This window comes from Clostridium sp. BJN0001 (assembly GCF_022869825.1).
Taxonomy (GTDB): domain Bacteria; phylum Bacillota; class Clostridia; order Clostridiales; family Clostridiaceae; genus Clostridium.
The window spans coordinates 532418-993790 of the sequence record NZ_CP094971.1; the positions used below are offsets into that span (position 1 = coordinate 532418).

419 protein-coding genes, 1 tRNA gene, 1 other RNA gene, 9 pseudogenes, 3 CRISPR repeat arrays, 3 riboswitches and 3 other annotated features (1 of these 439 running past the window's edge) are annotated in these 461373 nt (G+C 28.3%); of the genes and pseudogenes, 361 read left to right on the top strand and 69 right to left on the bottom strand.

Features of this window, described 5'->3' with window-relative positions; genetic code table 11:
• Nucleotides 1–69: 69 nt before the first annotated feature.
• The 8 genes from MTX53_RS02535 (at nucleotide 70) to MTX53_RS02570 (ending at nucleotide 6043) form a co-directional block, all read left to right on the top strand.
• Complete coding sequence (locus tag MTX53_RS02535; RefSeq protein ID WP_244834663.1) at nucleotides 70–606, top strand: hypothetical protein; 537 nt, start codon at nucleotides 70–72, stop codon at nucleotides 604–606.
• A gap of 408 nt (nucleotides 607–1014) precedes the next feature.
• Nucleotides 1015–1377, top strand: a complete 363-nt coding sequence (locus MTX53_RS02540) for a metalloregulator ArsR/SmtB family transcription factor (protein WP_244834664.1) — start codon at nucleotides 1015–1017, stop codon at nucleotides 1375–1377.
• 34 nt (nucleotides 1378–1411) lie between these two features.
• A complete protein-coding gene (locus MTX53_RS02545) occupies nucleotides 1412–2428 on the top strand; it encodes a permease (RefSeq protein ID WP_244834665.1) in 1017 nt (338 codons plus the stop codon).
• A gap of 52 nt (nucleotides 2429–2480) precedes the next feature.
• Nucleotides 2481–2708 carry a thioredoxin family protein gene (locus MTX53_RS02550; protein ID WP_244834666.1) on the top strand — a complete coding sequence of 76 codons (228 nt, stop codon included), beginning with the start codon at nucleotides 2481–2483 and terminating at the stop codon, nucleotides 2706–2708.
• Nucleotides 2709–2827: 119 nt separating this feature from the next.
• Nucleotides 2828–4060: an MFS transporter gene (locus tag MTX53_RS02555; RefSeq protein ID WP_348521797.1), complete on the top strand. Its 1233-nt coding sequence runs from the start codon at nucleotides 2828–2830 to the stop codon at nucleotides 4058–4060.
• Between the two features lie 28 nt (nucleotides 4061–4088).
• Nucleotides 4089–5009 carry a cation diffusion facilitator family transporter gene (locus tag MTX53_RS02560; protein WP_244834667.1) on the top strand — a complete coding sequence of 307 codons (921 nt, stop codon included), beginning with the start codon at nucleotides 4089–4091 and terminating at the stop codon, nucleotides 5007–5009.
• An 18-nt stretch (nucleotides 5010–5027) separates the two neighbouring features.
• Nucleotides 5028–5513, top strand: coding sequence for a permease (locus MTX53_RS02565; RefSeq protein WP_244834668.1), 486 nt, complete (start codon nucleotides 5028–5030; stop codon nucleotides 5511–5513).
• Nucleotides 5510–6043 carry a permease gene (locus MTX53_RS02570; RefSeq protein ID WP_244834669.1) on the top strand — a complete coding sequence of 178 codons (534 nt, stop codon included), beginning with the start codon at nucleotides 5510–5512 and terminating at the stop codon, nucleotides 6041–6043. Before MTX53_RS02565 ends, MTX53_RS02570 begins: the two co-directional genes overlap by 4 nt.
• 598 nt (nucleotides 6044–6641) lie before the next feature.
• On the opposite strand, the gene MTX53_RS02575 is transcribed toward MTX53_RS02570, so the two are convergent.
• A complete protein-coding gene (locus MTX53_RS02575) occupies nucleotides 6642–6965 on the bottom strand; it encodes an FAD-dependent oxidoreductase (RefSeq protein WP_244834670.1) in 324 nt (107 codons plus the stop codon).
• 254 nt (nucleotides 6966–7219) lie between these two features.
• Between MTX53_RS02575 and MTX53_RS02580 the strand changes: the two genes are divergently transcribed.
• The 11 genes and pseudogenes from MTX53_RS02580 (at nucleotide 7220) to MTX53_RS02630 (ending at nucleotide 16921) form a co-directional block, all read left to right on the top strand.
• The gene (locus tag MTX53_RS02580) at nucleotides 7220–7567 is read left to right on the top strand and encodes a metalloregulator ArsR/SmtB family transcription factor (protein ID WP_244834671.1); all 348 of its coding nucleotides are present in this window, start codon (nucleotides 7220–7222) and stop codon (nucleotides 7565–7567) included.
• 195 nt (nucleotides 7568–7762) lie between these two features.
• Entirely contained in the window at nucleotides 7763–8023 is a 261-nt protein-coding gene (locus MTX53_RS02585) for a 4Fe-4S binding protein (protein WP_244834672.1), read from the top strand.
• 124 nt (nucleotides 8024–8147) lie between these two features.
• Entirely contained in the window at nucleotides 8148–8804 is a 657-nt protein-coding gene (locus MTX53_RS02590) for a thioredoxin family protein (protein WP_244834673.1), read from the top strand.
• Nucleotides 8801–9493 carry a cytochrome c biogenesis protein CcdA gene (locus MTX53_RS02595; RefSeq protein WP_244834674.1) on the top strand — a complete coding sequence of 231 codons (693 nt, stop codon included), beginning with the start codon at nucleotides 8801–8803 and terminating at the stop codon, nucleotides 9491–9493. The genes MTX53_RS02590 and MTX53_RS02595 overlap by 4 nt, the downstream gene beginning before the upstream one ends.
• A gap of 361 nt (nucleotides 9494–9854) precedes the next feature.
• Nucleotides 9855–11123 carry an IS4 family transposase gene (locus MTX53_RS02600; RefSeq protein WP_244833863.1) on the top strand — a complete coding sequence of 423 codons (1269 nt, stop codon included), beginning with the start codon at nucleotides 9855–9857 and terminating at the stop codon, nucleotides 11121–11123.
• Between the two features lie 161 nt (nucleotides 11124–11284).
• A pseudogene (locus MTX53_RS02605) lies at nucleotides 11285–12401 on the top strand (NlpC/P60 family protein); the annotation flags it as partial.
• Between the two features lie 86 nt (nucleotides 12402–12487).
• Nucleotides 12488–13756: an IS4 family transposase gene (locus MTX53_RS02610; RefSeq protein ID WP_244833863.1), complete on the top strand. Its 1269-nt coding sequence runs from the start codon at nucleotides 12488–12490 to the stop codon at nucleotides 13754–13756.
• A gap of 479 nt (nucleotides 13757–14235) precedes the next feature.
• Entirely contained in the window at nucleotides 14236–14646 is a 411-nt protein-coding gene (locus tag MTX53_RS02615; RefSeq protein ID WP_244834675.1) for an SHOCT domain-containing protein, read from the top strand.
• A 43-nt stretch (nucleotides 14647–14689) separates the two neighbouring features.
• Nucleotides 14690–15466, top strand: a complete 777-nt coding sequence (gene lgt / locus MTX53_RS02620) for a prolipoprotein diacylglyceryl transferase (protein ID WP_244834676.1) — start codon at nucleotides 14690–14692, stop codon at nucleotides 15464–15466.
• Nucleotides 15467–15801: 335 nt separating this feature from the next.
• Entirely contained in the window at nucleotides 15802–16233 is a 432-nt protein-coding gene (locus MTX53_RS02625; protein WP_244834677.1) for a thioredoxin domain-containing protein, read from the top strand.
• A gap of 1 nt (nucleotide 16234) precedes the next feature.
• Nucleotides 16235–16921 carry a cytochrome c biogenesis CcdA family protein gene (locus tag MTX53_RS02630; protein WP_244834678.1) on the top strand — a complete coding sequence of 229 codons (687 nt, stop codon included), beginning with the start codon at nucleotides 16235–16237 and terminating at the stop codon, nucleotides 16919–16921.
• Nucleotides 16922–16990: 69 nt separating this feature from the next.
• On the opposite strand, the gene MTX53_RS02635 is transcribed toward MTX53_RS02630, so the two are convergent.
• The 4 genes from MTX53_RS02635 to MTX53_RS02650 form a co-directional block, all read right to left on the bottom strand.
• A protein-coding gene (locus tag MTX53_RS02635; RefSeq protein ID WP_244834679.1) for an IS3 family transposase occupies nucleotides 16991–18138 on the bottom strand; the annotation gives its coding sequence in 2 pieces (ribosomal slippage) (nucleotides 16991–17898 and nucleotides 17898–18138; 1149 coding nt in all).
• Between the two features lie 290 nt (nucleotides 18139–18428).
• Complete coding sequence (locus MTX53_RS02640) at nucleotides 18429–19232, bottom strand: AAA family ATPase (RefSeq protein ID WP_244833337.1); 804 nt, start codon at nucleotides 19230–19232, stop codon at nucleotides 18429–18431.
• Complete coding sequence (locus MTX53_RS02645; RefSeq protein WP_244833926.1) at nucleotides 19232–20476, bottom strand: DDE-type integrase/transposase/recombinase; 1245 nt, start codon at nucleotides 20474–20476, stop codon at nucleotides 19232–19234. Before MTX53_RS02645 ends, MTX53_RS02640 begins: the two co-directional genes overlap by 1 nt.
• Before the next feature lie 81 nt (nucleotides 20477–20557).
• Nucleotides 20558–21091: a DUF6431 domain-containing protein gene (locus MTX53_RS02650; protein WP_244833335.1), complete on the bottom strand. Its 534-nt coding sequence runs from the start codon at nucleotides 21089–21091 to the stop codon at nucleotides 20558–20560.
• 214 nt (nucleotides 21092–21305) lie between these two features.
• Between MTX53_RS02650 and MTX53_RS02655 the strand changes: the two genes are divergently transcribed.
• The 18 genes and pseudogenes from MTX53_RS02655 to MTX53_RS02740 all read left to right on the top strand — a co-directional run bounded on the left by MTX53_RS02655 (nucleotide 21306) and on the right by MTX53_RS02740 (nucleotide 44678).
• A complete protein-coding gene (locus MTX53_RS02655) occupies nucleotides 21306–21503 on the top strand; it encodes a hypothetical protein (RefSeq protein WP_244834680.1) in 198 nt (65 codons plus the stop codon).
• Between the two features lie 89 nt (nucleotides 21504–21592).
• Nucleotides 21593–22459 (top strand): NAD(P)/FAD-dependent oxidoreductase, encoded by an 867-nt coding sequence (locus tag MTX53_RS02660; protein ID WP_244834681.1) that lies wholly within the window; start codon nucleotides 21593–21595, stop codon nucleotides 22457–22459.
• 321 nt (nucleotides 22460–22780) lie between these two features.
• Entirely contained in the window at nucleotides 22781–23104 is a 324-nt protein-coding gene (locus tag MTX53_RS02665) for a metalloregulator ArsR/SmtB family transcription factor (protein ID WP_280527253.1), read from the top strand.
• 52 nt (nucleotides 23105–23156) lie between these two features.
• Nucleotides 23157–23543, top strand: coding sequence for an arsenite efflux transporter metallochaperone ArsD (gene arsD / locus MTX53_RS02670; protein ID WP_244834682.1), 387 nt, complete (start codon nucleotides 23157–23159; stop codon nucleotides 23541–23543).
• 59 nt (nucleotides 23544–23602) lie between these two features.
• Complete coding sequence (gene arsA / locus MTX53_RS02675) at nucleotides 23603–25351, top strand: arsenical pump-driving ATPase (protein WP_244834683.1); 1749 nt, start codon at nucleotides 23603–23605, stop codon at nucleotides 25349–25351.
• 126 nt (nucleotides 25352–25477) lie between these two features.
• Complete coding sequence (gene arsB, locus MTX53_RS02680) at nucleotides 25478–26539, top strand: ACR3 family arsenite efflux transporter (protein ID WP_244834684.1); 1062 nt, start codon at nucleotides 25478–25480, stop codon at nucleotides 26537–26539.
• A gap of 210 nt (nucleotides 26540–26749) precedes the next feature.
• A complete protein-coding gene (locus tag MTX53_RS02685) occupies nucleotides 26750–28387 on the top strand; it encodes an FAD-dependent oxidoreductase (RefSeq protein ID WP_244834685.1) in 1638 nt (545 codons plus the stop codon).
• A 142-nt stretch (nucleotides 28388–28529) separates the two neighbouring features.
• A pseudogene (arsB, locus tag MTX53_RS02690) lies at nucleotides 28530–29595 on the top strand (ACR3 family arsenite efflux transporter).
• 433 nt (nucleotides 29596–30028) lie between these two features.
• Nucleotides 30029–30241: a hypothetical protein gene (locus MTX53_RS02695; RefSeq protein WP_244834686.1), complete on the top strand. Its 213-nt coding sequence runs from the start codon at nucleotides 30029–30031 to the stop codon at nucleotides 30239–30241.
• 159 nt (nucleotides 30242–30400) lie between these two features.
• Complete coding sequence (locus MTX53_RS02700; RefSeq protein ID WP_244834687.1) at nucleotides 30401–31453, top strand: IS200/IS605 family accessory protein TnpB-related protein; 1053 nt, start codon at nucleotides 30401–30403, stop codon at nucleotides 31451–31453.
• A 570-nt stretch (nucleotides 31454–32023) separates the two neighbouring features.
• Nucleotides 32024–32301 (top strand): annotated as a pseudogene (locus MTX53_RS02705) (ribonuclease J); the annotation flags it as partial.
• A gap of 1187 nt (nucleotides 32302–33488) precedes the next feature.
• On the top strand, nucleotides 33489–34904 hold the full coding sequence (gene ltrA, locus MTX53_RS02710; protein ID WP_244833187.1) for a group II intron reverse transcriptase/maturase: 1416 nt from the start codon (nucleotides 33489–33491) through the stop codon (nucleotides 34902–34904).
• A 220-nt stretch (nucleotides 34905–35124) separates the two neighbouring features.
• Nucleotides 35125–36642: a type I restriction-modification system subunit M gene (locus tag MTX53_RS02715; RefSeq protein ID WP_244834688.1), complete on the top strand. Its 1518-nt coding sequence runs from the start codon at nucleotides 35125–35127 to the stop codon at nucleotides 36640–36642.
• A 13-nt stretch (nucleotides 36643–36655) separates the two neighbouring features.
• The gene (locus tag MTX53_RS02720) at nucleotides 36656–37942 is read left to right on the top strand and encodes a restriction endonuclease subunit S (protein ID WP_244834689.1); all 1287 of its coding nucleotides are present in this window, start codon (nucleotides 36656–36658) and stop codon (nucleotides 37940–37942) included.
• 20 nt (nucleotides 37943–37962) lie between these two features.
• Nucleotides 37963–38934, top strand: a complete 972-nt coding sequence (locus MTX53_RS02725; protein ID WP_244834690.1) for a toll/interleukin-1 receptor domain-containing protein — start codon at nucleotides 37963–37965, stop codon at nucleotides 38932–38934.
• A 17-nt stretch (nucleotides 38935–38951) separates the two neighbouring features.
• Nucleotides 38952–40523 carry an SIR2 family protein gene (locus tag MTX53_RS02730; RefSeq protein WP_244834691.1) on the top strand — a complete coding sequence of 524 codons (1572 nt, stop codon included), beginning with the start codon at nucleotides 38952–38954 and terminating at the stop codon, nucleotides 40521–40523.
• Nucleotides 40524–40801: 278 nt separating this feature from the next.
• Nucleotides 40802–43939: a type I restriction endonuclease subunit R gene (locus MTX53_RS02735; protein WP_244834692.1), complete on the top strand. Its 3138-nt coding sequence runs from the start codon at nucleotides 40802–40804 to the stop codon at nucleotides 43937–43939.
• Between the two features lie 25 nt (nucleotides 43940–43964).
• Nucleotides 43965–44678, top strand: a complete 714-nt coding sequence (locus MTX53_RS02740) for a SprT family zinc-dependent metalloprotease (protein ID WP_244834693.1) — start codon at nucleotides 43965–43967, stop codon at nucleotides 44676–44678.
• Between the two features lie 115 nt (nucleotides 44679–44793).
• Here MTX53_RS02740 and MTX53_RS02745 read toward each other — a convergent pair whose 3' ends face one another.
• Both MTX53_RS02745 and MTX53_RS02750 read right to left on the bottom strand, forming a co-directional pair.
• Nucleotides 44794–45459 (bottom strand): hypothetical protein, encoded by a 666-nt coding sequence (locus MTX53_RS02745; RefSeq protein WP_244834694.1) that lies wholly within the window; start codon nucleotides 45457–45459, stop codon nucleotides 44794–44796.
• Nucleotides 45460–45538: 79 nt separating this feature from the next.
• Nucleotides 45539–45709 carry a hypothetical protein gene (locus MTX53_RS02750; RefSeq protein ID WP_244834695.1) on the bottom strand — a complete coding sequence of 57 codons (171 nt, stop codon included), beginning with the start codon at nucleotides 45707–45709 and terminating at the stop codon, nucleotides 45539–45541.
• A gap of 319 nt (nucleotides 45710–46028) precedes the next feature.
• Between MTX53_RS02750 and MTX53_RS02755 the strand changes: the two genes are divergently transcribed.
• A complete protein-coding gene (locus MTX53_RS02755) occupies nucleotides 46029–46217 on the top strand; it encodes a hypothetical protein (RefSeq protein ID WP_244834696.1) in 189 nt (62 codons plus the stop codon).
• A gap of 237 nt (nucleotides 46218–46454) precedes the next feature.
• On the opposite strand, the gene MTX53_RS02760 is transcribed toward MTX53_RS02755, so the two are convergent.
• On the bottom strand, nucleotides 46455–46814 hold the full coding sequence (locus MTX53_RS02760; protein ID WP_348521808.1) for a helix-turn-helix transcriptional regulator: 360 nt from the start codon (nucleotides 46812–46814) through the stop codon (nucleotides 46455–46457).
• A 283-nt stretch (nucleotides 46815–47097) separates the two neighbouring features.
• Between MTX53_RS02760 and MTX53_RS02765 the strand changes: the two genes are divergently transcribed.
• Complete coding sequence (locus MTX53_RS02765; protein ID WP_244834698.1) at nucleotides 47098–47577, top strand: hypothetical protein; 480 nt, start codon at nucleotides 47098–47100, stop codon at nucleotides 47575–47577.
• Between the two features lie 2871 nt (nucleotides 47578–50448).
• Nucleotides 50449–51093, top strand: coding sequence for a hypothetical protein (locus MTX53_RS02770; RefSeq protein ID WP_244834699.1), 645 nt, complete (start codon nucleotides 50449–50451; stop codon nucleotides 51091–51093).
• Nucleotides 51094–51638: 545 nt separating this feature from the next.
• On the opposite strand, the gene MTX53_RS02775 is transcribed toward MTX53_RS02770, so the two are convergent.
• Nucleotides 51639–52769, bottom strand: a complete 1131-nt coding sequence (locus MTX53_RS02775; protein ID WP_348521799.1) for a phage/plasmid replication protein — start codon at nucleotides 52767–52769, stop codon at nucleotides 51639–51641.
• 170 nt (nucleotides 52770–52939) lie between these two features.
• Between MTX53_RS02775 and MTX53_RS02780 the strand changes: the two genes are divergently transcribed.
• The 9 genes and pseudogenes from MTX53_RS02780 to MTX53_RS02820 all read left to right on the top strand — a co-directional run bounded on the left by MTX53_RS02780 (nucleotide 52940) and on the right by MTX53_RS02820 (nucleotide 60444).
• The gene (locus tag MTX53_RS02780) at nucleotides 52940–53077 is read left to right on the top strand and encodes a hypothetical protein (RefSeq protein WP_244834701.1); all 138 of its coding nucleotides are present in this window, start codon (nucleotides 52940–52942) and stop codon (nucleotides 53075–53077) included.
• Nucleotides 53074–54627: a recombinase family protein gene (locus tag MTX53_RS02785; RefSeq protein WP_244834702.1), complete on the top strand. Its 1554-nt coding sequence runs from the start codon at nucleotides 53074–53076 to the stop codon at nucleotides 54625–54627. The genes MTX53_RS02780 and MTX53_RS02785 overlap by 4 nt, the downstream gene beginning before the upstream one ends.
• A 217-nt stretch (nucleotides 54628–54844) precedes the next feature.
• Nucleotides 54845–56272 (top strand): AAA family ATPase, encoded by a 1428-nt coding sequence (locus tag MTX53_RS02790; RefSeq protein WP_244834703.1) that lies wholly within the window; start codon nucleotides 54845–54847, stop codon nucleotides 56270–56272.
• Nucleotides 56262–56942 carry a hypothetical protein gene (locus MTX53_RS02795; RefSeq protein ID WP_244834704.1) on the top strand — a complete coding sequence of 227 codons (681 nt, stop codon included), beginning with the start codon at nucleotides 56262–56264 and terminating at the stop codon, nucleotides 56940–56942. The genes MTX53_RS02790 and MTX53_RS02795 overlap by 11 nt, the downstream gene beginning before the upstream one ends.
• A gap of 131 nt (nucleotides 56943–57073) precedes the next feature.
• Nucleotides 57074–57268 (top strand): hypothetical protein, encoded by a 195-nt coding sequence (locus MTX53_RS02800; protein WP_244834705.1) that lies wholly within the window; start codon nucleotides 57074–57076, stop codon nucleotides 57266–57268.
• Nucleotides 57261–58817, top strand: a complete 1557-nt coding sequence (locus MTX53_RS02805) for a recombinase family protein (protein ID WP_244834706.1) — start codon at nucleotides 57261–57263, stop codon at nucleotides 58815–58817. The genes MTX53_RS02800 and MTX53_RS02805 overlap by 8 nt, the downstream gene beginning before the upstream one ends.
• Nucleotides 58818–58846: 29 nt before the next feature.
• Nucleotides 58847–59668 (top strand): annotated as a pseudogene (locus tag MTX53_RS02810) (sugar phosphate nucleotidyltransferase); the annotation flags it as partial.
• A 150-nt stretch (nucleotides 59669–59818) separates the two neighbouring features.
• Entirely contained in the window at nucleotides 59819–60064 is a 246-nt protein-coding gene (locus MTX53_RS02815) for a hypothetical protein (protein ID WP_244834707.1), read from the top strand.
• On the top strand, nucleotides 60064–60444 hold the full coding sequence (locus MTX53_RS02820; RefSeq protein ID WP_244834708.1) for a retropepsin-like aspartic protease: 381 nt from the start codon (nucleotides 60064–60066) through the stop codon (nucleotides 60442–60444). The genes MTX53_RS02815 and MTX53_RS02820 overlap by 1 nt, the downstream gene beginning before the upstream one ends.
• A gap of 51 nt (nucleotides 60445–60495) precedes the next feature.
• On the opposite strand, the gene alr is transcribed toward MTX53_RS02820, so the two are convergent.
• On the bottom strand, nucleotides 60496–61659 hold the full coding sequence (alr, locus tag MTX53_RS02825) for an alanine racemase (RefSeq protein WP_244834709.1): 1164 nt from the start codon (nucleotides 61657–61659) through the stop codon (nucleotides 60496–60498).
• A gap of 183 nt (nucleotides 61660–61842) precedes the next feature.
• Here alr and MTX53_RS02830 point away from each other — a divergent pair, with 183 nt between their 5' ends.
• Nucleotides 61843–62661, top strand: coding sequence for a hypothetical protein (locus MTX53_RS02830; RefSeq protein WP_244834710.1), 819 nt, complete (start codon nucleotides 61843–61845; stop codon nucleotides 62659–62661).
• 40 nt (nucleotides 62662–62701) lie between these two features.
• On the opposite strand, the gene MTX53_RS02835 is transcribed toward MTX53_RS02830, so the two are convergent.
• On the bottom strand, nucleotides 62702–64159 hold the full coding sequence (locus MTX53_RS02835) for a PLP-dependent aminotransferase family protein (protein WP_244834711.1): 1458 nt from the start codon (nucleotides 64157–64159) through the stop codon (nucleotides 62702–62704).
• A 105-nt stretch (nucleotides 64160–64264) separates the two neighbouring features.
• Between MTX53_RS02835 and MTX53_RS02840 the strand changes: the two genes are divergently transcribed.
• The 4 genes from MTX53_RS02840 (at nucleotide 64265) to fsa (ending at nucleotide 66871) form a co-directional block, all read left to right on the top strand.
• Nucleotides 64265–64852: a zinc dependent phospholipase C family protein gene (locus tag MTX53_RS02840; RefSeq protein WP_244835447.1), complete on the top strand. Its 588-nt coding sequence runs from the start codon at nucleotides 64265–64267 to the stop codon at nucleotides 64850–64852.
• A 144-nt stretch (nucleotides 64853–64996) separates the two neighbouring features.
• The gene (locus MTX53_RS02845; protein WP_244834712.1) at nucleotides 64997–65875 is read left to right on the top strand and encodes an HAD family hydrolase; all 879 of its coding nucleotides are present in this window, start codon (nucleotides 64997–64999) and stop codon (nucleotides 65873–65875) included.
• A 15-nt stretch (nucleotides 65876–65890) separates the two neighbouring features.
• Nucleotides 65891–66142 (top strand): TM1266 family iron-only hydrogenase system putative regulator, encoded by a 252-nt coding sequence (locus tag MTX53_RS02850; protein WP_244834713.1) that lies wholly within the window; start codon nucleotides 65891–65893, stop codon nucleotides 66140–66142.
• An 84-nt stretch (nucleotides 66143–66226) separates the two neighbouring features.
• Entirely contained in the window at nucleotides 66227–66871 is a 645-nt protein-coding gene (gene fsa, locus MTX53_RS02855) for a fructose-6-phosphate aldolase (protein WP_244834714.1), read from the top strand.
• Between the two features lie 260 nt (nucleotides 66872–67131).
• On the opposite strand, the gene MTX53_RS02860 is transcribed toward fsa, so the two are convergent.
• Nucleotides 67132–67878 carry a TIGR03915 family putative DNA repair protein gene (locus MTX53_RS02860; RefSeq protein WP_244834715.1) on the bottom strand — a complete coding sequence of 249 codons (747 nt, stop codon included), beginning with the start codon at nucleotides 67876–67878 and terminating at the stop codon, nucleotides 67132–67134.
• A 17-nt stretch (nucleotides 67879–67895) separates the two neighbouring features.
• Nucleotides 67896–69194, bottom strand: coding sequence for a putative DNA modification/repair radical SAM protein (locus MTX53_RS02865; protein WP_244834716.1), 1299 nt, complete (start codon nucleotides 69192–69194; stop codon nucleotides 67896–67898).
• A gap of 142 nt (nucleotides 69195–69336) precedes the next feature.
• On the opposite strand from MTX53_RS02865, the gene MTX53_RS02870 reads away from it, so the two are divergent.
• The gene (locus MTX53_RS02870; protein ID WP_244834717.1) at nucleotides 69337–70314 is read left to right on the top strand and encodes an alpha/beta hydrolase; all 978 of its coding nucleotides are present in this window, start codon (nucleotides 69337–69339) and stop codon (nucleotides 70312–70314) included.
• Between the two features lie 77 nt (nucleotides 70315–70391).
• Here the strand turns inward: MTX53_RS02870 and MTX53_RS02875 are convergent, their stop codons facing one another.
• Nucleotides 70392–70814 carry a hypothetical protein gene (locus MTX53_RS02875; protein WP_244834718.1) on the bottom strand — a complete coding sequence of 141 codons (423 nt, stop codon included), beginning with the start codon at nucleotides 70812–70814 and terminating at the stop codon, nucleotides 70392–70394.
• Nucleotides 70815–70996: 182 nt separating this feature from the next.
• Between MTX53_RS02875 and MTX53_RS02880 the strand changes: the two genes are divergently transcribed.
• From MTX53_RS02880 to MTX53_RS02930, 11 genes are all read left to right on the top strand, one after another.
• The gene (locus MTX53_RS02880) at nucleotides 70997–71686 is read left to right on the top strand and encodes a hypothetical protein (RefSeq protein ID WP_244834719.1); all 690 of its coding nucleotides are present in this window, start codon (nucleotides 70997–70999) and stop codon (nucleotides 71684–71686) included.
• 24 nt (nucleotides 71687–71710) lie between these two features.
• Entirely contained in the window at nucleotides 71711–72220 is a 510-nt protein-coding gene (locus MTX53_RS02885) for a flavodoxin domain-containing protein (protein WP_244834720.1), read from the top strand.
• A gap of 101 nt (nucleotides 72221–72321) precedes the next feature.
• The gene (locus tag MTX53_RS02890) at nucleotides 72322–72696 is read left to right on the top strand and encodes a GntR family transcriptional regulator (RefSeq protein WP_244834721.1); all 375 of its coding nucleotides are present in this window, start codon (nucleotides 72322–72324) and stop codon (nucleotides 72694–72696) included.
• A gap of 11 nt (nucleotides 72697–72707) precedes the next feature.
• Nucleotides 72708–73562, top strand: coding sequence for an ABC transporter ATP-binding protein (locus tag MTX53_RS02895; RefSeq protein WP_244834722.1), 855 nt, complete (start codon nucleotides 72708–72710; stop codon nucleotides 73560–73562).
• Nucleotides 73563–73584: 22 nt separating this feature from the next.
• Nucleotides 73585–74229 (top strand): ABC-2 transporter permease, encoded by a 645-nt coding sequence (locus MTX53_RS02900; RefSeq protein WP_244834723.1) that lies wholly within the window; start codon nucleotides 73585–73587, stop codon nucleotides 74227–74229.
• A 124-nt stretch (nucleotides 74230–74353) separates the two neighbouring features.
• Complete coding sequence (locus MTX53_RS02905) at nucleotides 74354–75325, top strand: hypothetical protein (RefSeq protein ID WP_244834724.1); 972 nt, start codon at nucleotides 74354–74356, stop codon at nucleotides 75323–75325.
• Nucleotides 75326–75623: 298 nt separating this feature from the next.
• A complete protein-coding gene (locus tag MTX53_RS02910) occupies nucleotides 75624–76394 on the top strand; it encodes a phosphocholine cytidylyltransferase family protein (RefSeq protein WP_244834725.1) in 771 nt (256 codons plus the stop codon).
• Nucleotides 76391–77680 carry a phosphoenolpyruvate mutase gene (gene aepX, locus MTX53_RS02915; protein ID WP_244834726.1) on the top strand — a complete coding sequence of 430 codons (1290 nt, stop codon included), beginning with the start codon at nucleotides 76391–76393 and terminating at the stop codon, nucleotides 77678–77680. The genes MTX53_RS02910 and aepX overlap by 4 nt, the downstream gene beginning before the upstream one ends.
• Nucleotides 77681–77707: 27 nt before the next feature.
• The gene (aepY, locus tag MTX53_RS02920) at nucleotides 77708–78841 is read left to right on the top strand and encodes a phosphonopyruvate decarboxylase (protein ID WP_244834727.1); all 1134 of its coding nucleotides are present in this window, start codon (nucleotides 77708–77710) and stop codon (nucleotides 78839–78841) included.
• Between the two features lie 12 nt (nucleotides 78842–78853).
• The gene (locus tag MTX53_RS02925; RefSeq protein WP_244834728.1) at nucleotides 78854–79954 is read left to right on the top strand and encodes a 2-aminoethylphosphonate aminotransferase; all 1101 of its coding nucleotides are present in this window, start codon (nucleotides 78854–78856) and stop codon (nucleotides 79952–79954) included.
• Nucleotides 79955–80075: 121 nt separating this feature from the next.
• Nucleotides 80076–80747 (top strand): 4Fe-4S binding protein, encoded by a 672-nt coding sequence (locus MTX53_RS02930; protein ID WP_244834729.1) that lies wholly within the window; start codon nucleotides 80076–80078, stop codon nucleotides 80745–80747.
• 40 nt (nucleotides 80748–80787) lie between these two features.
• Here the strand turns inward: MTX53_RS02930 and MTX53_RS02935 are convergent, their stop codons facing one another.
• A complete protein-coding gene (locus MTX53_RS02935; protein WP_244834730.1) occupies nucleotides 80788–81279 on the bottom strand; it encodes a phosphatase PAP2 family protein in 492 nt (163 codons plus the stop codon).
• Nucleotides 81280–81530: 251 nt separating this feature from the next.
• Nucleotides 81531–81774: a binding site (T-box leader), on the top strand.
• 119 nt (nucleotides 81775–81893) lie between these two features.
• Between MTX53_RS02935 and brnQ the strand changes: the two genes are divergently transcribed.
• From brnQ to nspC, 14 genes are all read left to right on the top strand, one after another.
• Nucleotides 81894–83234: a branched-chain amino acid transport system II carrier protein gene (brnQ, locus tag MTX53_RS02940; RefSeq protein ID WP_244834731.1), complete on the top strand. Its 1341-nt coding sequence runs from the start codon at nucleotides 81894–81896 to the stop codon at nucleotides 83232–83234.
• 65 nt (nucleotides 83235–83299) lie between these two features.
• Nucleotides 83300–83535: a binding site (T-box leader), on the top strand.
• Between the two features lie 165 nt (nucleotides 83536–83700).
• The gene (locus MTX53_RS02945; RefSeq protein WP_244834732.1) at nucleotides 83701–84648 is read left to right on the top strand and encodes a bile acid:sodium symporter family protein; all 948 of its coding nucleotides are present in this window, start codon (nucleotides 83701–83703) and stop codon (nucleotides 84646–84648) included.
• A gap of 635 nt (nucleotides 84649–85283) precedes the next feature.
• A CRISPR array of direct repeats spans nucleotides 85284–86430; the repeat unit is 30 nt; unit sequence ATTTAAATACATCTCATGTTAAGGTTCAAT.
• Nucleotides 86431–86904: 474 nt separating this feature from the next.
• A complete protein-coding gene (locus MTX53_RS02950) occupies nucleotides 86905–87210 on the top strand; it encodes an STAS domain-containing protein (protein ID WP_244834733.1) in 306 nt (101 codons plus the stop codon).
• A gap of 36 nt (nucleotides 87211–87246) precedes the next feature.
• The gene (glgX, locus tag MTX53_RS02955; protein WP_244834734.1) at nucleotides 87247–89346 is read left to right on the top strand and encodes a glycogen debranching protein GlgX; all 2100 of its coding nucleotides are present in this window, start codon (nucleotides 87247–87249) and stop codon (nucleotides 89344–89346) included.
• 39 nt (nucleotides 89347–89385) lie between these two features.
• Nucleotides 89386–89802: an ATP-binding protein gene (locus tag MTX53_RS02960; protein WP_244834735.1), complete on the top strand. Its 417-nt coding sequence runs from the start codon at nucleotides 89386–89388 to the stop codon at nucleotides 89800–89802.
• Between the two features lie 43 nt (nucleotides 89803–89845).
• Nucleotides 89846–91789, top strand: coding sequence for a PP2C family protein-serine/threonine phosphatase (locus tag MTX53_RS02965; protein WP_244834736.1), 1944 nt, complete (start codon nucleotides 89846–89848; stop codon nucleotides 91787–91789).
• Between the two features lie 71 nt (nucleotides 91790–91860).
• Nucleotides 91861–92958: an agmatine deiminase gene (aguA, locus tag MTX53_RS02970; RefSeq protein WP_244834737.1), complete on the top strand. Its 1098-nt coding sequence runs from the start codon at nucleotides 91861–91863 to the stop codon at nucleotides 92956–92958.
• 21 nt (nucleotides 92959–92979) lie between these two features.
• A complete protein-coding gene (aguB, locus tag MTX53_RS02975) occupies nucleotides 92980–93867 on the top strand; it encodes an N-carbamoylputrescine amidase (RefSeq protein ID WP_244834738.1) in 888 nt (295 codons plus the stop codon).
• 26 nt (nucleotides 93868–93893) lie between these two features.
• Entirely contained in the window at nucleotides 93894–95300 is a 1407-nt protein-coding gene (gene pepV / locus MTX53_RS02980; RefSeq protein WP_244834739.1) for a dipeptidase PepV, read from the top strand.
• Nucleotides 95301–95514: 214 nt separating this feature from the next.
• Nucleotides 95515–96333, top strand: coding sequence for an adenosylmethionine decarboxylase (gene speD / locus MTX53_RS02985; RefSeq protein ID WP_244834740.1), 819 nt, complete (start codon nucleotides 95515–95517; stop codon nucleotides 96331–96333).
• Nucleotides 96334–96351: 18 nt separating this feature from the next.
• Nucleotides 96352–97809, top strand: coding sequence for an aminotransferase class I/II-fold pyridoxal phosphate-dependent enzyme (locus MTX53_RS02990; protein WP_244834741.1), 1458 nt, complete (start codon nucleotides 96352–96354; stop codon nucleotides 97807–97809).
• Between the two features lie 3 nt (nucleotides 97810–97812).
• Complete coding sequence (gene speE / locus MTX53_RS02995; protein ID WP_244834742.1) at nucleotides 97813–98670, top strand: polyamine aminopropyltransferase; 858 nt, start codon at nucleotides 97813–97815, stop codon at nucleotides 98668–98670.
• 21 nt (nucleotides 98671–98691) lie between these two features.
• The gene (locus MTX53_RS03000) at nucleotides 98692–99891 is read left to right on the top strand and encodes a saccharopine dehydrogenase family protein (RefSeq protein ID WP_244834743.1); all 1200 of its coding nucleotides are present in this window, start codon (nucleotides 98692–98694) and stop codon (nucleotides 99889–99891) included.
• Nucleotides 99892–99903: 12 nt separating this feature from the next.
• On the top strand, nucleotides 99904–101043 hold the full coding sequence (gene nspC / locus MTX53_RS03005) for a carboxynorspermidine decarboxylase (protein ID WP_244834744.1): 1140 nt from the start codon (nucleotides 99904–99906) through the stop codon (nucleotides 101041–101043).
• Nucleotides 101044–101302: 259 nt separating this feature from the next.
• Here the strand turns inward: nspC and MTX53_RS03010 are convergent, their stop codons facing one another.
• The gene (locus MTX53_RS03010; RefSeq protein WP_244834745.1) at nucleotides 101303–101869 is read right to left on the bottom strand and encodes a class I SAM-dependent methyltransferase; all 567 of its coding nucleotides are present in this window, start codon (nucleotides 101867–101869) and stop codon (nucleotides 101303–101305) included.
• A gap of 213 nt (nucleotides 101870–102082) precedes the next feature.
• Between MTX53_RS03010 and MTX53_RS03015 the strand changes: the two genes are divergently transcribed.
• The 11 genes from MTX53_RS03015 (at nucleotide 102083) to MTX53_RS03065 (ending at nucleotide 114126) form a co-directional block, all read left to right on the top strand.
• A complete protein-coding gene (locus tag MTX53_RS03015; RefSeq protein ID WP_244834746.1) occupies nucleotides 102083–103303 on the top strand; it encodes a sensor histidine kinase in 1221 nt (406 codons plus the stop codon).
• 101 nt (nucleotides 103304–103404) lie between these two features.
• Nucleotides 103405–104295 (top strand): sulfide/dihydroorotate dehydrogenase-like FAD/NAD-binding protein, encoded by an 891-nt coding sequence (locus MTX53_RS03020; RefSeq protein ID WP_244834747.1) that lies wholly within the window; start codon nucleotides 103405–103407, stop codon nucleotides 104293–104295.
• Complete coding sequence (gene gltA, locus MTX53_RS03025) at nucleotides 104295–105683, top strand: NADPH-dependent glutamate synthase (RefSeq protein ID WP_244834748.1); 1389 nt, start codon at nucleotides 104295–104297, stop codon at nucleotides 105681–105683. The genes MTX53_RS03020 and gltA overlap by 1 nt, the downstream gene beginning before the upstream one ends.
• 357 nt (nucleotides 105684–106040) lie before the next feature.
• Nucleotides 106041–106763 (top strand): amino acid ABC transporter ATP-binding protein, encoded by a 723-nt coding sequence (locus MTX53_RS03030; RefSeq protein WP_244835448.1) that lies wholly within the window; start codon nucleotides 106041–106043, stop codon nucleotides 106761–106763.
• A 57-nt stretch (nucleotides 106764–106820) separates the two neighbouring features.
• Nucleotides 106821–107510 carry an amino acid ABC transporter permease gene (locus tag MTX53_RS03035; RefSeq protein ID WP_244834749.1) on the top strand — a complete coding sequence of 230 codons (690 nt, stop codon included), beginning with the start codon at nucleotides 106821–106823 and terminating at the stop codon, nucleotides 107508–107510.
• 47 nt (nucleotides 107511–107557) lie between these two features.
• Nucleotides 107558–108418 (top strand): transporter substrate-binding domain-containing protein, encoded by an 861-nt coding sequence (locus tag MTX53_RS03040; protein WP_244834750.1) that lies wholly within the window; start codon nucleotides 107558–107560, stop codon nucleotides 108416–108418.
• Nucleotides 108419–108455: 37 nt separating this feature from the next.
• Nucleotides 108456–109109, top strand: coding sequence for a GntR family transcriptional regulator (locus tag MTX53_RS03045; protein ID WP_244834751.1), 654 nt, complete (start codon nucleotides 108456–108458; stop codon nucleotides 109107–109109).
• A 12-nt stretch (nucleotides 109110–109121) separates the two neighbouring features.
• Nucleotides 109122–110759 (top strand): M20/M25/M40 family metallo-hydrolase, encoded by a 1638-nt coding sequence (locus MTX53_RS03050; protein WP_244834752.1) that lies wholly within the window; start codon nucleotides 109122–109124, stop codon nucleotides 110757–110759.
• A 22-nt stretch (nucleotides 110760–110781) separates the two neighbouring features.
• Nucleotides 110782–111882 carry an iron-containing alcohol dehydrogenase family protein gene (locus tag MTX53_RS03055; RefSeq protein WP_244834753.1) on the top strand — a complete coding sequence of 367 codons (1101 nt, stop codon included), beginning with the start codon at nucleotides 110782–110784 and terminating at the stop codon, nucleotides 111880–111882.
• Between the two features lie 16 nt (nucleotides 111883–111898).
• Nucleotides 111899–113182: an aspartate aminotransferase family protein gene (locus MTX53_RS03060; protein WP_244834754.1), complete on the top strand. Its 1284-nt coding sequence runs from the start codon at nucleotides 111899–111901 to the stop codon at nucleotides 113180–113182.
• Between the two features lie 5 nt (nucleotides 113183–113187).
• Nucleotides 113188–114126 carry an AEC family transporter gene (locus tag MTX53_RS03065; protein ID WP_244834755.1) on the top strand — a complete coding sequence of 313 codons (939 nt, stop codon included), beginning with the start codon at nucleotides 113188–113190 and terminating at the stop codon, nucleotides 114124–114126.
• 3 nt (nucleotides 114127–114129) lie between these two features.
• On the opposite strand, the gene abc-f is transcribed toward MTX53_RS03065, so the two are convergent.
• From abc-f to MTX53_RS03080, 3 genes are all read right to left on the bottom strand, one after another.
• Entirely contained in the window at nucleotides 114130–116049 is a 1920-nt protein-coding gene (abc-f, locus tag MTX53_RS03070; protein WP_244834756.1) for a ribosomal protection-like ABC-F family protein, read from the bottom strand.
• 144 nt (nucleotides 116050–116193) lie between these two features.
• A complete protein-coding gene (locus tag MTX53_RS03075) occupies nucleotides 116194–116808 on the bottom strand; it encodes a DUF4397 domain-containing protein (RefSeq protein ID WP_244834757.1) in 615 nt (204 codons plus the stop codon).
• Between the two features lie 8 nt (nucleotides 116809–116816).
• Complete coding sequence (locus MTX53_RS03080; RefSeq protein WP_244834758.1) at nucleotides 116817–117242, bottom strand: hypothetical protein; 426 nt, start codon at nucleotides 117240–117242, stop codon at nucleotides 116817–116819.
• A 421-nt stretch (nucleotides 117243–117663) separates the two neighbouring features.
• Between MTX53_RS03080 and MTX53_RS03085 the strand changes: the two genes are divergently transcribed.
• On the top strand, nucleotides 117664–118965 hold the full coding sequence (locus tag MTX53_RS03085; protein ID WP_244833646.1) for an IS110 family transposase: 1302 nt from the start codon (nucleotides 117664–117666) through the stop codon (nucleotides 118963–118965).
• Between the two features lie 227 nt (nucleotides 118966–119192).
• The gene (locus MTX53_RS03090; protein WP_244834759.1) at nucleotides 119193–120512 is read left to right on the top strand and encodes an aminotransferase class V-fold PLP-dependent enzyme; all 1320 of its coding nucleotides are present in this window, start codon (nucleotides 119193–119195) and stop codon (nucleotides 120510–120512) included.
• A 130-nt stretch (nucleotides 120513–120642) separates the two neighbouring features.
• Here MTX53_RS03090 and MTX53_RS03095 read toward each other — a convergent pair whose 3' ends face one another.
• Entirely contained in the window at nucleotides 120643–121866 is a 1224-nt protein-coding gene (locus tag MTX53_RS03095; protein ID WP_244834760.1) for a 6-phosphofructokinase, read from the bottom strand.
• A 193-nt stretch (nucleotides 121867–122059) separates the two neighbouring features.
• Between MTX53_RS03095 and MTX53_RS03100 the strand changes: the two genes are divergently transcribed.
• Nucleotides 122060–122611, top strand: a complete 552-nt coding sequence (locus tag MTX53_RS03100; RefSeq protein ID WP_244834761.1) for a manganese efflux pump — start codon at nucleotides 122060–122062, stop codon at nucleotides 122609–122611.
• A 52-nt stretch (nucleotides 122612–122663) separates the two neighbouring features.
• Nucleotides 122664–123086, top strand: coding sequence for a Fur family transcriptional regulator (locus MTX53_RS03105; protein WP_244834762.1), 423 nt, complete (start codon nucleotides 122664–122666; stop codon nucleotides 123084–123086).
• Here the strand turns inward: MTX53_RS03105 and MTX53_RS03110 are convergent.
• From MTX53_RS03110 to MTX53_RS03120, 3 genes are all read right to left on the bottom strand, one after another.
• Complete coding sequence (locus MTX53_RS03110) at nucleotides 123083–123883, bottom strand: metal ABC transporter permease (protein ID WP_244834763.1); 801 nt, start codon at nucleotides 123881–123883, stop codon at nucleotides 123083–123085. The genes MTX53_RS03105 and MTX53_RS03110 overlap by 4 nt on opposite strands.
• The gene (locus MTX53_RS03115) at nucleotides 123877–124536 is read right to left on the bottom strand and encodes a metal ABC transporter ATP-binding protein (RefSeq protein WP_244834764.1); all 660 of its coding nucleotides are present in this window, start codon (nucleotides 124534–124536) and stop codon (nucleotides 123877–123879) included. Before MTX53_RS03115 ends, MTX53_RS03110 begins: the two co-directional genes overlap by 7 nt.
• A 66-nt stretch (nucleotides 124537–124602) precedes the next feature.
• Nucleotides 124603–125037, bottom strand: a complete 435-nt coding sequence (locus MTX53_RS03120) for a hypothetical protein (protein ID WP_244834765.1) — start codon at nucleotides 125035–125037, stop codon at nucleotides 124603–124605.
• A gap of 131 nt (nucleotides 125038–125168) precedes the next feature.
• Between MTX53_RS03120 and MTX53_RS03125 the strand changes: the two genes are divergently transcribed.
• The 94 genes from MTX53_RS03125 to MTX53_RS03590 all read left to right on the top strand — a co-directional run bounded on the left by MTX53_RS03125 (nucleotide 125169) and on the right by MTX53_RS03590 (nucleotide 223139).
• Nucleotides 125169–125573 carry a DUF6762 family protein gene (locus MTX53_RS03125; RefSeq protein WP_244834766.1) on the top strand — a complete coding sequence of 135 codons (405 nt, stop codon included), beginning with the start codon at nucleotides 125169–125171 and terminating at the stop codon, nucleotides 125571–125573.
• 25 nt (nucleotides 125574–125598) lie between these two features.
• Entirely contained in the window at nucleotides 125599–127392 is a 1794-nt protein-coding gene (gene pepF, locus MTX53_RS03130) for an oligoendopeptidase F (protein WP_244834767.1), read from the top strand.
• A 438-nt stretch (nucleotides 127393–127830) separates the two neighbouring features.
• Entirely contained in the window at nucleotides 127831–128808 is a 978-nt protein-coding gene (locus MTX53_RS03135; RefSeq protein WP_244834768.1) for a rhomboid family intramembrane serine protease, read from the top strand.
• A gap of 302 nt (nucleotides 128809–129110) precedes the next feature.
• Nucleotides 129111–130457: an NADP-specific glutamate dehydrogenase gene (gdhA, locus tag MTX53_RS03140; protein ID WP_244834769.1), complete on the top strand. Its 1347-nt coding sequence runs from the start codon at nucleotides 129111–129113 to the stop codon at nucleotides 130455–130457.
• A 140-nt stretch (nucleotides 130458–130597) separates the two neighbouring features.
• Nucleotides 130598–132565 carry a FapA family protein gene (locus MTX53_RS03145; RefSeq protein WP_244834770.1) on the top strand — a complete coding sequence of 656 codons (1968 nt, stop codon included), beginning with the start codon at nucleotides 130598–130600 and terminating at the stop codon, nucleotides 132563–132565.
• A 127-nt stretch (nucleotides 132566–132692) separates the two neighbouring features.
• Entirely contained in the window at nucleotides 132693–134084 is a 1392-nt protein-coding gene (locus MTX53_RS03150) for a glycosyltransferase family 2 protein (protein ID WP_244834771.1), read from the top strand.
• A gap of 143 nt (nucleotides 134085–134227) precedes the next feature.
• A complete protein-coding gene (locus MTX53_RS03155; protein ID WP_244834772.1) occupies nucleotides 134228–136177 on the top strand; it encodes a DNA topoisomerase IV subunit B in 1950 nt (649 codons plus the stop codon).
• Nucleotides 136178–136292: 115 nt separating this feature from the next.
• Nucleotides 136293–139175 (top strand): DNA topoisomerase IV subunit A, encoded by a 2883-nt coding sequence (locus MTX53_RS03160; protein ID WP_244834773.1) that lies wholly within the window; start codon nucleotides 136293–136295, stop codon nucleotides 139173–139175.
• 22 nt (nucleotides 139176–139197) lie between these two features.
• Nucleotides 139198–139749: a DJ-1 family glyoxalase III gene (locus MTX53_RS03165; RefSeq protein ID WP_244834774.1), complete on the top strand. Its 552-nt coding sequence runs from the start codon at nucleotides 139198–139200 to the stop codon at nucleotides 139747–139749.
• 2 nt (nucleotides 139750–139751) lie between these two features.
• On the top strand, nucleotides 139752–141527 hold the full coding sequence (gene recJ / locus MTX53_RS03170; RefSeq protein WP_244834775.1) for a single-stranded-DNA-specific exonuclease RecJ: 1776 nt from the start codon (nucleotides 139752–139754) through the stop codon (nucleotides 141525–141527).
• 2 nt (nucleotides 141528–141529) lie between these two features.
• On the top strand, nucleotides 141530–142600 hold the full coding sequence (locus MTX53_RS03175) for an undecaprenyldiphospho-muramoylpentapeptide beta-N-acetylglucosaminyltransferase (RefSeq protein ID WP_244834776.1): 1071 nt from the start codon (nucleotides 141530–141532) through the stop codon (nucleotides 142598–142600).
• A 164-nt stretch (nucleotides 142601–142764) separates the two neighbouring features.
• Nucleotides 142765–143196: a flavodoxin domain-containing protein gene (locus MTX53_RS03180; RefSeq protein ID WP_244834777.1), complete on the top strand. Its 432-nt coding sequence runs from the start codon at nucleotides 142765–142767 to the stop codon at nucleotides 143194–143196.
• A 100-nt stretch (nucleotides 143197–143296) separates the two neighbouring features.
• A complete protein-coding gene (nifJ, locus tag MTX53_RS03185) occupies nucleotides 143297–146800 on the top strand; it encodes a pyruvate:ferredoxin (flavodoxin) oxidoreductase (protein ID WP_244834778.1) in 3504 nt (1167 codons plus the stop codon).
• A gap of 153 nt (nucleotides 146801–146953) precedes the next feature.
• The gene (locus MTX53_RS03190) at nucleotides 146954–147289 is read left to right on the top strand and encodes a DUF1292 domain-containing protein (protein WP_244834779.1); all 336 of its coding nucleotides are present in this window, start codon (nucleotides 146954–146956) and stop codon (nucleotides 147287–147289) included.
• Between the two features lie 471 nt (nucleotides 147290–147760).
• Entirely contained in the window at nucleotides 147761–148954 is a 1194-nt protein-coding gene (locus MTX53_RS03195; protein WP_244834780.1) for a pyridoxal phosphate-dependent aminotransferase, read from the top strand.
• Between the two features lie 41 nt (nucleotides 148955–148995).
• Complete coding sequence (locus tag MTX53_RS03200; protein ID WP_244834781.1) at nucleotides 148996–149640, top strand: HAD-IB family hydrolase; 645 nt, start codon at nucleotides 148996–148998, stop codon at nucleotides 149638–149640.
• 32 nt (nucleotides 149641–149672) lie between these two features.
• Nucleotides 149673–150407 (top strand): aminotransferase class IV, encoded by a 735-nt coding sequence (locus tag MTX53_RS03205; RefSeq protein ID WP_244834782.1) that lies wholly within the window; start codon nucleotides 149673–149675, stop codon nucleotides 150405–150407.
• Between the two features lie 69 nt (nucleotides 150408–150476).
• Entirely contained in the window at nucleotides 150477–152420 is a 1944-nt protein-coding gene (locus MTX53_RS03210) for a flagellar assembly protein A (RefSeq protein ID WP_244834783.1), read from the top strand.
• A 14-nt stretch (nucleotides 152421–152434) separates the two neighbouring features.
• Nucleotides 152435–152923, top strand: coding sequence for a chemotaxis protein CheW (locus tag MTX53_RS03215; protein WP_244834784.1), 489 nt, complete (start codon nucleotides 152435–152437; stop codon nucleotides 152921–152923).
• Entirely contained in the window at nucleotides 152901–153392 is a 492-nt protein-coding gene (locus tag MTX53_RS03220; RefSeq protein WP_244834785.1) for a chemotaxis protein CheD, read from the top strand. Before MTX53_RS03215 ends, MTX53_RS03220 begins: the two co-directional genes overlap by 23 nt.
• Before the next feature lie 19 nt (nucleotides 153393–153411).
• The gene (cheB, locus tag MTX53_RS03225; protein WP_244834786.1) at nucleotides 153412–154509 is read left to right on the top strand and encodes a chemotaxis-specific protein-glutamate methyltransferase CheB; all 1098 of its coding nucleotides are present in this window, start codon (nucleotides 153412–153414) and stop codon (nucleotides 154507–154509) included.
• A 3-nt stretch (nucleotides 154510–154512) separates the two neighbouring features.
• Nucleotides 154513–155280: a protein-glutamate O-methyltransferase CheR gene (locus MTX53_RS03230; RefSeq protein WP_244834787.1), complete on the top strand. Its 768-nt coding sequence runs from the start codon at nucleotides 154513–154515 to the stop codon at nucleotides 155278–155280.
• Nucleotides 155281–155292: 12 nt separating this feature from the next.
• Complete coding sequence (locus MTX53_RS03235) at nucleotides 155293–157353, top strand: chemotaxis protein CheA (protein WP_244834788.1); 2061 nt, start codon at nucleotides 155293–155295, stop codon at nucleotides 157351–157353.
• Nucleotides 157354–157374: 21 nt separating this feature from the next.
• The gene (locus MTX53_RS03240) at nucleotides 157375–157974 is read left to right on the top strand and encodes a chemotaxis protein CheC (protein ID WP_244834789.1); all 600 of its coding nucleotides are present in this window, start codon (nucleotides 157375–157377) and stop codon (nucleotides 157972–157974) included.
• A 16-nt stretch (nucleotides 157975–157990) separates the two neighbouring features.
• Nucleotides 157991–158350 carry a response regulator gene (locus MTX53_RS03245; protein ID WP_244834790.1) on the top strand — a complete coding sequence of 120 codons (360 nt, stop codon included), beginning with the start codon at nucleotides 157991–157993 and terminating at the stop codon, nucleotides 158348–158350.
• A gap of 32 nt (nucleotides 158351–158382) precedes the next feature.
• On the top strand, nucleotides 158383–158787 hold the full coding sequence (locus MTX53_RS03250; RefSeq protein WP_244834791.1) for a chemotaxis protein CheW: 405 nt from the start codon (nucleotides 158383–158385) through the stop codon (nucleotides 158785–158787).
• Between the two features lie 21 nt (nucleotides 158788–158808).
• On the top strand, nucleotides 158809–159804 hold the full coding sequence (fliM, locus tag MTX53_RS03255; protein WP_244834792.1) for a flagellar motor switch protein FliM: 996 nt from the start codon (nucleotides 158809–158811) through the stop codon (nucleotides 159802–159804).
• Nucleotides 159797–161014, top strand: coding sequence for a flagellar motor switch phosphatase FliY (fliY, locus tag MTX53_RS03260; protein WP_244834793.1), 1218 nt, complete (start codon nucleotides 159797–159799; stop codon nucleotides 161012–161014). Before fliM ends, fliY begins: the two co-directional genes overlap by 8 nt.
• A gap of 134 nt (nucleotides 161015–161148) precedes the next feature.
• Nucleotides 161149–161427: a flagellar biosynthesis anti-sigma factor FlgM gene (locus MTX53_RS03265; RefSeq protein WP_244834794.1), complete on the top strand. Its 279-nt coding sequence runs from the start codon at nucleotides 161149–161151 to the stop codon at nucleotides 161425–161427.
• A 6-nt stretch (nucleotides 161428–161433) separates the two neighbouring features.
• The gene (locus tag MTX53_RS03270; RefSeq protein WP_244834795.1) at nucleotides 161434–161847 is read left to right on the top strand and encodes a flagellar protein FlgN; all 414 of its coding nucleotides are present in this window, start codon (nucleotides 161434–161436) and stop codon (nucleotides 161845–161847) included.
• A 54-nt stretch (nucleotides 161848–161901) separates the two neighbouring features.
• Complete coding sequence (gene flgK, locus MTX53_RS03275; RefSeq protein ID WP_244834796.1) at nucleotides 161902–163683, top strand: flagellar hook-associated protein FlgK; 1782 nt, start codon at nucleotides 161902–161904, stop codon at nucleotides 163681–163683.
• A 16-nt stretch (nucleotides 163684–163699) separates the two neighbouring features.
• Nucleotides 163700–164725: a flagellar hook-associated protein FlgL gene (flgL, locus tag MTX53_RS03280; RefSeq protein ID WP_244834797.1), complete on the top strand. Its 1026-nt coding sequence runs from the start codon at nucleotides 163700–163702 to the stop codon at nucleotides 164723–164725.
• A 30-nt stretch (nucleotides 164726–164755) separates the two neighbouring features.
• Complete coding sequence (fliW, locus tag MTX53_RS03285) at nucleotides 164756–165181, top strand: flagellar assembly protein FliW (RefSeq protein WP_244834798.1); 426 nt, start codon at nucleotides 164756–164758, stop codon at nucleotides 165179–165181.
• Nucleotides 165182–165185: 4 nt separating this feature from the next.
• Complete coding sequence (gene csrA / locus MTX53_RS03290; RefSeq protein WP_244834799.1) at nucleotides 165186–165404, top strand: carbon storage regulator CsrA; 219 nt, start codon at nucleotides 165186–165188, stop codon at nucleotides 165402–165404.
• Between the two features lie 36 nt (nucleotides 165405–165440).
• On the top strand, nucleotides 165441–165821 hold the full coding sequence (locus tag MTX53_RS03295) for a flagellar protein FlaG (protein ID WP_244834800.1): 381 nt from the start codon (nucleotides 165441–165443) through the stop codon (nucleotides 165819–165821).
• Between the two features lie 2 nt (nucleotides 165822–165823).
• The gene (locus tag MTX53_RS03300; protein ID WP_244834801.1) at nucleotides 165824–166120 is read left to right on the top strand and encodes a hypothetical protein; all 297 of its coding nucleotides are present in this window, start codon (nucleotides 165824–165826) and stop codon (nucleotides 166118–166120) included.
• Between the two features lie 11 nt (nucleotides 166121–166131).
• Nucleotides 166132–166512, top strand: a complete 381-nt coding sequence (fliS, locus tag MTX53_RS03305) for a flagellar export chaperone FliS (protein WP_244834802.1) — start codon at nucleotides 166132–166134, stop codon at nucleotides 166510–166512.
• A 21-nt stretch (nucleotides 166513–166533) separates the two neighbouring features.
• On the top strand, nucleotides 166534–168132 hold the full coding sequence (fliD, locus tag MTX53_RS03310) for a flagellar filament capping protein FliD (protein ID WP_244834803.1): 1599 nt from the start codon (nucleotides 166534–166536) through the stop codon (nucleotides 168130–168132).
• Nucleotides 168133–168148: 16 nt separating this feature from the next.
• Complete coding sequence (locus tag MTX53_RS03315; protein ID WP_244834804.1) at nucleotides 168149–168478, top strand: hypothetical protein; 330 nt, start codon at nucleotides 168149–168151, stop codon at nucleotides 168476–168478.
• 130 nt (nucleotides 168479–168608) lie between these two features.
• On the top strand, nucleotides 168609–169418 hold the full coding sequence (locus MTX53_RS03320; protein WP_244834805.1) for a flagellin: 810 nt from the start codon (nucleotides 168609–168611) through the stop codon (nucleotides 169416–169418).
• A 126-nt stretch (nucleotides 169419–169544) separates the two neighbouring features.
• Nucleotides 169545–169898: a hypothetical protein gene (locus MTX53_RS03325; protein ID WP_244834806.1), complete on the top strand. Its 354-nt coding sequence runs from the start codon at nucleotides 169545–169547 to the stop codon at nucleotides 169896–169898.
• Nucleotides 169899–169917: 19 nt separating this feature from the next.
• Nucleotides 169918–171651 carry a 6-hydroxymethylpterin diphosphokinase MptE-like protein gene (locus MTX53_RS03330; protein ID WP_244834807.1) on the top strand — a complete coding sequence of 578 codons (1734 nt, stop codon included), beginning with the start codon at nucleotides 169918–169920 and terminating at the stop codon, nucleotides 171649–171651.
• 9 nt (nucleotides 171652–171660) lie between these two features.
• On the top strand, nucleotides 171661–172665 hold the full coding sequence (gene pseB, locus MTX53_RS03335) for a UDP-N-acetylglucosamine 4,6-dehydratase (inverting) (protein WP_244834808.1): 1005 nt from the start codon (nucleotides 171661–171663) through the stop codon (nucleotides 172663–172665).
• An 18-nt stretch (nucleotides 172666–172683) separates the two neighbouring features.
• The gene (locus MTX53_RS03340) at nucleotides 172684–173652 is read left to right on the top strand and encodes an ATP-grasp domain-containing protein (RefSeq protein WP_244834809.1); all 969 of its coding nucleotides are present in this window, start codon (nucleotides 172684–172686) and stop codon (nucleotides 173650–173652) included.
• A 134-nt stretch (nucleotides 173653–173786) separates the two neighbouring features.
• Nucleotides 173787–174770, top strand: coding sequence for an FkbM family methyltransferase (locus MTX53_RS03345; RefSeq protein WP_244834810.1), 984 nt, complete (start codon nucleotides 173787–173789; stop codon nucleotides 174768–174770).
• Between the two features lie 87 nt (nucleotides 174771–174857).
• On the top strand, nucleotides 174858–176126 hold the full coding sequence (locus tag MTX53_RS03350) for a glycosyltransferase (RefSeq protein WP_244834811.1): 1269 nt from the start codon (nucleotides 174858–174860) through the stop codon (nucleotides 176124–176126).
• Nucleotides 176127–176222: 96 nt separating this feature from the next.
• Complete coding sequence (locus MTX53_RS03355; protein WP_244834812.1) at nucleotides 176223–177950, top strand: hypothetical protein; 1728 nt, start codon at nucleotides 176223–176225, stop codon at nucleotides 177948–177950.
• 101 nt (nucleotides 177951–178051) lie between these two features.
• The gene (locus MTX53_RS03360) at nucleotides 178052–179455 is read left to right on the top strand and encodes a glycosyltransferase family 2 protein (protein ID WP_244834813.1); all 1404 of its coding nucleotides are present in this window, start codon (nucleotides 178052–178054) and stop codon (nucleotides 179453–179455) included.
• Nucleotides 179456–179457: 2 nt separating this feature from the next.
• Complete coding sequence (locus MTX53_RS03365) at nucleotides 179458–179814, top strand: glycosyltransferase family 2 protein (protein ID WP_244834814.1); 357 nt, start codon at nucleotides 179458–179460, stop codon at nucleotides 179812–179814.
• Nucleotides 179815–179842: 28 nt separating this feature from the next.
• Nucleotides 179843–181525 (top strand): glycosyltransferase, encoded by a 1683-nt coding sequence (locus MTX53_RS03370; RefSeq protein ID WP_244834815.1) that lies wholly within the window; start codon nucleotides 179843–179845, stop codon nucleotides 181523–181525.
• 24 nt (nucleotides 181526–181549) lie between these two features.
• Nucleotides 181550–183862 (top strand): HAD-IA family hydrolase, encoded by a 2313-nt coding sequence (locus MTX53_RS03375; protein ID WP_244834816.1) that lies wholly within the window; start codon nucleotides 181550–181552, stop codon nucleotides 183860–183862.
• A 28-nt stretch (nucleotides 183863–183890) separates the two neighbouring features.
• Nucleotides 183891–184559 carry a CDP-alcohol phosphatidyltransferase family protein gene (locus tag MTX53_RS03380; RefSeq protein ID WP_244834817.1) on the top strand — a complete coding sequence of 223 codons (669 nt, stop codon included), beginning with the start codon at nucleotides 183891–183893 and terminating at the stop codon, nucleotides 184557–184559.
• Nucleotides 184552–185655, top strand: a complete 1104-nt coding sequence (locus MTX53_RS03385; RefSeq protein WP_244834818.1) for a DUF1574 domain-containing protein — start codon at nucleotides 184552–184554, stop codon at nucleotides 185653–185655. Before MTX53_RS03380 ends, MTX53_RS03385 begins: the two co-directional genes overlap by 8 nt.
• An 11-nt stretch (nucleotides 185656–185666) precedes the next feature.
• Nucleotides 185667–186338, top strand: a complete 672-nt coding sequence (locus MTX53_RS03390; RefSeq protein ID WP_244834819.1) for an HAD-IA family hydrolase — start codon at nucleotides 185667–185669, stop codon at nucleotides 186336–186338.
• A gap of 15 nt (nucleotides 186339–186353) precedes the next feature.
• The gene (ispD, locus tag MTX53_RS03395) at nucleotides 186354–187061 is read left to right on the top strand and encodes a 2-C-methyl-D-erythritol 4-phosphate cytidylyltransferase (RefSeq protein ID WP_244834820.1); all 708 of its coding nucleotides are present in this window, start codon (nucleotides 186354–186356) and stop codon (nucleotides 187059–187061) included.
• A 3-nt stretch (nucleotides 187062–187064) separates the two neighbouring features.
• Nucleotides 187065–188120, top strand: a complete 1056-nt coding sequence (locus MTX53_RS03400) for an alcohol dehydrogenase catalytic domain-containing protein (protein ID WP_244834821.1) — start codon at nucleotides 187065–187067, stop codon at nucleotides 188118–188120.
• A 16-nt stretch (nucleotides 188121–188136) separates the two neighbouring features.
• Complete coding sequence (wecB, locus tag MTX53_RS03405) at nucleotides 188137–189201, top strand: UDP-N-acetylglucosamine 2-epimerase (non-hydrolyzing) (protein WP_244834822.1); 1065 nt, start codon at nucleotides 188137–188139, stop codon at nucleotides 189199–189201.
• Between the two features lie 84 nt (nucleotides 189202–189285).
• On the top strand, nucleotides 189286–190509 hold the full coding sequence (locus MTX53_RS03410; RefSeq protein WP_244834823.1) for a 6-hydroxymethylpterin diphosphokinase MptE-like protein: 1224 nt from the start codon (nucleotides 189286–189288) through the stop codon (nucleotides 190507–190509).
• An 18-nt stretch (nucleotides 190510–190527) separates the two neighbouring features.
• Complete coding sequence (gene pseI, locus MTX53_RS03415; RefSeq protein ID WP_244834824.1) at nucleotides 190528–191589, top strand: pseudaminic acid synthase; 1062 nt, start codon at nucleotides 190528–190530, stop codon at nucleotides 191587–191589.
• Between the two features lies 1 nt (nucleotide 191590).
• Entirely contained in the window at nucleotides 191591–192256 is a 666-nt protein-coding gene (locus MTX53_RS03420) for a glycosyltransferase family protein (RefSeq protein ID WP_244834825.1), read from the top strand.
• A 32-nt stretch (nucleotides 192257–192288) separates the two neighbouring features.
• The gene (gene pseG / locus MTX53_RS03425; protein WP_244834826.1) at nucleotides 192289–193314 is read left to right on the top strand and encodes a UDP-2,4-diacetamido-2,4,6-trideoxy-beta-L-altropyranose hydrolase; all 1026 of its coding nucleotides are present in this window, start codon (nucleotides 192289–192291) and stop codon (nucleotides 193312–193314) included.
• A 49-nt stretch (nucleotides 193315–193363) separates the two neighbouring features.
• Nucleotides 193364–193543, top strand: a complete 180-nt coding sequence (locus tag MTX53_RS03430; protein ID WP_244834827.1) for a YjfB family protein — start codon at nucleotides 193364–193366, stop codon at nucleotides 193541–193543.
• A 28-nt stretch (nucleotides 193544–193571) separates the two neighbouring features.
• Nucleotides 193572–194396 (top strand): flagellin, encoded by an 825-nt coding sequence (locus MTX53_RS03435; protein WP_244834828.1) that lies wholly within the window; start codon nucleotides 193572–193574, stop codon nucleotides 194394–194396.
• A 244-nt stretch (nucleotides 194397–194640) separates the two neighbouring features.
• A complete protein-coding gene (flgB, locus tag MTX53_RS03440; protein ID WP_244834829.1) occupies nucleotides 194641–195087 on the top strand; it encodes a flagellar basal body rod protein FlgB in 447 nt (148 codons plus the stop codon).
• A gap of 24 nt (nucleotides 195088–195111) precedes the next feature.
• Nucleotides 195112–195522: a flagellar basal body rod protein FlgC gene (gene flgC / locus MTX53_RS03445; RefSeq protein WP_244834830.1), complete on the top strand. Its 411-nt coding sequence runs from the start codon at nucleotides 195112–195114 to the stop codon at nucleotides 195520–195522.
• An 11-nt stretch (nucleotides 195523–195533) separates the two neighbouring features.
• Entirely contained in the window at nucleotides 195534–195866 is a 333-nt protein-coding gene (gene fliE, locus MTX53_RS03450; RefSeq protein ID WP_244834831.1) for a flagellar hook-basal body complex protein FliE, read from the top strand.
• A gap of 16 nt (nucleotides 195867–195882) precedes the next feature.
• The gene (gene fliF / locus MTX53_RS03455) at nucleotides 195883–197451 is read left to right on the top strand and encodes a flagellar basal-body MS-ring/collar protein FliF (RefSeq protein ID WP_244834832.1); all 1569 of its coding nucleotides are present in this window, start codon (nucleotides 195883–195885) and stop codon (nucleotides 197449–197451) included.
• A 5-nt stretch (nucleotides 197452–197456) separates the two neighbouring features.
• Nucleotides 197457–198473 (top strand): flagellar motor switch protein FliG, encoded by a 1017-nt coding sequence (gene fliG / locus MTX53_RS03460; RefSeq protein ID WP_244834833.1) that lies wholly within the window; start codon nucleotides 197457–197459, stop codon nucleotides 198471–198473.
• The gene (locus MTX53_RS03465; protein ID WP_244834834.1) at nucleotides 198457–199251 is read left to right on the top strand and encodes a FliH/SctL family protein; all 795 of its coding nucleotides are present in this window, start codon (nucleotides 198457–198459) and stop codon (nucleotides 199249–199251) included. Before fliG ends, MTX53_RS03465 begins: the two co-directional genes overlap by 17 nt.
• A gap of 16 nt (nucleotides 199252–199267) precedes the next feature.
• Nucleotides 199268–200587 (top strand): flagellar protein export ATPase FliI, encoded by a 1320-nt coding sequence (gene fliI, locus MTX53_RS03470; RefSeq protein WP_244834835.1) that lies wholly within the window; start codon nucleotides 199268–199270, stop codon nucleotides 200585–200587.
• Between the two features lie 15 nt (nucleotides 200588–200602).
• Nucleotides 200603–201043 (top strand): flagellar export protein FliJ, encoded by a 441-nt coding sequence (fliJ, locus tag MTX53_RS03475; RefSeq protein ID WP_244834836.1) that lies wholly within the window; start codon nucleotides 200603–200605, stop codon nucleotides 201041–201043.
• Nucleotides 201044–201067: 24 nt separating this feature from the next.
• Nucleotides 201068–202381: a flagellar hook-length control protein FliK gene (locus MTX53_RS03480; protein ID WP_244834837.1), complete on the top strand. Its 1314-nt coding sequence runs from the start codon at nucleotides 201068–201070 to the stop codon at nucleotides 202379–202381.
• A 13-nt stretch (nucleotides 202382–202394) separates the two neighbouring features.
• Nucleotides 202395–203390, top strand: coding sequence for a flagellar hook capping FlgD N-terminal domain-containing protein (locus MTX53_RS03485; RefSeq protein WP_244834838.1), 996 nt, complete (start codon nucleotides 202395–202397; stop codon nucleotides 203388–203390).
• On the top strand, nucleotides 203391–203765 hold the full coding sequence (locus MTX53_RS03490) for a TIGR02530 family flagellar biosynthesis protein (protein ID WP_244834839.1): 375 nt from the start codon (nucleotides 203391–203393) through the stop codon (nucleotides 203763–203765).
• Between the two features lie 76 nt (nucleotides 203766–203841).
• The gene (locus MTX53_RS03495) at nucleotides 203842–204873 is read left to right on the top strand and encodes a flagellar hook-basal body complex protein (RefSeq protein ID WP_244834840.1); all 1032 of its coding nucleotides are present in this window, start codon (nucleotides 203842–203844) and stop codon (nucleotides 204871–204873) included.
• Between the two features lie 100 nt (nucleotides 204874–204973).
• Entirely contained in the window at nucleotides 204974–205165 is a 192-nt protein-coding gene (locus MTX53_RS03500) for a flagellar FlbD family protein (RefSeq protein WP_244834841.1), read from the top strand.
• 11 nt (nucleotides 205166–205176) lie between these two features.
• Complete coding sequence (locus MTX53_RS03505; RefSeq protein WP_244834842.1) at nucleotides 205177–205992, top strand: motility protein A; 816 nt, start codon at nucleotides 205177–205179, stop codon at nucleotides 205990–205992.
• Nucleotides 205993–205995: 3 nt separating this feature from the next.
• Nucleotides 205996–206760: an OmpA family protein gene (locus tag MTX53_RS03510; RefSeq protein WP_244834843.1), complete on the top strand. Its 765-nt coding sequence runs from the start codon at nucleotides 205996–205998 to the stop codon at nucleotides 206758–206760.
• Entirely contained in the window at nucleotides 206750–207232 is a 483-nt protein-coding gene (locus MTX53_RS03515; RefSeq protein WP_244834844.1) for a flagellar basal body-associated FliL family protein, read from the top strand. The genes MTX53_RS03510 and MTX53_RS03515 overlap by 11 nt, the downstream gene beginning before the upstream one ends.
• Before the next feature lie 13 nt (nucleotides 207233–207245).
• On the top strand, nucleotides 207246–207632 hold the full coding sequence (locus MTX53_RS03520; protein WP_244834845.1) for a flagellar biosynthetic protein FliO: 387 nt from the start codon (nucleotides 207246–207248) through the stop codon (nucleotides 207630–207632).
• Between the two features lie 53 nt (nucleotides 207633–207685).
• Nucleotides 207686–208417, top strand: coding sequence for a flagellar type III secretion system pore protein FliP (fliP, locus tag MTX53_RS03525; RefSeq protein WP_244835449.1), 732 nt, complete (start codon nucleotides 207686–207688; stop codon nucleotides 208415–208417).
• Between the two features lie 9 nt (nucleotides 208418–208426).
• Nucleotides 208427–208696, top strand: a complete 270-nt coding sequence (fliQ, locus tag MTX53_RS03530) for a flagellar biosynthesis protein FliQ (protein ID WP_244834846.1) — start codon at nucleotides 208427–208429, stop codon at nucleotides 208694–208696.
• Between the two features lie 14 nt (nucleotides 208697–208710).
• Nucleotides 208711–210549, top strand: a complete 1839-nt coding sequence (locus MTX53_RS03535; RefSeq protein ID WP_244834847.1) for a fused FliR family export protein/FlhB family type III secretion system protein — start codon at nucleotides 208711–208713, stop codon at nucleotides 210547–210549.
• A gap of 14 nt (nucleotides 210550–210563) precedes the next feature.
• Entirely contained in the window at nucleotides 210564–212630 is a 2067-nt protein-coding gene (gene flhA / locus MTX53_RS03540) for a flagellar biosynthesis protein FlhA (protein WP_244834848.1), read from the top strand.
• Between the two features lies 1 nt (nucleotide 212631).
• Nucleotides 212632–213912, top strand: coding sequence for a flagellar biosynthesis protein FlhF (gene flhF / locus MTX53_RS03545; RefSeq protein ID WP_244834849.1), 1281 nt, complete (start codon nucleotides 212632–212634; stop codon nucleotides 213910–213912).
• Nucleotides 213909–214754: a MinD/ParA family protein gene (locus MTX53_RS03550; protein WP_244834850.1), complete on the top strand. Its 846-nt coding sequence runs from the start codon at nucleotides 213909–213911 to the stop codon at nucleotides 214752–214754. The genes flhF and MTX53_RS03550 overlap by 4 nt, the downstream gene beginning before the upstream one ends.
• A gap of 15 nt (nucleotides 214755–214769) precedes the next feature.
• Complete coding sequence (locus MTX53_RS03555) at nucleotides 214770–215411, top strand: PilZ domain-containing protein (protein WP_244834851.1); 642 nt, start codon at nucleotides 214770–214772, stop codon at nucleotides 215409–215411.
• Between the two features lie 24 nt (nucleotides 215412–215435).
• Nucleotides 215436–216161, top strand: a complete 726-nt coding sequence (locus tag MTX53_RS03560; protein ID WP_244834852.1) for a FliA/WhiG family RNA polymerase sigma factor — start codon at nucleotides 215436–215438, stop codon at nucleotides 216159–216161.
• Between the two features lie 27 nt (nucleotides 216162–216188).
• Nucleotides 216189–216629, top strand: a complete 441-nt coding sequence (locus MTX53_RS03565) for a hypothetical protein (protein WP_244834853.1) — start codon at nucleotides 216189–216191, stop codon at nucleotides 216627–216629.
• Between the two features lie 35 nt (nucleotides 216630–216664).
• Nucleotides 216665–216829, top strand: a complete 165-nt coding sequence (locus MTX53_RS03570) for a hypothetical protein (RefSeq protein WP_244834854.1) — start codon at nucleotides 216665–216667, stop codon at nucleotides 216827–216829.
• On the top strand, nucleotides 216829–217602 hold the full coding sequence (locus MTX53_RS03575; protein WP_244834855.1) for a flagellar hook-basal body complex protein: 774 nt from the start codon (nucleotides 216829–216831) through the stop codon (nucleotides 217600–217602). Before MTX53_RS03570 ends, MTX53_RS03575 begins: the two co-directional genes overlap by 1 nt.
• A gap of 23 nt (nucleotides 217603–217625) precedes the next feature.
• Complete coding sequence (locus tag MTX53_RS03580; RefSeq protein WP_244834856.1) at nucleotides 217626–218399, top strand: flagellar hook-basal body complex protein; 774 nt, start codon at nucleotides 217626–217628, stop codon at nucleotides 218397–218399.
• A 372-nt stretch (nucleotides 218400–218771) separates the two neighbouring features.
• A complete protein-coding gene (locus MTX53_RS03585) occupies nucleotides 218772–220415 on the top strand; it encodes a putative manganese-dependent inorganic diphosphatase (protein WP_244834857.1) in 1644 nt (547 codons plus the stop codon).
• 180 nt (nucleotides 220416–220595) lie between these two features.
• Nucleotides 220596–223139 (top strand): calcium-translocating P-type ATPase, PMCA-type, encoded by a 2544-nt coding sequence (locus MTX53_RS03590; RefSeq protein WP_244834858.1) that lies wholly within the window; start codon nucleotides 220596–220598, stop codon nucleotides 223137–223139.
• 282 nt (nucleotides 223140–223421) lie between these two features.
• Here the strand turns inward: MTX53_RS03590 and MTX53_RS03595 are convergent, their stop codons facing one another.
• The 3 genes from MTX53_RS03595 to pdaA all read right to left on the bottom strand — a co-directional run bounded on the left by MTX53_RS03595 (nucleotide 223422) and on the right by pdaA (nucleotide 225715).
• A complete protein-coding gene (locus MTX53_RS03595) occupies nucleotides 223422–224351 on the bottom strand; it encodes an IS3 family transposase (RefSeq protein WP_348521809.1) in 930 nt (309 codons plus the stop codon).
• Nucleotides 224348–224647 carry a transposase gene (locus tag MTX53_RS03600; protein WP_244834859.1) on the bottom strand — a complete coding sequence of 100 codons (300 nt, stop codon included), beginning with the start codon at nucleotides 224645–224647 and terminating at the stop codon, nucleotides 224348–224350. Before MTX53_RS03600 ends, MTX53_RS03595 begins: the two co-directional genes overlap by 4 nt.
• A gap of 165 nt (nucleotides 224648–224812) precedes the next feature.
• Nucleotides 224813–225715 (bottom strand): delta-lactam-biosynthetic de-N-acetylase, encoded by a 903-nt coding sequence (gene pdaA, locus MTX53_RS03605; RefSeq protein ID WP_244834860.1) that lies wholly within the window; start codon nucleotides 225713–225715, stop codon nucleotides 224813–224815.
• A gap of 180 nt (nucleotides 225716–225895) precedes the next feature.
• Here pdaA and ychF point away from each other — a divergent pair, with 180 nt between their 5' ends.
• The 14 genes from ychF to pflB all read left to right on the top strand — a co-directional run bounded on the left by ychF (nucleotide 225896) and on the right by pflB (nucleotide 241733).
• Nucleotides 225896–226993, top strand: a complete 1098-nt coding sequence (ychF, locus tag MTX53_RS03610; protein ID WP_244834861.1) for a redox-regulated ATPase YchF — start codon at nucleotides 225896–225898, stop codon at nucleotides 226991–226993.
• 152 nt (nucleotides 226994–227145) lie between these two features.
• Complete coding sequence (locus MTX53_RS03615) at nucleotides 227146–228873, top strand: hypothetical protein (protein WP_244834862.1); 1728 nt, start codon at nucleotides 227146–227148, stop codon at nucleotides 228871–228873.
• Nucleotides 228874–228901: 28 nt separating this feature from the next.
• On the top strand, nucleotides 228902–230029 hold the full coding sequence (locus MTX53_RS03620) for a hypothetical protein (RefSeq protein ID WP_244834863.1): 1128 nt from the start codon (nucleotides 228902–228904) through the stop codon (nucleotides 230027–230029).
• Nucleotides 230030–230061: 32 nt separating this feature from the next.
• Nucleotides 230062–230955, top strand: coding sequence for an undecaprenyl-diphosphate phosphatase (locus MTX53_RS03625; RefSeq protein ID WP_244834864.1), 894 nt, complete (start codon nucleotides 230062–230064; stop codon nucleotides 230953–230955).
• 155 nt (nucleotides 230956–231110) lie between these two features.
• Nucleotides 231111–232208: a 6-phosphofructokinase gene (locus tag MTX53_RS03630; protein ID WP_244834865.1), complete on the top strand. Its 1098-nt coding sequence runs from the start codon at nucleotides 231111–231113 to the stop codon at nucleotides 232206–232208.
• A gap of 505 nt (nucleotides 232209–232713) precedes the next feature.
• Entirely contained in the window at nucleotides 232714–233637 is a 924-nt protein-coding gene (pyrB, locus tag MTX53_RS03635) for an aspartate carbamoyltransferase (RefSeq protein ID WP_244834866.1), read from the top strand.
• 2 nt (nucleotides 233638–233639) lie between these two features.
• On the top strand, nucleotides 233640–234062 hold the full coding sequence (locus tag MTX53_RS03640) for an aspartate carbamoyltransferase regulatory subunit (protein WP_244834867.1): 423 nt from the start codon (nucleotides 233640–233642) through the stop codon (nucleotides 234060–234062).
• 18 nt (nucleotides 234063–234080) lie between these two features.
• Nucleotides 234081–235295 (top strand): dihydroorotase, encoded by a 1215-nt coding sequence (locus tag MTX53_RS03645; RefSeq protein ID WP_244834868.1) that lies wholly within the window; start codon nucleotides 234081–234083, stop codon nucleotides 235293–235295.
• Nucleotides 235296–235306: 11 nt separating this feature from the next.
• Nucleotides 235307–236179, top strand: coding sequence for an orotidine-5'-phosphate decarboxylase (pyrF, locus tag MTX53_RS03650; RefSeq protein WP_244834869.1), 873 nt, complete (start codon nucleotides 235307–235309; stop codon nucleotides 236177–236179).
• A 31-nt stretch (nucleotides 236180–236210) separates the two neighbouring features.
• The gene (locus MTX53_RS03655) at nucleotides 236211–236954 is read left to right on the top strand and encodes a dihydroorotate dehydrogenase electron transfer subunit (RefSeq protein ID WP_244834870.1); all 744 of its coding nucleotides are present in this window, start codon (nucleotides 236211–236213) and stop codon (nucleotides 236952–236954) included.
• A 13-nt stretch (nucleotides 236955–236967) separates the two neighbouring features.
• Nucleotides 236968–237867, top strand: coding sequence for a dihydroorotate dehydrogenase (locus tag MTX53_RS03660; RefSeq protein WP_244834871.1), 900 nt, complete (start codon nucleotides 236968–236970; stop codon nucleotides 237865–237867).
• A gap of 27 nt (nucleotides 237868–237894) precedes the next feature.
• The gene (gene pyrE, locus MTX53_RS03665; RefSeq protein ID WP_244834872.1) at nucleotides 237895–238575 is read left to right on the top strand and encodes an orotate phosphoribosyltransferase; all 681 of its coding nucleotides are present in this window, start codon (nucleotides 237895–237897) and stop codon (nucleotides 238573–238575) included.
• A 40-nt stretch (nucleotides 238576–238615) separates the two neighbouring features.
• Nucleotides 238616–238694, top strand: a riboswitch (ZMP/ZTP riboswitch).
• A gap of 49 nt (nucleotides 238695–238743) precedes the next feature.
• The gene (gene pflA / locus MTX53_RS03670; protein WP_244834873.1) at nucleotides 238744–239454 is read left to right on the top strand and encodes a pyruvate formate-lyase-activating protein; all 711 of its coding nucleotides are present in this window, start codon (nucleotides 238744–238746) and stop codon (nucleotides 239452–239454) included.
• 50 nt (nucleotides 239455–239504) lie between these two features.
• Entirely contained in the window at nucleotides 239505–241733 is a 2229-nt protein-coding gene (gene pflB / locus MTX53_RS03675) for a formate C-acetyltransferase (RefSeq protein WP_244834874.1), read from the top strand.
• Nucleotides 241734–241874: 141 nt separating this feature from the next.
• On the opposite strand, the gene MTX53_RS03680 is transcribed toward pflB, so the two are convergent.
• Complete coding sequence (locus MTX53_RS03680) at nucleotides 241875–242489, bottom strand: 3'-5' exonuclease (protein ID WP_244834875.1); 615 nt, start codon at nucleotides 242487–242489, stop codon at nucleotides 241875–241877.
• 193 nt (nucleotides 242490–242682) lie between these two features.
• Between MTX53_RS03680 and MTX53_RS03685 the strand changes: the two genes are divergently transcribed.
• The 10 genes from MTX53_RS03685 to MTX53_RS03730 all read left to right on the top strand — a co-directional run bounded on the left by MTX53_RS03685 (nucleotide 242683) and on the right by MTX53_RS03730 (nucleotide 253400).
• The gene (locus tag MTX53_RS03685; RefSeq protein WP_244834876.1) at nucleotides 242683–243645 is read left to right on the top strand and encodes an L-lactate dehydrogenase; all 963 of its coding nucleotides are present in this window, start codon (nucleotides 242683–242685) and stop codon (nucleotides 243643–243645) included.
• 118 nt (nucleotides 243646–243763) lie between these two features.
• Nucleotides 243764–244780 carry an aspartate--ammonia ligase gene (gene asnA, locus MTX53_RS03690; protein ID WP_244834877.1) on the top strand — a complete coding sequence of 339 codons (1017 nt, stop codon included), beginning with the start codon at nucleotides 243764–243766 and terminating at the stop codon, nucleotides 244778–244780.
• 460 nt (nucleotides 244781–245240) lie between these two features.
• The gene (ltrA, locus tag MTX53_RS03695) at nucleotides 245241–246656 is read left to right on the top strand and encodes a group II intron reverse transcriptase/maturase (RefSeq protein ID WP_244833187.1); all 1416 of its coding nucleotides are present in this window, start codon (nucleotides 245241–245243) and stop codon (nucleotides 246654–246656) included.
• 304 nt (nucleotides 246657–246960) lie between these two features.
• Nucleotides 246961–247803: a MurR/RpiR family transcriptional regulator gene (locus MTX53_RS03700; RefSeq protein ID WP_244834878.1), complete on the top strand. Its 843-nt coding sequence runs from the start codon at nucleotides 246961–246963 to the stop codon at nucleotides 247801–247803.
• Nucleotides 247804–247815: 12 nt separating this feature from the next.
• Nucleotides 247816–249063, top strand: a complete 1248-nt coding sequence (locus MTX53_RS03705) for a M20 family metallo-hydrolase (RefSeq protein ID WP_244834879.1) — start codon at nucleotides 247816–247818, stop codon at nucleotides 249061–249063.
• 20 nt (nucleotides 249064–249083) lie between these two features.
• Entirely contained in the window at nucleotides 249084–250418 is a 1335-nt protein-coding gene (locus tag MTX53_RS03710; protein ID WP_244834880.1) for an amidohydrolase, read from the top strand.
• 49 nt (nucleotides 250419–250467) lie between these two features.
• A complete protein-coding gene (locus tag MTX53_RS03715) occupies nucleotides 250468–251235 on the top strand; it encodes a transporter substrate-binding domain-containing protein (protein WP_244834881.1) in 768 nt (255 codons plus the stop codon).
• A gap of 72 nt (nucleotides 251236–251307) precedes the next feature.
• Complete coding sequence (locus MTX53_RS03720) at nucleotides 251308–251976, top strand: amino acid ABC transporter permease (protein WP_244834882.1); 669 nt, start codon at nucleotides 251308–251310, stop codon at nucleotides 251974–251976.
• A gap of 8 nt (nucleotides 251977–251984) precedes the next feature.
• Nucleotides 251985–252758: an amino acid ABC transporter ATP-binding protein gene (locus MTX53_RS03725; protein WP_244835451.1), complete on the top strand. Its 774-nt coding sequence runs from the start codon at nucleotides 251985–251987 to the stop codon at nucleotides 252756–252758.
• Between the two features lie 39 nt (nucleotides 252759–252797).
• On the top strand, nucleotides 252798–253400 hold the full coding sequence (locus MTX53_RS03730) for a cytidylate kinase-like family protein (RefSeq protein ID WP_244834883.1): 603 nt from the start codon (nucleotides 252798–252800) through the stop codon (nucleotides 253398–253400).
• Between the two features lie 93 nt (nucleotides 253401–253493).
• Here MTX53_RS03730 and MTX53_RS03735 read toward each other — a convergent pair whose 3' ends face one another.
• On the bottom strand, nucleotides 253494–254468 hold the full coding sequence (locus MTX53_RS03735) for a biotin--[acetyl-CoA-carboxylase] ligase (RefSeq protein WP_244834884.1): 975 nt from the start codon (nucleotides 254466–254468) through the stop codon (nucleotides 253494–253496).
• A gap of 238 nt (nucleotides 254469–254706) precedes the next feature.
• Here MTX53_RS03735 and MTX53_RS03740 point away from each other — a divergent pair, with 238 nt between their 5' ends.
• Genes MTX53_RS03740 through MTX53_RS03750 form a run of 3 tightly spaced genes read left to right on the top strand, consistent with a single transcriptional unit; the run spans nucleotide 254707 to nucleotide 257383 of the window.
• On the top strand, nucleotides 254707–255660 hold the full coding sequence (locus MTX53_RS03740) for a phosphodiester glycosidase family protein (RefSeq protein WP_244835452.1): 954 nt from the start codon (nucleotides 254707–254709) through the stop codon (nucleotides 255658–255660).
• Nucleotides 255661–255688: 28 nt separating this feature from the next.
• Entirely contained in the window at nucleotides 255689–256726 is a 1038-nt protein-coding gene (locus MTX53_RS03745; protein WP_244834885.1) for a dipeptidyl-peptidase IV, read from the top strand.
• Between the two features lie 21 nt (nucleotides 256727–256747).
• Nucleotides 256748–257383, top strand: coding sequence for a site-2 protease family protein (locus MTX53_RS03750; RefSeq protein WP_244834886.1), 636 nt, complete (start codon nucleotides 256748–256750; stop codon nucleotides 257381–257383).
• 1 nt (nucleotide 257384) lies between these two features.
• On the opposite strand, the pseudogene MTX53_RS03755 reads toward MTX53_RS03750, so the two are convergent.
• Nucleotides 257385–258365: pseudogene (locus tag MTX53_RS03755) on the bottom strand (amidase domain-containing protein); the annotation flags it as partial.
• A gap of 48 nt (nucleotides 258366–258413) precedes the next feature.
• Nucleotides 258414–259268: pseudogene (locus MTX53_RS03760) on the bottom strand (M15 family metallopeptidase); the annotation flags it as partial.
• 227 nt (nucleotides 259269–259495) lie between these two features.
• Between MTX53_RS03760 and MTX53_RS03765 the strand changes: the two are divergent.
• The 20 genes from MTX53_RS03765 (at nucleotide 259496) to clpB (ending at nucleotide 285011) form a co-directional block, all read left to right on the top strand.
• Entirely contained in the window at nucleotides 259496–261121 is a 1626-nt protein-coding gene (locus tag MTX53_RS03765; RefSeq protein ID WP_244834887.1) for a dynamin family protein, read from the top strand.
• A gap of 10 nt (nucleotides 261122–261131) precedes the next feature.
• A complete protein-coding gene (locus MTX53_RS03770; protein ID WP_244834888.1) occupies nucleotides 261132–262901 on the top strand; it encodes a M3 family oligoendopeptidase in 1770 nt (589 codons plus the stop codon).
• Between the two features lie 125 nt (nucleotides 262902–263026).
• A complete protein-coding gene (gpmI, locus tag MTX53_RS03775) occupies nucleotides 263027–264559 on the top strand; it encodes a 2,3-bisphosphoglycerate-independent phosphoglycerate mutase (RefSeq protein WP_244834889.1) in 1533 nt (510 codons plus the stop codon).
• A gap of 165 nt (nucleotides 264560–264724) precedes the next feature.
• Complete coding sequence (locus tag MTX53_RS03780; protein WP_244834890.1) at nucleotides 264725–265651, top strand: AEC family transporter; 927 nt, start codon at nucleotides 264725–264727, stop codon at nucleotides 265649–265651.
• Between the two features lie 64 nt (nucleotides 265652–265715).
• Nucleotides 265716–266300, top strand: a complete 585-nt coding sequence (locus MTX53_RS03785) for a protein kinase (RefSeq protein WP_244834891.1) — start codon at nucleotides 265716–265718, stop codon at nucleotides 266298–266300.
• 75 nt (nucleotides 266301–266375) lie between these two features.
• On the top strand, nucleotides 266376–267671 hold the full coding sequence (gene eno, locus MTX53_RS03790; protein ID WP_244834892.1) for a phosphopyruvate hydratase: 1296 nt from the start codon (nucleotides 266376–266378) through the stop codon (nucleotides 267669–267671).
• Nucleotides 267672–267815: 144 nt separating this feature from the next.
• Nucleotides 267816–268094: a preprotein translocase subunit SecG gene (secG, locus tag MTX53_RS03795; RefSeq protein WP_244834893.1), complete on the top strand. Its 279-nt coding sequence runs from the start codon at nucleotides 267816–267818 to the stop codon at nucleotides 268092–268094.
• Nucleotides 268095–268244: 150 nt separating this feature from the next.
• Nucleotides 268245–270272 (top strand): sodium-translocating pyrophosphatase, encoded by a 2028-nt coding sequence (locus tag MTX53_RS03800; protein ID WP_244834894.1) that lies wholly within the window; start codon nucleotides 268245–268247, stop codon nucleotides 270270–270272.
• 558 nt (nucleotides 270273–270830) lie between these two features.
• On the top strand, nucleotides 270831–272996 hold the full coding sequence (gene rnr / locus MTX53_RS03805; protein ID WP_244834895.1) for a ribonuclease R: 2166 nt from the start codon (nucleotides 270831–270833) through the stop codon (nucleotides 272994–272996).
• An 84-nt stretch (nucleotides 272997–273080) separates the two neighbouring features.
• Nucleotides 273081–273548 carry an SsrA-binding protein SmpB gene (gene smpB, locus MTX53_RS03810; RefSeq protein ID WP_244834896.1) on the top strand — a complete coding sequence of 156 codons (468 nt, stop codon included), beginning with the start codon at nucleotides 273081–273083 and terminating at the stop codon, nucleotides 273546–273548.
• Nucleotides 273549–273627: 79 nt separating this feature from the next.
• Entirely contained in the window at nucleotides 273628–274554 is a 927-nt protein-coding gene (locus tag MTX53_RS03815; protein WP_244834897.1) for an AEC family transporter, read from the top strand.
• Between the two features lie 69 nt (nucleotides 274555–274623).
• Nucleotides 274624–274725, top strand: a riboswitch (SAM riboswitch).
• A gap of 78 nt (nucleotides 274726–274803) precedes the next feature.
• Complete coding sequence (locus tag MTX53_RS03820) at nucleotides 274804–275766, top strand: methionine ABC transporter ATP-binding protein (RefSeq protein ID WP_244834898.1); 963 nt, start codon at nucleotides 274804–274806, stop codon at nucleotides 275764–275766.
• Nucleotides 275766–276404, top strand: a complete 639-nt coding sequence (locus tag MTX53_RS03825) for a methionine ABC transporter permease (RefSeq protein ID WP_244834899.1) — start codon at nucleotides 275766–275768, stop codon at nucleotides 276402–276404. Before MTX53_RS03820 ends, MTX53_RS03825 begins: the two co-directional genes overlap by 1 nt.
• Before the next feature lie 16 nt (nucleotides 276405–276420).
• Complete coding sequence (locus tag MTX53_RS03830; protein ID WP_244834900.1) at nucleotides 276421–277245, top strand: MetQ/NlpA family ABC transporter substrate-binding protein; 825 nt, start codon at nucleotides 276421–276423, stop codon at nucleotides 277243–277245.
• A gap of 96 nt (nucleotides 277246–277341) precedes the next feature.
• On the top strand, nucleotides 277342–278298 hold the full coding sequence (locus MTX53_RS03835) for a DUF1232 domain-containing protein (RefSeq protein WP_244834901.1): 957 nt from the start codon (nucleotides 277342–277344) through the stop codon (nucleotides 278296–278298).
• A gap of 22 nt (nucleotides 278299–278320) precedes the next feature.
• A complete protein-coding gene (locus tag MTX53_RS03840) occupies nucleotides 278321–279265 on the top strand; it encodes a ribonuclease H family protein (protein WP_244834902.1) in 945 nt (314 codons plus the stop codon).
• A gap of 56 nt (nucleotides 279266–279321) precedes the next feature.
• Nucleotides 279322–279498 (top strand): YtxH domain-containing protein, encoded by a 177-nt coding sequence (locus MTX53_RS03845; RefSeq protein ID WP_244834903.1) that lies wholly within the window; start codon nucleotides 279322–279324, stop codon nucleotides 279496–279498.
• Nucleotides 279499–279657: 159 nt separating this feature from the next.
• Complete coding sequence (locus MTX53_RS03850) at nucleotides 279658–280959, top strand: helix-turn-helix transcriptional regulator (protein WP_244834904.1); 1302 nt, start codon at nucleotides 279658–279660, stop codon at nucleotides 280957–280959.
• A 17-nt stretch (nucleotides 280960–280976) separates the two neighbouring features.
• Nucleotides 280977–282230 carry a transcriptional regulator gene (locus MTX53_RS03855; RefSeq protein WP_244834905.1) on the top strand — a complete coding sequence of 418 codons (1254 nt, stop codon included), beginning with the start codon at nucleotides 280977–280979 and terminating at the stop codon, nucleotides 282228–282230.
• A 162-nt stretch (nucleotides 282231–282392) separates the two neighbouring features.
• The gene (gene clpB, locus MTX53_RS03860; RefSeq protein WP_244834906.1) at nucleotides 282393–285011 is read left to right on the top strand and encodes an ATP-dependent chaperone ClpB; all 2619 of its coding nucleotides are present in this window, start codon (nucleotides 282393–282395) and stop codon (nucleotides 285009–285011) included.
• Between the two features lie 88 nt (nucleotides 285012–285099).
• Here clpB and MTX53_RS03865 read toward each other — a convergent pair whose 3' ends face one another.
• From MTX53_RS03865 to MTX53_RS03875, 3 genes are all read right to left on the bottom strand, one after another.
• Nucleotides 285100–285285: an alpha/beta-type small acid-soluble spore protein gene (locus MTX53_RS03865; RefSeq protein ID WP_244834907.1), complete on the bottom strand. Its 186-nt coding sequence runs from the start codon at nucleotides 285283–285285 to the stop codon at nucleotides 285100–285102.
• Nucleotides 285286–285422: 137 nt separating this feature from the next.
• Nucleotides 285423–286385 (bottom strand): P1 family peptidase, encoded by a 963-nt coding sequence (locus tag MTX53_RS03870; protein WP_244834908.1) that lies wholly within the window; start codon nucleotides 286383–286385, stop codon nucleotides 285423–285425.
• A 13-nt stretch (nucleotides 286386–286398) separates the two neighbouring features.
• Nucleotides 286399–286992, bottom strand: coding sequence for an ECF transporter S component (locus MTX53_RS03875; protein WP_244834909.1), 594 nt, complete (start codon nucleotides 286990–286992; stop codon nucleotides 286399–286401).
• Between the two features lie 295 nt (nucleotides 286993–287287).
• On the opposite strand from MTX53_RS03875, the gene MTX53_RS03880 reads away from it, so the two are divergent.
• The 17 genes from MTX53_RS03880 (at nucleotide 287288) to MTX53_RS13055 (ending at nucleotide 301405) form a co-directional block, all read left to right on the top strand.
• The gene (locus tag MTX53_RS03880) at nucleotides 287288–289381 is read left to right on the top strand and encodes a serine hydrolase domain-containing protein (RefSeq protein ID WP_244834910.1); all 2094 of its coding nucleotides are present in this window, start codon (nucleotides 287288–287290) and stop codon (nucleotides 289379–289381) included.
• A gap of 54 nt (nucleotides 289382–289435) precedes the next feature.
• Nucleotides 289436–289545: riboswitch (TPP riboswitch) on the top strand.
• A gap of 100 nt (nucleotides 289546–289645) precedes the next feature.
• Complete coding sequence (gene thiS, locus MTX53_RS03885) at nucleotides 289646–289840, top strand: sulfur carrier protein ThiS (protein WP_244834911.1); 195 nt, start codon at nucleotides 289646–289648, stop codon at nucleotides 289838–289840.
• A 20-nt stretch (nucleotides 289841–289860) separates the two neighbouring features.
• Nucleotides 289861–290670, top strand: a complete 810-nt coding sequence (gene thiF, locus MTX53_RS03890) for a sulfur carrier protein ThiS adenylyltransferase ThiF (RefSeq protein ID WP_244834912.1) — start codon at nucleotides 289861–289863, stop codon at nucleotides 290668–290670.
• Between the two features lie 18 nt (nucleotides 290671–290688).
• A complete protein-coding gene (locus tag MTX53_RS03895; protein ID WP_244834913.1) occupies nucleotides 290689–291474 on the top strand; it encodes a thiazole synthase in 786 nt (261 codons plus the stop codon).
• A gap of 3 nt (nucleotides 291475–291477) precedes the next feature.
• Complete coding sequence (gene thiH / locus MTX53_RS03900; RefSeq protein WP_244834914.1) at nucleotides 291478–292623, top strand: 2-iminoacetate synthase ThiH; 1146 nt, start codon at nucleotides 291478–291480, stop codon at nucleotides 292621–292623.
• Complete coding sequence (locus MTX53_RS03905; RefSeq protein ID WP_244834915.1) at nucleotides 292617–293171, top strand: thiamine phosphate synthase; 555 nt, start codon at nucleotides 292617–292619, stop codon at nucleotides 293169–293171. The genes thiH and MTX53_RS03905 overlap by 7 nt, the downstream gene beginning before the upstream one ends.
• A 157-nt stretch (nucleotides 293172–293328) precedes the next feature.
• Nucleotides 293329–294189, top strand: a complete 861-nt coding sequence (locus tag MTX53_RS03910; protein WP_244834916.1) for a tRNA 2-thiocytidine biosynthesis TtcA family protein — start codon at nucleotides 293329–293331, stop codon at nucleotides 294187–294189.
• An 85-nt stretch (nucleotides 294190–294274) separates the two neighbouring features.
• Complete coding sequence (locus MTX53_RS03915; protein WP_244834917.1) at nucleotides 294275–294478, top strand: DUF4250 domain-containing protein; 204 nt, start codon at nucleotides 294275–294277, stop codon at nucleotides 294476–294478.
• A 179-nt stretch (nucleotides 294479–294657) separates the two neighbouring features.
• Nucleotides 294658–294891: a binding site (T-box leader), on the top strand.
• Nucleotides 294892–294996: 105 nt separating this feature from the next.
• A complete protein-coding gene (locus MTX53_RS03920) occupies nucleotides 294997–295533 on the top strand; it encodes a tryptophan transporter (RefSeq protein WP_244834918.1) in 537 nt (178 codons plus the stop codon).
• A 3-nt stretch (nucleotides 295534–295536) separates the two neighbouring features.
• On the top strand, nucleotides 295537–296061 hold the full coding sequence (locus MTX53_RS03925; RefSeq protein WP_244834919.1) for a tryptophan transporter: 525 nt from the start codon (nucleotides 295537–295539) through the stop codon (nucleotides 296059–296061).
• 162 nt (nucleotides 296062–296223) lie between these two features.
• Nucleotides 296224–296844, top strand: a complete 621-nt coding sequence (locus MTX53_RS03930; RefSeq protein WP_244834920.1) for a prealbumin-like fold domain-containing protein — start codon at nucleotides 296224–296226, stop codon at nucleotides 296842–296844.
• A gap of 120 nt (nucleotides 296845–296964) precedes the next feature.
• Nucleotides 296965–297408 carry a dUTP diphosphatase gene (gene dut, locus MTX53_RS03935; protein WP_244834921.1) on the top strand — a complete coding sequence of 148 codons (444 nt, stop codon included), beginning with the start codon at nucleotides 296965–296967 and terminating at the stop codon, nucleotides 297406–297408.
• An 11-nt stretch (nucleotides 297409–297419) separates the two neighbouring features.
• Nucleotides 297420–299330 (top strand): glycerophosphodiester phosphodiesterase, encoded by a 1911-nt coding sequence (locus tag MTX53_RS03940; protein ID WP_244834922.1) that lies wholly within the window; start codon nucleotides 297420–297422, stop codon nucleotides 299328–299330.
• A 200-nt stretch (nucleotides 299331–299530) separates the two neighbouring features.
• Nucleotides 299531–299891: a transfer-messenger RNA gene (gene ssrA, locus MTX53_RS03945) on the top strand.
• Between the two features lie 156 nt (nucleotides 299892–300047).
• On the top strand, nucleotides 300048–300503 hold the full coding sequence (locus tag MTX53_RS03950) for a DUF3990 domain-containing protein (RefSeq protein WP_244834923.1): 456 nt from the start codon (nucleotides 300048–300050) through the stop codon (nucleotides 300501–300503).
• Entirely contained in the window at nucleotides 300496–300942 is a 447-nt protein-coding gene (locus tag MTX53_RS03955) for a hypothetical protein (RefSeq protein ID WP_244834924.1), read from the top strand. Before MTX53_RS03950 ends, MTX53_RS03955 begins: the two co-directional genes overlap by 8 nt.
• 334 nt (nucleotides 300943–301276) lie before the next feature.
• Complete coding sequence (locus tag MTX53_RS13055; RefSeq protein ID WP_280527254.1) at nucleotides 301277–301405, top strand: hypothetical protein; 129 nt, start codon at nucleotides 301277–301279, stop codon at nucleotides 301403–301405.
• Between the two features lie 95 nt (nucleotides 301406–301500).
• Here MTX53_RS13055 and MTX53_RS03960 read toward each other — a convergent pair whose 3' ends face one another.
• From MTX53_RS03960 to MTX53_RS03980, 5 genes are all read right to left on the bottom strand, one after another.
• Nucleotides 301501–302304 carry an AAA family ATPase gene (locus tag MTX53_RS03960; protein WP_244833337.1) on the bottom strand — a complete coding sequence of 268 codons (804 nt, stop codon included), beginning with the start codon at nucleotides 302302–302304 and terminating at the stop codon, nucleotides 301501–301503.
• Nucleotides 302304–303548, bottom strand: coding sequence for a DDE-type integrase/transposase/recombinase (locus MTX53_RS03965; protein ID WP_244833926.1), 1245 nt, complete (start codon nucleotides 303546–303548; stop codon nucleotides 302304–302306). The genes MTX53_RS03960 and MTX53_RS03965 overlap by 1 nt, the downstream gene beginning before the upstream one ends.
• A gap of 81 nt (nucleotides 303549–303629) precedes the next feature.
• Nucleotides 303630–304034: a DUF6431 domain-containing protein gene (locus MTX53_RS03970; protein WP_244834074.1), complete on the bottom strand. Its 405-nt coding sequence runs from the start codon at nucleotides 304032–304034 to the stop codon at nucleotides 303630–303632.
• 148 nt (nucleotides 304035–304182) lie between these two features.
• Nucleotides 304183–305451 (bottom strand): IS4 family transposase, encoded by a 1269-nt coding sequence (locus MTX53_RS03975; protein WP_244833863.1) that lies wholly within the window; start codon nucleotides 305449–305451, stop codon nucleotides 304183–304185.
• A 96-nt stretch (nucleotides 305452–305547) separates the two neighbouring features.
• Nucleotides 305548–305706, bottom strand: a complete 159-nt coding sequence (locus tag MTX53_RS03980) for a hypothetical protein (protein ID WP_244834925.1) — start codon at nucleotides 305704–305706, stop codon at nucleotides 305548–305550.
• A gap of 208 nt (nucleotides 305707–305914) precedes the next feature.
• Here MTX53_RS03980 and MTX53_RS03985 point away from each other — a divergent pair.
• A pseudogene (locus MTX53_RS03985) lies at nucleotides 305915–306958 on the top strand (alpha-amylase family glycosyl hydrolase); the annotation flags it as partial.
• A gap of 50 nt (nucleotides 306959–307008) precedes the next feature.
• On the opposite strand, the gene MTX53_RS03990 reads toward MTX53_RS03985, so the two are convergent.
• The 3 genes from MTX53_RS03990 to MTX53_RS04000 form a co-directional block, all read right to left on the bottom strand.
• Nucleotides 307009–307803 (bottom strand): carbon-nitrogen hydrolase family protein, encoded by a 795-nt coding sequence (locus MTX53_RS03990; protein ID WP_244834926.1) that lies wholly within the window; start codon nucleotides 307801–307803, stop codon nucleotides 307009–307011.
• Nucleotides 307804–308041: 238 nt separating this feature from the next.
• Nucleotides 308042–308326 carry a hypothetical protein gene (locus MTX53_RS03995; protein ID WP_244834927.1) on the bottom strand — a complete coding sequence of 95 codons (285 nt, stop codon included), beginning with the start codon at nucleotides 308324–308326 and terminating at the stop codon, nucleotides 308042–308044.
• A gap of 77 nt (nucleotides 308327–308403) precedes the next feature.
• Nucleotides 308404–308490: transfer RNA gene (locus MTX53_RS04000), tRNA-Leu, on the bottom strand.
• Between the two features lie 344 nt (nucleotides 308491–308834).
• Between MTX53_RS04000 and MTX53_RS04005 the strand changes: the two genes are divergently transcribed.
• From MTX53_RS04005 to MTX53_RS04080, 16 genes are all read left to right on the top strand, one after another.
• A complete protein-coding gene (locus tag MTX53_RS04005) occupies nucleotides 308835–310043 on the top strand; it encodes a maltose ABC transporter substrate-binding protein (RefSeq protein WP_244834928.1) in 1209 nt (402 codons plus the stop codon).
• 154 nt (nucleotides 310044–310197) lie between these two features.
• Nucleotides 310198–311136 (top strand): sugar ABC transporter permease, encoded by a 939-nt coding sequence (locus MTX53_RS04010; protein WP_244834929.1) that lies wholly within the window; start codon nucleotides 310198–310200, stop codon nucleotides 311134–311136.
• Nucleotides 311137–311138: 2 nt separating this feature from the next.
• Nucleotides 311139–312008, top strand: a complete 870-nt coding sequence (locus MTX53_RS04015) for an ABC transporter permease subunit (RefSeq protein ID WP_244834930.1) — start codon at nucleotides 311139–311141, stop codon at nucleotides 312006–312008.
• Between the two features lie 89 nt (nucleotides 312009–312097).
• Nucleotides 312098–313882, top strand: coding sequence for an alpha-amylase family glycosyl hydrolase (locus tag MTX53_RS04020; RefSeq protein WP_244834931.1), 1785 nt, complete (start codon nucleotides 312098–312100; stop codon nucleotides 313880–313882).
• Nucleotides 313883–314074: 192 nt separating this feature from the next.
• The gene (locus MTX53_RS04025; RefSeq protein ID WP_244834932.1) at nucleotides 314075–314767 is read left to right on the top strand and encodes a hypothetical protein; all 693 of its coding nucleotides are present in this window, start codon (nucleotides 314075–314077) and stop codon (nucleotides 314765–314767) included.
• A gap of 29 nt (nucleotides 314768–314796) precedes the next feature.
• Nucleotides 314797–315795, top strand: coding sequence for a GGGtGRT protein (locus MTX53_RS04030; RefSeq protein WP_244834933.1), 999 nt, complete (start codon nucleotides 314797–314799; stop codon nucleotides 315793–315795).
• A gap of 291 nt (nucleotides 315796–316086) precedes the next feature.
• The gene (locus MTX53_RS04035) at nucleotides 316087–316452 is read left to right on the top strand and encodes a DUF1232 domain-containing protein (RefSeq protein ID WP_244835453.1); all 366 of its coding nucleotides are present in this window, start codon (nucleotides 316087–316089) and stop codon (nucleotides 316450–316452) included.
• Nucleotides 316453–316522: 70 nt separating this feature from the next.
• Nucleotides 316523–316861, top strand: coding sequence for a hypothetical protein (locus MTX53_RS04040; RefSeq protein WP_244834934.1), 339 nt, complete (start codon nucleotides 316523–316525; stop codon nucleotides 316859–316861).
• A 535-nt stretch (nucleotides 316862–317396) separates the two neighbouring features.
• Complete coding sequence (locus MTX53_RS04045) at nucleotides 317397–317600, top strand: hypothetical protein (protein ID WP_244834935.1); 204 nt, start codon at nucleotides 317397–317399, stop codon at nucleotides 317598–317600.
• Nucleotides 317601–317806: 206 nt separating this feature from the next.
• Nucleotides 317807–319522 carry a class I SAM-dependent DNA methyltransferase gene (locus MTX53_RS04050; protein ID WP_244834936.1) on the top strand — a complete coding sequence of 572 codons (1716 nt, stop codon included), beginning with the start codon at nucleotides 317807–317809 and terminating at the stop codon, nucleotides 319520–319522.
• Nucleotides 319515–320870 (top strand): restriction endonuclease subunit S, encoded by a 1356-nt coding sequence (locus MTX53_RS04055; protein WP_244834937.1) that lies wholly within the window; start codon nucleotides 319515–319517, stop codon nucleotides 320868–320870. The genes MTX53_RS04050 and MTX53_RS04055 overlap by 8 nt, the downstream gene beginning before the upstream one ends.
• Nucleotides 320836–321681: a hypothetical protein gene (locus MTX53_RS04060; RefSeq protein ID WP_244834938.1), complete on the top strand. Its 846-nt coding sequence runs from the start codon at nucleotides 320836–320838 to the stop codon at nucleotides 321679–321681. Before MTX53_RS04055 ends, MTX53_RS04060 begins: the two co-directional genes overlap by 35 nt.
• A gap of 47 nt (nucleotides 321682–321728) precedes the next feature.
• Nucleotides 321729–322856 (top strand): AAA family ATPase, encoded by a 1128-nt coding sequence (locus MTX53_RS04065; protein WP_244834939.1) that lies wholly within the window; start codon nucleotides 321729–321731, stop codon nucleotides 322854–322856.
• 3 nt (nucleotides 322857–322859) lie between these two features.
• Nucleotides 322860–325868: a type I restriction endonuclease gene (locus MTX53_RS04070; RefSeq protein WP_244834940.1), complete on the top strand. Its 3009-nt coding sequence runs from the start codon at nucleotides 322860–322862 to the stop codon at nucleotides 325866–325868.
• Nucleotides 325869–326625: 757 nt separating this feature from the next.
• Nucleotides 326626–327120 carry a type III toxin-antitoxin system ToxN/AbiQ family toxin gene (locus MTX53_RS04075; protein ID WP_244834941.1) on the top strand — a complete coding sequence of 165 codons (495 nt, stop codon included), beginning with the start codon at nucleotides 326626–326628 and terminating at the stop codon, nucleotides 327118–327120.
• A gap of 197 nt (nucleotides 327121–327317) precedes the next feature.
• The gene (locus MTX53_RS04080; protein WP_244835454.1) at nucleotides 327318–327473 is read left to right on the top strand and encodes a zinc-ribbon domain-containing protein; all 156 of its coding nucleotides are present in this window, start codon (nucleotides 327318–327320) and stop codon (nucleotides 327471–327473) included.
• 258 nt (nucleotides 327474–327731) lie between these two features.
• Here MTX53_RS04080 and MTX53_RS04085 read toward each other — a convergent pair whose 3' ends face one another.
• Nucleotides 327732–327974, bottom strand: a complete 243-nt coding sequence (locus MTX53_RS04085) for a hypothetical protein (protein WP_244834942.1) — start codon at nucleotides 327972–327974, stop codon at nucleotides 327732–327734.
• Between the two features lie 21 nt (nucleotides 327975–327995).
• A protein-coding gene (locus MTX53_RS04090) for an IS3 family transposase (RefSeq protein WP_244834679.1) occupies nucleotides 327996–329143 on the bottom strand; the annotation gives its coding sequence in 2 pieces (ribosomal slippage) (nucleotides 327996–328903 and nucleotides 328903–329143; 1149 coding nt in all).
• A gap of 46 nt (nucleotides 329144–329189) precedes the next feature.
• Here MTX53_RS04090 and MTX53_RS04095 point away from each other — a divergent pair.
• From MTX53_RS04095 to MTX53_RS04115, 5 genes are all read left to right on the top strand, one after another.
• Nucleotides 329190–329456: a response regulator gene (locus MTX53_RS04095; protein ID WP_244834943.1), complete on the top strand. Its 267-nt coding sequence runs from the start codon at nucleotides 329190–329192 to the stop codon at nucleotides 329454–329456.
• Nucleotides 329449–330075, top strand: a complete 627-nt coding sequence (locus MTX53_RS04100) for a chemotaxis protein CheC (RefSeq protein ID WP_244834944.1) — start codon at nucleotides 329449–329451, stop codon at nucleotides 330073–330075. The genes MTX53_RS04095 and MTX53_RS04100 overlap by 8 nt, the downstream gene beginning before the upstream one ends.
• On the top strand, nucleotides 330068–330688 hold the full coding sequence (locus tag MTX53_RS04105) for a diguanylate cyclase (protein WP_244834945.1): 621 nt from the start codon (nucleotides 330068–330070) through the stop codon (nucleotides 330686–330688). Before MTX53_RS04100 ends, MTX53_RS04105 begins: the two co-directional genes overlap by 8 nt.
• Before the next feature lie 86 nt (nucleotides 330689–330774).
• Nucleotides 330775–332043: an IS4 family transposase gene (locus MTX53_RS04110; RefSeq protein WP_244833863.1), complete on the top strand. Its 1269-nt coding sequence runs from the start codon at nucleotides 330775–330777 to the stop codon at nucleotides 332041–332043.
• Nucleotides 332044–332243: 200 nt separating this feature from the next.
• The gene (locus MTX53_RS04115) at nucleotides 332244–332561 is read left to right on the top strand and encodes a GGDEF domain-containing protein (protein WP_244835455.1); all 318 of its coding nucleotides are present in this window, start codon (nucleotides 332244–332246) and stop codon (nucleotides 332559–332561) included.
• A 39-nt stretch (nucleotides 332562–332600) separates the two neighbouring features.
• Here MTX53_RS04115 and MTX53_RS04120 read toward each other — a convergent pair whose 3' ends face one another.
• The gene (locus tag MTX53_RS04120) at nucleotides 332601–333056 is read right to left on the bottom strand and encodes an Lrp/AsnC family transcriptional regulator (RefSeq protein ID WP_244834946.1); all 456 of its coding nucleotides are present in this window, start codon (nucleotides 333054–333056) and stop codon (nucleotides 332601–332603) included.
• Nucleotides 333057–333206: 150 nt separating this feature from the next.
• On the opposite strand from MTX53_RS04120, the pseudogene MTX53_RS04125 reads away from it, so the two are divergent.
• Nucleotides 333207–334053, top strand: a pseudogene (locus MTX53_RS04125) (aldo/keto reductase).
• Nucleotides 334054–334103: 50 nt separating this feature from the next.
• Here MTX53_RS04125 and MTX53_RS04130 read toward each other — a convergent pair.
• Complete coding sequence (locus MTX53_RS04130; protein ID WP_244834947.1) at nucleotides 334104–334367, bottom strand: hypothetical protein; 264 nt, start codon at nucleotides 334365–334367, stop codon at nucleotides 334104–334106.
• A gap of 210 nt (nucleotides 334368–334577) precedes the next feature.
• On the opposite strand from MTX53_RS04130, the gene MTX53_RS04135 reads away from it, so the two are divergent.
• Nucleotides 334578–335759 carry an exonuclease SbcCD subunit D gene (locus MTX53_RS04135; RefSeq protein WP_244834948.1) on the top strand — a complete coding sequence of 394 codons (1182 nt, stop codon included), beginning with the start codon at nucleotides 334578–334580 and terminating at the stop codon, nucleotides 335757–335759.
• The gene (locus tag MTX53_RS04140) at nucleotides 335759–338920 is read left to right on the top strand and encodes an AAA family ATPase (protein ID WP_244834949.1); all 3162 of its coding nucleotides are present in this window, start codon (nucleotides 335759–335761) and stop codon (nucleotides 338918–338920) included. Before MTX53_RS04135 ends, MTX53_RS04140 begins: the two co-directional genes overlap by 1 nt.
• Nucleotides 338921–338937: 17 nt before the next feature.
• On the opposite strand, the gene MTX53_RS04145 is transcribed toward MTX53_RS04140, so the two are convergent.
• Nucleotides 338938–339471: a DUF5662 family protein gene (locus MTX53_RS04145; protein ID WP_244834950.1), complete on the bottom strand. Its 534-nt coding sequence runs from the start codon at nucleotides 339469–339471 to the stop codon at nucleotides 338938–338940.
• A gap of 121 nt (nucleotides 339472–339592) precedes the next feature.
• Here MTX53_RS04145 and MTX53_RS04150 point away from each other — a divergent pair, with 121 nt between their 5' ends.
• The 4 genes from MTX53_RS04150 to MTX53_RS04165 all read left to right on the top strand — a co-directional run bounded on the left by MTX53_RS04150 (nucleotide 339593) and on the right by MTX53_RS04165 (nucleotide 343448).
• Entirely contained in the window at nucleotides 339593–339925 is a 333-nt protein-coding gene (locus MTX53_RS04150) for a hypothetical protein (protein ID WP_244834951.1), read from the top strand.
• Between the two features lie 89 nt (nucleotides 339926–340014).
• Entirely contained in the window at nucleotides 340015–340908 is an 894-nt protein-coding gene (locus MTX53_RS04155) for a DMT family transporter (RefSeq protein ID WP_244834952.1), read from the top strand.
• 41 nt (nucleotides 340909–340949) lie between these two features.
• On the top strand, nucleotides 340950–342326 hold the full coding sequence (locus MTX53_RS04160; RefSeq protein ID WP_244834953.1) for an MATE family efflux transporter: 1377 nt from the start codon (nucleotides 340950–340952) through the stop codon (nucleotides 342324–342326).
• Nucleotides 342327–342416: 90 nt separating this feature from the next.
• Nucleotides 342417–343448 carry a C40 family peptidase gene (locus MTX53_RS04165; RefSeq protein ID WP_244834954.1) on the top strand — a complete coding sequence of 344 codons (1032 nt, stop codon included), beginning with the start codon at nucleotides 342417–342419 and terminating at the stop codon, nucleotides 343446–343448.
• A gap of 61 nt (nucleotides 343449–343509) precedes the next feature.
• Here MTX53_RS04165 and MTX53_RS13060 read toward each other — a convergent pair whose 3' ends face one another.
• A complete protein-coding gene (locus tag MTX53_RS13060) occupies nucleotides 343510–343644 on the bottom strand; it encodes a hypothetical protein (protein ID WP_280527255.1) in 135 nt (44 codons plus the stop codon).
• 63 nt (nucleotides 343645–343707) lie between these two features.
• Nucleotides 343708–344925 (bottom strand): chloride channel protein, encoded by a 1218-nt coding sequence (locus tag MTX53_RS04170; protein ID WP_244834955.1) that lies wholly within the window; start codon nucleotides 344923–344925, stop codon nucleotides 343708–343710.
• A gap of 388 nt (nucleotides 344926–345313) precedes the next feature.
• Between MTX53_RS04170 and serS the strand changes: the two genes are divergently transcribed.
• Nucleotides 345314–346594: a serine--tRNA ligase gene (gene serS, locus MTX53_RS04175; RefSeq protein ID WP_244834956.1), complete on the top strand. Its 1281-nt coding sequence runs from the start codon at nucleotides 345314–345316 to the stop codon at nucleotides 346592–346594.
• 129 nt (nucleotides 346595–346723) lie between these two features.
• Nucleotides 346724–347629, top strand: coding sequence for an LD-carboxypeptidase (locus MTX53_RS04180; RefSeq protein WP_244834957.1), 906 nt, complete (start codon nucleotides 346724–346726; stop codon nucleotides 347627–347629).
• A 69-nt stretch (nucleotides 347630–347698) separates the two neighbouring features.
• On the opposite strand, the gene MTX53_RS04185 is transcribed toward MTX53_RS04180, so the two are convergent.
• Nucleotides 347699–348604: a carbon-nitrogen hydrolase family protein gene (locus tag MTX53_RS04185; RefSeq protein WP_244834958.1), complete on the bottom strand. Its 906-nt coding sequence runs from the start codon at nucleotides 348602–348604 to the stop codon at nucleotides 347699–347701.
• A gap of 475 nt (nucleotides 348605–349079) precedes the next feature.
• Nucleotides 349080–351506: a CRISPR direct-repeat array (repeat unit 37 nt; unit sequence CTTAATGAGGAATATCCAGTAAAACAAGGATTAAAAC).
• 181 nt (nucleotides 351507–351687) lie between these two features.
• On the opposite strand from MTX53_RS04185, the gene cas1 reads away from it, so the two are divergent.
• The 10 genes from cas1 to MTX53_RS04235 all read left to right on the top strand — a co-directional run bounded on the left by cas1 (nucleotide 351688) and on the right by MTX53_RS04235 (nucleotide 365252).
• On the top strand, nucleotides 351688–352674 hold the full coding sequence (cas1, locus tag MTX53_RS04190; protein ID WP_244834959.1) for a CRISPR-associated endonuclease Cas1: 987 nt from the start codon (nucleotides 351688–351690) through the stop codon (nucleotides 352672–352674).
• On the top strand, nucleotides 352674–352964 hold the full coding sequence (gene cas2, locus MTX53_RS04195; RefSeq protein ID WP_244834960.1) for a CRISPR-associated endonuclease Cas2: 291 nt from the start codon (nucleotides 352674–352676) through the stop codon (nucleotides 352962–352964). Before cas1 ends, cas2 begins: the two co-directional genes overlap by 1 nt.
• A complete protein-coding gene (cas4, locus tag MTX53_RS04200) occupies nucleotides 352939–353550 on the top strand; it encodes a CRISPR-associated protein Cas4 (protein ID WP_244834961.1) in 612 nt (203 codons plus the stop codon). Before cas2 ends, cas4 begins: the two co-directional genes overlap by 26 nt.
• A gap of 22 nt (nucleotides 353551–353572) precedes the next feature.
• Complete coding sequence (locus MTX53_RS04205) at nucleotides 353573–355237, top strand: TIGR02556 family CRISPR-associated protein (protein ID WP_244834962.1); 1665 nt, start codon at nucleotides 353573–353575, stop codon at nucleotides 355235–355237.
• Nucleotides 355238–356119 carry a type I-B CRISPR-associated protein Cas7/Csh2 gene (gene cas7b / locus MTX53_RS04210; protein WP_244834963.1) on the top strand — a complete coding sequence of 294 codons (882 nt, stop codon included), beginning with the start codon at nucleotides 355238–355240 and terminating at the stop codon, nucleotides 356117–356119.
• 18 nt (nucleotides 356120–356137) lie between these two features.
• Nucleotides 356138–356803, top strand: coding sequence for a type I-B CRISPR-associated protein Cas5b (gene cas5b / locus MTX53_RS04215; RefSeq protein WP_244834964.1), 666 nt, complete (start codon nucleotides 356138–356140; stop codon nucleotides 356801–356803).
• On the top strand, nucleotides 356787–359084 hold the full coding sequence (cas3, locus tag MTX53_RS04220) for a CRISPR-associated helicase Cas3' (protein ID WP_244834965.1): 2298 nt from the start codon (nucleotides 356787–356789) through the stop codon (nucleotides 359082–359084). Before cas5b ends, cas3 begins: the two co-directional genes overlap by 17 nt.
• A 17-nt stretch (nucleotides 359085–359101) precedes the next feature.
• Nucleotides 359102–359755, top strand: a complete 654-nt coding sequence (locus MTX53_RS04225) for a CRISPR-associated endonuclease Cas6 (RefSeq protein ID WP_244834966.1) — start codon at nucleotides 359102–359104, stop codon at nucleotides 359753–359755.
• Between the two features lie 221 nt (nucleotides 359756–359976).
• Complete coding sequence (locus MTX53_RS04230; RefSeq protein WP_244834967.1) at nucleotides 359977–363420, top strand: pyruvate carboxylase; 3444 nt, start codon at nucleotides 359977–359979, stop codon at nucleotides 363418–363420.
• Between the two features lie 182 nt (nucleotides 363421–363602).
• Complete coding sequence (locus MTX53_RS04235) at nucleotides 363603–365252, top strand: EAL domain-containing response regulator (protein ID WP_244834968.1); 1650 nt, start codon at nucleotides 363603–363605, stop codon at nucleotides 365250–365252.
• Nucleotides 365253–365338: 86 nt separating this feature from the next.
• Here the strand turns inward: MTX53_RS04235 and MTX53_RS04240 are convergent, their stop codons facing one another.
• The 3 genes from MTX53_RS04240 to MTX53_RS04250 all read right to left on the bottom strand — a co-directional run bounded on the left by MTX53_RS04240 (nucleotide 365339) and on the right by MTX53_RS04250 (nucleotide 368530).
• A complete protein-coding gene (locus MTX53_RS04240) occupies nucleotides 365339–366505 on the bottom strand; it encodes an FprA family A-type flavoprotein (RefSeq protein WP_244834969.1) in 1167 nt (388 codons plus the stop codon).
• Nucleotides 366506–366641: 136 nt separating this feature from the next.
• Nucleotides 366642–367610 (bottom strand): Gfo/Idh/MocA family oxidoreductase, encoded by a 969-nt coding sequence (locus MTX53_RS04245; protein ID WP_244834970.1) that lies wholly within the window; start codon nucleotides 367608–367610, stop codon nucleotides 366642–366644.
• Between the two features lie 17 nt (nucleotides 367611–367627).
• Nucleotides 367628–368530, bottom strand: coding sequence for a glycyl-radical enzyme activating protein (locus MTX53_RS04250; RefSeq protein WP_244834971.1), 903 nt, complete (start codon nucleotides 368528–368530; stop codon nucleotides 367628–367630).
• Between the two features lie 167 nt (nucleotides 368531–368697).
• On the opposite strand from MTX53_RS04250, the gene MTX53_RS04255 reads away from it, so the two are divergent.
• The 6 genes from MTX53_RS04255 (at nucleotide 368698) to MTX53_RS04280 (ending at nucleotide 375334) form a co-directional block, all read left to right on the top strand.
• A complete protein-coding gene (locus tag MTX53_RS04255; protein WP_244834972.1) occupies nucleotides 368698–369441 on the top strand; it encodes a DeoR/GlpR family DNA-binding transcription regulator in 744 nt (247 codons plus the stop codon).
• 102 nt (nucleotides 369442–369543) lie between these two features.
• Nucleotides 369544–371946, top strand: a complete 2403-nt coding sequence (locus tag MTX53_RS04260) for a glycyl radical protein (protein WP_244834973.1) — start codon at nucleotides 369544–369546, stop codon at nucleotides 371944–371946.
• A gap of 19 nt (nucleotides 371947–371965) precedes the next feature.
• Nucleotides 371966–372643 (top strand): fructose-6-phosphate aldolase, encoded by a 678-nt coding sequence (locus MTX53_RS04265; protein ID WP_244834974.1) that lies wholly within the window; start codon nucleotides 371966–371968, stop codon nucleotides 372641–372643.
• A gap of 77 nt (nucleotides 372644–372720) precedes the next feature.
• The gene (locus MTX53_RS04270) at nucleotides 372721–373641 is read left to right on the top strand and encodes an aldo/keto reductase (protein ID WP_244834975.1); all 921 of its coding nucleotides are present in this window, start codon (nucleotides 372721–372723) and stop codon (nucleotides 373639–373641) included.
• A gap of 175 nt (nucleotides 373642–373816) precedes the next feature.
• Entirely contained in the window at nucleotides 373817–374212 is a 396-nt protein-coding gene (locus MTX53_RS04275; RefSeq protein ID WP_244834976.1) for a (deoxy)nucleoside triphosphate pyrophosphohydrolase, read from the top strand.
• A 117-nt stretch (nucleotides 374213–374329) separates the two neighbouring features.
• Nucleotides 374330–375334, top strand: coding sequence for a transposase (locus MTX53_RS04280; protein WP_244834977.1), 1005 nt, complete (start codon nucleotides 374330–374332; stop codon nucleotides 375332–375334).
• A 169-nt stretch (nucleotides 375335–375503) separates the two neighbouring features.
• Here MTX53_RS04280 and MTX53_RS04285 read toward each other — a convergent pair whose 3' ends face one another.
• On the bottom strand, nucleotides 375504–376235 hold the full coding sequence (locus MTX53_RS04285; RefSeq protein ID WP_244834978.1) for a NifB/NifX family molybdenum-iron cluster-binding protein: 732 nt from the start codon (nucleotides 376233–376235) through the stop codon (nucleotides 375504–375506).
• A gap of 173 nt (nucleotides 376236–376408) precedes the next feature.
• On the opposite strand from MTX53_RS04285, the gene MTX53_RS04290 reads away from it, so the two are divergent.
• The 9 genes from MTX53_RS04290 to MTX53_RS04330 all read left to right on the top strand — a co-directional run bounded on the left by MTX53_RS04290 (nucleotide 376409) and on the right by MTX53_RS04330 (nucleotide 386313).
• Nucleotides 376409–377356, top strand: coding sequence for a GntR family transcriptional regulator (locus tag MTX53_RS04290; RefSeq protein ID WP_244834979.1), 948 nt, complete (start codon nucleotides 376409–376411; stop codon nucleotides 377354–377356).
• Nucleotides 377346–378317, top strand: coding sequence for a GntR family transcriptional regulator (locus tag MTX53_RS04295; protein ID WP_244834980.1), 972 nt, complete (start codon nucleotides 377346–377348; stop codon nucleotides 378315–378317). Before MTX53_RS04290 ends, MTX53_RS04295 begins: the two co-directional genes overlap by 11 nt.
• Nucleotides 378318–378569: 252 nt before the next feature.
• Nucleotides 378570–380117 carry a histidine ammonia-lyase gene (hutH, locus tag MTX53_RS04300; protein WP_244834981.1) on the top strand — a complete coding sequence of 516 codons (1548 nt, stop codon included), beginning with the start codon at nucleotides 378570–378572 and terminating at the stop codon, nucleotides 380115–380117.
• 20 nt (nucleotides 380118–380137) lie between these two features.
• The gene (locus MTX53_RS04305) at nucleotides 380138–382150 is read left to right on the top strand and encodes a urocanate hydratase (RefSeq protein WP_244834982.1); all 2013 of its coding nucleotides are present in this window, start codon (nucleotides 380138–380140) and stop codon (nucleotides 382148–382150) included.
• An 83-nt stretch (nucleotides 382151–382233) separates the two neighbouring features.
• On the top strand, nucleotides 382234–383058 hold the full coding sequence (locus MTX53_RS04310) for an amino acid ABC transporter substrate-binding protein (RefSeq protein WP_244834983.1): 825 nt from the start codon (nucleotides 382234–382236) through the stop codon (nucleotides 383056–383058).
• A 26-nt stretch (nucleotides 383059–383084) separates the two neighbouring features.
• Complete coding sequence (locus MTX53_RS04315; protein WP_244834984.1) at nucleotides 383085–383726, top strand: amino acid ABC transporter permease; 642 nt, start codon at nucleotides 383085–383087, stop codon at nucleotides 383724–383726.
• Nucleotides 383727–383739: 13 nt separating this feature from the next.
• A complete protein-coding gene (locus tag MTX53_RS04320; protein ID WP_244834985.1) occupies nucleotides 383740–384420 on the top strand; it encodes an amino acid ABC transporter ATP-binding protein in 681 nt (226 codons plus the stop codon).
• Between the two features lie 35 nt (nucleotides 384421–384455).
• Nucleotides 384456–385715, top strand: a complete 1260-nt coding sequence (gene hutI, locus MTX53_RS04325; protein WP_244834986.1) for an imidazolonepropionase — start codon at nucleotides 384456–384458, stop codon at nucleotides 385713–385715.
• Nucleotides 385705–386313 carry a HutD family protein gene (locus MTX53_RS04330; protein ID WP_244834987.1) on the top strand — a complete coding sequence of 203 codons (609 nt, stop codon included), beginning with the start codon at nucleotides 385705–385707 and terminating at the stop codon, nucleotides 386311–386313. The genes hutI and MTX53_RS04330 overlap by 11 nt, the downstream gene beginning before the upstream one ends.
• Nucleotides 386314–386390: 77 nt before the next feature.
• Here the strand turns inward: MTX53_RS04330 and MTX53_RS04335 are convergent, their stop codons facing one another.
• Nucleotides 386391–386591, bottom strand: a complete 201-nt coding sequence (locus tag MTX53_RS04335; protein WP_244834988.1) for a PspC domain-containing protein — start codon at nucleotides 386589–386591, stop codon at nucleotides 386391–386393.
• A 144-nt stretch (nucleotides 386592–386735) separates the two neighbouring features.
• On the opposite strand from MTX53_RS04335, the gene MTX53_RS04340 reads away from it, so the two are divergent.
• From MTX53_RS04340 to MTX53_RS04360, 5 genes are all read left to right on the top strand, one after another.
• Nucleotides 386736–387623 carry an MBL fold metallo-hydrolase gene (locus MTX53_RS04340; protein WP_244834989.1) on the top strand — a complete coding sequence of 296 codons (888 nt, stop codon included), beginning with the start codon at nucleotides 386736–386738 and terminating at the stop codon, nucleotides 387621–387623.
• Between the two features lie 158 nt (nucleotides 387624–387781).
• Nucleotides 387782–387973 (top strand): hypothetical protein, encoded by a 192-nt coding sequence (locus tag MTX53_RS04345; RefSeq protein WP_244834990.1) that lies wholly within the window; start codon nucleotides 387782–387784, stop codon nucleotides 387971–387973.
• Between the two features lie 139 nt (nucleotides 387974–388112).
• Nucleotides 388113–388805 (top strand): CRISPR-associated endoribonuclease Cas6, encoded by a 693-nt coding sequence (gene cas6 / locus MTX53_RS04350; protein WP_244834991.1) that lies wholly within the window; start codon nucleotides 388113–388115, stop codon nucleotides 388803–388805.
• A gap of 15 nt (nucleotides 388806–388820) precedes the next feature.
• The gene (locus tag MTX53_RS04355) at nucleotides 388821–388967 is read left to right on the top strand and encodes a hypothetical protein (protein WP_244834992.1); all 147 of its coding nucleotides are present in this window, start codon (nucleotides 388821–388823) and stop codon (nucleotides 388965–388967) included.
• A gap of 141 nt (nucleotides 388968–389108) precedes the next feature.
• Nucleotides 389109–389918: a TatD family hydrolase gene (locus tag MTX53_RS04360; protein ID WP_244834993.1), complete on the top strand. Its 810-nt coding sequence runs from the start codon at nucleotides 389109–389111 to the stop codon at nucleotides 389916–389918.
• On the opposite strand, the gene MTX53_RS04365 is transcribed toward MTX53_RS04360, so the two are convergent.
• The 5 genes from MTX53_RS04365 to MTX53_RS04385 all read right to left on the bottom strand — a co-directional run bounded on the left by MTX53_RS04365 (nucleotide 389915) and on the right by MTX53_RS04385 (nucleotide 394536).
• Nucleotides 389915–390967 carry an alpha/beta fold hydrolase gene (locus MTX53_RS04365; RefSeq protein WP_244834994.1) on the bottom strand — a complete coding sequence of 351 codons (1053 nt, stop codon included), beginning with the start codon at nucleotides 390965–390967 and terminating at the stop codon, nucleotides 389915–389917. The genes MTX53_RS04360 and MTX53_RS04365 overlap by 4 nt on opposite strands.
• A gap of 98 nt (nucleotides 390968–391065) precedes the next feature.
• On the bottom strand, nucleotides 391066–391680 hold the full coding sequence (locus tag MTX53_RS04370; RefSeq protein ID WP_244834995.1) for an AraC family transcriptional regulator: 615 nt from the start codon (nucleotides 391678–391680) through the stop codon (nucleotides 391066–391068).
• Between the two features lie 193 nt (nucleotides 391681–391873).
• Nucleotides 391874–392677 (bottom strand): AAA family ATPase, encoded by an 804-nt coding sequence (locus tag MTX53_RS04375; protein WP_244833337.1) that lies wholly within the window; start codon nucleotides 392675–392677, stop codon nucleotides 391874–391876.
• Nucleotides 392677–393921, bottom strand: a complete 1245-nt coding sequence (locus MTX53_RS04380) for a DDE-type integrase/transposase/recombinase (protein ID WP_244833926.1) — start codon at nucleotides 393919–393921, stop codon at nucleotides 392677–392679. Before MTX53_RS04380 ends, MTX53_RS04375 begins: the two co-directional genes overlap by 1 nt.
• Before the next feature lie 81 nt (nucleotides 393922–394002).
• On the bottom strand, nucleotides 394003–394536 hold the full coding sequence (locus MTX53_RS04385; RefSeq protein WP_244833335.1) for a DUF6431 domain-containing protein: 534 nt from the start codon (nucleotides 394534–394536) through the stop codon (nucleotides 394003–394005).
• A gap of 460 nt (nucleotides 394537–394996) precedes the next feature.
• On the opposite strand from MTX53_RS04385, the gene pulA reads away from it, so the two are divergent.
• Nucleotides 394997–402310 (top strand): type I pullulanase, encoded by a 7314-nt coding sequence (gene pulA, locus MTX53_RS04390; RefSeq protein WP_244834996.1) that lies wholly within the window; start codon nucleotides 394997–394999, stop codon nucleotides 402308–402310.
• 141 nt (nucleotides 402311–402451) lie between these two features.
• On the opposite strand, the gene MTX53_RS04395 is transcribed toward pulA, so the two are convergent.
• On the bottom strand, nucleotides 402452–403516 hold the full coding sequence (locus tag MTX53_RS04395; protein ID WP_244834997.1) for a hypothetical protein: 1065 nt from the start codon (nucleotides 403514–403516) through the stop codon (nucleotides 402452–402454).
• 580 nt (nucleotides 403517–404096) lie between these two features.
• Here MTX53_RS04395 and MTX53_RS04400 point away from each other — a divergent pair.
• From MTX53_RS04400 to MTX53_RS04430, 7 genes are all read left to right on the top strand, one after another.
• On the top strand, nucleotides 404097–405005 hold the full coding sequence (locus MTX53_RS04400) for a DUF2268 domain-containing protein (protein WP_244834998.1): 909 nt from the start codon (nucleotides 404097–404099) through the stop codon (nucleotides 405003–405005).
• Nucleotides 405002–405745 carry a MerR family transcriptional regulator gene (locus MTX53_RS04405; protein WP_244834999.1) on the top strand — a complete coding sequence of 248 codons (744 nt, stop codon included), beginning with the start codon at nucleotides 405002–405004 and terminating at the stop codon, nucleotides 405743–405745. The genes MTX53_RS04400 and MTX53_RS04405 overlap by 4 nt, the downstream gene beginning before the upstream one ends.
• 177 nt (nucleotides 405746–405922) lie before the next feature.
• Nucleotides 405923–406564: an SMI1/KNR4 family protein gene (locus MTX53_RS04410; protein WP_244835000.1), complete on the top strand. Its 642-nt coding sequence runs from the start codon at nucleotides 405923–405925 to the stop codon at nucleotides 406562–406564.
• A 16-nt stretch (nucleotides 406565–406580) separates the two neighbouring features.
• Entirely contained in the window at nucleotides 406581–407123 is a 543-nt protein-coding gene (locus tag MTX53_RS04415) for a GNAT family protein (RefSeq protein WP_244835001.1), read from the top strand.
• Nucleotides 407124–407184: 61 nt separating this feature from the next.
• Nucleotides 407185–408093: a GNAT family N-acetyltransferase gene (locus MTX53_RS04420; RefSeq protein ID WP_244835002.1), complete on the top strand. Its 909-nt coding sequence runs from the start codon at nucleotides 407185–407187 to the stop codon at nucleotides 408091–408093.
• A 318-nt stretch (nucleotides 408094–408411) separates the two neighbouring features.
• Complete coding sequence (locus tag MTX53_RS04425) at nucleotides 408412–408825, top strand: hypothetical protein (protein ID WP_244835003.1); 414 nt, start codon at nucleotides 408412–408414, stop codon at nucleotides 408823–408825.
• Nucleotides 408826–409047: 222 nt separating this feature from the next.
• On the top strand, nucleotides 409048–409452 hold the full coding sequence (locus tag MTX53_RS04430; RefSeq protein WP_244835004.1) for a carbonic anhydrase: 405 nt from the start codon (nucleotides 409048–409050) through the stop codon (nucleotides 409450–409452).
• A 409-nt stretch (nucleotides 409453–409861) separates the two neighbouring features.
• Here MTX53_RS04430 and MTX53_RS04435 read toward each other — a convergent pair whose 3' ends face one another.
• Both MTX53_RS04435 and MTX53_RS04440 read right to left on the bottom strand, forming a co-directional pair.
• The gene (locus MTX53_RS04435) at nucleotides 409862–410416 is read right to left on the bottom strand and encodes a TetR/AcrR family transcriptional regulator (RefSeq protein ID WP_244835005.1); all 555 of its coding nucleotides are present in this window, start codon (nucleotides 410414–410416) and stop codon (nucleotides 409862–409864) included.
• Nucleotides 410417–410426: 10 nt separating this feature from the next.
• Complete coding sequence (locus tag MTX53_RS04440; protein WP_244835006.1) at nucleotides 410427–411608, bottom strand: MFS transporter; 1182 nt, start codon at nucleotides 411606–411608, stop codon at nucleotides 410427–410429.
• 316 nt (nucleotides 411609–411924) lie between these two features.
• Nucleotides 411925–413397: direct repeats of the CRISPR family, unit length 30 nt; unit sequence ATTGAACCTTAACATGAGATGTATTTAAAT.
• Between the two features lie 179 nt (nucleotides 413398–413576).
• Between MTX53_RS04440 and MTX53_RS04445 the strand changes: the two genes are divergently transcribed.
• The 5 genes from MTX53_RS04445 to MTX53_RS04465 all read left to right on the top strand — a co-directional run bounded on the left by MTX53_RS04445 (nucleotide 413577) and on the right by MTX53_RS04465 (nucleotide 418389).
• Nucleotides 413577–414383, top strand: a complete 807-nt coding sequence (locus MTX53_RS04445) for a phospholipase D-like domain-containing protein (RefSeq protein ID WP_244835007.1) — start codon at nucleotides 413577–413579, stop codon at nucleotides 414381–414383.
• Between the two features lie 22 nt (nucleotides 414384–414405).
• Entirely contained in the window at nucleotides 414406–415011 is a 606-nt protein-coding gene (locus MTX53_RS04450; RefSeq protein ID WP_244835008.1) for an HD domain-containing protein, read from the top strand.
• A 134-nt stretch (nucleotides 415012–415145) separates the two neighbouring features.
• Entirely contained in the window at nucleotides 415146–416627 is a 1482-nt protein-coding gene (locus tag MTX53_RS04455; RefSeq protein WP_244835009.1) for a hypothetical protein, read from the top strand.
• Between the two features lie 110 nt (nucleotides 416628–416737).
• The gene (locus MTX53_RS04460; protein WP_244835010.1) at nucleotides 416738–417322 is read left to right on the top strand and encodes a GGDEF domain-containing protein; all 585 of its coding nucleotides are present in this window, start codon (nucleotides 416738–416740) and stop codon (nucleotides 417320–417322) included.
• A 53-nt stretch (nucleotides 417323–417375) separates the two neighbouring features.
• A complete protein-coding gene (locus MTX53_RS04465; RefSeq protein WP_244835011.1) occupies nucleotides 417376–418389 on the top strand; it encodes a WYL domain-containing protein in 1014 nt (337 codons plus the stop codon).
• Between the two features lie 92 nt (nucleotides 418390–418481).
• On the opposite strand, the gene MTX53_RS04470 is transcribed toward MTX53_RS04465, so the two are convergent.
• Together MTX53_RS04470 and MTX53_RS04475 are read right to left on the bottom strand one after the other, a co-directional pair.
• Entirely contained in the window at nucleotides 418482–419411 is a 930-nt protein-coding gene (locus MTX53_RS04470; protein WP_244835012.1) for an aminoglycoside phosphotransferase family protein, read from the bottom strand.
• 29 nt (nucleotides 419412–419440) lie between these two features.
• Nucleotides 419441–420688: a glycoside hydrolase family 13 protein gene (locus MTX53_RS04475; RefSeq protein WP_244835013.1), complete on the bottom strand. Its 1248-nt coding sequence runs from the start codon at nucleotides 420686–420688 to the stop codon at nucleotides 419441–419443.
• Between the two features lie 175 nt (nucleotides 420689–420863).
• Between MTX53_RS04475 and MTX53_RS04480 the strand changes: the two genes are divergently transcribed.
• From MTX53_RS04480 to MTX53_RS04500, 5 genes are all read left to right on the top strand, one after another.
• Nucleotides 420864–421868, top strand: a complete 1005-nt coding sequence (locus MTX53_RS04480; RefSeq protein WP_244835015.1) for a LacI family DNA-binding transcriptional regulator — start codon at nucleotides 420864–420866, stop codon at nucleotides 421866–421868.
• A 38-nt stretch (nucleotides 421869–421906) separates the two neighbouring features.
• The gene (locus tag MTX53_RS04485) at nucleotides 421907–422791 is read left to right on the top strand and encodes an ABC transporter ATP-binding protein (protein WP_244835017.1); all 885 of its coding nucleotides are present in this window, start codon (nucleotides 421907–421909) and stop codon (nucleotides 422789–422791) included.
• A gap of 33 nt (nucleotides 422792–422824) precedes the next feature.
• Complete coding sequence (locus MTX53_RS04490) at nucleotides 422825–423625, top strand: ABC transporter permease subunit (protein WP_244835018.1); 801 nt, start codon at nucleotides 422825–422827, stop codon at nucleotides 423623–423625.
• A gap of 97 nt (nucleotides 423626–423722) precedes the next feature.
• Entirely contained in the window at nucleotides 423723–424349 is a 627-nt protein-coding gene (gene catA / locus MTX53_RS04495; RefSeq protein WP_244835020.1) for a type A chloramphenicol O-acetyltransferase, read from the top strand.
• Entirely contained in the window at nucleotides 424339–425031 is a 693-nt protein-coding gene (locus MTX53_RS04500) for a GNAT family N-acetyltransferase (protein ID WP_244835022.1), read from the top strand. Before catA ends, MTX53_RS04500 begins: the two co-directional genes overlap by 11 nt.
• A 47-nt stretch (nucleotides 425032–425078) precedes the next feature.
• Here MTX53_RS04500 and MTX53_RS04505 read toward each other — a convergent pair whose 3' ends face one another.
• Complete coding sequence (locus MTX53_RS04505; protein WP_244835023.1) at nucleotides 425079–425270, bottom strand: helix-turn-helix transcriptional regulator; 192 nt, start codon at nucleotides 425268–425270, stop codon at nucleotides 425079–425081.
• A 12-nt stretch (nucleotides 425271–425282) separates the two neighbouring features.
• Nucleotides 425283–425612 carry a hypothetical protein gene (locus tag MTX53_RS04510; RefSeq protein WP_244835025.1) on the bottom strand — a complete coding sequence of 110 codons (330 nt, stop codon included), beginning with the start codon at nucleotides 425610–425612 and terminating at the stop codon, nucleotides 425283–425285.
• Nucleotides 425613–425803: 191 nt separating this feature from the next.
• Between MTX53_RS04510 and MTX53_RS04515 the strand changes: the two genes are divergently transcribed.
• Nucleotides 425804–426823 (top strand): DUF1835 domain-containing protein, encoded by a 1020-nt coding sequence (locus MTX53_RS04515; RefSeq protein ID WP_244835027.1) that lies wholly within the window; start codon nucleotides 425804–425806, stop codon nucleotides 426821–426823.
• Between the two features lie 30 nt (nucleotides 426824–426853).
• Here MTX53_RS04515 and MTX53_RS13065 read toward each other — a convergent pair whose 3' ends face one another.
• Both MTX53_RS13065 and MTX53_RS04520 read right to left on the bottom strand, forming a co-directional pair.
• A complete protein-coding gene (locus MTX53_RS13065) occupies nucleotides 426854–426982 on the bottom strand; it encodes a hypothetical protein (RefSeq protein WP_280527263.1) in 129 nt (42 codons plus the stop codon).
• A gap of 55 nt (nucleotides 426983–427037) precedes the next feature.
• On the bottom strand, nucleotides 427038–427190 hold the full coding sequence (locus tag MTX53_RS04520; RefSeq protein ID WP_244835029.1) for a hypothetical protein: 153 nt from the start codon (nucleotides 427188–427190) through the stop codon (nucleotides 427038–427040).
• Nucleotides 427191–427573: 383 nt separating this feature from the next.
• On the opposite strand from MTX53_RS04520, the gene MTX53_RS04525 reads away from it, so the two are divergent.
• From MTX53_RS04525 to MTX53_RS04630, 22 genes and pseudogenes are all read left to right on the top strand, one after another.
• Nucleotides 427574–429844 (top strand): leucine-rich repeat domain-containing protein, encoded by a 2271-nt coding sequence (locus tag MTX53_RS04525; protein WP_244835030.1) that lies wholly within the window; start codon nucleotides 427574–427576, stop codon nucleotides 429842–429844.
• Nucleotides 429845–429934: 90 nt separating this feature from the next.
• Nucleotides 429935–430762, top strand: a complete 828-nt coding sequence (locus MTX53_RS04530) for a DUF1835 domain-containing protein (protein ID WP_244835032.1) — start codon at nucleotides 429935–429937, stop codon at nucleotides 430760–430762.
• A gap of 168 nt (nucleotides 430763–430930) precedes the next feature.
• A complete protein-coding gene (locus MTX53_RS04535; RefSeq protein WP_244835034.1) occupies nucleotides 430931–431557 on the top strand; it encodes a TrkA C-terminal domain-containing protein in 627 nt (208 codons plus the stop codon).
• Nucleotides 431558–431721: 164 nt separating this feature from the next.
• Nucleotides 431722–432855: a betaine/proline/choline family ABC transporter ATP-binding protein gene (locus tag MTX53_RS04540; protein WP_244835035.1), complete on the top strand. Its 1134-nt coding sequence runs from the start codon at nucleotides 431722–431724 to the stop codon at nucleotides 432853–432855.
• Entirely contained in the window at nucleotides 432848–434413 is a 1566-nt protein-coding gene (locus tag MTX53_RS04545) for a glycine betaine ABC transporter substrate-binding protein (RefSeq protein ID WP_244835037.1), read from the top strand. Before MTX53_RS04540 ends, MTX53_RS04545 begins: the two co-directional genes overlap by 8 nt.
• A gap of 250 nt (nucleotides 434414–434663) precedes the next feature.
• Entirely contained in the window at nucleotides 434664–434981 is a 318-nt protein-coding gene (locus tag MTX53_RS04550; RefSeq protein ID WP_244835038.1) for a helix-turn-helix transcriptional regulator, read from the top strand.
• Nucleotides 434982–434983: 2 nt separating this feature from the next.
• On the top strand, nucleotides 434984–435589 hold the full coding sequence (locus MTX53_RS04555; RefSeq protein ID WP_244835039.1) for a DUF2812 domain-containing protein: 606 nt from the start codon (nucleotides 434984–434986) through the stop codon (nucleotides 435587–435589).
• 131 nt (nucleotides 435590–435720) lie between these two features.
• A complete protein-coding gene (locus tag MTX53_RS04560) occupies nucleotides 435721–436998 on the top strand; it encodes a DUF5050 domain-containing protein (protein ID WP_244835040.1) in 1278 nt (425 codons plus the stop codon).
• A gap of 135 nt (nucleotides 436999–437133) precedes the next feature.
• Nucleotides 437134–437850, top strand: a complete 717-nt coding sequence (locus tag MTX53_RS04565) for a transaldolase (protein ID WP_244835041.1) — start codon at nucleotides 437134–437136, stop codon at nucleotides 437848–437850.
• 22 nt (nucleotides 437851–437872) lie between these two features.
• A complete protein-coding gene (locus MTX53_RS04570) occupies nucleotides 437873–438316 on the top strand; it encodes a PTS sugar transporter subunit IIA (RefSeq protein ID WP_244835042.1) in 444 nt (147 codons plus the stop codon).
• A gap of 30 nt (nucleotides 438317–438346) precedes the next feature.
• Complete coding sequence (locus tag MTX53_RS04575) at nucleotides 438347–438631, top strand: PTS sugar transporter subunit IIB (RefSeq protein ID WP_244835043.1); 285 nt, start codon at nucleotides 438347–438349, stop codon at nucleotides 438629–438631.
• Between the two features lie 30 nt (nucleotides 438632–438661).
• Entirely contained in the window at nucleotides 438662–440026 is a 1365-nt protein-coding gene (locus tag MTX53_RS04580; protein ID WP_244835044.1) for a PTS ascorbate transporter subunit IIC, read from the top strand.
• A gap of 89 nt (nucleotides 440027–440115) precedes the next feature.
• Nucleotides 440116–442182, top strand: a complete 2067-nt coding sequence (locus MTX53_RS04585) for a BglG family transcription antiterminator (RefSeq protein ID WP_244835046.1) — start codon at nucleotides 440116–440118, stop codon at nucleotides 442180–442182.
• A gap of 79 nt (nucleotides 442183–442261) precedes the next feature.
• Nucleotides 442262–442684, top strand: a complete 423-nt coding sequence (locus MTX53_RS04590; protein ID WP_244835048.1) for an arsenate reductase ArsC — start codon at nucleotides 442262–442264, stop codon at nucleotides 442682–442684.
• Between the two features lie 160 nt (nucleotides 442685–442844).
• Entirely contained in the window at nucleotides 442845–445754 is a 2910-nt protein-coding gene (locus MTX53_RS04595; RefSeq protein ID WP_244835049.1) for a DEAD/DEAH box helicase, read from the top strand.
• 77 nt (nucleotides 445755–445831) lie between these two features.
• Nucleotides 445832–446914 (top strand): PRK06851 family protein, encoded by a 1083-nt coding sequence (locus MTX53_RS04600; RefSeq protein ID WP_244835051.1) that lies wholly within the window; start codon nucleotides 445832–445834, stop codon nucleotides 446912–446914.
• 132 nt (nucleotides 446915–447046) lie between these two features.
• Entirely contained in the window at nucleotides 447047–447784 is a 738-nt protein-coding gene (locus MTX53_RS04605; protein WP_244835053.1) for a pseudouridine synthase, read from the top strand.
• Nucleotides 447785–448032: 248 nt separating this feature from the next.
• Nucleotides 448033–449166: pseudogene (locus tag MTX53_RS04610) on the top strand (SulP family inorganic anion transporter); the annotation flags it as partial.
• A gap of 296 nt (nucleotides 449167–449462) precedes the next feature.
• Complete coding sequence (locus MTX53_RS04615; protein ID WP_244835054.1) at nucleotides 449463–451244, top strand: ABC transporter ATP-binding protein; 1782 nt, start codon at nucleotides 449463–449465, stop codon at nucleotides 451242–451244.
• Nucleotides 451237–452982: an ABC transporter ATP-binding protein gene (locus MTX53_RS04620; RefSeq protein WP_244835055.1), complete on the top strand. Its 1746-nt coding sequence runs from the start codon at nucleotides 451237–451239 to the stop codon at nucleotides 452980–452982. Before MTX53_RS04615 ends, MTX53_RS04620 begins: the two co-directional genes overlap by 8 nt.
• 43 nt (nucleotides 452983–453025) lie before the next feature.
• Nucleotides 453026–453985, top strand: coding sequence for a helix-turn-helix transcriptional regulator (locus MTX53_RS04625; protein WP_244835056.1), 960 nt, complete (start codon nucleotides 453026–453028; stop codon nucleotides 453983–453985).
• A gap of 98 nt (nucleotides 453986–454083) precedes the next feature.
• On the top strand, nucleotides 454084–454605 hold the full coding sequence (locus MTX53_RS04630) for a phosphatase PAP2 family protein (RefSeq protein WP_244835057.1): 522 nt from the start codon (nucleotides 454084–454086) through the stop codon (nucleotides 454603–454605).
• Between the two features lie 93 nt (nucleotides 454606–454698).
• Here the strand turns inward: MTX53_RS04630 and MTX53_RS04635 are convergent, their stop codons facing one another.
• Nucleotides 454699–456498: a heme NO-binding domain-containing protein gene (locus MTX53_RS04635; protein WP_244835058.1), complete on the bottom strand. Its 1800-nt coding sequence runs from the start codon at nucleotides 456496–456498 to the stop codon at nucleotides 454699–454701.
• 229 nt (nucleotides 456499–456727) lie between these two features.
• On the opposite strand from MTX53_RS04635, the gene MTX53_RS04640 reads away from it, so the two are divergent.
• The 6 genes from MTX53_RS04640 to MTX53_RS04665 all read left to right on the top strand — a co-directional run.
• On the top strand, nucleotides 456728–457468 hold the full coding sequence (locus MTX53_RS04640) for a hypothetical protein (RefSeq protein WP_244835060.1): 741 nt from the start codon (nucleotides 456728–456730) through the stop codon (nucleotides 457466–457468).
• 217 nt (nucleotides 457469–457685) lie between these two features.
• Nucleotides 457686–458195 (top strand): AraC family transcriptional regulator, encoded by a 510-nt coding sequence (locus tag MTX53_RS04645; RefSeq protein ID WP_244835062.1) that lies wholly within the window; start codon nucleotides 457686–457688, stop codon nucleotides 458193–458195.
• Nucleotides 458196–458285: 90 nt separating this feature from the next.
• Entirely contained in the window at nucleotides 458286–459632 is a 1347-nt protein-coding gene (locus tag MTX53_RS04650; RefSeq protein ID WP_244835063.1) for an MATE family efflux transporter, read from the top strand.
• Nucleotides 459633–459763: 131 nt separating this feature from the next.
• On the top strand, nucleotides 459764–460252 hold the full coding sequence (locus tag MTX53_RS04655; protein ID WP_244835064.1) for a DUF6323 family protein: 489 nt from the start codon (nucleotides 459764–459766) through the stop codon (nucleotides 460250–460252).
• Nucleotides 460236–460811 carry a DUF6179 domain-containing protein gene (locus MTX53_RS04660; RefSeq protein WP_244835066.1) on the top strand — a complete coding sequence of 192 codons (576 nt, stop codon included), beginning with the start codon at nucleotides 460236–460238 and terminating at the stop codon, nucleotides 460809–460811. The genes MTX53_RS04655 and MTX53_RS04660 overlap by 17 nt, the downstream gene beginning before the upstream one ends.
• Nucleotides 460812–461014: 203 nt before the next feature.
• Nucleotides 461015–461373, top strand: partial view of a DUF6431 domain-containing protein gene (locus MTX53_RS04665; protein ID WP_244833335.1) — the 5' portion only. Its footprint extends 175 nt past the window's final position; only the first 359 of its 534 coding nucleotides appear in the window; it begins with the start codon at nucleotides 461015–461017; its stop codon lies beyond the right edge, outside the window.

Sequence of the window (461373 nt, forward strand, 5' to 3'; positions counted from 1 at the left end):
ATGGTTATTAACAATGAAAAATTGTTCCGACAACAATAATAAAATTTACTTAAATACAGAAGAAGATAAATGATACAAGTCTATAATAAAAATAGCAATAAACTAGAAATTCAAACAAGAATTCTACCATATGAAAAGTTTAAAAATGTTGATAATTTAAAATACTATTTAGAAAAAATGAAGTATAATTTAGCTTCATATTATTCAGGAGAAAAGCTTGTAAAAACAAAAAATGGAGATGAAATATATTTTGTAAATAGTTTATCAGATGAAAAAGATTCTTTGTTTGGAAGGAATGGAAGTATATATTTTATATCTGAATTGGGTGATTATGGGAAACTATATTATTCAATAAAGGAGGACTTGTTTAGTGATAATAAAGAGCCTTATGTAGAAATAATAGATATTGTGCCAATTAAAGTTAATATTGGAATAGGGAGTGAAGCTCTGAAATATTTAGAAGAAATAATAGTCGAGAATAATGTAAAACAAATTAAAGGAGATTTGTCTCCTAATGAATTAAAGAATCATGGAGATAGATTAATTCATTTTTATCAAAAGAATGGATATGAAATTAGAGATAATAAAATATATAAAAGTATTTAAATTTTAATAAATAATTTAAATATATGAAATATTAAAAGCGTTGATTTTAATGGTACTCAAAATAAATATAATATCAAAAAAGAAGAATTCTATGGTAATTAGGATTCTTCTTTTTATTCTTTAGACCAGTTATAATCAAGTAAAATCTATGGATAACTTTTGAAAGTAATAGAAACACACAGTCTGCGAAGCAGATTTTCTTGTTAATATTTTTAGTGAGAAGGTATCATCATAAGCTACTTAATTAAAGAATAAAAAACTTCTACTATTGTCACTAACACAAAAATATAAATAAAAATTTAATTTTATAGGTTGACAAATCCAATATAAAAGAATAATATACTCATATACTCATACAAGTATATGAGTGTTAAAATTTAATAGATATTAACAAAAGGAAGTGTAAAAATGTATAAACTTACAGATTTATTTAAGGTACTATCAGATGAAACAAGACTAAGGATTTTAGTATTGCTGTATAACAAGGAATTATGTGTTTGCCAACTGCAAGGCATATTAGAAGAAGAGTCACAACCTAAAATTTCAAAGCACTTAGCAAAACTTAGAGATATGGGTTTTGTAAAAGATGAAAGAAAAGAGAAATTTATATATTACTATTTGAATGATAATCAAATGTTAAAGGATATTTTAAAAGACATAATAGAAAATTCTAATGAGTATGAAGTAATAAAAGATGATCTAGGAAGATTAAAATACGCTGATGAAATTAAGGAAAGAAAAATGTGTGAAAATAGAAATAAAGAGGCGTAAGCAATTAAACAAAGTAAGAAAGGAGTAATAAGTTATGGAATTTATATTAATAATATTTGGATGGCTGAATGATCAATTATTAAAGATGACTTGGCTATCTAATTTAGTAAAAAAATTAGTTGAAAATGTTTTTGGTTTGCCAATTAATGAAAGGCTTGGAGGAAGTATTCACTTTTTTATATATGATACTGTAAAAATATTTATATTGTTATCTGTACTTATTTTTATCATATCTTATATACAAAGTTATTTTCCACCCGAGAGAACAAGAAAAATTTTAGGTAATATAAAAGGTATAAAAGGAAATATACTTGGAGCATTACTTGGGACAATCACTCCATTTTGTAGTTGTTCTAGTATTCCTATATTTATAGGCTTTACTTCAGCGGGATTGCCACTTGGAATAACATTTTCCTTTTTAATTTCTTCACCACTTGTAGATTTAGCATCATTTCTTTTATTAATGTCTTTCTTTGGAGCAAAAATTGCAGCAGCTTATGTAATTGTAGGATTAATACTTGCAGTTATAGGTGGAACAATTATTGATAAATTAAAACTTGAAAAGTATGTAGAAGGCTATGTAAAAGAAATTGAAAATGTAGATGCAGAAATAATTGAATTAACTAGGGATGAAAGAATATCATATTCAAAAGATCAAGTAATGCAAATATTTAAAAAAGTATGGTTATATGTACTAATTGGAGTAGGAATAGGTGCAGCAATACACAATTGGATTCCGGAGTCCATAATTCAAAATGTTATTGGAGCAAACAATCCATTTTCAGTTCTTATAGCAACAGTAGTTGGAATACCAATGTATGCTGATATATTTGGAACACTTCCAATTGCAGAAGCGTTATTTGGAAAAGGTGTAGGAATAGGTACAGTACTTTCATTTATGATGGCAGTAACAGCCCTTTCTCTTCCATCAATAATAATGTTAAGTAAAGTAGTTAAAACTAAATTATTAGCAATATTTGTTGCTATTGTATCAGCAGGAATATTAATAATTGGATATTTATTTAATGCTTTTGGATTTTTATTTATGTAAGTCTAAAGAAGCATAATTTAAATAAAAAATATAAAAGAGGAGTTTGATAAAAATGATAATAAAAATATTAGGAACAGGATGTTCAAATTGTAAAAGATTAGAAGAAAATGCTAAAAAGGCAGTAGAAGAGTTAGGTCTAGATGCTACAATTGAAAAAGTTACAGATATTAAGGATATTATGAAATATGGAATTATGAAGACACCAGGTCTTGTAGTAGATGAAAAAGTTAAAGTTTTTGGAAGAGTTCCAACAGCGGAAGAAATTAAAAAATATCTATAATCTAAAAAAGGTAGGGGCTATCTCAAAAGATTAAAATGTAACTTTGAGATAGTCCTTTATAATATATTTTTAACTCAAAATATAAATAAAATACTTGATAAAACATGTAGAGTATATCTATGGAAAATAGCATTATAAAACATGGAACTTTACAAAAGATTAAAAAAAGGAAGGAAAATTTTAATATGGAAAAAAAGAATATAAATAAAAACAGTATTATTTTGTTATTAGGTTTGGCAGGATTTATAGTTATGGCAGATAACTGGGTGGTATCACCTATACTACCTGCCGTAGCTGAAAATTTAAACATTGATATAGCGAAAGCCGGGTTGCTTGTTACTGCATATATGATTCCCTTTGGGATATTTCAAATAATATTTGGACCGCTTGCAGATAGATACGGTAAAAAACAAGTTATAACTTTTTCTATAATTATGTTTACAATTGCAACTGGTCTATGTGCATTAGGATCTTCACTGACTAATCTAGCAATCTATAGAGCACTTACAGGAATTTTTGCAGCTTCAGTAATGCCAATTTCCCTTGCACTTATTGGTGATATATTTCCTATGGAAGAAAGGCAACAAGCTATTGGAACATTTATGGGGATATCATTTTTAGGTCAAGGTTTAAGTATGGCCATAGGAGGAACAATAGCATACTTCTTAAATTGGAGAGGTGTATTTATAGCATATGCAGTTCTTTCATTAATACCAACTATACTTTTAATAGCTAATTATAAAAAACTACCATCAGAAAAAAATCCCAATAGTGAAATATTAAAACCATATATTAGACTTTTATCTAATTCAAAGAGCTTATTTACATATTTAATAGTTTTGCTTGAAGGAATATTTATAGTAGGGAGCTTTTCATATACAGGTTCGTATATAGCTAAAACATATAATTTTAATTATTTTAGCATAGGTATGATATTAACTGCTTTTGGAATAATGTCTGTTATTGGAGGAAGATTAAGTGGAAAACTAGCTAATAAATTTGGTAAGAAGAAGGTTTTAAGTTTTGGACTACTATCTGCTTCAATTGCAGATATGATAATTTTCTATTTTGGTAGTAATATTTACTTGCTTATTTTAGGAGTATCACTACTTGGATTAGGATTTATTTTAACACATTCAACGCTGCTTACAAGAGCAACAGGATTTGCACAAAAGGCAAGAGGAGCAGCAATGTCATTGGTTGCATTTTGCTTCATGGGTGGCGGTGGAGTTGGAACTGCCATTGGTGGAAAAATAATTATAGCATACTCTTTAAATAGTTTATTTATAATATATGGGCTTGCTTTAATTGTAACTCTAATATTGAGTTTTTTATTAATACGAGATGTATAAGATTTATTGAAAATCGGAGGTGAAAATTATGTCAAATCATAATCATAATCATAGCCATTCACATGATGTAAGTAATGTAAAAACTAGTAATCTTATTATAACAATGATCTTAAATCTTGCTATAACAGTAGCAGAAGTTATAGGTGGAATATATTCAGGAAGTTTGTCTTTGCTGTCTGATGCACTTCATAGTTTTAGTGATATGTTGGCTATTGTAGTAAGTTATTTTGCAATTAAGATATCAGAAAAAAGCAATGATGAAAAAAGAACTTTTGGTTATAAACGTTCTACAATAATTGCAGCATTAATTAATTCTACAGTTTTAATTGTTATTTCATTATTTCTTTTTAAAGAAGCATATTTTAAATTTATAACGCCAGAAAAAATAAATGGTGTAATAGTTATATGGGTAGCACTAATAGGTCTTATTGCAAATGCTTTAGGAGCATATTTACTTAGCAAAGGTTCAAAGGAAGATATAAATATGAAATCTACATATCTTCACCTTATAAGTGATGCATTATCTTCAGTTGGAGTAGTTATATGTGGAATAATTATTTATTATTTTAATATTTATTGGGTTGATCCACTTATTACTATACTTGTAGCAATATATGTGCTTAAAGAAAGTTATGAAATACTAAAACAAGCAATTAATATTTTGATGCAGGGAGTTCCGGAAAATATAAATATAAATGAACTTGCTCACGAACTTGAAGAAATAGAAGGGATAAAAAATGTTCATCATGTACATATATGGGGATTAAATGATAGTAATATATTTTTTGAATGTCATGTTAACTTGAAACAAGATATATTAGTAAGCGAAACAACAAGTATTTATGAAGATATTGAACATGAATTAAAAGAGCATTTTGGAATTAAGCATATTACAATTCAGTTTGAATATAACTGTTGCGATAATACTGGAATAGTTGAAAATGAATAAAAGAGGAAGTGATATTAAATGAGTAATTATATTTTATATGGAATGACAATAATTTTATTTATTATTTCATTTTATAAAGATAAGAAAAAAACTAAAATGGCACTTAAAAAAGCGTGGAAGTCATTTGAAAATATTTTACCTGAGTTTTTAGGAGTTATAATGCTTGTAGGTGTATTATTAGCTGTATTAGATGCAGAGGTAATATCAAAAATTATTGGAAGTAATTCTGGATGGTTTGGAGTTATAGCTGCAGCATTAGTTGGTGCAATAACATTAATACCTGGATTTGTAGCTTTTCCAACAGCAGCAATGCTTGTACAAAATGGAGCAGGAATTATGCAAATAGCAGCTTTCTTATCAACTTTAATGATGGTAGGGATTGTTACTATGCCAGTTGAAATAAAATATTTTGGCAAGAAATTAACTATTTTAAGAAATGTATTTGCATTTATATTTTCATTCTTAGTTGCATTTATTATTGGAAAGGTGGTTAGTGGAATATGAAGAATTTAATTAAGAAATATAGATTTTTTCTTGGAACAATAATTATTGTAGGAATTATCACTATGATTAATAAAGAATTAGGACTTAAATCTTTAGGTATTGCAGGTTTTAGTTTTAAAGAAATGGCATTAGTTATACCACCAGTTTTTATGCTACTCGGATTACTTGATGTATGGGTTCCAAAAGAAATTATGATCAAATACATGGGAGAAGGATCTGGAATCAAAGGGATTATATTATCTATAATCATAGGATCAGCAGCGGCAGGACCACTTTATGGAGCATTTCCAGTTGCAGCAGTTTTTATGAAAAAAGGAGTGAAGTTTACCAATATTCTTATATTTATAGGAGCCTGGTCTACTACGAAAATTCCAATGTTACTATTTGAAATGTCAGCACTTGGAAATACCTTTGCAATAACTAGATTATTAATTGATATTCCAGGAATCATAATAATTGCTTATATATTAGCAGCATTTGCGTCTAAAGATGAGATTGAGAAACTTTACAAGAATGCAGAAAAGCTATAAAGTATCTAAAAAATAAAGATTATATTTTTCCACAAATAAATAGGAGTCAATATTATGGTGAATTATCGTAAAGTTGCATCTGTAGATGGAATTATATGTTAGCAATTAATTATATAATTAAGAGATGAAGATATAGAGAAAATAAATGAATTAGTAAAAAATAAAGGGGTACATGCACATCTCTTCATTGTTCGGATTCATGGTTGATCTTGATAAAAAGAAAGAACAAGTTATTAAATGAAATAAAGGGATGCACGCATCCCTTTATAGTTTTACAACAAATTTTTACTTTGATATTATCTTATCAAAATTCATACATATTTCTTCTGCAACTTTATCTACCATTTTATAGTGTTCTTCAGTTAAATCTTTAGTTGAAACAGTTTTATTAAGTGCAACATCTTCACCTAATATGTCTGAAACTACAACAGTAGCACTTATGTCACCACTATATTTTTCTGTAGCTCTTTTAGTACACTATTTAGAACAGCCATCTACTGCAATTACAGGATAACACTCCAACTTTTGAATCTGCCATATTATTTGTCCTCCTTTAATATTTCATCAACAGTTGCACAAATTTTCTCACATAACTCATCTACAATTTTCCAGCCATCATCGGTAAGTGATGTAGCAGTACCTGCATCCACACCTCTGTGTTTTCTAATTTCATCAACGGTTCTGTACTCGATTCTTCAATAAATGAAAGGTGAGCAAGAAGTTTTCCTCCAATAACATCACCAGCAGCATAAACTCCATTTATGTTAGTTTCCATATTTTTATTTACTACAATGGAACCATTTTCAATGGCAAGTCCTAAATTTATAAATGCTTCTGAATCAGAATTAAGTTTTCTTCCAATGGCAACTAAAATTTTTTCACATTGCAGAAAAGATTCTTTATAAAATATTGACTCTTGCAAATAAGAAGTGTAATATATTTACATGGATATATATGCATATGCGAATATGGATGTATTAAGGAGCGGGAGGTTATGAAATTAGGAATTTTACCATATAATGGAGATTGCAATACTGGGGGATGACAGGAGAAGTAACTTTAGAGTTTGTAGACAATGAAAAAATAAGAATTATAAAGACGAAACTAATATTGAAAATGTTGAAGAAACAGTTAAGGAGAAAATTGATAATTACTTTAGGGGGGAGAATAGAATAAATGAACAATCTTATGAATTTTTTTAATGCACTATCAGATGAAACAAGATTAAGAATTATTATGCTCATATATAATAAAGAGCTATGTGTATGTGAAATGTGTGGAATACTGGAATTACCACAGCCAAAGGTATCAAGACATCTCTCAAAGCTTAGAGACATGGGGCTTGTTAGAGATGAAAGACAAAATCAGTGGATATTCTATTATTTAAATATTGAAGATGAACAAATGTTAAATTTTATAAAGGATATTAACGACAATAGTTTAAAGTATGATGTTATTTATAATGATGTAGAAAAGTTAAGAAAAAAGATTTCTACTAATAAGATGTGTGGAAGAAATAAATAAAAATGAGGGCTAATAATGATAAATTTAAATGAAATTTCAACAAAAATGAAAGATATTTTAAATTAAAAAAGGGAACCAGTTGGAGTAAATTTTGTAAAAGCATCAGATTCGGAGATTTTTCAAGCTACGTGTGTTGATAGAAGGGTTAATAAATATGATTAACCCTAGAATATTAAATTTTTAGGAGTGATTTATGTGTCAAAAAGTTGGTATCCAGTAATAAACTATGAATTATGTTTAGAATGTGGAGCTTGTGTAAACAAGTGTGGTCATGGAGTATATGACAAAAGTAAATATCCATCTCCCCAAATTATAAATACTGATGGATGCATACAAGGATGTAAAGGTTGTGGAAACCTTTGCCCAAGTGGAGCTATAGAGTATGTTGGAGATGTAGGAGAGAAAAGTGATTGCGGATGTTGCTGCGGTGGGGACGATTCTGGGGATTGTTGCTAATACTTAAGTATGGAGAAATTTATATTTAGAATAAATAATTGATTGAGCTGATAAGGCAGTAAGGCATGAGAAGTTACTTTACTGCCTTAACACTAGCAGATTATAAAAGAGGAAGTGATAAAATATGTCATTACTAAATAAAGAGGGATCTTATTTTACTAAAAAAAATATTCTTAAAGGCATGATTGTAATTGTAATTATTGGTGCAATTGCAGGTATAGGATATATAAAAAATAACACTTTAAATAATGATAAGCTGGCAGATAGTGCAGGAAGTGTATTAAATGAAGGGGATAATTCTAATTCAGAAATTAAAAGTGACTCAGAAAATGTAAGTGAAAATAAAGCTGAGAGTTCAAAAGACTTTAGTTCAGGGGTTGCAAGTAAATTTGATTTAGAGGCTACTAATAATTTTAATCTTAATGAATTGAAATCATATAGACTGCCTATGATTATTGATTTTGGATCAGATACATGTATACCATGTAGGGAAATGGCACCTACATTAAAAGCGCTTAATCAAGAATTAAATGGAAAAGCTATAGTTAAGTTTGTAGATGTGTCGAAGAATGCAGATGCTGCAAAAAATTTACCATTAAAAGTTATACCAACACAATTTTTCTTTGATAAGAATGGAAAACCTTATGTTCCCAAAGATACTCAAAGTGGATTTACAATGTATAGCGACAAAGCCACAGGAGAACATCTATTTACAGTACATGAAGGTGGAATGGATAAAGATTCAATACTAAAAGTATTAAAGGAGATTGGATTAGAATGATTAATGAATGGTTAGAATCCTTATCTACTTTAATTACTCAAAGAATGTGGCTTGCACCACTTTTAGCATTATTTACAGGAGTTTTAACATCATTTACACCATGTTCACTTTCTAGTGTGCCACTGGTAATAAGCTGTGTTGGAGGTACTAAAAGTGACGATACTAGAAAAGCTTTTAAATTATCCATAGTATTTGCAATTGGAACAGCATCAACGTTTACAGCTTTAGGTGTTGTTGCATCTCTAATGGGAAAACTTATGCAAGGTACAGGATCATGGTGGTATCTAATATTAGGTGTACTTATGGTTCTTATGGCATTACAAACATGGGAGTTGTTTAATTTTATACCATCTTCTTATGCAATAAGTAAAAATAAGAAAACAGGATATATTGGTGCATTTATAGCAGGAATATTAGGTGGATTCTTTTCATCACCTTGTTCAACTCCTGCATTAATAGTTATATTGGCTTTTGTAGCTAAAGAAGGGAATATTATATTTGGAACCTTGTTATTATTGCTTTATTCTATAGGACATAGTGTTCTAGTTATTATAGCAGGGACATCTATAGGGTTTGTAAGTAAAATTACAAGCTCAAATAAATATGGAAATTTAAGTTTTATATTAAAAATACTTATGGGCTTAATAATGTTGTTACTTTCATTTTATATGTTTTACTTAGGGTTTTAATTGTAAGACTGAAGTAAATACAATTAAATATTATATTAAAGAACTAAACATGATTTAAGATGTTTTATATATTGTAGTAATTTTTAAGTATAAAATAAAATTTATAGATAAATTAAAAAGCACAAGAGATTAATTATAGGTTCTGACGAATTTATGTGAGAACTTTATAGATCAATGGAGGAGGGAAGGCTTTTAAAGGCCGATAGTGAATGAAAAGTAGAATTATAGCTATTATGTTAGCGACCGTACAATGTCGTCAACTTAAGAGAAAATGATAATTTAATAAAAAAAACACTTGACAATAGTGGAAAATTTTGCAGCCTCGCTATAGAGAAATAAATTTATAGCGAGGTTTTACATTATGAAAAATACTAGATTATTATCTTTAATTTTAAAAGAAACAAACGATTTAATTACTTCAAGTGAGTACAAAGAAGCATACAGCTTAGGTAACTCATTCTCAAGGAATAGAAAACTATCCTTTTCAAATACGGTTCATTTTATTTGCTCCGCATTGCGAAAATCCATCTCTTCTGAAATTGATAATTTTATTGAAGATCATAAATGTTTAAAATTTCCGTCAATAACAAAACAAGCATTTTCTAAGGCAAGACAAAATATATCACCAGAAGCCTTTAATGAATTATGCAGACTTTTTGTTGATAAATTTTATAGTATAAATAAAAATTTAAACACTTGGAATGGTTTTAATATTCTAGCTGTAGATGGAACTAGTCTACAAGTGCCAGATACAAAAGAATGTGGTGAATATTTTGGATTAAGCAGTAATCAAAATAAGACAAGAACTGCTATTGCGACGGCGTCAGCCTTATATGATGTATTAAATGACATTATTGTAGATTCTAGAATTACTAAATATAAGACAAGTGAAAGACATATTGCAAAACAACATATAGAGTCAATAGGAGATAAATTCTGTCCTCGAAAAAGCATTGTTATTTTTGATAGAGGCTATCCTTCATATGATATGTTTGATTATTTAAATTCCAAGGAATTACTATTTTTAATGCGAGTATCAACATCTTTTAAACTTGCACAATCAATAGATTCCCCTGACTTTATTTTAAAATATAAAGTTAAAGGTGAAATAAAAAAAATAAGAGTAGTAAAAGTTAAGCTGTCAGATGAGGTGACAGAAACTTTAGTGACTAACATCTATGATGATACTATTACGCCTTTAAAATTCAAAGAACTCTATTTCTTAAGATGGGGCGTTGAATCTAAATATAAAGAATTAAAATGCAGTCTTAAAATCGAAGAATTTTCAGGTACTAAGCCAATTGCCATAAAGCAAGATTTTTACGTTTCTATTTATTTATCGATGATTGCAGCTCTTATAAAAAAAGATGCCGATGCTGCGATATCAAATGATAATAAGGATAAAGATTTAAATTCAATATATCAATCAAATAGGAATTTTATTTTGGGACAGGTATTCAAACGAATTATAGCTTTATTAGTTAAATCTAGATTAAGAAATAAGCTGTTAGAATTAATACTTGAAAAAGCTATAAAAATACGCTCACAAATACGTTGCAACCGATCTTGTGAGCGCAAAAACAAACATCCAAGAAAAAAGCACCATCATAATATTAAATCCTGTTTTTAATATTAAATATAAATAAATACATATTTAAAATTCACTTTATCCAGTGGATTTATTTAGTGTACCATTTTTTAAGATAAATTAAAATAGACATCAAAAATGATTTCTTTCAATTTATTTTTGCATAGCTTAATCTACTAAGTTGACGACATTGTACGAGCGGATATTCAATGGTTCTTACAAGATATGTATCGGATAAAATTTATGATTTAGATGTGCAAATAGAGCCACTACAAGTAACAGTAGATAAAAATAAAAAAGAGATAAAAAGCATTAATAGAGTTATTGATAATACTACAAAAGATATTGAACAATGCAAAAAAGAAATTTACACATTAGATTTAGCTTTAGGACAACGAGTTAAAGCAATGTATATGTCAGGGGATTTAGAATTCAGTTATTTAAGTTTTATACTTGAATCAGAATCAACAAGTGATTTCTTTTCTAGAGCAGAGGCAGTAAGTAAGATTGTAGGTAAAGACAAAGCTGCTATAGAAGATATTACTGATAAAAAACAAGAATTAGACAATAAGATACAATCTTTAGAAGATAAAAAAATTGAGATTGATAAACTTAATAAAGAAATAGAAGATAATTTAAGTCAATTAGATGGGAAGAAAAAGGAAGCAGAAGCTTTAGCAAGTGAAGTAAAAGAGGAAAAGAGTAAATTTGACTCACAATATTTATCACAATTAGAGAGAGAACTTGTACAATCTCAATTTTCTGTTATAAATAACTCTAATAGTTCAGTGTCAGAACTTCAATATGCGATTACTCAATTAAGAAGCCTTAGAGATAATCAAATTAAAAGTGAAATTGTTACTGCAGAAATAAATGAAAAAATAGAGAAAGCTAAGGTAGCAGTAACTGCAAAAAAAAACAGCTGAAACAAAGGCTGTAAGCCCAAGTAGAGGTAAATCAGGTTCGTCAGTATCTGTACCATCAGCAGGAAATGCTCAGGCTATTTTAAATGCAGCATATGCACAATTAGGAAAGCCTTATGTATGGGGAGCAACTGGTGTAAATAGTTTTGATTGTTCGGGATTTACTCAATATGTATATAAAAATGCTGCAGGAGTAGATATATCAAGAACAACATATACACAAATCAATGCTGGACAACCTGTCAGTCAAGATGAACTTCAACCAGGAGATTTAGTATTTACACATGCAGGTCATGTTGGAGTATATGTTGGAAACGGGCAAATGATTAATGCACCACAAACAGGTGATGTAGTTAAGGTGGCGCCTGTGCAATGTCGTCAACTTAAGAGAAAATGATAATTTAATAAAAAAAACACTTGACAATAGTGGAAAATTTTGCAGCCTCGCTATAGAGAAATAAATTTATAGCGAGGTTTTACATTATGAAAAATACTAGATTATTATCTTTAATTTTAAAAGAAACAAACGATTTAATTACTTCAAGTGAGTACAAAGAAGCATACAGCTTAGGTAACTCATTCTCAAGGAATAGAAAACTATCCTTTTCAAATACGGTTCATTTTATTTGCTCCGCATTGCGAAAATCCATCTCTTCTGAAATTGATAATTTTATTGAAGATCATAAATGTTTAAAATTTCCGTCAATAACAAAACAAGCATTTTCTAAGGCAAGACAAAATATATCACCAGAAGCCTTTAATGAATTATGCAGACTTTTTGTTGATAAATTTTATAGTATAAATAAAAATTTAAACACTTGGAATGGTTTTAATATTCTAGCTGTAGATGGAACTAGTCTACAAGTGCCAGATACAAAAGAATGTGGTGAATATTTTGGATTAAGCAGTAATCAAAATAAGACAAGAACTGCTATTGCGACGGCGTCAGCCTTATATGATGTATTAAATGACATTATTGTAGATTCTAGAATTACTAAATATAAGACAAGTGAAAGACATATTGCAAAACAACATATAGAGTCAATAGGAGATAAATTCTGTCCTCGAAAAAGCATTGTTATTTTTGATAGAGGCTATCCTTCATATGATATGTTTGATTATTTAAATTCCAAGGAATTACTATTTTTAATGCGAGTATCAACATCTTTTAAACTTGCACAATCAATAGATTCCCCTGACTTTATTTTAAAATATAAAGTTAAAGGTGAAATAAAAAAAATAAGAGTAGTAAAAGTTAAGCTGTCAGATGAGGTGACAGAAACTTTAGTGACTAACATCTATGATGATACTATTACGCCTTTAAAATTCAAAGAACTCTATTTCTTAAGATGGGGCGTTGAATCTAAATATAAAGAATTAAAATGCAGTCTTAAAATCGAAGAATTTTCAGGTACTAAGCCAATTGCCATAAAGCAAGATTTTTACGTTTCTATTTATTTATCGATGATTGCAGCTCTTATAAAAAAAGATGCCGATGCTGCGATATCAAATGATAATAAGGATAAAGATTTAAATTCAATATATCAATCAAATAGGAATTTTATTTTGGGACAGGTATTCAAACGAATTATAGCTTTATTAGTTAAATCTAGATTAAGAAATAAGCTGTTAGAATTAATACTTGAAAAAGCTATAAAAATACGCTCACAAATACGTTGCAACCGATCTTGTGAGCGCAAAAACAAACATCCAAGAAAAAAGCACCATCATAATATTAAATCCTGTTTTTAATATTAAATATAAATAAATACATATTTAAAATTCACTTTATCCAGTGGATTTATTTAGTGTACCATTTTTTAAGATAAATTAAAATAGACATCAAAAATGATTTCTTTCAATTTATTTTTGCATAGCTTAATCTACTAAGTTGACGACATTGGGCGCCTGTGAATAAATTTTACGCTGCAAGAAGAGTAATTAATTAGTAAACATAAGAAATTAGTTGTTAATATCTGATTTTGAGTTAAAGGGAGTGCCGAAAAACGATTAAAAGAAATTAATCATAAGCGACGCTCCTTTCAATTCAAAGCAAAGTCCTCAATAAATTATATAAAAGTGTCTTAATTGCAAAATAATAGGACACAATCAGGACACAAGTTTAATTACTATCAATGATATAATTTAAATAAGCATATGAAAGAAAATAGACTAGCATACTGATTAATTATTTTTTTCAATATGTCTAAACAGGATGAGGAGATGAAATTATGAGACAGGGTTACCATATGGGAATGGGATATTATGGTTCTTATATTTTAATATTTATTTTGGTGATTTTTTGTATGCTAATATTTTTACTATTAAAAAGTAAGAAATCTCTAAATTTATTTGTAATAAGCTTAATTGATATGCTTAAAGGAAACTATGCTTCGGGTATTATTACAGCTGATGAATATATAGAAAGAAAATCTATTATTGAAGATATAAAATATTCGAGTCAATATATACCTATACTACTTGAAAGATATGCCCAATGTACCATAGGCACCAAAGAATTTTTAAATATTAAAAATGAAATTGAAAGCAATAACATTGATAATCTTATAAGTGCGAGGCTTGCAAAAGGAGAACTATCCTATGATGAATTTAAATCTAGAATGGATAGTGAATCTTTATGAAGAGTTTATAAAATTACAAAATTAGAAAGAAGGAAGTGAAAGTATGAATCCAACAGCATTTTCAATTGGAGGATTTGATGTAAGATGGTATGGAATATTAATTGGAACTGGAATGATGTTAGGAATATTAATGGCAAATTATAATTGTAAATGGAGAGAAGTTGATTATGATAATTTACTAAATATCGTATTACTGTCTATTCCAATTGGTATTGTTGGTGCAAGACTATATTATGTAGTATTTGAATTTGAAAACTATAAAAGCAACATTATTGAAGCATTTAATATAAGACAAGGTGGACTTGCTATACATGGTGGTCTTATTTTTGCAATAGGAACAGCGTTAATATATACAAAAATTAAAAAATTAAACTTTATTAAATTTGCAGATGTAGCAGCCCCTTCTATTATTTTTGCACAAGCCTTAGGGAGATGGGGAAATTTTTTCAATCAGGAAGCACATGGAGATTCTGTTAGTTATGAATTTATTAAACATTTTCCTATGTTTATTCAAAAAGGTATGCACATAGATGGCATATATTATAATCCTACTTTTCTGTATGAATCTACTTGGAACATAATTGTATTTATAATATTAATGGTTATATTAAGGAAAAGCAAAAAAAATGGAATTGTATTTTTTACATACATTGGCTTGTATTCTATAGGTAGATTTATAATCGAAGGAATGAGGACAGATAGTTTAATGCTCGGAAATATTAGAGTGGCTCAATTAGTTAGTTTAAGTGGAATTTTACTTTCGATAATATTTATATTTTTAAGTTATTGTAAAAAAGCAAATAAAATGGAGAGGATATAATGATAAACATAATATTATTTATACCAGAATTAATATATTTATGTGGATTTAATCAATTAAAAGCACAATTACCCATTACAGATTAATAATTTTGCAACCCCCATTTTGTTTTTTTATAAATACTTTGAATATAAATCAAAGTTATACATTTTATATAATTATCATTTAGATTGGTATAAAAGTATTAATTCACCAATAAAATAAATATTCACAATTTCATCACAAATTTAACAAGATTTTCACATAAATTTTTGTTATCATATAAATGTAAATTAATACCAAATACGAAAGGAGAAATTTTTTAGAAACTAAAACTTTAAATTAAGAGGTGTAAAATGAAAAAAGATGTAAAAATATTAATCAGTGTAGTTATAGTTATTTTAGTTTTGGGAGTAGTTTCCATAAAAAAACTTTATAGTGAGAATGTAGGAACTACAAGTGAAAAGACAGCAATAAAAAGTGAAACAACAAATGAAACCACAGTGGTAAAAGGCATGCCAATGCTAATTGATTTAGGAGCAGGAACATGTATGCCTTGCAAGGAGATGGTTCCCGTGCTTGCTGAAGTAAAAGAAGTATATGAGGGTAAAGCTGTAGTAAATGTTATTGATGTTAATGATCATCCAGAGGAAGCGGATAAATATGGTATAAGAGTTATTCCAACCCAAGTGTTTTTAGATAAGGATGGTAAGGAATTTTTTAGACATGAAGGCTTTTTCTCAAAAGAGGAAATTGTAAAAGTGTTTGAGAAAATGGGAGTGAATTAATATGGAACAAATACTTAATAGTTTTACAACTGTGCTTTCAAACAATATATGGTTAGCTCTTGTTATGTCATTTGTTGCAGGTATAGTCTCATCTTTTAGCCCTTGTGTTTTATCTACAATACCATTAGTTGTAGGCTATGTTGGTGGATATGCCGGTAAAGATAAAAAACTTGCCTTTAAATACTCTTTATTCTTTTGTATAGGTTTAGTTATTACCTTTACTGCGTTTGGAGCACTTTCTGCAATACTTGGAAGACTAATGACAGGTACTGGAAAATGGTGGTACATAGTACTTGGAATCATTATGCTTGTGGCTGGTATGCAGATGCTTGGAGTTATTGAATTTAAAAATAACAGCTGCAAGATGCCTGCAAAACGTACTGGTCTTATAGGAGCTTTTTTTCTTGGAATATTGGGAGGGGTTTTATCTTCGCCCTGTTCAACGCCAGTGCTTATAGCTATATTAACCTTTGTTTCTGGTAAAGGTAATATTGCATTAGGTATTCTTATGTTATTTTTATATTCTATTGGCCACTGTACATTAATTTTAATTTCTGGAACTTCTGTAGGTTTTGTAGAAGCCTTAAGTAATTCAAGTAAATCGCTATTTATAGGAAAGATACTAAAATATATTTTGGCAATACTTGTTTTAATATTGGGATTATATCTAATATATACAGGCGTATAAAAAGGATTGTTGGGGAGGTAATATAAATGGTAACTGTGTTGTGGTCAAGTGTTTTTGTAACACTTTGACCTAATTTTTTTTATATCTTGCTTCAAATGGCGTTAGACCATTATTAAATGTATGTGGACGTAAGTGGTTGTACCAGACGTATGCAAAGTTATCGATATCTGAATTAAGCTCTTTATCATTATGATAATATTTTAGATTTATCAATTCATTCTTAAGAGTGTTGAAATATCGTTCCATAGGTGCATTATCATAGGGATAACCAGCCTTACTCATACTTTGCGTTATACCGTTACCTTTGCAGAAATTAACAAACTCCTTTGACGTGAATTGAGTACCTTGATCACTATGAAGTAATATATTACCATTATTAGTAATATGCTGCGCGGCGAATGCCTTTTTTACTGTTTTTATAGCCAAATCAGACGTGATTTCTTTACCATTAAGTGATGCAACAACTGAGCGGTCATGCAGATCTACGATTGAACAGTTATATCTTTTTTGACCATTAGCAAGTGTAATATATGTGAAATCAGTGCACCATTTTTCATTAATTTTTGCAGCTGTGAAATCTTGATTCAACAAATTAGGAAATTTCTTGTACGCTTTTCCATGTTTGTAAGAAGGCTTCTTTTTACGAACTATAGAATATATCTTCAAGTCAGTATTCATGTATTTATGGACAGTCTGGCAGCTTAAATATATATGCTTACGTTCTAAGAATATTTTCATATTTCTATAGCCTAATACACCATTATTTTCATGATAGATTTCTTCTATTGTAGAATATATAGACTTCTTCTTATCATTATAAGCCTGTTTTCTTGCTTTTTTGTAGTTATAATATGCATTAGGATAGATACTAAATCGTCTAAGCAGCCATCGTACACCGAAGTGCTGTTTATTATCATCAATAAATCGATAAACCATCAATCGATTTCCTTTGCAAAGAATGCCGCTGCTTTTTTTAAGAAATCATTTTCCTTCTGCATTTCCTGAAGCTGTTTCTTAAGCTTCTTATTTTCAGTAAGATAATCATATTCGCTTTTTAAATCCTGGTTTGTCTGGCATTCGCTGCGGTATTGCTTAACCCAATTTGAAATACTAGCCTTTGATACTTTATATTCATCAACTAAACTTTTAATTGTTCTTCCTTCAACATGAAGAGCTACTATTTTTCTTTTTACTTCTTCCTCAAAATGTTGTACCATAATCTATTCCCCTTTTCCTAATAAAATTATAATTTATTAGGTACTCATGTTACAACTTTACTTTATCACAACACATACTCATAAGCCGTATTATAAAATGTATGGTAGTAAGTATTGAACGTCAAATTATTTGATGCTAATATCATAACTTTATTTGATGCTAAAAATGAATATATTCTTCAAAATCTTCAATGAAAATGAGGCTACTTCGTTACGGTTTATGATGATAAATATTCTGAATATTACAAAAAAATCCACAAATACCTTATTGATATTTGCAGATTTTACTTTTATCCAAGTTCAGTTTCATTAACAGCAAGCATTATTATGTCACTATCAATTGTATTCATATTTTTTGTATTGCCTATCATAAGGCTAGAATCACAGATTTTATTAACAATTCTAGGAACTCCGTTCGAAGCGTTAGCAATTGCTTCAAGAGCGGTATCATCAAAAATATCAGTATTACATTTAGCACCAGTAAGCTTTGCTAATATATAGTCTTTAGTTTCTGATTTTGTGAGATTATCTAAATTATAATTCATTGTTATACGTTGTCTTAAAGGCTCATTAGCAACTAGCCTCATGGTATTATTTAACTGAGGAAGCCCCACAAGAAGTACTATTGCACGATCTCTTGAATCCATGTCAAAATTAAAAAGCATTTTTAAATCATTAAGTATTCCATTACTTACATAATTAGCTTCATCAATAATTATTACAGGAGTTATACGTTTTTCAACTGAATATCTAGTTATTTCATTTTGGATAATTTTGAAATTATCAATTTTTCTGCACATTGGCTCTAGTCCAAGCTGGGCAGCCATATTTTTATAAAATTCTGCAACAGTAAGTGTAGAAAGGGAACTATAAATAACTTTATAAAGTGATGAATTAAGGCTATTAGACCAGTTTCTTATTATTGTAGTTTTACCTCGCCCTGGACCTCCGGTCAGGATTCCGAAACCTTTATTATTAAGTAAATAATTAAGTCTACAAATAACTTCTTTATAGTCAGAAGTTTCTACTACTATTTCCTTAGAATTTTTTATAAACGGATTAAAATCCATTCCATATCTACTTATATAATCCATTATTCTTGACCTCCAGTAAGTTTTATTTTTTCCCTTTTTATAACAGAATTATCATGCTTATTTAAAAGCTTTATTTCTGTAAGTTCAGAAGTGTTTTTATCAACTACATAAATTTTGCTTAAATCAGGTGAATATCTTAGGGTTATTCTTTGTTTTGAGTATCTATAATCAACTTCATATTCTGTTTCATCTATCATAACTACGTTATCGGCTGATACTCTTCTTTCATATTCAAGTAAAAAGGAAGTTTCAATTTGTTCATCTGTAAGCCTTTTAATCATGTGAGATTCCTTGAAAAACCTGTCCTGTGGAGATAGTCCATCTAGAGAAGAATGTATATGCTGATTATAGCTATTAACATATGAAATAAGGCTTATCCTAAGTTCATCTAAATTATTAAAATCATTCATATTAAGCTGGGACATCCATTGATCTTTTAATGTGCGAAACCACCTTTCAATTTTAGCTTTTGATTGTGGGGTATAGGGTGCACAATAACTAATAGTTGTACCTATTCTAGCTGCTAAAAGTTCCATTTGCTTGTTCTTATATGAAGCACCATTATCAAAGTTTAAGATTTTAGGTTTCCCGAATCGTGTAACAGCAGATTTTAAAACAGACATAAGATTTACAAAATTATCATTAAAAAATACATCTATTCCTGTTATGTATCTTGAAGCATCATCAATAAGTGCTATTATGTAAACGCGTTTCTTTTTACCATCTACCTTCAAATAAGGTCCAACGCTGCTGTCACCACACCATACTTCATTTATATGAGCACGCTCATATCTTTTCATATCTTTATTTTTAGAATATTTATTCTCAAGCTTAAGAACATTAACATACCTATTAATTGTTGAAAGTGAAATATCTCCTTTAACAATAGTTCCATTGTTAATAAGCTTTTGATAGATAAGTGTTGCTGGGATTCTTGGATATTCTTGTTTTAAATATTTAATCTGTTCTGTAATATCAGAATCTAATTTACGTGTTCTTCCAGTGTCGCATCGTTTTACAGGTATGAGTGCCTCAAAGCCCTTATTCTTGTAATTGTAATACCAACGTTCAAGAGTAGCAGCAGCTACCTTAGTATCTTCACCATCTGGAGTCTGATATACTTTGCCTGCGGCATCTCGGAAAAATTGTTTAACACTTTTATTTTCATCATAAGTACCACTTATCAGAGGAGCCAAGATTCCGTACCTGAAAAGTGCTATTTCTTTTCTAGTTTTTTCGTCCATATTTTGAAAAAGCCTCCTTTGTTTTATTACAATATAAGCTTATATCTACATAAATTAACAGTAAAACTAAGTTATGTGGTTTTACGAAAATAAAATATTATTGATGCATTTAATTTGCATAAATTGTCTTTTAAAGTTTTTTAAACATTGCTTTGAAATACTTAAATCTAATGAAATTTTAAATGAAGTAATACGTTCCTTCCAATGCTCTAGATATTGTTTTATTATATAAAAAATATTGCTTTCATCGATAAATTCATTAGCTATCATAATGGGTTCAAAAGAAGCTTTGGAATTATAAGCATTAATAATTGAAATATGATCACATAAAAGAATTTGAGAATAAGGTACAATACACTCTGGAAATATAGCATGAGTTTTATTGCAACATGTACACTTTGCTCTAAGAATTGTTATAGATATCTTGCCATCACTGTTTTTAACAGTTCTCTTGTAATAACCATGCTTTACAAGCTGCCCGGACCTTCCGCAGGAACAAGTAAGTTTGTGAAAATCTATGTCTTTAATAAATTTATCATAGGATTTTTGCGTTAATGACTTGATTTTTGAATCTAAATTAGATATGATTTTTGTATCATAAATATTAGTTATCATAGAATTTATGGTTAGCAGAGCAACAAAACTTTGGTCGGTGGTGTTGCTCTGCTTTTTTCCTTTCTAAGAATAATATAAAATAATAATATACTAAAAAAGGCAAGCATTAAATACTTTGACTAAAATTTAGTCATGCAAATAATGCTTGCTCTTTATTTATTTTGAAGATATTTAAATTTTTTAACATCATATAAAATGCTATTCTATAAGTAAGATGATAATAAATTCAGGTAGTGCAGGTAAGCCCAAAACAGGAAATCCAAAATCAAATTATGTAATTATTGAAATTTTAGAAGAGGTTAAAGTGGAAATAATTGAAGTTGAATATGACTTTGAAAAGATAGCAGCTGCAATAGAAGAAAATGAATTACCAAAAGAGTTTGCAAATATCATAAGAACTGGAAATGCCTAAAATTTAGAATAGTTATTATTATAGTTGCTGGATAAGGATAAATAACAGCTACTTAACAAAGTGATAAAAGAAATTATGAGGTGTAGTTTATGGAAAAAATATATGATATTGCAATAATTGGCACAGGACCAGCAGGACTTTCAGCAGCTATCAATGGGGTCATAAGAAATAAAAACATTATATTATTTGGCAACGGTGACCTTACAACCAAACTTCAAAAAGCACCAGAAATAAATAATTATCTTGGGTTTTATAGTATATCCGGAGTTGAACTTGGGGAAAAGTTTAAAAAACATATAGCAAATATGGATATAAAAATAACTGAAGAAAAGGTTAATGCTATTTATGCAATGGGTGAGTCTTTTTCAATTATGGTAAATGAAAAAGAATATGCTGCTTCAGCAGTTATTCTTGCTACGGGTATGGAATTTACAAAACCTATAAAAGGTGAGACTGAGTTTTTAGGATTAGGAGTGGGATATTGTGCTACTTGCGATGCTCCACTTTATAGAGATAAAACTGTAGTAATAATAGGATATAATGAGGAGGCTGAGGAGGAAGCAAATTATTTAAGTGAGCTTGTTAAAGAACTATATTATGTACCGATGAAAAATATTTCGGGTAAGCTTAGGTCTGATATTGAGATTGTAAATGATATGCCTGTTGAAATCAAAGGATGCGATATTGTAGAGAGTATTCAACTTAAAAATAGAGAAATATTAACTGATGGAGTATTTATTTTAAAAGATAGCTTACCTCCAGCACAACTTGTTCCAGGCCTTGAAATAATAGATGGACATATAGCTACTGATCGTTCAATGAAAACAAACATTAAAGGATGTTATGCAGCGGGTGATTGTACAGGAAAACCTTATCAATATATTAAGGCAGCAGGTGAAGGTCAGGTGGCGGTTCTTAATGCTGTTGCTTATTTAAATAGTATTAAATATCGTTAGCTTTATGTATCAATTAACCCAATACTACAAAGGAAGAAAACTATATAATTAGGGATATAAAAAAAGAAAAAGCAAACTACTTAATTATTTAATGGTTTGTTTTTTTAGTTTAGAAAATTTAAAAATCATGTATAGTTATTAGGAAATTTTCATAATACTATTTTGTGGCAATAATTAAATTCTTGCATAAAATAAGTATGTAGATAGTTAAGTATATATATAGTGATGATAAAAAATGTTTTTAAACAACAATTCTATTGACAATATATAGATGATGTTTTATATTATATATAGATAGAAGTCTATATAGAGAGGTTCTGAATGAAGATGAATTATGAAGAAAATGCAAAAATATTTAAATCACTATCTGATCCAAGTAGATTAAAAATAATTGATATATTATCTTGTGGTGAGAAGTGCGCATGTGATATTCTAGAACATTTTGATTTTACCCAGCCAACACTTTCACATCATATGAAAGTATTAATTGAATCTGGACTTGTAGAGTCTAGAAAGGAAGGCCTTTGGAGTTATTACTATTTAAATATTAATAATTGTAATAAGTTAAGTTTATCTTTAATGAATCTAGTAACAGAAACAGATGACTGTGTTTGTAAGGATAAATTAAAATGTACTTGTAAATAAAAACAATTAGTTTAGCATATGCTAAATGATATATTAGAAGGAGTGAATATAAATGAAAAAAATGATAATATTTGATCCAGCTATGTGTTGTTCAACAGGTGTTTGTGGCCCATCTGTAAATAAGGAGTTATTAAGAGTTTCAACTGTTCTAAACACATTAAAGAATAAGGGAATACTAGTTGAAAGATATAATCTTACAAGTAATCCACAAATATTTGTAGATAATAAAGAAATAAATAAAATATTAAATACTAAAGGTGTTGAAAGTTTACCTGTAATTATGGTAGATGGAGTTGTCGTTAAAGAAGGTAGCTATCCTACTAATGAAGAGTTTTGCAAATTATTAGAAATACCAACAAGCTATTTAGCAGTTAATATAAAAAAGGCTACTATAAAGAAACCTAGCAATGGTTGTGGATGTAAAGATGGATGTTGTTAAAAGATAGTTTGAATTCATAAGAAAAAGTGATTATTTTTAAGTAGAAGGGAAGAGAAATTATGTTTAAAGCATTTGATATAAAAGAACTGAACTTAACTAAGTATTTATTTTTTACTGGAAAAGGTGGAGTGGGTAAGACTTCAACAGCATGTGCTGTAGCTTTAAATCTAGCGGATGAAGGAAAAAAGATTATGCTTGTAAGTACTGATCCAGCTTCAAATCTTCAAGATGTATTTGGCACTGAATTAAATAATAAGGGAGTTCAAATAAAGGAAGTTCCAAACTTAGTAGTTGCAAATTTTGAACCAGAAGCTGCAGCTGCTGAATATAGAGAAAGTGTTATTGGACCATATAGAGGAAAATTACCAGATGCAGTATTAAAGAATATGGAAGAACAATTATCTGGGTCATGTACTGTGGAAATTGCAGCGTTTAATGAATTTTCATCTATGATAACCGATGAAAAAGTGTTTAATGAATATGATCATATAATATTTGATACAGCGCCAACAGGTCATACTTTAAGAATGTTACAGCTACCTTCTGCTTGGAGTAATTTTATTGATGAAAGCACTCATGGAGCATCATGCCTTGGTCAACTTGCAGGTCTTGAAGATAAGAAAGCAATCTATAAAAATGCAGTAAATACTTTAGCAGATAAAGATAAGACGATACTTGTACTTGTATCTCGCCCTGAAAACTCTCCATTAAAGGAAGCTGAAAGAGCTTCTAGTGAACTTCAAGAAATAGGAGTAAAAAATCAAATACTAGTTGTAAATGGTGTACTTCAAAATCATGATGATGAACTTTCAACTGCTATTTATGAAAAGCAACAAAACGCTTTAGAAAATATGCCAGCTAAACTTAAAAATATTGATACTTTTGAAATTCCACTAAGACCTTATAATATAACAGGACTTGAAAATGTAAGAGCTTTACTAAATGAAAACCATATTAAAGTTAGTAATGATACTTTAAACATGACTTCAGTACCAAAACTAAAAAGTGTTATAGAAGATCTTTATAATAGTAATAAAAAAGTTATATTTACTATGGGTAAAGGTGGAGTAGGTAAGACAACTATAGCTGCTGCAATAGCAATAGGTTTATCTAAAAAAGGTAAGAAGGTTCATTTAACAACTACTGATCCAGCCGGTCATTTAAAGTTTGTATTAGATGAAAGTTATGGTATTTCTTTAAGTAATATTGATGAAAAAGAAGAACTAGAGAAATATAGGCAAGAAGTATTAGGCAAAGCAAGAGAGAATAATATGACTGATGAAGATATTGAATATATTGAAGAAGATTTAAGATCACCTTGTACTCAAGAAATAGCAGTATTTAGGGCTTTTGCAGAAATCGTTGAAAAGTCAGAAAATGAAGTAGTAGTAATAGATACAGCACCAACAGGTCATACTTTATTACTTTTAGATTCAACAGAAAGCTATAATAAAGAAATTTCTAGATCAGAAGGAGATATACCAGAGTCGGTTATAAAGTTATTACCTACATTAAGAAATGAAAAAGAAACAGAGGTTATTATAGTAACTTTAGCTGAGACAACTCCAGTTTATGAAGCTATGAGACTTCAAAAGGATTTAGATAGAGCAAAGATTCATAGTAAATGGTGGGTGATAAACTCAAGCCTTTATGCAACCAATACAACTAATGAAATTTTAAAGGCAAAAGCAAGCAATGAAATTCAATGGATAAATAAAGTTGATGAAATTTCAAATGGGAATTTCGCTGTTATTGAGTGGAAAGATGATGAAGTTACAGGAGATAAGCTTACTGAGTTAATAGAGTAGTTATAAGTTTAATATCACTACCAATTATTACAACTAAATTAGTAGTGATATTGATTATATTAAAAGCTACAAAATTTTAGAATTAGGAATTTATCAAAATTGAATGTAATTAAGGAGTGATAAGTTATGAGTGAAGTTAAAACTAAAACACCTGAGATTGGATTCTTCCAAAAGTACTTAACAGTTTGGGTAGCAATTTGTATGATAGTAGGAGTAGTTATTGGCAAGTTTATTCCATGGATACCGGAATTCTTAAATAAGTTTGAGTATGCCAAGGTTTCCATACCCACCGCTATACTTATTTGGGTAATGATTTATCCAATGATGATGAAGGTAAATTTCCAAAGTATTAAGAATGTTGGGAAGGAACCAAAAGGCTTGTATGTAACATGGGTGACAAATTGGATTATAAAACCATTTACCATGTATGCAATAGCATCATTTTTCTTTTTTGTCGTATTCAAAACATTTATTACACCTGAGCTAGCTACAGAATATCTTGCAGGAACTATTTTGCTCGGAGCTGCGCCATGTACCGCTATGGTATTTGTGTGGAGCACTCTAACCAAAGGTAATCCTGCCTACACGGTTGTGCAAGTAGCTACGAATGATTTAATAATACTGGTTGCCTTTATACCTATTGTCAAATTACTTTTAGGTGTGAGCAATATTGCTGTTCCTTGGGACACACTTATTCTATCAGTGATTTTATTTGTTGTTATTCCTTTGGTTGGAGGGATTTTAACTAGAATTATGGTAACAAAAAAAAGAGGAGTAGAGTATTTTGAAAATACATTTTTAAGTAAATTTGATAATGCAACTATAATTGGATTACTACTAATGCTGGTATTGTTATTCTCATTTCAAGGTGAAACCATTTTAAACAATCCATTGCATATTTTACTGATTGCGGTGCCATTAACTATTCAAACATTTTTAATTTTCTTTATTGCTTATTTAGCAGCTAGAAAACTTAAATTACGTCATGATATAGCTGCACCTGCTGGGATGATTGGAGCATCAAATTTTTTTGAACTTTCAGTTGCCGTTGCAATTTCACTATTCGGTATGGACTCACCTGCAGCCCTAGCTACGGTGGTAGGAGTATTAACCGAAGTCCCAGTTATGCTAATACTTGTGAAAATAGCAAACAAAACAACGAATTGGTTTCCTAAAGAGCAACGTTAACTATTAGATTACAATTTGTTAAGGTTAAGTAAATTCATAAATGACTTGATATTTAGATATTATAAGCAGTGAACCAAAAGTAAGAGTCCAAATCTTGTATTTGGGTTCTCGAACTTTCACATAGTGCAATCTTGTATTTTGTGTGAATCGCTTACGCTACGAATGCATGTGAGTAGTGTGTTTTATTAAAAAAACAAGGAGGATGAAAAGATGAGATTAATAGTTATAGGAGCAGTGGCAGCGGGAACATCAGCAGCTGCGAAGGCAAGAAGAAATGATGATAATGCAGAAATTGTAATTTACGAAAAAGATAGGGATATATCTTACTCAGGTTGTGGATTACCTTATTATATAGGTAAAGAAATAGAAGATATTGGTGAACTAACTCCTAGAGATCCGGCATTTTTTAAGAAAAAATATAATATTGATGTACTTACAGGATATGAAGTATTAAATATAAATTCAGAATTGAAAGAAGTAGAAGTTAAAAATCTTAATACAAATGAAGTATTTAAAGATAAGTATGATAAATTAATTGTGGCAACTGGAGCTGCACCATTCATTCCACAAATTGAAGGTGTAAATAACAATAATGTATTCTTCTTAAGAAATGTTCAAAGTGCAAAAAATATTAGAAATTTCATAGATAATAAAAGACCTAAACATGCAGTAATTGCAGGTACAGGATTTATTGGATTTGAAATGCTAGAAAATCTAATGAATGATGAAGTAAATGTAACTATAGTTGAAATGCAAAACAAAATAACTCCAAATCTTGATGAAGATATGGCCAAGTTTTTAGAAAATGCACTCATAAAAAAGAAAATAAACATACTTAAAAATTCAACTATTACAAAAATAGATGATGGAAGTGTAACCTTAAATGATAATACTGTACTTAAAAGCGATATGGTAATAATGGCAACAGGAGTTAGGCCAAATACTGAAATAGCTAGAGAAGCAGGAATAGAAATTGGTGTAACTAAAGCAATTAAAGTTAATAATAAAATGCAAACTAATATATCTGATATTTATGCTTGTGGTGATTGTATTGAAACCTTTTCTACTATAACAGGAAAGCCAGTATATAGACCACTTGGTTCTACTGCAAACAAAACTGGTAGAATTGCTGGAGATAATATAACAGGTGGAAATATTGAGTATAGAGGAAATTTAAGCACAGGAATATTTAAGTTGTTTGATATGACTATTGCAAGTACTGGATTATCTGAAAAAGAAGCAATAGAAGAAGGCTATGACATTCAAGTATGTCACAATATAAAACCAGATAAGCCATCATATTTTCATGGTAAAGAGATGGTTATAAAAGCTATTGCAGATAAAAAGACAGAAAAGATATTAGGTGTTCAAATTGTTGGATATGAAGGAGTAGATAAAAGAATAGATGTATTTGCTACTTTAATAACTTATGGAGCTAAGGTAGATGAGTTATTTCATTTAGATCTTGCATATGCACCACCGTTTTCAACTACAAAAGATCCAGTTCATTATACAGGTATGATATTAGATAATGCATTAAATAATAATAGACCTATTATAACTTCAAATGAACTTAAGAATCTTGTGAAAAGCGGTGAGAAAGTTCAAATAGTAGATGCAAGAGTAAGTAAACAATATGATGAAGCTCATGTAGAGAATGCAGTAAATTTACCTCATAAAAACCTAAGAGATGCTATGGAAACTTTAGATAAGGATTCAGTAGTAGTAACTTATTGCAATAAGGGTGTTACAGGTAATGCTGCACAAAATATATTTATAAATCATGGCTATAAAAAAGTGTATAACCTTTCAGGGGGACACAAGTTCTATAAAGGAAGTAATAAATAATATTTAATTAATGAATAATTTAATAGTAATCCAGAAGATGCAATTATAAATAATATTAATTATACATTCTAAATTAAGTACAATGATAAATCTGGTTACTATTATTTTATTATAAATAAAAAATGAAAAGAGGGGAATTATGATGAGTAATAAATCATCAAGACTGTCATTTTTAGACAGGTATTTAACGCTGTGGATATTTGCAGCAATGGCACTGGGAAATATTATTAGGTTGGGGTGTACCATCATTATCAGAGGCACTCGCAAGTTTATCTGTTGGAACAACATCAATTCCAATAGCTATAGGATTAATAGTTATGATGTACCCACCACTTGCAAAAGTAAATTATAAGGAACTTGGAAAAGTATTTAAAAATCCAAAGGTTTTAGGTTTATCATTAGTTCAAAATTGGTTTATTGGACCAATTCTGATGTTTATACTTGCTTTTGTATTCTTAAAATCTGATTCAGAATTAATGACTGGACTTATCCTTATAGGACTAGCTAGATGTATAGCTATGGTAATTCTTTGGAATAGTTTAGCAGATGGAGATAATGAATATGCAGCAGCACTCGTAGCATTTAATTCTATATTCCAAGTAGTTTTTTATTCTGTATTTGCTTATATTTTTATTACAGTATTACCACCTGTATTTGGACTTACAGGGTTTGAAGTTCATATTTCAATGGGAGAAGTAGCAACGTCAGTTGCAATTTATCTTGGAATTCCTTTTTTACTTGGAATGCTTACTAGGCTAATATTAGAACCTAAAATGGGAACTGAATGGTACATAAAAAAGTTTATTCCTAAAATAAGCCCATTAGCTTTAATAGCTTTATTATTTACAATCATAGTAATGTTTATGTTTAAGGGAAAATATATTGTAGATCTACCTTTAGATGTTATTAAAGTAGGAATACCTCTTATAATTTATTTTATGGCAATGTTTTCTATATCATTCTATATCAGCTACAAATCAGGTATAGACTATCACAAAACTACCACATTATCATTTACAGCTGCTAGTAATAACTTTGAACTAGCAATAGCTGTTGCAGTAGCAGTGTTTGGAATTGAATCAAGGGTTGCTTTTGCAGCAGTAATAGGACCATTAATTGAAGTACCAGTAATGATTGCATTAGTAAATGTAGCGTTGTATTGGGGAAGAAAGTATTTTAACTATAATAAGAATACAGAAATTCAATAATTAAAGTAATCATGGTACTATAATTATTAATGTTAAATATTTATAATTATGCTGTGTAAATAGACTAATGATATGAGGTGGAGCTATGAATGATTTTATTTTGATTTTATTTTTCTCTTCAGTGTTGGGAATTGGGTTACAAGCAATTCTATTAGCAATTATTGTGAGAAAGAAAAAACTTATAATATATCAAAAAAAGATGTTGGTAGTATTTAAAATATTGATAGTTACACTTAGTATCAGTACTATTTTATATCAAGTAACACAGAAATCATAATACAAAGCTACTATAATAATGTGGACTAAAAGTCAAAATCAGAAGTACAAAAAGAAAATAATCATAATTAAGTAGAAGATTTGTTCAAAATATATATCAGATTTTTAAATATATTTAGGCATATTGCAATTAATAATTTGAAAGGAGAGTGTGAATATGAAATATTATCTTATTACTTATAGTGCAGAAATTACGCTTAGTGGAAATAGAGTTTTTTGGAGCAAGGCTATAAATGTTGACCCTGTAGATTATTTTATAAAAGTAAAAGAAGAAGAGGAAATAAAGCAACCACTTAATCATTATAAAGATTTTGTGATTAACTTCTTTAGTGAAATAACAGAGGAACAATATTCAAAATTAAATATTTAACTTGATTTTAAAATCTAAAAGATAAAGCTATAATAGTTCAAAATTACACTATTATAGCTTTAAATTTAATAAATATCATGACAAATCTATGAAAGAAGGTATTAAATAGAAAAAGAAATTATACAAGCTGATATAAGTTGAGTAGGGAGTATTGGGGATATGAATAGGGTTATAAAAATAAAAATAATAGTAAATAATGATATTTATGAAGCAAGAAAAAATCAATATAAGTTTATTAGTGATAGCCAATATGCTCAATATCAAGGACTTAATAGATGCATGGGATATTTGGTTATGGGATACTATGCTAATAATATGGATTTCAAAAGTGAAGGATTTAAAGAACATCAAAAAACAATTATTAATAGTGCTAGTTTTTTTCAAGGAATTAATTTTGGTACAGGCATAGATACAAAGTCTTTAATAACCCAAAAGATTAAGAAGGATTTTGCCATTGCCATTAAAAATGGTTTGGCTAATGGAGAACGAAGTGTAAATAATTATAAAAGAACATCTCCACTCATGACAAGAGGGAGGAACTTAAAATTTAAGTATGATGAAAATAATAAAGATATATTAGTTGATTGGATAAATAAGATTCAATTTAAATGTATATTGGGAGAAAAGAAAAATTCATTAGAACTTAAACAAATTCTAAGTAAAGTAATAAATGAAGAATATAGTATTTCACAAAGTTCATTATATTTTAATGATAAAAATGAATTAATATTAATGCTTACACTCAAAATTCCAATTGAAAAGGAAAAATATATACCTGTAAAAGAGAGAGCACTAGAAGTTAATTTTGGAATGGAAGTTCCTATTTGTATGTATATAAGTGATAAACCTTATATAAAAGAGATACTGGGTGATTTTTCAGAATTTAATAGAATGAGATTACAATTTAAAGCTAGAAGTCAAAGACTCTATAGGCAATTAAAATTTTCAAAAGGTGGAAGAGGTAAAAAGGATAAATTTAAATCCATTGAACAGTTTAGAGAGAAACAAAGAAATTTTACAAAAACATATAATCATTTTTTATCTAAAAATATAATTGAATTTGCATTTGAAAACAGATGTGAATATATATATTTGGAGAAATTAAATAAGGATATAATTAATAAATTAGCTTTATCTAATTGGAATTATTATAATTTGCAAGAACAGATTATATACAAAGCTGAAAGACATGGCATAATAGTTGTAGTTTAGTTCTTTCAACGAATAAAATAAATGTGTACATACGAACGAAGAAAATAAATATACTAAGGCTAAATTTATTTGTAAACAATAATAATAATAATATTATTAAGATACAAATTAATTAAATATTTATACGGCTGATTCAATCTATCAGGAGATAGATATACTTTAGGTATATAAGCCGAATGATGAGGGTATTTAGAAAAATATATTAGGTGATATGATACCAAGAATATAAAATAGCCACTCATTAAGGGTTAGTCTAGATGTTGTGTTACCATCTAGCGTATTATAGAGTTTTATATTTATTAACGGATATAATATGTGAATGCATTGACCAATTGCATATATAAAATAGATGAATATTTTGGATTTACCCAAAATGAAGTAAACAAAATACTTCGAGATTATAATATAAATGAAAAAGAAACTTTATTAAAGGTGTACTACTTCTAATGGATGGATAGTACTAATGCTACTCGTTCGGGTTATACAATGTCGAAAAAGACCGTGGGTGAATCTTTAGATAATCTATTTAGGAAATCAGAGGGAAATGGAAGAATTATAGTAGCTACATTAGATTGTATTATAACAGTAGTCATAGCTATAGATAGAGTAAATAAAATTATAATATCTGGACCAGATATAGTTACCAGAGAATTTGTATATGTTAGAGAATCTGAGCAATTAATTATGGAGATTAGAAGAATAGTTACTAAGAGTGTCGAGAGGCGTCTTGATAATAATAAACTCAATGGTTAGAAATAAGAAATACTATAAAAAGAGAAGTAGATACTTTTGTATATACAAAAATGAAAAGAAAACCTATGATTTTACCAGTGATTACTGAAATGTAAAATAACCTATTCTTCCGTATAGTGAATTGAAAGAATAGGTTATATTTTAATGTTCCAAATATCTATATAGTGTAGATTTGCTAATTTCGGTTTTATCTTTTATTTCAGATAAACTATACTTCTTACTTTGATAAATAACAATAGAAAGGAAAAGAAGAATTATCAATACGAAAGAAATTGCTACCTATTGAAGAGAAATTGAAAGTAAATAATTTATCTTATAAAATAAAGATATTGCATGAGAACTTGGACCAACAATTGTAGATTACTCAAATAAAGAGAAGTTTGAGTTAGTTATTGTAGGTAGTCGTGGTATTAATTCATTGAAAGAAATGGTACTTGGTAGAGTTTTAGTCATAAAATAGCGAAAAGAGTTCAATGTCCTGTGTTAATTGTGAAATAAAAACAGATATTTTTAAAGCAGAGTATAGAATGGTTAAGTATAAAAATAGTAGATTAGCCTTTATAATTTTGTCAAACAAAGAAATATCAATGAATTATTAAAAGAATAAGCAAAACGAAATTAAAAAATTATGGAAAGAAAGATTAATAGAGAGTTTCGGAAATAACTAATTGATATGTTATAAATGTGGAACGGAAAATTGGAAGAACTAGAGCAAAAGAAGGTTTGTTAATCTACAGGATCAATGGGATAATATGCAAGTAAAAACTACGCTCAATTACTTACTAAAAGGCTATGTTAATGAACAGTGTTGATAATATAGCATATAATAATGGAACTCATTTTCAAGAGTTCCATTATTATAGTGTGCCCAGCATGGGCACGTGCTAATCGGTGAAAGTCCGTAATGGGGGCTGATAGTGCCAACCATTAGCTTAAGACAAGGGTGTCCATCGCAAGGTGGAATCTGAAGGAAGTCGGCGGCAAAGCCTTGGTCTGAGGAATACGAACCACATCTGAGGCTCAATTCCGTGGGTGAACTTGCTATACAAAGTAAAGCCCAATAACTATCCGAAACGGAAAGAGTAAATGTGGCAGATAGATGAGGTGAAAGTACGTGTTCTTACCTGGGGAGGTCTGATAGATAAGTGCCTAAAGAAATTAAGTTTCTAGGTACAACCTATATAGTGATATATAGCTGAACTATCAGAAGTCAGCAGAAGTCATAGTAACTCCGCTAATCGCGATAGCGGATGAAGGACTGAACGTTAGGAGGTTTACAACTTTGGATAAATCAAAGAAATTGCAAAGAAAGCAGAAAACTCAATATAGAGACCAATTGATGGAAGTAGAAGTGGAACTTCAAGGTAAATCAAAGGTGCCGAGCAATCCTATGGTTTTACCAAATAGAGAAAGCGTAAACGATGGAGCATTTGATACTAGTAGATTACTTGAAGAAGTTCTAGAAAGAAATAATATGCTTTCAGCACTTAAAAGAGTAATTAGCAATAAAGGTAGCCATGGTGTCGATGGAATGAAGACCGATGAACTTCGTGAGCATATCAAGAAACACTGGGAAACAATTAAAGCTAAACTACTAGAAAATAGATATAACCCATCACCTGTAAGGAGAAAAGAAATATCCAAGCCAGATGGTGGAATTAGATTATTAGGGATACCAACTGTACAAGATAGATTGATTCAACAGGCTATTGCTCAAGTTTTATCTAAAATATATGAACCTTTATTTTCTGAAAATAGTTTCGGATTCCGTCCTCGTAGAGGAGCAAAGGATGCTATAACAAAATCAAAACAATATATAAATCAAGGAAATAGATGGGTTGTAGATATGGATTTAGAGAAATTCTTTGATAAAGTTAATCATGATATTCTTATGAGTAAACTTGAAAAGAAGATACAAGACAAAAGATTGTTAGCATTAATAAGAAAATACCTCAAAAGCGGAATTCTCATTAATGGGGTTTCAGTAACAAGTGAAGAAGGAACACCGCAAGGTGGTCCGTTAAGTCCATTATTAGCTAATATAATGTTAGATGAATTAGATAAAGAACTTGAAAGACGAGGTCACAAATTTTGCAGATATGCAGATGATAATAATGTATATGTCAAAAGTAAAAGAGCAGGACTTAGAGTAATGAAATCTATGACAAATATAATTGAAAATAATTTAAAGCTTAAAGTAAATAAGGATAAAAGTGCAGTAGACTTTGTATCTAAACGAAAATTTTTAGGATTTTCGTTTTACTTTTCGAGAAGCGGAGCAGAAATAAGAATCCATGAGAAATCCCTAAAGAGATTTAAGGAGAAGGTCAAATTCTATACTAATAGAAATAAAGGAATTAGCATGGAATACAGACTATTAAAATTAAATCAAATCACAAGAGGGTGGATTAATTATTATGGAATTGCTAACGCTCGCGGAAAGCTAGTAGAACTAGACAAATGGATTAGAAGAAGACTAAGAGCTTGCATATGGAAACAATGGAAGAAGATTAGCACTAAACAAAGAAATTTAGCTAAACTAGGAATCAATAAATACAAAGCATGGGAATATGCAAATACAAGAAAAGGCTATTGGAGAATCTCCAAAAGCCCTATACTAAACAACTCTCTAAATAATAAATACCTAGAATCTCTAGGATTTATTAGTCTAACACAAACATATCAAATGATACATTAATTTCTGATGAACCGCCGTATACCGAACGGTACGTACGGTGGTGTGAGAGGACGCTAAATAAAATAATTATTTAGCTCCTACTCGATTAATTACTAAAATAGAGATTAATACAAAACAAATTAAAATTCAGATTAATAAAAATGAGAAATTAATCAATATAAATGATAAAATATAAATATACGAAAATTAGAAAATTTATTAATAATTTAGGAGTGACTGTATGGAAAAATTAACATTACAAAAGTTAGAGAAAACTTTATGGGATGCAGCAGATATTTTAAGAGGAGAGTTAAATGCTGCTCAATATATGGATTATATATTTGGATTGTTATTCTTAAAAAGAATGAATGATCAATTTGAAATAGAAAAAGAAGAAAAGAAAGAACAATTTAAACAAATGGGTTTACCAGAAGAAGAAATAGATACATTAACAGAAGATCCAAATATTTATGAAAATTTCTATGTTCCAGAAAGAGCAAGATGGAGTAAATTAAAAGATTTAACTTTGAATATAGGACCTGAATTAGATAAAGCATTTAAAGCAATAGAAGATGAACCTAAGAATAGTGAACTTATGGGGGTTCTTACTACAGCCAATTATAATGATAAAGAAAGAGTACCAGATAAGAAATTATCGCAACTATTGATTCTATTTAGTGGTATAAATCTAGCAAATGGTAATTTAGAAACCAAAGATGTTTTAGGAAATGCCTATGAATATTTAATAAAACAATTTGCTGATCAAGGTGGTACTAAAGGAGGAGAGTTTTATTCGCCAGAAGGTGTAGTTAAGACATTAGTTGGGATAGTAAAGCCTAAAGAAGGTGAGAAAATATACGATCCTACTTGTGGTTCTGGTGGTATGCTTATTAATTCTACATATTATATAGAAAAACATGGAGGAAATCCTAAGAATGTAATACTTAATGGGCAGGAAATAAACTTATCTACATGGGCAATATGTAAAATGAATATGTTATTCCATGATGCTAAGGGAGCAGTTATAAAAAAAGGCGATACTATAAGAGATCCAAAACATACTAAAGGTGGAGTATTGGAAACCTTTGATGTAGTACTTGCAAATCCTCCTTTTTCATTAAAGAATTGGGGAATGGATGAAGCCAAAGCAGATTCATTTGGAAGATTTGTATATGGAATCCCACCAACATCATATGGTGATTTAGCGTTTGTTGAGCATATGATATCTTCTTTAAATTCGAAGGGAAGAATGGGAACGGTATTACCTCATGGAGTATTATTTAGAGGAAGTTCAGAAGGAAAGATTAGAACAGGAATTCTTAATGATGATTTAATTGAAGCGGTAATAGGATTACCACAAAATATATTCTATGGAACAGGCATACCAGCAGCATTGCTTATTATAAATAAAGATAAAACAGAAGAAAGAAAAAATAAAGTGTTATTTATAGATGCATCACAAGGATTTATTAAGGATGGTAATAAGAATAAGTTAAGAGAAGAAGATGTGGAAAAGATAATCACTACATTTGATAATTTTGAAAATGTAGAAAAATATGCAGAAGTAGTTGAGTTGGATACTATTAAGGAAAATGACTATAACTTAAATATATCTAGATACGTTGATACTACAGAGGAAGAGGAAACTGTTGATATAGATTTAGTGTTGCAGGATATTAGAGAATTAAAAATGAAAATTGCTAATAATGAAGAAAAGTTGAATGTGTATTTAGAAGAATTAGGATTTGACATAATATAAGGTGGTGAAGAAGGTGAAAGAAGGATATAAGAAGACTGAATTAGGGTGGATACCTAGGGAATGGAGAGTTATAGGAACAGAAGAAATACTAATTGATGAAAAAAACTCTATTAAAATTGGACCATTTGGTAGTCAACTCAAAAAGGAGTATTTAACTAATAGTGGATATAAGGTATACGGACAAGAAAATGTTTTTAGAAATGACTTTAATTTAGGCGATAGGTATATTGATCAAGAGAGATATGATTTATTAAAAAGTAGTTCTTTAAAACCCGGAGATTTAGTAATTAGCATGATGGGAACGGTTGGAAAAACAGCAATTATTCCTAATGATATAAAGAAAGGGATTATGGATTCACATCTTATAAGGTTAAGAGTTGATGAAAAAGTTTATAATAAGAAATTACTCCAGCAAATAATTCAAAATTCAACTTTAGTAAAAAATCAAATAAAAAAACTGTCAGTTGGAGGAATAATGGAAGGATTAAGTTCAACAATAATAAAGCAACTTAAGTTCCCGTTACCATTATTAAAAGAACAACAAAAAATAGAAAATATTCTTTCAAGTGTTGATAGTCAAATAGAAGATGCAGATAAAATTATTGAGAAAACTAAGGAATTAAAAAAAGGATTAATGCAAAGGCTTTTAACTAAAGGAATTGGACATAAGGAATTTAAGAAGAGTGAAGTTGGAGAGATTCCGAAGTCTTGGGATGTTAAGGAACTTATAGACATATCATTAGGAAAAGGTGAATATGGAATTGGAGCAGCAGCAACTGAATATGAAAATGGAAGGCCACGATATCTAAGAATAACTGATATAGGAGATTCATGTGATTTATTAATGGAAGATATTAAAGGAGTAAATGATGAAAAATTTAGTGACTATTTATTAAAAGAAAATGACATTGTATTTGCAAGGACTGGAAATACAACTGGAAAAAGTTATGTATACAATAAAAATGATGGAGTATTAGTGTATGCAGGATTTTTAATTAAGTTTAGTATTGATCCTCTGAAATGCAATGTAAAGTTTTTGAAATATATAGTACAAAGCAAAAGATATTGGGATTGGGTTAAAGTAATGTCAACTAGGAGTGGTCAACCAGGAATTAATAGCGCAGAGTATTCTAAATTTAAGATACAACTTCCAAGTGTCAGTGAGCAGAATAAGATAGAGGAAATATTATCATCAATAGACTCTCAAATAGAAGAATATGAAAATAAAAGAGTCAAATTAGAAGAAGTAAAAAAAGGATTAATGCAGCAACTTTTAACTGGAAAACTTAGAGTAATTTAAATAAAAATGGGGTGATTTTAATGAGTACACCAAATGTATTTGTTAGTTATAGTTGGGATAATGCAAGTCATATGGAATGGGTTGCATATTTGGTAAATGAACTAAGAAAAAAAGGAATTAACGCAGATTTCGATAGAAATATAACTCAGCAAGGAACAGTAAATTTAAATAGGATGATGGTTGGAAATTTTAGGGTAAGTGATTATATAATTGTAGTTCTTACAGAAAATTATGCTCAAAGAGCAAATGAGCATAAGGGAGGTGTAGGGCTTGAAACTACATTTTTAGAAAATGAGTTATTAAATAATACAAAGAAGATAATTCCAATAAAACGAAGTAAAGGCAATGACTCAGAAGTAATACCATATTGTCTTAATGGGCTGGTATATATTGATTTTTCTGATGATAGTAAGTTTGAAGGTAGTCTAAATGAGTTGTTGTATAAAATTTATGGGGTAAATCAATTTCAATTAGAGCCTTTAGGAGAAAAACCAGATTTAACACCAAGGAAGGTTCAATATAAAAATGAAGATAATGATATTACTGTTCCAGATATTAATCTAATTCCTAATTTGAAACAGATAACGGATTTAGATAAGAAAAAATACATGAAAATTTCTTATGAAAAAATTAAAGAAGAGTTATTAAATTTGTCTAAATCTACGAAAAAACATAACAATAACTTTGGGTTTGAATTAGAGCAAAATGGAGATTTTGATTATAGAATAACATTCTATTTAAATGGATTGGAAAGAACACGTATAAGATTTTGGTTAGGAAATATGATGGGATTTGGAGAACACTCTATTTTTATATCATATGACAAATATAATTTTAGTAACAATTCATTTAATGAAATGATTACTTGCGAAGTAAAGAATAATGAATTAAAACTTAAAATGACAATGAATGTTTTGGGTTTTAATGGCGATACTGTTGAGGAGATTGCAAAACAATTATGGAAGAATATTTGTGGATATTTGACTGTATAGTTATGGAAAGGTAGTTTATGGAGAGTAAGATATTAAGCATATTAAAACAACACAATACAGTTCCAATATTATTTGTAGGGGCAGGATTATCTAGAAGATATCTTGAACTAGAAAATTGGGAAGGGCTTTTAAAGGTACTGGCAAGAAAAAACGTAGATAGTGATTATGCGTTTAATATGTATATTCAGAAAGCGAAAAATGAAGGTTTTGATATTGGTCTGTATCAAAAAGTAGCAGAACTTATAGGAAAAGATTTATCTGAAAAATGGTATGTTGACGATAAGTTTCAGAATATTAGAGAAAAATATAATGACGATATTATGAAAGGAACTGCACCATTAAAGATAGAAATTGCCGATTATATTAAGGATAATTCTAAAGATATATTAGACGATAAAAGAGATGAAGCAGAATTATTGATGCAAGTATCTAAAAAGAGTGTAGCAGGAGTAATAACAACTAATTATGATTTGTTGTTAGAAAGCCTAATGGATAAATACAAAGTTTATGTAGGGCAAGAAGAACTTATATTTTCACAATTACAAGGAATCGGAGAAATTTATAAAATTCATGGATGTTGCACTAAACCTGAATCAATTATTATAGATGAAGAAGATTATAAAAATTTCAATGACAAAGAGCAGTATTTAGCAGCGAAAATTTTAACAATGTTTTTAGAACACCCAATAATATTTATAGGTTATTCAATAGGTGATGAAAATATAAGGAATATACTAAAAGATATTGTAAGATGCTTATCAGAGGAAAATTTATTGAAATTGAAAAATAGGCTAATATTTATAGAATGGGATAGAGAAGGAAATGATGAAGGTATATCAACACACTCTATAACATTTGAAGATAAGAAAAGCATTGAGATGACTAAAATTAGGATAAAAGACTATAAAGTATTATATAATGCTATGTTAAAAAATAAAGCAAAATATTCAGCACCAATACTAAGAAATTTAAAACAAGATATATATGATTTAGTTCTAACTAATGAACCAGGAACTAAGATGAAGGTTGTTGGATTAGAGGATGATGATAATCTTGAAAAGATAGAATGTGTTTTAGGTGTAGGTGTATTATCTGAGTTTGGAAATAAGGGGTATATGGGGCTGGAAGCAGAAGAAATATTTCTTGATGTTATATTTGATGATAGGAAATTTGATGCTAACTTAGTAGTGGCTCAAAGTTTACCAGCATTATTATCACATAACAGTAATAGTATTCCTATATATAAATATGTTTCAACTTGTAAATGTCAAATACCAGAGAAAGTGAAAAAAGAGATTAAGGATAATTTTGAACAATTGCTTAGTAGAACTATTATAAGTAAAAAAATCAAAATGCCAGAATTAGTTAATATGACTATAGATGATGTTATTAAAGGGTATGGTGAAGAAAAGGCGCTAGAGTATATTGCAATGCTACCCAAAGATAACATAAAGATAGATGAACTTAATATTTTTCTTAAAAACTTTTATAATAGTCACATTGATATTTTCAAAAATGGAAATTCCACAATTAAAACTAACTATAGAAGGTTAATAAAAATATTTGACTGGCTAAAATATTATAAATAAAAAAGAATCCTAGTCCAAGTGAGGAGCAAATCACTCACCAAGTTTCTAAGATTCTTGTACCTATGCTGAATGCCTAGTTTGAATAGCAAGGAGCGAATCACTCGCCTCTCTTAAGCATTATAACCATAATATATGTTTCTTTAATCAAATTATACACTAGTTTAAGAAAAAGAACAATTGTAAATAAATAAAAAAATGTAAAATAATTGAATATTTCTGATAATCAGTTGTTGTATAAAATGCAACAACTGATAAATCAATTAAGGAGGATAGAATTAGTGGATAATTATTTAGGTAATGAATTAACTCTAGTAGAAGAACCAGCAGTAGAATATCTTAAATCACTAGGTTATGAATATATAGATGGAGATAAATTAACTCCAGAATTAGGAGAACGTGATACATTAAGTGATGTTATTTTAAATAGAAGAATGATGAAATCATTAAAGAAACTTAATTCTTGGATTTCTGATGAAAATGCTAATAAGATTATTAGAAAGTTTGAAAGAGCAGAATCTCTAGGAAGTGGGCTTTTAGAGATAAATGAAAAGATATATGAATACATAGTTAATCTTAAATTGACAGTGGACCAAGTTATTGATGGAAGAAAAGAAACGCCTACAGTTCATTTGATTGATTTTAAAGATATTAATAATAATGACTTTTTAGTATGTAGGCAATTTGTTGTTAAAGGATCACAAGAGACAATTAGACCTGATATAGTTATTTTTATTAATGGAATGCCTATAGTAGTTTTAGAATGTAAGTCTCCATTTAAAGATGGAGATTCTAATGAAAATGTAGGTAAGCATGATGCTTATGCACAACTTAGAAGATATATGAATGGGCGTGATGCTAATTTTATAGAAGGCTCAGAAAGATTATTTTATACAAATTTTATTACTGGAATTTTAAATAAATATACTGCATTTGTTGGGACTATTTCTAGTGGGTACAAGCATTACATTGAGTGGAAGGATGCTTATCCAGTAAATAATGTTGATGTATTTGAATATAAGGAAACTCCTCAAAATATTCTATTACAAGGTATCTTTAAAAGAGAAAATTTACTTGACATAATGCAGAATTTTATTGTTTATGATATGGACAAGGAGAATTCTAGAAAAGTTAAAAAGGTATGTAGATACCAACAGTTTAGAGCAGTTCAAAAGTGTATAAAAAGACTTGAAGAAGGAAAAACTCCTTTAGAAAAAGGTGGAGTAGTTTGGCATACTCAAGGGAGTGGAAAATCTTTAAGTATGGTTTTCTTATCTAGAAAGATAAGGAGTATAAAGAAGTTAAGCGATGCAACAATTATTATAGTTACAGATAGAACTGATCTTGATGAACAGATATTTGAAACTCTTCAAAATACACTTACTAATACAATACCTGTTCGTGCTGAAAAAATTGAACAGATGAAGGAACTGCTCAGACAGTCAAATGCGCAAGTAATTACAACAACTATTCAGAAGTTCCAAAGTGATAAGGAAGAAAGCAATATAGAAGGACTATTTCTTGAAAAGGAATATGAAATTTTATCCACTAAAAATAATATTATAGTTATGACTGATGAAGCGCATAGAAGTCAATATAAAGGTACTGCTGCTAATATGAGAACTGCATTGCCTAATGCAACTTTTATTGGATTTACAGGTACTCCTATTGATAAACAAGATAAATCTACACCTAGGACTTTTGGTTCTTATATAGATCAATATTCTATAAAAGATGCAGTAAAAGATGGAGCAACAGTTAAGATTGTTTATGAAGGCAGAAAACCGGATTTACATATTTCTGGTGAGAATTTAGAAGAACTATTTGAACAAGCATTTGAAGATAGAACAGAGGAAGAAAAAGAAGCAATTAAGCAAAAGTATGCCAACAAAAAAACAGTAGTAGAATCTGATGAAAGAATTGAAGAAGTTGCCAAGGATATACTTAAACATTATAAGGACTATATTTATCCAAATGGATTTAAGGCACAAATAGTATGTGTATCAAGGGAAGCCTGTGTTAAATATTATGATGCTTTAAATAAGTATATGAAAGATATTATTGGTGAAGAATTAGAATGTAAAATAATATATTCAAAAGGCGAATTAAATGAAGATGCAAGTTTAAAAGAGCACTATACAACTAAGGAAGAGCAAAAGACAATAATAAATGAATACAAGAAAAAAGTGTCTGAAAGTAAAGTATGCTTTATTATAGTTAAAGACATGTTGCTTACTGGTTTTGATGCTCCAATAGAGCAAGTAATGTATTTAGACAGGCCTCTAAAAGAACATACTTTATTACAAGCCATTGCAAGGGTAAATAGAACTTGTGGAGATATAAAGAAGTGTGGTTATGTTGTTGATTACTATGGAGTTTTGGATTTTTTAGATGAAGCCTTAGCAATATTTGATAAAGAAGATTTAGGCAGACCTATGGAATCTATGGCTAGTATTTATGATGAAATGCTTTCTTTAAGAGAAAATGTAATGAGAATGTTTAGCGGTGTAGATAAAGATAATTTGGACGCATTAGTTAAAATACTTGAACCAGAAGATAAAAGAGCAGAATTTGAAGTTGCATATAAGAAATTCGCAGGTGCAGTAGAAACATTAATGCCAACTGTATCTAAAGATATATTAAATGATGTAAAATGGTTATCCTATATTAGAGCAGCAGCAAAGATGAGATATAATCCAGAAAAGAAACTAGATATAGGTGATTGCGGTGAAAAGGTTAAGGAAATAATATCAGAACATCTTTCATCTAATGGAGTTATAAGTTGGATTGAGCCAATAACATTATTTGAAGATGATTTTGAAAATAAAATTAAAAATAATATGAGTGATGAAGCAGTAGCATCTACCATGGAACATGCTATTAAAAATGCTATTCATTTAAAGATGGATGAAAATCCTGTGTATTATACAAGCCTATTTGAAAAACTTCAACAAATTTTAGAAGAGACAAAGAATGATTGGGTGGAAAAAAAGGCGAGATTAAAGGAATTCATGAAGAATGATATTGGCAGTGGTGAAAAAGACATGGCTAATGAATTAGGACTTAATGTTAAAGAATTTGCTGTTTTTGAAACTGTTAGAAAATTACTAGAAGATGGGGAAGAAGCAAGTGACGTGATTAAAGAAGATTCTGTTACTTATATGAATGATAATACAGTTGAATTTACTAAGGAATTTGCTAAAGAATTTAATGATAAGATTACTAAAGAATGGTATATGAAAAGTTGGACAGAAAACCAAACAAAGGTGTCAGAAATAGAAAATAAAATTTATATGTTTTTACTAAGCAAAAATCAAAAGATAAGAGAAGTCTATGGTGCAGATACATTAAGTAAGATACAAGAATTAAGAAAGCAACTGATTAATCTTGCAAAGATACATTATGCAAGCATAGATTAATTTAATCGCCTAGAGGTGAAAAAACATGAAATTAGGATTTCAATATGGAACTAGGTATATAAATTTTAATGTTGCATATAGGGACAGAAAAACAATTACAATAGAAGTAGAACCAAGTGGAGAAGTTAATGTTATTTCTCCTATAAATGCAACAGAAGAAATTATATTGAAAAAAGTAAAATCAAAAGCAAAGTGGATAGTTCAGAAGCAGTATGAAGTGAAAAATATTAATGTTAATAAGATTAGAAGAGAAGCAGTAAATGGAGAATCTTATTTATATCTAGGAAGAGCCTATTCGCTTCAATTGATTTATGATGAAAATGCTGAAAACATTAATGTGAGGCTACTCAGGGGACAATTTACTGTTACGACTTATACTAAAGATCAGGATAAAATAAAATTAGCCTTAGAGAATTGGTACAGGAATAAGGCATTAAAAAAAGTAAAAGAAAGAGTAAAATATTATGGAAGTTATTTTAAAGATAAAGTAACTGATGTAAGAGTTAAAGAGCAAAAGAAGAGATGGGCTAGTTGTACAAAAAATAATGAGTTACTGTTTAACTGGAGATGTGTTATGGCTCCTTCAAACATACTTGATTATATAGTAGTTCATGAAATGTGCCACATGCACTATAAGAGCCATTCTAAGGAATTCTGGGATAATGTGTGCTCTGTATTAAATGATTATGAATATAGAAAAGAGTGGCTTAAAAATAATGGTATAAAATTAGATGTGTAATTCAGCAATTAAATCTTATTGAAAAAAATATTAATAATAATTGAAAATAATAAACTTAAATAACAGAAAAACTTCCTATTATTAAATTGACTAGGAAGTTTTTTGTTATATTGGATTAATAATTATTTAATTTAATTTTATTTTTATCAATGTCAATATAAAGCAAAGCGTTATAAAAATCACTTATCTCACTTATAATATCCGGATTATTAGATAGATGTTGTAAAGATATATAAGATTGTGGAGTGGAATGAACTTTTCCAGAAGAATCAATTTTTAAAGTATTCCATAAATCTTTTTCTAAAGCAGAGTTGGAGTTTTTTGACTTAACGCTTCTGGTTATATCAGTTACTATATTGTTGTATAACTGAAAATCTAATTTTTGAGAAATTAATAATAAATTTTTATAAATTTTAGTTAGACTCGGTTCTGAATTTTCCCCATAATAATTGAAATCAGCACCTGTATATCCATAATAATCTGAAATATCTTGAGAAGATAAATAAAATAATATGTTAGAGGCATCTTCTACTATATTAGATATATTATCGTAAATTTTTGTAAGGAAATATTCTCTTTTCTTAGTACACACTTTTCTCCAAATATCTAGATACATGGAAGAATTAAAATTAGATATATAATCTTCAATATTACTTTTTTTCAGAATAGATTCGTACTTGTTCAAATGGCTTTCTAAGCATCCAAATTCAATGTATTTGCGAGTTCTATTTTTTTGATGCCAACTAATATAATATAATTTAAATACATTAAGTGTATTCACAAACAACATCCTTTCTTTTGATAGATTAATCTATTGAGAGAATATATATTGAATGTATTCTTTAACTTGTCCAGAAAAATCAATCTATTTTATTGTCTTTTTCTTGATCTGGAATTTGAGAGGGACGATTAAGTAAACATTGTTTTGTGAATTCCATTCCTTTCAAAATCGCAAGAATACCTTCCTGACATTCTAAAGGAACTTGTTTCGCATTTAACATTATTTCATTTAAAATATCTGTACTTTCCATTATAAAATCACCTCTACTGTATTTAAAAGACTTTTTATTGTATTATAAATCCATAATACTTTTTATTTCGTGTGTTGTCAATACATAAAATGATATTTTTAAAGCAAATATGTATTTACAATACAAATATACTATGGTAGTATCTTGTAAAGGTGGTACTTAAATTGACATTAATTAATGTCTTATTATTAGAAGATTATATTTATTACTGAATGAATATAAATAGCGCTTAACTTTTTAGTTCTAAATCTATAGATTTTAAAACTATTTAAATGGCTAAGAAATAAAAGTAAGATGATATAAGGAGGTATAGTAATTGATGAAATACTATATAGATAAGACAATGAAATTTTTAGAGAAGACAAGAAAAATATATATTAATAATTCAAAATTTGAAATTGAAATAGAATTTTGTAATATGTTCGTTTTATTGGCAGTAATAATGATTTTATTAATAATTAATGCTGGTTTATTAGGTTATGTTATAGGTGGGATTGTATATAGATAATAAATGAAACTTGATACTTATTCAGAAGAAAATCTAAGTGGTTGAAAAAATAATACTGTAGTTATTCTTTTAAATATTCTGATATAAAAGTAAGAACATATTGCTATGATCTTACTTTTATGATGGTTTATATTATATATGTATTACTATTCTTTAGGTACATATTGTAGTAACACTTGGCATAAAAAATAAATCTATATATTAACAACATTAGTTAAAATACTAAAGGAAAGGATTTTATTCACACACTTTTGGATTAAAATGATTTCTGTAGGTTTTTATTACATCAAGGATATATAACTGCTCTTCATTTGACAATTCTTTAGCAAGTGAATATATTTCAGACAAAACTTTAGAACTTCTGATAGATTCTGAACTCTCCATTTGGCCAATTCCTTTAATTAACCATTCTTGATCTATTTTTAAAGTATCACATAAAGCATTGATAATTAAAGACTGAGGCATTTCAATTTTATTATGTTCAATATTGGTAATTACACCTCGTGATGTTCCAATTTTATCTGCAAGCCCATCTTGTGTTAAACCTCTGAATTTACGAGCAGTTTTTAATCTTTCACCTAAAGTCAATTTAAACACCACCTTTACCAGTATATTATCATAGTTAAAATGTATTGTAAAGACAATAAGTGTTCTATAATACATTTAGAATGCTTTAAAAACACTTAAAATCAAAGTTGTTATGTTCTTAAAATACAAATATGAGTTGTTTAAATCGAGGGAGGTGATTTTATACATTATACGGTTATAAATCAAATTATGTTATATCAATAAGTAATTCTTGCTATTTTAAGGATGAATGGAATTTATAAAGCAACTTAAGTTAAATTTTAAGATATATAATTAGAAAGGAACTTTATTTATGGATACAGAAAATTTATTTAAACTTTATGAGATTGCTTGGCAACAAAGATATCAAACAAAAAAACATGAAAATATTGATTGTATAGAGAGTAAGTTAGAATATTACGAAAGTATGTTGTTAAAAAAAGATATAGATAAATATATATATAAGTTTAGGGAATTTCCATATTTGGATATCTGGAAAAAAGCCTGTACTCAAAAAAAAGATTATTTTATTGCAAGAATTGAGGGAGAAATAGTTGATATTATTTACTATGTTTCTTACATTCTAATTCAGTTAAATTCAAATGATATTATTCGCTATTATGCTTACAGAGGCGATGATTTTATATTTAATGGTGATTTTTATGAACCTACTATAACTAAAAGGTGTAAAAATTTATTGTTTATTTGTCAAAAGGTGGATTTGCAATTGTATAATAGAATCATAAAATATATAAAGAAAGAGTTCAAAGAAAACTATGTTTCTTGGAGGTAAGTCTATTTTTACTATCTATACTAAGGAGTAGTATCAAATAAAATTAGCCTAGAGGATGTTTAGAGATAAGGCTTTAAAGAAAGTAAAAAGAGTAAAATATTACGGTAGTTATTTTAGAGATAAAGTAACTGTTATGATCGGAATTATTAGCAAAAAATAGGAATACTGGTTTTTCATATTATAATATATAAGAAAGGAAACCTGTTGGAATTATTTCAAAAAAAAAGCCAACCAGGATTCGCTCACAAAATTATATGGTAAAGCAAAAAAAGTACTCAATATCATATAAAGAAAAACGATCTGATGGCTAAATCATTGAGATAGTGTAGTTAATTCTAAAATATGTTATAATGTTGTTGCAAATAACATATATACAATCATTTTTGGCACTTTGCCACTATGTTTTGAGATATAGTAGTTTTTGTTTCCAAACGCAAGAGACTACTATTTCTTTATGTTATTAATAAATATGATCACAAAGGTTAATTTAATTAAGGACTGAGTTCCTTAATTAAATTATTTCCTAAAATGTTGTTATAGTTAAATATTTAGAAAATGCATGTAGAAATTATAAATAAAACGATAATAACTAAAGAAGCAGTTATTGATACATTTGATGGGTATCATGAATTAACAGTATTGACACTATAATTTTAATGACGTTTTATATACATAAAACCGTAAAAAGCAAATCCTGATCCGCTTTCTTATATATTGCATACTAATATATAAGAAAATCTAAATTACGTTAAATATAAATATACAACGTATTTAAATCTTAGAGGTATATTCGCAAATATCACATGCTTATCCGTCAAACTTAAACATACAATGTTCTTAATTTTAAACTCACTCTTATATATTAATTTATAATATATAAGAAAGGAAACCAGATGGAATTACTGTAAATAAAAGCCAACCGGGATTCGCTTTCTTATATATTATTATTTAATATATAAGATTAACATTTTATATAAACTAGCATTCAAGCATTTCCTATGGATAATAATCTACAAGATAAGGGAGATAGAATCCACATAGAGAAGATTAAATATCAATAGCAAAAGGTTCTTGTAGTAGTATTATAAAAGAAAAATAGGGGAGTAGCATAAATAAAGCATACTGCCTACACATGCAGTTCATATATAACCTCTAATTAATAAAGGATTTTGCTTTTTAAACTCACCAGAAGGTGATTTAAGGCTTATATTTAAGTAATAACGACAACTTATTCGTTAAGTATAAAAAATTAATTATTTGGCTTAAATTGCAATAGTCTTATAGATTTTTCCACTCTTAAATATACGTTTTTTAGGGCACTTTTATCTTAAAAAGCAAACCAAAAAACGCTCTTCTTGTAGGGAGGACAACAGCGTTCGCTCCGACGATTTCCTACGCTCGCTCCATCTGTAGGGCTGGAAATATGGACTTTAGCCTATAAAATCAAAAAATGCTCAAAAATATCGCAAATATCGCCCAAAAATCGAAAACAGGAGGGTGTTTTTTAGAAAGTAGTGTTTTGGGGACGTTAGTATAGGAATATCCGTACTATCTTATATATCATTTTTTAATATATAAGATAAAAAGACAGTTCTAATTCAACTTAATATGTTATTTTTACAATTAGTTTATTAATATAATACCATGTTTTTGATAAGGCAAATGAAATTAAATATTCAGTGATAGAAGTTTTCAATTACATTAATTGAAAACAAACTTAAAACTTATTTTGGTATGATTTCGGTATATAAATGTAATAAAAACATTGATTAATAAATTACTTCGGTATAAGTTAGGTATATCTTAGGTATGTGATTTTCAAGATATATTAATTTTAGAGAATATATAACTTTATTTTTTCATATCAAAAAGTACGCCTTAATCTATTGTTTTTAATTATTATATAGCATTATAGCATACCTAAGTGTATTCTTATGTAGCATTATTAGATATATAAGAAAGGAAACCAGATGGCAAATGTGTAAATAAAAGACAATCTGGCCCGCTTTCTTATATATTATTATTTCGTACATAAGAAGATATTAATATTAGATACTAAGATATCTAACAATAGATTTATTTCATTTTGTATTAAGAATTTATATTTTTTAGAATTATTTCAAGAAAATTTATATAATCTAAATTAATTTTCAGATAGTTAAAAAGTTTTAGAAAAACTTTAAAGATGTTGAGAAATTTTTAAATTATTTTTATTTTTTTAAAGAATATTGAGGGAATCTAATTTTTATAAAAAAACATTTGATTATTTTAAGAAAAATTATAGAAAATTAACAATACCAAAAATTTATTTGAAAAAATTAAAAACTTTTAAATTATTTTACCTGAAAGAGTTATAGCAATAATAATGTGGATGAGTATTTATTATGTTTTCGTAAAGATGTCGAGTAAAGAATCCATAAAAGGCAATTGAGGTTTGCTTTCTTATATATTATTAGTTAACGTATAAGAAATTATTTATTAAAAAAGCAAACCAAAAAACGCTTTTCTTGTAGGGAACATACTTGCAAACGCTCCGATAATTTGGTACGCTCGCTCCATCTGTAGGGTCGCAAATGTGGACTTTGTCCTATAAAATCAAAAAATGCTCACAAATATCGCAAATATCGCCCAAAAATCGAAAATGGGTATCAAAAAATAGATAAGTACAATAAATCTAACAACAGGAAATTCTGGTCTGCGTTCTTATGTATTACTGGCTAATATATAAGAAAATAATTTAAAGTATAAAATAATATGTGTATTGAATTAAATAAAATTTTATGTTAAATATTTGAAAAATGGATTTAGTTTTTTTACTATTAGTACGATATTTTGTTATGTAAATTTAAGAGAAAAAGGTGGAAGATGCATATGATAAAAAAATCAAAAAAAGTAATATCAAGTTTATTTATGGCATTATCGCTAATTGCTGTAACTCCAGCAACAACTGTATGGGCTTCATATTTAGAAGATTCTCTTACGAAAGAAGAAAATAAGGCATATCTTGATTTTATAAAAAACGAATGTACGCCTACAGATAATGAGTTCATATTTTACAATAAAAAAAATGGTAAGTATTATGGTACAGTAATGACAAATAAATTTGGATTGTCAAAAAGTAAAAATAGTGGAGCAAAAGGTGGATTTTATTGTAAAGAAGATGGAAGTGTGGCGTATAACGAATGGGTATATGTTAGATTGCCAGGAAAAAATGAATATCGCTGGCGATATCGTGATTCCAATGGTCAAGCAGTACATGGGTATCAAACTATTAATGGCTTAAAATACTACTTTTCACAAAAAAATGGAGACAACATAAACGGTTATTTAAAAACAAATTGGTGGAGAGATGATGATGACCAATGGCGTTATAGTTATCCAGATGGTTCAATAAAAGAAGGATGGCTAAATTATAATGGAAACTGGTATTATATATATTCGGATGGCTTGATGGCAAAAGATACAACTACACCTGATGGTTATAATGTAAACTCAAAAGGTGTTTTGATATCATAAAAAATATCTAATAAAAAAGGAATTCCTAAATGTTTTAAGTGGGAGTTTCTTTTTTTGCATTTACAATGGATTAACATTATATGTGTTTTAACAATAACTTCGTATATATAATTAGTATATTGTAATTTAATAACCACTTGCTGATAAGGGTCTACAACATTCCCATTTCTATTTTTAGTTAATGGAACTCCATATGGTACTACATATGCTTTTCATAAAATTGCGTGGTTAGGTGGAACGTATTGAGAAGAATGTATATCTGTTCATGCTATATCATGTGGAAGTATTTAAAAGAAATTGTGTTATAAGATATTTGTATAAGTTAGATTTACTGATATGTCATATATCAAGAGACAAAAATAACATTTAGTTAACATAAAATTAAGAGAAGCACGAATAGGATATTAGTTCTAAAAAATTTTTAAAAACTAATATCCAGTGCAAATTTTTATAATATTTTAACATAATTTTATTAATTATCGTTTCCGGAAATGTTTTATTTTGCGCAAAATTTTCATATGTTATTAGCAACTGTTACTTACGATTTAACTATCATCGAAAATTTCAACTAATTTAAATGGTCGAGTTAAATTAATTAAAATTTTCGGTTGTGTTTTTCTATAATATTTTTTTGCAAATAAATTTATATAATAAAAGTAAATTAAGATTTTTATTTTATGGTTAGAAGGACTTTTTAACTGGTCGTTTTTAAAAAGTTCAAAATTAGTAAAAACCAATTTGTTTTTTAAAGAAACGTCTGAAAATATATGGCTTATATTGTATTTATTAAGTATTTTTATATATTTTCTTTTTGTATTTTTACACACTTCTTTATTTTGATCTATAAATATGGAGTTAATGTTATTAAATTCTTTAGAAGTTATTTTATTTGTTTTTAATAAATTTTTTACAAATAAATTTAATCCGGATTTCGAAAGGAATTTTTTTGAAATACCATATTTGTCCAAATAGTGCCTGAATATATGATTTAGATTATTTAAATTGCATAAAAGGTCTTCAAGTTTCTTTCCAGGAAGAAGCCCCTTGTTAACCAAAGATTTTATGCTATTCTTCTTTAATTGTATTTCAAAGCGTAGCAAATTCTTTTCTAAAATATTATTCTTATCGTTCATATTACGAGTTTTCTTTCTGTAAGCAACCTCTGCATTTTTGTTATAAACATTTAGACAAATAGAGTTATTTCTAGCACTAAACCCAGTATCAAAACTTTTCTTTTTTAAATAAGGATAATCTAATTTCTTTAATATATCTAAAGTGTTTTTTTTAACATTATCATCTGCACATGTAAAATTTGCTACAAGGTCAATTCTAGTTAAATTCCATTTTTTAATGTTTGTTAAAGCAGCAACTTTGTCTTTATCATTTAGAGAAATAAAAATTTCTTTAAGTATATAATTAATTTCTAAACATAATTTTTCAATGTCAGAAGAATTTAAAACCATAAAGTTTGCTCCATATAAAAATTTTGTTACAGATACAGAGATTGTAAAATAACAAAAATAAGGTGAATAACAATATTGAAAATGAATGCCCTTATAATTCAAGAAAAAACCCTTGGATCTTTTTTTGTTTTTAAAACTTCTCCATTTTAAGCCGCATTTTTTAAAGTATGTCGTTGGAATATATAATGGTAATCCGATAACAAGAGTGTCCAAATTTTCACCTCCTTTCGATTTCCTCGATTATAGGTCAAAATTAACTAAAATCAATTTTTCATTAGCATCCTAAAAAAAAATAAAAAAAATTTTTATTAAAACTAAAAAAATATAAAAATCAAGTTAGACTATCTCTAAATATCATAAGAGTATCTAGAGAGGTGTTAATTTTGGCTAGGATAAAAATTGATAAGTGCGAAATTGTAGAAAATAGCACATTAGAAATTAATATAGAAAAAATAATATATAGCCTAATAATAGAAGAAATAAAAAGTAGAGAATGTTTAGAAAGGGAAAAAGAAGCATGAAGATGAAAGAATTACTAAATAAGTTAGAAGAATTGGATTTTGTTACAAGTGATTTTTACACTTCTTCCTATTATAAAGATAATAATGAAAGTGATATTAAAATCGGAATATATGCGAGAATATCAAAGAAGAATTCAGAGGTGATTGAACAACAAATAAAAGCAATAGAAATATTTTTAGAAAAAAAAGTGAAGTTGGATCTAGAAACTATGATAATAAAATATTTTGATGATGGATTTTCAGGTACTTCTGGAGGAAGAGAAGGCTATAGTAATATGATGAGAGATTTGAAATTAGGAAAAATAAATGTTGTTGTAACAACTAATATAGACAGGTTTGGAAGAGCATCAGAGAATATAATAATGGATATTTATCCTGAAGGGATTATAAAATATCTTTATATTAGCCTTGATAATAAAGTAATTAATGCACCAGGTAATATGCATTATATAAAGCAAAAAGCCATGGCTGCTGATGATTATGCTAAAATTTGTAGTGAAAAAGCAAGACGAGGTTTAGAAACAAGGGTGTATCAGGGATCTACCATTAGTTCTAAGCCAGCATATGGTTATAAAATAGAATACGATAAGATAACAGGACTAAGAAAATATGTTCTTGGAAAATATGAAGAAGTTGAAGTTGTAAAACATATATTTGAAAGTTATTTATGTGGACAAACATTAGGAGATATAGCAAGAGATTTAATGAATAAATTAATAACAAGTCCTACAGGGAATAGTAGATGGAATAAATCTACTATAGAAAGTATATTGAAAAATCCATTATACGCTGGACAAATATATCACATGCGTTATAAAAAGCAAGAGTATGTGTATTATGGAGATGGAAAAAAAGTTAGAAGAACAGAAGAAAAAGAATGGATAAAATGTGGTGAATTTAATGGAATTATTGATATCCAAACTTATAATACAATTCAAAGCATGTTAAATGAAAATAAAAGTACTAAGAGTAATAAATCTAAAAAAAGAACATTTACAGGAGTATTGAAATGTGGGGATTGTGGTAGAGCATTACAATATAAGGAAAAGTGGAAAGGATATAAGTGCTCTGGTAGTCAATTCAAAGAAGGCAATTGTTCAACTCATTTTGTTAAAGAAGATGAATTGTGGAGTTTGACTTTAGATAAAATTAATCAAAAAATAGAAAGAAACATAGAATTAATTAATAAAAATGTAAGCGAGATGATTAAAATTGATAATGGTGTTAAACAAAAGTATGAATTAATAGAAAAAAATAATAAAAAAATAGGTAATGCAAATCATAGAATGGGAAAATTATATTTTGAAGAAGAGAATAAGTATATAAACGAACTAATAAAAGATATAGAAGAGGAAATTACCAAAATACAAAAACAAAATGATAAATTAAAACAAAAGATACTTGAAGATGAATTAATGAGAGAGAGCATGTTATCAATTTTAAACAATATAGGTGAATATATTAAAAGAGAAAATTTTATTGTTAAATTGTTTTTTAAAGAAATTAAGGTATATCAAGATAATAAAATAGAATTGATTTGGAGATGTTAAATGAAAGTTTGTAATTCTAATGTTTTATCATAAAAACATTAAATTGTAATATATATTTTTAAGAATTGAACTAATATGATTGCAGGTATAAAAAACTTTAAAGTGGAAAAAATACAAGAAATAAATATAAAAGTGAAACAAAATGTATCGATTTTAATATTTATATCTTGATAAATGTTATGAAAAATGATATATATTTATTAATGGAGGATTTGCTATGAAAGATGTATTTATAAGATTGCAAGAAATTAAAATAAATAATTTTAAAAATGTAGAAAAGGGCTCTATAGCATTTCAAAACTTTAATAATATAAAGAAGAATATGGAGACTTATCTATCAGATGTTTTGGGAATATACGGGCAAAATGGATCTGGTAAAACAGCATTAGTGGACTCTATGGCATTATTAAAAGAAGTTATGTCTGGAAACAAGTTAAATAAAAATATAATAAATTTAATAAATAGTAAGAGTGATGCTGCAACATTAGAATTTACATTTTTGATAAAACATAAGAATGAAAAATTTTTAGTATACTATACTTTTGAAATAAGAAAACGTAAAAGAGATGGTGTAGTAGATACAAATAAGGCAGAAGAAATATCTATAGAAATAAGTAAAGAAAGTTTATGTTATTCAAGTTTGGTTGATGGAAAATGGAAGAACAAAATAAAAATTATTGAGTATGATGTTGATGATAATAGTGTATTTAAACCTATATGCAGATATAATGAATTAATAAATCTAGATGAGGAAAATGGAATTAACTTGAGAGTCGCAAAGAAATTTGCACAAAAAGACAGTACTTCATTTATATTTAATAAGGAAAGTATAAAAGTATTTGAAAATTTTAAAAGTACTACAGATTATACTAATGTTATAAAAAGTCTAAATTATTTTGCACAGGTTAATTTATTTACAATAAAAAATGATCATTTGGGAATCATTAATATGAGTCAATTAATGCCATTTAGTTTTAGATTAGAAAATACTGATGGAGTAGTTGCTGGAAATGTTGCAATAGAGTTGTTTGAGACTTCTGTGATTCCAACGGAATCATATACTCTTATCAATAGGGTAATAGAACAAATTAATATTGTTATTAATGCAATAATACCTGGATTGCAGATTGAGATGATAAATTATGGAGATCAATTATTAGAAGATGGTTCAAAAGGAGTCAAAATAGAATTAACATCTGCTAGAAGAAATGAACGACCAATTCCTTTGAAATATGAATCGGATGGAATAAAGAAGATAATCTCTATTTTAAGTGCAATGATAGCAATGTATAATAACAGCAGTATTTGTTTAGTAGTAGATGAATTGGATGCTGGAATATTTGAATATTTACTGGGAGAAATACTTAATGTTTTAGAAGAAAATGCAAAAGGGCAATTTATTTTTACTTCACATAATTTGAGGGCTTTGGAAAAACTGAATAAGGATTCTGTTATTTTTACAACAACAAATGCTCAAAACAGATATATACGATTAACTAATGTAAAAAGCAATAATAATTTAAGAGATTTTTATTTAAGAGGAATTTCGTTGGGTGGTCAGAAAGAGTGCATATATGAGGAAACTAATAGTTTTGAAATAGGATATGCATTTAAGAAAGCAGGAAAATTAGCAAATGAAAACTAAAAAAGTTATTTTATTTATAGTGGAAGGAATTTCAGATAAAAACTCTCTTGCTTTAATATTATCAAGACTTATAAGAACTGAGAATATACAATTTCATATTGTAGGAGGAGATATTACATCTAACAAATACAATGATTCTCAAAATTGTATATCGAAGATTAATGATGAAGTAAATAAATTTTTAAAAGCAACTAGATTTAGAAAATCAGATATTTTAAAAATTATACATTTGGTAGATATGGATGGAGCATATGTTGATTCAACAGCAATAAAAGAAGGAAATACAGATAAATTTATATATAATTCAGATTGCATTATAGCCTCCGATATTGATAAAGTTAAAAATAGAAATGAAAGAAAGTCAAAAATATTAGATAAATTATCTACTACTATGGCTATATGCAAGATAAACTATTATATGTATTATTTTTCTTGTAATTTAGAACATGTTTTGCACAATGAACAAAATGTAGAGGATAATTTAAAAGATAAATATTCAGATGATTTTGTTGAAAGGTATGATGGAAAAGAAGATGAATTTATAGAGTTTCTGAAAAAGAGTGTTTTTTCAGTTCAAGGAGATTATAAAACTACATGGCAATATATAAAGATTGGACTAAATTCATTGAATAGGTATTGCAATTTTCATTTATTCTTTGAAAATCATTAAATAATTAGTTTTAGAAATATTAAGGGTGAAGACTTAGAATTATTAGTTTTCGCCTTTTTTTTTATTTATTCTGTTATTAAAATTTAATAATGAAATAAAATTATAATGTAGCAAGTTTTTGAAGGTTATTTATGAAAAAAATAGATGTAAATATCCATTATGGAAAAAGGAACTTTGAACAATTATTTATGATATTAATACAAGAAAAAATGAATGAAATTAAAGAAAAAATAAGACAAGATAATGAATTAATAAGTTATAATGAAGAGGAATACTATCCATCCACGAGCGCTAAAAAAGGTGAGGTGGATGAAAAAGATGAATAAAATATGGAACATAGCAATTTATGCTAGAGTTTCTACAGATAAAAAAGATCAAAGTGAATCTATTCCAGTACAAGTTGAAAATTTGAAAAAATGGATATTAAATAAATCAAAGGAAGATGGAAATGCAATATATAATTTGATTGATGTTTATGAGGATCAAGGAACATCAGGATCTTCTTTTGATAGAGAATCTTTCATTAGAATGAAAGAGGATATAGAAAATAAGAAAATTAACATGATAGTAACTAGGGATTTGTCGAGATTTTCAAGAAATTATATTCTGGCTGGGTACTATCTGGAAGATTACTTTAAAGTTAACAATATTAGATTTATATCAGTTTTAGATAATGTAGATACAGAATCAGAGTTTGATAATGATATTATCCCCTTTAAGAATATATTAAATGAAATGTATATAAAGGATTGCAGCAGAAGAGTTAGATCTGCATTGCTGACACGTATGGAACGAGGTAGTAGCATTGCTAGTAAACCACCATATGGGTATAAATTTAAAGAAGTTTTTGAGGGAAATCAAAAAAATATAAAATTAGTTCCAGCCGAAGATGATAGTACTCAAGTTGTGAAAGAAATCTATACCTTATACTTGTCAGGATGGGGTGCAGGAAAAATAGCAAGTTATCTAAACAAACAAGAAGTTGAACCGCCTTCTAATAGGGTTAAAAATTTTGCTAGAAGAAAATTTGGAAAGTGGAGTAATAACACTATTATGAGCATATTAAGGAATCCTAAATATGGGGGGTATATGGTTCAGGGGAGATATAAGAAAGTTAGTTATAAGGTGAAAAAAATTAATTTGATGCCATCAGAAGATTGGGTTTATGGTGGGGAATTTGAAGGGATAATTTCTAAAGATATCTTTGAAAGAACTCAACAGATGATAACAGATCGTTCTAATAGTAATTACAGATATAGAAATGGAGTTATACATCCCTTTTCTGGTGTTCTTAAGTGTGGAAAATGTGGGGGGAGCATGGCCTATAGAAAAAAATATAAAGGATATAAATGCACAAATAGTCAACAGGGTGCAAAAAGGTGCTCACCGCATAGCATTAAAGAGATAAGCCTTATAGAAATTATTTCAGATGAAATAAAGAACATGATAGATGCAACAATAGATAAAGGTAAGGTATATGATAGTTACAATAATATAAAAATAGAAAATAACTTTGAGAGTGAATTAAAATCTGTAGAAAAAGAATTAGATACCTTGGATAATAGGTTTAAAAAAATATATGAAGATAAGTTAGAAGGAGTTATAAATGAAAGAAACTTCAATCATATGCTTCTTAGTATACAAGAAAAGCAAGATAAACTTATTGAAAAAAAAAATCAATTAGTAAATATGCTTAATAAAAATAATACTGAAAATGACTTGTTAAAAAAATATAAAGTAGAAGTAGATAATCTTTTAGAAGGAAAGACAATTGATAGACGATTAGTTGAAACTTTGATTGAAAAAATTGTTATAGATGAAATTGAAGGTCTTAAAGAGAAAAAAGTATCAGTATATTTTAAGTTCGCAAAATGATTAAATGAAAAAAGATACGTATTGTCTAAAAAGGGACTGCCACATGTATAGGTCTTTCAGCTGTAAAACTTTTAAAGCAGGATGCTGATGCATGCATGGTTGTCCTTCCATCTGATCATCATATTGTAGGAGAAAAGAGTTATACTGACACATTAAAGCTTGCTATAGACCTTGCAAATAGAAGAAGATGTATAGTAACGCTTGGAATAGAACCACAGAGGCCTGAAACTGGTTATGGCTATATTGAGATGGGCCAAAATTTAAACAATAATCCATCTGTTTATAAAGTTGCAAGGTTTACTGAAAAACCTAATACAGAAGTAGCTAAAGATTTCATTCTTAAAGGGACTTATCTTTGGAATTCAGGTATGTTTGTATTTAGGGCTGATGTGATTTTACGAGAAATAGAAAAATATCTTCCGCCTTTATACAAATCTCTTATGGAAATTTATAAAAGCATAGGAGAAGATGATGAAGAAAAAGTTATAAAAGATCAGTACGAACTTATTGATGGAATATCTATTGATTTTGGAGTTATGCAAAAAACTAGGAAAGCTTTTGTAGTAAAATGTGATTTTGAATGGGATGATATCGGGAATTTTGGAGCATTAAGCAGGTTTTTAGGTGAGATGCATGATTCAAATAGCATATCTGATAACGTATATGTTGATGAATGTGAAAACTGTTCTATTTTTGCAAATAAAAATCTTATAATTGGTTTCGGAGTTAAAGATCTTGTTGTTGTTGACGCTGGAGATGTAATTCTTGTAATGGATAAAAATAAAGACCAAGAGATTAAACATCTTCTGAATAAGCTTGGCAAGAAGAGTAGATTTAATAAATTTTTATAATTAAATTAGCAGCTGCACTACGTAAAAAAAGTGCAGCTTTTTTTTTGAAATGATTATTTTAGAATCTAAAATAGTCCTATAAAACATGGTATAATATTATTATAAACAATTGCCTAAATCTAATAAATAAAATTATAGAGGAGGTTAATTATGAAGTGGGAAGAAGTAAGAAATTTATATCCAAACCAATATGTAAAAATAAAGATATTAGAAGCACATATAGAAGGAAATAAAAAATATATAGATAATATGGCAGTAATTGACGCAATTAAAGATCCTAGAGAAGCAACAAAAGAATTAGTTAGAGCAACTGGAGATGTACTAGTTTATCATACAGGAAATGAAAAGATAGTAGTAGAGATAAGAAATATAAAAGGATACAGAGGAGTAGTGTGATGGATATAGAGTTCAGAAATGGGTTACTATTTACGTCTATTGAGATATGCTATAAAGGAAAATCTAAAGTTATAGATAATATTGTTTTAGATACGGGAGCAGCATCAAGTATAATTTCACCAGATGCAGTAGATGATATAGGTATATATGCGGAATTAGGAGATAAAATAGTATCTTTTTATGGAGTAGGCGGAAGTATGCACAATTCTTTTGTGAAAAAAATTGATAATATAAAATTAGAATCATCAATTATAAAAGATTTAGAAATAGATTTTGGAATAATAGATTCTAGAGGTGAAATAAATGGTCTTTTAGGATTAGATATATTGATGAAATTAGGAGCTATTATAAATTTAAAAGAATTATCTATTAATATATAATTAAAAGCTGCACTACGTAAAAAAAGTGCAGCTTTTTTTGAAATGATTATTTTAGTAATTAACAACTTTTACTATTTTATTATCTTGAAAATATACTCTAGGAATTCTTTCTTTAAGCATACAGATAATTTCATAATTAATACTTCCGATATCAGAAGCCATATCATCAGCATCATATTTTAAATTGCCGCTTTCACCAAGAAGTATTACTTCATCATTAACTTGTACTTCACCTAAATCTGTGACGTCTACCATACATTGATCCATACATATATTTCCTACAACAGGAGCAAATTTTCCATTTATTATTACTTTTGCTTTTCCACTTAAAAGTCTTGTATAGCCGTCATCATAGCCTATTGGAAGAGTTACGATTTTTGTTTTTCTTGTAGATATAAATTTCCTTCCATAGCTTACAGACATTCCTTTTTCAATTTTTTTAACATGGGTTATTGAGCATTTTAAAGTAAGAGCTTTTTTTATAGAAAGAGTATTTTTATCTACTTCATCTGAAGGATAATATCCATAAAGTATTATTCCTGCACGTACAGCATCAAGATTTTTAAATGTTTCAGGCATTTCCATTATTGCAGCACTATTTGCAGCGTGTTTTAAAGGAATATGAATATCATTTTTTTCAAGCATTTTTATAAAGTTATTATATTTTTCAAGCTGCATTTTTGTATAAGTTTTGTCTTTCTCATCTGAAGTAGAAAAATGTGTAAATATTCCTGTTATTTCTATACCTTTAAGAGATTTAATCTTTTTTATTTCATTTACTGAATTTTCATCTGGAAAATAGCCTATTCTGCCCATTCCCGTATCAACTGCTATGTGGATTTTTGCTTTCTTGCCTAAATTTTCAGCTATTTTTGATAGTTTATAAGCATAATCATAATCATATACTGTCTGCTCAATATTATTTTCTATAAGCCAATATCCAGCAGTAAGAGGTGTGTATCCAAGTATTATAATCGGACAGACAATTCCATTTTCTCTAAGTTTCATTGCTTCACCAAATGTTGCAACTGCAAGGATTGAAGCACCATTTTCAAGAAGAACTTTTGAAATTTCTAAAGCACCGTGTCCATATCCATCAGCTTTTACAACTGTTATGATTTTTTTATCAAAAACTTTTTTCTTTATATTTTTTATATTATATTTTATAGCATCAAGGTCAATTTCTGCCCATACTGATCTAAGTAATCTATTCATTAAAACCTCACCTTTTTTAAATTCTATTAGAAATTATTTGTTTATAGTATATATTTTATGCAAAAAGGCTCGAACTTTAAAGAACCACAGATAAGGAAAAAATAACTTTTAGTGGTTTTATATATTTAATTCCCAAAATTAATACGTTATAATAAGTTGTATAAAGTTAGAAAGGGTGGAAATATGAAAGGAAATAAACTGCTTAAAGTACTTGTTTGTTTTATACTTCTTGTAAACTTAATAGTTACTACGTTATCAGTTTTTGTAAATGTATTTCTTTTAGACAAAAAAATATATACAAACTCTATGGAGAAAAGCGGAGTATATGACGAAGTTCTTCAGAATATTTATAAAAAAATGGATTCATCACTTGGAATTAAATTAGATCAGTCAGTTAAAAATGTTATCATAACAAGGGATGATATAAAATATATTGCAGAAGATATAATAAGTGTATTACTAAATGATATTAAAGAAGGAACTTATAATAAACCGTCAATAGATACTTCTTTATATAAAAAGAGATTAGATGATTATGTAAAAAATGCTGCATCAGGAAATGATGTACTTGAAAAAGGTCTTACACAGGTGTCAGATAAGGTATTTACAATAATAAATGAAGAATTAAATAGTAATATATTTAATGAAATTATCGAGACAGAGGAATTTCATAAGATTTCATCTATTATAAATTTTCTTCATAAAGTTATGATTATTTCGATAGCATCTCTTATTATATTTATTTTAGTTTTATATTCAGTGTCTAGAAGTCTTTTAAATGCTGTAGAGAGTTTTTCATCTGTATGTATTCAAAATGGAATAATATTTATTACGTTGTTTGCATGTTTATATGTGTTTTCAAAGCTTCTAATGAATGAAGGAACAGAATCTATATATCAGATAATTGGTCTTATATTTAAAGAAGGATCTTTAAAATTAATTACTACAGGCGCAGTATTTTTAGGATTTGGTTTTATTGGATCTAGAATTAAAAGAATTTAAAAAATATTATTTTATAAAAAATCAGCAGCTGACAATTTATTTATTGTAAACTGCTGATTTTTTTAATGTTTTTTCCTATTATCTTAATTCCACGCTTTATCTCTTCGTCACTTACATGTCCAAAGCCTATTCTTAATGTATCTTTTCCTTTTGAAGTATCTGCAAAAAATATATCTCCAGCCATAAATATTACGTTATCTTTATAGCACATATCAAGAAGTTTATCTGAACTTATGTTGTTTTTTAGCTTTAAAAATACATGAAGCCCGCCTTCACCTGTCATATATTCATAAGGAATGTATTTATTTATCATATCTGTTACAAGCGTAAATTTATCTTTATAATATTTTTTTACCTGTTTTAAATATCTATTAAATGCACCGCTTTTTAAATAATAGTAAAATACACTTTGGTCTAAAAATGAAGAGTGTATTGTTCTTCCTCTTTTTACGCTCTCTAAGATGTCTATAAGCTTTGAATCTGCAAATATCCAGCCTATTCTAAGACCTGGAAATAATATTTTTGAAAGGCTGCCTATATATATTACTCCGTTTCCCCTGCCAGAAAGTGATATTAAAGGATCAATTGGTGAGCTTGAATATAAAAGCTCTTCATTAAATCCATCTTCAATTATAGGAATATTATTTCTATTTAAGATTTCAAATATCTTCTTTCTTCTGTCTGATTTTGTTACAATTCCTGTAGGATTGTTGTAAGAGGGGATAAGATACGCAAGTTTTATATTTTCTAAAGATACTTTTTCTTCAAGGTTTTCTATTATAATACCATCTTTGTCCATAGGAATTTGGACTATATTAAGTCCATATGATTTCATGATTTTAAGAGCAGTATTATGAGTAGGTTCTTCGCATAAAATTGTATCACCTTTATTTGTAATAGAACTTATAAGTATATCAAATGCTTCTGTAAATCCGTTAGTTATAAGTATATCTTTGTTAGTTTTGTCAGCTCTTTTTTCGTTCATATATTCAAAAAAATAATCTATAAGAGGCTTATATCCTTTAGCATATCCATAATTTAAAAGGTTGTTTTCTTCAAAAGTCCAAGCATCCATAAGTGCACGTTTAAAATCATCAGTATTAAAAAGGTCTGAATTTGGAGCTATTGACTTAAAAGATATCATTCCCTTTTTGTATTTATGATCTTTTTTCATTATATCAAGATCTCTAAGGCTTTTAGCATAACTGTTTATATTAGAAAGATAATCGATATTCTTTGATGTAAATTCAGTTTTAGATTCTGCAAGTACAAATGTACCAACACCTTTTTTAGTTGCTGTTATTTCTCTGCTTTCAAGATATTCATACGCTGTTAAAACAGAGTTTCTGCTTACTTTTAAAAACTTTCCAGCTTCTCTTGTTGAAGGAAGTTTGCTACCTTTTTTTAGTTCACCAGTTTTTATTGAATTTAACACATGATTGACTATCTGGATATAAATAGGACTGTCACTATTTAGTGTAAGAGTTGAGAAAATCATTTTTATCACCTTTCTAAAAAATCTATTGTTTTTATAACTATATAGTATTATTATAAGGATATGAAGGATTATTGCAAATAAATATAAAGGTGTGATGCAGATTTGATGATGACAACTCATAGAATAGTTGCTCAGAATATTTTAAAAAATGCAAACAGTAAAAAAGTTTATCTTATAAATCATAATAGGTTCATATGGGGAGCGGTTAAACCAGATTGTGTTCCTAAGTATAAATTTAAGAAACATTATTATAACGAAAGTATAGAGATGATATTATCTAAGATATCATATGTATCATCACTTTCAATTGAAGATATATTATATAATATATCAGTTGAAAAATTTAGTGAAGAGCTTGGCGTTATATGTCATTTCTTATGTGACTTTTTTTGTGCACCTCATTATTATAGATGGGAGTTTAAGAGCACAGCTGCAGTAAAGAAGCATATGGTTTATGAAAAAAGACTTGCAGGGGTAGCTAAAAGATATAGACCAGAAAGTTCTATAGATATTAATATTAAGTATCATTCAGTAAGACAGGTTGTTGTAAAGCTTCAGCATATGTATGCTGGAAAGTTAGATTATAAAAACGATCTTAAATTCTCATATTATATATGTGATAATGTTATTAACATGATACTTGATAATGTATACGTAAATGAAAACAGAAAAGTAAGAGAATACGCTATGTAAATTAAAAAGTTTAATCAAAAATATACAGAATATAAGTATTTTGGATTTAAACTTTTCTTTTTATGTAAAAATATTTTATTGTATAATAAAATAGATGGGGAAAAATTAATACTAATTATTAAAAAGGATGGACGGTGGTACTTAATGATAAAAATGTTAGCATCTGATTTAGATGGCACATTATTAAATTCGGAGCATGTTATAGATGATGAAAGTACAGTAGCAATAAAGAAAGCTCAAGAGAAAGGACTTATATTTGTAGTATCGACAGGAAGAGATTACGAAATGGTACTTCCTCTTTTAAAAAAGCAGAATATTGTATGTGAATGTTCGCTTATGAATGGTGCAGAATATAGAGATGAAAATGGAAAAATATTAGAATCAATAAATATGGAACCATCTCTAGCATTAAGAGTAATTGATGTATTAAGAGAGCATGATATATCATCAAGAATATTTACAAATAAAGGCTCATACACAATCAATACAAGAGAAGAGGCACTTCGTGAAGTTGCATGTAGGACAGTTACTTTTTCAAAAGGAATAACATTTGAAGAGGCTATGAAAAAAGCAGCAGAAGAGCCATTTTTCACAAGTCTTCATTTTTTAGATAATAATTATGAAGAATTCTTTAGAAGAGATGATGTTCAAATAAGAAAGTTTGTAGCATTCAATTCAGATACTGAAAAGATAAAAAGACTTGCAAAAGAAGTTTCTAAGATAAAAGAACTTGCAGTATCATCATCATTTAAAGATAATATAGAGATTACTCATGTTACAGCTCAAAAAGGAATTCTTTTAAAGAAAATTGCTAAAAAGAGAAATCTTAAAGATTATGAAGTAGCAGTAATAGGCGATAGTTTAAATGACTACTCTATGTTTACAGAATTTAAAGATACATCTGTTGCTATGGCAAATGCAATGCCTGAGATAAAAAAGATAGCAAAATATATGACAAAAACTAATGATGAGCACGGAGTTGCAGAAGTTATTTATAATATTTTAGGTGGAAAATTATTTTAATTTTGGAGGCGTATTATGGAAACAAGAATAGCTCTTATAGGAATAATAGTTGAAAATGAAGAGGCTGTCTTAAAGCTTAATGAGATACTTCATGGATATGGAAAGTACATAGTAGGAAGAATGGGAGTGCCATATCATAAGAAGAATGTGAACATAATAAGTGTTGTTATTGATGCTGATAATAATATTATAAGTTCTCTTTCAGGAAAGCTTGGAATGATTGATGGCATAGTTGTAAATACAATGTATTCAAAAAATAAAAGATAAGTTAAAATTATGTACAAATGCTTTGTAAGTAGAGTATTAAATGGTATAATGATGTAAATAAAAATATATTTGGGGGGCAAAAAAATGAAATTCTTTTTAGATACAGCGAATGTAGAGGAAATAAAAGAAATTAATGATATGGGCGTTATCTGTGGGGTTACAACAAATCCTTCTCTTATCGCAAAAGAGGGAAGAGATTTTAAAGAAGTAATAAAGGAAATCACTCAGATAGTTGATGGACCTATAAGCGGTGAAGTAGTAAGCGATGATTCTGAGAACATGATAAAAGAAGGAAGAGAAATTTCTAAAATTCATAAGAACATGATAGTTAAAATTCCTATGACTGAACAGGGGCTTAAAGCAGTTAAGGTATTAGCAAAAGAAGGCATAAAGACAAATGTTACTTTAGTCTTTTCAGCAACTCAAGCAATGCTTGCAGCAAACGCAGGTGCAGCATATGTAAGTCCATTTATCGGCAGAGTTGATGATATTTCAATGGAAGGAATTGATGTAGTTAAAGACATTGCTGAAATATTTAAGATTTACAACATTAAAACTGAAATTATAGCAGCAAGCGTAAGACATCCTATCCATGTTCTTGAAGCAGCCAAAGCAGGAGCAGACATTGCAACAGTTCCATACAAGATAGTTAAGCAGATGATAAAACATCCATTAACAGATCAGGGAATCGAAAAGTTTAAAAATGATTGGAACAAAGCGTTTAAATAAAGAACAGTACAAAGGACAGTACAAATGACAAATTGTTAAAGGACAAATGACAAATGTGGTGGAAATTCCTACGGAATTTCAATTTATTGTATTTTGCGATTCTCGCAAAATACAAAAGCTTTCGCCTGAAGCGAAAGCTAAATATAAAGTTTCTGCGATTTGAGCAGAAACATCCTGATTTGTCATTTGTCCTTTGTCCTTTAGTATGTCATTTGTCCTTTTTCCTTTGTCATTTAGTATGTCAATTGGATTATCAATTCTCAATTATACTGGCTTTCACAGATGTGTTTCCAGTATCTTCTCGGCATCATTCTAAGTTGAAGACGAAGATTTGCTCTTTCAGTAATTGTTGTTGATTTAAAATATAAAACCCAAAGTTTTTTAAATTCATCATAATACGTATTTAGGGATTTATAAAAACTTTTTTCCATTTCAACTATTTCAGAATTTTTCTTATTATAAATTAGAGCTTTTTCTCTTTTTATATCGTGAATAATGAAATATTCATTTGAAAATCTACTTTCAAAATGGCTTGAAAGCAGCTCTAATATATCATTATCTGGTTCAATTGAAGAGTAGAGAAATTTATTATCTATATATGAAAACCTGACAAAGCCTTCAAATTTATGAGATTCATAAGTTACTTTTTTTACAGTGTCATAGATAAGATGTACAGTTTTATTATGAAGGTAGCATGTAATATCAGGACCTACTTTAAAAGCAAGTTTTAGATAATCATAAATAAGAAGTCCTTTTTCTTTATAACAGCTTAAAAAAATCAGATAAACCTGCTTAAATACTAAGAAGTTTATTTTATTTAGTATAGCTTTTTTTACTTTGCTGAATTTTTTTAAGTCAGTTTTAATTTCTCTGCATTCACCAAGAAGAAGAGGTGCATAATCATCTTTAACACTTATTATAGAAGAAGGTTTTTCTTTTGAGTAAAAAGAATCATATATACATGTAATAAGACCTTCAAATGTATCATCATATAAAAAATAGTACAAGCACAATCACCCCTTATCTAATTTGCAGGCAGAAAGATATTTGAATTTGTTTTTTCATATTTTATGTTATCAAAAAATGAAATCTGATTTTCATCTGCATTCTTATTATTACCATTAAGAATACTTTCTTTTATTGAAGTGTCATCAAAAGATGTATGAGATTTATATTTACCGCTGCATGTTATAAAATACTTCGCTCTTTTTAAAACTATACGAAGCTTTTTTAAATCTTCAAATGTTAATGAGTGAAATTTTCTAATCTTTACTATTTTCATAGCAGAACTTACGCCTATTCCGGGAACTCTTAATAGCTTTTCATACGGCGCTTTATTTATTTCAACCGGAAATTCATTTAAGTTATTAATTGCCCATGATGTTTTAGGATCAAAGTTTATATCAAAATTATCTGTATCATTTTTTAAAAGCTCGTCTGCTTTAAAGCCATAAAAACGAAGGAGCCAGTCTGCTTGATAAAGTCTATGCTCTCTTATAATAGGTGGATGAGAAATCTGTGGAAGAAACTTACTGTTTTTAACAATAGGAACATAAGCAGAGTAGTAAACTCTTTTTAAATTATATCTATTATATAGATTTTCAGATAATTTAAGTATTTTAGAGTCGCTGTCTTTAGATGCACCTACTATAAGCTGTGTACTTTGTCCTCCTGGAACAAAAAGGGGAGAACTTTTAATATGTTTTTTTAAATCCTTATTTTCAATTATTGAATTTTTTATTACTCCCATAGGGGTTAATATTTTTTCTTTGCTTTTTTGAGGAGCTAAAAGTTTTAAACTCTCTGATGATGGAAGCTCTATATTTACACTCATTCTGTCACATAAAAGACCTGCTTTTTTAACTAAAGCTTTATCAGCACCAGGGATTGCTTTAAGATGTATATATCCATTAAAATTATATTCATTTCTGAGTTTATCTGCTGTTTTTATAAGAAGCTGCATAGTATAATCAGGATTTTTTATTACAGCTGAGCTTAAAAAAAGACCTTCTATGTAATTTCTTCTATAAAAGTTTATTGTAAGGTCAGAAGCTTCATCTGGAGTAAAACTTACACGTTTAAAATCTTTTGATGCTGCATTTATGCAATATTTACAGTCAAAAACACAGTCGTTTGAAAAAAGTATTTTTAAAAGCGAAATACATCTTCCATCAGGAGTAAAGCTATGGCATATACCGTAGCTTGCAGCATCGCCTATACCATTTTTTTTATTCTTTCTTTTAGAACCTGAAGAAGAACACGATACATCATATTTTGCTGCATCTGATAATATTTTTAATTTTTCAAATATATTGTGATCCATATACGCACTTCCTAAATAGTATAATATTAAGAGTAATTTATAATTTATTATACACAAACATATGTTCGTAGTCAACAAATGTTGATTAAAAAAAATAGATATCTTATAATTTTTATATAAATTAATAGAGGAGCAGAGAAAGATGTTTGATAAATATTTTATAACAGAAGATAATTATATAGAAAACATAAAAAATAAAGTTGAACCATACTTAAAGAAGTTTAGAAATAGTGGTTATTTAAAAATTAATGATAAAATAAAACTTTATTATGAAACATTTATATTAAAAAAACCTAAAGCATCTATTGTTATATCTCATGGAAACTGGGAAAGCGTAGAAAAATATAAGGAACTTATTTATTACTTCTTAAGAGAAGGATATTCTGTATTTTTTGTTGAACATAGAGGTTATGGACGTTCTGGATTTTTGGGAAAAGTGGACAAGTGTCAAGTATATGTTGATAATTTTGACAGTTATGTTGATGATTTTAAAAAATTTATAGATGATGTTGTAAAAAAGAGTATTAAAAATGAAGATTTATTTTTATATGCACATTCGATGGGAGGTACTATAGCTGTACGTTTTTTAGAAAAATATACTGATTATTTTAAATGTGCAGTTTTAAATGCACCGATGCTTATGATGGAAACTGGCTCTGTACCTGTAAAGGTAGCATCTATTCTTTCATCTTTAAATGTAAAGTTAAAAAAAGGTGGAAGATACGTTATAAATCAAAAACCATATGAAGATAAATATGATTTTGAAAATGCGTCAACAACTTCTAAGGGAAGATATGATTATTTATATAAATGTACATCTTCAAATGAACAGCTTCATCGTGGTGGAATTTCATATGGCTGGCTTAATGCAGCAACTAATATGACATCAAAAATAATATCAGATAAAAATGTTAAAAAAATAAAAATTCCTATTTTGATGTTTCAGGCAGGGCATGATACTCTTGTCCGTGAAAAAGGACAGATGAAATTTATAAAAAGTTCTAAGACGTGTTTGTCTATAAAGATAGAAGATGCAAAACATTCTATATTTATAGAAAAAGACAGCATACTTAAACCATATATGGAAAAAGTATTTAAATTTTATGAACAGAATCTTTAATTAATAATTTTAAAATAAACATGCCTGAGAGAAAGTTTATTTTCTCCCAGGTTGTTTTAAAGATATTAAAAATATCTTTAAAATATATTATTCATAGATTGATTACTTTGCTGTCTTCTCATATTCATATTATTTACAGGAGGTCTTCTCCTGTTTCTACTGCCATTTGGATTTGGCATTTTCATGTTTCTCATATTATTCATATTACCCATGTTCATGCCCCCCATCATACCTCCCATGCTTCCCATAAGCATACTTAAGAGTGGATTTTGTGCCATAGGATTCATATTCATATTTCCTTGATTTTGCATAGGATTCATGTTCCCTGCATTCTGCATAGGATTCATGTTCATCCCTCCTGCATTTCCCATAAGCATATTTAATATTGGATTATTGCCCATCATGTTTTGATTATTCATCATAGGATTTGCACCCATCATAGGATTCATTCCCATATTGCCAAAAAGACTGCCAAGTATCATATTTAATAATGGATTCATAATTATCACCTCATTAGTTTTATCTATAATATAGTTTATTTTCAAATCTATAAATAGGTACATTTTTATTTGGTAAAGTAAAATAGTAATTATTAATTGCAGTTTATGATGTGGTTAAATAGAGAAATTATGTATATAATATAAATATATATATTATTTTCACAGTTAGGAGATATGTACAAATGGGAGATTTAAGTGATCTAAAAGAACTTACTGAAGCAAAAAAGAATGAGGAAATTAATGAATTAAAAGATAAAATCTTAAAAAGATTAAGATCAGTAAAAAGAGAAGGAATGGATAACCTTATAGATTATCTTTTAGAAAAGACTGATTATTTTGAAGCACCTGCATCAACAAGATTCCATTCTAATTTTCAAGGAGGTCTTGCAGTTCATTCAGACAATTTAGTTGAAATACTTATGGAAAAAAATAAAAAATATAAAATAGGTCTTACAAATGATACTATGTTTATTACAGGGTATCTTCATGATCTATGCAAATGCAATATGTACCACAGAACAATGAAACTTAAAAAAGATGAGATAACAGGAAAATGGATAGGTTGCGGAGGTTATGACATAGTTGAAAATGTACCTTTAGGACATGGTGAAAAATCTGTTATATTAATTCAGCAGTTTATAAAGCTTTCTCTTGAAGAATGTCTCATGGTAAGATGGCATATGGGAGCTTATGTACCAAAAGATGAATACAGAGACTTTAACAAGGCAGTTGAGATGTATAAATCTGTTTTAGCATTCAGTACATCAGATGCAGAAGCAGCTCATTTAATGGAAGAAGTTAGAGAACCAGAACTTTATCCTATTGAGGAATACAATAAATTTGTACGAGAAAAAGCTTTAAAAAATAAATAAGTTTAATATTTTAGGGGGCATATGATGAAAACACTTATTGTTTTTGCATCTAAGCATGGGACGACTAAGGATTGTGCAAAAAGGCTTGAAAGAGCAATTAATGGAGAGGTTTCATTAATTGATATTAAAAAAGATGAAATATGCAGTATTAATGAGTATGATAATGTAATACTTGGAGGGGCTATATATGGCGGCATGGTTTCAAGAAAATTAAAAAAATTTATATCGGATAATAAGGAAATTTTACTTAAGAAAAACTTAGGAATTTATATATGTTGTATGTCAGATAAAGAAAAGATTAATTCGCAGTTTGAGCAGAATTTTTCAAAAGATATTTTAGATAAAGCATTTATAAAATCAAGTTTTGGTGGTGAGTTTCATTTTTTAAGAATGAATTTTTTTGAAAAGTTTATAATAAAGCAGATATATAAAAATGATAAATCACAAAAAATAGATGGCAAAAAAGATATAAAGAAGCTTGATTTACAAGCGATAAAGAATTTTGCAAAGTGCATTAATGATTTTAGTAAATAGCAGTTCGAATTTTCGAATTGCTATTTTTTTATAAAAAATATTGACAATACTGTTCATACTGTATATATTATATATATACAGTATAGGAGGTGATCTTGTATTTGAAAATATTATTATCGAATAAATCAGATGTTCCAATATATGAGCAGATAAAATCTCAGATAAAGGAGCAGATTATATCTGAAGATATAAAAGAAGGAGAAAGCCTTCCGTCTATAAGACATCTTGCAAAAGAGCTTTCGATAAGCGTTATAACAACAACTAGAGCTTATAGGGATTTAGAAAAAGAAGGATTCATTGCAACAGTTAAAGGAAAAGGAAGCTATGTACTTCCAAAAGATATTGAATTTTTAAAAGAACAGTATCTAAAAAATATAGAAAACTGCTTTATAGAGGCTATTAAGATTTCAAAATTAGCATCAATAGATGATAAAGAACTTTTAAATATGCTTCAAAACTTAATAAGTACAGATTAGGAGTGTTTAAGATGAATGCGTTAGATATTAAAAATCTAAATAAGAAATTTAAGAATTTCAGCCTAAAAGATATAGAAATTGAGCTTCCTAAAGGCTATATTTTAGGATATGTAGGTCAAAATGGATCAGGAAAAACAACTACTATTAAGCTTATTATGAATTTTTTAAAAATGGATTCAGGCATAATTAAAGTATTTGGGAAAGAATATAGCGAGAATGAATCTGAATACAAAAATATGATAGGATACATAGCAGATGAGTGTTATTTCCCGGAAAATTTAACTACAAAAGACATATTAAAAATAAATAAAGGATTTTATAAAGAGTTTGATGAGAAAAAATATAATTCAATGCTTTCTAAATGGAAAATACCTAAAGATAAAAAAATAAAGGATTTTTCAAAAGGAATGAAAGTTAAGTTATCTTTTGCCTCTGTTTTTTCAAGAAAGACAAAACTTCTTATATTAGATGAAGCTACAAGTGGTCTTGATCCTGTAGTAAGAGATGAAATACTTAAAATGATTCAAGATTATATTGAAGATGGAGAAAAAAGCGTAATATTTTCTTCACATATAGAGTCAGATATAGAAAAGATAGCTGATTATATTTATTTTATAGATGATGGAAAGATAATTTTAAATGGTGTAAAAGATGATATATTAGAAAATCATATGATAATTAAAGGAGGAAGTTCTGAGATGACTTCCGAAATTAAGGAGAAAGTCATAGGATATGAGATTAATGATGTTTGTTTTAGAGCTCTTATTAAAACTGACGATAAAAAATATTTCTCTAATAATTTTTTATATGAGAAACCTAATGTAGAAGATATAGTTGTTTTATATATAAAAGGATTAAATAAGTAAAAGGAAAGAAGGTTAGATGAATATGAATAGTTTATTATATGCCAAACTTGATTTAGTAACTACATTTAAAAATTCAATAAAATATCTACTTATCATACTTGCGATGGCAATATTCTTTGTTTCAACTAAAAATATTATGTATGGTATAAATTATATGTCATTTATGGTAATTACACTTGCAGCGCAGCCTTTTACAGCATCTTCAATTTTAAAATGTGAACAATATTATTATACTCTTCCAGGCAAAAGAAATGAAATGGTACAAGGAAGATATATATATATGATTGCTTTGTGGATTGTTTCGTTTATTATAGAAAGTATTTTAAATATAATACTTATTACTATGGGTGTAATGCAAGGAAAAGATTTTTATATACTAATAATATTAAGTTTATTAAGTATTTTAGCTGTTGCTATTCAATATCCAATATATTATAAAATGGGTTTTGAAAAAGGAAACTTTTTAGCAAGATTTATATATATACTACCTGCAATATTTATATTTATTATTCCTATTAGTATTTCAGGAAAAAATAGTTTTAAAATATTTGAAATTACAATGGGCAATATCCAAATGACAGCAATTTTTATAATGCTTTTTAGCATACTATCTTTATATATTTCATATATTATTTCATGTAAAGTGTGTGGAAACAAAGAGATATAATGGTATATTAAGCAAAAATTAAGATTACTTTCATATTACTATGTGTTAAAATATAACTAATAAAACGTTTTAACGTTTTATTAGTTAAAAATTAAAATAAATTTTTTTGAGAGGGGATTTTATAATGAATTTAAAAAAGAAAATTGTAGCACTTGTTGCTGGAGCAGTATCGGTGTTTACATTAGCAGGATGTAGTGAAACTACTTTAAATTATGTTAGTGAAGTAAATAAGATATCAAACTTTGAAAGCTATGAATCTGAAGGAACTGGAAAGATCTCAGTTGAAGCTCAAGGACAAAATTTAAATATAAATGTGAAAGCAAATGGATATACTTCAAATGATGGAAATTCATATGCAAAAATAAAGTTTGAAGATCCAACAGGATTAATAAATATTCCAGAAATAGAAGCATATATGTCTGATGGAACATTCTATATTAATAAAAGCTATTTCACAGGAATTTATAGTATGAATGGACAAGCTGTTCCTGATTCCTTAAAGAATTTAGATGCACAGTATATAGGAATCGATTCAGGAGTTAGTGCTGAAATGATTAAATCTATGCAGTTAGATCCTGATGCATTAGCTGAAATGATGCAGACTGTATTTGGAAAAGATAGCAAATTTGATTTACCATTTGTTCAAAATGGAAGAGAATTTAATTTAGATATGAATTCAGATGAGATGGTTGACTTTATAGTACAAGCTATAAGCGATGGAACTTCTAATCTTGACAGCATTAATGAAAAATTTGGATTAAATTTAAAAGATGAAGATATAGCAAATGCAAAAGAAGCTATAACATCTGATGGTTATCTTGCAGGTATTAGTAAGGTAAAAGAGATGATAAAGGGTTCTTCATTAAAAGTAAAAGATACATTTACAGATGATTCTTATACTGAAGATTTAGCTCTTACTTTAAATGTTAAAGATATTGCAAAAGTAACTGTAGATACTACTTCAAAATGCACAAAATGTGCAAAGAGACACTTTGAATTACCTAAGTCAGTTGTAAAGATGACTCAAGAAGAATTTTCAAAGTTAATGAATGAAAATGTAGAACAGACTGAAGCAATGGCTAAAATAGCAGCATAGAAAATTAAATGACAAAGAACAAATGACAAATGACAAAGAAGGATGTTTCTGCTCAAAATCGCAGAAACGTTGAATTTATGAGCTTTCGCTTCAGGCGAAAGCTTATTTTTTGCGTAAAAACGCAAAAAACCACCACATTTGTCCTTTGTCCTTTAAAAATTTGTCCTTTAGTATGTCATTTGTAATGGGTATGGTGCAGAAACAAATTAATAATGAACATATTGTTATGAACTATGAAAGATGTTAATATAATTTTGTTCAAAAAATGAACCTAAAATGTATTATATGAGGTGATTTTATGAGTATTAGTACAGCTGTAATTTTAGCTGCGGGAATGGGAACAAGGCTTAGCAGTGTCACAAAAGATAAGATTCCTAAAGGCTTTTTAGAGATAAACGGACAGACTCTTATTGAAAGGTCAATAAATAAATTAAGAAGTGTTGGTATACGCAAAATATATATAGTTACAGGTCATTTAAATACGTATTATGATAAGCTTTGTGAAAAATATAAGTTCATAAAAACAAGACATAATAGGTTTTATAGAAAAACAGGAAGCATGGCTTCATTAGCTGTATTAGAAGATGAAATTTCAGAAGATTTTATTTTACTTGAAAGTGATATTATCTATGAAGTTTATGCTCTTATAGAAACTATTAATTATAAAGAAGATGACTGCGTACTTTTAAGTGGCAGGACAAATTCTGGTGATGAATGTTATGTTCAGGTAAAAGAGAACAATCTATATAAAATTTCTAAAAATATAGAAGATATTGATGAAGTTTATGGAGAACTTGTTGGAATATCAAAAATATCTATTGGTCTTTTTAAAGAAATAATAAGGCAGTATAAGAGATTTAAAGCTGATTTATTTTTAGAAAATTATAAAGATAAATATGATTATGAAAATGCAATTTTTGATTCTGCTAAGGAAAGAAAAATAGGGTATTTAAAACTAAATAATCTTATATGGGGAGAAATAGATGATGAAAGTCATCTTAATAGAATAAAAAATATTATAATACCTAAGCTTGAGAATAAAAATATTAAGGAGGAAATTACAAAATGAAGAAAATAGTGTATGTTGCTATGAGTGCAGATATAATTCATCAAGGACATCTTAATGTGCTTAAAAACGCTGGAAAATATGGAGATATAATAGTTGGACTTCATACTGATGATGTTATACGTGGATATTGGAGAAATCCTATAATGAAATACGATGAAAGAAAAGAAGTAATTGAAAATATAAAAGGTGTTATTAAAGTTATTCCTCAGGATTCTCTTGATCAGACAGAAAATCTACTTAAAATAAAACCACAGTATGTATTTCATGGAGATGACTGGGTTAATGGACCTCAAGAAGAATATAGAAAAAAAGTAATTGATGTATTAAAGACATTTGGAGGAAAACTCATTGAAGTTCCTTATACAAAAGGAGTATCTATTTCAAAGCTTGATGATGAACTTAAAAAGATAGGTATAACTCCTCAGAAAAGATTAAAAAGCTTAAAAGAAATGATTTTCTCAAAGAAAATAGTAAGAATACTTGAAGCACATAATGGTCTTACAGGACTTATTGCACAGAAAACTAAAATAGAAAAAGACGGCAAGATAAAAGAGTTTGATGGTATGTGGATAAGTTCTTTATGTGATTCTACAGCAAAAGGAAAGCCTGATATTGAAGTAGTTGATTTAACGTCAAGACTTAATACTATAAATGATATATTAGAAGTTACAACAAAACCTATAATAGTTGATGGCGATACAGGTGGGCTTATAGAGCATTTTGTCTATACAGTAAAGACACTTGAAAGACTTGGAGTTTCAGCAATTATTATTGAAGATAAGGTTGGACTTAAAAAGAATTCTTTATTTGGAACAGACGTAAAGCAAACTCAAGATACTAAAAAGCATTTTGCGCAGAAGATAAAAGCAGGAAGAGAGGCAAGAGTAACGCGTGATTTTATGATAATTGCAAGAATAGAAAGTCTTATTGCTAAAAAAGGAATAGATGATGCAATATCTCGTGCAAAAGAGTATATAGATGCAGGGGCAGATGGTATTATGATTCATAGTAAAGAGCAGGATGGAAAAGAGATTGCAGCTTTTTGCAAAGAATATAATAAATTTAAAAATAAAGTTCCTTTAGTTTTAGTTCCTACATCATATAATTTTATGACTGAAAAAGAGCTTGAAGATTTAGGAGCAAATGTTGTAATTTATGCAAACCATCTTATAAGAAGTGCTTATCCTGCCATGGCTGAAACTGCAAAAAGTATTTTAGAAAATGGACGATCTAAAGAAGCATCAGAAAAGTGTATGCCTATAAAAGAAATTCTCACACTTATTTAAAAAAGTATGTAGAAAGTAGATGATAAGATGATTGATGTTAAAAGATTTTATGAAAAAATAAAAAATATACAGTCAGACTTTTTTTGTGGAGTTCCAGATTCACTTTTAAAATCATTATGTGCATATTTAAAAGATGTTTCAAAAAAAGATAAGTTCATTATTACAGCAAATGAGGGAAATGCTATTGCAATGGCAGCTGGATATTATCTTTCAACTGGTAAAATTGCAACTGTGTTTATGCAAAATTCTGGAATAGGAAACAGTATAAATCCTCTCTGTTCTCTTACTGATGAAATGGTTTATAACATACCTCTTCTTTTAATAATAGGACTTAGAGGAGAAAAAGGTGTAAAAGATGAGCCGCAGCATAAAAAACAAGGGCTTATTACAACTGATTTACTAGATATTCTTAATATAAAATATGCTGTGCTTTCTAAAGATACTACTTGTAGTGAGGCAGAATGTAAAATTGAGTCAGCATATAAATATATGACAGAAACAAATAGGGCATTTGCTCTTGTTATAAAAAAAGGAACATTTAATGAGTATAAGCTTAAAAATAATAAAGCATACGATTTTGAAATGAAAAGAGAAGAGGCAATAGAGATACTTTTAAATAACATAAAAAATGATTCTGTAATAGTTTCTACAACAGGAATGGCGTCAAGAGAACTCTTTGAACTTAGAGAAAAAAGAAATGAAGGACATATGAGAGATTTTCTTACAGTAGGTTCAATGGGACACGCATCATCAATAGCACTTTCAGTAGCACTTAATAAGAAAGATAAAGATGTGTATGTAATTGATGGAGATGGTGCATTTATAATGCATATGGGAAGTGCAAGCATTATAGGAAATAGCGGTGCAACAAATTTAAAGCATATACTTATAAATAATGGGGCACATGATTCTGTAGGGGGACAGGAAACAGAAGGGTTTAATATAGATATTCCTTCTATATGTAAATCGTGTGGATATAAATATGTATTTTCGTGTAAAGATAAAGAAAGCCTTAAAAAAACGATAGAAAAGGCAAATAATCTTGAAGGACCAATTTTAATTGAAGTTAAAGTAAAAAAAGGTGCGAGATATGATCTTAAAAGACCTACAACATCACCTATTCAAAATAAAGATTCATTTATGAAATTTTTATCTATGTGAAAGGAGAAAAAAATGAAGAGAAATATTCTTTTAAATCCAGGACCTGCAACAACAACTGATACTGTAAAAAATGCACAGGTTGTTCCTGATATTTGCCCAAGAGAGAATGAATTTGGAAAAGTTATGGAATATATATCAAAAGGAATTACCGATTTTGTAGGAAATAATGATGAGTATATAACTATACTTTTTGGCGGCTCTGGAACTGCGGCAGTTGAATCTATGATAAGTTCTATTGCAGATGAAAATTCTAAAATGCTGATAGTTGATAATGGAGCATATGGAAAGAGAATGTGCGATATGGCACAGATTTATAATATAGATTTTGTAAGATTTAAATCGGATATGACAAAAAAAATAGATTTAAAAAAGCTTGAAAATACTATTATAGAAAATAATGGACAGATAACAAAACTTGCAATAGTTCATCATGAAACTACTACAGGAATTTTAAATGATATAGAAAGTGTTGGAGAAATATGCAATAAATATAATATAGATATGATAGTTGATGCTATGAGTTCATTTGCAGGAATCCCTATAGATATGAAAAAAATGAATATTAAATTTTTAGCATCAAGTTCTAATAAATGTATTCAATCTATGGCAGGAGTAAGCTTTGTTGTAGCACAAAAAGAAGCACTTAACAAAATTAAAAATATAAGACAGAGAAATCTTTATTTAAATTTATATAAACAGTATGAATTTTTTAAAGAAAATTATCAGATGCGATTTACTCCGCCTGTTCAGGTTTTATATGCTTTAAAACAGGCTGTTAAAGAAGCAAAGGATGAAACTATTGAAAAAAGACATGAAAGATACGTATCACTTTGCAAAATATTATGGAAAGGCTTAAAAGATTTAAATTTAAAAAAACTTATAGCAGAAGAAGATTCATCAATGCTTTTAACAACTATAATAGAGCCGAAAATAAAAGGATATTCGTTTGAAAAAATGCATGATTATATGATTTCTAGGGGATATACAATATATCCTGGTAAAATTGCAGCTGAAAACACATTTAGAGTTGCTAATATAGGTCAGATATATGAAGAGGATATGCAAAAATTTGTAGAACTTTTAAAAGAATATATGAGAAGTATAGGCGCTTAAAAGAGTAAAAGTCTAGCTCCTTTTTACTATTTGTGATAAAGATACATAAAAATTTTTTTAAATAATGTATGATTGGTTCAAAAGCAAGTAGTAAAAAATATTATTTTAAGGGGTTTGGAGCATGAATAAATTATTAGTCATTTGGAAAAAGTACTCTTATATTTTTCTTTTTTTAGTTGTAATTGCAGGAATGTTTGATTCGAGAGTAGCGTTAGTAGTTACAATATGTATGGTAGGTCCTATTATAGTTTCACTTTTTAGAGGCAGATTTTGGTGTGGAAATATATGTCCAAGAGGAAGTTTTTTTGATAACATTGTTAAAAAATTCAGCAAACATAAGAAAGTACCTTCGTTTTTAAAATCATATTATTTTAGAATTTTAGTGATAATAGTTATGATGACAATTTTTACTTTAGGAATAAGAAAAAATCTAGGAAATATCTATGGAATAGGCATGGTATTTTATAGAATGATAGTTATAACAACAGTTATTGGATTAGTCCTTGCGTTATTTATAAATGAGAGGACATGGTGTAATTTCTGTCCTATGGGAACTATAGCAGCGCTTATAACAAAATTAAGAAAGAATAAAAAGAATCTTAAAGTTAGTTCAAAATGTGTTTCATGTGGAATATGTGAGAAAAAATGTCCTATGGGGATAAGTGCATATGAATATAAAGGCTCTGAAATAACTGATCCTGATTGTATTCAGTGTTTAAGATGTGAATTATCGTGTCCTAAAAATGCAATTGGAATAGAGATAGAAGATGAAAGTGAAGAGATTAAAAAATAAAAATAAAAAAGCCTTTAAGAGTAAAAAATCTTAAAGACTTTTAAATTATAAGCCCTATATATCCAAATAAAATTCCTATCAAAGCACCGAAAAATACATCTTTTAAAAAATGAACTCCCCCTAGTACACGCATTAAAGCGAGGAGTGTTCCTACTATAAATAGAAATATTCCAATAGGTTTAAATATGTAGTAGTGCATTAATGCAATTATAAATACTGAAAAAACATGGCGGCTTGGAAATGAGCTGCCTTTTTTGTCTCTTTTAATAATTGGATCTATATTAAATACTTCATATGGTCTTTTTGCATTTATAGCTTTTCTAAAAACGGTTAATATTATAAAAGAAAATGCAGGTATTATGATGCATTTTATAAATCGTGTATCCTTAGATAAAAATAAGTAAATAAGTAAAGAAGGATACATTATGTAAACAATGTATGTAAGAACTTTATTTGCATAGATGAGAAAATTTTTTCTCTTTTCTGATTTGCTAAAAAAAGAAAAGATTTTTATATACGTTTCTTTTGCCATAAAAATAGACACCTCACAAATCTAATTTTTTATAAAGTATAACATATATATATAATTTACTAAAAGAAATTTTGTATGCTTAATTATTAAATATGAAATATTAATATATATTTATTAATAAAAGTGTAACAAATATTTGATTTTAATAATAGTATAATATAAAAATGGTATTAATAGTTATTAATTTGATTAAATAATATAGAAATTAATATTGACATACAAAATTAAAAGATGTACTATAAGAGCATAATTTAAATTCGATGAAGAGAAAAAGTAAAATATGAAACTATCTTAAGAGAGTCGTTGGTTGCTGAAAAACGATGGTAAGTTTGTGTTTGAATATCATCTCTGAGAAGTAAGGCTGAAATTACAGTAAGTCTTTCCGGAAGCTCTCACCGTTATAAGAGTAGCGTATTGATAGATACGTAACTTAAGAGCTACAGATTTATATTTGTAGAATTAGGGTGGTAACGCGGAACTTTTTTCGTCCCTCATTTATATATGAGGGGCGATTTTTTTATATACATTTGTGCACACTTTATATAAAAATATAATTGCAAATTTAAATTATAACAAAATAATATCAGTTATAAACAAATGGAGGTTAGATTTTTATGAATAAATTATCAAAAAAGGACATGGTTTTAATAAGCTTAATGCTTTTCTCACTATTTTTTGGAGCAGGTAACCTTATTTTCCCACCGTTTTTAGGAGAATCGGCTGGAACACATTCATGGGTAGCTTTAGCAGGATTTTTCGTTACAGCAGTTGGATTTCCTGTTATGGGAGTTGTAGCAGTTGCAAAAAGTAAGGGACTTATGAACCTTGGAGCTAGAGTATCAAAAGTATTTGCGTTAGTATTTACTGTACTTATATATTTATCAATAGGTCCATGTCTTGGAATCCCAAGAGCTGGAAGTCTTCCTTTTGAGATGGCTGTACTTCCTTATTTATCACAAGGATTTTCAGTATCTCTTGCAAGATTTTTATATACTTTAGTATTCTTTTCAGTTGCATTATGGCTTTCGTTTACTCCATCAAAATTAGTAGACAGGCTTGGAAAAGTGCTTACACCATTACTTTTAGTTTTAATAGCACTACTTTTTGTAGCATCTATATTAAAACCAATGGGCGCATATGATGCTCCTATAGGAAATTATGTGACAAATGCATTAACTCAAGGATTTTTAGATGGTTATCAGACAATGGATACAATAGCCGCATTAAACTTTGGAATAGTAATCTCAGTTGCAATAAAGTCAAGAGGAGTAAAAAACGAAAATGCAGTAGTATCTTATTCAATAAAAGCAGGAATCGCAGCAGGTACACTTCTTATGGCTATATATGCAGTATTATGTCATCTTGGTGCATCATCAGGAGCACAATTTGCAATGACAGAAAATGGAGCAGAAACTTTAACAAATGTTACTAATTATATCTTTGGTGGATATGGCGCAATGTTTTTAGCAGTAGTATTTACACTCGCATGTCTTACAACATCAGTAGGTCTTGTAACATCATGTAGTGCTTATTTTTCAACACTTACAAGTAAAGTGTCTTATAAAATGTGGACAATAATCTTATCAGTATGGAGCATGGTTCTTGCAAATATGGGACTTACTAAAATACTTGCTGTTTCAGTTCCAGTACTTACAGCAATATATCCAATAGCTATAATGCTTATACTTCTTGCAATGATTGATAAATATTTTAAGAGTAATTACTATGTTTATAAAACAGCTATATTGTTTACAGGTCTTGCAAGCGTTGTTGATGCTTTAAATGGAGTAAATATAAAATTAGGAGTAGTTACTGAATTGTGTACAAAACTTCCTTTATTTAATCAAGGATTATGCTGGGTAGTACCTGCATTTTTGGGAATTGTAGTAGGAGTTTTAGCTGATAATGTATCAGTGCTTAGAAGTCAAAAAGGTGAGGCTGTAAATTATAAATAACAGATATTAATCAAATATCCATTTGACAAGTATTTAATATAATGATATTATATGAAAAATAATTAATTAGAGCGTTGAAAGAGAAGAGTATATAAATTAATGAATTTTAGAGAGCAGTAAAAAGGTGAAACGCTGCATTCGTACTTTATAGAAAATCACTCTGGAGCATCTTGCTGAATATTTTAAATTAGTAGGTTAAGACGTAATCCTGCGTTAGAGGAAGTAAATTGTTTGATTTATTAAAGGGGCAGAATTTTTATTCTGAATTTAGGTGGTATCGCGTATAATATACGTCCTGATGTTTGTCAGGGCGTTTTTTTATTACACATTACACAAGGAGGATAATGGAAAGTGAAGAAAATAGTTTATTTGTATAAAAAATATGGATGAATAAATTTAGAGGTAAACCATATTTTTAATATATTAAAACAAAAGAATAAAATAATTTATTTTGGGGGCTAAAATTATGAAGTTTTTTGAAAAATTAAGTGATCTTGTTGGTAAATACATGGCGGTATTAGTAATACTAGTTGCAGCACTTGCACTATTTGCGCCATCATCTGTAAGCTTTATTAAGACAAGCTATGTTAGTACACTTCTTGGAATTGTAATGTTTGGAATGGGGCTTACATTAAAGCTTCAAGATTTTAAAGTAGTGTTTAGTAGACCTAAGGACGTAATTATAGGATGTATAGCACAGTTTACAATAATGCCGCTTTTAGCATTTTTACTTACAAAGATATTTAATCTTCCACCAGAACTTGCAGTAGGAGTAATTCTTGTAGGAACATGTCCTGGAGGAACATCATCAAATGTTATGACATATCTATCAAAAGGAGATGTTGCTCTTTCAGTTGGAATGACAGGTGTATCAACAGTTTTTGCACCATTTTTAACACCGCTTTTAACTTATCTTTTAGCAGGAAAAAGTGTAGATGTTAATATGCTTAGTATGTTTTTATCGATAGTAAAAGTTGTAATAGTTCCAATAGCATTAGGATTTGTATTTAATAAATTCTTTGAAAAGTTTACTCAGAGAGTAGTAAGAATACTTCCACTTATATCAGTTACAGCAATAGTTGCAATAGTTGCATCGGTAGTATCAGCAAACTCTGCAAAGATACTTACAAGTAGCTTCGTTATACTTGCTGTTGTAATTCTGCACAATGTATGTGGATATGTACTTGGATTTACTATTGGAAAAGTTTTAAAACTTGACCTTACTAAATGTAAAGCAGTTTCAATTGAAGTAGGAATGCAGAATTCAGGACTTGCAACTTCACTTGCAGCAACACATTTTGCACAGTATCCTCTAGCTACAATACCAGGAGCAGTATTTAGCGTATGGCATAATATTTCAGGTGCTATTATAGCGAATATCTATGCAAGAACTGCTGATAGTAAAGAAGACTAATTTTATAAAACATAAAATACATAAGAAAATATATAATTAAAAAACATAAAAAAATCAGATCTAGTAGATTAATTTTTACTGGATCTGATTTTTTTATATGGTGAAATAAAAATTGGATTACAGATACAAAGGACAGACAAAAATGACAAAGTGTTAAATGACAAATGACAAATTTTATATTTGAATATTGTTTGTAAGTTCCAATTTCGAATGTAACAGCACAAATAAATATTATCTAAACAATTTAAAACATAATATGTTAAGGTTCAATCTTAACAAAAATTATTACTAATTTTCAAACTGTAGCATTTAAATACATCTCATGTTAAGGCATATACAAAGGACAAATGAAAAATGACAAATGACAAATTTTATATTTGAATATTGATTGTAAGTTCCAATTTCGAATTTAACAGCACAAATAAATATTATCTAAACAATTTAAAAACATCATATGTTAAGGTTCAATAATATGTATGATTTAAAAGAAACTTCAATCCCAAATTTAAATACATCTCATGTTAAGGCATATACAAATGACAAATGAAAAATGACAAATGACAAATTTTATATTTGAATATTGATTGTAAGTTCCAATTTCGAATTTAACAGCACAAATAAATATTATCTAAACAATTTAAAAACATCATATGTTAAGGTTCAATATGCTGAGCGAAATGCAAATATATTCAAAAATGTTGATTTAAATACATCTCATGTTAAGGTTCAATTATAGTATGGGATGGGAATATAACTAATATTCAAATATTTAAATACATCTCATGTTAAGGTTCGATTTATTTATACAATAGTAAAAAGTATCAGTATAACAAATTTAAATACATCTCATGTTAAGGTTCAATAATTTAATCAGATATGTTTATAAAATATCTGATAAATTTAAATACATCTCATGTTAAGGTTCAATCGTCACGCTTAACTTTAAACCTAGTTTCCAATGATATTTAAATACATCTCATGTTAAGGTTCAATGATTTGCCAGCTTCATATATTGATATTTTTGATTTATTTAAATACATCTCATGTTAAGGTTCAATCAAGAATTGGAGGAGCTAAAAAGGAATATATTAAAATTTAAATACATCTCATGTTAAGGTTCAATCCCCCAAATTTTATACCAAACAAATTATTATCTTCATTTAAATACATCTCATGTTAAGGTTCAATAAATAAAAAAAGACGAGGAACGCTATAAGCCACTGCTATTTAAATACATCTCATGTTAAGGTTCAATTGAAGCTATTGAAGAAAGGGATTTAATGCATATAGCATTTAAATACATCTCATGTTAAGGTTCAATTTAACATCTTTTCTTGTGCGTTTTTATAGAAATCTCTATTTAAATACATCTCATGTTAAGGTTCAATTTACTATCCCAGTTTTTGTTGCTTCTAGGCTCTTTTATTTAAATACATCTCATGTTAAGGTTCAATGGAGAATTCCCTCCATAAACATACGCTTCACCTAAAATTTAAATACATCTTATGTTAAGGTTCAATGGCTTAATAGTATAATCATAATAACAATATTGCATATTTAAATACATCTCATGTTAAGGTTCAATCATAACTCAAGATAATAATTTCCATCATTTTGCTTAATTTAAATACATCTCATGTTAAGGTTCAATAGAGTTCTAATGAAAATGAAGCTCAAAGCGCTATGAATTTAAATACATCTCATGTTAAGGTTCAATATCTAAATTCCTCCTTTAAGTAAAAATAAAAGAGCATTTAAATACATCTCATGTTAAGGTTCAATACTTGTAAAATAGCCATTCCTTAAAATCATTATACACCTTAAAGCTAGTAATTGTCACATTTTTTTAAATTTATCCCTGGAATTTTTTTATTTTTCATTTTTGCTTTTTTTATCTCTCTAATCCATTGAAAACACTTATGTTGATGGACTTTTAGCGTACTTTTTCCCTGGGATAATTAAAATATGAAATTCAATCATATTAAATATATATAAATACTTCAGACTAAAAAATACGCAATTTAAATTTTTTCAATAATATAATTTTATAATTTGATATTTCATAAATTTTTTTCTGTTTATTTTAACATTAGATAAAAATATATCTTAAAAATAAAACCAAAATATCAATTAGGAATATTATAGTATTATGGATATTTTTACGAAAAATGAACGTATAAAAATTAGCATTATCGTCAATAATCTATGATATAATATAGATAATAAACAATGTAGTGATGATAAAGGGATGTAATTATGGAAATCGATATAAAAGATGTAGATTATAAAAAATATATAACGTTAACTGGAAAGCTTGATAGCAACTGTAGTAATGAAGTTACTGAAAAAATATTAGATACTGTTAGGGAAAATCCTAATATAGTAATTGATATGAAAAATTGTACTTATTTATCAAGCGCGGGACTTAGAACACTTTTAACTATTGGAAAGACAATAAAATTAAAAAGTGGGTATATGAGTATTATAAATCTTGTGGATGATGTAAAAGAAATTATGGAGATGACAGGATTTAGTAGTATATTTAAGTCTTTTGAAAAATAATAATTAATATATGGTATAAAGAAAAGGGTGATTATTATGATAAGAGTGGATAGCTATCCAACTCATGAGACAGATGGGATAAAATATAGAATTGGTAGTGTTCTCCCTTATGGAGCTTCTATTGTTCCAAATGGGGTTAATTTTTCTATATTTTCAAAATATGCTACTTCATGTGAACTGGTTCTCTTTAAGAAAAGAGAAAAAAAACCATATGCTGTAATACCATTTCCTGATGAGTTTAGAATTGGCGATGTGTTTTCTATGATTGTGTTTGATATAGATTACGATGATGTAGAATATGGTTACAGGATGGATGGAAAGTTTGCTCCTAGTGAAGGGCTATGGTTTAACAAAGATAAATATCTCCTTGATCCATATGCAAAAGCTGTATCTGGAAGAAATGTATGGGGAACTCTTCCTGATTATAGTAATGAATTTCAGCATAGAGGAAGAATAGTTTATGATGATTTTGATTGGGAAGGGGACAAGCAGCTAGAATTTCCTATGAATGATCTCATAATATATGAAATGCATTTAAGAAGTTTTACGAGTGATCCTTCAAGCAATGTAAAACATAAGGGAACATTTGCAGGAGTTGTCGAGAAAGTTCCTTATTTAAAGGAACTTGGAATAAATTGTGTTGAACTTCTTCCTATATTTGAATTTGATGAATTTGAAAATTCTAAAACTGTAAATGGAAAGAGATTATATAATTACTGGGGATATAGTACGGTTAATTTCTTTGCACCAAAAGCTGGATATGCAGCTACTGGAAAGTATGGAATGGAAACTGACGAACTTAAAAATATGATAAAGATTCTTCATAAAAATGGTATAGAAGTAATACTTGATGTCGTATTTAATCATACAGCAGAAGGAAATGAAAATGGACCGTACATTTCATATAGAGGAATAGATAATAAAACTTATTATCTTCTTACACCGAAAGGTTATTATTACAATTTCAGCGGGTGCGGAAATACATTAAATTGTAATAATTCTATCGTAAGAAATTATATACTTGATTGTTTAAGATACTGGGTTTCAGAGTATCATATAGATGGATTTAGATTTGATTTAGCATCAATATTATCAAGAGATCAAAATGGAGTTCCGATGCAGAATCCTCCTTTAATAGAAACACTTGCACATGATGCAATTTTATCAAAATGCAAACTCATAGCAGAAGCTTGGGATGCAGGTGGACTTTATCAAGTTGGAAATTTCCCTTCATGGGGAAGATGGGCGGAGTGGAATGGCAAATATAGAGATAATATTAGAAAATTCCTAAAAGGTGATGAAGGAACTTCTGAAGAATTTATAAAAAGGCTTGAAGGCTCAAAAGATCTTTACGAGGGAAGAACATCAAATGCATCTATTAATTTCATTACATCACATGATGGTTTTACACTTTATGACTTAGTTTCATATAATAAAAAGCATAACATGGCAAATGGAGAAAATAATGAGGACGGAACAGAAGATAATAACAGTTGGAACTGTGGAGTAGAGGGAGAAACTCCTGATCCATCAATAAACTTTTTTAGAAAAAAACAGATAAAAAATGCTATTACTCTTCTTCTTATGAGCAGAGGAGTTCCAATGATTTTATCTGGAGATGAATTTTCTAATACACAGTTTGGAAACAACAATGCTTATTGTCAGGATAATGAAATTTCATGGCTTGATTGGAAAAAACTAGATGAAAATAAAGATATATTTAATTTCTTTAGTAAAATGATAAAGTTTAGAAAAGATAATCCTGTACTTAAAAATAATAATTATGATACGGAAAAAAACAGGACAGGGTATCCTGAAGTTTCATGGCATACAGAAAAGCCATGGGATACGTATAATATAAATAATACACTATCTTTAGCAGTTATGTTTGTTGAAGAAAGAGAAAAATATGGTATATGGACAGATAAATATATATATATGGCGATAAATATGCACTGGGAAATGCATAAATTTGAACTTCCTGTAATTCCTGAAGGAAAGAAATGGTATATATTATGTAATACGGCGTGTTGCGATGGAAAAGATATTTTTGATGAATCTTCTAATATACTTATTGAAAATCAAAGTGAGATTGTAGTAAATCCTAGAAGTATCATCATTGTAATTGGTAAATAGAGAATTTTAAAATTAAATATTTATGAGAGGGGGATATCTATGAAATGGCTGAAAAAAGAAGCTACAATAAATAATTTAAACGAAATGATTGATTTCATATTGGATAATTTAAAAGTTGATACAAATATTTCATATCATATGGAGATGCAGATAAGACTGCTTTGTGAAGAAGCATTTGTTAATATTATAAATCATGCATATCCTTCTAAAAATGGTATTATAATAGCTGGCTATGAATTTGATAAAAAAAATAATTATATAACAGTAAAGATGTGCGATTATGGAATTGAATTTAATCCTATAAATGAAAAAAATCCTGATATTACATGTGATATAATGCAGCGTGATGTTGGAGGACTTGGAATATTTTTGCTTAAAGAGATTTCTGATTCTATTGGCTATGAGAGAAAAAAGGATATGAACATTTTAACTATAAGAAAATACTGTATGGTATAGGACTAGCACTTTTTATATTTATTGAAAGGCAGTAAATAGTAATATGAATTATTCGTTGATACTTAAAAAAGAGGAAATAAAAAGAATATTTTTTAGCGCATTTATAGTATTTATATTTTCGATAATAGGACTATATATAAAAAATTTTTTTAGTAGCATCATAGATTTTAGAGCATATGAAGTTATTACGCCTGTTCTTGGACTATATTTTGGTCCAAGCGGCGCAATAGGTTCATCAATAGCTGGTCTAATTTTTGATTATATCTATTCAGATGGAAATATTCTATTAATTTTATCTAAATTTATTTTAAACTTTTTCTATGCATATACTCCATATAAGCTGTGGTATACGTTTACGAAAAATGAAGAATGTAGGATACCAAATCTTAATGACACACATTCTATAATAAAGTTTGGATATATCCTTTTTGTAGGTTCACTTGCATATAGGATAAGCCAAAATTCAATATATTCTCTAAGCACTAATGAAAAAAGTATAGATATAAAGATTCTATTTCTTCAATTTTTAAATAATTACAATTTTGAAGTGATAGTAGGAGCACTTATTTTAATGTTTTTATCATTAACGCTTATAAGACCGCATGTTCCAAGTAGACATACGAAAATTAAGAAAAATATAAATTATCAGTATATATTTTATCTGCTTTTTATTGTAGGAATAGCGGGAATTGTGATTAATAAATTTAATATTTATAATAATGTTTTAAATATAGGAATTGTTATACTCACATATTTACTTATATTAATATTTCTTCTGTGTCCAATAAGTAATGGGAAAAATATAATAAATATTGAACAGGCTAAAGGGATAAGATCAATTCATGGTAAGGTTACATTAACATTTTTATTTTTGGGGATTATTGTTATTGTTATTATGGATATTATTTCTAACATAGCACTTTATTCATGTAGAAATATTAATACATATGTAAAGGTATATGCAGTTATAGGTGTATTCAGTTCACTCGTTATATTTTTTATAATAGAAGTTATTAAGTTTGTTGAAAAGAGAATAACAAAACCTATAAAGATTTTATTTGATATTGTTGCTGATTTTGTACAAAATAGGCGTGAGTATACTGATGAAGATATGAATTATCTTCGTGAAAAGTGTTTTTCAATAAATACAGGCGATGAGATAGAGCAGCTTGCAATTGAATTTAATAGAATGATGAATGAGATTAGAAACAATATAAATGAACTTGAAAAGGTAACTGCAAGTATTCAAAAGGAAGCTACAGAACTTGAAGTTGCAAAGAAAATACAGACATCAGCACTTCCAGGCGTTTTTCAGAAAAAAGATAGGTTTGAATTATATGCTAATATAAGCCCTGCACTTAAAGTAAGTGGAGATTTTTATGATTATTTTCTTATTAATGAGAATGAACTTATTTTTCTTGTTGCTGATGTATCGGGTAAAGGAATTCCAGCAGCACTTTTTATGATGAAAGCAAAATCTACAGTAAAAAATAGTTTTTCGTTAAATAAAAGTCTTTCAGATATAACTGAAAAAATAAATAATGAATTATCTAAAAACAATAAGATGTCAATGTTTGTGACAGCATTTATAGCAAAAATAAATTTAGAAACAGGAGTTATGACATATGTAAATGCAGGACATACCCCTCCTCTTTTAAAGAAGAAAGATATGGGTTACGATTTTCTTAATGTAGAAACAAACTGTATACTTGCTATTATGCCAGATAAAAAATATGAAGAGCAGAAAATCCAGCTTAAAAAGAATGATACATTATTTATATATACAGATGGAATTACAGAAGCTATAGATATAAATGGAGATTTATATGGAGCAAACAGGCTCAAAGAGTTTTTTAATTCATCTATAGGAGAAAAGATGTCAAATCAGAATATAGCAAATAAAGTAAGAGAAGATGTAAGTAAATTTTCAAAAGGACAAAAGCAGAAAGATGATATGACAATGCTTATATTTAAGTATTTGGGTTAACTTGTTATGCGTGAATATTTATGATAAAATTAGCCTAAAATATTACTGAAAATGTAAGAAAGGATGAAATTATGAAAATACTTAAATCTAATCCTGCAGAAGATGGATTTTTTATGCCAGCAGAGTTTTCAAAACATAAGGAAACTTTGATGATATGGCCAGAAAGACGTGATTCATGGCAGTATGGTGCTTATGAAGCGAGAAAAGCGTTTAGAGAAGTTATTTTAAATATTTCAAAACATGAAAAAGTAACAGTTTGCGTAAGCGAAAGTCAATATGAAAATGCAAGAGCATATCTTTCACCTGAGGTAAGATTAGTTGAGATGTCAAGTAACGATTCTTGGGCGAGAGATTATGCTCCTACTTTTGTTAAAAATAAAGATGGGAAAGTAAGAGGAATTAATTGGTATTTTAATGCATGGGGCGGTCTTTATGACGGGCTTTATTTTCCGTGGGATAAAGATAATAAAATGGCATTAAAATTATGTGATCTTTATGATAAAGATGTTTATGATGCTCAGGATTTTGTTCTTGAAGGAGGCTCAATACATGTTGATGGTGAAGGAACGTGTATTGTAACTGAAAGCTGTCTTTTAAGTAAAGGAAGAAATCCTAATATGAGTAAAGATGAGATTGAAAAAAAGCTTAAAAGTTATCTTGGAGTTTCAAAAGTAATATGGCTTAAGCATGGTATTTATAATGATGAAACAAATGAGCATGTTGATAATATATGTGCGTTTGTAAAACCTGCAGAGGTTGTTCTTGCATGGACAGATGATAAAAACGATCCTCAATATAATATGTCTAAAAGCTGTCTTGAAATTCTTGAAAATGAAACAGATGCAAAGGGAAGAAAAATAAAAGTACATAAGCTTTATCAGCCTTCTCCTGTATACGTAACAAAAGAGGAATGTGAAGGACTTGATACTATGGATGGACTTCCTGTAAGGCAGGTTAATGAAAGGCTTGCTGCATCTTATGTTAATTTTTATATATGTAATGGAGCTATAATAATGCCGGGGTTTAATGATCCTATGGACATAAAAGCGAAAAAGACACTTCAAAGCATTTTTAAAGATAGAGAAGTTTATCAAGTTTATGCTAGAAATATTTTAATAGGCGGCGGAAATATCCACTGCATTACGCAGCAGATTCCATCTTACGATTAATAAAAAAGGATGAAGAAAAATATGAGAAATGTAAAAATTGCCGCAGTTCAGATGAGCTGCTCAAAAGATAGAGATGAAAATATAAAAAAAGCAGAAGAATTTGTTAGAAAAGCAGCTAAAGATGGTGCAAATATTATTCTCTTACCTGAACTTTTTGAAAATATGTATTTTTGTCAGGAAAGAAATTATGATTATTATAACTTAGCAGAAGAAACTATGAAAAATAAGGCAGTACAAAGATTTATGGAAGTTGCAAAAGAGCTTGATGTTGTTATACCAGTAAGCTTTTATGAAAAGTCAATGAATAATACATTTAATACTGTTGCTATAATAGATGCTGATGGAAAGCTTCTTGGAACATATAGAAAAACACATATACCAGATGACCATTTTTATCAAGAAAAGTTTTATTTTACTCCTGGAGACACAGGATTTAAGGTATTTTGTACAAAGTATGGTAAAATAGGAGTAGGGATATGCTGGGATCAGTGGTTCCCTGAATCTGCAAGGTGCATGGCACTTTTAGGCGCAGAAATACTTTTATACCCAACAGCAATTGGGAAAGAACCTATACTCGAAGTAGATAGTATGATGCACTGGAGAAGATGTATGGTGGGCCACGCAGCTTCAAATATAATACCTCTTGCAGCAGCAAATAGAGTAGGCTATGAAGAAGTAAAACCTTCTAAGGACAATAATTATCAAAAATCATCATTAACATTTTACGGTTCATCTTTTATAGCAGATGAGACAGGTGAAGTTGTTAAATCTTTAGGAAGGGAAGAGGAGGGATATATAGTTTCACAGTTTGATCTTGATGCGGTTTATGAAATGCGAATGAGCTGGGGAGTATTTAGAGATAGAAGACCAGAATATTATAAGATAATTTCTAGTAAAATATCTGATTAAATTAAAAATGGAAGGACAAGATTTCTATGTATAAAGAAAAAATAGAAGAATATTTTAAGAAAAATGAAAAAAATATGATAGAGGACATCTGCACTTTAGTTAAAATTAATAGTGAAAAAGGTCCTAAAGAGGAAAATATGCCATTTGGAAAAGGTCCTTTTATGGCACTTAAAAAAGCACTTGAAATCGCAGAAAAAATGGGATTCAAAACAAAAAACTACGATAACTATGTAGGAACAGTTGACTTAAATGATAGTGAAAAATCACTTGATATGTTAGCACATTTAGACGTAGTACCTGTTGTAGAAGACGGCTGGACAGTAACAAAGCCATTTGATCCTATAGTTAAAGATGGAAAACTTTATGGAAGAGGAACTTCAGATGATAAAGGACCTGCAATAGCTGCATTATATGCAATGAAAGCTATTAAGGATTTAAATATACCTGTATCAAAAAATGTAAGACTTATATTAGGAACAGACGAAGAATGTGGAAGTTCTGATATTGCTCATTATTATAAGGTTGAAAAGGAAGCTCCTATGACTTTCTCACCAGATGCAGAGTTTCCTATAATAAATATAGAAAAAGGAAGATTAAGCAATACTTTTAGAGCTAAATATAAAGAAGATATTAAGACTCCAAGAATAGTTAAGTTTACTTCTGGTACAAAGTCAAATGTAGTTCCTGGAAAAGCTTATGCTTTAGTTGATGGATTCTCAATGGAAGAAGTTCAAAAGTATGCAAAAGAATGTGAAGATAAAATAAAGATTAAATTTAATCTTTCTGAAAAAGATGGAAAAATAGAAATAAATGCAAAAGGAATAGATGCCCATGCGTCAACTCCTGAAAAAGGAAATAATGCACTTACAGGAATGCTTACACTTTTAACTTCAATGCCATTTCACAAAAGTGAAGGATTTGAAAAGTTATGTGGAGCAGCTAAATTATTCCCTCATGGAGATTATTTAGGTGAAAAATGTGGAGCTAAGATGGAAGATGAAATTTCTGGCTTCCTTACAATGACACTTGATGTATTTTCATTTGATTCTACAGGATTTGAAGGAACTTTTGATTCAAGAGCACCAATCTGTGCAGATGATGAAAATCTTACAAAGGTACTTGTAGAAAATATGAAAGATGTAGGAATCGTAATGGACGATGATAAAATGGTACCTGCACATCATGTAAGCTCTGATTCTGATTTTGTAAGAACACTTCTTAAATGTTATGAAGAGTATTCAGGACAAAAGGGAGAATGTTTAGCAATAGGAGGAGGAACATACGTCCATGAATTAAAAAATGGAGTTGCTTTTGGATGTGTTATGCCTGGAACTGATACAAATATGCATGGAAATAATGAATTTGCAGTTGTAGAAGAACTTCTTTTAAGTGCAAAGATGTTTACTCAGGCTATTGCTGATTTATGCAAATAGTATGTACTTTATACTAAATATTTATTAATAAATAAACTAATTATAAGTAAAAAAAACAGCGAAAGCTGTTTTTTTTTATTCCAAAATAATAATTATTAAAATACTACTGTTATTTTTCCTAATAGTATAGTAAAATGTATTAGAATTAGTTAAAAGTAAACTGTGAGTTAAGTATTTGTAAGATTTTATTTAATACTATTATTATAGAAAGGCTGTGATGTTAAGGGTGGAGAACAAGCTTAAGCTGTATGGCTTTAATAATCTCACTAAGACTCTTAGTTTTAATATTTATGATGTCTGTTATGCGAAAAGTGAACGGGAACAGAAGGATTATATTGCATATATAGATGAACAGTATAATTCTGAAAGACTGACGAAAATATTATGTAAAGTTACCAGTATTATTGGTGCACATGTTCTTAATATATCAAAGCAGGATTATGATCCTCAAGGAGCGAGTGTTACAATTCTTGTATCTGAGAAGAATCTTGAAAAAGGCGAGATAGATAAGTCATGCAATCTTGGCAAATTTGACATAGCATCTAAAAGAGATACTGTGCTTGCTCATCTTGATAAGAGCCATGTTACAGTGCATACTTATCCTGAGTATCATCCTGATAATTCAATTGCAACTTTTAGAGTTGACATAGATGTATCAACATGTGGAGAAATATCACCTCTTAATGTTTTAAATTATCTTATTGGAAGCTTTGATTCTGATATAATAACAATCGATTACAGAGTAAGGGGCTTTACAAGAGATGTTAATGGTAAGAAACTTTTTATGGATCATAAGATAACATCAATACAGGATTATATTGATAATGATACACTCAGAAAATATGATGCCATGGATATAAACGTTTATCAGGCGAATATTTTTCATACAAAGATGCTTATTAAAGAGATTGAACTTCAAAATTATCTTTTTAATACAGATGTGTATGAACTTTTGCCTAAAACACGGCTTGCAATTACAGACAGCCTTAGAAAAGAAATGATTGAAATATTTAGTGGGACAAATATTTATTAGGAGGTGGAAGAAAGACAAATGGAAAAAAAATTAGATCACTCAAAAGCACCTATTTATGAAGCACTTATGAGATATAAAGCGGCAAGGATTGTACCATTTGATGTACCAGGCCATAAGCAAGGACGTGGAAATCCTATGCTTAAAGAATTTTTAGGAGAGAAATGTCTTTGTGTAGACGTAAACTCTATGAAACCGCTCGACAACTTATGTCATCCTGTAGGTGTAATTAAAGAGGCAGAAGAGCTTGCAGCAGATGCTTTTTCAGCTAAACATGCTTTTTTTATGATAAATGGAACAACATCTGCAGTACAGGCAATGATTATGAGCGTCTGTAAAGAAGGCGATAAAATAATAATGCCGAGAAATGTTCATAGAAGTGCTATTAATTCTCTTATAATAAGCGGAGCTGTACCTGTATATATAAATCCAGGAGTAAATAAAAAGCTTGGAATTTCTCTTGGAATGTCGGCTTACGATGTAAAAAAAGCAATTGAAGAGAATAAAGATGCAAAAGCTATTTTAGTAAACAATCCTACATATTATGGAATATGCTCAGATTTAAAAGAGATAACTAAAATAGCTCATGAAAATGGTATGTACGTATTAGTTGATGAAGCACATGGAGCTCATTTTTATTTTGGTGATGATATGCCGCCATCTGCTATGGAGTGTGGTGCTGATATGTCAGCTGTAAGTATGCATAAAACAGGTGGATCTCTTACTCAAAGTTCTATTCTTCTTTTAAATTGTGATATAAGTGAAGGGTACGTAAGACAGATAATAAATCTTACTCAGACTACAAGTGCTTCATACCTTCTTATGTCATCATTAGACCTCGCACGAAGAGACCTTGTTATGAACGGAAAAGAAATTTTTAAAAGAGTAAAGAAGCTTGTTTCATATGCGAGAGATGAGATAAATAAGATAGGTGGATTTTACGCATATTCACGTGAACTTATTGATAAAAATGAAGTGTATGATTTTGATGATACAAAGCTTTCAATCTATACAGGAGATATAGGACTTGCAGGAATTGAAGTATATGATATTTTAAGAGATGAATATGGAATACAGATAGAATTTGGAGATATAGGAAATATTCTTGCGATAATCTCTGTAGGAGATAGGCAGCAGTCTATAGAGAGGCTTATATCAGCACTTTATGATATAAAAAGAACATATAAAAAAGATAAAAATGATATGTTTGAGGATGAGTATATACCTCCTCATGTTTCTCTTGCACCTAAAAAAGCATTTTATTCAGATAAAGAGATGATAGAATTAGAAAAGTGCAGAGGCAGAGTATGTGCTGAATTTGTAATGTGCTATCCGCCTGGAATTCCTATTCTTGCACCGGGTGAGAGAATAACGGAAAAAATAATTGAATATATAGAATATGCAAAGAAAAAGGGATGTTTTCTCACAGGAACAGAAGATATAAATGTAGATAATATAAATGTTGTAAAGGAAGTGTAGAATATGGAATTGTGGTATACAGAAGAGCATACAGACAATGTAAGATTTTCACTTAAAGTAAAAAAACAGATTTATAGTGATAAAAGTGAATTTCAAAAAATAGATATATTAGACACAGAAGAATTTGGAAAGATACTAACTCTTGATGGGCTTATGATGGTTACAGAAAAAGATGAATTTATATATCATGATATGATAGTCCATGTACCTATGGCAGTAAATCCAAATATTAAGAATGTACTTGTTATAGGAGCAGGAGATGGTGGCGCAATAAGAGAGCTTACAAGATACGAAACTATAGAAAATATAGATATGGTTGAAATAGATAAAAAAGTTGTTGAAGTGTGCAAAAAGTATCTCCCTCAGACAGCATGTAAATTAGATGATAAAAGAGTGAACATTTATTATGAAGATGGATTAAGATTTGTTAGAAAAAAAGAAAATGAATATGATCTTATAATAGTAGATTCAACAGATCCATTTGGACCAGGAGAAGGACTATTTACAAGAGAGTTTTATGGAAATTGTCATAATGCTCTAAAAGATGATGGAATACTTGTAAATCAGCATGAAAGTCCTTTTTATGATTATTATAGGGATTCAATGGCATCAGCACATGATAAAATATCAAAAATATTTAAAATACACAGAGTCTATCAGGCTCATATACCTACTTATCCATCAGGTCATTGGCTTTTTGGATTTGGATCAAAGAAATACGATCCTGTTTCTGATTTAAAAAGTGATTTATGGAATAAATTAAACATAAAAACAAAATACTATAATACAGAGCTTCATGTAGGTGCTTTTGCATTACCAACATATGTAAAAGAGCTGCTTGAGAAAAATAAAAATAATTAAGTTAGTATGGAGGAATGAAAAATGGGAAGAGCTTTAATAATTGGTGCTGGAGGAGTAGCAAGTGTTGCAATCCACAAATGCTGCCAAAATTCTGATGTTTTTGAGGAGATATGTATAGCAAGTAGAACATTATCTAAATGTGATGCATTAAAAAAGAAACTTGAAGGCGGAAAGACTAAAATTCAAACTGCTAAAGTAGATGCAAATAATGTAGAGGAATTAGTAGCATTAATTAAGAAATTTAAGCCAGATGTTGTTTTAAATCTTGCGCTTCCATATCAGGATTTAACAATCATGGATGCATGCTTAGAGTGTAAAGTTAATTATGTTGATACAGCAAATTATGAACCTGAAGATACAGCAAAATTTGAATATAAATGGCAGTGGGCATATAAAGAAAAATTTGAGAAAGCTGGCATAACAGCACTTCTTGGAAGTGGATTTGATCCTGGAGTTACAGGAGTATTTAGTGCATATGCACAGAAACATTATTTTGATGAAATAAATTATATAGATATTGTTGATGCAAATGCTGGAGATCATGGATATCCATTTGCAACTAATTTCAACCCTGAAATTAATATAAGAGAAGTTACAGCAAAGGGAAGCTACTTAGAAGACGGAAAGTGGGTTGAAACAGAGCCATTAGAATTAAAGAGAGTTTACGATCTTCCAGAAATAGGACCTAAAGATATTTATCTTCTTCATCATGAAGAGCTTGAATCATTAGGACTTAATATAAAAGGAATTAAGAGAATAAGATTCTGGATGACATTCTCTGAGAATTATTTAACTCATTTAAAAGTTCTTGAAAATGTAGGAATGACATCAATTAAGCCAATAGATTTTGAAGGACAGAAAATAGTTCCACTTCAGTTCTTAAAGGCAGTTTTACCAGATCCTGCATCACTAGGTCCTAGAACAAAAGGAAAAACAAATATAGGATGTATTTTTCAGGGAGTTAAAGACGGAAAACCTAGAACTTATTATATTTATAATGTTTGTGATCATCAAGAATGTTATAAAGAAGTAGGCTCACAGGCAATTTCTTATACAACAGGAGTTCCAGCAATGATAGGAACAAGTCTTCTTATGAAAGGCGTGTGGAATAAGCCTGGCGTTCATAATATAGAAGAATTTGATCCAGATCCATTCATGGAAGAGCTTACAAAATTCGGTCTACCATGGAAAGAAGACTTTAAACCAGTATTAATAAAATAGGATGGTAAATGAATGATTAATTTTGATTTAGAAAAACTTCCATCACCTTGTTATGTAGTTGATGAAAAACTTTTAAAAGAAAATCTTGAAAAATTAAAATATGTTGAAGATAAGGGAGGATGTAAAATCATACTTGCACTTAAAGCTTTTTCAATGTATGAAACATTCCCTATTATATCAAAATATCTCTATGGAGTTACTGCAAGTTCATTATTTGAAGCAAGACTTGGCGCTGAAGAGATGGGAAAAGAAGTGCATATTTTTTCTCCTGCATATAGAGAAGATGAATTTGATGAAATTTTAAAATATGCAGATCATATTGATTTTAATTCATTCAGTCAATGGGATAAATATAAAAATAAAGTAAAGAGCGTAAAGTCTAAGAAAATAGAATGTGGAATAAGAATTAATCCAGAATATTCAGAGATAGAAACAGATATGTATAATCCATGTTTTGAAAATTCAAGATTAGGAGTTACTTTAGATAATTTTGACGAAAATGATCTTGAAGGGATAGATGGACTTCATTTTCATACTATGTGTGAGCAAAATTCAGATACTCTTTTAAGAACTATAAAAGTTGTAGATAAAAAATTTGGAAAGTACATATCTAAAATGAAGTGGATAAACTTTGGCGGTGGTCATCACATTACAAGAAGTGACTATGATTTAGAAAAGTTAATAGAAGCTATAAAGTTTATAAAAGATAAATATAAAGTAGATGTATATTTAGAACCAGGTGAAGCTGTTGCGTTAAATGCAGGATTTTTAGTATGCACTGTTTTAGACACTATAAAAAATGGAATGAATCTTGCAATAGTAGACACATCTGCAGCATGTCATATGCCAGATGTTCTTGAAATGCCATATAGACCTAATATAATAGGCAGCGGTAAAAAAGATGAACTAAAATTTACGTATAGGCTTGGCGGACCAACATGTCTTGCAGGTGATGTAATTGGAGATTATTCATTTAATGAACCTCTAAAGGCAGGAGATAAGCTTGTATTCTGCGATATGGCAATATACACTATGGTTAAGAATAATACATTTAATGGAATTAATCTTCCATCTATAGTTTATAATACAGAGAAAAATGGACCTAAGGTTATAAAGACATTTGGATATGAGGACTTTAAGAGAAGAATTTGATAAATGACAAAGAACAAATGACAAATGACAAATCAGGATGTTTCTGCTCAAAATCGCAGAAACCCAAAATTTATTTAGCTTTCGCTTCAGGCGAAAGCTTTAGTATTTTGCGAGAATCGCAAAATACTATACAATGAAATTCCTGCGGAATTTCCACCTCATTTGTCATTTGTCCTTTAACAATTTGTCCTTTGGTATTGGTTTCCACCTACTTTGTCATTTGTCATTTGAAAGTTTGTCCTTTGCACTGTCCTTTGTATTAACGTTTGTTTAATTTTAAAGATACGTTAAATCTGCAAGGATTGTAAAACCCAGGAGTTATGTTGTACTCTTTAAAGTCTTCTTTTTTATATAAAAGATGTGTATCTCTGTGAGATGTTATAGGAAGATCTCCTATAAATATTGCGTCTTTTGCTATTCTTTTCATTTCAGCTATAGCTTGTTTTGCATAATCCATGTTTGGGAAGTAATGAAAAGCACCAAAACAGAATACTTTATCAAAACTATTGTCTTTAAATATTAAGTCATTAGCTTCTCCCTGAATAACCGAATTATGTAGAATTTCTATATGTCTTTTGACGAGTGTAGATGAATAATCAACTCCTACATAAAATCCACATTTTAAATATTGAGCAATGCCACCTGCACCACAGGCAACTTCAAGAACTCTATCAGTTGGTTTTATATCAATTTCTTTTGTTATTTTTTCGCATATCTCACTAACATCTGCACATGTATCTTCATATCCATCAAGCTCTGTTAGATCATTTGTGTTACCTCTTCCTTTTCGTTCCCATACTTCTTTCCAATACGACATATCTTCCATATCATAAGCCTCCTAAAAACAATTCGTTCAATATTTGAACTAAGTACATATTACTATTGTTCAGCGTTCAGTTCAATTTGTTCATTAAAGGATATAAAATTTGAGTTTTATTAAATAAAAAATTGAAAACAATACTTATATGACTTATAATAATAAGTATGTAATACGTAAAGGTATATTATGTAAAAAAAATTAAAAGAGGGTATGAATTCCGTGCATTTTGGTGGGTATATACTAGACATATTTAATATAGTTATATTTGTAATTACAACAGATTATTGTTTGGAAAAGAAATTTAATACAAATAGACTAAGAATAATATCTATAATTCTATTTTTGTCTCTTTTTAGTGTAATGAATAGATTCTTTATAACTAATACATATATAAGTGTATTTATTTTGCATTTTATATACATATCTATTTTGATATTCATGCAAAAAGAAACGAGGCTTCTTGGAAGTATTATACTCAGCATATTATATGTTGCATGTCAGTTAAATAAAATTCTTATAGACAATTTACTACTTCTTTTTGATGTAGATTTAATATTATCTAATAATATTATTATATTTGAAACTATATTATTTGATATAATGATATTTCTAATGAAAAATAAATTCCTACAGGTTACAGCTAATATTAAAAATAAGGAATATGATAATTTTACATATGTGGTATCGATATTGGTAGATTTTATACTCTGCCTTAATATTCATCAGCAGAGACAAATAAGTAGACTTAGCACAAATATATTAATTGGAGGATTATTTGTATTTTCAATTGTAATGATATTTCATTTCTTAAAAATACAATTTAACAGTTATAGGATAAGTGTTTTAAATACTGAGCTTCAGAGAAAAAATGATGAACTTAGAAAAATAAAACATGATTATGGTTCTCAGATTTCTTGTATATATGGTCTTTATTTAATGAAAAGATATGATGATATAGGAGACGCACTTAAAAGAATAATAGAAGATAAAGATAAACTTATTAATATTGAAACTAATGTTAATAAATATAGTATGATTTTTGCAACATCACTAAGAGATGCTGAAAAAGAAAAAGGAATAAATGTAATAGTAGAAGATACAATTGATTATAAGAAAGTGAAAGTTCCATATATATATATTCACAGAGTAATAAGTAATATAGTAAGTAATGCAGTACGTGCTATGGGCGGAAAAGGAATTATAAGAGCATCTGCATATAATTTATCTGATAAAAACATTATAGAAATAGAAAATAATGGGCCTAAAATACCTGATGATGTATTAGAAAAAATATTTAAAAAAGGTTTTACTACAAAGAAGGCAAAATCCACTGAACATGGGTATGGACTTAACATAGTAAAAGATCTTTTAAGGGCATATGGTGGAAAAATTAAAGTAGATAGTAATGAAAAAAGAACGATATTTAAAATAATATTTTGATAGTTTAATTTAAATAAAAAAAATATTTCAAAAATTCTCAAAAATAGTGTACTATTATATTTGAAGTAATAAATTAATTAAGATTTAAGGGGTGCTAACAAATGTATAAAATTATGAATAAACAGGAGCTTTCGAGCAATATCTTTTTAATGGATATTAAAGCCGAAAGAGTAGCAAAAGCAGCAAAGCCAGGTCAGTTTATTATCGTAAAAAATACTGAAAAAGGTGAAAGAGTACCTTTAACAGTTGCAGATATTGATAAGGAAAAAGGAACTATAACAATTGTATTTCAAACAGTTGGAAAGAGCACTAAAGAACTTTCAAATTTTGAAGCTAATCAATCTGTCTGTGATTTTGTAGGTCCACTTGGTACACCTTCTGAATTTATTGAAGAAGATATAGAAGAACTTAAAAAGAAAAAATATATCTTCATAGCTGGTGGAGTTGGAGCTGCGCCTGTATATCCTCAAGTAAAATGGATGAAAGAACATTCAATTGATGTAGATGTAATTTTGGGAAGCAGAACAAAAGATTTAATTATTTTTGAAGATAAGCTAAGGGCAGTTTCTAAAAATCTTTATGTAGCAACTGATGATGGAAGCTACGGATTTAATGGAAGAGTTACTGACTGTTTAACTGATTTAGTAAAAAATCAAGGAAAGAAATATGATCATGCAGTAGTAATAGGACCTATGATAATGATGAAATTCATGGCACAGCTTACTAAAAAGTTAGAAATACCAACAACTGTAAGTTTAAATACTATAATGGTAGATGGAACTGGAATGTGTGGAGCATGCAGAGTAAATGTTGGAGGGGAAATTAAGTTTGCATGTGTTGATGGACCAGAATTTGACGGACATTTAGTTGATTTTGATCAAGCAATGAGAAGACAGACAATGTATAAAACTGAAGAGGGAAGAGCAATGTTAAAAGCAGAAGAAGGAGACACTCATAAAAATGGTGGCTGCGGATGCGGAGGTAATAAGTAATGAATAATGATAGAATGAAAAAAGTACCAGTAAGGGAACAAGATCCAAAAGTAAGAGCTACAAATTTCGAAGAAGTTTGTTTAGGATATAATGAAGAGGAAGCTGTAAAAGAAGCATCAAGATGTTTAACATGTAAGAATCCACAATGCGTTAAAGGATGTCCTGTATCAATTCAGATACCAGATTTTATAGCTTATGTAAAAGAAGGAAAATTTGAAGAAGCAGCAAAAGAAATTGCTAAGTATAGTGCACTTCCTGCAGTATGTGGAAGAGTATGTCCACAGGAAAAGCAGTGTGAAGGAAAATGTGTACTTGGAATAAAAGGAGAAGCTGTTTCAATTGGAAAGCTTGAAAGATTCGTAGCAGATTATGCAGCTGAGCATAATGTTGATTTAAGCGAAACTGAACCTAAAAATGGAATGAAAGTTGCAGTTATAGGTTCTGGTCCATCAGGACTTACATGTGCAGGAGACTTAGCTAAAAAGGGATATGATGTAACAATCTTTGAAGCACTTCATAAAGCAGGTGGAGTTCTTGAATATGGTATACCAGAATTCAGACTTCCAAAAGAAAAAGTTGTTAAAAAACAAGTTGAAAACATAAAGAAACTTGGAGTAAAGATTGAAACTAACGTTATAATAGGAAGAACAATTACAGTTGATGAATTATTTGAAACAGAAGGATTTAAAGCTGTATTTATAGGTTCAGGTGCAGGTCTTCCAAGATTCATGGGAATAGATGGAGAAAATGCTAACGGAGTATATTCTGCTAATGAATTCTTAACAAGAGTAAACTTAATGAAAGCAGCACTTGACGATTATGACACACCTGTTAAAGTCGGAAAGAAGGTTGCAGTAGTAGGTGGAGGAAATGTTGCTATGGATGCTGCAAGAACAGCATTAAGACTTGGCTCAGAAAGTCATATAGTATACAGAAGAGGAGAAGAGGAACTTCCAGCAAGAAAAGAAGAAGTACATCATGCGAAGCAGGAAGGAATAATCTTTGATCTTTTAGTAAATCCTACTGAAATCTTAACTGATGAAAATGGATGGGTTAAAGGAATGAAATGCGTTAAAATGCAATTAGGTCAGCCTGATGCATCTGGAAGAAGAAGACCAGAAGCTATAGAAGGATCTGAATTTGTTATGGATGTAGACACAGTTATAATGTCACTTGGAACATCTCCAAATCCTTTAATTTCTTCAACAACAGAAGGACTTGAAATAAACAAGAGAAGATGTATAATAGCTGAAGAAGAAACAGGCCTTACAACAAAAGAAGCTGTTTATGCAGGCGGAGACGCAGTTACAGGAGCAGCTACTGTAATACTAGCTATGGGTGCAGGAAAGAAAGCTGCTAAAGCTATTGATGAGTATTTAAAAAAGTAGGATTATTATATTAAAAACTTTTATAATAAAGATTAGAACATAAAAACATGAAGAAAATAAGTAATTAATAAAAAGCAGAATTATTAATTGACAAAGAAGAATATATAAGCGATACTATAAACAAGAAAAGCGAATACAGTTTAAATAAAAGGCGAAGATGTCAAAAAAGATATTTTTGCCTTTTATTTTTTTTATTTTAAATATATAAGGGCGTGTATTTAAAATTGGTGAAGCTTTATATCTTATAAGACATATAATTACTTATTTGTAAAAAATATAAAAAAGGGGGCGATTTTTATGTCAATATTTTTAATGAAAGAAACATATGATGAAGAGTTTAATGATAAGGTTAAGCCGATACTTTTTACTAGAAATATAGCAAAAAGTTATAAGAAACTTGAAGTTATTAAAAATATAAATCTTGATATAAAAAAGGGTGAGGTTGTTGTAATAATTGGTCCATCGGGATCTGGTAAAAGTACACTTATAAGATGCATGAATGGTCTTGAAAAGATAAAAAAAGGGGATATATTTTTTAAAGGACATTCAATAATATATGGGGATAAGGATATTAATAAATTTAGAATGAAAGTTGGTATGGTATTTCAGCATTTTAATTTATTTCCACATCTTACAGTTATGCAGAATATTACTTTGGGCCCAATAAAGCTTAAGAAAATGTCAAAAAGTGAAGCTTTAAAAAAGGGCTGTGAACTTTTAAAAGAAGTAGGACTTGAAGATAAAAAAGATGAATATCCTGAAAAATTATCAGGAGGTCAGAAACAGAGAATAGCAATATGTAGGGCGCTTGCTATGGAACCGGATATGCTTTTATTTGATGAACCAACGTCAGCACTTGATCCTGAAATGGTAGGTGAGGTGCTTCTAGTTATAAAAAGGCTTGCAGAAAAAGGAATGACAATGGTTATTGTTACACATGAAATGGGGTTCGCAAAAGAAGTAGCAGATAGGGTTGTTTTTATGGATGGTGGATATATATTAGAAAATGGTTCGCCAGAGCAGGTTTTTGAAAATAGCAGCAATGAGAGAGTAAAAAAGTTTTTAAGCAGAATTATATAATTATTTTTTACGCAGTATACGGTATACAGTATACAGCATATAAAAAGGGGGAATATTATGTCACAGTTATTTGAAATTGCAGTAACGTATAAAGCAATACTTATTGAAGGATTTAAAATTACTATTTTAATGTCAGTTCTTACTATAATATTTGGTTTTATATTTGGAATAGTTATGACATTTATGAAGATTTCAAAATTCAAATTATTGAATATAATAGCAAATATTTATGTTGAAATTATACGAGGAACACCAGTACTTGTCCAAATTGCAATAATATTTTATGGTCTTCCTATGATGGGGATAAGAGTTCCAGAAATAAGATTTGGTGATGTTGATATAAGCAGAGTTGTTTCAGGCGTTATAGCATTAACGATTAATACTGCAGCATACATATGTGAGATTATAAGAAGCGGTATTGAATCAATTGATAAAGGCCAGATGGAAGCATCAAGGTCAATAGGTTTTTCAGCATCATCATCAATGATTCTGATTATTCTTCCTCAGGCTATAAAAAATATACTTCCTGCAATGGGAAATGAATTTATAACAATAATAAAAACCACATCGCAGGTTTCGATTATAGGTGTATCAGAACTTATGTATGCAGCTGATACAATAAGAGGCACATCATTTAGGCCTATGGAGCCTTTAATAATTATAGCAGTAATATATTTTGTTATTACATTTACTATTTCAATTTTTATAAAACTTCTTGAAAGAAGAATGGGAAAGAGTACACGATAAAAATTTTAATAAAATAAATAATTAAAGATGAAAAGGAGAGATTAACTATGAAAGTAAAAGGAATTAAAAAAATTATCTCATTGTCACTTTGCATTATATGTGCATTTGGTATGGTTGGTTGTGGTACATCAGGGGAGAAGACGTCATCGTCATCTTCTTCAGCATCAGAAAGTTCAAGCCTTTTAAGTCAGATTAAATCAAAAGGTAAGATAGTTGTAGGTACTTCATCAGGTACAGGATATGTTCCATATACATTCACAGATCCTAAAACAAATAAGATTGTAGGTATTGATATTGAACTTGCAAATGCTATTGCAAAAGAAATAGGAGTTGATCTTGAAATTCAGGACATGACTTTTAGTGCAGTATTAGCTTCGATACCAACAAATAAGATTGATATTGCAATTGCTGGAATATGTGAAACAGAAGAGAGAAAGAAATCGGTTGATTTCTCAGATATATATTTAAATTCAGAACAGAAAATTCTAATAAGAAAAGAAGATAAAGATAAACTAAAAACACTTAATGATTTTAAAGGAAAAAGTGTTGGAGCACAGAAAGCAACAAGTCAAGAAAAACTTGCAAATTCTGAAATTACAGATGCAAATGTTTTAGCAATAGAAAAAGTTCCAGATGTTATTCTTGAACTTAAAAACAAGAAGATTGATGGTCTCGTAATTGAAGGTGTTGTTGCTCAGCAGTATATGCTTGTAAATGATGATTTAACATTAAGTGATGCTGAATTTAAGGATAAGTTAAAACCAACAGCTATGGCTTTTTCTAAAGGAAATGATGACTTTAAAGAAATTGTAAACAAAGTTATAAAAGAAAACATGGATAATGGAAATATAGATAAATGGATAAAACAATATAGTGAACTCGCAGCTAATAACGCTAAGGGTAAATAAAACTAAAAAACTTAATTGATTTGGAGTGATAAACAACATGGTAAGTCTTGGGAAAATTAAAAAAGGAGCTACACTGAAAGAACAGTCATATAAGATAATAAAAGATGCAATTATGAAAAATGAAATTAAATCTGGAGAAGTACTTGCAGAACAGCAGCTTGCTGAAAAACTAAGCATAAGCAGAACACCTATAAGAGAAGCTTTAAATAGGCTTGTTTATGAAAATATAGCTAAGGTTAATTCAAATAACAGTATAGTTGTAGCAGATATTACAACAGATGAGATAGAAGATATTACAAAGGTAAGAACAGTATTAGAGACACTTTCAATAACTCTTCTTAAAGGAAAAATGGATGATAAAAAATTTGAAGAATTAAATAGCCTTATTAATGAGCATATTGATGCATTAAAAAATAATTATATGGAGAAAGTTCTTGAATGTGATTTCTGCTTTCATGTAAAGCTTGCAGAATTTACAGAAAATAAATTCTTACTTTCAACTATTGAATCAGCAAATCTTATTATAAGACGGTTTCTAATTTTATCAGGTACTCTTGAAAAATATTCAAGACTTGCCGCAAAAGAACATGAAGATGTTTATAAAGAGCTTAAAAAAGGAAATTATGATATTGCACAGAGTAAGATGAATACTCATCTTACAAATGTTAATAAAAGAATGTTAAATAAGTAGCAGGTGATAAAAATGTTTGATGAAATTTTAAATCTTACAAAAAAACTTGTAAGTATAAAAAGTGTTAATGGAACAAGTGGAGAAAAAGATATTGGATGTTTTATAGAGCAATATTTAAGAAACATACCTTATTTTAAAGAACATAAAGACAGAGTAATAGTATCTGGATTAAAAAATGATAAACTAGGTAGAAGAAATGTTATTGCAGTACTTATAGGAGAAAAAGAAAAATCAGATAAAGGTATTTTGCTTCATGGTCATACAGATACAGTAGATGTTAAAGATTATCATAATCTTGAGAAGTACGCATTTTCAAGCGATGAACTCATGAAAAAACTTCACGAGATTGAGCTTCCTTTAGAAGTAAAAGAAGATTTAGAATCTAATGATTACTTGTTTGGAAGAGGAGCTTGTGATATGAAAGGCGGAGACGCTGTATTCCTAGTTCTTTTAAAAAATCTTTCAGAAAAAGTTAAAGATTTAAAAGGAAATATAGTTGTATCATTTAATCCTGTTGAGGAAAATCTTCATACTGGAATGATAGAATCAAGAGAGGTTTTAGAAGAAATATCAGATAAGTACAAGTTTAAATATATATTTGCAATAAATAATGACTATATATGTCCATTATATAAAAATGATACAACAAGATATGTATACACAGGATCTGTTGGAAAAATATTACCATGTTTTTATATAATGGGAAAAGAAACTCATGTGGGACAGTGCTTTGAAGGTGTTGATGCATCTCTTATTGCATCTGAGATCGTAAAAAAGATAGATCTTAATCCAGAGTTTTCTGAAAAGTATAATGGAGAATATACACTTCCACCATCTGTTTTGAAAATAAAAGATTTAAAGAAAGAATATAATGTTCAGACTTCATTTGATAGTTTTTTATATTTTAATTATTTTATTCATAATAAATCAATAATTGAAATTATGAATACATTAAAAAAAGCAACAAAAGAATCTATAGCTGAAGTTAAATCAACTATAAATGATAGGTATAAAAAATATTGCATGCTTTCAAATACAGATTATAGTGAAATTAATTTTGATAGTAAGGTTTTATCATATGAAGAATTATTAAAAATGGCAGAAGAAAAATATGATGGAAATTTGGAAGAATATATAGATAAAGAAACAGAAAAACTTTTAGAAGAAAATTTGGATAAAAGAGAAATATCATTAGAAATTGTAAAAAAATTATGCAGTATTTCACAAATAAAAAAAGTTACAGTTGTAATATTTTTTGCAGCACCATATTGTCCACATAATACATTAAAGTCTGAAGAAGAAAAAGAAGAAAAACTTTATAAAGAATTAAGCAAAGTTATCGATGAATTTTCAAAAGAAACGAATGAAAAATATAAAATGTGTCAGTTCTTCCCAAGTTTAAGTGATAGCAGTTATCTTAAGATAGATGATGATTATGAATCTATTGAAAGTCTTATAAACAATTTCCCTGAATATAAAAAAATATATAATTTACCATTAAAAGAAATTAAAAAGTTTAATGTTCCTGGAATAAATTTTGGATGCTTTGGAAAAGACGCTCACAAATGGACTGAAAGAGTTTATATGCCTTATTCATTTAATATATTACCAAGACTAATTTTAAAAACATTAGATTATTTTTTGAATTAAATATATTTTAGGAGGAAATTATATGAAATATTCAATTAAGATTCCTGTAAATGTATTTCAGGAATCGGAATGTATAAAAAATCATAAAGAAATATTTAAAGAATGTGGGAAAAAAGCATTTATTGTAACAGGAAAACATTCAGCTAGAGCCTGTGGAGCACTTAACGATATTGAGGAAGTTTTGAAAATTCAAGATATAGAATATGAAATTTTTGATGAAATAGAAAATAATCCTTCTTTAGAAACTGTTTCAAGAGCATCAGATAGGGCAAAGAAATTTGGAGCAGATTTTGTAATAGGAATAGGCGGAGGATCTCCACTTGATGCATCAAAAGCAATAGCAGTAATTGCAGCAGGCAATATAGAGCCTATTGAAATATTTAAGATGGAGTTTAAAAAAGCACTTCCAATAATTGCAATTCCAACAACATCAGGAACAGGAAGTGAAGTTACTCCATATAGTGTGCTCTTAAGAAAAGATTTAAAGACTAAAGTAAGCTTTGGAAACAAGTATACTTTTGCAAAATATGCGTTGCTTGATTCTAAGTATACAGAGTCTTTAAGGATAGATACAACAATAGATACAGCAATCGATGCCTTTACACATTCTTTTGAAGGATATTTAAGCAATCGTGCAACGCCTATTACAGATGCTTTTGCAATAGAGGGAATTAAAAATTTTGCAGATTCTATTAAGCAATTAAAATCTTATTATATAAGTGAAGATATAAGAGAAAAACTTATGTATGCATCTATGATAGGAGGAATAGTAATTGCACATACTGGTGTTACTATTGTTCATGGAATGGGCTATTGCTATACATATTTTAAAGGCATTGCTCATGGAAAAGCAAATGGATTTTTAACTAAAAATTATATTGACTATATATACGATGTTAAAAAAGAAAAAATTGATAATGTATTAAATATTTTAGGATGCAAAGACGTTCTTGAGTTTGAGTCTCTTATTGAAAAACTTATTGGCAAAGCACCTAAAATTACAGATGAAGAAATAGAAATGTATACATCTCTTACAATGCTTCAAACTGGGAGCATAAAAAATACAGCAAGAGAATTAAGTAAAAACGATATAAAATCACTATGGGCTAGTATGAATAAATAGAAGGGAAGTAATAAAAATGGAAAGTCTATATGAAAGATGTATGAAAGTAATGCCTCCAACTGCTAAAAGAGCAACAACACTTGGAGTCATAAAAGGTGAAGGAATATATTTATATACAGATGATGGAAGAAAAATAATTGATTTTGCAAGTGGTGTTGCAGTATGCAACATAGGACATAATCATCCAAAAGTTGTAGAAGCTGCTAAAGCACAGATAGACAAGCTTATACATGGTGGACATAATGTAGTATATTATGAATCATATGTTAAACTTGCAGAAAAACTTGTAGAACTTACAGGATCTGATACAATGGCATATTTTAGTAATTCAGGCGCGGAAGTTAATGAAGGAGCTTTAAAACTTGCAAAGTTTGTAACTAAAAGACCTGCGATTATTTCTTTTAAAGGAGGATTTCATGGAAGAACTCTTGCAGCAGCATCTATAACAGCTTCAAGTTCACAATATAGAAAAAATTATGAGGGAATGCTCCCAAGTGTTTATTTTTTGGAATATCCTAATCTTTATCGTACACCATATGAGATTAAAGATGGGGAAGATTGTCCAGAACAATATTTTAAGCAATTTGATGAATTATTCCACGATCTTGTAGATCCATATTCAGTAGCAGCTATTATTATGGAACCTGTTCAAGGTGAGGGAGGATATATAGCTGCACCAAAAAGTTTTCTTGAGTATGTAAGAAAAATATGTACTAAATATGGTATAATGTTAATATTTGATGAAGTTCAGACTGGTTTTGGACGTACAGGAAAATTATTTGCATGGCAAAATTTTAATATAAAACCTGATATTTTTACATGTGCAAAAGGAATAGCTTCAGGCTTTCCATTAGGAGCTATAATTGCTAAAAAAGAAATTATGGAGAAATGGATACCTGGTGCACATGGTGGTACATTTGGAGGAAATCCTGTTTCTTGCGCAGCTTCTCTTGCAACTATTGATGTTCTTAACGATGGAGCAATTGAAAATGCAGCAAAGATGGGAGAATATCTTAATAAAAAGCTTATGAAACTTAAAGAAAAATATACATTTATAGGTGATGTAAGAGGAATTGGTCTTATGCAGGCTCTTGAATTTGTAAAAGATAGAGATACTAAAGAACCAGATATGGAACTTACGGTAAAAATTAAAGAAAAAGCACTTGAAAAAGGACTTTTACTTTTAACATGTGGAACTTATAAAAATGTAATAAGATTTATTGCACCTACAATTGTAAAGAAAGAAGAGATGGATGAAGCTCTTAAAATATTTGAGGAAACGTTAATGGAGATTAAGTAGATTTTATGGAATCTTATAAAATAGTATTATCACAAGTTGAAATAATGTTTATTCTTATTGCTGTAGGCTTTATATTAGTTAAGAAAAGGCTAATATCAAAGTCTTCAGTTTCAGATATATCAAATATATTATTATATATTGTAGTTCCTTCGCTTATGATAAAAGCATATGGGAGGGAAAATAATAAAGAAGAATCATTATATCTTATAATATCATTTATTTTAGCAATACTTTTTCATATAGTAGCAATACTTATTTCAAATATAATGATAAAAAAATCTAAGAATGTAGATTATAAAATTGATAGGCTTGCAGTAGTTTATTCTAATTGTGGATTTATGGCTTTTCCAATTTTATCTGCAATTTCTGGAGATAAAGGAATATTTTACGGCTCAGCTTTTGTTGCTGTATTTAATGTGTTTTTATGGACACATGGTATAAAAATAATTACAGAAGGTAGTAGATTTAATTTAAAAAAAGCAGTATTAAATCCTGGATGTATAGCGGTTTTATTAGGAATTATAACATATGCTTTTCAAATAAAATATCCAGTAGTTATAAATGACTCTATTGACTTTTTTGCAGGTTTAAATACCCCGCTTGCAATGATAGTTGTAGGTTCTATGTTATCAGATGTAAAATTAAAAGAGTTTTTTAATTTTAAAATAATGTTTGTTACATTTATAAGAAATTTATTTGCACCAGCTGTATTTATAGCTTTAATATTGCTTCTTAAACTAATAAATATTAAAGGCAGCATGATAGATGTATGTATAGCATCAATTTTATGTGCATCATGTCCAGCAGCTGCTTCAATTACATTAGTACCATCATCTTTTGGAATAGATGCACAGCATGGTGCTAAAATAATTTCTTTTTCAACCATATGTTCAATTGTGACTCTTCCAGTCATAACAGCAGGGATAAAAATATTATTAAAATAATTTCTATTCCTGCATTTCTTCCCATTTTTCATAGAGACTATCTATTTTATCCTGTAGAGTTTTTATTTCTTTATTTACTCGTTCACTTTCAGCAGGGTTTGAATAGACTTCTTCTTTGCATAAGTCTTCTTCAAGTTTTTTAAGATTTTCTTCATTTACTGCTATATTTGTTTCAATATCATTAAGCTCTTTTTTTCTTTCTTTTTCTTGATTTTTAATAGCTCTTTTCTTTTTCTTTTCTTCGTTTATTTGTGTTTTTGTCTTACCTGATTTTATCTCTTCGTAAGTATCATATCTGTTAGGATTTTTTTTCTTTTCCATATAATATGAATAGTTTCCTAGATATTCAGAAACGCCGTTTTCTTTAAGTTCTAAGATTTTATGAATTACTTTGTTTAAGAAATATCTATCATGCGATATTACGATAAGAGAACCATTATATGATAAAATAGCATCTTCAAGAGCTTCTCTTGATGGAATATCAAGATGGTTTGTAGGCTCATCTAATAAAAGAAGATTTGGTTTTGAAAGCATAAGCTTTAAAAGATTAATTCTGCATCTTTCACCACCACTTAATTTATCTATTGTTTTAAAGACATCATCGCCGAAAAATAAGAATGCAGCAAGTGCATTTCTAACTTCACGTGTAACCATGTCAGGGAAGTCATCCCACACTTCATCGATTATTGTCTTATCAAGATGAAGATCTGATTGCTCCTGATCGTAGTAGCCTACAGATACATTTTTCCCTAAAACTTTTACTCCAGAGTCAGGCTTTATTTTATCCATTATTATTTTAAATAAAGTAGTTTTTCCTCTTCCATTTTCTCCGATAAGTGCAATTTTCTCGCCACGTTTTAATTCAAAAGATAGATTAGAGAAGAGCTTTTTATCTGAAAAACTTTTTGAAAGATCTTCTATATGAAGTACATCAAATCCGCTCTGAGTCTGTGCTTCAAATTTTATTTTAGATGCATCTTTTTCTTCATCAGGTGCATCTATTCTTTCTATTTTGTCTAAAGCTTTCTCTCTGCTTTCAGCTCTTTTTATACTTTTTTCTCTATTAAAAGATCTAAATCTTTCGATGATTTCTTCCTGTCTTTTGATTTCAGCTTGCTGATGTTTAAATGCTTTTAATTTTGAATCATGCTCTTTTTTCATAAGTTCAAGTGATTTTGTATATGGAGCATTATATAAATTAATATGTCCATTTATAACTTGAAATGTTCTATTTGTTACAGAATCAAGGAAAAATCTGTCATGGGATATAGCAACAACAGTTCCTTTGTAGTTTTTAAGATATTCTTCAAGCCATTCTATCGCATCAAGATCTAAGTGGTTTGTAGGCTCATCTAAAAGAAGAATTTCTGGCTTTAATAAAAGAAGTTTACATAAAGCAACTCTTGTTTTTTGACCACCACTTAATGTCTGTATTGATTTTTCAAAATCTTCTTCAGAAAAACCAAGTCCTTTAAGAACACGTGAAATTTCTCCTTTATATGTATAGCCGCCTCTGTTTTGATAAAGATCTTGATATGTACCATAATCTTTTATTACTTTTTCATGAAAAGCAGCATTTTCTTCATTGTATGGTTCATTCATTTTAACTTCAAGATCTGATATTTTCTTTTCAATTCTTATAAGATCATCGAATACAAGAAACATTTCATCATAAATACAATTTTCAGAATCAAGGTTTAAATGCTGTGATAAATATCCAAGAGTTTTATTTCTATCTATGAATACTTCACCACCGTCTTGACTTATCTTTTTTGAAATTATTTTAAAAAGTGTAGTTTTACCTTCACCATTTGCACCTATTATTCCTACTTTATCGCCTTCATTTATAGAAAATGTTATATCTTCTAATATCGTATCGATACCATAACTTTTGCTGATATCTTTGCAACTTAAAACAATCATTCTATTTCGTCCTCCATTTAACTATAAGCATAGATACTATTATTATACTATTTTAAACTATAAATAACAAAGATAAAGAAAAAGCAAGAAAATTATATAATCTTAAAATATAATTTTCTTGCTTTATTATATAAGAATTTGTTTTTAAATTATGAAATTGCCATCATTTAGAAGAACATATCCAATTCTAGGCATTCTGTTAAAAAGACCGACTATATAAATTGTAATAAAATCTTTCTTTTTAAGATTTATATCAGATATATATCTTACAAATGAGCTATTTGAAGATGAAACCATAAAATTATATATTCCAGCTGAAAGAGGATAATAATCAGTAGTTTCAAGGTAAGATGTATCTTCAAATAAAGTTATTCCATCAGGAAGCGATAAAGTCAAAATTGGAGCATTTTTAGAAAAGTTCATAAATCTTACATGAGCAAGGAGTGGATTTTTATTTAAGCTTGTATCATCTAGTAAGAAAAATGAAACTTTATCATCTTCATAAGCAATTACAATTGTAGTTACTGAATTTTGCAGAAGACTTATGTTCTCAGTAAGAAGAGGAGAATCAAACTGACTGCTTTTATAAAGTTGAAATTTATAAAAACCGGGAGTAAATTCAATATAATCAGTTACTTTTGGGAAAGAAAGATTATTAAATATTTCTTTCCCGTTTGCATATATATCAACATTAAAATCAGATGGAAGAGCATTTAAAAATCTTATATTTGAGTTTGAATTAAATTCTCTAAATAACATTTTTTCACCTACTTGTTATCGTAATAATCTAATGATAATTTTATGATTTTTTGAAGAAGTATTTTTGTAATTGGATATGGAATTTTATATGAAGAAAATGTTGCAATTATGTTTGGTTCATTTTTTTCTAGTGATTTTAAAATTAAATTTGATTGGATAAATGTTTTACTTCTAGTATTAGAAGTAAGCTCATCAACATCGAAATTTAAATTCATTAATACATCAGAAGGTGAAGGAATTCTGTTTTCTTCAACAGTATTTGGACAAGGTGTAATGCTATTATAATAGCAATGCATCTCTGATTCGTTAGTTTCTGACGGAAATTTATTATCATCTTCACTATAAGGTCTATTAAATGAAGGTGGTACAAATCTAATGTTATTTTCTTTATTATTTATAATTACTTCATTCATATATTTTTGATCAGGTTTCATTATTATAATCCTCCTTGTATAATCTAGTTGTAACATTTGATAGAAAACCATTTAGTCTACTAACGAACATTACATTTCTAATTATTCTTAATATTCTTATTTATTACTCTGCCTACGCCCCGATAGGGAATATGCATTTCATACTTAAAATAGTTTTTTATTTAAATTCCAAAAGGAATCTAACCAAATTTAATATAGTTTAGTATAATACTCCTGAATAGAAGATAGATGTATCCCTCCTGGGAGGTTTATTTAGAACCTATACCCGTAAGTTAGCGTATCATTCCATCAGGTAGAATTCTATGTTTAGCTGGTTGGGTTTCCCTTTGGGAATTACCCGTGTCACAAACAAGGTTATAAGCTATCTGATAGATTGGAAGTTCTATTCTATCTCAAATTTAATTTAAAGGAGATATATACAATGTCTAAATTTTTTAATAGTCCTGTAGTTGGAATTGATGTTTCAGCTGATTTTTCATATGCTGCAATACTCGCACCTAATGGTGATGTTTATAAAAAATCATTTAAGATAAAGCATGACGTAAGCGGCTTCAATTACTTAGTTAATGAAATAAAAAAAGTGGAAGAAGAGTTTAACATGAAAACTGGCATTTTCATGGAGTCCACTGGTGTGTACCACTTATCTCTTTTCCACTATCTTAATAATAATTTTGATAACACATTTGTTATCAATCCACTCGTTACTAAGTGTAACAAAAATGTGGATATAAGAAAAGTGAAAAATGATAAAAAAGATGCTTTATCTATTGCGAACATAGGAAAATTTCAAAATATTAAGTTATCTACGCCAAATGATCTTGATATTTTTCTTTTGAAAAATATCGTGCGAGAATACTATAAGCTTACAGATACATGTTCTATTTATAAAAAGAAGTTATCTGCTGATTTGAGAGTTATCTTTCCAAATTACAATACTGTATTTTCAGATTCCACATCTAATACATCACTTGAAATTTTAAGTAACTATCCAACTCCAAAATCAATAATAGATGCCTCAAAAGAAGATATACTAAAAATTCTTGTTGAAAAATCTAAAAAAGGTTTAACTTGGTCTGAAAACATCTATTCAAAGTTAATTGCTGTTGCAAAAGAAGCTGCGACTATTGGCGTTCCGCTAAGCGGTTTGTCTGTTAAAATATCTAGTTCTTTGGCATTAATAAAAGCTTTTGAAGAACAAATAGATAACTTATTAAATGAAATCAACACACTGATTGAATCATCTGAATTTCCTGAATCTATCAGAAATAATATTGAATTAATAAATTCAATTCCAGGAATAGGACGCTTAACAGCTATTACTTTAATAGCTGAAATAGGTGATATTAACGGCTTTATTAAGCCTAAACATCTTGTAGCTTTCTTTGGTATAGACAGTTCTATTAATCAGTCTGGTAAATTTCAAGGTGACCAATGCAAAATATCCAAACGTGGAACTCGAATCGGTCGAAGAGCATTGTATGCTGTAGCTCTTGCCTCAATTAGGCGTAATCGTAATGGAATCCCTATAAACAAAGTTTTATTGGAATACTATCAAGTTAATCTAAAAGGCAAAAAAGCTAAAGTTGCTTTGGTTGCTATAATGCACAAAATATTGAATTATATTTTTGCTGTTCTTCGAGATCAAACGCCCTTTGAACAAAGAGATCCTAAACTACATAAACAAATGTTTTTAGAAAATAAGCATCTACATAAGGTAGCTTAATTTATTTCCTGTTTTTGTAATCGTTCGTGTTTTTGAACGGTTTGTTTGCTATGCACTTTTTTAGAATTAATATTTTTTAGAAATTTACTTGACTATTATTAGCTGGTCTATTTTTTCTGCTACTTTTATTTATATGTTTAAAAAATAAAAATAGTACAGCTACACTTAATAAAGAGTATTAACAATAAATATCATATAGGAATAAGATATATTGGAGGAGATGTGTGATGAATATAAAGGATAATAATAAAATAAGAAACCTGTTCGCAGGAGTAAATACGAAAGTTTGTGATTATAAGGGGAAATATATAGATTGCATAAATTTTGATAATGCTGCAACTACTCCTCCTTTTATTCTTGAACTAAAGTATATCGAGGATATGTGTGAATATTATGCTTCTATAGGAAGAGGAACAGGACAGAAGGCAGAATTATCTACTAAAATGTATCAAGAGTCAAAAAAATATCTTTTGAATTTTTTTAATATAAAAGATAAAGATAAATATATGGTTATATATGTTAAAAATACTACTGAAGGAATAAACAAATTATCAAAAATATTAAAAAGAAAAAAAGATGAAATTGTACTATTATCTAGAATGGAACATCATTCAAATGATCTCCCCTGGAGAAAAACTGGTAAGGTTGATTACATTGAAGTGGATAAAGATGGAAGATTAAAAATAGATGAAATTGAAACCCTGCTGAAAAAGCATAAAGGGAAAGTCAAATATGTCTCGCTTACGGGAGCTTCTAATGTTACGGGATATGTGAATGACATAAATAAAATAGCTAAAATTGTGCATAAGTATAATGCTAAAATTATAGTAGATGGTGCGCAGATAGTATCACATCGAAAGGTTATTATTCAGAAAAAATATGATGACGAGCAGATAGATTTTTTAGTTTTTTCTGCTCATAAAGTCTATGCACCTTTTGGAACAGGTGTCATAATTGGACTTAAAGAAGAACTAAATAAAGTAGAATCAGATTATTATGGTGGAGGTACAGTTGAACTTGTTTTAGATAATCACGATTTTTCACTATCTGGATATGAAAGACATGAGGCTGGTACACAAAATCTTATGGGGGCAATGTCTCTTATAAAATCAATGGATATTCTTGAATATATAGGCTATGATTTTATAAAAAATCATGAGAGTATTCTTCTAAAAAGAGCACTTGATGGGCTAAAAAGTATTCCCCGGGTAATACTTTATGGCGATTGTGATAAAATTGACGACAGACTTGGAATATTAACATTTAATATTGATGGAATTTATCATAGAGATGTTTCAGAATATCTTTCAAAAGTGTATGGGCTTCAAGTAAGGCATGGATGGTTCTGTGCACACCCGTATTGCAGAAGACTTATGAATATTTCAGAAAGTAAAGCTTCTGAATATTTATATGATAAAAATAAAAAGATGTATGGAATGATAAGACTTAGTTTTGCACCATACAATACAGAAGAAGAAATAGATGTTTTTTTAAATGCTGTTGAAGATATTTCAAAAAATAATTTTTCACTATACGTTTATAAGTAAATGAAATTCTATTTTGAAGAGGATTAAAATGAGGTGTTACACTTTATTTTGTGAAACACCCCATGATTATAATTTAAATTCTTTAATTACAAAATGGAATTATAAGTGCTTGTCCTCTTAAGACTTAAATTTATCTATTATGAAATACTTTATATTTTGGAAGACCTTCATTATTTAATTTAGCATTTACATTTCCTTTAATAAGAGGAATGAAGTAATCTTCTGCTTCTTTTGAAATATTATTCTGATCTTTATTTATCCATTCTTTAGGGAAGTAGCGTATCTTATTTGCTACTTTATCTGCATCTATTAAAGAATATGATGCTTTATATGGATTTTCAGATTCTCGTACTATAGAAACCATTTTCCCAGATTCATTATTGTTAGCTGCTAAAAGAGCATTATATCCTGCATCAAAAGATTCATTAATATCTGTAAGTGATGCTGAGTGCATAGAACATCTTTGAAGTATTCCAAGTTCAAGAACTTTTACTCTTGAAGTTATTTCTGATTCTAATATAAGTGTTTTTAAATAATTTCCGACACCACCAAGCTGTATATGTCCAAATTTATCATGAGATGTACATTCAGTTTCAGAAACAAAATGACTATTTTTGTATTTTATACCTTCTGAAGCTACTATGTATACTTTATTCTGTTTTTCAAATTTTTCTTTAACATCTGAAATAAACTTATCTTTATCAAATACTGCTTCTGGAAGATAGATAAAATCTGCAACTTTTTTATTATTTATTTTAGCAATACATGCTGAAGCAGCAAGCCATCCTGCATCTCTTCCCATTGTCTCTAAAATAAATATTCCGTTATTTATGTAAACTGATGCGTCTAAATATGTTTCAAGTGTAGATGTAGCTATGAATTTTGCTGCACTTGAAAATCCTGGTGTATGATCTGTATACATTAAATCATTATCTATTGTTTTTGGAATTCCAATAAAATTAATATGTATATTTTTTTCTGATGCGTACTTAGAGAGCTTGGCTATTGTATCCATTGAATCATTTCCGCCTATGTAGAAAAATGATGTTATATCATATTTCCTTAATATATTTATAAGCTTTTTATACTCTTCATCAGATTCTTCTATATTTTTTAATTTGTATCTGCATGATCCCAGCCCTGAAGATGGTGTGAATTTAAATGTATCTATATCTTCTTTTGAAATAGAAGAAAGGTCTATAATATCTTCATTTAAAATACCTTCAACTCCATTTAAACCTGCATAAACTTTCTCAAATATATTTTTTTCGATATTTGCATTTACAAGTCCAGCAACACTTGAGTTAATAACTGAAGTAGGACCTCCGGATTGAGCAACTATACAATTTGACATAAAAATCCTCCTTGATATATATATGGTTATATGTGATATACAATTACGTATTTATAGTATTCTATAACAATATACAATAAAAGAGATAATTTATAAAGTGTTTTTTTTATATTAATAAAAATATTATTATAAAGGTTCTATTATTTTCTAAATATTTGTATTAATAATAGAACAATAAGTATCAGGAGTTTTTATGGATATTAAAGATATTTTTATTATAGCTCTAGCACTTTCAATGGATGCGTTTGGAGTTTCACTTGCCATAGGTTTAAATAAGTCAATTAAAAAAATGAATAAGATTAAGTTTATTTTATCTTTTGCTATATTTCAGTTCCTTTTTTCATATATAGGAGGGATAGCGGGACACCTTTTTGATATATATATAATGAATATACCATCTATTGTAGGAGGAATTGTGATTTTAATTGTTGGAATTTTTATGATAGTAGATGGATTTAAAGAAAAAGAAGATAAGATATTTATAAAAAGAGGAATGTTAATTATCTTAGGGATATCTGTAAGCATAGATGCACTTGTTATAGGCTTTACGGTACTTCATAAAATAGCAAGTAATGTTCTTTTATTAACTGACACAGTATTTATAGGACTTGTAACATTATTTATGAGTACGGTAGCATTTTTCTTGTCAAGAAATCTTAGAAAGTTTAAGCTTATAAGCAGATATGCTGATTATTTTGGAGGGGGAGTACTTGTATTTTTTGCTTTAAAAATGATATTCTTTTAAATATTTATGCTATAATTGTTTTAGTTTTTTATGTGAGGAGATAATTAATGTTATGGAGCCCGTTAAAATCTTAAAGTCGAAGCAGATTAAGGTTACAAAAGCTAGAAAAGAAGTTTTAAATCTTCTTTTTGAATCAGATAAGAGCATGTCTGCAGAAAGCATTTATAGCATATTTACGTATAAAAATATAAATATAAATTTAAGCACAGTTTATAGAACTTTAGAACTATTTGAGAAAAAATCTATTATTGAAAAGATTATGCTCCAAGATGGAGTTTCTGCATATAAACTTATAAAAAATGCCCATAGGCATTATCTACAATGTGATATATGTCACAAAAAAGTAGAAATTCCGTGCCCTATGAGCCAGATAGAAGAAATGGTTGAAGACGAAACTGGATTTACACTTACAGAGCATGAACTTATTCTTAAAGGAATATGTAGCGACTGTAAGAAGAAAAAAGAAAAATTCTAATCTTCAATACCTAAAAATTTTCTTATTATAAGAACGATTAAAAGGAGAATTACAGATATAAGTGCAATTGTTCCTCCTGGAGCGCTATTTATATAATAAGAAAGAACAAGACCAGATATTACATCAAAAAATCCAAATATAATGGAAAGAATAAGTGTTTTATTAAATCCTTTTTTTAGCTGCATAGCTGTTGCAACAGGGATTACTATTATTGATGACACTACAAGTATTCCCATTATTTTAAGTGACATTGAGATTGTAGATGCAACAAGTATTGTAAAAATATAATTTATAAGACTAACATTTATTCCTGATGTCTTTGCCGAATTTTCATCAAATGTTACATAAATGAGTTTATTGTATAAAAGTATAAGCAATATTATACATATAGTTGAAACTATAGCCATTATTATAAGCTCACTTTTATTTACTGTAAGAATGCTTCCAAAAAGGTATGAATCTACTTTTGCGGAAGCTTTTCCGCTGCTTATAAGTATAATTGCAATACCAAGACTTAAAGTAAGGACTATAGACATAACAAGTTCTGCATATTTTTTATAATAATTTCGCAGTACTTCAATTACTAATGCACAAGCTGTAGTAAATATAAATGCAGTAAATAGAGGACTTAATCCAAATACAAGTCCTATTGCAATTCCTGCAAATGATGCATGTGATAAAGTATCACCAATCATAGAATATCGTCTAAGTACAATGAAAATACCTATAAAAGGACACAAAATAGAAATAAATATTCCAGCTATAAATGCGTTCTGCATAAATGATAATTCTAACATAGAGAATCCCCCTTGAGCATTTTTTCATAATCGTCTTTTTTATAAAGCGAAAGAACAGAATTCTTAATTGTTAAAATATGAGTTGAATATTTTAATGCTATTTTTTTATTATGTTCTACAGAAATTATTGTTTTCTTATATTTTTTATTTAAAGTTTGAAGAATTTTATACATTTCTTTCTGATTTTTTTCATCAACTCCTGTTGAGGGTTCATCAAGTAGTATTAATTCTGGATCGCCAATTAAAGCTTTTGCAATAAATACACGCTGCATTTGACCACCTGATAATTTCCCTATGAGATTATTTTTAAATTCTGTCATAGATACTTTTTTTAGTGCATCGTCTATTACTTTTTCACTTTTTATATGAAAAATTTTTGCGTGGCATTTTAAAAGCTCATTAACTGTAATTGGAAATTCTGTATTAAAATTATCAAGTCTTTGTGCAACGTATGCAATTTTTTTTGTATTCACTGTAATTTTTCCAAAGTCAGGTTTTAAAATACCTAATATAAGTTTAATAATTGTGCTTTTACAGCTTCCATTTTCACCTAAAAATGATAGATACACTCCATCTGGTATATTAATATTTATATTGTTAAGTAATCTTTGTCCTTTACAATAAGAAAAGGACAAATTTTCTATTTTAATCAAAAAAATCAACTCCTCACAAACACTTTATTATTATACACTTGTCTGCAAATGAGTTGCAAGTTAATATTATTTATTAAAATAATTGGTACTAGTATATATTTTTTCTAAAGTCCATATATTGTGGTCATCTTTTATAAAACTTGATATTACTATTTTTCTTTTGTGAGGCGGTTTTTTATCAAGACCTGTTATTTTAACAATAGCCCTATTTTCAGAAGACTGAACAAGTGAAATTTTTTCTATAAAAGAAAATTTATCTTCAGAGTATATACCATGTGTAAAATTATATTCAATTGAATATGAAAGATCTCTACATTCAAAATTATTATATATGTTATAAGATATATATAATGAAGAAATAATAATAGATGAAAGGAGAAGAGTTATATAAATTCTTATGTTTATTTTTCTATTTACTTTTTTTAAGTGTTTAAAATGTGTTTTTTTTCCTGAAGTAATAGATTGGTCTAATGACTTTTTTAAAGCTAAATTAGATGACATAAATAAGACCTCCATAAAATAAGATATATATAATTTTACCATAAAATGTAAATAATGAATATTAAATTTTAATTTTTATACTAATCTGATATAATTAATTTAAAGATTTATTTTAGAAAAGAGGTAGTTAAATGGATTTTTCAAGTTTGGTTTTAATGGAAAAAGATAAAGAAACAGGATATGTGAAAGCAGAAAAGGGAAGTTTTGAGGTTGATGAAAAAGCTTTATATATAAAAAAACTATATTTATTAGATGAAACAGTATATGTTTACTTTGATACGAATAAAGATGTTGAAGAATGGGAATATTCTGCAATATACGATTTATTTGATGAGAAGAGTTTTTTAGACGCAGGATTTGAATTAGAAGAGATGACAGAAGAATATAATCCAACATACATAGCAAAATTTAAATATGAAGATGACTATGAATTAACAAAGGAAAAACTTTATCAGTGCATAGATTTAATTTATAATGCATTTAATAAAGTATTCTATGATATTAAAGGAAAAGAAGAAGAATATAAAAATTTATAAGGTATAAGGTAAGGTGACTTTTATAATGATAGAAGTAAGAAAAAGAGAAGACATAAATGAGAAATATAAATGGAGAGTAGACAAAATATATAAAAATATCGATGAGTGGGAAAAAGACTTTAAGCTTTTAAAAGAAAAAGCACCATCTCTTAAAGATTTTGTAGGAAAGCTTAAAGATGTAGATAAGCTTTTAGAATATTTAAAGTTAGATGAAAAATATTCAAGACTTGCTGAAAAGCTATACGTATATGCGCATTTAAGATCTGATGAAGATACATCAAATAATACTTTTCAGTCTCTTATGAGCAAGATAGATATTTATATGGCTGAATTTTCAAGCTACACATCATTTTTTGTTCCAGAGATATTATCTTTTGAGGATGGATTTATTGAAAAAGAAATAGAAGAAAATGAAGAGCTTAAGAAGTATGATTTTCTTTTAAAAGATATATTAAAGGAAAAGCCTCATATTTTATCAAAAGAAATGGAAGAACTTCTTGCAACTGCTTCTGATTGCTTAGATGCACCAGATGCAATCCACAATGTATTAACTAATGCAGATATGCATTTTGGAAAGATAAAAAATGAAGAAGAAAAAGAAGTAGAACTTACTGAAGGAAACTATTCATCATTTATTAAAAGTAAGGACAGAAGAGTAAGAAAAGATGTATTTGATACATTATTTTCTGAATATAAAAAGTTTGAAAATACTTTAGCAACATCTCTTACATGTTCAGTTAAAAACTTTAATATGCATAGCAGAGTTAGAAAATATAATAGCCCTATAGAAGCTTCACTAAATCCTAACAATATACCAGTTGAAGTTTATAAAAATTCTATAAAGGTTATAAATGATAATTTAGATAGTTTAAAGAGATATGTTCAGATAAAGAAGAAACTTTTAGGACTTGATGAGATTCATATGTATGATCTTTATGTACCAGTAATAGATACACCTAAGGAAAATATTGAATTTAATGAAGCTGTAAATATTGTTTTAGATGCTTTAAAGCCTTTAGGAAACGAATATTTATCAATATTCAAAAAAGGAATTGAAGACGGCTGGATAGACATTTATGAAAATAAGGGTAAAAAAGGAGGAGCATACTCATGGGGTGTATATGATACAATGCCATATGTTCTTCTAAATTACAACAATGAATTAAATGATGTTTCTACACTTGCACATGAAATGGGTCACTCAATCCATTCATATTATTCAAGAAAAGAGCAGCCTTATATTTATTCTGGCTATACACTTTTCTGTGCAGAAGTTGCATCAACTACTAATGAGTCTATACTTGTTCGTTATTTAACTTCAAAACAGGAAGATAAAAATAAGAGACTTTATTTAATGAATCAAGAGCTTGAGCAGATAAGAACAACAGTATTTAGACAGATAATGTTTGCAGAATTTGAACTTTATATCCATGATAAGATTGCTGAAGGAACTCCTCTTACAGCACAGGATTATGATAAAATATGGCATGACTTAAATGTTAAATATTTTGGCGATGATATAATAGTTGATGATTTAATTGATGTAGAATGGTCAAGAATTCCTCATTTCTATTCTGATTTTTATGTATATCAGTATGCAACAGGCTATGCAGCAGCATCAGCATTTGCAAAATCAGTAATAAACGGAGAAAAGGATGCAGTTTCTAAATATAAAGGATTCTTAAAATCAGGTGGAAGTGATTATCCTATAGAAATTTTGAAAAAAGCAGGTGTTGATATGACAAAAGATGCACCTATGAAAGCTGTTATATCAAGATTTAATGAACTTCTTTCTATGATAGAGAAGGAAATACAGTAAAAAGGATATACTAAAGGACAAAGGACAAAGGACAAAGGACAAATGACAAATGACAAATGGGGAAGTTTCTGCTCAAAATCGCAGAAACCCCAAAATTTATGAGCTTTCGCTCTTTTTAGCGAAAGCTTTAGTTTTTTGCGAGAATATGAATCTAAATGACATACCAAAGGACAAATCACAAATGACAAAGATGGTTGTTTCTGCTCAAAATCGCAGAAACGTAGAATTTATTTAGATTTCGCTTCAGGCGAAACCTTTAAGTTTTTTGCGAGAATCGCAAAAAACCATATAATGAAATTCTGGAAGAATTTCCACCTAAATTATCAATTATCCATTATTAATTCTCAATTGGATTGGAATTTCCACCTAAATCATCAATTATAAATTAATTTGTCAATTGTCCATTGTCAATTGTCAATTAAAAAAGGGGGGTGTTTTATGAAAAGTTTTGAAAAAGTATTTTTTAACAGACTTATAAATTCGAATAAATTTTATATAAAAGAATATTATAGTAAGATTTTAGAAAAGAACTGTTATGTAGCAATAAAAGATGTAGAGGGAGGGCTCTATGTTGTTATCGTTTCGGATGATAAAAGCGAATCTGTAGCTGTATCTGAAGCGTTAGAATTTATGAAATCATATAAGAAGAAGTTTATTTTAAATGCAGTAATTCTTACAGATCATGATTATGTGTATATAGAAAATGATAAAGTAAGAAGACTTGTTATTAATTCTGAAAATGGCAATATTATATCATGCGATAGTAATTGTGAGCCATTAAGAAAGATATTAAATTCTATAATTTCTAAAAAGTATAATAAAAAAAAGAATAGTGCTTTTAAATATAATATTACATGGACAATAATTATTATTAACATAATGTTATTTTTACTGACGGTTATTAAGTCTAAAAGCATATTAGATATAAATGCATCTGTACTTTTGAGCTACGGTGCATTAAATAGAATAAGGGTTTTTTATTATAATGAGTATTATAGGCTTATTACATGTGCATTTTTACATAGAGGACTTATTCATATTACAGTTAATATGTATTCTCTCTACATAATAGGACCGCAAATAGAAAGATTATTTGGAAAAGTTAAATACGTAATTCTATATTTATTAACAGCAGTAAGCGCATCATTTTTAGGACTTATTTTAAATAATAATAATTATCAGGTGTCAATAGGGGCATCAGGTGCAATATTTGGAATTTTAGGATCAATGCTTTCTGTGGTTATAATAGAGCGTAATCGAGTGAATAAAGCAGTTATTATGAATATAATAGTAATTATAGCTTTAAACTTATTTATAGGATTTAATGCATCAAATATAGATAATTTTGCACATATAGGAGGACTTATAGGAGGAGTAATATTAGGCTTCATTTTATATAAAAGAAGAAAAATATAAAAATTTATATATGTATATAATAATTGCATTTTTATTTTATAATTTATTTTGTTATAAAAATAGAAATGCAATTATTTTATGAAAAATAATCAAAAGAATAATAAATAAAGATATATATTTATTAAATTAATAAAAAATATATGCTTAAATAATTAAAACGTTAAAATGAAACTAAATAAATATTAAATGTAAAAAATTTTTCATATATAAGAATATTGTGTAAAAAAATTATAGTATTGAATAAAAAATTAGTGTATCATTATATCGTAACATATGTAAATAACATAAGGGGAGATGTAATAATGAGCGGAAAAGAATATGTTTCAAATGTTTTAAAAAAAGTAAGCAATAGAAATCCACATGAAAAGGAATTCTTAGATGCTGCAACAGAAGTTTTAAATTCTTTAGTTCCAGTATTTGATAAACATCCTGAATTTGTTAAAGCAGGTTTACTTGAAAGAATAGTAGAACCAGAAAGACAGATTATATTTAGAGTACCTTGGGTTGATGACAACGGAAATGTACAAGTTAATAGAGGATTTAGAGTACAGTTTAATAGTGCTATAGGACCATATAAGGGCGGTCTTAGATTTCATCCATCAGTTAATTTAAGTATTGTAAAATTCCTTGGATTTGAACAGATATTTAAAAATTCATTAACTTCACTTCCAATAGGTGGAGGAAAAGGTGGATCAGATTTTGATCCAAAGGGAAAATCTGATAATGAAATAATGAGATTTTGTCAGAGCTTTATGTCTGAATTATATAAATATATAGGCGGAAACATGGATGTTCCAGCTGGAGATATCGGAGTAGGGGGAAGAGAGATTGGATACCTTTATGGATATTATAAAAAGCTTAGATCATTAAGTGATATGGCCGTACTTACAGGAAAAGGATTAACATTTGGAGGAAGTCTTGCAAGAACAGAAGCAACAGGTTTTGGTCTTGTATACTTTACTGAAGAAATGTTAAAAGATAATAACATGAGCTTTAAAGGAAAGACTGTTGTTATTTCAGGAGCAGGAAATGTTGCAATTTATGCTACACAAAAGGCTCAAGAATTTGGAGCTAAAGTAGTTGCTCTTTGCGATTCTAACGGATATATTTACGACAAAAATGGAATTAATTTAGATGTTGTAAAAGAAATAAAAGAAGTTAGAAGAGGAAGAATAAAAGAATATGTTGATGTAGTTAAAACTGCAGAATATCACGAAGGATGCAAAGGAATTTGGACTATCCCATGTGATATAGCTCTTCCATGTGCTACACAGCATGAAATTGATAAGGAATCAGCTGAAAGCTTAGTTAAAAACGGAGTAAAGGTTGTTTCAGAAGGAGCTAATATGCCTTCATCTCTTGAAGCGATTAAAGTATTCCAAGATAATGGAATATTATTTGGACCTGCAAAGGCTGCAAATGCTGGTGGAGTTGCATGTTCAGCACTTGAAATGTCTCAAAATAGCATAAGATATTCATGGACATTTGAAGAAGTTGATAACAAATTAAAAGTTATAATGAAAAATATTTATCATAACTCTAAGAATGCAGCAGAGGAATATGGAGTTAAAGGAAATATATTAGCAGGAGCTAATATTGCTGGCTTCATGAAAGTTGCAGAAGCTATGATGGCTCAAGGTATCTGCTAATAAGCATTTACTTAAAATAGAATTAAAAAAGGTCTTATATCCATAAGGATATGAGACTTTTTTTATAAGTATTATTTAAGTATAGTCTGTAAAATTATGTTATAATGTGTATATAGTAGAGTATTAAAGGGGTGGAAAATATGACTGAAACATTTATTGGAAAGACACTTGAAGAATGTCTTTTAAAAGCAGAAAAAAAGCTTAATACGCCTAGAAAAAATTTTACATACAAAATAGATATAAAAAGAAAACTTTTTAAAAAAATCATAAAGATTATAGTAGATTATGAAAAAGAAGAAAAAGATTTAAAAGGTGGAAAAATTTTTTCAAAGAAAATTGAACAGGAAGATAGTGTAGATGATATAAAATCAGGCATTGAGGTAAAAGATCAAATAATAACTATATTTGGAGATATAGATGATGAAAAGTCATTTGTTATAAAATCACCTCAAAATGGAAAATTATATATAAATGGAAATCTATGCGACAAAAGCAAAAAGTATTCGATTACAAGACTTGATGAAATAAAATATGAATCTGAAATTACAGAACCTAAAAGAAATATGAGCATAAGATTAAGCGATGATAGAATGAAAGCTTATATAAAAATTGAATATTTTTTAGGGTATATATATAAACTTCAAGATGCAAAAAGCGGAAGACATTTGGCATTAAAATCTGAAAAATGTGTAAACAAAGATAGTAATAAATATACATATGATGAAATAGAAAAATATCTTAAAGATAATGGAATTGTATTTGGAATAATAAAAGATGATTTTAACAAAATTGCTTATGATGGAGCAGATGATGTTTTAATTGCACAAGGAATTGAAAAAATGGATGATATACCATCTAAACTTGAATATACATTTAATATTAATGAAAATGATGATCTTACTGCTCCAAGTATAAAAAATACGAATGGAAGAATAGATTATAAAAATCTTCACAGCATACAAAATGTTGAAAAAGGAGATCTTTTAGCAAAAGTAAAAGAGAGAATTGAAGGACATGATGGTCAGGATGTATATGGACATGTAATTAAGAAAAAAACAATAAAAAACAGACCTGTAAAAGTTGGAGAAGGCTGTGAAATTAATGGTGATAAGGTTTTTGCTACAAGAAAAGGAAGAAGAAATGTAAAAAACGGAGTATTGACTGTTAACAATATGTATATGGTTACTGAAGTTAATATGAAGACTGGAAATATTAATTTTGTTGGTGATGTTCAGATTTATGGAAATGTTACAGAAGGTATGCAGGTAAAATCAGGAAACACAACTACAATAGGAAAAAATGTTGAATCTGCGACTATCGTATCAGAAGGAGATATTGTAATTAATGGAAATGTATTAAATTCAATAGTTCTTGCTGGAGCATATGATATGGAAAAGAAAAATTATATAAATACTTTAAAAGAGTATAAAATAATAATAGATAATATGACTGATGCTGCAAGAAAACTCACACAATACTCAAAAGATAAAAATGTGGGAAGAGTTATAAAATTATTAATAGAAAAAAGATACAAAAATATACCACGTTTATCACTTAACATAGTTACGTATAATATACATGAGGGTATTGTTGATAGTGAACTTATGAATATCATAAGAAATAGGATAGTTGGAATAAATGCACTTAAAATAAGAAGGATTGGTGAACTTATTGAACTTTCAAAACTTCTTCAAAATGAAATAGATTTTAACGATGATGTAATAATAAATCTTAATACTAAGGTGGGTTATTCGCAAAATTCGACTATTAAATCAACAGGTGATATAGTAGTTACAGGTGGAGGACAGTTTGTATCAAAGCTTATTGCATTTAATGATGTAAAATTCACTATGAAAGATGCAGTATCAAGAGGAGGAGTTATTTCTGCTGGAGGAAATGTAGAACTTAAAACTGTAGGAAGTAGTGCTGGAGTTATTACAAAAATTGAAGCATCAAAAGATTCTATAATAACTGCTGATGTTGCTTATCCTAATACAATTTTTTCATTTGATGGAAAGTCTTTAAGACTTGATGAAGCTTCCAGAAATGTAAAAGCTTATATGTCAAAAGATGGGAAAATTATAATAGAGAAATTAAAACTTGAATAATATTAATCTAAATTTAAGAAATATATCCTTGATTTTTATCAAAATTTGAAATATCATTAATTAGGTATGATTATTAATACTTAAAAAAATGAATAAGATTGTTCATAAAAATATAGGAGTGGATGTAATGGGAAAATACATTTATACCATAACTGCTATTTTTCAGATATTTGTTTTTGGATTATCATTATATTATTTAGTATTAGGCTTTTTTGGATTTTATAGAAAAAATGAAAAAAAAGACTATAATCCTAAAAATAGATTTGCACTGCTTATTGCAGCACATAATGAAGAGGTAGTAGTTGGAAGCCTTATAGAGAGTATGCAGAAATTGAATTATCCGAAAGAGTTATATGATATATATGTTATAGCAGATAATTGTGATGATAAGACAGCAGAAGTTTCTCGAGAATATGGGGTAAATGTCTGTGAAAGATTTGTAGCAGACAAAAAAGGTAAAGGATATGCACTTGAATGGATGTTTTCTAAGCTATTTAAGATGGATAAAAAATACGATGCTATAGCCATTTTCGATGCAGATAATCTTGTACATAAAGACTTTTTAAAGGAAATGGACTCAAAATTAAAGCAGGGATATAAAGTTGTACAAGGCTATATAGATAGTAAAAACCCTGATGATTCTTGGATCGCAACAGCGTATTCAATTGCTTTTTGGACTCAAAATAGAATGTTCCAGCTTGCAAGAGCTAATGTAGGACTTTCAAATCAAATTGGAGGAACTGGTTTTGCAATTGAGACTGAAACATTAAAGGAACTTGGATGGGGCGCAACATGTCTAACTGAAGATCTTGAATTTACATGTAAATTTGTTTTAAATGGTGGAAAAGTTGGCTGGGCACATGATGCTATAATTTATGATGAAAAGCCTTTAAAACTTGCTCAATCATGGACACAAAGAAAGAGATGGATGCAAGGATTTACAGATGTTGCATCAAGATATTTTTTCAAACTTTTAAAAAAATCAATTGTAAAGAGAAAATTCTTTATGTTTGATTGTGCATTATATGTTTTGCAGCCATTTATAACACTAATGCTTGCAGTTTCAGCTATTTTAACAATTGTGCAGCTAAATAGTGCACATGGTCTTAATATATTTGTAATAAATTACTTGTTTAGTGATGCTGGGTGGAAAGCATTTGCATTATTACAATTTTTAATTACACCTTTAATACTTGTTGTTGAAAAGAAGATTTCTATTCCTATGTTTATAATAATGGGTTTATATTCGAGCAATGTATTTTTAATACCATATCTTGCTCAGATTATAAATGAGCCAGAATTTTATTGGTTTTATGTAATTGGATTTAATCTTTTATTCCTTGTAATTACTTTAGTATTTCTTGGAAAGAAAAATCTTATGTTATTCTTTAGATTCCTTCTTTATGGATTCTATACATTAACATGGATTCCAATAACAATTCAAGGCATACTTAATAAAAACAATAAAGACTGGAATCACACAAAGCATATTAGAAATATAGAAATATGTGATGTCTAAAAATATTTGAATTATAATTATATAAAATAGTTAATATACTGGTGAATGTTTTAGTACTTTCACCAGTTTTATTTTTAATTTGGATTTTATGATATAATGAATATTTGAAATAGAAAGACAAAATAGATTATAGGAGGAAAAGTATGGAAGAAAGACAAAATGTATCATACGACGTAACGTCACTTACATCTTTAGAAAAACTTGAACCGGTTAGAGTAAGACCAGGAATGTATATAGGTTCAACAGGCAGCAAAGGGCTTCATCATTGTATATGGGAAATTATAGACAATTCTATAGATGAAATAACAAATGGATATGGAGACAGAATAAAAATAATATTAAATGCAGATAAAAGCGTTACGGTTATAGATAATGGAAGAGGAATTCCTACAGGTATACATCCTATAAAGAAAAAAACAGGAGTTGAGATGGTATTTACTGAACTTCATACTGGTGGAAAATTTAATAATAAAAATTATAAGACATCAGGAGGTCTTCATGGAGTAGGTGCTGCGGTTGTAAATGCACTTTCTACATGGCTTGAAGTTGAAGTTGAGCAAAATGGCAATGTATATAAACAAAGATTTGAATATGCGTATGATAAAAAGCTTAAAAAGAAGATGCCAGGTACTAAGGTTACAGAACTAGAAGTTATAGGAAAGTCTAAAAGTACAGGCACAAAAGTTACATTTAAACCTGATTCTAAAGTTTTTTCTACTACTGACTTTAAATTTGATGTAATAGATGAAAGACTTCAGGAACTTGCATTTCAAAATAAGGGAATGTATCTTGAACTTATTGATAGAAGAAAAGATGAAGAAGTAAAAAAAGAATATTATTCTGAAAATGGACTTCTTGATTTTATTAAATATTTAAATGAAAGTAAAACTGTTCTTCATCAGAAACCTATTTTATTTGATGGAGAAAGAGAGATTGGAAATATAAAGATGTATGGTGAAATCTGTGTACAATTTACAGATTCAACTACAGAATATATATCAAGTTATGTAAATAATATTCCAACTACAGAAGCTGGAACTCATGAAACTGGATTTAAGACAGGAATGACAAGAGCATTTAAAGAAGGTGCAAAAAAGCTTTCTTTAGTAAAAGAAAAAGATAAGGATTTTGAAGGCGATGACCTTCGTGAAGGAATGACAGCTATAGTCAGAATAAAAATTACAAATCCTATATTTGAAGGGCAGACAAAGACAAAACTTGGAAACTCTGAAGCATATACTATGATGAATGATCTTGTATATACAAAATTTTTAGAGTGGATTGAAGACAATAAAGAAGTTGCTACAATAATAATAAATAATGCACTAGAAGCAGCAAAAAGGCGAGACAAAATAAAAAAAATAAATGATGCTGAACGAAAAAAGGTTGGAAAAGGAACTTCACCTCTTGCTGGAAAAGTTGCAGTATGTACATTAAAGGATAATGAAGTAAATGAATTTATAGTAGTTGAGGGAGATTCTGCCGGAGGCTCAGCAAAACAGGCAAGAGACAGAAGATTTCAGACAATAATGCCTTCAAAAGGTAAAATAATGAATACTGAAAAACAAAAACTTGAAAATGTACTTGCATCTGAAGAACTTAAAATATTTAATACAGCAATAGGAACTGGAACTTTAGATAATTATAAAGAAAAAGATTTAAAGTATGACAAGATAATAATAATGAGCGATGCTGATGTCGATGGTTATCATATAAGGACTTTATGGATGACATACATTTATAGATATATGAGACCACTTATTACAAATGGACATTTATTTTTAGCACAGCCTCCTTTATATAGAGTTTATAAGAAGTCAAAGGGCAAAGACATAGTAAAGTATGCCTATAGTGATGATGATCTTCATGAAGCTAAGAAGAAAGTTGGAAAGGGAAGTTTAATTCAAAGATATAAAGGTCTTGGAGAGATGAATCCTGATCAGCTTTGGGAAACAACTCTAAATCCAGAAACAAGAACACTTCTTAAAGTAAATATAGAAGATGCTGCAAAAGCAGAGAGAATGGTTTCTCTTCTTATGGGTGATGTTGTTGAACCTAGAAAGAAGTATATGTATAAGTATGGAGAATTTTAATAAGATTTAATAAATAAAAATAAATAAGAAATGAAAGGAGTATGTCAAAACTAGAAATACTGCAAAAATTTAAAAAAGTATTATAGATTTTACATAAGGTTTTGACAAAGGATATATGGCTAAGAAAAAGATAGTCGCAAAAATACCTAAAGATAATAACATAGTAGATGTTTCACTTGAAGATGCTATGCCTGAAAATTATCTTCCGTATGCAATAGAAGTTGCCAAAGACAGAGCACTTCCAGATGTAAGAGATGGACTTAAGCCTGTTCACAGAAGAATTTTATATGGAGCATATATGCTTAAGGCATTTCCAGATAAGCCGTATTATAAGTCAGCAAGAATAGTAGGAGATATTTTAGGTAAATATCATCCTCATGGAGATACTTCTGTTTATGATGCAATGGTAATTTTAGCACAGAATTTTACAACAAGAGTTCCTTTAATTGACGGTCATGGAAACTGGGGATCTATAGATGGAGATAGTGCAGCTGCTATGCGTTATACTGAGGCAAGGCTCACAAAGGAAGCTTTATTAATGCTTCGTGATATAGATAAAGATACTGTTGATATGACACTTAACTATTCTGATTCAGAGCTTGAACCAGTAGTTTTGCCAAGCAGATATCCTAATTTATTAGTTAATGGAGCTTTTGGAATTGCTGTTGGACTTGCAACAAATATTCCTCCTCATAATCTTCATGAAGTTATAGATGGAACACTTAATTATATAGATAATAATGATATTACGACTAAAGAGCTTATGAAATACATAAAAGGACCTGATCTTCCAACTGGAGGAATTTTAATAGGTGAGGATTCAATACTCTCAGCGTATGAAACTGGAGAAGGAAAAATAGCTTATAGAGCAAAGACATCTATTGAAAAACTTGAAAATGGAAGATTCGGCATTGTAATTACTGAATTCCCATATAGGAGAAATAAGTCAAAAATTCTTCAAACTATTTCAGAAATGACAGCTGATAAGAGATATCAAAAGTCACTTGATTCAATATCAGATATTCGTGATGAATCAGATAGGGACGGAATAAGAGCAGTAATAGAATTTAAAAAGAATACTGATGAACAGATATGCGATAAAGTTTTAAAGTTTTTATTTAAAAAGACAGACCTTCAATGCAATTTAAGTGTAAATATGGTTGCGATAGCTGATGGAAAACCTCAAACAATGGGGCTTAAGACAATAATTAAATATTATGTTGAGCATCAGAAAGACGTTATTAAAAGGAGAACTAAAAAAGAACTTCAAACGTGCAGGAAAAGATATAATATTGTTGAAGGTTTTATCAAGGCAATATCGGTAATGGATGACATTATAAAGATTATAAGGGCGTCAAAGTCTAAAAAAGATGCCGAGGAAAATATCATAAATAAGTATGATTTTACAGTAGATCAAGCAAATGCAATACTTGAACTTATGCTTTATAGACTTACTGGTCTTGAAATAGATACTCTTAAAAAAGAATATGAGTCATTAAAAAAGAAAATAAAAGCACTCGAAAAGATTTTAAGCAGTGAAAAAGAGCTTTTAAAAGTAATAAAGAAAGAGCTTTCACAAATTCAAGAAGAATATAAAGATGATAGACGAACAAAAATCGTTAAAGATGATGATAAAGGAAAAATCGAGATAGAAGACATAATAGTTTCTGAAGATATAGTGATTTCTGTATCTAAAGATGGTTTTGTAAAGAGAATTCCGCTTAAAAATTATAATAAAGTAAATAAGGATAAGTCTGATATAGATTATAGAGAGGGAGATTATCTTAAATTTGTAGTTAAGTCAAATACAGTATCAAATCTTTTATTCTTCACAGATAAAGGATCTATGTATCAGACAAAAGGAATAAATATACCAGAGATGAAGTGGAAAGAAAAGGGAGAAAAACTTGACGGAATAATAAAGACTTTAAAACTCTCTAAAGAAAATATAATTGGTGTAATTTCTACTGATGTATTATCAGAAGATATGGTAGTTAAGTTTATAACTAGAAATGGATTTATGAAAGAGAGCAGCCTTAATATGTTTGCTACTAATTATTCAAAAATTCAGGCTATAAAATTAAAAGATGATGATATTCTTATTTCCGTAATTTTAAAAGAAGATGATAAAGAATATAATTTCTTAAAGATAAATACACTAAGTGGACTTGAATTTACAGCAGATGTTCCTAAGATTCCTATTACTGCTAGAAATATAATGCCGCAGAAAGTATTTAATTTTGGAAGTTATGATTATATAAATACAGTAGAATATGTTAGCACTATGGATTATTTTGAAATGAATTTAGGAATAACTGAAAAGGGAATATTAAAATCATATTCAAAAATTAAAAACAGTCCTTTAAAGACAAAAATAACTTCTTCAGATGAATTGCTTATTTTTACAAGTAAAGGAATAATCCACAAAATAAAAGCATTTATGTTAAAAAATGTGATTAATTCAGAAATATCTGTGGAAAAGTTTATTGGAAAACTTTTACGTGATGAAAAGATAATAAGAATATGTACTGCTGATTCTAAGCTATATAGTAAAGGAAATTCATTTTATATTTTTACTAAAAATGGTATAGTAAAAGAGACATATATAGATGAATTTAAAGATAACTTTGAAAATGCTGTATTTATTAAATTTAAATCTGATGATGATGAGGTTGTATCTGTAGATATAGGAAGAGAAAAGACAGGATATGTTCTTATCTTTACTTCTAAAGCAATGGCTATAAGATTTCCATGTGAAAATTTAAGCCCTATGGGAAAAGGAGCATCAGGTGTAACTGGAATAAGTTTAAGAGATGAAGACGAAGTTATAAATGCAGTATTTGTTTCAGAAAATAAAAAAGCAGAGATTGCATTATCATCTAAAGAAAAAAAAGAAATAATGCTTTTTGATATAAAACTTCAAAATAGAGCAGGAATAGGAAGCAGTATAATGCTTTTGAATTTAGATGATAAGGTGAAAAATATTACAATAAATTAGTTTTTTTAGGGAGGAATTTACTGTGAAAAAAGTATGTGTTTTGTTAGCAGAAGGATTTGAAGAGGTTGAAGCTCTTACTGTATCAGATGTAATGAGAAGAGCAGGAATAAGTTGCGATTTAGTTTCAATAAGTGATAAAAAAGAAACTGTTTCAGCTCATAATGTAAAGATAATCGCAGATAAAATTTTTGATGAAAATAATATGGATTATGATTTAATTGTTCTTCCAGGAGGACTTCCAGGGGCTACAAATTTAGCAGATGATAAGAGAGTTATTAAATTATTAAAAAAGCAGAATGAAGAAAATAAATTTATAGGAGCAATATGCGCAGCACCTCTTATACTTGGAAGAGCTGATCTTACAGAAGGAAAGATAATGACATCTTATCCAGGCTTTTCAAAATATATGAAAGGATGCACATATGTAGAAGATAAGAAAGTTTGTGTAGATAAAAATATTATAACAAGCAGAGGACCTGCAACTGCACTTCCTTTTGCATACAAGCTTCTTGAAGTTTTAGGATATGAAAAAGAATCAGAGGAAATTTCAAAAGGAATGCTTTATAGGAGTTAATAATGAAAAGTAGATGGCTTGTTAGAAATGTTAAAGCAGATTTTAAAAAAGTAGCAGCAAGGTATAATATATCAGAAGTTGTAGCAAGAATTTTATTTAATAGAGGAATATATAAAGATAGCATGATAAAAAGCTTTCTAAATCCAACTTATAAAAATTTAAATAATCCTGATTCTATAATAGATATAAAAAAAGGTGTATCTATTATAGAAGAAAAGATAAAAACAGGGAAAAAAATACGAATAGTTGGAGATTATGATGTTGATGGAGTTATGAGCGTTTATATATTATATACAGCACTTAAAAAGTGCAGAGCAAAGGATGTTGATTATGAAATTCCTGATAGAATTAAAGATGGGTATGGAATAAATAAAAACATTATTGATGATGCTTTAAGGGATGATGTAGATACAATTCTTACATGTGATAATGGAATATCTGCAACTGAAGAAATAAAATATGCTAAAGATAATAAAATGACTGTAATAGTAACTGATCATCATGATATTCCATTTTCATTAGATGAGGATGGAGAAAAAATATATACTGTGCCAAAAGCTGATGCTATAATAAATCCCAAAATAAAAGAATCACGCTATCCTTTTAGAGCATTATGTGGAGCTTCAGTTGCATTTAAATTTGTTCAGCTTTTATTTGAAAAATTTAATATAGATAAAAAAGAAATATTAAATTATATAGAGTTTTTATCAATTGCTACTGTATGCGATGTAATGGAACTTATCTTAGAAAATAGAATATTCGTAAAAAATGGACTTTCAAAAATTTCAGATACAAAAAACGTTGGACTAAGATGTCTTATGGCAGAATGTGATATTTTAGATAAAAAGATAAATACATATCATATAGGGTTTGTCTTAGGCCCATGTATAAATGCATCAGGAAGGCTTGAATCTGCTAAAATTGCTTTGGATTTATTTCTTGAAAAAGATTTAAAGAAGGCTCAAAATATTGCAAAAGAACTTGTCTCTTTAAATAAAGAGAGAAAAGATATGACGTCTTCCGGAGTAGATAAAGCAGTAAAAATAATTGAAGAAAATAATATGGACAAAGATAAGGTACTTGTAGTTTATGTAGATAATATACATGAAAGCTTAGCAGGTATAATTGCTGGAAGGATAAAGGAAAAATATAATCTTCCAACCATTATACTTACTGATGGAAAAGACAAGGTTAAAGGTTCTGCACGTTCAATAGATGAATATAATATGTTTGAAGAATTGTCTAAATGTAAAGAGCTTTTAAGCAGTTTTGGTGGACACAAAATGGCAGCAGGACTTTCACTAGATAAAGAAAATATAGATAAATTAAGAGAAGAATTAAATAAAAATACATCTCTTACAGATAAAGACGTGGTAAAGAAAATTGTAATAGATGAAAATCTTCCACTTGAAAATATAAACTATAAACTTATAAATGAAATAAAATCATTAGAACCTTTTGGAATGGGAAACTCTAAACCTTTATTTGGGGTAAAAGGAGTTAATGTTATAAACATGCATGTTTTTGGGAAAGATAAAAATGTAATAAAACTTAAAATAAAGATGAAAAATGGACTTTATATAGATGCTATTCATTTTGGAGATGTAAAAGACTTTGAAAAAGTCATTGAGGAGTCTTTTGGGAAAGAAGAACTTAATAAATTATATAATGGTTTTATAAATGACGTATATTTAGATCTTGTTTATTATCCTACAATTAATGAATATAATGGGAATAGTTCAGTACAGATAATAATTGATGACTATAGGGGGAATTAAATTTGGCAAAGCATAAAATAATTATGACAGGTGGAGGAACAGCAGGACACGTTACTCCAAATCTTGCACTTATACCAGAACTTAAAAAATCAGGTTTTGAAATCAAGTATATAGGAAGTAAAAAAGGTATAGAAAAAGAAATAATAAGAAAAAATAACATTCCTTATTATGGTATATCTTCTGGAAAGCTTAGAAGATATTTAGATTTAAAGAATTTTACAGATCCATTTAAAGTTTTTAAAGGATTTTTGGAAGCTTTAAGGATTTTATCTAAGGAAAAACCAGATGTTGTATTTTCAAAGGGGGGCTTTGTTTCTGTTCCTGTAGTTATGGCAGCATCTATCAAAAAAATTCCTGTTGTAGCTCATGAATCTGATATAACACCAGGCCTTGCAAATAAATTATCAGCACCTTTTTGTACAAAGCTTTGTGTTACATTTAGAGAAAGCTTAAAATATATTAAAGGAAATAAAGGCGTTCTTACAGGAAGTCCTATAAGAAGTGAAATCATGCAAGGAAACAGAGAAAAAGGTAAAAAAATATGCAAATTTACTGATAATAAAGAAATAATTTTTATAATGGGTGGAAGCCTTGGATCAAAAATTATAAATACTCAGATAAGAAATAATCTTAATACTTTTTTAAAAGATTTCAATATAATTCATATTTGCGGAAAAGGAAATGAAGATGAATTATTAAAAAAAACTAAAGGATATGCACAATTTGAATATGTATCAGAGGAGCTTAAAGATTTAATTGCAGCAGCAGATTATATAATATCTCGTTCGGGTTCAAATTCTATTTTTGAATTTTTAGCTTTAAAAAAGCCAGCACTTTTAATTCCTTTATCTAAAAATGCAAGCAGGGGAGATCAAATCCTAAATGCAAAATCATTTGTAAAAGAAGGTTATTCTTTAATGATTGAAGAAGAAGAGCTCTCTAAAGATTCATTGATGAATAAATTAAAAGAACTTAAAAATAGGAAAAATGAACTTATCAAAAATATGGAAAATAGCGATTCAAAAAACGGTGTAAAAAATGTAGTAAAGGTTATAAAAGAGAGTATAAAATAGAATAGTCAGAATAATCAAACTACACAAATAGAGCACTTTGACGAAAAATTATCATCAAGAAATATTGCAAAAAAAAATAGTTGATATATAATAAATATGTAAGTCATTTTTATTATAAAAAAGTAAGTTAATTATTTAACGAAAGAATGAGGGTTTATTTGCAGATGAAAAAAGTAAATATTATTTATTGGAGCCTTGGAGGCAATGTTGAGTTTTTAGCAAATAAAATAGCAGAAACAGCAGAAAAGTTTGGCGCAAAAATAAATACTCTGCAGGTTACGGATGCATCATTAAACGATGTCATAGAAGCGGATGCTTTAGCATTTGGTTGCCCAGCATATGATTCTATGAATATTGAAAAAAAAGATATGCTTCCATTTATCGAAAGTCTTAATAAGCTTAAAAAAGAGCAGACAGCCAAAGACTGTATTTTGTTTGGAACATGTGGCTGGATAGAGACGACATTTATGGATATATGGAAAGAAAAGATGCAAAAGATCGGTTTTAATGTTTTAGATACTGTTGTGATTAAAGAATCACCAGGAAAAGGAAGCATTGAATTAATTGAAAAACTCGGTGAAAGACTTGCAAAATAAAATTAGTTTATTAGGTAGTCAAGAGACTTACTTATATAAAAATAAAATATTCTAAATTATAAAGCTTTAATTTTTAATTTTAGAAAGAGGGGTCAACGCGATGAGAAAAATGAAAACTATGGATGGTAATACTGCAGCAGCTCATATTTCATATGCATTTACAGAAGTTGCAGCAATTTACCCAATTACTCCATCATCACCAATGGCTGAACATGTTGATGAATGGGTAGCACAAGGTAGAAAAAATATTTTCGGACAGCCTGTTAAGGTAATGGAAATGCAGTCAGAAGCAGGAGCTTCAGGTGCAGTTCATGGATCATTACAAGGAGGAGCTCTTACAACTACATATACAGCTTCTCAGGGATTATTATTAATGATTCCTAATATGTATAAAATTGCTGGTGAATTATTACCAGGAGTATTCCACGTATCAGCTAGAGCATTAGCAACATCTTCATTAAATATATTTGGAGATCATCAGGATGTCATGGCAACAAGACAAACTGGATTCGCAATGCTTGCAGAAGGATCAGTTCAGGAAGTTATGGATCTTTCAGCAGTTGCACATTTAGCTGCAATCAAGTCAAGAGTTCCATTCCTTAATTTCTTTGATGGTTTCAGAACTTCTCATGAAATTCAAAAGATAGAAGTACTTGAATATGATGAATTAGCTAAGTTACTTGATTGGGATGCAGTAAAGGCTTTCAAAGAAAGATCTTTAAATCCAGATCATCCAGTAACAAGAGGTACTGCACAGAATGCTGATATCTACTTCCAGGAAAGAGAAGCAGTTAACAAGTTCTATGATGCAGTTCCAGATATGGTTGAAAACTATATGGCAGAAATCACTAAATTAACAGGAAGAGAATATCACTGCTTCGACTACTATGGTGCAAAAGATGCAGATAGAGTAGTTATTGCAATGGGTTCTGTAACAGATGTCTGTGAAGAAACTGTTGATTACTTAAATGCACATGGACAAAAAGTCGGTGTTGTTAAAGTAAGACTTTATAGACCATTCTCAATTGAAAAATTATTAAAAGCAGTTCCAAAGACAGTTAAGAAGATTGCTGTTTTAGATAAGACTAAAGAAGTTGGTGCTGCTGGAGAACCATTATACTTAGATGTAAGAAATGCTTACTTCGATGTTAAGGATGCTCCAGAAGTTTATGGTGGAAGATTCGGATTAGGTTCTAAGGATCCAAACCCAGGTCATATCGCTGCAGTTTATGCAAACCTTGCAGAAGATAAGCCAAAGAACGGATTTACAATTGGAATCACTGATGATGTAACAAATACTTCACTTGAAGTTACTGAAGATATCGATGCTACTCCAGAAGGAACTACAGCATGTAAGTTCTGGGGACTTGGATCAGATGGTACTGTTGGAGCAAACAAGAGTGCTATTAAGATTATCGGAGACCACACAGACATGTATGCTCAGGGATATTTCTTCTATGATTCTAAAAAATCAGGTGGTATAACAGTATCTCACTTAAGATTTGGTAAGAGACCTATTAAGTCACCATACTTAATAAACAAAGCAGATTTCGTATCTTGCTCACAACAAGCTTACCTTTACAAATATAATGTATTAGAGGGATTAAAGAAAGGATCTACTTTCTTACTTAATACTATTTGGAGTCCAGAAGAAGTTGAAGAAAAATTACCAGCTTCTTATAAGAGATTTATGGCAGCTAACGATATTAAGTTCTATACAATTAATGCCGTTAAGATTGCTCAGGAAATCGGACTTGGTGGAAGAACTAATATGATAATGCAGTCTGCATTCTTCAAATTAGCTAATATAATTCCATTAGATGATTCTGTTAAATACTTAAAACAAGCCGTTGTTACTTCTTATGGAAGAAAAGGTGAAAAGGTAGTTAACATGAACAATGCTGCTATTGATAAGGGAATCGAATCAATAGTTAAGATCGAAGTTAAGGATTCTTGGAAAGATGCTAAGGATGCACCTAAGGCTCCAATTAAGCATGCTTCAGAATTCGTTAAAAACGTAGTTGTTCCAATGAACAGATTAGAGGGAGATAACCTTCCTGTATCTTCATTCAATGGAATGGAAGACGGTACATTCGAAGCAGGAACTGCAGCATTCGAAAAGAGAGGAATCGCAGTTAATGTTCCAGAATGGAATAAAGATAAATGTATCCAATGTAACCAGTGTTCAATGGTATGTCCACATGCTACAATTAGACCAATTCTTCTTAATGAAGATGAAAAAGCTAAGGCTCCAAAGAATACTAAGATCGTTGATGCTAAGGCAATTAAATCAGACGAAAAATTATACTTCTCTATGGGTGTTACACCTCTTGACTGTTGTGGATGCGGAAGCTGTGCTGAAATATGTCCAGTAGATGCTTTAACAATGAAGCCACAGGATACTCAGCATGATCAGATGGAAGTATGGGATTACTTAATCAATGATGTAACTGCTAAGAAGAACCCAATGAACAAGGCAACTGTTAAAGGAAGTCAGTTTGAACAACCATTACTTGAGTTCTCAGGAGCTTGCGCAGGTTGTGGAGAAACTCCTTACGCTAAGACTGTAACTCAGTTATTTGGAGACAGAATGATGGTAGCAAATGCTACAGGATGTTCTTCAATCTGGGGTGGTTCAGCACCTTCAACTCCTTACACAGTTAACAAAGAAGGACACGGTCCAGCATGGGCAAACTCATTATTTGAGGATAATGCTGAATTTGGACTTGGAATGTTCTTAGGAGTTCATACTAACAGAGAAAGAGTAGCTGAAACAGTTAAAGCTGCTATAGAAGCTAATGATCCAGCTAAGGCTGAATTACAAGATTGGTTAGATAACATGAACGAAGGCGAAGGTTCTAGAGATAGAGCTGAAAAGCTTACTGCTGCTCTTGAAAAATCAGGAACAGATCTTGCTAAGGAAATCTTAAAAGATAAAGACTTCTTCGTTAAGAGATCTCAATGGATCTTCGGAGGAGATGGATGGGCTTACGACATCGGATACGGTGGAGTTGACCATGTTCTTGCAACAAACGAAGATGTTAATATCTTAGTTATGGATACAGAAGTTTACTCAAATACAGGTGGTCAGTCATCTAAGTCTACTCCAACTGCTGCAATTGCAAAATTCGCTGCAAGTGGTAAGAAGACTAAGAAGAAGGATCTTGGTATGATGGCTATGAGCTATGGCTATGTATATGTAGCTCAGATCAACATGGGAGCTGATAAGAACCAGGTTATAAAGGCTATGAAGGAAGCAGAAGCTTACCATGGTCCATCATTAATCATCGCTTATGCACCATGTATCAATCATGGTATCAGAATCGGAATGGGTAAGAGTATGATCGAAGCTAAGAAGGCAGTTGAATGCGGATATTGGCAGATGTACAGATTCAACCCAGAATTAAGAGAAGAAGGAAAGAATCCATTTGTATTAGATTCTAAAGCACCTGATTATAGCAAATTCAAGGACTTCTTATTAGGTGAAGTTAGATACGCTTCACTTGCTAAGGGATTCCCAGAAGCTGCAGAAGCATTATATTCTAAGACTCAGAAAGATGCTCAAGAAAGATATGAAGGATACAAGAAACTTTCTGAACAGTAAAATTAAATTTATAATTTAATTTATATAAAGAACTTGTTAGTCAGTAGTTTTTAACTGCTGGCTGCAGGTTCTTTTTTTTATTTCGAAAAAAAGTTGTTTTAAAATCCGTTAATAAAGGGTAGAATATAAATATAAAAGTTTTGGAGGTAATATATGGACAAAGATAAAGATTTAGAAAAATGTAATTGCACAGAAGAAAGTGAAGAATGCAGCTGCAATTGCAATCATGATGAAAAACATGAATGCAATTGTGGATGTGAAGAAGAAAAAGAGCAAGAATTTGTTATTGATCTTGAAGATGAAAATGGGGAAAAGCTTACATGTAAAGTTGTAGACGCATTTAAATTTGAAGGCAATGAATATATGCTTGTTCAAAATCCAAAAGAAAATACTACATACCTTTTTAAAGTCGCAGATGAGGATCTTATAGTTCCTGATGAAGACGAGTTTAATAAAGTTGTGCATTATTATGAGAACGAAATGAAATAAATTTTAAATTGAGGGTATTGCATAAAATAAAGTGCAGTACCCTTTTTGTAAAAATTGATAATGTGCAAATTAAGAATTAACAAATTGAATGTTAAAGGACAAAGGACAAAGGACAAATGACAAATGTGGATGTTTCTGCTAGGTCGCAGAAACCAAAATATATGAGCTTCCGCTTCAGGCGAAAGCTTTAGTTTTTTGCGAGAATCGCAAAAAACCATACAATGAAATTCCTGCGGAATTTCCACCTCATTTGTCATTTGTCATTTAACTATTTGTCATTTGCATAGGATTTTCACCTCATTTGTCATTTGCCCTTTTAAAGTTTGTCGTTTGGACTAATTTTTTGTAATTAAATATACAAATTTATTATCATTAGTTATATAATATATGATAAGGCGCAATTTAAAAAAGAGGCGTTTTTATAAAATAAAGATTAAAATTTATATAAAGTATTTAGGAGGAAAAAAAGTAATGCAACTCTCAAAGAAAGCCGAAAATATTAATCCATCAATTACACTTGCAATTACTGCTAAAGCAAATGAACTTAAAAGTAGTGGGGTAGATGTAGCAAGTTTTGGTGCAGGAGAACCTGATTTTAATACTCCGCAGAATATAATAGATGCAGCGGTAAAGGCAATGAATGAAGGAAAAACAAAATACGCTCCAACAGGTGGAATTGCTGAACTTAAAAAAACTATATGCGAGAAATTTAAAAAGGACAATAACCTTGAATATCAGCAGAATCAAATAATCGTTTCAACTGGTGCAAAACAATGTCTTGCAGATACATTCATGGCAATATTAAATCCAAAAGATGAAGTGCTTATTCCAACACCATATTGGGTAAGTTATCCAGAACTTGTTAAACTTGCTGATGGAGTACCTGTTATAGTAAATACATCAGAAGCTAATAGTTTTAAATATACATTAGAGGATTTAGAAAAAAGTGTATCTGACAAAACAAAAGCTATTTTAATTAATAGCCCTAATAATCCTACAGGAACTGTATATTCTAAAGATGAACTTCAGATGATTGCAGATTTTGCTAAAAAACATGATTTATTAATAGTTGCAGATGAAATATATGAAAAACTTATATATGATGAAGAAAAACATATAAGCATAGCTTCATTAAATGAAGATTCATATAAGAGAACTATTGTAATAAATGGTGTTTCAAAGACTTATGCAATGACAGGATGGAGAATTGGATATGCAGCAGCAGATTCAAAAATAATAAAATTAATGACAAGCATTCAGAGTCACATGACATCCGGAGCAAATACAATAGCTCAATATGCAGCACTTGCAGCATTAAACGGACCTGAAGATGATTTAAAAAGGATGGTTGCTGAATTTGATAGAAGAAGACGTTTTATGATTGATAAATTATTAAAATTAAATGAGATTTCAATAATAAAACCTAATGGTGCTTTTTATATCATGGTTAATATAAAAGCATACCTAAATACTAAATTTAAAGATTATAACATAAATACATCTGTAGATTTTGCAAAAGTACTTTTAGAAGAAGAAAAAGTTGCAGTTGTTCCAGGTGCAGGTTTTGGTAATGATGATTATATAAGATTATCATATGCAGCTTCAATGGAAACAATAGTAAAAGGAATAGAAAGAATATCTGTATTTTTAAGCAAAATAAAGTAAAGTTTATATTTTAGAAAGAATATAATGGAGAAGAGAATATATTGAAGAAGATTGCTATATTTGATGTTGACTATACAATAATAAAAAAAGAATCATTAATGCAGCTTATTTTATACATCTTTAAAAAAAATAAGACTAAATATTTAAAAAATTTGATAATTGGTGCTTTTTCAGGAATCTTATACTTATTTAAGATATATGATGAAAGAAAAGTAAAAGAGAAAACATTATCTTTTTTAAAAGGAATTAAAAAACAAAAAATAGAAAAATTAAGTAGAGAATTTTTTAAAGATGTATTAAAAAATATATTATATAAAGATGCACTTAATATGATAAGAAAATTAAAAAAAGAGGGCTATGAAATTTATCTTATTACTGCATCTCCTGAATTTTATATGAATCAATTTTATAATATTAATGAAGTTGATAAAGTAATAGGAACTAAATTTTCATATACAGATAAGGATGAATTTACTGGGAAAATGGAAGGAAACAATTGTAAAGGTGAAGAAAAAGTATTAAGACTTATTACATATTTAACAGAAAATAATATATGTGTAGATTTTAGAAAGTCTTATATGTTTTCAGATTCCCTATCAGATAAACCGCTTCTTGATATGACGGGAAATTCATATTTGATAAACTTTAACAGAAAAAGTTACTTTAATGTGTTAAAATGGAAATGAAAAAGTTTTTATAAAAAGGAGATGCTTTTTAAATGAAGAGCAAGGTAGTATATGAAGTAATAAGAATAATCAATAAAAAGCCATTGTTTTTAGAGAGCCATATAAAAAGGATGGAAAATTCTTTTAAACTTATAAATATGGAATTCCCAATGGAATATGAGAAAATTAAGAAAAAAATATTTGATAAAATCGATGCAGAAAATTTAGATAATGAAAATATAAAACTTACTTATGATGTATCAGAAAAAAAATTAGATATTTTTAAAATAGATCATTATTATCCTTCAGATGATATGTATAAAAATGGAGTAAAAACCATTCTATATTTTGGAGAAAGAGAAAATCCTAATGCTAAGATAATAAATCAAAATTTTAGAGATAAAGTTACAAAAGAGATAGAAAAAAATAATGCATTTGAAGCTGTTCTTATTGACAGAAATGGATATATAACAGAAGGCAGCAAATCAAATATGTTCATGATAAAAGGAGAGAAAATCTTAACATCACCTGTAAAAGCAGTTCTTCCAGGAGTTACAAGAGATGAAATAATTAAGGCTGTTAAAAAAGCAGGTTTAAATGTTAAGGAAGTAGAATATAGTTATAAAGATATAGAAAAACTTGATGCTATGTTCATTTCAGGGACATCACCTAAAGTTCTTCCAATAAATGAATTAGGAGATAAAAAATTTGATGTGAATAATTCTGTCTTAAGAAAAGTCATAAAAGCATATGATAATGCAATAAATACTTATTTGTCCAATAATTAGAATATTTAATTTAAAAATAACAGGGTGTGTGGTATACTAAAATTAAGTTAATTTTTGGGGGAGGATAATATGTCACTTATATTTAAAGGGAAAACAGTAAACGAATGTTTAAATAAAGCTTCAGCTCAACTTAATATAAGTACGAATGATTTAAAATATAAAGTTCTAAAAGAAGAAAAGTTATTTTTTAAAAAAAGTGCAGAGATAGAGATTATAGAAGATGAGCATGTAAATACTAAAGAAAATAATGTAAAGATTATCAATAAAGAAAAGTATGGAATTACAGTTAAAAATGGACAAATAATTGTAAAAAATGATCCAAATAAGGGGAATGAGTTTTTCAAAATAAAACCATGTGAAAATTTAAAACTCTTTATAAATGATAAAGAATGTGATAATCAGACTGAAGTTACAGGCAGCGATAATATAAGATATGAAATTGAAGATTCACTAGAAGAAAAGATTTCAAAAAAAGTTTCAGTTGAGAAAAACAATATGGGAGCTTATCTCACGTTAAATTATATTCCATCAAAAACGTATAAACTGAAAGATACATCATATTCAAAAGATCTCGTACTTGAACTTATTATTACTGAAAAAAAATATCCTAAAAAGTATGATAATAAAGAAATTGAAGAGTTTTTAAATAAAAGTGGCATAAAAAATGGAATATTAAAAGATAAAATTTCAGGTATTGCCCATTCTAAAGATTACACTTTTAATCATGTTTTAGTTGCAAAAGGCACACCCAAGATAGATGATGAACCTATAAAAGTAAAAATGATCCATGAAGATAGAAATATTATAAATGATATTGCAGATAATGAAAAAATAGATTTTAAAGGAATCCATAAGATTGGAATAGTAAAAAAAGGTGACATAGTGGCTGAAAAGGTACACGGAAAAGAAGGTTCTGATGGATTCGATGTTTATGGAAATGTAATAAAGAGGAAACCTGCAACAGATATAAAAATGGTAGCAGGTCCTGGAACAAAACTTGAAGAAGATAAGATAATTGCAATATTTGAAGGAAGACCAGAAAGAAGTGGAAATGTATTTTCTGTAAAAAAGATATACGAAGTTCAAAATGTTGATTTAAAGACAGGGAATATTGATTTTATAGGTGATGTAAATATACTTGGAAATGTAAGTATAGGAATGAGTGTTAAAGCTGATAGTAATGTAAAGCTTTATGGAAATGCAGATTCATGTAAAATTGAAGCTGGAGGGAAAGTAGAAATACTTGGAAGCCTTCTTAATTCTACTGTGAATTCAGGAATAAATGATGTTTATAATAAAAATTATTTGGACAACCTCTCTATACTTTATAAGGCAGTTGAGGAGATTATTTTATCGCTAAAACAGATAAGAGAAACAAATATGTTTAAGGATAAAAGAGTAGGCGAAATTGTAAAGGTATTAATAGAAACAAAACTAAAGAAATTACCTGATATATGTAAAAAGATTATTGAGTATAATATTCATAAACATGATAATCAAAATGTAATTTCTATTTTTGCTTATAATAAACTTATTGGAAATGGACCACTTAAAATAGAGAGTGGAACAGAACTTGTTCAATTTAATAGTAAGATTCAAAAAGAGATTGATAGAATAAAAGAACTTGCATTTAATCCGTCAGACATAGATCTTTCATATATTCAAGCGTGCAATATAAATTCTTCTGGAAATGTTAATATTACAGGAAAAGGACAATATGTATCTAATATAACATCACTTTATGATATTAATTTTATTCAGAATGGTTCTGTATGCAGAGGTGGAGTTTTAAAAGCTGGTGGACAAATAAATCTTAAAACTGTAGGAAGTGTTGCTGGAGTTTTAACAAGACTTATAGTTCCTAAAGATGGTAGAATTAAAGCTGAAGTTGCGTATAATAATACGGAATTTTGTTTTGGAGAAAAAAGAATGGTACTAGATGTTTCCTCAAAAAATCTTGAGGCATATCTAGATAAAACAGGTGATATTCAAATCGATAAATTATTACTATGAAGGTGAAATAGGTAATGGAGAATACAAATATGAAGATTTTAATTTTTAATTTAAATAAGGAGTACTATGCAACAGATATACAAAATGTTGAAAGAATACTAGGATATGAAACTCCGACAGAGCTACCTAATGCTCCTTACTTTGTAGAAGGAGTAATAAATCAGGAAGACAGTATACTTCCTATAATAGATATTTCTAAGGAATTTAAATTATCAACAGATATGCATGAGAAAAATTGTGCAAAAAAAATAATAGTAGTTAAAAGAGAAAAAAAGAAATTTGGAATAGTGGTTAACAATGTTTCTGAAGTTAAAGATGTCGATGAAAAATTAATTGAAGATGCACCTGAAATTACAAAAAATTCAAAAAGGGAATATATAAAGGGACTTATAAGGTTTGATAAAAAGATAGTAATATTACTTGACTTAGAAAAACTTCTCTCAAGTGGAGATGAGGATAAAATCTTTAAAGGGGGAAGAGATGAATCAATTGGGAGAGGTTAAAGTTGGAATTGCAGATTTAAATATAGTGCTTGCACCTGATGTTATAATGACAATCGGATTAGGATCATGTGTAGGTATAGCTTTATATGATGGAATAAAAAAGATTGCAGGTTTATCTCATATAATGTTACCAGATAGTACTCAGTTTAAAAATGTAAAAAATGAAATGAAATTTGCAGACTCAGCTGTTCCGCTTTTGCTTAAAAAAATGGAATTAAAAGGATGCAGAAAACAAAATATAGTAGCCAAGATAGCTGGCGGAGCATCTATGTTTAATTTTAGTGATAAGAGCATAATAAGTGATATAGGAAAAAGGAATGGAGAGGCTGTAAAAAAAGCACTTGAAAAAGAAAACATAAGAATTATTGGAGAGGAACTTGGAGGAAACAAAGGACGAACAATGATTTTAGATTCCAATAGTGGTAGAGTAACTTTAAATGTTGTCGGTCAGGGTACTATTGAATTATAAGAAGAAAAGGTGATACTATATGGAAAAAATCAAAATAATTATTGTAGATAATTCTGCTTTTATGAGAAAAATGATTGCAGATATTATAGAGTCAGAACCTAGTTTAGAATTAATAGCTAAATTTGGATCTGGTGAGGATTTATTATTAAAAGTTGATTCGTATAATCCAGATATTATCACATTAGATGCGAATATGAGAAAACTTGATGGACTTTCTACGTTGAAAGAACTAAAGAAAAAGGGGAAGAATTATCCTGTAATAATGCTCACTAGCTTAACAAATGAAAAATCTGATTCTACACTTGAGTATATTGAAAATGGAGCTGCAGGTTTTGTAAAAAAACCAAATAATCAAGTTTCATTTGATGTAAATAAGTTAAAAATCAGTTTGCTTGCTGAAATTATGTCGATAGTAAATAAGAAAAGAATTAATAAACAAAATAAATTAAATATAAAAAAAATAAAAACTGATGGGAAAATAGTGCAAAAAAGCTATAATAATATTGAAAATAATGTTAAAATAGAGAAAAGAGTGTTAATTAGTTCAAATATAGAAGCTGTTGTCATAGGAGCTTCTACTGGAGGACCTAAAGCTCTGCAAGTAGTTTTACCTAATCTTCCAAATGATTTAAATGTCCCTGTATTTGTAGTTCAGCATATGCCAGCTAATTTTACAAAGGCTTTTGCTGAAAGACTAGATAAGTCGTGCAAAATGAGAGTACATGAAGCAGAAGATGGTATGATGATTGAAAAGAATAATATTTATATAGCTAAAGGTGGAAATCATATGGTGATTAAAAATAAACAAATGATTTCACTTAATGATGAGCCTCCGATATGGGGAGTAAAACCTGCAGTTGATAAGTTATTTAATTCAGCATCTAATATTTATAAGGATAGATTGTTATCTGTTGTCCTAACAGGAATGGGCAGAGATGGAGCAAATGGTACTTCTACTATAAAAGATAATGGTGGGATTACAATTTCAGAAGATAAATCTACATGTACAATATATGGAATGCCTAAAGCTGCATATGAAACTGGAAAGGTTGATTATGTATTAGAAATTGATAAAATAGCAAAGACAATAACAAGTATTGTATGTGATAGGAGGTAGGCTATGGATTTTAATGAATTTCATAAATGGGTACAGAGAGAACTTGGAATTAATCTTTCTGCATACAAACCAGAACAGCTTAATAGACGTATAAATAGCATAATGACGAGAAATGGAATAAGTTGTCTTTCTGATTATACTAAAGCTATAAAAAATGAGCCAGTTCAGAAACAAAAATTTCTTGATTTTATAACTATTAATGTAACTGAGTTTTTTAGAAATCCAGAACTATTTAAGCAACTTCAAAAACTACTTAAAGATGAATTATTAGTAAAAAACAGAAATTTAAAAATCTGGAGCGCGGCATGTTCTATAGGATGTGAGCCATATACTATTGCAATGATATTAAATGAACTTACACCACATATAAAACATACTATTATCGCTACTGATATAGACAGCACAATACTTAAGAAAGCTAAAAAAGCTGAATACACAAAAAATGAGTTAAAATCAACAGATGATTATTACATAAAAAAATATTTTAATAAAGAAGATAATAAATACATTTTGAACAATTCAATTAAGTCAATGGTTACATTTAAGAAGCAAGATCTTATAATGGATCAGTATGAAAAAGAATTTGATCTTATTGTCTGTAGAAATGTAGTTATATATTTTAATAATGATACAAAAGAAAGTATCTATAGAAGATTTTCACAGTCTTTAAAAAAAGGCGGAATGCTATTTGTAGGAGCAACTGAAAGTATTTACAACTATAAAGATTATAATTTTGAAAAAGCTTCTACATTTATTTATAAAAAAATATAAGGGGGAATAAATATGGATACATCTCAATATATGTCAATGTTTATTGAAGAATCATTAGATAATCTTCAAACTCTTAATGAATCTTTACTTGATTTGGAGCAAAATCCAGAAGATATTGATAAAGTTAATGCAATTTTTAGAGTAGCTCATACAATAAAAGGTATGGCTGCAACTATGGGTTTCACTGATGTTGCTGAATTAACACATAAAATGGAAGATGTACTTGCAGAATTTAGATCAGGGGAATTAAAAGTAACTCAAGATGTTGTAACTGTATTATTTGATTGTCTAGATACTCTTGAAAAAATGATAGATAATATTCAAGAAGAATCAGACGATAAAGTTGATATAGATCCAATAATGAAAAAGCTTGAAAAAATAGCAGATGATAATAAAGGACAAAGAGGAGAAAAGCCTGAAAATAAAAAAGAGCCTGAAAAAGAAGCTGTACAGGAAGAAAAGAAAGATGAAGATGATTTTGTACTTAATGAGTATGATATTTCTGTAATAAAGCAGGCAAATGAAAAAGGCTTTACTGCATTAAGTGTAGATGTAAGCATAAGTAAAAACACACTCCTTAAATCTGCAAGAGCATTTTTAATCGTTAAAGATCTTGAAGATACTGGAGAAATAATTAAATCAGATCCACCAACAGAAGAAATTGAAAATGAAGAATTTGGATTTGAATTAAAATTTGTTCTAGTAACTAAGAATACTAAAGAGGAAATTGAACAAGTTGTAGAAGGTATTTCTGAAGTAACAAACGTAAAAGTAGAAGTAATAAATGCAGAGGAAATAGAAAAACAGCGTAAAGATGCAAGTGATAAAGCTAAAGCTGAAGCACAGGATAAAAAAGCTGATGAACCTAAAAAGGAAGAAAAACCAAAGGTCACAAAAGCTAAGAAACCTGTTGAAAAGAAACCATCTAAAAAATCAGGAAAGAAAGTTCATCAGTCAGTAAGAGTAGATCTTGAAAGAATAGATAATCTTATGAACATGGTATCAGAGCTTGTTATTTATAGAACAAGACTTGAACAAATAGTATCTGATCATAAGTCACCTGAACTTAGTGAAACTCTTGAGCAGATAGGAAGAACTACTTCTGATCTTCAAGACTTAGTAATGAAGATAAGAATGCTTCCACTTGACATAGTATTTAATAGATTCCCAAGAATGATAAGAGATATATCTGTAGAACTAAATAAGAAGATTAACTTTGTTATAGAAGGTGCTGATACTGAACTTGATAGAACAGTAATAGATGAAATTGGAGAACCTTTAATCCATCTTCTTAGAAATGCAGCAGATCATGGTGTTGAGTCTAAAGAAGACAGACTTGCACAAGGAAAGACACCTGTTGGAACAGTTAAACTTGTAGCTTATCAAGAAGGAACTAAGGCACTTATAAAAGTTATTGATGATGGTGCTGGAATTAATCTTGAAAAGGTAAAGGAAAAAGCTGAACAAAAGGGCATAAATACAGATGGAATGTCAGATAATGATATTAAAAATCTTATTTTTGCACAAGGATTTAGTACAAATGAAGTTGTAACAGATATCTCTGGAAGAGGAGTTGGAATGGATGTTGTTAAGACAAAGATTGCAGCTCTTGGAGGAACAGTTGATCTTTATAGTGAAGAAGGAAAAGGTTCTACATTTACTATAAAACTCCCACTTACACTTCAGATAATTCAAGCGCTTTTAGTTAAAGTTGGAGAAGATACTTTAGCAATATCACTGGGATTTATCGATAGAGTAATAGACTATAAAGAAGAAAATATAAAGAGAACAAATGGAAAAGAAGTTATTGTTTATAGAGAAAATGTTATTCCACTTGTAAGATTAAATGAACGACTTAACATAGAATCTGGTGAAACAAACAAGAAATTTGTTATAATAGTTAATGTAGGAGATAAAACTATAGGTCTTTTAGTTGATTCACTTATGGGACAGCAGGAAATAGTAATAAAACCTTTAGGAAAGACATTAAAGAATCTTGATGAGTACATAGGTGCTACAATATTAGGCAATGGACTAGTTACATTAATTCTTGATGTGGGTGCACTATTATAGGATAATACTAGAGGAGGATATATGGATAATATAGAATTAAATACAATGCAGCTTGATGCTTTAAAAGAAGTATCTAATATAGGAGCAGGAAATGCAGCTACATCGCTTTCTATGCTTCTTGGAAAAACAATTGATATGACTGTTCCAGCTGTTAATATTATTTCTCTTCAAGACATTTTTGATCAAAATGGGGAAGACCTTGTTTGTGGCATAATAGTAAGAGTACTCGGAAGTATTGAAGGAAATGTTCTAATAGTATTTGATAAAGAGACAGCAGAAGATATTGTAAAGAGGCTTACTAATGGGGAAAGTGAAATTACAAGTGACATGGGTCAATCGGTATTATGTGAAATAGCAAATATTATATCAGGTTCATATATGAATGCAATTGCTAAGCTTACGAATTTATTAATAACTCCATCAGTGCCTGCTGTAAGTTATGATATGCTCGGAGCAATATTAAGCACTTCTTTTATAGAGGCAGATCAGTATGATGAACAGATATTAGATATTGAAACAGTATTTTTAAATCAGAATAAAGAAAATATTGGAGGACATTTTTATTATATTCCTAAGCCTGGTTCGCTTGATAAAATATTAAAATCTATAGGAATAAATTAATTTTGGAGGTAACAAAATGGCGAAAGTATTAATTGTAGATGATGCAGCTTTTATGAGAATGATGATAAAGGATATCCTAGAAAAAAATGGATATGAAATAGTAGGAGAAGCTAATAATGGTATAGTAGCATGTGACTTATATAAGAAAGAGAAACCAGACGTAGTCACAATGGATATCACAATGCCTGATATGGATGGTATAGAAGCAGTAAAACAGATAAAAGCATTTGATCCTAATGCTAAGATAGTTATGTGTTCTGCCATGGGACAACAGTCAATGGTAATGGATGCAATAAAAGCAGGAGCAAGAGATTTTATCGTAAAACCTTTTCAAGCTGACAGAGTTTTAGAAGCAATAAAAAAAGTTGTAGGGTAATTATTTTTATTAAAGAATAGGAGGAGGATTTTATGCAGATTGTAGTATTTAGACTTGGTAATGAACATTTTGCAGTTGAAACAAGTATTGTTCAGAGTATAAATGATATGATGCCAACAACAAGAGTACCTAAAGCTCCTGTATATATAAAAGGCCTTATAAATTTAAGGGGAAGTATTAAATCACTTGTAGATATTAATTTATTACTTAATGTTAAGTCAGATAATGAACAAAATAGTATAATTATCCTTAATATTGAGGATGAAGAAATAGGAATTTCAGTAGATGAAGTGGAGGAAGTACTTGACGTTGATGAAAAAGATCTTCAAAGAGTAGGCAAAGAAGAAAATAGTAATCAGCCATATGTAAAAGGAATATTAGATTATGAAGACAAGCTTCTTACAGTTATTGATATCAATAAACTGATAAATAAATAATGAATGAAATGAGGTAGAAAAATGGCAGATGTTTTATCACAAAATGAAATAGATGCCTTGTTATCAGCTCTATCCACAGGAGAGCTGGAACCAGAAGAGGTTGGAAAAGACGAAGAAAAACATAAAGTAAAAGTATATGATTTTAGAAGCCCTCAGAAATTTTCAAAAGAACATATAAGGACGCTTGAAGTAGTGCATGATAATTATGCAAGAATTTTATCTAATTATCTCACAGCTCAGGTACGTCAGAATATAAAAATTAAAGTAGAAACAGTTGAACAGGTTCCATATGAAGAATTTATACATTCTGTTCAAAATCCTACAATAATAACATTATTTAAGATGCCTCCGCTTACAGGAAATATTATATTAGAGACTAATCCACAGTTTTCTTTAGAAGTTATTGATATTCTATTAGGTGGAAATGGTGATAGAAAAATTGAAGTAAAAGAATTTACTGATATAGATAAAAATATAATGCTTCATGTTACAAGTGGTATGATTCAGAATCTTAAACTTGCATGGAACGGTGTTTTAAATGTTAAACCTGAAGTTGTAGGAATAGAAACTAACCCTGCTTTAAATCAGACACTAGCTCCAAATGAACCAGTTGCGTTAATTACATTTTCTGTTGAAATGGGTAAGACAAGTACTTTTGTAAATATGTGTATACCATATTTATGTATAGAAAAGCAGCTGGATAGTTTGGTTGTACAATATAAATTTCAGAGTTCAGATGAAGAGGCTCTTGTTGATTCAAGAAATAAGGTACAAAATGGAATTAAAAAAGTTGATGTTGATATATTGGCACAACTTGGAAAGACAGATATTAGCGTCTATGATTTTTTGAAACTTACAGTTGGAGATATTATAAAACTAGATGAAAGAGCTTCATCACCTATAAAGGTTTATGTTGGAGATCAGGAATGTTATTACGCAAAACCTGGAACTACTGGCAAGAATATGGGCGTAATGATACTAGATGTTACAGATAAGGAAGTGAGAGTAGATGGGTGATAATTTTTTATCTCAAGATGAGATAAATGCATTATTAGCTGGAAATAATGAAGATTCATCAAAAGAAAATACACCAAACAAAGATGAAGTAAATGAGAAAGATGAAGTAAATGAGGAAGAATTAATAAATGAGACAGATAAAGATTTACTTGGAGAAATAGGAAATATTTCTATGGGATCTGCCTCTACCGCATTATATCAGCTGATAAATCAAAAAGTAAATATTACAACACCAGTAGTAAGTGTAACGACACTTGGCGAAATAAAGAAGAGTTTTGAAACTCCTAATATTGTTCTTGACATAAAATATATTAATGGAATAGTAGGAAGAAACATATTAATAATAAAAATTGAAGATGGTCTTGTAATATCAAACCTAATGATGGGTGGAGATGGTTCAGTAAGTGATCATACAGAATTATCTGAAATTGAAATAAGTGCAGTTTCAGAAGCGATGAATCAGATGATAGGATCAGCTGCTACTTCGATGGCAACAATGTTTGGGAGAAAGGTTGATATATCACCTCCAACTTCAAAAGTTGTAACAAGTAAGGATGAACCTTTATCAGATGCCATTTCAGACGATGAAAGAATTGTTAAAGTTTCATTCAAGATGACAATTGGAGATATTGTAGATAGTAATATAATGCAGATATTCCCAATTAAAACAGCAAAGAACATAGTAGCAATAATGACAGGAACAGAAGTTAAAGAGGAATTAAAGGATAATAAAATTACTGAAAAACCTGCTGAAACAGTAGTTAAACCAGAGATGCAGCCAAAAGAAGAACCTGCTATAAAAAATACTGCAGCAGTTGATAGCGATAGACAAAGTAATGCTAGTTACAGTAATAATGTTATGCAAAGTCAGCCTCAGCAACCTGTTGAAGTACATGAAGCATCATTTGCTCCATTAAATCAGAATCAAAATCAAAATGTGGTACCACCAATTAAGAATATTGATTTGATTTTGGATGTACCTCTTAATATATCCGTTGTACTTGGAAGAGCTAAAAAGAGTATTCAGGATATTCTTGATTTAGGAAGTGGTTCTTTAATAGAACTTGATAAACTTGCTGAAGAACCTGTAGAGATACTAGTTAATGGAAAGACAATAGCAGAAGGTGAAGTTGTTGTTGTTGATGAAAACTTTGGTGTTAGAATAACAAATATTATAGACACAGCAGAGAGAGTTAAATCATTAAAATAAAGTTCAAATAAAATATATTCGTGAAATTATGGGCTAACCGCTTTTTACGCGGCTAGCCTTTTTTTATTTTTACTATTAATTAAAAATAAAAATTTACGATAATAAGTTATTGATAAATAACAGGAGGAGTATCTATGAATATCAATAAAATATATGGGGCATCATTTGTTAATTCATATAATAAAAATGTATGCGCTAAAAAATCAACTCAAAATGAAAATAGTTCAAAGGATACTATTGAAATTTCAAATTTTGCAAAAACACTTTCAGATTATAAAAATAGTAATAACGTTAATAATGAAAAGAAAATTTCTGAAATAAAAGATAAGATTAAAAGTGGAACTTATAATGTTGATGCAAAGCTTACAGCAGAAAGTATACTTAAAGAGATAAATAAAAGAAAGGGCTTATAAAATTTTATGATTGATAAAATTATAAGAATAATAAATGATGAAAGCAAAGCTTTAGAAGATTTACTAATGCTTTTAAAAATGCAATATGATCTTTTAATGAAACAGGATGTATTTGGTCTTGAAGGTATAATAGAGAAAATAAATGCATCAAGCAAAGTTTTAGCTAAATATGAATTAGATAGAAGAAACCTTTTAGGAAAACAGAGCTTTAAGAATTTTGTAGCTTCATCTAATAGCGATAAGCTTAAAGAATCTTATGAAAAAGTAAAAGAAACGCTTGAAAAAACAAATATGCAAAAAGAAACTAATGATGTATTAGTTAAGCAGAAACTTTTATTTACGAATAAAATGCTATCTATAATGAATCCAAACAGAGAAGCAAATGTATATAATTCATATGGAAATATAAAAAGAAAATAAGGAAGTTAAAATATATTACAGGGAAGTTTAGTAATTACGAAAGGATAGATTAAAATGTCAGGATTATTAGGAACTCTTACAACAGCCGTAAGAGGAATTAATGTTCAGCAAGGGAACATAAGTACAGCATCACATAATATTGCTAATGTTGGAACAGATGGATACTCAAGGCAGAGGACAGTTGTTCAGACTACAATACCATTTGGAGCAAATTCAAAATATGAACTTTGCACATATGGTCAAGTTGGAACTGGAGCAGAAATTACAGATATCATGAGAATAAGAAATACTTTTCTTGATTATCAGGTAAGAAATGAGATGGGGGTAAATGCAGATGCATCTGAAAGAAATACATATCTTACAGGTGTAGATGATATTTTAAATGAAGTCAGTGATAATGGAATTCAGAAATGTCTTACTGAATTTTTTAATGCTTATAATGACTTTGCAACAACACCTTCATCAGATACAAATAGAGGTTTAGTATATAAAGCATCTCAGGCGCTTGCTGAACAAATAAACAGTAAATACACAGAAGTTGAGAATCAGAAAGAAGATGCACAGGCACAGCTAAAAGATTCTACAGAAACAATAAATGATCTTTTAGATAAAATTAATGAGTTAAATCAAAAGATATCATCAATTTCTGCACTTGGAATGAGTGCAAATGATTATATGGATACAAGAGATTTGTATTTAGATGATTTAAGTGAGCAGCTAGGAATAACTGTAAAAAGAGATAAGTACGATACAATAAGTGTGTCAGCAGGTGAAATAAGCGGAATAAATAATTTAGTTAATGCTTCTCCATCAGATATGGATTATACAAGATTTTCATATGTTGAAGAAGCTGAGCTTAAAGGGAGTACAATTACAGTAACATATTCTGCACTTGGAGATGAAAATAATAAAAAGACATTTACATTAACAGGAGACCAAGATACAGTAGATAAGCTTTTAAAAAATAGAATGCTTATTGCAGATAAAGATGGAGAAGTTAGCGGTGTTACAGCTGCAAATCTTGATTCAAAGCTTGTAAATAATATAGAAAAAGGAAAGGTTGCCGCAAGAGAAAATGTTCAGGATAATATTCAGGGATATTTAAATAGACTTGATGCATTTGCGGCTTCATTTGCGTATACAGTAAATGCAATTCAAACTGGTGATACAGGAGATGGAAATGGAGCAGGAATAGTTGATAAAGATGGAAATAAAGTTACTACAGAAGTTTTATTTACAGTAAAGAAGTCAGACGGTACTCTTACTGGAACTGATGATGGAATTTCTGCTAAAAATATTTCTGTAAATACAAATATCCAAACTGACCTTTCAATATTAAATTCAGGAAGATATCATGTAGATGATTATAGTGGAACTAAAGATAATGAAAGAGCACAGGCTATGTATAAGCTTAAAGATTTAAATGTTGATATGAGCGCATTATTTAATGCAGCCGATGGAAGCATTAAAGATAATACTATTGATACAAGAAAGAATTTCTTTGATTCTAAGACAGATGTAGGAATAGAATTTTCAGATGCTGACTGTGTAGATATTATAAATACTAAAAATGGAACAGGCTCTAATATGTTTAATTATTATCAAAATATTATTGGAACTATTGCAAATGATGCAAAATCTGCAAATTCTGATGCAACAACATCATCGGATCTTTTATTGCAGTATAAAAATAGCAGACTTCAAGAATCAGGAGTTTCACTTGATGAAGAAATGGCAAACCTTGTACAGTTTACACATGCATTTCAGGCAAATGGAAGAATGATAAATACAGTTGATAAATTGCTCGATGTAGTAGTAAACGGACTTATGAATTAAAAGGGGGAGAAAATTTATGCCAAGAATAACAAATACAATGCTTATTAATAATTATATGAATAATATGCAGAGAAATTTAAATAGCATGAGCATTACACAGAATCAGATGTCATCAGGTAAGCTTATTCAAAGAGCTTCTGAAGACCCTTCAGCTGCTGTTAAAGTAATGCAGCTTAATGCAGAAATTAATTCTAATAAAACATATAATACAAATATAAATGATGCAACAAACTGGCTTAATACAACAGATACAGCTATGAATGAGGTAACTAACATTGTAAAGAGAGTAAGAACTCTTATGGTTAAAGCTGGAAACGGAACATATGAAGAAGATGAAATTACAGCAATAAAGAATGAAGTAGATGAGAGAATAAATCAGATGGGTGAAGTTTTAAATACTTCGTTTAATGGTGAATACATTTTTGGAGGTACAAAGAATACTTCAAAACCTGTAGCAGTTGAAGATGGTCAGATTTATTATGTTGATAAAAATGGTAATAAACTAGATTCTACAACTGATCCTAATGGAAAGATTAAAGATCAGATAGCATCAAAAGTAAGTGTTGGAATTTCTGATGGAATTTTTCTTGACTATAATAAAAATGCAGTAGATGTTTTAGAATTTAAGGATAGTCAAAATAAATCTCTTAATGGATCAAATATACTTTCCGATTTATCTAAATGTCTTGGTGTAGCGTCTGGTGAATCTTCTTCTGTATCATTATCTGATGGAAGCGTAGTATCAAGTTCAAGTGAGGCATTAGATAAAATAAGTGGAGATATAAATGAAAATATGAGCTTATTTACGCAAAATATATTATCAGTAAGATCGACTGTAGGTGCAATGCAAAACAGAATGGACTCTGCAAAAACTAATAATGAAGATCAAACTTATAATATGACAGATATTTTATCAAAAACTGATGATATTGATGTTACAGAAAAGACAATGCAGTATGCTGTTTTGCAGACAGTATATACAGCAACTCTTCAAACAAGTTCTAAAGTTTTAAATAATACACTTATGGACTATTTAAACTAGAGTAAAGATTATGAGAGGAGCTTTTACACGATGAAGTTAATTTCGAGAATTGATGGCGAAATCGAATATAATGAGGATGAAATAATTTATTTTAAAAAGGGACTACTTGGTTTTGAAAAATGTAAAAAATATATTTTAAAAGACTTAGATGAGTATAAACCTTTTAAAATACTTCAATCTATAGACGATGAAAATGTAGGAATGATAGTAATTTCTACATATGATTTTTTTAAAGACTACGATATAAAATTAAATGAAGAAACAGTTAAAAATCTTAAATTAAAGTCTGCAAAAGATGCATTTGTAATTACAACAATTACATTAAATTCAGATGCACAGAAAATTACTACAAATCTTCAGGGACCTATAATAATAAATATTTCTGAGAAGAAGGGCGAACAGATTATTTTAGATAATCCAAAGTTTAAGACAAAAGAGTCCCTTATAAAGGGGTGATAAGATGTTAATAATCACTAGAAAAAAAGGTCAATCACTAAAAATAGGTGATGATATAGAAATAACAGTAAGTAGAATAGATGATGGAAGCGTTAAACTTGGAATTAATGCTCCAAAAGAAGTTTCGATTCTTAGAAAAGAAATTTATGATGAGGTTCAAAAAGAAAATAAGGATGCAGTAAAAGTGGATCTTAATATGTTAAAAAATATTAGTAAAAAGTAAAAGAATATTTTGTGAATTTCAAGGAGGAATGATAACATGGATGTTAACTCAATTGCAAAGTCTTCAGTAGCTGCTATAAACACATATAATAATAATCAAAATAATATTTCATCTGGGGATTTAGCTAAAGAAAGCTCAGTAGATGATAAAACATCTACTGATAAAAAAATTAATGCTGCTGACTCTAAAAAATATGATAAAGAAGATTTAGAAAAAGCGGTAAATAAATTAAATAAATTTTTAGAAGATGATAATACAAGGGCTGAATTTTCTTATCATAAACAGTTAGGTACATTGATGGTTAAAGTAGTTGATCAAAATACAAAAAAAGTATTATTAGAAGTCCCACCAGAGAAGATATTAGATATGGTTGCAAGTATGTGCGAACAATTTGGAATAATTGATAAAAAAGCATAGATATGGAATTTAAATTAAATCAAATAGATACTGATATAAGAAGAAAGATGCAGGAGGAAGTTAAGGAAGACAAGGTGCATTCCTCAAAAGATTCCGATGGAAAAGGAAATATTATTAAAGATAAAAGAAAAAATAACGAAAGTAAAAGTAATGACAGAAAAAATGAAAACAAAGGAAAAAGGTTCATTACAGTGGACGGTTTTATACCGAATAAGAATTCAATAAGAATCGAAGCACAAAAATTAGAAAATCTAAATGAAGATGATATTAAAGGAACAGTTCTAGATACGAAAAAGTAGGAGGATTTATCATGTATCAAAATGGCTATAACGTATATAAGAATAACAGTGTAAACTATGCATCTAAGGATCAGCTTTTATTAATGCTCACAGAAGGTGCTGTTAAGTTTTCTAAAATAGGAAGACAAGCTATTATAGATAAAGATATATCTAAAGCACATAAAAGTCTTTTAAGAACACAGGACATTTTTACAGAGCTTATGGTAAGTCTTGATAAAAATGCAGGAGAATGGGCAGAAAATTTATATAAAGTTTACGATTTTATAAAAAGAAGACTTGCTGATGCTAATATGCAGAAAAATAAAGAGATTATGGATGAAATCATTCCTCTTATAGAGGATATTAACAATATGTGGAATGATGCTTATAAAAAGTCAAAACAAAGTATGTAAATAAAAAGGAAGTGATAAACCATGACAATGAGAATAACAGGAATGTCAAGTGGACTTGATGTTGATTCAATAGTTACAGATACTTTAAAACCATATATGACTAAAATTGATACAGCAAAGCAGCAGAAACAGATTTTAGAATGGAAACAAGAACAGTATCAAGATATTATGAAAAAAGCTGATACTTTTTATACTAAGTATTTAACAACAACTGGCTCATCAAGTTTGTTTAAGATGAGTGCTTATAATGAAACTAAGTTTACATCAGATAATAGTGCTGTTTCAGTTTCTGGAAGTTCTGATGCTAATATTCAGAATTATACAGTAAGTAATGTTGTTAAAGCTACAAAGGCATATGCAACAATAAGTAATGATGATTTAAATAATATTAATACATTAAGTATTAATAATACATCAATTATTAGTGATAGTGATAAGGATTTGGATTTAACAGGATTGAGCGATTCTGAAATTGCTGATAAATTAAATGAAGCTCTTCAGGAAAAAGGCTTTAATGTATCTGCACGATATAGTGATTTTGCTAATAATGGTGCTGGCGGACTTATTATTGAAAATAAGGAAGCTGGAACAGAGACATTATCAGTAAAAATAAATGGTACTGATAAAGAAATGGCAAAACCAGGTAATGGACTTTATGCAACTATTTCAGATGGATCTAATACAATATATATAAAAGATGGAGAGCAATATAAGAAAGTTGCTGATCCCGATGATGATTCTAAATTTAAATTAGAAATAGTAAATAATTCTGATATCAAAATAAATCAGAATAACGTAACTATTGATGGAACAACATTTAAGTTTAATAGTTCAACAACAGAATTGGATTCTACTAAGGATACTGGTGTTGTAGATAACAGTGCAACAAATACTGTAAATATAACAGGTTCTCAAGATGTAAGCAAATTAAAAGATACAATAGTAAGTTTTGTAAAAGATTATAATGATCTTATAGGAGACATAAATACAAAGCTTTGGGAAGAGTATGACACCGATTATCAGCCACTTACAGATGATCAAATGGATGCTATGTCAGATAAGCAGATAGAAAATTGGCAGACAAAAGCTCAGACTGGACTTCTTAGAAAAGATGAAGATTTAAGAAATTTATCAGACAGTTTAAAAGATGCAATGAATACATTTATGGGAGGCAGCGGACTTTCTCTTGAAAGAATTGGATTTAAGGCGGTAAATGATTATAAAGAAGATAATGGTAAATTTGATATTGATGAAGATAAATTAAAAACTGCACTCGAAAGTAATTTTGATGATATAAAAGATTTATTTATGAAAAATTATACATCTGATGATACTTCAAATGCAGGAATAATCCCAAAAGTTCAAAAAATAATGTATAATAATTTTGAAAAGTATGATTCTGTATTTAATAAGAAAGCAGCTAAAAGTGGAGTTTATGCAGTAACAAATGATATGTATAAATCAATACTTGAAAAGAAAAATTTAATTGAGGATTTAAATGATGATTATACAGATAGACAAAATGATCTTTATACAAAATATTCTAAGCTTGAAACAGCTATGGCTGAAGCTCAGTCTCAGCAGTCTTCAATGTCAGCATGGTTTGGAACATCAAGTTAGATAAAAGGAGATTATTATGAATCTACATGAATATTTAAATAAGTATTTAGATATAACTAAAAAATTAATACAGAATATTTATGCTGAAGATAAACTTTCTAATCTTCTTAAGCAAAGAAAAGATATTCTTGATAAAATAAATATGTATAAGTTAGAGGAATCACAAAATGTTGATGAAAGATTAAAAAATGAGATATTACAAAAGGATGAAGAATTATCTTTATCTTTAAAAAATCATAAAAATAATCTTTTAAATAAAATTAATTCTTTAAAGAAACGTAAACAGGCAAGAATATGTTATTCATCTTCAAAAATATCTTCTGGATTTTTTAATAAAAAAATCTAAAAAATGCTAAAGTATTAAAAGATAAGTGCGAATATATAAATGTAAAGCTTATAAGTGTATAACTCTTAAGAGTTTATATAAATAAATTTTTGGACATGGATGTCCGTTTAAAATCAAGGAGGAAAATATTATGGTAATATCACATAACTTAAATGCAATGAACGCACACAGACAGATGAAAATCTCTACAGGAGAACAAGGAAAGTCAATTGAAAAGTTAAGTTCTGGATACAGAATTAACAGAGCTGGAGACGATGCAGCAGGACTTGCAATCTCAGAAAAAATGAGAGCACAGATAAATGGTCTTGATCAGGGTTCAAGAAATGCACAAGATGGTATCTCAATGGTACAGACAGCAGAAGGTGCATTAACAGAAACTCACTCAATGCTTCAGAGATTAAAGACATTAGCAGTACAATCAGCTAATGGAACTTATTCAGATGGAGATAGAGCATCAATTAATCTTGAAGTTGAACAATTAAAATCAGAAATAAGCAGAATAGGATCACAAACAGACTTTAATGGAACAAAAGTATTAAAAGATGCTAAGGCAGTAAATATTCAAGTTGGTAATAAAAATGGTCAGACAATAGCAATTAGCTTAGCTGATATGACTGCTTCAGGAATTACTGTAAACAACATAGATCTTTCTAATGAAACTAAAGCAGGAGAGGCAATAGATACAATAGATACTGCAATAAAGAATGTATCAGATCAGAGAGCAAAACTTGGAGCTGTTCAGAACAGACTTGAACATACAATCAAATCTGTAGATAATACATCAGAAAACATTCAAGCAGCAGAGTCAAGAATCAGAGATACAGATATGGCAAAAGAAATGATGAACTATACTAAGTCTCAGATTTTAACAAATGCAGCACAGAGTATGCTTGCACAAGCAAATCAAGCACCACAGAGTGTTCTTCAATTATTACAGTAGTCATTAATAAAAAAATCGGATTCAATGATTTGAATCCGATTTTTTTATCCATAAATATATTAAAGAAAGTATATATATTATCGATAATTAAATAAATAAAAGAATTTTGGAGGATAAAAGCTACATATGATAGAAGAAAAATATGAAGTGATGGAATCTGTCTATAAGTATATTAATAATTTAAAAAAAGGACTTAAAGATGTATCTAATATGATTCAGTCTGGAAATGAAATTCAGGGAATAAAAAAATTTATACCTTCATTAGATGGAATAGAATATATAATAAAGGTAGCTGAACTTACAAAAGATATTCAAAAAGATCACATTGATATAAATAAATTAAATGATTTGCTTAAAGAAATTATAGATTCATTTGAAAATGAAGATTATGTATTATTAGGAGATTTAATAAATTATGAATTAATACCTATAATAAATGATATCCAGATTTCGTTTCGTAGATCATTAGATAATAGATAAATAAGTGGAGAATTGAGAAATGGCATTAGATATAGAAATTTCTAAAGATAATTATAAAATTTTAAGAGTAGACTCATGCGGTAAAAAAATTTATATTGGAAGCAAATATAATCAAAAAAGAGAGATAAAAAAATTTGTAGACTCAGTGTGGCCTATAACGTATAATGATATATTTATTATTTTGGGATTAAGTTTAGGAGAGCATATAGAAGAAATTCAAAAATATACTGAATTAAATCAAAAAATATTAATAGTAGAATTTAATAAGGAACTTATACAGTATTGTAGAAGTGATAAAAAAATTGCTGAGATTTTAAATAAATCTGGAATTAAAATAACTAATTCAATAAAAGAAGTAGATGATTTTTTTCAAAATTATGTTAATAAATCAAATGTTAATTTTGTAAAAGTTAATACATATTGTAAATATGCTAATATTTTTTGGAATGAATATGAACATATATATAGTCATATAAAAAGTTCTATATTTAATATTGTAATTAACAGAAATACATTAAATATATTAGGAAATAAATATTTTGAAAATTTTCTTGGAAATATTAAATATATTGCAAAAAATCCTGAAATAAATATTCTTAAAGATAAATATAAGAATAAACCTGCAGTAATTGTTTCAGCAGGTCCTTCATTAAGTAAAAATGTTAATCTTTTAAGGAATATAGATAATACACTTATATTAACAGGTGGAAGAACAATAAAGACACTTATGGAACGTAATATACATCCTAGCCTTTTAGGAATAGTTGATCCAACAGACAAATCATATGAAATTGTAAAAGATGTTATTGAAAAAGTAGATTATCCACTCTATTTTAATGATGTTACGCCTACATATGTATTGCTTCATCATAAAAGAAAAAAAATATATTCATTACAGAATCAATTTTTAAATGATATTTTGAAAAAAGATATACCATCTCTTTATGGAGGTGGATCTATTGCACATAGTCTTACTGAAGTGGCGTTATATATTGGATGTAATCCTATTATTTATATAGGACAGGATTTAGCATATACAAATGATCTAGAACATGATAATTCGGCAAGAAATCCAGGAAGTGATGCGAAACATAGAATTTATAAGAGAAATGATGATATATATGTTGACGATATATATGGAAACAAGGTAAGGACAAGTTTGGTTCTTAATTCTTATAGAGAAAATCTAGAAAAAATAATTTCTGAGAATCCAAGTATAAGTTTTATAAATGCAACAGAAGGTGGATCTAATATAAAGGGTACTGAGATACATACACTATCTGAAGTACTTAAAAAAATAAAAAAAGAGAAGATTATTTCGATAGATCAATATCTTGATAATATTAATGATGTAGATTATTCTAAAATGATTTGTGAATATTTAAAAAATACATTAAAAGAATGTACAGAATTTTATAAACTTTGTGAAGATGGCAAAAACAATTTAAACAAGTGTAAAGTTATGTATGGTAATAATTTATATAAAAAGTATGAAGAAAAATTTTTATTACTCCATAAAAAAATTCAAAGTAAGATTCACAATTTAATAGTTTTTGATGCTCTATTATCAAAGGTTATATATGAGGTTGAAGGAAATAATAAATATGCAGTTATTTTTAGTGATTCTCCTATAGAAAAATTTCAAAAAAAATATAATATGGCATTTGATTTATATAGCAATGTACAGAAAGTTATAGAAAAATATTCACCACAAATAGAAAATATTATAAAAGATTTAGAAAAAATAAATTGAGGTGATAATGTGTTTAATAATTCAATTATTTTAATAACAGGTGGGACAGGTTCTTTTGGACATAAGTTTGCTGAAAGAATTTTAAAGGAATATAACCCTAAAAAAATAATAATTTACTCACGAGATGAGTTTAAACAAGATAATATGGCAAAAGAGTTTAGACTTAAATATCCTGAAAAATATCAAAAATTAAGATTTTTTATTGGTGATGTAAGAGATAAAGAAAGACTTTATAGGGCATTTAAAGATGTAGATTATGTAATTCATGCAGCAGCTATGAAACAGGTTCCTGCATGTGAATATAATCCGTTTGAAGCTATAAAAACTAATATTCATGGTGCTCAGAATATAGTTGATGCTGCAATTGACTGTAATGTAAAAAAAGTAGTTGCACTTTCAACAGATAAGGCTGTTAACCCTATTAATTTATATGGTGGTACTAAGCTTGTATCTGATAAATTATTTATATCAGGAAATGCGTATTCAGCAGGTCATGGAACAGTATTTTCTGTTGTAAGATATGGAAATGTTGCTGGAAGCAGGGGATCTGTAATACCATTTTTTAAATCGCTTCTTGAAAGCGGAAAAAAAGTTTTGCCAGTTACTGATTATAGAATGACAAGATTTTTTATAACACTTGATCAAGGCGTAGATTTGGTATTTAAAGCTTTAAAAGAGTCAAAAGGCGGAGAAACTTATATTTCAAAAATTCCTTCATTTAAAATATCAGATTTAGCTAAAGCTATGAATCCTGATGGGGATATGCAGGAAGTTGGAATAAGAGAAGGTGAAAAGCTTCATGAAGTCATGATAACTAGGGATGATTCAAGAATGACTTATGAGTATGATAAGCATTATATAATTTATCCACATTTTAACTGGTGGAATTCACAGAAAAATATGACACCTGGTGGAAAACCTGTAGAAGAGGGATTTGAATATAATTCAGCAACAAATAAAGAGTGGCTTTCTGTAGCTGACTTAAAAAAGATTTTAAATGACAGTGATTTTTAATATTTGGAGAATAAAGAGATGAATTTACTATTAACTTCTATAGGAAAAAGGGTACAGCTTATAAAACATTTAAAAAAAAATTTTAAAGTTATTGGTGCTGATGCAGGAGAATTGAATGCAGGAAGATATTTTGCAGATAAATTTTATAAAATACCAAAAGCAAATGAAGATACATATATAAATATGCTTTTAAAAATATGCAAAGAAGAAGATATAAAAGTTTTGATACCTTTATATGAAGGAGAATTTGAAAAACTTAGCGAAGCTAGAAAAGAATTTAAAAATATAGGAACACTACTTTTATTAAGTAGTAAAGAAATATTAGATATATGTAAAGATAAAAAGAAGACATATACATTTTTTAAAAATTCAGATATAAAGTTACCTAAAGTATATAATGATGAAGAAATAGAAGGCTTAATACATAATAATAATTTTGATAAATTAAAATTTATTATAAAGCCAAGAGATGGTATGGGAAGCAGCAGCGTTTTTAAAGCTGAGAATAAAACTGAACTGATATTCTTCAAGAATTATGTAAAAAATTGTATTGTTCAAGAGTTTATATCAGGGGATGAATATACTGTTGATGTACTTGTAGATTTTAAAGGAAATCCTATTTATATTGTTCCAAGAAAAAGAATTGAAATAAGAAGCGGTGAAGTTGTAAAGAGCGCTACTATAAAAGATAAACAGATAATAGATATGACATTAAAAGTTATAAAAAAATTAAATGAATTAAGAGATAAAGATGAAGTATCTAGTGTAGGCCCTCTTACAATACAGTTTATAAAGACATTTGATCAAAAGTTATTTCTTTTGGAAATAAATCCACGCTTTGGAGGTGGAGTACCACTTAGTTTTGAAGCGGGAGCTAACTATGGACAAAAGATATTTGATATGGTAATGGAAAAAAAGAGTGAATACTGCAGAGATTTTAATGAGAAGATTATGATTAGGTATGAGGAAGCTGTATTTTTAAATTAAAAAATTAGAAAGCAATTATTTCATAAAAGTAATTTAATAAAAGTTATACAATATATAATTATTATATAAGAAAGTATTTATATCTTATATGAACTGAGATATAAAATTATGTTATAGAGGTGAATGTTAGAATTATGAAAAAGAAAGTCGTTTTATTTGGTGCTTCAGAACTTGGTAAAAAAGCAGTTAATCTGTTAAAAGAGAAATATGAAATTGTATATTTTTGTGATAATGATATCGCTAAACAAGGCAAAAAGATTAACAATGTTTTAATAATTTCTTTTAATAGATTAAAAGAAATATATCAGGATTATGAAATAATAATAACTAGTATGTATATTAAAGAAATAAGTAAGCAATTAAAAGAATTAAAGTTAAGAAAAATTTCATATTTTTTACTAGTTAATGATGACACATATAAAATAAGGACAAGAGAAAAAGAAGAGGAAAAGGATGTATATTCAATAACGTATAATAACAGAAAAATAAAATTTTATTTACCAAATCGAGATGAATATATTCAAGGTTTAATTTATGATTATTCTATGTTTTATGAAATAAAAATATTGGAAAAAATTAAAGAATTTGATTTAAAAGATAAAGTCATAATAGATGTTGGAGCAAATATAGGTAATCATAGTTTGTATTTTGCTAAAGTTATAGATAGTTTAAATGTATATTCATTTGAACCTAATATTAAATTGAGAAAAATTTTTGAGAAGAATATGAAAATTAATAATATAGATAATAAAGTATTTCTTAAAAATTGTGCACTTTCAAATGAAGAATGTTATGGAAATTTAGAAATAATAGATAAAAATAATTGGGGATCAAATAAAATAAAATATGATAAAAATGGTTTTATACAAGTTAAGACTTTAGATGATATTATGTTACCTTTGAACAAAAAAATTGGATTAATAAAAGTTGATGTTGAAGGAATGGAATATTTAGTCTTAAAAGGTGCCGAAAAAATTATTGCTAAATATAGACCTATTTTATGTGTAGAAATTTTGACAGAAATTAAATATAAAGAGATAACTGAGTATTTGAAAAAATATGGATATAAAAAAGTATTTAGTTTTAATTGTGCTACATATATTTTTAGAAAAATATGAAATAATTTTCGTTATATTATAAATTAGATATTAAAAAGAGAGGATATTAAAAAAATAATCATATGATTAAAGGAGAATATAATACGTATGAAGGAAAAAGTCATTTTATTTGGAGCTTCAAATCTTGGTAAAGTAGCACTTCAAAAGTTAAAGAATAAATATGAAATATTATTTTTTTGTGATAATTCTAAAGAAAAATGGAATACAGAATTTTGCAATATAAAAATTATTTCTCCAATGCAATTAAAAGACAATTTTGAAGGTATACGAGTTATTATAACGAGTATATACTCAAATCAAATAATTTCACAGTTAGAAAAAATGCATATAAAAAAAATTGATGTTTTTAATTATATACATATTTTTAATGATACTAGATACACCCTGAAAGATATTGATGGTGATAAACAGCTAGATAATAAAAATAAAAAAGTAGAAAAAATTGCGTTCTTTGTTAATGGAAATATCGATTTCTGTAAAAAAATAATAGATAGTTTGCAAAAAGAATATTATGTTAGAATTTGTAATATTAATGATGAAAAAGATGTGTTAGATTGCTTAAACTGGTGCGATTTATGTTGGTTTGAATGGTGTGATATATTATTTCAATATTGTAGCAATCTGAAAATAATTAAAAGTAAGAAAGTTATAGTAAGATTACATTTATATGAGATTTTTGAAAAAAAAATTTATTCTATGAACTGGAATATAGTTGATAAAATAATTTTTGTAGCTGATTGGGTAAAAGAAGAGTTTTTAACAAAGATTAAAATTGAGAAAGATAAAACTATTGTTATACCTAATATATTTGATTATAAAGAATTTGAATTTAAAGAAAAACAAAAAGGGTATAATATAGCAATTGTTGGCTCCATCATAGCTAAGAAAAATATACCTGCTGTAATACAGTTATTTTATGAATTATATAATATTAATAACAATTATAAATTATATATAGCAAGTTATAAAAATGAGGAATTGAGTTATAGATATATTAAAGGAATTATAAAAAAATTACATCTAGAAAAAAGTATTATTTTATGTGGTAAAATTCCACATGAAAAATTATCAAATTGGTTTTCAGATAAACAATATATTTTAAGTGGTTCTATAGTTGAATCTCAGGGATTAAATATTCTTGAAGGAATGGCATGTGGATTAAAGCCAGTAATTAATTATTTTCCAGGAATTGAATGCTTATATCCGGAAGAATATACATATTTTTCATTAAGAGGTTTTGTTGATAAATTTGAAAAAGAGAAAATAGAAAGTTTCAAATATAGGAAATTTGTTGAAGATAACTTTAGAATTGAAGAAACTATGAAAAGAATAAAAGAAGTGATTAGAAATCTTTAAATTAGAAAGCGAGTCTAATGTTTTTTGATAAATTAATGTGAAAATGAAGTTTTTAGAATAGTAAATATTTAATAGAAAAAAGTAGAGGGGATTATTATGGAAAAAATAATTTTATTTGGAGCATCAAAAAAAGGCAAAATAGCATATAATGTTTTAAAAGAAAAATATGACATATGCTATTTTTGTGATAATGATAAAAACAAATGGAATACATATTTTTGCAATAAAAAAATCATTTCAACAGATGAACTTTTAAAATATAAGGAAGATAAAATTATAATTACAAGTGAATATTATGGAGAAATATCATTTCAATTGAAGAGCTATGGTTTAAAAAATATATATGTATTTTGGTATGCTGATATAAATGATATAACATATAAGAAAAAATATTTTATAAATAAAGCAGTTGATTTAGGAATAATTAATAATATTAAGTTGGAAACTGATACTATTAATAAACATAAAATTACTTTGAAAGAAAATAACAATAAAATTGGTAGAAATGTTTTGATGATTGCTTATGATTTTCCACCAACTGCTGGTAGTAGTGTTCAAAGAGTACTGAAATTTGCTAAATATTTAAAATATTATAAATGGAATCCTATAATAGTAACTACAGATAAATATTATGGAACGCAGAGTAATGATGAATCATTACTACAAGAACTAGATGAAGGTATAAAAATAGTTAGAATTAAATGTGATATTGTATATTCAGAACAGCTTGATAATGGAAAAATAACTAATTATTTAAATATAATTAATAAAATGATTGCTAATAAAGAAAAATTAATTAATTTTATTAATTTATTAAATAATGATTTTAATGGTAATAGAAAAAATGTTCTTATACCAGATCCATTTGTATTTTGGGCTTATGAGGTAATACAAAATATAGAAAATTATGTAAATATGAATGATATAGATATTATTTATTCTACATCGGCACCATATTCAGATCATATAGCAGCGTATTTTATTAAAGATAAGTATTCAATCCCATGGGTTGCAGATTATAGAGATTCATGGATAGGAGATCCATATAAAAGCAAGATGCCTAAAGAAAGACAAGAACTAGAAGAGGAAATAGAGAAAGCAATTGTAAATTATGCGGATAGAATTATTGAGGTCACACCATTAATAACAGAAGAATATATAAATGTATTTTCATTAGATAGAAAAAAGGTTTTAACTATAACTAATGGATATGATGAAGAGGATTTTAATAATTATATAGGTAAGACAAAAAATAATAAATTTAAAATTACTTATACAGGAACATTATTTCAAAATAGATTATGTGCTAATTTATTTAATGCAGTTAATAATTTAATTTCTGAAAATAAAATTAGTGCAGATAACATATGCATTGAATTTTATGGAAAATTATTAGGAGATACTTCTATAAGAATAAAAGAATATGATAAAAATAATATTTGCCAGATAGGAGGATATTTGGCACATAAGGATGCTATTTATTTAAATTCTAAAAGTAATTTATTATTACTTCCAATAGGCAAAGAAGATAAATTTAAATCTATTTATACAGGAAAAGTTTTTGAATATTTAAGATTATATAAACCGATATTAGCCTTATCACCTAAAGGAAGTTTAGTTGAAAAATTACTTTTAGAGACAAAATCTGGAAAAAATTTTAAATATGAAGATTTAGAGGGAATAAAGGAATACATATATAATCAGTATATGTTATGGAAAGAAAATAAAGAATATATAGGGTATGATAAAGATAAAATATTAAATTATGATAGAAGAACTTTAACTAGAAAATTAGCAGATATATTTAATGAAATAATATGTTAAATAGTAATTTAATTGATGTTATTGTAGATATATATGTTAAAGAAGTTCAACGTGCAATATTTTATTTAGAAAATAAAATCATTGTTTAGGAGATTGTATTTATGAAAGTTAGTATAGTAGTAACTGCATATAATATTGAGAATTATATAGAAAAATGTTTACAAAGCTTGATTAATCAAACATATAAAGATATAGAAATTATAGTAGTTGATGATGGCTCAATAGATAATACATATAAAAAAATAAAAAGAATGCAACTTATGGATAAAAGAATTGTGATGATTTCACAAAAGAATAAAGGTGTACAGGCTGCTAGAAAAAAAGGATTTGAATTTTCAAATGGTGAGTATTTTTTACTTGTTGATGGAGATGACTATTTAGAAAAAGAATGTATAGCAGAATTAGTTAAATGTGTATCAGATAATAAATATGATTTTGTTTACTATAATATTAATATTATAAAAAATAATGAAAAAAAACAATATGTTGCTCAGATAGATTATAAAAATTCAATTGACAGTGATTTTCTTAAAATCTATATGTCATCAAAAAGTATGCAGAATGGACTTTATTGTAAATTTATAAAAAAAGATTTTATTATAAAGAATAAGATAAATATATTATCATCTAGTTACAGTATGGGCGAAGATCTTTTGGACACAATTATTTTAGGTTTATATAAACCAAAAGTATATTATTTAAATAAATGTTTATATAATTATGTAAGGCATAGCGATAGTATAACAGGAAGCGGGAAAAATAAGATTCAAATATTAGATATATTTAATTATATAGATGAAAATTTTAAATTAGATAAAATTGAGATGTATAAAGAAGTATATCAATATTTTAAATTTAATGAAACTTTTGTTCCATATTGTTTATTAGAGCAAAATAATAGTGTGAAAAAAGAAGTGTATATATGGTGGATGAAACAAAAGATTAATATTGAAAATAATAGATTATTTAAAAAGTATAAAATGTTTTATGATTCAAAATTAATTGAAAAAATGTTTTATTATAATATAGATTTTGAATTAGGATACAAAATGGATAAATTAATATTTCAAAATAATGCAAATAATGCAAAAAGATTATCTATTGAAAATGATAGCCATCGAGTAAATGATGTTAAAAGAATAAAAATGTATAATGATTTGTATGAAAGTATATTTAAATTGGAATCTTATGATATTTTAAAAGAATATCTTAAGGAAAATAATATTAAAAATATAATCTTATATGGATATTCAAATTTAGCATTATATTTAAAAAATAGAATTAAAACATATAAATTTATAAAAAATGTATGGATTGCAGATGGTTATACTTATTGCAAAAATGTTATAAATATTCAAAATAATAAAGACATTTTTGATATATCTGACATTATTTTTATTATCCCTATTCATGCATATGAAAGAATTTACTCTATACTTTTAATGCAAAACATAAATCAAACTAAAATAGTAAATATAAATAATGTTCTTAAGAAAGAAGGTTAATAATGAATTTTAAAGTATCTGTTATTATGCCTGTATTTAATGCTGAAAAATATCTAGAAGAGAGTATTAAAAGTGTCTTAAATCAAACTTATAAAAATTTTGAATTTATAATTATTAATGATGGATCAACAGATTCATCATTAAGTATAATTAACAAATTTAAGAGTATGGACAATAGGATACGAGTAATTGATCAAAAAAATAATGGAATTGTTTATAGTTTAAACAAAGGTATAAGTACTGCAAAAGGAAAATATATTGCTAGAATGGATGCAGATGATATATCACTACCTAATAGAATAAAGAATCAAGTTAAATATATGGAAACGAATCAATTAAAAAATTGGTATCTAAAATAGAAGAATAAGTTATGAAAGAGAGGTTATTATGAAAATACTATATTTGATAGATCAATATAAACCAGAATATTATTCTGGTGCTATAAAGTTTGCAGAAAATATTATAAATCATTTTGCAAATAACAATGAAATAATTATAATTTCATACTCTCAGAATATACATACTGATGCAAAAAAGTTTTCGCAAATACTATATTGGAAGGAGCAGATTGATGGAATTAGTTGCATAAAATTTTATTTAAATAATAAGTATATTAATTATGAATTATTAAATAATGAAATATATGAATTTGCTGTAAATTTAATAAACAAAATTGATCCAGACATTATTCATTTTTGTCATACAAGGAGAGTAGCGTCGTTTATAAAAGCAGCAATAGATTTAAATAAGAAATATTTAATTACATTTACTGATAATTTTTTTGTATGTCCCAATCTATTCTTATTTACTAAAGATAGTCAGATTTGTAATGAAAGGCATAAAGATTTAATATGTTCTAAAAAATGTAATTATTCATCAAAAATAATATCTGAAAATAAAAAAATTGTTGATAAATATGTAATAAATGCATCTGCACTTATTACACCATCTGAATTTCAAAAGAAAATATATGAAGAATATTTTAACAAAGAATTTATTGTTATAAACCATGGAAATTTAATACCAAATAAAGAAATAAGACTGGATGATTATCCAAAACAAAAATTAATTTTTTCTTTTACTGCAAATAGCGAAGCACATAAAGGTTTAATGATAGCTGTTGCAGCATTTAATAGTCTTACTAAAAATATTAATGCTGAACTTTATGTTTATGGATACTGTGATGATTCGATAAGACTGTTAAGCGGAAATAAAGTTATATTTAAAGGTCAATACAATAATAGTGAAGTTTCAAAAATTTTAAAAAATGTAGATTTTGTTTTATGTCCATCAATTTGGTATGAAAATTATCCATTTACTATTACAGAAGCTTTAGCAAATGATGTACCTGTAATTGCTAGTAATGAAGGCGGAATGAAAGAACTTGTAAAAAATTGTATAAATGGATTTACGTTTGAAGTTGGAAATTATAAAGATTTAGCTAGAATTATAGAATTTTTATATCTTAATCAAAACGTTATTAAATTTTTAAAGACCAATATTAACAAGCAGCATATTCAAAGCATTGATGATGAAATAGAAAGTTATGAGAATATATATAGTAAATGCTTAAATAATCAAGAAATAAAAATAGAAAAAAGTTCTATTTTAAGTTCTGTTTGGAAAGAAATGTTAATGAAAAAATATAGAAATATTAATTTGCAAAAATATAGACCAATAATTTATGATATAGCAAAAAAGTATAATTACTATATTAACGACGATAAAATATACAGATTTATTTTAAGATTAAATAATATGGAACAATTATTACGAAATAAACATTTAAAATCATTAATTATATGGGGAACAGGAACATCTGCGAAATTAACAATACAAATATTAAGAAAATTATATAAAGATATAAACATAGATTATGTAGTAGACAAATTTAAAGAAAAAGGTATTTTTGAAGATTTACAAGTTAAGAATGTCTCATATCTTCAAAAACATGATTTTAATTATGTTTTTATTTGTACTTCGCCAGGGAAAAAAGATGCAATAAAACTTATGGACAAGCTTGATAAGAAAATTAATAAAAATTATAATTTTGGAATATGTGTTGAATAAATAACTAGTTTTAGGAGATAAAAAATGTGGCAGAATGATCAAACATTATCAAAATATAAAGAACAGTTTAAAAAGTATAAATATATTAGCTTTGATATTTTTGATACACTTCTTTTAAGAAACTTATCAAAACCTACTGATATTTTTTTAAAAGTAGGAAGTAAAGCTAGAAAATGTGGATATTTAAATGAAAACATTGATAAATATGAGTTCAATAGAATAAGAATTTTAGCACAAAAGAAAGTACGTAATATGTGCAGAAAAATAGATAAAGAAATTACTCTTTTAGATATCTATAATGAAATGCCTAATAATATAGGAAATATGAAAGAGATTATGAAAATAGAAATCGAAGAAGAAAAAGAATTGACATATTTAAATCCTGTTATATATGACCTTCTAAAATTTTTAAAACAGAAGGGTAAAAAAATTTTTCTTATTTCTGATATGTATTTGAATGCAAAAATTATAAAAGAAATTCTTCTTTATAATAATTTTGATTATACTAAAATTGATGGATTGTTTGTTTCTTGTGATGTTTCATTGAGTAAGAGTAATGGAAAATTATTTAAATATGTTTTAGAAAAATATAAAATTAATGCTTCTGATATTATACATATTGGTGATAATTATAGTAAAGATATCCAAGGAGCACAAAAAGAATCAATAAAGACTATTTATTATAATCCTGTATCTAGAAAAGATAATACAATAGATTTTGAAAATTATATTTATAGAGACGTGCTACCTGAAATAAAATCTTTAAGGAAAGTAGCTGGTAATTTAGCAGCGAAGTATGATAAAGATGAAATTTTTTGGTTTAAATTTGGGGCTGAAATATTTGGACCTGTTATTACATTATTTTGTGATTATGTAATAAATGAAGCAAAGAAAAATGATATTAAAATGATTAGACCATTTATGAGAGAGGCTGTAACATTAATAGATGTTTTAAAGAAATCTGCTAGTAATATAGACTACAATTGTGATATTGAACCATTATATATATCAAGAAAAGTTACAATTTTACCATCATTTAAAGAAATTAATCAGCAGAATTTAAACAAAATTTTTTATATTAAAAATATTTCATTTAAAGATGTAATAGATTTAATTGGTTTAAATAAAGAAAATATTAAGAAATATATATGTTATTATGATAAACTTATTCGAGATATAAATAAAGAAAAATTAAATGAAATATCGTCATTTATACTTAATAATTATAAAAAGGAAATTAATGAAGAAATTTATAAGTCAAGAAAAATATTAAAAGAATACTTATACCAAGAAAAAATGAATAAAGGAAAATTGATTACAGTTGACTTTGGTGTAAAAGGTACAGTACAGGAAATTATAGAAGATTTAATGGATAATGAAAGCATGATGCATATTGTAATGATATCAAGTGAGCATTTATATGATAAATTGGAAAAGGGAATAAACATTAATACTTTCTTAGGTTCATATGATGAAAATTTAGAATTATCTACTAATCTTCTTCAAAATTTTAAATTGGTAGTATTTGAAGATATAATGATGGATGAGAAAGGTTCAACTGTTGGATATACTGATACAGCAGATAAAATAGCACCAAATCTTGGAATTAATATGGTTCCAAAATTGGAACTTAAATTAAAGAAAATTTTGAGAGAAGGTATATCGTGTTTTCAGAAGATTTATTATCAGAGCTTAAATAAAAAAAGAATTATAAATAATTTATATTTTAAAAAGAAGGATATTTTAAAAATATTAGCAAGAGTGATGTCTGTACCATCTAAAGAGGAAAGCCTCAGGCTTGGAAATTTATCTCATGAAAATAGTTTTGGAAGTACTTGTGTTGAAAAAATATGTAAAGAAACAGAAATTAATTTTTTAGAAAAAATGGATTTGGATGAATTTATTACACAGCAGAATGAAATTGGTGTAAAATGGCCAGAAGCAGTAATTACAATGAAGTATCCACAGTATTTGCAGAATAAAGCTATAATTAGTAGCAACACCCTTCCAATATATTATAAAGAAGCGTTAATTACTGCATTAAAGATAAAAGAAGAAGGAATTAACGATATTATTATATGGGGAGCAGGAGAAGTTGGTAAAGTGTGCATAGATGTATTTACAAATCAGAATATAAATATAAGATATATAATAGATAGTAAATCATGGCTATGGGATACTAAAATTTTTGGAATACCAATTAAATCTGCAGAATTTATAGCTGATATGTATAAAAATCAAAGTATAAATATATTAATTTCGTCTTTTAGTTTTGCTGAGGATATTAAAAATTCTATAAGTAAGAAATTTAATAAGTTTAAAGTATATACTTTATAGAATCATAATATGGAAAAGAGGAATTTATATGAGTAATATAATTTATAAAAGAGAAAAAAAAATAATGCATCTAGCAGAGGCTTTTTATACTAATGTAATAGTAAATCCGATACTTCCATTAGTAGCTAAAACGCCTATAAAACCTAATTACATAACTATTTCTAATATATTAATTTCAGTTTTTATCTATTATTTAGCTTTTATGAATAATCTTACGATTGTTGCAGTTTTAATTCAGTTATATTTATTTTTTGATGTTTTAGATGGAAATTTAGCAAGATATATAAATGCTAGATCTAAACTTGGAGCTAAGCTAGATTTTTGGAGTGATAGGTTTTTTTACAATTTGATTTTTATTTCTATAGGGTATGGTAGAGTTAATATACTATTATTATTAGCAGTAGTAGTATGCGTAAATTTATATGCAATTATTCCAACGTATTACATAGTTCCTAATCTTAGAAAGTTAAAAAATATAAAGAGATTTGGCTTTAAAAAATATATGATGAGTAAGGGATACATAATTGGAATGGATCTTGGCACAGTAGATTTTTTACTTACTTTCTTTTTAATAACTAGATTAATATCATTAACAAATCTATTTATACTTATAACAGCAGGGTACATTATAGATTTAATGTATAGAATTATAGAACTTAAAATAAACCAAAAGATAAGTGGTGGGAGAAATGTTTAATGTAATTATTTTTGGAACTGGAAAGAGTAGAAAAATAGTTGAAAGCGGTTTTAATGATGATGTTAATGTAATTGCATATTTAGATAATAATACTGACAAGTGGAATCAAAAAATTAATGGCAAGTATATTTTGAATCCTGAAAATATAAAAAATATGGAATATGATTACGTGATAATAGCAAGCCAGTATAATGATATAATTTATAATCAGCTTATTAATTTAGGAGTAGATATAAAAAAGATATTTCAGCATAATATTTTTTTTATGTCAATATGGAATGATATATGTTATAGAATGAAAACAATAGAAAATATGAATAAAGATGAACTTAATCTTATAATTACTGGAATATCATATGCTCAAAAGGGAATAAAAACTGATAAACTTCGAAAAAAATCTTTTTCACTTGCATGTTTTAGTCAGGATTTATTTTATGATTATACTCAAGTAAAGTGGATTATTAATAATTTAAGTGATAATATTCAGAATCTTAAATATGTAATAATCGGATTATCCTATTATTCTTTTGAATACGATATGTCGTTATCATCTCAAAAATATAGGACGTTATTATATTATGATGCTATTAAAGAAAGTCATCACTTGAAAAATACAGATTATTTATTAGAAGGAATGAATATAACTAAAAAAATAGCAAAGAATATTTTCTCCTATGATAAAGATGGACGTTTAGATAAGATTGACTTTATGTTTACTAAGAAAAGAATTTATTTACTTAGTGATGAAAAAGGAAAAGAGCAGGCTGAGCGTGACTGCAATAAAAATTATCCAGAGACAGTTAAAGAAAATACAAAAATTTTTAAAGATTATCTTACATTATTAAAAGATAATAATATAAAACCTATTGTTGTTGTTTTCCCAGTTTCAAAATACTATTCAAAATATTTTTCAAGAAGAGTGAAAAATGAATTTGAAAACATACTTAATGAAGTTAGAAAAGATTATGATTTTCAGCTGATAGATTATTTTGATAGCGATGAATTTACTGATGACGATTTTTATGATGTATCTCATCTTAATAATGATGGAGCGTTAAAGTTTACTGAGATACTTAATAATATTATTAAGTGGTAGGAAGAAATAGTATGATAAAAGTTATAATTTTTGATTTAGATGACACCCTTTACTATGAAAAACAATTTGTTTTATGTGGTTTTAAAAATGTTTGTATATATTTAAGCAAAAAATACAATAAAGATTTAAACAAGCTTTATAAAGATACAATAGATATCTTAGATAAAGACGGAAGAGGAAAGATTTTTGATTTTTTATGTAAGAAAAATAATTTTAAAGAAGATATAAATGATCTCGTTTTAATTTATAGAAATACAAAACCGACTTTAACTTTATATGAAGACAGTATTAAAATTTTTAAATACTTAAAAAATAACAATATAAAAACAGGCATTATTACAGATGGATGTGCATTAGTTCAATGGAACAAAATAAAATCTTTAAAGATTGATAAAAAAGTGGACAAGGTAATTGTAACAGATGATTATGATGGAAACTTTTCAAAGCCTTCTACAAAATCATATCTAGAAATGGCAGAATATTTTAAAGTAAATCCTAAGGAATGTATTTATATTGGAGATAATCCTAAAAAGGACTTTATAGGAGCAAAAAGCATTGGTATGAAAACTGTACGAATAATAAGAGAAAAAGGAGATCATGTGTCTGATATAGAAGATAATAAGCATGAGGCAGATAAAAAAATTAAAAATCTTGAAGAAATTAAAGATATAATAAAATTGTAAAGGAGATTTTAGCATATGAATATAGGTATAATTCTGGCAGGTGGCAGTGGAACCAGAATGGGAAATCAGAGTAAACCAAAGCAATTTATTGATGTTTATGGAAAGCCACTTATTATTTATACATTAGAAGCTTTTGAAAACAATGAATACATAGATGAAATTGTTATATCATGCCATAAGGATTGGATAGATAATGTTAAAATATGGTGCAGAAAATATGAGATTACAAAAGTAAAATATATAGTAGAAGGCGGAAATACAAGGCAGGAATCTTCATATAATGCATTAAAATGCCTTGATAAAGAATTAAGTGATGATGACATTGTAGTTATTCATGATTCTGCAAGACCTCTTATTACACCACAAATTATAAAAAACAATGTTATCATGTCAAAGGAGTATGATGCTGTTGATACAGTAATTCATTCTGATGATACTGTAATAAGAAGTATTGATGATAAAAGAATAGAAAGTGTACCAACACGAAAAGAGTTATATTTAGGACAAACACCACAAAGTTTTAAATATTCACTTATAAAAAATGCTCATATAGAAGCAGAAAAGAATGGTATTTATAATGCTACAGATGATTGTCAGCTTGTTCTTAAGCTTAATAAACAGGTATTTTTAGTAGATGGTGATAAACTAAACTTAAAGATTACACGATCTGAAGATTTAACTCTTTTTAAAGCTATACTTAAGATGGGTAGAATAGGAGGCTAAAATATGCTCTCCAGAAATATAAAAATTGTTTCCAAGGAAATATTTGAAATGTATGTTGAGGACACAACTCTTAAACAGGGGCAGTGTCTTATAAGAGTAAATAAAGGTGCTATATGCAGAGCGGATATTCGTTATTATAAAGGAGAACGTGAAGAAAAGATATTAGGATTAAAATATCCAATGAGTCTTATTCATGAAGCTATTGGAACAGTTTTAAAAAGCTATGATAATACATATAAAGCAGGGGATAGAGTTATTCTTATTCCCAATTTATGTAGATGCGTTAATGAAGAAAAATGTAAAAATAAAGTTTGCAAAAATAAGTTTTTAGGTGAAAATTACTGCAAATATGCAAAGTTTGCATCTAGCAATTGCGATGGATTTTCAAAAGAAATAATTAGCTGGCCTAAAAGTAATATTATAAAAATTGACGAAAGTATATCAGATGATGTTGCTGTATTTTCAGAACTTATATCTGTTTGTGAATCTATTTTAAGAAGAATTAAAGATATAGACAGTTCTTTTGAAACTGTATGTATTTTTGGAGATGGAATTGTAGGATTTATACTTTCAAATATATTACATAATATTTATAAGAAAAAAGTAATTATAGTAGGAAAACACGAAGATAAAATGATGAAATTTCCATGTGAGCATTATTTAAAAATAGATAAAACAGAAAAATTAAAAAATCAAAAGATTGATGTCTTTGTTGAATGTGTTGGCGGAAAAGGTATGAATAGTGCAGTGCAGAGTATTTTAGATGTTATAAATCCTGGAGGAAAGATTGTTTTATCTGGTGTAAGTGAAGAAAAACTTTTAATAAATAGTAGAAGTATACTTGAAAAGGGTCTTGTACTTACAGGAAGTACAAGAAGTAACATATCTGATTTTAAAAAAGCTACAGAGTATCTTAAAAATAAAGAATTTTATAAATATATAAAAATTCTTAATCTTGGTGAAAAAGATATAAGAAGTGTTTCAGATTATTATAATGCTTTTTTCGATGCATGTACCGAAAAAAGATTAGGAAAATATATTCTTAATTTTATATTTTAAAATGAGAGGGATAAATATGAAAATATTAACAGTAGTTGGAGCAAGACCGCAGTTTATTAAAGCAGCTATGGTATCAAACAAAATCAGAAAGAAAAACACTGAAATTTTAGTTCATACAGGGCAACACTATGATGCTGATATGTCAGATGTTTTTTTTGATGAACTTGGAATTCCAAAGCCAGATTATAATTTGGGAATAGGTTCTTCTATGCATGGACATCAGACTGGGAATATGCTTATAAAACTTGAAGATATTTATTTAAAAGAGAAACCGGATGCTGTTTTAGTTTATGGAGACACAAATTCAACACTAGCAGGAGCACTCTGTGCAAGTAAACTTTTAATTCCAGTAGCTCATGTAGAAGCAGGTCTTAGAAGTTTTAATAAAAGAATGCCAGAGGAGCAGAATAGAATAGTAGCAGATCATTTATCAGATATTCTTTTTACTCCGACGAATGCAGCTGTATCAAATTTAAAAAATGAAAATATTATAAATGGTATTTATAATGTTGGGGATGTGATGTTTGATGCAATTAATTTTTTTAATCATAAGGCAGAAAATATATCTCAAATAAAGCAAATATTAGATCTTGATAAAAAAGATTACATTTTGTCAACAATACATAGAGCTGAAAATACAAATGATCCACAAAAGCTATCTAAAATAATTTATGCATTAAATGAATGCGGACAAAGAGTTATTTTTCCACTTCATCCCAGAACTAAAAAATTTATAGAAAAATATAATATTATATTAGCAGATAATATAGAAATAATAGATCCAGTAGGATACTTAGAGATGATTTTACTTGAAAAAAATGCTTCAAAGATTGTTACTGATAGTGGTGGCGTTCAAAAAGAAGCTTATTTTTTAAAAAAGCCATGTATTACAGCTAGAGACGAAACTGAATGGATAGAAACAATAAATGATGGCTGGAACATGATTGTTGGAAGTAATAGCAATAAAATTTTAGATGCTATACAAAACTTCAATCCAGATGGTACTACTCATAATATATTTGGATATGGAAATGCATCAGATTTAATATGCAATATTTTACTTAAAAAAATAAAGAGTTGAAATATTATTTATTAAGGATATTGTGAAAAAAATAATATAAAAAATCTAAGTCTTAAAATTATTTAGAATAAGAGGTAATAATATATGCCAATTCAATTTGAAAAAGCAGAAAATGGACTTTTAACTGCTAAATATAAAGGAAAATATATTCATAGCAGATATAATCCGCAAAGAGAAGCCGAAGTTTTTGTTAAGAATAATATTAAATATTTTAATGGAAAAACTATTGCTTTATATGGTATTGGTTTAGGATATCATATAAAAGAAATGTTGAAATTAATTACTGAAGATTCTGCTGTTTATGTTTTTGAAATGAGCGATGAATTAATTAAAGAAGCAAAAATTGTTAATCCAGATATTTTTAATTCTGATAATATAAAAATAATAGATGGTAAAAGCATAAATTTTTACCAAGAGTTAGTAAGCGCAATTGAAGAAGCTGGAAACTTAGTTGTACATAAACCATCACTAGAAATGATAAGAGAATCTTTTCCTAAATTATTTAATGTTATAAATGATTTTTCTAGCATTAGAAATTTTTCCACTTTTCATAATGAAAATTATATGCTTGGAGAAGCAAATAGAAAAGTCAATATATCTAAAGAATATCCTGATATAAGTATTTTAATTGATAAATTAAGTGAAAATAATAAGCCATTTATAATTGCATCTGCAGGACCATCGCTTGATTATGAACTTAAAACTTTAGAAAAATATAGAGATGAATTTACAGTTATTTCTGTAGGAAGTTCACTTAGGACTTTGGTTAATAACAATATTCTGCCAGATGCAATAGTTATTATAGATCCAAAACAAATTATAGAAAAACAGTTTATAGGTTTTGAAAATCTGTCTATTCCATTATGTTTTCCAGCATCAGCATCAAAATGGGCAGTAGAAGTCTATAATGGACCTAAATATATGTTTAATAAATGTGAAGAAAATACGCAAATCCTTGTTGGTGGTACAGTAGCACTTTCAGCACTTGATATTGCAAAAAAAAGTTGTGCAAAAAAGATAATTTTTATTGGACAAGATTTTGCATATCTTGGTGAAAAATCTCATACTGCAACATATGAGAAAATGTATGGGTTTAAAGATAGTGAGAAAACAAGGCATAAAATGCGTATAGTTCAAGGTGTTTTAGGTAATAATCTTGAAACATCTGATGGTTATCTTGTTTTTAAGCATAAAGTAGAATATTTCATACATAACTGTAAAGATATAGAATTTATCAATTGCAGCAGAGGAGCCGCAATTGAAGGAACTAAATTTATGACTTTAGAGGAATTTATAAATAAGTTATGATTATGTTGAGGTGAATTTATGAATAGATCATTTTATATAGGAAATAAAAAAGTAGGAGAAGGTGAAAAAACATTTATAATTGCTGAAATGTCAGCAAATCATCTTCAAGACTATGAAAGAGCAGTAAAAATTATAGAAGAGGCAAAAAAAGCTGGTGCAGATGCGATAAAGCTTCAGACATATACTCCAGATACAATTACACTTGACTGTGATAACAAGTATTTTAAGATAAATCAAGGAACTATATGGGATGGAACAACACTTCATAAGCTCTATGAAAAAGCATATACACCATGGGAGTGGCAGCCTAAGCTTAAAAAGATTGCAGAGGATTTAGGACTTATATTTTTTTCATCTCCATTTGATAATACGGCAGTTGATTTTTTAGAAGACATATCTGTTCCTGCATATAAAATTGCATCGTTTGAACTTACTGATATTCCATTTGTAGAGTATATTGCTTCAAAAGGAAAGCCTGTTATAATGTCAACAGGAATTGCAGAGATCTCTGATATAAAAAATGCATTAGACGCATGTAAAAGGATGAACAATTATGATGTAGCATTATTAAAATGTACATCAGCTTATCCAGCACCTGTAGATGAAATTAATCTAAAGACCATGGAGAATATGAGAGAGACATTTAATGTTACGTCAGGACTTTCAGATCATACTTTAGAAAATTCAGTTTCAGTTGCAGCTGTAGCACTTGGAGCTACAATAATAGAAAAACATATGACTTTAAAAAGAAGCGATAAAGGCCCTGATAGTGAGTTTTCTATGGAGCCTCACGAATTTAAAGATATGGTTAAAAGCATAAGAACGGTTGAAAAAGCGCTTGGCTCTGTTACTTATGATCTTTCTTATAAACAGCAAAAAGAAAGAGAACATTCAAGAAGTCTTTTTGTAGTTAAAGATATAAAAAAAGGTGAAGCTTTTACAAATGATAATGTAAAAAGTATAAGACCAGGTTTTGGACTTAAAACAAAATACATTACTGATATTTTAGGAAAAAAATCAGATAGAGATATACAAAAAGGAACTCCAATGAGCTGGAATTTAATTGAGAGGGATGAATAAAATGAAGATTTTATGTATTGTGCAGGCAAGAATGGGTTCTGAAAGACTGCCTAAAAAAGTTATGAGAGAAATTAACGGAAAGCCTATGATTTATTATACGCTAAATGCTCTAAAAAAAAGCAGATACATAGATGATATTATACTCGCAACTTCTACACTCAAAATAAATGATAAGCTTGCAGAATACGCAGAAAAAGCAGGCTTTAAAGTGTTTAGAGGATCTGAAGACAACGTTCTTAAACGATATAAGGATGTAGCAGATAAATATGAAGGCGATGTGATAATAAGAGTTACTGGAGATTGTCCTCTTATAAATCCTGTAATTGTAGATAATACTATTACAAAATATCTTATGTACGATTACGATTATGTAAGACTTGATGTACCAAATACATTCCAGAGAGGGTTTGATACAGAAGTATTTTCTAAAAAAGCACTTGCTAAAGTGTATAACATAGTATGCTCAAAAGAGAATATAGATAGAGAAGATTTTAAGCCGTTTAGGGAGCATGTTACATTTTATATTTATAATCACAAAGATGATTTTAAAGTAGGCGTTGTAAAAGGCGAAGGAAAGTATTTTGAAAACAAAGATATAAATTATAGCGTTGATAGAATTGAAGATTTTGAAAGAGTAAAAAATATATTAGAAAAAAGAGATATTTGATGAGCTTTTTAGTTGATGAATAGGTGATAGAAATGAAAATATTTATTCGTACAGATGGTGGAAGAGAAATAGGTCTTGGGCATATTATGAGAATGCTTGTCCTTGCAGATGAACTGAGAAAATCGAATGAAGTTATTTTTATCTGCAGAAATTCAAAAAATAATAAGTTTGAAGCAGGAATTGAAAAAATTTATCAGAATGATTTTAAAATACTATTTATAAAAGAAAAAGATTATATTAACGATATAATTTCTTTACAAAAAGAATACAAAGCAGATTTGCTTATTACTGATAGCTATGATGTTTCTGAATCTTATTTTAATGTATTAAAGCCATATTTTAGATTTACAGGGTATGTTGATGATGTTAACAAGATGAAGATGAATGTTGATTTTATAATAAATCAGAATATAAATGCGAAAGAACTTGATTATAGTAGTAATATTAATCTTGAAACTAAGCTATTTTTAGGCCCAAAGTATTGCATGATAAGAAAAGAATTTAAAGAGGCTTTTAAATTAAAAGTGGTTAAAGATGAAGTAAGTGATATTATGCTTACATTAGGTGGCATGGATGATGATAATAATACAGGAAAGATATTAAAAATGATTAAAGACATCAATAAAAATATTCATGTTGTAATTGGTTCTGCATTTAGTGAAGAAACTATTAAAAGTATAGAAAATTTAAGCATAGGGCATGAAAATATTTATTTATATAAGAATGCTAATATGGCAGATATTATGAGAAAATGTGACGTTGCCATATCATCATGTGGTTCAACAATATATGAACTATGTTCAATGAATGTTATACCAATTGGTATTATTGTAGCTGAAAATCAGAGAAAAACAGCTGAATTTATGAAAAGTAATGAACTTATAGCTAAAATATTTAATGCTCAAAATTTAAATAGTCATGATTTAATTAACTTTTTAAATAACCTCTTAAATAATAAAAGTAAAAGGTTAAAAATTTTTAACAATCAGAAAAATATAGTAAATATAAATGGTGCCAAACTTTTAGTTGATAAAATAAATAAAATTAAATTAAAGTAAATGAAAAAAAGTTCGATAATAAACAAAATATGTTAAGGATGTGAGAATTATGGATGTAGCAGCAGCTTCAATTGGAATGCATCAGGCTCAGCTTCAAAATGATGTTACGCTTTCTGTTATGAAGATTTCGATGAATGATGCAGAAAATACAAGTACACAGATTACTGAAATGATGGATAATATGTCACTTGATCCTAATTTAGGCACAAATATTGATACGACAGTTTAAAAGATAAGATAGGAGGATATTAATAGATATGAGATTAGCACACAATATGTACTCTGAAAAAATATATAGAACATATAAATCTATATTAACAGATAATTCTAAATCTATTAGAAATATAAGTTCTGGTCTTAAAATTAATTCTGCAAAAGATAATCCTAGCAAAATAAGTGAATCAGAAAATTTGAAAATGCAGATTATGTGTAGAAATGCAGCAGAAGAAAATATACAGGATACAAATTCTATGATTCAGACATTTGATGGATCTATGCAGGAGATTAACAATCAGCTTGTAAGATTAAAGCAGCTTGTTGTTAATGTTCATAATGATACAAATGATGATGAGGATAAAGCTACAATAAAAAAAGAGATAGATCAAATTCTAGAAGGAATAGATGATATTTCAAACAATACAGAATTTAATGGGACAAAGTTATCACTTGAAGCAGGTGAAAAAGAAGATCCAAATAGTAATATAATAAAATCTACTATAGGAGATATGGTAGGAGATGATGTAAAATTACAAAGATATAATCTTACAACAGGAAAAAATGGTTTGGATTTACAGGGAAATTCTACAGATTTATCAAAAATAGATGATGCTATACAAAAAGTATCTATATCTAGAAGTAAATATGGTGCTATTCAGTCAAGACTTGAAGATACATATACTGATATGGGTTCTATAGACATGAATCTTCAGAGTGCACAGAGTGATTTAGCTGATGCTGATATTGCAGAAGAAGCATTAAACTTATCAAAATCACAGATAATGTATCAGGCATCAATAGCACTTATGGCACAAAGTAATAAATTCCCTAAAGAAGCTTTAAATATTTTATCGGCTGTAAAGTAGTGATGATTTTTATAGAGGTAAGAGTCTGCCAAAAAACAGCTAAAAACTGCTTATGGCAGTTTTTTTATGTATAAAAATATTCTCTTATTATAGAATAATTAGAAAAAATATATAATCGTATATATTTTTAGCTTAATATTGAAAAGAATTTCAAAATCATATGGTAAAATGTGATATTTTATTTTATAATAATTATAAAAGTGTTTTTATGTAAAATAATAACTTTTGGAAAAGGGATGAGTTAATGAGTATACCAATGGTATCAGATAATACGTATAATCTTATAAAAAGAGGCATGGATGCTTCGAATGTAAGAGCAAATGCAATATCGAATAATATTGCTAACATTAATACAAAAAACTATAAAAGATTTAATGTTATATTTGAACAAAATCTTGAAAAACAAAATGATTCCGATTTTAAATTAAAAACAACAAACGAAAACCATTATAAAAATGAAGCTTCAGGTCTTTCACTAAAGAGAACAGAAAATGCTCATTTTACATCAAATGGTGAAGAAAATGGAGGAATATCTGTTACTCGTGATACGTCTACGAGTATGAGAACTGATGGTAATAATGTTGATTTGGAAGTTGAGAAAGCAAATCAGGCAGCAAATACACTAAAGTATTATGCATTAGTTGCTGCAGCAAATAATAAGTTTACTAATTTAAAAACAGTTCTTAAATAATTAAAATTTAGGGGGATTAAATGTATGGGAGCTTTTAGTTCAATGGCAGTTAGCGCAACAGGAATGTCTGCTGAGCGTTTAAGAATGGATACCATTTCATCAAATATGGCAAATGCTACAACAACAAGAAATGCAGCAGGAGAAAAACAGCCTTATATAAGGAAAGTAGCTGTATTTCAGGAAGCATTAGATAAAGCAGGAAATGCAGCAGGAGTTAAGGCAGTAAAAATAGAAGATGATCCATCGCCACTTAGAAAAGTATATAATCCAAGTCATCCAGATGCAGGAGAAGATGGATATGTAACAATGCCTAATGTAAATGTACTTAATGAATATGCTGATATGATGGTCGCAACGAGATCGTATGAAGCTAATGTTGATACATTTAATGCATTAAAAGGTATGTTTTCAAAATCATTAGAAATTGGTAAATAGAGGTGAAAGAATTGGAAATAAATAATAGCTTTGCTAATAGAATTGAAAATTTTAATACGAGAATAGATAGTTTTAATAACAAAATAAATGGAAATCAAAATAATGATGTTAAAGACACTAAAAAATTAAGTTTTTCAGATGTACTTAAAGGAACTTTAGATAATGTAAATGGTATGCAGGTTAAAGCAGACACATCAATGACAGATTTCATAAGTGGAGGAAAGACTAATATTGGTGAAGCAATGATAAATAACACAGAAGCATCGCTTGGACTTCAGTTTTTAACTGCAACAAGGGATAAGCTACTTGAAGGATATAAGGAATTAACAAAAATGCAGTTATAGTAAGGGGCGCTAGAAGATGAAAAAACTTTTAGAAAAAGCTAAAGGACTTTTAAATAAATTTAAAAGTAAGAGCAAAAAAGTTAAAATAGCAATGACGGTTGCCTTTATTGCTGTAATTGTAGCAATAGGAAGTCTGATATACTATTCACAGGCAAACAAATATCAGGTATTGTTTTCTGGCCTTAAAGGTGATGATTCTCAAGTCGTAATTAATTCATTAACAGATGAAAAAATTGATTATAAAATAAAAGGAGATTCAATTTTAATACCAAAAGATAAAGTAGATGAACTTCGTCTTAAGCTTGCACCAAGTTTAACAGATGGAAGTAAAGGCTATGAACTCATGGATGGTGGAAGTTCATTTGGAATGACAGATGAGGAATTTAAAATAAAGAAATTAAGAATGCAGCAAGGTGAACTTGAAAAAACATTTAAGAGTTTTAATGAAGTATCAGACGCTAGAGTACATATAACACAGGCAACAGATTCTGTTTTTGCAAAGGACAAGCAGGAAGGGAAAGCTGCTGTAAAACTTACATTAAAACCTGGAAAAAAGCTTTCAGAAGATCAGGTAAGAGCTATCGTTGCTTTAGTATCTGGTGCAACTGAAAATATACCAGAAAAAAACATAAGTGTAATAGATGATAAAATGAATCTTTTAACAAAAGATCTTGAAAATTCAGATGATGGCAGTGCAAATACAGAAGTCATAGGAAAACAGCATGCACAGGAAAAAGATTATGAAGAAAAACTTCAAGAAGCTATAGTTGAATTACTTGAGCCAGTAGTTGGAAAGAATAAAGTAAAATCAACTGTAAGTGCTGATCTTGATTTTGATTCTAAACAGGTAACAGAAACAACAATAGATCCAAATAAAGTAATTGTAAGTCAGGATTCTTCAAAGGAAACTTCAAATACTACTAATGGAGGGAATCAGAGTCAGAGTCCTGTTGACAATAATATGTCAAACCAGATAACTGATGGAACAAATGATACTAATTCATCAGCTAAAGAAGAACAGAAAACTAATTATGATTCTGGAAAGAGCGAAAGTAAAACCATAGTTGCTCCAGGAGAAGTTAAAAGAAAAACAGTTTCTGTAATTATAGATGGAAATCTTGATGCTGATACTCAATCTCAGATTGAAAATCTTGTATCTAATGCTGTAGGGCTTGATGCAACAAAAGGTGATCAGCTTACAGTAGCAGGAATGGCATTTGATCCATCAATAAATGATGAAGCACAGAGCGAAATAGATGCAATGAATGCAGAAGAAGCACAGAAAAAGCAAACAAGAATGTTAATTCTTGGAGCAATAGGTGCAGTAGTTTTATTAATTGCACTCTTTATGATAATGAGAAAAATTATAGCAAATAGAAAGAAGAAGAAACAAGAAGCTCAAAATATTGATACATTAATAGATGATACAATTATTCCAAAGGAACCAGAAGAGTTTGCTCCTATTGAATTTGAAGAGAAATCTGAGAAAACTCATTTAGAGCAAGAAATCAAGAAATACGCTAAGGAAAAACCAGAGCAGGTTGTTGAAATAATTAAATCGTGGTTAGCTGAAAATGAGAGGTGATATAAGTGGCAAGAGAACAAAAAGGATTAACAGGGGTACAAAAAGCTGCAATACTGTTTATTACTCTTGGTCCTGAAGCTTCATCAGGAATATTAAAAAAGCTTCCTGAAAATGACATACAAAAAATAACATATGAAATTGCTAATATAACATCTGTAACATCTCAGCAGAGAGAAGATATATTAAATGAGTTTTTACAGATAAATAAAGCTAAAGATTATATAGTAGAAGGCGGAATGGAATATGCAAAGCAGCTTTTATCACAGGCACTTGGAAATGAAAGAGCTGGTGAAATTTTAGAGAAGGTTTCTGAAGCTACTTCGCAGTATAGACCATTTTCTATTGCTAGAAAAGCAGATGCTAAGCAGCTTCTAAATGCTATAGTTAGTGAACAACCACAAACAATAGCACTTATATTATGTTATCTTCAAGCTGATAAGGCAGCACAGGTTATTGCTGAACTTCCAGAAGATGTACAAAGTGAAGTATCATTTAGAATCGCAACTATGAATAATACATCACCTATGGTAATAAAAGAAATAGAAAGTGTTCTTGAAGGAAAGCTTTCATCTGTTGTAAGAACAGAAATGACATCACTTGGTGGAGTAGAAACATTAGTTGATATATTAAATGCAGTAGATAGAACTACTGAGAAAAATATTACTGAAGGTCTTGAAAAAGAAGATGCAGAGCTTGCTGATAAAGTTAAGAGCTCAATGTTTGTATTTGAAGATATCATTAATCTTGATGATGTTTCAATTCAGAGAATACTTAGAGAAGTTGAAGTTAGTGATCTTGCACTTTCACTTAAAGGATGTTCTGAAGAAGTTGCAAACTGTATTTATAGAAATCAGTCAAAGAGAGCTGCTGCTTCATTAAAAGAAGATATGGAATACTTAGGACCAGTAAGATTATCAGATGTTGAAAAATCACAGCAGAAGATTGTTGCAGTTATAAGAAAATTAGATGATGCTAATGAGATCGTAATATCAAGAGGTGGCGAAGATGCAATTATCGTCTAGACTTATAAAATGGGATATAGCTAAAAGTGGTGAAAAAAAAGTAATAACTACTGAATATACTCCCCATAATATTGATAATCATATAGAAGATAATAGTGAAAAAACAGAAAACACTATTGAATATATGGAAAAAGAAAATGTTATCGATCCTGAAGAAATGATAAAAGAATATCAGGTTGTAGCAGATAGAATAGTAGAAGATGCTAGAAAAGAAAAAGAAAAAATACTCAGCGAAACATACGAAAATGCTGAGAATATTGAAAAAGAAGCTTATGAAAAAGGCTATAATCAGGGAGAAAAAAATGGATATGATGATGGCTTTAAAAAAGTTTATGCTGAAAATATAGAAAAAGCTAAAAAAGAAGCTTCTGAAATTGTTAAAAAAGCAGAGAATATGCTTAAGTCTGCAGAAGACCAATATGGTGAGTATTTAAACGAAAAGAAAAAAGATGTAGTTGACCTTGCTCTTACTATAGCATCCACTATAGTAAGACAAAAATTAACTACTGATGATGGAATGAATAATCTTGTAGAAGAAGCATTTAAACTTTCAAAAGGTGAAGAAAGTATAGTGATTAAAGTAAACAAGATTCATATTCAAAAATTAAAAGAAAATATAGATAAGTGGAAAGTAACTTATGATATTAAAAACGAAATTTTTATACTTGAAGACACTTTCTTAGAACCTGGAAATGCAGTTATAGAAAAGACTAGCGGAATTATTAAGGTTGGCATAGAAAGTGGACTTTCTGAAATTAAGAAAGCACTTATTGGTTAGATTAAGAGGTATGTATATGGATTTAGGGCTTAATTTTAAGAAACTGACTGATAAAGTAAATAATGTATCTGCAATATATAGTGAGGGAATTGTAAGAGAAGTAATAGGTCTTACAATTGAAGTTACAGGAATAAAGGCTTTTGTTGGTGAATTATGCATAATTTATAATGAGAGAAATATGCCAATTAACTGTGAAGTTGTTGGATTTAAAGAGGATTTTGTAATACTTATGCCGCTTGATGAACTTATAGGAATTTCACCAGGATGCAAAGTAGTTGCCCAGCATAAACCTTTAAGTGTACGCTGCTCAGATAATATGTTAGGTCATATTTTAGATGGACTTGGAAAACCTCTTGATGATTCAGATCTATCAGTTGATGGAGTAGATTATCCACTTGAAAATGAAGCACCAGATCCACTTAAAAGAAAAAGAATAAAAGACATAATGCCAACAGGAATAAGAGCGATTGATGGGTTTTTAACTGTTGGTGATGGACAAAGAATTGGTATATTTGCAGGTAGTGGAGTTGGAAAAAGTACAACTCTTGGTATGATAGCAAGGGAAGCTAAAGCTGATGTAAATGTAATTTCTCTTATTGGAGAAAGAGGAAGAGAAGTTCTTGAATTTGTAGAAAAAGATTTAGGACCTGAAGGAATGAAAAGATCAGTTGTAGTATGTGCTACATCAGATAAACCAGCACTCATAAGAATTAAAGGTGCTCTTACAGCAACAGCTATAGCAGAGTATTTTAGAGATAAAGGAAAAAAAGTAATTCTTATGATGGACTCAGTAACAAGATTTGCTATGGCACAAAGAGAGGTTGGACTTGCAACAGGAGAGCCTCCTGCAACTAAGGGATATACTCCTTCAGTTTTTGCAAAGCTTCCAAAGCTTATGGAACGTTCAGGAACATCTATTAATGGCTCAATTACTGCATTTTATACAGTTCTTGTTGATGGTGACGATTTTAATGAACCTATTGCAGATGCAGTAAGAGGTATACTTGATGGACATATAGTTCTTTCAAGAGACTTAGCTCATAAAAATCATTATCCTGCAATTGATGTTTTAAATAGTGTATCAAGACTTATGAGTTCTATTGCATCAAAAGAGCATAAAGAAGCTGCATCTATTGGCAGAGATCTTTTAGCAACATATAAAGATTCAGAGGATCTTATAAATATAGGTGCATACGTAAAAGGAAGCAACAAAAAGATAGATCAAGCTATTAAATATAATGATGTTATAAATAAATTTTTGTGTCAAAAAGTAGACGAAAAAACATCATTTGATGAAACTGAAGCAAAACTTAAAGGTATGTTTAAAAATAATTAGTGAGGAAATTTTAGTATGGCTAAAAAGTTCAAATTTAGTTTAGATAAACTTCTTGAAATAAGGCGTGACAAAGAAGAAGAGAGTAAGAGAGTTTTTACAAAAGCTCAGGCTGAAAAAGATTTGATTGAAAAAAAACTTAAAAATCTTCATGATAATTATGAGAAATATAAGGTTATAGATGCAAATGAAGATGTTACTTATCAAAAATTAAAAAGATATTACTTAACAGGTATTCAGTCTTCAATAAAAGAAACTAAAAAAGATTTAGTCAAAAAAGAGGAAGAAGTAGAAAAGAATAGAAAGAAAGTAATAGAAAAACAGATTGATAGGAAAACAGTTGAAACATTGAAAAATAAGAAATATGATAAATTTATAAAAGAAGAAAATAAAGCAGAGCAGATTGTGACTGACGAGCTTGGCTTATATGCATTTATCAGAAATAGAAAAGATAGATAAAGTATTTGGAAGGGGGTGAGAAATATGATAGGAAATATGAGCTTTAATATGGATAGCATAAAAAATAAAACAGATGATACTGTTTTAAAAATGAGCTATAAAAAAACCGATTCAAATAAAGCTAAAAGTGTGTCATCAGATAAGGATTTTAGTACAGTTTTAAAATCTGAAACAAAAAAAGAAGATAAAAAGATTGACAATATGTCAAATGCTTCAGATAAAGTTTCAAAAGATGATAAAAGTAAAAGCTTATCTGAACTTAAAGATGAAATTGAGGATTTAAAAGATGAAGCTGAAAAGTCTAAAAATACAGATCTTGCAGAACTTTTAAATCAGATACTTAATATTTTAAATAAGCTTATGCAAAATAACACTTCTGAAAATTCAGAAAATATTAAAGAATCTTTTTCAAAATTAGTAGAAAGTATACTTAATGTTTCTGATAACAGTGATAAACTTAATGAATTAATGAATCTTTTTAAAAGTGATGATTCTTTAATATCATTAAAGGATTTAACATCAGAAATGAAAGAAATATCTTCAATGATTTCAGAAAATAAAAACGATAACATTAAAGATAAAATATCAGATCTTTTATCTAAATTAACTGATAATAATTCTTCAAAAAAAGATACTGTTATTAATCTAAATAATAATGAACAAGCTTTAGTTAATGATGACAGTAAGGATCAAAGCTTTCAATCTCAGAGTGATATGTCAAAATCTAATGATAAATCATCATCTGCTGATAGTGACAGCGATAGTAAGGTCTTAAAGGGAATACTTGATGATAATAAATCAGACAGTATTTTTAGCAAAATAAATCAGGCAGCTCAGAAGACACAAAATGTTCAAACTGTAGTAAAAACAGATGGAAACATAGTTAATAAAGTTACTATAGTAGATGACATAATAAAAGATGTAAAATTCATGTCTACAACTGATTTAAAAGAATTAACAGTAAAGATTAATCCAAAAGAACTTGGAGAGATTACTATAAAGCTTATAGCTCAGGATAATGGGGCTATGAAGGCAGAAATAAAAGCAAATACAAAGGATGCTTATACTTTATTAAATCAGAATCTTTTCGATATTAAAGACAAGTTAAATGGAGAAAATATAAAAATTAATGATGTGAATGTATCACTATACCAAGAAGATACAACATTTTATAAAAATGGACAATTTAATTCTATGTTTTCACATAATGGAAATCAAGAAGCTGATGAAAAAAATTATTCATATTCAGAAAGTAATATATCAGGAAATGATAATCAAGAAGGCGATGACACTAGAAACTTTGCAAAAGAAGATTCTAGTATAAATTATTTTGCATAAAGGAGGTTAAGTAATGGCAATAGATACTTCAATGAATAACAGTAATGTTACTACAGGTGAGCAGGCTAAAGCTGTCTATAATGCTTCTAAGGCATCGCAAAAAATAGGACAGCAGACTACTGACAGAGGAACATTAGTAGTTTCGTCAAGAAATTTAAATGCAACTTTAAATCAGAATTCATTTATAAAGCTTATGGCAGCTCAGATGAAAAATCTTGATCCGTCTGAAAATACAGATAATACGCAGTATATAACACAGATGGCGCAATTCTCTACAATGGAGCAGACACGTCAGCTTAATAATACAATGACACAGCTTTCATATCAGGATCTCATTGGAAAAGCTGCAACATTTTCTACATTAGATTCAAATGGAGAAAATTATGTAGGAATTATAAGAGGAACATCTTATCAAAATAATACATGGTATGTCTCAGCTGAAGTGTGTGAAAATGGTGAAAATAAGATTAAACTTTTTTCAGCAGATTCTATAAATGGAACAATAGAAAGAACTGATTATACAAGTAATGCAATGGCTATAAATTCAGACTTCTCTGCAGCATCATCACTTGCAGCTAATAAGGAAAATAAAGCTGTAATTGTCGATAAATCTGATGCAGAAAATGTAAAAGTCATAAAGGGAAGAGTAAAAAGTGTTTTCTTAGACAACGGTGTAGTAAAGGTACGAGTTTCAGAGTTTGATGAAAATGGAAATGAAAAAGAAGATTTGCAGGTTTTCCCTTATGGATATCTTTATAGAGCTGGAGATCTTACAGATGAGGATATGGATGTAAAGGCTGAAGATTTCATAGAAAATGAAAGTGCTCAAGATAGCGCTGATGTCTTAAATGACCCAACTAATCCAAATTATGATGCAGCTGCAAAAGAAGCACAGCTTGCCTCATCTAAAGTTAGTGTTGTTACAGGTCAAAATGGTTTAAATGATTCTACAGTAAATGATCAGTACGATGAAGACATTAAAAAACTTAAGCAGATACAAGGCGATTAGATGAGTTATAGAATAATAAATGGTAAACCATATGCTGTAAATGAGTTATCTTACTCATTTGACAATGTTAATCAGAATATAAAAAATGATTTTAAACCAAAAGAAAAAAATTTTCAGGATATTTTAGATGATGTTAAAATTTCAAAGCATGCAGCTTCAAGGCTTAATGATATTAATTTTAGCAGTGATGATATGAAAGAAATTGAAAAAGGTTTTAAAATTGCTGAAAATAAGAATTCAAAAAATACTCTTATGCTTTATAAGAATGTTGCGCTTATAGCTAGTGTTGAAAATAGAACTCTTATAACAGCAGTAGATAAAGACAGAGCAAAAGAAAATATTTTTACTAATATAGACAGCGTAGTTATTTTATAAAAGCTGGACCTTAAATAAGGAGGCTTTAACCTGCTAAGCGACAGAGGCAGGACATAGAAAATAGGAGGATGAATTTATGTTAAGATCAATGTATTCAGGAATTAGTGGAATGAGAGCTAATCAGACAAAAATCGATGTTATAGGTAATAACCTTGCAAACTCAGGAACAACAGCATTTAAAGATTCTGATGTAAGATTTAAAGATATGCTTTATCAAAACTCAGGATATGCATCATCTCCAACACAATCTCTTGGAGGTACAAACAATAAGCAGGTTGGTTTAGGTGCACAGGTATCAAGCATTAATAGACGTACAGGCCAAGGTAATGCTATGTCAACTCAAAGAGCATTAGATATATGTATTGATGGTGATGGATATCTTGTAGTATGCAAAGGAGACATAGATGGAGGAATTACTGTTGATCAAGCTACTGGAGCAGGAACAGCAGCAACTTCAGGAGGAACAATTTCACAAACATATTATACAAGAGACGGAAACCTTACTTTAGATAAAGATGGGAATTTAGTTACATCAGATGGACATAGAGTAATGGGATATTACATGTTAGATGGTTCAACACCTTCATTAAAAAACGATAGTGGGGTTTTAAAAGCATCTTTTGTTGATGCTGAAAAAAAAGATATTAAAGCTGATACTACATTAAAGCCTCTTGCAATTCCTGATACAGTAACAGTAAATAGTAAAGAAGAACCTGTTAATAAGTTTGAAATATCAGGTGATGGTCTTATTATAGCAACACTTGGAAATAACCAGAGAACTGTTTTAGGACAAATTTCTATGGCATCATTTAAAAATCCTGAAGGACTTGCACAAGTTGGAGGAAACTATTTAGAATCTTCTGCAAACTCAGGTGCAGTTATGTACATGACAGGAAAAACTGCTACTACAACAGGAACTACTACTAAAAAAACAGGAAATCAAGGCGGATTTGGTAGTATAATTCAAGGGTGTCTTGAAGCTTCAAATGTTGATATGACAGAACAATTTACTAATATGATTACAGCAACAAAATGTTTCCAAGCATCAGCTAAGATGATATCAAACGGAAGCGAAATATTAGATACTATAGTTTCATTAATTAGATAAAATAAAATAAAGGGATGATAAATAGGATATTTATCCTCCCTATTTTGCTAAAAATGTAAAATGACTTACAAAAATGTTGAAAATTATAGGGGGAGAGTTTATGATAGAATTAACAGGGATGAATAATAAATCATTTATTCTTAATGCAGATCATATTGAAAAAGTTGAGGAAGTACCTGATACAGTGATCACATTGACAAATGGTAAGAAGTATATTGTACTTGAAAGTGCTGAAGATGTAAAAAATAGAGTTTTAGAATATAAAAATAAAATTTTTACATACAGAATTTAGGAGGCATATAAATGAAAAAGACAGATATTTTAACTGCTTTGGGATTATTACTAGGAATTGGACTTATGATGTATGGAATGGGAAGTAATGGAATATCAGACTTAAAACTTTTCTGGGATCTTCCATCTGTTGCGATAACACTTGGAGGTTCTATTGCAGCCGTACTTATAATATATCCTATTGATGATTTTAAAAAATTTGGTATACTATTTGGCCAAGCTTTTAAGGAACCTAAAATATCAAAAATGGAAATAATAACACAGTTTGGAGATTTATCAAGAAAAGCAAGAAAAGAAGGATTACTTTCTCTTGAAGATGCAATCAATAATTTAGAAGATGCATTTATGAAAAAAGGTCTTCAGATGGTTGTAGATGGAATTGAACCTGACTCTATACGTGAAGTGCTAGAACTTGATATAAGTGAGATGGAAGCAAGACATAAAAGTGGAGCTGGAATATTTACTGCATGGGGTGCTTTTGCACCAGGCTTTGGAATGCTCGGAACTTTAATAGGTCTTATTCAAATGCTTGGTGGTGGACTTAGTGATTCTGGTGCGATAGCATCTGGTATGAGTAAAGCTCTTATAACTACATATTATGGATCATTAATTGCTAATATGCTTGCATCACCTATTGCACAAAATCTTAATAATAAAGGTGCTAAAGAAGTAACTGTAAGGGAAATGATGCTTGAAGGAGTTCTTGCAATTCAATCAGGTGTTAATCCAAGAATTATTGAAGACAAGCTTATATCATATCTTTCACCAAAGGAAAGACATGAATTTGCAAGTAATGGTGACCGAAATCAAAATGAAGGAGTTGCTTAAAATATGGCTAGGAAGAAGAAAAATGAAGGAGGAGGACTTACAGGTAATGAATGGCTTGGAACATATTCAGACTGTGTAACTCTTCTTTTAACGTTTTTTATTTTGCTATATTCAATGTCGACAGTAGATTTAAAAAAGACAAGGGCAATATCTAATGCATTTAATGTAATGAATGGAAATCCGTCAACTTCTATCCTTGAATATGATTCAGATGATGGAAAAGCTCCGATAATAGGCGGTGAAGCTGAGGCAGATTTAGAAGAGAAAGCAAAATATAATACGAATAAAGAACAAACTAAAAAGGAAATGTATGAAAATGTAAAACAATATATGGATCAGAATGATTTAAATTCTGCTATGACAGTTTCTATGGATTCAAAAGGTGTTGTACTTCAGCTTAGAGATAATGTATTATTTGAATCAGGTCAAGCTGATCTAATACCTTCAAGTATTGCTATATTAGATAAAGTTAATACTTTAATATCAACAATGCCAAACAATATTAATATAGAAGGACACACAGATAATGTGCCTATAAGTAGCAGCAGATATCCAAGCAACTGGGAATTATCAAGTGCGAGAGCTACAAGTGTTCTTAGATATTTTGTAGATGAAAAAGGACAGATACCTCAAAGATTTGCAGTATCTGGATATGGAGAATTCAATCCTATTTGTGAGAATAATAGTGATGAAAACAGAGCTAAAAATAGAAGAGTTAATATTTTAATTATTTCAGAAAATGAGGAGAGTGAGAGTAGTGGCAGATAATGTTGAAAAAGGGAAAGAAAAAAAAGGTAAAAGCAAGATACTTTTTGTATTGATGTTTTTACTCGGATTACTTGTTGTTGCGGGAGTAACATTTGGAGCAACTTATATGATATTTGCAAATTCAGGTTCGTCTTCAAGTGAAAAGGCAGTTCCTAATAATGTATATGTAGACCTTGGAGAAAATACTGTAAATTTATTAGATGAGAATAGTAAAAGGTATGCTAAATTTCAGGTCTCTGTAGGATATAATTCAGATGATAAATCTAATAAAAAACTTCCAGATGAATTAAAAAATAACATAGCAGTAGTAAAAGATGCTGTTACATTTTATATGAAGAGTAAGAATGCGGATTTTGTCCTTGATCCTTCAAATGAAGAAGAAATGAAAAAAGATATGATTACATCAATAAATAAACAGCTTACTAAAGGAAGAATAGATGATGTAAAGTTTAGCAATTTAATTGTACAGTAAGTAAGGTAAGATTATGAACTTTGAAATTTTTATGATGTGTTTTAAATTAATAGTTGCACTTATAATAACACTTATTCTTATCTATGCTATGTCAAAAGCTATTGGAAAAGGTGCTATAAAATTTAATGGTTATAGACATATGGAAATTTTAGAAAGAATGCAGATTACTAAAGAATGTACATTATTAATTGTAAAAATTCAAGATAAAGGATGTGTACTTGCAGCATCGCATGCAGGTATAGAAAAATTATATGAGCTTTCTGAAGAAGAAGTTAAAAATATAGAAAAAGACAAAGAAAAAATAAAGCAAGATGATATTGTATTTAAAATTTTTAATGAATTTGGGCAGAAGGACAGTAAGATTATTACTAAGTTTAAGAAAAAAGGACCAAAAGAATGAATATTAAAAGAAAAAAAGTATTTTTAACTATATTTTTATCATTTGTATTTATAATGATTATTCCTAAAAGCGTATATGCATCTGTAAATAATGCAGGAGTTATGCCAAATGTTAATGTTTCACTTGGAAATGGTGCAAATATGAATCCAAATGATTATGTATCTAATATAAAGATATTAGTATTCTTTACAATACTTGCAGTTTTGCCTTCAATAATAATAATGATGACATCTTTTACTCGAATTGTAGTTGTTCTTTCATTCTTAAAGACTGCTATGGGAGTTCAGCAGGCAATACCAACACAAATTTTAACAGGACTTTCTATATTTTTAACATTATTTATAATGACTCCTGTATATAATGTGGCAAATAAAGATGCTATAATTCCTTATCTTAATAATGAAATAACTCAACAGGAAGCTATACAAAAAGCTGGAAAACCGCTTAAAGAATTTATGCTTAAACAAACGAGAGATAAAGATCTTAAGCTTTTTGTTGATATAAGTGATATAGAAAATAAGGATAATTTAGATAGAGATAATATTCCATTTACAGTAGTTATTCCTGCATTTGCAATAAGTGAATTAAATACAGCTTTTCAAATTGGATTTATGATATATCTTCCGTTTCTAGTAATAGATATGGTTGTGGCGAGTGTACTTATGTCAATGGGTATGTTCATGCTGCCACCTACTATGGTATCACTTCCGTTTAAGCTTATTTTATTCGTAATGGTTGATGGATGGAGTCTTCTAGTTTCATCATTAGTACAGAGTTTTGTTTAGGAGGATACTATGTCACAGACAATGTTAAATGCTATAGTAAAAGATACAATTGTAACAGCTGCAAAAGTTGCAGGACCACTTCTTCTTGTTGTTCTTCTTGTCGGACTTATTATAAGTATCCTTCAAGCAACTACTCAGATTCAAGAGCAGACTTTAACTTTTGTACCAAAGCTTATAGTTACAGCTATAGTAGGAATTTTTTTGGGAAGTTGGATGCTTCAGACACTTATTTCATTTACACAGAGAATATTTGAATACATAGCTAATATTACAACGTAGAAAGGGGTATATAAATGGTAGATTCTACTTATTTTTTAGCCCTGTTTCTAATTTTTTTAAGGCTGACATCATATTTTATTGTTGTCGATGTATTTTTTCCAAGTGGAACACCAAAAGTATTAAAAGGAGTACTTGGAATTATAATAGCATATGGAATAATAGGTGGAGTAGATGCATCAGTTGTAAACTCTATAAATAGTAATTATCTTCTAATATTTTCAGCAGTAAGTGAAATACTTAGCGGTCTTATTTTAGGATTTTTAACTAATATAATTTTCCTTTCTGTTAAATTTGCAGGAGGTTGGATGGATATACATGCTGGATTTTCCATGGTAAGTGTACTTGATCCAACTACACAGATGAATTCTACACTTCTTGGAAATTTTTCGTATATGATTGCAATGATGATTTTCTTTATTGTAGATGGACAGGAAATTGTTTTAGGACTTCTTGCAAAATCTTTTGAAATAGTTCCTTTAGGACATACGATAGTTTATAGTGAAACTCTTTCAGCAATAATAAAAACTATTTTTCATTTTTTCGCACTTGGAATGGAAATCGCGATACCTGTTGTACTTATTATCGTAATGATAGATGTATGTCTTGGACTTATATCACGAACAGTTCCTACAATACCAATAATGATATTTGGTATGCCAATTAAAAATGCATTAGGTCTTGTAACATTTTTAATTATAATGCCGCTTATTACAAAAATAGTAAGTTCAGCTATATATGGTTTACCTCAGTTATTTGAAAATCTTGTAAAAGTCATACCAGCAGCTGGTTTTATGTGTATATTTGCTGATGCAGATAAGACAGAAGAGGCAACACCTAAGAAATTATCAGATGCAAGAAAAAAAGGACAGCTTCCTAGAAGTAAGGATGTAAATGTTGCGATTACAATGCTTGCATGTACACTTTTAATTTTGGTATTATGGGATAGCCTTACGAATGGATTTAAAGATGTAATAATATATTTCTTAAGATTACCAGCACTTAATAATTTTAATATTCATACTTTAGGATATTTAAGTCTTTTTGTAATTTATAAAACAGCTGTTATTTTACTTCCGTTTGCATTATCAATAATGGTTGCAGGAGTATTTGCTAGTTTTCTTCAGACAGGTTTTTTACTTACTAAAGAACCAATTAAGCCTTCTTTAGGAAAATTAAATCCAATATCTGGATTTAAAAATATGTTTTCTAAAAAAAGCATTGTTGATCTATTAAAAAATTCAATAGTAATTACTATAGTAACTTTAATAGCGTATAAGTATATCAAAAAAAATTATTTAAATATACTTAATCTTGTAAATTTATATCTTCCAGATATGGGAATTCAAATAAGAAATTTAGTAGTGGGTATATTTTCTCAAATATGCATAGTTCTTGTAGTTATAGCAGCTATTGATTATTTCCTTCAAAGAAAGATGTTCTCTAAAGATATGAAGATGACAAAACAGGAAATAAAAGATGAATATAAAGAACAAGAAGGAGATCCACAGATTAAAGGAAAGATAAAGCAGAAGCAAAGAGAAATAAGCAGACGAAGAATGATGAATGCTGTTGCAGATGCTACTGTTGTTGTAACAAATCCTACTCATATAGCAATTGCTTTAAAGTATGAAGAAAAAGGTAAAATGGAAGCTCCAAAAGTTGTAGCTAAAGGTGCTGATTACATAGCACTTAAAATAAAGGAAAAAGCAAAAGAAAATGATGTACCTATTGTTGAAAATAAACCACTTGCACGGCTTATGTACAAGCAGGTGGAATTAAACAAGGAAATACCAGAAGATATGTATCAGGCAGTTGCAGAAATTTTGGCTGTTGTAATGAAAATTAAAAAGTAGAAAAGGTGATTTGATTGGAATTTAGTTTAAGAAAACTTGATATAAAAAATAATTTAGATGTAATAGTAGCATTTGGAGTAATTTTTATTGTTATTATGATAATTATACCGCTTCCAAAAGCTATGCTTGATGTACTTTTAGCATTTAATATAACCCTTTCTATAGTAATACTTCTTATAACAATGTTCACTACAAGTGTTCTTCAGTTATCAATATTCCCATCTCTTTTACTTGTAACTACATTGTTTAGGCTTGCTTTAAATGTATCGTCCACAAGACTTATTTTATCAGAAGCAGATGCAGGAACTATTATTACAGCATTTGGTGAATTCGTTGTAAATGGAAATTACTTAGTTGGAATAATTATATTCTTAATAATTGTTATTATTCAGTTTATGGTAATTACAAATGGTGCTGGAAGAGTTGCTGAAGTATCTGCAAGATTCACACTTGATGCTATGCCTGGAAAACAAATGGCAATTGATGCGGATTTAAATTCAGGTATGATAGATGATGTAATGGCAAAAAAGAGAAGACAAGATTTGCAGACAGAAGCAGATTTTTATGGTTCTATGGATGGTGCGTCAAAGTTTGTAAAAGGTGATGCTATTGCAGGATTATTAATAACAGTTATAAATATAATTGCAGGAATTGCAATAGGTGTTTTAGTAAAGAATATGGATGTTGCAAAAGCTGCACAGACATATGTAAGATTAACAGTCGGAGATGGGCTTGTAAGCCAGATCCCTGCACTTTTAATCTCTACTGCATCAGGTATTATAGTAACACGTTCAGGAAATTCTGAAAGCTTTGGTAAAACATTTCAAAAGCAGCTTACAGGATTCCCTATTGCTACAGGAATTGCAAGTGTTATAATGCTATTTATTTCAATAATACCTAATATGCCTATGTTCCCATTTTTAGTTGCATCAGTTGCAATGGGAATACTTACATATTTTCTTATTAAAGATGAAAAGGAAAAGAATGCTCCAAAAGAAGTTTCAGAAGAAGAAAAGATTATGGCAAAAGAAAAGAAAGAGCCTGAAAATGTAATGAATCTTATATCTGTTGAACCTATGGAAGTTGAAATAGGGTATGGACTTATTCCGCTTGCAGATGAAGCTACAGGTGGAGATCTTCTTCAGAGAATAGCATCTGTAAGAAGGCAGTGTGCTATTGAGATGGGTATAGTTGTTCAGCCTATAAGAATTCGTGATAATCTTCAGCTTAAAACTAATGAATATGTTATTAAAATAAGAGGTACAGTAATAGCATCATCAGAGCTTATGCCAAATATGCTTTTATGTATGGACCCTACAGGTGAACATTCTGATATTCCTGGAATAAAAACAATAGAACCTACGTTTAAACTTGAAGCTGTTTGGATTAATAAGGATCAAAGAGAAGACGCTGAGATTAAAGGATTAACAGTAGTTGATCCTACAACTGTAATGGTAACACATCTTACAGAGACAATTAAAAATCATTCATTTGAATTACTTGGGCGTCAGGAAGTTAAGCTTATTGTTGATAATATGAAAGAAAAATATAGTGCAGTAGTTGAAGAGCTTATTCCGGATCTTTTAACTATTGGAGAACTTCAAAAAGTACTTCAAAATCTTTTAAAAGAAAAAGTTCCAATAAAAGATATGGTGACAATAATGGAATCACTTGCAGATAATGCAAGAAATACAAGAGATATTGAAGTACTTACTGAGTATGTAAGATATTCTCTTGCAAGAACTATATGTAATCAGATAGTAGATGAAGATAGAAAAGTAACAGTTGTCACATTAGATCCTTCAATTGAAAAAATTATAGGCTCTAATATACAAAAGACAGTTCAGGGTTCATTCCCTACAATAGATCCAGATACTACAACTAAGATTCTTCAGAGTATTAAAGATACTATTGAAAGAGTTAATTTCTATAATAATCAGCCGGTCATACTTGTATCACCTAATATAAGATTAGTATTTAGAAAACTTATAGAAATGGTATTCCCTCAAGTTATGGTAATTTCATTAAATGAAGTACCAAACGATGTTCAAATAAATAGTGAAGGAGTTGTTACCGTATAATATGATTATAAAGAAATATGTTGCAAATGAAATGAATGAAGCAATGCTTAAGATAAGAAGTGAACTAGGAAAAGACGCAGTTATAATAAGTCAGAGAAAGATTAGAAAAAAAGGAATAAAAGGTATCTTTGGAGGAAAATTAATTGAAGTAACAGCTGCCGTTGAAAATTCTAATAAAGAAAAGAAAAAGAAGTATCAGTTTAAAGCAGCTAGTGATAAAGAATTTGAAGATTCAGTACTTAATTTTCAAAAAATAATGAAAAATAATTTTTCAAAAAATGACGAGGAAGAGATAGCTAAAGAAAAAGAAAAATCTGATTTTGAAAAAATGATTGAAAAGCATAATAATAAAGCAATAAAAGAAACTACAGAAAAAAAAGAAATAACTGCTAAAAATGATGATAAGTCTCAATCTTACATAGAGTCGGTACATAAAGAAGTTAGTGAAATAAAGGATCTTCTAAATAAAGCTATAGTTGAGAAAAATAGCAATCAAATTAAATCTGAAGATAAAGATGAAAATAATTCTCTTTATAAAGAATTTCAGAAGCTTGATATTGATGAAGAATATATTAATGATTTAATTGATAAAGTAAAAAATATTAAGGAAAATTCTGAAGAAAAAAAAGATCCTAAAGAGATATTAAGTGAAGCTTTAAAAGAAGATATAAATATATCATCTGATGATTTAGAAGGAAATGTAGTGCTTGTTGGACCTACAGGTGTTGGAAAGACAACAACAATAGCAAAACTTGCAGGAAGACTTTCTTTAGTAGAAAAAAAGAGAGTTGGTCTTATAACAGTTGATACTTATAGAATTGGAGCAGTAGATCAGCTTAAAACTTATGCTGAGATAATGAACATACCATTTGAAGTTGTTATAACTGCAAAAGAGATGGAACAGGCTGTAGAGAAGATGTCAAATCTTGATGTTGTTTTAATAGATACAACTGGAAGAAGCAGCAAAAATATTATGCAGATATCAGAACTTCGTACATTTATTACAAAAACTAATCCTTCAAAAGTTGAAATGGTAATAAGTTCTACAACTAAAAATAGTGATATTAAATCAATACTTAAAGGTTACGAAAAACTTGATTATAACAACATAATCATAACAAAATTAGATGAAACTACCACATATGGATGTATATATAATATATGTAAGGAAGCTGAAAAACCTATACAGTATATGACAATAGGTCAAAATGTTCCTGATGATATGAAAGTACCAGAAAAAGATGAAATTATTCGTTTAATATTAGGAGAAGAAACAATATGATAGATCAGGCAGAATCATTAAGAAAATTGGCTAAAGAGGATAAAAAAAGAGCAAAAGTAATTACAGTAACTTCTGGAAAAGGTGGAGTTGGAAAAAGCAATTTTGTTGTTAATCTTGCCATATCTCTTCAGAAAAAAGGAAAAAATGTTTTAATTTTTGATGCTGACCTAGGAATGGGGAATGATGATGTATTAATGGGACTTTACCCACAATATAATATTTTCGATGCAATATTTACTAATATGGATATAAAAGATATAATAATAGAGGGCCCTGAAGGTATAAATCTTGTGCCGGCTGGTTCTGGTCTTAATAAAGCCATGCAGCTAAAACCGGAACAAAGAGATGAATTTCTTAAGAAACTTGATGTTTTAGATGATTACGATTATATATTGATGGATACAGGAGCAGGAGTCAATAAAGATGTACTTGAATTTATTAAAGCATCTGAAAAACTTATTGTAATTACTACTCCTGAACCTACTTCAATTACTGATGCATATAGTCTTATAAAAGCTACTGATTATTTTAAACTTAAAACTTCTGCTGATATTATAGTAAATAAGTCTTTTTCGTATAAAGAAGCTTTAGATACCTTTTCTAAACTCAATAGAACGATAGAACGATTTCTAAATATTAAAGTGAATTATTTAGGAGCAATTTCAGATGATAAAAAGCTTGTAATGAGTGTTAGAGCGCAAAGACCTTTTATTATGTCTTATCCACAGTGTGAAGCATCAAAAGATATCGATAACATTTCAAATAAGATACTAGGATTGCAATCAGAAAATACACAAGGGGCTAGAGGTGTTTTTAGAAAATTATTTAATATTTTTTCATAATCTTAGGAGGCAAAAATGGAAGGTATCGGGTTAGAAGTAAATACAAAGCTTGAAATTCAAGGCGAAAAAAAAGGATATAAAAGTATTGTTTTAGATGTTTCAGATGAAAACTTTATGATCAATATTCCAGTTTCAGATGGAGAGTATATGCTTTTGCATATTGGGGAAGAAGTTGAAATTAACTGCTATTTAGAAAATGGGAGATGTTATAATTTCTTTTCTAAGGTAACAGGAAAAGGAAAAGAGAGAAATATTTTATATTATAGATTGAGTACTCCTTTTAACATAAGAAAGATTCAAAGAAGAAATTTCTTTAGAGTTAGTGTTATAAAAGAAGTAAAATATAAGATAATTACTAATTTAAATAAAGAAGAGATTAATGATTTACAATATAGACATGCTACTTTAATAGATTTAAGTGGTGGAGGATTAAAGATAAAAATAAAAGAAAAAATACAAAAGGGAGAAAAAATCCAGATAAAGTTTAAGGTTAAAAATACTGAACTTGAGCTTAAAGGAGAGGTTGTCAGATTAGAATATTCTGAATATAAAGAAAGAGTGTGTGGAATTAAATTTATAGATATAACACAGTGTCAGAGTGATAAAATTATTGAGGAATTATTCTGCATAATGAGAAAACAGAGAGCAAATCTTTAGATAAAAAGGGAGGGGCTTATAGTTATGGCAGCAAAGTTTGCTAAATCAATCGATGAAGGGATAGTAAAGGAATATATTCCTCTAGTAAAATATATAGCCTCTAGAACAATGTACGGTAAAAATAATAATTTTGACTTTGAAGATATAGTAAGCTACGGAATGATTGGCCTTATTGATGCAGTAAATAAATTTGATGCAGGAAAAGGAATGAAATTCTCATCATATGCAGCTCTTAGAATAAGAGGTTCTATAATAGATCAATTAAGGAAGATGAGACCACTTTCTAAAACAGCTATGGACAGGCTTAATGCTTACAATAAAGCGGTTGAAGAATTACAATCAAAGTTTTTAAGAGAACCTTCAACTTTAGAAATTGCTAAATATTTAAAAATAGATATTAATGAAGTTGTAGAAATTGAAAATAATATAAATTATATTTCTATGGTTTCACTTGAAAATGTTATTTTTACTGATGATGATGATGTAAATTTAATGGGTGTAATTGAGGATAAGAGGAGTCCAAATCCAGATAATATAATAGAAGATAAAGAAAAAGCAGAGATACTAGAAAAGGCAATTTCAATGCTTAAAGAAAAAGACAGATTAGTTTTAAATCTTTATTATTATGAAGAACTTACTTTAAAAGAGATTGGAAAAATTCTTGAGGTATCAGAATCAAGAGTGTGTCAGCTTCATAGTAGAGCTATAAGAAATTTAAGAGATTGTATGAAAAAACTTCATTATATTTAATTTTTAATAGAAAAGGTGTGAATTTATTTGCCAGTATTTTTAATACTTATAGGATTTTTTCTTATTGTATATGCAGGTATTTCAATAAATAGAGATAAAAAAGTATCTATAAAAAATAATGAAAAAGTAAAGTCTTTTGATAAAACTCTTAATGAATCTAAAAATAATATATCTTCTGATAAGTTTGAGCTTGGGATATTAAGAAGAGATATTGGAGAGAGTTTTACTGAACTTCAGATGGAAATAGAAAGCATAAAAAAATTTATAAATATGCCACAAAATATTAAACAAGATGATAAAAAAGACGATAATAATGATAGTGGAGTTATATCAGAAATAAAATTTTCATCTAAATCACAGAAAATAAGTAAACTTATTATTTCTGGTATGAGTGATGATGATATATGTAGAAAACTTAAAGTTGATAAGGGGGAAGTGTTATTAGTAAAAGGATTATTGAAAAAATAACAAAGCTTATAAAGCTTCTTATTGATAAAAGAGTTTTGCTTGGGATAGGAATAGGAATTATTATTGCAACTTTGTGCATGACTTTTTATAAATACAAGATATCTTTATCTGACAGCGAAATAGAGCAGAGGGCAAGAGATCTTGGAATGAATTATCAAAGTGAATTTAAAGCAGTATTAAAGGGAGATGAGAGTAACTAATGATCAGAAGTTTTTATACAACAGTTTCTGGACTTATTACACTTCAAAATGAACAGGAAACTATAACAAATAATTTAGCTAATATAAATAATAACGGTTTTAAAAAATCTCAGCTTACAAAGCAGAGTTTTGACGATGTACTTCTATCAAATAGACAGAAAGTTTCAGGAAAAGATTATGTAAGAAATAACATAGGAAATTTAAATCTTGGAGTAAAGGTAAATACAGTTAAGACTATGCATACACAAGGCCCTTTTAAGACCACAGAGAGTCCTTCTGATTTTGGAATAGATGGAAGAGGCTTTTTTGTAATAAGAGATGGTAATCAGCAGATGTACACAAGAGATGGTAATTTCAAAATTAGTACTGATGGATATTTAACTACAAATGATGGCTATGAGGTACTTGGAAGAAATAATCAAACTGGAGAAATAGAACCTATATATGTGGGTGATCATAAATTTACATTAGATGGAGATAATGGTCTTAGAATGGAAGATATAGGTGCTACACCAGATACACTTCTTACAGCTGATTTTCAGTCTTATGATAATTTAAAAGTAGTAGGTAATAATTTTATAACTTCAGATAATCCTATTTATGATGCTAAGGTTACTGCAAGGCAGTATGTGCTTGAAAAATCAAATGTAAATCCTACAGAAGAGTTTGTAAAGCTTCTTGAAGTAAAAAGACAGTTTGAAACTAATCAGAAGTTTATAAAAATGCAGGATGAAACAGTTGATAAAGCATGTAATCAAATTGGAAGAGTTTAATTTTATGAGAGGAGAATCTTAACATGATTAATATTTTTAAGACAGCAGAAAGTGGAATGAGTGCATATCAAGAAGAGTTAGATCATTTATCAAATGACCTTGTTAATATGAATACAACAGGATACAAAAAGACAGATGTTGGTTTTAAAGAACTTCTTATGGAAAAATTAGATAGAAGAGGAACTCCTCTTGTTGATAAAACTGCTGTAAATGGAACAGGAGTAAAGACCGGGTATACATATAAAATAAGAACACAAGGAAATTTAATATCAACTGGAGTAAGTACAGATGTTGCATTAGATGATGATGGACAAGGACTTTTTGCAGTTACATTAAGAGATGGTTCTATTGCATATACAAGAGATGGAAATTTCAAGGTAGATAGTACGGGTGTATTAGTTGATTCTATTGGAAGCAGAGTTTATATAGAATATGAGCCTGGAGCATCAGAAGGTGAGCCTAAGCTTTCGTCTAAAGATATGACAATAAGTGAAGACGGAGAAATTTCATTAAAACAAGGAGAAGACGAAGTTAAGATAGGAAAAATTCCTGTATTTACTGCAATAGGTGATAGAGCTTTCTACTCAATAGGTAACAGCTATATGAAACCTCAAGATCCTACAGAAGTTACATTAAGTACGGACTATAGTATGCAGCAAGGAATGCTTGAAAATTCAAATGTTGATACTACAGAAACAATGACTGATGTAGTTTCCACTTCTCGTGCATTTCAAATGAGTTCTAAAGCACTTGAAGTTGCAGATGAACTTTGGGGAATGATAAATAATATGAGATAATTTCAAATTAACAAAGGACGATGGACAAATGACAAATTAGGAGGTTTCTGCTCAGTCGCAGAAACGTAGAATTTATTGAGCTTTCGCTTCAGGCGAAAGCTTTAGTTTTTTGCGAGAATCGAAAAAAACCATACAATGAAATTCCGTAGGAATTTCCACCTAAATTGTCCATTGTCCATTGTCAATTAGATTGGATTGCCACCTAAATTATCAATTATCCATTATTAATTATCATTTGCACAGTATTTAAACCTGATTTGTCATTTGTCCTTTAACAATTTGTCATTTGAACTGTTCTTTACATTTAAATAATTAACAAGTAAAATAAGAAATGAATATATTAAATGAATTAAAATTTAAGGGGGATTTACATTGAAAGATGTAGTTTATGTTACTGGACATAAGAATCCGGATTCAGATTCAATATGTGCAGCAATTGCTTATGCAGAATTTAAAAATGATACTACTGATTTAACAGCAGTTCCAGTAAGACTTGGAAAAGTTAATCAGGAAACACAGTATATTCTTGACAGATTTAAAGTTAAGTCACCAGAATATTTAGAAACATTAAGAGAAAAAGTTGAAGATTTAAAAATAGATACAGTAGCACCTATTTCTTCAGATATTTCATTAAAAAAAGCATGGAATATAATGAGAGACAGCGGATATAAATCATTACCAGTAGCTGATAATAACGGAAGACTTACTGGAATAGTATCTGTTTCAAATTTAACTTCTTCATATATGGATATATGGGATAATAATTTATTAGCAAAGAGTAAAACTTCTATTGATAATATAATAGATACATTATCTGCAAAATCTATATACATAAATAAAGATACTAAAGTATTTGGTGGAAAAATAACAGTTACAGCAATGACACCTGAAAGTTTAAAAAACATCGTAGAAGAAGGAGACATTGCAATTGTTGGAGATAGAGAAGAAGTACATAAGGCATTAATTGATATAAAAATATCATTAATGATAATTACAGGATCTAATAAGCTTGAACCTGGATTATTAGAATCTGCTAAGAAAAATGGAGTTACAGTAATAAGTACACCTCATGATTCTTTCACAGCTTCAAGACTTATCGTTCAAAGTATTCCAGTAAGCTATGTAATGGTAACTAAGAATGTAATATCATTTTCACTTGATGATTTAGTAGAAGATATTAAGGATGTAATGGCACAAACAAGATACCATAGTTATCCTGTAACTGATATTGATGGAAAAGTTGTTGGAACAATTTCAAGATATCATTTAATTTCAAATTATAAAAAGAAAGTTATTCAAGTTGACCACAATGAAAGAGGACAGTCAGTTGATGGACTTGAAGAAGCACAGATTCTTGAAATAATTGACCATCATAGAATTGCAGATATTCAAACAAATAGTCCTATTTACTTTAGAAATGAACCAATAGGAAGTAGTTCAAGTATAGTTGCAAAATGTTTCTTTGAACATGGAATAAGACCATCTAAGAAGATTGCAGGACTTTTATGTGGAGCTATTATTTCTGATACACTTTTATTTAAGAGCCCAACTTGCACAGAGCAAGATAAAACTTTATGCAAAAAACTTGCTGATATTGCAAGAATTGATAATATAGAAGAGTTTGCACAGGAAATGTTTAAGGCAGGAACATCTCTTAAAGGAAAGAGTGTAGATGAAATATTCAACTCTGATTTTAAGCCTTTTACAATGGGAGACCATAAAGTTGGTATAGCTCAAGTTAATACAATGGATATAGATGGATTTATGCCTTTAAAAGATGACATGATAAAATACATGGGAGATCTAGCAAATGAAAAAGGATATTCTGTTACACTTTTATTATTAACAGATATATTAAAAGAAGGATCTCAGATTTTAGTTGAAGGAAGCAATCCTGAATTTGTAGAACAAGCTTTTAATGTAAAGCTTGAAGATAAAATGGCATTTTTACCAGGAGTATTATCAAGAAAGAAACAGGTTGTACCTCCTCTTACAAATGCAATAAACAACCAGTAAATAATAATTAACAGTTTTATAAGAGAAAACTTCAAAAACTGTGAATTAATAAGGGAAGTATTATATTAAGATAAAGTTATGCTTTATTTTATGTAATACTTCCTTTTTATTTTTTTAGTAATAAAAGGAGTAATACAGAACTATATATAAGTATATAAGTTTGTGAGGAGGAAAAAAATTGTGATTGAGAAGAAGGAATTGTCAGCAGGATTATCTACATCTGAAGCTGAAAAGAGGCTTAAAAAATTTGGGCTTAATGAACTTAGAAGTAAAAAGAAAACTTCAGCCCTAAAAATATTTATATCACAATTTAATGATTTTATTGTATGGGTTCTTATTGCTGCAACAGTAATTTCAGGGATAATAGGTGATATTGCTGATGCAGTAACTATACTTGTAATAGTTATAATTAATTCACTTTTAGGCTTCATTCAGGAATTTAAGACTGAAAAATCACTTGAAGCACTGAAAAGTCTTGCTGCGCCAACATGTAAAATCGTAAGAGATGGAAGCATAAAAGTTGTAAATTCAATTTATCTTACAATTGGAGACAGAGTTATTTTAGAGTCTGGAGACAGAATACCAGCAGATGGAATATTTGTAGAGTGCTCAGGTCTTGTTGTTGATGAATCTCTTCTTACAGGTGAATCTGTAGGTGTAAATAAAGATACAAAAAAGAATAACAAAGGATATATGGGAACAACAATTGTAAAAGGAAAAGCTATTTTTAACGTTTCTTCTATAGCAATGGAAACAGAAATGGGAAAGATTGCAGGACTTATTGAAAATATTGATGATGAAAAATCTCCACTCAGTAAAAAACTTGATTCACTTGGAAAAGTTTTAGTTGTTATATGCCTTATTGTATGTGCAATGGTTACCATACTTGGAATTATTCGTGGAAATAATATAACTGAGATGTTTCTTTTAGGTGTAAGTCTTGCAGTTGCAGCAATACCAGAAGGGTTAGCCGCAATAGTTACAGTTGCACTTGCACTTGGTGTATCAAGAATGCTTAAAAGAAATGCACTTATAAGAAAGCTTCCTGCAGTTGAAACACTTGGTTGTACTTCTGTTATATGTTCTGATAAGACAGGGACTTTAACTCAAAACAGAATGACTGTAAAAGAGGTCTATCTAAATGGTTATAATTATAGGCTCTCTCATGAGAAACTTAAAGATTACAAAATGTTTATGAAGTCACTTGTATACTGTAATGATTGCAGCTACGATTTTACGAAAAAAAATATGGATGAAGCTTTGCATGGAGATCCTACAGAAACTGCTCTTATAAGATTGTTTTTTAATGATACAAAAGCTCTTCATACTTTTATAAACTCAGCTGAACGTATATTTGATATTCCATTTGATTCAACAAGAAAGATGATGTCTGTTATAGTAAAAGAACATGGAAAAGAAAAATGTTACGTAAAAGGTGCACCTGAAAGGGTAATAGAAAAATGCAGTTTCATACTTGAACATGGAAGAGTTAAAACATTTACTATGGCAAAGAAAAAAGAAGTAAATGAATTTATATCATCAATGTCATCAAGAGCATTAAGGTGTATTGCAGCAGCATACAAAGAAGAAAAGTTATATAAAGACAAAAGAATTGAAGAAAATCTTATTTTTATAGGAATAGCAGGAAGTATAGATCCTCCTAGAAAAGAAGCAGAAGATGCTGTTTTAAAATGTAAACTTGCAGGTATAAAGCCTGTTATGATAACTGGAGATCATCCAAACACTGCCCTTGCAATTGCTAAATCTTTAAACATATGTACAAGTAAAGATCAAGTAATGACAGGTGATGATCTTAATAAAATTTCTGATGATGTTTTAAGCAAAAAAACAGATAAAGTAAGGGTATTTGCAAGGGTATCTCCAAACCATAAGTTAAGAATTGTAAAAGCCTTTAAAAGTAAAGGAAATATAGTTGCAATGACAGGAGATGGAGTAAATGATGCTCCAGCAATAAAAGAAGCTGATATAGGAATAGCTATGGGACTTTCAGGGACAGACGTTACTAAAGAAGCTTCGTCTATGATACTTATGGATGATAATTTTAAGACAATAGTATCTGCGGTAGAAGAGGGAAGAATAATTTATGATAATATAAGAAAATTTATAAGATATCTTCTTTCATGTAATCTTGGAGAAGTTCTTACAATGTTTCTTGCAAGTATTTTTTATCTGCCAAACCCATTAAATCCAATTCAGATACTTCTTGTAAATCTTGCAACAGATGGTCTTCCTGCAATAGCACTTGGTGTTGATCCAGCAGATAAAGACATAATGAACCAGATGCCGAGAAAGAAAAATGAAAGCATATTTGCAAGAGGTCTTGTTGAAAAGATATTAATAAGAGGATCGTTAATAGGAATATGTACTCTTCTTGCCTTTATGACAGGAAGATACTTTAGAATGGATTTAAAGACATGTAGAACACTTGCTTTATGTACACTTGTATTTTCACAGCTTATTCATGTATTTGAATGTAGGTCCGAAAGACACTCAATATTTGAGATAAATTTATTTAGCAATATTTATCTTTTAGGAGCTGTAGTTATTTCAATAATTATGATATGCTGCGTTTTATATATTCCTTTCTTAAGAGTAATATTTCATACAGTTTCACTTAATATTGCACAAATTTTGATTGTAATATTTTATTCTGGAATAATAGCTCTTATAAATAGTGTATATTTACTTATAAAAAGCAAGTAAAATAACAAAGAACAAATGACAGTCCAAATGACAAAGCACAAATGACAGTCTAAATGACAAAGCACAAATGACAAATGACAAATGTGGATGTTTCTGCTCAAAATCGCAGAAACGTAGAATTTATTGAGCTTTCGCTTCAGGCGAAAGCTGTAGTTTTTTGCGAGAATCGCAAAAAAACCATACAATGAAATTCTGAAAGAATTTCCACCTAAAATTATCGGAGGGCTCCCCGTTAAATGGACAATATTAAGTTAATACTCGTTAATTCTTAATATTCTGTAATTATGCTGCTAATTTCATTAGATAGTAATCATGAGGAGGAATATATCCAATAGATGAATGTATTCTCTCATGATTATATCTATAAACAAAATCACCTACATCATTTTTTATGTGATCTAAATTCCAATATATCATTCCGGTAAGGCATTCATCTTGAAGATATCTATGATATGATTCTATGAATGCATTATAATTTGGACTGTGTACTGGAATTCTTTCATGAAGAACACCTTCATCAAGGCATCCTTTCTCAAAAACTCCACTAATAAATTGACTACCGTTATCGGTACGAAGTACTACTGTTTTATCTTTAGCATAGTTTAAGCCTCTGTTATATAGAGCTTCTAACATAACTTTTTTAGCAACAGAACCTGTAGCAGATAAGTCAATTGAATATGCCACTATTTCTCTATCAAAAACATCGATTATTGAAGTTATATAGGCTGTTTTTTTATTACCAGCAATAAATGCATATTTGATATCCATTTGCCATAATTGATTAGAAGCTGTAACTTTTCTGCTTTCGCAGGTACGTGACATTCTTCTTTTCTGTCTTTTATAGTAGTTTCCTAATAAATTTAAATTTTTCATTAGTCTTCTAACTTTCTTCTTATTAATTTTTAAATTGTACTTCTTTCTAAATCTTAACTCACCGGTAACTTTTTTATATCCATATTTTCGCGATGTTTTCTTACTTCTAATTTCTGTTATATACTTTTGAATAGTTATATCAGATATTTTGATATTATCGAATGTTAAACTGTATCCAGGGACCTTTCTACCTACGTTAGCGTAGCTTCTTTTAACAATATATTTCTGTTTTGAATAATATGTGGATCTAGAAATCCGTAATATTTTAAGTACTATTGTTACTTTATATCCAAGTTTAATCCATTTGTGGGCACTTAAAATTTTATATTCTAGTGTTATTTGTTTTTTTTTAGAAGATCTTCAAGAATAGCTATTTTTAGTTTTTGCTCCTCAATTTTTTCCTGAGCTTTTTTGTATTCACGCTTATAATTAGGTATCAATTTTGTATCTTTTGGTTCTTTTGGTTCTAGTGTTTGCCTATATCTACGGTAATTATTTACCCAATAGCTTAATTGTACAGCATTAATATCATATTTTTTAGCAATAAGTATATTGCTTCCAGACTCTAAAACTTCAGTAACAAATTTAACTCTTTCTTTCTCTGTAAATGTTCTTCTAAATTTAATTTTCTCCATATAAAAAGACCTCCTAATTATCATATTTATATATTAATTATTTTAATTAATATTGTCCAATCTAATTAGGGGGGCTATAAGTTATCAATTATCCATTATTAATTCTCAATTTGACTGGAATTTTAACATGATTTGTCATTTGTCATTTAACAATTTGTCATTTTCCTACAGTTCGTCTAGTGATTTAAATTCATATCCCTCGTCTTTTAATTGCGAAAGTACAGATTTTAAAATTTTTGCGTTTGTATCAGATACTGCGTGAAGAAGCATTATGCATCCAGGATGACTTCCATTTGTTATTTTTTTTACTGCAAAATCATCAGAAGGCTGATCATGAATAAGCCAGTCTTTATATGCAAAACTCCAGAATATTGTTTTATATCCAAGCTCTTTTGTCATCTCAAGAGATTTTTGTGAGTATTTACCCATAGGAGGTCTAAAATATTTTTTCATTTCTTTGCCTGTTACACGCTTGTAAGCATCTTCAACCCCTGTAAATTCAGCTTTAAATTTAGAAGGATCAGTTATCTGAGCCATTGATGGATGATGAACTGAATGATTTCCAACTATGTGTCCTTCGTCAGCCATTCTTTTTATAAGTTCAGGTTCTTTGTCTATATACGGCTTTACAACGAAAAAGGCTGCAGGTATATTAAGTTCTTTAAGAGTGTCAAGTATCTTAGGTGTGTTTCCATTTTCATACCCTTCATCAAAGGTAAGATATATAACTTTTTCATCTGTATTTTTTAAATAAAATGCATCATTCTCTTTTAAAAATGAAAATGATTCTCTTGGACATTCAGAAGGATTTCCTTTTCCCTTGCTTACATAATACCAGTTAAGTTCACCTTTAGGATTAATTGCCGCTGAAAAGATGCTATCAAGATCTTCTGCATCTTTTAAGTCGCCTATAATATCATCATTTATTACACATTCGTCATCGCAAGCTTCTACTGCTGATGAATTTGCACTTTCATTATTATTTTCTATAGCTTTTATATTTGTTTTGGGAATTATAAAAGACATAATGAGTGGAATTATTAAAAATTTTATTGAATTCCTATTCAAAACTAACACCTCATTTATTATAAATTTATATTTTTAGTTTTTACAGAAAGTAAAAATATAATCAAGAGAAAATATGGATATTTATTAAAATCATTTTTTGAAAGTTGAAAATTAAGTATATCTAGAGTATAATTTTATAGATATATTAAACATGAAATATATGAAAGGAATGTACATATAATGAAGTTAGGTATAGTTGGTTTACCAAATGTAGGGAAAAGTACACTATTCAATGCAATCACAAAGGCTGGTGCAGAATCTGCAAACTATCCATTCTGTACAATTGAGCCAAATGTTGGTGTTGTAAGCGTGCCAGATAAAAGATTAGACGTTTTAGAGAAAATGTATAATTCAAAGAAAAAAGTTTATACAGCAATTGAATTTTACGATATTGCAGGACTCGTAAAAGGCGCATCAAAAGGCGAAGGTTTAGGAAATAAATTTTTATCTCATATAAGAGAAGCTGCAGCAATAGTTCATGTTGTAAGATGTTTTGATGATGAAAACATAGTTCATGTAGATGGCTCTGTAGATCCTATAAGAGATATAGAAACAATAAATTTAGAACTTATTTTTTCAGATTTAGAAATTCTTGATAGAAGAATTGAAAAAACAGTAAAGGTTGCAAGATCAGGAGATAAGAGAGCAAAAAAAGAACTTGAGATTATGGAGAAGATAAAAGTACATCTTGAGAATAATAAACCTGTAAGAACTCTTGAAACTACTGAAGATGAAGATGAGTTTATAACAGGACTTTTCTTAATTACATCAAAACCAGTACTATATGTATGTAATGTATCTGAAAATGATATTTCAGAAAACAATGGTCAAAATGAATACGTAAAGAAAGTTGAAGAATATGCTACAAAAGAAAATTCTGAAGCTTTAGTTGTTAGTGCAAAAATAGAAGAAGAGTTATCTGGTCTTGAAGATGATGAAAAAAATGAAATGCTTGAAGCATATGGTCTTGAAGAATCAGGTCTTGATAAAGTAATAGAGGCAAGCTATAAATTATTAGGACTTATAAGCTTTTTAACAGCTGGAGAACCTGAGGTAAGAGCATGGACAATAAGAAAAGGAACTAAAGCACCACAGGCAGCAGGTAAGATTCATACAGATATAGAGAGAGGCTTTATAAGAGCTGAAGTAGTTTCATATGAAGATTTAGTTGAATGTAAAAGTGAAGCTAATGCGAAAGAAAATGGAAAATTCAGACTTGAAGGAAAAGATTATGTTATGCAGGATGGAGATGTAGTTAACTTCAGATTTAATGTTTAATAAAAATATAAAATATTAATTTCTGTATTTATAATTCTACATTCTTAATTAATAAAGAGGCTGCGGAAGCCTCTTTATTTTCTTTAAGTAGATTTTATTTTTAAATTTTGGTAAAATAATATTTATTAAATAGAAGGTGGGTGATTTATTTAATGTCTGAAAAGCTAAGTATTGAAAAGAAAAAAGATTATATTTCATCATCGCTTACAATGATTATTACACTAGTTATGATTCTTATAATTTCGCTTTTATGCAAAACTATAATGGGGAAAGCACCTAATACAAAATCAATTACTATCGCTGAAAATTCAGCAGAGGAAGCATTTTATAACAGAGACTATGAAAGGTCAATAAATTTATATGAAGATCTTTTAAAGAAGGATCCATGGCCATTATATAAGGTGAAAATAGCTGAAATTTATTCTATACAGGGTGATTATGACAAATCTAATGCACTTTTACAAGAAGCTTATGAAGACAGAAACAGCATAATAGACACCGAGGGAAAAGAAGACTATGAGGATAAAGATAGAGAACTTGCAAACTATATAGTCTTTACTTTTTATATGAATGGTGAGTATAAAAAGGCACTCGAGTATGGGGAAATGTTTTTTAAAGATTATAGTGATGATAAAAAGTTATTAAAAACAATGTTTACTGTTTATATGACTAATCATGAAATTGATAAGGCAAAGGACATAGTAAATGATTATCCAGAAGACGATAGTGATTCTAAGGATTTGGCTAATCTTGGAAGAATGTATATGCTTATTGATGATTATGATAATGGATTCGACCTTTTAAAAAAGGCATATGAAAATGATAAAGATGAAGTTAAGGTTTTTGATGTAATAGCACAGATAGCAGATTATAATAAAGACAAAATAATGAGGAAGATATCAGACTTATCTAAGAAAGACGAGGATGAAGATGTTTATAAGCTATGGATGGCAAAAATTTATTCTATGAGTCCGTATTCAGCTTATGAGTCACTTGATATATTAAATGAAATAAGAGATAGTGAAGGAGATAGCATAAATTTTAAGCTTATTGAGTCAAATGCATATGAAAATAGTGGAGATGAAGAGGAATCAAATAAAATATTAAGCTTAATAATATCAGATAAGGATAAATCATTTATAGGATATCATACAGCTGCATGGCAGGAATTTAACGATGGAAGTTATGATAATGCTTTAGATGATTGTAAAAAAAGCATACTTTTAAATAAGGATTATGCAGATAATTATGGATTTTTAATTCCTGAAATTATGGAAAAACAGAATAAAGAAGATGAGGCTGAACCATACTTTAGAACAGCTTTATATAAGGAACCTTTTAATTATAATATAATGATAAAAATTGCTAAATATTATTTAAATACAAGTAGTGATAATAATATGTCACTTAAATATTATAATCTCGCATCTAAGATAAAACCTGATGATGCAGAAATATATTATAATATAGCTCTTATTAACATAAATGAGCAAAATAATAATGAGGCAGTCCTTAATCTTAATAAATGCATAAAGATAGATCCGCAAAATAGTAAATATTTTAGAACGATTAGTACTGTCTATTCTAATATTGGAGAAAACGAGAAAGCTCTTAAAAATATAAAGAATGCTTATGCACTTAACAAAAATGATATTTTGACTTTAAATAATGCAGGATGTTATTATATCTCAGTTGAAGGCGATATACAAAGAGGAATGGTAAACTTAAAAGCAGCTTATCAAGAAATGGATGAAGATACAGGAGACGATGAGAGAAAGATAATAACAGATAATTATTCAAAAGCAAAGAAAATATATGACGAGTACAATAAGATGGATGGAAGAGATATAAGTATACCAGAATTTAAATTATTCTACTAGTTAACTCTTTATAATGGGGGAGATATTTATGGATCAGACTAAGGCGAACAATATAAGGATAATAAGTGGGTTAATAATAGCAATTGTTATAATAATTCTGTGTATAATAAATACTATTCAAGGAAGAAGAACTGGTCTTAAAGTTATATCTTGGGATAATTATTATAACGAAAATAATATACAATTTTTTTATGAAAATCAAAAAAGTGATAAAATTGAAAAACTTAATGCAGCTTATAAAGTAAGTGATTTTGTAGGCTCAGAAAGTTCTGAAATTGAAAAAGTTCTTAAAACAGTTGAAATTCTTAATAGTATAGTTCAGATAGATGATGTAGCAGATACAAATATAACAAATGGAGCTGACATAATAACTTCTTTAGAAGGAAGAAAAAAAGTTTCTTTAAATGATGCTTCAATAATAGAGAGAGATCTTATTTATGCTGCGGGTTTTTATTCAAGAATAGGCACATTTAGAAAAAAAGATTCTCAATTTAAAGAAAAAGAAGCTCAGTATAATGTAATTGAGTATTGGAGCAATGAAGATCAAAAATGGGTAATGATTGATTTTAGAGATTTAGGATACTTTAGCAGTGCAGATAAGAAATTATCTGCAGTAGAAGTTATGAATTCTGAGATAAAGGATATATCATATCTTGGTAATACTTCACAAAATGATTATAAAAATATGATAAAAAAATATCTTATATCATATTCACTTAATATAGATAATACAATAAAAAAAGATAAGAGTAATACGCAAGTAACGTATCTTGTAGATAAGGCAGTACCTGAACTTAAATATAATAATGCATTTGCACCGCCTTCTATATTTACAAAGAAAAAGGAATTATTCGAAAAAAGTCCATTTAATTCAGAACTACAAGAAGATGAAAAAGCGTATCTTCTTGTAGTAGCAGTTCCAGATAAGGATACTGAAAAAAATAAATTGAAAGTTAAATTATTATTATCAGCATTTAAGGATGATAAGATAGTTAATTCATTTTATATAAAAGTAAATGATTCTGATTTCGAAAATATCAGCAAATATAAAACAATAGATTTACCAAAAGGAAAAATCAAGCTAGAACTTTCTTTAGATGGTGAAAATGTTATTGATACCGTAGAAATTGATAACCAAAAAGAAGATTACAGCTAAATAATAAAGATAATTGAAAGTGAGTGAAGAGAGTGGACATTATTTATATTTTGAAAGCAGCTATCGTAGCTATAGTTGAAGGACTTACTGAATTTATACCAGTATCATCTACAGGTCATATGATTCTTACATCAAGCATTATAAATTTTCATGGTAGTTTCGTAAAAATGTTTGAAGTTGTAATTCAGCTTGGAGCTATATTAGCAGTAGTTGTATTATATTGGAACAAAATAAGAGACAGCTTAATAGATTTTTTTACATATATATTTATAGCAATAAAAAATCTATTTAGAAGTCTTAGTGGTAAACCTACAGAGAGATTAAGAGGTCAAGTAGGATTTAAATTCGGAATAAATGTAATTATAGGTTCTATACCTGCCTTAATTGTGGGCATGCTATGCTATGATACAATAAAGGAAAAGCTATTTTCAGCATGGGCCGTTATTGTAGGCTTTTTAGTTGGAGGTATACTTCTTATAGTAATTGAAAATATTTTTAGAAAACAGAAACATAAGATAAGAGATGTCGATCATATAAGCTATCTTCAGTCTTTTAAAATAGGATGTTTTCAATGTCTTTCTATGTGGCCTGGAATGTCAAGAAGTGCATCTACTATAATGGGAGGCTGGATATCAGGACTTTCAACACCAGTAGCTGCAGAATATTCATTCTTTTTAGCAATACCTGCAATGGTAGGTTCTTCTTTTATAGATCTTTTAAAATTTGATTATTCGCTTATGGATTCTACAAAAATCACAGCATTAATAGTAGGATTTGTTGTAGCTTTTATCGTTGCACTAGTTGTAATGAAGAAATTTGTAGATTATTTAAAGAAGAAACCAATGAGAGTGTTTGCTGTCTATAGAATAGGAGCTGCAATTGTATTTACAATCCTAATGTATATGGGATGTTTATCTATGCAGTAGTGTTAAATAAAATTAACAATTATATCCTCTAATAGATATAAAAATAAGAATATTTAAAAAAGTTTTTGAGTAAGAATAAAGTATAAGTTCTGTTTGGAATTATATTTTATTCTTTTTTATTATTTGGATATTTTTAGTATTTGGAGGAGTATATTATGGAAAAGGGAAGAAAGAAGATAGCACTTTTAACAGGAGGAGGAGACTGTCCTGGATTAAATGCTGTTATAAGAGCAGTTACAAGATCTGCAATACTTAATTATGGATATGATGTTATAGGGTTTAAATTTGGCTATAGAGGTCTTTACAAAAATGATTATATGAATCTTGATTTAAAATCTGTATCAGGATTAATATCAAAAGGAGGAACAATACTTTATAGTTCAAATAAAGATAATCTTTTTGATTATACAGTTATAGAGAATGGAAAAGAAGTAAAAAAAGATGTATCAGATGTAGCTATAGAAAATTTAAAGAAAGATGGAGTTGATGCTCTTGTAATAATAGGTGGTGATGGAACTTTAACATCTGCTAGAGATTTTTCAAGAAAAGGAGTGAATGTTGTTGCAGTTCCTAAAACAATTGATAATGATTTAGGTTCTACTGATATTACATTTGGTTTTAATACAGCACTTAATACTGCAACAGAAGCTCTTGACAGGCTTCATACTACAGCAGAATCACATCATAGAGTTATGATTCTTGAAGTTATGGGAAGAAATGCAGGATGGATTGCATTAGAGTCTGGAATAGCAGGCTCAGCTGATGTTATATTAATACCAGAAATACCATACAGTATAGAAAAAATAGCTGAAAAGATAGAGAGCAGGAAAAAAGAAGGAAAGGAATTTACTATAATTGTTGCAGCTGAAGGGGCAAAACCTGAAAATGGTGATATTAGCGTTGCAAAAATAGTAAAAGATAGTCCGGATCCTATAAGACTTGGAGGAATAGGCAATAAAATTTTAGAAGATCTTGAAAAGGTAGTAAAAGAAAATGAAATAAGATGTACTGTTTTAGGTCATCTTCAAAGAGGCGGCACAACATGCACATTTGATAGAATTTTATCCACAAGATACGGAGTATATGCAGTTGAACTTATCGCAAAAGAAAAGTATGGAAATATGGTCACTCTTAGAGGAAACAGTATATCATATGACAGTCTTGAAAATGTAATAGGAAATAATAAAACTGTTGATAAAAATGGAGAACTTGTTATGACCGCTAAAAAAATAGGAATAAGCTTTGGCGAGTGAGGGAATACCAAAGGACAAAGGACAAAGGACAATTGACAAATGTTGAGGTTTCTGCTTGGACGCAGAAACTTTGAATTTGATAGAATTGATAGTGAGCTAATGTATAATTGTGGTTGTTTCTGCTTAAGTCGCAGAAACTTTGTATTGAGCTTTCGCTTCAGGCGAAAGCTTTAGTATTTTGCGAGAATAGCAAAATACCATAAAATGAAATTCCTACGGAATTTCTACATTATTTGTCATTTGTCATTTGAAAGTTTGTCATTTATATTATTGACATAAACTAAAAATAGTGTTATTCTACATAAAAGAAAAACCTTTAATTTGATCCAGAGAGATTAATAAGGAAGTTAAAATTTATTATATATTTTTATCCGGCTTTTTATAATTTTTATAATTTTATTTGCCGAAGATTAAGTAATGAAAGTAATTCTGCCTTCCTATTAATTTGGGAAGGCTTTTTTTTGCAAAAATACAGATTTTTATTTTAATTAAGGGAGCTGAAAAAATGGAAAAACTAAGACATTTAATAGAACCTGAAGATTTTACAGTAGAAGAACTAGATGAGATTTTTAAAATTGCACATAATATAATGGATTGCCCAAAAGAGTTTGCACATATATGTGATGGAAAAATTCTCGCAACACTTTTTTATGAACCAAGTACAAGAACAAGACTTAGCTTTGAAGCTGCAATGATGAGACTTGGTGGAAAGATATTAGGATTTTCAGAACCGAATTCAACATCTATAAGTAAAGGTGAAACAGTTGCTGATACAATAAAAATGATTTCGATTTATTCAGATATAATTGCAATGAGACATCCAAGAGAAGGAGCAGCAAAAGTTGCAAGTATTTATTCAAGTGTTCCAATAATTAACGCTGGAGATGGCGGACATCAGCATCCTACACAGACTCTTGCAGATCTTCTTACAATTCAAAGTTTAAAAAATGGTTTAAGTGGTCATACCATAGGACTTTGCGGAGATTTAAAATTCGGCAGAACAGTCCATTCACTTATAAAAGCCATGACAAGATATAAAGATAATAAATTTGTTCTTATATCACCTAAAGAACTTTCAATTCCAGAGTACATAAAAGAAGAAGTATTAGAGAAAAATAATATTCAATATAAAGAATCAGATAAACTTGAAGATTGTATAGGCGATCTTGATATTTTATATATGACAAGAATACAAAAAGAAAGATTCTTTAATGAAGAAGAATATAAAAGATTAAAAGACAGCTATATATTAGATAATAAAAAGATGGAACTTGCAGATAAAGATATGATAGTAATGCATCCACTACCAAGAGTTAATGAGATAGCATATGAAGTTGACTTAGATAGCCGTGCAGCATATTTTAAGCAGGCAAGATACGCAATGTATGTTAGAATGGCACTTATATGCAAATTGTTAGGAGTGATGTAATAATGTTAGAAGTAACAAGTTTAAAAAACGGAATCGTAATAGATCATATAAAAGCAGGAACTGGAGTTAAAATCTTTAAGTATCTTAAACTTGATGAAAAAGGATATAACGTTGCACTTATAATAAATGCAGATAGTAAAAAGCTAGGCAAAAAAGATATAATTAAAATAGAAAACTGTGAAAATTTAGATTATAAAATACTTGGAATGTTATCACCAAGCATAACAATAAATGAAGTAAAAAACGAAAAGATAGTAAAAAAGATTACGCCTGATCTTCCAGAGAAGGTAGAAAATATAATAACATGTTCAAATCCAAGATGTATTACAAAAGTAGAGCAGTATGTACCACAATCTTTTGTATTAGTTGATAAAGAGACTGGAAAGTACAGATGTGAATATTGTGATCAAATAACAACACTTTAATTATAAGGGAGAGTTTTTATGGAACTTTTATTAAAAAATGCGAGAATAGTAGATGCGTTTCAGGATTTTGTCGGTGACATATATGTAAAAGACGGAATAATTTCTGAAATAGGAAAAGATTTAAATAAAAAAGATGTAAAGACATACGATTTAAAATTAAAAACATTAATGCCTTCATTTGTAGATACTCATGCTCATTTTAGAGATCCAGGACTTACACATAAAGAAGATATAAAAACGGGCTCAAGAGCGGCTTTAAGAGGAGGATATACAGGAGTATGCTTAATGGCTAATACAAAGCCTGTATGTTCATCAAAAGAAGTTTTAGAATATGTAAGAAAAAAATCAAAAGAATTAAATCTTATAGATATTCATCAGTGTATATCAGTTACTAAAGATTTTGACGGGGTTACATTAGATCATTTAAAAGAATTTAAAGATGATAAATTAATTAAAGCAATATCAGATGATGGAAAAGGAGTTTCAAATTCAGATACAATGTATGAAGCAATGAAAATTGCCAAAGAATATGGATGGGTTATAATGTCTCATGCAGAAACTCCTGAATTTTCAAAAGTAGATATGAGAATTGCAGAAAATATGATGACTATAAGAGATTTAAGACTTGCAGAAATTACAGGTGCAAGACTTCATATGTGCCATGTAAGTACAAAGGAAGCTATAAAAGATATAATAGATGCAAAATTAAAGGGTGCAAATGTTACTCTTGAAGTAACTCCTCATCATATAGGACTTACATCAGATATATCAAATTATAGAGTTAATCCTCCTATAAGAGAAAAGGAAGATGTTAAAGCTATAATTAAAGCTATAAAGCTTGGAATGGTTGATACAATAGGAACAGATCATGCACCTCATACAGCTGAGGATAAGAAAAATGGTTCACCTGGAATGGTAGGACTCGAAACTGCATTTTCTGTATGTTATACTAATCTTGTAGTAAAAAATAATATTTCATTAAATAAGCTTAGTGAGCTTATGAGCTTTAATACAGCTAATATTCTTTCAATGAATAAAGGAAGAATAAGCGTAGGATATGATGCTGATTTTGTAATTGTAGATACAGATAAAAAAGTCACTATCGATTCTTCTGAATTTGCATCAAAAGGAAAGAATACTCCTTTTAATAATATGTGTCTTCAGGGAGAAGTTTTATGCACAATCAAAGCTGGAGAAGTAAAGTATCAAAACAAAAATATTAATATATTTTAGGGGGAAGAATATTGAATAGTTATATTGCAGACAAATTGTATGACAGAATAGAAAAAAAAGGAGTTGTATGTGTTGGTCTTGATACATCATACTCTTATATCCCAGAATACATAAAACAAAGCAAAAATTTAACAGATGCAATTTTTGAATTCAACAAAGAGATAATAGATGCAACTAAAGATTATGCTGCCTGTTTTAAAGTTCAGATAGCTTACTACGAAAGTTATGGAATTGATGGACTTTTAGCTTACAAAAAGACTCTTCAGTATTTAAGAGAAAATGATGAGATAATAATCGCAGATATAAAAAGAGGAGATATAGCAGCAACTGCAAAGATGTATGCTAAAGCTCATTTTGAAGGAGACTTTGAAGCTGATTTTATAACTTTAAGTCCTTATATGGGATTTGACAGCATTGAGCCTTATATGGAATATTTAGAAGGCGGAAATAAAGGAGTGTTCTCACTTGTAAGAACATCAAATAAAGGTGCAGAAGATATTGAATATCTTGATACCAAAGATGGAAGAAAAGTTTATGAAGCAGTAGCAGATGGACTTTATGATATGGGAAAAGATATAAAAGGAAAGTGCGGATATAGTGCTATAGGAGCAGTTATGGGATGTACTCATGTAGAGGAAGGAAAACTTTTAAGAGAAAAATATAAAAATATGTTCTTCTTAATTCCAGGATATGGTGCGCAAGGTGGAAAAGCTGAGGATGTTGCACTTTATCTAAATAATGGAAATGGTGGAATTGTAAACTCATCAAGAGGAATTATTACAGCATATAAAAAGCTTCAAAGAAATGAAAAAGAATTTGCAGTATGTGCAGCTGAGGAAGCTCTAAAGATGAGAGATGCAATAAGAAAATGTGTAAAAAGATAGAATTTATAATTTTTAGGAGGAAAAAGAAAGTATGAAGCCTGAGTGTAAGGATGTAAGGGTTATATCAAATAAGGAAATATCAAAAGGAATTTTTAGACTTGCAGTTGAATGTGATGATAATTTTAATGCAGGACAGTTCTATATGCTTAAAGCAAAAGGTCAGACATTTTTAAAAAGACCTATAAGTGTATGTGAAAAAGAAGATTCTAAACTTATTTTTGTTTATGCAGTAGTTGGAAAAGGTACAGAAGATATATCATCTTTAAAAGAAAATGATACAATTTCAATAACAGGTCCTCACGGAAATGGATTTGATATTCATAAGGCATACGGAAAAGCCGCAATTGTATCTGGAGGAATAGGAATAGCACCTATGCTTGGACTTGCAAAGAATCTTAGAAATATTAATAAGTACGAAGAAATAGATCTTTATTCAGGATTTAGAGACGACATCTATCTTATTGACGAGATGGAAAAGTATGTTAATTCAATAAATATATCAACAGACACAGGAAAAAATGGAGTTAAAGGATTTGTTACAGATCTTTTAAAACCTGAAGAATATGATACTGTTTTATGCTGCGGACCTGAAATAATGATGAAAAAAGTTATAGATATGTGCAAAGCTAAAAATGTAAAAGTATATGTTTCTATGGAAAAACATATGGCATGTGGAATAGGAGCTTGTCTTGTATGTACATGCAAAACAAAAGACGGAAACAAAAGAGCGTGCAAAGATGGTCCTGTTTTTGACGGATACGATGTAGAATTGTAAAGGAGAGTTTAAGATGTTAGAAGTAAAAATAAATGGTGTTGATTTTAAAAATCCAGTAATAGCTGCATCTGGAACATTTGGCTTTGGACAGGAATATAATGATTTTTATGATGTTTCTGTTTTAGGAGGAATATCATCAAAAGGACTTACTATTAATAAAAAAGCAGGAAATGAAGGATTAAGAGTATATGAAGCAGCATCAGGAATGATAAATTCTGTAGGACTTCAGAATCCTGGAATAGATTCATTTATAGAACATGAACTTCCTTCAATGAAAAAGCTTGGAACTAATGTTATTGCAAATGTTGGTGGTGGTTCAATTGAAGAGTACGAAAAAGCAGTATCAAAAATTGATAAGACAGATGTTGATATGATAGAACTTAACATATCATGTCCTAATGTAAAGCATGGTGGAATGGCGTTTGGAATTAAAGCTGATGTTGCATATGATGTAGTAAGCAAGGTTAGAAAACTTACAAAAAAACCTCTTATGGTAAAACTTTCACCTAATGCTGAAAATATAGTAGATATGGCCCTTATGTGCGAAAAAGCTGGAGCAGATTCATTATCTCTTATAAATACAATTAAAGCTATGGCAATAGATATTTACAAGAGAAAGCCTGTATTTAATAACGTTACAGCAGGACTTTCAGGCCCATGTGTAAAACCTATTGCACTTAGAATGGTTTATGAAGTGTCAAAAGCTGTAAGCGTGCCAGTTATAGGTCTTGGAGGAATACAGACAGGTGAAGATGCAATAGAATTTATGATGGCAGGTGCAAAAGCTATACAGATTGGAACTGTTAATTTTGTAGATCCTCTTTCAGGTAAAAGAATAGTATCTGAAATGGAAGACTTTTTAAAGAAACAGGGAATAAAAGATATAAACGAAATAGTAGGAATTATAAAATAAATATTTTTATAGTGTGGAGGAGAAATTATGCAAGAATATAAAAAACAATTTATCGAATTCATGGTTGAAAGTAATGTTTTAACATTTGGAGATTTTGTAACAAAGAGTGGAAGAAAGACACCATTTTTTATTAATGCTGGAAATTATCAATCAGGAAGTGAACTTTCAAAACTTGGAGAATTTTATGCAGAAGCAATAAAAGAACATTTTGGTGATGAATATGATATACTATTTGGACCTGCATATAAAGGAATTCCAATAAGTGTTACAACAGCAATTGCATTATCAAATAAGTATGATATAGAAGTTAAATATTGCTCAAACAGAAAAGAAATAAAAGACCATGGTGATAAAGGAATACTTCTTGGAAGTAAGTTAAAAGATAATGATAGAATCATAATTGTTGAAGATGTTACAACAGCAGGAACTTCAGTTTATGAAACAATGCCTATATTAAAATCAGAGGCTGATGTAGATGTAAAGGGACTTATTATCTCAGTTGATAGAATGGAAAAAGGTCATGGCGAAAAGTCTGCACTTACTGAATTAACAGAAAAATTTGGATTAAAAACATGTTCTATAGTTAATATGGAAGAAGTTGTAGAGTATCTTTACAACAAAGAAATAAATGGAAAAATTGTAATTAATGACGAAATAAAAAGTAGAATAGATGATTATTATAAAAAATATGGTGCAGTAGAAAAATAATATTGACATTAAAATTAGAATCTGATAATATAAACATATCGATTGATCATATGACTGACGGAAGTGGAGTATACCACGGGAAGTATGATTAAAAAAGGCCGACCGTCTGGGCGAAAAGTTCAGACGTCGGCTTTTTTTAATCTTATTTATTAATTAAGGAGGCAGCATATGGTTAAAGGAAGAATTCATTCTTTTGAATCAATGGGTCTTGTTGATGGACCAGGAATAAGAACAGTTATTTTTATGCAAGGATGTCTTTTAAGATGTAAGTATTGTCATAATCCTGATACATGGAAATGCGAAAGCGAAAAGCTTTATACTCCTTTAGAGGTAGTTAAGAAAGTAGAAAGGTATAAACCGTATTTTTCTTCAGGTGGTGGTGTAACATTTTCTGGTGGAGAACCTCTTTTGCAGCCAGAGTTTTTACTTGAAACTCTTAAACTTTTAAAAGAAAGAGGAATAAATACATGTATAGATACAGCTGGATATGGTTATGGTAATTATGATGAAATACTTAAATACACAGACCTTGTTTTATATGATGTAAAACATTATACAAAAGAAGGATACAAAAATATTACATCAGGAAATATTTTAAAGACACAAGAATTTTTAAAAGCTATGATAAGAAATAATACTAAGATGTGGATAAGACATGTTGTTGTACCAAATCTTACAGATTCGCGTGAGCACATTTATGGACTTAAAAAATACATAGAAAAGATTCCTAATGTATTAAAAGTTCAGCTTCTTCCGTATCATGTTCTTGGAGTAAATAAATATGAAAAGATGAAAATTAAATACCCGTTAGATGGTGTAAAGCCTATGGATAAAAAAATAACAGATACCCTTTTAAAAGAATTTTTTGGGGAATACTAAATAAAAAATATTCAGAATAATCTGAAAAATTATAGTTAAGGAGTAATATTATGTTTAAAGAATGGAATGAATTTAAAGAAGGAAACTGGCAGAAAGAGATAGATGTAAGAAACTTTATATTAAAAAATTATACTGTTTATGAAGGAGATTCTTCATTTCTTGAAGGAATAACAGATAAGACAAAAAATGTTTGGGATAAGTGTTTAGAGCTTATAAAAAAAGAAATAAAGCAAGGAATAATTGATGTTGAAACTGATAAAGTATCAGGAATAAACAATTTTAAACCTGGATATATAGATAAAGAAAATGAAGTAATAGTAGGACTTCAGACAGATGCACCTTTAAAGAGAATAGTTAACTTATATGGCGGAATGAGAATGGCTGAAAGTGCACTTAGTCAGTATGGATATAAGCTTAATGAGGATATAAAAAAGCATTTTTCACAGTATAGAAAAACACATAATGATGGAGTGTTTGATGCATATCCTAAGAGAACAAAAATAGCAAGACATGTAGGACTTTTAACAGGTCTTCCTGATGCATATGGAAGAGGAAGAATAATAGGAGACTATCGAAGAATTGCTCTTTATGGAATAGATTATCTTATTTCAGATAAGAAAAAAGATCTTGATAATTTAGACGGAACAATGAATGAAGATCGTATTAGACAAAGAGAAGAAGTGTCAATGCAGATAAGAGCACTTAAAGAAATACAAGACATGGCTATGTCATATGGAGTAGATATTTCAAAGCCTTCAGAAACTGCAAGAGAAGCAGTTCAAGCTACTTATTTTGGATATCTTGCTGGAGTTAAAGAAAATAACGGAGCAGCTACATCTCTTGGAAGAACATCAACATTCCTTGATATCTATATAGAGAGAGATTTAGAAAGAGGCTTAATAACAGAAAAAGAAGCTCAAGAAATGATAGATCAGTTTATCATAAAATTGAGACTTGTAAGACATTTAAGAACTCCTGAATATAATGAATTATTTGGAGGAGATCCAACATGGGTTACAGAATCAGTTGGAGGAATGACAATAACTGGAAGACCTATGGTTACCAAAAATTCATATAGATATTTAAATACACTTATTAATTTAGGTGCTGCACCAGAGCCTAATATTACAGTATTATGGTCAGAAAAACTTCCAAAGAATTTCAAGAGATACTGTGCAGAAATTTCAATAAAGACAGATGCTATTCAGTATGAAAATGATGATGTAATGAGACCTATTTATGGAGATGATTATGCGATAGCATGTTGTGTATCTGCTATGAAAGTTGGAAAACAGATGCAGTTTTTTGGAGCAAGATGTAATTTAGCAAAATCTTTACTTCTTTCAATAAATGAAGGCTTTGATGAAATAAAATTTGAAAAAGTTGTTCCACATATTGAAAAGATGAATGATGAAATTTTAGAGTATGATAAGGTAGTTAAAAGCTATAAAAAAGTTTTATCATATGTTGCTAATCTTTATGTAGATACAGTAAATATAATTCATTATATGCATGATAAATATGCATATGAAGCAGGTCAGATGGCACTTCATGATACTTGTGTAGAAAGAATTATAGCATTTGGAGTTGCAGGTCTTTCAGTTGCAGTTGACTCACTTTCTGCTATAAAGTATGCAAAGGTAAAGCCTATAAGAAATGATAATGGTATAGCTGTTTCATTTGATGTTACAGGAGATTTCCCAAAGTATGGAAATGATGATGACAGAGTAGATGATATTGCAACTGATTTACTAACTATTTTCATAAAAGAACTTAAAAAACATAAAACTTATAGAGATGCATATCATACTTTATCTGCTCTTACTATTACATCAAATGTAATGTATGGTAAGAAAACAGGAACAACTCCTGATGGAAGAAAGAAAGGTGAACCACTAGCTCCTGGAGCTAATCCAATGCATGGACGTGATGAAAATGGAGCTTTAGCATCATTAAATTCAGTCGCTAAGATACCTTATAGAGATGTATGCCAGGATGGAATTTCAAATACATTCTCAATAGTTCCACAAGCATTAGGACAGGATGAAAAAATGAGAGAAAATAATCTCGTTTCAATACTAGATGGATATTTTGTTCAAGGAGCACATCATTTAAATGTTAATGTATTAAATAGAGAAACATTAATTGATGCAATGAATAATCCAGAAAAATATCCTACACTTACAATAAGAGTATCAGGATATGCTGTTAACTTTAATAGATTATCAAGAGAACAGCAGCAAGAAGTTATAAAAAGAACATTCCATGAATCAATTTAAAAAAATAGTAAAATTTAAATTATAGTTTTCTAAATTAAAATTAAAGCTTATTTATATAAAGGACAGTGGACAAATGATGAAAAGATTAATTCTTTTCTATAAAATTTGTCTACTGTCTTTTTTTAATCTGCTTATTATAAGCTACTTGTTTTTAAGAATATTTGAAAAATATCCTCTTTTTATAAATCCCTTTTTTAGTCCATAAATTACAGTAAGATATGTAGCTGTTGTATCAAATCTTGCATCATGATATGCTTCAGAACTTTGGAATAATTTTTTAGAATGCTCTGAGATATCATTTTCTGTTATCTTTAAAAAGTCTACGACTTCAGAAAGACGTGGATTTTTTGTGTTTCCATTTGGATTTTTTATGTCACATATATTTTTATAATATGCCATTGTACAGAATTTATCTTTAGGTATAAAGATTTCTCCAAGACATTCAAGTTCATGTTTTAAAAATTTTATATCAAAATTTACATTGTGTCCAATTAAGAAATCAGCTTCTTTAAAATCATTTATAAAATTCTCATATAAATCTTCAAAATACTGTCCATTTGACAATTCATAAAGTTTTTCCATTGAAAAACCATGAACTTCTTGAGCTGAAGGATCCATTTCATCAACTGAAAAGAAATAGTTATGTCCTTTTGTTATTTGAGGTTTTGCTGATGCATCTACAGTAATATAACTAAGCTGACAAATGCTGCCAGGTTTTATGCTTGTAGTTTCAGTATCAAAAAATAATAATTTCATTAAATAATCTCCTTAAAAATTTTTACATTAACAAAATAATTATATATTAATAAAAAAGATTTTTAAATGATTGATTAATAAATATATTTTTATGTTTTGGAAATAATAACATAAAAGAAAAAAATTTTTATTTATGAGTAGAGTATACTATAATAGAAAAGCAAAGACATTTTATTTAGGAGGAGAGTATATAATGTTAAAAACAAAACGTAAAATTTCAATAATAGGTGCAGGATTTGTAGGAGCAACTACAGCTTACTCACTTATGCAAAGCGGTGTCGCAACAGAAATATGTATAAATGATATAAATATGGATAGAGCTATGGGTGAGGCAATGGATCTTGTTCATGGAACTTCTTTTGTAAAACCAGTTAAAATATATGCTGGAAGTTTATCTGAAACAAAGGATTCAGATATAGTAATTATAACAGCAGGAGCTGCACAAAAAGAAGGAGAAACAAGACTTGATTTAATTGATAAGAATTATAAGATTTTTAAAAGCTTTATACCACAAGTTGCAAAGTTTAGTCCAAATGCAGTTTTACTTGTATTATCAAATCCATGTGATGTTTTAGCATACATAACATATAAGTTATCAGGTTTTCCAAAAGAAAGAGTAATTGGTTCAGGAACAGTTCTTGATACATCAAGACTTAAGTATGTAATTGGAAAATACTTTGAGGTAAGTGATAATAATGTTCATGCATATGTATTAGGAGAACATGGAGATAGTGAAGTTGTAAGCTGGAGTACAGCAACTATTGCTGGACAGTCATTTGAAGAGTGCGCTAAAGAGTTTGATCTTGAATGGGATGACGAAATAAAAAGAGTAATAGAACAAGATGTTAAAGATGCAGCATATGAGATAATAAGCAGAAAGAAAGCAACATATTTTGCAGTAGCACTTGCAACAACAAGAATAGCTCAGGCATTATTAAGAGACGAAAATACAATTTTAACTGTTTCAACTCTTTTAGAAGGACAATATGGAATTTCAGATGTTCATTTAGCTATTCCAACTCTTTTAAACAGTAAGGGTGCAGTAAAAATAGTTAATCCTCCAATTAAATCTCCTGCAGAACTTAAAAAATTAAGAGATTCTGCTGATGTTTTAAAATCACATATTAAAAAAGTTTTAGAGCAAGATAACTTATAAATTGACAAAGAAATCCTGCTAAATTATAATCTAAAGTATGCTGTCGTTGTAGATAAATTAAGATTTTTGTCTTATATATTTTAGGCAGAGAAAAAGATTATTAATATGGAGGTATATTATGAAAATTGATGGTGTTATTATACCTGAAGGGTATAAAAGCAAGTATTCATTAATTGAAACAGAAGTTCAGATAAAGAAAATCAAAGATTTTTTTGAAAAAACTTTAGCTGAAAATTTAAATCTAACAAGAGTTTCTGCACCTCTTTTTGTTGAGCCTGATACAGGAATTAACGATAATTTAAATGGTGTTGAAAGACCAGTTGGTTTTGATATCAAGATAGCAAACAAAGATGTACAGATTGTGCAATCACTTGCAAAGTGGAAAAGATACAGCCTTTTTAGATATGGATTTAAAAAAGGAGAAGGTCTTTATGCAGATATGAATGCAATAAGAAGAGATGAAGAAGTTCTTGATAATCTTCATTCTGTATATGTTGATCAGTGGGACTGGGAAAAAATAATAGATAAGTCTGAAAGAAATATTGAAACATTAAAATGTGTAGTAAATAAAATATATGATGCTTTCAAGAAGACAGAAAAGTTTTCATGTGAAGAACTTATCAAAGAAGAAAAATATTTACCAGAAAAAATATTTTTTGTAACAACTCAAGACCTTGAGGATAAATATCCACATAAAACACCTTCTGAAAGAGAAGACATTGTAGCAAAAGAACATAAAGCTGTATTTATCATGCAGATTGGTGGAGCTTTAAGATCAGGAAAGAAACATGATGGAAGATCTCCTGACTATGATGATTGGAAACTTAATGGAGATATAATATTCTATAATCCTCTTCTTAAAAGAGCATTTGAAGTTTCTTCAATGGGAATAAGAGTTGATGAAAAAGCTTTAGATGAGCAGCTTAAGATATCAGGCTGTGATGATAGAAGAAATCTTAAATTCCACAAAATGCTTTTAGAAGGAAAACTTCCATATACAATTGGTGGAGGAATCGGCCAGTCAAGAATATGTATGTATTTTCTTAAAAAAGCTCATATAGGTGAAGTTCAATCTTCAGTATGGGATGAAAAGAATATAAAAGCATGTAAGGAACATGAAATAACATTATTATAAAAGTAAGGCAGAAGCATTTTGTTTCTGCCTTATTTTTATAGTGTGCCCAGCATGGGCACGTGCTAATCGGTGAAAGTCCGTAATGGGGGCTGATAGTGCCAACCATTAGCTTAAGACAAGGGTGTCCATCGCAAGGTGGAATCTGAAGGAAGTCGGCGGCAAAGCCTTGGTCTGAGGAATACGAACCACATCTGAGGCTCAATTCCGTGGGTGAACTTGCTATACAAAGTAAAGCCCAATAACTATCCGAAACGGAAAGAGTAAATGTGGCAGATAGATGAGGTGAAAGTACGTGTTCTTACCTGGGGAGGTCTGATAGATAAGTGCCTAAAGAAATTAAGTTTCTAGGTACAACCTATATAGTGATATATAGCTGAACTATCAGAAGTCAGCAGAAGTCATAGTAACTCCGCTAATCGCGATAGCGGATGAAGGACTGAACGTTAGGAGGTTTACAACTTTGGATAAATCAAAGAAATTGCAAAGAAAGCAGAAAACTCAATATAGAGACCAATTGATGGAAGTAGAAGTGGAACTTCAAGGTAAATCAAAGGTGCCGAGCAATCCTATGGTTTTACCAAATAGAGAAAGCGTAAACGATGGAGCATTTGATACTAGTAGATTACTTGAAGAAGTTCTAGAAAGAAATAATATGCTTTCAGCACTTAAAAGAGTAATTAGCAATAAAGGTAGCCATGGTGTCGATGGAATGAAGACCGATGAACTTCGTGAGCATATCAAGAAACACTGGGAAACAATTAAAGCTAAACTACTAGAAAATAGATATAACCCATCACCTGTAAGGAGAAAAGAAATATCCAAGCCAGATGGTGGAATTAGATTATTAGGGATACCAACTGTACAAGATAGATTGATTCAACAGGCTATTGCTCAAGTTTTATCTAAAATATATGAACCTTTATTTTCTGAAAATAGTTTCGGATTCCGTCCTCGTAGAGGAGCAAAGGATGCTATAACAAAATCAAAACAATATATAAATCAAGGAAATAGATGGGTTGTAGATATGGATTTAGAGAAATTCTTTGATAAAGTTAATCATGATATTCTTATGAGTAAACTTGAAAAGAAGATACAAGACAAAAGATTGTTAGCATTAATAAGAAAATACCTCAAAAGCGGAATTCTCATTAATGGGGTTTCAGTAACAAGTGAAGAAGGAACACCGCAAGGTGGTCCGTTAAGTCCATTATTAGCTAATATAATGTTAGATGAATTAGATAAAGAACTTGAAAGACGAGGTCACAAATTTTGCAGATATGCAGATGATAATAATGTATATGTCAAAAGTAAAAGAGCAGGACTTAGAGTAATGAAATCTATGACAAATATAATTGAAAATAATTTAAAGCTTAAAGTAAATAAGGATAAAAGTGCAGTAGACTTTGTATCTAAACGAAAATTTTTAGGATTTTCGTTTTACTTTTCGAGAAGCGGAGCAGAAATAAGAATCCATGAGAAATCCCTAAAGAGATTTAAGGAGAAGGTCAAATTCTATACTAATAGAAATAAAGGAATTAGCATGGAATACAGACTATTAAAATTAAATCAAATCACAAGAGGGTGGATTAATTATTATGGAATTGCTAACGCTCGCGGAAAGCTAGTAGAACTAGACAAATGGATTAGAAGAAGACTAAGAGCTTGCATATGGAAACAATGGAAGAAGATTAGCACTAAACAAAGAAATTTAGCTAAACTAGGAATCAATAAATACAAAGCATGGGAATATGCAAATACAAGAAAAGGCTATTGGAGAATCTCCAAAAGCCCTATACTAAACAACTCTCTAAATAATAAATACCTAGAATCTCTAGGATTTATTAGTCTAACACAAACATATCAAATGATACATTAATTTCTGATGAACCGCCGTATACCGAACGGTACGTACGGTGGTGTGAGAGGACGCTAAATAAAATAATTATTTAGCTCCTACTCGATTAGTAAATTAATTAAAAAAGCATAAAAATGATGGTACTATCAAAAAAAAATAAAAAAATAATAATAATATCAAAAAAACATTGACAAAGGATATGTTAGCATATATACTTTACCTAAAGATAAATAAAGAACTTGAATGACAAAGGCGTCACGATTATATCGTGGCGTCTTTTTTATTTAAACAGCTATGATTGAATTAAGAAAGAAGAGTAATGAATATGAAAGAAAATGAACTTAGAAAAAAAATAAATGCAGTTTCTCAAAGTTCAGCTATATTTAAAAAAATAGGAAAATTTATTGAAAATAATTGGGAAAGCATTTGTTTTATGACAGCTACTGAGGTTGCAAAAAAGCTAAATATAAGCCAGGGAAGTGTATCAAGATTTTGTAGTGAACTTGGTTTCGTAGGATTTAATGAATTTGTAAAGATAATGCAGGAAATTCATCAAGAAGGTGCAATGACTGCACCAAAAAGACTTGAAAAAATAAAGAATGATGAATCAGGTTACAAAGAGATAATTGAATCAGAAAAAAATAATTTGAATATGATACCAGAAATAATGTTAAAAAATGATTTTAAAAATATTGTTGATAAAATTGTAAAAAGTAAAAAAGTGATACTTATCTCGGCAAGACTTTCTGCAACGCTTCTTCAAAGTTTTGAATATACTCTTTCTAAAATAAGAGATAATGTTGAAATTGTAATTCCTGGAAGTTCTGCTTGGAATAATATAGTTTTAAACAACCCTAAAGATACTTTTGTTTTTGTAATTTCTTTTCCACGATATCCAGCTTTATTGCTAAATAAATTAAAAGATATGAATGACTGTGGATATGAAATAGGACTTATGACAAATAGTATGGTGTGTCCACTAATTTCTTTTTCAAAGTATTATATAGAAGTTCCAATTTCTTATGGCAGCTTTTTTGATATATATACAACTGCAACAGTATTATTAAATTTTATAGTAATGGAAGCAGCAAAGAAAATTAAAAATCTTGAAAAGAGAATTAACGAATTAGAAAAATATGAACAAAAAGAAATAACCTATATTTCTTAGAAAGGACAAAAAATGAAGATAAATGGTAAAAGATTAGAAAATAATATTGAAACATTATCTCTTTTTGGAAAAGATAAGGAAGGCGGAATTTATAGATCTATAGGAAGTAGTAGTGATTTAGAGGCAAGAAAATGGTTATGTGAGCAGTTTGAAAAATTAGGAGCAGAAATAAGAATTGATGCAATGGCTAATATATTTGCAACAATGAAAGGAAAAGAAGATATTTTGCCTTTAGCAATTGGTTCACATCATGATGCAGTCCCAAATGGAGGAAAATATGATGGAGCTATGGGTGTACTTTTAGCACTAGAAGTAATGAATACTTTATGTGAAGAAAAAATACAATTGAGACATCCATATCAAGCTATATTATTTACAGCAGAAGAGCCTAATCCATTTGGCATATCTACAATGGGAAGCAGGAGTATAACAGGAAAGATAAAATATGATTTACTTAAAAAGAGTAAAAACTCTGAAAATGGAATGCTTCTTTCAACTGCTATAAAAAATGCTGGAGGTAATATAGATAACTTAGAATGTGATCAGATGAAAAAAAATCAGCTTAGTGCATTTATAGAATGTCATATAGAGCAGAGTAGAAACTTAGAAAATAATAATCTTCCACTTGGAGTTGTTTCTACAATTACCGGAATTTATCGAGAAAAAATTACTATAAAAGGGGAAGCAAATCATTCTGGAACAACTTCAATGACAAATAGAAAAGATGCTCTTACAGCTTCATCAGAGCTTATATTAAATATAGAAAGTATAGCTAAAGATTATCAAAAAACAGAAATTGTTTCTACAGTTGGAAACTTAAATGTTTATCCTAATGCTGCAAATATAATTCCAGATAAGGTTAACTTAATTATGGAAATAAGGACTCCAGATGAATCATATAAAAATGATTTTATAAAGAAAATTGATAATGTTATATACGATATTGAAAATAGAAGAGGGGTAATTATAAAAAGAGAAGTTAATTTAAATCAAAGTGGAGTCAAAATGGATTCAAAAATAATTGAAGTCTTAGAAAAGCATGTAAAAACAGAACAAGATAAATCAATTAAGCTTGTTAGTATGGCAGGACATGATGCTGTACATATGACAGATATAACAAAGGTAGGAATGCTTTTTGTTAGAAGCAAGGATGGAAAAAGTCATTGCAAAGAAGAATATACAAAACCTCAAGATATAGAGAAAGCAGGCAATACATTAATAAATACTTTAATAGAATTAGATAAAACACTTGATATATAAAAAAGTGTGGAAAGGAAATTATGAAAATTATTATAGCGAAAAAAATATATAGTGAAGAAAAAATATTAAATAATTACGGTGTTGTTATAGAAAATGGTGTGATAGAAGATATTCTTTCTGAAGGTGAGATAAAGAAGAAGTATTCTAATGAGGAAATAGAATATTGGACTGACACAATAATGATACCAGGAACTGTAAATATTCACAATCATTGTTTTCAGAGTTTGCTTAGAGGACTTGCAGTAGGAAAGCCATTTTTGGAGTGGAGAGATAAAGCATTATATAAATATTCTCCAATATTAACACCAGATGATTTATATACAGGAGCTGTTTTTGCTTTTTCAGAAATGATGAAATGTGGTGTTACAACAGTATCAGATTTCTTCTATGTACATAATGATGGCTTAGAAAGTGATGAAGCAATTATAAGAGCAGCAAAAGATGTTGGAATCCGTTTAGTTTTAGCAAGGACTATGTATGATTGGGATGGAGCGCCAAAAGGATATGTAGAAACTATAGATGAGGCAGTAAGTAATACTAGATTATTAGCACAAAAATATAATAATTCATCTGATTTAATGACTACTGTTTTGCCAGCTCCACATAGTCTTCATGCAGCTAGTATAGAAATGGTAAAAAAAGGAGCAGATTTAGCAAAAGAACTTGGAACAAAATTTCATATTCATGTTGCAGAAGAGCCATTTGAAGTTGAGGATATAAAAAATAAATATGGGGTGAGACCTGTTGAACTATTAGAAAAAATAGGTGTACTTAATAGTAATATGGTAGCTGTCCATGCAGTATGGTTAGATGAAAATGAGCTGAATTTATTCTGCAAAAATAAAGTAAATTTAGCGTATTGTCCATCAAGCAATATGTTCTTAGCAGATGGAGTAACTAATATTAAAAAGATGAATTCTGAAAAAGTAATGATAGGTTTAGGCAGTGATGGAGCTTGTAGTAATAATAGAATAAGTGTATTTGAAGAAATGAGAATGGCTTCTATACTGCAAAAAGTAGATAAATTAGATGCATTAACAATTGATAGTAAAGACGCATTCAATTATGGTACTAAAAATGGAGGACTTATCTTAGATCTTCCAATTGGGGAAATAAAAAAGGGAATGAGAGCAGATTTTGTAGGAATTAATTTAAATGATTTTTCAATGCAGCCAATGTTTGATAATGATGAACAAATGATTCCGAATATTGTTTATTCAATGCAATTAACAGCTATAAAAAAAGTTGTTGTAAATGGAAATATAACTGTTGATGAAGGAATACTTAAGACAGTAAGCAGTGAATACGTACTTGATAGAGTAAAAAAACTTATGGTTAAGTTTCAAAATTGTTAAATTATATTAACTTTAAAAATAAATTAAAGACGCTTAGGAGGAAAAAATTATGAAGAAGAAAATTATTACATCACTAGTAGTTGCAGTTTTATCGGTATTAACGCTTGCAGGATGTGGAAAAACACAAACAGCTACTACAACACAGGGAACAGAAAAAACATTGAAAGTCGGAACAGATGCAACATTTCAACCATTCGAGTATATGGAAAATAACGAATATAAAGGATTTGATATTGAACTTGTTACTGAGCTATCAAAAGAGATGGGTTATGAAAATGTAGAATTTGTAAATACAGATTTTAAAGGATTAATTCCGGGGCTTATAGCTAATAAATTTGATTTGATTTCATCTGCTATGTATATTACAGATGAAAGAAAAGAATCAATAAATTTCTCAGATCCATATTATCCAGGTGGTCTTAGCATTATGGTAAAAACAGAAAATAATGATGTTAAAAATTTAGATGATTTAAAAGGCAAGAATGTGGCTGTTCAGGTAGGAACTAAATCAGTTGAATATTTAGAAAAGAATTGTTCTGATATAAAAAGAGTTGAAGTAGAAACAAATAATGAGATGTTCCTTCAGCTTGAAAGTGGAAAAGTTGATGCTGTAGTAACAGGAAGACCAGCGGCTCTTGTGTATGCAAAAGCATCAGGTAAGGTTAAAGTGCTTGATTATGAAGTTACTAAGGAAATGTATGGATATGGTTTAAGAAAAGATGACGAGGATATGCTTAAGAAAGTTAATAAAGCACTTGAAGCATTAAAAGAAAATGGAAAATATGACGAAATATCTGAGAAATATTTTGGAAAATAAATAAAATTTTAAGGTGATTGGTCTTCATGTTTATATGAAGACCATATTACTAAGAAGGGGGCATTATATAGTATGGATTTTTTAGTCGTTTTTGAAGATAACAATTTATCTTTTTTATTAGTTGGGTTTATATATACTATTATTTATACATTATTAGGTTTTCTTTTAAGCATCACAATTGGGCTATTAGTTGCTTTTGGAGAATTATCTAAAAAGAAAATTATAAAAGCATTAGCAAGTGCATATTTATCATGGTTTAGATCAACACCACTACTTGTACAATTAGTATTAATATATTATGGTTTCCCAATTTTGTTTAATATACAGACAGAGCCTTGGGTATGCGGAATTATTGCTTTAGGAATGTATAGTGGAGCGTATGTTTCACAAGTAGTTAGAGGTGCAATTATTTCAATAGATAAAGGTCAGATGGAGGCAGGACGTTCTCTTGGATATTCACATAATCAGACTATGCTAAAAATAATATTGCCACAAGCTTTAAGAAGAATGATAGCACCAATGACAAATGAATTGATTTCACTTACAAAAAATTCATCTCTGTTATCTACAATTACAGTTGCAGAATTATTTAGAAAAGCAAATACTTTGATAGCTAAAAATTTCAAGACGATTGAAATATATATTTTGGTTGCAGTATTATATTATCTAATTAATAATTTATTTGGAATAATTGGAAAAATGTTAGAATGCAAACTTCGTACAGGGGAGGAATTGCAATGATAAAAAAAATGATAGAAATTAAAAATTTAAATAAATATTATGGGGCACATCATGTTTTAAAAGAAATTAATTTAGATGTCAATGAAGGAGAAGTAGTTGTAATAATTGGACCATCAGGAAGTGGTAAAAGTACTTTATTAAGAAGTATTAATTATCTTGAAACTTATCAAGATGGAACGATTGAAATTGATGGTGAGTTTATAGGACACACTATAAAAAACGGAAAATCAGTGCCTATGGAACAGAAAAAATTGAATAAAATAAGACAGAATGTAGGAATGGTTTTTCAAAGTTTTAATTTATTTGCACATAAAACTATAATTGAAAATATTATGATGGCTCCTATGGATTTAAAAGGTATTAAGAAAAATGAAGCTGAAAAAATGGCAATGGATTTATTAAAAAAAGTTGGATTATCTGAAAAAGCAAATGTGAAACCTTCAAGTCTGTCAGGTGGACAAAAGCAGAGAATTGCAATTGCAAGAGCTTTAGCTATGCAGCCTAAGGTTATGTTATTTGATGAACCTACATCTGCATTAGATCCAGAAATGGTTGGAGAAGTATTAAAAGTAATGAAAAGTCTTGCACAAACGGGAATGACAATGGTTATTGTAACACATGAAATGAACTTTGCAAAAAGTATTGCCAATAAAGTTGTTGTATTAGAAGAGGGAAACATTATAGAACAGGGCCCACCAGAGCAAATTTTTGAAAATCCAATATGCGAAAGAACTAGCAAATTTGTTAATATGGTCTTTACAAAAGATGTTATAGATGAATAATTACATTAGATTTATAACAAAAAGAATAGGGGTTACAGTATGAATAATAAAATAGTTGTTATTAGTAGACAGTTTGGAAGCGGTGGAAGAGCTATTGGAAAGAAATTAGCTGAAAAATTAAATATTAAATTTTATGATCTTGCTATTATAGGAATGTTTGCAGAAAGAAGCCATGTTGATTATGATACTGCATTAGAGATAGATGAGAAAAAGATAAAACAAAAGTGGTACTTTTTTCCTGAAGAGGTGGATTCAAAATATAATTTATCTAGAATTCCAGTTAATGATAAGCTATTTCAAATACAAAAAGAAATTATATTTGATTTAGCAAGAAAAAGTTCATGTGTTATTATCGGCAGAGGTGCTGATTATATGTTACGCGAAAGTAAAAATATGATAAGTGTATTTGTACATGCTGATAGAGAAACAAAAGTTAAAAGTGTTATGAAACATTATAATCTTGAAAGAGAAGAAGCTTTAAAATTAATGAAAAAAACAGATTCTCAAAGAAGCCGCTATTATAATTCATATACAGAATATAAATGGGGTAATGTTGATAATTATGATTTAATGATTAATAGAGGGAAGTTTGGTATTGATGGTTCTTCTGAAATACTCTTATCAGCTTATAATGAGCTATAATTTTTTATTTAAGATTTTATATATTAAATTACAAAAGATAAAAATAGAGTCAAAAAATAATAAATATTTTTTGACTCTATTTTTATTAAGATACTATTCATCTATTGTTTTAAAACTTATCTCACCAGATAGTATTTCTCTTTCTGTTCCAGAAGAATCTTTAACTATAAGGTTTAATGAATCTGAAATTCCAATACATGTTACAATTTCTTCATTATTTAATGTAATAAGTTTTGCTTTTCTTCCAAAGGTATTTGAATTTTCTCTACATATATTTATAGTTTCTGTTAAATCATTTTTTTCTACGAATGAGTCATACATATCTTCAAAGTTTTTAAGAAAACTAGCTAAAATTTCTGCTCTACTGAAAGTCTTTTTCTTTTCAATCATAAGAGAACTTGCAGTTTTAAAAAGATCATCATCAAAAGATTCTCTTGATATATTAACATTTAAACCTATACCTACTATCATGTAGTGTATAATATCCATATCACATTTCATTTCACATAAAATTCCACAGATTTTTTTATTATTTAATATAATATCATTTGGCCATTTTATTTTTGTATCTATATTTTTTTCATTTAATGTCTTGTTCATTGCAGCGGCTGCTATCTGTGTGATTTTTGGAGCTTGTTGAGGTACGATTTCAGGTCTTAAAATTAGAGTAAACCAGATTCCGCCTTTTGGTGAAGTCCATACCCTTTTAAATCTTCCACTGCCACTATTTTGAGTTTCAGAAATCACAATACTTCCAGATGGTGCATTATTTTGTGCTAATTTTTTTGCTTCAGTATTTGTAGAATCTATATCATCAAAATGTATTATATTTCGTCCAAGTGTTTTTGTTTTTAAAAGTGGGGATAATTCATTTGAAGAAAGTATATCAGGACATGATAATAATTTATATCCTCTATTTGAAATACCTTCAATTTTATAACCTTTATTTTTAAGCGATTTTATATGTTTCCATACAGCACTTCTTGTTATATTTAAGAGTGAACTTAAAGCTTCACCTGAAATATAATTATCTGCTGTTTTTAGCTTCTCTAATATTTTTTCTTCCATTATTAACACCTCGTCAAATATTATAACATAATAAAAAGCATATAAAAATTGATTTTTTCTTATCAAATATAATGTGATATAATATAATGACGGATATAAATTTAAATTCCATAATACAAATAATGGAAAGGAAAAAGTAATGAATAGACATCAGCATAATAAACGTAACATAAGAATGAAAAATGGTAATGTTAATAAAAATGTCAGGAGAAGAAGAAAAAAAAGAACAAAATTATCAATGGGTGTTTTTATAACATTTCTAATATTTGAATTATTATTTACAGTATGTACATTTCCATTTTTACTTTTATATGGTCCATTTGAAACTGCAAAGAGCACATACATAGGTGCAGCGATGACATCAAAAAGTCATCAATTTCTTGCAACTCTTTTTATGTCAGAAGAGAAAATAAATAATATTTTGGGAAATAATTCTGTAGATGAAACTAGTGATGAAACTACAAATCTAAATGAAATAAATATACCCAAAATTAAAGACAGTACAATTGAACTATATAAACTCGATGATAATTCTAAATACACAGGATATTACTTAGTTATTAAAGATCCTACAAGAGTTAAAATAGGAGTCACTTCAAAACTTAAAGTAGAAGGAGAAACAACAACTGAAATAGCACAGAATAATGATGCAATAGCAGCAATAAATGGTGGAGGTTTTACTGATACTCAGTGGACAGGAACAGGGGGACTTCCTATAGGCGTTATTATGACAAATTCAGAGATAAAATATACTGATTTAAGTGAAGCTGGTAAAACAGATCTTTTTGCGATAACAAAAGAAGGAAAGATGGTTGTTGGAAAATATTCCATAAATGATCTTAAGAAAATAAAAGCAAGCGAAGCATTAAGCTTTAAACCAACTCTTATTATAAATGGTAAGAATACACCAATAAAAGGAGATGGAGGCTGGGGTGTTGCACCACGAACAGCTATAGGACAGAGAAAAGAAGATGGAGCTATAATAATGCTTGTAATAGATGGAAGAGGAATAGGCAGCACAGGAGCTACAATTAAAGAAGTTCAGGAAATCATGAAGAAGCTTAAATGTTATAATGCCATAAACTTAGATGGAGGTAAATCATCTACAATGTATTATGACGGTGATCTTGTAAACGAACCTTCATACAGCATGGGAGAGAGACTTATTCCTTCAGCGGTTATCGTAGAGTAAACATAGTAAAAGCGAAAGGAAATTATTTATGAAAGTATTTAAAAGATTAATTGCATGGGCAATGATATCTTTAGTTTTGCAATTAGGACTGCTTTTTTTTCTTGATAAAATAGTATTTAGACATACATCATATTTTAATAGTAAGAAAATTGAGCTTAATAAAGATAAATCAAAAGAAGTAAATGCATCACTTCCAAATAATGCTGAATCTGTTCAGGTATCATTTGATGGAAAGTATATTTTATATTATGTAGACAATAATCCATATGTGATGGAAGCTAAGACAGGAGAAGCAAAACAAATAGAAGGAGATAATGATGCACAGATACTATTTTTAACATGGATTCCTGATAGAAATAGGCTTGCAGCACTGCAAAAAGTAAGGTTATCTTCTACAAATAAAGTTCAGCTTGTAACTTATAATCCAAAAGATGTTTCACAGACAGAAGTTACAAATGTATGTAGTTATACTGATAACTTCAAAGTTAATAACTTTACTGTGTCATCTATTACAGGAGTGTATTACATAGATGTAAGTACAAATGGAAATAATAGTATTGTATATAGAATTGACATAAATAATAATCTTACAAAGTTTCCTGTAAATGCAGAATCGATTTTGAGTATGTGTGTTGTTCCACATCAGGATAGGCTTATATATCAAGATGAAGAATCAAGGAAATTTTATGAAACAAATCCTAAGAAAGAACTTACATTTAATACGAATAAAAATCTTGAACTTCTTGGAATTGACAGGCAGGATGTCATATATATTGGAGAAGTTGATGGAAAAAAGATAACAAGTATAATTTATGGTACTCTTGATGAAAATACTACTGAGTGGAAAAAAGTAAATATAGATTCTCCGATAGATAAAGAGGATGTATTCTTCTCAGATAAGAGCGAAATATATGTTAATGATAATCTTAAAGGAGTAGTAGAAAATATTACATCTGGTAAGAAAATGGATTATGAAGGCAGGCTTATAAAAATGTCAAATGATTTTATAGCTCTTGAAGATAATTCTGGAAAAGTAACATATAAAAATATTTCAGATAAAAAATAATATTTTAGGAGGAGAAAACTAATGAATGATTTTATATTAGATAAAATTTTAATTATTCCAGCAATGCTTGTAGCATTTACATTTCATGAGTATGCACATGCATTTATGGCTGATAGATTAGGAGATAAAACTCCAAGATTTCAGGGAAGATTAACTCTTAATCCATTAGATCATATTGATCCATTAGGTTTTATAGCTGTACTTTTATGCGGCTTTGGATGGGCAAAGCCAGTTCAGGTAAATCCTTCTGCATATAAAAATTATTTTAAAGATGATCTTAAAGTAAGCCTTGCAGGTCCTATTGCAAATTTTATTGTATCAATAATTTTTGCTTTTATTTTAGGATTTTATGCAAAATTTTTATATGCAAGGCTTCCTTATGGACTTAATGCTATACTATATAACATAATAAATTCAGTTGTATTTATAAATATAAATATAGGAATATTTAATCTTTTGCCAATCCCTGGACTTGATGGATTTAGTCTTTTTAGAGATTTATTTCCTGATAAATTTTATAAATATGAAAATAAGTTTTATCAGTATCAAATACTATTTTTAATAGGAATAATTGTGATAGGTGGAAGAATAATTTCAATACCATGTAATGCACTTTATTCGTCACTTATAAGACTCGTTCAGTCTTTACTTTTTTAACTTAAAAATTTACATGTATAAGATAAAAAGTTATCTTTTTATCGCTCCATCCAAGATCCCATGGAACATTTAGTCTGTCTGTATTGTGGCAGGTTACGAGTGAATATCCTTTAGAATCTGCCCCACTTACAACAGAAACATGTGTTATATCGCCTTTCTTTTCATATGCGACTATGTCGCCAGGAAGAAGTTTATAAGAAGCTTTATAAACTTTTTCATATGATCCTCTTGCAATTAATGAAGCTCTTCCACTATAAAGCATATAATGAGTGAATTTCCCTGCATTAACCCATGAAGCAGAAGCTTCACCTTTATTATAATTCCATGAAGAATTTTTTCTGAAATTTTCGCTTGCAAAAAGAGTTTGGGAAGCAAAGTTTGCACAGTCTCCTCCAGCAGGGTTAAAATCTCTATATTTTTTATTATATGATGAATTTTCATCTGAAGAATTAGATATTCCACAATATTTAAATGCATACGAAATAGCTTTTTTTCTATTTTCTTTTATATCGGAAAGATCACGCTCATTTTCAGACATTATATGTGTAGTTATTGAATCTACTTTTAGATTTTCAAGATTTAATGAATCTGCAAATGGATCTGTATACCATTCTTTGGCTATTAGATAGTCATCATTTTCTTTTACTAATTTTAAAATATGGTAAGTTCCTATTCCACAGGAATTTATTTTAGTATCATCATTTAAATATTTATATTTATAAAATGTATTACACTTTATATAAAAATTAACAGAAGTATCATTTGAAGTTATTTTTTTAAATGTGAGATTAGGCGTTATATTTATAAATTTTATACCTTGTTTTTCTGCCCAATTATTTATGTATTTTATTTTTCTTAATTCATATTCATAAGCGAACTGTCCTAATTTGCAGTTTTTTGCATATAATGACTTTACACTTTTTAAGTCACCAGTAAGGATTGAGTTATTTCGTTTTATAAAGATATTTTCTGCTATTTTTTTATAAAGCGACTTGTCATCTTCTTCGTTAAAAGAAGTTTTACATTCTTGCAGAGCATCATCTATGAGAGATATACATGTTTTTGTATATTCATCTTCTTTAATATCTAAATACCAATCTTTTTCTAAATTGTCCTCTTTAAAGTATTTTGCTTTTAAAATTATTTCAGGACGATATTCAAAGTGAAGTATATCAAAATGCGCCCATTTTCCTCCCCAGATAAAATTGTTGTTTTCAAAAGCAGATACCATTTCAGAAGGATATTCTTTAATTCTTTTTTTGCCATTTTCTTTAGTATTCCATTTCCAGTAATCATATTTGCTGCTTTTCAAATCAATAGCAATTCCATATGAATGTGGGCTTAATCTTCCAGTACCTTTTATTACTCTATAGTTAAAAGTTCCACTTCCAGGATATAAAAGAGCACCTACCTTGGAATTAGATTTAGAAATTGTAGAAACTTCTTTTAAAGCATTATCTAAAGAAGCACATGCGTTATTGTTTTTATTAAACTCATAATTAGGATAAACTGATGTAAGATTTTTAAGATTTTTTGATATTTCAGTTTTAGAATGTCCATATACTTCATTTAGAAGCTCATAATTTCTACATCTTCCAGGATCAAAATCGTCTTCTTGAATATCATCTTTATATTCTAGAGGATATATGTCTTCTAAAGTATCTTGAATATCTGCATTTATTAATTTTTCTTCATTAGTTTTTTTCTTTTTATCATCATATAAAATTTTTTTACCTGAATTCATTACTAAGTATATATCGGAATTATTTTCTAAAGTCACGTTTTTAATAAAAGATTTATATGATAACATTAGAACTAAAATATCCTGCTTTGCTTTTCTTAGATATTTAATGTCCATATTTTGGTCTGATGCTTTTACTGACATATTACATACAAGAGACATTATAATATAAAATAATATTACCTTATTTTTCATAAAATTATCACCTCTTTTTAGTTTATCCAAAGAAAAAACATAGTATGTACCTTATTGTATTATTGAGAAAAAAAATAAATAGTTGTAAACTATAAGTAAAAACAAAAGTGAAGGTTAAATTACTGATATACAAATGATGTAAAAAAATCTTTTATTTGTTTTAGGGGGTAAAGAGGTTGAATAAAAAATTACTAAAAGAGGGTTTTAAAAGAAAATTTTTAAAATTGAAGTCTATAGCGGATAAATATAATCTTGAAATAAACTTTATTGATGATTTTATATCTGAAATTGATGATTTTAAAGTTATAACTCCTGTTATCGGTGGTTTTGGAACAGGGAAGAGTTCTCTTATAAATGCTGTACTTCAGGATGATATTTTAAAAACTAATATAGAATCTAAAAATTCAATTACAACGGAAATAAGTTATTCAGATAAAGATAATGTTAAGTTTTTAAAAGATGATAAAGTTATAAGTGATACTTCAGTTTGTAATTATACAGATAAAAAATATGATGTAGATGATTATGATTTAGTGAAAATAGAATATAATAATGACGTTCTTGAAAAAATAAAGAATGTAAAAATAGTTGATATGCCTGGATTTGATTCTGGAATAGAGCTTCACAAAAAGGCAATAGATAAATATTTAACAAATAGTCTTTCGTATATTATTGTATTTTCAGCAGATAATATAGAGCTTACGCAGAGTGTAAAAAATTTCTTAAGGGAAATAAATCTTCATGATATACCTATTTTTATAATAATAAATAAATGTGATAAAGTAAGTAAAAGCAAAATAGAAGAAGACTATAAAAAGGTAAACGATATAATAGAAAAATATCTTCCGAAAAAAGGTGTAAAAGTAGGGCTCTCTAAGTCGAAAATTCATAAAAATGTTAGAGATGTAACAAATATTTTACTTCAAATAGAAAGTGATTCAGAAAAAATTATTAAAAATGAGTTTTCAAGAAAACTTAAAAATCTGACACTACCAGTTGATAGCTATATAAATTCAAAACTTTCTAATATGAAGCTTACAGATAAAGAGCTTGTAGAAAAAGAAGAAGAACTTCAGATGAAGTCAGAATCAAATTATGAAAAGGTAGAGAAAGAGAAACAGGAATTTAATAAAAACATTCCTTTATATATAGAAAATGTACAAAGGAAGGTAGATGAAGGACTTAAAGATAGTACGGATAAATTAGTCGAAATGATTCTTAATGATGAAGATATTAAGGAGAAAATTAATTATATAGTAAGAAAGAATGTAATAATGGGTATAAAAGCAGAATTTGAACCAGTATTAAAAAAATATCTTACTGATGTTGTAAGCATATTAAAAATAGATGCAAAAGAAGAAATAAAGCTTGATGAATTTAAAGTTTCAGCAGGAGGACTTATAGAAAATGTTGTTGTAAATAGTGTGCCAATAGTTCTTATGGCTGTTGGAGCTTTTTTAGCAGGGCCGCTTATAGGTCTTGTTGGAGGCTTAGCTGGAGTCTGTTTTGATGCTATATTAAAAAATTCAAAAGAAAAGTTAAAAAAAGCAGAGATAGAAAATATGGTTTCTAAAAAAATAATTCCTGAGGTTTCAAAAAAATCAGGAGAATGTATAAAGAGAGAAATTTCAAAATATGTAGAAGAAATTAATAAATCTCTTGAACTTATTATAGACCATGAAAAGGAAGTAATGATGAAAGCTATTCTTGATGTCAAGAATGAAAATAAATTTGATGCTTTGTCAAAAAATGATAAAGTTAAAGCACTTATAAATGATTTAAAAGTTGTAAGACAGCTTTAAGGAGGAACTTATGAATAGAAAATGGAGTCTTGATTCACTATATAAATCATTTAGTGATGAAAAATTTTTAAATGATATAAAATTATTAGATAAAAAAGAAGAAGAATTTAAAAAATGTTGTTTAGAGTTAAATAATGAAGGAAAAAGTGATTATTTAAAACTTGAGGAATATTTAAAATGTAAAATAAGCCTTTATAGTATTTTGCAGAATCTTAAATTCTTTTCAAATCTATCATTATCTGCAGATACAAATAATGATGAAGCTTCAAAGTATAATGATAAGATAGAAAAAAAGCTAATGAATATTATATCTATAGATTCACTAGCAGCTAAGTTTATAGGAAGTATAAAAGATATAGATAAAGTTATTAATAAGTCTAAGATGCTTAAAGAACATGAATTTATATTAAAAGAGCAGCATGATAAAAATAAATATATGCTAAAAGAAAGAGAAGAAAAAATAATATCTCAAATGAAATCAACAGGTTCTAAGTCTTTTGAAAAGCTATTTAATAAAGTAATTTCAAATCATAAGGTACTTATGGATGATTCATATTATCTTTTAGGTGATATTCAAAATATGGCATATGATGAAAAAGAAGAAACACGAAAGAAAGCTTATGAAGCTGAATTAAAATCATATGAAAACATAGAAGATATAATAGCTATGTGTCTTAATTCTATAAAAGGTGAATCTATAGAAGAATGTAAAATTAGAGGATATAAATCTCCTCTTTATAAAACTCTTATTGATTCAAGATTTGATGAAGAAACTTTAAATATAATGCTAGATGTTATGAAAGAAAACTTTGATTTATTTAGAAAATATTTAAGAAGAAAAGGAGAAATTTTAGGTCATAAAGATGGACTTCCATTTTATGATCTCTACGCTCCTATAATAAAAAATAGTAAAAAGTATACTTTCTACGAGGCAGCATCATTTGTAGTAAAATGTTTTAACTCATTTAATAAAAAGCTTGGAGATTATGCAAAGCATGCTATAGATAATAATTGGATAGATGTTTATCCAAGAGAAGGAAAAGTTTTAGGTGCATTTTGCGAAAATCTAATAGCTATAGGAGAAAGCAGATTTTTATTAAATTTTGGAGAAAATTTTTCTGATGTTGTAACTCTTGCACATGAGCTTGGACATGGGTTTCATGGGGAGTGTTTAAAAGGAGAATCTATACTTAATACAGATTATTCAATGCCTATAGCAGAAACAGCTTCAACTTTTTGTGAATCAATCGTTAAAGAAAAAGCTTTAGAAAATGCAGATAAAAATGAGAAGATAAGTATATTAGATGCAGATTTATCAGATGCAGCTCAGGTAATAGTAGATATATATTCAAGATTTATTTTTGAAAAAAGTGTTTTTGAATTAAGAAAAGAAGGACCACTTAACGCATCTACAATAAATGAAATTATGATTAAAGCGCAGAAAGAGTCATATGGAGATGGACTTTGTAAAGATTATATGAATAAATATATGTGGATATATAAACCTCATTATTATGATGGAGATTATCATTACTATAATTTCCCTTATGCGTTTGGCTTTATGTTTTCAAATGGATTATATATGAAATATAAGAATAATAAAGAAGGATTTTTTGAAAAATATACTAGTCTTTTAAAGGTAACAGGAAAAAATAATATATATGATACAGCAAAAATCGCTGGAATAGATCTTCATAATAGAGAGTTTTTTGAAAGTGCAATGAATAATGTAAAGGAAAAAGTTAATTTATTTATTAAACTTACAGAGAGAATGGATTAGATTAGATTTTACTCTCCAAAAGTTACTGCTTTTCTTAGTTGCAAACAAGTAAGAAAAATAATATAATAAACCTGTATTAAACAGTAGAAAAGTAACTTATATATAAATAATTTGGAGGTAAAAGAATGTCAAAGAAACCAGTAATGTTAATGATATTAGATGGATTTGGTTTAGCACCTAAATCAGAAGGGAATGCAGTTAGTTTAGCTAAAAAACCAAATTTTGATGCATTAGTTGAAAAATATCCTCATGCACATTTAAAAGCAAGCGGACTTGCAGTTGGACTTCCAGAAGGACAGATGGGAAATTCAGAAGTTGGACATTTAAATATAGGTTCAGGAAGAGTAGTTTATCAGGAACTTACAAGAATTACAAAAGCTATTGATGATGGTGAGTTCTTTGAAAATGAAGTAATAAAAAAAGCTATGGAAAACGCTAAAAAACCTGGCGCTGCACTTCATTTAGTAGGCCTTTTATCAGATGGAGGAGTTCATTCACACATCAATCATTTAAAAGGACTTTTAAGATTTGCTAAAAAAGAAGGAATTCAGAATGTATATGTTCATGCATTTATGGACGGAAGAGATGTTCCACCATCTTCAGGAAAGACATACATAACTGAAATAGAAGATTTTATGAAAGAAATCGGAGTAGGAAAGATTGCAACTGTATCAGGAAGATATTATGCAATGGATAGAGATAATAGATGGGAAAGAATAGAACTTGCTTATAATGCAATAGTTTTAGGAAAAGGTGAAGAAGCTTCAAGCGCAATAGAAGCACTTGATAAATCATATCATGATAATAAAACTGATGAATTCGTACTTCCTACAGTAGTAACTGAAGATAAACATGCTACAGCAAAGGTTAAAGACGGAGATTCAGTAGTATTCTTTAACTTTAGACCAGATAGAGCAAGAGAATTAACAAGAGCTATAAACGATAAAGAATTTGCAGGATTTAAGAGAAATACATTAAACTTAAAATTCGTAACAATTACTCAGTATGATAAGACATTAGAAAGAGTTAGTGTTGCATATACTCCACAGACTTTAGTTAATACTCTTGGAGAATATGTAAGCAAGAACGGACTTAAACAACTTAGAATTGCAGAAACTGAAAAGTATGCACATGTTACATTCTTCTTTAATGGAGGAGTTGAAAAAGAAAATCCTGGTGAAGAAAGAAAAGTTATTCCATCACCAAAGGTTGCAACTTATGATTTAAAGCCAGAAATGAGTGCATATGAAGTTACAGATGAATTATTAAAGAAATTAGATGAAGATAAATATGATATGATCATATTAAACTTTGCAAATGCTGACATGGTTGGACATACAGGAATTGTAAGTGCAGCAGTTAAGGCTATTGAGGCTGTAGATACATGTCTTGGAAAAGTTTATAAGAAAGTTCTTGAAAAAGACGGATGCGTATTTATAACAGCTGATCATGGAAATGCAGAAACAATGATCGATACTTCAACAGGAAATCCATTCACAGCACATACAACAAATGAAGTTCCATTCATTTATGTTGCAAATGATGCTGCAAATAAGACATTAAAAGATGGAAAGCTTGCAGATATAGCACCAACAATGCTTAATCAGCTTGGACTTGATAAACCTGCTGAAATGACAGGAGAAAACTTATTAAAATAAGCATATAATTGCGATAAAACTTAGAAACTAGAATTTATTAGCTTTCGCTTAAATGGTATGACATATAAAATGCCATATCATAATGCGAAAGCTTTTTATATATTTAAAATGTGAATATTAAATATAATTTATAAGCAATAATCAATTTTTTGGGGGGAGATTTTTGTGACAAAATATCTATTTGTGACGTTAAATCAAATATTTGTAATGTCTTTTATTATAGCTATTGGATATGTTTTGTATAGGAAGAAGATAATAAATGATGATGGCTCTGAGGAAATTTCAAATTTTCTTATAAAAGTTGTTACACCGTGTGTAATTATTTCATCATATCAGAGAGAATTTGATTTAAAAAGTGCAAAAATGCTTGGATTATCTTTTGTAGTGGCTATAATTACCTTTTTGATACCAATAATAATATCATCTGTTATTTTTAAAAATAATAAAAAAGTATATAAAAATGATGCAAAAATGTGTCTTATTTTTTCAAATGATGGATTTATGGCAGTGCCTCTACTTCAATCACTTCTTGGAACGATAGGGGTGTTTTTAGGCTCGGCTCATATTGTTGTAGGTACGGTAATAATATGGACATATGGTGTTTTTATGTTATCTAAAGATAAAAAATCAATTAATTTAAAAAATATAATATTTAATGTAGGAACAATATCTATGGTGTTTGGAATTCTACTATTTATATCGCCTATAAAACTTCCTAAACCTATTATTACGACATTTACATATATAGCAAATGTAAATACGCCTTTAGCTATGATAGTGCTTGGAGTATTTTTAGCTCAGACTGATATATTATCTATAATTAAAGATAAAAATACATATAAAATATGTTTTTATAAATTAATACTTATCCCATCTGCAATACTTCTTTGTATGTATCTTTTATCAGTTGATAAAACAGTTGCATTAGTTCTTATTATAGGTTCTGCAGCACCTACTGCGGTAATTGCTGCAATGTTTGCTAAAACATTTGAAACAGAATATATTTTTTCAACTAAAATGATAGCGGCAACAACTATATTTTCGATGATAACTCTTCCGTTTTTTATTACGCTTACGCAAATAATATTATAGAATTTATCATAAATAAGCAAAAATATAAATAAATATTATTAGATAAATTATCAGGAATGGTTGTATGAAAAAAAATTTTGCATATTCAGCTGACTTTGATGAAATTACAGAAAATGAATTTAGGAAAGCAAAGTACCTTGGGAGAGGAAATAATGGTATAGTTTATGAACTCCCAAACAATAAAGTAATAAAGATATTTTTAAAGAGAAAAGTATGCAAAGACGAGGGCAGTATTCTTTATAAAACTAATGGCTCTAAATATTTTCCTAAATTGTATGCAAGGGGAAGCCTTTATGTTATAAGGGCAAAAGTATATGGAGAAAGGCTTGATAAATATATAAAAAAATATGGATTAAGTGATGAGCTTTCTTTAAATGTATATAATCTTTTAAATGAATTTAAAAGATTAAAATTTTTAAGACTTGATACACGATGTAAAGATATTTATGTCGATTCTGATCAATCTGTAATGTTAATTGATCCTAAAAAAGCGTATAAAAGAAAAGTTGATTATCCACGGCATCTTATGAAAGGGCTTGATAAGATAGGAGCACTTGATACTTTTCTTTCACAGGTAGGAAAAATAAATAAGAAAAAGCAGATAAAATGGATAAAAAAGTATGCAAGATATAAAGAAACATTAAATTGATGAATATTAAATTTTAAAATACTAATAATATTAAAGTGATAAAAAAAAAGTCTTTATTATTAGGAGGTATTTAAAATGGATGATTATTTAGAGATTATAGATGTTGTAGCAAGGCAAATACTTGATTCAAGATGTTTTCCAACAGTTGAAGTTGAAGTTTATCTTGAAGATGGAACATTTGCAAGAGCAGCAGTCCCATCAGGAGCATCAACAGGAATGTATGAAGCAGTAGAACTTAGAGATAACGATAGCTCTGAGTATATGGGTAAAGGTGTAAAAAATGCTGTAAAGAATGTAAATGAAGTAATAAGAGATGAACTTGTTGGATGCAATGTATTTGACCAAACATATATAGACAATTTATTAATAAAATTAGATGGAACAAAAAACAAAGCAAAACTTGGAGCCAATGCTATACTTGGAGTATCATTAGCTGTTGCAAAGGCAGCAGCTAATGCACTTAATATGCCTCTTTATAGATATATAGGAGGAGTTAATACAAAGGTACTTCCTGTTCCTATGATGAACATAATAAATGGAGGATCACATGCAGATAATTCAGTTGACCTTCAAGAGTTTATGGTTATGCCTGTAGGTGCAGAAAGATTCAGCTGTGCACTTAAAATGTGTGCAGAAATTTATCATACATTAAAAAAGATTTTAAAAGATAAAGGATATTCAACAGCAATAGGAGATGAAGGTGGATTTGCTCCAAATTTAAAATCAAATGAAGAAGCTGTTGAAGTAATAATTGAAGCTATAGAAAAAGCTGGATATGTAGCAGGTAAGGATGTCTTTATAGCAATTGATGCAGCTTCATCTGAATTTTATAAAGATGGAAAGTATGTTCTTGAGCATGAAGGAAAAACATTAAGTAGTGATGAAATGGTATCATTCCTTGAGAATTGGGTTAATAAATATCCTATAATCTCAATAGAAGATGGAATGGCAGAAGAAGACTGGGATGGATGGAAGATGCTTAATGAAAGATTAGGAAAGAAAGTTCAGATTGTTGGAGACGATCTCTTTGTAACAAATACTGAGAGACTTAAAAAAGGTATTGATTTGGGTGTAGCAAACTCGATACTTATAAAATTAAATCAGATAGGAACACTTACTGAAACATTAAATGCAATAGAAATGGCAAATAGAGCAGGATATACAGCCGTAGTTTCACATAGATCAGGAGAAACAGAAGATACTACTATAGCTGATCTTGTTGTTGCAACTAATGCAGGACAGATAAAAACAGGAGCACCTGCAAGAAGTGAAAGAGTCGCTAAATATAATCAGCTTTTAAGAATTGAAGAAGAACTTGAAGATTCTGCTGAATATAGAGGAATAAACTCATTCTTTAATATAAAGAAATAGAATTACAAAAAATATTAAGGTAATAGTTTGAAAAAAACTATTACCTTTTTTGGAATTTCTGTTATAATAAAACTAAGCTTAAATATTTTAAGATTTATGATAATGTCCAGTTGAAATATTCTTGATATTATGTTATGATAACAGATGTGTAATTTTTGGTATAAACTAAAGGAGGTGTTACCTTTGGATCTTAAAAGTATTTTACTTGTTATAGATATTATTTTAGGTTTAATTGTTATAGTTACAATCTTTATGCAACCAAGTAAAGCTGATGCATTAAGTGGATTAATTCAAGGTGGAAGCAACGATACGTTTTATTCTAAAAATAAATCAAGAACAAAAGAAGTTATTCTTATAAGGCTCACATCAGTTTCTATGATTTTGTTTGCGATAAATACAACAATATTGAATTTAATAAAATAGTTAAAATATTTAAGCTGCTTCATTGAAAGTAGCTTTTTTATTTACTTATGTAAAGTAGAAACAAGGTTTATACGCAAAAATGTAAACGTTTATCGAAAAATGTCGTAAAATCTTAATATTAGGCTTGAATATAGTATGAGGGGTGATTTTATGAATTTACTATTTATTCCTATCATTATAGGTGTAATAGCAATGGTTGTTGTAGCATTTATTTCTCTAGGTATCTTGAAGAAAAATGCAGGTGACGAAAGAATGAAGGAAGTATCTTCATATATTGAGGAAGGGGCACTTGCTTTTTTAAAGAAAGAATATTCGTATCTTATTATTTTTATTGCAGTTGTAGCAGTTTGCATACTTATATTTTTAAGCTGGAAAACAGCTATAGCATTTGTTTTTGGAGCTGCTTTTTCAATATCAGCTGGATTTATAGGAATGAGAATTGCCGTAAAATCTAATGTTAGGACAGCAGAAGCTGCAAAAAGCGGAATATCAGATGCACTTTCAATTGCATTTTCTGGTGGTACTGTTATGGGACTTTCAGTTGCAGGGCTTGGACTTATAGGCCTTGGAATATTCTCTATTGCATTTAATTTAAATGCTGAATATATTACAGGATTTGGTCTTGGAGCTTCTTCAATTGCATTATTTGCAAGAGTTGGAGGAGGAATATATACAAAGGCTGCTGATGTTGGAGCTGACCTTGTTGGAAAAGTCGAAGCTGGAATACCAGAAGACGATCCTAGAAATCCTGCAGTAATTGCAGATAATGTTGGAGATAATGTTGGTGATGTTGCAGGTATGGGAGCAGATCTTTTTGAATCATATGTAGGCTCAATTATATCAGCTATAACTTTAGGGGGAGTTTTAGTTAAAACATTTGGAAATAATATTGTTACATTTCCACTTATTTTATCTGCAATAGGTATTATATCGTCACTAATAGGAATTATTTTTGTGAAGACATATAAGGGAGATAATCCTCAAAAAGCATTAAATATGGGAAGTGCTGTTTCGGGTGGATTAGTTGTTATATTTGGATTTATAGCATGTAGAACTTTATTAAATGATGCAAAATTATTTATACCGGTAATTGCAGGTCTTGTAGTAGGATTATTAATTGGAAAACTTACAGAAGTTTATACTTCATCAGATTATAAATCAGTAAAATCAATTGCAGATGAATCTAAAACAGGTGCTGCAACAAATATTATTGCAGGTCTTTCAGTTGGAATGAAATCAACAGTTATGCCTATAATATTAATAGCAGTAGGAATATTAATTTCTTATTTTTCAGTAGGTGGAGCATCAAATGTTGATATTGGTCTTTATGGAATAGCTTTATCTGCAGTTGGTATGCTTGCCACAACAGCAATAACAGTTGCAGTTGATGCATATGGACCTATATCAGATAATGCAGGTGGAATAGCAGAAATGTGTGGCCTTGATGAAGGTGTTAGAGATATAACAGATAAACTTGATTCTGTTGGAAATACAACAGCTGCAATAGGAAAAGGATTTGCAATAGGTTCAGCAGCACTTACAGCTCTTGCACTTTTTGCATCTTATGCACAGACAGTTAATTTATCTCAGATAAATCTTTTAAATCCTTTAACATTAGTTGGAATATTAATAGGAGGAATGCTTCCATTTTTATTTGGAGCTCTTACAATGCAGGCAGTAGGAAAAGCTGCAGCACAGATGGTTGAAGAAGTAAGAAGACAGTTTAAAGAGAAAAAAGGGATACTTGAAGGAAAAGAAAAACCAGATTATTCTAAATGTGTTTCTATATCTACAAATGCAGCATTAAGAAAGATGATTCTACCTGGAATACTTGCAATATTAGTTCCAATATGTACAGGCTTACTTTTAGGAACTGAAGCATTAGCAGGACTTATAGGTGGAGGAGTTGTTACAGGTGTTCTTCTTGCAATAATGATGGCAAATGCAGGAGGTGCATGGGATAATGCTAAGAAATATATTGAAACAGGAGTAAATGGAGGAAAAGGTAGTGAACCTCATAAGGCAGCTGTTGTAGGAGATACAGTAGGAGATCCTTTTAAAGATACTTCAGGTCCATCAATGAATATTTTAATCAAATTAATGACAATAGTATCAGTTGTATTTGCACCTATTATTGCAAAATATGGTGGAATGCTTTTAGGACTGTTTATGAAATAACAATCCAAATGACAAAGCACAAATGACAAAGGACAAAGAGGGAAGTTTCTGCTCGAATCGCAGAAACGTAGAATTTATAAGCTTTCGCTTCAGGCGAAAGCTTTATTTTTTTGCGAGAACCTTAATCCAAATGACAAAGGAAAAAGGACAAATGACAAAAATGGTTGTTTCTGCTCAGTCGCAGAAACTAAAATATATGAGCTTTCGCTTCAGGCGAAAGCTTTATTTTTTGCGTAAAACGCAAAAAAAACCATACGATGAAATTCCGTATGAATTTCCACCTAAATTATCAATTATCCATTATTAATTCTCAATTGCATAGCATTTCCATCTAAATTGTCAATTAGAATTTATTTCCATATTATTTGTCCATTGTCCTTTAACAATTTGTCCTTTAGCACGTCATTTGTACTGTCCTTTGTACTAATGTATTATTTTTACGAGAATGGATATAATAAAATTAAGATAAGTATGATTAATTAAGCATTATGTGGTAGTATATTACTATACAGGAATAATTGTTTTTTGTATTATCTTATTTACAAGGGAGGAATTATTATGGGATTAAAACAGACATTATTACAGTTCATGAGTGAATCAGGTTATAATCCAATGGATATGGATGAGCTTTGTGCTGTATTTGATATAAAACAAGGTGAATATAATGCATTTAAAAAAGCATTGAGAGTTATGGAACATGAAGGTCTTATAACAAAGACAAAGAAAGACAGATATATGATTTCTGATTCTCAAGTAGAAAGTTCTGAGAATTTAGTGCAAGGAAAACTGCAAGTTCACGCAAAAGGATTTGGATTTTTAATTCCTGATGAAGAAGGAGCTAAGGATGTATTTATTCCAAGTACAGCTATGAGTGATGCTATGAATGGTGATACTGTACAAGTAAAGATAACACGTGAAGATGAAGAAAATAAAAAAAGAGAAGGCGTAGTTATAAATGTACTTGAAAGAAATATTACTAAGGTTGTAGGTCTTTATCAGGACAATAAGAATTTTGGATTTGTCGTTCCTGATGATAAACATATATCAAAAGATGTTTATATAGCTAAAAAGAATGTAAATGGCGCAAAAGATGGAGATATAGTAACAGTAAATATTACTAAGTGGCCTGAGAGAGATAGAAAGCCTGAAGGAGAAATCGTAGAGATATTAGGTAAAAAGGGAGATAGAGGAATAGACATACTTACAATAATAAAAAAGAATGATCTTCCTCTTGAATTTCCTAAAAAAGTTTTAGATTATGCAGAAGGTGTTGAATCTGAAATAAGCAAGGACGAATATAAAAATAGAAGAGATTTAAGAAACTTAAAGATGGTCACAATAGATGGAGAAGATGCTAAAGATTTAGATGATGCTGTATCTATTGAAAGACTTGATAATGGAAATTTCAAATTAGGAGTTCATATTGCTGATGTTTCACATTATGTAAGAGAAAATAATCCTTTAGATAAAGAAGCATTAAAAAGAGCAACATCAGTTTATCTTATAGACAGAGTTATTCCAATGCTTCCAAAGAGATTATCAAATGGAATATGTTCATTAAATCCTCAGGTTGATAGACTAGCACTTTCTTGTATCATGGAAATAGATAGAGAAGGAAAAGTTGTTGATCATGATATTACTGAATCAGTAATAAAGACAAATGAGAGAATGACATATACTGCTGTAAATAAAATTTTAAAAGATAATGATAAAGAGCTTATAGAAAAGTATGATTATCTTTATGATGATTTTAAAGCTATGGAAGAGCTTTGCAGAATATTAAAAGCAAAGAGAGAAAAAAGAGGATCAATAGATTTTGAAATTGAAGAATCAAAGATAACTTTAGATGATAATGGAAAGCCTATAGATATAAGACCTTATGAAAGAGAAATAGGAAATAGAATGATAGAGGAATTTATGCTTGTAGCTAATGAAACAGTAGCTGAGCATATGTACTGGACTGAACTACCATTTGTTTATAGAATTCATGAAGATCCAGATGAAGAGAAACTTCAAAAATTCAAAGAATTTATATATAATCTTGGATATACAGTTCATTGGAAAGAAGATATTCATCCAAAGACATTCCAAGAAGTTTTAGAAAAGGTAAAGGGAAAGAGTGAAGAGACTGTTGTAAATACACTTCTTCTTCGTTCAATGATGCAGGCTAAATATTCACCAACATGTTCAGGGCATTTTGGTCTTGCAGCTAAATATTACTGCCATTTTACATCTCCAATAAGAAGATATCCTGATCTTCAGATACATAGGATAATAAAAGAATATCTTCATGGTAGTCTTGAAGAAAAAAGGATTAATAAGCTAAAAAATATAGTAGGTTATGCTGCAAAGCAGTCATCAGAAAGAGAAAGATTAGCACAGGATGCTGAAAGAGAAGTTGATGATTTAAAGAAGACAGAATTTATGAAAGACAGAATAGGACAGGAATTTGACGGAATAATTTCATCAATAACATCATTTGGAATATTTGTTGAACTTCCAAATACTGTAGAAGGACTTATTCATGTTACTGATCTTGATGATGATTATTATATATTCGATGAAGCACATCTATGTCTTACAGGAGAAAGATATAAAAAAGTATATAGGCTTGGACAAAAAATTAAAATTGTATGTGTAAATGTAGATATTCCAAATAGAGAAATTTTCTTTAATATAGCAGGTAAAGAAGAGGAAAAAGAAGAAAAAACAGAAGAAAACTAAAATATGATTACTTACTATCCTATATTATCATGTGGTATAATATAGGATAGTATTATTTAGTGAAAAAACAGGCAGGTGAAAAAAATGGCAAGAAAAAAATTTGCAAATTCATTAGCAGAAAATAGAAAAGCACATCATGAGTATTTTATAGAGGAATCAATAGAAGCTGGAATAGAACTTGTTGGAACAGAAGTAAAATCTGTAAGAACAGGAAGAGTAAATTTAAAAGATTGTTATGCAGATGTTTATAATGGAGAAATCTTTATAAAAAATATGCACATAAGTCCTTATGAGCATGGAAATATATTTAATGTTGATCCTCTAAGGGAGAGAAAACTTTTGCTTCATAAAGAAGAAATAAGAAAACTTGAATCATGTACTTCACAGGATGGATATACGCTTGTTCCATTATCTTTATATCTTAAAAATGGAAGAGTAAAAGTATCACTTGGTATATGTAAGGGTAAGAAAAATTATGATAAGAGAGATACTTTAATTGCAAAAGCTCAGAAAAGAGATATTGATAGAGCTATGAAGGAAAGAAATAGATAAAGGTTATCAGCATAAACAGGAAATGGAGGAAATTTATCAAAACGAAATTAAGATTATAATGTTTTGATAAAAAAATACTATGTATTATTTAAATTCTATAATTGCTGTCATGCCTATATTTTTACTTATTATTTTTGGAATGTATTTATGTAAAATAGGAATTTTTAAAGAAGAACATGGAGCACTTTTATCAAAAATAATAAATTACTGCTCACTTCCTCTTATGATGTTTGCAGCAATGGTTGATAAATTTACTAAGGAAAAACTCATAAGTGGAGGGATTGATTTTTTAATACCTTTTCTTTCAATAATGATAAGCATACTTATTTCAATAGTTATATGCAGGGTATTTAATGTAAACAAAAAGCGAAGAGGCATTTTTAAAGCAATGTTCTTTGGTTCTAATACGGTTCTTGTTGGAATACCAATTACTCTTGCGTTATTTGGAGAAGAAGCACTTCCTTATGCACTTATGTATTATGTTGGAAATACAACTTTATTTTGGACGATAGGTGTATATTTTATAGGAAAAGATGGTGACAAAAAACAGACACAAAGCCCGTTAAAGAAAATATTTTCACCACCTCTTTTAGGGTATTTGACAGGTCTTTTGTTTGTTATTTTAGGAATAAAGGTTCCAGAGTTCATACTTGTAACAGCAAGATATGCAGGTAATCTTACAACACCACTTTCAATGTTTTTCTTAGGAATATCTCTTTATTACTGTGATAAAAAAGAAATTTCAATAGATAAAGATAATCTTCTTGTATATATAGGCAGATTTATAGTTTCTCCACTTACAGTAATATTAGTTTGCATGTTTATTCCTGCACCTAGACTTATGAAAAATGTATTTATAATTCAGAGTGCTATGGCGACAATGGTTCAAAGTGCAGTAGTTGCAAAAGAAACAGGTGCAGATTATAAATTCGCATCAATAAGTGTTACATTATCTACGGTAATAAGCCTTGTAGTGCTTCCCGTATATTATGTTCTTTTAAATTAAAAATAATATAATTATATTGACAATATAATTATATGAATATATAATATGAAACATAAGTTAATACTTATTATCTTATCAAGAGTGGTGGAGGGACTGGCCCTATGAAACCCGGCAACCGGATATATGTCTACGGTGCTAAATCCTGCAGCATAAACAGCTGATAGATGAGAGTAGATTTGGTTTTTGACGCCTGGATTTATTCTCAGGCGTTTATTTTTTGCTTAAATTTCTACAAGGGAGGTATACATATTGATAGAAATAAGAAATATAGTAAAAAAATTTGGTACAACTGAAGTTTTAAAGGATATTTCTCTTTCTATAAATGAAGGAGAAATATATGGAATAATAGGTCATTCAGGAGCTGGAAAGTCGACAGTTTTAAGATGTATAAATGGTCTTGAGACTTATGATGAAGGCAGCGTAAAAGTAATGGGTAAGGAAGTATCGTCCTTAAAGGATAAAGAACTTCGAGAATTTAGAAAAGATCTTGGAATGATTTTTCAAAATTTTAATCTTCTTAAAAGGAAAACAGTATTTCAGAATATATCACTTCCTCTTGAAGTATGGGGAGTTAATAAGAATGAAATAAATAAGAGAGTTCTTAAGCTTTTAGATCTTGTTGGTCTTAAAGAAAAAAAGGATAGCAAACCTTCTGCATTAAGCGGTGGTCAAAAGCAGAGAGTTGCAATTGCAAGAGCACTTACTCTAAATCCTAAAATTCTTTTATGTGATGAAGCGACATCAGCACTTGACCCTAGTACAACAAAAGATATACTTGCTCTTTTATCTAAGATAAACAAGGAGATGGGAATTACTATAGTTATAGTAACTCATCAGATGGAAGTTATAAAAGAAGCTTGTGAAAAAGTAGCTTTAATTGATGATGGAAGAATAAAGGCAGAGGGCACCGTTGAAGATGTATTTTTAAAACCAGATAAATCACTTAAGAAATTCCTTGGTGAGGATGAAAATATGCTTCCTGAAAAAGGTATAAACATAAAAATATATTTCCCAAGCAATTCTTCAGAAAATGCACTTATAACAAAAATGGCAAGAGATCTTAATATTGATTTCTCAATAGTATGGGGAAAACTTGAGAAATTTAGAGAAGCAGTTCTTGGAGGTCTTGTAATAAATATTGAAGAAAAAGATAAACAGATTGTTCTTGATTATCTTAAAGATAAAGATATATTATTGGAGGTGTTATCATAATGAGTAGTATATTAATTAAAGCAGTTAATGAAACACTTATAATGGTTTTTGCATCAACTTTATTTGCATTAATACTCGGATTTATCCCGGCAATTATTCTTACAGTTACAGCAGATGATGGATTAAGACCAAACAAGAAAATATATTCGATTTTAGATTTTATAGTTAATATATTAAGAAGTTTTCCATTTTTAATTTTAATGGTTGTACTTATTCCATTTACAAGAATTATTGTTGGAAAATCAATTGGTACTGCAGCGGCAGTAGTTCCACTTACTATAGCTTCAGCACCATTTGTATCAAGAATAATAGAATCAGCATTAAGAGAAGTTGATAAAGGAGTTATTGAAGCTGCAAAGTCATTTGGAGCAACAGATATGCAGATTATATTTAAGGTTATGCTTAAAGAAGCTATACCATCTATAATGTCAGGACTTACTCTTACAATAATAAGTATAGTAGGATATTCAGCAATGGCAGGAACTGTAGGCGGAGGTGGACTTGGTAATGTAGCTATAAGTTATGGTTATCAGAGATTCCAGGTAGATATCATGGTAGCAACATGTATCGTTCTTGTAATAATAGTAGAAGCACTTCAGCTTTTAGGAAATTATTTATACAATAAATTATCAAAATAAATAGGGGGAATTATATATGACAAAAAAGAAAGTAATATCAATATTTTTAGCGGGAGTTTTATCATTAGGTCTTATTGGATGTGGAGGGGCTGGTTCAGACACTGCATCTAAAGATGATAAGACAATAAAAATAGGAGTAACTCCAAAGCCACATGAGGAAATTGTAAATGTTGCAAAACCTCTTTTAGAAAAAGAAGGCTATAAAGTAGAAATAGTTGAGTTTAATGATTATGTTCAGCCTAATACAGCTGTAGATGAAGGATCACTTGATGCAAACTTCTTCCAGCATAAACCATATTTAGATGAACAGGTAAAGTCAAAAGGACTTGATCTTGTATCAGTTGGAACAGTTCATCTTGAACCAATGGGCTTATTTTCAAGAAAAATTAAGAGTATTGATGAAATTCAAGATGGAGATTCAATTGCAATTCCAAATGATGCTACTAATGAAGCAAGAGCATTAAGATTACTTGAAAAGAATGGACTTATAAAGGTAAAAGAAGGAGAACTTGTTACTCAGAACGATATAATAGAGAATCCAAAAAACATAAAATTTGTTGAAGTTGAAGCTGCTAATGTTCCTAGAACATTAGATGATGTTCAGGCTGCTGTAATTAATGGTAACTATGCAATTCCAGCAGGATTTGATCCAAGCAAAGATGCAATAGTAATAGAAGATAAAGATTCAGAAAGCGTAAAGCCTTATGATAATATAGTTGTAGTAAAAAAAGGAAATGAAAATCTTCAAAAGATACAGGATCTTATGAAAGCACTTCAGTCAGATGAAGTAAAAGATTTTATAAATGAAAATTATCAGGGATCTGTAATTCCAGTATTTTAATAAAGATATTATTAAAATGATGCTGTAAATCTATTTTACAGTATCATTTTTTTTGTATATAATTATGAGAGAAAGTCCTAAAAGGGGGGCATTACTGTGATTATAAATGAGGGATGCGTAAAGGCTACAGAAGATGACATAAAGAGCATTATAGAAGAATTTATAAGGATTGAAGGCCTTAACGTTGAAAATATAAATATAGGAAATGGAATAGAGTTAAGCGGTTTTTTTGAAAATAAAATAAAAATTAATTTTTATTTAAAACTGCTTGTTGAAGGCTGTGCAGATAATAAGATAAGCTTAAGAATTATTAAATTTAAAGTATTAAATGTAGCAGTATTTAGGATCATAAGAAGTCTTATTTTAGATAAAGTATCAGATCTTTTATCAGAGTATGGAATTTCTTCGAATAAAGATCTAGTTATTGTAGATTTTAAAAAATGCTTTAAAAATGTACCATATATTTCATTAAATATAGATGAAGTATATATAAAAGGAAATAAATTATGCATTGATGCATCAGATATAAATGTTTCTATAAAGGGGAATATTAAAAAAGAAGAAGAAGAAAAAGAAGAAAATGAAGAGGATTCTTTAGAAGATATAGATTCAATAAAGAAAGTAGAAGATAATTATTCAGCTGGATCAAAATTTATCAAAGAAAAGTTCCCTGAAAGTTTTGATAAGATAAAAGATTATCTATTTATAATACCGGATATAGCAGCATTAATATATAGACTTCTTAAGGATGATAGAGTAAATACAAAAACTAAGTTAATAATTTCTGGTGCAATTGCATATATTTTTGTCCCTGGGGATATAATACCAGATGATATACCATTTATAGGCACTATAGATGATACAGGTGTATTATTTTTTACTTTAAACACTATAATGGAAGAAGTAGATTTACATATTATAATTGAAAATTGGAATGGGGAAAATGACATCTTACTTGTATTAAAAAAGTCATTAGAGTATCTTTCTACATTTCAAAGTGCTTCAAATGTAGCGTCTATTGTTAAAGCTATAGAAAATTTAAGTGATTTATAGAAAATAGGAGAACGATTAAAATATGGCAAAGAAAGTTTATGCAATAATAAAAGGTTATGATAATAAAAATAATAAAGAGGTTAACTCTGTTATAGTAAATACATGGGCTGAATGTTTAAAGCTCGTAAAGGGAGTAAAGGGAGCAAAGTACAAAAGCTTTGAATTGATTGATGATGCGAAAGCTTACCTTAAAGCAGGGGAAAAAAGTCAAAAAAAATCAGACGGAAATTATCCTAAAGATGCAATGCATATTTATGTTGATGGGAGCTATAGCATTAGTAATGAAAGATATTCATACTGCTTTGTAGTTGTAAAAGATGATATCGTAAGATATATAGAAAGTAATTCTGAAAAAGAAGATAAGTCTCTTAGGACAAGACAGGTAAAAGGAGAGCTTGAAGCATCATATAAAGCAGCACTTTATGCTTTTAATAATAATGAAAAAAGAGTAGTTATATTTCATGATTATGAGGGAGTTAGAAGTCATGCGACAGGTGAGTGGAATAGAAATGAAAAATCTTCTGAAGAGTATTATGATAATATGCAGGAAGTTATGAAAAAAGGTCTTGACATAATATTTGTAAAAGTTGATAGCCATACAGGTGACTTTTTCAATGATCTTGCTGATGAAAAGTGTAAAGAGTGTATAGAAATTACGTCATCAAATGCAGTTTTAAGCTATTTAAAGACAAATAAAATTTATGTTGCTGATGAAAACATAAAGAAACAAATAGAATCAATTACAAATGATACTGTATTTGATAACATAATAGTCGTTTCAGATAAAGATAGTGCAGAAAAAATAATAGAATCGACTGAAAAGGAAAAAGAAGATACGTATAGTCAGATTCTATCTTTATATAAAGAAGATAAAGTTAAGGCTCAGAGGATGATAAAAAAGATGAAAAGTAAAGAAAAGGAAGAATTTATATTTTATTTATTATCTGAGAAAAAATATATAGAATAAAAATATAGAAAGTGCACAACATAAGTAAGACAAAATATTAAAAGAGGTGCATTTTTATGTGTAAATTTGTTAAAGGTATGACTATTGGAATGATGGTTGGAACTAGTATGGCACTTATGCTTATGCCAACAATGGACAAAAAGACTCAAAGAAACATGAGAAGAATGGCAAGAAAAATGAAAGATAGTGCTGAAAACACTTATGACAATATGTCTGACTGGTTTAATTCTTAAAATAAAAGAAAAGCTTCTGTGTATTTTTATGCAGAAGCCTTTCTTATTTATGCATATTTATACTTGTGAAAATTTGTGATGATATGTAACATTTATGAAAATTATGTTATAATATAACTATAGAAATTTGTAGAAAGATAGAAAAAGGAAAAATTATATATGGATATATTAACATTAGGGGAAAAGATAAAGCAAAGAAGAAAACAATTAAACATGACATTAAAAGATCTTGCAAAGAAAAGGATAACGCCAGGTCAGATAAGTTTAATAGAGTGTGGAAAGTCAAATCCTTCTGTTGATTTGTTGGAGTATTTGGCAAAAGAATTAAAGACAAGTGTGCAATATCTTGTCGAATCCGAACAAAGTCAAGCAGAAAAGATATGTATATTCTATTTAAGAATGTCGAAAATTTGCGCTTTAGATAAAGAATACGATAAAGCATATACATATATTGATAAATCGTTTCAATATGCAGAAAAATATTCTATTGATTATATAAAAGCTGAACTTTACAATGTAAAAGCTGAATTAGCTTTAGAAAGTGGAAAATATGATGTTGCTGAGAAGTATTATTTATCAGCTAATGCTATATTTATACGTAATAAAAAGTATAAAAATATCATATATACTTTTTTAAATTTATCAGATATTGCAGTTAAAACAAAGGCTTTTAATTTAGCTTTAAACTATCTTAAACAATCAGAAAAAGTATATGATGATAATGTAATAATGGACAAACTACTTGAGATAAGAATAAAAGACGAGATAGCACGAGTATATTTTTATTTAGAGGATTTAAGGCTATCTTCAAAATATGCTTATATAGCAAATGAAAAGCTTAAAGAATTATATGACTATAAAGGACATATAAAAAGATTATTTAACCTTGCAGAAGAATTTAGTGAAAAAGGAGACTTACAAAAAGCTTCTAATCTTGCAGAAAAGGCACTTTTAATTACTAAAAAAATTGATGATGAAAAGAGTCTTTATAAAATAGAAAGCACTCTTGGAAGACTATTTTATATGGTAAGTGATATAGATGAATCTATAAAACATCTTGAAGTATCTAAAAAATATAGCAATAACTACTGTGAAAATTATAAAGAAAAGAATAATAATCTTATTGAAATTGCAAAAGCGTATTTAAGCATAAAAGATATAGATAAATCTAGTGAAATATTAGATGAAATTGAGTCACATCTTAGTAAAGATGATATTGAGCTTAATATAAAGTGTGAAGTTATGCGTCAGACTATTGACAATATAAATGGAAATTATGATAACATTCACGGATTAATTGAATGTTTAGGATATGCTGAAGAAAATGATAAGATAAATGAAGCTTTCGAGTTGTCTATGAGAATTGGAAAGCATTATATTGACAGAGAAGATGAAGAAAAAGCTAAAACTTATTTAGAAAATGGCATTAAATATTATAATATTATAAAAGAACATGATTAGGGAATAGGGTGCAAAAGATGGATATTTATTCAGTGGGAGAAAAGATAAGGAGAATAAGAATCTTCAAAAATATAACGCTTAAGAAATTATGTGGGACAAAAATTTCAATAGCTAAGATGAGTTGTATAGAGAACGATAAGGTTAAAGCAGATAAAGATATATTAAAATATATATCTCAAAAATTAGAAATTGATTATGATTATTTGATTCAGGACTCATATGATCAGATAAAAAGTAATATAGAAGAATATAAGAAGAATTTTAAATTTAATCTTAATTTAGAATCTGAACTAAAAGATAATTATGATTATGCGATAAAGTATAAGTATTATGATCTTGCATTTGAGCTGATGCATATGCTTTTTAAATATTACATAGAAAACAATATGATAAAAAATGTTCAAGTCATAATTTCAGGATATTATAATTTATATCAGAAGAATAATTCAAATGAGAGTACTTTTATTTATTATAATGATATGGGAGAATTTTTAATAGAAACTGAAGAGTATAAAGACGCAATAATTTATTATGAAAAAATAGATGAATTATGTGAGAAAAATTCTTATAAACTTGATTTTGTATCAGAAATAGATATAAGCTATAAAAAAGCTGTATGTTATCAGAATCTTTCAAAATATGAAACGGCATTTTCTATATTAAAACCGATTATAAATGATGTTGAGAAACTTGAAAATACAATTCTTAAAACTAGAATTTATCAGAAATATTCAGAATTATGCATACTTCTTAATAGTGATGAATCATTAAAGTTTAAAGAAAAATCATATAGTTATATAAAGAATGACAAAATTAGCATAATATATTCAAAACTTAATTATGCGAAATATTACTTTATATCATATCTAAATGATCAAGCAGTTATAGAAATAAATGAAGCAAGAGACATTTTAAAAGACTTAAAGAGTGAAGAAACAATTCCATTTAATTTTGATTTTATAAAATTATGTTTAAAATATAAAGAATATAATATGGCATATGACATAATTGAAACCACAATTGACGATATAATAATTACACAAAATAGAGAACTTATAGAAAACATTTATTATCTAAAGAGTAGAGCTTTAGAGAATCTTAAAAAGTATGAAAAGGCAGAAAAATACATGAATTTATCATTAGATATTTTGATGAAATTTGGAAATAGAGAACAGCGAAAAAAGAGATATCTTGATCTTGGAGAATTATATTATAAGATGGGAAATGTAAAAGATTCTTTAAAATACTTTAATCTAACATTTACTATATAAACAAAAAGGTGGAAAATTATGTTTTCTACCTTTTTTATTTTGCATAAATAAAATAGAAAATTTATCTTTGACTTTCTTTGACCTTTATGGTATTATAATTTCAGATAAAGAAATAATAAAGAATGAATGCTTAAGAGATTAAGCTTTAAGGAGGGAACATTTATGAATGTTGATAAAATGACATTAAGAGTACAACAGGCTTTAAGTGATGCAAATAGCATTGCTGTAAAATATAAGTCTCAGCAGATTGATTTAATTCATCTTTTTAGCAGTCTTATAAATCAAGAAGATGGACTTGTTCCTAATATATTTACTAAAATGGGCGTAAATGTTGAGCAGATGAAAAAATCTGTAAATGATACTCTTGATAATATGGTTAAGGTAACAGGAAATGGAGCCGATACTCAGGGAGTATATATTACAAGAAAAGTAGATGAGGTTTTAAATAAAGCAGAAGAAATTGCAAAGAAATTTGAAGACTCATATATAAGCGTTGAGCATCTTATGCTTGCAATAATGGATGCTCATTCTAATACTGATGTTTTAAAGATATTAAATCAGTATAATGTAACAAAAGATTTATTTTTAAAAGTTCTTCGTGATGTACGAGGAAGCCAGAAGGTTGAAAGTCAAGATCCAGAAGGAACATATGATGCACTTTTAAAATATGGAACAAATCTTACTTCATTAGCTAAAAAGCATAAGCTTGATCCAGTAATAGGTCGAGATGAGGAAATAAGAAGAACTATAAGAATTCTATCAAGAAGAACAAAAAATAATCCTGTACTAATTGGTCAGCCTGGTGTTGGTAAAACAGCAATTATAGAAGGACTTGCAGAGAGAATAGTAAGAGGCGATGTTCCAGAAGGGTTAAAGGATAAAATAGTATTTTCACTTGATATGGGTTCACTAATTGCAGGAGCAAAGTACAGAGGAGAATTTGAGGAAAGACTTAAAGCTGTACTTAAAGAAGTTCAGTCTAGTGAAGGAAAAATACTTTTATTTATAGATGAAATTCATACAATTGTAGGAGCAGGAAAAACTGATGGTGCAATGGATGCAGGAAATCTTATAAAACCTCTACTTGCAAGAGGAGAACTTCACTGCATAGGTGCTACAACTTTTGATGAATATAGAAAATATATTGAAAAAGATAAGGCACTTGAAAGAAGATTTCAGACAGTAATTGTTGATGAACCAACAGTTGAAGATACAATTGCAATATTAAGAGGTCTTAAAGAAAGGTTTGAGATACATCATGGTGTAAGAATTCATGATACTGCTATAGTTGCAGCTGCAAAGCTTTCAAATAGATATATTCAAGGAAGATTTCTTCCAGATAAGGCAATTGATTTAATTGATGAAGCTGGTGCAATGATAAGGTCTGAAATAGATTCAGTACCTACAGAACTTGATGAAATCAGAAGAAAAATATTTAAAGGCGAAATTGAAAAAGAGGCTTTAGTTAAAGAAAAAGATGAAGGCTCAAAGAAAAGACTTAAAGCTTTAGAAAAAGAACTCGCTGAATTAAAAGAAAAAAATGATGAAATGACAGCTAAATATACAAAAGAAAAAGAGCAGATTAAATTTATTAAAGATTTAAAGAGCAGACTTGATGAGGCAAGAGGAGAAATTGAAACTGCACAGAGAAATTTTGATTACAATAAAGTAGCAGAAATTCAATATAGCAAAATACCTAAAATCGAAGAAGAGATAAAGAAAAAAGAAGAGGAACTTAAAAATAATTATGAAGGTGCTCTTTTAAAAGAAGAAGTTACAGAACAAGAAATCTCAGAAGTGCTTTCAAAATGGACTGGAATACCTGTAAGCAATTTAATGGAAGGCGAAAGAGAAAAGCTTTTAAAACTTGAAGACCAGATGGAAAAGAGAGTTATTGGACAGAGCGAAGCAGTAACTTCTGTTACAAATGCAATACTAAGAGCAAGAGCAGGACTTAAAGATATAAATAGACCAATAGGTTCATTTATATTCCTTGGACCTACAGGAGTTGGTAAGACAGAACTTGCTAAGACTCTTGCAAGAAATTTATTTGATTCTGAAGAGAATATAGTAAGAATTGATATGTCTGAATATATGGAGAAACATTCAGTATCAAGACTTGTTGGAGCACCTCCAGGATATGTAGGATATGATGAAGGTGGTCAGCTTACTGAAGCTGTAAGAAGACATCCATATAGCGTAATACTATTTGATGAAATTGAAAAAGCTCATCCTGATGTATTTAATATTTTCCTTCAGATACTTGATGATGGTAGACTTACAGACAATAAAGGAAATACAGTTGATTTTAAAAATACAATTATAATTATGACATCAAATATAGGAAGTGGACATTTACTTGAAAATAAGAGTGAAGATTCTGTAGAACCTGAAATAAGAAAAATGGTAATGAATGATCTTAAAGCTAGATTTAAACCAGAATTTTTAAACAGAGTTGATGACATCATAATGTTTAAACCTCTTACAGAAAGCGGAATCAAGAAGATAATAGATATATTTATTAAGGAAGTTTCAACAAGACTTCAAGAGAAGAATATTAAAATAGAAGTTACAGATGGAGCAAAGACACTTATGGCAAAAGAAGGATATGATCCTATATATGGTGCAAGACCACTTAGAAGATATATCCAAAACGTAATAGAAAACACATTAGCTAAAATGATAATAAAAGGTGATTTATATTATGGTTCAAAAGTTAAAGTTCAAGAGAATAATGGAGAAATAGAAATTCTTCCAGAGCTTGTAGAAGCTGAAAATTAAAATAAAAATAAAAGAAGAAAGCCGTTCTTAAATTATTAGATTTAAGAACGGCTTTCAATTTACTTAATGGTACATCTCGCGAGAAATATTATTTTATGCCAGATTCGTATTGCTGTACCATTCTTTTAACCATTTCTCCTCCAACGCTTCCGCATTGTTTAGAAGAAAGATTTCCGTTATAGTCAGTAAATGGGACACCCATTTCACTTGCTATTTCATTTTTGAATTTTGATAATCCTTGTTTTGCTTCAGGTACTAATGATGAATTTGCCATAACATATTCCTCCTCTGATTTTAGTAAATTTTTGCGAGGTGTTATTTCCACCTTGCAGTATTATATTGTGCAAATCGCAAAAATATAATCTATGAAAGTGGAGGAATATATTTAATTATTGACCAATATTGGAATAATTATAAATCTTTAAAAGCAAGATATCCATCAAGTGAAGAAGCGCTCTTAACAGCGTTTATAACAGCTTTTTCCATTACTCTAGCAGCAAGCATTCCAACAGTTGTTGTATCTGCTTGTACTTTATTAGTTGCCATAGTAAAAATTGTGTCGCCATCAAACATAGTATGAGCTGGACGCATTGTTCTTCCATAGCCATTATGAGCCATAGATGCAACTTTATTTGCCTGAGCTTTTGTAAAGTATGCATTAGTTATAATTGCACCAATGGTTGTATTGCCTTTAAAAGGATCTTTAGGATTTTCAAGATTTTCGATTATTAATTTTTCTGTATTTAAAAATTCAGATTTTTTTCTATCAAAAGCTCCTGCTATAAACTCAAGGTTTTTAGGATCTACAACATCTCCAAGACAGTTTACTGAAACTACAGCTCCAACTTCTAGATTTCCGCATTTAACTGCATATGTTCCAAGACCGCCTTTCATTGAATAAGAAGGACCTAAATATTTTCCAACAGTTGCACCATATCCTGCACCAATGTTACCGTTTATCGTATCTTTAAAAGTTTCAGCATTAATACATGCTTTTTTGCCCATTTTGAAATCGGGTCGTATTTTGGGGCTTCCAATTATAAGATCAAATAAAACAGCTTCACAGACAATTGGAACTTTTGCAACTGAAACATCAAATCCAACATTTTTATTTTCAAGATAATTCATAACTCCGCTTGCAGCATCAAGTCCAAATGCACTTCCGCCAGAGAGTACAACAGCGTGTATTTTTTGAACCATTTCAACTGGATTTAAAAGGTCTGTTTCACGTGTTCCTGGAGAACCTCCACGAACTTCAACACCGCCAGTTGCACCATTTTCACATAAAATAACTGTACATCCTGTTATACCTTTTTCATCTTGGGCATGTCCTAATTTTATTCCTTCAATATCGGTGATTTTTATTTCTTTCATTAGTACACCTTCATTACCTATTTCTCATTTTTAAAATTGTAAGAACTACTGGAACTGAAATTATTACACTTACTATAGCTTCTGGGATTCCGTTTGTTACACCAATCATAAAGATAGCGTATCCTCCTTGAGCTGCAGTAAGACCTAAAGCTACAGCATATTTTGCTGCATAGATTAAGTAAGAAAAACCGAGTACACCAGCAGTGTTTGTTAAAGTTCCACATAAAGCAGCGCATGCTATTGCAATTGACTTTTTCTTTATTGAAAATTTAACACCTTTATAGACATAATAAGAAACAATACCTATTAATATTCTTGGAAGCACTGCAATTATTGGATTCCAAAATACAAATGCGGTTGGTGATGGTGCTGTGAAAGCTTGATACATTGAAAAGAGACCAAATACAAGTCCGACAAGAGACCCGACAATTGGACCTTCAACTATAGCTCCTATGATAACAGGAACATGCATTATAGTTGCTTTCATACCTGGAAGAGGTATAAAACCAAGCCCTGTAAGGCCTAAAAAGATTGAGATAGCAGACAACATTCCTACAATTGTCATCTGTTTTACTGAGAATTTTGTTTTTAAATTACTATTTTCCATAAGAAAATACCTCCGTTCTTATTCCTTAATAATGGATATAATTCGGAAAAAATATATATTTAATTTCCGTTCAGTTTCTAAAAAGAATACTGACACTCAATATTTTAGCACGTATATATAATTTTTCAATAAATTTCGTTAAAATTTTATCAAAAAATTTTTAAGATAATATTAAGATATATAACAATTGGTTAATAATTCTTTTAGATGTATAATATAGATATGTTTTAATGCTATCAGCTTACTTATGAAAAAACAAAAGAAAAACAATACATGATTATGGGGGTAAATTAATATGAAAAGGAAAATTATAGCGTTAATTATTGCTGGATTTTTTGCATCAGGTATGTCATCTTCAGCGGTATATGCTTCAGAAAAAACATATACTGGTTTAGAAAATCAAATATCACAGAGTAATACTTATGAAAAATTTGATTCCGAAATAAAGGATTTAGCGAAGGATTTTAATGATAAATATTCAACAAGTCTTCAGTATGCTCTTTATGATGGAGGAAATATTATTATTTCAAATGATGCAGGAGTATTTAGTAAAAATTCTCTTGGTAAAAAAGATATAGATAGTAATACTATGTATGGAATAGGTTCTGTAAGTAAGATGTTTGTGACAGCTTCTGTTATGAAGCTTATGCAGGATGGAAAAGTAAATCTTGATAATCCCGTTACAGATTATATAAAGGATTTTCAGATGAAAGATGAAAGATATAAGAAAATAACAGTAAGAATGCTTCTTAATCATTCATCAGGTCTTATGGGTGGAACTTTATATAATGCTCTTTTATATGGAGATAATGATCAAAGCTCATATAATTCGTTTTTATCAGAATTAAAAAATCAGAGGCTTAAGGCAGATCCAGGAGAATTCTCTGTTTATTGTAATGATGGATTTACTTTAGCTCAAATTCTTGTTGAGAGAGTATCAGGAATGAAATTTAATAAGTATGTAAAAGAAAATTTTTCAGATAATTTAAATCTTTTAAATACTAAAATGCCTGATGATAATTTTGATAGAGAAAATCTTGCAAAGATATATTTAGGAAATAGCGATGATGATTTGCCAGATGATAATTTAAATATGTCAGCAGCAGGAGGAATCTATTCTACAGCTGAAGATTTATGCAGATTTTCAAAGATATTTATGAATGAAAATAAAGTTTTAACAGATGATACTTTAAATAAGATGGAGAATGAAGAATGTTTAAATGGAGCATGGCCTAAGAGCAGTGATGACAATATATTATCTTATGGTTTAGGATGGGACAGTGTAAAATTTAATCCATTCAATGAGTATGGAATAAAAGCATTGTGTAAAGGAGGAGACACATATCATTATCATGCAGGATTTATAGTCCTTCCGGATAATAATATATCATGCGCAGTTTTATCATCAGGATCGTCATCTACAACAGATGAAATGCTTGCATCTACTATTATTTTAAAATATCTAAAAGAAAAAGGGACAATATCTGAAATAAAAGAGGAAAAAGATTTTACTTCATCAGATGCAGTTTCAATACCTAGTGAAATGCAGTCATATAAAGGACTTTACAATTTAAATACAACTAACTGCAATGTGGATATTGAAGATAATAAACTTGTAATTACATGTCCATCAGTTCCTGGATTAAAATATTCATACAATTATACAAGCGATGGATATTTCACATCAGAAGATGGAAACGAAAAAATTAAATTTGTAAAAGAAAAAAATGGAGAGACATATGTTGAATCTATTACAGATCAGGACTGTGGAAATATAGGAAGACTTAAATTAGATCAGTATTCAATGCAAAAAGTAGATGAAAATAATATATCAGATGATGTTAAAAATGCATGGCTTAAGAGAAGCAGTAAATCATATTTTCTTGTAAATGAAAAATATGATTCGGAAAATTATGTTAGATTACTCAATAAAACTTCATTACCATATAATGATGCATTAAAAGGATATACTGTTGGACATAAGATAATAGATAAAGATAATGCAGTATCTATAGCAAAGATTCCATTTATACTTGGAAGAGATCAGGCAGATTATAATTTCTATATGGATCATTCACTTGAATATTTAAGTTCAAATTCATATTTATATGTTTCATCTAATGGAATTTATAATTTAAGTCAGTATTTAGATAGTGTAACTATTAATGATAATGGGTATACAAAATATTTTAATGTACCTCAAAAATTAGAGGGAAAAGAGCTTACAGTTGAAACTCCTGAAAATAGTTCATTTTTCTTATATGATGAGCTTGGACAGTGCAAAAATGCAAGCTATATTTCAAGAATAAATACTGTTACTTTACATGCTGGAGACACTGTAGCTTTTTCAGGAGATAAGGATACAATTTTCAAAATTAGCATAAAATAGTTGATAAATGTAAAAATAAGTAGTACAATGATAATTGTAAAAGCTAAATAATAGAATAAAGGCTAGGGGTGCCGATAAGATCGGCTGAGAGAAGCTTATAAAGCTTTAACTCTTTTAAACCTGATGTGGCTAATACCACCGTAGGGAAGCAATAAATAAATTTAATGTGTATTATGAATTTATAGGATCCGTTCGGTGTAACGGGTCCTTTTTTTATTGTGGAACGAGAATTTAGTTTAAATAAAAAGTGAAAGGGGGAGAAAGATGAAAGTTAATGGTAAAAATGTACCAATAGGTAATATGAAAGTAGTAACTGATTTGATACATCACTATGAACTTAATAAGGACAAGATAGTAATTGAGATTGATAAAAAAATAATTCCAAAAGAGCAGTATGATAAGTTTGCTCTTAATGATGAAAATTCAATTGAAGTAATAAGTTTCGTTGCAGGAGGCTGATAAAAAGTGGGGGCAGAAAGTTGAAATTTATAGTAAATGAAAAAAGTGCTCAATTAAATGATGATAATCTTACATTATTTCAAATAAGAGAAAAGTATAAAAAAGATGCGGATATAGTAATTTATAATGGTTTTCCTGTTAAGCAAGACAGAAAGATAAAAGAAAATGATAGGATAACACTTATAAAAAGAGGAGAAATTCCTAAAAAAGAAGAAATTGAAAATCTTATGATAGCAAGGCATACTCCCAAAGTTCATGAAGCTTTAAAAAAAGCTAAAGTTGCAATAGCAGGACTTGGAGGTCTTGGCTCAACATGTGCGATTTCTCTTGCAAGAATTGGTGTAGGATATTTAAAAATTATTGATTTTGATGTGGTAGAACCAAGTAATCTTAATAGACAGCAGTATTTTATAAAAGATATAGGAATGAAAAAATGCATGGCATTAAAAAATATACTTCATGATATAAATCCATTTATAAAAGTAGATAGCGTTGACTCTTTTGTAAGTAAGGATAATGTTTTTGAATTGTTTAATGATATGGATATAGTTATCGAAGGATTTGATTCACCACAGAATAAAGCTGTACTTGTTCAGGAAACACTTCTTCAGACAAAAAAGCCCAAAATAATTACAGCTTCAGGCATGGCAGGTTTTTATTCAAATAATACGATATGCACTAAAAAAATTAATGAAAGACTCTACATATGTGGGGATTTAAAAAATGAGGCAAAGATAAATGAAGGCCTTATGGCTCCAAGAGTTTCAATTGCAGCAAATCACGAAGCTAATATGGCTTTAAGACTTATATTAGATAAAACAGAAGTTTAAAAAAAGAGGGAGATTATTATGGAAAAAGATATATTTAGAATAGGTAACAAGGAATTAAAAAGTAGATTATTTATAGGAACAGGAAAGTACGGAAATAATAAAGAACTTCCAAATGTACTTAAAAATGCGGGAACTGAAGTTGTCACAATGGCAGTTAGAAGAGTTGATTTAGATAATAAAGAAGAGGATGTATTATCATATATCCCTAAAGATATAATACTTCTTCCAAATACATCAGGTGCAAGAAATGCAGAAGAAGCAATAAGAATTGCAAGACTTGCAAAAGAGATGGGATGCGGAACATGGGTAAAGATAGAAGTAATAGCAGATAGTAAATATCTTGTACCAGACAATTTAGAAACATTAAAAGCTACAGAAGCTTTAGTTAAAGAAGGATTTACAGTTCTTCCTTATATGAGCCCAGATCTTATGATGGCAAAGAGAATGGCAGATGTAGGAGCAGCAGCAGTTATGCCTCTTGGAGCACCAATTGGAAGTAATAGAGGATTAAGAACAAAAGAACTTATACAAATTATGATAGATGAAATAAATAATGTACCAATAGTTGTTGATGCAGGAATAGGAGCACCATCAGATGCAGCAGAAGCTATGGAAATGGGAGCAGACGCAGTTTTAGTAAATACTGCAGTTGCATCATCAAACAATCCTATAATTATGGCAGAAGCATTTAAAAAGGCAACTGAAGCAGGAAGACTTGCTTATCTTGCAGGACTTGGACTTAAAAAAGATACCGCATCAGCATCATCTCCACTTACTGGATTTTTAGATGAGGAGGAGAAGTAGAATATGATAAAAGCAGGAGAATATTTAGAAAATAGTTTTTATAATTTTATTCAGAAATATAAAGACTTTGATTTTGATGCATTTTGGAAAAATGTAACTATAAATGATATAAAAAGAGCAATATATGCAAGAAACCCTGGAGAGAAAGAACTTATGACTTTATTATCTCCTCTTGCAGGTGAAAAATGTCTTGAAGAGATGGCTCAAAGATCAAGAAAGCTTACACTTAAGCATTTTGGAAAGGCTGTATATTTATATACGCCAATGTATATAGCAAATTACTGCATAAATAGATGTGCATACTGTGGATACAATAATGATAATACTATAAGCAGACTTAAGCTTAATATGGAGCAGATAGAAAAAGAATGTCAGGCTGTTTCTAAAAAAGGTTTTAAACAGATATTATTTCTTACAGGAGAATCACCAAAAGAATCACCAGTAAGTTATCTTGTAGAAGCAACTAAAGTTCTTAGAAAGTATTTCCCATCAGTTGCAATAGAAGTATATCCTATGGATAGAAAAGATTATAAAAAGGTAGTTAAAGAAGGAGTAGATTCTCTTACAGTATTCCAAGAGACTTATGATCCTGCTGTTTATGATAAAGTTCATTTAGGAGGACCTAAAAAAGATTATAGATATAGACTTGAAACTCCTGAAAGAGGAATTGAATCTGGAATAAGATTTGTAAATATAGGTGCACTTTTAGGACTTACTGATTGGAGACGTGAAATGTTTAAAGAAGGTCTTCATGCATCTTTTCTTCAAAAAAAATATCCTGCATCTGATATAGGTCTTTCATTCTCAAGAATAAGACCATGTTCAGGAGGATTAAAGGACCTTGTAGAGGTAACAGACAGAAATCTTGTTCAATGTATTACAGCAATAAGAATAGTATTCCCTCAAAGTGTTTTAAATATTTCAACAAGAGAAGGAGCAGGCTTTAGAGATAAGCTTATCCCTATTGGAATAAACAAGATATCAGCAGAGTCTCTTATTGCAATTGGAGGACATAGTATGCCAAAAGAAAAAGAGGGAGAAGTTCAGTTTGATACTAATGATAAGAGAACAACAGAAGAGATAAAGCAGATGATATATGATATAGGATATCAACCTATATTTAAGGACTGGGACAGCTTTACATGTTAGTCTTTGGCATAACAAATAGAAAATTATGTGATGATTTTTATTCTCAGATAGAGAAAATTTCTTTAAGCAGCATAGATTATCTTATACTTCGAGAAAAAGATCTTTCCTATGATGAACTTTTAAAAATGGCGTGTAAGGTTAAAGAAATTTTAAAAAAAAGTAATATAAAACTTATTATAAATTCATCAGTAGATGTAGCTAAAAAGATAGATGCATATGGAGTTCAGCTTTCATTTAATGATTTTAAAAATTTAAGAAGAAAAAATGAAAGTATATATAAAAGAGTTGGAGTTTCAATTCATAGTTTTGAAGAAGGAATTGAAGCCCAAAAATTAGGAGCTACATATGTTATTTATGGACATGTATTTGAAACTGAATGTAAAAAAGGACTAAAACCACGTGGAACATCTGAGATAAAAAAGATGTCAGAAGTTATGAATATAAAAATAATAGGACTTGGTGGAATAAATAAAAATAATTATAAAGAAGTTATAAAAAATGGTGCTTCTGGAATTGCAGTAATGTCTGGAATTATGAGAATAAACTAAAAATGATTATTTTTATCATATAGTCTGAAAAGCTAATTGGTTAGCCGCTTTATGCGGCTGCCTTTTTTTTATGTTCTCTATTCAAAGTAGGAAATAAATGATAGAATATATTATTGTAAAATAGAGTATTTTTTATGATAATGTGAGGATGATTGTTATGAACTCAATAGCAGGAAAATCATGTCCTGATATAATTCCAGATGAAGAAAAAACAGATCTTAAAGATATTGAAAAAGCGATAATAAAAAAATATAGAAGAAAGCTTTGGTCAAAATTTATAAAAGCAGTTATTGATTTTAAACTTGTAAATGAAAATGATAAAATTGCTGTAGCAATTTCTGGAGGAAAAGATAGTATTCTTATGGCAAAACTTTTTCAGGAACTTAAAAGACACAGCAAATATAATTTTGATGTTGTATTTATAAGTATGGACCCTGGCTTTAATGATAATGTCAGAGAAGTTCTTTTAGATAATTGTAGGTACTTAAATATTCCAGTTATTACATATAAATCTAATATCTTTGATATAGTAGATGAGAAAGCAAAGAACTATCCATGCTATTTATGTGCAAGAATGAGAAGAGGGTCTCTTTATGCAAAGGCTAAGGAACTTAAATGTAATAAGCTTGCCCTTGGACATCATTTTAATGATGTGATAGAGACAATAATGCTTAATATATTATATAGTGGAAATTATAAAACAATGATGCCGAAGTTAAAAGCGCAGAATTTTGAAGGAATGGAGATTATAAGACCTCTATACTACATTGAAGAAGATGACATAATAGAATTTAAAAAGTATTGTAATATAAAATTTCTTGACTGTGCATGTGAAGTTGCGGCTAAAAAAACTGGTAATAAGCGCTTTGAAATAAAAAAGCTTATTAAAGATTTAAAGAAAATATCACCTGAAGTTGATAAATCTATATTCAAGTCTGCACAAAATGTAGATTTAGATAATATTTTAGGTTGGAACAAGAATGGAAATAAATTTGATTTCATGCAAGAATATGACTAAAATGCCATTTAAAAAAATTACTAAGAATGGTATAATAAGAGAATAAGAGTGTTTATGTTTATAGTTAATAAAAGGATAAAGGAAGATGATAAAAGTGATTCAAGCATCTGTTGAAATTTTAGAACCTAATATATTACTTAGCTTATTAAATATGAAACTGCGAGATCAGTATTCATCTTTGGATTTATTATGTGAAGACCTTAATTTAGATAAGGATTTTATCGTAAATAAATTAAAGAATATAGGATATACATATAGCCAAAAAGAAAATCAATTTAAGACTATTTAAATCTTAGGGAGTGTGAGAAGGACTATGAATATAAAAAAAACTAGTAAATTGTTAGCTCTAATAACCGCAGGTACAGCACTTGTTACATCAATTTTAAAAGACAAAGAGAAAAAAGATGATAAAAAACATTAGAAAAAATGTTGACATTTCTAAAAAATAGAGTATTATATAAATATAAATTAAATCTTGTGAAAAGGGATAGTAGTTAAGAATAAAAATCAAAGAGAACTGATAGTTGGTGAGAATTCAGTATTTGAGTGATTAATGAATGGGCCTTTGAAGAGCAATATGAAATTTTCTAAAGAGTAGTTGAGCCGTGTTTCACACGTTATAGTGAAAGAGATATGTTAGTATCTTTATTAAGCGGCATTTAATGCAATTTAGGTGGCAACGCGGATTATTCCGTCCTTTATATTTAAGGGACGGCTTTTTTTATACAATTTTTTGGGGGCGATTAGTATGTTATGAAAGAAAGAAGATAAATATGGATAAATAATTCAAATTTAGGGGGGCAAATTATGAATACGAAAATAATGGTAACAAATGCAATACTCATAGCAATAGGTGTACTTTTAAGAATTATTACACCACTTATAGGTGTACCAATGCAGATTGATTTTTCACTTATAATACTTTTTATAATAATGATATATAATAACAAAGACTATAAAATAACTTTAATATGTGGAATAGTAGTTGGAATATTTGCAGCAATTACAACTAAAACACCAGGTGGACAGATTCCAAACTTAATAGATAAAGTTATAACATGTAATTTAATGTATATTATGCTTAGAATTCTTAGAGAAAGAGTTTCAAATTCAGTTAAGGCAATTTTAATTTTCCCAATTGGAACAATTATTTCAGGAGCGGTATTTTTAGAAACAATTGCATTATTGGTAGGACTTCCAGGAGGTCAATCATTTAAAATTTTATTTTTATCAGTTGTAGTGCCGGGTGCTGTGATTAATACGGGCGTAGGATTTATATTTTTTAAAGTAATAGAAAAAACAGGAAAAATAACAGGAATATATCAAGCAGAGAAAGGAAGATAAATTATGGAAAAGACAATAAATACAAGAAAAATGGTAACAAATGCAATACTTATAGCAATAGGAGCACTTCTTCATCTGATAACACCACTTACAGGTCTTCCAATGCAGCCAGATTTATATCTTGCGATGCTATTTATAATAATGATTTATAATAGAGATTATAAAACAACTTTAATATGTGGAATAGTAGTTGGAATATTTGCAGCACTTACAACAAAAACTCCTATGGGACAGATTCCTAATATTTTAGATAAAATTGTAACATGTAATGTAATGTATGTAATTTTAAATATGATGAGAAATAAAGTAAGCAAAAACGTTCAAGTGCTTATAATAATGCCTATAGGAACAATTTTAAGTGGAACAGTATTTATTACAGCACTTATGCAAATGGGTGGAGTTCCAGTTGCACAGCTTAGTACATTATTTATAGGAGTTGTTGCACCAACAGCAGTTTTAAACTTTATATTTGGTTTTATACTTTATAAAGTAATTGAAAGAACAATAAAGGTAACAGGTACATTTTAAATAATAGCTATAATTTATTAAAAATAAGCTGCTTCAGATTTTGAAGTGGCTTATTTTAGTATTAAAATCACCTGCAAATTCATAAAATTTAATAAAATATATCACATTGTTAAAACCTAAATCATATTTTATTAATAGAAAGAATTTTGAAAGGACAATATTATGGCTAATGATGACAAAAATAAATCATTAAAAATCAATTTGTCTGCGGGGGAGCAGAAAATAAAATATTATGGATCATCAGATAACAACTGTATTTTTGAAATCTTAGATGATGATGATGACGATAAGAAAAAAGAGACTCCAAATAAGAAAAAAACTATAAATCAGCCTAAGAATTTAAATAATAATCGTAATAATATTCAAATGGAAGAAATAGAAGAAAATAAGAATCAAAAAGAAACTCAGAAAATACATGTACAGAAAAAAGAAAATAAAAAAATGCATGTTAATAAAAAAGAAGGCGGGAAAATACATGTAAAGTCTATTTTAGACTGTGGACATAACGAATACTTAGAAGGAGTAAAAATAAATTTATATAGAATTAATGGATTAAATCCATCTCTTGTTGAATCCAAAATTACGGATAAAAAAGGAAACGTAGACTTTTTAAATCTTCCAAATGGATCATATAGAGTTATAGAAATAATAGATAAAAGATATTTTGAAAAGCCTAAATATAATAAGTGGAATGAAATAAATATAGGCTATGATAATAGGGAAAGTAGTGTTATTATAATTAATAAAATAAAAAGGTTTTATGCAAGGAAGAATGGTATATAATAATAGTGTGTTATTATATTAAAAGTGGTAAAGGACATGAGGCAAATAGGTCGTGTAAAGTCTGTCTTCATGCCTTTTATCTTTTAAGGATAAAATTTTTTATTAAAAAAGGTGGTAAACATGGAAGATTACATATTAAAAATTAAAAAGGTTAATGAAGATGCAATTCTCCCAAATTATGCACATGAAAATGATGCAGGGCTTGATCTTTATTCAATAGATGATATGATTTTATATCCTGGTGAAAGGAGACTTATTCATACTGGAATAAAAATTGAACTCCCAGATAATACAGAGGCTCAGATAAGACCAAGAAGTGGACTTGCTCTAAAGCATGGAATAACAACACTTAATTCACCAGGAACTATAGATCAGGGTTATAGAGGAGAAATTGGAGTAATACTTATTAATTTAAGCAAGGATTCATTTAAGATAGAAAAAGGAATGAAGATTGCACAGATGGTTGTAAAACCGATTGTTAAAGTGAAAGTTGTAGAAACAGATGAGGAGTTTTGTGATACAGAAAGAAGCACAGGGGGATTTGGTTCGTCTGGCTTAAAATAAAGGTGATAATTTTGAAAAATGAAAAGTTAGAAAGATTATATAAAAGAATTGAATATTCATTAGTATCGTCAAAAAGGCAAGTAATTCTTACTGTTGGAAAAATGATTAAAAATATATTATTTAATTTTAAATCTGTTTTGTACTTTGAAATATGCTATAGAACACTTGTAACATGTATATTTATGCCTATAATTTACTTTATAGTTAAATATTTCATGAAAAGTAAGGGCTTTATGTGTTTAAGTAATGGCGATTTTTTAAGATTTGCAGCGACAATTAAAGGAGCTGTATGTTTAATTATCCTGACAGTAATTGCTTTTGTTGTAATATTTGTTGAAATATCAGTTCTTACGTATATAAGTTATAATTCCCATAAAAAGCGAAAGATAACGCTTATAGAATCGTTATTTAATAGTGTGATTATAATTCCTAAGATATTTGGGCGAGGTATGATTACTCTATTTATAGTAACAGCATTTATTGGGCCTCTTATAGGAATAGGCTTTTCAAATTCGCTTATAAAACATCTTACAATTCCTCCTTTTGTTATAATTGAGCTGATGAAGACAATAAAAGGAAGAATGATTATTTTAGCATTTTTCTGCATAATAATTTTTGTGATTATAAGCGTATCACTTTCAATTCCTGAACTTATAATAGAAGATAAGACAGGAATTGAGTCGCTAAAAGATAGCAGAAAGATATTTAAGAAGAATAAAATTTCCATGATACTTTATATGACAGCATGGGTTTTGTTTAGATATATAGCACTTGGAATATTATTTATAGTATTTTCAGGACAGATGATTTTGATTTCAAAATATTTTTCTGTTAAGTCAATTGCGTTTATTATAAATGGAGGAATAGTTTTAGCAGTATTTTTTATATTTTATGTGGTTGTATCGCTTATAACTATGCCGCTTTTTATTTCATTTTTAGTAGAAATATTTTATAGATTAAAGAATAAAAAAATAGAAGAGAGAAAATTTTTAACTAATAAAGATTATAAAAACGGAATGCTTTTTAAATTTTGTACAAAATATAGTAAAAAATTTATTATGTGCTCCATAGTAATTTTTATTTCTATTTCATGCTTTTCTGGAGGAAAAGTTGTGTTTTCAAAAGTATTAAATAGAGATGTAGAGATTTCAGCTCATAGAGGAAGCGAGAAAAAAGCACCTGAAAACAGTATATCATCTGTAAGAGCTGCGATTTCTGATAAGGCAGATTATGCAGAGATTGATGTTCAGACAACAAAAGATGGACAAATTGTCCTTTTTCATGATAATAATTTAAAGAGGATGACGGATATTAATAAAAAAATAGAAGATTTAACTTATGATGAAATTTCAAAATTAGAAATAGGTTCTTATTTTAGTGAAGATTTTAGAGGTGAGAGAATACCACTTTTAGAAGATGTGCTTAAAGAAGCAAAGGGAAGAATAAAGATTAATATAGAACTTAAACCAATGCAGGATGAAAATCAAGAGTATATGGTAAGACAAGTAGTAAAGATTGTTAAAGATCAGAAAATGGAAAATCAGGTTGTTATAACGTCTATGAATTATGATATTTTGCAGAAAGTAAAAAATGTAGATCCAGAATTAAAAGTAGGATATATAATAATGGTTTCGCTTGGAAATATTGAAAATCTAAATGTAGATTTTCTTTCAATAGAGAGTGCATCAGTTGATATAAAAACAGTATATCTTCTTCATAGCATCGGTAAAGAGGTTCATGTTTGGACAATTAATAATTATGAAGATGTAAAAGAGATGATTTCTATGGGAGTAGATAATATAATAACAGATGATGTGTCAGTAATAAAAGAAACAGAAAATGAATTAAAGTGGACAGAAAAGAATAATCTAGCATTTTACCTTGAAAGTATTACTAATATAATGAGGTATGTGGATATTTAGGAACAGCATATTATAATTTATGCACAGAAAGCTATAAGAAAAATATTTAAATTGTGGAAAAATATAGATAAAAAGCAGATGCTATTTCTATATTTTCCATGAAAACTTAATAGGTCAAAAGTTGACATAAACAAACTAATACTATAGAATATAAGTTGCTAAGAAAATTAAATATATGCGTTTAAAAAATATTTTAACCTGGGGGTGTTTTGGCTTCGACGGGGGTGGAATGTTTTTGTTAAGCGAGCCGAGGTAAGCATGTAACCTCGTTAATCAAGTATGCACTTAAATGTAAACGCAGAAGATAATAATTTTGCATTAGCAGCCTAGTTTAGCGCTGCTACATCAGCCCGGACTTCCCACGGTCTGGATACCTGGTGTCATTAAGTGGGAAACGAATTCCGGTAAAGCTTTGAACCGGAGGGGTATTCATGAAGCTACCGAAATATATAGCCAGTTTACGGGCGCTATATCGAGGGAATCTTAAAACGTAAACTTCGCTCGAAGAAAGACAGAAGCAGCTGCTTTCGGACACGGGTTCGACACCCGTCACCTCCACCATGAAAACCCACGAAAATCTGGAATTTGGATTTTCGTGGTTTTTTTATTGCAAAAAATATACTTTTATTAAAATGAAATGGTTAAATTCATAGAATAGAAGTTTTTAAGATGATATAATATATAGTAAGAGATTAGAGAAAGTTAGGTGAGTAGTTTATGTTGTATCATGCATCAGGAGAAGTCGTGGAATTCCCTGAAATAAGAAAAAGCAGATATACTAAAGATTTTTCATGGGGATTTTATTGTACAAATAATTTTGAACAAGCTAAAAAATGGGCTAAAAGAAATAGAAAGCATGCTATAGTTAACTATTATACTTATACTGAAAACAAAAATTTAAATATATTAAAATTTGAAAATATGACAGATGAATGGTTAGAGTTTATTGCAGCTTGCAGAAAAGGATTAATTCATGATTATGATATAGTAGAAGGTCCTATGGCGGATGATACTGTTTGGAATTATGTAAATGATTTTTTAGCTGGTGAAATTACTAGAAGTATTTTTTGGGAGTTAGCAAAATTTAAATATCCTACTCATCAAATTAGTTTTCATACATTGAAGGCGTTAGATTGTCTTAAGTTTGAGAGGAGTGAAATTATAAATGAATGAAACTCAAAAAAATGATTTATTTTATGTTTGCTCACTTATAGAGTATATTGGTAGAAAAACTAAAAATAGAAGATCAACTATAGTAAAAATACTAGGAAAGAAGGAACTTACTAGACAGTTAGAAATTGCAGAAGTTAACCATTGTTTATCATTTGAAGAAGTATCAGATGAGATAATAGAAGAGTTTAATATTAAAGAAGGAGATTTTGATTCAGTAGGTTTGTGTAAATATGATGTTCCAAGTTTTCAATCTATAGGTAAAGAATATCAGAGATTAATAATTGATGTTCTTTCAGAAGAAAGTAATGTAATAGATGTGTTATATTCAGTATTTGAATCATTTATTAGTGATGAAATTTCAGATTTTAATTCTTCAGTATATTACAGCAGTCCAGAATATTTGAAGTATTCTTATTTAGAAGGTAAATTGTTAGCATAATAAGAAAGATAGATTTATTGGTATTGAATATTAATAAATAAGAAAATACAAATAGTGAAAATAATAATTGGTGGATTTCAAAGGTCATGCTTCACCTCCACCAAATAATCACTAGAATTGTGGTACAATGGAAAGTCCTTGATTTCAAGGGCTTTTTGTGTTTTGGGGAGAAAATGTAGTGATTGAAAAACAAGTTTTGAAGATAAAATTTAGAAATGTAATTAAAAAAATTACATAACTGATAGCCTTATTTAATAGTACTTGGATAAGAAAACAAAAAATTAAAATTTATGATATAATTTTAATATAAGTTAAATAAAGGAATGGATATTTTATGAATTTAAAATGTATAAAGGATAATCATGGTTATTATACAGTAGTATTGAACGTCAAATTATTTGATGCTAATATCATAACTTTATTTGATGCTAAAAATGAATATATTCTTCAAAATCTTCAATGAAAATGAGGCTACTTCGTTACGGTTTATGATGATAAATATTCTGAATATTACAAAAAAATCCACAAATACCTTATTGATATTTGCAGATTTTACTTTTATCCAAGTTCAGTTTCATTAACAGCAAGCATTATTATGTCACTATCAATTGTATTCATATTTTTTGTATTGCCTATCATAAGGCTAGAATCACAGATTTTATTAACAATTCTAGGAACTCCGTTCGAAGCGTTAGCAATTGCTTCAAGAGCGGTATCATCAAAAATATCAGTATTACATTTAGCACCAGTAAGCTTTGCTAATATATAGTCTTTAGTTTCTGATTTTGTGAGATTATCTAAATTATAATTCATTGTTATACGTTGTCTTAAAGGCTCATTAGCAACTAGCCTCATGGTATTATTTAACTGAGGAAGCCCCACAAGAAGTACTATTGCACGATCTCTTGAATCCATGTCAAAATTAAAAAGCATTTTTAAATCATTAAGTATTCCATTACTTACATAATTAGCTTCATCAATAATTATTACAGGAGTTATACGTTTTTCAACTGAATATCTAGTTATTTCATTTTGGATAATTTTGAAATTATCAATTTTTCTGCACATTGGCTCTAGTCCAAGCTGGGCAGCCATATTTTTATAAAATTCTGCAACAGTAAGTGTAGAAAGGGAACTATAAATAACTTTATAAAGTGATGAATTAAGGCTATTAGACCAGTTTCTTATTATTGTAGTTTTACCTCGCCCTGGACCTCCGGTCAGGATTCCGAAACCTTTATTATTAAGTAAATAATTAAGTCTACAAATAACTTCTTTATAGTCAGAAGTTTCTACTACTATTTCCTTAGAATTTTTTATAAACGGATTAAAATCCATTCCATATCTACTTATATAATCCATTATTCTTGACCTCCAGTAAGTTTTATTTTTTCCCTTTTTATAACAGAATTATCATGCTTATTTAAAAGCTTTATTTCTGTAAGTTCAGAAGTGTTTTTATCAACTACATAAATTTTGCTTAAATCAGGTGAATATCTTAGGGTTATTCTTTGTTTTGAGTATCTATAATCAACTTCATATTCTGTTTCATCTATCATAACTACGTTATCGGCTGATACTCTTCTTTCATATTCAAGTAAAAAGGAAGTTTCAATTTGTTCATCTGTAAGCCTTTTAATCATGTGAGATTCCTTGAAAAACCTGTCCTGTGGAGATAGTCCATCTAGAGAAGAATGTATATGCTGATTATAGCTATTAACATATGAAATAAGGCTTATCCTAAGTTCATCTAAATTATTAAAATCATTCATATTAAGCTGGGACATCCATTGATCTTTTAATGTACGAAACCACCTTTCAATTTTAGCTTTTGATTGTGGGGTATAGGGTGCACAATAACTAATAGTTGTACCTATTCTAGCTGCTAAAAGTTCCATTTGCTTGTTCTTATATGAAGCACCATTATCAAAGTTTAAGATTTTAGGTTTCCCGAATCGTGTAACAGCAGATTTTAAAACAGACATAAGATTTACAAAATTATCATTAAAAAATACATCTATTCCTGTTATGTATCTTGAAGCATCATCAATAAGTGCTATTATGTAAACGCGTTTCTTTTTACCATCTACCTTCAAATAAGGTCCAACGCTGCTGTCACCACACCATACTTCATTTATATGAGCACGCTCATATCTTTTCATATCTTTATTTTTAGAATATTTATTCTCAAGCTTAAGAACATTAACATACCTATTAATTGTTGAAAGTGAAATATCTCCTTTAACAATAGTTCCATTGTTAATAAGCTTTTGATAGATAAGTGTTGCTGGGATTCTTGGATATTCTTGTTTTAAATATTTAATCTGTTCTGTAATATCAGAATCTAATTTACGTGTTCTTCCAGTGTCGCATCGTTTTACAGGTATGAGTGCCTCAAAGCCCTTATTCTTGTAATTGTAATACCAACGTTCAAGAGTAGCAGCAGCTACCTTAGTATCTTCACCATCTGGAGTCTGATATACTTTGCCTGCGGCATCTCGGAAAAATTGTTTAACACTTTTATTTTCATCATAAGTACCACTTATCAGAGGAGCCAAGATTCCGTACCTGAAAAGTGCTATTTCTTTTCTAGTTTTTTCGTCCATATTTTGAAAAAGCCTCCTTTGTTTTATTACAATATAAGCTTATATCTACATAAATTAACAGTAAAACTAAGTTATGTGGTTTTACGAAAATAAAATATTATTGATGCATTTAATTTGCATAAATTGTCTTTTAAAGTTTTTTAAACATTGCTTTGAAATACTTAAATCTAATGAAATTTTAAATGAAGTAATACGTTCCTTCCAATGCTCTAGATATTGTTTTATTATATAAAAAATATTGCTTTCATCGATAAATTCATTAGCTATCATAATGGGTTCAAAAGAAGCTTTGGAATTATAAGCATTAATAATTGAAATATGATCACATAAAAGAATTTGAGAATAAGGTACAATACACTCTGGAAATATAGCATGAGTTTTATTGCAACATGTACACTTTGCTCTAAGAATTGTTATAGATATCTTGCCATCACTGTTTTTAACAGTTCTCTTGTAATAACCATGCTTTACAAGCTGCCCGGACAATGTCGTCAACTTAGTAGATTAAGCTATGCAAAAATAAATTGAAAGAAATCATTTTTGATGTCTATTTTAATTTATCTTAAAAAATGGTACACTAAATAAATCCACTGGATAAAGTGAATTTTAAATATGTATTTATTTATATTTAATATTAAAAACAGGATTTAATATTATGATGGTGCTTTTTTCTTGGATGTTTGTTTTTGCGCTCACAAGATCGGTTGCAACGTATTTGTGAGCGTATTTTTATAGCTTTTTCAAGTATTAATTCTAACAGCTTATTTCTTAATCTAGATTTAACTAATAAAGCTATAATTCGTTTGAATACCTGTCCCAAAATAAAATTCCTATTTGATTGATATATTGAATTTAAATCTTTATCCTTATTATCATTTGATATCGCAGCATCGGCATCTTTTTTTATAAGAGCTGCAATCATCGATAAATAAATAGAAACGTAAAAATCTTGCTTTATGGCAATTGGCTTAGTACCTGAAAATTCTTCGATTTTAAGACTGCATTTTAATTCTTTATATTTAGATTCAACGCCCCATCTTAAGAAATAGAGTTCTTTGAATTTTAAAGGCGTAATAGTATCATCATAGATGTTAGTCACTAAAGTTTCTGTCACCTCATCTGACAGCTTAACTTTTACTACTCTTATTTTTTTTATTTCACCTTTAACTTTATATTTTAAAATAAAGTCAGGGGAATCTATTGATTGTGCAAGTTTAAAAGATGTTGATACTCGCATTAAAAATAGTAATTCCTTGGAATTTAAATAATCAAACATATCATATGAAGGATAGCCTCTATCAAAAATAACAATGCTTTTTCGAGGACAGAATTTATCTCCTATTGACTCTATATGTTGTTTTGCAATATGTCTTTCACTTGTCTTATATTTAGTAATTCTAGAATCTACAATAATGTCATTTAATACATCATATAAGGCTGACGCCGTCGCAATAGCAGTTCTTGTCTTATTTTGATTACTGCTTAATCCAAAATATTCACCACATTCTTTTGTATCTGGCACTTGTAGACTAGTTCCATCTACAGCTAGAATATTAAAACCATTCCAAGTGTTTAAATTTTTATTTATACTATAAAATTTATCAACAAAAAGTCTGCATAATTCATTAAAGGCTTCTGGTGATATATTTTGTCTTGCCTTAGAAAATGCTTGTTTTGTTATTGACGGAAATTTTAAACATTTATGATCTTCAATAAAATTATCAATTTCAGAAGAGATGGATTTTCGCAATGCGGAGCAAATAAAATGAACCGTATTTGAAAAGGATAGTTTTCTATTCCTTGAGAATGAGTTACCTAAGCTGTATGCTTCTTTGTACTCACTTGAAGTAATTAAATCGTTTGTTTCTTTTAAAATTAAAGATAATAATCTAGTATTTTTCATAATGTAAAACCTCGCTATAAATTTATTTCTCTATAGCGAGGCTGCAAAATTTTCCACTATTGTCAAGTGTTTTTTTTATTAAATTATCATTTTCTCTTAAGTTGACGACATTGGCTGCCCGGACCTTCCGCAGGAACAAGTAAGTTTGTGAAAATCTATGTCTTTAATAAATTTATCATAGGATTTTTGCGTTAATGACTTGATTTTTGAATCTAAATTAGATATAATTTTTGTATCATAAATATTAGTTATCATAGAATTTATGGTTAGCAGAGCAACAAAACTTTGGTCGGTGGTGTTGCTCTGCTTTTTTCCTTTCTAAGAATAATATAAAATAATAATATACTAAAAAAGGCAAGCATTAAATACTTTGACTAAAATTTAGTCATGCAAATAATGCTTGCTCTTTATTTATTTTGAAGATATTTAAATTTTTTAACATCATATAAAATGCTATTCTATAATGGATGTTATAGAACTTATAGGAAAAGTACCTGATAAAAAAATAAAAGAAAATGGTCCAAAACTTCACGAATATATAAAGGAAATGAATAAAAAGACATTTGGAAATAAGAACCTTCTTACAGTAGGAGAAGCATGGTGTGCAGGAATTAATGAGGCTGAGAAGTATTCAAATCCTGATGGCAGCGAATTGAGCATGATTTTTCAATTTGAACATATATGTTTAGATCAGCAGGAAGGAAAAGAAAAATGGGATGTAAAACCATTAAATTTACTTGATTTAAAAAGAGTTCTATCAAAATGGCAGACTGAACTTGACGGAAGAGGATGGAACTCACTTTTCTGGAATAATCATGATTTGCCTAGAATTGTATCACGATGGGGAAATGATAAAAAGTATCGTAAAGAAAGTGCAAAAATGCTTGCAACCATTTTACATGGAATGAAAGGAACACCATATATATATCAAGGCGAAGAACTTGGCATGACTAATGTTAAATTTGATGATATAAAAGACTATAAAGATATAGAAACATTAAATATGTATGATGAAAGACTTAAAAAAGGATATAAAAAATCTGAAATAATGGAATCTATCTATAAAAAGGGTAGAGATAATGCAAGAACTCCAATGCAGTGGAATAAAAATGAAAATGCAGGATTTTCAAAAGGCACTCCTTGGATAAAAGTAAATAGAAATTATAAGGAAATAAATGCAGAAGAAGAGATAAAAGATCATAATTCAGTATTTAATTATTATAAGAAATTAATATCTATAAGAAAGAAAAACGATGTTATAGTATATGGAAAATATATAGAACTTGCAAAAGATGATGAAAATATTTTTGCATACTTAAGGGTTCTAAATGATGAAAAAATACTTGTTGTTTGTAATTTCAGAGAAAATGAAAATGAATTTTCTCTTGATCACAATATACAATATAATAGGAAAGAATTATTAATTTCAAATTATGATATTAAAGAAAATAATATTAATAATATAAAATTAAGACCATACGAAGCTAAAATGTATAAACTAGATTAAAAAGAATTAAGCTATAAATTAAAGAAGGCGTTATAAGATTTTGAATGTAATTATCTTATAACGTCTTTTTTATTTAAAAGATGATGGAAGTTTATTTCTTTTTCAAAATTACTGCAAATAATATTAGATTTTAAATTACTTGTTTCTATTTCAGAAATACTTACAATAACTTCATTTTTAATTGCATCAGTTAATTTGGTGCCGGATTTATCAAAAATTGTACTTTTACCTAAAAAGTATGCATCTATGTTGGATAAATTTTCATTGCCGACTCTATTACATAATACAAGTGGTGTTAAATTTTCTATAGCTCTTATTCGAGCAATATCAAAGCTTGTATTACCTCCAAAATTTGAAAGTGCACATAAAAGATTTGCACCTTGTAAAATTTGTTCTCTTGATATTTCAGGAAACCATAAATCAAAACATATCTGAACTCCAATTTTAATTCCCCTAACGTCAAATACTTTATTTTCTTTGCCACGTGAAAATAATTTTTTTTCTAAATCTGATAGATGAATTTTTCGGTATTTACCAATATACTTATTATTGTCAACAATGACAGCAGTGTTATAAATTTTATTATTTTCCAATTCTGGCATACCAAAAATAATTGCACAATTATGTTTCTTAGAAATTTTTTTCATATCGTTAACTATACTGCTATTATTTATTTCTTGTGCAAATTGTTTTAATTCATTTTTATCTTTAAAAAGATAACCAGATGTGCATAATTCAGGTAGTACCCATAAATCAGCAGTATTATTATTAATAAGTGAATCAATAACATTAATATTTTCTTTAGAATTATGTTTAACATCAAATTGCATAAAACCTATTTTCATCTTGCTAACCCCATTTCTTTTACTTAAATTATACTATATAGAATAAAAGGGTGGACATATATTATATTAAAGTATATATTTTTTGAATTAATTAAATCAAAAAGGCTGTATTAAATTAAGATATTAATTTAATACAGCTTTTTTTGCTTGATTAAGCTGGTAGTTGTAGATGCGAGCCTGTTTTTATACGAGGATAGAAGATTATGCTCATAATCTTCTAAAAGTCCTTAGTTCCAATTTAATCTAATGCATCTACATATTTTTTAGCTTCAATTAAAGACATTTGCGTGTGCTCACGAATTGTTTTAACAGCTTTTACTTCTTTTCCTGCTTGCTTCAGATGAGTTGCAAGCTGTTTTACTTCATCGGAAACCCAATAAGATGAGAGATTATCATAACCGGTAAGTTTGGCTAATTGATTTATTCGTTCTTCTTGACTTTTGACACGTTTCTTTAATGCTGAAATTTCATTAAAGATTAGTACGCCAGAAATAATTAACAACAGAAAAACAATAGATTCCATTTGAATCATTCCACTCCTTTATATCACAAAATACAATAAAAAAGACCTAACTTTCTCTTATCGAAAATTAGGTCTAATGGTGCCGCTGACCGGATTCGAACCGGTACGATATCACTACCAGCGGATTTTGAGTCCGCCACGTCTGCCAGTTCCATCACAGCGGCAAATAACATTAAATATAATACCATAAAAATATATTTATATCAATAAAAAAAAGTTGTAAAATCATATAAAAATTTTTATAAATAGTATTGAAAAACTAAATGAAAAGTATTATACTATGTGTAAAGGTTAACAAAAGCAGGCACTTTATTAAGCCAATGTAAACAATTAAATAAGAGATTAAATGGAAGAATTTAGTGCTTATATGCTATCATATTATTAAGGTAGCAAAATTATTTTATCTATTTCGGCATCGATTCCATTTTACAAATCTTGATTATAACTTAATTTTTATTAAGTTAAATATAAATTTGAACTTTATTTTACTAACTAGGGGGAATTAAAAATGATTAAGAAGACAAAAATGTTAGCATTAGTTATGGCCGCAACATTAGCTGCTGGTACATTAGCAGGTTGTGGTTCAAGCAAATCTGAAGGTGAAGATAAAACATTAACAGTATGGTCACATCTTACAGATGCAGAAGTTGAAGCACTTCAGCCAGTAGTAGAGAAGTGGTCAAAAGATAACGGAGTAGCTGTTAAGTTACAAGCAGATAAATCTGACATGCAGGCTTTTATACAAGCTGCAAATAGTTCTAAAGGACCAGACATAATGTTTGGACTTGCTAATGATAACTTAGGAACATTCCAAAAAGCAGGAACACTTGCAGAAGTTCCAGAAGGAATTATTAATGAGGATGAATACACTTCAAAGAATGTTGTAGATGCAGTTACATTAGATGGAAAACAATATGCAGTTCCAATAGCTCAGGAAACAATTGCTTTATTCTATAATAAGGACAAGGTTAAAGAAGTTCCAAAGACTATGGAAGAAGTTGTAGAATTAGGAAAGACAGTAGGATTTAGATATGCAGTAGCTGATTTCTATAGATCATTTGGATTTTTATCAGCACAGGGTGGATATGTATTTAAAGATAATAACGGAACATTAGATCCATCAGATATTGGACTTGGAAATGAAGGAGCTGTTAAAGGATATCAATTCATTCAAGATTTAGTTGTTAAAAATGAATTAATGGCACCAGATATTACAGATGATATCGCTAAAGGAGATTTCCAATCAGGAGCTAGTGCATTCTATATTTCAGGACCTTGGGATATACAGACATTTAAGGATGCAGGAGTTAACTTTGGAGTTGTTCCAATGCCAACATTAGGTGGAAAGAACGTTTCAACATTCATGGGAGTTCAGGCTGCATTTGTAAGTTCTAAATCTAAGAATAAAGATTTAGCTTGGAAATTAGTTAAATACTTAACTGAAAATTCAACAGATGCATTAGTTGAAAAAGGAAACAGAATTCCAGCAACTAAAGCAGGTGTTGAAAGTGATACATTTAAGAATAGAGAAAACATGGATCAGTTCCTAGCACAAGCTAAACTTGCTACACCAATGCCTAATATTTCAGAAGTACAAGCTATGTGGGGACCAGGTGAAGATGGAATCAAAGCTCTTGTAAGTGGACAATTAGATGCTCAAGCTTGCGGAGATCAAATTGTAGCTCAGATTAAAGAAGGAATTGCTCAACAGAAATAAGTTCCAAAATTTAATTATATAGAGAAATATAAGAGGAGGCATAACCTCCTCTTATATAATAATTGGACTGATTAAATGTTTACATAATGATGTTCGAATTATTAATTTTATTATGAGAACTTATTACTTGACCGAGAAAGAAGGAGGAAAATAAATGAGCAAAAAGAATTCTAATAAACCTAAAAAAGATCACTTATTAAGAGCATTAGGATATTTATCACCAGCACTTATATCTATAATTATTTTTACTGTAATGCCAATAATATATACAGTATATATTGCCTTTACAGATTATACTATGTATTCACAGGATAATATAAGTTTTGTCGGAATAGCAAATTTTATTGAAGTATTCAAAGGACCTTTTAGTGAGGTATTCTTCCCTGTATTTATATGGACAGTTGTCTTTGCAATACTTTCAACACTTGGATGTTTCTTCTTAGGACTATTTATGGCTATACTATTAAATAATCCAAATATAAGAGAAAGAAACTTTTACAAAGCAATATTAATCATTCCATGGGCACTACCTGCAACAGTTGCAATACTTTCATGGCAAGGACTTTTAAATGGAAGTTATGGTGCTATAAATAATTTACTTATGGCATTACACTTTATTTCAAAACCGATACCATGGCTTACTACTGCATTATATGCAAGAAGTGCGATAATCATAGTTAATATTTGGCTAGGATTCCCTTACATGATGAATATTTGCTTAGGAGCTCTTCAGTCAATACCAGAAGTTTACTATGAAGCAGCTGATGTTGATGGAGCTAATAAATTTACAAAGTTTAAGAAAATTACATTACCATCAATAGCTCAAACAGCTTATCCTTTACTTATTTCATCATTTGCATTTAATTTTAATAACTTCGGTTCAGCGTTCTTAATCACAGGCGGAGGTCCTGCAAGACCAGGTACTCAGTTTGCTGGTTATACAGATATTTTATCATCTGTAAACTATAAACTTTCAACACAATTCGGAAGATTTGAAATAGCTTCTACAATAAGTATTATTATATTTGTTATCTTAGCAACTATTTCATACATTCAGATGAGAATGTCAGGACAATTTGAGGAGGTTGATTAATAATGAGCACAAAAAAAAGTGAAGAACTTGTATACAAAAAAAGAATGACTCCAGCAGAAAGAAGAGTTGCCTGGCTTTCAAGAATTATTTTATGGGTTATGGCCGTAATTGTTCTTATTCCAATAATGGCAGTTGTATCTGCATCAATGGCAAAAGGAAATTCATTTACACAGACTTCAATATTTCCAACAACATTTACTCTTGAAAACTACGTAAAAGTAGTTAGAGATACAAATTTCTTAATCTGGGTTAGAAACTCATTATTTGTATGCTTAAGTGTTTCAGTAGTGCAGCTTATAATGACAGTACCAGCAGCCTTTGCTTTTGCTAAATTAAAATTCAAAGGTAGAAGATTTGGTCTTATGTTTTTATTAATATTACAGATGTTCCCAACAACAATGGCATTACCTGCAATATTAGGAATTGCATATAGATTTAATTTAATGGATAAACTTTGGGGACTTATAATCTTACTTGCAGTAGGAAGTGCTTATAATATCTGGCTTATGAAGGGATATATGGATGGTATTCCTAATGAACTTTGTGAATCAGCTTGTATTGATGGCGCTAATACTTGGGATGTATTATGGAAAATAATATTCCCACTAATAAAGAATATGCTTATAGTAATATTCATATTCGCATTCGTTGGTGCATATAGTGAATTCATATTTACATCTGCATTAATGAAAGATGCTAGTACTCAGACTATTGCAACAGGAATGAGAACATTTATTACTAATAACTATTCAGCAAAATGGACTCAATATTCAGCAGCTGCAATAATGGCATCATTACCAGTTGTTATAATTTCAATTGTAGCTCAGAAGTTCTTTGCATCAGGACTTGTTGCAGGTTCTGTTAAGGGCTAATAGATTAAAAATATCATTTAGATTTTTATATGTCTCATAATAATTTTATTGTTATGAGACATTTTTTAATGAAAAATGGGGGGGTAAATATGATTAAGAAGATAACAAGTATTTTTGTTTCACTGTTATTAATAGTAGTATGTTTTTGCGGATGTGGAGCAAAAAAAGAATATACAGTAAATAAAAATCCTAATAATGAAAACTTTTCATGGGATAATGCTACAGTTTACTTTGAACTTACAGATAGATTTTTAGATGGAGATGAATCAAATAATCATTCTTATGGAAGAGAACTTGATCAAGATGGAAATGAATACTCAAATTATAAAGAAGAACCTTCAACATTTCATGGTGGAGATTTAAAAGGTCTTACAAAAAAGATTAACGAAGGATATTTTAATGACCTTGGTGTAAACGCTTTATGGATATCATGTCCATTTGAACAGGTACATGGATGGGTAGGAGCAGATGGGTTTAAATTTTATTCATACCATGGATATTGGACACTTGATTATACAAATATCGATGCTAATATGGGAACAAAAGAAGATTTTAAAGAATTTGTAGATACTGCACATGAGCATGGAATAAGAGTCGTATTAGATGTTATTTTAAATCATCCAGGATATGCAACTTTAAAAGATATGGATGAGTATGGGTATGGAAAACTTAAAGATAATTGGAAAGATTATTATTTTGAGAGTGCTGATAAAATTACACCTGATTCAGATCAGAATTATATGGATAAAACTGATGAGGCAGCATGGCAAAAATGGTTTGGAAGCGATTGGGTAAGAGCTTCTCAAAAATTTGCAGGATATGATGGATCAATAAATGATCCTGATCATACAAAATGTCTTTCAGGATTACCTGATTTTAAAACTGAAAGCACAGAAAAAGTTGATATTCCTCAAATTTGGAAAACAAAGTGGAATATGGAAGGCAGACTTGACTCAGAAACTGCAGAGCTTAATGAATACTTCGATAAAACAGGAAAAGAAAGAACTGTTTCAAATTATATTATAAAAGAAATTTCAGATTGGGTTAGAAATTATGGAATTGATGGATTTAGATGTGATACTGCAAAACATGTTGAGCAGGATAAATGGAAAGATTTAAAAGAAGAATGTACAAAAGCCCTTAAAGAATGGAAAGAAAATAATCCTGATAAAAAACTTGATGATAATGATTTTTGGATGACAGGCGAAGTGTATGGACAGAAAGTAGGAAGAACAAGCTATTATGATAATGGATTTGATTCTCTTATAAATTTTGAATTTCAAAATTATGCTGGAAATATAGAAGGTCTTGATAATGTTTATTCAAGTTATGCAAAAAAAATAAATAATGATTCTACAATGAATGCATTAAGCTATATATCATCTCACGATACTATACTTTTTGATAGAGATAATCTTATAAATGCAGGATCATCACTTCTTTTAGTACCAGGAGCTGCTCAAATTTATTATGGCGATGAAACAGGAAGAAAAGTTGCTTATGAGACATGTAGCTATGAAGATCAGAGAACAAGAGGAGATATGAACTGGGACTCAATAAATGAGGATGTATTAAAGCATTTCCAAAAGCTTGGAAGATTCAGAAATGCTCATATAGCTGTAGGTGCAGGAGAACATCAAAAAATAAGTGATTCACCATATACATTCAGTAGAGTATATGATAAAGATGGAAAAACAGATAAAGTTGTATGTGTACTTGGAGCAGAAGGTAAAACAGAAGTTGATGTATCATCTGTATTTTCAGATGGAGAAACTCTAGTTGATGCATATACAGGAAACACTTCTAAAGTTAAAAATGGAAAAGTTAAATTTAAGGCTGACAAAAACGGTGTAATTTTAATTGAAGAAGAATAGTATAGAGATAATTCCAACAAAAATATACAAAATTCTTAATATTTTTAAATAAAGGTTGTTACAAAGCAATTCATTTGATAAAATATAAAGAGAGTGGGACAAGTCAGCAGTGGCAAAATGGCTCACACGCATATTATTCCGTAAAAGGATAAATATGTATTATATCTATTAATTAGGGAGGAGCAAAATTATATGATGTATTCAAAAGAAGTTGAAGAAATGTGTGTAGTTGCTAAAGGTCCTAATCACGGACCAGCACCAATTCCTGAAGAAGGAAAGTGGGTACAATCAAAGGAAATTACTGATGTATCTGGTTTAACACACGGAATAGGCTGGTGTGCACCACAACAGGGAGCATGCAAATTAACATTAAACGTTAAGGAAGGTGTTATTCAGGAAGCATTAGTTGAAACAATTGGATGTTCAGGAATGACTCATTCAGCTGCTATGGCTTCAGAAATATTACCAGGAAAAACAATATTAGAAGCATTAAACACAGACTTAGTTTGTGATGCTATAAATACAGCTATGAGAGAATTATTCTTACAAATAGTATATGGAAGAACTCAGACTGCATTTTCTGAAGGAGGATTACCAGTAGGAGCTGGTCTTGAAGACTTAGGAAAAGGCTTAAGATCACAAGTTGGTACTATGTACGGAACTCTTGCAAAAGGACCTAGATACTTAGAAATGGCTGAAGGTTATGTAACTGATGTAGCTCTAGATGCTGAAAAAGAAATCATTGGATATAAGTTTGTTAACTTAGGAAAAATGATGGAAAACATAGGCAAGGGTATGGATGCTACTGAAGCTCTTGAAAAAGCTAAAGGACAATACGGAAGAGTCCAAGATGCTAAAGAATTTATAGATCCAAGAAAGAAATAATTAATTTTTGTAAGGAGGAAAATATTACCATGGCATTATTTGAAAGTTATGAAAGAAGAATAGATCAGATTGTTCCCGTATTAAAGAAATACGGAATGGAGAAAATTGAAGATGCTAAAGCTGTCTGTGCAGAAAAAGGCTTCGATCCATGTAAAATAGTTAAAGATACTCAACCAATCGCATTTGAAAATGCAGGATGGGCATATACTTTAGGTGCTGCAATAGCAATCAAAAAAGGATGCACTAAGGCTGCAGACGCTGCTGAAGCAATTGGAGAAGGACTACAAGCTTTTTGTATTCCAGGATCTGTTGCAGATGACAGAAAAGTTGGTCTTGGACACGGAAACTTAGGAGCTATGCTTTTAAGAGAAGAAACTAAATGTTTCGCATTCCTTGCAGGACACGAAAGCTTTGCTGCTGCTGAAGGAGCTATTAAAATAGCTGAAGCTGCTAACAAAGTAAGAAAAGAACCTTTAAGAGTTATCTTAAACGGTCTTGGAAAAGATGCTGCATTCATTATTTCAAGAATTAATGGATTCACATATGTTCAGACTAAATTTGACTATTTTACAGGAGAACTTAAAATAGTTAAAGAAAAAGCTTACTCAGAAGGAGCAAGAGCTAAGGTTAGATGTTTTGGTGCTGACGACGTTAGAGAAGGTGTTGCAATCATGCATCACGAAGGCGTTGATGTATCTATAACAGGAAACTCAACTAACCCAACAAGATTCCAGCATCCAGTTGCAGGAACTTATAAGAAGGAATGTATCGCTCTTGGAAAGAAATATTTCTCAGTAGCATCAGGTGGTGGTACTGGAAGAACTCTTCATCCAGATAACATGGCTGCAGGTCCTGCTTCATATGGTATGACTGATACAATGGGAAGAATGCATTCAGATGCACAATTCGCAGGATCATCATCAGTTCCAGCTCACGTTGAAATGATGGGTCTTATCGGAATGGGTAACAACCCAATGGTAGGTGCTACTGTTGCAGTTGCAGTTGCTGTTGAAGAATCTATGAAATAATCTAAGGAAAATCAAGGCTTTACAAAGTTTTTAATTTTCTAATATAGGTTGTTTAAACCTAAGATTATAAGTTATAGTCTTTTATAAGGCGTAAAATAGAGCATACGTTATTTTAATTTAATTTAGAATAACGTGTGTTTTGTTTTATGCTTTTTTTATATTATTTATTGAATAAAGCTTAAAATAAATCGTATAATGAACGTGTTAGTATGCGAATTTTTCTTAATTAAACTTAATATGCTAAATTCTTTTGAAGAAAGATATAGGAGATTTAAAAGATGGATTTAGAAGATAGAGCAAAAAAAATTAAAATTAGATATACCTGCTGTATTTATTGCTTTAAAGAAGAAGGAAACACCAGTAATTGCAAAGATTTTTGCAGAAATTACAATTGGATATGCGTTATCACCTATTGATTTTATACCAGATTTCATTCCATTTATAGGTTTGTTGGATGATATAATTTTACTTCCAATACTTATTGCAATAACAATAAAATTTATACCAGAAGAAATATTTAATAAATGTAGAATTGAAGCAGAAAACTTGTTGAGTTGTGGAAAACCTAAAAGGTGGTATTTTGCAATACCAATTTTATTAATATGGATGGCATTAATATTTCTAATTATTAAATTAGTTATTATGAGATATTTGTAAAATATGATTTGATGGTATGTAGTGAAAATAAGTTTTATAGATAAAAAGCATTATATGGAGGCGTGCTAATTTGGAAATAACAGAATTTATTCAAAGTGAAGTTTATAAAAGGTTGGATTATAATGTTCAAGAATTATTGCAAGATTTAATTAAAAAATTAAGTGATATTGATTATTTAATAATGAATAGAAATGAACCTGTTTTAGTTTTTAAAGTTAGACAGATGTATGAAAGAAATCCAAAATCTAAAGCTAATATTGCAACAATTAGATTAAGGAAGGGATATATTACTGTAGGACCTTATAAAAACAATGATGAAAACATAGTATATTGCAGAAATAAAGATGATATAAATGATGAGTTAATACAGAAAATAAAAAATATTTATAGTGAGAAGATGTGCTATTAGAGTATTTTTGTTATTTATTTTAAAATGAGAATGGAAAAAGATATTTATTCATTATATCTTTACATAATAAAACTCGAATAGCAGAGATAGAAGAAAATCATGTTATAAAATTAGAAGATTTAAGAATATTATGTGTTAATTGTCATAGAAAAGTACATACATATAAGATTACAGTTGAAGAACTAAAAAGAAAAATGAATTAATGAAATAATTTTAAAATTAAAGCAGCACAAAGGTTGAAATACCTAAGTGCTGTTTTTTGTGTTTTAAAATAGGATTCTTATCAAAATTAAAACAAGAATTTAAATAGTTCTACAAAATGTAAAATAATAGTATTAAATAAAATTTATTATATATTAAGGAGGAGATTAAAATAAATACAGCAACAGTTACAACTAAGGAACAATTGAAGAAAGCACAATAAGATAATGTTGAAGAAATAATAGTAATTGGTAAATTAGCAAAAAGTCTAAAAGATTCAAAAAAAATTACCACTTTAGGGACTACTATATTAGGAATATTAGCAGTAGGAGCTGTGGCATCTCCATTTACAGCAGGAACATCTTTAGGAATTAGTGCTTTAGCAGCAGCACCAGTTGTAATTACAACAGGTGCTTCAATACCAGCTATTATCTTAGCATCAAGTTTAGGAATAGGGTTTATTATAGCGATATTTAGAGATTATGATGAAATAGAATTTGATGCGTTTAAACCTAAGATTATTTTGAAAAGAAAATAACATAAAATAGGAATTTTTAAAAAGTATCTACAGCTGTTGTAGGTACTTTTTTATTATGTAAAAATTTAATTATATTATGTGGTAAAGTCGTAACAAAAAATTAGAAAATATATTTAGATAAAAAAGATAGGTAAATAGAAAATAAATTATTAGTGTAGTAATATATAAATAGAAATAAATATATAACGATTGAGGAGACTTACAATATGAGTATAGGAAGTAACATAAGTGAAAAAGCTAATTTAATTTGGGCTATAGCAGATAAATTAACAGGAGTATACAAGCCTCATGAATATGGTGAAGTAATATTACCTTTGACAGTAATAAGACGATTTGATTCTGTACTTGCAGATACAAAAGAAGCTGTTTTAAAGAAAAATGAACAGTTAGGAAAACTTTCAATGAAGGATGTTTTTTTATGTAAAGAATCAGGCTATGATTTTTATAACATTAGTAAGTTTGATTTTAAAAAATTATTAAGTGATCCGGATGGTATAGAAGCTAATTTTAGAGCTTACATAAATGGATTTTCTGAGAATGTTAGAAACATAATAGAAAAGTTCAATTTTGATAATCAGATAACAAGATTAGCTGAAAAGAACCTTTTATACATAGTTATTCAAGAGTTTGTTACACCACAAGCTGACTTACATCCAAGTAAGATATCTAATCTTGAAATGGGCTATATATTTGAAGAAATAATAAGAAGATTTTCAGAAGCACATAATGAAGATGCAGGACAGCATTATACCCCAAGAGAAGTTATAGAACTTATGGTAAACATATTATTTTATAATGACAGTGAACTTTTAACAGGAAATATTGCTAAGACAATATATGATCCAGCTTGTGGAACTGGAGGTATGCTGTCTGTTGCTGAAGATTATTTAAAGAAATTTAATAAAGATGCAGAGCTTATAGCTTTTGGACAGGAAATAAATGATCAGACATATGCTATATGTAAAGCGGATATGCTTATTAAAGGTGAAACTGCTAATAAAATAAAGAATGGAAATACATTATCTGATGATCAGTTTAAAGAAGATAGATATGATTATATATTATCGAATCCACCATTTGGACGTGAATGGAAAAATGATAGAAAAGCAGTTGAAAAAGAAGCTAAGCTTGGGTTTGCAGGACGTTTTGGAGCAGGACTTCCAGCTGTTGGTGATGGTCAAATGCTATTTTTAGAAACAGCTATATCAAAAATGAAGTCAAAAGGTTCAAGAATAGCAATAATACATAATGGTTCACCATTATTTACAGGAGATGCGGGAAGTGGTCCTTCTGAAATAAGAAGATATATATTAGAAAATGATTTACTTGAAGCAATAATAGCTCTTCCGAATGATATATTCTATAACACAGGTATTGCTACATATATATGGGTATTATCTAATAAGAAAGCTGATTATAGAAAAGGTAAAGTACAGCTTATAAATGCTAATAACTTATACGAAAAAAGAAGAAAATCATTAGGAAAGAAAAGAAATGATATTCCTAAAAAGTACATAAATGAAATTACTAAGCTATATGGTGAATTTAAAGAAAGTGAAATAAGCAAGATATTTGATAATGAGGATTTTGGATATTCTAAAATAGTAGTTCAAAGACCAAAATTAAATGAAGATGGTACACCAGAATTAAAGAAAGGTAAACCTGTAGCAGACAAATCTTTAAAAGATACTGAAAATGTTCCATTAAAGGAAGATATACAAGAATATTTCAAAAGAGAAGTATTACCTTTTGCTCCTGATGCATGGATAGATGAAAAGAAAACTAAAGTAGGATATGAAATATCATTTACAAGATATTTCTATAAATATGTACCATCAAAGCCAGCAAAAGAACTTGAAATGGAAATAAGAGAAATAGAAAAAGATTTAGATGGCGTATTGGAGGAAATATTCAATGACTAGGAAGATGAAAGATAGTGGAGTTGAATGGATTGACAAAATTCCAGAGGATTGGACAGTAATAAATTTTAAATATGTATTCTCTTTAAAAAAAGGACTATCTATAACTAAAGAAAATCTTCTAGAAAATGGAATAAAGGTAATTAGTTATGGACAAATTCATTCTAAATATAATTCAGGAGTTTGTTTAAATGATTATTTAATTAGGCATGTTGGAGAACAGTATTTAGAAAGTGATGGTCAATGCCTTGCTTCAAAAAATGATTTTATTTTTGGTGACACGTCTGAAGATTTAGATGGAGTAGGAAATTGTGCATATATAGACTCTGATGAAAGTATTTTTGCTGGATATCATACGATAATAGTTAGTCCATTACATTTGCTTGATTCAAAATATTTTGCATATTTATATAAAACTGATTGTTGGAGGAGTCAACTGCGTTCAAGAGTTTCAGGAATAAAATTATTTAGTATTACACAGAAGATATTAAAGCAAACAACAGTTATAATGCCTTCAAAAGAAGAGCGATGTAATATAGTAAAATATTTGGATAAAAGATGCAACAAGATAGATGAAACAATAGAAAAAGAAAATTTAGTAATACAAAAGCTAAAAGAATATAAACAAAGTGCTATAACAGAAGCAGTTACTAAAGGATTAAATCCTGATGCACCGATGAAAGATAGTGGAGTAGAATGGATTGGAGAGATTCCTGAACATTGGTCAATAGTTAAACTAAAGCAAGTATTTACCTTTAGAAAGGGATTAACTATAACAAAAGAGAATCTTGTGGAAAAAGGAATAAAAGTAATTAGTTATGGACAAATTCATTCAAAAAATAATAATGGAATTTCAATAGATGATTCATTAATAAGATATGTTGGAAATGAATATTTAGAAACAGGGAAACAATCTCTTGTTTTAAAGAATGATTTTATTTTTGCAGATACATCTGAAGATTTAGATGGTGCAGGAAATTGTGTTTTTGTTAATTTAGATGAAGAGATATTTGCTGGGTATCATACAATTATAATTGCACCAATAAAGCGAGATATTATGCAGGATTGGAGATATTTTGCATACTTATATAAAACTGATTGCTGGAGAAGCCAAATACGTTCAAGAGTATCGGGTATAAAATTATTTAGTATTACACAAAAAATATTAAAACAAACAGAAGTAATTATGCCAGATTCTAAAGAGCAACAGGAAATAATAGATTATCTGGATAAAAAATGTTCAGCAATAGATAAATTAATATCTAACAAAGAAAAAGTAATAGAAAAATTAACAGAATACAAGAAATCATTAATATATGAATGTGTTACTGGTAAAAGGGAGGTGCAGTAGTATATTTAATATTTATTATATAAATTATGAGAAAGCATTTGAAATATCAATGTTATTGGACAATAACATACAAGAAAAGAAGCAAATTGAAAAGCAAGTATTAATTGATGCTAAGGGTAGTGGTTCAGCAGATACTACAGATTTAAGTAAAATTCCACTTATAGATAAAATTGCTCCTAAGATAGACTTTTCAGTAGATGCAGATTGGAATAAAACCAAAAAAATTGTGGATTCAGTTAATGTTGTATCAACTAAATCTACAATTCTTAATCCAATATATAAAAAAGCTATTGAGGCAAAAGAATTGAAGAAAAGTGAAATTGGAAATTTAATAAAAATACGTAATGTTGAATTAAATATTACAAATGAAAAAGAAATACTTACAACTAAAAGTTTATTAAGTGGCGTTTTAAATAAAGTTCCAATGGAAGGCACAGAAGGCATAGATATTACTGGATTTTTAGAGGTATTACTAAAAGATTCTGCATACATATTTTCAGGAAAATTTAAAAACAAAAACAGCACAATTACATTTAAGATTCCTATGAAAGTTGAGAATGAAATGGAGAGCCAATATAGTATAACAGATTTAGAAATTGGTCCTGTTACTATAATAGGAATATATAGGGGAAAACATAATAATAAAAAAATTAGTAAGAAAATCAATAGGTTACAGAATCTATCTAATTTCTATGGGAATGAAGATAGTGGTATAGAACATGATGAGGACGATGAAGATAAAGAAGATAAAGTTGTAGATACTCATTTTATAGATGTGATTGCTATTATACAAGAATTAGAAATTAAGTAGGTGATTGCGTGGATAAATTTACGATATATGAATATAGCAGACAGGATATGAAGAAAATTAAGAAGTTTTTAAAAAATAAGAAAAGGGAAATAGTATATTTAGATAAAGACTTCAAGATAGAAGAGGATAGTGAAACCTACTTTAAAGAAAATAATTTTTATGATTTAACGCAATTAATTATTGTTAATGGTGGAAGAATAGAATTTTATGCAGGTATATTGATTAAATTATTCAATATATGTATTGCATTAGATATTGGTTTTAATATTAATTTTGTAGTTGATAAACGATATTCGAATGATTTATTAGATAATCTATATTATTATATAGACAATATTGAAAATTTAGAAGCTTATATAGGTTTGAGAGAAAATAATGTATCTAATGTAGTTGATATAGATAAATGTAAATTTGAAGAGATGAAAAAATTCATAAGTGAAAATCTTTTTGGTAATAAGAAATTTCAAGAACGATTGTTTGAAGAATTACAGAAGTATAGATTATTCAATAAAATTGGTGAACAGAAAATTTTTTCTGTATTTATTTGTGGTGACTCAGGAATTGGCAAGACAGAAACTGCACGAATACTTCATAAATTCTTAAGCCCAAACGAAAAAATTATAAAAATAAATTTTGGTAATTATGGTGATAAGAATGCTCTGAGCAGTTTAATAGGTAGTCCAAGAGGATATGAAGGAAGTAATAAAGGGGAATTATCAGATAAAATAAATAAAAGTAAATCAAAAGTAATTTTAATTGATGAATTTGAAAAAGCAGATTCTCAGATTTATAATTTTTTCTTGGAATTATTAGAAGATGGAAAATTTACAGATTCACTAGGACGAGAATTTAATTTAGATAAATATATAATTATATTTACATCTAATATCAAAAAAGAGGAAATATCCAAAAAGATATCACCAGAGTTAAAATCAAGATTTAATTTGATGTACAAGTTTTCATTAATATCTAATCAAGATAAAAGTAATTATGTTAATTGTAGGATAGATGATTTATTTGATAAATTTAAAAAAAAATTAAATTTTAATTTTAATAACGAACAAATTGAAAGAATAAAAGATATAAACGTTTCTCAATATACAAATATAAGAAAGATAAATCAAGAAATAATGAGAAGAATATCTAATGAATATTTAAAAGGGGAGGTGCAGTAATTCATGAATGAAGAAGAATTAAAAGAAAAAGCCTTTGAAGAAGCTATAGAGCAATACCTTATAACTGAAGGTGGGTATATCAAAGGTAATCCTAAGAATTTTAATAGAGAATTAGCTTTAGATACTTCTACTCTTATTGAGTTTATTAAAAAGACTCAGCCTAAAAAGTGGGAACGTTATGTGAGTATATACGGTTCAGATAGTGAAGAGAGTTTTATAAAGCGTTTTTGTAAGGAAGTTAAGGCTAATGGATTATTAGCGGTATTAAGACGTGGATTTAAAGATAGAGGTATTAAGTTTGATGTAGTATATTTTAAGCCAGCAAGTACTGATAATCCAGATACAGTGAAACTATATGAAGAAAATATACTTCATTGCACAAGACAGCTTCATTATTCAATATTTAATGAAAATAGTATTGATATAGTTTTATTTTTAAATGGTATACCTGTTGTATCTATGGAACTTAAATGTCAGTTTACTGGACAAACTATATATAATGCTATTGATCAATATAAATTTGATAGGGCAAGTAGAGATACTATATTTCAATTCAGAAACAGAGTATTAGTTCATTTTGCGGTAGATTTATTTGAAGTACATATGACTACAAGATTAAATGGTAAAAGCACTTATTTCATGCCATTTAATCAGGGGTCTAATGGAAGTGGAAATGTTGGTGGTTCTGGCAATCCATTAAATCCTAATGGATATCAGACAGCATATTTATGGGAAAAAGTTTTATGTAAGGATAGGTTGATGGAAATTCTTCATAAATATATGCATCTTAAAAAAGAAGATAAAAAAAATGCTGATGGTAAAGTTATTGCTACTGAAGAAACTCTGATATTTCCAAGATATCATCAGCTTGATGTAGTTACTAAATTGATCGAAGATGTTAAAAAGAATGGAGTCGGTAAGAATTATCTTATTCAACATAGTGCAGGAAGTGGTAAATCTAATTCTATAGCATGGTTAGCTTATAGATTATCAGGACTTCATGATAATAACAATAATCCTATTTATAATTCAATAATTGTTGTTACAGATAGAAGAGTTCTTGATAGTCAGCTGCAAGATACAATATATCAATTTGACCATGTTTTAGGTGTTGTTGAATGTATTGATAAGAAAAAACATGCTATTGATTTAAGAAATGCTATAAATGCAGGCAAAAGAATAATAATAACTACTCTTCAAAAATTTCCTGTAATATATAAAGAAATACAGATAGATGGTAATTTTGCAATAATTGTTGATGAAGCTCATTCAAGTCAGACTGGTGAAGCATCTAAAAAGCTAAAGAAAGCGTTAGCTAATACTGACGATATACTAGAGGAATATAGAGCAGTGGAAAATGAAACAGAAGAGAATACAAAAGATGATGAAGATAAAATATTAGATGAACTTGCATCACATGGAAGAATAGATAATTTATCATTTTTTGCATTTACTGCTACACCAAAGGAAAAAACTTTGCAGATGTTTGGAGATAAACAGTCTGATGGAACATATAGAGCATTTCATATTTATTCTATGAGACAAGCTATAGAAGAACATTTTATATTGGATGTATTAAAAAATTATATTACTTATAAAATGTACTATAAAATAGCTAAAAAAGTGGCTGATGATCCTGATGTTGATGCCTCAAGAGGTGCTAAAGAAATAGCAAAATATGAAAGCCTTCATCCACATAATTTAGCTCAAAAGACAGCTGTAATGGTAGAGCATTTTAGAAATATAACTAAAAATAAAATAGGTGGTAGAGCTAAAGCAATGGTAGTTACATCATCAAGACTTCATGCCGTAAGATATTTATTTGAATTTAGAAGATATATTAAAGAAAAAGGCTATAAAGATTTAGATGTACTTGTTGCTTTTTCAGGCACTGTAAATGATCCTGATATTCCAGATAGCAGTTTTACAGAAGAAGGATTAAATAACGATAAACAAGGAAACACAATTAAGGAAGATCAGCTAAAAGAAGAATTCCATACGGATGATTTTAATATGCTTATAGTTGCAGAAAAATATCAGACAGGATTTGATGAACCACTGCTTCATACTATGTTTGTAGATAAAAAATTAAGTGGAGTAAAGGCTGTACAAACGTTATCTCGTCTTAATAGGACAATGAAAGGTAAAGAAGATACTTTTGTACTTGATTTTGTAAATAATGCAGAAGATATTCAGAAATCTTTTCAGCCTTACTATGAAGCCACAGTATTAGAACAGGAAACAGATCCAAATGTTATTTATGATTTAAAGAATGGACTTGATTCATTTCAAATATATCAAACTATAGAAGTAGAACATTTTGCAAATATTTTTTATTGCAAAAATAATAAAAATGCACAGGCACTTTTAACTGGATGCATTAAACCAGCCCTTGATAGATATAATGCAAAAGAAGATAAGGAAAGAGAAGAATTTAAATCATCTATTGCTACATTTGTAAGAATATATTCGTTTATAATACAGGTTTGCAGAATGTATGATAAAGATATGCAGAAGTTTTTTGTATATGCCAGATTTTTAAGTAAATGTCTACCAAAAGGAGAAAATAAAAAAGTTGATTTATCTGATAAGTTAATTCTTGAATATTATAAGCTTGATAAAACTTTTTCAGGTGACATAGAATTAGAGAAAACAGAAGGCTATGTAGCTAATATTAAAGGTGGTATTGGCGGAAAAGAGAAGAAGGAAGACCTTCTCTCAGTCATTATTGATAAGATGAATGAAAAGTTTGGGACTACATTTAGTGAACAAGATAAAGTATTAGAGCAGATGAAGTCTGATTTTGCTAAGGATCAAAAAATAGTTAATGCTGTTAAATCTGATGATAAATCTTTATTTAAATATTTATATGAACAGAAATTTAAAGATGTTGCAGTAAATAGATATGAGGAAAATGATAAATTTTTTATGAGCTTATTTAGTGATGAAGAGAAAATGAAATTTATTATGAATATGATGTCTGACGTTGTTTATAAAGAGTTGAAAAAATAAGTGATTTTATAAGATAAATTTTAAAGATTTGTATAACTATTTATGTAAAAAATTATTTAAAAGTAAAGATGAGGAAGGGATTATTATAGATAAAAATATTGAAATAAAAGAGAATGTAAATTAGTTTGTGTAAAAGTTAAATATTGAATACTTTAGAAATTATGTCCAATTAGCTCTTGTGTAGTTAAAGATAAGGTTTTTTCAAAATTAATTTGATCAGAGAATGTATTTTGAGCAACTAATTGATTGCAAATAGCTTTCGTATTTATTTTAAAAGTTTCAGTATAAAACTTTATATTATCATGGTAAAACTTATCATTACTATATTTTATATAATCTATAATAGCTACTGATTTTCCTGAATTTTTTATTATTAGATAATTAAGTCTTTTAGATTTAACTTGTATAAAGTCTGAATATATAACTATATAAGCTCGGTTAGAATCTTGAATAGATTTAGTGGTGAGTTTTAATGATTTTAGTAGGTAAAAGAAGTAATGAAAGCCATTTAAAAAAGAAAATTTTTTGCAAACTTTTATTATAATAGTGTTGTATTTTCAGTATAAATATCATATAATAAAAATATAAAAGCGGTGAGCTTCTACCAGTAAAGAAGTAATGATTATGGTGAGTCTCTACCAGATTTAGAAGTGAGAAGTAGAAAAAGCGGTGAGCTTCTACCAGTAAATGAAGAGTTTAAAGAGCAGGGAGATAACTTTAAGTATAGTTATCTCCTTTTGTTAATTGTGAGGAATATATGGAAAAATTACGATTATGTAAAATTAAAGAAGAATATATTAATTATTTAAGAAAATTTGATGATAAAGTACTTTTTAATAAAAAAGAGAAAAGAATATATATAGGTATAATACATATTATTAATAATGTGAAATATTGTATACCCTTATCTTCACCTAAGGAAAAACATAAGAAAATGAAAAACTCAATAGATTTTTTAAAAATTAATGGAGGATATGATGGCGCAATAAATTTTAATAATATGATACCAGTATTAGAATCGGTTATATTAAATTTTGATATTATGGATGAAGAAAAAGAAGGGTATAGAAATATTTTATTTAATCAAGTAAAATTTATAAAGAAAAATAATAAAGAAATTATTGAAAAAGCAGACAAGCTTTATAAAAAGGTAACAATATATAAAAGTAATTATCTTTTAAAACGTTGTGTGGACTATAGACTTTTGGAAGAAAAAAGTAGTATATATTTGAAAAGAGAAATAAAAAAATAAGAAATTAATAAAACAGTAGGCTTTTAATACATAACATAGATTAAAGATTTTATAAATAATAACTTGCAATTAAATATTAATTATGTTATACTTAGTAAGAATTAAAAAAAGATTATTTGATTTTACATTTCTCCTTAATCAGAGATTTATATTATTAATATCTTTAAAAAATAAGGAGGAATTTTAAAATGGCAGATATGCAAGATAAGACAATAGTATGTAAAGATTGTGGAAAGGAATTTGTTTTCACAGTTGGAGAACAAGAATTCTACAAGGAAAAAGGTTTTGAAAATGAACCTGTTAGATGCCCAGATTGTAGAAGAGCAAGAAAACAACAAAACAATAGAAGATAGTAAAAGAACGTTAGAGTTGCGAGATTTTATCGCAACTCTTTTTTACTGCAATAAGAAAATGCAAAAGGTGAATAAAATGTATTTAAAAAATAAATATTTTATGTAATATATATAGAATATAGGGTTCATTAGTAGTTTATCCCTAAAAAGCTACTTTCCAATTATTAAAATATAGAAGTAGTTAGCTTCTATCAGCAAATGAAAAGTTTAGAGGACACTAGGGATGTATCAAAATAAATTTGATACATCCTTTTTAGTTTATTTAATTTCGATGTCTAATTTACCATTAGTATCAATCTTATTAATAAGTATCTTAGATTGTCCACTATAGCCCTTTTCTAAGTATCCAGCTACAGATTCTTCATATGAATTATTGCTGTTATCTTTATATGTTAAAATTAGTGAAGTTTCACCTTTAATACTATTAGTATCAATAGTATATTTTAAAGATTTTTTAGGTTCTATTTTTGAAATTGTTTTTATAGTATTTGTTGTGGTCAAGTGTTTTTGTAACACTTTGACCTAATTTTTTTTATATCTTGCTTCAAATGGCGTTAGACCATTATTAAATGTATGTGGACGTAAGTGGTTGTACCAGACGTATGCAAAGTTATCGATATCTGAATTAAGCTCTTTATCATTATGATAATATTTTAGATTTATCAATTCATTCTTAAGAGTGTTGAAATATCGTTCCATAGGTGCATTATCATAGGGATAACCAGCCTTACTCATACTTTGCGTTATACCGTTACCTTTGCAGAAATTAACAAACTCCTTTGACGTGAATTGAGTACCTTGATCACTATGAAGTAATATATTACCATTATTAGTAATATGCTGCGCGGCGAATGCCTTTTTTACTGTTTTTATAGCCAAATCAGACGTGATTTCTTTACCATTAAGTGATGCAACAACTGAGCGGTCATGCAGATCTACGATTGAACAGTTATATCTTTTTTGACCATTAGCAAGTGTAATATATGTGAAATCAGTGCACCATTTTTCATTAATTTTTGCAGCTGTGAAATCTTGATTCAACAAATTAGGAAATTTCTTGTACGCTTTTCCATGTTTGTAAGAAGGCTTCTTTTTACGAACTATAGAATATATCTTCAAGTCAGTATTCATGTATTTATGGACAGTCTGGCAGCTTAAATATATATGCTTACGTTCTAAGAATATTTTCATATTTCTATAGCCTAATACACCATTATTTTCATGATAGATTTCTTCTATTGTAGAATATATAGACTTCTTCTTATCATTATAAGCCTGTTTTCTTGCTTTTTTGTAGTTATAATATGCATTAGGATAGATACTAAATCGTCTAAGCAGCCATCGTACACCGAAGTGCTGTTTATTATCATCAATAAATCGATAAACCATCAATCGATTTCCTTTGCAAAGAATGCCGCTGCTTTTTTTAAGAAATCATTTTCCTTCTGCATTTCCTGAAGCTGTTTCTTAAGCTTCTTATTTTCAGTAAGATAATCATATTCGCTTTTTAAATCCTGGTTTGTCTGGCATTCGCTGCGGTATTGCTTAACCCAATTTGAAATACTAGCCTTTGATACTTTATATTCATCAACTAAACTTTTAATTGTTCTTCCTTCAACATGAAGAGCTACTATTTTTCTTTTTACTTCTTCCTCAAAATGTTGTACCATAATCTATTCCCCTTTTCCTAATAAAATTATAATTTATTAGGTACTCATGTTACAACTTTACTTTATCACAACAATTAATCCTGATTATGCATTCTTAGATTTACTAATGCCAAAATTAAATGGACAAGAGCTACTAAAACTAATAAAAGAATTTAACAAAGATGCAAAAATATTTATAGTATCTGCAGATGTACAAAAAAGCATAAGAACAGAAGTTGAAAAAAATAAAATTATGGGTTTTATTAATAAGCCATTCAATGAAGAAAAAGCTAAATTAATATCTGAAATGATAAGGAAGGATTTCAATGAGTAAAAAAGAGTTATTATACGACATACTTAAGGAATTATTTAACATAAGCGTTGGTAAGGCTGCAGATATGCTCTCAGAAATAACAAAGAGAAAAATTATATTAAATGTACCTAATATAGATATTTTTAATACTAAAGATGAAGAAATTAAAATAAATGATCATCTTCTAAAGAGATTAAATGGAACATTAATGATATCATCTATTTCTTTTGAAGAAAAATTAACAGGAAAAGCTAACCTAATTTTTCCGATTGCAAAAATGAGAAATTTTTTAAACATTTGTTTGAGTGAAGAAGAACAATTTTCTCAAAATGATGAGTTTACAGATATTGATTTTGATATTATTAAAGAGATTGGCAATATAATTTTAAATTGCATTATTGGAGAAATTGGAAATTATTTAGACATTGATTTAACATATACTTTACCAGAAGTAAAAGTATTTGATAATATAAATTTTAGCAATGATATTGAAAATAATAAATATATTTTATTACTTTATATAACTTTTATAATTGATGATACAGAAATTGAAGGGGCAGTCATAATTGATTTGACATTAAATTCATTAAAAGAGTTATTAAAAAGAATAGATAAGATAGAGGATGGACTTTATGAATAGAGTTTTATATGACATATTAAATAATGTTAATGAAGGAATAATAATTTTAGATCAAAATTTAAATGTTTGTTTTTGGAATAATTATATGGAAGTTCTAACCGAAATTGAAAATAAAAAAGCTAATGGTAATAATATATATGATATATTACCAAATTTAAATAAAAAATATTTTAAAGAAATAATAAATGATGCATTAAATAATAAAGTTAAAATGTTTTTTTCAGCAGCTATGCATAAAGGACTAGTTAATAATGAAAAGAAATTAAATTTTAAAATTAGTAGTTTACAAAAAAATGAAGCTAGATTTTTACTTCTAGAATTTATTGATGTTACAAATAAATTTGCACAAATATATTTATTAAAAGATTATATAAAAGAACTACATAGAATTAATATTGAATTAAAAGAAAAAGAAAAGGTTATTAAAAATTTAGCCTATTATGATAAATTAACAGGAGTTGCAAACAGAACATTATTCTATGAAATCACAGAAAAGCATTTAGAAGATATGACAAGAGAGAATAAATTATTAGGATTGATTTTTATAGATATTGATAAATTTAAAGATATAAACGATACGTACGGTCAATGTCGTCAACTTAAGAGAAAATGATAATTTAATAAAAAAAACACTTGACAATAGTGGAAAATTTTGCAGCCTCGCTATAGAGAAATAAATTTATAGCGAGGTTTTACATTATGAAAAATACTAGATTATTATCTTTAATTTTAAAAGAAACAAACGATTTAATTACTTCAAGTGAGTACAAAGAAGCATACAGCTTAGGTAACTCATTCTCAAGGAATAGAAAACTATCCTTTTCAAATACGGTTCATTTTATTTGCTCCGCATTGCGAAAATCCATCTCTTCTGAAATTGATAATTTTATTGAAGATCATAAATGTTTAAAATTTCCGTCAATAACAAAACAAGCATTTTCTAAGGCAAGACAAAATATATCACCAGAAGCCTTTAATGAATTATGCAGACTTTTTGTTGATAAATTTTATAGTATAAATAAAAATTTAAACACTTGGAATGGTTTTAATATTCTAGCTGTAGATGGAACTAGTCTACAAGTGCCAGATACAAAAGAATGTGGTGAATATTTTGGATTAAGCAGTAATCAAAATAAGACAAGAACTGCTATTGCGACGGCGTCAGCCTTATATGATGTATTAAATGACATTATTGTAGATTCTAGAATTACTAAATATAAGACAAGTGAAAGACATATTGCAAAACAACATATAGAGTCAATAGGAGATAAATTCTGTCCTCGAAAAAGCATTGTTATTTTTGATAGAGGCTATCCTTCATATGATATGTTTGATTATTTAAATTCCAAGGAATTACTATTTTTAATGCGAGTATCAACATCTTTTAAACTTGCACAATCAATAGATTCCCCTGACTTTATTTTAAAATATAAAGTTAAAGGTGAAATAAAAAAAATAAGAGTAGTAAAAGTTAAGCTGTCAGATGAGGTGACAGAAACTTTAGTGACTAACATCTATGATGATACTATTACGCCTTTAAAATTCAAAGAACTCTATTTCTTAAGATGGGGCGTTGAATCTAAATATAAAGAATTAAAATGCAGTCTTAAAATCGAAGAATTTTCAGGTACTAAGCCAATTGCCATAAAGCAAGATTTTTACGTTTCTATTTATTTATCGATGATTGCAGCTCTTATAAAAAAAGATGCCGATGCTGCGATATCAAATGATAATAAGGATAAAGATTTAAATTCAATATATCAATCAAATAGGAATTTTATTTTGGGACAGGTATTCAAACGAATTATAGCTTTATTAGTTAAATCTAGATTAAGAAATAAGCTGTTAGAATTAATACTTGAAAAAGCTATAAAAATACGCTCACAAATACGTTGCAACCGATCTTGTGAGCGCAAAAACAAACATCCAAGAAAAAAGCACCATCATAATATTAAATCCTGTTTTTAATATTAAATATAAATAAATACATATTTAAAATTCACTTTATCCAGTGGATTTATTTAGTGTACCATTTTTTAAGATAAATTAAAATAGACATCAAAAATGATTTCTTTCAATTTATTTTTGCATAGCTTAATCTACTAAGTTGACGACATTGTACGTACGGTCATGAAGCTGGAGACAAAGTTCTTGTTAATGTAGCTAATATACTAAAAGAAGCTACAAGAGAAAGTGATGTAGTCGTTAGATATGGCGGCGATGAATTTTTAATATTACTACCTAATATAAATAAGTATGATAATTATAAACATATAGTTTCAAGAATTGCGAATAATAAAAATAAGATTATAAATTTTTATGGAAAAGAAATTAATATATCTTTAAGTATGGGTATTAGTTTTTATCCTAAGGATGGGGATAATATTGATGTATTAATAAAAAAAGCTGATAAAGCTATGTATATTGCAAAAAAGAGAAATGGCGAAGATTGTAGTGAATGTATTTTAAGTAAATTCGATTTGTAAAATTCATATTTATTTTAAATTACTTAAAAACGTATGGATTTAATAATCTGAAAAAAACTTTTCTATACTATTATTTACAGGAATTTCTGAAAATATAATATGAGTAGAATTTGTGCAATCTAGAGATGAAATAGAGTCAACAAATTTTTCAATCTCAGATATAGATTTAACACTTAATTTTACGATTACGCAAGAATGACCTGCAATTCTATAACAGAAAACTACACGAGGGTGGTTATATACAAATTCTTTAAATTGCTTAAACTTATTATTTTTAATATCAATTTGAATCATACATTGTATAGAAAAATTTAAAGCAGCTTCATTTATTTTTATAGTGTAGTTTTCAATTATACCACTATCTTCAAATTTTCTTATTCTTTCTGCAACGGATGGAGGGGATAAGTTTACTCTTTTTGATAATTCTCTAATAGATAAACGACTATTTAATTGAAGTTCTTTTAAAATTTTAATATCTGTAGTATCAATTTTCATATGAAATTAATTACCTTTCTTTTTATTTGATTTGAAATGTTTTCTGCACTAAATACTATCAAACTGTAAGGATAAGTTTCCTTTAATTTATTATAATATAATAAGTTGTGGGCCTCAACTTTTATAGATAATATGAAAGGAAGATAAATAATGAAAGATAGTAAAGATTATGTAATTTTAAATAATGGAGTTAAAATGCCTGTACTTGGATTTGGAACTTATAATGTTCAAGATTTAGATAAACTTAAGAATTCAATAAAAGAGGGTATAAAAATAGGATACCGACATATAGATACAGCTTCTTTCTATAAAAATGAAGAAGCAATTGGACTTGCAATAAAAGAAAGTAATATAGCTAGAAAAGAAATATTTCTAGCTGATAAAGTTTGGAATTCGGAGCAGGGATACGAAAAAAACTCTTAAATCTTTTAAAAATTCAATTAAAAAACTTAAGACAGATTATTTGGATTTATATTTAATACATTGGCCACAACCATTAAATAAAGAAACTTGGAAAGCACTTGAAAAATTATATAAAGAAGGTTATATAAGAGCTATAGGTGTAAGTAATTTTACAGTAAATACTTTGGAAGAATTAATAGAAAATGCTGAGATTATACCAACAGTAAATCAAATAGAATTTCATCCAAGGCTTGTTCAAAAAGATTTAATGAAGTATTGCAAAAAATATAAGATTCAGTTAGAAGGATGGTCACCTTTAATGAGAGGATTAGTTTTTGAAATTCCAATTTTACAAAAGCTTTCACAAAAATATCACAGGACAGTATCTCAAATAGTATTAAGATGGGATTTACAGATGGGTTTTACTACTATCCCAAAATCAACAACATTATCAAGAATAAAAGAAAATGCCGACATATTTGATTTTGAAATAAGTAAAGATGATATGAAGACAATTGAAAAATTGAATGATGGCTTTAGAATAGGAAAATGTCCTGATGAAGTTTATAAAAATCCAGATATAATAAAAGAATAATTTTAAATGAGGTTTTCATACTAAACATTTAGTATGAAAGCCTCAAAATTTTATTTAGGCAAAAATGCACTAAATAAACCAATTAAATTAGTTACTTCAAGTGGAACTTTAAGATTATTATCCGAAATACATTTCTGTATTCTATCGATACATGAAGTTATTACAGGATTAATATCGTCTGCTGCATTTTCCAAATTTTCAGTACAACTGATTAATACGTCTATTAAACATTGAGAATCAGTAGGATCAAGTTTTGGAATTACAAATTTTGTATCGGCAACGAGTGTTAATTGTTCTTGCTTTTTTGCATCCATTATAAGCATCTCCTAATTGAAATTTTATTTTTGATATACTACTTATTTATACAACTTTTTAATGAAAATTTCAAATTTATATGTGGTATAGAGCAAGTTAATGCTAATTATTAAAAAAATAGTAAGCAAATGACACTCTTACAATTTACTATTCTTTATCTTATAATAGTAGTATAAAAAAGATTTTAGATAAATGGGGTTGTTTATTTTATGAAGATTATTCATACAGGAGATTGGCACATAGGAAAAATTGTTAATGAGTATTCAATGATTGAAGATCAGAGATTTTATTTAAATAAAATGATTGAATTATTAAAAAATGAAAAACCAGACGTTTTACTTATTGCAGGGGACATATACGATAGGTCTGTTCCATCATCTGAAGCCGTTGAACTTTTAGATGATGTATTAAGCAGTATTATTCTTGATCTTAAAATACCTATTCTTGCTATAGCAGGAAATCATGATAGTCCAGAAAGAGTTTCTTTTGGAAGTAAGATGCTTAAAAATAAAGGCTTATATATAGAAGGAATGCCTAAAAAAGAAGTATGCAAAGTAACACTTGCTGATGAATATGGGAATGTGAATTTTTATCTTGTTCCTTATGCTGAACCTGCCGTAGTACGAAATTTATACGAAGATGAAAGCATAAAAACTCATGATGATGCTATGAGATGTATTACACATAACATAGAAAGCAATATGAATAAAGATGAGAGAAACGTTATTGTATGTCATGGATATGTTACATATCATTCTCAAGATGTAGAAAATAAAGGAGGACTTGAAACTCTTGATAGTGAAAGACCTCTTTCAATAGGAGGAAGTGACCTTATAGATGCAAGAATATTTAATTCATTTAATTATGTTGCTCTTGGACATCTTCATGGTCCTCAAAAAGTTGGAAGTGACAGGATACGATACAGCGGTTCACTTTTAAAATATTCTGTAGATGAATATAGACAAAGTAAGAGTATTCCTATAATAAATATGGATAAAGACGGAAAGGTAGATGTTTCTCTTAATAAGATAAAGCCTTTAAGAGACATAAGAAAGATACATGGGCCTATTGCAGAACTTATGAATAGAGATAATCATAAGGGAGAGAATTTAGACGATTATGTATTTGCAGAGATAACAGATGAAGGAGAGGTCTTTGATGGAATATCAAAAATAAGGGCAGTTTTTCCAAATGTTATGGGGCTTAAAAGAGACATAAAAAATGATACAGAGTCTGAAGGAAATAGTGCAGCTAAAGGAAATTTTAAAGAAAAATCTGTTAAAGAACTTTTTTCAGAGTTTTATTTAGCAATGACAGATAAAGAAATGGATGAGAAGAGAGAAAGCGTAATTGATTCTGTTTTAAAAGATGTATTAAAGGAGGAAATCTAATGAGACCTGTTAAACTTACTTTAAATGCATTTGGACCATATAGGGGAAAAACTGTACTTGATTTTAATGATCTTAAGGAAAATAATATTTATCTAATATGTGGGCCTACAGGTGCTGGTAAAACTACAATATTTGATGCAATATCATATGCACTTTATGATGAGCCAAGTGGAAGCAGCAGAGTAACAAAATCATTCAGAAGCGATTTTGCAGATGAAAAAGATATAACATATGTAGAACTGGAATTCAGCATAAAAGATAAAAGATATTTTATAAAAAGAAGACCTGAGCAGTCATACATTAAAGTATATAAAAATGGAAAGAAAAAACGTTTAGTTCAAAAAAGTGATGTCGAATTTTTTAAGATAGGATCAGATAAAGTATTAACTAATAAAGCTGAAGTCATAAAAAAGATAGAAGAAATTGTAGGACTTGATGAAAAACAATTTAGGCAGATAGTAATGCTTCCTCAAGGCGAATTTAAAAAACTTCTTGAAGCAGACAGCAAAGATAAAGAAGAGATATTTAGAAATGTATTTGGTACAGAAAAATTCTCCAAAGTAAAAGACGAACTTATTAAACGTGAAATTAATTTAAAAAATAAAATTAATCGAGGTATTATCGAAAGAAATTCATGTGTTTTACGGATTAACCCATCAGATAAAGAAGAACTCTATAATCTTATAAATGCAGAAGATATTGATTTTCAAGAGATTAAAAAACTCACAGAAGATTTAATAAAAGATGATGAATGTATATATAAAGAAACTGAAAAAGATAAAATATCATTAAAAAAAGAGATTTCAGATTCTGAGAAAAATATAGTAATAAGTGCTGAAAACAATAAAAAGCTTGAAAGACAGGATGAGGTTTTTAAAAGAATTACTGAACTTGAAAATAAAAAAGATGATATAGATAATTTTAAAAAGAGTGTTCAAAAAGCATTAAAGGCAGAAAAGCTTGAAATAGCTGAGAAAAACATTAATGATATAAAATATAGAATTAACGAAATAAATAAAAAGATAAAAAAATCTGAAGAAAATTTTAATTTAGAAAAAGTAAAAAAAGAAAAGGCAGAAGAAAATTTAAATAAAGCATCTAAAGATCTTGAAGAAAAAACATCTCTTATTGAAGAAAAAGCAAAGCTTACAGAAGAAAGAGAGAAACTTTTAAAATATAGCACAATTAATAAAGAGATGAAAAAAACAAAGGAAGAAACTGAATCCCTTAAACAAAAGCTTCAAAGCTTAAAAATTGAAAATGATAAAAATTCAAAAGAAATTGAAAAAATAGATACTAAAATCAAAGAGTTTAGTGAAAAAGAAGTGTTAAAAGTAAAAACTCAAAATAGTTTAAATCAAAAGATGGAACAGAGAAATTCACTAGCTACATTATATAAGAATATAAAAAATTATGAGAAGATGTGTAGTGAAAAAGAAAAATACAATTTAGAATTTTTAGAAATAGAGAAAAAGTATAAGAATTCAAAAAGAGAATATGAAAATGCAGATGAGCTTTTTAGAAAAAGTATGGCAGGAGTTCTTGCAGATAATTTAAAAGAAAATATGCCATGCCCTGTATGTGGTTCATTAAATCATCCATCACCTGCATTAAAACTAGCTCATGCACCTTCTGAAGGTGAACTTAAAAAATTAAAAGATACTTATGATGAAAAAACTTTATCATATAATAAACTGTTAAGTGATCTTGCTATTAAAGAGAGTGAAAAGAATAATTTTTTTATATCTTCAATTAAAGAAGTATATGAAGCTTTTAGAGAAAAAGATTACTTAGATAAAGAATTTGATGAGAATATAGAAAATTTAAAATTATATATCGTAAATTCAGGCAAAAAAGTAAAATTAGATGTAGATAGAATAAACGATGACTTACTTAAAATAGAAAATGATATTAATGAAAAAAATAAACTCCAGAAAAAGTGTGATTTATTAAAAGAAAAAGATGTTTCAAATAATGAAAAAATAGAAAAACTTAATGATGATTTTATGAAGAAAAATGATTCGTTAAATGTACAGCTTGGACTTTTAAAAGAAATAGAAAATTCTATATCGTCTAAGGAAATGAAAAATGATTCAGAGTTTAAAGATAAAATATCAGAAATCGAGGAGAAGATAAAGAAACTGGATTTAGAATATAAAAAAGCAGATGAATTATTAAAAAATATAAGTAATAAGATTTTAGAACTAAAAAAAGAGATTGAAAGCTTTAATTTAGAGATAGATTATAATAATAATAAACTGAAAAGTCAAAATGATGATTTCAATGAACAGTTAAATCAAAGCGAATTTGAAAGCTATGAAGATTATAAAAAATCAATTTTAAATGAAGATTTAATTGAAAAATATGAATTAGAAATTGATTCATTTAAGAAAGAATATTCAGCTTTAATATCTGAAAGAGAAAGACTTAAAAATGATATAGGTTCATATAAAAAAGCAGATATGGATTTACTTAATGAAAATCTTAAGAAGTTAAAAGATAATTTAGATAATATGGAAAATAAAGAAAGAGAAATTTATATGAGGCTTAATAATAATAAATTATCTTTAAAAGGTGCAATAGATCAAAATAATAAGATAAAAGATAAAGAAAGTGAGTACAGCGTTGTTGCAGAACTTTCAAAACTTACTAAAGGCGAAAATAGAGAGAAACTTACATTTGAAAGATATGTACTTGCAGCATATTTTGAAGAGATAGTACATGCAGCTAATAAAAGATTTTATAAGATGACAGAAGGAAGATATACTTTAAAGAGAAAAGACGATATTAACGATAAAAGAAAGCAGTCAGGACTTGAACTTGATGTATTTGATGAATATACAGGAAAAGAACGTCATGTTAAGACATTATCAGGGGGAGAAGGGTTTAAGGCTTCATTATCACTTGCACTTGGTCTTGCAGATGTAATTCAGAGCCATGCAGGTGGAGTAATAATAGAAACAATGTTTGTAGATGAGGGCTTTGGAACACTTGATAGTGAATCACTTGATAGTGCAATAGATGTACTTATTGATCTTAGAAATATTGGAAGAATAGTTGGAATAATATCTCATGTTGATGAACTTAAAGATAGACTTAACGCAAGGCTTGAAGTAACACCTTCTAAAAATGGAAGTACAGCTAAGTTTATTGTAAAATAAATAAAAACCATCTTACATTATTTGCTATGTAAGATGGTTTTTATATATTTAAATACGGATTGTTCACCCTCATTTGATAATTTGTTTAATAGAAATTCTAATAATTTTCTTGTCTTTGGATGAATTAAGTAATAATTTTTTCTTTCTTCATAATATTGAAGTGGACTTTGATCGGTGTACTTGTCTTTTAAATAATTTTTACTTGCACACATTCTGTCAATAAACATTTCTATAGTATATTTTATCGGCATTTCACAGCCAACAAGTCCATCTTTAATGTTTGTACTATAATCTATCCAATATTCAAAGTGATGTTTATTTCTTCCTTTATGATGAAGCCATGCACTAGAACAGCCTTCAATTTGTTTCTGTTTGTTGTTAGGGCTATATACTCCTCCTGCATAAAACTTTACTCCTGCAGAAAATTCAGTATATGTGTATTTTGATAAATCGTGTAAAAGTCCCTGTTTATATAACCCAGCCTTAAAGCAGTACTTCATTACTAGTAATTTATGATTTGTTATTGTTTTAAAATGTCCTATTAAATTCATTAAGAAAATCCCCTCTAAAAAGATAAAATACTATTGTTATTATAGCATAATAGAGTTTAATAATTTATATTATACTATTTTATGTTATTATAATATAAAAGATAATGTTAGGAGATAAAAAATGGATTATATTAATGCACAAAAAGCAGCTTATGAAAATGGATTATATTTGAAAATGGTCGTATCAGTTAAAAATTTTGATTCATATAATAGTTTTTTTAATATTTATGGGGAAAGTGAAGAACCATGCAGAAGAATTGTTATAATAACAAAAAATGAAATGATTGAAGAAGTTTATGAAAATGGTAAAGAAGAAGAAAATATCACTGATGCTAAAATAGTTGACGGAAATATATGGATTAAAGATTATACTCTTCTTAATAATCCTGAAAAAATAGACTTATCAAATCTAAAAGTACCTAAAAATATAGTTGAAGAATTTATGAAAAAATAGTCTAATACTTATTGCATAAATCATTAAAAAAATGTATCATTTCTTAGTATGATTTTAGTTAAAATAATTTCAAAATAAGAGGGATAAGGATGCAAAAGAAAAAAGATATATTAGGAATAATGATTACAATTTTTGGAGGAGCACTATGGGGAATATCAGGAGCTAGTGGACAATATCTTTTTCAGCACAGCAGTGTATCTGCAAAATGGATGGTACCAATACGGCTTATAATTGCAGGTGCAAGTATGCTTATATTTTTTATAATTACTCAGAGAAAGAAAGCATTTGAAGTATGGAAATGCAAACGAAATTCTATAGATATTATTATATATGGGATATTTGGAATGATGCTTTGTCAATATACATATTTTTCTATTATAGAGTATTCAAGTGCTGGAATTGCTACAATACTTCAATATATTGCACCAGTTATAATAATGATAATTATGTGTTTTAAACAAAAAAAGTTGCCATATATAAGTGAAGTTATAGCAATGATATTTGCAGTACTTGGAGTATTTTTAATTGCAACTCATGGAAGTTTTACTACTCTTTCTATTTCAAAGAATGTACTTTTTATGGGACTATGTTCTGCAGGTGCAGTTGTTATATATAACATTCAGCCTGGAAATTTAATGAAACAGTTTAAAGCTCCACTTATAATTTCATGGGCCATGCTTATTGGAGGTATAGTATTATCACTTATATTTAAACCATGGGATATAAAAGTACATATTGATTTTACATTGATTATTATACTTATAGTAATAATATTACTTGGAACTATTTTATCATTCTCGTTTTATATGGAAGGTGTTAAGCTTATAGGACCTACAAGAGCAAGCCTTTATGGTTCGGTTGAACCATTTGTTGCAGCTATTCTTTCAACTGTATGGCTTAAAACACCTGTAACAATTATTGATATTATTGGATTTATGTTTGTTATATCTACTATTTTTATATTGTCTTTAAAAAAAGCATAAAAAATATTTTATAATATAAATGGAAGAAAATAGGTAAAAATATGAAAAAGAAATACGAAAGTTTAATAGAGGGTTCAATCTCTAAAAGTCTTATATTATTTGCAGTTCCTATAATGGTTACAAATCTATTTCAGCAGTTTTATAACTCTGTAGATACAGCTGTTATAGGTTCTTTTGCAGGAAACAATTCTTTAGCAGCTGTTGGCTCATCAGCAACTCTTATGAATTTACTCGTAGGTTTTTTCCTAGGAATTGCAACAGGAACTGGTATACTTATTGCAAATTATTATGGAGCAGGAAATTATAAAAAACTTAAAAAAGTTGCTCAAACGGCAATATTACTATCATTTTGTGCAGGAATAGTTATAATGATTCTTGGAATTATATTTGTGTATAAAATACTTGTTTTTATGAACTGCCCATATGAGGTGATTTTACTTGCCGCTTCATACCTTAAGATTATTCTTATAGGAGTTCCAGCTAATCTTGTATATAATGTTGGAGCTGGAATAGTAAGAGCATGTGGTGATTCTAAAAGGCCGCTTTATTATCTTTTTTTAAGTGGGATGTTAAATGCTGTCCTTGATTTTTTATTTGTAGCATATTTTAAAATGGATGTAGAGGGAGCTGCACTTGCAACAACAATAGCACAGTATTTTTCAGCAGTTCTTATAATTATAAATATTAGAAATTCAGCCATGCCATATAAGATAAAATTAAAAAATATGAGTTTATCGAAAGAGGAAGCAATTGATATTACAAAAATAAGCGTTCCGTGTGGACTTCAGACAGCAATGTTTAATATATCAAATATCCTTGTGCAGATTTCTATAAATGGCTTTGGTGCTATAGTAATGGCAGGATATGCTGCATATGAGAGAATAGATTTGTTCTTATATGTACCCATGCAGGCGTTTTCACTTGCAATTTCAACATTTGTAGGACAAAATATTGGAGCAGGAAAACAAAGTAGAATAAAAAAAGGAATAAGAATTGCGCTTATAATAACATTATTTGTAACAATACTTCTTTCGCTTATTGTAATATATTTTAGAAATTCGTTATTAGGATTATTTACATCAAGTAGTGAGATAAAAGAAGCAGGAATTAAATGTATGTTTATATTAGCACCTTTTACATGGACACTATTATTTTCAGAAATTTTAGCAGGAGCTATAAGAGGAACTGGAAAGACTGTTCAGACAATGATTATTACTGCATGCTCAGTGTGTGTATTTAGAATAATATGGCTATCTATTTTAAATCCTATGTTTAATGATGTAAGAATTGTATACTTATGTTATCCTGTTTCATGGACACTTGCATCGATATGTATTACTATTTATTATTTGATTATAAAGGATAAAAATGTTCAAACAAAGAAATTAAAAAAAGGAAAATTAAAAGTAAGTATTTAAATATTTTTTGATATAATTTAGAACTGTAAAAAAAATGACACATTTATGTATTATACTAGATATAATTAATAAATATAAAGGGAGATAGAAGTGGATAAAAAGAAGATAATAACATTTTTAGTTACAGTGTCTATTTTTTGTACAGGAAGCAAAGCCTCTGTTTTGGCAGTACCAATTAATGAAAATATAGAAATCGAAAGTACATCAGATACTGAACTTCAAAAAATTCAGGACATAATATTAAAGATTCAAGAATGTGATAATAATATTGAAACTAAAACAAATAAATTAAATGAATTAAAATGTGAACTTGATGAAAAAGAAAAACAGATAGAAGAAAATCAGAAAAAGATTGAAAGTCTTGAACAAGAAGCTGATGAAAAAGACAAGCAGCTTGGAGAAAGACTAAAATGCTTAAGTGAAGATGGAGGGCTTCAAAATAGAATTTATGCTTATGTTGATGCATTAACAAGTTCTAAAAATATATTAGAAGTTGTTCAGAATGTAGGAATGGTTTCTAAAATATGCGAAAACGATGCTAAACTTATAAATGATGCAAAAGAATCAAAAGAAGATATAAGTGATATTCAGAAAAAGACTGAAAATGAGAAAAAAGAGCTTGAAGATGATAAGAATTATGTGGATAAAGAGCTGAGTGATTTAGAAAATGAGAAGCAGAATCTTTTAGATTACATAGAAGAAAATAGCAGTCTTTTAAATGAAACAGACGGTATAATAAAGCCTATTACATTATCTGCTGATATTTCAGGATCAGCAAAGAATGTAATAATTGAAGCACAAAAGTATCTTGGAGTACCTTATGTATGGGGAGGAACTACTCCTGATGGATTTGATTGCTCTGGCCTTATGCAGTATGTGTTTAATGCAGAAGGAATAAGTATTCCAAGAACGTCACAAATGCAACAGCAAGCATGCACTAAGATAGATATTTCAGAGATTAAACCTGGAGATCTTGTTTTTAATAAAGCAAGTGATGCAACGCATGTAGGTCTTTATATAGGAAATGATATGTATCTTCAAGCACCACATACAGGAGATGTTGTAAAGATAAGCAAGCTTAGTATGTCTAATATGAAATATTCAGGAAGAGTAATAGAATAGATTAAAATTATAAATATCTAAAATAAAAAGGAGCTATAAACTCCTTTTTATTTTATAAAAATTAACTTTGTTCTTTTTTTATAGAATGATGTTTTGAATTTTTATTGTGATTACAACCTTCCTCAGTAAGAGGAGTTTGTCCGTTACATTTTGCGATGCGGACGTACTTCTTATCAATTTGACTATCCTTTGCCATTTAATTTATCACCTCTTTTATAATACGGAATTATTTTGTCCATAAATAAAAGAGATATTCATTTTAACTTACAGTATGTTTATTTATTTTCTGTGCTTTATAAATTGAGAAGTTTCCATTAAATACGTAAGATAATGCACATACAATAAAGAAGTACGGCATAGATGAAAATCCAAATACTTCACCGCCTATAAATATAGGTGCTAAAAATGTATTTGTTGCACTTCCAAATACAGCTGTATAGCCAAGTGCTGCACAAAATACAGGTGAAATTCCAATAAAGCTTCCAATAAAGCTTCCAAGTGATGCTCCAATAGCAAATAATGGAGTAACTTCACCACCTTGAAATCCTGCTGAAAGTGTAACTATTGTGAGTATGAATTTTAGTAAAAAATCATATGAGTAAATAGTATTTCCATTTAAGGAATCAGATATAAGGTTAGTACCAAGCCCTGAATATCTGCCATTATGTAAAGCAAAAAATAAAATACTTAATATTATTCCTACAATAAATATTCTTGAAAAAGGGTTCTGCAATTTCTCGCTTAAAAAGTTCTTTGTTTTTCCTAAAAACTTAGCAAAAAGTCCACCTGTTATTCCAAATATTATTCCAAGAATAATAAGTTTTAAAATAAAAGTGAAGTCTACATTAAAGTTACTATTTATAGCAATTTCAAATTTTTCAAGCCCTAAAAATCTTGATGTAAAGTCTGCTGTGAAAGATCCTACAACTACTGGAAGTATAGCCTTATATTCAATGCTTCCTGCAATTAAGACTTCAAGAGCAAAAAATGATGCTGCAATAGGAGTTTCATAAAGTCCTGAAAAACCTGCTGCCATACCTGTAATTAAAAGTATTTTTTTAGAGTTCTCAATTTTTACAAATTTAGCTATGTTATGAGATATCGTAGCACCAAGCTGTACAGCAACTCCTTCACGACCTGCACTTGCTCCAAAAAGATGTGTAAGCCATGTACTTAAAATTGCAAGTGGAATAAGACGTTTTGGAATAGTGTCTTCTTTATCAAATCCAGTTTCAAAAATTAAAGTCATTCCTTTTAATGTGTTTTTTCCTATTTTTAAATATGTATATATTATAAGAAAACCTGCTACAGGTAGAAAGGGAATAAGATATAGAAAATACTTCTGTCTGAAATCTGTTATGTATAGAAGTACTTTTCCAAATAAAGTATCAAATACTCCTATAATAATGCCGATAAATATAGAAACTATAGCAAGCATTAGCGTATCTCTATATCTATTAAGTAGATCTTTATACATTATATTCTTAAGTCCTCCTTAAATTATTTATATACTTATTATTATTGAATAATCTGCTTTTTTAGTCAATAAAAATTGCATAGCTTCTTGTAAAATAGATAAAAAAAGTGTATACTGTGAGTAATATGAGTTAATTAAGCGTTAAGATAAAAGAAGTGGTTTATTAATTGTCTTAAGAGAGCTGGTGGATGCTGTGAACCAGTGATTATTATAAATCTTTCAACTTTTAGAGCTGCTGGTGATAAATCAGAAGTGTTATGCCCTTTAAAGCATTATAAGAGGTTAGAAATTTATTTCTGACAATTTAGGTGGCAACGCGGATATACTTTCGTCCTATATTTTTAGGGTGGAAGTTTTTATTTTTGAAAATTTTTGGAGGTATATACATATGTTAGATTTAAAATTCGTAAGAGAAAATCCAGACATCGTAAAAAAGAACATAAAAAATAAATTTCAGGATCAGAAACTTCCTTTAGTTGATGAAGTAATTGAATTAGACGAAAAGGCAAGAAAAGCCCAGACTGAAGCAGATAGTTTAAGACAAAACAGAAAGACAATTTCAAAACAGATTGGTGCATTAATGGGCCAAGGTAAAAGAGAAGAAGCTGAAGCTCTTAAAGAGGAAGTAAGTAGACAGGCAGATCATTTAAAAGAACTTGAAGGATTAGAAGAAGAGTATAAAGCTGAAGTTAAAGAGAGAATGATGAAGATTCCAAACATCATAGATCCATCAGTTCCAATAGGAAAAGATGACAGCGAAAATGTCGAAATAGAAAAGTTTGGTGAACCAAAAGTTCCTGATTTTGAAGTTCCATATCATGTTGATATAATGGAAAAATTAAATGGAATAGATTTAGATAGTGCAAGAAGAGTTGCAGGAAATGGTTTCTATTATTTAATGGGAGACATTGCAAGACTTCATTCAGCAGTAATTGCATATGCAAGAGATTTTATGATAAATAGAGGATTTACTTACTGCATTCCACCATTTATGATTAGAAGCAGCGTTGTTGACGGAGTAATGAGCTTTGAAGAAATGGATGAAATGATGTATAAGATTGAAGGAGAAGATCTTTATCTTATAGGAACAAGTGAACATTCAATGATAGGAAAATTTATTGATACAATTGTTGATGAAAAGAAACTTCCTCAGACTTTAACAAGTTATTCACCATGTTTTAGAAAAGAAAAAGGATCACATGGTATAGAAGAAAGAGGGGTATATAGAATTCATCAGTTTGAAAAACAGGAAATGATAGTTGTATGTAAACCAGAAGAAAGTAAGATGTGGTTTGATAAATTATGGCAAAATACAGTAGATTTATTCCGTTCAATGGATATACCTGTAAGAACTCTTGAATGTTGTTCTGGAGATTTAGCTGATCTTAAAGTTAAGTCACTTGATGTTGAAGCATGGTCACCAAGACAGAAGAAGTATTTTGAAGTTGGAAGCTGCTCAAATCTTTCAGATGCACAGGCTAGAAGACTTAGAATAAGAGCTAATGGAGAAGATGGAAAGAAATATTTCCCTCATACATTAAACAATACAGTTGTTGCACCACCTAGAATGTTAATTGCTTTCTTAGAAAACAATTTAAATGAAGATGGAAGCATAAGAATTCCAGAAGTATTAAGACCATATATGGGTGGAAAAAGCGTTATTAAATAGAAAAAGAGAAAGACTGCTGCATGATTATTATGTAGCAGTTTTTTTTACTTATATTTATAAGGGTAAAGTAAGAATTTTTTTATCATTTTTAGTATACAATTTAATATATCAATTTAAAGGAAAATAGAAATGATAAAGCCTAATATTTTAAAAAAAGGTGATAAAGTAGGAATAATTGCTCCATCATCACCAGTTTTAGAAGAAAGAATAAAGCCTTCAATAAAAGCAGCAGAGGATATGGGATTAAAGATAGTGCTTGGAAAAAGTGTCTTAAGTCATAGAAGATATCTTGCAGGGACAGATGAAATTCGTGCAAATGATATAAATATGATGTTTGAAGATAAAAGTATAAAAGGAATATTTGCAATAAGAGGCGGGTATGGTGCAGGCAGAATATTAAATATGCTGAAGTATGAAATGATAAAGAAAAATCCAAAGGTATTTGTAGGTTATAGTGATATAACAGCACTTCATATAGCATTAAATCAAAAATGCAATTTTATAACATATCATTCTCCAATGCTTTCTTCTGAATTTATAAAAGATAAAGATGATTACACATATGATAGTTTTAAAAATAATATATTTAATGAAGATAAAAAAGAAATAGAAATACAGAATCCAGATAAGGTTCAGTTAAAAAGTATGAATTTAGGTAGCGCAGAGGGAATGCTTATAGGAGGAAATCTAAGCGTAATAACATCATTAATAGGAACAGAATATGAAATTGACACAAAAGAAAAGATACTATTTTTAGAAGAGGTTTCAGAAGAGCCATATAAAATAGATAGAATGCTTAATCAGCTAAAACTTTCAGAAAAACTTGACGATGCAAAAGGCATAATATTAGGGCAGTTTGTAAACTGCAAAGGTAAAGATAAATATTCTTTAATAAAAACTCTCTGCGATTATTTTAAAGATTTAAAGAAACCTGTAATTTATAATCTTATGTGTGGTCATAAAAAACCTACTATGACTTTAAAAATGGGTACAGTTTATAAGATTTATGATGGGAAATTATTTAGCAAGATATAAGATTAATAAAAATTAATAATAGCTTCAAAAGAAGATATTATTAATTTTTATTATGACTTAAATTATATTCTATTTTCCATAATTAGGATCTTTGAGCGTATCTTTAAACATTTCAATGTATTTATCAGGTCTAAAGTCAGTTCCGTTTACAGATGGATTATATTTATATAAAAATCTTGTTGATAAAGATAAATCTATAGTGGCAGTAAACATCTCTGATTCATCAGCCATTTCATCAGTAAATTTATGACCTGCATAATAATATGGTTCCCATGTTTTACGGCTTGGTCCCATTATAGAACTTCCACCCCAGAAGTAATTATCTACATCTAGTCCTCCTAAATTAGCAGATGCTATATATATTCCTTCTCGAATAACTGCTGCTTCTAAAGTTGAAGTACCAAGGCATTTTCCATGGCATTTTGCAAGGGCAGTAGAATTTATATATAAACGACATCCTTTTGAAACATAATATCTCATAAGTTCAGGAAAGCAGTATGAATCATAACAGATTGCACATCCAATTGGTCCCCATGGGGTATCTAAGATGAAAGGTTTATTACCTCTTGTTGCCCAGTTTGGTTCTGGTGCAGGAAGGTGCATTTTATGATAGCATCCAGCAAGCCCTTCAGGTGAAAATATAGAAAGTGCATTATAAATAATATCAGGATTTTTATCATCCCTTATAGGCATACCAATTACAGCATATATACCTAATTTTTTTGTCAATTCTGAAATTTCATTTATTGTAGGACCTGAAATAGTTTCTGCAAGTTTATATTGCATTTTTTCTTTAAGTGGTTTGTCAGCTTCATCGTCATATCCTGTAAGAGCCATTTCGGGAAAAATAACGAAATCGCTTCCCTTTTTTGCTGCACATTCAATATAGCCTTTTATACGGTTTAAATTGATAGCCTTTTCTCCCCATACAGCATTAAAAGTTACAACGGATACAGTACATACATCTTTATACATAGTAATTCCTCCTAAGTTAATATTTATTAAAAAGGTTTATTGCTTAAAATTATTCATGCAAAAAAAAGAAGACTAACCCAAAAGCTAGTCTTCTTTGACCTTTTCTATATAAAAAGTATAGTTGTGTTAAATATAAAAGTCAATATTATTGGTAAAAATGTTAAAAATGTTAAGTATTTAATAAAAATTACTTAATATATAATTGATTTTATAGATAATTATTTGTAATATACTTGCCAGATAATGAAATAATAGTATAATAAAATAAAGAAGTTAATTATGTATAATTTTTTGAAAAAATAAATCTGATTTTTTGAACATCTGATAAATACTAGCTTGAGAGTTATTTATAGGTATGTAAAGCTATATAAAAAAACTTCAATTATGCTATTTTATTTATGAAAAAATTGAATTCTAGGCTAGTCTCAAAATCGGTATGAGCAGTTAAAAACACTAAGATTTATTAAATTTTGCTCTTAATGAGGAATATCCAGTAAAACAAGGATTAAAACCAGAAAAGGCAAGAAGATAAAGAAAGCTACTAAGGCTTAATGAGGAATATCCAGTAAAACAAGGATTAAAACACTTGAAAGCCTTTGTAATCAATTAATGCTGCTCCTCTTAATGAGGAATATCCAGTAAAACAAGGATTAAAACTATTCTTCTTCTGACACCTGGTAAGTTTGCCCTGTCCTTAATGAGGAATATCCAGTAAAACAAGGATTAAAACTATTTCCCTATTCCTAAGTATCCTACATTACATAACTTAATGAGGAATATCCAGTAAAACAAGGATTAAAACTATCTAAGTCTTAAATTAAAAGGTGGATTACCAATCTTAATGAGGAATATCCAGTAAAACAAGGATTAAAACTCATTAACAGTATTAATTATGTTGATTATTTCTAACCTTAATGAGGAATATCCAGTAAAACAAGGATTAAAACGTGCAGTCTTTTGGCTTATCAAACCTGCATTAAACTTAATGAGGAATATCCAGTAAAACAAGGATTAAAACTCTCTTATATATTTTGAAGTATAGTTACATATGTCCTTAATGAGGAATATCCAGTAAAACAAGGATTAAAACTAATAGCTTTCAGCCTAGTATTTTCTTCCTCAAGCTTAATGAGGAATATCCAGTAAAACAAGGATTAAAACAACACAATTAATACACTATTATTTGCTCAACAAATTCTTAATGAGGAATATCCAGTAAAACAAGGATTAAAACATATGGCTAACAGTGTTTGGTTACATTGTTATAGCTTAATGAGGAATATCCAGTAAAACAAGGATTAAAACTACAGAAGCTTGTAGACGAAGAAGCACAATATAGCTTAATGAGGAATATCCAGTAAAACAAGGATTAAAACCTAAAGAATGAAGATATAATTTCTCTTTGTAATGGCTTAATGAGGAATATCCAGTAAAACAAGGATTAAAACTAAGCGTAAATGAGCAGTTCGATACTAGCTCCCCGACTTAATGAGGAATATCCAGTAAAACAAGGATTAAAACTAAAAAATGAAGAAATAAAATCGGACGGTACATATGCTTAATGAGGAATATCCAGTAAAACAAGGATTAAAACTTAATTGCCCTTTGTTAAATACATCAATAAATTGTTCTTAATGAGGAATATCCAGTAAAACAAGGATTAAAACAGCAGTAGACATTATAAACAGGCTTATTTTTTATGCCTTAATGAGGAATATCCAGTAAAACAAGGATTAAAACTATATACCTACAATGAGTTGGAGTGCATTTAATACCTTAATGAGGAATATCCAGTAAAACAAGGATTAAAACTAATTGAAGATATAGAAACAGATAAAGACCATATCTTAATGAGGAATATCCAGTAAAACAAGGATTAAAACATTTAGCACTTAAAGTATTAATAGAAAATATAAGGACTTAATGAGGAATATCCAGTAAAACAAGGATTAAAACTAGAAATCCCGCTGCTACAGATAAAATAATTATAGACTTAATGAGGAATATCCAGTAAAACAAGGATTAAAACATGGACTATTTGGAAAGAAAAAAGAAGAAGAATTAAAACTTAATGAGGAATATCCAGTAAAACAAGGATTAAAACTTACCGTCCATTCGTTCATCTATTAATTTATAATCCTTAATGAGGAATATCCAGTAAAACAAGGATTAAAACTTAATTTTATGGAGGTGCTTTTTTATGGCAAAAATCTTAATGAGGAATATCCAGTAAAACAAGGATTAAAACTCCACTTCCTTATACTTATCGCAAAAATCTCTTATACTTAATGAGGAATATCCAGTAAAACAAGGATTAAAACATAAAATTGACTACTGTATTAAATATGTTTTTTATAACTTAATGAGGAATATCCAGTAAAACAAGGATTAAAACTGCTGCACGAGGAAGAAATGGTATAGCCCCAAATGCTTAATGAGGAATATCCAGTAAAACAAGGATTAAAACAATCAACATATCTTAAATTAGAATAACTTAAATCCTTAATGAGGAATATCCAGTAAAACAAGGATTAAAACTTAGGTGGTGGTGGTTCTAGTGATAATCATAATAACTTAATGAGGAATATCCAGTAAAACAAGGATTAAAACCTACAGAAGGAATAAAAATTGGCTCTAGCACCTACAACTTAATGAGGAATATCCAGTAAAACAAGGATTAAAACGGAACAGAGGAATAAAAGATGGAAGAGGTCTATTTCTTAATGAGGAATATCCAGTAAAACAAGGATTAAAACTCTTTTTCTTCTTTTTCTAAAGTTAAAATACCCATGAACTTAATGAGGAATATCCAGTAAAACAAGGATTAAAACAAAAGTCAGCAGGAGACAATTCAGAGCTTCAAAACTTAATGAGGAATATCCAGTAAAACAAGGATTAAAACATAACATACAGACCTTCTTTTTCCCATCCATCAAATGTCTTAATGAGAAAAAACCAATAATATGCTATTATTAATATAAATTAGAAAATTATATCTATTTTTTACATAAACACTTTAAAATGTAAAATAAAAAGGGTATAATCATAAATAATATAAGTTATATAAGTTTGGTGGTGATATTTTGGAATTAGTTATAAACACTAGAGGAGCATATTTGAAAAAAGTGGATGAAAGATTTCAGGTGTGTGTTGATGATATAAAGCAAGAGTTTTCGTGTAAAAAAGTAGAGAGGATATTAATAACTACATCTGTTTTATTAACAACTGATGCTCTTAAACTTGCTATAGAAAATAATATTGATGTAATTCTTCTTGAAAGCAGTGGGAAACCGTTTGCGAGAGTATGGCATTCTAAATTAGGAAGTATTACAACAATAAGAAGAAACCAACTGAAACTTATAGATATTCCATTAGGAACAGAATTAGTAAAGTCATGGATTATTCAAAAGATAGAACTCCAAATTGATAACCTTAAAAAATTGAAATTAAATAGAAACGAAGAAAAAGTATCAATGATAGATAATTCTATTAATGAAATAAATTCACATTTAACTGAATTAAAATTATATCAAAATGTTCCTATAGACATATTAAGGGAGAGTATAGAAGGACATGAAGGAAGTAGTGCACGTATTTATTTTCAGACATTAGGAAAATTGATACCAGAAAAATATAAGTTTGATGGAAGAAGTAGAAATCCTGCACAAGATAAATTTAATTGTATGCTTAATTATGCATATGGAATATTATATTCAAATGTTGAGAGTGCTTGTATAATTGCAGGCCTTGATCCATACATAGGAATTATGCATACAGATAATTATAATAAAAAAGCATTAGTATTTGATATTATTGAAATGTATAGAGGATATATGGATTATATTGTATTTATATTATTTTCAAAAAGACAAGTTAAATCTGATATGTTTGAAAGTGTCGTTGGTGGAGGCTATTGGCTTAATAAATCTGGGAAAGAACTTTTAATATCTAATGTTAATTTAAAATTTGAAGAAAAAATTAAATATAAAGATAAAATGATAAAGCTAAAAAATATTGTTAAGTACGACTGTCATAATATTGCCAATAGAATATTAAAGGAGGTTAAATAATGCTTTATTGGGTTATGTATGATATATCTGATAATAAAATTAGAAATAAAGCAGTAAAAGAATGTAAGAATAAAGGCTTATATAGAGTTCAAAAAAGTATTTTCCTTGGTGAACTTAATAAAAATCAGAAAGATGAACTTAAGATAAAGATGGAAATGCTTATAGATATCGATACAGATTCAATATATATTTTCCCTACTTCTAAGGATAATATTTATGATACAGATATACTTGGAAATGGATTTGACAGGGAGTTGGTTGCAAATGATGTTGTATCAAAATTCCTTTAATGAGTTTGAAAATTATATAATGCCATCAGACATAATAGAATTTATGTATTGCAAAAGATTTACTTATTTTATTAATAATCTTAACATAAGACAATATGAAGAAAAGAGATTTAAAGTTCAAATTGGAAGAGATAAACATCTTGATAAAAAGAATACAACAGCAAATATAATTAGAAAAAGAATTGGTGGGGTTAGTAAGGAACAAGAAAAATATCTTATATCAAAGAAATATAAGATAAAGGGAATAGTTGATGAAATATATTTTTTGAATGATGGAACGTATGCACCTTTAGATTATAAGTTTGCAGAATATAAAGAAAAAGAATTTGAGACATATAGACTTCAGATGGCTTTATATAGTCTTTTAATTGAAGAAATTTATAATACAAAAGTTAAAAAGTTTTTTATTGTTTATATGAGAAGCAAAAATTTATTAAAAGAAAGTGAATTTGATGATAAACTCAGAAAAAAAATAGTGAAAAATATAAAAAGTTATAATAAAGTAATAAATGGGTTTTATCCAGCAGCAACGGGAAGTAAGGCAAGATGTATTGACTGCTGTTATAGGAATATTTGTGAAAAATAAATAAAAAAAGAAGGTGATATTATTGATAAATTCAATTATAAACATCGGAAATTTTTTGAAGAAAAATGATGGTTTAGGCGAAGATGAATTTATAGAATCTATGGTTAATAAAATTGAAGATGATTCCGTAAAAGAAGTGCTTAATATAGAAATAATGGATGACGGAAAAATAAATAGTTCTAGTGAAGAATTTTACAAATATATAACAACAGAAGCTTTATTTTATCAAGTCGGAAAGGGTACTGCTGGAGGAGGAATACGAGCTGATTATTATAAAGAAACTGAAACAAAAAAGTTTGATAAAAAGATTAAATCAGCTTTAGATTTTTGCGAGTGCTCTGAGAGTTTTAATGAAGTAAAAAGTATTATATATAATAGGATTAGTGAATATGGAAAAAATTTTTTTGTAATTATATTAAAAAATGGGAAAACACCAAAAGAAGAATTTAAAGAAAAGTTTTTGAAAAAAATGTATGATGTTTCTTATAAGGTTATTAAGGAAAAGAATAAATGTCACTTTTGTGGTACTACAGGACAATGTTATAACACAACAACATTTAAATTTTATACTAATGATAAGGAGATATATGGCAATGTGAATGATCCTAATAAAAATGGTGTTGTAATGTGTAAAAATTGTCTTTCTTCTATTCTAATTGGAAAAGAGTATGTACAGAAATATCTCACTACATATTGGATGGATAAAAGTGTTATGTTCATTCCTCATAAATTTACGAATAGAATAAGAAGTGTATATGAACAAAGTTTTTTGGATGATAATAAAAAGAAAAATTTTATTAATACAATTTCAAATAATGAAAAAGAAGTATTAAAAGCACTTGGAGAACTTGATACAGAAACGGATATTATTTTTTTCGAAAAAAAAGCAAGTAAAACTTTTTATATATATGATTATATAAATAGTATGCTTCCATCAAGATTTTCTGAGCTTTCAAAACTTTTAGGAAAATATAAAATTTATTTGTTTAACATAGTAAAATATTGTACTGCACTTAAATTTACAGAAAAGAATGTTAGTACAACTTTTAAAGAAAAGATTAGGTTAATTGATAATATATTTAATGGCAGATGTTTTAATCGTAATTTATTTTTTAAGCGTTCTATGCTTATATATAAGTATTTATATTTTAATAAAAATAAAAGTGAAAATGCAAAGTTAAAGTTTTGTGTATCTGAAATAGGTAAAATTTATAATTTTATGGTTGATGTAGGTTGTATAAAGGGAGGTTTTAATATAATGAAAGAGTATCATAATTATAATGAATTATTTGATGAAAACAAAGAATATTTTAATACAAATGAGAAAAAAGCGTGGTTTTTAGTTGGAATGGCTTATAATTATATAAATTATAAAATAAAACTTAAAAATAAAGATGAAGATGGTAATATTGCAGAAAGAAGTTCACTTGATAAGAATTTCTTTTTCGCAAAGAAGTTTGATTTTAGAGATTTTATATCATTTTCAAATCTGTTAAATGATAAGATTTCAAAATATAAAATTGATTCTTTTATGGTAAAAAGTTATATAACAGAAGCAAAAGAGTATATGGCAAAGAAAGAAGATATATTAAGTACAGATGAAGCTAAATATATTTTTTTCTGGGGAATGGATATGTTTTTTAAAAAAGATGACAAAGATGATAATGAAAATAAGGAGGAAAATTAAATGGCTGATACAAGAGAATTTTTATTGTTTACTGATACTGCTATGGCAAATCCCAATGGAGATATGATTAATGAAAATAGACCAAGAATGGATGAGGAAACTGGTAAACTCGAGATGTCAGATGTAAGAATAAAACGATATTTTAGGGATGAAGCAATAAATGAAGGATTAAAAGTTTTTGTAAAATATACTAAAAATGATAAGGGAAAATATCTTGATTGTAAAGGTGTTGCAAAATTAATTAAAGATAAAAATTTAAAAAAAGGTGAAGATTATAAGTTTGAGCAGTTTTTAAAAGATGAGTATATAGATGTGAAATTTTTTGGAGCAGTTGTTACGGATCCTAAATTTAATATAACAGGACCACTTCAGGTAATGTGGAGCAGAAGTATTCATGAAGCAGAAGTGAAGTTTGCACAAGGATCAGCTTCATTTGCATCAAAGGAAGGCGCATCTCAAGGAACAATATGGTCCAAATATTTTACTCCGTATGCATTATTTAGAACATATATGGTATATAATGATATGACTGCTAAAAGACAGAATATTAATGTATCTGAGAAAGATATAGAATCATTTAAAAATATTTTAATAAGTGGAATTAAAAATTATAGAAGTACCTCAAAAAATCAAATGCCTCGTATTTTAGTAGAGGTTATCTATAATAAAAATTACATTGATGGAGAGCTTGATTACGTTGATGCTAAATATAACAAAGAGGATTTAAAATTAAGAGAGATAGATGATTTTACTTTCGATTTTAAAAAACTTAGTGAATATTATGATTCTCATAAAGATTTAATAAAAGAAATAAATGTATATTCTCATCCAAAAGCAAAACTTCAAAATATATCTGAAAAATTTAATATTAAAAATATATAGATGTCAGGATGTGGTTAGATGAACACATTAATTTTTATTGCTTCTGGAGACTATGCACGATTTAGATGCCCATATTCAACAACGTCAGCACTTACGTATACAATAATGCATCCCATAGCTATTAAAGGGTTAGTTGGAGCTATTATGGGAATTGACTATAAAGATCTATATGAATATACAAAAAATATGAAAATTGCAGTTCAGCTTTTAAAACCAGTAAAAAAGGATATACAAAGTTTTAATTATATTGCTCAGACTAAAAATAATGATGCAGCAAATTTTCAGACACGAATAGAATTTCTAAGAGATGTATCATATAGAATTTTTATCTCAGATGATGATGATAAATTATCAAAAATAAAAGATACTTTATTAAATAGAAATTTTATTTTTACTCCATATCTTGGTGCAAGTGAACATATTGCAAAGATAGACTATGAAGCATATTCTGAAGTCAATGATATAAATAATGATAAAGATATATTAGTTGATAGTGCAGTTTTAAAAGAAAATTTAAGTTTAGAAAATAAAACATCATTATATATTGATAGAATACCAATACAAAATAATGAAACTAGAGAATATATTTTATATCAGAATGTAGCTTTTTCATATAATAAAAAGCTTAAAGTTAACTCTAATATGATAAAGAGTGCAGGTGGATATAATGTCTATTTCTTTTAATTTAATTTCACATACTTTTGAAAATAAATCATCACAATTATTAATAGATCATCTTAAAGGAGTAAGAGATATTGCGTTGTATACGGCAAAAGAAAAAGGAATATGTGATGATGATATATTAAATGCGATAGATTTAATTTGTATGTGCCATGATTTTGGGAAAGCAAGTAGATATTTTCAGAATTATATTATAAGCGGAAAATCAACTGAATATAAAGAACATGGTGAAATATCCGCTTATTTTACATATTATATGTTACCAGAAAAATGGAAAATGATTGGATTCATATGTGTAAAACGTCATCATGGTAATATAGATTTGGATGGTAGTTTTTTTCAATGTCAGAATAGAGAAAAATTGATTAAAATCTCTGAAAGTATAAAAAATAATAAAGGTGAGATAGAAAAAATATATGATAAGAATATTGATGAATTTTTCAAAAAAATAGAAGATCAGACTCTTTTTGAAGAAGTGGATGATGACTATTACAACTTATTTTGTGGTGGAAAATCAGTATCTGATTTAGAAGAAAGATTTATTTATATTGAATATATATGGTCAATTCTTTTAACTTCTGACAAAACACAACTTATAAGAGGAAATGTTTTTGAGACGAGAATAATATCTAAAGATAATATTTTTGAAAAGTATAAAGATAATATTAGAAAAAAATTTATAAAGAAAGTTCCGAATATAGGTGATAATAAGTTATTTAAAATTAGAAATTATATATTTAATCAGGTAAAAGATAACATAAATACTCTTAATATTGACAAAAATAAAATTTTATCTTTAAATGTACCAACAGGGACTGGTAAGACTATTGCTGCATATGAGGCAGCATATATTTTATCTTTAAGATTAAAAAAAGAAAAAGATATATCTTCAAATATAATATATACGGTTCCTTTTATGAGTATAATAGATCAAAATTATGATGTCCTTAAGAGTATTTTTAATTTTAATAATATACCTATTTCGAGTGATTTATTATTAAAGCATCATTCTATGACACCGCTTAGATATAAGGACTGTGAAAATATAGAATATAAAAATTATGATGCAAGATTTTTAGTAGAAAACTGGCAAAGCACTGTAATAACAACTACATTTATACAATTGTTTAATACTATATTTAAACCCGGAATAAATTCAATAGTGAATAGGTTTAATAGACTTACTGGTTCAATTATAATTTTAGATGAGGTTCAGTCACTTGCCCCTAAATATTATAAAATAATAGAAGATATATTTAATATATTATGTGAAAAATTTAATTGTTACATAATAACAGTAACTGAAACTAAGCCATTATTTCTTCAAGGAAAGGATCTTGTATCAGATAGTAAAAATATTTTTGATAATATGGATCGTATAGTTTTAGAAAATCATACTGAAAAGGCACTTAAAATTTCTGAATTTAAAAATCTTCTTTTAACTGATATAAGGTCAGTTAAAGGGAAGAGTATTTTAATTATTTTAAATACAGTAAAATCAGCTTTAGAAGTTTATAAGTATTTAAATGATGAACTTGGCGAAAATTATAAAGTATTATATCTTAGTACGCAAATAATACCATTAGTAAGACTAAAAATAATAAAGTCTGTTAAAGAAAGTTCTAAGAATTGCATATTAATATCAACTCAGCTTATTGAAGCAGGAGTTGATATTGATTTTGATATTGTTTATCGAGATATTGCACCCCTCTCATCGATTAATCAATCAGCGGGAAGAGCAAATAGAAATGCAATTAAAGGAAAAGGCATAGTTAAAATTTATAAACTTGTTGATAAGAATGATAAAATGTTTGCAGGATATATTTATTCGAAGCCTCTTCTGGAAGTAACATTAAAAATATTAGAGGAAAAGAAAAAAGTAAATGAAAATGAATTATGGAATATAAATAATCAATATTTTAATAATTTAAACAAAGTAACAAAACATAAATGTAAAGAAGAATATGAAAAATATTGCAATTATTTTAAAAGATTAAATTTTAATAAAATACGAGAATTTAAACTCATAGATGATCTTCCATTTAAAGTTGATGTATTTATAAGATATGATGAAAATGTTGAAAAAGATATAGATATAATAGAAAGCGATGCTGATTATCAGAAAAAAGTAAATGCATGGAGAGATCTTAATAAATATAGAATTTCAGTAGATAGAGATTTAATAAATAATATAGGCACAGAGATAATAGGATATACATTTATTAATAAAGAAGATTATGATGATACTTATGGAATTAAAAATAGAACTGTAAGTATAATTTAAAAGAAGGAATATATTAAATGGAAATAAAGGTTTGTAAGATAGAATTAGAAGATTTAAAATTATCTTCTTCATACGCTGCTAAAATAAGAGGGTATGTTGGAAATAAATATAGAGAGTATACAATTTTGCATAATCATTTGCAGGATAAATTTATATATAGATATCCTAAAGTTCAATATAAGGTAATAAAAAATAAACCTATTATTATAGGAATAAATGAAGCAACAGATATTATAAGTAATATTGCATTAAAGGATGATAAAATTATATTAAATGACAAAGAATATAATATATATCAAAAGAAAATTGAAAAGTATACTCAAGATATAAAAACAGTAGACGATTATGTAACGTATGAATTTTTAACTCCATGGGTAGCACTTAATCAGAATAATATATCTAAGTACGATAAAAGTAATAATATAGAAAAAGAAGATTTATTAAAAAAGATTCTTATAGGAAATGTACTTTCACTTGCAAAAGGATTAGATTATACGATTGATAAGAAAATTAACTGCTGGATAAATTTAAGCGAAGTTTATGTTAAATTAAAAGGAATAAAACATAAAGCATTTAAAGGACAATTTAAAATTAATATTGAAATTCCAGATTATTTTGGTGTTGGTAAATCTGTATCAAGAGGATTTGGCGCTATAAAAAAATTAAATTAATTTCTAGTTGAAAAATTACTATATAAAATGTATGATACTTTTTAAAGTTTCAAATAATACGAATAATTAATAAAAAAAGTGGGATAACATTAGCCATGTTAGAAATATTTCTAAGAAAATCTATTAAAATGTAACAAAAATATGATATAATTTAAATTAGATTTTTAGAAAAGATGAAAAAAGTACGTATGATAATTATTTATATAAAGGAGTTGTTTTAATTGGCAAAGAACTTTAAAAGGGTTTTAGTTGCAAATAGAGGCGAAATTGCAATTAGAATTTTCAGAGCATGTCACGAACTTGGAATAAGAACTGTGGCTATTTATACAGAAGAGGATAAGTATTCTCTTTTTAGAACTAAGGCTCATGAGTCATATTTAATAGGAAGAAATAAAGGACCTGTTGAAGCATATTTAAATATGGATGAAATTATAAAACTTGCTGTTAACAAGCATGTTGATGCTATTCATCCAGGTTATGGTTTCTTATCTGAAAATCCTGAATTTGCAAGAAGATGCGAAGAGGCAGGAATTGAGTTTATTGGACCTAAACCTCAAATGATGGAAAAGCTTGGAGATAAGATTCAGTCAAAGCTTGTTGCTGAAAGCGTTGGAGTGCCTGTTATACCAGGACTTGAAAAACCGGTTGAAAATGAAGAAGAAGCTTTAAAGGCTGCCAAGTATTGTGGATATCCTGTTATGGTTAAGGCTGCTGCTGGTGGTGGTGGAAGAGGAATGAGAATAGTAAGAAAAGAAGAAGATCTCATTGCAAATTATAAAACTGCCAAAAATGAAGCAAAAAAAGCATTCGGCATAGATGATATTTATATTGAAAAGTATATAGAAGGACCAAAGCATATAGAAGTTCAGGTTCTTGGTGATAAATACGGAAATATAGTTCATCTTTATGAAAGAGACTGCTCAATTCAAAGAAGACATCAGAAGGTAATTGAATTTACTCCATCACTTGTTTTAAGTGATGAAAAGAGAAATGAAATTTGCACCGATGCTCTTAAGATTGCTAAATCTGTAAATTATAGAAGTGCGGGAACATTAGAGTTTTTAGTTGATAGAAATGGAAATCACTATTTCATAGAAATGAATCCAAGAATTCAGGTTGAACATACTGTAACTGAAATGATAACAGGAATTGATATAGTTCAAAGCCAAATTTTAGTTGCTGAAGGATATGAATTAGGTTCTAAAGAAATTGGAATAGAATCTCAAGATGCTATAAATCCAAGAGGATATGCAATTCAGTGCAGAATTACAACAGAAGATCCTTCAAATAACTTTGCGCCTGATACAGGAAAAATAGATGTTTATAGAAGCGGTGCAGGATTTGGAATAAGACAAGATGGAGGAAATGGATTTACAGGAGCTATTATAAGTCCTTATTATGATAGCCTTCTTGTAAAAACAACAGCTCATTCAAGAACTTTTGAAGATGCAATAAGAAAGTCTATTCGTTCAATTAAAGAGCTTACAATATCAGGAGTTAAAACTAATATTGATTTCCTTATAAATGTTCTTAACAATGAACAGTTTAAGAAAGGTACATGTGATACAAACTTTATTTCTGATAATCCACAGCTTTTTGATATTTCACCAAAAACTGATGAAGAACAGAGTATTCTTGAATTTATCGGAAATACAATTGTAAATGTAACTAAAGGAAAGAAGAAAGAATTTGATGTCCCTGTTATTCCTCATGTAAGTGGAGAGACTGTAAAAACTTTAACAGGAACAAAGCAGATTCTTGATGAAAAAGGACCTCAGGGAGTTGTTGATTACATAAAAAATGAAAAGAAACTTCTTTTAACAGATACAACAATGAGAGATGCACAGCAGTCACTTCTTGCTACAAGAGTAAGAAGCGTTGATATGAGCAAAATTGCAAAATCTACAGCATATTATGGAAAAGACTTATTCTCACTTGAAATGTGGGGAGGTGCAACTTTTGATACTGCATATAGATTCCTTAAAGAATCACCATGGCAGAGACTTGATTCATTAAGAAAGAGAATTCCAAACGTAATGTTTCAGATGCTTATAAGAGGATCAAATGGTGTTGGATATAAGAATTATCCTGATAATGTTATAAGAGAATTTATTAAAGAAAGTGCAAAAGGCGGAATTGATATTTTCAGAATATTTGATTCATTAAACTGGCTTAAAGGTGTAGAAGTTCCTCTTGATGAAGTTTTAAAGGCAGGAAAAGTTGCTGAAGTTGCATTATGCTATACTGGTGATATATTAGATGAAAAACGTGATAAGTATTCACTTGATTATTATGTAAGAAAAGCTAAAGAAATTGAAAAGATGGGAGCTCATATTCTTGGAATAAAAGATATGTCAGCACTTTTAAAGCCTTATGCAGCTAAGAAACTTATTAAGGCACTTAAAAATGAGATTTCAATTCCAATTCATTTACATACACATGATACAACAGGAAACGGTGTTGCAACTATACTTATGGCAGCAGATGCAGGTGTTGATATAGTTGATACTGCATTAAACAGTATGTCAGGACTTACAAGTCAGCCTGCTCTTAATTCAGTTGTAGCAGCACTTAAAAATACAGATAGAGATACTAAAATTGATCTTTCTGGAATTCAAAAGCTTTCAGAATATTGGGAAGCTGTAAGACCTGTTTATAGTGAATATGAATCAGATTTAAAATCTGGAAGTACTGAAATTTATGATTATGAAATTCCAGGAGGCCAGTATTCAAATTTAAAACCACAGGCAGAAAGTTTTGGACTTGGAAATAAGTTTGATGATATTAAAAAGATGTATAGTGATGTAAATACAATGCTTGGAGATATAATTAAGGTTACACCTTCATCAAAGATGGTTGGAGATATGGCAATATTCATGGTTCAAAATGATTTAACTCCTGAAAATGTATATGAAAAAGCTAAGAATCTTCCATTCCCAGACTCAGTAGTTTCATATTTTAAAGGAATGATGGGACAGCCAGAAGGAGGATTCCCAGAGAAACTTCAAAAGCTTGTTCTTAAGGGAGAAAAGCCTATAACAGTAAGACCTGGAGAACTTCTTGAAGATGAAGATTTTGATAAAATATCTAAGTATTTAGAAGATAAATATAAATTCAAACCTTCAAAGAGAGATATATTAAGCTATGCATTATATCCTCAGGTATTTGAAGATTTTATAAAGCATGTTATTAAGTACGGTGAAGTAAGACTTATGGGAAGTGATATATTCTTCCATGGTCTTGCAGAAGGTGAAACAAGCGAAATAGAAGTTAAAGAAGGAAAAATACTTATTGTTCAGTTAATTGAAATTGGAAAGCTTGATAATTCTGGATTTAGAACTTTAGAATTTGAAATTAACGGAAACAGAAGAACAATAAAGATTAAAGATAGAGCTGAAAGAGTAGAGGCTAACTTAAGTGAGGACTCAGTAATTATAGCAGACAGTGAAAATCCTATGGAAATTGGTTCAAGTATACCAGGAAATGTTATAAAAGTTCTTGCAAAAGAAGGTGATGAGGTTAAAGAAGGAGATAGTCTTATAGTTGTTGAAGCAATGAAGATGGAAACAAATGTTGTGGCATCAGCAGATGGAGTAGTAGAGAAGGTTTTAGCAAAAGAAGGACATCAGGTTAAAAAAGGAGAACTTCTTGTAAAACTCAAGTAGTTTTTAAAGATATTATAGAAAGCAACTGATAATTATATAATTTTTCAGTTGCTTTTTAATTTTATAATTTATTAAATTGACTACAAATTATTAAAATGATAATATATTCATATTAAACTGCTATTTTGTAATTATAATAAGATGTTTAATAAAGACCACTTATTGGGGGAGTGAACATAATAATGGAAACAAAAAACAGCGTATTATATATTTCAAAAGAAAAATTTGAGACAGATTATTTTGCAAAAATGCTTGACGATAATTATATGATTTATAAAACAAAAGATGAAAAAGAAAGCTTTCGCTTATTAAACGATGCAAAATGCAATATAGCAGTAATTATAATAAGAGTATCTGAATTTAATAAAAAATGGTCTGACTTTATTGGAATGGTTACTGACAATTGGAAGTCGCATATGATTCCAATAATAATAGTTACAAAATCAAAAATAAAGAGTGATGAGATACGATTCTTAGAAAGTGGAATTACTGATTATATAACAGAACCTATTGATGGAGATATTTTTAGATTAAGAGTAGATAATATAATTAATTCTAGAAGAACATCTTCCATTTCAAATAATAGGATAATCGATAATTTAACACTTCTTCTTACCAAAAACAGCTTTTATAAGAAAGCTTCATATCTATTAAAAAATAATCCTGACACAGAGTATGACATTATTTGTAGCGATATTGATGATTTTCAGTTTATAAATGTAATGTTTGGAATAAAAAAAGGCGATGAAATTTTAAAAAAAATTGCAAAGAAATATGTTGATAATATAGATGAAGATGAGATATGTGCAAGAGTTGGAATTGATCATTTTATGGCACTTATAAAGCGAAAAGGCAAAGAAAATCAAAAGTTTTTAGATAAGTTAACTCTTAAAGATGAAGATGAACATTGTTTAAAAAATTTAGATATAAAATTTGGATTATTTAAAATAAAAAATAGAGATATGGATGTATCTGAAATGTGTGATAGAGCATACATAGCTCTTAAAACAATAAAGAAAAAATATGGTATGCAGTTTGCGTGGTATAACGAAGAACTATATTTAAAACTTTTAAATGAGCAATGCATAATAAAAAATATGGAGGAAGCTCTTTTAAATCATAATTTTAAAGTTTTTTTTCAGCCTAAATATAATATAGATAATAATAAAATAATTGGAGCTGAGGCACTTGTAAGATGGATTCATCCTAAAAGGGGAATAATTCCTCCACTTAACTTTATCCCTATTTTTGAGAAGAATGGTTTTATAACAAAGCTTGATTTATATGTTTTAGAAGAAGTTTGCAAGATGATTAGAATATGGTTAGATAAAGGATATTCTGTAGTCCCTATATCTGTCAATATATCAAGAAAAGATATACATGAACTTGATCTTGTTAAGGTAATAAATAAACTTTTACTTAAATATAATCTTAGCTGTGAATATATACATATAGAAATAACAGAATCTGCATATACAGATGATCCAGAAAATATTATAGAGAAGGTAAAAGATTTAAGAAATAGTGGTATATTAATTGAAATGGATGATTTTGGGAAAGGATATTCGTCTTTGAATATGTTAAGTGATCTTCCAATTGATATGCTTAAGCTTGATGCAAGTTTTATAAAAAAAGATTTTAATGATATTAATAATAGAAATATATTAAGTTTTATAATAAGTCTTGCAAAATCTATGAATCTTAAGGTTATTGCAGAAGGTGTTGAAACAAGAGAGCAGATTGAAAGACTTAAAAAACTTAAATGTAGTTTTGTACAAGGATATTTTTATTCAAAACCTGTTCCCGCTGATGAATTTTCATCTTTTTTATAAGAATTTATACGAAATAATAATTAAATATTTTATGATATTAAAAAAATAGCCTCAGCTAAAAGCTGAAGCTATTTTTTAAAAATTAATTAAGCATTTATCATTGCATCTGCAAATTCATTAAGCTTAGGTAAATCAGCTTCTTTTAATACAGATTTTATTGTAAGAGTTTTATCACATATATTTATTTCTTTCATTTTTGCTAATTCATTCTTCATACATTTTGCAGCAAGAGGTGCCCATGAACCATTTTCTATTAAGCCGACAGTTCTCTTTTGGAAATTTTTATGTAATAATCTGCATAAGAAATCTTCCATACATGGGAATATTCCACCATCATAAGTAGCAGCTGCAAGTATTAATTTATTGAATTTAAATGAGTCAGAAACTGCTTTTGACATATCGTCTCTTGATAAGTCATATAAAACAACGTTCTTTTCACCTTTATCTTTAAGTACTGAAGCCATTTTTATAGCTGCATCCTTTGTATTTCCGTGAATAGAAGCGTATGCTATTACTATTCCGTTTTCTTCAGGTTTGTAGCTGCTCCATGTAGAATACTTTTCAATATAATATCCAAGATTACTCTTTAAGACTGGTCCATGAAGTGGGCATATAGTTTTTATATCAAGAGTTGCAGCTTTTCTTAAAAGAGCCTGTACAGGAGCACCATATTTTCCAACTATATTTATAAAGTATCTTCTTGCTTCATCTGTCCATTCTTCATCAGCATCAAGATCACCGAATTTTCCAAATCCATCTGCAGAGAAAAGAACTTTTTCAGTTACTTCATAATCAACCATTACTTCTGGCCAATGTACCATTGGTGCCATAAAGAATTTAAGTGTGTGCTTTCCTAATTTTAATTCATCAGCTTCTTTAACGACAACTTTTCTGTTTTCGATATTTATATCAAAAAATTGAGGGAACATCTGAAATGTTTTTGGATTTCCTACTAATTTCATTTCAGGGTATCTTTTTGCAAGTTCTTCGATATTTGCAGCGTGGTCTGGTTCAAGATGTGAAATAATTAAATAGTCTACTTTTCTTCCTGAAAGTGTAGTTTCAAGATTTTCAAGCCATTCGTCTTTTGCTCTTTTATCTACAGTATCAAGTACTGCTACTTTGTCATCTAAAATAACATATGAGTTATATGATATACCATTTGGAATTTTATACTGGCTTTCAAAAATATCCAATGTTTTATCATTTACTCCTATATACTTTATTGATTCTGAAATTTCTACATTACTCATAAAAAAAATCCTTCTTCCTAAAATAAAAATATTATTAATTAATAATAATAATCAACTAATATTAATTATATAGAACTAATCATAAATAGTCAATAGATATTATAGTAAGTTATAGAATATATACTATTTTTAACTATTATTTAATATTTTTTAATGCTTTTTCAAAAATATCAATGACATCTTTTGTATGAGATAAAAAATGGCTGCATTTTTTAAAGTCTTTTTCTTTATATATTTTATTGAATTCATTAAGTTCATAAGTCATTCTATTTGAATATTTTTGAACATTATATTTTTTTATTTCTTTATCTCTTATTTTAATTTCAATCTCATTCATTTCATTTGCTGTACCATTTAACTTTATATATCCATTATCACCTTCTATATAACATGAACTTTCTGCAAAACAGTCTTTAGCAGCAGTTAATGAAGCTGTAAATTTATCATATTTCAAAATAATTATTCCAGATGTATCAACTTTATTAAAACCTAAGTTTGCAAAATAGTATGCATCAGTAGGACTTCCAAATAATCCTGATACAAAATGAATATTATATATATTCAAATCTGGAAGTACACCGCCTCCAAGATCAGGATTAAAAACAGGTGCTATAATTTTCTTTAAATAATTATCATATCTACTTGAATACTGTGTAAAATTGCATGAAACAATTTTAACATTTCCTATTTTATTTAAATGTTCTTTTATTAATTTATAATTTGGCATATAGATTGTTGTAATTGCTTCAAATATAAATAGCTTATTTTCTGAAGCGATATTTATAAGATTTTCTGTTTGTTTTTTTGACATAGTGAATGGTTTTTCACATATTAAATTCTTACCCGCCTTAAGAGCTTTTAGAGAAAACTCATAGTGGAGTGAATTTGGAAGAGCTATATAGATAAACTCTATTTCGCTATCTTTAAGCATTTCATCATAATCTGTATATATTTTTGAAAAATTATTCTCTTTAGCTATTTTTTTAGCTTTCTCTATACTTTTTTCTCTACAGAAGATTGCACATATTTGAATATCTGAAATATTTTTTGCAGCATCTGTAAATGTAGGAACTATCATGCCTGAACCGGCTATTGCTATTTTCATTTTTACCCCCCATAATTTTAAAAGTAACAGTTTAATCCATTAGATATAAATATATTCTTAAAAGATTCTAGATCTTCTTCGTGGAGCTGTTTTACATTTTCAAATACATAATTTTTATTTAGATAGGTATATTTTTTTTGCCCATACTGATGAAATGGAAGAATATTTATTTTTGAAACATTTAATGATTTTAAAAGTTTTGAGAAACCTTCTGCATCTTCAAGTGATGAATTAAATCCAGGAATTACAGGAATACGAACAATTACATCTTTTTTTGAGTTTATCGCATATTTAAGATTCTCAATTATAATATCATTATATACTCCTGTTTTTTCAAAATGCTTTTCTCTATTATAATGTTTTACATCAAATAAAAGAAGATCCACATCTTTTATAAAAGATTTAAATATGGAAGGACTAGAATATCCTGTTGTTTCAATTGCTGTATGAATATTATGCTTTTTTAATTCTTTAAGAAGTTCTGATGCGATTTCATGCTGCACTAAAACTTCGCCGCCTGACAATGTTACTCCTCCATTTGATTCTTCATAAAAGTCTTTATCTTTTAAAACTTCTTTCATTATATCTGAAATACTTTTATATTCCCCTTCATAGAAAAGAGCTTTATTTGGACACTGTTTTGTACATAAAAGACATGCTGAACATTTATTATTATTTACGTTTATCTTATCATTTATTAATGATATACATGATTTTTCACAAACATTTATACAATGTCCGCATTTTAAACATTTGCTCTTATCCCATAAAATCTGAACACGAGCATCTTGAGATTCTGGATTCGAACACCATTCACATTTTAGAGGACAACCTTTAAAAAATACGACTGTTCGTATGCCGGATCCATCGTGAATGCTGTATTTTTGTATATTAAATATACATGCTTTATCATTTTTCATAGAAAAAACCCCTCTCAAATTTATTATAATATATAATTATCGTATCATGAAAAAGAAAAAGTGTAAATAAAAAATTACATTTGAAATAAAAATAAGTTTCATATAAAACATGAACGTGCTTAAAATTGAAAAATAGTGTATAATATAATTATGAATGGAGGAATTTTATGATAAAGAGATATGCAGAATTAGTTGATATAGTAAATAAATATAAACGTATAGAAGTTTCAAAACTTGCAGAAATGCTTGATGTTTCTCAGGTTACAATAAGAAAAGACCTTAAAAAGCTAGAAGATAAAGGACTTTTAAGCAGAGAACATGGGTTTGCAATTATGTCGTCAAGTGACGATATAAGGAGCAGACTTACATATAATTATGATACAAAATTAAAAATAGCAAAAAAGGCAGCTGAAATGGTTAAAGACGGAGAAACTTTGATGATTGAATCAGGTTCTTCATGTGTACTTTTAGCCGAAGAAATAGCAAAGAACAGAAATAATATAACAATAATTACAAATTCATTTTTTATTGCTGATTATATAAAGAAGCTTAATGTGAAAATTGTTCTTTTAGGCGGAGATTATCAGGAGGAATCACAGGTTACAGTAGGACCACTAACAACAATGTGTGCAAGGACTTTTCATGTTAATAAGCTATTTATAGGTACTGATGGATACGACAAAGATACAGGATTTACAGGAAAAGATCTTCAAAGAACAGAGACAGTAAAGGCTATGGCTGAAAGTGCTGATAATATAGTGATTTTAACCGATTCTTCTAAATTTTCAAGACGAGGAGTTGTATCTCAGTTTAAACCAGAAGAAGTAAGTTTTGTTTTTACTGATAAAGAGATTCCTAAAGATATATCAGAAGATTTAGAGAAGAAAGATGTTAAATTAGTTACTATATAAATAAAAAAGTTTCATTCGAAACAAAATATATTGACATTTGAAACAAAACAATATATTATAAAAATATAAACAGAACTAATATTTTGGAAAAGAGGGGATTTTATGAATTGTTTTGGAGATTTAACAGTAAGAATGAATGAACTTAGAGAGAAACTTTTAAATGCTAAATCAAATGTATGTGTTGAAAGAGCTATTCTTATAACTAAGAGCTATGAAGAAAATATAGATAAGCCATTAGCAATAAGAAGAGCATTATCCCTTAAAAATATATTAGACAATATGAGTATTTTTATAGAGGATGAAACACTTTTAGCAGGAAATCAAGCTTCGTCAAACCGTGCTGCACCAATTTATCCTGAATATGCAATGGACTGGGTTATTGATGAACTTGATAAATTTGAAAAACGTAATGGAGACAAATTTTATATTACAGAAGAAAATAAGAAAGCATTAAAAGATATTGCTCCTTTTTGGAATCATAATACATTAAAGGATAGAGGACTTGCAGGAATGCCTGAGCATACTAAGATGTTTTATGATCTTGGAATTATTAAAGCAGAAGGAAATATAACATCTGGGGATGCACATCTTGCTGTAAATTATGAAAAAGTTTTAAAATATGGTCTTTCAAGCTTTAAAGAAAGAGCTAAGAAAAAATTAGAAAGTTTAGATCTTACAGAGTATAAGAATTTAAATAAATATTATTTTTATGAAGCAATTCTAATTGCAATAGATGCTGTTAAGAATTTTGCAAAAAGATATTCTGATCTTGCTTTAAAAAAAGCTAAGACTGAAAATAATGAAAAGAGAAAAGACGAACTTTTAGAGATGAGCAGAATACTTAAGAAAGTTCCATATTATAAAGCAGATACTTTTCATGAAGCAGTTCAAAGTTTATGGCTTACTCATTTAATTCTTCAGATTGAATCAAACGGTCACTCTCTTTCATATGGAAGAATGGATCAATATTTAGATCCATATTATGAAAAAGACTTAATAGATGGAAAAATTACTGAAAAATTTGCAGATGAAATAATGACAAATTTATGGCTTAAAACATTCACAATAAATAAAATAAGAAGTTATTCCCACACTAAATTTAGTGCTGGAAGTCCTTTATATCAGAATGTAACAATTGGAGGACAGACTGTATCAAAAAAGGATGCTGTAAATCCTATGAGCTATGTAATTTTAAGAAGTGTTGCAAAAACTCGTCTTCCACAGCCAAACCTTACAGTACGTTATCATAAAGGTCTTTCAGATGATTTCATGAAAGAGTGTATAGATGTTGTGAGACTTGGATTTGGAATGCCTGCATTTAATAATGATGAAATAATTATTAAATCATTTATGGAAAAAGGTGTTAAGGAAGAAGATGCATATAATTACAGTGCTATTGGATGTGTTGAAGTTGCAGTGCCTGGTAAATGGGGTTATAGATGTACAGGAATGAGTTTCTTAAATTTCCCCAAATCTCTCTTAATTGCATTAAATGATGGTGTAGATCCTGAGACAGGAACTAAATTATGCGAAGGAACTGGACACTTTAAAGATATGACATCTTTTGATGATGTTATGAAAGCTTGGAAAAAAATCATTGCAGAATTTACAAGACAATGCGTAATAATAGATAACTGTGTTGATACAGCTCTTGAAGAAGTTACATGTGATGTTCTCTGTTCGGCACTTACAGATGATTGCATAGAGAGGGGACTTAACTTAAAAGAAGGCGGAGCTGTCTATGATTTTATTTCAGATCTTCAAGTTGGAATTGCAAATTTAGGCGATTCTTTAGCTGCAATAAAAAAATGTGTATTTGAAGACAAGAAGATAAGTACTTCAGAATTATGGGACGCACTTATGAATAATTTTGAAGGAGAAAACGGAAAAAATATACAAAATATGTTGCTTGATTCACCTAAATACGGAAATGATGATGATTATGTAGACATGTTAATAAGAGATGCTTACGATATTTATATCTCTGAAATAAAGAAATACAAAAATACAAGATATGGAAGAGGCCCTATAGGAGGATGTTATTATGCAGGAACTTCATCAATATCTGCAAATGTACCTCAAGGAGCAGGAACACTTGCAACACCTGATGGAAGAAAAAAAGGAGAACCTCTTGCAGAAGGATGTTCACCAGCTCATGCAATGGATAAAAATGGTCCTACAGCAGTATTTAAATCAGTATCAAAACTTCCTACAAAAGACATTACAGGAGGGGTACTTTTAAATCAAAAAGTTACACCACAGATGCTTGAAAAGGAAAGTGATAGAGAAAAACTTATCATGCTTATAAGAACATTTTTTAATAGACTTCATGGATTTCATGTGCAGTATAATGTTGTGTCAAGAGATACTTTAATTGATGCACAGATTCATCCTGAAAAACACAGAGATCTTATAGTAAGAGTTGCGGGTTATAGTGCATTCTTTAACGTACTTTCAAAAGAAACACAAGACGATATTATAGAAAGAACAGAACAGATATTATAAAATTTAAGGAGTGATAGATATGGAGTACATGCTTGATACAGTAAATTTAGATGATATTAAAAAGTGCGTGGAAATATTTCCGATTACAGGTATTACAAGTAATCCAAGCATTATAAAAAAAGAAGGAAAGATTGATTTTTTCAATCATTTTAAGAAGATTAGAGAAATTATAGGATATGAGAGAACTCTTCACATTCAGGTTGTAGCACAAGATGCAGAAGGAATAGTTAAAGATGCAGAAGCAATAATTAAAAATGTTGATGATAAAGTATCAGTTAAAATTCCTGTAAATGAAGAAGGTTTAAAAGCTATAAAGATATTAAAGAAAAAAGGAATAAGTGTAACTGCAACAGCAATTTATACAGAAGCTCAAGGTCTTTTAGCTATGGAATGTGGAGCAGACTTTATTGCACCATACTTTAATAGAATGGAAAATATGAATATTGATCCTGAAGAAGTTATAAGCTGTTTTGCAGATATGATCGAAACTTATAATTATAAGACTAAAATATTAGCTGCAAGCTTTAAAAATATGGGACAGGTAAATAGATCATTTAAGTGTGGAGCACAGGTTGCAACAATGGCTCCAGACATACTTTTAGGTTCATTAAAGATGCCTGCAATTAAACAGGCCGTTGATGATTTTACTTCTGATTTTGAGAAATTATATGGAAACATAACTATAAACCAGCTATAATTATGTATGAAGCTTTTGGTAAAAAAATAAAATATTTCAAAAGCTTTTATCATAGAATTATTATAAGGAGAAATATAATGAAGAATATAGAGCTCGGGAAAACTGGCATTTTTGTACCAAGAGTTGCAATAGGATGTATGAGATTTGATGAGATTGATGATACTAGTCTTGAAACTTTTGTGAAAAATTCAATTGATAAAGGATTTAATTTTTTTGATCATGCTGATATTTATGGAAATGGATCGTGTGAAGAAAGATTTGGAAAATTACTAGCAAAAGATAAATCTTTGAGAGATAAAATAATACTTCAGTCAAAATGTGGCATAGTTCCAGGAGTAATGTATGATTTGTCAAAAGAACATATATTAAAATCTGTAGATGAGATTCTTAAGAGATTAAACACAGAATATTTAGATGTTTTACTTCTTCATAGACCAGATGCACTTATGGATCCTTCTGAAATAGCTGAAGCTTTTATGAAACTTAAGAATTCTGGAAAAGTAAATCATTTTGGAGTTTCTAATATGAAACCTATGCAGATTGAGCTGATTAAGAAGTATTTTAAAGATGATATAGTTGCAGATCAGCTTCAGATGAGTATAACAAATTCAAATATTATTTCAAATGGAATGGAAGTAAACATGACAACAGAAAGTTCTATTGATAGAGATGGAAGTGTTCTTGATTATTGCAGATTAAAAGATATTACAATTCAGGTATGGTCACCATTTCAGTATGGATTTTTTAATGGAACATTTCTTGGAAATGATAAATTTTTAAATCTTAATAAAAAGATAGATGAAATAGCTGCAAAATATAATGTATCAAATACAACAATAGCGGCAGCGTGGATTTTAAGACATCCTGCTAATATGCAGCTTATCTCAGGAACTACAAATAAAAAGCGTTTTGAAGATGTTATTAAAGCTTGTGATATATCTCTTACAAGAAAAGAATGGTATGAGATTTACTTAGCAGCAGGAAAAATGTTGCCATAAAATTTAGTAGCCTTTTATAAATAAATATATAAATAAATATATGAAAAAGTTGTACATGAATATTTTTTGTGTACAACTTTTTTATTTTATAGAATTAAGAGATATAATTAATATGTAAATATATTTATATACATAATTTGAGAAAAAATTTAATTAAAGAGAGAGGAAATAGAATATGAAAACAGTTGAGGTTGTTGCAGCCATTATAGAAAAAGATGATAAAATATTTATAACAAGAAGAGGATATGGCGATTTAATTAATCTATGGGAGTTTCCTGGAGGAAAAATTGAAAAAGGTGAAACTAGAGAAGAAGCTCTTCATAGAGAAATAAGTGAAGAACTTGAAATGCAAATAGATAATCTTAAATTCCTAACTACAATTAATTATGATTATCCAAAATTTAAATTGATAATGCATTGCTATATATGTAGTTTTTCAGGAGGAAATCTTAAATTAAATGCACATAATGATGCAAAATGGATAAAGTATGCTGAACTAGATGATCAGAAATGGGCTCCTGCGGATGTGTTAGTTGTAAAGTCATTAAAGGAAAATGAAAGTCATAAGTAGAAATTAATATTTTTTATAACTTAAAATTAATTATAAATAATTGTTGTTATGATTAATATTTATAATAGATGTCAATAATCTAACAGAAGTTAAAATATTATGGAAGGGATTTTTGACATGATAAAAATTGATTATACATTAATGAATAAACTTGAAAAATATAAAGAGAAGGCATTAAGAGCATCTATTTATGATAAAAATAATGTAAAAAAGTATAAGCGTTGTCCTTATTGTGGAAGCATATATTTTATAAAATTTGGAAGATACTATGGAATACAACGATATAGATGTAAAAATTGCAAAAAAACTTTTTCAAATACAACATGTTCAGTATGGAAATATTTAAAAATTAATCCAGAGAAATGGATAAACTTTATTGAATATATAAGTAATGGAACAAGTCTTAAAGAATGTGCATATAAACTAAAAATATCAACTGCAACAGCATTTTATTGGAGACATAAAATTCTGCATGCAGTTGAAAATTATTATAAACCTAATATATTTACAAAAAGTATAGTTATTCGACAACACAATGTGCCAAAATGCTATAAAGGAAGTAGAAATAAACATTTTACAGACAAAGAAAGTGCTTCTAGAAGAATATCAGCTTTTTATGCTATGGTTCCAAGGGATATACAGGTATTAATTTCATCTGAAAAAGAAATACCTCAGATAGATGTGAAATATAAAGATGATACTTTGGAAAATATTTTTAAATATAGCATATCTACTAAGATACAAAAAGGATGTTATATACATCTCGATAAAATTAGGAATTATATAATTCAAAAAGAAGCAATACAAAATAATAAAAAATTATCTAAAGAAATAAAGAAAAAATATGAATTTACTATATGCAAAAATTTAATTGGAGCTTTATATATAAAAGATAAATATAAGATTCAAAGCAATATAGAAAATTATGTAAATAGATTATATGGATGGATACATAATTTTAGGGGAATCGCATCTAAGTATATATCACATTATTATAGTTTTTATTCATTAATTAATTGCAGTATAAAATTTGATCAGATAAGAATTTTTAAAGAATTATTAAAAAATGGCAACTATACTTCAATAAGAGAAATGAAGTTAAATCATTTAGAAAACTATTAATATTCATGAAATTATCGCTATATTAAAACAACATTTTTTTATAATTAATTTTCAATACTTAAATTTTAAATATATTAGTTATATATTTTAACTAAAAATAAAGCTGATTTACACATATATTTTAAAATTATGTATAAATCAGCTTCTTAATATAGATTAATTTATGTTTTTAGTGACAACCGTGATTTCCACAACCATGATTTCCACAACTATGTCCTTCTTCATGTGAATGGTGATTACACATTGTATTTGGATCGTACTGTAATTTTCCTTGTAAGAATGAAGAAATTTGAGCATCAGCATCTCCAGAAGCTCCAGGATAGATTTTTACGCCTGCTTCTGCAAGTGCATTTCTAGCACCTCCGCCAATTCCTCCGCATATTAATGTAGAAACATTATGATCAGCTAAAAATCCAGCTAAAGCACCATGTCCACTGCCATTTGTATCTATAATTTCTGAAGAGATGATTTTTCCATCTTCAACTTCATATACTTTGAACTGTTCTGTATGTCCAAAATGTTGAAATATCTGTCCGTTTTCATAAGTTACTGCAATTTTCATTTTTAAATCTCCTTTTCTATTTTTATCAAAATTACATATTTTATTATGACTGCACAATATATAATTGCCGCCTTCAATTTTTAGAAGAGTTCCCTCTACTAAAAAACGTGAAATCTTTTTACGTGCTTCGGTGTATAAAGCCTGGATTGTTGTCCTTGATACGCTCATATGTGATGCAGCATCTGCTTGTGTTTTTCCATCGTAATCAATAAGACGAATTGCTTCATATTCTTCAATACTAAGAAGAATTTCTATCATCGAATCAGATTTTTCTGAAGGATAAAATAGCTGACATTCAGGCATACGGCATACAAATCTTCTTTTGCTTGGTCTTGCCATTGCATCGCTTCCTTTTTATTTTATAATATAAATTATATAATTATTATTAATATATATCAATAATAATATTTTTATTTTGAAATTTTATCTCTTATAAGTTACCATAAAGGTATAAAGTTTTGATGTTATCTTACTATAATGTAAAAAATATTTTATGATGAAAAGGTGAAAATATGAAGGTAGCGATAGATAGACGAATCAGTATACCTCTTTATAAGCAGGTTGCAGATTATTTTGAAAAATTAATTAAAAACGGAATATTTAAAGAGGGAGAAAAACTTCCTACGGAAACTGAACTTGCATATGAAAATGATTTATCTAAAGGCACTGTAAAAAAAGCCTATGATTTTCTTGAAAATATGTACTATGTAAAAAGGGTTAGGGGAAGTGGCACGTTTGTAATAAGAAAATCTCAGACTTTTGATATGAATCAGGCTAATCAAATGGCTGCTGATACTTTTTCAAAGCTATCATTTATGGATATGAAGGATGTGTATAAAATAATAAAAAAGGAACTTTCTAAAAAATTTGATGTAAGCAGTATAGTAAATGTTGTATTGATAAATTCATATCCTGAGATAAAAGATATAATTTTAAAGCAGCTAGAAAAAATAAGATATGCGAGAATTACTTTAATATCAGAGGATGAAATTAAATATTTGAAAAAAGCTTCGTATGATTCATATGATATAGTAGCTATATCAACATCTAGTATAGAAGATATGGAACTTATAAATATTATTACTCAGAATTATAAAAATATAGATAAATTAGCATTTAGACTTACTGAAAAGTCAGCAATCGAAATAGCTAAAATATCGACTTATGATAAAATAGCTGTTTTATATAATAATATAAAATTTTATAATGAAGTAAAACAAAATCTAAAGAAATTTAATAAAAACAACATAGTGACTCAATATAAAAAGGATTTAGAATGTGATGTACTCATAGTTCCTCCGAATTATGATAAAAAATTTAAAGATCAATTTTATAAATCTGCAAAAAAAGTAATTGAATTTGAATATCTAATTGATAGCGGATCTCTATACAGATTAAAGAAAAAAATTGAAAAAATTTATAATATGAAAAATGAAAAGAGAGAAGATAATGAATTTTAATTTGGACAAAAAAAGTACGGAGCCTGTCTACAAACAGATAATGAAAATTATAAATAAGTCTATTGATGATGGAGAATTCAATTCTGAAAAAAGACTACCTACAGAAAGAAAGTTAAGTTTAGATTTTAATGTATCAAGAGGAACGATAAAAAAAGTATTTTCTGAGCTTGAGATTCAAGGAAAAATAAGAAAAATTCAAGGAAAAGGTACATTTCCTACAGGTCAGTCAATGATAGAAAAAAGAGAATTTGTTATTGATTTAATAAGAAAACTCATAGACGACCTTATATCATTAAATTTTAACGAAAAACAGATAAAAAATATAATGATAAATGAGTTATGGAATTGGTTTGATAATACACAAAAAGTAACTGTAGCATTTATAGATTGTACTGAAGAACTTTTAGGAAAAAGTGTAAGACAAATTTCAAAAAAGTGCAATGCACAAGTTACTCCGTTTCTTATTGAAGACATAAGAAAGGATTCTTCTTTATTGATGAATGGATATGATTTTGTGGTTACTACATTTATGCATTATGATGAAGTAAAACAAATAATTAATAATAAATATTTAAATATTGAAAAAGTAACGTTAAATCTAAGTGACAAGACTATAAGTCAGGTTGCGATGATTAAAAAAGATGATAGCATCGCTGTTATATATAAAAGTTTTGAATTCTCTAAAAACGTAAATGAAAATATAAGATCACTTATAGGAAAAGAAGCCTCAATAAGTTTTAATATATTAAAAGAATCAGAAGAATTTTTAAATAACTTAGATAGTGTAGATGTTGTAATATTAGAAAGTGGATATATAAATGACAACACATATGAATGTTTATATAGTAATAGTGAATTCAATGAAAAAACTATTATTACGTTTGAGTATGAGATGGATGAAGGTTCGCTTATACATTTAAGTGATGAAATAAAAAAATATTGGATTAAAAGTGTCGAATAAACATATACCAATTACCCAATAGGAAAAGGTAATAATGTAAAATTAGTATTGACTCCTCAATATTTATATGATATTATAGTTTTTGTAAGGAAGATATTAAAAACGAATATGAACAAAGACGTTTATTTTTTAAAATAATGAAAAATAAACGTCTTTTTTTATTTATAAATATTCACACGATGAAAATGGTATAGATTAATTACGAAGATGTAATTATAAAAACCAGGTAAATTATTGAAAGAAGGATTCAGAATGTATATTGATGTAAAAAATATTAAAGAAGTTGAACTTACAGGATCTGGATTGACAGTAGAAAAAGTTGTTGCAATTGCAAGATATGGAGCAAGAGTAAGTATTTCAGATCAAGCAATAAAGAATATGAGTAAATCAAGAGATCTTGTTGAAAAAATAGTAGAAGATGGTAGAGCAGCTTATGGAGTAAGCACAGGGTTTGGAGAATTTAGCAAAGTGTCAATTGATAAAGACATGATAGAAGTACTTCAGGAAAATCTTATATTAAGCCACTGTACAGCAGTTGGAAATCCATATAAGCAGGAAGTTGTAAGAGCTATGATGGTTTTAAGATGCAATGCTTTATCTATTGGTTATTCAGGAATAAGACCAGAAGTTGTTTTAAAATTAGTTGAAATGTTAAATAAAGGGGTTACACCTGTTGTGCCAGAGAAAGGTTCACTTGGAGCTAGTGGAGATTTAGCACCACTTGCACATATGGCTCTAGTACTTATTGGTAAAGGAGAGGCTTATTATAAAAATGAAAGATTAGATGGTCTTGAAGCCATGAATAGAGCAGAAATAACTCCTGTAAAGTTAAAAGCAAAGGAAGGACTTGCATTAATAAATGGTACACAAGCAATGAATGCAGTTGGTACACTTTCATATTATGATAGCCTTAATGCAGCAAGACTTGCTGATATAACAGCAGCAATGACAATGGAAGCATTAACAGCTCTTGATAATGCGTTTGATGAAAGAGTTCAAAGAGTAAGACCTCATGCAGGACAGAATTATGTAGCTAAAAATATAAGAATGCTTATAAATGGAAGCAAAATTATTGAAAATTCAAGAGATTTGAGAGTTCAAGATGCATATGCAATAAGATGTATTCCACAAGTACATGGTGCTATAAGAGATACTCTTGACTATGCAAGAAAAGTTATAGAAACAGAAATGAATTCAGTAACAGATAACCCTATTTTATTTACTGAAGATGAAGCAGTAATCTCAGGAGGAAATTTCCATGGAGAACCTCTAGCACTTGTATTTGATTATTTAGGAATTGCAGTATCAGAACTTGCAAATATTTCAGAAAGAAGACTTGAAAGATTGGTAAATCCAGCACTTAGCGAAGGACTCCCAGCGTTTTTAACAAGACATGGTGGAATAAATTCAGGCTATATGATATGTCAGTATTGTGCAGCATCAATGGTTTCTGAAAATAAAGTGCTTGCTCATCCTGCAAGTGTTGATTCTATACCTAGTTCTGCAAATCAAGAAGATCATGTAAGTATGGGTACAACAGCAGCAAGAAAGAGCAGAAATATTGTAGAAAATGCTTTAAGTGTACTTGCTTTTGAGCTTATGGCTGCAGTTCAAGGAGTTGATTTAAGAGGAGGAGAAATATCTCCAATAAATAAATCTGTATATGATTTAGTAAGAGAAGAAGTTCCTACTTTAGATAAAGATAGAGAAATAAGATTAGATATAACAAAAATGAATAACTTAGTAAGAAGTGAATTAATTCAAAAAACAGTAATGGAAAAATGTGAACAATTCAGATAGAAAAAAAGGAGGAGATTTAAATGGAAAATAAGATTATAGAAGATTCAATGCAGATTAAACTTGATGATGAATTACCTAAATATCCTAAATTTGTTGATGGAATAAGGCGTGCACCCAGAAGAGAATCAGATCTTTCTGAGAATGATGTTAAATTAGCTCTTAAAAATGCACTTCGTTACATTCCTCAAAAATATCATGAAAAAATGGCAAAAGAGTTTTTAGAAGAATTAAAAGAGCATGGAAGAATTTATGGATACAGATTTAGACCTGAAGGAAAAATATATGGAAAGTCTATAGATGAGTATAATGGAAAATGTATAGAAGGAAAGGCTTTTCAAGTAATGATTGATAATAATCTTAATTTTGATGTAGCTTTATATCCTTATGAACTTGTTACATATGGAGAAACAGGACAAGTATGTCAGAATTGGATGCAGTATAGATTAATTAAAAAGTATCTTGAAAATCTAACTGATGAGCAAACATTAGTACTTGAATCAGGACATCCAGTAGGACTGTTTAAATCTCATAAAATGGCGCCAAGAGTAGTTATTACAAACGGACTTATGGTAGGTCTTTTTGATAATCAAGAAGATTTTAATAGAGCAGCAGCACTTGGAGTTGCAAACTATGGACAGATGACAGCAGGCGGATGGATGTATATAGGACCTCAAGGTATTGTTCATGGAACATTTAATACATTATTAAATGCAGGAAGATTAAAACTTAAAATACCTAAAGAAGGAAATTTAAAAGGAAGATTATTTATTTCATCAGGTCTTGGTGGAATGAGTGGTGCTCAGGGAAAAGCTGCTGAAATTGCAGGAGCCGTATCAGTAATTGCTGAAGTTGATGAATCAAGAATTAAGACAAGACTTGATCAAGGATGGATAATGAGATCTTCAGATGATCTTGATGAAATTGCAAAGTGGGTAAAAGAAGAGTGTGAAGCTGAAAGAGCATGTGCAATTGGATATCATGGAAATATTGTTGATTTGTTAAAATATGTTATAAAAAAAGACATTCATGTTGATTTATTATCAGATCAGACATCATGTCATGTGCCATATGATGGTGGATATTGCCCTGAAGGACTTACATTTGATGAACGTACAGAAATGCTAGATAAAGATCCTGAAGGATTTAAAGATTTAGTAAATAAATCTTTAAAACATCATTTTAAGCTTATTTGTGAACTTCACAAAAAAGGAACATACTTTTTTGACTATGGAAACAGCTTCATGAAGGCTATATATGATGCAGGTGTTACAGAGATATGTAAGAATAAAGTAAATGAAAAAGATGGATTTATTTTTCCATCATATGTTGAAGATATTTTAGGACCTCAGCTTTTTGATTTTGGATATGGACCTTTTAGATGGGTATGTTTAAGTGGAAAACAAGAAGATCTTGACTTAACTGATAAAGCTGCAATGGAATGTATTGATCCTAACAGAAGGTATCAAGATAGAGATAATTATGTTTGGGTAAGAGATGCTAAGAAGAATAAGCTTGTTGTAGGAACAAAAGCTAGAATATTATATCAAGATGCAATTGGAAGAACAAAGATAGCACTTAAGTTTAATGAACTTGTAAGGGAAGGAAAAATAGGACCTGTAATGCTTGGACGTGATCATCATGATACAGGAGGAACTGATTCTCCATTTAGAGAAACATCTAATATTAAAGATGGATCAAATATTATGGCTGATATGGCAGTACAATGTTTTGCAGGAAATGCAGCAAGAGGAATGAGCCTTATTGCACTCCATAATGGAGGCGGAGTAGGAATTGGAAAATCCGTAAATGGAGGTTTTGGAATGGTATTAGATGGAAGCCACAGAGTTGATACTATTTTAGAAATGGCAATGCCGTGGGACACAATGGTTGGAGTTTCAAGAAGATCATGGGCTAGAAATGAAAATTCGATAAGTACATGTGTTGAGTTTAATAAAAATAATGATGGAATTTCACATATTACTATTCCATATATTGTAGATGAAGAAATTATTAAAAAATCAGTAGAAAAATAGAATTAATTATTTTAAGAAGCAAAGGCGTTTCTAAGTTTATTAGAAATGCCTTTAATTATTTATAAAAAGGGGAGAGTATAAAAATGAAAAGAAAAAGATTATTAAAACAAGTTTTAGCACTTTTAACTACAACTGTAATGGCATTTGCAGTTGTTGGATGTCAGATTGGGAATGATACATCATCTTCTTCAGATGATAAAAAATCTGATCAGCTTATTGTAGGACTTGATAATACATTTGTTCCTATGGGGTTTGTAGATGATAATGGAGATCTTACAGGATTTGATGTAGAACTTGCTACAGAGGTTTGTAAAAAAATAGGAAAAGATGTTAAGTTTCAGCCGATTGATTGGAGTATGAAAGAATCAGAACTTAATGGGGACAATATAGATCTTATATGGAATGGATATTCTGTTACTGATGATAGAAAAGAAAAAGTTGAATTCTCTAATGTTTATTTGAAAAATAGCCAGATAATTATTACACTTGCAAATTCGCCTCTTAATTCTAAAGCAGATTTAAAAGGCAAAAAAGTTGGTGCACAAAATCAGTCAAGTTCTGTAGATGCAGTTACAGAGAATGGTGATGGAATAGAAAAGACATTTGATGGTGGAAAATTAGTTACTTATGAAACAAATAATGATGCACTTATGGATCTTGAAGCAGGAAGAGTTGATGCAATAGTAGCTGATGAAATTCTTGCAAGATATTATATGAAAGAAAGAGGAGAAGACAAGTATAAAATTTTAAGTGATAATTTTGGTGATGAAGATTATGCTATAGGAATTAAAAAAGGAAATACAGAGTTAGTTAACGAGATTAATAAAGGACTTAAAGAGTGTACAGAAGATGGTACAGCAGCTGAAATATCAAAAAAATGGTTTGGAAAAGATATTGTAGTTAAATAATTTATGTATAGAAAGGAGTATTTTTTATGGAATATGTTATAAAAATAATGCCACAACTTTTAACTGGACTTCAAACAACACTATTATTTTTTATAATAGTACTTGTAATTTCAGCTCCTATTGGAGTAGTTGTAGCATTATGCAGAAAATCAAAATGTTATCTTTTAAAAAAAGTATTTGATATATACGTGCTTATAATGCGAGGAACTCCGTTGTTACTTCAAGTAGTCATAATGTTTTTTGGTCTTCCTATAATAGGAATAAAGTTTGATAGATTTACAGCAGGGGTAATAGCATTTACACTTAATTATGCTGCATATTTTGGAGAAATATTTAGATCAGGAATAAATTCTATAGATCAGGGACAATATGAAGCTTCAGAAGTACTTGGCTTTTCTTCAAGACATACTTTTTTTAGAGTAATTCTTCCTCAAGCTATAAAAAGAGTAATACCTCCTGTTGCTAATGAGATAACAGTATTAGTAAAAGATACTTCATTAATTTATGTTTTAGGTATGGATGAATTATTAAAAGTTGCTAAAATTGCTTCTAACAGAGATGTTACATTATTTCCATTAATTTTATGTGCATTTATTTATTTAATAGTTATTGGAGTTGTAAGTAAAGCAATGCAAAAAGTAGAAAAAAAATATGAATACTATAGTTAAGAGGTGATTTTATATGCTTAAAGCAATAAATATAAAGAAAAAATTTGGAGATGTTGAGGTCTTAAAAGGTACTAACCTTAATATTAATGACGGGGAGATTGTTGTTATTGTAGGTAAATCTGGAGGAGGAAAAACAACTTTCTTAAGATGTGTAAATGCTCTAGAGCATTGTGATGAAGGGTATATTGAAATAAATGGGAAGGTTTTATGTAATAGAGGAATATATGTAGAGAAAAAAATACTTTCAGATATAAGAAAGAGCATAGGATTTGTATTTCAGAATTTTAATCTATTTCCACATATGAGCATACTTGAGAATCTTATTGAAGCTCCACAGAAAGTACTTAAGATGTCTAAAAAAGATTCGATTTTAAAAGCAAGGGAAATACTTGGTTTTTTAGGACTTGAGGATAAAGAAAATAATTATCCATGTGAACTATCAGGAGGTCAGAAACAGAGAGTTGCAATAGGAAGAGCACTTATTCTTGAGCCTAAGATAATGTGTTTTGACGAACCTACATCTGCACTAGATCCAAAGCTTACGGATGAAGTAGCTGAGCTTATTAGAAGTTTAAGTAGAAAAAAGAATATGAGCATGATGATAATAACTCATGATATGGATTTTGCAAAAAAAACGGCTGATAAAATTTTTTCTATGAAAGAAGGAGTTTTAGAAGAAGGACTTATTTTTTAAAATTTTTGATAAAAAATAACTAAGAGAGGTTTAAGATGAGAAAATTATTAATAAAGAATGCCGCACAGATTGTTACACCTATTGGACATAATGCAAAAAAAGGCCATGATATGGATAAACTTAAAATAATAAATAATGGGGCAGTCTATATTGAGGATTCGATAATCAAAAAAGTTGGAACGACAGAGAAAATAGAAAATTATCTTTTAAAAAATATAGATCAAAATTCATATGAGGTAATTGATGCAAAAGGAAAATGTATACTGCCAGGATTTGTAGATTCCCATACTCATTTTATTTTTGCGGGTTATAGGGAAGATGAATTTATAAAGAGATTAGAAGGAAAAGAATATCTTGAGATTTTAAAATGTGGAGGCGGAATTCAAAGCACAGTAAAAGATACAAGGAAAATATCTTTTGATGAATTATATAATCTTGGAAAAGAAAGACTTAAAAGCATGATTTCTCAAGGGATAACAACAGTTGAAGGAAAAAGTGGTTATGGGCTTGATTTAAAAAATGAAATAAAACAGCTTAAGGTTATGAAAAAATTAGATGAGGATATGCCTATAGATATAATATCGACATATCTTGGAGCGCATGCAGTTCCAGAGGAATTTAAAGATAATGAATCAGGATATATTGATTACATTATTAATGAAGTATTAGATAAGGTAAGAAAAGAAAATATAGCTAAATTTTGTGATGTATTTTGTGAAAAGGGTGTATTTTCATATAAAGAATCAAAGAGACTTCTAGAAGAAGCGTCAAAAAGAGGTTTTGATTTAAAAATACATGCTGATGAAATTGAAAATATAAAAGGTGCAGAACTTGCTACAGAAGAAAAATGTGTTTCGGCAGATCATCTTCTTATGATATCAGATGAAGAAATTTTAATGATGAGTAAAAGTAATACAGTTGCAACACTTCTTCCATGTACAGCTTTTTGTTTAAATAAACCTTTTGCACCAGCTAGAAAAATTATAGATAATAATTGTGCAGTAGCCCTTGCAAGTGATTTCAATCCAGGAAGTTGTTTTTCAAATTCAATTCCTCTTATATTTGCACTTGCAGTAATTCATATGAAGATGACAATAGAAGAAGCGATAATGGCACTTACTTTAAATGGTGCAGCTGCACTTAATATGGCTGATACAATAGGTTCAATTGAAGAGGGAAAAAAAGCCGATCTTACAATAATTAAGTATCCTAACTATAAATTTTTAGTATATAATACGGGTGTTAATATTATTGAAAAAGTATTAAAGGATGGAAGAGTTATTTATGAAATATAAAATTATAAAAAAAGAAGATTATGATGTTATAAATTGGTCAGGTGGAACAACTACACAGCTTTATATATATCCTGAAGATTCAGAATATAAAAAGAGAGATTTTTATTTTAGAATAAGCAGTGCTACAGTTGAAGATGAAAAATCAGAATTTACATATCTTCCAGATATAAATAGAAAACTTATGATATTATCAGGAAATATAGAGATTACACACAATAAATCTGAAAAGAAAAAAATGAAACAATATGATATTGATAGTTTTAGTGGGGAAGATTATACAGTAAGTTATGGAAAAGCTAAAGATTTTAATTTGATGATGAAAAGTTGTTATAATGGAAATATTGAACATATATCGATTAATCCAGAATCAGAACATGTTTTAAATCTTAATATTAAGAAAAAAAGAAATATAATAAATTGTATATATAATATTAAAAATAAAATTCTATTTTATGTTGATGATGAGATTGTGGAGCTTAACGAAAAAGAGACACTTATAATAGAAATAGATAAGCCTATGAATTCTAGACTTCGTTTGTTAAATCCAGATGCTAGTCAAAGTGAACTTGTATTATCTTCAATATATGGATTTAATTAATAAAATGTTTAGAAAAAAATGAGCTGTTATAGTATACTTTTATGTAATGCGATAGCAGCTCATTTTATGAAAATATATTAGTATAGAAGATCGTTGTCTTTATTAGGAAGGACTACTGCACATGCTATATATAGTATTAGGAATATACCATAAAACCATGCACCTATGAAGAATAGAATTCTAACTATACTTGGATCTATATTAAAATATTCTGCAATTCCTGCACAGACACCGCAGAGTTTTTTATTTTGTCTATCTTTATATAATTTATGTTTCATAATTTAGTAAGCATCCCCTATTCATATTATTATTAAATATATTATATCATATAATATGTTTAATAATATCGTTTAATATATTATAATGTAAGAAAATAACGTACATATATAATTGAAAAAAGACTAAGAAAGAGGATGCTTATTTTGAGTATATTAAAAATAAAGGATAATACATATTGTTTTAAGGTAAAAAGTAGCCTTATACCATTTTATAAAATTAATGATAGAGATATTATAATGCTTGATACAGGGTTTAAAGAAGAACGAGATGATATAGAAAATGAGCTAAAGAAAAATTCTCTTAAAGTTTCTGGAATAATAAATAGTCATGCTCATATAGATCATATAGGAAATAATTCATATTTTAAAGAAAAGTATGATTGTATAATTGCGATGCCTGCATATGAAGCATTTATATGTAGCTCTGAGATGAATTTGAAACTTTATTATAGAAATGAAACAATGAGATTTATAAAAAAATATTTTAAACATATGGTATGCAAGACAGATTTTATTATAAAAGAATCGGAAGATATGATTATTCTATGCAAAATACCGTTTAAAATTCTTCATACTCCAGGACATAGTCCTTCACATATATGTATAACGACTCCGGATAATGTATCATATTTGGGAGATGCAGTTATAAGTGATGATCTTATGAAAAATTTCAAGATACCATATTCGTATATATTAAGTGAGGATATGAAAAGCAAAGCAAAACTTTATGATTTAAAATCAGATAGATATGTAGTTGCACATAAAGGAGTTTATGATGATATAACAAATCTTATTGATAAGAATATTGATTATTATGAGAAAAAAGCATTTGATATATATAGTGTAATAAATAAACCTATGACGATTGAAGAAGTCCTTAAAGCTGTTTCTGAAAAGTTTTTTATAAGGCTTGATGATGTAAACAGATATAACTTAATAAAGAGGATGATAAAATCATATCTTGATTATTTATATGAAATTCAAAGGATAAAGATAATAAATGAGGATGGCATATTTAAATTTTCAATATAAAAATAGTAAAAACTTAGCTTGTTTTAGTGCTGAGTTTTTTATTTTTAAAAAAATTTAAAAAAATTTAAAAATTTTACTTAATTTTTTTTGTTTAAGCATATATAGTATGTGTACAGGTAAATAATTAAAAAAATAAATTTTTATGGAGGTTGTTTATTATGAAAATAAGATTAAATGAAAAGGAAACAGAATTAATATTATGTGCACTTCAAGGACTAAGGGATATTGATGCAGAGTCAGTAAATTCTTTTAAAAGTGAGGAAGATTTTACAAATGAGATTAGTGAGATAGAAAGTGTTTATAGAAGAATAAAAATGCAAATGGGCTTATATAGTACAGAAATACTATAATAAATTATTAATAAGCTGTTATAAAACTAATGTTATAGATTAGTTTTATAGCAGCTTATTTTTTTATAAAAATAGAAGAAATAAATATTTACAAAATAATTGATAAAACATACAATTATAGTAAAAGGAGGGTAAATATATGAAAATATTTGAAATATCTATGAAGGTTTTTTTAATGAGAGATATAGATTCAACAGATTCACTCTTTAAGATAGGGCAATTCATTGATAATGGGATATGTCAAGATAAGCAGTTATTAGAGTTACATAATAAAAATAAATTTAAAAATTATTGCTTTTGTTCATTTTACCCATTAGAGAAAGATAGAGTTTATAAGAAAAATAACAATTATACAATAAAAATAAGAACAGTAGATAAGAATCTAGCAGAATATTTTAATGATAAGCTAGTTAATCATTTTAATAATGATATCAAAGGCTTAACATCAACTATAAAAATATTACCTAAAAAGTATATAGAAAAGATTTATTCAATAACTCCAGCAGTTTTGAAAACTAATGAAGGATATTGGAGGGGAAATTTTTCTGTAGATGATTTTGAAAAAAGAACAAAAGAAAATCTAATAAAGAAGTATAATTCTTTAATGAATACAAAGATAGATGAAAATTTTGATCTTTGCACAGCCATAAAATTTGATAATAAAAAACCAGTATCAATAAATTATAAGGGCAAAAAAATGCTTGGTGATAAAGTTTCTATACAAATAAGTGATAATAAAATGGCTCAAAATTTAGCTTACATGAGTTTAGGAACAGGCATTTTAGAGATGAACGCAAGAGGATTAGGGTATATGAATTTTAGATGGATATAGAAGTGAGGTGAATTTATGTTAAGTCAAGCTTTAGAGATATTCAAAAAAGAATATGAAGAAATAGGGGATCCGCTTATTTTAGGAGAATATATTCCAGCTGATGGAACATATGTAATAGTTACTCCAAATAATAATGAGTTAGTTATAAATGGCATTAAATAATTAATATAATATAAAAAGTAATATTTTATTGGGAGTAACAGAGATGGGTTTTATAAAATATTTAATAATCCAAGATACTATGCTAATTATAGTATAACACAAAATGTAGTCTAGTAAGATTGAAAGGACAGAAAATAAGAAATGATTATAGATACGCATACACATATAGGAACAATTGCTAAATTTAATATGCCAAAGGATATGCTTATTAAATCTATGGATAAGTACAATATTGATTATGCACTTATATCGAATATAGAAGGTGCTGAGTTTGACGAATATCAAAAACCAATTCCAAAAGAATTTCAACATTCACAGAAAGAAATAAATGAGTCAGCAATAGAATTTGCAAGACAATATAAAGATAGAATTGGAGTCTGTATGTGGACAAAGCCAAGTACAGAAGGATGCACAGAAGAATTTGAAAATATGATTATAGAAAATAGAGATATTGTTTATGGAATTAAGTTTCATCCATATCACTCTAAAATTGCTTTTGATTCTCCTAAGGTAGAGGAGTATATGTATCTTGCTGAAAAGTATAATTTACCTGTAGTTGTTCACACAGATAAAGGACCTCATGCTAGTCCATACAAGGTATATAAAATGGCATTAAAGCATCCAAACATAAAGTTTGTTATGGTTCATATGGGACTTGAAACCGATAATGAAGAGGCAATTGACCTTATTTCTAAACTTCCTAATTTATATGGTGATACAACATGGGTAAAACCAGAAAATGCACTAAAAATGATAAAAAAGTGCGGTATAGACAAGCTTTTATTTGGAACTGACAGCCCCATTGATGGGGAGGATACTTATGCAAATAAATATTATCAGTCTTATTTTAATGATTTTAAAAATGAATTATCAGCTGAAGATTATGATAAATTAATGTATAAAAACGCAATAAAGTTATTTAACTTGCCAATAGTAGATAAAGACGTTTAATAAGAGCTATGAACAAAATTAATCATTTTATCTACCATTTTGCTCCATGCTTCATAAGTAGGGATGTGTCCAGAATGGGGTAGTTTACAATATGTTATGTTACCATGCTTTTTTGCTATTTTCTCAAGATTTTGAGAAAGTATAAATAGTTCTTCCTCTCCTTGAAGAAATAGAATAGGAATTTTAAGCTTTTCTATTAGATTAATGATATTTATTTCTCCAAGACTATTCCACATTTTAAGATAAGTTTTACCGACTGTTTTAAAGGCTTTTATTACTCCTAAAGTGTCTTTTAATGAATAATCTGGTGAAATAAATAAACGGAGAAGCCATTTTAATGTTAACGAATCTTTTCCATCTTTCCCTTTGTAGTGGGCACAATTTGTATATTTTTCTGCTAAGTTTTCTAGCTCTATTTCATATGTAATATAATCTGCATTTTTATATGATTCAAGCTTTCTTTTTTCCTTATCTGTCAGCTTGTCCTTGCAAGCCATGAAAAAATTATTAGTGCTTGATTTCATATTGACAATTGGTCCCCAATTAATAATTCCAGATATTTTATTTTCAAGTTTAGAAGCTGCGTATGTTGATAAATAAGATCCAAAAGAACTTCCATTTAGATATATTTTATTTTTTGGAAAGAGTTTTTCTATTTCTAAAACTAAGTCTACAGCCATATCAGCAAATGTATAAACGGTAATATTCTGACTTATATCTTTTACATAATTTTTTCCACATCCATATTGATCCCACCAAACTAAAATGCAGTTATTTGATAATTTAGGATAAAAACCTCTATAACTTTCTCCATAGACAATAGGTCCCCATGGACCACCATGAAACATTATCATTATAGGAAGATTCTTATTTTTCCCTTCAAGAAGAATTGTCTGTTTTATCCCGCCTAAAACAACTTCTTTTTCTAAAAATATTTCTTTATCTTTAGAATAATTCAATTTAATAAATGTTTTTGCAATCATTCTTATAATTAATAATAATGAAATAATTGAAATTAAAAAAATAAAAGTAATAAATAAAATTTTCATTTATCTTATATCTCCTTATAATTAGAATTCTATAGTTCTAACATTAATTAGTTAAAACAAACTTGAAGGTAGCTTTTTATTAATAAATAGTAAGTATTTTATAAACGTCTATATTCAATAGGGCATAAACCAGAAATTTTTTTAAAAAGTTCTGAAAATCTACTAGCACTTTTATATCCTATCATTTTAGAAATTTCACCTATTGTTAAATCTGTATTTGATAAAAGATGTTCGGATTTTTTTATTCGGCAGTACTGTATATATTCAGTAGCTGTGCAGTGGTACAATTCTTTAAAAGATTTTTTGAATTTTGTAGTGCCCATGCATGCTATTTTACATAGCTTTGGTAATGATAATGTATCTGAACAATTATCATTTATATATTTAGCTGTAATTTGTAAATTCTCTATATCTATTTGAGAAAGAGTTGAGTAAGTTTTTTCATCATGTCTATATTTTTCATATATAAGTGACATTGCTTCTGAAACTTTGCCATAATAAAATAATTTAGCACAGATACCGCTACCTTTGTAATTTATAATTTGAGATAAAAGAAAAACCATCTCTGGAAAAGCATTTTCTTTATTAATATTTGTTAGAGCTGATCTAGCGTTTATATATTCATCTGAAAATTTATCTGATAAAAATTCATTATAGTATTTTGGTAGAAATTCTATTCCAATGCATTGTAGAGGAATATTTTTATGTACCAATGCTTTATACTCTGTTATTGAACGTCAAATTATTTGATGCTAATATCATAACTTTATTTGATGCTAAAAATGAATATATTCTTCAAAATCTTCAATGAAAATGAGGCTACTTCGTTACGGTTTATGATGATAAATATTCTGAATATTACAAAAAAATCCACAAATACCTTATTGATATTTGCAGATTTTACTTTTATCCAAGTTCAGTTTCATTAACAGCAAGCATTATTATGTCACTATCAATTGTATTCATATTTTTTGTATTGCCTATCATAAGGCTAGAATCACAGATTTTATTAACAATTCTAGGAACTCCGTTCGAAGCGTTAGCAATTGCTTCAAGAGCGGTATCATCAAAAATATCAGTATTACATTTAGCACCAGTAAGCTTTGCTAATATATAGTCTTTAGTTTCTGATTTTGTGAGATTATCTAAATTATAATTCATTGTTATACGTTGTCTTAAAGGCTCATTAGCAACTAGCCTCATGGTATTATTTAACTGAGGAAGCCCCACAAGAAGTACTATTGCACGATCTCTTGAATCCATGTCAAAATTAAAAAGCATTTTTAAATCATTAAGTATTCCATTACTTACATAATTAGCTTCATCAATAATTATTACAGGAGTTATACGTTTTTCAACTGAATATCTAGTTATTTCATTTTGGATAATTTTGAAATTATCAATTTTTCTGCACATTGGCTCTAGTCCAAGCTGGGCAGCCATATTTTTATAAAATTCTGCAACAGTAAGTGTAGAAAGGGAACTATAAATAACTTTATAAAGTGATGAATTAAGGCTATTAGACCAGTTTCTTATTATTGTAGTTTTACCTCGCCCTGGACCTCCGGTCAGGATTCCGAAACCTTTATTATTAAGTAAATAATTAAGTCTACAAATAACTTCTTTATAGTCAGAAGTTTCTACTACTATTTCCTTAGAATTTTTTATAAACGGATTAAAATCCATTCCATATCTACTTATATAATCCATTATTCTTGACCTCCAGTAAGTTTTATTTTTTCCCTTTTTATAACAGAATTATCATGCTTATTTAAAAGCTTTATTTCTGTAAGTTCAGAAGTGTTTTTATCAACTACATAAATTTTGCTTAAATCAGGTGAATATCTTAGGGTTATTCTTTGTTTTGAGTATCTATAATCAACTTCATATTCTGTTTCATCTATCATAACTACGTTATCGGCTGATACTCTTCTTTCATATTCAAGTAAAAAGGAAGTTTCAATTTGTTCATCTGTAAGCCTTTTAATCATGTGAGATTCCTTGAAAAACCTGTCCTGTGGAGATAGTCCATCTAGAGAAGAATGTATATGCTGATTATAGCTATTAACATATGAAATAAGGCTTATCCTAAGTTCATCTAAATTATTAAAATCATTCATATTAAGCTGGGACATCCATTGATCTTTTAATGTACGAAACCACCTTTCAATTTTAGCTTTTGATTGTGGGGTATAGGGTGCACAATAACTAATAGTTGTACCTATTCTAGCTGCTAAAAGTTCCATTTGCTTGTTCTTATATGAAGCACCATTATCAAAGTTTAAGATTTTAGGTTTCCCGAATCGTGTAACAGCAGATTTTAAAACAGACATAAGATTTACAAAATTATCATTAAAAAATACATCTATTCCTGTTATGTATCTTGAAGCATCATCAATAAGTGCTATTATGTAAACGCGTTTCTTTTTACCATCTACCTTCAAATAAGGTCCAACGCTGCTGTCACCACACCATACTTCATTTATATGAGCACGCTCATATCTTTTCATATCTTTATTTTTAGAATATTTATTCTCAAGCTTAAGAACATTAACATACCTATTAATTGTTGAAAGTGAAATATCTCCTTTAACAATAGTTCCATTGTTAATAAGCTTTTGATAGATAAGTGTTGCTGGGATTCTTGGATATTCTTGTTTTAAATATTTAATCTGTTCTGTAATATCAGAATCTAATTTACGTGTTCTTCCAGTGTCGCATCGTTTTACAGGTATGAGTGCCTCAAAGCCCTTATTCTTGTAATTGTAATACCAACGTTCAAGAGTAGCAGCAGCTACCTTAGTATCTTCACCATCTGGAGTCTGATATACTTTGCCTGCGGCATCTCGGAAAAATTGTTTAACACTTTTATTTTCATCATAAGTACCACTTATCAGAGGAGCCAAGATTCCGTACCTGAAAAGTGCTATTTCTTTTCTAGTTTTTTCGTCCATATTTTGAAAAAGCCTCCTTTGTTTTATTACAATATAAGCTTATATCTACATAAATTAACAGTAAAACTAAGTTATGTGGTTTTACGAAAATAAAATATTATTGATGCATTTAATTTGCATAAATTGTCTTTTAAAGTTTTTTAAACATTGCTTTGAAATACTTAAATCTAATGAAATTTTAAATGAAGTAATACGTTCCTTCCAATGCTCTAGATATTGTTTTATTATATAAAAAATATTGCTTTCATCGATAAATTCATTAGCTATCATAATGGGTTCAAAAGAAGCTTTGGAATTATAAGCATTAATAATTGAAATATGATCACATAAAAGAATTTGAGAATAAGGTACAATACACTCTGGAAATATAGCATGAGTTTTATTGCAACATGTACACTTTGCTCTAAGAATTGTTATAGATATCTTGCCATCACTGTTTTTAACAGTTCTCTTGTAATAACCATGCTTTACAAGCTGCCCGGACCTTCCGCAGGAACAAGTAAGTTTGTGAAAATCTATGTCTTTAATAAATTTATCATAGGATTTTTGCGTTAATGACTTGATTTTTGAATCTAAATTAGATATGATTTTTGTATCATAAATATTAGTTATCATAGAATTTATGGTTAGCAGAGCAACAAAACTTTGGTCGGTGGTGTTGCTCTGCTTTTTTCCTTTCTAAGAATAATATAAAATAATAATATACTAAAAAAGGCAAGCATTAAATACTTTGACTAAAATTTAGTCATGCAAATAATGCTTGCTCTTTATTTATTTTGAAGATATTTAAATTTTTTAACATCATATAAAATGCTATTCTATAATAAGTTCACGTTTTTTTTGTATTCTTAATAGAAAAAAGAGAGTGACTACATTTAAAAAAATATTTTAGATATATTGATGCTTAGAAGAAAATTAATACTATATTAGAATTTTTTTACAATTTTATATTGAAAAAAATTATGTAAACATATACAATAAAATTTATAGGAAACTTAAAAATAGAGTTTGATTTTGCTAGGAGGTGTAAAGTTAAATTTAAAATCATTACAAAATATATTAGGGGGGAGAGTTAATGAGAACTAAGGCAAAAAACAAAAAAATATCAATTATTTTAGTTTTAACTATTATATTTAGCTTATTTCAATCATTAGGAAGTATAAAAAATGCTTTTGCTAGTGATAGATATGGATGTTGTTTTCCAGATCAGGAAAGAAATATAGTTACATTTATAGCTAAAGCAGATGGATACGATTACTCTTATGTAGCAGGTCTATTTAATGATTGGAAAAAAGATGAAAAATATAAATTAGAATGGAAAGAAGATCCAAATCAAAAAGGGGTTTGGAAGATGATGTCGGATATACCTATTGAGGATTTAATTCCAGAGATAAGTGAAAAAGATACAACCACAGTAGAAAGTGAACCTACTGAGGAATCGATTCCAGAGATAAGTAACAATAATACGACTACACCAGTAAGCGTACAGATTGAGGAATCGATTCCAGATATAAGTGAAGATGATATGACTACAGAAAGTGTACCTATTAAGGATTCAATTTCAGAGATAAGTGAAAAAGATACGACTACACCAGCAAGTGTAGAAATTAAGGATTCAATTGCAGAGACAAGTAAAAATGATTTGACTACATCATCAAATTTACAAATGGATACTGAATATAGGTGTGAATATAAATTTATTTTATGTAAAAAAGGACAACCTGATCAGTGGATGAGCAATGATGGAACAGATGGTGAAAATGCATCATTTATTTGGAAATATTCTAATGAAAGTGATGAATCTGATGATGCAAGTTTAATTATAAATACATCTAGTGATATGGTGTCAGTTGATAAACCAGTTACATTTGCTTCAATAAAAAATAGTAGTAATGGAAATAGAGAAATTTTAGATGATACTGCGTGGTCAATTGATCCAGAAGTTAATGGAGCATGGATTGAAAACGATGAACTAAAAGTTTCAGACTCTGTTCCAAATGATACAAAAATTACATTGAAAGCAATTAATGGAGATTTAGAGGCAACTAAAGAAATAACAGTGTCAAAAACAGAAGAAGAAGGTACATGGGTTCATTTCTTTAAAGCAGATGGTAACTATGATGGATGGAGTTTTTGGAATTTTAAATCAGGTGAAGAAGGCACACAAGTTGAATTTCAAAAAGATACAGATTTTGGAAAAGCAGCTTTTCTAACTAAATCAAATGTAATTGTGAAAAAAGGTGAGTGGAAAGATCAAACAATTAAGTATAAGATTCCAAGTGGAGCTAAAGATGTATATATTATTGAAAATGATAATAATTTATATACAGATTTATATATGGCATTAAAAGCATGTGGACCTAAAATTAATTTTGCTGTAATGGATTCTAAAGACAGCATAGTAGCATATTTATCAGAAAATCCATTATCAACAAATAAGTTTAAATTGTATGTTAATGGAAAGAATGTTACTACAGAAGATGCAGGAACACCAACAATTTATAAAAACGATAAGAAGGTAGTATTTGATACAAGTAAATTGGATATTGATCCAACATCATTAATTGAAATAAAAGAAGATACTATGTTTTTATTACCTAAAAAAGTTACTTTAAGAAATGTATTAAATGATTATTATTATGATGGAAATGATATGGGAGCTGTTTTTGGAAAAAATGATATAAAATTAAAACTTTGGGCTCCAACAGCTTATAAAGTAGAAGTATTAACTTATGATTCAAATGAAGCATCAAACGATAGTCCATCAAATACGTATGAAATGGATTTTGATAATTCTAATGGAATACATTGTATTTCAATTCCAAGAAATATTAATGAAAATAAATATTATATGTTTAGATTATATTTTAAAGATAGAAATGTAGACGGAGAATTAACAGATAAGATAACTTATGCAGTAGATCCATATGCATATGGAGTTGGAATAAATGGAACTAAAGGAGTTTTAGTTAATTTAGATGATTCTTCAACTAAACCAGAAAATTGGGAAAGTGATAGTAAACCAGAATTACAAAATCCTGAAGATTCAATTTTGTATGAAATGCATATTAGAGATTTTACAATAGATCCAGATTCAGGTGTAGATGAAGACAAGAGAGGAAAGTATCTTGGAGCAGTTCAAGAAGGAACAACTTATGATGATGGAAAAGGAAACGTTGTCAAAACAGGAATAGACCATTTAAAAGATTTAGGAGTTACACATGTTCATTTACTTCCTGTATTTGATTTTGACGGAGTGGACGAAAGCAAAGATAGTGGTGATGATAATCGAAATTGGGGATATAATCCACTAAATTATAATGTGCCAGAGGGAAGCTATTCTAGTAATGCTAATGATCCTAAGGCTAGGATAAAAGAATTTCGTGAAATGGTACAAGGATTTCATGAAAATGGAATTAGGGTAGTTATGGATATGGTTTATAATCATATGAGTAATACTGAAAACATGGATAAGATAGTACCTGATTATTATTTTAGAACTTGGGATAATGGTGAAAAATCAAATTCATCTCAATGTGGAAATGAAATAGCATCAGAAAGACCAATGGTAAGAAAATTTATAATAGATTCTAATTCTCATTGGGTTGATGATTATAATATTGATGGATTACGATTTGACTTAATGGCAATAATTGATAAAACTACATTGAATGATGTTAAAGCAGAGGTACAATCTAAAGATCCTTCAATTATAGTTTATGGTGAACCTTGGAAGGCTGCTTCTTCACCATTATCAGATGATCAGCAAACAACAAAGAACAAAGGAATAGCAGCTTTTAATGATACCTACAGAGATGCTTTAAGAGGAAGTAATAGTCTGGGACAAGGCTTTATAAATGGAGGAATAAATTCAGATACTTCAGGAAAAGTTCAAGAAGGAATTAAAGGCTCTATAAATGGAACAGTTAATGATCCAGATTTAATTATTAATTATGCAGAAGTCCATGATAATTATACTATATGGGATCAAATTGAAAAAAGTCAGACAAGTGTAGCTAATGGGGAATTAAGAAAAAATATACCAGATAATGCACTCAATGATTGGAAAGTTAGACAAGATATATTGGGAAATGGATTAGTTCTTACATCTCAAGGAATACCTCTTTTCCAAGAAGGTTCAGAGATACTTAGAACAAAACAAGGAGATGGTAATAGTTATAAAAGCAGTGATGAAACTAATGATATAGATTGGGCAGATAAGGCAGAATATAAAGAAGTATTTGATTACTATAAAGGGCTTATTCAATTAAGAAAAGAACATCCTGCTTTTAGAATGACATCAAAGGGGCAAATTCAAAGCAGTCAAGAAGTTTATACATTGAATAATGGAGATAATGGAATACTTATTCAACATTTAAAAAACAATGCAAACGGAGATAAATGGAAGAATATTTTAGTTATATACAATGCTTCTCCAGATTCAAAACATGTAACTTGGTTGCCAAAATCAACTACTGGTAAATGGAATGTAGTAGCAGATGAAACAGGCATAAATCTACAATCTCCTATTAAAGAGATTAGTCAAAATGAAAATACTGTTGATTTAACAGTTAGTCCAAATAGTATGATGGTTTTATATGATGAAGAAGGTGAGTCTTCTTCAGTATCAGATTTAGAGTGGGATTATTTATTCTCAGATCAAAGTACTGATTATATGGAACCTATGCAGCCAAAATCAACAGATCCAATAAAAGTTCGTTTTAGAGCAAAAGCAGGAGAAGTTACAGATGCAACTGTACATTACTATGATGAAGCAGATAAAAAAGAGCATACAATTAAAATGAGTAAAATAACAGATTCAAATTTCTATACTGAAAAAGGATATGATTCTTCAAAAATAGAATTTTGGGAAGGAACAATACCAGCAAGTGATAGTACTAAATATTATAATTTTGAAGTTAATAATAGTATAGCTGAAAAGACAGCTTGGATTAGTGGAGGAGCTGGAGCAAATAATAGAGGAGTAACTTCTACAGCACCAAAAGTAAATCCAAATGATCAAAGCTCAGGGATAGATCACGGATTTTCAATAGTTCCAGATTTAAATACTCCTAAATGGTCAAAAGAAAGTATTCTTTACCAAGTAATGGTGGATAGATTTAGAGATGGAGATTCTAAAAATAATAGAGTATCTAAAGATCCTTCACAATTTGGAGCTCCATCAGAAGTAAGTGAATGGGGCAGCGAAATATTTAATGGAGACGAAAGTGATAAAGTATGGAACAATCAATTCTTTGGTGGAGATTTAACAGGTGTTGAAGAAGCAATACCATATTTAAAAGATACTTTAGGAGTAACAGGTGTATATTTAATGCCAGTATTTGAATCTCAAAGTGACCATAAATATGATGCTGATACGTATGAATATATAGATAGAAATTTTGGTGGAAATAAAGCTTTAGCTGATTTAAGTTCATCACTAAAATCAAATCAAATGAATTTAATGTTAGATGGAGTATTTAATCATACTAGTATTGAAGGCTCATTATTTAATAATAATAGAGATTATTATTTTAATGGTACTTTTGAAGATAGAGATGGTAATATGTTAGATTATTATCCATGGCATGGGTATAGTAACTTAGCTAAGCTTAATTATGGAAATGAAGCTGTTAAAGATTATATTTATGCTGGAGAGAATTCTATAGCTAAACGTTATCTAAGAGCACCATATAATATAGATGGTTGGAGATTAGATGCAGCAGAAGATTTAAATACTCAGCCAAGAGATTATAAAGCTGGAGTTAATGCTGATGGAGCAACTGATCCAACGCAACAGAAAAATAATCTTAAAATTTGGCAAGAATTTAATAATGAAGTAAGAGAAGTAAATCCTAATACTTTTATATTAGGTGAATTCTGGGGAAATGATAATCAGTGGTATTATGGTAAAGCATGGGATGGAAAAATGAATTATGGTGGATTTTTGTTGCCTTTTATAGAAAATAGAAGTGCAAATCATTGGCTTGGAAATCAAAGTTTAGATAATAAAGGTGATGTAAGTGTAGCAGATATAGGAATATTTAGTAGAAATTATTTTAAAGGATTCCCATATCAAACCATACTAAATTCAACAAATTCAATATCAACTCATGATAAGTCAAGATTTTTAAATTGGGATTATACAGGTAAAAATAATAACCAAATGATGGAGATAGCATCAGCACTTCAATTAACTTATCCTGGAATACCAATGATATATTATGGTGATGAGATTGGAACAGCAGGAAAATCAGGATCAGATCCATATAATAGAGGAACATTTGATTGGAATATATCAAATTGGAATAAAGAAATGCTAAATGATTATAGAACTTTAATTGCAACTCGTAAAGAAAACACAGATGCATTTGTTTATGGTGCATTTGAAGAAGTTGCATCAAATAGAGATGGTAAATATATAGTTTATTCACGTTATGGAAATAATGATAAAGCTTTAGTTATTTTAAATAACAGTGGAGATAATTCAACAAAATCTATTGTTATAGATAAATTAGAGAGATATGGTTTTAAAAATGGAGATATTTTAAAAGATGTAATGAGCGGTAACACAGCAACAGTTGCAGGTGATAAAGTAGTATTAACATCTAAAGATATGTCAGCATCTGTATATGTATTAAGTCAAAATGCACCTAATGTATCAGATGTAACTAATACAACAGAGATTGGCTTAACAGAAGAAAATGATGGTAGAGTACAATTATCAAATGTTAAAAATGTTAAACTCTCTAACAATGTAAATGATGTGACTGTATCTTGGGATAATTATTTAGATAAAGATAAAGCATCAAATATAGTTATAAGAGCATATGAAGATAATAAAGTTGTAAAAGAAGTTAAAGTAGCACCAACAGAGATAAATGCTACATTAAAAGACATTTCATTAGAAGATGTTTCAACTGGTAAATATTCAATATGGATAAAAGTTGAAGCTAACAGAGATTTAAAGGATGCATCAAATTCAAATATAAATGATATTTATATGGATAGTGAGTATGTATCATTAACTAAAGAACCAGAAGAACCAGAAGAACCAGAAGATACAACAGCACCAAGTATAGAAAAAGTAACACCAGAAAATAATGCTCAAGAAGTATTAAAGAATTCAAATGTAGTATTTGAATTTAACGAAGACATTGTATTATCAGACAGTAGTAAAATAACTGTAACAGATGAAAATGGAGAAGAAGTAGAATTTGAAGCATTAGCATCAGGAAAAGAATTAATTATAAATCCAAAAGAAGATTTACCACAAGGAGCTTCATATAAAGTAATAGTACAAGCTGGAGCCGTAACAGATATAGCTAATAATGGATTATGTGAAGATATGACAGTAGAATTTAAGACAAAAGAGCAAGAAAAGCCAAAAGAACCTGAAAAACCTGAAGAACCAAAAGAACCTGAAAAGTCAGAAGATACAACAGAAAAATCTAAGAATGAGCATTCACATAATCATAGTAATAGCAGTAGTAGCAGTTCGCCTTCAAATATAATAAAGGCTTCAACAGTAGATAAAGTAATTAAAAATGCATATTCAGATGATGTTAAAATTTCAATAAATTCAAAAGGAACAGTAGCAGAAAAAGAAATATTTGAAGTACTAGCTAAAAATCCGACTAAAAATTTAACTTTAGAAGGAGATAACTATAGCTGGACATTTGCAGGTAAAGATATTAACAGTAATATTAAGATTCAAACAGATATGAATACTGATATATTAAGGATTTCACCAAATGTAGAAGAAATAAATAAAATAACATTTGGAAAACCAGTTGAAAATATTTATTTCCCTTATAATGGAGAATTACCAGGCAAAGCAAAAGTTAAAGTTAATGTAGACCACAAGTATGACAACAAAACAATGTTGCTTTATTATTATGATTCTGATAAGAATAGATTAGTATTGGCTTCATCGAATGTAAAAATAGAAAACGGAACAGCTACATTTGAAACAAAATATTGTTCAGATTATATTTTGAGTGAAACTGAGATCCCAGGTGCTTTTAAAATAGGCTGGAATAAAAATCTAGATGGTACATGGTTATTCTTAAAAGAAGATTTCACTAACTTTAATGGTTGGTTAAATGATAATGGAGTATGGTACTTTATGAAACCATCAGGAATAATGCAAACAGGATGGCTAAACGATAATGGAACATGGTACTTTATGAGATCATGGGGAGGAATGCAAACAGGATGGTTAAATGATAATGGAACATGGTATTTTATGGGACCATCAGGAGCAATGAAGACAGGTTGGTTAAATAATAATAACAAATGGTATTATTTGAATCAATCAGGAGAAATGCTTTCTAATACATCTATTTCAGGATATGAATTATCATCAGATGGAAAGTGGATAGCATAAAATACAGATTACAAATATAAGAAAACAGTAGAAGAATATTATTTTTTAAAAATACCCCATAAGTAGAATGTTAAAAGTCTATCTATGGGGTATTTTATTTGATTATTTTTAAAATTAAAGTCCTAAATAAAACTACTACATCTAGTCAGTAAAGACAGTATTTATTATGTATTCATTCATTTTATCAGGAAGTGGATAACCACTAATAGCATCGTACTTAGTTGAATGTTCTGCATATACTCTATCATTAATCAATACCAAAGTCACTTGCATATGTGCCATTTTATCTTTGCTATATGCATATAATATTTTTTCTTTATATCCAAAAATAGGTGTGCCAGGAACTGCTTTTTCATCATCATCTTTATATTTCTGAGGAATTTTAACATCAAGTAATTGTTTTGAATCATACATCTTTTGTATCTCCATAAAAATTCCTTTATTTAATATAATATTTTTTTCTATTTTTTTATATGGTTTATTGTTTCTTTCACCTAGGTTTTTTTCTTCTGTATAAACAAAGTAGCTACATAATAAATTTTGTGTGTCGTAATTTGCGATATTTTTATAATAAGCTTTAGTTGAAGTAAGCGTATCTTCAGCACAGTATGTCCCATCAGCTAAAGAGGATCTACCTGGCTTATTTTTAACATAAAAGAATTCAAAGTTATTTTCATTTTCAACAGGAAATACTGTTGATATATTTTGATTTTGTTCGGAGAATGTTTTTCCACTTAATAAAGTCCACATAAAATTATTTAATTTACTACTAGATGATTTATGATATTTGATATTAGCGACAGGCGTATCAAGCTTTTCGCTGGTATAATCAAGATAAAAATTTTCATTTGAAAATCCTTTTCTGAAAGCTACATATTTTTTCCCATTCATTTCGAACCAATTAGTTGTTGGTTCGTATTTACCCATTGGCCAATATAAAATTATTCCAGATTTTGCATAGATTATTTTCTCTTCATTTTTATTATTTGTATAGCGCAAAAATCCAATATAGGATATTGGTACAAGTGAAACAATTATATTAATTATAAGAAAAATTATAGGTATAACAAGCCATTTCTTTTTTGGGCTTTTTTCCTTTCGTTTATGTACATTCCAAATAATAATAAATATTGCGTTTAAAATAATAAAAAATAAGGCAACAAAAAATAAAATTGCCATAAACATTAAAAAGAATAATGAGCCCATAGGTCCTCCTAATAATAATATCTAAAAATTCTTAGTTTAATCATTTTATATAAAAAAATCGTCAAGGCGACTATGTTATATCCCATATGCTAAAAAGTTATCTTTAATAAAATTGATTTCTTATTAACACAAATTCTTTAGCCGTCGATTTTTTTCACCCATGCAAAAGGTTCCAAAACTTGCTTTTGGGTTCTTTTGCGGGCTACAATTGTTTTTTATTCTTTAGGCCTCTTAATTTATTAATACACGTTTTTAATGTTACAAAGTTATCCACACATTTAACTACGATATAATTTCCTAAAGAAGAAAAAATACCATTTAATTATATGGTATTTTTCAATGTTTGTATATATAAACGTAGAGAGATATTAATAAGACAGCTATTATAACTCAAATTTGTGTTTAAGAAAGGTATGTAACTTCTACTATTAATTAAGTGTGTATGTGTAAATAGTTTTATAAGTAATTTTGAAAGTAGCAAGGTTATATTAAATGTGTAACTTTGCTTTTTTTACTATTGACTCTAACGTAACGTGATAGTGTATTGTAGAACTATACTAAAAAGGAAGAAGGTAAAAAAATGAACGTTACAGCAATTAGATCAGATAAAATCTATAAAAAGATGATTTCTGCAAAGCCTGAGGATCGGGATAATATCTATCGTTATGAGCTTATGAAACCCTTTGAATTTAAGTGGACATGTATTGGTGTTCCAATAAAAGCAGATCAGCTTGGTGGAAATGATGTTGTCATGGCAAGCACGATGGGCGGAGGATTTGCACCAAATAGAATTAATAATGAACGAATTAGTGATGTTGAAAAAATCAGTGATGAAAGTTTTTGGAAGAATTGCAATGAGAGTATAACAAAGACCCTTGAAGGTTTTGAGAATAATGGTATTTCTCTTCCAGTAAAAGATTATATTTTTACTGTTTTGTTGAATGACCCACTAAACCAAATGTCAAAAATGACTGGTGACTATTGTGGAGATGGTGGAATTCCAGGATACATAATCGGAACAATTATTCCAAATGAAAAATCTCTTGAAATGCTCCCAGTAGCGCTTGCTCATGAAGCTAATCATAATGTAAGATGGCAGTTTATTAAGTGGAGCAATGAAATTACACTTGGAGATATGATCGTTAGTGAAGGATTAGCAGAAAACTTTGCTGCATTTATGTTTGGAGAGGATAAAATAGGAATGTGGGTTACAAATACAACAGAAGAAACACTTAGAAAAGTTATTAAACCTGCAATTAAAGAGAATATTAACATTAATGATTTTAATAAGATTTCATCGTTTCTCTATGGTGATGAAATTATGGCAATGCGTGGTGCTTTGCCAATTGGTATGCCTTATTGTTCAGGATATGCTTGCGGCTATTATTTAATCAAGCATTATCTTAAGAAAACTGGTAAAACAATATTCGAAGCTACAATTACACCAACTGATGATATTTTAAAGGAAACAGAGGATTTTTGGAAATGAAGATTAATGAGGTTGCAAAATTAACGGGAATTACAGTGAGAACACTACATTATTATGATGAAATAGGACTTCTCAAACCTATCAAAATTACTGAATCAGGTTATAGGTTATATAACGAAGACGCACTTTCTAAACTTCAACAGATATTATTTTTTAAAGAGTTAGAATTTTCACTTAATGAAATTAAAGATATTGTTACAAATCCATCATTTGACAAAACAGAAGCATTAAGAAATCAAAAAGAGCTACTTATTAAAAAGAGAGAGCGAATAGATAACCTGATAAAGCTTGCAGAAAGTACATTAAAAGGAGAAAATAATATGAGTTTTAAAGAATTTGATATGACAGAAATTGAAAAAACTAAAAATAAATATGCAAAAGAAGTTAAGGAGCGTTGGGGTAATTCTGATGCTTATAAGGAAAGTGAGAAAAAAACTAAGAATTATAATAAAGAAAAATGGCAAGAAATAAATGAAGAAGGGAAAGAAATTTTAAAAGCCTTTGCAGCAAATATTGATAAAGAAGCAGAAAGCGAGGAGGTTCAAAGATTAGTTTTAAAATGGCAAAATTATATTACTGAGAGATTTTATAATTGTACAAATGAAATTTTAAAAGGTTTAGGACTTATGTATATAGGAGATGAACGTTTTAAAAAAAATATTGATAAAAATGGTGAAGGAACAGCAGAATTTATATCAAAGGCTATTGCCATTTACTGCTCAGTGTCTTCAATCAGCTAAAGGGGAATTACCTAGACTATTTTTAATGCGAATATAACTTCTCTTGTTAATTTTAATCATGTCTGGATATAAAAATAGTTTTAGATATGATATAATTTGATTCATAGTATCATTTTAATACATAAGAAGAAATTATTTATGTAATATATATAAATAGTAATTAAGAGGAGAACTGCAATGAATAAGAAGGTTGAAGTAAGAAATACTAAGTTTGGAAACGTTATTATAGAGTATATTAATTATGTAAGAAAAATATTTCCTGAATTTAATGAATTAAGAAATTCTGGAACTACTATTGAAGAAATAAATAAGATTGAACAACAGATGGATATACTATTTCCAGAAGATTTAAAACAATTGTATATGATAATTAATGGAGATAATAAGCATATTTTTGGATTTGTTAATGGACTTAATATGCTCTCTTTAGAGGAAATGTATACTACATGGAAATCATGGAGAGAGTTTGATGACGATAAAGAATTGAATGATAAAAAATATTATTCATCACTTCCCCAAAAATCAATTAAATGTCGTTACACAAATTCTTTATGGATACCAATAGCACACGATTGTTCTTCAAATTATTTTGGCATTGATTTAGATCCAGATGTTAATGGTACAATTGGACAAATAATTAATTTTGGAAGAGATGAAAATCATAAAAAAGTTTTTGCGAGTTCACTAAAAAAGTTTTTTGAATTGGGACTTAAACTTAAAGGAGAAATCCAAATAGAAGAAGTAGAAAAAGATGTTTATTTTATAACCAATAAAGATGATAAACATGCAATTGATTGGTTAAAAGAAAAAGTAGATTAGAAAGAAAGTGACATATATGAAATTAGAAACTAAAAGAACAATTCTTCGCCGTTTTGAAAAGAAAGACTTAGAGGATTTAAATGATTATTGTAGTCAAGAGGGTGTTGGAGAAATGGCTGGGTGGAAACATCATAGCAGCTTGTCAATTTCAAAAGAAGTGTTATATAAAAACATTCAAAATGAGAATATTTTTGCAATAGAAAATAAAGAAAATAAAAAAGTGATTGGTCATATAGCAATAAATAGCGATTCTGAGAATGGAAGAGAAGATACAAAAGAATTAGGATGTGTACTGAATCGTAACTATCAGAATCAAGGAATTATGACGGAAGTAATTTATCAGATTTTGGATTATTTATTTTCTAATCATATAGAATATGTGTATGCATGTTGTTTTCAAAATAATAAATCATCTAAACGATTAATCGAAAAATGTGGTTTTACTTTTGAACAAGAAGGTTCATTTTATGCAGAATCACTTAATAAAAATTTTAAGTCATTTGAGTATGTCTATAGTAAAAATGATTGGCAGTTAAAGAGTAATGCTCACAAATTCTAATTTGTAGCTTTTATTCGTTATATTTAATATTTAATTTTAAATTGATAAGGAGAATAAACTAATGAAAAAAGTTAAATTTTTTAATTATTCAGAAGGAGAACGTTTTGGAAAGAATTATCAATTACTTGCACAATTCTTTGAAAAATACACAGGAGATGGAATGCAAGAAAATTGGCATATTGGAAGACTGGATTGGATGTTAAACCATGATTATACAAATCCAGAATTGTTGCCACTAATTGGAATTTGGGAAGAAAATAATGAAGTCGTAGGTGTTGTAATATTTGATATTGAACATCCACCGGTTTATTTTTTATGTAAACCGGGATATGAACATTTGTACAATGATATGTATGAGTATGCAGAAAAAACATTTAAAACTGATAAATGGTGTGAAAATGGATATTGGATAAAAACAGTTGTTAAAGATGAAAATACAGTATTAGTGAAATTTCTAAAAGATAAAGGCTTTGTTTTTGATGGGTATCCTGAAGACATCTTAGAATTAAAGTGTGATGTGAACAATAAATACAGTTACTCACTTCCAGAAGGTTTTTGTGTGACAACATTTGAAAATGAAAAAGATTATGAGAAATATGCTGAATTATTGTATAAAGGTTTTGATCATGAAGGAGAAGAGAAAGCTGATATTACATATGAATCAGTGCCATTTAGAGAGCCGCATTGGAATGACAATTTAAAAATTCTGGTTAAATCAAAAGATGGAGAGTGGGCATCACATTGTGGAATTTGGTATACACCGGGCAGTAAAACAGCATATATTGAGCCAGTATTAACTATTCCTAAATATAGAAAAAAAGGATTAGCTAAGGCTGCAATTTATGAAGCCATAAATAGATGCGCAGATTTAGGTGCTAAAAGAGCAGTTGTAATTTCTGATATGGATTTTTATTACACTATTGGATTTAAGAAATCTTCTCATTATTATCAAGTGGCAAAATATTTATAAAATAGACTGATAATATTAGTTATATTTTGGAAGATAAAAAGGATAGAAGTATAGAAAAAGGCTTACTAAAAGTAGGTCTTTTTCTTTTACTTAAATTAATCAATACAATATTGAGCAAATAACTAGAGGGGATAGACACAAGCTCTTTAATAAGAAATAAGTATAAATAGTATTTGACAATTTAGTAATAATTATAATTTCTTAATATAAATAAAAATAACAATGTAACACAAATAATTTGATAGAGTTTAAATTGCACATGGTAGATAATTAATACGTATGGTATAATCTTTTATAAATAATTATGGAGGTATAAAAATGTTTCAAGATAAGAGTGGGATGTTTGAAGATTTTGGATTTAAACTTGTTGTGATTAATAGTCTTTTGGATAAAGAGACAAGCTTTACAGATGAACTTGACAATATGAATGAAAAATATGTTGATACTTATGATGATGATGGATTTGAGTGCATTTTGGAGATGACTTACTTTTTTGAAAATCTAAAGCTTACAAAAGAAGATTTGTCACTTGTTACAGAGCTTTGCTTTGATGGTGGAGAAGATATTTATTTTATGATTATGCCTAATTGGGATGGAGAGTCTGAAGAGTTTAATGTAAAAAGTGTAGGTGGCTTTGAAAAATTATTAAACTTAAAAAAAGCAGAATATATTTCAATGTGCTCTGAGGAATTGATGGATAAATTTAAAGAAAAAGGTATTGAAGTAGTATAGAATTTCATATGATATGGAGAATATTAATGAATACGGAAATATAAATCGAACATTATAATACATATTTGCAGGAATATATGAGTAAAAATAAAGTATGGAATAATAGTAAAATGCAAAATGATAGAAATGTTTGAGCGTTTAAATAATAATGATAAAACTGCTATTAGTGGATGGGTATAAAAATTAAATTAATTTTTTAAAATTCTATAGGAGGCTTAGATTATGATTAGAAATAAAAAATTTGCTACATTATTAAACTGTATAGATGGAAGAACTCAAATTCCAGCAATTAATTGGATAAGAAATAATTTTGATATAGAATATGTAGATTTAATAACTGAACCTGGTATAGATAAATTAATATCTCTTCAAGATAAAAAATTTATGAAACTTTTAGAAGAAAAAATATTAATATCATTAGAAAAACATGAATCAAAAATGATATTTATAGCAGGTCATTATGATTGTGCTGCAAATGATGTAAGTAAAGATGAACACCTAAAACAGATAAAAGCATCAGTTCAAATAATAAAAAAATCAAATAAAAATGTTAGAGTTATAGGTCTTTGGATAAATGAGCATTTTGAAGTCGAAATGTGCTGCGGTATTGGAAAGTTATCTTGGTGAAGTAGATCAATTTGTCTAAACAATAAAAATATAATTGATAGATTTATCTAGTATTTTACATCATGATTAAATTAGCAAAGTTATATTAAATGTATAGCTTTGCTTTTTTTATATCAAAATTTAAATATATTGAATAAAATTTTTAGCAGGCTAAAAGTTTAAATAATAAAAGCTTGACACTAAACAATGTTGGATATGAGGTGATTAATATTATTAAAGTATTGATATTATACTATTTAAGTATTAAACCTACACATGGGTATGAAATTCAAAAATTTATGATTTAATGGCTAAGAAGTTAAATAACAGTATTGTTGACTAAATAATTATTGGTGAGTTTTTGATTATGTTGAAATATAAAATGGATATCATTAGCTCCATCTAATTTACAATATTGAAATTAAAATATTCAATTTTTCAAAATACCATGAAGTAGTATCTTTAAAGTGTCATCCATTGCATCTTTCATAGTTAGATTATTTTTGCTTAAAAATTTATAATCTAAAAGGGTACTGCTTACGCTTTCTAATATAAAACTTACAATGTGAATATCTATAGTCTCTTTAAGTTCACCAGATTTTATAGCTTCTTTTAATGTGTTTTCTATAAGTTTTAATTTTAAATTTTTAAGAGATTCGATTTCTTTCCACTTTTCATAATAAAACTTATAAGCTTCGTCTAATATGCTAACAGGAAGTTTATATTTATGATAAGAAAAAATTATTGAATTTAACTTATCTTCTAAAGAGGCGTTTTCTTTTTCTAATGCCTGCATAGTGTATTTTTTATCACTTTCAATTATTTCTTTAAAATATTCGGAAATAATATCATCTTTACTTTTAAAATATTTATATATAGTTTTTTTGCTTATTTTAAGTTCTGAAGCTATTTCATTCATGGTAAATTTTCTTAATCCATGACATTGTATTTTTTCTGAAGCAGCTTTCATTATTGTATTCTTCAATTTATCACCCCTATTTTAGTTTTAAGTTTTTAGATAAAATATTTTTAGGATTTTCTACAGTAAATATGCCAAAAATACATATTAAAATTATTAAAAATAATTCAATACCTCTATAATTATTCCACAAAGCGCCTGTAATCACAGATCCTACAAATGAGCCGATATATTGAAAACTATTTATTATTCCATTTGCAGTTCCTCTATAATTATTTTCTGCAATATCATTAGCTACAGATGGTATTACAGTAGCTAATAAAATATATCCTGTCATAAATAATATACTTCCTATTAATATAAAATAAAAGGAGTTTTTATTAAAATAGAAACATATTCCTACAGCTGACAAAACAAAGGCTGATATAATTAAAGCTGAACTATATCCTTTTTCAACTAATACAATAGATTTTTTCATAAATATTATTGCAATAATTACAGATGGCATAAAAATCTTCCACATACCACTTGATCCAGTAATCGGCTTTAGGTAAATAGGAATTATATAAAACACAGCAAACATTATATAATTATTTAAAAAACCTGCTATATTAAGTCCTAAGAACTTCTTATTCTTTAATAAAATCTTTACTGCATCTTTAATTTCAACCTTATTTTCAATTGTTTTATGATCTTCTTTGAAAAAAACTAATATAATAAGCCATACTAATAAAATTAAAATAGCACACAATAAAAACATTTGTCTTACAGATAAATAATTATTGATTAAAGGACCTATAGCAAAGGCTGATGCTGCTGCAAATCCTATAATTATTCCTAAAATACTCAAGGCTCTAGGTCTTTTTTTATTATCTACACTGCTGCTAATCCATGAATATCCAGTAGCCAACACAGCACCACTTCCCTGTAAAGCTCTAGCAAAAATAAGCATATAGATACTTTTAGAAAGAAAAGCAATAAAAAGTCCTACTATTACTTGTAAAAGTCCAACTAAAATTACAGGTTTATTGCCTATTTTATCACTCCATATCCCAAAAGGAATCTGAAATACAGCCTGCATTAAACCAAACATACCAAGAGCTACCCCAGCTAAAGTTGCATTACTATAGATTAGAGTTTTACTGTAAGTAGAAATAAAGGGCATAACCATAGTCATTGCCATTTGCCTGATACCTAAAGCTAAACTTATGGTAATTAAAAATAAAAGTTCTTTTCTAGAAAATATCTTGTTTCCCATTTTAAAAACATCTCCTCAAATCAAGGAAACCAATTTAGTTTTTATAGTTTCCTTGATTGGAATTATAGTTTTTATTTATGCAGTTGTCAATATATAATCGGATGTATTTGTGTTAAATAAATTTGAATTTAATATTTTAATTTTCCCAGGGAAAGAGAATACTAAAAGTTACTTTAGATAAGTGTTTTCAATGGATAAGAGAGATAAAAAGAGTAAAAATGAAAAATAAAAAAATCCCTGGGATAAATTTAAGAAAATGTGACAATTACTAGCGTTGTGGTGTATAATAATTTTAAGGAATGGCTATTTTACAAGCATTGAACCTTAACATGAGATGTATTTAAATAAACATTGGAGGTACTCAAAGCTATTGCAGAAGATAATTGAACCTTAACATGAGATGTATTTAAATCAAATGTAATGTAATAATGTTCCGTCTTTTTCATAACATTGAACCTTAACATGAGATGTATTTAAATGAATGTTATTATTGCTGGATTAAATGCTTACAAATATTGAACCTTAACATGAGATGTATTTAAATACTTCTACTACTATTATACTGTTTTTTAGCATATAAATTGAACCTTAACATGAGATGTATTTAAATTCAACTGGTGTCATATCATCATTGTCTAGATTTTTAATTGAACCTTAACATGAGATGTATTTAAATGATTCTTCCTTATCATCTAAGCCAATTAGTTCTTGTATTGAACCTTAACATGAGATGTATTTAAATACTATTGATTTGATTCTTGCCTTTAGTTCTTTTACTATTGAACCTTAACATGAGATGTATTTAAATAGGTCAAAAGCTTTTGCCATTTCTACACTTTTAGGATTGAACCTTAACATGAGATGTATTTAAATCATCATTAACTTTTGCTCTTTTTTCATACGTATTAATATTGAACCTTAACATGAGATGTATTTAAATTATCTGCTTCTCTATCTTCTGTTATACTTTCTATAGATTGAACCTTAACATGAGATGTATTTAAATATGGTTACAAGTGTTTTTTTACTGTCGCTTTTATAATTGAACCTTAACATGAGATGTATTTAAATCTACTACTATTGTTGTCCGAATTAGTATTCTTACTATTGAACCTTAACATGAGATGTATTTAAATGAAAATTGGATTCTAAAGGCACGAGAACTTAATTGAATTGAACCTTAACATGAGATGTATTTAAATTATCTGTAATGTACTCTTTTCTTATAAGTTCCTATATTGAACCTTAACATGAGATGTATTTAAATTTATCTACTTGGTAACCTCTATCTATAGAGGATTGATTGAACCTTAACATGAGATGTATTTAAATAATGATAGCAAATGAAAAAGTAAGTGATAAGGTTCAATTGAACCTTAACATGAGATGTATTTAAATCCTAAAAAATCCTGAACTGACTTTAATATATCTTTAATTGAACCTTAACATGAGATGTATTTAAATGTATATACAGTATTTGATGTAAAGTATGACAGTGGATTGAACCTTAACATGAGATGTATTTAAATGTATTTATTAGGGGGCGATTTCCCCAAATAGGTATTATTGAACCTTAACATGAGATGTATTTAAATCGCTTAAAAACAATTATGGATGGGCAGATAGACAGATTGAACCTTAACATGAGATGTATTTAAATATCAGTAAGGGTGCATTATCCGTTATTCCTTGTGATTGAACCTTAACATGAGATGTATTTAAATACTCTTGATATGAGGACCTGTGAAAGATGCTCCAAATTGAACCTTAACATGAGATGTGTCAAAATGAAGATTATTAGGTGATATGAATATTTACAGAATGAAATTTTAATAAAGCCTTAAAAATAGTATATATATTTGTCATTTGTTATTTAACAATTTGTCATTTGATAATGCCTTAACATGAGATGTATTTAAATACTATTACAGAATAAATTTAAAGAAAAATATTTGGAGATATAGAGTTTTGATTGAGATAATAAATAAACCTATAAATGATTTGTTTTATAAATTGGTATCAGATAGTAAAAAAACGATAAGGATATGTGCACCTTATGTAAAACAAGATATAGTAAATAATATATATTTAAATAAAAGAAAAAGTGTAAAAATAGATTTTGTATCTAATTTTAGTATTCCTAATTTTTATAAAAGATCATCAGATATAGAGGCGTTTAAGAGTGCAATTAAATGGAAAGACAAAGTTTATAATTGTCAAAAACTGCATGCTAAGTTTTATATTTTTGATGATAAATATTCAATTATAACTTCATCGAATTTAACAACATCAGGATTTAAAAAGAATCTTGAATATGGAATTCTTATAAAGGATAATAACTTAGTTAACAAAAATATTATAGATTTTAAAGCAATTTGTGATGATAAAGATACAGGAGAAATAAATGCTAAAAAGGTCGTACATATTGAAAATATATTAAAAAACCTTCCTATATATAAAGATATAGAATTTGAAAACTATAATAAACATACTGAAATAGATGATGTTTTAGATGTTGATGTAGAATTAATAAAAGAGACTCTAAATAGCTGGGAAAAAACTACATTTGAAGTCATTGATGTTATGGGAAAAAATGAATTTTCATTAGATGATATTTATGGTTATAAAGATATTTTTTCAAAAAAATATCCTAATAACAATACAATAAACGCTAGTATAAGAAGAAATCTACAGGAGTTAAGAGATTTAGGATTAATTAAATTTTTAGGAAATGGAAAATATAAAAAACTGTGGGAAAGAAATTTTATATTATAATTAAATCATAAGAGGGGATATTATGTTAAGTAAAAAAGAAGCAGAAAGAGAGCTTTTAATAGCTGAAAAATTAAATCCAGGTCCATGGGTAAGCCATAGCAGATCTGTTGGTTTGAATGCTAAATTGATAGCAGACAAAATTGATAAATTAGATAGTAATTACGCTTATGCTATGGGATTATTGCATGATATAGGAAGAAGAAAAGGTGTAACGTCAATTTTACACACAATTGATGGATATGATTATATGATGAGTTTAAATCAAAAAGAGATTGCAAAAATATGTTTAACACATTCATATCCAATACAAGATGTAAATACTTTTTTTGGTAAATTTGATTGTACAGAAGAACAAAAAGATTTCTTAGAACTATTTATAAAGGACACCATATATGATGATTATGATAGATTAATACAATTGTGTGATGCAATATCATTGCCTAATGGAGCTTGTATAATGGAAAAGAGATTAATAGATGTATCATTAAGACATGGACTCCCGGATTTTACTATAAATAAATGGAAAGCATTTTTAGAACTTAAAAAGCATTTTGATAAATTATGCGGCTGCAATATATATACATTGCTTCCAAATGTAATGGAAAATTCTTATGAGAGTTTATTATGATTTTAAAATTAATCTAGTATAATATAAAAAATAAATGTAAGCTAAGGCAGTCATATTTTGGCTGCCTTAATTATTGACAAATATATATTAGCGCAATACTATTTAAATAGTTTAAAAAATAATTGGAGAATAGGATGTTTAATAAAGTTATAAAAAAATTACTTATATCACTAATTACAAATCCAATACTTATAGCAGTATATTTTATTTTTTGCTATGAGTTAGATTTACTATGTAAGTTTGGAAGAATGAAACATAATATAGCTATTATATTAGTATGCATGGCTATTTTTCTTGTATTTATTCTGTTTTCAGTAGTAAAAATTTTAAAGAATATAAAATATGAAGATATAAAAAATACAAAATCGCATTATAAAATTATATGGAAATATGCTGCGTGCATAATTATTGCGACAATAACTTGTTTTTATGGAGTAAGGATTTTTCAAAGCGGAAGAAATTATAATGGTAAACTTGCATGGGTTTTAGATGATCTTAAAAATAAAAGATCTGTTAAACTTGAGCATAATAATATATATAAAGATGGAGTTCAAGGTATATTTGATGATATAGATAAAAAATTTACTTTACCTGCTAAACTATATATGTCAAATGGTTTTAAGCTTGATTTTAATTCAGATGGAACAATAACATCATTTGAAACATTTGTTTATGGAAAAGATGATAAAGGCAAAGAGAAGACATATTTAATATATTATGATAGTCAAAAATCAAAGAATATAACAGTAGAGTTTAGAAATGTAAATGCTGATTATAATGATGACAAGCTTTTAGAACCTTTAATTACAACTGTTAATGCTATTTCTGTTGAAAATACAGTAGAGAGATGGAATGAAGATAAATATAGTTTAATCTATTATGGAAAAAGAAACTGGGGATTTAATACTGATGGAATTGTTAATATTGATGAAAACGGAAATGAAAAGCCATTAGTAAATTCCGATTCTCCGATAATTGGATATACTGTATCAATTTTTGTACCAGGAAAAGAAGAGGAGTATACAAAAGTTCGATATAATTTAAAATGTGATTTAGATTGGAGCAAATCAGAAACTCTTCCTAAAGATAGTAATGATGAAGAAAACACTAGCAGCTCAAGTAAAAGTAACGATGAGTTTTATATATCAAAAGAAGTTGGATATAAATTAGAAATTACTGGCGCAGCAGCAGGAAGAAGATCATATTCATTAAATGGTACTACCGATTCAGGAAAGACATGGGCAATAATAAATAAAGATCCATTTAAAGGTGATATGGGTGTAGCTTCAGGAATAACTTTTATAAATGATAAAATTGGTTTCTTAGGTTTATCTTTAAGCGGGGGAGCTTCTGGACAATTATATCGTACAGATGATGGAGGCATATCTTTTAAAAAGGTAAATATTGAAGAACATAAAGTTAAATTAGATAGTGGTGAATATGTGAACCCGTTTGATTTACCAAGTATGCCATATGAAAAAGGTGAAACATATAACATGCTAATAGGACAAGGATCAGATGGAGATTATAATGGTGGCTCAAACGCTTTATATGAATCAAAAGATAACGGGAAAACGTGGAAATTTATAAAAGAGGTAGAAAAATCGCTGACTTAGGTTGGTGATTTTTTTTATTTTCTATTTTATACTGACAGTCTGTGTCAGTTATAAAGAACATAATTAAGATAAAGTTTAACAAATATAGTTACTAAAGGTAGGGAGAGTACGTGAATTACGATAATATGAGTAAAAAGGATCTTATTTATAGTCTAACACAGAAGGATTGTATGCTTTTGAAATTATGTGAAGAAAATAAAAAATTAAATTACTTAGCTAGTACAGATGCAATGACAGGTGTTTTTAATAGAAAAGCAGGTTTAGAACTTTTAGAAACAAAATTTAAATTATCAAATATTAATAATGAAAATTTAGTTGTCTGTTTTCTTGATGTAGATAAATTAAAAACTGTAAATGATACTTTTGGACATCAAGAGGGTGATAAACTTTTAATAAACGCAGCCAAAATTCTAAAGAAAAGTATTAGGAAAACTGATTTTATAATTAGAATGGGTGGAGACGAATTTTTAGCAGTTTTTCCAGAAACAATAATGAAAGAGGTAGATAAAATCTGGATGAAAGTTTTGAGCTTATTAGAAAAAATTAATAAAAATAATCAAAAATATAAATTAAGCTTTAGTTATGGATTTTACGAGTATAACAAAGAAACAGAAGAAAATTTAACTGTTAAAGACTTAATAAAAAAAGCAGATAGAAAAATGTATAAAACAAAAAGAAAAAAAGGAATTATGTAATAAATGCAGAAAGATAAATTAGGTTATATTATCTAAAGGAGAAAAATTTTGTAATGGAAAAATTTAAAGCAGAAGCATTGTTATATATTTATAATAGACTATTTGAAGGAAAAATAGTTAAAAGGCAATATGTTTTAGACAATTTTGAGATTAAAGAAAGAACTTTTTACAGATACATAAAGGATATAAGAAAATTTATTGAAAATCCTAATGGTGAATTAATGGGCAAAGAAGTAGTATTAGACAGGTCAAAAGGAGGTTATATTCTTAGAGGTAAGATGGAAAAAGATCTTAGCGAAAAGGAAGTTTTAGCTATTTCTAAAGTCCTTTTAGAAAGCAGAGGATTTGTAAAGACAGAGCTAGAAGATATGCTCTATAAGCTTCTTGAAAATTGTATAAGCGAAGATAAAGACAATATTAAAAAAATTATAGGAAATGAGTTTGTTAACTATGTTTCACCACAACATGGCAAAAAAATTCTAGACAAGTTATGGCAAATAAGTAATGCTATAAAAGAACAGAAAATAGTAAGCATTGGTTATTACAAAGTTGGTATTGATGGCAAATTGCAAAAAGAAATTTCAAGAAGAAATGTATATCCACAAGGATTGTTATTTTCAGAATATTATTTTTATTTAATAGCATTTATTGAAGGTAGAAAATATGAATATCCTGCTATTTATAGAGTAGATAGAATTGAAGATTTAAGCATTAGCGATAAAAAATATAAAGTAGAGTATAGTAAAAGGTTTAAAGATGGAGAGTTTAGAAAATTAATTCAATTCATGCAGACAGGAGAACTTGAAAGAGTAAAATTCAAATTTACAGGTAAATCTATTGAAGCAGTTTTAGACAGGCTCCCTAATGCTAAAGTAGTAAAGGAAAAAGAAGGAGAATACATAGTAGAAGCAAAATTATTTGGTAAAGGTATAAAAATGTGGCTTTTAAGTCAAGGGGATTCTATAGAAGTTTTAGGTTCTGATAAATTAAGAGAAGAAATGATTCAAACTATTGAAAATATGAGAAAAAAATATACAAAAAAAGATAATAAATTAGAATTTATTTAATAAATACCCCTTGGCAAAAGCATATTATTATTTGCCAAGGGGTTATATTAATATATTAAAATGAGAGATTTAATATATATGAGAACTTTATATTATAAATTCAAAGTTACACTGCTGATCTTTTTAATTAAGATAACCCCTTTTTTTATTAAAGGTAAAATAAAATCTTCAAATTCTTTATTTCTTGTTTCGTTTAGATTATCTCCAGTTTTTAAGGATATAGTAACGTTAATTAACCATCTTAAAGTTGAGAGCACTTCAAAATATTCAAAATTATTTATGTTTTCATTTCTTATCTCTTTATATTTTTTTAATGCGGTTTTTGCAAAATCTTCAAAGCTTCCTCTTTGCATTAATGTATACATCCACGCTAAATCAAATCTATAATCTCCAATGCCCCACAATAAATCGATTATATGAACGTTTTTATTTTTATCAACGATTACATTCCATGGATGATAATCCCTATGGATTATAGATAATTTTTCATTTGTAACATTTAGCTTTTCTTTTTTTAGCCAATCTATTACTTCAATAAAAGAATTTAATTTATTTTCATTTACTAATATTTCAATATCACGTATCTCTTTTTCAATAAAAGTAATAGTAGAATTATTTAATAATTTCTTATTTAGTATTGAAAGGTCTAATTCATGGAGTTTTACAAAAGCTTTTACAAATTTTTTTAATAACAAATCTTTTTCATGTTCAGATGCAGATTCATAGCATGTCCACAAGTTTTCTCCTTCAATTTGTTCCATAACTATATATGGTTTTTCATCTGTATAATTGACCATTATAGGCTTTGGAACTGGATAATTTGCATTATAAAGTAAGTTTAATCCTGTCCATTCTTGTTTTATATTATATAGACAGTTTTTGCTGCTATTATAAGTCTTAATTACATATTTTTTATTAGTATATTTAAATTTTAAAGATATAATTTCTCCAGCCCACCCTGATTTTAAAACTTTGCTATTTTTTATATTAAAACCAAGCTTATCTTCAATATATTCATACATAGGTAAATACTCCTTTTAATGTTTAATTTCTATTGCACTTTAAAGCTTGTACTGTCTAATTCGACTCCATTTAAGGATTGTTTTTGAGGACCAAAATTAATAAAGACTGTAACTTTTTTATCTTTATATACTCTTTCAAATTCAAACATCATTTCTTTGCAGGCTATAAAATTAATACTTCCTTTTTGGAGAGCTTCGCTATTATTTCTAAGTTGTATTAAATCCTTTAAGAAATTATGGATATCATAGTCCCATTTTGTTTGATCCCACTCCATAGTACCTCTACAATAAGGATCATCTCCGCCTTTTAAACCTATTTCATCTCCATAGTATATAAGAGGCATTCCAGGGAATAAAAATAAAAATGCATAAAATAATTTTTCTTTTTTTATATCACAATTGCAGTAGTTAAAAATTCTCTCAGTATCATGGCTGCCAGACATATTAAAACAGCAATGAATATTTTCTTTATATGTGTTTTCTATGAATTTCCATTCATCTATGAAGATTGAAGCATCTATACTTTGTCTTTTGACAGCTTTATATATTAAATCTCTAAAAGAATAATTCATAACTCCATCAAAATATTTAGGAACAAATTTTTTGCCGCATCCCCATATTTCACCTACTATATAAAGTTTAGTACATTCTCTTATTTTTTCTAATAAAGAATCATCTATATAATAAGGCACGTCCAATCTTAGACCATCTATGCCCATACTTTCCCAATATTTAACTACATCTACTATATATTTTTGTACTTCTGGATTTTTTGTATTTAAACGAGGCATATTAGAGCAGCCGCCAAAAGTTCTATAATTAGGATTATTTGTTACTTTAACAGGATAACTAAAAATTTCATACCAATCTTTGTATTTTGATTTCTCTTGATTTTTTAAAATATCTTTAAATGCAAAAAAATCAGGATTTGTATGATTAAAAACACCATCAATAATTATTTTTATATTTTTTTCATGAGCTTTTTTTATTAGTTCTTTAAAATCATCTAAGTTTCCAAAAGATGCATCTATTTCATAGTAATCTACAGTATCGTATTTATGATTAGAATAAGATTTAAAAATTGGATTTAAATAGATTGCAGTAATTTCAAGGGTAGAGAGGTAATCTAATTTTTCTATAATACCTTTTAAATCTCCTCCCATAACACAATTTGAATCAACTTCGCTGCCCCATTTTTTTAAACCTTTTACGTTATCTTTTTCTTTAGATTTATTAAATCTATCGGGAAAAATTTGATATATTATTTCGCTATTCATTATTAATCCTCCTAATTATAAATTAACGAAACCGGTTTCGTTAATTTTAGTATAATACGAAGATATAATACTTTCAATAGATTTATAAAAAATAATTATAATATAAAACTTTTATATTATAATATTTAAGAAAGAGTATTTAGTTAAAACTATATAAAAGATAGAGGTAAAGACGATGAAAGTTACTATAAATGATATAGCAAAAAAGGCTAATGTATCTAAATCTACAGTGTCTAAAGTTATAAATGATGATAATTCAATATCAGAAAAAACTAAATTAAAGATAAGAAAAATAATAAAAGAATTTAATTATATTCCAAATAATTCTGCAAGGCAGCTTGCTTTAAAAAATACTTCTAATATAGGACTTTTAGTAGATACAAGAAGAAGAGAATACTTTTTAAATCCTTTTTTTTATAACATAATAGGTGGAGCTGAAAATGTAGTTGGAAATAACAACTATGAGCTTACCATAACAAATATAAATTTATTAGAGAATAATGAAGAATTTTTAAAAAGACTTGTATATAGCAAGAAAGTGGATGGAATAATAATACCAACGTCAATAGTTGATGAAAAAATTGTAGATAAATTAAATGAATTAAAATTCCCATATGTATTAATAGGTGAAGCAGAAAAATTTGAAAATTCAAGCTGGGTTGATGTAAACAATATTGAAGGTGGAGAAATAGGGACAAAATATTTACTAGAAAAAGGGGCAGAAAACATAGTTTTTATTGGAGGAAATTCAAAAAATGGTATCGCTAAAAGCAGAATATGCGGGTGCAAAAATATAATTTCTAAAAATAGTAAGACTAATTTTGATATAAGGGAGTGTCCTTCTTCAAAAGAAGGTGGATATACTTTAGCTAAAGATATTTTAAAAGAAGAGAAAAAAATAGATTCAATAATATGTGTAAACAATTATGTTGCATTTGGTGTAATGAAAGCAATAAAAGAAAAAAATATAAATATTCCAAATGATATTAGAGTTTTAACATTTGATAATGAACCAATTTCTGAATATACAACTCCTGCATTAACTTGTCTTAACGTTGATACTTTTAAATTAGGAGAAACTGCAGCTAAGATACTTATGAAAAAAATAAAAGATGATAAGTTTGAAAACGAAAGGGTACTCATATCGCCAGAGCTCATTATACGGCAATCTACACTTTAATATAAAAATTTGAACTAGAGAAATGAGAGGTTTAAATTATGGAAAACATAATAGAAACAAAAAATTTAACTAAGAGTTATGGAAAAGCAAGAGGAATTATAGATTTAAATTTAGAAGTACATAAGGGGGAAATATTTGGATTTATAGGCCCAAATGGAGCAGGAAAGTCAACAACTATAAGAACATTATTGTCCATAATATATCAAACTAGTGGAGAGGCAAAGATATTTGGAATGGATTCGATAAAAGATGCTGTTAATATAAAAAAAGAAATAGGATATCTGCCATCTGAGGTTAACTATTATGATGATATGAAAGTAAGGGATATACTTAAGTATTCAGCAAAATTTTATAATAAAGACTGCACAAAGAGAATAAAAGAATTAAGTGAATTTTTAGAATTAGATTTAAATAAAAAAATAGAAGATCTCTCTTTAGGAAATAAAAAGAAAACAGCAATAATTCAGGCTGTTTTACATGAGCCAAAGCTTTTGATTTTAGATGAACCAACAAGCGGATTAGATCCTTTAATGCAGTCTAGATTTTTTGAAATATTAAAAGAGGAAAATAGAAAAGGAACAACTATATTTTTCTCATCTCATATTTTAAGTGAAGTTCAAAAAATGTGCAGTAAAGTGGCAATAATAAAAGAGGGAAGAATACTTAGAGTTGAAGAGATAGAAAAGCTTAGAAAGAATAAATATAAGAAAATAAGAATTGAATTTGAAAGTGAAAAAGATGCTGAAGATTTTAGTTTTCAAGGTGTTTTAAATAAAAAAGTAGAAAATAGAACTGTAAGTTTTATATATAATGGGCAAATAATAAATATAGTAAATAATTTATATGAAAAGAAAATAGATAATTTATGGATAGAAGAACCATCACTAGAAGAGATATTCATGCACTACTATACAGAAAAATAGCAAATTTACTTTATAAATTAAAAGGAGGAGCAAATGAATATTTTTAAAAGAGAAATTTATAAAAATAGAAAATCTTTTATAGTATGGACAATAATCTTGCTAGTTTTAAGTTTATATGTAGTAGCGTTATTTCCTACTATGGCAGATCAAGCTGATAGAATGAAAGATGTGTTTAAGTCAATGCCAAAAGCATTTTTAGATGCATTTAATGTTAATAAATTGGATATGGGAACTATCTTAGGATTTTTTGGAATGGAAGGATATTTATTTATAACACTTTTAGGAAGTATGTATTCTATTTTATTGGGTGCAGGTATAATTTCAAAAGAAGAGGATGAAAAAACAATAGAATTTTTACTATCAAAACCTATAAGCAGAAATAATATCCTTGTAAGTAAAATGGCAGCGACATTTATATATATAATTCTGTTTAATTTAATTATAGTAATATTTAATTACTTTGAATTTGAAGCGGTTAAAAGAGGGAACTTTGATAAAGAAACATTTTTATTACTGTCAGTAGCACCGCTATTAATTCATATAACATTTGCATCAATAGGATTTTTAATGTCGATGTTTATTGTAAGAGCTAAAAGTGTACTTCCAACTTCTATAGGAATTGTTTTAGGTACTTACTTTTTAGGAATTATATCTGCAATGACAGATAAAACAGAAAATTTGAAATATATATCACCTTTTAAGTATGTCGATGCAGCTGATATTATTTTAAATAAGAAAATTGATTCTATATATTTACTTATAATGGCTATTATAGTATTTTCATGTATTGGAGCAACATATGTTATATATAATAAAAAAGATATTAGAATATAATTAAAATTTTAGTATATATTATGATAATTGTTATACTTAAAGCATTTGTGGTATTATTTTGTTGAAATTATCTGTAAGTTAAAAAGGAGATACACAAATGAATTTTAAAATTATTGATAAACAAGATTGGAATAGAAAAGAACATTTTGAACATTATTTTTCTGAAATTCCTTGTACATATAGTATAACTGCTAAATTGGACATCACTAAAATAAAAAATTCAAATAAAAAGTTATATCAAACAATGCTATATTTTATTACAAAAATAGTTAATAAACATAGCGAATTTAAAACATCTTTTGATGATAATGGGAATCTTGGAGTTTTTGATGGGATGATTCCATCTTATACAATATTTCATAAAGATACAGAAACTTTTTCTATTATTTGGACAAAGTATTCTGATAATTATGATGTTTTTTGCAAATCATATCAAAAAGATATGGATATGTATGGCTCAGTAAAAAGCTTTATAGCAAAGAAGGATATGCCTTCTAATAGTTTTTCAGTATCAATGGTGCCATGGACATCATTTGATGGATTTAATTTAAATCTGCAGAAAGGATACAAATATTTGCTGCCGATTTTTACAATTGGAAAGTATTATGAAGAAAATGGAAAATATATTATACCTTTAGCAATACAAGCTCATCATGCAGTATGCGATGGATTTCATGTCTGCCGTTTTATAAATGAATTGCAGGAGGTTATAGATGAAAGATAGAGCACTTAAATATTTAGAAAAGAACCATTTATTGCATATGGGAATGATAGATTCAATACATAAAAGTGCAGCAGAAATATTATATGCCAAGACAGATGGAGTACTTATAAAAGAGAAAAAAAGCAATGCTTATATGGTATCTGTCAACAATTTTGAAAAAGGGCGAGAATTAATAAATAGTATATCTGAATGTAATCTTATAGTTTCACATCAAAAATATATGGTGGATTACATATTAAATAGATTTGGATTAAGTGAGAAACTTGAATGCGTTCAAGTAGTATATATGGATAAAACTAAAATAAATATAAAAAAAGAACTTAAAATAAAGAAGTTAGAACCATTTCAAATAAAAGTTGTATTAGAACATTATGATAAATTATCTAGTAGTGAAATTGAAATTCTTTTGAAAAATGGAAAGTTATTTGGAGGATATAAGAATGGAACACTTATAGGTTTTGTTGGAAATCATTTGGAAGGAAGCATAGGACTATTAGAAGTATTTCCTAAATATAGACGTTTAGGATATGGAGAAGCACTTGAAGGTTATATAGTAAATCAAATGCTTGAAAAAGGTCTAGTACCCTTTGCACAGGTTGAAACAAAAAATCAAAAATCAATAGCTCTTCAGAATAAACTGGAATTTAGCATATCAAGTGAAAAATTATATTGGATATTTTAGTGAATTTTTAATCAGCCAAAATATCCAATATAAACATTCTGCTATTATTAATTTAAGAAAAAAATATCTTCAACTTTTAAATTTAATAGTATAGCAATTTTCATTGCAAGTTCCAATGAAGGATTGTATTTATCATTTTCTATGGCAATTATTGTTTGGCGGCTTACACCTAATTGTTTTGCCATATCTTCTTGGCGTAAGTTAGCTTTTTTTCTAAGCTTTTTTATATTATTTTTCATACGATCTCCTGTTTAATTATGCATTAATAGATAGGAACCAATAGATAAAAGAAGAGCAATAAGAGCGACAAATATAATAATATACGATAAAATTTTATTTGGTTCTTTATACTCATCATCTCCAGAAATCATTTTTCTTTTCATAACTATTTCTGAAAGCTGCTGAATAGATAAGGTGATTATTAGACATATAGAGGGTAAGCTACTATATGTTCCTTTATTAAAAAAAACCTGAAAACATTCATATAATACCCAAAGTGTTAATATAAGTACCGATGATTTAAAACCTAATTCCTCAGAACGCAATCTAATGGTTCTATTCATTTCATCCATTTTTTTCATTAAAATATACCTCCTTAAAATGTTAAATGTTCTTTACATTTATTATTATAGCCATGGCGTGCAAAAATGTAAAGAAGTTTTTACTTTTTTGCACAATATACTATGTAAATTAAAAATTTATATAGTATACAATACTAATTAGTGATATGATTTTTATATGGATAATTGACAATAAAAAGGAGAGAGTTATTATGAGTGAAATAGTTCATATATGTTTTTCACAATCTGCAAAGGGAAGTTTAAAATATGCCATTAATAAAAAAATTATAGAGGGCAACAAAGTTATATCATTGTATGATGATATTTCACAAGGTCCTATTAAATGTAATGTAGATGTAGAAAAAAGAATTTATTGGTTAAAAGAAACAATTAATAAAGATGAATATTATTATGAGAGTATAGAAGAAATAAAGAAAAATTATATGGAATTTCAAAAAAATATTTCTGCTTTAGAGGATACTGATACTATATATTTTTGGTATGGACAGAATGCTATTGAAATTTGTGGATTAATGTATGCATTAGAATTACTAAAGGATAAATGGAAAAATGTCTATCTTATAAATGTTTGTGATATGCCTATGAAAGTAAAATATGGAATATACATACCTAGATGTACAAGTGAAATTATTCCGGAAAAATTTAATGAATATATAAAAATAAATAGGAAAATAGATAAAGATGAATATATAAAATTGCTAACAGAATGGGAAACCTTAAAGAAAGAAGATTCTGTTCTTCGTATTTTTAAAGATGGGAAAATTAGAAATGTAAATGAAGATTATTTTGATATATTTATACTACAATATACTTCAAAAGAATTAAAAAAATCAGCAAGAACTATAGGAAATGTGCTTGGAAATAGTAAAATTTTAATTTCTGATGAATACATATTTTGGAGAGTAAAAAAGCTTATTAAATCTTCAATGATAAACTATAAAGGAAAGTTTAATGTCATGAGGGAGATGGAGATAAGTATTACAAATAAAGGATTAGAATATTTAAAAAAAGATAATGATGCTATTAAGTTTTGGGAAAAAAGAGAAAAAGATATAGAAGATAAAGAAGAAAATATAAAAGAATATATGAATATGGGCAGGCTTGAAGAAAGGGTAAGTATAGCGAAGAAATTATTAGATGTATTAGAAGTTAATGTAATAGCAGAAAAAACAGGATTAACTATAGGACAGGTTAGAAATTTGATGAAGTAGGATTTATAATGCAAAAAGTATAATGTTAATTTAATTTTTAACTAATTCTTTAACTATGGCTATAGCTTTTTTAGAGACTTCAGCCATATCATCTGATGTATTTGATTTTTCATCCATAGGAGCATTAGTTATTATTTTATTTATTAAGATGTCCTCCACATCTTTTTTATCATATCTATTGACTTTAGTAATATAGTATCATTGTCCAAAATGCTTATAGTGTCAATATGATTTTTTTTATCATATTTATTTTATCTGCTGTCATAATCACATCAGAATTAAATAGAAGTCGTTTACTTTCATTTGAGAATATTGGTTCTGCTAGTTTCATGCCTTCTTTTAATTCACAATACATAATTTTTTTCATAAATAATCTCTCCTTATTTTATCTATATATTTACATTATATTACTTTTTTATAAAATCTCAATAAATTATATCAATATTTTAAGATAATATGTATATTCATAAATTAAATTGACAAAAAATAACATTATAGAAAGATTTAATTAAATGGTATTAGTCATTCTAAAAAGACGTGGGTAGTAATAAATAAAGATTCATTTCAAGGTCATTTGATATATCACAGAAAAAAGCGTGCTATACAAAAGAAGGCTATGAAACTGAACTATACTTTAACTTTTAAATTTAAATGTTTTACGTAATAAGAAATTAAGGAACGTTACTATTATTTTATGAGTACATTAGTATTAGAAGAAAAATTTTATAGTAAAGGAGAGTAATTAAAGTAATGGAAAATAAGGAAAGACTTAGTGACGTTATAGATATAAATGATGATGATATTTTGGTAAAGCAAAATAATATTATAAAAAAAAGCAATTTGAAAATTGAGTCTTATAGTTATTTTGAATTTGAGATTAATGATAATAGAAAGAGTTATACTATATCTGCTAAAAATAAAAGTGATATTCCTTATATGATAAGTATTCCAAGTGAGTACGAAGACCTTCCTGTAACTAAAATTAAAAAGGATGCGTTTTCAGAATGTGAGAACCTAGGTATTGTAATATTTGAGGATAATAGCAATATTAAAAGTATAGGATCTTTTGCCTTTTACAAATGTGTATCTTTAGAAAGTATTGAACTTCCAGAAAGCATAGAAAATATAAAAACTGCTGTATTTCATTCATGCTCAAAACTTCAGCAGGTTTATTTAAATTCAAAATATCCTGCTAAACTAGAAAGAATAGTATTTGTACAGAACTCGCCATATCTAGAATTTTATGTGCCCGAAGAAGCTATTGAAGTTTATAAATCATTTTACAATTGGAATGAATATAAAGATTTGATTTTTCCTTTTAAAGAGAATATTCCTTCAAGTTTGGGATTCTTTAGGTTTGAATTAAATGATGATGAAAAAAGCTATACAGTATATGCTAAAAATAGAGATGATTTACCAGACAATTTAGTTATACCAAGCTTTTACAATAAAAAATATGTTACAGTTATAGGAGAAGATGGATTTAGAAATAGCAATTTTTCAAGTTTGATTTTACCAGAAAAGTTAGTTGTTATAAAATCTCAAGCTTTTTATTGGAATATTTATTTAGAGGAATTAATAATTCCAGATACTGTTGAGGTTATAGAAAGTTATGCATTTTTTAAAACTATATCTCGTTCTTATCCTTATACGTATGCAGAAGTACCAGCTCTTAAAAAAGTAGTATTTGGTGAAAATAGCAAATTAAAGTATATAGGAAATAGAGCTTTTTTGGGTAATTTGAATTTAAAGGAATTTAAATTACCAAAAGGGGTAAAATTTATAGGTGATAATTCTTTATTTGGTACTGGAATATCAAGTATTGATATCTCTGAAGGTCTTGAAACTATTGAAGGGAATCCTTTTGAATGGTGTTTTAATTTAAAAGAAATACATGTAGATGAAAGAAACGAGTATTATAAAGATATAGAAGGAGTTTTATATAATAAAGATGAAACAAAAGCAGTGTCATATCCGGTAGGGAGAGATGACTATAAGTACAGTATCCAAAGCACTGTAAAAAGTATTGCCAGCCATTATATGTTTTATAAATGGTCAAAAGATGATAATTTTAGAGTGCTATATGTAAATTCGTTAGAACCTCCAGAATTGGATTATAAATTTATGTTTGAATTGCAATCAGTTAAGATTTATGTACCTTCAAACTCTTATGAAAAATATATAAATGCACCAGTATGGAAATATCTTAGCGATATAATTTATCCAAATAATATAATTAACAAAGGATTGGCTATAAAAAATAATTCATTAATACAATATGTGGGAAATGAATCTGAAATAACTATACCTAAAAATATCATGTATGTTCAAGATTATGCTTTAAGTAACTGCAAAAATCTTAAAAATGTTTATCTTGAATATGATAATGTATCATTAAAGTCAGTTGATGGAGTTTTATTCAATAATGATATGACAAAATTAATCTATTATCCAGAGGCGAAACCTGAAGAAGAATATGAAATCCCTGAACAGGTAACTATATTAGGGATTGCTTCATTTTTGCAGTGTAAAAACTTAGTTAAAATAAAAACTCATAAAGAATTACAAGTAATAGGAAGTTATAATTTCTATATGTGCGAAAATTTAAAAGAGATAAGTAATATTGATATGCAGGATAATATAAAAGTTATAGAGGATTATGTACTTTATATGTGTGACTTAATAGAAAAGATAAAGCTTATGTCTATAGAAAAAATCGGAAAATATGTAGCCTATCGATGCCAAAATTTAAATGAAATAACTTTTGGAGCTATGCTTAAATATATGCCAGAATATAATGATTTTGCTTGTGAGAATTTAAAAAAGATTAATATATTTGCATTAGAGCCTCCTAAAATAGAACTTCTTACTTCTATGGATAATAAGTTAGATATTTATGTTCCAAAAGAAAGTATGGAATTATATAAAGAGAGTGCATGGTGTTTTTATGAGTATTATTCTCATGTTTATAGATACAAACATGATATCTACCAATTAAAAGATAAAATTGTTTATAAATAAAGTAAGTAGTATGCCCTATAAGCTCAATTGATGGTATAATTTTTATAGAAATTATTTGCGAAAACAAAATTATTATATGAGGAGAGTTTTATGAATAGAATAATTCATATATGTTTTTCAGAATCTGCACGTGGAAGTTTAAAATATGCCATCAATCAAAAAATTATAGAAGGCGAAAAAGTTATATCATTTTTTGACGATATTTCACAAGGTCCTATTTTTTGCAGCATAGATAAAAGACTTGACTGGCTAAAAAATACACTTAGTAAAGATGAATATTATTATGAAAATATTAACGATATAAAAGAAAATTACATTGAATTTCAAGAAGAAATTGCCAAATTAGATGATACTAACAGTATTTATTTTTGGTATGGACAAAATGCTATTGAAATTTGTGGATTAATGTATGCGTTAGAGATTCTAAAAGATAAATGGAAAAATGTTTATCTTATAAATGTATCTGATATGCCTATGAAAGTAAATTGTGGCTTATATATACCACGATCTGTAGGTGAAATTATGCCAGAAAAGTTTAGTGAATATATTAAAGTAAATAAGAAAATAACTAAAGATAAATATATAGAATTGTTAGCGCAATGGAATATGTTAAAGAAAGAAAAATCAAATCTTCGTATTTTTAAAGACGAAAAAGTTAAGAATATAAGTGAAGATTATTTTGATATATTGATATTAAAGTATACTCCAAAAGAATTTAAAAAATCATCGAGAACTATAGGGGATGTACTTGGAAATAGTGAAATTTTAATTTCTGATTCATACATTTTTTGGAGAGTAAAAGAACTTATTAAATCTCAAAAGATAAATTATAGAGGAAACTTTAATGTTATGAGATATTGTGAGATAAGTATTTCAAATAAAGGACTAGACTATTTAAAAAAGAATAATATAAAATAAATTTGTTTAAAAATATGATGATGTATTGAGGTTTTGTAGAAGTGGTGATAAAATTTCTATTGGAATAAAAAATATTTCAGAAGATAAGCAATTATTATTTATTAATTAGATAAACTTATTTGAGAGGAGGAATACTTTAGGTTTATTAAACTTAAAGTAGAATATAGAATGTCATCAGAACATGTGACAAAACCTAGATATGAAAAAATAGCTATAGATATAGCTAATAAGATAGTGGCAGGTGAATTATCTGTAGGAGATAAAGTTTATGGAAGATCATCTCTTGCAAGTCATTATAATGTATCTCCTGAAACTATCAGACGATCAATGATTTTGTTAAAAGATATGGATATTGTAGAAGTTGAAAAAGGCAGTGGAATTTTTATTAAATCTGTTGATAACTGTTTAAAATTTATAAATAAATTTAAAGATATAAGCTCTATGAATTCATTAAAAAAAGAAATGCTTGATTTACTTCATGAAAAAAATAATTTAGAAAAAAAGATTCAAGGAGTAGTTAATGAACTTGTTGATTCTTCTAATAGATTTACTGATAATAATCCTTTTGTTCCATTTGAATTTAAAATATATAATGGTCTTGATATTATTGGTAAAACTATATCTGAAATTAAATTTTGGCAGAATACAGGTTCAACTATTGTAGGAATAAAGCGAAATGGAAAATTAATATTATCACCAGGACCATATGCTGCATTTGAAGAAAATGATGTGTTTATAGCAGTTGGCGGAGAAGAAAGTTATTGTAGAATTAAAAATTTTGTTTATAATGAGTAACTAAAAAGGTGCTGTATTAAATTAATTTTTGAAATTAATTTAATACAGCTTTTTTTATACAAACTATATGGAATTATATGTATAAAAACAAGAAAGTGCCCTTTACACAGTAACAACTTTATGATAAAATAAAGTTGTTACTTCGCAAAGGAGGTTAAGAGGGAATGATAGAATTTAAGAATGTAAGTAAAAGCATAAATGGTAAATCTATTATAAAAGATGTAGATATTACTATAAAAGATGGAGAATTTGTAACTGTTATAGGACCTAGTGGTTGTGGTAAAACTACTACATTAAAAATGATTAATAAATTGATCACTCCTACATCTGGTACAATATCTATAAATGGAAAATTACTTAAAAATCAGAACACTATAGAGCTTAGAAGAAATATGGGTTATGTAATACAGCAGACAGGACTATTTCCACATATGACTGTAGCTGAGAACATAGCGCTAATACCTAATATTGAAAAAATGGACCAAGAAAAAACTATAGAGCGAGTTAAAGAATTATTAGATTTAGTTGATATGAGTTATGAGGATTATAAGAATAAATATCCTAATGAATTAAGTGGTGGACAGCAGCAGAGAATAGGAATAGCAAGAGCTTTTGCTATGAATCCAGATATAATACTTATGGATGAGCCATTTAGTGCATTAGATCCAATAACTAGAAGTCAGCTTCAAGATGAAATCTTTAATATACAGCAGAAATTTAAAAAAACTATAGTATTTGTAACTCATGATATGGATGAAGCATTAAAATTAGCAGATAGAATATGCATCATGGGAAATGGACATGTACTCCAATTTGATACTCCAGAGGAGATTTTAAGAAATCCAGCTAATGATTTCGTAAAAGATTTTATTGGGGAAGATAAAATTTGGAATCAGCCTCAATACATTAAAGCAAAAGATATAATGATAAAATCTCCAGTAAAGTCAAGTGCAGAAAGAACAATACTTCAAGGAATACAAATAATGAGATCAAGTCATGTAGATAGTTTGCTTCTTGTAAATAAAGAAAATAATTTAATTGGATTTGTTACCTTAAAGCAAATTAGAATTAATTTAGAGAAAAATAAAAGGTTGAAAGATGTCATGGAAACTGACATTATAACAGTGAATTTAGAGGATTCTATAATAGACGTTTTAGAAAAAATAGATAAAAATAGTATAGGATATGTTCCTGTTGTAAATGATTCACTTATTTTAGAAGGACTTATTACTAAAAGTAGTCTTTTATCAGTTATGAGTGATCAATATATTAATAAGGAGGATAGCTTGGATGAATAATTTTATAAATTTTGTGGTAGAAAGAAAATCTCAGATATACGACTTATTTATAGAACATATTGAATTAACTATATTTGCAGTTTTAATATCTGTAATTATTGGAATTCCACTAGGAATGTTTATAATTAGATCGAAAAAGATTTCAACTATAGTAATTGGAATAGCAAATGTAACACAGTCTATACCAAGTATAGCGTTACTTGGATTTTTGATTCCTGTATTAGGAATAGGAAGTAAACCAGCAATCGCTATGGTAGTTTTATACTCGCTTCTTCCAATTATAAAAAATACATTTACGGGATTAAATAATATAAGTGGTTCGATAATTGAAGCTGCACGAGGAATGGGACTTACAAAAAGGCAGATTTTAATAAAAGTTCAGCTTCCTTTAGCAATGCCGATTATAATGTCTGGTATTAGAATATCTGCAGTTACTGCCGTAGGACTTATGACTATCGCAGCGTTTGTTGGAGCTGGTGGACTTGGATATTTAGTATTCTCTGGTGTTCAGACAGTTAATAATAATATGATTTTAGCAGGTGCGATTCCAGCATGTTTTCTTGCTATAATTTTAGATTTTATTATAGGAAAAATCGAATATGTAGTAACACCTACAGGAATATTACAAAGCAAAGGTAAGAAAAATATAAGAAAAATTGACAAGAAAAAGTTAAAACCTATTTTAGCAGTAATTCTTGCAATACTTGTAGCAACTGTAGGAGTTGTATCTTACAAAGAATTTACTAAAAAAACAATAGTTGTAGGATCAAAGAATTTCAATGAGCAGCTTATACTTGGTAATATGCTTTCATCATTAATAGAAAAAAATACAGATTACAAGGTAGATAGAAAGTTAAATCTAGGTGGCGGAAGCGTAGTTTTTAATGCTTTAAAATCTGGAAGTATAGATTTATATGTTGAATACACTGGAACAGGTCTTGTAAACATAATGGGAGAAGAACCATTAAAGGATGAAGAAAAAGTTTATAATATAGTAAGAGATTATTTTATAGATAATTATCAGTTAGAATGGTTAAAACCATTGGGATTTAATAATACTTATGTACTAGCTATGACAAAAGATTTAGCTAATAAGTATAATATAAATACTATATCTGATTTAAAAAAAGTAGACAGCGAGCTTAATTTAGGCTGTACTATGGAATTTGCAAATAGAGTTGATGGATATCCAGGGCTAAAAGAAGTCTATGGAGTCAATTTTAATGAAGTAAAAGGATTAGATGGAGGACTTAGATATTCTTCACTTGATAAAAATCAAACACAAATAACAGATGCTTTTGCAACAGATGGATTAATTAAGAAGTTTGATTTGAAGCTTTTAGAAGATGATAAAAATTTCTTTCCACCATATTATGCAGCACCACTTGTAAGACAGGAAACTTTAGAAAAATATCCTGAACTTAAACCATTATTGTTAAAATTAGAAGGAACAATTACAGATGATGTAATGAGAGAACTTAATTATAGAGCAGATGAAGGAGAAGATCCTAAAGCTATTGCAGAAGAGTTCTTAAAAAGCAAAGGATTAATAGAATAGAAAGATAAAAAGTTATTAATGTTTTTAAAATGGAACCTAAGAGATAGAGACTTAAAAAGGACTATTTCTTATAGGTTCTTTTTTTATGCCTGTATTTAAACTCTAGGATATGTAATTATATAATTTATAAAGAAATATTTGATTGAAGCAAAAATACATTGACATATACAGTATGACGATATATAGTATAACTATACAGTAAGACTGTATAGTTTATCTGTATAATTAATATGTTGATTGGAGAAATTTTATGAATATCTTAAAGAAGTTACCGCTAACAGAAACTACGTATTTTATTTTGCTTGCACTTAAAAATCCAGGTCATGGTTATGCAGTTATGCAGAGAGTTGAAGAAATGAGTGATGGGCGTGTACGTATTGCAGCAGGTACAATGTATGGTGCACTTGATAATTTATCAAAGCAAAAACTGATTGAGCCAGTTAAATCTGAAGATTCACGCCGAAAGGTATTTAAAACAACAATAATGGGTTTTGATTTATTAAAAGAGGAAACTAAACGAATTGAAAAACAAATTGCAATTTATAATGATATTATGGGGGATAAATAAATATGAAAAAATTTAAAATTTTTTATAACTTTAAAGAAGAAGAGAAATGGCTTAAAGATATGGCTAAAAAAGGACATATTTTAAAAAGCTATTCTGTGTTTGGTATTTACACTTTTACAGATGGTCTTTCACAAGATTTAAATTATAAAATAGACTATAAATTATTTAAGAAAAAGTCTGATTATGTAAGTTACCTTACTTTGTTTGAAGATTACGGCTGGAAACACGTATGTGGTACAAAAAATGGTGGAAACCATTATTTTTTGCCAAAGAATAAAGAGACTAAAGCAGAAATATTTTCTGATTCAGAATCTTCTAATATGAGATATAAAACGCTTTATAAAATTTGTTTTACAAATTTAATTCTGTGTGTACTATTTTTTATATCAATGTTATCCACTATTAGTTTCAGTCTTTCTAATTTAGGTTTTTTAACACCTGGTCTTTGGGAGAAAGTAGGAGTAGATTTTTGGAAAAGTTTCTTTTTTGAATTACCATTTGTTATTGAGCGAATAGCATTATGGTTAATTGTATTAGTTATAGGTATAGCTTATGGATATTGGGCTATTAAAGCTAAACAGGAATATGATGCTCATAAAAATGAATAGAGAAAATTTGATTTTTAAGATTGTATAATTGTTATCTTACAAAAATTATCTGTATATTATATAATTAAATTATAATTTAATATAAAATTATACACATAATAATAAATAGAAATTAAAAAGAGGTGACTATTATGATCAAAAAGTCGAAAATGAGTATAATAATATTAATAGCTATTTTAATGATAAGTATTATTTCTATTATGTTTTTATCAAAAAAGGGTAGTATTAATAAAAACGTAGAGGAAGAATCTTCAAATATTAAAAAAGAAGAAGAAAACAGTACAGATAATAAAAATGATATTTCAAAAGATAAAGTTGATTATATAAAGTATAATAAATATTATATTGATGATGACATTAAAGATTATGCAAACCCAAGCAATAAAGAATTATATAAAAAAATTTATGATGCAGTAGAAAAAATAGAACAAGATTTTGATGCTCAAAATTATGAAATAAGTTATGAAGAATCAGAACATTTAAAAAATGCAATTCTCGATCGTATGGCTTATGAATTTTTTTATCTTAAAAATGTACAGTATGATGAAAATAGCAAAAAATTTAAATTTTATTATTGGATAGACAAAAATAATATAGAAAAAATGAAAGCAGAATTTAATAAAAAAGTGGATAGTTTAGTTTACAATATAGTAGAATCATCAAATTCAGACTTAGAAAAAGAGCTTAATTTATTGTTGTATTTAAGTGAAAATTCTAAGTTTGAAGTTCCTATAGATTTTATGAATTCCGGAGTTTATGGAATTCTTATAAATAAAAAAGGAGTTTGTAAAGATTACACTGCTACGGTTAAATATATTTTTGACAGAGTAGGTATAGAATCACATAGTGTTACTATAAAAAATGATAATATATTTCATGCAATTAATGAAGTTAAAATAGATGGTGAATATTATTATTTAGATGCCTCAAATTCTACTTCGCAATCACTTGACATATTTAATTTTACAGAAAAAGAATTAAAAGAATTTTATCGTGTTAATGATGGAGAATTTTATCTTGGAAATTTTAATTATAAGAAAATAAAAGTATTTAAATCCGATAATTATAGATTTTCATTTTTAAGACGTGCTGTTTATCCAAAATTTGATAATGGATATGTTTATTATTGTAATTTTAGTGATGAAGGTAAGATTTATAAAGCTGAACTAGAAAATGGAGAAACTGCAAAAGCACTAACACAAGATTCATCAATTGGAATGGTTATGTATAAAGATTATATATATTATATAAACAATTCAGATTCAGACCATATATATAAAATTAAAAAAGATGGTACAGGTAGAGAAAGTGTTGATAATACAATTAATGCAACAGAAATTAAAATAATAGATGATAAGTTATATTATACCGATGGAGAAAAAGAAATATCTAAGAATCTTTCTATATGATATAAAACAATTTATTTTTTAAAGTCAAAATTGCCACAATTATGTTGAAATATATTGGACTTTATATGCAAAGGTTTACTATATATAATTAAATCATAAGATATGAAAAAGATTACAAATTAAGGAGTGATTTTTATGAAATACAATGATTTAAAAGTTAAAATATTTGCAGATGGTGCTGATTTAAAAGGAATGCTCGATGTTTATAATAAAGGTATAGTCAAAGGATTTACAACAAATCCATCTCTTATGAGAAAAGCAGGTGTTACTGATTATAAAAAGTTCGCTAAAGAGGTATTAGAAAATATAAAAGATATGCCAGTTTCTTTCGAAGTTTTTTCAGATGATTTTGAAACTATGGAAAAAGAGGTTGAAGTAATAGCAGCACTTGGTGAAAATGTTTATGTAAAGATACCAGTTACTAATACAAAAGGAGAATCATCAATACCTCTTATTAAGAAATTATCAGATAAAGGATATCATCTAAATATAACAGCAATTTTTACTATAGATCAAGTAAGAGAAGTTGTTTCAGCACTTAAAGATGGAGTTAATAGCATAGTTTCAGTTTTTGCAGGAAGAATAGCAGATACAGGAGCAAATCCGATTGCTATGATGAAAGAAGCAAGTGAAATATGCAAAAGTAAAAAAGGCGTTGAACTTTTGTGGGCAAGCTGCAGAGAATTTTACAATATAATAGAGGCTGATGAATGTGGGTGCCAAATAATTACTGTACAAAATGATATATTGAAAAAAGTAAAAGATATGGGAAAAGACCTTAATGAATATTCACTTGAAACAATTAGAGGATTTTTTAAGGATGGATCAAGCCTTGGGTTTTCAATTTTATAATTGTTAGGAAGGTGTTTAAAATATGATTAAAGATTGCATTAATGAAACAACAGTGGAAGTAAATGTAGAAGTAAATGATTGGGAAGAAGCTGTACGATTTGGAGGAAAATTATTAGAAGAAGATGGTGCTATTGAAGAAAGATATATAGATGCAATGGTAGATACTGTAAAAAATATGGGCACATATATTGTTATAGCACCTGGAATAGCAATGCCTCATGCAAGACCAGAATTAGGAGCTAAAAAAATAAGAATAGGATTTTTAAAATTAAAAAATCCTGTAAAGTTTGGAAATGAAGAATATGATCCAGTAGATATTGTAATATTTTTATGTGCTATTGATAATAAAGCACATGTGGAAGTTTTAAGTGATCTTGTTAATCTCATAGAAAATGAAGAATTCTTAGAACTTGTAAGAAATGCAAAAACTAAAGAAGAAGTTTTAGAGTTTATAAGAAAAAATTAAATAATATAAATTTTTAGAGGAGGAATTATTATGGATATTTTAACAGTATGTGGAAATGGTATAGGAAGTAGTTTAATGCTTGCAATGAAAATAGAAGAGATATGCAAGGAAAATGGCATTCCTGCAAAAGTTGAATCTACTGATTTTAATTCAGCACAAGGTAAGAAAGCAGATTTAATTGTAACAGTAAAAGAACTTGCTGAGCAGTTTGAAGGAAGAGAAGTTGCAGTAGTAAGAAGTTATATAAATAAGAAAAAAATAACAGAAGATGTTTTGGAAATTATAAAGAAAAGATCAGAAGAATTGAAAAAATAATAAGAAATATTTAAAGGGAGAGTGAGTTTTATGGTATCAATACTTGAGTTCTTAAGAGATGTTTTGAAACAGCCGGCATTATTAATGGGAATTATGGCTTTGGTAGGACTTTTAGCACTAAAAAAACCAGGTCATAAAGTTATGACAGGAACTTTAAAACCAATACTTGGATATATTATGCTTGGTGCTGGGGCAGATTTTATAGTATCAAACTTAGATCCATTAGGTAAAATGATTCAAAAAGGTTTTAATATAACTGGGGTTATACCAAATAATGAAGCTATAGTTTCTGTTGCACAGAAGATATTAGGTGTAGAAACAATGTCAATCCTTGTTGTTGGTCTTTTAATAAATCTTGTAATAGCTAGATTTACAAAATATAAATATGTATTTTTAACAGGTCATCACAGTTTCTTTATGGCATGTCTTTTATCAGCAGTTCTTGGAACTTGTGGAATGAAAGGTATTGAACTCATACTATTTGGTGGATTTATACTTGGAGCATGGAGTGCGATTTCTCCAGCAATTGGACAAAAATATACATTAAAGGTTACAGATGGAGATGAAATAGCTTTAGGTCACTTTGGAAGTTTAGCATATTATGTGTCAGCATGGGTTGGATCTAAAGTAGGTAAAGCAGAAGAAAGTACTGAAAAAATGGAAATCCCTGAAAAATGGGGCTTCTTAAGAGATACAACTATATCAACAGCAATTACAATGATGACATTTTATTTAATAGCAGCAATAGCAGCAGGACCTGCATATGTTTCTGAATTATCAGATGGAACACAGCCTATATTATTTGCACTTATGTGTGGTCTTAAATTTGCAGTAGGTGTTACTATAGTGTATAGTGGTGTAAGAATGATTTTAGGTGATCTTATTCCAGCATTTCAAGGAATTGCAACAAAAATTATACCAGATGCTATACCAGCTGTTGACTGTGCAGTATTTTTTACATATGCACCAACAGCAGTTGTAATAGGATTTATTAGTTCATTTGTAGGTGGTGTTATTGGAATGATTCTACTTGGAGCAGCTGGTGGAATACTTATAATACCTGGTCTTGTACCTCACTTCTTTTGTGGAGCTACAGCTGGTATATTTGGAAATGCAACTGGTGGAAAAAAGGGTGCAGTTGTAGGATCTTTTGTAAATGGACTTTTAATAACACTCTCACCAGCATTACTTCTACCAGTACTTGGTTCATTAGGATTTCAAAATACAACATTTGGAGATTTTGACTTTGGTGTACTTGGAATAGTTCTTGGAAAAATTTCAAACTTAATGGGTAAAGGTGGAATAATAGGAGTAGTTGTAGTACTAGCTTTAGTTCTAATAGTTCCAAACTTTATAAAAACAAAATCAAAAGCATTAAATAATATAGAAGAGTAAATGATATTAAAAATAATGAAAAGGAGATGTAAGTATAACCTTACACTCCTTTTGGTATTTTAAATCAGATACAAAAGGTGGATCAAAAGATGTTTAATAGAAGATGTTCAAATATTTTAGACATAATAATAGGTGTTAATAAACCAATAATGATAAATGAACTTGCTAAAAAAATAAATATAAGCTCAAGAACTATTAGATATGATTTAGATAAAATAGATGAATATTTAAAGGAAATAGGTTTTCCTAAACTTCAAAGAAAGCCTAATGTTGGAATAAGCTTAAACTTAAATGATCAAGAAATAAATAATTTGTTTAAAATTTTAGGAAAAATTAATACTTATGATTATATTTTTTCACAAAAAGAAAGAATTTTATATATGCTTTGTGAACTTTTAACACAAAATGATTTTATGACTATAAATAGTCTTTCAGATAAAATGATGGTTAGCAGAAATACTATAATAAACGATTTAAATGAAGCTAAAAAATGGATATTTGAAAATAAACTGGTGTTAGAAAGTTTGAAAGGACATGGTATAAGAGTTACAGGAAAGGAAATAGATTTAAGGAAAGCTACAACAATACTTTTGTTTCAAAGTATGGATCTATTTAAAAATAAAAATATTAGTACAGAAAAGCTTTTTAAAGATATAGACATTAATTTTATAAAAAACACTATTAAAGTTGCTGAAAATCAAATGGAAAGTTCGTTTTCTGATGAAGCATTTAATAATTTAGTTATTCATATAGCTATTGCTGTAAAAAGAATACAGCTTTCAAAAGACATAATAATGGATAAGGAAGAACTTAAAAATTTAAGAAAAACTGCAGAATTTGCAATTTCATCTGGAATAGCTAGAATGCTTGAAGAGAAATTTGAAATTTTAATTCCAGAAGATGAGATAGGGTATATAACAGTACATTTACTCGGGAGCAACATTGCATCATTAGAAACTGTAAATAAATATGATTGGATAAATGTACAGCTTATTACATCAACATTAATTGAAAATGTTCAAATCAAAAGTGGAATTAATTTTACTCAGGATAGTCATCTTTTTGAAGGACTTGTCCAACATATCAGACCAGTATTATATAGGCTAAAGCATAATCTTAAAGTAAAAAATCCATTAATAAATGAAATTAAAGAAAACTATTTTGATGTATTTGAGAATGTAAAAGAAAGTGTAAAATTTATTGAAGATAAAACTAACTCTAAAATAAATGATGAAGAAATAGGGTATATAACCCTTCATTTTATGGCATCTATTGAAAAGCTAAAAAATAAAAATCATAAAATATTAAATGTAATAGTTGTATGCTCTACTGGAATTGGTACATCAAAATTTGTTTCTATGAAATTAAAATCTATATTTGATATAAATATAATTGATACGGTATCAAGTCATGATTTAGAAAAAGCTCTAAAAAATAATGATAAAGTCGATTTAATTATAACAACTGTTCCACTAAATGTTACAAGTGTAAAATGTATAAAAGTAAATGCTTTTTTAACTGAAAAAAATATTAGCGATTTAAGTTTATTTTTTGCAGAAGTTACAAGAAGGAATGTAGATACAGAAGAAAACAAAATAAATGAAGTTTTAAATATTATAAGTGAAAATTGTACTATTAATAATTATGATAAGTTGAAAAGTGCACTTATCTCATATTTAAAATTAAATGATATAAAAAATTATAAACCACATTTAAAAGAACTTATAAATGTTAACTTTGTAAAAATAAATGGTAAATCAAAAACTTGGGAAAATGCCGTAAGAGAAAGCGGCCAGATATTAAAAAATAATGGATGTGTAAATAATAATTATATAGATGCAATGGTAGATACAGTTAAAAATGTAGGAGCATATATAGTTGTCCTAAAAGGTATAGCAATGCCTCATGCTATGCCAAGTGATGGAGCTTTAAAAACAGGAATTAGCATATTAGTTTTAAAAGAACCTGTATGTTTTGGTAGTGAAGAAAATGATCCAGTTAGAGTTGTTATTGGTTTATCAACTATAGATAAGATTAATCATGTGAATGCACTTAAGGATTTAATGAAAATAATAGAAAAAGAAGATTTTATACAAAAAATTATAAATGCAAAATCAGAAGAAGAAGTAGTAAATCTTATACTAGACAGAGATTAATGTAGGAATTATAATGATAAATAGTATCTAAATATGATGTGTATAAGGTAAAAGACAATTGAAAGGAGAGAAAAATGAAATGAAACCTAAAGTAGCATTTATATGTGTACACAATTCATGCAGATCACAGATGGCAGAAGCACTAGGAAAATTATTTGCAAAAGATGTTTTTGAATCTTACTCTGCTGGAACAGAAACAAAACCAAATATAAATAAGGATGCAGTAAGAATTATAAAAGAAATGTATGGAATTGATATGAATGAATCTCAAAAATCTAAACTTTTAAGCGATATACCTAAAATTGATATTGCTATAAAAATGGGATGTAATGTAGTATGTCCATATTTGCCAGCAAAATATACAGAGGATTGGGGCTTAGATGATCCAACTGGCAAAAGTGATGAAGAATTTAGAAATACAGCAATTATAATAGAAGAAAAAATTAAAAAACTAAAAGAAAAAATAGAAAAATGTGATTCAGATATGGAAAAAATATTTTAGCATATTAATGAATAATAATTTTGAAAGACATACATCATGTGATGGTATGTCTTTTTTTGATAAAATGATAAAAAATAGTATAATGTATATATTATTTTGGATTTAAAACCGTTAAATGGAAAAGATAAAACATAGTAACACTAAAACTTAGGAGGAAGCTATGGACGCATTATTTAATCAAACAAATACTGTACATGAAAAAGAAATTCAGACACAGAATATACATCATAAAGAAGTAGAAACTAAAGAATTTTTAATAAATAATAAACTTGTAGTTAATTCTGAAAGAGGAAATTTTTTAAATGAATTAAAAACATCTTTAAAGGAATGTAAAAAATTTTATTTTAGTGTTGCATTTATTAATTTTAGTGGGCTTCAGCTTTTATTAGACAGTTTTAAAGAGTTAGAGGATAAAGGAATTAAGGGCAGAATATTAACATCTACATATCTTAATTTTACTGAGCCTAAAGCATTAGAGAGAATTAATAAATTTAGTAATATTTCTTTAAAAGTTTTTGTAACTGATAAAGAAACGGGTTTTCACACTAAAGCTTATATATTTGAAAATACATATGAATATAAGATAATAATTGGATCTTCTAATATAACTCAACGTGCATTAAAAAGTAATATTGAATGGAATGTCAGAGTTATTTCTAAAAAGGAAGATAGTTTTGTAAAAGAAGTATTAGAAGAATATATAGAATTATGGCAAAAAACTTCAACTTTAACTTCAGAGTTTTTAGCGAAATATAGTGAGTTTATAAATGAAATTAAAAAAGCAGAAAAAAATAAAAGTATAGATTTTAGTGATTATCAAATAATAAAGCCTAATTGTATGCAAAGTGAAGCAATAAATAATTTAAATAAGCTAAGAGAATCTGGTGAGGATAGGGCTTTGGTTATTGCAGCTACAGGTACAGGTAAAACCTATATGTCAGCTTTTGATGTTATAAATTATAAACCTAAAAAAATGCTATTTTTAGTACATAGAGAAGAAATTTTAAAAAGTGCAGAAAAAACATTTAAAAAGTTAGCTAAAAATAAAAATAAGACCATGGGTTTTCTAACAGGAAATAGCAAAGATATTACAGCGGATTATTTATTTGCTACTATACAATCAATTAGTGTATGTTTTAAAAAATTTAATAGAGATGAATTTGAATATATTGTTATAGATGAAGCACACCATTTAGCAAGTCCATCTTATAAAAAAGTTATGGAATATTTTAAACCTAAATTTATTTTAGGAATGACCGCTACACCAGAGAGATGTGATAGTCAGAGGATATTTGATATTTTTAACAATAATATAGCTCTCGAAGTAAGATTAAGAGAAGCTTTAGAATTAAATCTTGTAATTCCTTTTCATTATTTTGGAATAACTGATTTTAAAGGTATAGATTTAAAAGGAGTTAATATTAATGACATAAAAGAAGTATCTAAAAGATTAAAGGTAAATGAAAGAGTTGATTTTATAATTGAAAAGATGAACTTTTATGGACAAGATGGAGATAAACGAAAATGTATAGGATTTTGTGCTGGAGTTGATCATGCTGAATATATGGCAAAAGAGTTTAATAAAAGAGGAATAGTCAGTGTATGTTTAACAGGACAAAATTCTCCTAAAGAAAGAGAAGATTATATTAGAAGATTAGAGTCTGATGATGATAATTTAGAAGTTATATTTACAGTAGATATTTTTAATGAAGGCGTGGACATACCATCTATTAACTTGGTTTTAATGCTTAGACCAACAAATTCTCTAATAGTATTTATTCAGCAATTAGGTAGAGGCTTAAGAAAGCATGAAAACAAATCATTTCTTACTGTTTTAGATTTTATAGGAAATCATAATAAGGCATTTTTAATTGCGATAGCTTTAAATGGTCAAAGATATTATGATAAAGATAGTTTAAAAGTAGCAGTTGCAACTGAGTTTAATAATATTAAAGGCTGCACTAATATTCAGATGGATAGGATTGCTCAGGAAAGAATATTAGAAGAGTTAGATGAAGAAAACTTTAATTCAATGAAATACTTAAAAGAAGAATATTTTGAATTTAAAAAAATGAATGGAAGGAAAGTACCATATTTTTTAATGGATTATATAAAATATGATGGTGCACCAGATCCATTAAAATTTTTAAATAAGGAAAAGACATATATTGGTTTTGTTGCAAGAATGGAAAAAGATGAAGAACTAGAAAAATTATTGCAAGATCAGATGTTTTTAAAAATAATTACAGAGCTTTCAAGTAAACTTCCCATAAAAAGAATATATGAATTTAGCATATTAAAGTATCTTTTAAATAATGATAGCATAAGTGTAGAAAAAGCTAAGATTGAAATATTAAAATATATTGATTATGTAGATGATCAAAGTGTTATTCATGCTATAAACTTTTTAAATGGTAATTATTATGATAAAGCTCAAATTAAAAATAATGTTAAATGTTTTGAATTGAAAAACGGAATATTAAGTATTACACTCAATTTTAAAAAGATAATACAAAATGAAAAATATAAGATTTATGTTGAAGATATTATAAATTACGCACTTATAAGGTATAAAAAGAAATTTGGAAGTAAATATTATGGTGTTCCATTTTTTAAATTATATACTCAGTATAAAATGATAGATGCAGCACTTTTGTCTAATTATACAAAAACACACAGTTCATTTAGAGGGCAGGGCCTTATAAGTAATGGAAAAGAGTATTTCTTATTTGTAGATTTACATAAAGAAAACAATATAAAAGAAAGTATAAATTATAAAGATAAATTTTTAGATAGAGAATATTTTGAGTGGCAAACTCCTAATAGTACATCTCAAAGTTCAGAAAGAGGAAAAAATATTATAAACAATAAAGATAGAAAAGTTAATCTGCATATCTTTATAAGAAAATATAAAAATATAGATGGTATAGTACAGCCTTATATTTATATAGGAAAAGGAGATGTAGTAGAGTATTTTGGTGAAAAACCTATAACTGTAAAAATAAAATTGCAAAATAAAATTCCTACAAGTTTATATGAAGATTTTACAAAAATAGTGACTGAAAAATAATATATTAAAGAACTTAGCAGTATATTTAAGCATACAATAAAAATGTATAAAAAATAATATGGAAGGATAATCACATAATGACTAAAAAACATTTCTTTGTTTGTGGTAATACAGCAAAAGGATTTCGTAATTTTTTTGAAAGCAATTTGCAACAGTTAAACAAGATTTTTATTCTTAAAGGTGGACCAGGTACAGGAAAATCTACTTTGATGAGAAAAATTGGTGAGGAATTAGAGGAATTATATGATGTTGAATATATACATTGTTCAGCAGATCCTGATTCTTTAGATGGTGTACTTATTCCTAAAATTGGTGTTGGAGTTGTTGACGGCACAGCACCTCATGTTATTGAACCTACAGCGCCAGGAGCTATTGAAGAATATGTAAATTTGGGAGAGGCTCTTGATTCAGATAAATTATCATCACATACAAAAGAGATTTTAAGTATTGAAAAGAATATAAAAAAGTGTTATAAGAAAGCTTATGAAGAATTTGCAAATGCGATTCAGGTTCATGATGAATGGGAAAAAATTTATATTAAAAATATGGATTTTGTAAAAGCAGATAAATTAACAGAAGATGTTAGTAAAAAGCTTTTAGGCTCAATTAAGTTAAATAAAGTAAGTTCTATTAAACATCGTTTCTTTGGTGGCTCTACACATAAAGGTCCTATGGATTTTGTAGAAAACATCACAGAAAATATAAAGAAACGCTATTTTATTAAAGGAAGACCTGGCTCTGGTAAATCAACTATGCTGAAAAAAATTCTTAAAGATGCTAAAGAGAAAGGCATTGATATGGAAGTTTATCATTGTGGTTTTGATCCAGATAGTTTAGACATGCTTCTTTTTCCAGAATTAAGTCTTTGTATTTTTGATAGTACAGCACCTCATGAATATTTTCCAAATAAAGATGGAGATTCTATTATTGATATGTATAGTGAACTTATAAAACCAAATACAGATGAAATTTATCAAAATGAGATTAATGATATAGTATCTAGATATAAAAAGTGCAATAGCATTGGAACTTCTAAACTTAAAGAAGCAAAAGATTATCACGACAAATTAGAAGATATTTATATTCAAAATACAGATTTTACAATAGTTAATGAAATATATAAAAAATTGCGTGAAAAAATTATAAAATATAATAAATGAATTATGGATATTTAAAATATTCTTATAAGTAAAAGGTGGTTTGATATTTAATTAAACTGCCTTTTATTTTTATAGCAGATTTTAATGATGTATAATAATATTACTAATTAAGACTTTTATGGAGGATAAAATATGAGGTTAGATAAATTTTTAGCAGAATCAGGTATCGGCACGAGAAGAAATGTTAGAAATTATATAAAAGATGAAATGGTAAAGGTTAATGGAGAAATTATTAGTGAACCAGCAATAGATATAAAAGAGAATACTGATGTTATTGAATATCTTGATAAAGAGGTTAAATATAAAGGAAAAGTATATTATATGTTCAATAAACCTAAGGGATGTATTACAGCAAGAACAGATAAAATACATAAAACTGTATTTGATTACTTTTATAAAGAGAACATGAATGGGATTTTTCATGTTGGAAGATTAGATAAAGATACAGAGGGACTATTGTTATTTACAAATGACGGTGAGTTTGAACATAATTTGATGAGCCCAGATAATCATGTTGAAAAAAAGTATTATTTTTCTGCACTAGGTTCATTAGATGAGAACGATATAAAAAAACTTGAAAATGGTGTTTTAATAATAAATAGTAAGGTATTAACAAAGCCAGCTAAAGTAGAGATTTTGAAAAATGAAGTATATGAAAATGATTCAGAAAATTATAAACAGAAGGTAGTTTCAGGCTATATTACGATTTCAGAAGGACGAAAACATCAAGTAAAGCGTATGCTTAAGGCAGTAGGTTGTTTTGTTGTATATTTAAAGAGAATTTCTATTGGCAATCTACTTTTAGATGAAACATTAAAAGAAGGAGAGTATAGATTTTTAACAGAAGATGAGATTAAAATGTTATCATAAGTAAGTTTGAATTACAGAATATAGGTAAATAGTTTTTTTATACTAATTATCTATATTTTTTAATTAAAATCAGAATATTCAGTAAAATATAATAAAACGTTTTCACTCAGTATTGCTTTTGTAATCATTAAAAGTAAAAAAATATACTTGAACTCAGATATTCATTTATATATAATCTAATCTTGATTGATGTGCGGAAAAGACTTTTTAGAAAAGAGTCATATAAATTTTAATTAAGAGGTGATTGTTTGAAAGAAATGTTAAAAAGAGAATGGTTTTCAAATGTTAAAGGAGATATTTTATCAGCAATTGTAGTAGCATTAGCACTTATTCCTGAAGCGATAGGATTTTCTATTATAGCAGGAGTTGATCCTATGATTGGATTATATGCTTCATTTTGTATGTCATTAGTAATTGCTTTTGCAGGTGGACGAGTAGGAATGATTTCAGCAGCAACTGGTTCTATGGCTTTAGTTATGGTTGGACTTTTAAAGGACTATGGCGTAGAGTATATGTTTGCAGCAACAGTATTAACAGGTATTATACAAATAATATTAGCAAGTTTAAAAGTAGGAAATTTAATCAAATTTATTCCAAAATCAGTTATGATAGGTTTTGTGAATTCTTTAGCAATTTTAATTTTTACAGCGCAGCTGCCTAGTTTTGCGGGAGAGTCTTGGAAGATGTATGCTATGGTAGCAGGTGGTCTTTTAATAATATACTTATTTCCTAAAATAAGTAAGGCAGTACCATCACCATTAATAGCAATTATTGTGATTAGTGCTATTTCTATTTTTACGAAAAGTGATGTAAGAACGGTTGGAGATATGGGACATATTTCAAATACATTACCAAAGTTTTTAATTGCGGATGTTCCATTAAATTTTGAGACATTAAAAATAATCTTTCCATATTCTATTTCACTTGCTTTTGTTGGCTTAATTGAATCATTATTAACAGCACAGATTGTAGATGAGATGACTGAGACTTCAAGCAATAAAACGAGGGAATGTTTTGGACAAGGAATTGGAAATATAGTTGTTGGATTTTTTGGAGGAATGGCAGGATGTGCTATGATTGGGCAGTCTGTAATTAATATTAAATCAGGTGGAAGAAAACGTCTTTCAACTTTTTTTGCTGGAATATTTTTAATGATTTTAATAATTATATTGAATAAATTAGTAGTACAGATTCCTTTAGCAGCATTGGTTTCTGTTATGATTATGGTTTCCATAGGTACATTTGATTGGAGCTCAATTAAAAAACTCAATGTAACATCTAAAAGTGATTCTTTTGTAATGATAGCAACTGTCTTAGTTGTTGTATTAACAGATAATCTTGCATTTGGAGTATTTTTAGGAACAATATTAAATAGAATTTTTACTTTAGTAAAATCTTCAAAGATAGAAGAGGCTTCTGGCTTAGATTAAGAAAATAAAAAGAGAATATAAATAATTAATAAAGCGGCAATAACAGTAGTTGTTGTCGCTTTATTGTTATATAAAAAATTCTTCTATTTTGTTTAATTTTATATTTTTGTCCTTTTGGAGCTAAAGCATCTATTTGGAGTCGAAAATAATACTGAAAATATTTATAATTTACCATGTTGATAAGTAATTGACAATTATAATCATTATCAATGAACTCATAAAAAAATAAAAACTAAGGGGGAATTATTTTGGATTCGAAAAAGAAAAGCTGGATAAAAATATTATTATCGCATGCTTCTCAGTGTAAAGGGAAAATGATATTTTCAGTTATATTTTCTATTATAAGTATTTTAAGCGGACTGATGCCTTATATATGTATATATAAAATACTTGGACTATTTATAGAAAATACAATTACAACAAATGGAATTATATTTTGGAGCTTAATTGCTTTTATTGGGTGTGCACTTAAGCAATTATTTTTTACGTTTTCAACAATGCTATCTCATATTAGTGCATACACAATATTAGAAACTATAAGAATAAAGATTGCAGATAAACTTGTAAAGGCACCACTTGGATCTGTTATGAGCAAAACAATTGGTGAATTAAAAAGTTTAATGTTAGATGAAGTAGAAGCTATAGAACCTCCACTAGCACATATGATACCAGAAGGAGCAGGAAATATAGTTCTGCCAATAGCTGTATGGATAACAGTTTTTATATTTGATTTTAGAATGGCTTTAGCATCAATTGTTACTATACCTATTACTCTTATTATATTTTCACAGTTAATGAAAGATTATGATAAAAATTATACAACATATATGAAATATAAAAATCATGTAAATAGTGTAATGGTTGAATATATAGAAGGAATAGAGGTTGTTAAAGCATTTGGACAAACTGGTAAGATATATGGAAAATATTCTGATGCAGTATATGAATTTAAAAATCATACATTAAGCTGGTTAAAGAATACATGGGTTGGTATGAAATTAGCATTTGCAGTTGCACCATCTACACTTATAGGAACTCTTCCAATAGGATTATTATTATACTCAAAAGGTATTTTAAATCCAGCAGAGGTTAGTGTGTGCATTATGTTATCTATTGGAATGGTTAGTTCTCTTGCAAGGTTAGAGGTATTTGGAGAATCAATAAGAAAAATGGCCTATACTTTAATAAAAACAAATGATTTATTAGAGATGCCAGAATTAGAAGAGAGTACAGAGTATAAGAAAATAAATAAATATGATGTAAAAATTGACAACATACATTTTTCATATACAGGTAAGAAATCAGAACAAGTAATTAATGGAATAGATTTGAATTTAAAACAGGGATTATTTACAGCATTAGTAGGACCATCAGGTAGTGGTAAATCAACTGTAGCAAAACTCATTGCAAGATTTTTTGATGTTGATTCTGGAAAAATTACTATAGGAGGAATAAATATAAAAGAAATACCATTAAAAGAACTTTCTAAAATAGTAAGTTTCGTAACTCAAGATAATTTCTTATTTAATTGTTCCTTAAAAGAAAACATACGATTAGGAAATCCAAAAGCAACTGATGAGGAAGTATATAAAGCAGCAAAGATGGCACAATGTGATGAATTTGTTAAAAAGTTAGCAAATGGATATGATACAAATGCAGGAGATGCAGGAAAGCAGTTATCAGGAGGAGAAAAACAACGTATTGCTATTGCTCGTGTGATGCTTAAGAATTCTCCAATAATAATACTAGATGAGGCGACTGCATTTACGGATCCTGAAAATGAAGAAAAACTTCAAAAATCAATTTCAGCACTTACAAAAGGGAAAACATTATTAGTTATTGCTCATAGATTATCAACTATTCAAAATGCAGATCAGATTGTTATTGTAAAAGACGGAAAAATTGTTGATAAAGGAAAACAAGATGAACTTTTAAGAAAATCTCCATTATATTTACGTATGTGGAAGAGTCATATTGGTGCAAAATCATGGGCTATATCAGATGAGAAAGGGGATATTCAAAATGTATAGAACACTAAAAAGAATTATAAATTGGTGCGGAGAATATAAAAAACAACTTTATTTGGGATTCATTTTTACTGTTTTATCTTCTTGGTTTTCTGCAGCACCAATAATGATAGCAGCGTATACACTTGGAATGATAGTAAAAGATGCTAGAGGAATAGAAACCTTTAATACATCATGGATAATTTATTCATTATTACTCGTTATATTATTTGTGCTTTTAAGGTTTTTATTTGACTATCTGCGTGCTAAAAAACAAGAAGTAATAGGATATGAAATGGCAGCTAAAGATAGAATAGAAGTTGGCGATATAATGAAAAGAGTACCTCTTGGGTATTTTGCTACAAAGGGTACAGGAGATATATTAAATGCAATTACAACAGGTTTAGAGCAGCTTGAAAATATGGGAATAAGAATGATAGATACAATGGTTGGTGGATATTTAAATATAGCAATCATGACTATTTTCCTTGCATTTTTTAGTCCTTTAATAGCAGCTATTGTGTTATGTGGTATATTACTTTCTTTAGTATTTTTAAAGAAAGTTTCAAGGTATGGTGAGAAAAATGGAGAAGTTTTACTAAAGACAAATGATGAAATATCAAATGCTGTAATTGAATATATAAGGGGACTTCCTGTAGTAAAATCTTTTGGACAAGAAGGAGTTTCAATAAAATCATTAAGAAAAGCTTGCAATAAGAGTAAAAAAATAAATGTAAAAATAGAGCTTAATCATGTACCTAATGCATCTATGCACAAACTTATGTTAGATATATCATCAATAGGGATTATCTTTGCAGCATCTTATTTAAAAATAACTGGTAAAATGGATTTTTCAACAATGATTATGTTTTTACTATTTTCATTTTATATATTCTTAGGAATAAAACCTATAAGTGATTCAGCACATGTTATGGGTATTATAGACAATGCACTTAATAGCATAGAGGATATAAAAAATGCTAAATTTGTAGATCAAGGTGGAGAAGATATTAAATTAAATAATTATGATATTGAGTTTAAAAATGTTACATTTGGTTACGATAAGAGAACAATATTACACAATGTTTCATTAAAAATACCAGAGCATACTACAACAGCCATAGTTGGACCATCAGGAAGTGGTAAAAGTACAATATGCAATTTAATAGCGAGATTTTACAATATAAATAGTGGAGAAATACTTATAGGTGGACAGAATATAAATGATTTTACATGTGATAGTTTGTTAAAAAATATTTCAATGGTATTTCAAAATGTATATTTATTTCATGATACAATTAGAAAAAATATAGCATTTGGAAGACCAGAAGCTACAGATGAAGAAATAAAAGAAGCAGCTAAAAAAGCTAGGTGTCATGATTTTATAATGAAACTTCCAAATGGATATGATACTATAATAGGAGAAGGTGGATCATCATTATCTGGTGGTGAGAAACAGAGAATATCTATAGCAAGAGCTATTCTTAAAGATTCTCCAGTGATAATATTAGATGAAGCTACTGCAAGTGTCGATCCAGAAAATGAACATTTGATTCAGGAAGCTATAAGTTCACTTACAAAAGGTAAAACAATAATAACTATAGCTCATAGATTATCAACTATACAAAATGCAAATCAAATACTTGTTGTTAATGATGGAAAAATATCTGAAAGAGGAACTCACGAGCAGCTTATAAAACAGCCAGGTATTTATAGAAAGTTTATAGAAATTAGAGAATCAGCAGAGGGATGGAAGATATAATTTTTATATTAAATATTAATATTATAAATAAAGGAGTGAAAGCGTGGTACCTACAAGTATAGAAAAATCTATTTATGGTAGTTTGGTAGAGGTTGAAAAAAGATCTGAAAATTATGATGTATATAATATGTCTAAAGGTGGAATAGTTACAAGCTATCATATTATGAATGGAATAGATGTTATATATAATGATATGCATGTACAGTCTACTTCTGTAGATTTAAAACCACCTGAAGGATATTTTGAAATAAATCATTGTTTTGAAGGAAAAATTGAATGTGAATTTACTGATGGTGAATGCACATATCTTTCTAAAAATGATTTATGCATAAATATAAAAAATGGAAACTGTAAACAATCGTATTTCCCAATTGGATATTATTATGGAATAACAATATCAATAGAAATAGATAAAGCACAAAAAGAAATAAATAAATTTTTTAATGATAATTCAATAGATCTAAACAAAATAATTAAAAAATTTTGTCAAAAAAATAGTAATGAAGTTTATATTATGCGAGAAAATGAATCGATAAAGCATATATTTTCAGAACTATATTCAGTTTGTGATAAGATAAAAATAAATTACTGCAAAATAAAGGTACTAGAAATATTAATGTTTTTATCAGTTACTAATCAGCCAGTAAAAGAAAAAAGATTTTATTTTTCTAAATCTAATGTAGAAAAAGTAAAAAAAATTAAAAATTTAATTACACAGAATGTAGAACATAAGTATACTTTAAAGAATCTTTCTAAAGAGTATAATATTTCGCTTACAATAATGAAAATATGCTTTAAAGAAATGTTTGGAATAACTATACATTCTTATATAAGAGAATGTAGAATACAAAAGGCTGCAAGTCTTTTAATGAAAACAGATCGTAATATTTTAGATATAGCAAATTGCGTTGGGTATATAAATGGAAGTAAATTTGCATCTGCTTTTAAAGATATAATAGGAATATCGCCAAAAGAATATAGAAAAAATAATATTAATATTTAAAATGTTTTTTCATTCACTTTATTAAAGTATAATTAACAATAAATTAAACTGATTTTAAAGATAAACGTATAAAATATAGCTAAAGGGGAGGATTATATATGAGTGTATTAAATTCCATACAAAATAGAGATAAAGATTTACTTAAAAAAATTAATTTATCATTAAATTGCAAATTTTTAGATATTATTATGGTTATGGCGAGTTATTTAGTATCAAAAACTTCTTTAGTTATAATTGGTTTATTTCTTCAATTAGTAGGAGATAAATATCTTTCTTTAATGGTATTAAAATGTATAATCGCACTAATATTAAGTACAGTAGCTGCTCAAATAATAAAAAGGTGTGTAAGTAGAATCAGACCATTTTTAACTATGAATGATCTTAATATAAAGAAAATAGGAATAGATAAATATTCATTTCCATCTGGACACACAACAACAGCCTTTACTGTTGCTATTATGGTATCATTATTTTATCCAAATCTAACCTTCTGTGTAATGCAGTTAGCGGCTCTTGTTGGAATATCTAGAATGTATTTAGGAGTACATTATCCAACAGATGTATTAGCTGGAGCTTTTTTAGGAAGTTTAACTTCATTATTAGTATTTAATATAATATAACTTTTAGTAAAATAAAAATAGACTATAGCACTAAAATTTCTAGTGTTATAGTCTATTTTTTATTAAGAGAAAGATAAGCTTGCTTGTCCTTCTTTATATTTTATATTTTCTTAAATCATCTTTAAATTGAGATGTTATTCCTTTAAAGTCATGTATATTTGTTATAAGCTTCTTAATCTCATTAGTATAACTTGATACACTAGCACTTACTTCTTCTGAAGATGCTGAATTTTCTTCTGCTATAGCGGCTAGAGATTCTATAGTACCATAAATATTTGATATAGAATCAGTTTCTTTATTAAGCTCATTTATAGTTTTTATCATTGATGAAGAAACAGTTTGAACGGAATTAGTGGCTTCATAGCTTACATCTCTAACATTTTCAAGACCTTTTGTTTCTGTCTGAAGCACATTATATTGAGAACCAATTTTGTCTACTAAGCCTTTTATTTCTTCTGTAAATTTTACAAGGTTTGAATTTATTTCTTTTACAGCTCCTTTAGATTGCTCTGCAAGAGTTCTTACTTCTTCTGCAACTACTGCGAATCCTTTACCTTGTTCTCCAGCACGAGCGGCTTCAATAGAAGCATTTAAAGCTAGAAGATTAGTCTGCTCTGAAATTCCAGATACTATAGATACTATGTTAGTAATATCTTTTGCTTTATCTTGAAGTTTTAAACCGGTATCTTTAACTTCTTGGAATTTTTCAAGGATATCTAATATATTCTTGCTTGTAGCATTTACAGTTTCATAGCTGTTGTTAATTTTCTTCATTGCTTTTTCAAGTTCTGATTTATTACAATTTTCACTGTTAACTATATTTTTAAGATTTCTAATATTATCATTTAATACAGTAACGGCTGTTTCAGTGTTTTGAGCTTGATCTACTGCAGAATTTGCAACTTGTTCTACAACGTTTGATATATCGGTTGATGTGTTATTCATAGATGTAGAAATAGTATTTATTTTATCTACAAATGTGTTCATTTCATCTGTAACGCCTTTAAATCCAACAAAATCTTTTTTTACTGCTTTTTTATGATTTTTTAATATGTTATATATATCTTCAAAGAAATCACCTGTCTTAATGTCACCATCTTCAACAAAATCACTTTCTAGTATTTTTGTTAAGTTTTCTTTTATAATTGAATTTGGCATCATAAGTATTGATGTTGATATATAAGAAGCTAAAGATGCAATTATAGATACTATAATTGATTTAACTATGTTTTCTGTCCCAAGTATTGGAATAAAAGTTAGCAGAGAAACTATAAGAGTGAATATTCCTGTCTTTGCTCCTATGCTTTTTATAAATCCGAAAGAAAGTAATTTATTAAATTTATAAACTTTCTTATAGTAAATATCTTTTTCAAATGTAAATTTGAGCTTTAAATATCCTTTATCTTTTTCAAGTTCTTTTAATTCTACTTTTTCATTAAAGAATTTAGCTCCTCCTGAAATTAAGCCCTGTAAGTAATCAAACATACCTCGCTTTGATCTGTATTCAAAGATTGCTTCTCTAGGTGATATTGCATTAATAGTTATAAGTGGTGGTTTTGCTCCAGCAAATTTCTTAGTCATAACTACATGAACATCAAACATTGCCTTTAAAAAAGAATAAAAATTTTCATGCTCAAAAAATGCTGGAAAATCATGATGGAATGCTAAGATATTATCTTCACCTATTTCCCTCCATAATTTTTTCAGGTCTATATTAGTTAAACTAGATATTTTAGATATAGCTTGTTTAACTTTTTCATCATCGATATTTTCAGCTGGAGAAAATATTTTATCAGCTCCCCAACCTACAGAATCCATTGCTTTTTCTACACAATCATTACCATGGAGCTTTTTACAAGTTTTCATCCATGTAGCAACTACAGTCCCTTTCATTGATAAATCCTCCTAATCTAATATTTTTTAAAACTATCTTTAGTTATTTTTCACTTTATATTTTTCCATATAAATAATTATACAGCATCACAAATTTTACTTCAATGGGATATATATGGTAATAGATTAATTAATAATTAGAGATAATTTGTGATAATTACAGAATAATTCCAGTAATTAATTGTAAAATATAATATAATTTATAATTATGAAAAAGAGGGTGCAGAAAATGAGTAGGTTTAAAAAAAATTTACACAGCAAGAAAAAGAGAAATATAACAATAGGAGTATGTTTATCTGTAATATTAGCAGTAGTAACTGCTGTTGCAGCTTCTATAAAAGAAAATAATAAAATAACAGATACTGATTTAAAAAAAGAGGAAAATAAAAAAGAACTTAACGACATAAAAACCAATATAAAAATGGAAAAGACTAATAAAATTGATGAAAATAAAAAAACTGATGATAAAAAGACTATGGACAAAAAGATAGAAAATATATCAAGTAAGTCTGTCGACGACAGTAAAGACGTTACTGAAAATAAAAAACAATCAACTAATATTAAAACAAATGAGCCTGAAAAAGAAGTAAATAAAGGTAAAGAGAGTACATTTAAAAGTGAAAAGTTAGGATTTTCTATTACTTTTCCAGAAAGCTTTGAAAACAAATATATAGTAGAAGAAACAGATGATGGGATAAATGTTTATTATAAATTAGAAGATAAACTATTTCCAGATGAAGGATTTTTATTTACAATAAAAAATAAGGATAAACTTGAATTTACATTTGAGCAGTCTTATAATTCTATTGGCACATTTAAGGAATTTAAAGCTAAAGGGATAACTTATATTATAGGAGGTCCACTAGATGTTCATATAAGTGAAGAGCGTTCTAAAAGTGAATTGAATATGTACAGCAGTATGATGAAAGAGCGCTATATTGTTTTAAATACTTTAAAAGAAATAAATTAATTAAATATACCTTTCAAAAGATGATTTATGTATAAATGTTAAAAATGAAAATTGTGTTGGCTCATATTTCCCAGTTGGATATTATTATGGAATAACAATATGTATAGAAATAAATAAAGCACAAAAGGAAATAGATAATTTTTTTAAAGATAGTTCGATAGATTTAAGAAAGTTAATCGAAAAATATTGCACAAAAAATAGTAATGAGATTTATGTTATGAGAGAAAATGAGTCTATAGGACATATATTTTCAGAATTATATTTAGTTCCAAATAAGATAAAAATAAATTATTGTAAAATAAAGACAGTAGAAGTATTAATGTTTTTATGGTCTCTTAATGAACCAATAAAAGAAAAAAGACTATATTTTTCTAGATACAATGTAGAAAAAGTAAAAAAGATTAAAGAACTAATAATAGCTAATATAGATCATAAATATACTTTAAATCAGCTTTCTAAAAAGTATAACATTTCACTTACAATAATGAAAATATGTTTTAAAGAAATGTTTGGAATGAGTATATATTCATATATAAGACATCATAGAATAGGGAAGGCTGCAAATCTTTTATTGAAAACAGAACGTAGTATTTTAGATATAGCAAATAGCGTTGGATATATTAATGCAAGTAAATTTGCAGCCGCATTTAAAAATATAACAGGAATATCTCCTAACGAGTATAGAAAAAATAATATAAAAATGTCTAAATGGATTATAAAAATCTAAAATGGAGCAGAAATTTAAAAGCTTAGACGATATAATAACACTGAGTTAGATAAAGCTAACTAAATGTTTTAAATGAGAAAGGAGAATAACATGAAGAACAAAAGAGAGGAACTTTTAAAAGAATCTCTTCTAAGACTTATGTTTAAGCTTTGTACTCCAGCAATTATAGGAATGATTGTTATAGGGTTATATTCGTTTATGGATGGAGTTTATGCTGGACAATTGATAAATGAAAAAACAATGGGGGCAATAGCAATAGCATATCCACTTACACTATTAAATTCAGGGATATCTACTTTGATTGGAATAGGCTCAGCCTCTGTTTTATCTAGAGCTATTGGAGAAAAAAATCAAAAAGTAATAGATAAGATAATGGGAAATTTAATTGCGTCAGTATTGCTATTTTCAACTATAATTATGCTTGTTGGAGTTATTTTTACTAAACAATTATTACAAATTAGTGGAGCTGAGGGAGAAATCTTAAATCTAGGAGTAAGGTATTTAAGAATTGTTTTTCTAGGATCCATATTTGTAAATTTTGCTCAAAGTGCAAATATGATTATGCGTGGTGAAGGACTTATGAAAAAAGCTATGATCATAATGGGTTTTGGTGCAATATTAAACATAATTTTAGACCCTATATTAATTTTGGCATTTAAAAGCAGAGGAATAGAGGGAGCTGCGGTTGCAACTGTAACTTCTCAAATAATCCAAGCTATTGTTACATTAGTTTATTTTTTAAAAAAGAGTAGAGATGTTAGAATTCACAAAATTATTTTAGATAAAAGCATACAATCTCAAGTATTTTCAGTTGGAATTTCAGCAATGATGATGCAAGTTTTAACTATGGTTCAACAAACTTTGCTATATAGAATGGCGTTTTGTTATGGAGATACTAATCAAGTAATTCTAATGGGGGCATCACTTCGAATTCAAGCATTTTCATTTATTCCATTATGGGGAATGGCACAAGGGTTACAACCTTTAGTAGGAACAAATTATGGTGCTAAATTTTATACAAGAGTAAAAAAAGCAACAAATGTATTCATTTTTGGGGCTACTGTATTAGCATTGATATTTTGGGTACCACTAGAGTTATTTACAAAACAAGCACTGGGATTATTTATTACAAACCCTAGTATTGTATTAAAAGGAATAACTAATTTTAGAATTTTTTACGGAGTATTTTGGCTATATGGAATGATGATTATAATGATTACTTTCTTCCAATCAATAGGTAGCGCAAAGAATGCAGGTATTCTTGTATTGTTTAGACAAATTATAATATTTGTACCATTAATTATAATATTGCCAAGAATTTTTGGAGTATCAGCAGTATGGTTTACACAACCATTAGTAGATTTAATGGTAATTTTATTAGGATTTGTATTATTAATTAAGGAATATAATAAAATGAATAAATGTTTTTTAAAATAAAGAAATATTGACAAAAAAATAAGGTCATGCTACAATCAAATTTGCAGCATGACCTTATTTTATATATACTACTTTTACTATATCACATTTTTAAAATAAAGTCAATACTTTTTGAAAGGAAGTTTTGAAAAATGAAAAATTCTATTGAATTATTTGAAAAAAATCTACTGGGTAAACAGACATTTGAGGACATTATTAAGTGTAATGAATTTACTAAAGAGTATAGATTAAGTCTTTGCGAAAAAGATGTTAAAGAAATTATTAAAACAAGAAATGAGTCACTTCAAAAAAGTGGGAGAATAGAATTTAATGGTCAAATAATAAGTAAAATAATTAAAGAATTTTGTGATTCACCGTATATATCTCAAGATAATTACAGCGATACAATAAATGAATTTGTAGAGATCTTTTATAATTATAAGAATGAAACATTAGATTATATAACTGATGATGAGCTGATAGAAATTATGAAAGATAAAGTTGATAACTACTGCCAGGGCTCACTAGAACTTTTGGAAGGAAAGGCATTATATAAAATAGCTGAAAATATAAGAAATGGTTTTAAAGACTATACAAATATTGAAGGAAAAGGACTGGTAGATAGTGAAAAGAAATATTGAAAAATATAATTGTCATATAGACAACAAATTAATATATAAAAATTTTTTTAAATATGTATTATTAAGCGGTTACAGTGATGGACTTTTGGATGATAGTATTTTAAATAAAATATCTTATGAGAGGATAGAACTTTTAAAAAAGAAATTAACATATTACACAAAAGATGAAAGCAGTTCGATTATGGTAGAAAAAGCTGAAGATATGTTACACTCTATTGATTATACAATAGGTATTTATTTAAAAACTTTTGACACTTTAGAGTTAGTAGCAGATGAAGTTAAGAATAATACTTTAGAAAATATGTTGCAAAATGGATATGAACTTATTAAAAATAAAGAATTAGAATGCATGAATTTATATAGCAGTATTAAAAAAAATAAACTAAGTGTTAATAATTATTCTTATAATGATACTATAGATTATGGACTTTCTCCATTTTTTGAGAAATATGATTATTTTTTTGCAGCTCATGAAAACCCATGTTCAATAGATTATCAGCTTTATTTTGATAGTATGAAATTTATAGGCATTGAATATATGTATAACTATTTATTATAGAATAGCATTTTATATGATGTTAAAAAATTTAAATATCTTCAAAATAAATAAAGAGCAAGCATTATTTGCATGACTAAATTTTAGTCAAAGTATTTAATGCTTGCCTTTTTTAGTATATTATTATTTTATATTATTCTTAGAAAGGAAAAAAGCAGAGCAACACCACCGACCAAAGTTTTGTTGCTCTGCTAACCATAAATTCTATGATAACTAATATTTATGATACAAAAATCATATCTAATTTAGATTCAAAAATCAAGTCATTAACGCAAAAATCCTATGATAAATTTATTAAAGACATAGATTTTCACAAACTTACTTGTTCCTGCGGAAGGTCCGGGCAGCTTGTAAAGCATGGTTATTACAAGAGAACTGTTAAAAACAGTGATGGCAAGATATCTATAACAATTCTTAGAGCAAAGTGTACATGTTGCAATAAAACTCATGCTATATTTCCAGAGTGTATTGTACCTTATTCTCAAATTCTTTTATGTGATCATATTTCAATTATTAATGCTTATAATTCCAAAGCTTCTTTTGAACCCATTATGATAGCTAATGA

Bases quoted from the DNA above. Each gene is read 5' to 3' on its own strand.
- flgC (WP_244834830.1), top strand. From the start codon at position 195,112: ATGGGAGCTTTTAGTTCAATGGCAGTTAGCGCAACAGGAATGTCTGCT.
- MTX53_RS04420 (WP_244835002.1), top strand. From the start codon at position 407,185: ATGAAAAAAGTTAAATTTTTTAATTATTCAGAAGGAGAACGTTTTGGA.
- MTX53_RS02905 (WP_244834724.1), top strand. From the start codon at position 74,354: ATGAATTTAAAAAAGAAAATTGTAGCACTTGTTGCTGGAGCAGTATCG.
- MTX53_RS04570 (WP_244835042.1), top strand. From the start codon at position 437,873: ATGATTAAAGATTGCATTAATGAAACAACAGTGGAAGTAAATGTAGAA.
- brnQ (WP_244834731.1), top strand. From the start codon at position 81,894: ATGAATAAATTATCAAAAAAGGACATGGTTTTAATAAGCTTAATGCTT.
- MTX53_RS03800 (WP_244834894.1), top strand. From the start codon at position 268,245: ATGAATTTACTATTTATTCCTATCATTATAGGTGTAATAGCAATGGTT.
- MTX53_RS02945 (WP_244834732.1), top strand. From the start codon at position 83,701: ATGAAGTTTTTTGAAAAATTAAGTGATCTTGTTGGTAAATACATGGCG.
- MTX53_RS03080 (WP_244834758.1), bottom strand. From the start codon at position 117,242: ATGAAACCTGATCAAAAATATATGAATGAAGTAATTATAAATAATAAA.
- MTX53_RS03855 (WP_244834905.1), top strand. From the start codon at position 280,977: ATGGATATTTATTCAGTGGGAGAAAAGATAAGGAGAATAAGAATCTTC.
- MTX53_RS03750 (WP_244834886.1), top strand. From the start codon at position 256,748: ATGAATGATTTTATATTAGATAAAATTTTAATTATTCCAGCAATGCTT.
- MTX53_RS03230 (WP_244834787.1), top strand. From the start codon at position 154,513: ATGGATTTTAATGAATTTCATAAATGGGTACAGAGAGAACTTGGAATT.
- fliQ (WP_244834846.1), top strand. From the start codon at position 208,427: ATGTCACAGACAATGTTAAATGCTATAGTAAAAGATACAATTGTAACA.
- aguB (WP_244834738.1), top strand. From the start codon at position 92,980: ATGAGAAATGTAAAAATTGCCGCAGTTCAGATGAGCTGCTCAAAAGAT.
- MTX53_RS03975 (WP_244833863.1), bottom strand. From the start codon at position 305,451: ATGAAAAATACTAGATTATTATCTTTAATTTTAAAAGAAACAAACGAT.
- MTX53_RS03265 (WP_244834794.1), top strand. From the start codon at position 161,149: ATGAATATCAATAAAATATATGGGGCATCATTTGTTAATTCATATAAT.
- MTX53_RS04510 (WP_244835025.1), bottom strand. From the start codon at position 425,612: ATGAAAAAAATGGATGAAATGAATAGAACCATTAGATTGCGTTCTGAG.
- MTX53_RS03180 (WP_244834777.1), top strand. From the start codon at position 142,765: ATGAAAAAAGTAAATATTATTTATTGGAGCCTTGGAGGCAATGTTGAG.
- MTX53_RS03320 (WP_244834805.1), top strand. From the start codon at position 168,609: ATGGTAATATCACATAACTTAAATGCAATGAACGCACACAGACAGATG.
- MTX53_RS02765 (WP_244834698.1), top strand. From the start codon at position 47,098: ATGGATACAGAAAATTTATTTAAACTTTATGAGATTGCTTGGCAACAA.
- MTX53_RS03955 (WP_244834924.1), top strand. From the start codon at position 300,496: ATGAATGAAACTCAAAAAAATGATTTATTTTATGTTTGCTCACTTATA.
- fliM (WP_244834792.1), top strand. From the start codon at position 158,809: ATGGCAGATGTTTTATCACAAAATGAAATAGATGCCTTGTTATCAGCT.
- MTX53_RS03825 (WP_244834899.1), top strand. From the start codon at position 275,766: ATGAGTAGTATATTAATTAAAGCAGTTAATGAAACACTTATAATGGTT.
- MTX53_RS03640 (WP_244834867.1), top strand. From the start codon at position 233,640: ATGTTAGAAGTAACAAGTTTAAAAAACGGAATCGTAATAGATCATATA.
- dut (WP_244834921.1), top strand. From the start codon at position 296,965: ATGGAAGATTACATATTAAAAATTAAAAAGGTTAATGAAGATGCAATT.
- MTX53_RS02545 (WP_244834665.1), top strand. From the start codon at position 1,412: ATGGAATTTATATTAATAATATTTGGATGGCTGAATGATCAATTATTA.
- MTX53_RS04440 (WP_244835006.1), bottom strand. From the start codon at position 411,608: ATGGGAAACAAGATATTTTCTAGAAAAGAACTTTTATTTTTAATTACC.
- MTX53_RS04635 (WP_244835058.1), bottom strand. From the start codon at position 456,498: ATGAAAGGGACTGTAGTTGCTACATGGATGAAAACTTGTAAAAAGCTC.
- MTX53_RS03330 (WP_244834807.1), top strand. From the start codon at position 169,918: ATGGCATTAGATATAGAAATTTCTAAAGATAATTATAAAATTTTAAGA.
- MTX53_RS03845 (WP_244834903.1), top strand. From the start codon at position 279,322: ATGTGTAAATTTGTTAAAGGTATGACTATTGGAATGATGGTTGGAACT.
- pepF (WP_244834767.1), top strand. From the start codon at position 125,599: ATGATAGAAGTAAGAAAAAGAGAAGACATAAATGAGAAATATAAATGG.
- MTX53_RS04590 (WP_244835048.1), top strand. From the start codon at position 442,262: ATGAAACCTAAAGTAGCATTTATATGTGTACACAATTCATGCAGATCA.
- pflB (WP_244834874.1), top strand. From the start codon at position 239,505: ATGTTTAAAGAATGGAATGAATTTAAAGAAGGAAACTGGCAGAAAGAG.
- secG (WP_244834893.1), top strand. From the start codon at position 267,816: ATGTGTAATTTTTGGTATAAACTAAAGGAGGTGTTACCTTTGGATCTT.
- cas7b (WP_244834963.1), top strand. From the start codon at position 355,238: ATGGCTGATACAAGAGAATTTTTATTGTTTACTGATACTGCTATGGCA.
- MTX53_RS02840 (WP_244835447.1), top strand. From the start codon at position 64,265: ATGATGACAACTCATAGAATAGTTGCTCAGAATATTTTAAAAAATGCA.
- MTX53_RS03220 (WP_244834785.1), top strand. From the start codon at position 152,901: ATGAATCAATTGGGAGAGGTTAAAGTTGGAATTGCAGATTTAAATATA.
- MTX53_RS02650 (WP_244833335.1), bottom strand. From the start codon at position 21,091: ATGATAACTAATATTTATGATACAAAAATCATATCTAATTTAGATTCA.
- MTX53_RS02570 (WP_244834669.1), top strand. From the start codon at position 5,510: ATGAAGAATTTAATTAAGAAATATAGATTTTTTCTTGGAACAATAATT.
- MTX53_RS04485 (WP_244835017.1), top strand. From the start codon at position 421,907: ATGGAAAACATAATAGAAACAAAAAATTTAACTAAGAGTTATGGAAAA.
- MTX53_RS03865 (WP_244834907.1), bottom strand. From the start codon at position 285,285: ATGGCAAATTCATCATTAGTACCTGAAGCAAAACAAGGATTATCAAAA.
- MTX53_RS02930 (WP_244834729.1), top strand. From the start codon at position 80,076: ATGAATAAATTATTAGTCATTTGGAAAAAGTACTCTTATATTTTTCTT.
- MTX53_RS04505 (WP_244835023.1), bottom strand. From the start codon at position 425,270: ATGAAAAATAATATAAAAAAGCTTAGAAAAAAAGCTAACTTACGCCAA.
- MTX53_RS04600 (WP_244835051.1), top strand. From the start codon at position 445,832: ATGACTAAAAAACATTTCTTTGTTTGTGGTAATACAGCAAAAGGATTT.
- MTX53_RS03655 (WP_244834870.1), top strand. From the start codon at position 236,211: ATGAAGCCTGAGTGTAAGGATGTAAGGGTTATATCAAATAAGGAAATA.
- MTX53_RS03325 (WP_244834806.1), top strand. From the start codon at position 169,545: ATGATAGAAGAAAAATATGAAGTGATGGAATCTGTCTATAAGTATATT.
- MTX53_RS04050 (WP_244834936.1), top strand. From the start codon at position 317,807: ATGAGTATAGGAAGTAACATAAGTGAAAAAGCTAATTTAATTTGGGCT.
- clpB (WP_244834906.1), top strand. From the start codon at position 282,393: ATGAATGTTGATAAAATGACATTAAGAGTACAACAGGCTTTAAGTGAT.
- MTX53_RS04235 (WP_244834968.1), top strand. From the start codon at position 363,603: ATGGAAACAAAAAACAGCGTATTATATATTTCAAAAGAAAAATTTGAG.
- MTX53_RS02910 (WP_244834725.1), top strand. From the start codon at position 75,624: ATGAGTATTAGTACAGCTGTAATTTTAGCTGCGGGAATGGGAACAAGG.
- MTX53_RS03600 (WP_244834859.1), bottom strand. From the start codon at position 224,647: ATGGAGAAAATTAAATTTAGAAGAACATTTACAGAGAAAGAAAGAGTT.
- pseI (WP_244834824.1), top strand. From the start codon at position 190,528: ATGAATAGATCATTTTATATAGGAAATAAAAAAGTAGGAGAAGGTGAA.
- MTX53_RS03410 (WP_244834823.1), top strand. From the start codon at position 189,286: ATGCCAATTCAATTTGAAAAAGCAGAAAATGGACTTTTAACTGCTAAA.
- MTX53_RS04055 (WP_244834937.1), top strand. From the start codon at position 319,515: ATGACTAGGAAGATGAAAGATAGTGGAGTTGAATGGATTGACAAAATT.
- MTX53_RS02835 (WP_244834711.1), bottom strand. From the start codon at position 64,159: ATGATTTTCTCAACTCTTACACTAAATAGTGACAGTCCTATTTATATC.
- MTX53_RS03685 (WP_244834876.1), top strand. From the start codon at position 242,683: ATGTTAAAAACAAAACGTAAAATTTCAATAATAGGTGCAGGATTTGTA.
- cas4 (WP_244834961.1), top strand. From the start codon at position 352,939: ATGATGTTGTATCAAAATTCCTTTAATGAGTTTGAAAATTATATAATG.
- MTX53_RS02725 (WP_244834690.1), top strand. From the start codon at position 37,963: ATGAGTACACCAAATGTATTTGTTAGTTATAGTTGGGATAATGCAAGT.
- hutI (WP_244834986.1), top strand. From the start codon at position 384,456: ATGAGAAAATTATTAATAAAGAATGCCGCACAGATTGTTACACCTATT.
- MTX53_RS03485 (WP_244834838.1), top strand. From the start codon at position 202,395: ATGGCAATAGATACTTCAATGAATAACAGTAATGTTACTACAGGTGAG.
- fsa (WP_244834714.1), top strand. From the start codon at position 66,227: ATGAAATTCTTTTTAGATACAGCGAATGTAGAGGAAATAAAAGAAATT.
- MTX53_RS04260 (WP_244834973.1), top strand. From the start codon at position 369,544: ATGAATTGTTTTGGAGATTTAACAGTAAGAATGAATGAACTTAGAGAG.
- MTX53_RS02850 (WP_244834713.1), top strand. From the start codon at position 65,891: ATGGAAACAAGAATAGCTCTTATAGGAATAATAGTTGAAAATGAAGAG.
- MTX53_RS03385 (WP_244834818.1), top strand. From the start codon at position 184,552: ATGTTTAATGTAATTATTTTTGGAACTGGAAAGAGTAGAAAAATAGTT.
- MTX53_RS03245 (WP_244834790.1), top strand. From the start codon at position 157,991: ATGGCGAAAGTATTAATTGTAGATGATGCAGCTTTTATGAGAATGATG.
- MTX53_RS03520 (WP_244834845.1), top strand. From the start codon at position 207,246: ATGAACTTTGAAATTTTTATGATGTGTTTTAAATTAATAGTTGCACTT.
- MTX53_RS03125 (WP_244834766.1), top strand. From the start codon at position 125,169: ATGGATTTTTCAAGTTTGGTTTTAATGGAAAAAGATAAAGAAACAGGA.
- MTX53_RS04480 (WP_244835015.1), top strand. From the start codon at position 420,864: ATGAAAGTTACTATAAATGATATAGCAAAAAAGGCTAATGTATCTAAA.
- MTX53_RS02580 (WP_244834671.1), top strand. From the start codon at position 7,220: ATGAACAATCTTATGAATTTTTTTAATGCACTATCAGATGAAACAAGA.
- MTX53_RS03950 (WP_244834923.1), top strand. From the start codon at position 300,048: ATGTTGTATCATGCATCAGGAGAAGTCGTGGAATTCCCTGAAATAAGA.
- MTX53_RS04470 (WP_244835012.1), bottom strand. From the start codon at position 419,411: ATGTATGAATATATTGAAGATAAGCTTGGTTTTAATATAAAAAATAGC.
- MTX53_RS02550 (WP_244834666.1), top strand. From the start codon at position 2,481: ATGATAATAAAAATATTAGGAACAGGATGTTCAAATTGTAAAAGATTA.
- thiS (WP_244834911.1), top strand. From the start codon at position 289,646: ATGAAAGTTAATGGTAAAAATGTACCAATAGGTAATATGAAAGTAGTA.
- MTX53_RS04280 (WP_244834977.1), top strand. From the start codon at position 374,330: ATGATAAAAATTGATTATACATTAATGAATAAACTTGAAAAATATAAA.
- fliJ (WP_244834836.1), top strand. From the start codon at position 200,603: ATGGCTAAAAAGTTCAAATTTAGTTTAGATAAACTTCTTGAAATAAGG.
- flhF (WP_244834849.1), top strand. From the start codon at position 212,632: ATGATTATAAAGAAATATGTTGCAAATGAAATGAATGAAGCAATGCTT.
- MTX53_RS02625 (WP_244834677.1), top strand. From the start codon at position 15,802: ATGAAAAAAGATGTAAAAATATTAATCAGTGTAGTTATAGTTATTTTA.
- aepY (WP_244834727.1), top strand. From the start codon at position 77,708: ATGATTGATGTTAAAAGATTTTATGAAAAAATAAAAAATATACAGTCA.
- MTX53_RS03345 (WP_244834810.1), top strand. From the start codon at position 173,787: ATGAAAAAGAAAGTCGTTTTATTTGGTGCTTCAGAACTTGGTAAAAAA.
- eno (WP_244834892.1), top strand. From the start codon at position 266,376: ATGGATGATTATTTAGAGATTATAGATGTTGTAGCAAGGCAAATACTT.
- MTX53_RS02660 (WP_244834681.1), top strand. From the start codon at position 21,593: ATGGAAAAAATATATGATATTGCAATAATTGGCACAGGACCAGCAGGA.
- abc-f (WP_244834756.1), bottom strand. From the start codon at position 116,049: ATGATTGTTTTAAGTTGCAAAGATATCAGCAAAAGTTATGGTATCGAT.
- MTX53_RS03680 (WP_244834875.1), bottom strand. From the start codon at position 242,489: ATGAAATTATTATTTTTTGATACTGAAACTACAAGCATAAAACCTGGC.
- catA (WP_244835020.1), top strand. From the start codon at position 423,723: ATGAATTTTAAAATTATTGATAAACAAGATTGGAATAGAAAAGAACAT.
- MTX53_RS03085 (WP_244833646.1), top strand. From the start codon at position 117,664: ATGTCTAAATTTTTTAATAGTCCTGTAGTTGGAATTGATGTTTCAGCT.
- MTX53_RS03710 (WP_244834880.1), top strand. From the start codon at position 249,084: ATGAAAATTATTATAGCGAAAAAAATATATAGTGAAGAAAAAATATTA.
- MTX53_RS04295 (WP_244834980.1), top strand. From the start codon at position 377,346: ATGAATTTTAATTTGGACAAAAAAAGTACGGAGCCTGTCTACAAACAG.
- cas6 (WP_244834991.1), top strand. From the start codon at position 388,113: ATGAAAATATTTGAAATATCTATGAAGGTTTTTTTAATGAGAGATATA.
- MTX53_RS04095 (WP_244834943.1), top strand. From the start codon at position 329,190: ATGTTACAACTTTACTTTATCACAACAATTAATCCTGATTATGCATTC.
- MTX53_RS04650 (WP_244835063.1), top strand. From the start codon at position 458,286: ATGAAGAACAAAAGAGAGGAACTTTTAAAAGAATCTCTTCTAAGACTT.
- MTX53_RS04400 (WP_244834998.1), top strand. From the start codon at position 404,097: ATGAACGTTACAGCAATTAGATCAGATAAAATCTATAAAAAGATGATT.
- MTX53_RS02600 (WP_244833863.1), top strand. From the start codon at position 9,855: ATGAAAAATACTAGATTATTATCTTTAATTTTAAAAGAAACAAACGAT.
- MTX53_RS04515 (WP_244835027.1), top strand. From the start codon at position 425,804: ATGAGTGAAATAGTTCATATATGTTTTTCACAATCTGCAAAGGGAAGT.
- MTX53_RS03205 (WP_244834782.1), top strand. From the start codon at position 149,673: ATGAAGAGCAAGGTAGTATATGAAGTAATAAGAATAATCAATAAAAAG.
- MTX53_RS03010 (WP_244834745.1), bottom strand. From the start codon at position 101,869: ATGGAAGATATGTCGTATTGGAAAGAAGTATGGGAACGAAAAGGAAGA.
- MTX53_RS04005 (WP_244834928.1), top strand. From the start codon at position 308,835: ATGATTAAGAAGACAAAAATGTTAGCATTAGTTATGGCCGCAACATTA.
- MTX53_RS04180 (WP_244834957.1), top strand. From the start codon at position 346,724: ATGATAAAGCCTAATATTTTAAAAAAAGGTGATAAAGTAGGAATAATT.
- MTX53_RS02685 (WP_244834685.1), top strand. From the start codon at position 26,750: ATGAGATTAATAGTTATAGGAGCAGTGGCAGCGGGAACATCAGCAGCT.
- MTX53_RS03555 (WP_244834851.1), top strand. From the start codon at position 214,770: ATGGAAGGTATCGGGTTAGAAGTAAATACAAAGCTTGAAATTCAAGGC.
- MTX53_RS02785 (WP_244834702.1), top strand. From the start codon at position 53,074: ATGAAGATGAAAGAATTACTAAATAAGTTAGAAGAATTGGATTTTGTT.
- MTX53_RS02700 (WP_244834687.1), top strand. From the start codon at position 30,401: ATGAATAGGGTTATAAAAATAAAAATAATAGTAAATAATGATATTTAT.
- MTX53_RS02820 (WP_244834708.1), top strand. From the start codon at position 60,064: ATGGATATAGAGTTCAGAAATGGGTTACTATTTACGTCTATTGAGATA.
- MTX53_RS03980 (WP_244834925.1), bottom strand. From the start codon at position 305,706: ATGATAACTAATATTTATGATACAAAAATTATATCTAATTTAGATTCA.
- MTX53_RS03870 (WP_244834908.1), bottom strand. From the start codon at position 286,385: ATGAAAGAAATAAAAATCACCGATATTGAAGGAATAAAATTAGGACAT.
- MTX53_RS04415 (WP_244835001.1), top strand. From the start codon at position 406,581: ATGAAATTAGAAACTAAAAGAACAATTCTTCGCCGTTTTGAAAAGAAA.
- MTX53_RS03160 (WP_244834773.1), top strand. From the start codon at position 136,293: ATGGCTAAGAAAAAGATAGTCGCAAAAATACCTAAAGATAATAACATA.
- MTX53_RS04310 (WP_244834983.1), top strand. From the start codon at position 382,234: ATGAAAAGAAAAAGATTATTAAAACAAGTTTTAGCACTTTTAACTACA.
- MTX53_RS03880 (WP_244834910.1), top strand. From the start codon at position 287,288: ATGAAAAGGAAAATTATAGCGTTAATTATTGCTGGATTTTTTGCATCA.
- MTX53_RS03615 (WP_244834862.1), top strand. From the start codon at position 227,146: ATGTCTGAAAAGCTAAGTATTGAAAAGAAAAAAGATTATATTTCATCA.
- ychF (WP_244834861.1), top strand. From the start codon at position 225,896: ATGAAGTTAGGTATAGTTGGTTTACCAAATGTAGGGAAAAGTACACTA.
- MTX53_RS03215 (WP_244834784.1), top strand. From the start codon at position 152,435: ATGGAGAATACAAATATGAAGATTTTAATTTTTAATTTAAATAAGGAG.
- MTX53_RS04240 (WP_244834969.1), bottom strand. From the start codon at position 366,505: ATGAGTAATGTAGAAATTTCAGAATCAATAAAGTATATAGGAGTAAAT.
- MTX53_RS02615 (WP_244834675.1), top strand. From the start codon at position 14,236: ATGAGACAGGGTTACCATATGGGAATGGGATATTATGGTTCTTATATT.
- recJ (WP_244834775.1), top strand. From the start codon at position 139,752: ATGAAAAGTAGATGGCTTGTTAGAAATGTTAAAGCAGATTTTAAAAAA.
- MTX53_RS02950 (WP_244834733.1), top strand. From the start codon at position 86,905: ATGGAAATCGATATAAAAGATGTAGATTATAAAAAATATATAACGTTA.
- MTX53_RS04320 (WP_244834985.1), top strand. From the start codon at position 383,740: ATGCTTAAAGCAATAAATATAAAGAAAAAATTTGGAGATGTTGAGGTC.
- MTX53_RS03960 (WP_244833337.1), bottom strand. From the start codon at position 302,304: ATGGATTATATAAGTAGATATGGAATGGATTTTAATCCGTTTATAAAA.
- MTX53_RS02665 (WP_280527253.1), top strand. From the start codon at position 22,781: ATGAAGATGAATTATGAAGAAAATGCAAAAATATTTAAATCACTATCT.
- MTX53_RS02555 (WP_348521797.1), top strand. From the start codon at position 2,828: ATGGAAAATAGCATTATAAAACATGGAACTTTACAAAAGATTAAAAAA.
- fliS (WP_244834802.1), top strand. From the start codon at position 166,132: ATGTATCAAAATGGCTATAACGTATATAAGAATAACAGTGTAAACTAT.
- MTX53_RS03360 (WP_244834813.1), top strand. From the start codon at position 178,052: ATGAAAGTTAGTATAGTAGTAACTGCATATAATATTGAGAATTATATA.
- MTX53_RS03355 (WP_244834812.1), top strand. From the start codon at position 176,223: ATGGAAAAAATAATTTTATTTGGAGCATCAAAAAAAGGCAAAATAGCA.
- flgB (WP_244834829.1), top strand. From the start codon at position 194,641: ATGAGTATACCAATGGTATCAGATAATACGTATAATCTTATAAAAAGA.
- MTX53_RS02885 (WP_244834720.1), top strand. From the start codon at position 71,711: ATGAAAACACTTATTGTTTTTGCATCTAAGCATGGGACGACTAAGGAT.
- MTX53_RS03700 (WP_244834878.1), top strand. From the start codon at position 246,961: ATGAAAGAAAATGAACTTAGAAAAAAAATAAATGCAGTTTCTCAAAGT.
- MTX53_RS04155 (WP_244834952.1), top strand. From the start codon at position 340,015: ATGCAAAAGAAAAAAGATATATTAGGAATAATGATTACAATTTTTGGA.
- MTX53_RS03920 (WP_244834918.1), top strand. From the start codon at position 294,997: ATGAATACGAAAATAATGGTAACAAATGCAATACTCATAGCAATAGGT.
- MTX53_RS04605 (WP_244835053.1), top strand. From the start codon at position 447,047: ATGAGGTTAGATAAATTTTTAGCAGAATCAGGTATCGGCACGAGAAGA.
- MTX53_RS03295 (WP_244834800.1), top strand. From the start codon at position 165,441: ATGGATGTTAACTCAATTGCAAAGTCTTCAGTAGCTGCTATAAACACA.
- MTX53_RS02640 (WP_244833337.1), bottom strand. From the start codon at position 19,232: ATGGATTATATAAGTAGATATGGAATGGATTTTAATCCGTTTATAAAA.
- alr (WP_244834709.1), bottom strand. From the start codon at position 61,659: ATGAATAGATTACTTAGATCAGTATGGGCAGAAATTGACCTTGATGCT.
- pseG (WP_244834826.1), top strand. From the start codon at position 192,289: ATGAAAATATTTATTCGTACAGATGGTGGAAGAGAAATAGGTCTTGGG.
- MTX53_RS04160 (WP_244834953.1), top strand. From the start codon at position 340,950: ATGAAAAAGAAATACGAAAGTTTAATAGAGGGTTCAATCTCTAAAAGT.
- MTX53_RS04560 (WP_244835040.1), top strand. From the start codon at position 435,721: ATGATCAAAAAGTCGAAAATGAGTATAATAATATTAATAGCTATTTTA.
- MTX53_RS04555 (WP_244835039.1), top strand. From the start codon at position 434,984: ATGAAAAAATTTAAAATTTTTTATAACTTTAAAGAAGAAGAGAAATGG.
- MTX53_RS03995 (WP_244834927.1), bottom strand. From the start codon at position 308,326: ATGGAATCTATTGTTTTTCTGTTGTTAATTATTTCTGGCGTACTAATC.
- MTX53_RS04365 (WP_244834994.1), bottom strand. From the start codon at position 390,967: ATGAAAATTTTATTTATTACTTTTATTTTTTTAATTTCAATTATTTCA.
- MTX53_RS04170 (WP_244834955.1), bottom strand. From the start codon at position 344,925: ATGTATAAAGATCTACTTAATAGATATAGAGATACGCTAATGCTTGCT.
- MTX53_RS03910 (WP_244834916.1), top strand. From the start codon at position 293,329: ATGAACTCAATAGCAGGAAAATCATGTCCTGATATAATTCCAGATGAA.
- fliI (WP_244834835.1), top strand. From the start codon at position 199,268: ATGGATTTAGGGCTTAATTTTAAGAAACTGACTGATAAAGTAAATAAT.
- MTX53_RS03065 (WP_244834755.1), top strand. From the start codon at position 113,188: ATGGAATCTTATAAAATAGTATTATCACAAGTTGAAATAATGTTTATT.
- MTX53_RS02805 (WP_244834706.1), top strand. From the start codon at position 57,261: ATGAATAAAATATGGAACATAGCAATTTATGCTAGAGTTTCTACAGAT.
- MTX53_RS03660 (WP_244834871.1), top strand. From the start codon at position 236,968: ATGTTAGAAGTAAAAATAAATGGTGTTGATTTTAAAAATCCAGTAATA.
- MTX53_RS04250 (WP_244834971.1), bottom strand. From the start codon at position 368,530: ATGAAAAATGATAAAGCATGTATATTTAATATACAAAAATACAGCATT.
- MTX53_RS03740 (WP_244835452.1), top strand. From the start codon at position 254,707: ATGGGTGTTTTTATAACATTTCTAATATTTGAATTATTATTTACAGTA.
- arsD (WP_244834682.1), top strand. From the start codon at position 23,157: ATGAAAAAAATGATAATATTTGATCCAGCTATGTGTTGTTCAACAGGT.
- MTX53_RS03110 (WP_244834763.1), bottom strand. From the start codon at position 123,883: ATGTTAGAATTATCATTTATGCAGAACGCATTTATAGCTGGAATATTT.
- MTX53_RS03045 (WP_244834751.1), top strand. From the start codon at position 108,456: ATGGTAAGTCTTGGGAAAATTAAAAAAGGAGCTACACTGAAAGAACAG.
- MTX53_RS04410 (WP_244835000.1), top strand. From the start codon at position 405,923: ATGAATAAGAAGGTTGAAGTAAGAAATACTAAGTTTGGAAACGTTATT.
- MTX53_RS03060 (WP_244834754.1), top strand. From the start codon at position 111,899: ATGGAAAGTCTATATGAAAGATGTATGAAAGTAATGCCTCCAACTGCT.
- MTX53_RS03105 (WP_244834762.1), top strand. From the start codon at position 122,664: ATGGAGCCCGTTAAAATCTTAAAGTCGAAGCAGATTAAGGTTACAAAA.
- MTX53_RS03930 (WP_244834920.1), top strand. From the start codon at position 296,224: ATGGCTAATGATGACAAAAATAAATCATTAAAAATCAATTTGTCTGCG.
- MTX53_RS03990 (WP_244834926.1), bottom strand. From the start codon at position 307,803: ATGAAAATAGGTTTTATGCAATTTGATGTTAAACATAATTCTAAAGAA.
- MTX53_RS03435 (WP_244834828.1), top strand. From the start codon at position 193,572: ATGAGATTAGCACACAATATGTACTCTGAAAAAATATATAGAACATAT.
- MTX53_RS04305 (WP_244834982.1), top strand. From the start codon at position 380,138: ATGGAAAATAAGATTATAGAAGATTCAATGCAGATTAAACTTGATGAT.
- MTX53_RS04540 (WP_244835035.1), top strand. From the start codon at position 431,722: ATGATAGAATTTAAGAATGTAAGTAAAAGCATAAATGGTAAATCTATT.
- MTX53_RS03240 (WP_244834789.1), top strand. From the start codon at position 157,375: ATGGATAATATAGAATTAAATACAATGCAGCTTGATGCTTTAAAAGAA.
- MTX53_RS04490 (WP_244835018.1), top strand. From the start codon at position 422,825: ATGAATATTTTTAAAAGAGAAATTTATAAAAATAGAAAATCTTTTATA.
- pyrE (WP_244834872.1), top strand. From the start codon at position 237,895: ATGCAAGAATATAAAAAACAATTTATCGAATTCATGGTTGAAAGTAAT.
- MTX53_RS04385 (WP_244833335.1), bottom strand. From the start codon at position 394,536: ATGATAACTAATATTTATGATACAAAAATCATATCTAATTTAGATTCA.
- MTX53_RS04595 (WP_244835049.1), top strand. From the start codon at position 442,845: ATGGACGCATTATTTAATCAAACAAATACTGTACATGAAAAAGAAATT.
- MTX53_RS04315 (WP_244834984.1), top strand. From the start codon at position 383,085: ATGGAATATGTTATAAAAATAATGCCACAACTTTTAACTGGACTTCAA.
- MTX53_RS04345 (WP_244834990.1), top strand. From the start codon at position 387,782: ATGAAAATAAGATTAAATGAAAAGGAAACAGAATTAATATTATGTGCA.
- MTX53_RS03840 (WP_244834902.1), top strand. From the start codon at position 278,321: ATGGCAAAGAAAGTTTATGCAATAATAAAAGGTTATGATAATAAAAAT.
- MTX53_RS04425 (WP_244835003.1), top strand. From the start codon at position 408,412: ATGTTTCAAGATAAGAGTGGGATGTTTGAAGATTTTGGATTTAAACTT.
- MTX53_RS02925 (WP_244834728.1), top strand. From the start codon at position 78,854: ATGAAGAGAAATATTCTTTTAAATCCAGGACCTGCAACAACAACTGAT.
- MTX53_RS03480 (WP_244834837.1), top strand. From the start codon at position 201,068: ATGATAGGAAATATGAGCTTTAATATGGATAGCATAAAAAATAAAACA.
- MTX53_RS04075 (WP_244834941.1), top strand. From the start codon at position 326,626: ATGGAAAAATTACGATTATGTAAAATTAAAGAAGAATATATTAATTAT.
- speE (WP_244834742.1), top strand. From the start codon at position 97,813: ATGGAATTGTGGTATACAGAAGAGCATACAGACAATGTAAGATTTTCA.
- MTX53_RS02830 (WP_244834710.1), top strand. From the start codon at position 61,843: ATGAAAGGAAATAAACTGCTTAAAGTACTTGTTTGTTTTATACTTCTT.
- MTX53_RS02695 (WP_244834686.1), top strand. From the start codon at position 30,029: ATGAAATATTATCTTATTACTTATAGTGCAGAAATTACGCTTAGTGGA.
- MTX53_RS13055 (WP_280527254.1), top strand. From the start codon at position 301,277: ATGAATTTAAAATGTATAAAGGATAATCATGGTTATTATACAGTAGTA.
- MTX53_RS02790 (WP_244834703.1), top strand. From the start codon at position 54,845: ATGAAAGATGTATTTATAAGATTGCAAGAAATTAAAATAAATAATTTT.
- MTX53_RS03705 (WP_244834879.1), top strand. From the start codon at position 247,816: ATGAAGATAAATGGTAAAAGATTAGAAAATAATATTGAAACATTATCT.
- MTX53_RS04450 (WP_244835008.1), top strand. From the start codon at position 414,406: ATGTTAAGTAAAAAAGAAGCAGAAAGAGAGCTTTTAATAGCTGAAAAA.
- MTX53_RS03020 (WP_244834747.1), top strand. From the start codon at position 103,405: ATGTATAAAATTATGAATAAACAGGAGCTTTCGAGCAATATCTTTTTA.
- MTX53_RS03925 (WP_244834919.1), top strand. From the start codon at position 295,537: ATGGAAAAGACAATAAATACAAGAAAAATGGTAACAAATGCAATACTT.
- gpmI (WP_244834889.1), top strand. From the start codon at position 263,027: ATGTCAAAGAAACCAGTAATGTTAATGATATTAGATGGATTTGGTTTA.
- asnA (WP_244834877.1), top strand. From the start codon at position 243,764: ATGAAAATTGATGGTGTTATTATACCTGAAGGGTATAAAAGCAAGTAT.
- MTX53_RS02870 (WP_244834717.1), top strand. From the start codon at position 69,337: ATGTTTGATAAATATTTTATAACAGAAGATAATTATATAGAAAACATA.
- MTX53_RS04430 (WP_244835004.1), top strand. From the start codon at position 409,048: ATGATTAGAAATAAAAAATTTGCTACATTATTAAACTGTATAGATGGA.
- MTX53_RS04245 (WP_244834970.1), bottom strand. From the start codon at position 367,610: ATGAAAATAGCAATAGCCGGTTCAGGCATGATAGTTCCTACATTTACA.
- MTX53_RS04640 (WP_244835060.1), top strand. From the start codon at position 456,728: ATGAGTAGGTTTAAAAAAAATTTACACAGCAAGAAAAAGAGAAATATA.
- fliD (WP_244834803.1), top strand. From the start codon at position 166,534: ATGACAATGAGAATAACAGGAATGTCAAGTGGACTTGATGTTGATTCA.
- MTX53_RS03145 (WP_244834770.1), top strand. From the start codon at position 130,598: ATGACTGAAACATTTATTGGAAAGACACTTGAAGAATGTCTTTTAAAA.
- fliW (WP_244834798.1), top strand. From the start codon at position 164,756: ATGAAGTTAATTTCGAGAATTGATGGCGAAATCGAATATAATGAGGAT.
- MTX53_RS03770 (WP_244834888.1), top strand. From the start codon at position 261,132: ATGAATAGAAAATGGAGTCTTGATTCACTATATAAATCATTTAGTGAT.
- MTX53_RS02865 (WP_244834716.1), bottom strand. From the start codon at position 69,194: ATGGATCACAATATATTTGAAAAATTAAAAATATTATCAGATGCAGCA.
- MTX53_RS04655 (WP_244835064.1), top strand. From the start codon at position 459,764: ATGAAAAATTCTATTGAATTATTTGAAAAAAATCTACTGGGTAAACAG.
- MTX53_RS03270 (WP_244834795.1), top strand. From the start codon at position 161,434: ATGATTGATAAAATTATAAGAATAATAAATGATGAAAGCAAAGCTTTA.
- MTX53_RS04015 (WP_244834930.1), top strand. From the start codon at position 311,139: ATGAGCACAAAAAAAAGTGAAGAACTTGTATACAAAAAAAGAATGACT.
- MTX53_RS03375 (WP_244834816.1), top strand. From the start codon at position 181,550: ATGTGGCAGAATGATCAAACATTATCAAAATATAAAGAACAGTTTAAA.
- MTX53_RS04330 (WP_244834987.1), top strand. From the start codon at position 385,705: ATGAAATATAAAATTATAAAAAAAGAAGATTATGATGTTATAAATTGG.
- gltA (WP_244834748.1), top strand. From the start codon at position 104,295: ATGAATAATGATAGAATGAAAAAAGTACCAGTAAGGGAACAAGATCCA.
- MTX53_RS02935 (WP_244834730.1), bottom strand. From the start codon at position 81,279: ATGGCAAAAGAAACGTATATAAAAATCTTTTCTTTTTTTAGCAAATCA.
- MTX53_RS04545 (WP_244835037.1), top strand. From the start codon at position 432,848: ATGAATAATTTTATAAATTTTGTGGTAGAAAGAAAATCTCAGATATAC.
- MTX53_RS03135 (WP_244834768.1), top strand. From the start codon at position 127,831: ATGAAAAGTTTTGAAAAAGTATTTTTTAACAGACTTATAAATTCGAAT.
- cas2 (WP_244834960.1), top strand. From the start codon at position 352,674: ATGCTTTATTGGGTTATGTATGATATATCTGATAATAAAATTAGAAAT.
- MTX53_RS03915 (WP_244834917.1), top strand. From the start codon at position 294,275: ATGATAAAAGTGATTCAAGCATCTGTTGAAATTTTAGAACCTAATATA.
- MTX53_RS04645 (WP_244835062.1), top strand. From the start codon at position 457,686: ATGAGAGAAAATGAGTCTATAGGACATATATTTTCAGAATTATATTTA.
- MTX53_RS04580 (WP_244835044.1), top strand. From the start codon at position 438,662: ATGGTATCAATACTTGAGTTCTTAAGAGATGTTTTGAAACAGCCGGCA.
- MTX53_RS04070 (WP_244834940.1), top strand. From the start codon at position 322,860: ATGAATGAAGAAGAATTAAAAGAAAAAGCCTTTGAAGAAGCTATAGAG.
- MTX53_RS03100 (WP_244834761.1), top strand. From the start codon at position 122,060: ATGGATATTAAAGATATTTTTATTATAGCTCTAGCACTTTCAATGGAT.
- MTX53_RS03575 (WP_244834855.1), top strand. From the start codon at position 216,829: ATGATCAGAAGTTTTTATACAACAGTTTCTGGACTTATTACACTTCAA.
- MTX53_RS03490 (WP_244834839.1), top strand. From the start codon at position 203,391: ATGAGTTATAGAATAATAAATGGTAAACCATATGCTGTAAATGAGTTA.
- flgK (WP_244834796.1), top strand. From the start codon at position 161,902: ATGTCAGGATTATTAGGAACTCTTACAACAGCCGTAAGAGGAATTAAT.
- lgt (WP_244834676.1), top strand. From the start codon at position 14,690: ATGAATCCAACAGCATTTTCAATTGGAGGATTTGATGTAAGATGGTAT.
- MTX53_RS02655 (WP_244834680.1), top strand. From the start codon at position 21,306: ATGATAATAAATTCAGGTAGTGCAGGTAAGCCCAAAACAGGAAATCCA.
- MTX53_RS02895 (WP_244834722.1), top strand. From the start codon at position 72,708: ATGAATGCGTTAGATATTAAAAATCTAAATAAGAAATTTAAGAATTTC.
- fliF (WP_244834832.1), top strand. From the start codon at position 195,883: ATGAAAAAACTTTTAGAAAAAGCTAAAGGACTTTTAAATAAATTTAAA.
- MTX53_RS03150 (WP_244834771.1), top strand. From the start codon at position 132,693: ATGGGAAAATACATTTATACCATAACTGCTATTTTTCAGATATTTGTT.
- MTX53_RS04530 (WP_244835032.1), top strand. From the start codon at position 429,935: ATGAATAGAATAATTCATATATGTTTTTCAGAATCTGCACGTGGAAGT.
- MTX53_RS04020 (WP_244834931.1), top strand. From the start codon at position 312,098: ATGATTAAGAAGATAACAAGTATTTTTGTTTCACTGTTATTAATAGTA.
- MTX53_RS03055 (WP_244834753.1), top strand. From the start codon at position 110,782: ATGAAATATTCAATTAAGATTCCTGTAAATGTATTTCAGGAATCGGAA.
- MTX53_RS04185 (WP_244834958.1), bottom strand. From the start codon at position 348,604: ATGTATAAAGATGTATGTACTGTATCCGTTGTAACTTTTAATGCTGTA.
- MTX53_RS03875 (WP_244834909.1), bottom strand. From the start codon at position 286,992: ATGGAAAATAGTAATTTAAAAACAAAATTCTCAGTAAAACAGATGACA.
- MTX53_RS04525 (WP_244835030.1), top strand. From the start codon at position 427,574: ATGGAAAATAAGGAAAGACTTAGTGACGTTATAGATATAAATGATGAT.
- MTX53_RS03235 (WP_244834788.1), top strand. From the start codon at position 155,293: ATGGATACATCTCAATATATGTCAATGTTTATTGAAGAATCATTAGAT.
- MTX53_RS02800 (WP_244834705.1), top strand. From the start codon at position 57,074: ATGAAAAAAATAGATGTAAATATCCATTATGGAAAAAGGAACTTTGAA.
- MTX53_RS04065 (WP_244834939.1), top strand. From the start codon at position 321,729: ATGAAGAAAATTAAGAAGTTTTTAAAAAATAAGAAAAGGGAAATAGTA.
- MTX53_RS02900 (WP_244834723.1), top strand. From the start codon at position 73,585: ATGAATAGTTTATTATATGCCAAACTTGATTTAGTAACTACATTTAAA.
- serS (WP_244834956.1), top strand. From the start codon at position 345,314: ATGTTAGATTTAAAATTCGTAAGAGAAAATCCAGACATCGTAAAAAAG.
- MTX53_RS04535 (WP_244835034.1), top strand. From the start codon at position 430,931: ATGTCATCAGAACATGTGACAAAACCTAGATATGAAAAAATAGCTATA.
- MTX53_RS03905 (WP_244834915.1), top strand. From the start codon at position 292,617: ATGTTAGTCTTTGGCATAACAAATAGAAAATTATGTGATGATTTTTAT.
- MTX53_RS02560 (WP_244834667.1), top strand. From the start codon at position 4,089: ATGTCAAATCATAATCATAATCATAGCCATTCACATGATGTAAGTAAT.
- MTX53_RS04285 (WP_244834978.1), bottom strand. From the start codon at position 376,235: ATGGCAAGACCAAGCAAAAGAAGATTTGTATGCCGTATGCCTGAATGT.
- aguA (WP_244834737.1), top strand. From the start codon at position 91,861: ATGAAAATACTTAAATCTAATCCTGCAGAAGATGGATTTTTTATGCCA.
- MTX53_RS03830 (WP_244834900.1), top strand. From the start codon at position 276,421: ATGACAAAAAAGAAAGTAATATCAATATTTTTAGCGGGAGTTTTATCA.
- cas5b (WP_244834964.1), top strand. From the start codon at position 356,138: ATGAACACATTAATTTTTATTGCTTCTGGAGACTATGCACGATTTAGA.
- MTX53_RS04105 (WP_244834945.1), top strand. From the start codon at position 330,068: ATGAATAGAGTTTTATATGACATATTAAATAATGTTAATGAAGGAATA.
- flgL (WP_244834797.1), top strand. From the start codon at position 163,700: ATGCCAAGAATAACAAATACAATGCTTATTAATAATTATATGAATAAT.
- MTX53_RS02595 (WP_244834674.1), top strand. From the start codon at position 8,801: ATGATTAATGAATGGTTAGAATCCTTATCTACTTTAATTACTCAAAGA.
- MTX53_RS03745 (WP_244834885.1), top strand. From the start codon at position 255,689: ATGAAAGTATTTAAAAGATTAATTGCATGGGCAATGATATCTTTAGTT.
- smpB (WP_244834896.1), top strand. From the start codon at position 273,081: ATGGCAAGAAAAAAATTTGCAAATTCATTAGCAGAAAATAGAAAAGCA.
- MTX53_RS02590 (WP_244834673.1), top strand. From the start codon at position 8,148: ATGTCATTACTAAATAAAGAGGGATCTTATTTTACTAAAAAAAATATT.
- MTX53_RS02990 (WP_244834741.1), top strand. From the start codon at position 96,352: ATGGAAAAAAAATTAGATCACTCAAAAGCACCTATTTATGAAGCACTT.
- MTX53_RS04145 (WP_244834950.1), bottom strand. From the start codon at position 339,471: ATGAATTTAATAGGACATTTTAAAACAATAACAAATCATAAATTACTA.
- MTX53_RS03095 (WP_244834760.1), bottom strand. From the start codon at position 121,866: ATGTCAAATTGTATAGTTGCTCAATCCGGAGGTCCTACTTCAGTTATT.
- cheB (WP_244834786.1), top strand. From the start codon at position 153,412: ATGGAAAAAATCAAAATAATTATTGTAGATAATTCTGCTTTTATGAGA.
- MTX53_RS02965 (WP_244834736.1), top strand. From the start codon at position 89,846: ATGAATTATTCGTTGATACTTAAAAAAGAGGAAATAAAAAGAATATTT.
- MTX53_RS02755 (WP_244834696.1), top strand. From the start codon at position 46,029: ATGAAATACTATATAGATAAGACAATGAAATTTTTAGAGAAGACAAGA.
- thiH (WP_244834914.1), top strand. From the start codon at position 291,478: ATGATAAAAGCAGGAGAATATTTAGAAAATAGTTTTTATAATTTTATT.
- MTX53_RS02960 (WP_244834735.1), top strand. From the start codon at position 89,386: ATGAAATGGCTGAAAAAAGAAGCTACAATAAATAATTTAAACGAAATG.
- MTX53_RS03510 (WP_244834843.1), top strand. From the start codon at position 205,996: ATGGCTAGGAAGAAGAAAAATGAAGGAGGAGGACTTACAGGTAATGAA.
- MTX53_RS03040 (WP_244834750.1), top strand. From the start codon at position 107,558: ATGAAAGTAAAAGGAATTAAAAAAATTATCTCATTGTCACTTTGCATT.
- MTX53_RS03390 (WP_244834819.1), top strand. From the start codon at position 185,667: ATGATAAAAGTTATAATTTTTGATTTAGATGACACCCTTTACTATGAA.
- MTX53_RS03340 (WP_244834809.1), top strand. From the start codon at position 172,684: ATGAATTTACTATTAACTTCTATAGGAAAAAGGGTACAGCTTATAAAA.
- MTX53_RS04130 (WP_244834947.1), bottom strand. From the start codon at position 334,367: ATGGATGCAAAAAAGCAAGAACAATTAACACTCGTTGCCGATACAAAA.
- pyrB (WP_244834866.1), top strand. From the start codon at position 232,714: ATGGAAAAACTAAGACATTTAATAGAACCTGAAGATTTTACAGTAGAA.
- MTX53_RS02645 (WP_244833926.1), bottom strand. From the start codon at position 20,476: ATGGACGAAAAAACTAGAAAAGAAATAGCACTTTTCAGGTACGGAATC.
- MTX53_RS04290 (WP_244834979.1), top strand. From the start codon at position 376,409: ATGAAGGTAGCGATAGATAGACGAATCAGTATACCTCTTTATAAGCAG.
- MTX53_RS04135 (WP_244834948.1), top strand. From the start codon at position 334,578: ATGAAGATTATTCATACAGGAGATTGGCACATAGGAAAAATTGTTAAT.
- MTX53_RS03560 (WP_244834852.1), top strand. From the start codon at position 215,436: ATGGCAGCAAAGTTTGCTAAATCAATCGATGAAGGGATAGTAAAGGAA.
- MTX53_RS03350 (WP_244834811.1), top strand. From the start codon at position 174,858: ATGAAGGAAAAAGTCATTTTATTTGGAGCTTCAAATCTTGGTAAAGTA.
- csrA (WP_244834799.1), top strand. From the start codon at position 165,186: ATGTTAATAATCACTAGAAAAAAAGGTCAATCACTAAAAATAGGTGAT.
- MTX53_RS03500 (WP_244834841.1), top strand. From the start codon at position 204,974: ATGATAGAATTAACAGGGATGAATAATAAATCATTTATTCTTAATGCA.
- MTX53_RS03195 (WP_244834780.1), top strand. From the start codon at position 147,761: ATGCAACTCTCAAAGAAAGCCGAAAATATTAATCCATCAATTACACTT.
- MTX53_RS03430 (WP_244834827.1), top strand. From the start codon at position 193,364: ATGGATGTAGCAGCAGCTTCAATTGGAATGCATCAGGCTCAGCTTCAA.
- MTX53_RS04620 (WP_244835055.1), top strand. From the start codon at position 451,237: ATGTATAGAACACTAAAAAGAATTATAAATTGGTGCGGAGAATATAAA.
- MTX53_RS03000 (WP_244834743.1), top strand. From the start codon at position 98,692: ATGGGAAGAGCTTTAATAATTGGTGCTGGAGGAGTAGCAAGTGTTGCA.
- MTX53_RS04335 (WP_244834988.1), bottom strand. From the start codon at position 386,591: ATGAAACATAAATTATATAAAGATAGACAAAATAAAAAACTCTGCGGT.
- pepV (WP_244834739.1), top strand. From the start codon at position 93,894: ATGTATAAAGAAAAAATAGAAGAATATTTTAAGAAAAATGAAAAAAAT.
- MTX53_RS03120 (WP_244834765.1), bottom strand. From the start codon at position 125,037: ATGTCATCTAATTTAGCTTTAAAAAAGTCATTAGACCAATCTATTACT.
- MTX53_RS03535 (WP_244834847.1), top strand. From the start codon at position 208,711: ATGGTAGATTCTACTTATTTTTTAGCCCTGTTTCTAATTTTTTTAAGG.
- MTX53_RS03190 (WP_244834779.1), top strand. From the start codon at position 146,954: ATGGACAAAGATAAAGATTTAGAAAAATGTAATTGCACAGAAGAAAGT.
- MTX53_RS03785 (WP_244834891.1), top strand. From the start codon at position 265,716: ATGAAAAAAAATTTTGCATATTCAGCTGACTTTGATGAAATTACAGAA.
- MTX53_RS03315 (WP_244834804.1), top strand. From the start codon at position 168,149: ATGAATCTACATGAATATTTAAATAAGTATTTAGATATAACTAAAAAA.
- MTX53_RS04455 (WP_244835009.1), top strand. From the start codon at position 415,146: ATGTTTAATAAAGTTATAAAAAAATTACTTATATCACTAATTACAAAT.
- MTX53_RS03300 (WP_244834801.1), top strand. From the start codon at position 165,824: ATGGAATTTAAATTAAATCAAATAGATACTGATATAAGAAGAAAGATG.
- pulA (WP_244834996.1), top strand. From the start codon at position 394,997: ATGAGAACTAAGGCAAAAAACAAAAAAATATCAATTATTTTAGTTTTA.
- MTX53_RS04080 (WP_244835454.1), top strand. From the start codon at position 327,318: ATGCAAGATAAGACAATAGTATGTAAAGATTGTGGAAAGGAATTTGTT.
- gdhA (WP_244834769.1), top strand. From the start codon at position 129,111: ATGAGCGGAAAAGAATATGTTTCAAATGTTTTAAAAAAAGTAAGCAAT.
- aepX (WP_244834726.1), top strand. From the start codon at position 76,391: ATGAAGAAAATAGTGTATGTTGCTATGAGTGCAGATATAATTCATCAA.
- MTX53_RS03720 (WP_244834882.1), top strand. From the start codon at position 251,308: ATGGATTTTTTAGTCGTTTTTGAAGATAACAATTTATCTTTTTTATTA.
- MTX53_RS04395 (WP_244834997.1), bottom strand. From the start codon at position 403,516: ATGGGCTCATTATTCTTTTTAATGTTTATGGCAATTTTATTTTTTGTT.
- MTX53_RS03645 (WP_244834868.1), top strand. From the start codon at position 234,081: ATGGAACTTTTATTAAAAAATGCGAGAATAGTAGATGCGTTTCAGGAT.
- MTX53_RS03365 (WP_244834814.1), top strand. From the start codon at position 179,458: ATGAATTTTAAAGTATCTGTTATTATGCCTGTATTTAATGCTGAAAAA.
- MTX53_RS04025 (WP_244834932.1), top strand. From the start codon at position 314,075: ATGATGTATTCAAAAGAAGTTGAAGAAATGTGTGTAGTTGCTAAAGGT.
- MTX53_RS04475 (WP_244835013.1), bottom strand. From the start codon at position 420,688: ATGAATAGCGAAATAATATATCAAATTTTTCCCGATAGATTTAATAAA.
- MTX53_RS04140 (WP_244834949.1), top strand. From the start codon at position 335,759: ATGAGACCTGTTAAACTTACTTTAAATGCATTTGGACCATATAGGGGA.
- fliY (WP_244834793.1), top strand. From the start codon at position 159,797: ATGGGTGATAATTTTTTATCTCAAGATGAGATAAATGCATTATTAGCT.
- MTX53_RS03250 (WP_244834791.1), top strand. From the start codon at position 158,383: ATGCAGATTGTAGTATTTAGACTTGGTAATGAACATTTTGCAGTTGAA.
- MTX53_RS02845 (WP_244834712.1), top strand. From the start codon at position 64,997: ATGATAAAAATGTTAGCATCTGATTTAGATGGCACATTATTAAATTCG.
- MTX53_RS04270 (WP_244834975.1), top strand. From the start codon at position 372,721: ATGAAGAATATAGAGCTCGGGAAAACTGGCATTTTTGTACCAAGAGTT.
- MTX53_RS03580 (WP_244834856.1), top strand. From the start codon at position 217,626: ATGATTAATATTTTTAAGACAGCAGAAAGTGGAATGAGTGCATATCAA.
- MTX53_RS03850 (WP_244834904.1), top strand. From the start codon at position 279,658: ATGGATATATTAACATTAGGGGAAAAGATAAAGCAAAGAAGAAAACAA.
- MTX53_RS04375 (WP_244833337.1), bottom strand. From the start codon at position 392,677: ATGGATTATATAAGTAGATATGGAATGGATTTTAATCCGTTTATAAAA.
- arsB (WP_244834684.1), top strand. From the start codon at position 25,478: ATGAGTGAAGTTAAAACTAAAACACCTGAGATTGGATTCTTCCAAAAG.
- MTX53_RS03895 (WP_244834913.1), top strand. From the start codon at position 290,689: ATGGAAAAAGATATATTTAGAATAGGTAACAAGGAATTAAAAAGTAGA.
- MTX53_RS04010 (WP_244834929.1), top strand. From the start codon at position 310,198: ATGAGCAAAAAGAATTCTAATAAACCTAAAAAAGATCACTTATTAAGA.
- MTX53_RS03505 (WP_244834842.1), top strand. From the start codon at position 205,177: ATGAAAAAGACAGATATTTTAACTGCTTTGGGATTATTACTAGGAATT.
- MTX53_RS13060 (WP_280527255.1), bottom strand. From the start codon at position 343,644: ATGGCAAAGGATAGTCAAATTGATAAGAAGTACGTCCGCATCGCAAAA.
- MTX53_RS02730 (WP_244834691.1), top strand. From the start codon at position 38,952: ATGGAGAGTAAGATATTAAGCATATTAAAACAACACAATACAGTTCCA.
- MTX53_RS04380 (WP_244833926.1), bottom strand. From the start codon at position 393,921: ATGGACGAAAAAACTAGAAAAGAAATAGCACTTTTCAGGTACGGAATC.
- MTX53_RS03715 (WP_244834881.1), top strand. From the start codon at position 250,468: ATGAAGAAGAAAATTATTACATCACTAGTAGTTGCAGTTTTATCGGTA.
- MTX53_RS04060 (WP_244834938.1), top strand. From the start codon at position 320,836: ATGAATGTGTTACTGGTAAAAGGGAGGTGCAGTAGTATATTTAATATT.
- MTX53_RS04585 (WP_244835046.1), top strand. From the start codon at position 440,116: ATGTTTAATAGAAGATGTTCAAATATTTTAGACATAATAATAGGTGTT.
- MTX53_RS04465 (WP_244835011.1), top strand. From the start codon at position 417,376: ATGGAAAAATTTAAAGCAGAAGCATTGTTATATATTTATAATAGACTA.
- MTX53_RS02815 (WP_244834707.1), top strand. From the start codon at position 59,819: ATGAAGTGGGAAGAAGTAAGAAATTTATATCCAAACCAATATGTAAAA.
- MTX53_RS04255 (WP_244834972.1), top strand. From the start codon at position 368,698: ATGATAAAGAGATATGCAGAATTAGTTGATATAGTAAATAAATATAAA.
- MTX53_RS03465 (WP_244834834.1), top strand. From the start codon at position 198,457: ATGCAATTATCGTCTAGACTTATAAAATGGGATATAGCTAAAAGTGGT.
- MTX53_RS04520 (WP_244835029.1), bottom strand. From the start codon at position 427,190: ATGAAAAAAATTATGTATTGTGAATTAAAAGAAGGCATGAAACTAGCA.
- MTX53_RS02875 (WP_244834718.1), bottom strand. From the start codon at position 70,814: ATGAATCCATTATTAAATATGATACTTGGCAGTCTTTTTGGCAATATG.
- MTX53_RS02770 (WP_244834699.1), top strand. From the start codon at position 50,449: ATGATAAAAAAATCAAAAAAAGTAATATCAAGTTTATTTATGGCATTA.
- MTX53_RS04500 (WP_244835022.1), top strand. From the start codon at position 424,339: ATGAAAGATAGAGCACTTAAATATTTAGAAAAGAACCATTTATTGCAT.
- MTX53_RS02535 (WP_244834663.1), top strand. From the start codon at position 70: ATGATACAAGTCTATAATAAAAATAGCAATAAACTAGAAATTCAAACA.
- MTX53_RS03075 (WP_244834757.1), bottom strand. From the start codon at position 116,808: ATGTTATTTAGAGAATTTAATTCAAACTCAAATATAAGATTTTTAAAT.
- MTX53_RS04550 (WP_244835038.1), top strand. From the start codon at position 434,664: ATGAATATCTTAAAGAAGTTACCGCTAACAGAAACTACGTATTTTATT.
- MTX53_RS04360 (WP_244834993.1), top strand. From the start codon at position 389,109: ATGATTATAGATACGCATACACATATAGGAACAATTGCTAAATTTAAT.
- wecB (WP_244834822.1), top strand. From the start codon at position 188,137: ATGAAAATATTAACAGTAGTTGGAGCAAGACCGCAGTTTATTAAAGCA.
- MTX53_RS03735 (WP_244834884.1), bottom strand. From the start codon at position 254,468: ATGGAAGAAAAAATATTAGAGAAGCTAAAAACAGCAGATAATTATATT.
- rnr (WP_244834895.1), top strand. From the start codon at position 270,831: ATGGGATTAAAACAGACATTATTACAGTTCATGAGTGAATCAGGTTAT.
- cas3 (WP_244834965.1), top strand. From the start codon at position 356,787: ATGTCTATTTCTTTTAATTTAATTTCACATACTTTTGAAAATAAATCA.
- MTX53_RS03730 (WP_244834883.1), top strand. From the start codon at position 252,798: ATGAATAATAAAATAGTTGTTATTAGTAGACAGTTTGGAAGCGGTGGA.
- MTX53_RS04405 (WP_244834999.1), top strand. From the start codon at position 405,002: ATGAAGATTAATGAGGTTGCAAAATTAACGGGAATTACAGTGAGAACA.
- MTX53_RS04110 (WP_244833863.1), top strand. From the start codon at position 330,775: ATGAAAAATACTAGATTATTATCTTTAATTTTAAAAGAAACAAACGAT.
- MTX53_RS03090 (WP_244834759.1), top strand. From the start codon at position 119,193: ATGAATATAAAGGATAATAATAAAATAAGAAACCTGTTCGCAGGAGTA.
- MTX53_RS03370 (WP_244834815.1), top strand. From the start codon at position 179,843: ATGAAAATACTATATTTGATAGATCAATATAAACCAGAATATTATTCT.
- MTX53_RS04275 (WP_244834976.1), top strand. From the start codon at position 373,817: ATGAAAACAGTTGAGGTTGTTGCAGCCATTATAGAAAAAGATGATAAA.
- MTX53_RS03400 (WP_244834821.1), top strand. From the start codon at position 187,065: ATGCTCTCCAGAAATATAAAAATTGTTTCCAAGGAAATATTTGAAATG.
- nifJ (WP_244834778.1), top strand. From the start codon at position 143,297: ATGAGAAAAATGAAAACTATGGATGGTAATACTGCAGCAGCTCATATT.
- glgX (WP_244834734.1), top strand. From the start codon at position 87,247: ATGATAAGAGTGGATAGCTATCCAACTCATGAGACAGATGGGATAAAA.
- pflA (WP_244834873.1), top strand. From the start codon at position 238,744: ATGGTTAAAGGAAGAATTCATTCTTTTGAATCAATGGGTCTTGTTGAT.
- MTX53_RS02880 (WP_244834719.1), top strand. From the start codon at position 70,997: ATGGGAGATTTAAGTGATCTAAAAGAACTTACTGAAGCAAAAAAGAAT.
- MTX53_RS02715 (WP_244834688.1), top strand. From the start codon at position 35,125: ATGGAAAAATTAACATTACAAAAGTTAGAGAAAACTTTATGGGATGCA.
- MTX53_RS02565 (WP_244834668.1), top strand. From the start codon at position 5,028: ATGAGTAATTATATTTTATATGGAATGACAATAATTTTATTTATTATT.
- MTX53_RS02540 (WP_244834664.1), top strand. From the start codon at position 1,015: ATGTATAAACTTACAGATTTATTTAAGGTACTATCAGATGAAACAAGA.
- MTX53_RS04355 (WP_244834992.1), top strand. From the start codon at position 388,821: ATGTTAAGTCAAGCTTTAGAGATATTCAAAAAAGAATATGAAGAAATA.
- MTX53_RS02740 (WP_244834693.1), top strand. From the start codon at position 43,965: ATGAAATTAGGATTTCAATATGGAACTAGGTATATAAATTTTAATGTT.
- MTX53_RS03550 (WP_244834850.1), top strand. From the start codon at position 213,909: ATGATAGATCAGGCAGAATCATTAAGAAAATTGGCTAAAGAGGATAAA.
- MTX53_RS02630 (WP_244834678.1), top strand. From the start codon at position 16,235: ATGGAACAAATACTTAATAGTTTTACAACTGTGCTTTCAAACAATATA.
- MTX53_RS04225 (WP_244834966.1), top strand. From the start codon at position 359,102: ATGGAAATAAAGGTTTGTAAGATAGAATTAGAAGATTTAAAATTATCT.
- MTX53_RS03155 (WP_244834772.1), top strand. From the start codon at position 134,228: ATGGAAGAAAGACAAAATGTATCATACGACGTAACGTCACTTACATCT.
- arsA (WP_244834683.1), top strand. From the start codon at position 23,603: ATGTTTAAAGCATTTGATATAAAAGAACTGAACTTAACTAAGTATTTA.
- fliP (WP_244835449.1), top strand. From the start codon at position 207,686: ATGATTATTCCTAAAAGCGTATATGCATCTGTAAATAATGCAGGAGTT.
- MTX53_RS04100 (WP_244834944.1), top strand. From the start codon at position 329,449: ATGAGTAAAAAAGAGTTATTATACGACATACTTAAGGAATTATTTAAC.
- ispD (WP_244834820.1), top strand. From the start codon at position 186,354: ATGAATATAGGTATAATTCTGGCAGGTGGCAGTGGAACCAGAATGGGA.
- MTX53_RS03035 (WP_244834749.1), top strand. From the start codon at position 106,821: ATGTCACAGTTATTTGAAATTGCAGTAACGTATAAAGCAATACTTATT.
- MTX53_RS04575 (WP_244835043.1), top strand. From the start codon at position 438,347: ATGGATATTTTAACAGTATGTGGAAATGGTATAGGAAGTAGTTTAATG.
- MTX53_RS02795 (WP_244834704.1), top strand. From the start codon at position 56,262: ATGAAAACTAAAAAAGTTATTTTATTTATAGTGGAAGGAATTTCAGAT.
- MTX53_RS04630 (WP_244835057.1), top strand. From the start codon at position 454,084: ATGAGTGTATTAAATTCCATACAAAATAGAGATAAAGATTTACTTAAA.
- MTX53_RS03050 (WP_244834752.1), top strand. From the start codon at position 109,122: ATGTTTGATGAAATTTTAAATCTTACAAAAAAACTTGTAAGTATAAAA.
- MTX53_RS03380 (WP_244834817.1), top strand. From the start codon at position 183,891: ATGAGTAATATAATTTATAAAAGAGAAAAAAAAATAATGCATCTAGCA.
- nspC (WP_244834744.1), top strand. From the start codon at position 99,904: ATGATTAATTTTGATTTAGAAAAACTTCCATCACCTTGTTATGTAGTT.
- MTX53_RS02750 (WP_244834695.1), bottom strand. From the start codon at position 45,709: ATGGAAAGTACAGATATTTTAAATGAAATAATGTTAAATGCGAAACAA.
- MTX53_RS04565 (WP_244835041.1), top strand. From the start codon at position 437,134: ATGAAATACAATGATTTAAAAGTTAAAATATTTGCAGATGGTGCTGAT.
- MTX53_RS04120 (WP_244834946.1), bottom strand. From the start codon at position 333,056: ATGAAAATTGATACTACAGATATTAAAATTTTAAAAGAACTTCAATTA.
- hutH (WP_244834981.1), top strand. From the start codon at position 378,570: ATGTATATTGATGTAAAAAATATTAAAGAAGTTGAACTTACAGGATCT.
- MTX53_RS03630 (WP_244834865.1), top strand. From the start codon at position 231,111: ATGGAAAAGGGAAGAAAGAAGATAGCACTTTTAACAGGAGGAGGAGAC.
- MTX53_RS02610 (WP_244833863.1), top strand. From the start codon at position 12,488: ATGAAAAATACTAGATTATTATCTTTAATTTTAAAAGAAACAAACGAT.
- MTX53_RS03210 (WP_244834783.1), top strand. From the start codon at position 150,477: ATGTCACTTATATTTAAAGGGAAAACAGTAAACGAATGTTTAAATAAA.
- MTX53_RS03725 (WP_244835451.1), top strand. From the start codon at position 251,985: ATGATAGAAATTAAAAATTTAAATAAATATTATGGGGCACATCATGTT.
- MTX53_RS03815 (WP_244834897.1), top strand. From the start codon at position 273,628: ATGTATTATTTAAATTCTATAATTGCTGTCATGCCTATATTTTTACTT.
- MTX53_RS04265 (WP_244834974.1), top strand. From the start codon at position 371,966: ATGGAGTACATGCTTGATACAGTAAATTTAGATGATATTAAAAAGTGC.
- MTX53_RS03965 (WP_244833926.1), bottom strand. From the start codon at position 303,548: ATGGACGAAAAAACTAGAAAAGAAATAGCACTTTTCAGGTACGGAATC.
- MTX53_RS04030 (WP_244834933.1), top strand. From the start codon at position 314,797: ATGGCATTATTTGAAAGTTATGAAAGAAGAATAGATCAGATTGTTCCC.
- MTX53_RS04150 (WP_244834951.1), top strand. From the start codon at position 339,593: ATGGATTATATTAATGCACAAAAAGCAGCTTATGAAAATGGATTATAT.
- MTX53_RS03620 (WP_244834863.1), top strand. From the start codon at position 228,902: ATGGATCAGACTAAGGCGAACAATATAAGGATAATAAGTGGGTTAATA.
- MTX53_RS03495 (WP_244834840.1), top strand. From the start codon at position 203,842: ATGTTAAGATCAATGTATTCAGGAATTAGTGGAATGAGAGCTAATCAG.
- MTX53_RS03420 (WP_244834825.1), top strand. From the start codon at position 191,591: ATGAAGATTTTATGTATTGTGCAGGCAAGAATGGGTTCTGAAAGACTG.